This window comes from Levilactobacillus namurensis, from assembly GCF_032197885.1.
Taxonomy (GTDB): Bacteria; Bacillota; Bacilli; order Lactobacillales; family Lactobacillaceae; genus Levilactobacillus; species Levilactobacillus namurensis_A.
In genome coordinates this window covers 978,549-1,439,921 of record NZ_CP134159.1, presented here as the reverse complement: position 1 = coordinate 1,439,921, position 461,373 = coordinate 978,549, and the positions used below count along the sequence as shown (strand labels likewise).

General features: G+C 51.3%; 447 protein-coding genes, 18 tRNA genes, 3 rRNA genes, 1 other RNA gene, 3 pseudogenes, 1 CRISPR repeat array, 2 riboswitches and 4 other annotated features (1 of these 479 cut by a window edge). Of the genes and pseudogenes, 116 read left to right on the top strand and 356 right to left on the bottom strand.

Annotation, left to right across the window (positions count from 1 at the left end; translation table 11 throughout):
• Nucleotides 1-140 precede the first annotated feature (140 nt).
• Complete coding sequence (locus RIN67_RS06920) at nt 141-416, top strand: HU family DNA-binding protein (RefSeq protein WP_011667553.1); 276 nt, start codon at nt 141-143, stop codon at nt 414-416.
• A 112-nt stretch (nt 417-528) separates the two neighbouring features.
• Nucleotides 529-1,788 carry a tetratricopeptide repeat protein gene (locus RIN67_RS06915; RefSeq protein ID WP_264998861.1) on the top strand — a complete coding sequence of 420 codons (1,260 nt, stop codon included), beginning with the start codon at nt 529-531 and terminating at the stop codon, nt 1,786-1,788.
• 122 nt (nt 1,789-1,910) lie between these two features.
• Here the strand turns inward: RIN67_RS06915 and RIN67_RS06910 are convergent, their stop codons facing one another.
• On the bottom strand, nt 1,911-2,804 hold the full coding sequence (locus RIN67_RS06910) for a YitT family protein (RefSeq protein WP_024746264.1): 894 nt from the start codon (nt 2,802-2,804) through the stop codon (nt 1,911-1,913).
• Between the two features lie 238 nt (nt 2,805-3,042).
• Between RIN67_RS06910 and RIN67_RS06905 the strand changes: the two genes are divergently transcribed.
• From RIN67_RS06905 to RIN67_RS06890, 4 genes are read left to right on the top strand one after another with little or no spacing between them, the layout of a single operon-like run.
• A complete protein-coding gene (locus RIN67_RS06905) occupies nt 3,043-4,251 on the top strand; it encodes a CCA tRNA nucleotidyltransferase (RefSeq protein ID WP_264998860.1) in 1,209 nt (402 codons plus the stop codon).
• 17 nt (nt 4,252-4,268) lie between these two features.
• A complete protein-coding gene (locus RIN67_RS06900; protein ID WP_264998859.1) occupies nt 4,269-6,173 on the top strand; it encodes an ABC-F family ATP-binding cassette domain-containing protein in 1,905 nt (634 codons plus the stop codon).
• Between the two features lie 15 nt (nt 6,174-6,188).
• Nucleotides 6,189-7,139: a thymidylate synthase gene (locus tag RIN67_RS06895; RefSeq protein ID WP_024746267.1), complete on the top strand. Its 951-nt coding sequence runs from the start codon at nt 6,189-6,191 to the stop codon at nt 7,137-7,139.
• 13 nt (nt 7,140-7,152) lie between these two features.
• On the top strand, nt 7,153-7,647 hold the full coding sequence (locus RIN67_RS06890; protein WP_264998858.1) for a dihydrofolate reductase: 495 nt from the start codon (nt 7,153-7,155) through the stop codon (nt 7,645-7,647).
• Between the two features lie 91 nt (nt 7,648-7,738).
• Here RIN67_RS06890 and RIN67_RS06885 read toward each other — a convergent pair whose 3' ends face one another.
• Together RIN67_RS06885 and trhA are read right to left on the bottom strand one after the other, a co-directional pair.
• Nucleotides 7,739-8,935, bottom strand: coding sequence for a CynX/NimT family MFS transporter (locus tag RIN67_RS06885; protein ID WP_264998857.1), 1,197 nt, complete (start codon nt 8,933-8,935; stop codon nt 7,739-7,741).
• Nucleotides 8,936-9,079: 144 nt separating this feature from the next.
• A complete protein-coding gene (trhA, locus tag RIN67_RS06880; protein ID WP_264998856.1) occupies nt 9,080-9,721 on the bottom strand; it encodes a PAQR family membrane homeostasis protein TrhA in 642 nt (213 codons plus the stop codon).
• A gap of 143 nt (nt 9,722-9,864) precedes the next feature.
• On the opposite strand from trhA, the gene RIN67_RS06875 reads away from it, so the two are divergent.
• From RIN67_RS06875 to RIN67_RS06860, 4 genes are all read left to right on the top strand, one after another.
• The gene (locus RIN67_RS06875) at nt 9,865-10,716 is read left to right on the top strand and encodes a DegV family protein (protein ID WP_024746271.1); all 852 of its coding nucleotides are present in this window, start codon (nt 9,865-9,867) and stop codon (nt 10,714-10,716) included.
• Nucleotides 10,717-10,785: 69 nt separating this feature from the next.
• Nucleotides 10,786-11,712, top strand: a complete 927-nt coding sequence (locus RIN67_RS06870) for a GDSL-type esterase/lipase family protein (RefSeq protein WP_056943417.1) — start codon at nt 10,786-10,788, stop codon at nt 11,710-11,712.
• Nucleotides 11,713-11,724: 12 nt separating this feature from the next.
• Nucleotides 11,725-12,327, top strand: a complete 603-nt coding sequence (locus tag RIN67_RS06865) for a YpmS family protein (protein WP_264998855.1) — start codon at nt 11,725-11,727, stop codon at nt 12,325-12,327.
• A gap of 11 nt (nt 12,328-12,338) precedes the next feature.
• Nucleotides 12,339-12,560: a YozE family protein gene (locus RIN67_RS06860; protein WP_024746274.1), complete on the top strand. Its 222-nt coding sequence runs from the start codon at nt 12,339-12,341 to the stop codon at nt 12,558-12,560.
• A gap of 204 nt (nt 12,561-12,764) precedes the next feature.
• On the opposite strand, the gene RIN67_RS06855 is transcribed toward RIN67_RS06860, so the two are convergent.
• Both RIN67_RS06855 and RIN67_RS06850 read right to left on the bottom strand, forming a co-directional pair.
• A complete protein-coding gene (locus RIN67_RS06855; protein ID WP_264998929.1) occupies nt 12,765-13,361 on the bottom strand; it encodes an Rgg family transcriptional regulator in 597 nt (198 codons plus the stop codon).
• 6 nt (nt 13,362-13,367) lie between these two features.
• A complete protein-coding gene (locus RIN67_RS06850; RefSeq protein WP_264998854.1) occupies nt 13,368-13,634 on the bottom strand; it encodes a helix-turn-helix domain-containing protein in 267 nt (88 codons plus the stop codon).
• A 359-nt stretch (nt 13,635-13,993) separates the two neighbouring features.
• Here RIN67_RS06850 and RIN67_RS06845 point away from each other — a divergent pair, with 359 nt between their 5' ends.
• From RIN67_RS06845 to RIN67_RS06805, 9 genes are all read left to right on the top strand, one after another.
• Nucleotides 13,994-15,199, top strand: a complete 1,206-nt coding sequence (locus RIN67_RS06845; protein WP_264998853.1) for an MFS transporter — start codon at nt 13,994-13,996, stop codon at nt 15,197-15,199.
• A 227-nt stretch (nt 15,200-15,426) separates the two neighbouring features.
• Nucleotides 15,427-16,302 carry a ribosome biogenesis GTPase YlqF gene (gene ylqF / locus RIN67_RS06840; RefSeq protein ID WP_264998852.1) on the top strand — a complete coding sequence of 292 codons (876 nt, stop codon included), beginning with the start codon at nt 15,427-15,429 and terminating at the stop codon, nt 16,300-16,302.
• Nucleotides 16,283-17,062: a ribonuclease HII gene (locus tag RIN67_RS06835; RefSeq protein WP_264998851.1), complete on the top strand. Its 780-nt coding sequence runs from the start codon at nt 16,283-16,285 to the stop codon at nt 17,060-17,062. The genes ylqF and RIN67_RS06835 overlap by 20 nt, the downstream gene beginning before the upstream one ends.
• A 54-nt stretch (nt 17,063-17,116) precedes the next feature.
• Nucleotides 17,117-18,007 carry a DNA-processing protein DprA gene (gene dprA / locus RIN67_RS06830; RefSeq protein ID WP_264998850.1) on the top strand — a complete coding sequence of 297 codons (891 nt, stop codon included), beginning with the start codon at nt 17,117-17,119 and terminating at the stop codon, nt 18,005-18,007.
• A 133-nt stretch (nt 18,008-18,140) separates the two neighbouring features.
• The gene (gene topA / locus RIN67_RS06825) at nt 18,141-20,252 is read left to right on the top strand and encodes a type I DNA topoisomerase (RefSeq protein ID WP_056943422.1); all 2,112 of its coding nucleotides are present in this window, start codon (nt 18,141-18,143) and stop codon (nt 20,250-20,252) included.
• Between the two features lie 114 nt (nt 20,253-20,366).
• Complete coding sequence (gene xerC / locus RIN67_RS06820; protein ID WP_264998849.1) at nt 20,367-21,299, top strand: tyrosine recombinase XerC; 933 nt, start codon at nt 20,367-20,369, stop codon at nt 21,297-21,299.
• A 16-nt stretch (nt 21,300-21,315) separates the two neighbouring features.
• Nucleotides 21,316-21,858: an HslVU peptidase proteolytic subunit gene (gene hslV, locus RIN67_RS06815; protein ID WP_024746282.1), complete on the top strand. Its 543-nt coding sequence runs from the start codon at nt 21,316-21,318 to the stop codon at nt 21,856-21,858.
• A gap of 21 nt (nt 21,859-21,879) precedes the next feature.
• Nucleotides 21,880-23,292, top strand: coding sequence for an ATP-dependent protease ATPase subunit HslU (hslU, locus tag RIN67_RS06810; protein ID WP_264998848.1), 1,413 nt, complete (start codon nt 21,880-21,882; stop codon nt 23,290-23,292).
• 76 nt (nt 23,293-23,368) lie between these two features.
• Nucleotides 23,369-24,244: an aldose 1-epimerase family protein gene (locus RIN67_RS06805; RefSeq protein ID WP_024746284.1), complete on the top strand. Its 876-nt coding sequence runs from the start codon at nt 23,369-23,371 to the stop codon at nt 24,242-24,244.
• 63 nt (nt 24,245-24,307) lie between these two features.
• On the opposite strand, the gene plsY is transcribed toward RIN67_RS06805, so the two are convergent.
• Complete coding sequence (gene plsY / locus RIN67_RS06800; protein ID WP_056943426.1) at nt 24,308-24,934, bottom strand: glycerol-3-phosphate 1-O-acyltransferase PlsY; 627 nt, start codon at nt 24,932-24,934, stop codon at nt 24,308-24,310.
• A 249-nt stretch (nt 24,935-25,183) separates the two neighbouring features.
• Between plsY and parE the strand changes: the two genes are divergently transcribed.
• The 6 genes from parE to RIN67_RS06770 all read left to right on the top strand — a co-directional run bounded on the left by parE (nt 25,184) and on the right by RIN67_RS06770 (nt 33,183).
• Nucleotides 25,184-27,151, top strand: a complete 1,968-nt coding sequence (gene parE / locus RIN67_RS06795) for a DNA topoisomerase IV subunit B (protein WP_024746286.1) — start codon at nt 25,184-25,186, stop codon at nt 27,149-27,151.
• A gap of 30 nt (nt 27,152-27,181) precedes the next feature.
• Entirely contained in the window at nt 27,182-29,629 is a 2,448-nt protein-coding gene (gene parC, locus RIN67_RS06790; protein ID WP_264998847.1) for a DNA topoisomerase IV subunit A, read from the top strand.
• 148 nt (nt 29,630-29,777) lie between these two features.
• On the top strand, nt 29,778-30,737 hold the full coding sequence (locus RIN67_RS06785) for a LysR family transcriptional regulator (RefSeq protein WP_264998846.1): 960 nt from the start codon (nt 29,778-29,780) through the stop codon (nt 30,735-30,737).
• A 40-nt stretch (nt 30,738-30,777) separates the two neighbouring features.
• A complete protein-coding gene (locus tag RIN67_RS06780; RefSeq protein WP_024746289.1) occupies nt 30,778-31,707 on the top strand; it encodes a manganese-dependent inorganic pyrophosphatase in 930 nt (309 codons plus the stop codon).
• Between the two features lie 121 nt (nt 31,708-31,828).
• Nucleotides 31,829-32,452 carry a uracil-DNA glycosylase gene (locus RIN67_RS06775; protein ID WP_264998845.1) on the top strand — a complete coding sequence of 208 codons (624 nt, stop codon included), beginning with the start codon at nt 31,829-31,831 and terminating at the stop codon, nt 32,450-32,452.
• Between the two features lie 155 nt (nt 32,453-32,607).
• Nucleotides 32,608-33,183: a matrixin family metalloprotease gene (locus tag RIN67_RS06770; protein WP_264998844.1), complete on the top strand. Its 576-nt coding sequence runs from the start codon at nt 32,608-32,610 to the stop codon at nt 33,181-33,183.
• Between the two features lie 73 nt (nt 33,184-33,256).
• Here the strand turns inward: RIN67_RS06770 and RIN67_RS06765 are convergent, their stop codons facing one another.
• From RIN67_RS06765 to RIN67_RS06750, 4 genes are read right to left on the bottom strand one after another with little or no spacing between them, the layout of a single operon-like run.
• Nucleotides 33,257-33,925, bottom strand: coding sequence for a chloramphenicol acetyltransferase (locus RIN67_RS06765; RefSeq protein WP_264998843.1), 669 nt, complete (start codon nt 33,923-33,925; stop codon nt 33,257-33,259).
• A 24-nt stretch (nt 33,926-33,949) separates the two neighbouring features.
• Complete coding sequence (locus RIN67_RS06760) at nt 33,950-34,327, bottom strand: GIY-YIG nuclease family protein (protein ID WP_264998842.1); 378 nt, start codon at nt 34,325-34,327, stop codon at nt 33,950-33,952.
• A 1-nt stretch (nt 34,328) separates the two neighbouring features.
• Nucleotides 34,329-34,580 (bottom strand): DUF2087 domain-containing protein, encoded by a 252-nt coding sequence (locus RIN67_RS06755; RefSeq protein WP_264998841.1) that lies wholly within the window; start codon nt 34,578-34,580, stop codon nt 34,329-34,331.
• 1 nt (nt 34,581) lies between these two features.
• Nucleotides 34,582-35,313 carry a DUF2087 domain-containing protein gene (locus tag RIN67_RS06750; RefSeq protein ID WP_264998840.1) on the bottom strand — a complete coding sequence of 244 codons (732 nt, stop codon included), beginning with the start codon at nt 35,311-35,313 and terminating at the stop codon, nt 34,582-34,584.
• Nucleotides 35,314-35,569: 256 nt separating this feature from the next.
• Here RIN67_RS06750 and msrB point away from each other — a divergent pair, with 256 nt between their 5' ends.
• The 3 genes from msrB (at nt 35,570) to RIN67_RS06735 (ending at nt 36,813) form a co-directional block, all read left to right on the top strand.
• The gene (gene msrB, locus RIN67_RS06745) at nt 35,570-36,022 is read left to right on the top strand and encodes a peptide-methionine (R)-S-oxide reductase MsrB (protein ID WP_024746295.1); all 453 of its coding nucleotides are present in this window, start codon (nt 35,570-35,572) and stop codon (nt 36,020-36,022) included.
• Between the two features lie 14 nt (nt 36,023-36,036).
• Nucleotides 36,037-36,558, top strand: a complete 522-nt coding sequence (gene msrA / locus RIN67_RS06740; RefSeq protein ID WP_024746296.1) for a peptide-methionine (S)-S-oxide reductase MsrA — start codon at nt 36,037-36,039, stop codon at nt 36,556-36,558.
• 99 nt (nt 36,559-36,657) lie between these two features.
• Nucleotides 36,658-36,813: a hypothetical protein gene (locus tag RIN67_RS06735; RefSeq protein ID WP_264998839.1), complete on the top strand. Its 156-nt coding sequence runs from the start codon at nt 36,658-36,660 to the stop codon at nt 36,811-36,813.
• A 74-nt stretch (nt 36,814-36,887) separates the two neighbouring features.
• On the opposite strand, the gene RIN67_RS06730 is transcribed toward RIN67_RS06735, so the two are convergent.
• Nucleotides 36,888-37,778 (bottom strand): CAP domain-containing protein, encoded by an 891-nt coding sequence (locus tag RIN67_RS06730; RefSeq protein ID WP_313825962.1) that lies wholly within the window; start codon nt 37,776-37,778, stop codon nt 36,888-36,890.
• A 1,676-nt stretch (nt 37,779-39,454) separates the two neighbouring features.
• On the opposite strand from RIN67_RS06730, the gene RIN67_RS06725 reads away from it, so the two are divergent.
• From RIN67_RS06725 to xerS, 5 genes are all read left to right on the top strand, one after another.
• Nucleotides 39,455-40,582 carry a helix-turn-helix transcriptional regulator gene (locus RIN67_RS06725; protein ID WP_264998837.1) on the top strand — a complete coding sequence of 376 codons (1,128 nt, stop codon included), beginning with the start codon at nt 39,455-39,457 and terminating at the stop codon, nt 40,580-40,582.
• A complete protein-coding gene (locus tag RIN67_RS06720) occupies nt 40,569-40,793 on the top strand; it encodes a PLDc N-terminal domain-containing protein (protein ID WP_264998836.1) in 225 nt (74 codons plus the stop codon). The genes RIN67_RS06725 and RIN67_RS06720 overlap by 14 nt, the downstream gene beginning before the upstream one ends.
• On the top strand, nt 40,786-41,712 hold the full coding sequence (locus RIN67_RS06715) for an ABC transporter ATP-binding protein (RefSeq protein WP_264998835.1): 927 nt from the start codon (nt 40,786-40,788) through the stop codon (nt 41,710-41,712). The genes RIN67_RS06720 and RIN67_RS06715 overlap by 8 nt, the downstream gene beginning before the upstream one ends.
• Before the next feature lie 196 nt (nt 41,713-41,908).
• Nucleotides 41,909-42,448, top strand: coding sequence for an ABC transporter permease (locus RIN67_RS06710; protein ID WP_313872913.1), 540 nt, complete (start codon nt 41,909-41,911; stop codon nt 42,446-42,448).
• A 301-nt stretch (nt 42,449-42,749) separates the two neighbouring features.
• Nucleotides 42,750-43,814, top strand: coding sequence for a tyrosine recombinase XerS (gene xerS, locus RIN67_RS06705; RefSeq protein WP_264998833.1), 1,065 nt, complete (start codon nt 42,750-42,752; stop codon nt 43,812-43,814).
• Between the two features lie 204 nt (nt 43,815-44,018).
• Here xerS and RIN67_RS06700 read toward each other — a convergent pair whose 3' ends face one another.
• The 9 genes from RIN67_RS06700 to RIN67_RS06660 form a co-directional block, all read right to left on the bottom strand.
• Nucleotides 44,019-44,147, bottom strand: a complete 129-nt coding sequence (locus tag RIN67_RS06700) for a hypothetical protein (protein ID WP_034544788.1) — start codon at nt 44,145-44,147, stop codon at nt 44,019-44,021.
• Between the two features lie 153 nt (nt 44,148-44,300).
• Nucleotides 44,301-46,499, bottom strand: coding sequence for a Tex family protein (locus tag RIN67_RS06695; RefSeq protein ID WP_264998832.1), 2,199 nt, complete (start codon nt 46,497-46,499; stop codon nt 44,301-44,303).
• Between the two features lie 137 nt (nt 46,500-46,636).
• On the bottom strand, nt 46,637-47,488 hold the full coding sequence (locus RIN67_RS06690; protein WP_264998831.1) for an alpha/beta hydrolase: 852 nt from the start codon (nt 47,486-47,488) through the stop codon (nt 46,637-46,639).
• A gap of 230 nt (nt 47,489-47,718) precedes the next feature.
• Complete coding sequence (locus RIN67_RS06685) at nt 47,719-48,546, bottom strand: DUF2399 domain-containing protein (RefSeq protein ID WP_264998830.1); 828 nt, start codon at nt 48,544-48,546, stop codon at nt 47,719-47,721.
• Nucleotides 48,539-51,679: a chromosome partitioning protein ParA gene (locus RIN67_RS06680; RefSeq protein ID WP_264998829.1), complete on the bottom strand. Its 3,141-nt coding sequence runs from the start codon at nt 51,677-51,679 to the stop codon at nt 48,539-48,541. The genes RIN67_RS06685 and RIN67_RS06680 overlap by 8 nt, the downstream gene beginning before the upstream one ends.
• Nucleotides 51,648-52,694 (bottom strand): hypothetical protein, encoded by a 1,047-nt coding sequence (locus RIN67_RS06675; protein ID WP_313825965.1) that lies wholly within the window; start codon nt 52,692-52,694, stop codon nt 51,648-51,650. The genes RIN67_RS06680 and RIN67_RS06675 overlap by 32 nt, the downstream gene beginning before the upstream one ends.
• Nucleotides 52,694-54,199, bottom strand: coding sequence for a hypothetical protein (locus RIN67_RS06670; protein ID WP_264998827.1), 1,506 nt, complete (start codon nt 54,197-54,199; stop codon nt 52,694-52,696). The genes RIN67_RS06675 and RIN67_RS06670 overlap by 1 nt, the downstream gene beginning before the upstream one ends.
• Nucleotides 54,200-54,413: 214 nt before the next feature.
• Nucleotides 54,414-54,875, bottom strand: a complete 462-nt coding sequence (locus tag RIN67_RS06665) for an NUDIX domain-containing protein (RefSeq protein ID WP_264998826.1) — start codon at nt 54,873-54,875, stop codon at nt 54,414-54,416.
• A 95-nt stretch (nt 54,876-54,970) separates the two neighbouring features.
• Nucleotides 54,971-55,699, bottom strand: coding sequence for an SDR family oxidoreductase (locus RIN67_RS06660; RefSeq protein ID WP_264998825.1), 729 nt, complete (start codon nt 55,697-55,699; stop codon nt 54,971-54,973).
• 330 nt (nt 55,700-56,029) lie between these two features.
• Between RIN67_RS06660 and RIN67_RS06655 the strand changes: the two genes are divergently transcribed.
• A complete protein-coding gene (locus tag RIN67_RS06655; RefSeq protein WP_264998824.1) occupies nt 56,030-56,605 on the top strand; it encodes a sugar O-acetyltransferase in 576 nt (191 codons plus the stop codon).
• A complete protein-coding gene (locus RIN67_RS06650) occupies nt 56,605-57,111 on the top strand; it encodes a MerR family transcriptional regulator (RefSeq protein WP_264998823.1) in 507 nt (168 codons plus the stop codon). The genes RIN67_RS06655 and RIN67_RS06650 overlap by 1 nt, the downstream gene beginning before the upstream one ends.
• A gap of 72 nt (nt 57,112-57,183) precedes the next feature.
• Here RIN67_RS06650 and RIN67_RS06645 read toward each other — a convergent pair whose 3' ends face one another.
• Nucleotides 57,184-58,365, bottom strand: coding sequence for a multidrug effflux MFS transporter (locus RIN67_RS06645; protein WP_264998822.1), 1,182 nt, complete (start codon nt 58,363-58,365; stop codon nt 57,184-57,186).
• Between the two features lie 250 nt (nt 58,366-58,615).
• On the opposite strand from RIN67_RS06645, the gene RIN67_RS06640 reads away from it, so the two are divergent.
• Together RIN67_RS06640 and RIN67_RS06635 are read left to right on the top strand one after the other, a co-directional pair.
• A complete protein-coding gene (locus RIN67_RS06640; RefSeq protein ID WP_264998821.1) occupies nt 58,616-59,035 on the top strand; it encodes a cytidine deaminase family protein in 420 nt (139 codons plus the stop codon).
• Nucleotides 59,028-59,501: an HIT family protein gene (locus RIN67_RS06635; RefSeq protein WP_264998820.1), complete on the top strand. Its 474-nt coding sequence runs from the start codon at nt 59,028-59,030 to the stop codon at nt 59,499-59,501. Before RIN67_RS06640 ends, RIN67_RS06635 begins: the two co-directional genes overlap by 8 nt.
• An 87-nt stretch (nt 59,502-59,588) precedes the next feature.
• Here RIN67_RS06635 and RIN67_RS06630 read toward each other — a convergent pair whose 3' ends face one another.
• Nucleotides 59,589-60,065 (bottom strand): zinc-binding dehydrogenase, encoded by a 477-nt coding sequence (locus RIN67_RS06630; protein ID WP_264998819.1) that lies wholly within the window; start codon nt 60,063-60,065, stop codon nt 59,589-59,591.
• 156 nt (nt 60,066-60,221) lie between these two features.
• Here RIN67_RS06630 and RIN67_RS06625 point away from each other — a divergent pair, with 156 nt between their 5' ends.
• From RIN67_RS06625 to RIN67_RS06610, 4 genes are all read left to right on the top strand, one after another.
• A complete protein-coding gene (locus RIN67_RS06625) occupies nt 60,222-60,656 on the top strand; it encodes a LytTR family DNA-binding domain-containing protein (protein WP_264998818.1) in 435 nt (144 codons plus the stop codon).
• The gene (locus RIN67_RS06620) at nt 60,653-61,102 is read left to right on the top strand and encodes a DUF3021 domain-containing protein (RefSeq protein ID WP_264998817.1); all 450 of its coding nucleotides are present in this window, start codon (nt 60,653-60,655) and stop codon (nt 61,100-61,102) included. Before RIN67_RS06625 ends, RIN67_RS06620 begins: the two co-directional genes overlap by 4 nt.
• A gap of 101 nt (nt 61,103-61,203) precedes the next feature.
• The gene (locus RIN67_RS06615) at nt 61,204-62,247 is read left to right on the top strand and encodes an AI-2E family transporter (RefSeq protein ID WP_107740794.1); all 1,044 of its coding nucleotides are present in this window, start codon (nt 61,204-61,206) and stop codon (nt 62,245-62,247) included.
• 223 nt (nt 62,248-62,470) lie between these two features.
• Nucleotides 62,471-62,992: a VanZ family protein gene (locus RIN67_RS06610; protein ID WP_264998816.1), complete on the top strand. Its 522-nt coding sequence runs from the start codon at nt 62,471-62,473 to the stop codon at nt 62,990-62,992.
• A 1,441-nt stretch (nt 62,993-64,433) separates the two neighbouring features.
• Here the strand turns inward: RIN67_RS06610 and ribH are convergent.
• The 9 genes and pseudogenes from ribH to RIN67_RS06565 form a co-directional block, all read right to left on the bottom strand.
• Nucleotides 64,434-64,901: a 6,7-dimethyl-8-ribityllumazine synthase gene (ribH, locus tag RIN67_RS06605; protein ID WP_024746322.1), complete on the bottom strand. Its 468-nt coding sequence runs from the start codon at nt 64,899-64,901 to the stop codon at nt 64,434-64,436.
• Between the two features lie 5 nt (nt 64,902-64,906).
• Nucleotides 64,907-66,115, bottom strand: a complete 1,209-nt coding sequence (ribA, locus tag RIN67_RS06600; protein ID WP_264998815.1) for a GTP cyclohydrolase II — start codon at nt 66,113-66,115, stop codon at nt 64,907-64,909.
• Nucleotides 66,112-66,708, bottom strand: coding sequence for a riboflavin synthase (locus RIN67_RS06595; RefSeq protein ID WP_264998814.1), 597 nt, complete (start codon nt 66,706-66,708; stop codon nt 66,112-66,114). Before RIN67_RS06595 ends, ribA begins: the two co-directional genes overlap by 4 nt.
• Entirely contained in the window at nt 66,689-67,768 is a 1,080-nt protein-coding gene (ribD, locus tag RIN67_RS06590) for a bifunctional diaminohydroxyphosphoribosylaminopyrimidine deaminase/5-amino-6-(5-phosphoribosylamino)uracil reductase RibD (protein WP_264998813.1), read from the bottom strand. The genes RIN67_RS06595 and ribD overlap by 20 nt, the downstream gene beginning before the upstream one ends.
• A gap of 116 nt (nt 67,769-67,884) precedes the next feature.
• Nucleotides 67,885-68,022, bottom strand: a riboswitch (FMN riboswitch).
• A gap of 227 nt (nt 68,023-68,249) precedes the next feature.
• The gene (locus tag RIN67_RS06585) at nt 68,250-68,681 is read right to left on the bottom strand and encodes a GtrA family protein (RefSeq protein WP_264998812.1); all 432 of its coding nucleotides are present in this window, start codon (nt 68,679-68,681) and stop codon (nt 68,250-68,252) included.
• A gap of 435 nt (nt 68,682-69,116) precedes the next feature.
• Nucleotides 69,117-69,983: a DegV family protein gene (locus tag RIN67_RS06580; protein ID WP_024746327.1), complete on the bottom strand. Its 867-nt coding sequence runs from the start codon at nt 69,981-69,983 to the stop codon at nt 69,117-69,119.
• Nucleotides 69,984-70,046: 63 nt separating this feature from the next.
• Nucleotides 70,047-71,286, bottom strand: a pseudogene (locus RIN67_RS06575) (MFS transporter).
• A gap of 10 nt (nt 71,287-71,296) precedes the next feature.
• On the bottom strand, nt 71,297-72,583 hold the full coding sequence (locus RIN67_RS06570; RefSeq protein ID WP_264998928.1) for an alkaline phosphatase family protein: 1,287 nt from the start codon (nt 72,581-72,583) through the stop codon (nt 71,297-71,299).
• Between the two features lie 16 nt (nt 72,584-72,599).
• Nucleotides 72,600-73,034, bottom strand: coding sequence for a MarR family winged helix-turn-helix transcriptional regulator (locus RIN67_RS06565; RefSeq protein ID WP_024746330.1), 435 nt, complete (start codon nt 73,032-73,034; stop codon nt 72,600-72,602).
• Between the two features lie 197 nt (nt 73,035-73,231).
• On the opposite strand from RIN67_RS06565, the gene RIN67_RS06560 reads away from it, so the two are divergent.
• Complete coding sequence (locus tag RIN67_RS06560; protein WP_264998811.1) at nt 73,232-74,947, top strand: NFACT family protein; 1,716 nt, start codon at nt 73,232-73,234, stop codon at nt 74,945-74,947.
• A gap of 100 nt (nt 74,948-75,047) precedes the next feature.
• Here RIN67_RS06560 and RIN67_RS06555 read toward each other — a convergent pair whose 3' ends face one another.
• The 5 genes from RIN67_RS06555 to lspA form a co-directional block, all read right to left on the bottom strand.
• Nucleotides 75,048-77,618, bottom strand: coding sequence for a carbamoyl phosphate synthase preATP-grasp domain-containing protein (locus RIN67_RS06555; protein WP_264998810.1), 2,571 nt, complete (start codon nt 77,616-77,618; stop codon nt 75,048-75,050).
• 3 nt (nt 77,619-77,621) lie between these two features.
• Complete coding sequence (locus RIN67_RS06550; protein ID WP_024746333.1) at nt 77,622-78,695, bottom strand: carbamoyl phosphate synthase small subunit; 1,074 nt, start codon at nt 78,693-78,695, stop codon at nt 77,622-77,624.
• A 33-nt stretch (nt 78,696-78,728) separates the two neighbouring features.
• Complete coding sequence (gene pyrR, locus RIN67_RS06545; protein ID WP_313825969.1) at nt 78,729-79,265, bottom strand: bifunctional pyr operon transcriptional regulator/uracil phosphoribosyltransferase PyrR; 537 nt, start codon at nt 79,263-79,265, stop codon at nt 78,729-78,731.
• A gap of 134 nt (nt 79,266-79,399) precedes the next feature.
• A complete protein-coding gene (locus tag RIN67_RS06540; protein ID WP_264998808.1) occupies nt 79,400-80,323 on the bottom strand; it encodes an RluA family pseudouridine synthase in 924 nt (307 codons plus the stop codon).
• Nucleotides 80,313-80,786 (bottom strand): signal peptidase II, encoded by a 474-nt coding sequence (gene lspA, locus RIN67_RS06535; protein ID WP_107739908.1) that lies wholly within the window; start codon nt 80,784-80,786, stop codon nt 80,313-80,315. Before lspA ends, RIN67_RS06540 begins: the two co-directional genes overlap by 11 nt.
• A gap of 153 nt (nt 80,787-80,939) precedes the next feature.
• Here lspA and RIN67_RS06530 point away from each other — a divergent pair, with 153 nt between their 5' ends.
• Nucleotides 80,940-81,167, top strand: a complete 228-nt coding sequence (locus tag RIN67_RS06530) for a hypothetical protein (RefSeq protein ID WP_264998807.1) — start codon at nt 80,940-80,942, stop codon at nt 81,165-81,167.
• 25 nt (nt 81,168-81,192) lie between these two features.
• Here the strand turns inward: RIN67_RS06530 and RIN67_RS06525 are convergent, their stop codons facing one another.
• Nucleotides 81,193-82,080, bottom strand: a complete 888-nt coding sequence (locus tag RIN67_RS06525) for a LysR family transcriptional regulator (RefSeq protein ID WP_264998806.1) — start codon at nt 82,078-82,080, stop codon at nt 81,193-81,195.
• A gap of 120 nt (nt 82,081-82,200) precedes the next feature.
• On the opposite strand from RIN67_RS06525, the gene RIN67_RS06520 reads away from it, so the two are divergent.
• Nucleotides 82,201-83,292 (top strand): NAD(P)-dependent alcohol dehydrogenase, encoded by a 1,092-nt coding sequence (locus RIN67_RS06520; RefSeq protein WP_264998805.1) that lies wholly within the window; start codon nt 82,201-82,203, stop codon nt 83,290-83,292.
• Between the two features lie 82 nt (nt 83,293-83,374).
• Here the strand turns inward: RIN67_RS06520 and RIN67_RS06515 are convergent, their stop codons facing one another.
• Nucleotides 83,375-85,033 carry a formate--tetrahydrofolate ligase gene (locus RIN67_RS06515; protein WP_313825970.1) on the bottom strand — a complete coding sequence of 553 codons (1,659 nt, stop codon included), beginning with the start codon at nt 85,031-85,033 and terminating at the stop codon, nt 83,375-83,377.
• Nucleotides 85,033-85,452, bottom strand: a complete 420-nt coding sequence (locus RIN67_RS06510; protein ID WP_264998803.1) for an EbsA family protein — start codon at nt 85,450-85,452, stop codon at nt 85,033-85,035. Before RIN67_RS06510 ends, RIN67_RS06515 begins: the two co-directional genes overlap by 1 nt.
• 38 nt (nt 85,453-85,490) lie before the next feature.
• Between RIN67_RS06510 and RIN67_RS06505 the strand changes: the two genes are divergently transcribed.
• Entirely contained in the window at nt 85,491-85,898 is a 408-nt protein-coding gene (locus RIN67_RS06505) for a ribonuclease HI family protein (RefSeq protein ID WP_107739912.1), read from the top strand.
• Here RIN67_RS06505 and RIN67_RS06500 read toward each other — a convergent pair.
• The 3 genes from RIN67_RS06500 to RIN67_RS06490 form a co-directional block, all read right to left on the bottom strand.
• Nucleotides 85,874-86,998: an NAD(P)/FAD-dependent oxidoreductase gene (locus RIN67_RS06500; protein ID WP_264998802.1), complete on the bottom strand. Its 1,125-nt coding sequence runs from the start codon at nt 86,996-86,998 to the stop codon at nt 85,874-85,876. The genes RIN67_RS06505 and RIN67_RS06500 overlap by 25 nt on opposite strands.
• A 144-nt stretch (nt 86,999-87,142) precedes the next feature.
• Nucleotides 87,143-87,745, bottom strand: coding sequence for a nitroreductase family protein (locus RIN67_RS06495; protein ID WP_024746342.1), 603 nt, complete (start codon nt 87,743-87,745; stop codon nt 87,143-87,145).
• Nucleotides 87,746-87,846: 101 nt separating this feature from the next.
• Nucleotides 87,847-88,413, bottom strand: a complete 567-nt coding sequence (locus RIN67_RS06490) for a TetR/AcrR family transcriptional regulator (RefSeq protein WP_264998801.1) — start codon at nt 88,411-88,413, stop codon at nt 87,847-87,849.
• Nucleotides 88,414-88,604: 191 nt separating this feature from the next.
• On the opposite strand from RIN67_RS06490, the gene RIN67_RS06485 reads away from it, so the two are divergent.
• From RIN67_RS06485 to RIN67_RS06480, 3 genes are all read left to right on the top strand, one after another.
• On the top strand, nt 88,605-89,270 hold the full coding sequence (locus RIN67_RS06485) for a CPBP family intramembrane glutamic endopeptidase (protein WP_264998800.1): 666 nt from the start codon (nt 88,605-88,607) through the stop codon (nt 89,268-89,270).
• Nucleotides 89,271-89,835: 565 nt separating this feature from the next.
• Entirely contained in the window at nt 89,836-89,925 is a 90-nt protein-coding gene (locus RIN67_RS13370; RefSeq protein ID WP_313825971.1) for an ATP-binding protein, read from the top strand.
• A gap of 473 nt (nt 89,926-90,398) precedes the next feature.
• Nucleotides 90,399-91,619: an MFS transporter gene (locus RIN67_RS06480; RefSeq protein ID WP_264998799.1), complete on the top strand. Its 1,221-nt coding sequence runs from the start codon at nt 90,399-90,401 to the stop codon at nt 91,617-91,619.
• A 168-nt stretch (nt 91,620-91,787) separates the two neighbouring features.
• Here RIN67_RS06480 and RIN67_RS06475 read toward each other — a convergent pair.
• The 5 genes and pseudogenes from RIN67_RS06475 to RIN67_RS06455 form a co-directional block, all read right to left on the bottom strand.
• Nucleotides 91,788-92,077, bottom strand: a pseudogene (locus tag RIN67_RS06475) (IS30 family transposase); the annotation flags it as partial.
• A 453-nt stretch (nt 92,078-92,530) separates the two neighbouring features.
• Nucleotides 92,531-92,872 (bottom strand): hypothetical protein, encoded by a 342-nt coding sequence (locus tag RIN67_RS06470; RefSeq protein WP_034544796.1) that lies wholly within the window; start codon nt 92,870-92,872, stop codon nt 92,531-92,533.
• A 139-nt stretch (nt 92,873-93,011) separates the two neighbouring features.
• Nucleotides 93,012-93,485 carry an 8-oxo-dGTP diphosphatase gene (locus RIN67_RS06465; RefSeq protein WP_264998798.1) on the bottom strand — a complete coding sequence of 158 codons (474 nt, stop codon included), beginning with the start codon at nt 93,483-93,485 and terminating at the stop codon, nt 93,012-93,014.
• Between the two features lie 112 nt (nt 93,486-93,597).
• Nucleotides 93,598-93,783 (bottom strand): hypothetical protein, encoded by a 186-nt coding sequence (locus RIN67_RS06460; RefSeq protein WP_024746346.1) that lies wholly within the window; start codon nt 93,781-93,783, stop codon nt 93,598-93,600.
• Between the two features lie 125 nt (nt 93,784-93,908).
• On the bottom strand, nt 93,909-95,237 hold the full coding sequence (locus tag RIN67_RS06455; RefSeq protein ID WP_264998797.1) for an ammonium transporter: 1,329 nt from the start codon (nt 95,235-95,237) through the stop codon (nt 93,909-93,911).
• A gap of 312 nt (nt 95,238-95,549) precedes the next feature.
• On the opposite strand from RIN67_RS06455, the gene RIN67_RS06450 reads away from it, so the two are divergent.
• Nucleotides 95,550-96,359, top strand: a complete 810-nt coding sequence (locus RIN67_RS06450; RefSeq protein ID WP_264998796.1) for an alpha/beta fold hydrolase — start codon at nt 95,550-95,552, stop codon at nt 96,357-96,359.
• A gap of 62 nt (nt 96,360-96,421) precedes the next feature.
• On the opposite strand, the gene RIN67_RS06445 is transcribed toward RIN67_RS06450, so the two are convergent.
• The 5 genes from RIN67_RS06445 to RIN67_RS06425 all read right to left on the bottom strand — a co-directional run bounded on the left by RIN67_RS06445 (nt 96,422) and on the right by RIN67_RS06425 (nt 99,533).
• Nucleotides 96,422-96,799 carry an HIT family protein gene (locus RIN67_RS06445; protein WP_264998795.1) on the bottom strand — a complete coding sequence of 126 codons (378 nt, stop codon included), beginning with the start codon at nt 96,797-96,799 and terminating at the stop codon, nt 96,422-96,424.
• Nucleotides 96,792-97,949, bottom strand: coding sequence for a THUMP domain-containing class I SAM-dependent RNA methyltransferase (locus RIN67_RS06440; RefSeq protein WP_264998794.1), 1,158 nt, complete (start codon nt 97,947-97,949; stop codon nt 96,792-96,794). Before RIN67_RS06440 ends, RIN67_RS06445 begins: the two co-directional genes overlap by 8 nt.
• A gap of 212 nt (nt 97,950-98,161) precedes the next feature.
• An RNA gene (gene rnpB / locus RIN67_RS06435) (RNase P RNA component class B) lies at nt 98,162-98,535 on the bottom strand.
• 20 nt (nt 98,536-98,555) lie between these two features.
• Complete coding sequence (gene gpsB, locus RIN67_RS06430; protein WP_024746351.1) at nt 98,556-98,909, bottom strand: cell division regulator GpsB; 354 nt, start codon at nt 98,907-98,909, stop codon at nt 98,556-98,558.
• Nucleotides 98,910-98,963: 54 nt separating this feature from the next.
• The gene (locus RIN67_RS06425) at nt 98,964-99,533 is read right to left on the bottom strand and encodes an SLOG family protein (protein WP_264998793.1); all 570 of its coding nucleotides are present in this window, start codon (nt 99,531-99,533) and stop codon (nt 98,964-98,966) included.
• Between the two features lie 188 nt (nt 99,534-99,721).
• Between RIN67_RS06425 and recU the strand changes: the two genes are divergently transcribed.
• Entirely contained in the window at nt 99,722-100,327 is a 606-nt protein-coding gene (gene recU, locus RIN67_RS06420; RefSeq protein WP_056943801.1) for a Holliday junction resolvase RecU, read from the top strand.
• A 40-nt stretch (nt 100,328-100,367) separates the two neighbouring features.
• A complete protein-coding gene (locus tag RIN67_RS06415) occupies nt 100,368-102,692 on the top strand; it encodes a penicillin-binding protein (protein WP_264998792.1) in 2,325 nt (774 codons plus the stop codon).
• A gap of 388 nt (nt 102,693-103,080) precedes the next feature.
• Here RIN67_RS06415 and RIN67_RS06410 read toward each other — a convergent pair whose 3' ends face one another.
• A complete protein-coding gene (locus tag RIN67_RS06410; protein ID WP_264998791.1) occupies nt 103,081-103,563 on the bottom strand; it encodes a GNAT family N-acetyltransferase in 483 nt (160 codons plus the stop codon).
• Nucleotides 103,564-103,789: 226 nt separating this feature from the next.
• Between RIN67_RS06410 and RIN67_RS06405 the strand changes: the two genes are divergently transcribed.
• Entirely contained in the window at nt 103,790-105,130 is a 1,341-nt protein-coding gene (locus RIN67_RS06405) for an amidohydrolase family protein (RefSeq protein WP_264998790.1), read from the top strand.
• A 96-nt stretch (nt 105,131-105,226) separates the two neighbouring features.
• Here RIN67_RS06405 and nudC read toward each other — a convergent pair whose 3' ends face one another.
• A complete protein-coding gene (nudC, locus tag RIN67_RS06400; RefSeq protein WP_264998789.1) occupies nt 105,227-106,048 on the bottom strand; it encodes an NAD(+) diphosphatase in 822 nt (273 codons plus the stop codon).
• A 335-nt stretch (nt 106,049-106,383) separates the two neighbouring features.
• Here nudC and RIN67_RS06395 point away from each other — a divergent pair, with 335 nt between their 5' ends.
• From RIN67_RS06395 to RIN67_RS06385, 3 genes are read left to right on the top strand one after another with little or no spacing between them, the layout of a single operon-like run.
• The gene (locus RIN67_RS06395; RefSeq protein WP_313872946.1) at nt 106,384-106,866 is read left to right on the top strand and encodes a helix-turn-helix domain-containing protein; all 483 of its coding nucleotides are present in this window, start codon (nt 106,384-106,386) and stop codon (nt 106,864-106,866) included.
• Entirely contained in the window at nt 106,839-107,732 is an 894-nt protein-coding gene (locus RIN67_RS06390; protein ID WP_313872948.1) for an IS3 family transposase, read from the top strand. The genes RIN67_RS06395 and RIN67_RS06390 overlap by 28 nt, the downstream gene beginning before the upstream one ends.
• A gap of 50 nt (nt 107,733-107,782) precedes the next feature.
• Entirely contained in the window at nt 107,783-108,124 is a 342-nt protein-coding gene (locus RIN67_RS06385) for an aggregation-promoting factor C-terminal-like domain-containing protein (RefSeq protein WP_264999060.1), read from the top strand.
• 141 nt (nt 108,125-108,265) lie between these two features.
• On the opposite strand, the gene RIN67_RS06380 is transcribed toward RIN67_RS06385, so the two are convergent.
• Nucleotides 108,266-109,084 carry a Cof-type HAD-IIB family hydrolase gene (locus RIN67_RS06380; RefSeq protein ID WP_264998932.1) on the bottom strand — a complete coding sequence of 273 codons (819 nt, stop codon included), beginning with the start codon at nt 109,082-109,084 and terminating at the stop codon, nt 108,266-108,268.
• A 105-nt stretch (nt 109,085-109,189) separates the two neighbouring features.
• Nucleotides 109,190-110,119, bottom strand: coding sequence for a ribosylpyrimidine nucleosidase (gene rihB / locus RIN67_RS06375; protein WP_313825972.1), 930 nt, complete (start codon nt 110,117-110,119; stop codon nt 109,190-109,192).
• A gap of 104 nt (nt 110,120-110,223) precedes the next feature.
• Here rihB and yeiL point away from each other — a divergent pair, with 104 nt between their 5' ends.
• Entirely contained in the window at nt 110,224-110,901 is a 678-nt protein-coding gene (gene yeiL / locus RIN67_RS06370; RefSeq protein WP_024746361.1) for a transcriptional regulator YeiL, read from the top strand.
• A 50-nt stretch (nt 110,902-110,951) separates the two neighbouring features.
• On the opposite strand, the gene RIN67_RS06365 is transcribed toward yeiL, so the two are convergent.
• The 3 genes from RIN67_RS06365 to RIN67_RS06355 form a co-directional block, all read right to left on the bottom strand.
• The gene (locus tag RIN67_RS06365) at nt 110,952-112,355 is read right to left on the bottom strand and encodes an APC family permease (protein ID WP_313825973.1); all 1,404 of its coding nucleotides are present in this window, start codon (nt 112,353-112,355) and stop codon (nt 110,952-110,954) included.
• A gap of 392 nt (nt 112,356-112,747) precedes the next feature.
• Nucleotides 112,748-114,622 (bottom strand): bifunctional metallophosphatase/5'-nucleotidase, encoded by a 1,875-nt coding sequence (locus RIN67_RS06360; RefSeq protein ID WP_264998935.1) that lies wholly within the window; start codon nt 114,620-114,622, stop codon nt 112,748-112,750.
• 221 nt (nt 114,623-114,843) lie between these two features.
• Nucleotides 114,844-115,692 carry an alpha/beta hydrolase gene (locus tag RIN67_RS06355; RefSeq protein ID WP_264998936.1) on the bottom strand — a complete coding sequence of 283 codons (849 nt, stop codon included), beginning with the start codon at nt 115,690-115,692 and terminating at the stop codon, nt 114,844-114,846.
• Nucleotides 115,693-115,881: 189 nt separating this feature from the next.
• Between RIN67_RS06355 and RIN67_RS06350 the strand changes: the two genes are divergently transcribed.
• Nucleotides 115,882-116,568 carry a YjjG family noncanonical pyrimidine nucleotidase gene (locus tag RIN67_RS06350; RefSeq protein ID WP_264998937.1) on the top strand — a complete coding sequence of 229 codons (687 nt, stop codon included), beginning with the start codon at nt 115,882-115,884 and terminating at the stop codon, nt 116,566-116,568.
• Between the two features lie 66 nt (nt 116,569-116,634).
• On the opposite strand, the gene asnS is transcribed toward RIN67_RS06350, so the two are convergent.
• From asnS to RIN67_RS06320, 6 genes are all read right to left on the bottom strand, one after another.
• Nucleotides 116,635-118,029 carry an asparagine--tRNA ligase gene (asnS, locus tag RIN67_RS06345; RefSeq protein WP_056945030.1) on the bottom strand — a complete coding sequence of 465 codons (1,395 nt, stop codon included), beginning with the start codon at nt 118,027-118,029 and terminating at the stop codon, nt 116,635-116,637.
• A gap of 381 nt (nt 118,030-118,410) precedes the next feature.
• Nucleotides 118,411-120,336, bottom strand: coding sequence for a copper-translocating P-type ATPase (locus tag RIN67_RS06340; RefSeq protein ID WP_264998938.1), 1,926 nt, complete (start codon nt 120,334-120,336; stop codon nt 118,411-118,413).
• Entirely contained in the window at nt 120,333-120,608 is a 276-nt protein-coding gene (locus tag RIN67_RS06335; RefSeq protein WP_264998939.1) for a cupredoxin domain-containing protein, read from the bottom strand. Before RIN67_RS06335 ends, RIN67_RS06340 begins: the two co-directional genes overlap by 4 nt.
• Nucleotides 120,609-120,621: 13 nt before the next feature.
• Nucleotides 120,622-120,993, bottom strand: coding sequence for a cupredoxin domain-containing protein (locus RIN67_RS06330; protein WP_024746367.1), 372 nt, complete (start codon nt 120,991-120,993; stop codon nt 120,622-120,624).
• 210 nt (nt 120,994-121,203) lie between these two features.
• On the bottom strand, nt 121,204-121,611 hold the full coding sequence (locus tag RIN67_RS06325; RefSeq protein WP_107739957.1) for an NUDIX domain-containing protein: 408 nt from the start codon (nt 121,609-121,611) through the stop codon (nt 121,204-121,206).
• A gap of 206 nt (nt 121,612-121,817) precedes the next feature.
• Nucleotides 121,818-122,717, bottom strand: a complete 900-nt coding sequence (locus tag RIN67_RS06320) for an EamA family transporter (protein WP_056945035.1) — start codon at nt 122,715-122,717, stop codon at nt 121,818-121,820.
• Between the two features lie 630 nt (nt 122,718-123,347).
• Between RIN67_RS06320 and RIN67_RS06315 the strand changes: the two genes are divergently transcribed.
• From RIN67_RS06315 to RIN67_RS06305, 3 genes are read left to right on the top strand one after another with little or no spacing between them, the layout of a single operon-like run.
• Entirely contained in the window at nt 123,348-123,908 is a 561-nt protein-coding gene (locus RIN67_RS06315; protein WP_107739959.1) for an ECF-type riboflavin transporter substrate-binding protein, read from the top strand.
• A 3-nt stretch (nt 123,909-123,911) separates the two neighbouring features.
• Nucleotides 123,912-125,618 (top strand): ABC transporter ATP-binding protein, encoded by a 1,707-nt coding sequence (locus RIN67_RS06310; protein ID WP_264998940.1) that lies wholly within the window; start codon nt 123,912-123,914, stop codon nt 125,616-125,618.
• Nucleotides 125,615-126,454, top strand: a complete 840-nt coding sequence (locus RIN67_RS06305) for an energy-coupling factor transporter transmembrane component T family protein (RefSeq protein WP_264998941.1) — start codon at nt 125,615-125,617, stop codon at nt 126,452-126,454. The genes RIN67_RS06310 and RIN67_RS06305 overlap by 4 nt, the downstream gene beginning before the upstream one ends.
• Before the next feature lie 28 nt (nt 126,455-126,482).
• Here RIN67_RS06305 and thiE read toward each other — a convergent pair whose 3' ends face one another.
• Entirely contained in the window at nt 126,483-127,115 is a 633-nt protein-coding gene (thiE, locus tag RIN67_RS06300; RefSeq protein WP_264998942.1) for a thiamine phosphate synthase, read from the bottom strand.
• A 159-nt stretch (nt 127,116-127,274) separates the two neighbouring features.
• A riboswitch (TPP riboswitch) is annotated at nt 127,275-127,365 on the top strand.
• Between the two features lie 108 nt (nt 127,366-127,473).
• Here thiE and thiS point away from each other — a divergent pair.
• The 5 genes from thiS to RIN67_RS06275 are packed head-to-tail and all read left to right on the top strand — an operon-like array spanning nt 127,474 to nt 131,600.
• Nucleotides 127,474-127,674: a sulfur carrier protein ThiS gene (gene thiS, locus RIN67_RS06295; RefSeq protein ID WP_264998943.1), complete on the top strand. Its 201-nt coding sequence runs from the start codon at nt 127,474-127,476 to the stop codon at nt 127,672-127,674.
• Between the two features lie 10 nt (nt 127,675-127,684).
• On the top strand, nt 127,685-128,335 hold the full coding sequence (gene thiF, locus RIN67_RS06290) for a sulfur carrier protein ThiS adenylyltransferase ThiF (RefSeq protein WP_264998944.1): 651 nt from the start codon (nt 127,685-127,687) through the stop codon (nt 128,333-128,335).
• 12 nt (nt 128,336-128,347) lie between these two features.
• A complete protein-coding gene (locus RIN67_RS06285; protein WP_264998945.1) occupies nt 128,348-129,118 on the top strand; it encodes a thiazole synthase in 771 nt (256 codons plus the stop codon).
• Nucleotides 129,115-130,350: a M20 family metallo-hydrolase gene (locus tag RIN67_RS06280; RefSeq protein ID WP_264998946.1), complete on the top strand. Its 1,236-nt coding sequence runs from the start codon at nt 129,115-129,117 to the stop codon at nt 130,348-130,350. Before RIN67_RS06285 ends, RIN67_RS06280 begins: the two co-directional genes overlap by 4 nt.
• Nucleotides 130,347-131,600, top strand: a complete 1,254-nt coding sequence (locus tag RIN67_RS06275) for a dicarboxylate/amino acid:cation symporter (protein WP_264998947.1) — start codon at nt 130,347-130,349, stop codon at nt 131,598-131,600. Before RIN67_RS06280 ends, RIN67_RS06275 begins: the two co-directional genes overlap by 4 nt.
• 408 nt (nt 131,601-132,008) lie before the next feature.
• Here the strand turns inward: RIN67_RS06275 and RIN67_RS06270 are convergent, their stop codons facing one another.
• From RIN67_RS06270 to RIN67_RS06260, 3 genes are all read right to left on the bottom strand, one after another.
• Nucleotides 132,009-134,075, bottom strand: coding sequence for a hypothetical protein (locus RIN67_RS06270; protein WP_264998948.1), 2,067 nt, complete (start codon nt 134,073-134,075; stop codon nt 132,009-132,011).
• Between the two features lie 291 nt (nt 134,076-134,366).
• Nucleotides 134,367-136,349: an elongation factor G gene (locus RIN67_RS06265; RefSeq protein WP_264998949.1), complete on the bottom strand. Its 1,983-nt coding sequence runs from the start codon at nt 136,347-136,349 to the stop codon at nt 134,367-134,369.
• A 167-nt stretch (nt 136,350-136,516) separates the two neighbouring features.
• On the bottom strand, nt 136,517-136,975 hold the full coding sequence (locus RIN67_RS06260) for a nitroreductase family protein (RefSeq protein ID WP_024746380.1): 459 nt from the start codon (nt 136,973-136,975) through the stop codon (nt 136,517-136,519).
• Nucleotides 136,976-137,190: 215 nt separating this feature from the next.
• Between RIN67_RS06260 and RIN67_RS06255 the strand changes: the two genes are divergently transcribed.
• Complete coding sequence (locus tag RIN67_RS06255) at nt 137,191-139,818, top strand: cation-translocating P-type ATPase (RefSeq protein ID WP_264998950.1); 2,628 nt, start codon at nt 137,191-137,193, stop codon at nt 139,816-139,818.
• Nucleotides 139,819-139,945: 127 nt separating this feature from the next.
• A complete protein-coding gene (locus RIN67_RS06250; protein ID WP_107740914.1) occupies nt 139,946-140,182 on the top strand; it encodes a PLD nuclease N-terminal domain-containing protein in 237 nt (78 codons plus the stop codon).
• A gap of 87 nt (nt 140,183-140,269) precedes the next feature.
• Here the strand turns inward: RIN67_RS06250 and RIN67_RS06245 are convergent, their stop codons facing one another.
• Both RIN67_RS06245 and RIN67_RS06240 read right to left on the bottom strand, forming a co-directional pair.
• Nucleotides 140,270-141,625 (bottom strand): threonine/serine exporter family protein, encoded by a 1,356-nt coding sequence (locus RIN67_RS06245; protein WP_056945050.1) that lies wholly within the window; start codon nt 141,623-141,625, stop codon nt 140,270-140,272.
• A 334-nt stretch (nt 141,626-141,959) separates the two neighbouring features.
• Nucleotides 141,960-143,015 carry a zinc-dependent alcohol dehydrogenase family protein gene (locus tag RIN67_RS06240; protein WP_264998951.1) on the bottom strand — a complete coding sequence of 352 codons (1,056 nt, stop codon included), beginning with the start codon at nt 143,013-143,015 and terminating at the stop codon, nt 141,960-141,962.
• 695 nt (nt 143,016-143,710) lie between these two features.
• Between RIN67_RS06240 and RIN67_RS06230 the strand changes: the two genes are divergently transcribed.
• From RIN67_RS06230 to RIN67_RS06225, 3 genes are all read left to right on the top strand, one after another.
• Nucleotides 143,711-144,694, top strand: a complete 984-nt coding sequence (locus tag RIN67_RS06230) for an RNA-guided endonuclease InsQ/TnpB family protein (RefSeq protein WP_264998952.1) — start codon at nt 143,711-143,713, stop codon at nt 144,692-144,694.
• Nucleotides 144,695-144,700: 6 nt separating this feature from the next.
• Nucleotides 144,701-144,889, top strand: coding sequence for a zinc ribbon domain-containing protein (locus tag RIN67_RS13365; protein WP_369075925.1), 189 nt, complete (start codon nt 144,701-144,703; stop codon nt 144,887-144,889).
• Between the two features lie 154 nt (nt 144,890-145,043).
• Nucleotides 145,044-145,760, top strand: coding sequence for a sulfite exporter TauE/SafE family protein (locus RIN67_RS06225; protein WP_264998953.1), 717 nt, complete (start codon nt 145,044-145,046; stop codon nt 145,758-145,760).
• 84 nt (nt 145,761-145,844) lie between these two features.
• On the opposite strand, the gene RIN67_RS06220 is transcribed toward RIN67_RS06225, so the two are convergent.
• The 7 genes and pseudogenes from RIN67_RS06220 to RIN67_RS06190 all read right to left on the bottom strand — a co-directional run bounded on the left by RIN67_RS06220 (nt 145,845) and on the right by RIN67_RS06190 (nt 156,333).
• Nucleotides 145,845-146,426: a uracil-DNA glycosylase family protein gene (locus tag RIN67_RS06220; RefSeq protein ID WP_313826133.1), complete on the bottom strand. Its 582-nt coding sequence runs from the start codon at nt 146,424-146,426 to the stop codon at nt 145,845-145,847.
• A gap of 130 nt (nt 146,427-146,556) precedes the next feature.
• Nucleotides 146,557-147,011: direct repeats of the CRISPR family, unit length 28 nt; unit sequence GAATCACCCCTGCATACGCGGGGAATAC.
• A gap of 193 nt (nt 147,012-147,204) precedes the next feature.
• Nucleotides 147,205-148,977, bottom strand: coding sequence for an ABC transporter ATP-binding protein (locus RIN67_RS06215; protein WP_264998954.1), 1,773 nt, complete (start codon nt 148,975-148,977; stop codon nt 147,205-147,207).
• Nucleotides 148,974-150,695: pseudogene (locus RIN67_RS06210) on the bottom strand (ABC transporter ATP-binding protein). Before RIN67_RS06210 ends, RIN67_RS06215 begins: the two are co-directional and overlap by 4 nt.
• Nucleotides 150,696-150,918: 223 nt before the next feature.
• Nucleotides 150,919-151,659, bottom strand: coding sequence for a DnaD domain-containing protein (locus RIN67_RS06205; RefSeq protein ID WP_264998955.1), 741 nt, complete (start codon nt 151,657-151,659; stop codon nt 150,919-150,921).
• Between the two features lie 75 nt (nt 151,660-151,734).
• Nucleotides 151,735-152,916 carry a pyridoxal phosphate-dependent aminotransferase gene (locus RIN67_RS06200; RefSeq protein ID WP_264998956.1) on the bottom strand — a complete coding sequence of 394 codons (1,182 nt, stop codon included), beginning with the start codon at nt 152,914-152,916 and terminating at the stop codon, nt 151,735-151,737.
• Between the two features lie 22 nt (nt 152,917-152,938).
• A complete protein-coding gene (locus tag RIN67_RS06195) occupies nt 152,939-153,442 on the bottom strand; it encodes a cell wall elongation regulator TseB-like domain-containing protein (protein ID WP_024746391.1) in 504 nt (167 codons plus the stop codon).
• 47 nt (nt 153,443-153,489) lie between these two features.
• Nucleotides 153,490-156,333, bottom strand: a complete 2,844-nt coding sequence (locus RIN67_RS06190) for a helicase C-terminal domain-containing protein (protein WP_264998957.1) — start codon at nt 156,331-156,333, stop codon at nt 153,490-153,492.
• Between the two features lie 234 nt (nt 156,334-156,567).
• Between RIN67_RS06190 and mvk the strand changes: the two genes are divergently transcribed.
• The 4 genes from mvk (at nt 156,568) to fni (ending at nt 160,706) form a co-directional block, all read left to right on the top strand.
• Nucleotides 156,568-157,515 carry a mevalonate kinase gene (mvk, locus tag RIN67_RS06185; protein WP_264998958.1) on the top strand — a complete coding sequence of 316 codons (948 nt, stop codon included), beginning with the start codon at nt 156,568-156,570 and terminating at the stop codon, nt 157,513-157,515.
• Entirely contained in the window at nt 157,512-158,489 is a 978-nt protein-coding gene (mvaD, locus tag RIN67_RS06180) for a diphosphomevalonate decarboxylase (protein ID WP_264998959.1), read from the top strand. Before mvk ends, mvaD begins: the two co-directional genes overlap by 4 nt.
• Nucleotides 158,490-158,562: 73 nt before the next feature.
• The gene (locus RIN67_RS06175) at nt 158,563-159,636 is read left to right on the top strand and encodes a phosphomevalonate kinase (protein WP_264998960.1); all 1,074 of its coding nucleotides are present in this window, start codon (nt 158,563-158,565) and stop codon (nt 159,634-159,636) included.
• A gap of 29 nt (nt 159,637-159,665) precedes the next feature.
• On the top strand, nt 159,666-160,706 hold the full coding sequence (gene fni, locus RIN67_RS06170) for a type 2 isopentenyl-diphosphate Delta-isomerase (RefSeq protein WP_264998961.1): 1,041 nt from the start codon (nt 159,666-159,668) through the stop codon (nt 160,704-160,706).
• Nucleotides 160,707-160,781: 75 nt separating this feature from the next.
• Here fni and RIN67_RS06165 read toward each other — a convergent pair whose 3' ends face one another.
• Entirely contained in the window at nt 160,782-162,158 is a 1,377-nt protein-coding gene (locus tag RIN67_RS06165; RefSeq protein ID WP_264998962.1) for an RsmB/NOP family class I SAM-dependent RNA methyltransferase, read from the bottom strand.
• A gap of 185 nt (nt 162,159-162,343) precedes the next feature.
• Between RIN67_RS06165 and RIN67_RS06160 the strand changes: the two genes are divergently transcribed.
• Nucleotides 162,344-163,156, top strand: coding sequence for a Cof-type HAD-IIB family hydrolase (locus RIN67_RS06160; RefSeq protein ID WP_264998963.1), 813 nt, complete (start codon nt 162,344-162,346; stop codon nt 163,154-163,156).
• A 64-nt stretch (nt 163,157-163,220) separates the two neighbouring features.
• Here the strand turns inward: RIN67_RS06160 and RIN67_RS06155 are convergent, their stop codons facing one another.
• The 5 genes from RIN67_RS06155 to RIN67_RS06135 all read right to left on the bottom strand — a co-directional run bounded on the left by RIN67_RS06155 (nt 163,221) and on the right by RIN67_RS06135 (nt 168,435).
• On the bottom strand, nt 163,221-164,171 hold the full coding sequence (locus RIN67_RS06155) for a zinc-binding dehydrogenase (RefSeq protein ID WP_264998964.1): 951 nt from the start codon (nt 164,169-164,171) through the stop codon (nt 163,221-163,223).
• Between the two features lie 157 nt (nt 164,172-164,328).
• On the bottom strand, nt 164,329-165,372 hold the full coding sequence (locus tag RIN67_RS06150; protein ID WP_264998965.1) for a zinc-binding dehydrogenase: 1,044 nt from the start codon (nt 165,370-165,372) through the stop codon (nt 164,329-164,331).
• A 212-nt stretch (nt 165,373-165,584) separates the two neighbouring features.
• Complete coding sequence (gene glpK / locus RIN67_RS06145; RefSeq protein ID WP_264998966.1) at nt 165,585-167,090, bottom strand: glycerol kinase GlpK; 1,506 nt, start codon at nt 167,088-167,090, stop codon at nt 165,585-165,587.
• A gap of 186 nt (nt 167,091-167,276) precedes the next feature.
• The gene (locus RIN67_RS06140; RefSeq protein WP_024746403.1) at nt 167,277-167,465 is read right to left on the bottom strand and encodes a 2-hydroxymuconate tautomerase; all 189 of its coding nucleotides are present in this window, start codon (nt 167,463-167,465) and stop codon (nt 167,277-167,279) included.
• A 73-nt stretch (nt 167,466-167,538) separates the two neighbouring features.
• Complete coding sequence (locus RIN67_RS06135; RefSeq protein ID WP_390892219.1) at nt 167,539-168,435, bottom strand: YitT family protein; 897 nt, start codon at nt 168,433-168,435, stop codon at nt 167,539-167,541.
• A gap of 270 nt (nt 168,436-168,705) precedes the next feature.
• Here RIN67_RS06135 and RIN67_RS06130 point away from each other — a divergent pair, with 270 nt between their 5' ends.
• Together RIN67_RS06130 and yjeM are read left to right on the top strand one after the other, a co-directional pair.
• Nucleotides 168,706-170,121 carry a C69 family dipeptidase gene (locus RIN67_RS06130; protein WP_264998967.1) on the top strand — a complete coding sequence of 472 codons (1,416 nt, stop codon included), beginning with the start codon at nt 168,706-168,708 and terminating at the stop codon, nt 170,119-170,121.
• Nucleotides 170,122-170,172: 51 nt separating this feature from the next.
• Nucleotides 170,173-171,678, top strand: a complete 1,506-nt coding sequence (gene yjeM / locus RIN67_RS06125; RefSeq protein WP_264998968.1) for a glutamate/gamma-aminobutyrate family transporter YjeM — start codon at nt 170,173-170,175, stop codon at nt 171,676-171,678.
• A 71-nt stretch (nt 171,679-171,749) separates the two neighbouring features.
• Here yjeM and RIN67_RS06120 read toward each other — a convergent pair whose 3' ends face one another.
• From RIN67_RS06120 to RIN67_RS06015, 22 genes are all read right to left on the bottom strand, one after another.
• The gene (locus RIN67_RS06120; protein WP_390894555.1) at nt 171,750-173,714 is read right to left on the bottom strand and encodes a KUP/HAK/KT family potassium transporter; all 1,965 of its coding nucleotides are present in this window, start codon (nt 173,712-173,714) and stop codon (nt 171,750-171,752) included.
• A 178-nt stretch (nt 173,715-173,892) separates the two neighbouring features.
• Entirely contained in the window at nt 173,893-174,717 is an 825-nt protein-coding gene (locus RIN67_RS06115) for an NAD(P)H-dependent oxidoreductase (RefSeq protein WP_264998969.1), read from the bottom strand.
• Nucleotides 174,718-174,750: 33 nt separating this feature from the next.
• Entirely contained in the window at nt 174,751-175,557 is an 807-nt protein-coding gene (locus RIN67_RS06110) for a tyrosine-protein phosphatase (RefSeq protein WP_264998970.1), read from the bottom strand.
• On the bottom strand, nt 175,554-176,627 hold the full coding sequence (locus tag RIN67_RS06105; RefSeq protein ID WP_264998971.1) for an oxidoreductase: 1,074 nt from the start codon (nt 176,625-176,627) through the stop codon (nt 175,554-175,556). Before RIN67_RS06105 ends, RIN67_RS06110 begins: the two co-directional genes overlap by 4 nt.
• 11 nt (nt 176,628-176,638) lie before the next feature.
• Nucleotides 176,639-176,983: a BMC domain-containing protein gene (locus tag RIN67_RS06100; RefSeq protein ID WP_056943676.1), complete on the bottom strand. Its 345-nt coding sequence runs from the start codon at nt 176,981-176,983 to the stop codon at nt 176,639-176,641.
• A gap of 29 nt (nt 176,984-177,012) precedes the next feature.
• Nucleotides 177,013-178,200 carry an acetate/propionate family kinase gene (locus RIN67_RS06095; protein ID WP_264998972.1) on the bottom strand — a complete coding sequence of 396 codons (1,188 nt, stop codon included), beginning with the start codon at nt 178,198-178,200 and terminating at the stop codon, nt 177,013-177,015.
• 32 nt (nt 178,201-178,232) lie between these two features.
• Nucleotides 178,233-179,354, bottom strand: coding sequence for a 1-propanol dehydrogenase PduQ (locus RIN67_RS06090; protein ID WP_264998973.1), 1,122 nt, complete (start codon nt 179,352-179,354; stop codon nt 178,233-178,235).
• 4 nt (nt 179,355-179,358) lie between these two features.
• Complete coding sequence (locus RIN67_RS06085) at nt 179,359-180,786, bottom strand: aldehyde dehydrogenase family protein (RefSeq protein ID WP_264998974.1); 1,428 nt, start codon at nt 180,784-180,786, stop codon at nt 179,359-179,361.
• A gap of 2 nt (nt 180,787-180,788) precedes the next feature.
• Nucleotides 180,789-181,271, bottom strand: coding sequence for a GlcG/HbpS family heme-binding protein (locus RIN67_RS06080; protein ID WP_264998975.1), 483 nt, complete (start codon nt 181,269-181,271; stop codon nt 180,789-180,791).
• Between the two features lie 3 nt (nt 181,272-181,274).
• The gene (locus RIN67_RS06075) at nt 181,275-181,850 is read right to left on the bottom strand and encodes a cob(I)yrinic acid a,c-diamide adenosyltransferase (protein WP_107738914.1); all 576 of its coding nucleotides are present in this window, start codon (nt 181,848-181,850) and stop codon (nt 181,275-181,277) included.
• A 16-nt stretch (nt 181,851-181,866) separates the two neighbouring features.
• Nucleotides 181,867-182,133: a EutN/CcmL family microcompartment protein gene (locus RIN67_RS06070; RefSeq protein WP_275452880.1), complete on the bottom strand. Its 267-nt coding sequence runs from the start codon at nt 182,131-182,133 to the stop codon at nt 181,867-181,869.
• The gene (gene pduM, locus RIN67_RS06065) at nt 182,121-182,633 is read right to left on the bottom strand and encodes a PduM family microcompartment protein (protein WP_264999063.1); all 513 of its coding nucleotides are present in this window, start codon (nt 182,631-182,633) and stop codon (nt 182,121-182,123) included. The genes RIN67_RS06070 and pduM overlap by 13 nt, the downstream gene beginning before the upstream one ends.
• 36 nt (nt 182,634-182,669) lie before the next feature.
• Nucleotides 182,670-183,302: a phosphate propanoyltransferase gene (locus RIN67_RS06060; protein ID WP_056943684.1), complete on the bottom strand. Its 633-nt coding sequence runs from the start codon at nt 183,300-183,302 to the stop codon at nt 182,670-182,672.
• Between the two features lie 31 nt (nt 183,303-183,333).
• Entirely contained in the window at nt 183,334-183,624 is a 291-nt protein-coding gene (locus tag RIN67_RS06055) for a BMC domain-containing protein (RefSeq protein WP_275452881.1), read from the bottom strand.
• Between the two features lie 12 nt (nt 183,625-183,636).
• Nucleotides 183,637-184,197, bottom strand: a complete 561-nt coding sequence (locus RIN67_RS06050) for a BMC domain-containing protein (protein ID WP_264998976.1) — start codon at nt 184,195-184,197, stop codon at nt 183,637-183,639.
• A 14-nt stretch (nt 184,198-184,211) separates the two neighbouring features.
• Nucleotides 184,212-184,565: a glycerol dehydratase reactivase beta/small subunit family protein gene (locus RIN67_RS06045; protein ID WP_264998977.1), complete on the bottom strand. Its 354-nt coding sequence runs from the start codon at nt 184,563-184,565 to the stop codon at nt 184,212-184,214.
• Nucleotides 184,555-186,396 (bottom strand): diol dehydratase reactivase subunit alpha, encoded by a 1,842-nt coding sequence (locus RIN67_RS06040; protein WP_264998978.1) that lies wholly within the window; start codon nt 186,394-186,396, stop codon nt 184,555-184,557. The genes RIN67_RS06045 and RIN67_RS06040 overlap by 11 nt, the downstream gene beginning before the upstream one ends.
• 14 nt (nt 186,397-186,410) lie before the next feature.
• Nucleotides 186,411-186,929 (bottom strand): diol dehydratase small subunit, encoded by a 519-nt coding sequence (locus RIN67_RS06035; RefSeq protein ID WP_264998979.1) that lies wholly within the window; start codon nt 186,927-186,929, stop codon nt 186,411-186,413.
• A gap of 12 nt (nt 186,930-186,941) precedes the next feature.
• Nucleotides 186,942-187,649 (bottom strand): propanediol/glycerol family dehydratase medium subunit, encoded by a 708-nt coding sequence (locus tag RIN67_RS06030; protein ID WP_056943690.1) that lies wholly within the window; start codon nt 187,647-187,649, stop codon nt 186,942-186,944.
• Between the two features lie 20 nt (nt 187,650-187,669).
• Nucleotides 187,670-189,346, bottom strand: a complete 1,677-nt coding sequence (locus RIN67_RS06025; RefSeq protein WP_264998980.1) for a propanediol/glycerol family dehydratase large subunit — start codon at nt 189,344-189,346, stop codon at nt 187,670-187,672.
• Between the two features lie 16 nt (nt 189,347-189,362).
• Nucleotides 189,363-190,181, bottom strand: coding sequence for a propanediol utilization microcompartment protein PduB (pduB, locus tag RIN67_RS06020; RefSeq protein ID WP_264998981.1), 819 nt, complete (start codon nt 190,179-190,181; stop codon nt 189,363-189,365).
• 19 nt (nt 190,182-190,200) lie between these two features.
• Nucleotides 190,201-190,479, bottom strand: a complete 279-nt coding sequence (locus RIN67_RS06015) for a BMC domain-containing protein (protein WP_056943693.1) — start codon at nt 190,477-190,479, stop codon at nt 190,201-190,203.
• Between the two features lie 323 nt (nt 190,480-190,802).
• On the opposite strand from RIN67_RS06015, the gene RIN67_RS06010 reads away from it, so the two are divergent.
• Nucleotides 190,803-191,909 (top strand): helix-turn-helix domain-containing protein, encoded by a 1,107-nt coding sequence (locus RIN67_RS06010; RefSeq protein ID WP_264998982.1) that lies wholly within the window; start codon nt 190,803-190,805, stop codon nt 191,907-191,909.
• Nucleotides 191,910-192,012: 103 nt separating this feature from the next.
• Here RIN67_RS06010 and RIN67_RS06005 read toward each other — a convergent pair whose 3' ends face one another.
• From RIN67_RS06005 to RIN67_RS05975, 7 genes are all read right to left on the bottom strand, one after another.
• The gene (locus tag RIN67_RS06005) at nt 192,013-192,720 is read right to left on the bottom strand and encodes an MIP/aquaporin family protein (RefSeq protein ID WP_056943695.1); all 708 of its coding nucleotides are present in this window, start codon (nt 192,718-192,720) and stop codon (nt 192,013-192,015) included.
• Between the two features lie 236 nt (nt 192,721-192,956).
• Nucleotides 192,957-193,391, bottom strand: coding sequence for a EutP/PduV family microcompartment system protein (locus RIN67_RS06000; protein WP_264998983.1), 435 nt, complete (start codon nt 193,389-193,391; stop codon nt 192,957-192,959).
• Between the two features lie 11 nt (nt 193,392-193,402).
• Nucleotides 193,403-194,107 carry a DUF4430 domain-containing protein gene (locus RIN67_RS05995; RefSeq protein WP_264998984.1) on the bottom strand — a complete coding sequence of 235 codons (705 nt, stop codon included), beginning with the start codon at nt 194,105-194,107 and terminating at the stop codon, nt 193,403-193,405.
• 23 nt (nt 194,108-194,130) lie between these two features.
• Nucleotides 194,131-195,177: a prenyltransferase/squalene oxidase repeat-containing protein gene (locus RIN67_RS05990; RefSeq protein ID WP_107738893.1), complete on the bottom strand. Its 1,047-nt coding sequence runs from the start codon at nt 195,175-195,177 to the stop codon at nt 194,131-194,133.
• A 15-nt stretch (nt 195,178-195,192) separates the two neighbouring features.
• Nucleotides 195,193-195,831 (bottom strand): ECF transporter S component, encoded by a 639-nt coding sequence (locus RIN67_RS05985; protein ID WP_264999064.1) that lies wholly within the window; start codon nt 195,829-195,831, stop codon nt 195,193-195,195.
• Between the two features lie 25 nt (nt 195,832-195,856).
• Complete coding sequence (locus tag RIN67_RS05980; RefSeq protein WP_264998985.1) at nt 195,857-197,545, bottom strand: ABC transporter ATP-binding protein; 1,689 nt, start codon at nt 197,543-197,545, stop codon at nt 195,857-195,859.
• The gene (locus RIN67_RS05975) at nt 197,533-198,429 is read right to left on the bottom strand and encodes an energy-coupling factor transporter transmembrane component T (RefSeq protein WP_264998986.1); all 897 of its coding nucleotides are present in this window, start codon (nt 198,427-198,429) and stop codon (nt 197,533-197,535) included. Before RIN67_RS05975 ends, RIN67_RS05980 begins: the two co-directional genes overlap by 13 nt.
• Before the next feature lie 530 nt (nt 198,430-198,959).
• On the opposite strand from RIN67_RS05975, the gene RIN67_RS05970 reads away from it, so the two are divergent.
• Nucleotides 198,960-199,871 (top strand): L-lactate dehydrogenase, encoded by a 912-nt coding sequence (locus tag RIN67_RS05970; protein WP_107738887.1) that lies wholly within the window; start codon nt 198,960-198,962, stop codon nt 199,869-199,871.
• 56 nt (nt 199,872-199,927) lie between these two features.
• On the opposite strand, the gene rplS is transcribed toward RIN67_RS05970, so the two are convergent.
• The 19 genes from rplS to RIN67_RS05875 form a co-directional block, all read right to left on the bottom strand.
• On the bottom strand, nt 199,928-200,284 hold the full coding sequence (rplS, locus tag RIN67_RS05965) for a 50S ribosomal protein L19 (RefSeq protein WP_264998987.1): 357 nt from the start codon (nt 200,282-200,284) through the stop codon (nt 199,928-199,930).
• 112 nt (nt 200,285-200,396) lie between these two features.
• Nucleotides 200,397-201,170 carry a tRNA (guanosine(37)-N1)-methyltransferase TrmD gene (trmD, locus tag RIN67_RS05960; protein ID WP_264998988.1) on the bottom strand — a complete coding sequence of 258 codons (774 nt, stop codon included), beginning with the start codon at nt 201,168-201,170 and terminating at the stop codon, nt 200,397-200,399.
• Nucleotides 201,170-201,688, bottom strand: a complete 519-nt coding sequence (gene rimM, locus RIN67_RS05955) for a ribosome maturation factor RimM (protein ID WP_264998989.1) — start codon at nt 201,686-201,688, stop codon at nt 201,170-201,172. Before rimM ends, trmD begins: the two co-directional genes overlap by 1 nt.
• Before the next feature lie 125 nt (nt 201,689-201,813).
• Complete coding sequence (locus tag RIN67_RS05950; protein ID WP_264998990.1) at nt 201,814-202,074, bottom strand: KH domain-containing protein; 261 nt, start codon at nt 202,072-202,074, stop codon at nt 201,814-201,816.
• A 9-nt stretch (nt 202,075-202,083) separates the two neighbouring features.
• Nucleotides 202,084-202,359 (bottom strand): 30S ribosomal protein S16, encoded by a 276-nt coding sequence (rpsP, locus tag RIN67_RS05945; RefSeq protein WP_024746444.1) that lies wholly within the window; start codon nt 202,357-202,359, stop codon nt 202,084-202,086.
• Nucleotides 202,360-202,446: 87 nt separating this feature from the next.
• Nucleotides 202,447-202,743 (bottom strand): hypothetical protein, encoded by a 297-nt coding sequence (locus tag RIN67_RS05940; protein WP_264998991.1) that lies wholly within the window; start codon nt 202,741-202,743, stop codon nt 202,447-202,449.
• Between the two features lie 2 nt (nt 202,744-202,745).
• Nucleotides 202,746-204,068, bottom strand: a complete 1,323-nt coding sequence (locus RIN67_RS05935) for a vWA domain-containing protein (RefSeq protein ID WP_264998992.1) — start codon at nt 204,066-204,068, stop codon at nt 202,746-202,748.
• Between the two features lie 4 nt (nt 204,069-204,072).
• On the bottom strand, nt 204,073-205,251 hold the full coding sequence (locus RIN67_RS05930) for an AAA family ATPase (RefSeq protein ID WP_264998993.1): 1,179 nt from the start codon (nt 205,249-205,251) through the stop codon (nt 204,073-204,075).
• Nucleotides 205,252-205,282: 31 nt separating this feature from the next.
• On the bottom strand, nt 205,283-207,931 hold the full coding sequence (locus tag RIN67_RS05925) for a cation-translocating P-type ATPase (protein WP_264998994.1): 2,649 nt from the start codon (nt 207,929-207,931) through the stop codon (nt 205,283-205,285).
• A gap of 231 nt (nt 207,932-208,162) precedes the next feature.
• Nucleotides 208,163-209,611, bottom strand: coding sequence for a signal recognition particle protein (gene ffh, locus RIN67_RS05920; RefSeq protein ID WP_264998995.1), 1,449 nt, complete (start codon nt 209,609-209,611; stop codon nt 208,163-208,165).
• Nucleotides 209,612-209,630: 19 nt separating this feature from the next.
• Complete coding sequence (locus tag RIN67_RS05915; protein ID WP_024746450.1) at nt 209,631-209,972, bottom strand: putative DNA-binding protein; 342 nt, start codon at nt 209,970-209,972, stop codon at nt 209,631-209,633.
• Nucleotides 209,973-210,126: 154 nt separating this feature from the next.
• Nucleotides 210,127-211,617 carry a signal recognition particle-docking protein FtsY gene (ftsY, locus tag RIN67_RS05910; RefSeq protein WP_264998996.1) on the bottom strand — a complete coding sequence of 497 codons (1,491 nt, stop codon included), beginning with the start codon at nt 211,615-211,617 and terminating at the stop codon, nt 210,127-210,129.
• Nucleotides 211,617-215,171, bottom strand: a complete 3,555-nt coding sequence (gene smc / locus RIN67_RS05905; protein WP_264998997.1) for a chromosome segregation protein SMC — start codon at nt 215,169-215,171, stop codon at nt 211,617-211,619. Before smc ends, ftsY begins: the two co-directional genes overlap by 1 nt.
• A gap of 12 nt (nt 215,172-215,183) precedes the next feature.
• Nucleotides 215,184-215,879 carry a ribonuclease III gene (gene rnc / locus RIN67_RS05900; RefSeq protein ID WP_024746453.1) on the bottom strand — a complete coding sequence of 232 codons (696 nt, stop codon included), beginning with the start codon at nt 215,877-215,879 and terminating at the stop codon, nt 215,184-215,186.
• A gap of 74 nt (nt 215,880-215,953) precedes the next feature.
• Entirely contained in the window at nt 215,954-216,202 is a 249-nt protein-coding gene (gene acpP, locus RIN67_RS05895; protein ID WP_024746454.1) for an acyl carrier protein, read from the bottom strand.
• A gap of 78 nt (nt 216,203-216,280) precedes the next feature.
• A complete protein-coding gene (gene plsX, locus RIN67_RS05890; protein ID WP_024746455.1) occupies nt 216,281-217,315 on the bottom strand; it encodes a phosphate acyltransferase PlsX in 1,035 nt (344 codons plus the stop codon).
• An 18-nt stretch (nt 217,316-217,333) separates the two neighbouring features.
• Nucleotides 217,334-219,367, bottom strand: a complete 2,034-nt coding sequence (gene recG, locus RIN67_RS05885; RefSeq protein WP_264998998.1) for an ATP-dependent DNA helicase RecG — start codon at nt 219,365-219,367, stop codon at nt 217,334-217,336.
• Between the two features lie 101 nt (nt 219,368-219,468).
• Entirely contained in the window at nt 219,469-221,163 is a 1,695-nt protein-coding gene (locus tag RIN67_RS05880) for a DAK2 domain-containing protein (RefSeq protein ID WP_264998999.1), read from the bottom strand.
• Between the two features lie 32 nt (nt 221,164-221,195).
• Entirely contained in the window at nt 221,196-221,558 is a 363-nt protein-coding gene (locus tag RIN67_RS05875; protein WP_024746458.1) for an Asp23/Gls24 family envelope stress response protein, read from the bottom strand.
• 233 nt (nt 221,559-221,791) lie between these two features.
• Here RIN67_RS05875 and rpmB point away from each other — a divergent pair, with 233 nt between their 5' ends.
• Nucleotides 221,792-221,977, top strand: coding sequence for a 50S ribosomal protein L28 (rpmB, locus tag RIN67_RS05870; protein ID WP_024746459.1), 186 nt, complete (start codon nt 221,792-221,794; stop codon nt 221,975-221,977).
• A 365-nt stretch (nt 221,978-222,342) separates the two neighbouring features.
• On the opposite strand, the gene RIN67_RS05865 is transcribed toward rpmB, so the two are convergent.
• From RIN67_RS05865 to gmk, 11 genes are all read right to left on the bottom strand, one after another.
• The gene (locus RIN67_RS05865; RefSeq protein ID WP_264999000.1) at nt 222,343-223,020 is read right to left on the bottom strand and encodes a thiamine diphosphokinase; all 678 of its coding nucleotides are present in this window, start codon (nt 223,018-223,020) and stop codon (nt 222,343-222,345) included.
• Entirely contained in the window at nt 223,020-223,673 is a 654-nt protein-coding gene (gene rpe, locus RIN67_RS05860) for a ribulose-phosphate 3-epimerase (protein ID WP_024746461.1), read from the bottom strand. The genes RIN67_RS05865 and rpe overlap by 1 nt, the downstream gene beginning before the upstream one ends.
• A gap of 12 nt (nt 223,674-223,685) precedes the next feature.
• Entirely contained in the window at nt 223,686-224,582 is an 897-nt protein-coding gene (gene rsgA, locus RIN67_RS05855; RefSeq protein WP_264999001.1) for a ribosome small subunit-dependent GTPase A, read from the bottom strand.
• Between the two features lie 85 nt (nt 224,583-224,667).
• A complete protein-coding gene (gene pknB / locus RIN67_RS05850) occupies nt 224,668-226,701 on the bottom strand; it encodes a Stk1 family PASTA domain-containing Ser/Thr kinase (protein WP_264999002.1) in 2,034 nt (677 codons plus the stop codon).
• Nucleotides 226,701-227,447 carry a Stp1/IreP family PP2C-type Ser/Thr phosphatase gene (locus RIN67_RS05845; RefSeq protein WP_264999003.1) on the bottom strand — a complete coding sequence of 249 codons (747 nt, stop codon included), beginning with the start codon at nt 227,445-227,447 and terminating at the stop codon, nt 226,701-226,703. The genes pknB and RIN67_RS05845 overlap by 1 nt, the downstream gene beginning before the upstream one ends.
• Before the next feature lie 10 nt (nt 227,448-227,457).
• Nucleotides 227,458-228,801 (bottom strand): 16S rRNA (cytosine(967)-C(5))-methyltransferase RsmB, encoded by a 1,344-nt coding sequence (gene rsmB / locus RIN67_RS05840; protein ID WP_264999004.1) that lies wholly within the window; start codon nt 228,799-228,801, stop codon nt 227,458-227,460.
• On the bottom strand, nt 228,801-229,745 hold the full coding sequence (gene fmt, locus RIN67_RS05835) for a methionyl-tRNA formyltransferase (protein ID WP_264999005.1): 945 nt from the start codon (nt 229,743-229,745) through the stop codon (nt 228,801-228,803). The genes rsmB and fmt overlap by 1 nt, the downstream gene beginning before the upstream one ends.
• Before the next feature lie 29 nt (nt 229,746-229,774).
• Nucleotides 229,775-232,180, bottom strand: a complete 2,406-nt coding sequence (priA, locus tag RIN67_RS05830) for a primosomal protein N' (protein WP_264999006.1) — start codon at nt 232,178-232,180, stop codon at nt 229,775-229,777.
• Nucleotides 232,181-232,190: 10 nt separating this feature from the next.
• Nucleotides 232,191-233,399, bottom strand: a complete 1,209-nt coding sequence (gene coaBC / locus RIN67_RS05825) for a bifunctional phosphopantothenoylcysteine decarboxylase/phosphopantothenate--cysteine ligase CoaBC (RefSeq protein ID WP_264999007.1) — start codon at nt 233,397-233,399, stop codon at nt 232,191-232,193.
• A 70-nt stretch (nt 233,400-233,469) separates the two neighbouring features.
• Nucleotides 233,470-233,685, bottom strand: a complete 216-nt coding sequence (gene rpoZ, locus RIN67_RS05820) for a DNA-directed RNA polymerase subunit omega (RefSeq protein WP_024746469.1) — start codon at nt 233,683-233,685, stop codon at nt 233,470-233,472.
• Between the two features lie 3 nt (nt 233,686-233,688).
• Nucleotides 233,689-234,303 (bottom strand): guanylate kinase, encoded by a 615-nt coding sequence (gmk, locus tag RIN67_RS05815; protein WP_024746470.1) that lies wholly within the window; start codon nt 234,301-234,303, stop codon nt 233,689-233,691.
• Between the two features lie 212 nt (nt 234,304-234,515).
• Between gmk and RIN67_RS05810 the strand changes: the two genes are divergently transcribed.
• Complete coding sequence (locus RIN67_RS05810) at nt 234,516-234,860, top strand: hypothetical protein (protein ID WP_264999008.1); 345 nt, start codon at nt 234,516-234,518, stop codon at nt 234,858-234,860.
• A 114-nt stretch (nt 234,861-234,974) separates the two neighbouring features.
• Here the strand turns inward: RIN67_RS05810 and RIN67_RS05805 are convergent, their stop codons facing one another.
• The 21 genes from RIN67_RS05805 to miaA form a co-directional block, all read right to left on the bottom strand.
• Complete coding sequence (locus RIN67_RS05805; RefSeq protein WP_264999009.1) at nt 234,975-236,825, bottom strand: MSCRAMM family protein; 1,851 nt, start codon at nt 236,823-236,825, stop codon at nt 234,975-234,977.
• 175 nt (nt 236,826-237,000) lie between these two features.
• Entirely contained in the window at nt 237,001-238,692 is a 1,692-nt protein-coding gene (gene recN, locus RIN67_RS05800) for a DNA repair protein RecN (protein ID WP_264999010.1), read from the bottom strand.
• A gap of 76 nt (nt 238,693-238,768) precedes the next feature.
• Entirely contained in the window at nt 238,769-239,224 is a 456-nt protein-coding gene (locus RIN67_RS05795) for an arginine repressor (protein ID WP_024746474.1), read from the bottom strand.
• A gap of 92 nt (nt 239,225-239,316) precedes the next feature.
• Nucleotides 239,317-240,132 (bottom strand): TlyA family RNA methyltransferase, encoded by an 816-nt coding sequence (locus tag RIN67_RS05790; protein ID WP_264999011.1) that lies wholly within the window; start codon nt 240,130-240,132, stop codon nt 239,317-239,319.
• Nucleotides 240,129-241,040, bottom strand: coding sequence for a polyprenyl synthetase family protein (locus tag RIN67_RS05785; RefSeq protein ID WP_264999012.1), 912 nt, complete (start codon nt 241,038-241,040; stop codon nt 240,129-240,131). Before RIN67_RS05785 ends, RIN67_RS05790 begins: the two co-directional genes overlap by 4 nt.
• Complete coding sequence (locus RIN67_RS05780) at nt 241,030-241,278, bottom strand: exodeoxyribonuclease VII small subunit (RefSeq protein ID WP_264999013.1); 249 nt, start codon at nt 241,276-241,278, stop codon at nt 241,030-241,032. The genes RIN67_RS05785 and RIN67_RS05780 overlap by 11 nt, the downstream gene beginning before the upstream one ends.
• On the bottom strand, nt 241,271-242,623 hold the full coding sequence (gene xseA, locus RIN67_RS05775) for an exodeoxyribonuclease VII large subunit (RefSeq protein WP_264999014.1): 1,353 nt from the start codon (nt 242,621-242,623) through the stop codon (nt 241,271-241,273). The genes RIN67_RS05780 and xseA overlap by 8 nt, the downstream gene beginning before the upstream one ends.
• Nucleotides 242,610-243,476: a bifunctional 5,10-methylenetetrahydrofolate dehydrogenase/5,10-methenyltetrahydrofolate cyclohydrolase gene (locus tag RIN67_RS05770; protein ID WP_264999015.1), complete on the bottom strand. Its 867-nt coding sequence runs from the start codon at nt 243,474-243,476 to the stop codon at nt 242,610-242,612. Before RIN67_RS05770 ends, xseA begins: the two co-directional genes overlap by 14 nt.
• A gap of 197 nt (nt 243,477-243,673) precedes the next feature.
• Nucleotides 243,674-244,108 carry a transcription antitermination factor NusB gene (nusB, locus tag RIN67_RS05765; protein WP_024746480.1) on the bottom strand — a complete coding sequence of 145 codons (435 nt, stop codon included), beginning with the start codon at nt 244,106-244,108 and terminating at the stop codon, nt 243,674-243,676.
• Nucleotides 244,105-244,545, bottom strand: a complete 441-nt coding sequence (locus RIN67_RS05760) for an Asp23/Gls24 family envelope stress response protein (protein WP_024746481.1) — start codon at nt 244,543-244,545, stop codon at nt 244,105-244,107. Before RIN67_RS05760 ends, nusB begins: the two co-directional genes overlap by 4 nt.
• Before the next feature lie 53 nt (nt 244,546-244,598).
• Nucleotides 244,599-245,159, bottom strand: coding sequence for an elongation factor P (gene efp, locus RIN67_RS05755; RefSeq protein WP_264999016.1), 561 nt, complete (start codon nt 245,157-245,159; stop codon nt 244,599-244,601).
• A gap of 74 nt (nt 245,160-245,233) precedes the next feature.
• Nucleotides 245,234-246,301 carry a M24 family metallopeptidase gene (locus tag RIN67_RS05750; protein ID WP_264999017.1) on the bottom strand — a complete coding sequence of 356 codons (1,068 nt, stop codon included), beginning with the start codon at nt 246,299-246,301 and terminating at the stop codon, nt 245,234-245,236.
• 91 nt (nt 246,302-246,392) lie between these two features.
• Nucleotides 246,393-246,686: a 50S ribosomal protein L27 gene (gene rpmA, locus RIN67_RS05745; RefSeq protein ID WP_024746484.1), complete on the bottom strand. Its 294-nt coding sequence runs from the start codon at nt 246,684-246,686 to the stop codon at nt 246,393-246,395.
• A 25-nt stretch (nt 246,687-246,711) separates the two neighbouring features.
• Nucleotides 246,712-247,050, bottom strand: a complete 339-nt coding sequence (locus RIN67_RS05740; RefSeq protein ID WP_264999018.1) for a ribosomal-processing cysteine protease Prp — start codon at nt 247,048-247,050, stop codon at nt 246,712-246,714.
• 21 nt (nt 247,051-247,071) lie between these two features.
• Nucleotides 247,072-247,380, bottom strand: coding sequence for a 50S ribosomal protein L21 (rplU, locus tag RIN67_RS05735; RefSeq protein ID WP_024746486.1), 309 nt, complete (start codon nt 247,378-247,380; stop codon nt 247,072-247,074).
• A gap of 20 nt (nt 247,381-247,400) precedes the next feature.
• Nucleotides 247,401-247,477, bottom strand: a sequence feature (ribosomal protein L21 leader region).
• Nucleotides 247,478-247,657: 180 nt separating this feature from the next.
• Nucleotides 247,658-248,200, bottom strand: coding sequence for a dUTPase (locus RIN67_RS05730; protein WP_264999019.1), 543 nt, complete (start codon nt 248,198-248,200; stop codon nt 247,658-247,660).
• Between the two features lie 12 nt (nt 248,201-248,212).
• Nucleotides 248,213-249,154 (bottom strand): hypothetical protein, encoded by a 942-nt coding sequence (locus RIN67_RS05725; RefSeq protein WP_264999020.1) that lies wholly within the window; start codon nt 249,152-249,154, stop codon nt 248,213-248,215.
• On the bottom strand, nt 249,147-250,031 hold the full coding sequence (locus tag RIN67_RS05720) for a hypothetical protein (protein ID WP_024746489.1): 885 nt from the start codon (nt 250,029-250,031) through the stop codon (nt 249,147-249,149). Before RIN67_RS05720 ends, RIN67_RS05725 begins: the two co-directional genes overlap by 8 nt.
• 363 nt (nt 250,032-250,394) lie before the next feature.
• The gene (gene glnA / locus RIN67_RS05715) at nt 250,395-251,735 is read right to left on the bottom strand and encodes a type I glutamate--ammonia ligase (protein WP_024746490.1); all 1,341 of its coding nucleotides are present in this window, start codon (nt 251,733-251,735) and stop codon (nt 250,395-250,397) included.
• A 55-nt stretch (nt 251,736-251,790) separates the two neighbouring features.
• A complete protein-coding gene (locus tag RIN67_RS05710) occupies nt 251,791-252,177 on the bottom strand; it encodes a MerR family transcriptional regulator (RefSeq protein ID WP_264999021.1) in 387 nt (128 codons plus the stop codon).
• 121 nt (nt 252,178-252,298) lie between these two features.
• Nucleotides 252,299-253,216, bottom strand: coding sequence for a tRNA (adenosine(37)-N6)-dimethylallyltransferase MiaA (gene miaA, locus RIN67_RS05705; RefSeq protein WP_264999022.1), 918 nt, complete (start codon nt 253,214-253,216; stop codon nt 252,299-252,301).
• Nucleotides 253,217-253,359: 143 nt separating this feature from the next.
• Here miaA and RIN67_RS05700 point away from each other — a divergent pair, with 143 nt between their 5' ends.
• Nucleotides 253,360-253,536 carry a DUF3042 family protein gene (locus RIN67_RS05700; protein ID WP_024746493.1) on the top strand — a complete coding sequence of 59 codons (177 nt, stop codon included), beginning with the start codon at nt 253,360-253,362 and terminating at the stop codon, nt 253,534-253,536.
• 45 nt (nt 253,537-253,581) lie between these two features.
• On the opposite strand, the gene RIN67_RS05695 is transcribed toward RIN67_RS05700, so the two are convergent.
• The 7 genes from RIN67_RS05695 to RIN67_RS05665 all read right to left on the bottom strand — a co-directional run bounded on the left by RIN67_RS05695 (nt 253,582) and on the right by RIN67_RS05665 (nt 259,021).
• Nucleotides 253,582-253,995: a rhodanese-like domain-containing protein gene (locus RIN67_RS05695; RefSeq protein WP_264999023.1), complete on the bottom strand. Its 414-nt coding sequence runs from the start codon at nt 253,993-253,995 to the stop codon at nt 253,582-253,584.
• Nucleotides 253,996-254,034: 39 nt separating this feature from the next.
• Nucleotides 254,035-255,006, bottom strand: coding sequence for an ROK family glucokinase (locus RIN67_RS05690; protein WP_024746495.1), 972 nt, complete (start codon nt 255,004-255,006; stop codon nt 254,035-254,037).
• Nucleotides 255,007-255,010: 4 nt separating this feature from the next.
• Complete coding sequence (locus RIN67_RS05685) at nt 255,011-255,241, bottom strand: YqgQ family protein (RefSeq protein WP_264999024.1); 231 nt, start codon at nt 255,239-255,241, stop codon at nt 255,011-255,013.
• Between the two features lie 43 nt (nt 255,242-255,284).
• Nucleotides 255,285-255,893: a rhomboid family intramembrane serine protease gene (locus RIN67_RS05680; RefSeq protein ID WP_396442543.1), complete on the bottom strand. Its 609-nt coding sequence runs from the start codon at nt 255,891-255,893 to the stop codon at nt 255,285-255,287.
• Nucleotides 255,894-255,978: 85 nt separating this feature from the next.
• Nucleotides 255,979-256,530, bottom strand: a complete 552-nt coding sequence (locus RIN67_RS05675; protein ID WP_264999025.1) for a 5-formyltetrahydrofolate cyclo-ligase — start codon at nt 256,528-256,530, stop codon at nt 255,979-255,981.
• Nucleotides 256,531-256,654: 124 nt separating this feature from the next.
• Complete coding sequence (gene rpmG / locus RIN67_RS05670; protein ID WP_081721478.1) at nt 256,655-256,804, bottom strand: 50S ribosomal protein L33; 150 nt, start codon at nt 256,802-256,804, stop codon at nt 256,655-256,657.
• Between the two features lie 126 nt (nt 256,805-256,930).
• Nucleotides 256,931-259,021: a peptidoglycan D,D-transpeptidase FtsI family protein gene (locus tag RIN67_RS05665; protein ID WP_264999065.1), complete on the bottom strand. Its 2,091-nt coding sequence runs from the start codon at nt 259,019-259,021 to the stop codon at nt 256,931-256,933.
• Between the two features lie 189 nt (nt 259,022-259,210).
• Between RIN67_RS05665 and RIN67_RS05660 the strand changes: the two genes are divergently transcribed.
• A complete protein-coding gene (locus tag RIN67_RS05660; protein ID WP_264999026.1) occupies nt 259,211-261,877 on the top strand; it encodes a YfhO family protein in 2,667 nt (888 codons plus the stop codon).
• A gap of 227 nt (nt 261,878-262,104) precedes the next feature.
• Here RIN67_RS05660 and RIN67_RS05655 read toward each other — a convergent pair whose 3' ends face one another.
• The 9 genes from RIN67_RS05655 to RIN67_RS05615 form a co-directional block, all read right to left on the bottom strand.
• Nucleotides 262,105-262,407: a HesB/YadR/YfhF family protein gene (locus RIN67_RS05655; protein ID WP_264999027.1), complete on the bottom strand. Its 303-nt coding sequence runs from the start codon at nt 262,405-262,407 to the stop codon at nt 262,105-262,107.
• 180 nt (nt 262,408-262,587) lie between these two features.
• A complete protein-coding gene (greA, locus tag RIN67_RS05650) occupies nt 262,588-263,061 on the bottom strand; it encodes a transcription elongation factor GreA (RefSeq protein ID WP_264999028.1) in 474 nt (157 codons plus the stop codon).
• 96 nt (nt 263,062-263,157) lie between these two features.
• On the bottom strand, nt 263,158-263,829 hold the full coding sequence (gene udk / locus RIN67_RS05645; protein WP_024746503.1) for a uridine kinase: 672 nt from the start codon (nt 263,827-263,829) through the stop codon (nt 263,158-263,160).
• A 16-nt stretch (nt 263,830-263,845) separates the two neighbouring features.
• On the bottom strand, nt 263,846-264,982 hold the full coding sequence (gene mltG / locus RIN67_RS05640; RefSeq protein WP_107739810.1) for an endolytic transglycosylase MltG: 1,137 nt from the start codon (nt 264,980-264,982) through the stop codon (nt 263,846-263,848).
• Nucleotides 264,983-265,130: 148 nt separating this feature from the next.
• On the bottom strand, nt 265,131-267,539 hold the full coding sequence (gene pheT / locus RIN67_RS05635; protein ID WP_264999029.1) for a phenylalanine--tRNA ligase subunit beta: 2,409 nt from the start codon (nt 267,537-267,539) through the stop codon (nt 265,131-265,133).
• A gap of 9 nt (nt 267,540-267,548) precedes the next feature.
• Nucleotides 267,549-268,595 (bottom strand): phenylalanine--tRNA ligase subunit alpha, encoded by a 1,047-nt coding sequence (gene pheS / locus RIN67_RS05630; protein ID WP_264999030.1) that lies wholly within the window; start codon nt 268,593-268,595, stop codon nt 267,549-267,551.
• A gap of 68 nt (nt 268,596-268,663) precedes the next feature.
• Nucleotides 268,664-268,892: a binding site (T-box leader), on the bottom strand.
• Nucleotides 268,893-268,937: 45 nt separating this feature from the next.
• Nucleotides 268,938-269,312 (bottom strand): winged helix-turn-helix transcriptional regulator, encoded by a 375-nt coding sequence (locus RIN67_RS05625; protein ID WP_390894310.1) that lies wholly within the window; start codon nt 269,310-269,312, stop codon nt 268,938-268,940.
• Nucleotides 269,313-269,348: 36 nt separating this feature from the next.
• Entirely contained in the window at nt 269,349-269,846 is a 498-nt protein-coding gene (locus tag RIN67_RS05620; protein ID WP_024746508.1) for an HD domain-containing protein, read from the bottom strand.
• Between the two features lie 180 nt (nt 269,847-270,026).
• The gene (locus tag RIN67_RS05615; protein ID WP_264999031.1) at nt 270,027-270,812 is read right to left on the bottom strand and encodes a TrmH family RNA methyltransferase; all 786 of its coding nucleotides are present in this window, start codon (nt 270,810-270,812) and stop codon (nt 270,027-270,029) included.
• Nucleotides 270,813-270,911: 99 nt separating this feature from the next.
• Here RIN67_RS05615 and RIN67_RS05610 point away from each other — a divergent pair, with 99 nt between their 5' ends.
• Together RIN67_RS05610 and yidC are read left to right on the top strand one after the other, a co-directional pair.
• Nucleotides 270,912-271,181: an acylphosphatase gene (locus RIN67_RS05610; protein ID WP_264999032.1), complete on the top strand. Its 270-nt coding sequence runs from the start codon at nt 270,912-270,914 to the stop codon at nt 271,179-271,181.
• Between the two features lie 105 nt (nt 271,182-271,286).
• On the top strand, nt 271,287-272,198 hold the full coding sequence (yidC, locus tag RIN67_RS05605; protein WP_024746511.1) for a membrane protein insertase YidC: 912 nt from the start codon (nt 271,287-271,289) through the stop codon (nt 272,196-272,198).
• A gap of 83 nt (nt 272,199-272,281) precedes the next feature.
• Here the strand turns inward: yidC and RIN67_RS05600 are convergent, their stop codons facing one another.
• Both RIN67_RS05600 and RIN67_RS05595 read right to left on the bottom strand, forming a co-directional pair.
• A complete protein-coding gene (locus RIN67_RS05600) occupies nt 272,282-273,811 on the bottom strand; it encodes a HAMP domain-containing sensor histidine kinase (RefSeq protein WP_313845026.1) in 1,530 nt (509 codons plus the stop codon).
• A gap of 104 nt (nt 273,812-273,915) precedes the next feature.
• Nucleotides 273,916-274,602 (bottom strand): response regulator transcription factor, encoded by a 687-nt coding sequence (locus tag RIN67_RS05595; protein ID WP_024746513.1) that lies wholly within the window; start codon nt 274,600-274,602, stop codon nt 273,916-273,918.
• A 406-nt stretch (nt 274,603-275,008) separates the two neighbouring features.
• On the opposite strand from RIN67_RS05595, the gene adhP reads away from it, so the two are divergent.
• On the top strand, nt 275,009-276,025 hold the full coding sequence (gene adhP, locus RIN67_RS05590) for an alcohol dehydrogenase AdhP (RefSeq protein ID WP_264999033.1): 1,017 nt from the start codon (nt 275,009-275,011) through the stop codon (nt 276,023-276,025).
• An 83-nt stretch (nt 276,026-276,108) separates the two neighbouring features.
• On the opposite strand, the gene RIN67_RS05585 is transcribed toward adhP, so the two are convergent.
• The 22 genes from RIN67_RS05585 to RIN67_RS05480 all read right to left on the bottom strand — a co-directional run bounded on the left by RIN67_RS05585 (nt 276,109) and on the right by RIN67_RS05480 (nt 296,381).
• Nucleotides 276,109-277,791: an ABC transporter transmembrane domain-containing protein gene (locus RIN67_RS05585; RefSeq protein ID WP_264999034.1), complete on the bottom strand. Its 1,683-nt coding sequence runs from the start codon at nt 277,789-277,791 to the stop codon at nt 276,109-276,111.
• Between the two features lie 140 nt (nt 277,792-277,931).
• Nucleotides 277,932-278,120, bottom strand: coding sequence for a 50S ribosomal protein L32 (gene rpmF, locus RIN67_RS05580; protein ID WP_081721480.1), 189 nt, complete (start codon nt 278,118-278,120; stop codon nt 277,932-277,934).
• Nucleotides 278,121-278,183: 63 nt separating this feature from the next.
• Nucleotides 278,184-278,735 (bottom strand): YceD family protein, encoded by a 552-nt coding sequence (locus RIN67_RS05575; protein WP_107739796.1) that lies wholly within the window; start codon nt 278,733-278,735, stop codon nt 278,184-278,186.
• A gap of 52 nt (nt 278,736-278,787) precedes the next feature.
• On the bottom strand, nt 278,788-279,957 hold the full coding sequence (locus tag RIN67_RS05570; protein ID WP_264999035.1) for a nucleotidyltransferase: 1,170 nt from the start codon (nt 279,955-279,957) through the stop codon (nt 278,788-278,790).
• 2 nt (nt 279,958-279,959) lie between these two features.
• Nucleotides 279,960-280,703 (bottom strand): class I SAM-dependent DNA methyltransferase, encoded by a 744-nt coding sequence (locus RIN67_RS05565; protein ID WP_024746517.1) that lies wholly within the window; start codon nt 280,701-280,703, stop codon nt 279,960-279,962.
• Nucleotides 280,700-281,062, bottom strand: a complete 363-nt coding sequence (gene rsfS / locus RIN67_RS05560) for a ribosome silencing factor (RefSeq protein ID WP_056943752.1) — start codon at nt 281,060-281,062, stop codon at nt 280,700-280,702. The genes RIN67_RS05565 and rsfS overlap by 4 nt, the downstream gene beginning before the upstream one ends.
• A 14-nt stretch (nt 281,063-281,076) precedes the next feature.
• Nucleotides 281,077-281,685: a bis(5'-nucleosyl)-tetraphosphatase (symmetrical) YqeK gene (yqeK, locus tag RIN67_RS05555; RefSeq protein WP_264999068.1), complete on the bottom strand. Its 609-nt coding sequence runs from the start codon at nt 281,683-281,685 to the stop codon at nt 281,077-281,079.
• Nucleotides 281,675-282,262 (bottom strand): nicotinate-nucleotide adenylyltransferase, encoded by a 588-nt coding sequence (locus tag RIN67_RS05550; protein WP_264999069.1) that lies wholly within the window; start codon nt 282,260-282,262, stop codon nt 281,675-281,677. The genes yqeK and RIN67_RS05550 overlap by 11 nt, the downstream gene beginning before the upstream one ends.
• A gap of 60 nt (nt 282,263-282,322) precedes the next feature.
• Nucleotides 282,323-282,646, bottom strand: a complete 324-nt coding sequence (gene yhbY, locus RIN67_RS05545) for a ribosome assembly RNA-binding protein YhbY (RefSeq protein WP_034544877.1) — start codon at nt 282,644-282,646, stop codon at nt 282,323-282,325.
• A gap of 2 nt (nt 282,647-282,648) precedes the next feature.
• Nucleotides 282,649-283,791: a ribosome biogenesis GTPase YqeH gene (yqeH, locus tag RIN67_RS05540; protein ID WP_264999036.1), complete on the bottom strand. Its 1,143-nt coding sequence runs from the start codon at nt 283,789-283,791 to the stop codon at nt 282,649-282,651.
• The gene (locus tag RIN67_RS05535) at nt 283,772-284,314 is read right to left on the bottom strand and encodes a YqeG family HAD IIIA-type phosphatase (protein ID WP_264999037.1); all 543 of its coding nucleotides are present in this window, start codon (nt 284,312-284,314) and stop codon (nt 283,772-283,774) included. Before RIN67_RS05535 ends, yqeH begins: the two co-directional genes overlap by 20 nt.
• 210 nt (nt 284,315-284,524) lie before the next feature.
• The gene (gene rplT / locus RIN67_RS05530; protein ID WP_024746524.1) at nt 284,525-284,884 is read right to left on the bottom strand and encodes a 50S ribosomal protein L20; all 360 of its coding nucleotides are present in this window, start codon (nt 284,882-284,884) and stop codon (nt 284,525-284,527) included.
• Nucleotides 284,885-284,967: 83 nt separating this feature from the next.
• Nucleotides 284,968-285,162 carry a 50S ribosomal protein L35 gene (gene rpmI / locus RIN67_RS05525; RefSeq protein ID WP_024746525.1) on the bottom strand — a complete coding sequence of 65 codons (195 nt, stop codon included), beginning with the start codon at nt 285,160-285,162 and terminating at the stop codon, nt 284,968-284,970.
• Nucleotides 285,163-285,212: 50 nt separating this feature from the next.
• A complete protein-coding gene (infC, locus tag RIN67_RS05520) occupies nt 285,213-285,764 on the bottom strand; it encodes a translation initiation factor IF-3 (RefSeq protein ID WP_081721481.1) in 552 nt (183 codons plus the stop codon).
• A 237-nt stretch (nt 285,765-286,001) separates the two neighbouring features.
• The gene (gene thrS, locus RIN67_RS05515; RefSeq protein WP_024746527.1) at nt 286,002-287,990 is read right to left on the bottom strand and encodes a threonine--tRNA ligase; all 1,989 of its coding nucleotides are present in this window, start codon (nt 287,988-287,990) and stop codon (nt 286,002-286,004) included.
• A 341-nt stretch (nt 287,991-288,331) separates the two neighbouring features.
• The gene (gene dnaI, locus RIN67_RS05510; RefSeq protein ID WP_024746528.1) at nt 288,332-289,258 is read right to left on the bottom strand and encodes a primosomal protein DnaI; all 927 of its coding nucleotides are present in this window, start codon (nt 289,256-289,258) and stop codon (nt 288,332-288,334) included.
• Nucleotides 289,258-290,625, bottom strand: a complete 1,368-nt coding sequence (locus RIN67_RS05505; protein WP_264999038.1) for a replication initiation and membrane attachment family protein — start codon at nt 290,623-290,625, stop codon at nt 289,258-289,260. The genes dnaI and RIN67_RS05505 overlap by 1 nt, the downstream gene beginning before the upstream one ends.
• An 18-nt stretch (nt 290,626-290,643) precedes the next feature.
• On the bottom strand, nt 290,644-291,135 hold the full coding sequence (nrdR, locus tag RIN67_RS05500; RefSeq protein WP_034544880.1) for a transcriptional regulator NrdR: 492 nt from the start codon (nt 291,133-291,135) through the stop codon (nt 290,644-290,646).
• A gap of 11 nt (nt 291,136-291,146) precedes the next feature.
• Entirely contained in the window at nt 291,147-291,767 is a 621-nt protein-coding gene (gene coaE / locus RIN67_RS05495) for a dephospho-CoA kinase (protein ID WP_264999039.1), read from the bottom strand.
• On the bottom strand, nt 291,760-292,620 hold the full coding sequence (gene mutM, locus RIN67_RS05490; RefSeq protein ID WP_264999040.1) for a bifunctional DNA-formamidopyrimidine glycosylase/DNA-(apurinic or apyrimidinic site) lyase: 861 nt from the start codon (nt 292,618-292,620) through the stop codon (nt 291,760-291,762). The genes coaE and mutM overlap by 8 nt, the downstream gene beginning before the upstream one ends.
• A gap of 50 nt (nt 292,621-292,670) precedes the next feature.
• Nucleotides 292,671-295,328: a DNA polymerase I gene (gene polA, locus RIN67_RS05485; protein WP_264999041.1), complete on the bottom strand. Its 2,658-nt coding sequence runs from the start codon at nt 295,326-295,328 to the stop codon at nt 292,671-292,673.
• Between the two features lie 348 nt (nt 295,329-295,676).
• A complete protein-coding gene (locus tag RIN67_RS05480; protein ID WP_024746533.1) occupies nt 295,677-296,381 on the bottom strand; it encodes a Bax inhibitor-1/YccA family protein in 705 nt (234 codons plus the stop codon).
• Nucleotides 296,382-296,738: 357 nt separating this feature from the next.
• Here RIN67_RS05480 and RIN67_RS05475 point away from each other — a divergent pair, with 357 nt between their 5' ends.
• Nucleotides 296,739-297,563 carry a DUF2785 domain-containing protein gene (locus RIN67_RS05475; RefSeq protein WP_264999042.1) on the top strand — a complete coding sequence of 275 codons (825 nt, stop codon included), beginning with the start codon at nt 296,739-296,741 and terminating at the stop codon, nt 297,561-297,563.
• A 49-nt stretch (nt 297,564-297,612) separates the two neighbouring features.
• Here the strand turns inward: RIN67_RS05475 and murC are convergent, their stop codons facing one another.
• The 6 genes from murC to RIN67_RS05445 form a co-directional block, all read right to left on the bottom strand.
• Nucleotides 297,613-298,944, bottom strand: a complete 1,332-nt coding sequence (murC, locus tag RIN67_RS05470; RefSeq protein ID WP_024746535.1) for a UDP-N-acetylmuramate--L-alanine ligase — start codon at nt 298,942-298,944, stop codon at nt 297,613-297,615.
• Nucleotides 298,945-299,084: 140 nt separating this feature from the next.
• Entirely contained in the window at nt 299,085-301,949 is a 2,865-nt protein-coding gene (locus RIN67_RS05465) for a DNA translocase FtsK (protein WP_313825984.1), read from the bottom strand.
• A gap of 206 nt (nt 301,950-302,155) precedes the next feature.
• Nucleotides 302,156-302,797, bottom strand: coding sequence for a YtpR family tRNA-binding protein (gene ytpR / locus RIN67_RS05460; protein WP_024746537.1), 642 nt, complete (start codon nt 302,795-302,797; stop codon nt 302,156-302,158).
• A 22-nt stretch (nt 302,798-302,819) separates the two neighbouring features.
• On the bottom strand, nt 302,820-303,152 hold the full coding sequence (locus tag RIN67_RS05455; protein WP_024746538.1) for a thioredoxin family protein: 333 nt from the start codon (nt 303,150-303,152) through the stop codon (nt 302,820-302,822).
• 224 nt (nt 303,153-303,376) lie between these two features.
• Nucleotides 303,377-304,936, bottom strand: coding sequence for a DUF5776 domain-containing protein (locus tag RIN67_RS05450; RefSeq protein WP_264999044.1), 1,560 nt, complete (start codon nt 304,934-304,936; stop codon nt 303,377-303,379).
• 15 nt (nt 304,937-304,951) lie between these two features.
• Nucleotides 304,952-305,170 (bottom strand): hypothetical protein, encoded by a 219-nt coding sequence (locus tag RIN67_RS05445; protein WP_264999045.1) that lies wholly within the window; start codon nt 305,168-305,170, stop codon nt 304,952-304,954.
• A 377-nt stretch (nt 305,171-305,547) separates the two neighbouring features.
• Here RIN67_RS05445 and RIN67_RS05440 point away from each other — a divergent pair, with 377 nt between their 5' ends.
• A complete protein-coding gene (locus RIN67_RS05440) occupies nt 305,548-305,874 on the top strand; it encodes a PepSY domain-containing protein (protein ID WP_024746540.1) in 327 nt (108 codons plus the stop codon).
• A 175-nt stretch (nt 305,875-306,049) separates the two neighbouring features.
• Here the strand turns inward: RIN67_RS05440 and RIN67_RS05435 are convergent, their stop codons facing one another.
• Nucleotides 306,050-306,553 (bottom strand): universal stress protein, encoded by a 504-nt coding sequence (locus RIN67_RS05435; RefSeq protein ID WP_024746541.1) that lies wholly within the window; start codon nt 306,551-306,553, stop codon nt 306,050-306,052.
• 39 nt (nt 306,554-306,592) lie between these two features.
• Entirely contained in the window at nt 306,593-307,993 is a 1,401-nt protein-coding gene (pepV, locus tag RIN67_RS05430) for a dipeptidase PepV (protein WP_264999047.1), read from the bottom strand.
• Between the two features lie 141 nt (nt 307,994-308,134).
• Here pepV and RIN67_RS05425 point away from each other — a divergent pair, with 141 nt between their 5' ends.
• Entirely contained in the window at nt 308,135-308,962 is an 828-nt protein-coding gene (locus RIN67_RS05425) for an NAD(P)H-hydrate dehydratase (RefSeq protein WP_264999048.1), read from the top strand.
• Nucleotides 308,963-309,027: 65 nt separating this feature from the next.
• Here the strand turns inward: RIN67_RS05425 and RIN67_RS05420 are convergent, their stop codons facing one another.
• Together RIN67_RS05420 and RIN67_RS05415 are read right to left on the bottom strand one after the other, a co-directional pair.
• On the bottom strand, nt 309,028-309,717 hold the full coding sequence (locus RIN67_RS05420; RefSeq protein ID WP_264999049.1) for a pseudouridine synthase domain-containing protein: 690 nt from the start codon (nt 309,715-309,717) through the stop codon (nt 309,028-309,030).
• Between the two features lie 13 nt (nt 309,718-309,730).
• Nucleotides 309,731-311,374: a putative polysaccharide biosynthesis protein gene (locus RIN67_RS05415; RefSeq protein ID WP_264999050.1), complete on the bottom strand. Its 1,644-nt coding sequence runs from the start codon at nt 311,372-311,374 to the stop codon at nt 309,731-309,733.
• A 241-nt stretch (nt 311,375-311,615) separates the two neighbouring features.
• Between RIN67_RS05415 and RIN67_RS05410 the strand changes: the two genes are divergently transcribed.
• Nucleotides 311,616-311,939 (top strand): hypothetical protein, encoded by a 324-nt coding sequence (locus RIN67_RS05410; protein WP_313825986.1) that lies wholly within the window; start codon nt 311,616-311,618, stop codon nt 311,937-311,939.
• Nucleotides 311,940-312,041: 102 nt separating this feature from the next.
• Nucleotides 312,042-312,806: a flavodoxin family protein gene (locus RIN67_RS05405; protein WP_264999052.1), complete on the top strand. Its 765-nt coding sequence runs from the start codon at nt 312,042-312,044 to the stop codon at nt 312,804-312,806.
• A 152-nt stretch (nt 312,807-312,958) separates the two neighbouring features.
• Here the strand turns inward: RIN67_RS05405 and leuS are convergent, their stop codons facing one another.
• Entirely contained in the window at nt 312,959-315,391 is a 2,433-nt protein-coding gene (gene leuS / locus RIN67_RS05400; protein WP_264999053.1) for a leucine--tRNA ligase, read from the bottom strand.
• A 398-nt stretch (nt 315,392-315,789) separates the two neighbouring features.
• Between leuS and RIN67_RS05395 the strand changes: the two genes are divergently transcribed.
• Both RIN67_RS05395 and mnmM read left to right on the top strand, forming a co-directional pair.
• Complete coding sequence (locus RIN67_RS05395; protein ID WP_264999054.1) at nt 315,790-316,428, top strand: phosphatase PAP2 family protein; 639 nt, start codon at nt 315,790-315,792, stop codon at nt 316,426-316,428.
• The gene (gene mnmM / locus RIN67_RS05390) at nt 316,428-316,994 is read left to right on the top strand and encodes a tRNA 5-(aminomethyl)-2-thiouridylate-methyltransferase MnmM (protein WP_264999055.1); all 567 of its coding nucleotides are present in this window, start codon (nt 316,428-316,430) and stop codon (nt 316,992-316,994) included. The genes RIN67_RS05395 and mnmM overlap by 1 nt, the downstream gene beginning before the upstream one ends.
• A gap of 96 nt (nt 316,995-317,090) precedes the next feature.
• Here the strand turns inward: mnmM and RIN67_RS05385 are convergent, their stop codons facing one another.
• Nucleotides 317,091-317,807, bottom strand: a complete 717-nt coding sequence (locus RIN67_RS05385; protein WP_264999056.1) for an SDR family NAD(P)-dependent oxidoreductase — start codon at nt 317,805-317,807, stop codon at nt 317,091-317,093.
• Between the two features lie 152 nt (nt 317,808-317,959).
• Here RIN67_RS05385 and RIN67_RS05380 point away from each other — a divergent pair, with 152 nt between their 5' ends.
• A complete protein-coding gene (locus RIN67_RS05380) occupies nt 317,960-318,205 on the top strand; it encodes a hypothetical protein (protein WP_024746552.1) in 246 nt (81 codons plus the stop codon).
• A gap of 54 nt (nt 318,206-318,259) precedes the next feature.
• Here the strand turns inward: RIN67_RS05380 and RIN67_RS05375 are convergent, their stop codons facing one another.
• The 3 genes from RIN67_RS05375 to RIN67_RS05365 all read right to left on the bottom strand — a co-directional run bounded on the left by RIN67_RS05375 (nt 318,260) and on the right by RIN67_RS05365 (nt 320,396).
• The gene (locus RIN67_RS05375; protein WP_264999057.1) at nt 318,260-319,003 is read right to left on the bottom strand and encodes an adaptor protein MecA; all 744 of its coding nucleotides are present in this window, start codon (nt 319,001-319,003) and stop codon (nt 318,260-318,262) included.
• Between the two features lie 144 nt (nt 319,004-319,147).
• Complete coding sequence (spx, locus tag RIN67_RS05370) at nt 319,148-319,555, bottom strand: transcriptional regulator Spx (protein WP_264999058.1); 408 nt, start codon at nt 319,553-319,555, stop codon at nt 319,148-319,150.
• A gap of 103 nt (nt 319,556-319,658) precedes the next feature.
• Complete coding sequence (locus RIN67_RS05365; RefSeq protein ID WP_264999059.1) at nt 319,659-320,396, bottom strand: MBL fold metallo-hydrolase; 738 nt, start codon at nt 320,394-320,396, stop codon at nt 319,659-319,661.
• A 121-nt stretch (nt 320,397-320,517) separates the two neighbouring features.
• Here RIN67_RS05365 and RIN67_RS05360 point away from each other — a divergent pair, with 121 nt between their 5' ends.
• Both RIN67_RS05360 and RIN67_RS05355 read left to right on the top strand, forming a co-directional pair.
• Complete coding sequence (locus RIN67_RS05360; RefSeq protein WP_056944964.1) at nt 320,518-321,021, top strand: antibiotic biosynthesis monooxygenase; 504 nt, start codon at nt 320,518-320,520, stop codon at nt 321,019-321,021.
• 175 nt (nt 321,022-321,196) lie between these two features.
• On the top strand, nt 321,197-322,327 hold the full coding sequence (locus tag RIN67_RS05355) for a DUF2075 domain-containing protein (RefSeq protein WP_313872945.1): 1,131 nt from the start codon (nt 321,197-321,199) through the stop codon (nt 322,325-322,327).
• 77 nt (nt 322,328-322,404) lie between these two features.
• Here the strand turns inward: RIN67_RS05355 and RIN67_RS05350 are convergent, their stop codons facing one another.
• The 22 genes from RIN67_RS05350 to RIN67_RS05245 all read right to left on the bottom strand — a co-directional run bounded on the left by RIN67_RS05350 (nt 322,405) and on the right by RIN67_RS05245 (nt 329,442).
• Entirely contained in the window at nt 322,405-322,614 is a 210-nt protein-coding gene (locus RIN67_RS05350) for a hypothetical protein (protein ID WP_313872944.1), read from the bottom strand.
• 310 nt (nt 322,615-322,924) lie between these two features.
• Nucleotides 322,925-322,998, bottom strand: a tRNA-Asp gene (locus tag RIN67_RS05345).
• Between the two features lie 5 nt (nt 322,999-323,003).
• Nucleotides 323,004-323,077, bottom strand: a tRNA-Met gene (locus RIN67_RS05340).
• A gap of 28 nt (nt 323,078-323,105) precedes the next feature.
• Nucleotides 323,106-323,178, bottom strand: a tRNA-Glu gene (locus RIN67_RS05335).
• A 27-nt stretch (nt 323,179-323,205) separates the two neighbouring features.
• Nucleotides 323,206-323,293 (bottom strand) — tRNA-Ser (locus tag RIN67_RS05330).
• Nucleotides 323,294-323,298: 5 nt separating this feature from the next.
• Nucleotides 323,299-323,373, bottom strand: a tRNA-Ile gene (locus RIN67_RS05325).
• A 6-nt stretch (nt 323,374-323,379) separates the two neighbouring features.
• Nucleotides 323,380-323,450: transfer RNA gene (locus RIN67_RS05320), tRNA-Gly, on the bottom strand.
• Nucleotides 323,451-323,468: 18 nt separating this feature from the next.
• A tRNA-Phe gene (locus tag RIN67_RS05315) sits at nt 323,469-323,541 on the bottom strand.
• A gap of 5 nt (nt 323,542-323,546) precedes the next feature.
• Nucleotides 323,547-323,620: transfer RNA gene (locus RIN67_RS05310), tRNA-Asp, on the bottom strand.
• A gap of 4 nt (nt 323,621-323,624) precedes the next feature.
• Nucleotides 323,625-323,698, bottom strand: a tRNA-Met gene (locus tag RIN67_RS05305).
• 10 nt (nt 323,699-323,708) lie between these two features.
• Nucleotides 323,709-323,798: transfer RNA gene (locus RIN67_RS05300), tRNA-Ser, on the bottom strand.
• Between the two features lie 36 nt (nt 323,799-323,834).
• Nucleotides 323,835-323,908: transfer RNA gene (locus RIN67_RS05295), tRNA-Ile, on the bottom strand.
• 15 nt (nt 323,909-323,923) lie between these two features.
• Nucleotides 323,924-323,997 (bottom strand) — tRNA-Met (locus RIN67_RS05290).
• Nucleotides 323,998-324,025: 28 nt separating this feature from the next.
• Nucleotides 324,026-324,099: transfer RNA gene (locus tag RIN67_RS05285), tRNA-Pro, on the bottom strand.
• Between the two features lie 6 nt (nt 324,100-324,105).
• Nucleotides 324,106-324,179, bottom strand: a tRNA-Arg gene (locus RIN67_RS05280).
• A gap of 33 nt (nt 324,180-324,212) precedes the next feature.
• A tRNA-Gly gene (locus RIN67_RS05275) sits at nt 324,213-324,284 on the bottom strand.
• Between the two features lie 6 nt (nt 324,285-324,290).
• A tRNA-Thr gene (locus RIN67_RS05270) sits at nt 324,291-324,363 on the bottom strand.
• A 48-nt stretch (nt 324,364-324,411) separates the two neighbouring features.
• Nucleotides 324,412-324,484, bottom strand: a tRNA-Lys gene (locus RIN67_RS05265).
• A 2-nt stretch (nt 324,485-324,486) separates the two neighbouring features.
• A tRNA-Val gene (locus tag RIN67_RS05260) sits at nt 324,487-324,559 on the bottom strand.
• 6 nt (nt 324,560-324,565) lie between these two features.
• A 5S ribosomal RNA gene (gene rrf / locus RIN67_RS05255) occupies nt 324,566-324,682 on the bottom strand.
• 63 nt (nt 324,683-324,745) lie between these two features.
• Nucleotides 324,746-327,661 (bottom strand): 23S ribosomal RNA (locus RIN67_RS05250).
• Between the two features lie 215 nt (nt 327,662-327,876).
• A 16S ribosomal RNA gene (locus tag RIN67_RS05245) occupies nt 327,877-329,442 on the bottom strand.
• The 16S, 23S and 5S rRNA genes sit together here with 18 tRNA genes alongside, the layout of an rRNA operon.
• Before the next feature lie 684 nt (nt 329,443-330,126).
• On the opposite strand from RIN67_RS05245, the gene RIN67_RS05240 reads away from it, so the two are divergent.
• A complete protein-coding gene (locus RIN67_RS05240) occupies nt 330,127-331,353 on the top strand; it encodes an IS110 family RNA-guided transposase (RefSeq protein ID WP_313872918.1) in 1,227 nt (408 codons plus the stop codon).
• Between the two features lie 210 nt (nt 331,354-331,563).
• Here RIN67_RS05240 and RIN67_RS05235 read toward each other — a convergent pair whose 3' ends face one another.
• A complete protein-coding gene (locus RIN67_RS05235; RefSeq protein ID WP_264999941.1) occupies nt 331,564-331,953 on the bottom strand; it encodes a CvfD/Ygs/GSP13 family RNA-binding post-transcriptional regulator in 390 nt (129 codons plus the stop codon).
• Nucleotides 331,954-331,985: 32 nt separating this feature from the next.
• Complete coding sequence (locus RIN67_RS05230) at nt 331,986-332,573, bottom strand: peptidylprolyl isomerase (protein WP_313872943.1); 588 nt, start codon at nt 332,571-332,573, stop codon at nt 331,986-331,988.
• Nucleotides 332,574-332,698: 125 nt separating this feature from the next.
• On the opposite strand from RIN67_RS05230, the gene RIN67_RS05225 reads away from it, so the two are divergent.
• On the top strand, nt 332,699-333,205 hold the full coding sequence (locus RIN67_RS05225; RefSeq protein ID WP_264999940.1) for a phosphatidylglycerophosphatase A family protein: 507 nt from the start codon (nt 332,699-332,701) through the stop codon (nt 333,203-333,205).
• A gap of 85 nt (nt 333,206-333,290) precedes the next feature.
• On the top strand, nt 333,291-333,974 hold the full coding sequence (locus tag RIN67_RS05220) for a VTT domain-containing protein (RefSeq protein WP_024747018.1): 684 nt from the start codon (nt 333,291-333,293) through the stop codon (nt 333,972-333,974).
• Between the two features lie 52 nt (nt 333,975-334,026).
• On the opposite strand, the gene RIN67_RS05215 is transcribed toward RIN67_RS05220, so the two are convergent.
• The 18 genes from RIN67_RS05215 to RIN67_RS05130 all read right to left on the bottom strand — a co-directional run bounded on the left by RIN67_RS05215 (nt 334,027) and on the right by RIN67_RS05130 (nt 348,365).
• Nucleotides 334,027-334,614: a TIGR01906 family membrane protein gene (locus RIN67_RS05215; protein ID WP_264999939.1), complete on the bottom strand. Its 588-nt coding sequence runs from the start codon at nt 334,612-334,614 to the stop codon at nt 334,027-334,029.
• Between the two features lie 34 nt (nt 334,615-334,648).
• Nucleotides 334,649-335,443, bottom strand: a complete 795-nt coding sequence (locus RIN67_RS05210; protein ID WP_264999938.1) for a TIGR01457 family HAD-type hydrolase — start codon at nt 335,441-335,443, stop codon at nt 334,649-334,651.
• A 12-nt stretch (nt 335,444-335,455) separates the two neighbouring features.
• Complete coding sequence (locus tag RIN67_RS05205) at nt 335,456-336,151, bottom strand: YutD family protein (RefSeq protein WP_264999937.1); 696 nt, start codon at nt 336,149-336,151, stop codon at nt 335,456-335,458.
• Nucleotides 336,132-337,544 carry a bifunctional metallophosphatase/5'-nucleotidase gene (locus tag RIN67_RS05200; RefSeq protein WP_264999936.1) on the bottom strand — a complete coding sequence of 471 codons (1,413 nt, stop codon included), beginning with the start codon at nt 337,542-337,544 and terminating at the stop codon, nt 336,132-336,134. Before RIN67_RS05200 ends, RIN67_RS05205 begins: the two co-directional genes overlap by 20 nt.
• A gap of 58 nt (nt 337,545-337,602) precedes the next feature.
• Complete coding sequence (locus tag RIN67_RS05195; RefSeq protein ID WP_024747013.1) at nt 337,603-338,211, bottom strand: metallophosphoesterase family protein; 609 nt, start codon at nt 338,209-338,211, stop codon at nt 337,603-337,605.
• An 11-nt stretch (nt 338,212-338,222) separates the two neighbouring features.
• Entirely contained in the window at nt 338,223-339,071 is an 849-nt protein-coding gene (locus RIN67_RS05190; RefSeq protein ID WP_264999935.1) for an aldo/keto reductase, read from the bottom strand.
• Between the two features lie 142 nt (nt 339,072-339,213).
• On the bottom strand, nt 339,214-340,656 hold the full coding sequence (locus RIN67_RS05185) for an amino acid permease (RefSeq protein ID WP_264999934.1): 1,443 nt from the start codon (nt 340,654-340,656) through the stop codon (nt 339,214-339,216).
• 212 nt (nt 340,657-340,868) lie between these two features.
• Nucleotides 340,869-342,065 (bottom strand): acetate/propionate family kinase, encoded by a 1,197-nt coding sequence (locus RIN67_RS05180; protein WP_264999933.1) that lies wholly within the window; start codon nt 342,063-342,065, stop codon nt 340,869-340,871.
• Nucleotides 342,066-342,081: 16 nt separating this feature from the next.
• Nucleotides 342,082-343,137, bottom strand: a complete 1,056-nt coding sequence (locus RIN67_RS05175; protein ID WP_313825987.1) for a class I SAM-dependent methyltransferase — start codon at nt 343,135-343,137, stop codon at nt 342,082-342,084.
• Nucleotides 343,138-343,176: 39 nt separating this feature from the next.
• Nucleotides 343,177-343,425: a hypothetical protein gene (locus tag RIN67_RS05170; RefSeq protein ID WP_147000011.1), complete on the bottom strand. Its 249-nt coding sequence runs from the start codon at nt 343,423-343,425 to the stop codon at nt 343,177-343,179.
• Complete coding sequence (locus tag RIN67_RS05165) at nt 343,377-343,817, bottom strand: prepilin-type N-terminal cleavage/methylation domain-containing protein (RefSeq protein ID WP_264999931.1); 441 nt, start codon at nt 343,815-343,817, stop codon at nt 343,377-343,379. Before RIN67_RS05165 ends, RIN67_RS05170 begins: the two co-directional genes overlap by 49 nt.
• The gene (locus RIN67_RS05160) at nt 343,814-344,047 is read right to left on the bottom strand and encodes a hypothetical protein (RefSeq protein WP_264999930.1); all 234 of its coding nucleotides are present in this window, start codon (nt 344,045-344,047) and stop codon (nt 343,814-343,816) included. The genes RIN67_RS05165 and RIN67_RS05160 overlap by 4 nt, the downstream gene beginning before the upstream one ends.
• Complete coding sequence (locus RIN67_RS05155; RefSeq protein ID WP_264999929.1) at nt 344,019-344,444, bottom strand: hypothetical protein; 426 nt, start codon at nt 344,442-344,444, stop codon at nt 344,019-344,021. Before RIN67_RS05155 ends, RIN67_RS05160 begins: the two co-directional genes overlap by 29 nt.
• Before the next feature lie 19 nt (nt 344,445-344,463).
• Nucleotides 344,464-344,766: a prepilin-type N-terminal cleavage/methylation domain-containing protein gene (locus tag RIN67_RS05150; RefSeq protein ID WP_082604921.1), complete on the bottom strand. Its 303-nt coding sequence runs from the start codon at nt 344,764-344,766 to the stop codon at nt 344,464-344,466.
• The gene (locus RIN67_RS05145) at nt 344,763-345,833 is read right to left on the bottom strand and encodes a type II secretion system F family protein (RefSeq protein ID WP_313825988.1); all 1,071 of its coding nucleotides are present in this window, start codon (nt 345,831-345,833) and stop codon (nt 344,763-344,765) included. Before RIN67_RS05145 ends, RIN67_RS05150 begins: the two co-directional genes overlap by 4 nt.
• Entirely contained in the window at nt 345,754-346,731 is a 978-nt protein-coding gene (gene comGA, locus RIN67_RS05140; RefSeq protein ID WP_313825989.1) for a competence type IV pilus ATPase ComGA, read from the bottom strand. The genes RIN67_RS05145 and comGA overlap by 80 nt, the downstream gene beginning before the upstream one ends.
• A gap of 209 nt (nt 346,732-346,940) precedes the next feature.
• Complete coding sequence (locus tag RIN67_RS05135) at nt 346,941-347,336, bottom strand: hypothetical protein (RefSeq protein WP_056945081.1); 396 nt, start codon at nt 347,334-347,336, stop codon at nt 346,941-346,943.
• A 291-nt stretch (nt 347,337-347,627) separates the two neighbouring features.
• A complete protein-coding gene (locus RIN67_RS05130; RefSeq protein ID WP_264999926.1) occupies nt 347,628-348,365 on the bottom strand; it encodes a YebC/PmpR family DNA-binding transcriptional regulator in 738 nt (245 codons plus the stop codon).
• Between the two features lie 273 nt (nt 348,366-348,638).
• On the opposite strand from RIN67_RS05130, the gene RIN67_RS05125 reads away from it, so the two are divergent.
• Nucleotides 348,639-350,111 (top strand): ABC transporter substrate-binding protein/permease, encoded by a 1,473-nt coding sequence (locus tag RIN67_RS05125; protein ID WP_264999925.1) that lies wholly within the window; start codon nt 348,639-348,641, stop codon nt 350,109-350,111.
• Nucleotides 350,104-350,844: an amino acid ABC transporter ATP-binding protein gene (locus RIN67_RS05120; RefSeq protein WP_264999924.1), complete on the top strand. Its 741-nt coding sequence runs from the start codon at nt 350,104-350,106 to the stop codon at nt 350,842-350,844. Before RIN67_RS05125 ends, RIN67_RS05120 begins: the two co-directional genes overlap by 8 nt.
• A gap of 75 nt (nt 350,845-350,919) precedes the next feature.
• Here RIN67_RS05120 and RIN67_RS05115 read toward each other — a convergent pair whose 3' ends face one another.
• Both RIN67_RS05115 and RIN67_RS05110 read right to left on the bottom strand, forming a co-directional pair.
• Nucleotides 350,920-354,855: a leucine-rich repeat protein gene (locus RIN67_RS05115; RefSeq protein ID WP_313825990.1), complete on the bottom strand. Its 3,936-nt coding sequence runs from the start codon at nt 354,853-354,855 to the stop codon at nt 350,920-350,922.
• Nucleotides 354,856-355,186: 331 nt separating this feature from the next.
• Nucleotides 355,187-355,759, bottom strand: a complete 573-nt coding sequence (locus RIN67_RS05110; protein ID WP_264999922.1) for an NADPH-dependent F420 reductase — start codon at nt 355,757-355,759, stop codon at nt 355,187-355,189.
• A gap of 171 nt (nt 355,760-355,930) precedes the next feature.
• On the opposite strand from RIN67_RS05110, the gene RIN67_RS05105 reads away from it, so the two are divergent.
• On the top strand, nt 355,931-356,380 hold the full coding sequence (locus RIN67_RS05105) for an Rrf2 family transcriptional regulator (protein ID WP_264999921.1): 450 nt from the start codon (nt 355,931-355,933) through the stop codon (nt 356,378-356,380).
• Between the two features lie 70 nt (nt 356,381-356,450).
• Here the strand turns inward: RIN67_RS05105 and RIN67_RS05100 are convergent, their stop codons facing one another.
• Nucleotides 356,451-357,278: a hypothetical protein gene (locus RIN67_RS05100; protein ID WP_264999920.1), complete on the bottom strand. Its 828-nt coding sequence runs from the start codon at nt 357,276-357,278 to the stop codon at nt 356,451-356,453.
• A gap of 149 nt (nt 357,279-357,427) precedes the next feature.
• Nucleotides 357,428-358,429, bottom strand: coding sequence for a catabolite control protein A (gene ccpA, locus RIN67_RS05095; RefSeq protein ID WP_024746995.1), 1,002 nt, complete (start codon nt 358,427-358,429; stop codon nt 357,428-357,430).
• 195 nt (nt 358,430-358,624) lie between these two features.
• Between ccpA and RIN67_RS05090 the strand changes: the two genes are divergently transcribed.
• On the top strand, nt 358,625-359,722 hold the full coding sequence (locus tag RIN67_RS05090) for a M24 family metallopeptidase (protein WP_264999919.1): 1,098 nt from the start codon (nt 358,625-358,627) through the stop codon (nt 359,720-359,722).
• Between the two features lie 125 nt (nt 359,723-359,847).
• Here the strand turns inward: RIN67_RS05090 and RIN67_RS05085 are convergent, their stop codons facing one another.
• Together RIN67_RS05085 and RIN67_RS05080 are read right to left on the bottom strand one after the other, a co-directional pair.
• A complete protein-coding gene (locus tag RIN67_RS05085) occupies nt 359,848-360,255 on the bottom strand; it encodes a hypothetical protein (RefSeq protein ID WP_264999918.1) in 408 nt (135 codons plus the stop codon).
• 23 nt (nt 360,256-360,278) lie between these two features.
• Complete coding sequence (locus RIN67_RS05080) at nt 360,279-360,695, bottom strand: DUF948 domain-containing protein (protein WP_024746992.1); 417 nt, start codon at nt 360,693-360,695, stop codon at nt 360,279-360,281.
• A gap of 206 nt (nt 360,696-360,901) precedes the next feature.
• On the opposite strand from RIN67_RS05080, the gene RIN67_RS05075 reads away from it, so the two are divergent.
• Nucleotides 360,902-361,783, top strand: a complete 882-nt coding sequence (locus tag RIN67_RS05075) for a mechanosensitive ion channel family protein (RefSeq protein ID WP_264999917.1) — start codon at nt 360,902-360,904, stop codon at nt 361,781-361,783.
• 48 nt (nt 361,784-361,831) lie between these two features.
• Here RIN67_RS05075 and cbpB read toward each other — a convergent pair whose 3' ends face one another.
• Genes cbpB through murI form a run of 4 tightly spaced genes read right to left on the bottom strand, consistent with a single transcriptional unit; the run spans nt 361,832 to nt 364,309 of the window.
• Nucleotides 361,832-362,317 carry a cyclic-di-AMP-binding protein CbpB gene (cbpB, locus tag RIN67_RS05070; protein WP_264999916.1) on the bottom strand — a complete coding sequence of 162 codons (486 nt, stop codon included), beginning with the start codon at nt 362,315-362,317 and terminating at the stop codon, nt 361,832-361,834.
• 3 nt (nt 362,318-362,320) lie between these two features.
• Nucleotides 362,321-362,857, bottom strand: a complete 537-nt coding sequence (locus tag RIN67_RS05065) for a metallophosphoesterase family protein (RefSeq protein WP_313825992.1) — start codon at nt 362,855-362,857, stop codon at nt 362,321-362,323.
• A gap of 3 nt (nt 362,858-362,860) precedes the next feature.
• Entirely contained in the window at nt 362,861-363,463 is a 603-nt protein-coding gene (locus tag RIN67_RS05060; RefSeq protein ID WP_264999914.1) for an XTP/dITP diphosphatase, read from the bottom strand.
• On the bottom strand, nt 363,464-364,309 hold the full coding sequence (gene murI, locus RIN67_RS05055; RefSeq protein WP_313825993.1) for a glutamate racemase: 846 nt from the start codon (nt 364,307-364,309) through the stop codon (nt 363,464-363,466).
• A gap of 198 nt (nt 364,310-364,507) precedes the next feature.
• Here murI and RIN67_RS05050 point away from each other — a divergent pair, with 198 nt between their 5' ends.
• The gene (locus RIN67_RS05050) at nt 364,508-365,035 is read left to right on the top strand and encodes a YslB family protein (RefSeq protein WP_264999912.1); all 528 of its coding nucleotides are present in this window, start codon (nt 364,508-364,510) and stop codon (nt 365,033-365,035) included.
• Between the two features lie 67 nt (nt 365,036-365,102).
• Here RIN67_RS05050 and trxA read toward each other — a convergent pair whose 3' ends face one another.
• The 39 genes from trxA to ezrA all read right to left on the bottom strand — a co-directional run bounded on the left by trxA (nt 365,103) and on the right by ezrA (nt 410,256).
• The gene (trxA, locus tag RIN67_RS05045; protein WP_024746985.1) at nt 365,103-365,420 is read right to left on the bottom strand and encodes a thioredoxin; all 318 of its coding nucleotides are present in this window, start codon (nt 365,418-365,420) and stop codon (nt 365,103-365,105) included.
• Nucleotides 365,421-365,537: 117 nt separating this feature from the next.
• Nucleotides 365,538-367,901 (bottom strand): endonuclease MutS2, encoded by a 2,364-nt coding sequence (locus RIN67_RS05040; protein ID WP_264999911.1) that lies wholly within the window; start codon nt 367,899-367,901, stop codon nt 365,538-365,540.
• A gap of 21 nt (nt 367,902-367,922) precedes the next feature.
• Nucleotides 367,923-368,453, bottom strand: a complete 531-nt coding sequence (locus RIN67_RS05035; protein WP_024746983.1) for a CvpA family protein — start codon at nt 368,451-368,453, stop codon at nt 367,923-367,925.
• 1 nt (nt 368,454) lies between these two features.
• Nucleotides 368,455-368,763 (bottom strand): cell division protein ZapA, encoded by a 309-nt coding sequence (locus RIN67_RS05030; RefSeq protein ID WP_264999910.1) that lies wholly within the window; start codon nt 368,761-368,763, stop codon nt 368,455-368,457.
• 121 nt (nt 368,764-368,884) lie between these two features.
• On the bottom strand, nt 368,885-369,196 hold the full coding sequence (locus tag RIN67_RS05025) for a DUF1292 domain-containing protein (RefSeq protein ID WP_024746981.1): 312 nt from the start codon (nt 369,194-369,196) through the stop codon (nt 368,885-368,887).
• An 8-nt stretch (nt 369,197-369,204) separates the two neighbouring features.
• Nucleotides 369,205-369,642 (bottom strand): Holliday junction resolvase RuvX, encoded by a 438-nt coding sequence (gene ruvX, locus RIN67_RS05020; protein ID WP_024746980.1) that lies wholly within the window; start codon nt 369,640-369,642, stop codon nt 369,205-369,207.
• Nucleotides 369,639-369,911, bottom strand: a complete 273-nt coding sequence (locus RIN67_RS05015; RefSeq protein WP_024746979.1) for an IreB family regulatory phosphoprotein — start codon at nt 369,909-369,911, stop codon at nt 369,639-369,641. Before RIN67_RS05015 ends, ruvX begins: the two co-directional genes overlap by 4 nt.
• Before the next feature lie 304 nt (nt 369,912-370,215).
• Entirely contained in the window at nt 370,216-372,855 is a 2,640-nt protein-coding gene (gene alaS, locus RIN67_RS05010; protein ID WP_264999908.1) for an alanine--tRNA ligase, read from the bottom strand.
• A gap of 274 nt (nt 372,856-373,129) precedes the next feature.
• Nucleotides 373,130-374,488 (bottom strand): DEAD/DEAH box helicase, encoded by a 1,359-nt coding sequence (locus RIN67_RS05005; protein WP_264999907.1) that lies wholly within the window; start codon nt 374,486-374,488, stop codon nt 373,130-373,132.
• A 1-nt stretch (nt 374,489) separates the two neighbouring features.
• Nucleotides 374,490-375,449 (bottom strand): DHH family phosphoesterase, encoded by a 960-nt coding sequence (locus RIN67_RS05000; RefSeq protein WP_107739331.1) that lies wholly within the window; start codon nt 375,447-375,449, stop codon nt 374,490-374,492.
• 94 nt (nt 375,450-375,543) lie between these two features.
• Nucleotides 375,544-376,653, bottom strand: coding sequence for a DNA polymerase IV (gene dinB / locus RIN67_RS04995; protein WP_264999905.1), 1,110 nt, complete (start codon nt 376,651-376,653; stop codon nt 375,544-375,546).
• Nucleotides 376,654-376,799: 146 nt separating this feature from the next.
• Nucleotides 376,800-377,246 carry a preprotein translocase subunit YajC gene (yajC, locus tag RIN67_RS04990; RefSeq protein ID WP_056943853.1) on the bottom strand — a complete coding sequence of 149 codons (447 nt, stop codon included), beginning with the start codon at nt 377,244-377,246 and terminating at the stop codon, nt 376,800-376,802.
• A 161-nt stretch (nt 377,247-377,407) separates the two neighbouring features.
• On the bottom strand, nt 377,408-378,424 hold the full coding sequence (gene ruvB / locus RIN67_RS04985; RefSeq protein WP_024746973.1) for a Holliday junction branch migration DNA helicase RuvB: 1,017 nt from the start codon (nt 378,422-378,424) through the stop codon (nt 377,408-377,410).
• Between the two features lie 18 nt (nt 378,425-378,442).
• The gene (gene ruvA, locus RIN67_RS04980; RefSeq protein ID WP_264999904.1) at nt 378,443-379,045 is read right to left on the bottom strand and encodes a Holliday junction branch migration protein RuvA; all 603 of its coding nucleotides are present in this window, start codon (nt 379,043-379,045) and stop codon (nt 378,443-378,445) included.
• A gap of 76 nt (nt 379,046-379,121) precedes the next feature.
• Entirely contained in the window at nt 379,122-381,128 is a 2,007-nt protein-coding gene (gene mutL, locus RIN67_RS04975; protein WP_264999903.1) for a DNA mismatch repair endonuclease MutL, read from the bottom strand.
• 29 nt (nt 381,129-381,157) lie between these two features.
• Nucleotides 381,158-383,839: a DNA mismatch repair protein MutS gene (mutS, locus tag RIN67_RS04970; protein ID WP_264999902.1), complete on the bottom strand. Its 2,682-nt coding sequence runs from the start codon at nt 383,837-383,839 to the stop codon at nt 381,158-381,160.
• Nucleotides 383,840-383,874: 35 nt separating this feature from the next.
• Entirely contained in the window at nt 383,875-384,672 is a 798-nt protein-coding gene (locus tag RIN67_RS04965; protein ID WP_264999901.1) for a TIGR00282 family metallophosphoesterase, read from the bottom strand.
• A 127-nt stretch (nt 384,673-384,799) separates the two neighbouring features.
• Nucleotides 384,800-386,359 (bottom strand): ribonuclease Y, encoded by a 1,560-nt coding sequence (gene rny / locus RIN67_RS04960; RefSeq protein WP_107739297.1) that lies wholly within the window; start codon nt 386,357-386,359, stop codon nt 384,800-384,802.
• 195 nt (nt 386,360-386,554) lie between these two features.
• The gene (recA, locus tag RIN67_RS04955) at nt 386,555-387,727 is read right to left on the bottom strand and encodes a recombinase RecA (protein WP_264999900.1); all 1,173 of its coding nucleotides are present in this window, start codon (nt 387,725-387,727) and stop codon (nt 386,555-386,557) included.
• 89 nt (nt 387,728-387,816) lie between these two features.
• Complete coding sequence (locus RIN67_RS04950; protein WP_264999899.1) at nt 387,817-389,070, bottom strand: competence/damage-inducible protein A; 1,254 nt, start codon at nt 389,068-389,070, stop codon at nt 387,817-387,819.
• Between the two features lie 177 nt (nt 389,071-389,247).
• On the bottom strand, nt 389,248-389,835 hold the full coding sequence (gene pgsA, locus RIN67_RS04945; RefSeq protein WP_056943862.1) for a CDP-diacylglycerol--glycerol-3-phosphate 3-phosphatidyltransferase: 588 nt from the start codon (nt 389,833-389,835) through the stop codon (nt 389,248-389,250).
• Between the two features lie 80 nt (nt 389,836-389,915).
• Nucleotides 389,916-390,860 (bottom strand): helix-turn-helix domain-containing protein, encoded by a 945-nt coding sequence (locus RIN67_RS04940; RefSeq protein WP_264999898.1) that lies wholly within the window; start codon nt 390,858-390,860, stop codon nt 389,916-389,918.
• A gap of 91 nt (nt 390,861-390,951) precedes the next feature.
• On the bottom strand, nt 390,952-392,256 hold the full coding sequence (yfmH, locus tag RIN67_RS04935; RefSeq protein ID WP_463669890.1) for an EF-P 5-aminopentanol modification-associated protein YfmH: 1,305 nt from the start codon (nt 392,254-392,256) through the stop codon (nt 390,952-390,954).
• On the bottom strand, nt 392,249-392,542 hold the full coding sequence (locus RIN67_RS04930; RefSeq protein WP_264999896.1) for a hypothetical protein: 294 nt from the start codon (nt 392,540-392,542) through the stop codon (nt 392,249-392,251). Before RIN67_RS04930 ends, yfmH begins: the two co-directional genes overlap by 8 nt.
• A gap of 60 nt (nt 392,543-392,602) precedes the next feature.
• Nucleotides 392,603-393,529 carry an EF-P 5-aminopentanol modification-associated protein YfmF gene (gene yfmF, locus RIN67_RS04925; protein ID WP_264999895.1) on the bottom strand — a complete coding sequence of 309 codons (927 nt, stop codon included), beginning with the start codon at nt 393,527-393,529 and terminating at the stop codon, nt 392,603-392,605.
• Between the two features lie 320 nt (nt 393,530-393,849).
• The gene (locus tag RIN67_RS04920; RefSeq protein WP_264999942.1) at nt 393,850-394,707 is read right to left on the bottom strand and encodes an amino acid ABC transporter substrate-binding protein; all 858 of its coding nucleotides are present in this window, start codon (nt 394,705-394,707) and stop codon (nt 393,850-393,852) included.
• A 20-nt stretch (nt 394,708-394,727) separates the two neighbouring features.
• On the bottom strand, nt 394,728-395,366 hold the full coding sequence (locus RIN67_RS04915; protein WP_264999894.1) for an amino acid ABC transporter ATP-binding protein: 639 nt from the start codon (nt 395,364-395,366) through the stop codon (nt 394,728-394,730).
• A gap of 19 nt (nt 395,367-395,385) precedes the next feature.
• Nucleotides 395,386-396,027: an amino acid ABC transporter permease gene (locus RIN67_RS04910; protein ID WP_024746959.1), complete on the bottom strand. Its 642-nt coding sequence runs from the start codon at nt 396,025-396,027 to the stop codon at nt 395,386-395,388.
• A gap of 208 nt (nt 396,028-396,235) precedes the next feature.
• Nucleotides 396,236-396,462, bottom strand: a binding site (T-box leader).
• Nucleotides 396,463-396,513: 51 nt separating this feature from the next.
• Nucleotides 396,514-397,320, bottom strand: coding sequence for a septum site-determining protein MinD (gene minD, locus RIN67_RS04905; protein WP_024746958.1), 807 nt, complete (start codon nt 397,318-397,320; stop codon nt 396,514-396,516).
• Nucleotides 397,321-397,322: 2 nt separating this feature from the next.
• Nucleotides 397,323-397,994: a septum site-determining protein MinC gene (locus tag RIN67_RS04900; RefSeq protein WP_024746957.1), complete on the bottom strand. Its 672-nt coding sequence runs from the start codon at nt 397,992-397,994 to the stop codon at nt 397,323-397,325.
• A gap of 18 nt (nt 397,995-398,012) precedes the next feature.
• Complete coding sequence (gene mreD, locus RIN67_RS04895; protein ID WP_264999184.1) at nt 398,013-398,534, bottom strand: rod shape-determining protein MreD; 522 nt, start codon at nt 398,532-398,534, stop codon at nt 398,013-398,015.
• 12 nt (nt 398,535-398,546) lie between these two features.
• Nucleotides 398,547-399,398 carry a rod shape-determining protein MreC gene (gene mreC / locus RIN67_RS04890; protein ID WP_264999183.1) on the bottom strand — a complete coding sequence of 284 codons (852 nt, stop codon included), beginning with the start codon at nt 399,396-399,398 and terminating at the stop codon, nt 398,547-398,549.
• A gap of 81 nt (nt 399,399-399,479) precedes the next feature.
• Nucleotides 399,480-400,484, bottom strand: coding sequence for a rod shape-determining protein (locus RIN67_RS04885; protein WP_107739313.1), 1,005 nt, complete (start codon nt 400,482-400,484; stop codon nt 399,480-399,482).
• A gap of 234 nt (nt 400,485-400,718) precedes the next feature.
• Nucleotides 400,719-402,044 (bottom strand): bifunctional folylpolyglutamate synthase/dihydrofolate synthase, encoded by a 1,326-nt coding sequence (locus RIN67_RS04880; protein WP_313825995.1) that lies wholly within the window; start codon nt 402,042-402,044, stop codon nt 400,719-400,721.
• A 183-nt stretch (nt 402,045-402,227) separates the two neighbouring features.
• Nucleotides 402,228-404,894 (bottom strand): valine--tRNA ligase, encoded by a 2,667-nt coding sequence (locus RIN67_RS04875; RefSeq protein ID WP_264999181.1) that lies wholly within the window; start codon nt 404,892-404,894, stop codon nt 402,228-402,230.
• Nucleotides 404,895-404,962: 68 nt separating this feature from the next.
• Nucleotides 404,963-405,173, bottom strand: a binding site (T-box leader).
• 24 nt (nt 405,174-405,197) lie between these two features.
• A complete protein-coding gene (locus tag RIN67_RS04870; protein WP_264999180.1) occupies nt 405,198-405,707 on the bottom strand; it encodes a thiol peroxidase in 510 nt (169 codons plus the stop codon).
• A 257-nt stretch (nt 405,708-405,964) separates the two neighbouring features.
• Entirely contained in the window at nt 405,965-407,182 is a 1,218-nt protein-coding gene (thiI, locus tag RIN67_RS04865; protein ID WP_264999179.1) for a tRNA uracil 4-sulfurtransferase ThiI, read from the bottom strand.
• 20 nt (nt 407,183-407,202) lie between these two features.
• Nucleotides 407,203-408,348, bottom strand: coding sequence for a cysteine desulfurase family protein (locus RIN67_RS04860; RefSeq protein ID WP_024746949.1), 1,146 nt, complete (start codon nt 408,346-408,348; stop codon nt 407,203-407,205).
• Between the two features lie 159 nt (nt 408,349-408,507).
• A complete protein-coding gene (gene ezrA / locus RIN67_RS04855; RefSeq protein WP_264999178.1) occupies nt 408,508-410,256 on the bottom strand; it encodes a septation ring formation regulator EzrA in 1,749 nt (582 codons plus the stop codon).
• Between the two features lie 182 nt (nt 410,257-410,438).
• Here ezrA and RIN67_RS04850 point away from each other — a divergent pair, with 182 nt between their 5' ends.
• Nucleotides 410,439-410,906, top strand: a complete 468-nt coding sequence (locus tag RIN67_RS04850) for a GAF domain-containing protein (protein WP_024746947.1) — start codon at nt 410,439-410,441, stop codon at nt 410,904-410,906.
• Between the two features lie 197 nt (nt 410,907-411,103).
• Nucleotides 411,104-411,709, top strand: a complete 606-nt coding sequence (gene rpsD, locus RIN67_RS04845; RefSeq protein WP_264999177.1) for a 30S ribosomal protein S4 — start codon at nt 411,104-411,106, stop codon at nt 411,707-411,709.
• Nucleotides 411,710-411,770: 61 nt separating this feature from the next.
• Here rpsD and RIN67_RS04840 read toward each other — a convergent pair whose 3' ends face one another.
• Entirely contained in the window at nt 411,771-412,367 is a 597-nt protein-coding gene (locus RIN67_RS04840) for a DUF1054 family protein (RefSeq protein ID WP_313826136.1), read from the bottom strand.
• 83 nt (nt 412,368-412,450) lie between these two features.
• On the opposite strand from RIN67_RS04840, the gene RIN67_RS04835 reads away from it, so the two are divergent.
• The 4 genes from RIN67_RS04835 (at nt 412,451) to RIN67_RS04820 (ending at nt 415,748) form a co-directional block, all read left to right on the top strand.
• Complete coding sequence (locus RIN67_RS04835) at nt 412,451-412,912, top strand: YueI family protein (protein WP_264999176.1); 462 nt, start codon at nt 412,451-412,453, stop codon at nt 412,910-412,912.
• Between the two features lie 21 nt (nt 412,913-412,933).
• Nucleotides 412,934-414,217: a replication-associated recombination protein A gene (locus RIN67_RS04830; protein ID WP_276820676.1), complete on the top strand. Its 1,284-nt coding sequence runs from the start codon at nt 412,934-412,936 to the stop codon at nt 414,215-414,217.
• 666 nt (nt 414,218-414,883) lie between these two features.
• Nucleotides 414,884-415,171, top strand: a complete 288-nt coding sequence (locus RIN67_RS04825) for a hypothetical protein (protein WP_264999174.1) — start codon at nt 414,884-414,886, stop codon at nt 415,169-415,171.
• 97 nt (nt 415,172-415,268) lie between these two features.
• The gene (locus RIN67_RS04820; RefSeq protein WP_024746940.1) at nt 415,269-415,748 is read left to right on the top strand and encodes a universal stress protein; all 480 of its coding nucleotides are present in this window, start codon (nt 415,269-415,271) and stop codon (nt 415,746-415,748) included.
• Between the two features lie 115 nt (nt 415,749-415,863).
• Here RIN67_RS04820 and RIN67_RS04815 read toward each other — a convergent pair whose 3' ends face one another.
• From RIN67_RS04815 to RIN67_RS04690, 26 genes are all read right to left on the bottom strand, one after another.
• Entirely contained in the window at nt 415,864-416,715 is an 852-nt protein-coding gene (locus RIN67_RS04815) for a helix-turn-helix domain-containing protein (protein WP_264999173.1), read from the bottom strand.
• Nucleotides 416,716-417,044: 329 nt separating this feature from the next.
• On the bottom strand, nt 417,045-418,421 hold the full coding sequence (locus RIN67_RS04810) for a glycerophosphodiester phosphodiesterase (protein WP_264999172.1): 1,377 nt from the start codon (nt 418,419-418,421) through the stop codon (nt 417,045-417,047).
• A 279-nt stretch (nt 418,422-418,700) separates the two neighbouring features.
• Nucleotides 418,701-419,843 (bottom strand): D-alanine--D-alanine ligase family protein, encoded by a 1,143-nt coding sequence (locus RIN67_RS04805; RefSeq protein ID WP_107738506.1) that lies wholly within the window; start codon nt 419,841-419,843, stop codon nt 418,701-418,703.
• Between the two features lie 73 nt (nt 419,844-419,916).
• Nucleotides 419,917-420,891 (bottom strand): DUF2785 domain-containing protein, encoded by a 975-nt coding sequence (locus RIN67_RS04800; RefSeq protein ID WP_264999171.1) that lies wholly within the window; start codon nt 420,889-420,891, stop codon nt 419,917-419,919.
• A gap of 30 nt (nt 420,892-420,921) precedes the next feature.
• Entirely contained in the window at nt 420,922-421,776 is an 855-nt protein-coding gene (locus RIN67_RS04795) for an SPFH domain-containing protein (protein ID WP_056943882.1), read from the bottom strand.
• 106 nt (nt 421,777-421,882) lie between these two features.
• Nucleotides 421,883-422,185 carry a glycine cleavage system H family protein gene (locus RIN67_RS04790; protein WP_024746934.1) on the bottom strand — a complete coding sequence of 101 codons (303 nt, stop codon included), beginning with the start codon at nt 422,183-422,185 and terminating at the stop codon, nt 421,883-421,885.
• Between the two features lie 16 nt (nt 422,186-422,201).
• On the bottom strand, nt 422,202-423,407 hold the full coding sequence (locus tag RIN67_RS04785) for an FtsW/RodA/SpoVE family cell cycle protein (RefSeq protein ID WP_264999170.1): 1,206 nt from the start codon (nt 423,405-423,407) through the stop codon (nt 422,202-422,204).
• A gap of 129 nt (nt 423,408-423,536) precedes the next feature.
• Nucleotides 423,537-423,761, bottom strand: a complete 225-nt coding sequence (locus RIN67_RS04780; RefSeq protein ID WP_024746932.1) for a DUF2969 domain-containing protein — start codon at nt 423,759-423,761, stop codon at nt 423,537-423,539.
• Nucleotides 423,762-423,773: 12 nt separating this feature from the next.
• Nucleotides 423,774-424,055 carry a membrane protein insertion efficiency factor YidD gene (gene yidD / locus RIN67_RS04775; protein WP_390892243.1) on the bottom strand — a complete coding sequence of 94 codons (282 nt, stop codon included), beginning with the start codon at nt 424,053-424,055 and terminating at the stop codon, nt 423,774-423,776.
• A 36-nt stretch (nt 424,056-424,091) separates the two neighbouring features.
• A complete protein-coding gene (gene mreB, locus RIN67_RS04770) occupies nt 424,092-425,096 on the bottom strand; it encodes a rod shape-determining protein (RefSeq protein WP_024746930.1) in 1,005 nt (334 codons plus the stop codon).
• 129 nt (nt 425,097-425,225) lie between these two features.
• The gene (murA, locus tag RIN67_RS04765) at nt 425,226-426,539 is read right to left on the bottom strand and encodes a UDP-N-acetylglucosamine 1-carboxyvinyltransferase (protein ID WP_264999169.1); all 1,314 of its coding nucleotides are present in this window, start codon (nt 426,537-426,539) and stop codon (nt 425,226-425,228) included.
• Between the two features lie 28 nt (nt 426,540-426,567).
• Complete coding sequence (locus tag RIN67_RS04760) at nt 426,568-426,798, bottom strand: DUF1146 family protein (RefSeq protein ID WP_024746928.1); 231 nt, start codon at nt 426,796-426,798, stop codon at nt 426,568-426,570.
• Nucleotides 426,799-427,008: 210 nt separating this feature from the next.
• On the bottom strand, nt 427,009-427,428 hold the full coding sequence (locus tag RIN67_RS04755) for a F0F1 ATP synthase subunit epsilon (protein ID WP_264999168.1): 420 nt from the start codon (nt 427,426-427,428) through the stop codon (nt 427,009-427,011).
• A 13-nt stretch (nt 427,429-427,441) separates the two neighbouring features.
• On the bottom strand, nt 427,442-428,857 hold the full coding sequence (gene atpD / locus RIN67_RS04750) for a F0F1 ATP synthase subunit beta (protein ID WP_024746926.1): 1,416 nt from the start codon (nt 428,855-428,857) through the stop codon (nt 427,442-427,444).
• A 22-nt stretch (nt 428,858-428,879) separates the two neighbouring features.
• The gene (locus RIN67_RS04745) at nt 428,880-429,779 is read right to left on the bottom strand and encodes a F0F1 ATP synthase subunit gamma (RefSeq protein WP_024746925.1); all 900 of its coding nucleotides are present in this window, start codon (nt 429,777-429,779) and stop codon (nt 428,880-428,882) included.
• A 30-nt stretch (nt 429,780-429,809) separates the two neighbouring features.
• A complete protein-coding gene (atpA, locus tag RIN67_RS04740) occupies nt 429,810-431,351 on the bottom strand; it encodes a F0F1 ATP synthase subunit alpha (protein ID WP_024746924.1) in 1,542 nt (513 codons plus the stop codon).
• Nucleotides 431,352-431,381: 30 nt separating this feature from the next.
• Nucleotides 431,382-431,924, bottom strand: a complete 543-nt coding sequence (gene atpH / locus RIN67_RS04735; RefSeq protein WP_024746923.1) for an ATP synthase F1 subunit delta — start codon at nt 431,922-431,924, stop codon at nt 431,382-431,384.
• A complete protein-coding gene (atpF, locus tag RIN67_RS04730; RefSeq protein WP_024746922.1) occupies nt 431,914-432,429 on the bottom strand; it encodes a F0F1 ATP synthase subunit B in 516 nt (171 codons plus the stop codon). Before atpF ends, atpH begins: the two co-directional genes overlap by 11 nt.
• 46 nt (nt 432,430-432,475) lie before the next feature.
• A complete protein-coding gene (atpE, locus tag RIN67_RS04725) occupies nt 432,476-432,688 on the bottom strand; it encodes a F0F1 ATP synthase subunit C (protein ID WP_024746921.1) in 213 nt (70 codons plus the stop codon).
• A 35-nt stretch (nt 432,689-432,723) separates the two neighbouring features.
• On the bottom strand, nt 432,724-433,440 hold the full coding sequence (atpB, locus tag RIN67_RS04720) for a F0F1 ATP synthase subunit A (protein ID WP_264999165.1): 717 nt from the start codon (nt 433,438-433,440) through the stop codon (nt 432,724-432,726).
• A gap of 350 nt (nt 433,441-433,790) precedes the next feature.
• Entirely contained in the window at nt 433,791-434,420 is a 630-nt protein-coding gene (upp, locus tag RIN67_RS04715) for a uracil phosphoribosyltransferase (RefSeq protein ID WP_024746919.1), read from the bottom strand.
• A gap of 93 nt (nt 434,421-434,513) precedes the next feature.
• On the bottom strand, nt 434,514-435,755 hold the full coding sequence (glyA, locus tag RIN67_RS04710) for a serine hydroxymethyltransferase (RefSeq protein WP_264999164.1): 1,242 nt from the start codon (nt 435,753-435,755) through the stop codon (nt 434,514-434,516).
• Nucleotides 435,756-435,843: 88 nt separating this feature from the next.
• Nucleotides 435,844-436,860: an L-threonylcarbamoyladenylate synthase gene (locus RIN67_RS04705; RefSeq protein ID WP_264999163.1), complete on the bottom strand. Its 1,017-nt coding sequence runs from the start codon at nt 436,858-436,860 to the stop codon at nt 435,844-435,846.
• Between the two features lie 20 nt (nt 436,861-436,880).
• Nucleotides 436,881-437,729, bottom strand: coding sequence for a peptide chain release factor N(5)-glutamine methyltransferase (gene prmC / locus RIN67_RS04700; RefSeq protein WP_264999162.1), 849 nt, complete (start codon nt 437,727-437,729; stop codon nt 436,881-436,883).
• On the bottom strand, nt 437,722-438,807 hold the full coding sequence (gene prfA / locus RIN67_RS04695) for a peptide chain release factor 1 (RefSeq protein ID WP_024746915.1): 1,086 nt from the start codon (nt 438,805-438,807) through the stop codon (nt 437,722-437,724). Before prfA ends, prmC begins: the two co-directional genes overlap by 8 nt.
• 21 nt (nt 438,808-438,828) lie before the next feature.
• Entirely contained in the window at nt 438,829-439,413 is a 585-nt protein-coding gene (locus RIN67_RS04690) for a thymidine kinase (protein WP_024746914.1), read from the bottom strand.
• Nucleotides 439,414-439,600: 187 nt separating this feature from the next.
• Here RIN67_RS04690 and RIN67_RS04685 point away from each other — a divergent pair, with 187 nt between their 5' ends.
• Nucleotides 439,601-440,950: a Mur ligase family protein gene (locus RIN67_RS04685; RefSeq protein WP_024746913.1), complete on the top strand. Its 1,350-nt coding sequence runs from the start codon at nt 439,601-439,603 to the stop codon at nt 440,948-440,950.
• Complete coding sequence (locus RIN67_RS04680; RefSeq protein WP_264999161.1) at nt 440,947-441,651, top strand: type 1 glutamine amidotransferase; 705 nt, start codon at nt 440,947-440,949, stop codon at nt 441,649-441,651. Before RIN67_RS04685 ends, RIN67_RS04680 begins: the two co-directional genes overlap by 4 nt.
• Nucleotides 441,652-441,714: 63 nt before the next feature.
• On the opposite strand, the gene arsC is transcribed toward RIN67_RS04680, so the two are convergent.
• The 4 genes from arsC to RIN67_RS04660 all read right to left on the bottom strand — a co-directional run bounded on the left by arsC (nt 441,715) and on the right by RIN67_RS04660 (nt 446,882).
• Complete coding sequence (gene arsC, locus RIN67_RS04675) at nt 441,715-442,131, bottom strand: arsenate reductase (thioredoxin) (protein WP_264999160.1); 417 nt, start codon at nt 442,129-442,131, stop codon at nt 441,715-441,717.
• 24 nt (nt 442,132-442,155) lie between these two features.
• Nucleotides 442,156-443,175, bottom strand: coding sequence for a serine hydrolase domain-containing protein (locus tag RIN67_RS04670; RefSeq protein WP_313825999.1), 1,020 nt, complete (start codon nt 443,173-443,175; stop codon nt 442,156-442,158).
• A 142-nt stretch (nt 443,176-443,317) separates the two neighbouring features.
• Entirely contained in the window at nt 443,318-445,156 is a 1,839-nt protein-coding gene (locus RIN67_RS04665) for an ABC transporter ATP-binding protein (protein ID WP_264999158.1), read from the bottom strand.
• Nucleotides 445,149-446,882: an ABC transporter ATP-binding protein gene (locus RIN67_RS04660; RefSeq protein ID WP_264999157.1), complete on the bottom strand. Its 1,734-nt coding sequence runs from the start codon at nt 446,880-446,882 to the stop codon at nt 445,149-445,151. Before RIN67_RS04660 ends, RIN67_RS04665 begins: the two co-directional genes overlap by 8 nt.
• 165 nt (nt 446,883-447,047) lie before the next feature.
• Here RIN67_RS04660 and RIN67_RS04655 point away from each other — a divergent pair, with 165 nt between their 5' ends.
• Nucleotides 447,048-447,377 carry a hypothetical protein gene (locus tag RIN67_RS04655; RefSeq protein ID WP_056943894.1) on the top strand — a complete coding sequence of 110 codons (330 nt, stop codon included), beginning with the start codon at nt 447,048-447,050 and terminating at the stop codon, nt 447,375-447,377.
• Nucleotides 447,378-447,452: 75 nt separating this feature from the next.
• Here RIN67_RS04655 and RIN67_RS04650 read toward each other — a convergent pair whose 3' ends face one another.
• From RIN67_RS04650 to RIN67_RS04640, 3 genes are read right to left on the bottom strand one after another with little or no spacing between them, the layout of a single operon-like run.
• On the bottom strand, nt 447,453-447,659 hold the full coding sequence (locus RIN67_RS04650) for a hypothetical protein (protein ID WP_264999156.1): 207 nt from the start codon (nt 447,657-447,659) through the stop codon (nt 447,453-447,455).
• A gap of 42 nt (nt 447,660-447,701) precedes the next feature.
• A complete protein-coding gene (locus tag RIN67_RS04645; protein ID WP_264999155.1) occupies nt 447,702-448,028 on the bottom strand; it encodes a GGDEF domain-containing protein in 327 nt (108 codons plus the stop codon).
• Nucleotides 448,029-448,039: 11 nt separating this feature from the next.
• Nucleotides 448,040-448,822 (bottom strand): hypothetical protein, encoded by a 783-nt coding sequence (locus tag RIN67_RS04640; RefSeq protein ID WP_264999154.1) that lies wholly within the window; start codon nt 448,820-448,822, stop codon nt 448,040-448,042.
• Nucleotides 448,823-449,100: 278 nt separating this feature from the next.
• Here RIN67_RS04640 and RIN67_RS04635 point away from each other — a divergent pair, with 278 nt between their 5' ends.
• Nucleotides 449,101-449,772 carry an EAL domain-containing protein gene (locus tag RIN67_RS04635; protein ID WP_264999153.1) on the top strand — a complete coding sequence of 224 codons (672 nt, stop codon included), beginning with the start codon at nt 449,101-449,103 and terminating at the stop codon, nt 449,770-449,772.
• A 45-nt stretch (nt 449,773-449,817) separates the two neighbouring features.
• On the opposite strand, the gene RIN67_RS04630 is transcribed toward RIN67_RS04635, so the two are convergent.
• From RIN67_RS04630 to RIN67_RS04610, 5 genes are all read right to left on the bottom strand, one after another.
• Nucleotides 449,818-450,771, bottom strand: a complete 954-nt coding sequence (locus RIN67_RS04630; protein ID WP_264999152.1) for an LCP family protein — start codon at nt 450,769-450,771, stop codon at nt 449,818-449,820.
• A 217-nt stretch (nt 450,772-450,988) separates the two neighbouring features.
• Nucleotides 450,989-452,011 (bottom strand): lipoate--protein ligase, encoded by a 1,023-nt coding sequence (locus tag RIN67_RS04625; RefSeq protein WP_264999151.1) that lies wholly within the window; start codon nt 452,009-452,011, stop codon nt 450,989-450,991.
• 51 nt (nt 452,012-452,062) lie between these two features.
• Complete coding sequence (locus RIN67_RS04620) at nt 452,063-453,478, bottom strand: APC family permease (protein ID WP_264999150.1); 1,416 nt, start codon at nt 453,476-453,478, stop codon at nt 452,063-452,065.
• Nucleotides 453,479-453,622: 144 nt separating this feature from the next.
• Complete coding sequence (locus RIN67_RS04615; RefSeq protein WP_264999149.1) at nt 453,623-454,285, bottom strand: potassium channel family protein; 663 nt, start codon at nt 454,283-454,285, stop codon at nt 453,623-453,625.
• A gap of 12 nt (nt 454,286-454,297) precedes the next feature.
• Nucleotides 454,298-455,656, bottom strand: coding sequence for a TrkH family potassium uptake protein (locus RIN67_RS04610; protein WP_107738464.1), 1,359 nt, complete (start codon nt 455,654-455,656; stop codon nt 454,298-454,300).
• 184 nt (nt 455,657-455,840) lie between these two features.
• Between RIN67_RS04610 and RIN67_RS04605 the strand changes: the two genes are divergently transcribed.
• Nucleotides 455,841-456,614: an SDR family NAD(P)-dependent oxidoreductase gene (locus RIN67_RS04605; protein ID WP_264999148.1), complete on the top strand. Its 774-nt coding sequence runs from the start codon at nt 455,841-455,843 to the stop codon at nt 456,612-456,614.
• Between the two features lie 64 nt (nt 456,615-456,678).
• On the opposite strand, the gene RIN67_RS04600 is transcribed toward RIN67_RS04605, so the two are convergent.
• The 7 genes from RIN67_RS04600 to RIN67_RS04570 form a co-directional block, all read right to left on the bottom strand.
• On the bottom strand, nt 456,679-457,590 hold the full coding sequence (locus tag RIN67_RS04600) for an aldo/keto reductase (RefSeq protein WP_264999187.1): 912 nt from the start codon (nt 457,588-457,590) through the stop codon (nt 456,679-456,681).
• Between the two features lie 160 nt (nt 457,591-457,750).
• Nucleotides 457,751-458,143 (bottom strand): 30S ribosomal protein S9, encoded by a 393-nt coding sequence (rpsI, locus tag RIN67_RS04595; RefSeq protein ID WP_024746897.1) that lies wholly within the window; start codon nt 458,141-458,143, stop codon nt 457,751-457,753.
• Nucleotides 458,144-458,156: 13 nt separating this feature from the next.
• Nucleotides 458,157-458,600, bottom strand: a complete 444-nt coding sequence (gene rplM / locus RIN67_RS04590; RefSeq protein WP_024746896.1) for a 50S ribosomal protein L13 — start codon at nt 458,598-458,600, stop codon at nt 458,157-458,159.
• A gap of 148 nt (nt 458,601-458,748) precedes the next feature.
• Nucleotides 458,749-459,546 carry a tRNA pseudouridine(38-40) synthase TruA gene (truA, locus tag RIN67_RS04585; RefSeq protein ID WP_264999147.1) on the bottom strand — a complete coding sequence of 266 codons (798 nt, stop codon included), beginning with the start codon at nt 459,544-459,546 and terminating at the stop codon, nt 458,749-458,751.
• A gap of 13 nt (nt 459,547-459,559) precedes the next feature.
• Nucleotides 459,560-460,360, bottom strand: a complete 801-nt coding sequence (locus RIN67_RS04580; protein WP_264999146.1) for an energy-coupling factor transporter transmembrane component T family protein — start codon at nt 460,358-460,360, stop codon at nt 459,560-459,562.
• Nucleotides 460,353-461,228, bottom strand: a complete 876-nt coding sequence (locus RIN67_RS04575) for an energy-coupling factor ABC transporter ATP-binding protein (protein ID WP_264999145.1) — start codon at nt 461,226-461,228, stop codon at nt 460,353-460,355. Before RIN67_RS04575 ends, RIN67_RS04580 begins: the two co-directional genes overlap by 8 nt.
• Nucleotides 461,174-461,373, bottom strand: partial view of an energy-coupling factor ABC transporter ATP-binding protein gene (locus RIN67_RS04570; protein WP_264999144.1) — the end only. It continues 670 nt past the right edge of the window; only the last 200 of its 870 coding nucleotides appear in the window; its start codon lies beyond the right edge, outside the window — the gene reads right to left on this strand; the stop codon is at nt 461,174-461,176. The genes RIN67_RS04575 and RIN67_RS04570 overlap by 55 nt, the downstream gene beginning before the upstream one ends.

Below are 461,373 nucleotides of genomic sequence, written 5' to 3'. Positions count from 1 at the left end.
TTGTCATATAAGGCTTCCTGTGCTATCTTTGATAAAGAAATGATGCGGTTTCGCCGCAGTTGTTTCATCATTTTTGGACCACTCAAAAATGATCACTAGATGGTCATCATCTAATCTTCTGTTCAGGAGGTGAATTCAAAATGGCAAACAAAGCACAATTGGTTAGCGATGTTGCAACTGCAACTGGCTTAACTAAAAAGGACGCAACGGCTGCAGTTGATGCAGTCTTCGATTCTGTCCAAGCAACGTTGGCTAAAGGCGAAAAGGTTCAATTGATCGGCTTTGGTAACTTTGAAGTTCGTGAACGCGCAGCTCGTAAGGGCCGTAACCCACAAACTGGACAAGAAATCCAAATTCCTGCAAGCAAAGTACCTGCATTTAAGCCAGGTAAAGCCTTAAAGGATGCTGTTAAATAATTGATCACAACTATTTAATAGGTAAAGGGCCAGGACGGTTGTCACCGGACTGGTTTTTTATTACCTTAAAATCTATCTGAATGGTTAATGAACTTAGGAGGCGGGTTAGTCAATGAGTTACGCACAAACGGCATTAGATCAGCTGGAGAAGGGCCAATTAGCGGACTTCAAGAAACAGTACGCGTTGGCTTTACGGCACGACGATGACGATACGCTCTTCAGCTTGGCGGAAGAGCTGTATTCGTTGGGGTTCTTGAATCAGTCCCGACGAATCTATGAGAAGTTGTTGGCGAAGTATCCGGAAGAAGATGAGCTGCGGACGAACCTAGCCGACATTGCCATCGATGAAGACAAGGACGACCAGGCCTTAGACTACCTGAACCAGGTCAAGCTGGATTCGCCCGCTTACGTCGAAGCCTTGATGGTCGCGGCGGACCTCTACCAGACCCAGGAATTGTTCGAAGTGAGCGAGCAGAAACTGTTAACGGCCAAAAAGGTGGCACCGGATGAACCGGTGATCACGTTTGCGTTAGCGGAACTGTATTTCACGATGCGGGAATTCCGAAAGGCAATCCCGCTGTATTTAGACCTAATTACGGCTGGGACTACGGAGCTGTCCAAGGTCAACTTGGTAGAACGGCTAGGGGTGGCTTACGCCAACGCTGGGCGCTTTGAGCAGGCCATCGGTTACTTGAAGCAGATCCATTCCGGGGACATGACCCCAGACGTTAAATTCGAAACGGCCTTCACCTACCTGCAACTAAAGGACCGGCCGGCCGCCATTCGGTTGTTTAACGAGCTGAAGGATACCGATGCTCACTACACGTCCCTCTACCCGTATCTAGGGCAGGCACTGGAACAGGAGAACCGGCTAGCGGAGGCTCTAACGGCGTTACAGGAAGGCTTGGGTGTTGATCAGTATAACGAGAAGCTGTGGCTGCAAGCGGCCCACGTGGCCACTCGATTAGACGATGAGGCGTTAACCGAGAAGTACCTGAAGAAGGGGCACGACCTTGACCACGATGATCTAAGTGCGGTCATCCAGTTGAGTAACCTCTACGTGAAGCAGGAACGGTGGGACGAGAATACGGCCTTAGTCGTCCCGTACCTGCAAGAGGACAATACGGATCCCCAGCTTTACTGGAATCTCGCGGTGACGGCGGAACATCAGGAAGACTTCGCCAAGGCGCGCCAATATTACGACGCAGCGGCGCCATACTTCATGGATCAGGCTGACTTCTTGAAGCCCGCTATCTACTTCTACCGAGAAGAGGGCGCTCAAAAGCAAGTGGTCGACCTGTTAAAGGCTTACTTGAAGGTGGTTCCCGATGACCAAGAAATGGCGTTGATGCTGGATAGCTATCAGGATTAAGGTTAAAATGCGGCCCAATGCGGGTCGTTTTTTTAGGTTTGGAACATAGAAAAATTACTTTAACTTATAAATAATCTAAAAAAAGCAGCCGCAAAACCCGCGGCTGCCAGTCACTAGCAAATTCAACGGTGAATAAACCGTCGTAAGCCCCGTTGCGGAATCTCGAAGGAGAAGCCTTCACCCGCGGCTTCGGTCACGCTAATCACGGAAACGAACGCGTGGGGGTCGTGCCGATTAATGATTTGACGAACTTGGTGCAGTTCGTGAGGGGAAACCACCACGTAAATCATCTTCCGGGGGTGGTGCGAGTAGCCACCTTCGCCAGAAATCAAGCTGACGCCCCGCTCCAATTGGTCCATGATGTCGTTGGTAATGGCTTGATACTGATTCGACACGATAATTAGACCTCTAGCGGCGTAAGCCCCAGCCTGCATAAAGTTAACGATTCGGGCAAAGATGTAAGAATAGATCAAGGTATAAGCCATATGGCGAACGTCGATGTAGACCAGTGAAATCAATAGAATCACGACGTCCAACCAGAGTAGCGTTTGCCCCATGGGGACGCCCCGGAACCGTTCCATGATCCGGGCGACGATATCCGTTCCCCCGGTGGTGCCGCCGTAGCGGTACAACAAACCTGAGCCACTGCCCCCAGTTACCCCGGCTGCCAGAGAAGCGAGCAAGAGGTCACCATGTAGGTCGATTTGAATGGGCACCCGTTGCCAGATCCATAAGAACAGGGACAGCATGATGGTCCCGTAAATCGTATAAATCAAAGATTGCTTGCCTAAGTAGCGCCAACCAATCAGTAATAGTGGGGCGTTGATCAGGATCGTACTGAGGGCGGGGTCAATGTGAAATAGGGCCCGAAAGATCAAAGTAATCCCGGAAATGCCGCCATCTGCCAGGTGATTAGCGATGTTAAAGACCACCAAACTAAACGCCATGGTGGCGCAACCGATGCCAATCATGATGAAGTCGATGAGTTTTACAGATTCATCTTGTACTGGACTCATGCCATCTCCTCCTATTTGAATGAGATTGTTGATGGGCACAACCATTAAAGCAGTCAGACCGGTCAACCAAAAAATAAAGAATCCCGAAATACATTCCATTCTCATCATAGCATAACTTGAGGGGTTGCAGGAGCCTTAGTCGCGGGGAAACTGGCGCTTTAAATTCAATTCTACCGGTGAATCTGGTAAACTGGACAAGGAATGTTTTTAAAAGTTTGGGTAGAAGGGAACGAAGATTTTGAAGCTAGAACATTTACCACAAGAGTTTGAATTGGCGCGACCGGTCCTGCAGACCATCGAACGGGCCGGTTACGAGGCCTATTTCGTCGGTGGTAGTGTGCGGGACACCATCTTGGGTAAACCCATCCATGATGTCGATATCGCAACTAGCGCCTATCCGGACGAAATCAAGCACCTGTTTAAGCGAACGGTTGATACCGGAATCGAGCACGGCACCGTGATGATTTTAGACCACGGGACCGGTTATGAGACTACGACCTTTCGCTCTGAATCCACCTATACCGACTTTCGGCGGCCGGATCAGGTCACCTTTGTACGCTCGTTGGCGGAAGACCTTAAGCGCCGTGACTTTACCATCAACGCCTTAGCAATGCGGGAGAATGGGGAGGTCATTGACCTCTTTAACGGTCTGCAAGACTTACAACAACGGCAGATTCGTGCCGTGGGAGATCCCCAGGAGCGGTTCCACGAGGATGCGTTGCGGATGATGCGGGCGGTGCGGTTCGCCAGTCAATTAGACTTTACCATTGTGCCGGAAACGGAAGCCGCGATTACGGCGCACGCGGAACTCTTGACTAAGATCGCAGTGGAACGGACCCAAGTCGAGCTCTTAAAGCTCTTAGAGGGGGCCACGCCGCAACGGGGGTTAAAGCCGTTCATGGCGACGAACCTTTGGCGGTACTGCCCTGAGTTTGCGGACCAGGAGCCTGCCTTGACCCGGTTAACGACGTCGTTGACCCAGGGAGTCGCTGACGAGACCACGGCTTGGACCCTTTTGGCCTGTGCGTTTGGGCTGGTCCCAGCGGCGATTGGCCCGTTCCTCAAGCAATGGAAGACCTCTAACCAGACGATTGCCGCGGTTCAGACAGCTACGGCGGCGGCTAACGCACTCCAAGCCGGTGAGCTTTCGGCTTGGCAATTGTATCAGTGTGGTTCGGAGCTCCTGCCCGTCGCCAATGCCGTGGCGGTGATTCTGGGTGCGCCTGACCGGCGAACGGACCTGCTGGCTGCTTGGCAAGCGTTGCCCTTAAAGACCAAGAAACAATTGGCCGCGACGGGACGGGACCTCATGCAGGCCGGAATTCAACCCGGTCCCCAGTTGGGCGATCTGCTAAAACAACTAGAATATCAGGTCGTGACGGGGCAACTGCCGAATGACCAAGCGGCGCTGACGCAGCACGCCTTAGATTTAGCGAATTTGAAATAAGAGAGTGACTGAAGACTATGCAAACATTACGTGCGGAACATTTACACCGAACTTACGGAGAGAAGACCCTCTTCGAAGACTTAAACTTTATCATTAATGAGCGCGACCGTATCGGGTTGATCGGCGTGAACGGGAGTGGTAAGACGTCCTTGTTGAATACCTTAGCGGGGATCAGCAATGAGCAGACGGGGACGTTGACGACGCCTAAGGATTATACGATCGGTTACCTGACCCAAAAGCCAGCGTTAGACGAGAACTTAACGGTTATGGACGCCATTTTCTCCGGCGACCAGTCCGTCTTCGTCACGATTCGGCGCTACGAAGCGGCGTTGACGGCATACGGACAACATCCTGAAGATCCTAAGGCCGAGAAGCGGTATTTAGACGCCGAGACGCAGATGAACGAAGAGGACGCGTGGACCGCTGAAAGCGACGTAAAGACAATCCTGACGCAACTGAAGATCACCGACTTGGCGCAACCGATTAAAACGTTGTCCGGGGGCCAGGCTAAGCGGGTCGGCTTGGCACAAGTCTTGATCCAGTCGCCCGACCTGTTGCTCCTCGATGAACCGACCAACCACCTGGACTTTGACTCAATCGCGTGGCTCCAGCAGTATCTGGCGGCCTATAAGGGCGCTTTATTGGTCGTAACGCATGACCGGTACTTCTTGGACCAAGTGGCCAACCAGATCTGGGAACTGGATTTCGGAAAGTTGTACCAGTATCCGGGGAACTACCAAGCCTACGTCCAAGAAAAGGCCGAACGTGTCGACCAAGAGGCTGAGGCGGACAAGAAGTCCCAACGTCTCTATCAACAGGAATTAGCTTGGATGAAGGCCGGTGCTAAGGCTCGGTCGACCAAGCAGAATGCGCGGATCAACCGGTTCCACGAACTGGCGGATAAGCAGGGAACGCGGCAGGTTCAAAAAAACGTCTCGATCTCACTGGGCCAACAACGCCTAGGCAAGAAGGTCATTGAGCTAAAGGACGCTAACCTACAGCTAGGTGACCACCTGATTCTAAAAGACTTCAGCGACCTGATTCAGGGGGGCGAACGCATCGGAATCAGTGGCGAGAACGGGGCGGGGAAATCCAGCCTGCTCAACGTGATTGCGGGGAAGCTGCCCCTCGACTCCGGCATTATCGATGTGGGTGAAACCGTGAAAATGGCGTATTACACCCAACAGCTTGAACCGATTCCGGATGACAAACGGATGATCAACTACCTCTCTGAGGTCGGCCAAAACGTGACCGATAAACAGGGGAATTCCGTAAGTGTGACCGAATTATTGGAACAGTTCTTGTTCCCCCGGTTCATGCACGGCACGTTGATTCGGAAGCTGTCCGGGGGTGAGAAACGCCGGTTGTACCTACTGAAGCTGTTGATGGAACAGCCGAACGTTTTGTTGCTGGATGAACCCACCAACGATTTGGATATTGCCACGTTAACGGTGCTAGAAGACTACATTGCGCAGTTTGCCGGGACCGTGATCACGGTTTCCCATGACCGGTACTTCCTGGATAAAGTGGCGGATCGGCTGCTGATCTTTGACGGTGACGGCCAGATCGAACGGTATTCCGGCCAGTTCAGTGACTATCTGGCTAGTCTGCACCCTGCCAATAAGAAGACCAAGAGTTCTAAGCCTAAGGCGGCTAGTACGCCGGATTCAACGGCAGAGACGACGGACAAGCCCAAGAAGAAGGTCAAGCTGACCTACGCTGAGCAAAAAGAGTGGGAAGGCATCGAAGGTGAAATTGACCAGCTAGAGTCCCAGAAGGCTGACGTCCAAGCGGCCATGAACGCCAACGGGGATAATTACGATAAATTAGCTGATTTACAGGCCCAACTGGACGACTTGGATCAACAGTTAGATACCAAGGTCGCGCGGTGGGAATATCTCAGCGAATATGCGGAAGACTAGGAGGTCATAGAAGTCATGTTGGAAGATGCTTACTTGAATTTAGCCCGAACCGTGTTAACGGAGGGTCACGCCAAGACGGACCGGACGGGAACGGGAACCATCAGCCTGTTTGGGTATCAGATGCGTTTTAACCTACAAGAGGGGTTTCCGTTATTGACCACCAAGAAGGTTCCCTTTGGTCTGATCAAGTCCGAGTTACTCTGGTTCCTACGAGGCGATACCAATATTCGCTTCCTGTTGCAACACCATAATCACATCTGGGATGAATGGGCCTTCCAGCGGTACGTGGAGAGTCCAGACTACCATGGCCCGGATATGCATGATTTTGGGCGGCGGTCACTGGTGGACGCCGACTTTAACCAGCAATACCAGGCTGAAAAGAAGGCCTTCTGCGACCGTATCGTCAACGATGAAGCCTTTGCGAAGGTGTATGGTGACCTAGGCTTGGTCTACGGCAGTCAGTGGCGGGCTTGGCAGGGCCACAACGGGGAAACCATTGACCAAATTGCGAACGTGATTCAGACCCTCCGGACGCACCCAGATTCTCGACGAATGATCGTTTCTGCGTGGAATCCGGCCGATGTCCCGTCTATGGCTTTGCCCCCCTGCCACACGCTGTTCCAATTCTACGTCAACGACGGTAAATTGAGCTGTCAGCTGTATCAACGCAGTGCCGACATCTTCCTGGGGGTCCCCTTTAACATCGCCAGCTACGCGCTTCTAACGTCGCTCATCGCGAAGGAAGTGGGCCTGGAGGTCGGCGACTTCGTGCACACGCTGGGGGATGCGCACATCTATCGCAACCACATTACCCAGATTAAGACCCAGTTGGCTCGGACGCCAAAGGCTGCGCCGCAGTTGTGGTTGAATCCGGAGAAGTCGAGTATCTTCGACTACGGGATGAAGGACATTAAAGTAACCGGCTACGATCCGGCACCGGCGATCAAAGCACCGGTAGCCGTTTAGGAGGGGACGTCAGATGTTAATCTACCTTTGGGCGGAGAGCCACGGCGGCGTGATTGGGTACCAGGGGCAATTGCCTTGGCACCTACCCGCGGATATGCACTTCTTTAAAACCACGACGACCGGCCACACGATCATTGCGGGTGCCCGGACGTTTGCTTCATTTGGACGGCCGTTACCGCACCGTAAGAATATCGTAGTCAGTCACCGTCCGGCGGCTGACTTTCCAGCAGACGTCACGGTCTTGGACTCACTAGCGGCTGTTCGGACTTATGCCCGGGCTCATGAGGCGGAACAGCTCTTCGTAGTAGGGGGCGCGCAATTGTTCGCGGGGCTCTTACCCGACGTTGATCAACTCTACCGGACCACGATTCAGGCGGACTTCCCGGGGGACACCTGGATGCCCGCAATCGATTATTCGCAGTTTACCCGGATTGGGCACCAGGTCGGTCAAACGGATGAGCGCAATCCCTATCCGTTTGAGTTCGAACAGTTTCAACGTAAGAACTAACGGTGACACCCCAAAATTTAACTAAAACACGATAAATAAGACGAGAGGCTAGCAACTAGTCCCTCGTCTTATTTGATTTATCTTAATTGAATTAGTGATGGTCGTAGATGGTGTGGTGGCGCCAAATTACGAAGCCGATAGCCGTCATCAGGGCGCTTAATGCGGCCGTTAGTCCCGCGACCAGGGACCAGCCTAAGGCGTTACCGACCCAGCCTAGCATGACGGGACCCACGGCGGCGACTAGGTAGCCGGCCGATTGCGCCATCCCCGATAACGCAGCCGTTTCATCCCCATTGGTGGTCTTTTGGGTAAAGAAGACCACGGACAGGTTAAAGGCCGCACCGGCAGCCAGACCAATCAAGACGTTTAGGAAAATCGCAACGCCTAAGGAAAGGTGGGGAATCAAGAAACCAGCGACGCCACCAACTAAGCCGATTCCGGTGACGCCTAACATGGCAGCTACCCCGGAAGGCTTCGAAGACGTCATCGGCACGATGTAGGCCATGGGGAGGTTACTGAGCTGCATGACGGTGACCAGCGTCCCAGCCGTGACGGCCGAGAAGCCTTGGTGCATGAAAATCTCGGGTAGCCAGGTGATCAAGACGTAAAAGACCAGCGACTGAACCCCGAAGTAGCCGGTGACGACCCACGCTAAAGGCGTCCGCCAGACACTGGGATGCGCTGTTGCTTTATGGGTAGCCGTGGTGGCTGTGGTCGGTGATGCGGGCCGGTTAAAACGCAGGTTCGGGAGCCAGACCACCAAGTTGACCAGGGCAATCAATGAGAGGACGGCCATGGCTAGGGTCAACGACCACCGGGCGGCTAGCAACCCGGATACCCCGGTCCCCAAGGCCCCCACTAACAGCATGGACAGGGTGTATTGCGTGGTAGTCCGGTCCATGGTGGTACTAAAGTCGTCCTTGATAATGGCGGGAATTAAGACGTTACCGCCCGCGACGCCCACGCCTAACAGGGAAGTTCCCACGAAGAGCCAGGCCACCGTGGGGATCAGCCGTAAGAAACTGCCTAGCCCGATTAGAATCAGAGATCCGTAAATCACCAATTCTGTACCGAAGCGTTGCCCCCAACGGGCTAGTAAGGGGGAAGCAATGGCAAAGGCCAGTAAGGGAATGGTGGTCAACAGGCCGGCTAAGGAACTGGGAAGGCCTAATTCGTGTTGCAGACTGGGAAGGAGACCAGGCATCATGGTGATGGGGAGCCGCAGATTGGCCGCCACGAGAATCATCCCGAGGACCAGGTAGCGACTGTGAGCTTTAGGGGTGGACAACGAACGTCACTTCTTTCTGGAGTAGGCCCCGCGCGGACTAGAGTCGTGGTGGCGGGGCTGGTTTAATTAAGGAAACTATCGAATCGCGGCGCTACCCGTGAAAAAGGCTTCCGTCAGCGGTCCTGACGAAAGCCCCGATCACGGTTAAGCGTAGAATAAAATTGAAAAGTACATCAGGCCGGTCCCCAGCATCACGAAGAGGTGCCAGATCACGTGGCCAAAGGGAACGCCTTTAAAGCTGTACAGGACGGCGCCCACGGTAAAGGCGACACCGCCTGCGAACAGTAGACTAAAACCAACGGGTCCTAAGCCAGTGTATAGGGGCTTAATCCCCAGCAGACACATCCAGCCCATGACCACGTAAATGACCGTTGAGAGTATCTGATGCTGTCCTAGCCAGATGGCTTTATAGATAATCCCCAGAATGGCCATGGCCCAGATGACACCGAACATGGTCCACCCCAGGGCACCGCCAATGACCAGTAACGTGTAGGGGGTGTAGGTCCCGGCAATCAATAGGTAGATGGCACAGTGGTCAAAGATTTGAAAAACGTGGCTGGCACGGGTGAAGACCAGGCTATGGAACAGCGTCGAGGCCAGATAGAACAACACCATGATGGCCCCATAGATGGCAAACGTGGTGATGCGAATAGCACCGCCTTTAGCGTGGGCTTGGAGCAGTAGAATCACCAAACCAGCGATGCTGAGCCCCGCACCAATGCCGTGCGTCACGGCGTTTAAGACCTCATTAACAATTTGATATGTCCGACTACGGGTAGGTTCCAAGAAAGTCGACCTCCTTATTTTCTAACGGGTTTTGTATGGGTTCAGCTGAAAATTCCAACTAATTCTGCTATACTATTACCGTATGTTTCATTACGCATATTGTAGCATAAACCAAATTTCTAGTCAGAAAGAGTGGGATCCCCATGGCTAACATCAAAATCGTCACGGATTCGTCTGCCGGGTTAACCGACCAACAGATTCAAGAGAATCACATCACCATCGTTCCGTTGACGGTCATGATTGACGACACCATCTACGTGGAACGTGAATCAATCACCAACAAAGAATTTATTGATAAAATGAAAACGTCTAAAACGTTACCTAAGACTAGCCAGCCACCGTTGGGGTCTTTCGTGGAGACTTTTGACAAATTAGGTGAGGACGGCAGTAGTGTTATCTGCTTCACCATGTTGGAGGCTATCAGTGGGACCATTCACGCGGCTGAACAAGCGGCTAATCTCTCAAAGACTGACGTTACGGTCGTCGATAGCCAATTTACCGATCAGGCGTTGGCCTTCCAAGTGATCGAAGCCGCCCAGTTGGCCGCTCAAGGTGCCGATAAGGCTGCCATTTTGGAACGGGCCGCTAAAGTTCGGGATAACACCCACCTATTCATGGGCATCGTGACGTTGGAAAACATCCTCAAGGGGGGCCGGTTAGGTCGGGCCGCTGGGATGTTGACCTCATTGTTGAACATTAAGATCGTGTTGCAGGTTACCGGGGGTCAGTTGAAGGTCCGGGCCAAGGGTCGGGGAATGAAGACCATCGACCGGTACTTCGACAAGGTCTACGAGCAGATCAAGCAGACGCCGAATATCAAGGCGATTGGGATTTCGCACGTAGAGGCCTTTGACAGCATCGACAAGATACAGGCGCACTTGAAAGAACTCTTACCGGGGATGCCGGTATTGGTGCGTGAAACGGTGCCCATCATTGCGACCCACGGTGGACCAGGCGCTTTTGCGTTAATGTACTACACGGATCCAACCAAATAATTAAATGACGATGAATCACGGAAAAAGGGGTGGCGACGTCACCGCTTTTTCTGTATAGGGAGGAAGATTATGAAAAAAATGAAAAACCTCTCGAAGGTCCTGGGGATCGCCCTATTGATTGTCGTGGTGGCTTTAGCTTTCCTGACGTACTGGCATCCCGGCGCGCGAACCTTGAAGACGGATAAGGTTCCTCAAAATGACCGCCGACAAACGGTACGGTTGGTGGCCTTGGGGGATTCGTTGACGCAGGGAGTGGGTGACCAAACCAAGACCGGGGGGTACACCAGTCGGATTCAGAAGATGGTGCACCAAAAGGATAAGGTCAAGGTCATCATGCACAACTATGGTCGCGCGGGTGACCGGAGTGACCAGATCGAAAAGCGACTAGTGGACAGTCCTAAGATGCAACAACAGGTCAAACAAGCGCAGGTCATTACGTTGACCGTGGGCGGCAATGACCTCCTCCAGACGTTGACGAAAAATGTCATGATCAATCAGCAGTCCAAGCTGGATCGGCAATTAGACCAAGCCGAAGACACGTACCGGGGAAAATTGGAGAGCCTGTTGAATACAGTTCGCAAGTATAATGGGCACGCATCGATTTTTATCTACAGTATCTACAATCCCATTTACGTGTACTTTGCGAACGTGACTCAGATCACCAACGCCGTAACGGATTGGAATAAGGTCACGACCAAGGCGACCCGTAGGTACCAGAACCTGTACTACGTTGATATTGACCGGCCCTTATCAGTCGGCCAATACCGCTCAATCAGTCAACAGGCTAAGCTTAAGCGGGCCGCTCAAGAAAGTAATTCGGGAGAACTGTCCGTCGAGACGTTCCAAAAGCAGATTTTGGCCAGTGACGTTAACGACGAGCTGAACGATTACTTATCACCAGCCGATCACTTCCACCCGAATGCGAAAGGGTACCGGTTAATGACCCAGAAGTTGTATACTCAAATGCAAGCACATCAACAATGGTTAAAGAAATAGGGGGGAATGCAGATGCAACGACACGGAACACAATCCACCCCGCGTAACGGGTGGAAACTGGGCTTTCTGACGTTACTGGCCGTCATCGTGGTTGGCTTTTTGGTTACCATCTTTCTGGCCATGCGACCCGTTAAGGTGGCCGCAACGGCACAACCAGCTACGACGGCAACCACTAAGATCAACGTGACGTTGAATAAGCAACAAGTTAATGCTCTGGCTGATTACTACGTCAATAAATCGTTGACTAATCAGTCCATGAAGTACCGTTTTCAGGTCGCCGACCACGCCATGTTGACCGGCTCAACGCAGGTGTTAGGGGCGCACGTGAACTTCTCGTTAATGTTTCAGCCAACGGTTCTACCGTCAGGGGATGTGAAGCTAACGGCCCAGAAGCTGTCCATCGGTGCTTTACCGGTACCGGTCAGCTTCGTCATGAACTACATCGCGAAGAACTATCCGCTACCTAAGTGGGTGGCCGTGGATAGCGGGAAGCACACGGTTACCCTGCACTTGACGGCTATCGGTAACGGGAAGAAGTTATCGTACGCGGCGAAGACGATTGACTTATCCGGTAAGGGCAAGTTTGTCTTCCAAGCGCGGATTCCACAGAATTAAGGAGTTTTGACATGATTAAAACATTTTACACATTTCTCATGACCCAACGGAATCCGGAGAGTTATGATCCGGTCGCCGAGTTTGCCAACAATGCGTTTTATGACAGTTCGTTTCCCAAGCAAGAAACGGATTTCGAGCGTCTCTCGAAGTATCTGGAAGAAAATGCCAGTTACCTGCCCTCAATGACCATCTTTGACGACGCTTGGCGGCTCTACCAAGACTTCTTGGCATAAGCGATTGACATAAACGACTTTTAGAAAACTAAGCACCGGGTTGAAGCTAGAGCTAATCTAGCTTCTTTTTTTTAGAAAATGGGGGGACTAGACTTATTGAATCAGATTACTATTCATCCCCTAGGACTAAATCAGTCTTCCAGTTTTAAAGGGAATGGGTATTGGGGGGTGATTTCCAGGGAGACTATGGTCCCCCAAAGGGTGTTACTTCGTTGTTTTACGCCAGTCTTGTAAGTATTTATTTAACTCATTTGACCAATTTACCGCTTTGAGCGAATAACAGGCAGCAATAATGGCTTCTGGGCTAGAAGGGACCGATGATTGGGAACGTTGCTTCTCGGCAATTAATGCTGCTAAAAAGATAATTTTAATCTTTGATTGTGTAATTTTCTCAAAGTCTAAGTTACCTTCGTTTTGAGCAAGCAGCTTCTTTGCGAATTCCAACTCATGATTTTCTATTAGCAATTCAATCGCGTTACTAAGTATAGAGGACAATAAGTCAGAATACCCAGGTAACTGGAGATAGTACTTGGAGCGGTCAATGGCTATTTGTGTAAGTGCCATTAAGGACGCGTGATCAAATATAAACATGGCATTGTTAAACAGTCTGAGTTCATAAACACCCCACGAATCGATAGATAACAGATACTTTACAAGCAATTTAGTATCCTTCTGAGGAAGACGCTTCCCTTGGATTTTTCTCATCAGGCATAGAGCCAGTGTCATATTGTAAAAATGTGACGATTTTTCTGGGCTATTTTCAGGGGTGAGGACTTTTTCGCCTTCGTATAATCTTTGTATGCCATATCAGTTTTCATCGATAACAAAATTATTTAATTTTTCTAAGAACTCTTCTTGTGAATTTTGTGAGTAGTTGTTTTGAAGATATTTGAACTCGTCATAGGAGACGTGTAAACCGTTGAGCAGTGCTTCAAACTTGTTCAGGCCAATATTAGATTCGTTTCTTTCGACCTTTGAAATAAAGGTTGCTGACACACCATTGATTGCCAAATCCTTTAGCTTTAGGCCCTTGCTTTTACGTATTTGTCGTAGTGTTTCACCAATCGTTTTCATAAAAATCCCCCCAATTGTCCTATATGGCATTATTTTAAGTCATTCGTTTTCAATTTGTTACTATACGGGTAGGCAAAGGAAGTTGATCATATGATGACGATGGCCATTAGCCATTTTGCCGCCAGCTTAGGGAAGCGTGAAAATTTTGGCTCAGTTATAAATGCTTTGTGAATAATTGCCTGAAGCCAATGCACTATTTCTTAAATGGCCCTATGACTTTAACGACCATCTTGGTAAATGGTTCGATAATCTAGATGTGCTAATGGAGCTTAAATCAACTGCCGACAACCGTAAACAGGTGCTGGTGAGTAGTGCTTTCCTAATTGTGGCGCTGTTTATGTTTGGAAGAAGTGAGCCTTGTGAGTAATAAAAATATCATTCTTTTTAGCCAGTTTATTAATGAATTTGGTAGTGGCTTTTCACGTATTGCGTTAATTATTCTGGTAACAGATTGGTTCCATAATCCAATATACGTTGGAATTTTAACATTTGGGGTCTTCGTGCCTGAGATTTTGTTAGCAGCACCTGTTGGCTATTTTGTAGATAAAAAGTCGCATTTAAAAAGATTACTGGTGCAAAGTAGTCTAGCTTCTGCAATCTCGGTAATTGCTATTTTCCTTTGTGTCTATTTCAAAGTAAAAAGTTTTGCTCTTTTAGTGATAGGTGCGATTATTTACGATATTTTTTCAGGGTTCTTCGATCCAATAATCGTAAAGTTGACGGTCCGGCTGTTTGAAAAGGGCGATTACAATAAAATCAACGCTGCGATAAGTACGGCGCGAACTAGCGCTGGCTTGTTTTCGGGAGTCTTAGTAACGGTTTTTACCGGCTTCGTGCCAATTAAATATTTATTCTTATTCGACTTTCTTTCCTATGTCGTTATTAGTTTAGTTTTGTTAGGATTGAACGAACATCGTGAGGTCAATCACCCCCTAAACGACAGTGCTGGAGAAGAATACAAAAGCAATATTTGGAATAGTTTCGGCTTTGTTAAGCAATTGCTTCATGATTTTCCGCCATTGGTGCCGGTACTGGTTACAGCACTTCTTTTTAATATTCTACTAGCACCTAATAGTGTTTATTTTGCTCAAATATCGGGTGAAGTTTTTCGAAACGTGAAGTTAATCGGCGTCATGGATTCGTTTTTCTCAATGGGTTTTCTGATTGGCTCGATTATTTATCGGCTTACATCTGAGCGGGTAAACATTCATACCTTTCTACAAATAGCAATTGTACAAGTGCCGATTTCATTTCTGTTGTTTGGAGAGTCTCAAAACATTGTGATCACGCTTCTAGGATTATTGCTTTTGGGAGCGGCTTTGCCATTCTTTAACATTTCATCTAAAACAGTCTTGCAACGAGTAATTCCTGAATCCAGATTGGCAACCGTCTCTAATAGCTACTTTTCCCTGATTAATTTAACACAGCCAATTGGTTTGCTGGGAATTCCAATTCTACTTAACCTTTCTGGCATTAGGAGGTTTAGTCTGATTGCTGGTATTGCTTACCTAGGTGTGACTCTGATGATTCTGGCAACGGGTAAGATTTCTACGGCCCTAGATTAAGGTTTCGTAATTAGGAACGCACTTTTAGGTTGCGAAGGGGGACTACCGCAAACGGAACAGAAAATGATAGAATGGGAGTACTAATGCCATGCGGTGCTGGTGAATCTATAAGGCGGTAAGTCTTACAGCTGCCGTTTGGTAACCGTCTACACCCAATATAGCCCAAATTTCCTCTGAAACCGGCCCACTGGGCGACTAAACTTAACGATCATAAAGGAGTACAACTTATGAGTACCATTCAATGGTTTCCCGGCCATATGGCCAAAGCAATTCGCCAGATGGAAGAAAACGTTCACCTGGTCGACATTGTGTTTGAACTTGTCGACGCCCGCATCCCCGCAGCTTCTCGTAATCCAGAAGTCAGTCGGATCAGTCGGGACAAGCCGCATTTAATTATTTTAACCAAAAAGGACTTAGCCGATCCCCAGCAGACTGCGGCGTGGTTAAACGCCTATCGCGCGCAGAACATCCCGGCGATTGCCATCGATTCGCGGGCGAACGTCACACCTAAGCAGATTACCAACTTAGCGTTGAAAATCTTGGGTGACAAGCTTGCGGCTGAAAAGGCGAAGGGCCTGAAGGAACGGCCAGTCCGGGCCATGACGGTCGGGGTCCCTAACGTGGGGAAGTCGACGTTATTGAACCACTTAGTCCAGCGACGGGCGGCCCAGGTCGGGAATACCCCGGGGGTCACTAAGGGGCAACAGTGGCTGCGTTCTAGTAAGCACCTGGAATTGCTAGACACGCCCGGAATCCTCTGGCCTAAGTTTAAGGATCAAGAGACCGCCCAGAAATTAGCCTTGACGGGCGCAATTAAGGAAAAGCTGTACGCCAAAGACGACGTGGCCTTGTTTGCGTTACACTTCTTCCGGCAATACCACTTACCCGAGTTGGAACAGCGGTACCGGTTAACGGCCGCCGACCGGGAACTCAGTGACGTGGATCTCCTCTTGAAGATTACGGCTAATCTGGGGATGCGTGACGATTACGAGCGGGCGAGTGAACGAATCATCCTGGACGCACGCCGGCAGAAATTAGGGGGCTTCACCCTCGATCGGGCACCGCAGAAAGAAGCGACGGACCATGACCCAGAAAAGGCCTAGTCTTGCACAATTAAAAAGCGAATTGGCTACGGTGGCTAACTTGGACGACCCGTTAGTCCAGACGTTAGCCACCGACCCGCGAAAAGGCGCCCAACAACTCTACCAACAGGTTCAGCGCCGGTTGGCAAAGCAAGCCGCAGCGGAGGCCGCTTTCCAGGAGCGGCTCCATTACGAGCGACCGTTCTGGGCCCGTGGACAGCGGGTCGCCGGTATCGATGAAGTGGGCCGTGGACCGCTGGCCGGTCCCGTGGTGACTTGTGCGGTGATCCTCCCACCGGATTTTGACGTTCCCTTGGTGAACGACTCTAAGCAATTAACGGCTAAGGAACGGGAACGGCTATATCCCATTATCTTGGATCGCGCGGAGGCGGTCAGCATCGGTGCTGCGAGTCCTCAGCTGATCGATCAGCTCAATATTTACCAAGCGACCCGGGTGGCGATGCAACGGGCGGTGCTGGGATTGGGCGTTGCTCCCCAGGAGTTGATTGTGGATGCCATGCAGATTCCGGTTGATCTGCCGCAGATCCGGTTGATCAAGGGGGATGCCAAGAGCGCCAGTGTCGCAGCCGCTAGTATCGTCGCGAAGGTCTTTCGGGACCATCTGATGGCCAGCTATGATCGGCTGTATCCCGGGTACGGTTTTGCGCAAAACGCGGGGTACGGAACGGCTGAACACTTGGCCGGATTAGCGGAACGAGGAATCACTCCGATTCATCGTAAGAGTTTCGCACCGGTAAAAAAGGTCATGCAAATCGAATAAAAATGAGATGAATCACGGAAGTAACCCTAAAGACCCCTTTAGGAGGTGGTGCGAATGCACCTGACTTGCCGTGATTTTTTGATTCGCCTGGTTCTGACTCCCGGGGTGAGTCGTAAGGTGGCCCTTATCTGTTGGCGTTGGATGCAAGACCACCAGGTAACTCGCCTGACGGATCCCGGACTGGCGGACTTGCTGGCACACGGGGATTTGACCGCCCGCCAGCGACAAGCCATTCAATTAGGACTCTTCAGCGACCAGGTGACGCAGCAGTTCGCCTTAAATACCAGTCGTAGTCAGTGCTTGACGCTGGCCGATGCCGCTTATCCCGTGGCCCTGCGAGAAATTTATGAGCCTCCAGTCGTGTTGTTTTGCCTGGGGAATCTGGCCCACTTATCCGCGCCGCAGTTAGGTGTCGTGGGGACCCGGCATCCGTCCGCCTATGCCTTTCGGGCGATGCAGGCGGTCTTGCCGGCCGTGGTTCAGTGTGGCGTGACCATCGTTTCCGGCATGGCTCAGGGGGTGGACACCCTGGCCCATCAGGTAGCATTGGCCCATCACGGGACCACTATTGCGGTGGTCGGAACTGGGTTAGGGCGGTGTTACCCGGCAGCTAATCGGCCGTTAATGGCGCAGTTGATCCGTCAACAGCTGGTGGTTTCGGAGTACCCGTGGGCGGCGGGACCGGCGAAGTTTCACTTCGTAGAACGGAATCGTGTGATTTCTGGGTTGTCCCAAAGTTTGTTGGTGGTCGAGGCGGCCCGGCGTTCCGGGTCGTTGATCACGGCTAACTTTGCCTTGCAAGAAAACCGCAACGTCCTTGCGATACCGGGCGCCATCGACGTTCCGAACTCGGTGGGAACCAACGAATTAATCTTGGCTGGCGCGAAACCAATCCTGAATTCCGAACATATAATAGAAGAACTTTTAGTTGACAAGCGCCCTTGACTTGAAATATTATGAGTTGGATTATAGTGAAGCGTTACGCGAACTAATAATTCGCCGATAGAATAAGTTTGTGATTGGCACTAAGCCCGGTTTATCGGGCTTAGGAGCTGACCATTTGAGGGAGTAATGCGCATTGCCAACCAAGGCGACAACTAAAACCACCCCGCGTAAGCGGAAAAAAACACAAAAAAAGTTGGTCATCGTGGAATCACCCGCGAAAGCCAAGACGATTGAAAAGTATCTCGGACGGACCTACAAGGTCGTTCCTAGTCTCGGACACGTTCGGGACTTGCCGAAGAGTTCGATGGGAATTGATTTTGAACACAACTATGATCCCCATTACATCTCGATTCGGGGAAAGGGTGACGTCATCAAGGGGCTCCGGTCCGAAGCCAAGAAGGCTAAGGCCGTTTATCTGGCATCTGACCCTGACCGGGAAGGTGAGTCCATTGCGTGGCATCTAGCCCACCTCTTGAACCTGGATGTGACCGACAAGAACCGGGTCACGTTCAACGAAATCACCAAGGATGCGGTCAAGGAAGCCTTCAAGACGCCTCGGACCATCGATATGGACCTGGTCAACGCCCAACAAGCACGGCGAATCCTGGACCGGTTAGTGGGGTATTCGATCTCGCCCTTGCTGTGGAAGAAAGTTAAGAAGGGACTTAGTGCCGGTCGGGTACAGTCCATCGCCTTAGCTTTGATCATTCAGCGGGAAAATGAGATCAAGGCCTTTCAACCGGAAGAGTATTGGACCATCGATGGCGACTTCAAGAAGGGCCGTTCCCAGTTTGCGGCCAGTTTCTATGGCCTAAACGGGAAAAAGAAGGGGCTCAAGGATAACGCCGCGGTCCAAGCAATCCTGCAACAGGTTGATAAGAACGCGCCGTTTGCGATTACCAACGTGGTACGTAAAGAACGTAAGCGCTCACCCCAACCACCGTTTACGACCAGTTCCATGCAACAGGACGCGAACCGGAAGTTGAACTTCCGGACGCGGAAGACCATGATGGCTGCTCAACAGCTGTATGAAGGGATCAACTTAGGAAAGGAAGGGACCCAGGGGCTGATTACCTATATGCGGACCGACTCGACGCGAATCTCGAGTTTGGCTAAGCATGAAGCCTCGACCTTCCTGCACGAAAAGTACGGTGCTGAGTATGCAGCGACGAAACCCATCAAGGGAAAGTTGCCAGAAGGGGCGCAAGACGCCCACGAAGCCATCCGGCCAACGTCCGTCTTCCGGACACCGGCGAGTCTCAAGGAACGGTTGAACAAGGACCAGTTCCGGTTGTACCAGCTGATCTGGAACCGGTTCGTTGCCAGCCAGATGACCAACGCCATTATGGACACCATGGCGGTTACGATCGAACAAAACGGTGTCACGTTCCGGGCGAACGGTTCGAAGATGAAGTTCGACGGGTTCTTGAAGATCTACAAGGACGGTAAGGAAAAGGATAACCTGTTACCAGACTTGGAGATCGGGGATGCGGTCAACCTGGCCAAGACAGACCCGGCTCAACACTTCACGCAGCCGCCAGCACGGTATTCTGAAGCCAACTTGATCAAGGCCTTGGAAGAAAACGGTGTGGGCCGGCCATCGACCTACGCCCCAACGCTGGATACGATTCAGCGGCGGTATTACGTGAAGCTTGTCGGTCGGCGCTTCGAGCCCACTGAGTTGGGTGAAATCGTCGATAAGATCATCAAGGACTACTTCCCAGACATCGTGAACGTTGGCTTTACGGCTGACCTGGAAGATGAGTTGGACGGGATCGAAGCCGGCAAGCAGGACTGGGTCAAGGTCGTCGACGACTTCTATAAGCCGTTCAGTACGGAAGTGGCTCACGCCGAAGACGCCATCGAAAAGATTCAAATTCGTGACGAACCGGCTGGGTTTGACTGTGACATCTGTGGCGCCCCCATGGTCATCAAGATGGGCCGTTACGGAAAGTTCTACGCCTGCTCACGGTTCCCAGATTGCCGGAATACGAAGCCAATCGTTAAGGAAATCGGGGTAGTTTGTCCCGTCTGTCATCAAGGACAAGTCATCGAACGTAAATCCAAGAAGAACCGGATCTTTTACGGTTGTTCACGGTACCCAGATTGTGACTTCGTCTCCTGGGACAAACCAGTTGGTCGGGATTGCCCTAAGGACGGGCACTACCTGGTTCAAAAGAAGATTCGTGGGGGCAGCCAGATCGTATGTCCTAACGGAGATTACGAAGAAGCACCTCAAAAGTAAGCTAAAAAGACGGGAGCCCACGGCTCGCGTCTTTTTGGTCCTTACGTTTGATGAGTTAGTTGAGTTTTTAGAAATCGTTTGCTAGCATTACAGATGTGCAGGGAGGGATGTTAAATGGCGGATAAGGCCGTTGCAGAATTTATGACGTACCTGCGTGGTGAACGACAGTACTCGGCGGAGACGGTGAAGGCCTACCGCGAAGACCTGAGTGAGTTTTCTCAGTTCTTAGCGGAGAACGGCGGGACCAAGCCCTGGGACCAAGTCGATCATTTGGACGTGGAGGTCTACTTGAGTCATCTGTACGACCACCACTACGCACGGACCAGCATTGCGCGTAAGCTGTCAACGATGCGGTCGTTCTACCACTTCTTAATGAGTAACCAGTGGGCCCAAGACGACCCGTTCGCTTACGTTCAATTGAAGAAGCACCAGGACCACTTACCGCGATTCTTTTACGAGCGAGAGATGACTGCGCTGTTTACCGCGGCGGCTGCTAACTCGGATAAGACGTTAGCCACCCGTGATTCGGCGTTGCTAGAAGTCTTGTACGGGACCGGGATGCGGGTCAGTGAATGCGTGAACCTGACGTTAGGGGCCATCGACTTTGAGAACCGGTTGATGCTGATTACTGGAAAAGGCAACAAGCAGCGGTATGTGCCCTTTGGCCATTACGCGGCGGACGCCTTACAGCAGTACTTTACCGTGGCTCGGACGCCACTGATGACGGCCCATGATCAACACCACGAGTTCGTGTTCGTGAACTACCGCGGACAGCAGCTGACCACGGCCGGCGTCACGTATCTGTTGAACCAGATCATCAAGCGCAGTAGCTTGACCACCGACATTCATCCCCACATGCTGCGGCACACGTTTGCCACGCACCTCCTGAACCGCGGGGCTGATCTCCGGTCTGTTCAGGAATTGCTAGGTCACAGTAGCCTGTCAACGACTCAAATCTATACCCATGTGACCCGGGAACATCTCCAGCGCGACTATCGCCAGTTCTTCCCGCGGGCCACGGAAAAGTCAACTCAGAAACCATCTTGAAAAGGAGTATCCGGTTATGCCAGTAAAATTTGAAGCAACGACCATCTGTGCTGTGCGTCATAACGGCCATAATGCTATGGCGGGTGACGGACAAGTGACGATGGGGGAAAAGGTCATCATGAAGGGGACCGCCCACAAGATTCGCCGGATCTATAACGATAAAGTCGTGGTCGGCTTTGCCGGTAGCGTGGCGGATGCCTTTAACCTCGAAGAGAAGTTTGAAGCGCAACTCAACGAATACAGTGGTAACCTCCAACGTGCGGCGGTCGAATTAGCCAAGCAATGGCGTTCGGACCAAGCTCTACAGAAGTTGGAAGCCCTGTTGATCGTGATGGATAAGGACGAGATGTTACTGGTCTCCGGGTCCGGTGAAGTCATCGCACCCGACGACGATATCCTGGCTATTGGGTCCGGGGGCAACTTTGCCTTAGCGGCCGCCACGGCCTTACACCACCACGCGCCTGACATGACGGCCAAGGAAATTGCCGAAAGTGCCATTCACATTGCGGGTGGGATCGATATCTTCACCAACGAAAATGTTATTTCCGAAGAACTCTAACTCGAATGGAGGAATTTAGTCGTGGATGCGATTAATAAGACACCAAAAGAGATCGTAAATCTCTTAAATCAATACGTCATTGGTCAGGACGATGCCAAGAAGGCCATTGCGATTGCCTTGCGCAACCGGTACCGGCGGATGCAACTCGATGCAAGCATGCAAGAAGAAATTTCGCCCAAGAACATGCTAATGATTGGACCGACCGGGGTCGGGAAAACCGAAATTGCTCGGCGGTTGGCGAAAATTGTACATGCTCCATTTACAAAGGTCGAAGCCAGCAAGTTCACCGAAGTTGGGTACGTTGGTCGGGACGTTGAATCCATGGTCCGTGACCTGGTCGAAGTGGCCGTGACGATGGAAAAGAAGGACCAATTCAAGAACGTCCGTAACGATGCTGCACAGGCGGCGAACAAGCGGTTAGTTAAGCTGCTCGCGCCGGCTAAGAAGAAAAATGACACGAGCAACAACGACTTTTCGAACATGATGAAGATGTTCTCCCAGATGCAAAGCGGTCAGACGCCAACAGCACCAGACCAACAAGAAGAAGTCACCGACGAGATTCGTAACGAACGGTTGTCGCTGACCGAACAATTGAATAAGGGGCTGCTGGAAAACCACAAGGTCGAAATCGAAATGGACGACCCGCAACAGGCCAACGCGACGGATAATAACATGTTGGGTCAGATGGGCATCGATCTCAACGATACTCTAGGGTCCATCATGCCCAAGAAGCGCATCAAGCGGACGGTGACGGTCGCCGAAGCCCGGGAGATCCTGATCGCCGAAGAGTCTGAGAAGTTGGTCAACAATGCCGACATCAACCACGACGCCATTCAGCGAGCCGAAAACACCGGGATCATCTTCTTGGATGAAATCGATAAGATTGCGAAGGGTAGTAGTCAAAACAGCGGGGATGTTTCCCGTGAAGGGGTGCAACGCGACATCCTGCCAATCGTCGAAGGCACTCAGGTGAAGACTAAGTACGGCACCATCGATACCGACCACATCCTGTTCATTGCGGCCGGGGCGTTTGCGGAGTCCAAGCCTAGTGACCTGATTGCGGAACTGCAGGGCCGCTTCCCGATTCGGGTTGAATTGAACGACCTGAGCAAGGAAGACTTCGTGCGGATCTTAACGGAGCCCAATAACGCACTGATCAAGCAATACATTGCGCTGATTGGGACCGACAATATCAAGGTGACCTTCACCATGGAGGCCATTCAACGGATCGCTGAGTTAGCCTTTGAACTGAACCATGAGAACCAAAATATTGGGGCTCGGCGCCTACAGACGGTCTTAGAAAAACTCTTGGAGGACTTATTGTACGAAGGGCCTGACATGGGTGGCGGCGACGTGACCATCACGGAAAGCTACGTCAACGATAAAATCGGGGATATTGTTCAAAACAAGGACCTTTCCCGGTACATTCTTTAACAGGTTATGGAGCGCGTGGGGGAGCCTACGCGCTTTTACATAAGGATTCACATGAGTTGAGTATGGGAGGTACGCGATGTTCACTTTAAAGAATCAGTATTTAACGGTAAAAATCAATCCATTGGGTGCGGAGTTAACTAGTGTCACGGACAATGACAGTCACCTGGAGTACATGTGGCAGGCTGATAAGGCGTTTTGGGGGCGGCATGCACCGTTCCTGTTCCCCATTGTGGGGCGGCTACAGGACAACCAGTACCAGGTCGACGGCCAGACGTATCAGATGACCCAGCACGGGTTTGCCCGGGACCGGACGTTTACGGTCGTGGATCAAAGCGCCACGGCGCTGACTTTACAGCTACAAGCGGATGCGCAGAGTCGCGAAAAGTACCCCTTTGCGTTTAAGTTAACGGTGCACTACACCTTGGTGGATCACGGGTTACAGGTCGCCGCAACGATCCAAAACCAAGGAACGCAGACCATGCCCTGGTCGTTTGGGGCCCATCCCGGCTTCAACTTACCACTGGGCCAGGCAGCAGCCGACTTTACGGATTACCAAGTAACCGTTGCGCCGAAGCAAGTCTATCAGCGGGTCCCCTTAGTCGGACCATACAGCGACACGCAACACGCGGTACCGTTGGATCTCACGCAGCCATTGGCGTTGAAGCACGCGCTATTCGACCATGACGCCCAGATCTTGACGCTCAATAACCGCGAGACAACGGTCATGCTGAGCACGCCTAAGGACGACCACGGGGTAGCATTGACGGTCGCCGCGCCGTACTTAGGAATCTGGTCACCTTACCCTAAGCAAGCGCCGTTCGTCTGCTTAGAACCTTGGTGGGGTCTGGCCGATGATGTGCAGGCCACCGGTGATCTCCGCACCAAGGTTGCGATTCACCAGTTAGCACCCGGCGCGGATGTCCAGGTCGGCTACCAGATTACCTACTTTTAACGAAAAAAGACCACACCGTCGTGATGCACAACGGTGTGGTCTTTCCTCTGTGTGAGACTCAAGTTACTTACTGGTTCGGTGTCGCCGGTAACCGCGGCCAAACGGGACTAAGGACTCGGTCCCTTGACGGATCCGCGTGATGTTCGTCCGGTGGCGGTAGAAGACAAAGATCGTTAAGACAACGGCGATGCCGGTCAAGTATGGATCCCGGAAGAATAGCGAGATCACCGTGACCAGGCTGAAGGCGACCATGCTAGCCAGACTGACCATACTGGTCCAGTAGATCAGGCTGACCCACAGGCCGGCAGCAATCACGAACATGATGGGGTTGTAAGCCAGCAGCATCCCCGCCGACGTGGCGACGGCCTTGCCCCCCTTAAAGTGGTCGAAGACGGAGACCGTGTGACCAAGAATGGCAAAGAGGCCGAACAACAAGGGCGTCGCGGTTCCCAGCCCCGTGGTCACGTGAAACCAGGTGGGCAGTAACGTAGCGACCGTTCCCTTAGCGATGTCGAGGACCATAACGGTGGTCCCGGCGTAGGGGCCGAGGACCCGGTAAGTATTCGTGGTCCCGATGTTGCCGGAACCGGCTTGGCGAATATCGGTCTTAAAGAAGAATTTGCCAATCCAGACGCCGTTGGGAATGGCGCCTAAAAGATAGGCTAGGATAAGTAAGCCGACTAATTTCAAAACACATTCCTCCGCTCTTGGTGGTGACGGCTAAAAACCGTCAAATAAGCTGCTCTATATTTTAGCATGTTTTCTGATGAACGCCAATTATCTGGGGGAACTGGTCATTTTTTAGTTCCCTGTGGTATGATTATGAAGTTATGAAGACCTCTAGCACGCCTTTTCGTCGCTTCTATTGAACATATGTTCGTATTGGCGTAAACTAGAAGTTATTCACAGATAGGATTAAACAGTAAAGGAGATTTACGCATGGCGAAAGCAAAACCAAAGTATGACGACTCCTCCATTCAGGTATTGCAGGGGTTGGAAGCTGTTCGTAAACGTCCGGGGATGTATATCGGATCGACCGACAGCCGGGGCTTACATCATTTGGTCTACGAAATCGTCGATAACGCGGTCGACGAAGCCCTAGCCGGATATGGGAAAGAAATCAACGTGACGATTCATCCGGATAATAGTATTACCGTGGTCGACCACGGACGGGGAATGCCCGTGGGGATGCATGCTTCGGGGATTCCCACGCCCGAAGTCATCTTAACGGTCCTCCATGCCGGTGGGAAGTTCGGCCAAGGCGGTTATAAGACCTCCGGTGGGTTACACGGGGTCGGTGCGTCCGTCGTGAACGCGTTATCCAGTGCGCTGACGGTGACAATCGTACGGGACGGTGTGCGCTACCAGGAAAAGTTCCGTGATGGTGGAAAGCCACAGGGCACCCTTAAGAAGTTAGGGAATACCCGAGCCCATAACGGGACCACGATAACGTTTAAACCAGATAGTCAGATTTTCACGACCACGGTCTACAACTTTGGGACCTTAGCGGAGCGCTTACGAGAATCCGCTTTTCTCCTGAAGGGCGTAAAGATCACGTTAACGGACGAACGTCAAGGTCAAGAACGCGAAGAAGTCTACCATTACGAGGAAGGCATCAAGGAGTTCGTCAGTTATCTGAACGAAGACAAGGACACGCTGGGGGACATTCTGTACTTCGACGGCAAAAAGTCGGGAATCGAAGTGGAAGTTGCCGCTCAGTATAACGATGGCTATACTGAAAACCTGCTATCCTTTGTCAACAATGTGCGGACTAAGGACGGCGGGACCCACGAAGCGGGGATGCGCAGTGGTTGGACCAAGGCGTTCAACGAATACGGACGAAAAGTCGGCTTATTGAAGGACCGCGATAAAAACATCGAAGGGTCGGATATCCGTGAAGGCCTTTCTGCGGTGATCTCACTGCGGGTTCCCGAAAACCTGTTGCAGTTCGAAGGTCAAACCAAGGAAAAGTTGGGCACGCCGGAAGCCCGGACCATCGTTGACCAGATTGTTGCGGAACAACTGACTTACTTCTTAATGGAAAACGGGGATTTCGGGAAGATGCTGATCCACAAGGCGACCCAGGCGCGTCAGGCGCGGGAAGCTGCGCGGAAGGCCCGAGACGAGACCCGAAACGGCAAGAAACACAAGCGTCACGAACGTCTCTTGTCGGGTAAGCTTACCCCTGCCCAATCCAAAAATTCAGCTAAGAACGAGTTGTTCTTAGTCGAAGGGGATTCCGCCGGTGGGTCAGCTAAGCAGGGCCGGAATCGGAAGTTCCAAGCCATCCTACCATTACGGGGAAAGGTCTTGAACACCGAGAAGGCCAAGCTACCGGACATTATGAAGAACGAAGAAATTAGTACCATGATCTACACCATTGGTGCGGGCGTGGGCGCTGACTTTGATATTGATTCCGCCAACTACGACAAGATCATTATCATGACCGATGCCGATGACGATGGTGCGCATATCCAGATCCTCTTGTTGACGTTCTTCTACAAGTACATGCGACCAATGATCGATGCTGGTCGGGTCTACATTGCGTTGCCGCCTCTGTATCGAATCAAGACCAACGGAAAGCAGGCTAAGATCGAATATGCTTGGACCAACGATGAATTGGTCGATAAGACCAAGGCGTTAGGCAACCGAAACTACAGCCTGCAACGGTTCAAGGGGTTAGGTGAAATGGATGCGGAACAGCTCTGGGACACCACCATGGATCCGGACAAACGGACGTTGATTCGGGTACAGATCGATGATGCGGCTTTGGCGGAACGCCGGGTGACCACCCTGATGGGCGATAAAGTTGAACCACGCCGTAAGTGGATCGAACAAAACGTCCAGTTTACGCTGGAAGACGAAGACCAAGACTTTTTGACCGGGGAAACCCCGGGAAAGAAATAACCCGACCGTGGTGAAAGGAGTTAAACATTCGTGAGTGAAGGACAAAAAATTCAAGAACTAACCTTGGAAGAGGTCATGGGTGACCGGTTCGGCCGGTATTCCAAATCCATCATTCAAGAACGGGCCCTGCCAGATATTCGCGACGGCTTAAAGCCCGTACAACGTCGTATTTTATTTGCGATGAACAAGGATGGTAACACCTACGATAAAGGCTTTCGTAAATCGGCGAAGTCCGTCGGTAACGTGATGGGGAACTTTCACCCCCATGGGGATAGCTCCATCTACGAAGCCCTGACCCGGATGAGCCAGGACTGGAAGGTCCGCGAACCGTTAGTCGAAATGCACGGGAACAACGGCTCAATGGACGGCGATCCCGCCGCAGCGATGCGGTACACCGAGGCCCGCCTTAGTAAGCTGGCCGGTGAAATGCTCGCCGACATCGATAAGGACACGGTCGATATGGTCCTCAACTTCGACGATACCGAGTATGAACCTACCGTCTTACCGGCCCGGTTCCCTAACCTGTTAGTTAACGGTGCCACCGGGATTTCAGCCGGGTACGCGACGGAAATTCCGCCGCACAACTTAGGTGAGACCATTGACGCCGCCGTCTACCTGCTCAGCCACCCTAAGGCCACGCTTGAGGACCTGATGGGCTTTGTGCAGGGACCGGATTTCCCAACTGGCGGGATTATTCAAGGAAAAGACGGCATCGTTAAGGCCTATGAGACCGGACGAGGACGCATCGTGGTACGGTCCAAGACCGCGATTGAGAAGCTTCGGGGGAATAAGAGCCAGATTACCGTGACGGAGATTCCCTACGAAGTCAATAAGGCCCAGTTGGTTAAAAAGATCGACGAGATTCGGCTGGGCAAAAAGGTCGAAGGGTTAGCAGAAATTCGGGATGAGACTGACCGTGACGGGCTCCGGATCGCGATTGAGTTGAAGCGTGACGCTGACGCACAGGGAATCTTGAACTATTTGTTCAAAAATACCGAATTACAGGTCACCTACAATTTCAACATGGTGGCCATCAACCATCAACGACCAGAACACGTGGGCTTGAAGGCGATTCTCTCCGCCTACCTCGAACACCGGCGAAGCGTCATCACGCGTCGGACCCAGTACGACTTACAGAAGGCCTTAGACCGGCAACACATCGTCATGGGACTGATCAAGGCGTTGTCGATTCTGGACCAAGTTATCAAGACGATTCGGGCCAGCAAGAACCGGCAGGATGCCCGCAATAACCTGGTACAAGCCTACGACTTTTCCCAGAAGCAAGCGGACGCCATTGTGGCGTTGCAGCTTTACCGGTTGACCAACACCGACGTGACGCAGCTACAAGCGGAAGCCGATAAGTTGGCGGCGGCCATTGAAGAGGACCATAAGATCTTAGCAGAACCTAAGGAATTAAACGCGGTCATGCGTAAGGAACTCAAGGCCATGGCGAAGGCTTACCGTAATCCACGGCGGACCGTAATTGAAGACCAGATTGAGGACTTGAAGATCAAGACGGAGGTCACGGTACCCGATGAAGACGTGGTCGTGATGGTCAGTCATGACGGTTACCTGAAGCGTTCCGGAATTCGGTCCTACACGGCTTCTGATCCAGCCGATAACGGGTTGAAGAATGAAGACTACCCGATTTTTATGGAAAAGCTTAGCACGTTGGACCACCTGATGATGTTCACCAGTAAGGGGAACCTGATCTACCGTCCCGTTCACGAGATTACGGATGTGAAGTGGAAGGAAACGGGGGAACATATCTCCCAGACCATTGGGTTGGCTAGTGACGAAGAAATCGTGGCCACCTTTGCCTTTAAGTCCCTAAGGGAACCAGGGCACTTCTTAATCGCAACCAGCGATGGGTACATCAAGCAGACGGCCTTTGCTGATTTGACGCCGGGACGGACCTATAAGCGCCGGGCGGCCATGTATGAAAAACTGAAGACGCCGGAAGCCCGCGTTGTAGCGGTGAAGTATCTTAAGGAACCCGCTGATCAGGGAATCCTCTTGGTGTCCAGGGATGGTTACGCGCTGCGGTATGCCGTCGATGAGGTCTCCGTCAACGGAGCTCGGACGACGGGTTCCCGTTCAATGAACCTCCATGACGATGATGTCGTGGTGAACTTAGCACTGGTCACGGATCACGATACGATCGCTTTAGTGACGCAACGGGGAGCCTTCAAGCGTTTAGCGATGAAGGAACTGCCAGTCACCAGCCGCGCACGCCGTGGGGTGATGGTCCTTCGTGAACTCAAACGTGAGCCGCACCGAATCGTGGACTTTTTGACGATTCCAGCGGGGAATCCGGCGCTAGAAGTCATTACGGACCGAATGCGAACGCACGACATCCTACCAGCAGAGCATCCCCTGAGTGGCCGGTACTCCAACGGGTCCTTCGTGGTGGATACCGATAGCGAGGGGACGCCGGTGCAACTCCGACTCAAGCCAACCGAGCTGGTTTTGAGTTAGGTGGCGTTACTTTTTATTAATGATTTTATAAGCAGAATTAATTGCGCTTTCAGGCTAAACAGCTTATTATATAGAGTAATGGTAACCATTAGGTCAATGCACGAACTAAGCAGAGTTTAGCGACCGTTGATCATAAGGAGCAAACGCAATGAAGACGAAACAAGAAAGCATCTTTTCTTCAAAGACGCTAACGTACTTTTTACAGTTGGCTGAAACCATGAACTATACGCAAGCTGCGCAGATCCTAGGCATTACGCAACCCGCCTTAACGCAACAGATCAAAAAGCTGGAGCGGACGGTGGGTGCCCCGTTGTTCTATTCGGTGGGTAAGAAATTACGCCTTTCCGATGCGGGGTACACCATGCTGGATGCAACGCATAAGATTTATGCGATTCTCAACCAAGCCACGGATGAGATTCAACAGGCCACCAGTGCGACCCAGGGGGAAATTAATATTGGTTTATTGGCCTCCATTGAGGATGCCGTCTTCGAGGATTTTGCCATTCTGTCCTACCAGAACAATCCTGATATTAAGATCTCCTTCCACATGTTGACCCGGAAAGAAATCTGGGAGCAGTTGGAGAATAACCGAATCGATCTGGCGATTATGTATTTGCCAGATGATTCGATCAAGAACTGGAAACCGTATGAATCCAAGAAGATCATTTCGGATGACCTGTTGTTCATTCACCATGATCCCCAATTAGCTAAGAAGCGCCGCATCAAGTTCAAAGACACAACGGCGGATCCTTGGGCCCTTTATCCGGATGGCTATTACTTGAATCAGGCATTACACGAAGCTTATAAGAATCAGCTCGCCGATTTCCCTAAAGGGGTCGCTAACTTTACCACGCCGACGCAACTGTTGCACTTCTCGATGCAGACGCAGGTCTCAACGGCGTTGCCGAACTCGTATATGGTGGGTCAAGACGACTTGCCGAATACCTGGACGGCGCACTTCAATCCCAACATTCGGTGTGATTTAGCCTTTGTCTTCCGCAAGGGTAAGGCCGAAATTCCGCGGATTAGCCATTTCTTGGCGCAGTTCGACCGGTACTTGCATACCGATGACTACATTTCGCGGCTTAGACAATTGCGTAACAAGTAACCTCAAATCTTAAATTATTTGTTAAAGGAGTTTTTTACCTATGAGTAAAGTATTGATCTTCGGACACCAAAATCCGGACACGGATGCCATCGTTGCCGCTAAGGCGTTTGCCTACTACCAAAGCAAGAAGGGCTTGGACGTTGAAGCCGTTGCTTTGGGTGAACCCAATATGGAAACCAACTACGTGTTAAACCACTTTGACGAACCCGCACCACGGGTCATCAAGACGGCGGCTAACGAAACGGACCATGTCATGTTAGTGGACCACAACGAAGCACAACAAAGTGTTCCTGACCGGGATCAGGTCACGGTAGATGCCGTGGTCGACCACCACAAGATCGGTAACTTCGAAACGGCAGCGCCCCTGTACTACCGGGCAGAACCCGTGGGCTGCTGCAGCACGATTTTGACGGAAATGTTCAATGAAGAAAAGATTGAAATTCCAGCAAAATTGGCGGGCTTGATGTTATCCGCGATTATCTCCGACACGTTACTCTTACAATCCCCAACGACGACCGACATCGACCGTGAAGCCGTTCGTGAATTGGCCGAAATTGCCGACATCGATGTTCAAAGCTACGGTGTTGAGATGTTAAAGGCGGGAACGAACCTGTCTGCTAAGAGCGACAAAGAATTAATCGACGGCGATGCGAAGTCCTTCGACATGAGCGGCAAGAGCGTTCGGATCGGCCAAATCAACACGGTTGACTTGAGTGAAGTCATCGACCGTCAAGCTGGTTTGGAAAAGGCCATGCAAGATGAAAACGCCGCTGAAGGTTACGACCTGTTCATCACGTTAGCCACGAATGTGTTGACTAGCGATTCCGAATTGATCGTTGCCGGCAGTAACCTCGACGTGGTTGAAAAGGCCTTTAACGTGACCTTAGACCACAACCGGGCTAGCCTGCCAGGCGTGGTTTCACGGAAGAAGCAAGTCGTGCCACCATTGACCGATGCTTTTGAAGCTTAATTTAAACGATTAGTTAAACCCCTAAGGGATCCCAATCATCACGTTGGGGTCCCTTTTGCGGTATCGTGGGGATGCTCCCCGCGTGCTAGCCCGTTTCGCGATTAGAAAGGAAGATGAACCTATGGCAACGTTATTGACGGCTGACCAGCTTAAGTGTGGTCGTGACTTACCGTTACAGTTCGGTCAACTAGAGGGATTTGTCCCCGGAGAAGGCGCCCCTGATCCCATTTTTGTGGTGGTCTCGGAAGCCCCCGGTAAAGTGGAGGCCCGCGTTGGCCATCCCTTTCAAGGCCCAGCTGGGACGACTCTCGACCAGTGGTTTGCCCAGCTAGGCGTGACCCGGGATCAGTTGTACCTAACGGGGGCCGTGCGGTCACGTCCGTATACGGTGGGGCCCACTGGATTGAAACGGGACCGCAAGCCCACTCAGGCAGAAGTGATTGCAAGTGCGCCACTGTTGGACGCGGAACTTCAGTTACTCGCGGGACACTTGCTGGTGCCTTTAGGCAACACGGGACTTCAACGGTTGCTCGGCAGTGCTGCCAAGATTGGGACCGTTCACGGGCAACTCTTAGAGCAGCCAATTCGGTACTGGGATGCCGACTCGGCTCGGTTTAAGCTGACCGCCACCACTTATCCTATTTTTCCGTTATTTCATCCCTCGTATGCGCGACGGTTCAAAAAAGTTCGACCAATGGTGGCGGCAGACTTAGACACGTTAAAGGCTTACCTCATGGCACACTGAGCATGCCAGTGATGCTGCCTGTTTAGATGCGTGTTCGCCAAGGTGCGATTAAAGGGGTTAACTGAGAGCTTTTTAGTTTCCCTAGCGGCGGGTCTGGCTATAATGGAAGTGATGGTAGTTGAAGAACAACTCTCCCCATAAGAGGGGGAGTTTCCATGCGTAAAGGAGTATGGGTCAAGGATCTGGTCATCGTTGTGACCACCTTAGGGATCTTTCTCAGTCAAGTCGTGACGGGAACGGCTGCGGCTGCGTCAATGACCCCGTTTGGTCAAGAACGGTTCGCGCACGCACATGCGACGTACGTGATTACCACGAAGTCAGCTTATTACCGGGGGGTCTGGCAGTCTGCGATTAAGGCTTGGAATGCGACCGGTGTGTTTAAGTTCGAAAAGAGTCATTCCCGGAACGCTCAAATCGAGTTGGACACGAACCGCGGGCAACGTGCTGCGGCGATGGGAGACGATGTTGGCCTCACGGATTACTGGGCGCGTCACTATGACATGGTGGCGGTCCTGTGTGCGCTGAACCCACGCTTAATGCATGAGTTTCAGTACAGTCGAGCGGATAAGATCCACGTGGCGGAGCACGAGTTGGGCCATGCCATGGGGCTGGATCATAATCCGTCTCGGCGGAGTGTGATGTACTATGAAAACCGGTCGGAAGGCATTCAAAAGGTAGATGTTGAAGGGGTCTACGAACGCTATTTGACTCCCGCTGGCGAAGCCAGTTAGATTGAATTTTGTTACATCAAAAAGGGATGTGTTCTCTGAATTGGAGAACACACCCCTTTTAGGTTGGTCAGGGTTAAGCACTAAGCAATTGGTCGGGGTGGTTAAAGGCGGCTTGCAGGTCATGAAACAACGTACTCACGTGGTAGCCATCCGCAACGGCATGGTGGATGGTCACCGACAAGGGAAGTTGGCACCGTCCCTGGTCGTCAAACGCAAATTGGCCGGCCTGAAAGATGGGGAAAAAGGTCTTCAGCGGCGTAAATGGCAAGGGGGTGTAATTCGTGAAGTGCAACCAAGGCAGACTACCGATTGGATACAAGTTGGTGGCCAGTGGTGGCTTAGGCATGGGACCTGGCACTTGACCATAGTTGGCTAAGTCAGCCAGATAGCGGTGATAAAAGGTGTCAAAATTGTCATCATAGGCCGTCCAAAGGTTGGCCATGGTATGATCAGCGTGAATAATCGTGTAAGAAGGATGGATGACGTCAAAGGTGACGAGTTGGTCATCCACCCGACCAATGCGCATTTCGGGATGCTGGGTTAAGGTTCGGCTAACCAGGTACAGGTAGATGGCGTTGAACTTGCGATGGTGAGTTTTAGCCCAAGCTCGAGTGGCGGTGACATCGAGGTTAGCCGTCAATGAAAATCCCGTAGGCGCCATCTGAGTAAAATAGTAAAAATAATCACGGCGTTCCCAGTTTGATTGGTCAATCGGCGTAAAGTGGGTGTTTAAAGTTGACATGGTAGGCTCCTTAGATAATAAAGATTAATGGGCGTCGTAGGTCCAACGTAAGGGTCGGTGGTTGTAGCCGCGTTCATCAAATGGCATGAGCTTTCTCAGCCATTTATCCTGCAACGTCTTCAGGGTTTGACGCATGTTGACCACGTCAGCGGCATCAGCCCGCCAAAGAACGGTATAGGCAAAGGCGTCAGGGCCGTCACGTAACCAGTCGATTTGTAATGGTGTGCCGTGGTAGAAGTTTTGGTTTAAATTCAGTTGGTAGTACCCCCAACGGTTATGGAGGTTGGCGACGGATTCGATAAAAATTTTGTGGTTCAGTGTGTTTTCAATCTGAATCACACCGTAATACGTGGGGGCAAATTTGTAATCGGCCCGTAGTTTTCGTTTTTGTTGGTCATTCATGTTAAGCATTCCTTTCGGTGGCGACTCGCCAATAGGCGGTACCATCTGGTGTGCGGTCGAGATAATGCCAATCGATTAATGAGCGGCGTAGGAGGGCGTAATCGGCATAGATGGGTTCTAAGTAGGCATTGATCTCGGCTTCCGTTAATCGGTGATCAGTGGGGATGGTTGTGACGATTTGTTCGAGAACCCGTTGTAGCCGTTTTTGCTTTCGGGGTAACCGGTCGAGGTGTAACGGGGCGTTTTGAGTCATATTATGAGTCCTTTCTGGGAGCAGCGGTTCGCCAGTAGGCGGTGCCGTCCGGTGTTCGTTGTAAGAAGTGGTATTCGATCAAGAAGCGCCGCACCATGGTGTAGTCTGGATAGATGGGCCGAAGGTAGGCGTTGATCTGGGGTTCGGTAAACTGTTGCTGGTCAGGAATCTCGGCAATAATGCGGGTTAAGACCACGATGACGGCCTTTTGCTTCTTAGGCCACCGAATGAGCCGGGGTGGTTCCTGAGTGAAATCGAAGTAATGCTGGAGAGTCTGGGCGGCCTCGTCTTCGGTGATTAACCAACGGTCATCGGGCTCTTGGGGATGTTGCGGAACGTCTAGGAGGCGTTCGTGTGGATCCTCTTGAGCGAAGGCGGCTTGGTAGCTGGCTAGGTAAAGTTTAGCCTGCTTAGCTTTTTCCCGAAACGTGAATTTCTGATGGCGAATCGTGGCGGCCGTCACCCCAGTCTGGGCGGCTAGGTCCTTGTCCTTGATCCCGGTCGCGAAGGCCGTAAGTAAGGCCTGTTGCTTGGTTGTCAGTGTGTTATACCGACTATCCAGGTGAACTAAGGCGTGGAGGTTACCACCATGGGCAGTCTGAAGATGGTGGGCAATTGTCATAGCCGGCGTGTCTAGGGGAAACTGTGCGTCACAGTAGTTGCAGACTAAGGCATTTGCCGTTTGATGCCAGCCCTGTGTTAAATCGGTAAGTGTTAATGTCGTGAGATCCATTAGACGAAACCTCCTAGGTTCGTGATTAGCCCCTATCTTAGACTTGTTGACGATAACTGTCAACAAAATGTTGATAGATTTAGTAAACACTTTTGTGGAACCGACTAGCGGCCGGTAAAAGCAAGCCAGTCAATTGGCTCGCCAGAAAAGTCGTCTTTTAGGAGCCAACTGCTTGCTATCCACGAGATTTTCGTTAGAATAATAGTTGAAACAAAATAATTGTGCACAACTGATTACGGTGTAAGGAGGAGTTTGAATGAAGTCTGAAGAAGCAAGAACCGACTTAAAGCAACGTTTGTCTGCGGAAGCCTATGCGGTGACCCAAAAGGCGGCTACTGAACCGGCCTTTACCGGGAAGTATGATCAGTTTTTTGAACCTGGGATCTACGTTGATGTGGTCAGTGGTAAACCGCTGTTCAGTTCAACGGATAAGTACGATTCCGGCTGTGGTTGGCCCGCTTTTTCCAAGCCGATTGACCCGGCGAGTGTCGTTGAACACACGGACCATTCGTTTGGTATGATTCGGCAAGAGGTCATCAGCAAGGATGCTCATTCCCATCTAGGACACGTCTTTAATGACGGCCCAGCCGACCGGGGCGGGGTACGGTACTGCATCAACTCGGCAGCTCTGACGTTTATTCCCGCAAGTGACTTAGCGGCTAAGGGCTACGGTGAATTCGCACAGTTATTTTCAACCCAAAACAAGTAAAGGAGACGGTCGGATTGGCAAAGACAGAAACGGCAATTTTTGCTGGGGGATGCTTCTGGTGCATGGTGAAGCCCTTTGATACGCAACCAGGGATTCAGTCGGTAGTTTCCGGATACACGGGAGGTCATACGGTCAATCCCACCTACGCTGAAGTAGCGTCCCACACCACGGGGCATACGGAAGCGGTCAAGATTACCTTTGACCCCAGCATCATCACTTACGACCAACTCGTTAGCATTTACTGGCGCCAGACGGACCCGACCGATGCCAGTGGTCAATTCCAGGACCGAGGCGACAGTTACCGGCCCGTTATCTACGTAAACGGTCCGGAACAACGGCGGATTGCGACGGCCTCTAAGGAAAAACTAGCGGCTAGTGGCCAGTTTGATGCGCCTATCGTGACCCAGATTGAGGATGCGCAACCTTTCTATCCTGCAGAAGAGGAACACCAGGACTTCTACCGGCGTAATCCTTTCCGTTACCAGATTGAAGAGATGGGCGGGCGCGAGGCCTTCATTCAGGAACACTGGCAATAAATCGGTTATGTATTCGCTAGTGGCGCAATTTATGGTGGGGTGATTGGCGAAGGTGTGCTAAAATTTGATTAGCAAAGCTAACCGAGTGGAGGAATCAATTTGAGCAGATTAGTGTTCGAAAGCGTCAACGTTAACGCCCAGACCAAGCGACAGGAGAAACAAGTTAAAGCGGGTAAGCAGGCGGGCAAGGCCCAAAAACAAGCCCTGATCGATGCGTATCTGAAGCGAAAGAAACAGACCAAGAACTCAAATTAAGCGCCTAAAAGGCGGACAACTCAGCTGGTTTACCAGTCGGGTTGTCCGCCTTTTAGGTCTATTTAGGGAGCGGGCTAATTGCTTCCCATGTCGATGGCCCCATAAACGTATTCAGAGCTAGGCTTTTGCGTGGCACCAATCCCAATTGTGGTGTTCGCGGCATCCAGTAAGATGTCCCGGTGGCCCCAGTTGGAATCCGCATCGTTGTAGATGTATTCATGGATATCCCGTTTGGCCACGGAAGCGCTGGGGTTGGCATCGGCATCATCCATGTAGTCCATGGAGATACATTCACCCCGTAAGCCAGCAACCCCAGCTGCGGTAAAGAGATCATCCGCGATAAAGTCGCTTTGGTCATCGCCGTGAGCGAAGTTAGTCAGTAATTGGGTTGAACGGTGCTGGGCAATGGTATCATAGGCCGCTGATTCAGTCACAGCCGGGATGTTTCGCTTGGCCCGCTCGTTATTCAGGGCCTGTAAGAAGGCGGAACGGTAAGCCGCGGTACTGAGAACGGGCGTTGCGGGTTCGCTGGATTTAGGCGTGCTATTCCCAGCCTTGCGGGTCTTGGTTACCTTGGTTGACCGCTTTTTGGTGGTGGCTTTCCGTTTTAGCTGATGAACGTAGCCTGACCAGACGTAGCCTTTAACCTTGCCGTTAGTGGAACGGATGTAGTTATAGCGGGCATGCTTTCCATTGGCTTTTTTTACGGCGTATTGTTTACCCGTTATGTAGGTTAACTTGCGGTACTTAGCCTTGGCGAGGTTGGCTTTTTTCTTAGTTAAGCGGATTGAGGTGTAGAGCGTACCTTTTTTGACTTTGACTTTGGTCTTAGGACGCCAAGTCCAGGCGGAATAAACGGTTGCGGCGTGGGTGTGGCGCTTGGCCTGCGCGGTGGTCGTGACGCCTAGGAGACTGACGCACAGGACCAAGGCGGCTAACCAGTAACTAAAGCGATGATTAAACATAGATATAGGACTTCCTTATGTAGAATATAGAGAATGTGATTAATTAGATTAACCATTTCTAAAAATAATTATAGTGGACTAGTCGGTGACTGTCAGTGACCGAAAGCTGGAAACTGTGTGATTTGTGGAAAAAGTGCTAAGTGCGTCTGGGAAGCAGCAAATTCATGGATCAAGTCATCATCAAGTGAGTAGCCATAAATCCAGTTCGAGCTGTAGGTCAGATTGACCACGGGACTGGCAAAAGTGTAAATGGATTGTCGAGGATTTAGGCATGTGCGATTGCTGATGACTAAGCGGCAAAAAAGTTAGAGAAAATCTGAATTGCAAGCCGAGTGTGGTTAATCAATCGATAGCGGCAAGTTAACCAAAAAGTATTTTGGAGAAAAACGCGAAACAATTTTGTCGTTGCAATGACGACGGATAAGCCGTGGTTAAAGTGGCAATAGTGAAAATTGAAGAAATATGGAGATTGGATGTAGCCAAAACCCGAGTCTTTACATTCAAAGTCCACTTTCGATAATATATATTATGTAAAGTAGAGAATTAAAATAGTATTCGACTAGTTTTGGGGCTAACCCCTCTTTGCCGAAACGGCATAATTTTTTGGATGACCGTAAGCCATCGGGATCTATGGTAGCGAGCAATCTTAAATTTAGCGTTTCGATGTAGCTGATGATTACCAGTGATTCCTGTGTGGTGAATTTGACTTCAACTTTTTTAAGAGCTCACCGACTCGGCTTCAATGTACTTAAAACGCGGTTAACTGGTGACCAGTAGTTACAGAATAAGCGCGTCGCTAAACGCATTTAAACGGATAACTCCCCATCAAACAACTGAACGTGTCGTTAGGATTGACGTTCAATTTGGGGCAATTTATAGTAACTGGCACAAGTACCCAATTGGTTGGTCGATACTTATTTTTGAAGACTCGTCTTTGGGAATCATGTACGTACGACCTGATAACGATTAGTTGTGATGGTTGCGGATGAGTTGCTTAGTGATCAAGCGCTGATAACTGCTACGACGTGGTCATGGCTATTCGATTTAAGCTCGAAAGCCGTGTTAAAACTGGCTTGCTACGGCTTGTTCTGCATTAAAATAGCCTGGATTCGGGGCTGGATAAACGCTCGAAACCGTATTATTCCGGCGATTTCGAGCGTTTATCCATGACGATTACTTGCTGGGCGGTAATTAAATCGGCGTAAATTTGGATTGTATTTAGGGCGTTGGGCTGCTGACTCAAAAAAATAATGATGCCGGGTTCTCTTGGATTTTGGATAGAAGTTCTCTTTAAGACTACTTTCATTAAAATGTGGATTTTAAAGATACTTCTATATTGAAAAATAAATGCGATACGGACTGGCTTAATGTTACCAACAATCCAGTTTACGTCAGTACCGTTCCTCTGGTAGTCCAGCCCTTATCAACCAGAATTTACACATCTCCCTGGCCTCTGTATGAATTTAGGGATTGCGATAGGCTCTCTGACCTTTTTGAGAATCATCTAAGCATGCTGACCTTATTGACCTAAACGTCTCTCCTACCCCCAGGTTTTATTGATAGATTTAGAAAAGTATCGTGTTAGTTGATTTATACGGTGGTTTGTTGACAACCACTCCATATACTTTTCCCTAGACTCCCCTATAATTAGTGATAAGAAAGGAGTTGGTATGATCATGGAGGTCAACATTGGACCAGTCTTGATTAACCAGCGTAAGCAGCATCACATTACGCAGCAACAATTAGCTGACTTTGTTGGGGTCTCGAAAGCCGCAGTCTCTAAATGGGAAACCGGTCAAAGCTATCCCGACATTACGCTTCTCCCCAGTTTAGCAGCGTATTTCAATCTGCAGATTGATGATTTACTAGACTATGAACCACAACTCTCCACTTCAGAGATTCAAAACATCTACAATACCTTGAAAAAGTCGTTTACCACAGAATCTGGCGAGGAAGTTTTGACGAAACTACGTAGCCTGATTCGACGGTACTACGCCTGCTATCCCTTTATTCAACAAATGGGGTTATTGATTCTTAATCATTTTACATCCCTACCGGGTAAGGATGCGGCAGATAAGCAAGCACGCTACGTTGCGGAGGCTCGTCAGCTTTTTATTCACGTCCGTGAAAATACGGATGATACCACCCTGAAACTTAATGCGCGTAACTTAGAAGCTTACACCCTCATTTTATTACACAAGCCCCAAGAGGTTTTAACTTTACTGGGAACGGCAACCCCTACGTACCTTCCCGCAGAGAATTTGATTGCAACGGCGTATCAGATGCAGCATGATACCGAGAAAGCTCAGGCGGTCTACCAAAGTGCCATGTATCAGCACGCTAGCGTGGGAATGAATTACTTTACGAATTACTTGACATTGTTGACCGCAGATTCGGCTAAGTTTACTGAGACGTACCGTCGGGGACAAGCCTATGCGGAGGTCTTTAAAATGGCCACGCTGAATCCCTTGGTTTACCTGAACTTTCTGCTGGCAACCATTATGGGATTAGCCCAACAGCAGCAGACCACCATGCTTTTTCGGGTACTGACGCACTACGTTAACGTCTTAAGCCGCACAGAGTTTCCACCAATCTTGCATGGGGATGCGTACTTCGACCAGATTGATGATTGGCTGGACAACCTCGATAGTGGGCACCAGACGCCGCGGAATGCTACGATGGTGCAACAGCAATTAGTTGACATTATTCAGCAGGATCCCACTCTAGCAGCTTACCGGAATGACGAGCGTTGGCTCCCTTTAGCCCGAAAATTAAAGGAGGTAGGTCAACATGGACCTCAATGAAACACAATTCTTAATCGATTATTGGCCAACCTTACTACCCGTCGCCATCTTGGAATTAGGCTTGATGTTTGCCGCGTTAAAGCATATCTTTCAACACGCACGGTACCGCTTCGGTAATCGCGTGATGTGGGTGGTTATTGTGGTTGTCTTCCAGATTATTGGTCCCGTTACTTACTTTACCTGGGGGAAAGGAACTACGAGCGATGAGTGATAGTGATCTCTTAACGCTGCACCATCTTCAAAAACGTTACGGCTCGCGAACCGTATTGCAAGATTTAAACTTTAAGATTCCACGTGGTTCAATCTTTGGGTTGGTGGGCGCTAACGGTGCTGGTAAGACGACCACCATGCGGCTGATTCTAGGACTGGAGAAGGCCGATGCTGGGACTATCTTGATTAATGGTGAAAAGGTCCACTACGGTCAAACCAAAACGAACCGAATGACCGGGTATTTACCGGACGTCCCTGCCTTTTACGACTATATGACCTCACGAGAATATTTACGCCTATGTGCCGACCTGACACACGTCACTAATGCCACGGTCAAGATAGAGAACACGTTAGCCCTAGTTGGTTTAGAAGAGGTGCATCACAGAATCCATGGCTTTTCTCGGGGGATGCGGCAACGTTTGGGGATTGCCCAAGCGTTGCTTAACGATCCCGAACTTTTAATCTGCGATGAGCCAACTAGTGCGTTAGATCCGGCTGGACGAGCGGCATTTTTAAACCTCCTTTATTCGCTGAAGGGCCGAGTGACCGTGCTCTTTTCAACTCACATTCTTAGTGACGTTGAACGTATTAGTGATTATGTCGGAATCTTACACCATGGGCGTCTGGCTGCTTGCGATACCCCAGCCCATTTACACGCAACGTACGGCCGACATCAAATGGCGTTAACGTTTGCGACTGTAGCGGAAACCCGCCGGTGTGCCACGCACTTCCAGGCGCCATGGCACGATTGTACGGTCACCATAACGTATCAGGGAAGTTATGTTGCTGAGGCTCACCAGGTTTTTCAAGACTTACTGGCAGTAAAATTGATGCCGGTAAGTCTGCGGCGGGTTGACCCGACGCTCGACCAAATCTTTATGGAGGTGACGCAAAATGAGACCCCTATCCGTGTTCTTTAAGAAAGAACTCTTGGAGACCTGGCGGACCCGGCGATTTGGGATCTTGACCGTAGTGTTTCTCCTATTTGCGTTAATGAGTCCGCTAGCTGCCAAGCTAACTCCTGATCTTTTACGATTAAGCCTAGGAACGGCCGTTAAGCTACCGCCCCCAACGTCGGTTGATTCTTGGACCCAATTTTATAAGAATATTTCTCAAATGGGCATCTATATCATCGCAATTTTGTTTGGGGGAACCGTGAGCCGTGAACTCGCCGGCAAAACCTTAGTAAACCTGGTGACTAAAGGGCTTCCCCGGTGGGCAGTCATTATCGCCAAGTATTTGTGCTTACTCAGTCAGTGGCTAGTCGTTATGGCTGGCGCATTCTTTACCACCTGGGGATACACGACCTTTTACTTTTCCAATCGTCAAAGTCCCCATCCAGTTGCGGCCTGCTTACCGTTATTAGTCTTTGGGGCCTTCTTTTTAGCAGTTGTCCTGTTCGGTTCTACTTGGGGACGCCACACCTATGAGGGATTGCTATTTACTTGCCTAGTGATGGCAATCTTATTCCTGGTGAAGCTTTTAAAACGAGCCCATAACTTTAACCCTGTCTCCTTAATTGGTGATAATGTCGCCATTCTTCAGGGGAATTTGTCTCTAACAAAGCTGTTTCCTGCTATGGGCGTAGCGCTAGGCCTGACCTTAATTTTAATCGTCAGTAGCGTGGTCTTGTTGAATAAGAAAGCTTTAGTCTAGCCTCATTGGCTAACAAAAAATGCCCGCCATTCCTACGAATGGGCGAGCGTTTTTAAAATCTAAGAAACTCCGGCTTGCTAATCAATTTCTCTGAATCAGGTTATTAGCATCTCTTAAACTCTAATGAATGACTATACAGGGATGGTTGGCAAAAGTCAACCCCTTTTATGATGTTTATTGGTAATTTTTCTAGTTAACGATAGTCGCTATCTTTTGCAGGACACAGCTAAGCGATTGCATCATCAGACATTATTCGGTATGATAGAGAGTAATCAGAACATATGTTTGGAGGCCTGCATCGATGGAGAAGCAACACTATTTAAAGCTCATTGACGAGGAACTCGCCAGTGCCCCCTGGTTCGTTCAGGAATATTACCAGGCCAAGGCGACGATCCCCCTATCCCCCGCTACGCTGTATCAATATCTGACGGAGTTTCGCCGCTTCTTTAACTGGCTGATTAGCGAAGGTATCGCATCCGTTAGTCGACCGGCCGATATTCCGCTAGAGCTATTGGCCCATTTAAAGAAAGAAACGGTCGAGTTATACAAATCGGCGCTGTTAAACCAGACTAAGCTAACCGGTGCGCCCGGTAGTCGGTCCCACCCGACCATTAACCGCTCGTTAAACGCCCTCTCGTCGCTTTTTAAGTACCTCACTGAGGATACGGAAGACGAGCACGGCGAAGCCTACTTTGACCGTAACGTGATGCACAAGATTGCACTGGTTCGCACCAATGAGACCTACGCGACCCGAGCAGCCAACCTAAAGACTAAGTTGATGCTGGGAAATACGGATCACGACTACTTAGACTTCATTGACCACAAATACGAGAAACGGCTGACACCCGCCCAACGGCGCTACTTTAAGCGTGATAAGCTCCGGGACCTGGCCATCAACGCCCTATTACTGGGAAGCGGTCTACGGGTCTCTGAAGCGGCGAATGCCGACCTTCGCCACCTAAACCTAAAAACGCAGACGATTGGGGTCGTTCGAAAAGGTGGCCAACGCGATACAGTGCCCATCGCACCTTGGACCATCCCCTATATCCAAGCGTACGTCACGCAGCGCCAAGCGCTCTACCACGCCGCCAAGGATGACCGGGCCCTCTTCTTAACCATTTACCGGGGACAAGCCTCACGCATGCAGGCGAACACCATGGAAAAAATGGTTGCCAAATACTCAGCGGCATTCAAGGTACGAATCACCCCGCATAAGTTACGGCATACGTTAGCGTCTAAGCTGTACCTAGCGACGAAAAACGAGCAGTTGGTAGCCACCCAGTTAGGACAAAACTCAACCACCGCCACGGGGCTATACACGCACATGATTGACGAAGAACAGCGTAACGGGTTGAAGAAACTTTGATGTGAATCGTCACTTATAGTGCCCAAGCGTCTAAGCGAATTTAAAAATCGTAAAGTAAAGGCATCTTAAAATTTCAAGCATGATCAAAAATCGCTCGCTTCTCTTCACAGAGAACCGGGCGATTTTTAGTGACGAATTATTGAATTGGCGACCCCTTTTTTCGAGTAGCCCGGGGTCCCCCGTCTGATCAGGGCTTAGGACGGCTTACTTATTGAAGATTTTTGGTCCCTTGCGCATGTTCTTACGATCGTTTTTTGCAACGGTCTTTTGCTGGTTGTGGCCGTTTTGTTTCTTCTTTTCGATGAGGGCCATCATTTTTTCCTTTTGAGTCATGTAATTGTCACCGCCTTATGGAGTTATCGAGAGTGATTCTGTAAACATCAATCGAAGACGCTAAATTTACAGGGTGCTTCCCATCATAACAGATTAAAGAATCCTTGCAATGGGAAGTCCTGGTAACCGGTGACGATGATCAGCCACGCCTGCCTAGTCCTGCTGCGCTTGGCGCATGGTCAGCTGGATTCGTTGACGCTGTTCATCCACGCTAAGGACCCAAACAGTTACGATGTCCCCAATGGTCACCACGGTGCTGGGGTCACTCACAAAGTGATCGGCCAGTTGTGAGATGTGCACCAAACCATCCTGTTTAACCCCAATATCCACGAACGCCCCGAAGTCGACCACGTTCCGAACGGTTCCCTGGAGTTCCATCCCCGGTTTCAGGTCGGCCATCGTCAAGACGTCTTGGCGCAACAGCGGTGCCGGCATACTATCCCGCAGATCCCGTCCTGGCTTACTCAGGCCGTCCAAAATATCTGCGAGGGTCGCCTCACCGATACCCAAGCGTTGGGCCCACTGTTGCCGGTTCAACTGCTGTAAGTAGTGGCGCAAGGTCGGCGTCCCAATATCAGCGGGAGTCGCTTGTAGGTCCGCTAACAGGCGTTGGGTGACGGGGTAGCTTTCCGGATGGATGTCCGTATTGTCTAGGGGATTGCGTCCCGTTAAGATCCGAAGGAAGCCAACTGCTTGTTGGTAGGCCTTGGGACCCAAGCGTGGGACGGCTTTGAGTGCTTGACGGTCCGCAAAAGCGCCGTTTTGGTTACGGTACGTCACGATGTTTTTCGCAGTGGTCGCAGTCAGTCCTGAGATGTGGGTGAGCAACTCGGGACTGGCCGTGTTGACGTTGACCCTGACTTGGTTGACCGCCGTTTCGACGACGCGGTCCAATTGGGCGTCGAGGGCCTTTTCGGGAACGTCGTGTTGGTATTGGCCGACGCCGATGGCTTTCGGGTCGACTTTGATCAATTCCGCCAGCGGGTCCTGCAGGCGCCGCCCAATACTAACCGCTGACCGTTCTTCCACGTGGAGGTTCGCAAATTCTGCCCGCGCGTTCTCACTTGCGGAATAAACGGAAGCCCCCGCTTCGTTAACAATGACGTAGTAGACGGGGTGATTCAGCGTCTTTAGAATTTCACTGACGAATTCTTCAGATTCACGGCTAGCGGTCCCGTTACCGATCGCAATCATTTGGACGTGGTAGTCTTCTAGGAGCTGTTTGAAGGCGGGACCGGCCGCGGCGCGTTGCTTTTGACTAGCCGGCTTATGGGGATAGATGACCTGCTTGGCTAAAAACCGGCCGTTGGCATCCATAATGGCTAATTTGCACCCCGTTCGGTAAGCGGGATCGAATCCCATGACGACTTTACCCTTTAGTGGGGCCTGCATTAAGAGGTGGTAGAGGTTGTTCCCAAAGACTTGAATGGCGTGGTCGTCGGCCTGTTCGGAAAGTTGCCGGCGTAGTTCCCGTTCGATGGCGGGACCCAAGAAGCGTTTGTAAGCGTCGGCGAATGCAGCGGTGATTTTCGCCACGGCGGGTCCTTGGTGCTGACCGACTAACCGAAAATGACCGTACTGCAAGATGGATGTAGGATCAACGGCGATGCCGACCGATAAGACCTTTTCGCGTTCGCCCCGGTTCATAGCCAGAATTCGGTATGGTGGCACCTGTTTGAGGGCTTGCTTGAAGTCGTAATACGTGGCATAGACCTGTTGCTCGTCAGCCGTCTGGGCGCCACGTTTGCGTTTGCTGGTCAACTCACCATGTTGCCGGGTGTAGTGCCGGATCCATTCCCGAAAGGCCACCTGTTCACTGAACGTTTCGGCTAAAATCTCGTGGACCCCATCCCAAACGGCAGTCAGGTCGGGTAATCCCTTGTCTGGCGCGATGAACGTCGTGGCTTTGGTGTCTAGTCCACTAGCCGGGTACGTTAACAGCCACTTAGCCAGTGGCGTCAGTCCCGCTTCCCGGGCAATGGTTGCCTTAGTCCGTCGTTTTTGCTTATACGGCAGATAAAGGTCTTCGACTTGTTGTAAGGTCGTCACTTGGGTGAGCCGTTGCTTGAGCTGGGCCGTTAACTTCCCCTGCTCTTGAATCAACTTTAAGACGTCTTGGCGCCGTTGATTGAGCTTCATCAAGCGCTGGGCCTCATCTTCGATGTCGCGAATGGCCACTTCGTCCAAGGTTCCGGTCCGTTCTTTTCGGTAACGCGCGATAAACGGAACCGTGTTGCCCTCATCGAGTAGCGTCAAAACGGCTTGAATCTGTTGGACCCGGTATTGACCGAGTTGTTGGTGAACTGGCCCGGCCAAATTGACCAGGCGATTTTCTGCTTGTGTGGTTGCCATACAGTCCTCCATGGTTGAAATGTTGGTTAATTCTTGTGGTGATACGACATCTAAAAGTATACCATGATGTTTTAGGTTAGGGCGTCTAGCTGGCTGGATACGACCGTTAATCGCAACATCCCCCTTGGCTTTGACGTTTAACGGTCCCAGAGAAATTGAATCAACAGGCGATCGACCTGCGCGTTATCGTGGAGCTTGCTATGTTGGGCCTTGGCGCCCACGATTCGGTGCTCTTGGTAGGTCGCCGCACGCTGCTTAACCAGGTACTTAAGCGACTGAGACGAGGCGTTGCTGACGCGTCCATCAGAATGGGTGCCATTATTTAAATCCCCGAAGATGTTGAGTACTTGAACCTGCCGCGGGAATCGTTGGCGAAGTGCCAGCAATTGTTGATAGTTATGGTCCATTTTGTTGGGTTTCCCCGTCGCCGATAACGTCATCCGGTTAGGTTCGTCGTTGACCCCCAGAATGCCGTTGAAGTGGCCGGCAATGTCGATCTCTTTTTGGAGTTGGGGTAAATGCCGATTTTGACCGTTCGCCAGTAGGTAGTAGACGATGGCCATGTTCCCCATCGAATGGCCGACGACGTTAAATTTCGTCACGTGGTAGGACTTCTGCAGGCCAGTAATCACGTGTTTGGCCCAGGTAGCATCCTGGGGGTAATCGCTGTTGCGGTTGTCCGTGAATTGAACGGCGACCAGGGGATGATGATCTCCCGGCTTAAACTGGCCGCGCCAAGTGACGTGGCCGTCTTTGGCTACGGTAGCCCGCAGAACGGTACGGGTTACTCCGGCCGACTTAGCAGCGTTGATCATATGCATTTCGGCATTGGCACTGCTACCGTACCCGTGAAAGAAAAGTGTGGGAACGTAGCTGGCGCCATAGCTCTGGTGGACATCTTTGGCCGGTTGAGTGCTAGCCCGGCTACACCCACTTAATATCAATAGTCCCATGATGAGACTGAACCAAATCCCCTTTTTAAATCGCATGTTATCTCCCCTTAAACAGTATCTGATTTTGGCCTATTTGCGATGAGCTTTTCTTCCATGATAACTCATTACTAGTTTTTCCAGGTCATCGCGGTTTGACCAAGTTCGGCGTAGCGGGGATGCTCAGTTTACAATAAACCAGGGCAGTCTCGCGACCTAATCGATTGGGAGAACAAGTAATCGGATTCTCTAAAAGTAGCGTCCCTCAATTTAAATGAGGAACGCTACTTTTAGGACTCAAGTTTAGGTGCGTGTTGGGCCAACCAAGCAGGAATCAAGTCTTCGTAAGCGGCTATCAACTGTTCTTGTTCCACGAACTTACCGAGCGTGTGAATGGAAGTCAGGGCTTCCTGTAGGAGCGGCGTTTGGACAGTCTGCTGCTTAGTTCGCTTGGTATCCGGCTTGCCATATTGAACCAGCCATGCGAAGACCCGTTGCGGCAGTTGTAACGCGAAGAGTTCGTCAGCCGGGACTTGGGGGATGAGCCGTTGGACCCGCTCCGCAATTTGAATTCCGGGACTATCTAGGTCGCCCAGATACGTCACAGCCACCCCGCGATGAACTAACCGCTGTAATAAGCGGTTGGCGGTACTGTTAAAGTCATTACCGGCTTGGTCGATTAGTGGCCAGTTCGGATGCCGGTGATGGAGCCACGCAAAGACCCCATTATTTTCGATCATAACCGCGCAATTGGTCATTAAAGGGAAATCGGCCATGGCCGAGACCTGCCAGGGGTTAAGTGTTAGTGGTTGTGGGAGATCCGTCTGGAAGAGATTAACACAAACAAATGAGTTCCCCACAAGTTGTGCGCTAAGTTCGTGAACCGGATGCTCGGCTAAACAGTTGGCCAGCGCCCACTGGTAGTAGTGATAAATGGGCGGATTCTCGTGTGCATCGCTGAGAGTGTGCGCTGTAAAGCCAGCATTGACGGCTTGTTGCCCACGCGGCGGTAACAAGTGGTCCGCCGCGATTTGAGCAAACAACGGTGCTAACCGATTGGCATCCAGCGGGGCTGGGCGGTGTGTGGCGTGCTGGTAGGCCGCTAGAAAGTCAGTCATGGGTTCTCGCCTGCCAAACTAAGGCCGGGCGAACGATGTTTTTATGGAAGCGCCCGTCTTCTTGCGTAGTCGGTGCAATGACGTCATACGCGATGTTCTCAACGCCGTCGGCTAAAACCTTATTCTGGGCGCCACTAGGCATGGTCGCGATAAAGTTGAAGCCAAAGTGGTCGATGGTCTGCGCAAACGATTTAGCTGTTTCGGGATCCAATTTGTCCGCAAATTCGTCAAACATGACCAGGTGCGGCACGTCGGCTTGGCGAGACCGTTGCAGGATCATCTTGGGAACCAGTAGCAATGGCAACACCATCGCCTGAGCTTTTTCCGCCCCGAATCCGCCAGATTGAACGAACTTATCGTCGACTTCTTCGAATGCATCCACGGGACTCTGACGACGATGAATCCAAATCTTGAACTCGGACCACTGCCGAATATCCAGCAACTGGTAAGCTTCATCCATGAACTGGTCATCATCATTCGCAATCGCCACGTCACTGGCTAGCTTGGTCAACCGCTTTTCGACTTCTGCGGTCAGTGCTGGCCGTTCCGTCAGGTGGGCATCGCAAGCTTCATCAATGACGGCTTGGTCCACGTTGACGGGGGCTAACGAAATCTTGAGCCGAATTTCTTGGTCGCCACGAACGCCCCGCGCCAAGATGTCGTTATAACCATCGATAAGGCGATATTGATCCGCAATCTGGTGAATGGCCGCCCCCAAGTAAGCGCGTTGGGCCACGTCATTACCGGAGACCGTTTGGGCTAAGGCATTGGCGACAGCTTGTTCGTCAGTTGCTAGGAACTCTTGAGCCTGGTTAAGGTCGAACGCGACCACCCGGAACCCTAAGTTTCCCCGTTCCACGGCATGTTGTTGCCGCATGGCGCTGGCAATAGCATCGTGGCCCCGTTCTTCAAATAGACTGTCGAGGGCATAGCGGTCCACCCCGTTCTCGTCGTTGCGATGAATCAAATGACCAATTTGATTGGTCAAATCACTATAGCTATGACTGCGCACCTCACTCCCATGACTCTTGACAAAGGCTAAGGCGGCTGTGAGGTCGGCCAGTGGTTCGGCGTCTGACGCGTAAGGTCTTAAATCGGCTAGACCGGCCTGACCATTCGCGGTTAACTGATCCAAGGCTTGTGTATGGGTCGTTAACTGTTGGTGATTGGTCGTGAGGTTGGCTTGATAAGTCGCCAGTTGCTGGCTTAAGTGTTGTTCTTCTGCCCGATACTTCTGGAAGGTTGCCCGGGCGGTGGCCAACTTTTGATCAATTTGGGGATCTAAAACTAATTCAGTCAATTGCTGTTGAAGGTGTTGCAGGTCGGCTTGAACCGTTGCCATGACGAAATCACGGAAATCGGTGGCTAAGGTCGATTTGGTTTGGTGAACCTGATCAGTCGCGTTCTTTAGATGAATCGCTAGGGCTTCTAGTTGGCGGTGGCACGTTGCCAACTGGTCTAAGCAATCGGCCAGGGCATGCGAATTCGCCCGTAACGCGTCGATTAGGTGAATATCCGCCAGATAAGCTTTTAAGTCCGGATGGTCCCGCAATAAGGCGACTCGTTGCCGTTCTAACTCATCGAAGCGGGCATTCATCTTCGCCGCCCCGGCTGCGTGGACCTCCCGGTTGTCCGCGTGGAGGCCTTCGCGGAAGCGACTCACCAGGGGACCCTGAGCCCGGTGATCGATTCGCTGATCAAGACTCGTTTGCATGTCCCCCACGATTTGAACGTCTTCGCTAAGGTGTTGCTGATTTTCCTGGATGTCTTGGTACTGTGTTACAAGCCGTGCCACATCCCGGAGGTAATGTTTGAGGTCTTGGCTTAGTTGCTGGTCATCCGTCGCCGTCATGACATCTAATAGTGTTGGCATCCCCGCCGTTTTGGCGGCTAATTTAGCGCGTAAAGGCTCTAGTTGGGTCTGCCTAATCGTGGCTTGCTGTTGCGTCAACGTCGCCTGCTGGTCCTTGAACGTCTGGAGGGACGCCTGCTGTTGGGCCAATCGGTCCGTTAGTCGGCGATAGTGCTGCAACCGTTCCGTAAGCAGGTTGAACTCATTTTGCAGGCTTTTCCGCCGTGCCTTGAGATCATCTTGAACGGCCTTAGCCTGAACGTAGTGGCTAACGTCGGCATCTGCTTGTGCCATTAAGGGCTCGAGGTGGTGCAACTGTTGTTGGGCAGCTTGCAACTGTCGTTGAATCTCTTCGCGCTGTTGCTTAAGGTGGGTCAATTGCGTAACGGCCTGGCTGTATGGTTTTAAGATGATTTCCTGAAACCGATTCAGATTTCGCCAGAAAATTTGGGCTTTTAAGCGTTTTAACCGGTCTTGTCCCCGGACGATCCGTTCGTGCAACGCATTGGTTTGGTTGAGTTGGCGTTGGGTCGCGGCGACGTTCTCAATCACGTGCCGGTCAATCCCCTCCTGGGCGTTCTTTAGCGCCGCCTGGATGGGCGTAAAGCGGGCGTTACCGGCAGTCAAGATGGGGGAAGCTAATAACCGATAAGCCGTTGCTAACTGATTCAGACTCTCCAGGCGGGTGAACCCATAAACGTGTTCCGCGGCATAGCTACGGTACCCCTCGACCTGCGTGAAGACGTGTAGTTGGTCGCCCCAGGCAGCGTTGGCCGCGATGAAGGCATCTTTTTCCAGGCTGTTGCCTTGCTCATCCGTGGTGTTTAAAGTCATGGGCGTTTGGAGATCGGGGTTAATGGCGATAAACCACCAAGTCGGTTTGCGGTGTTCCCCCACTGCCCGGTGAGCCCCCAATCCCATGATGACTTGACGCGTTGCGGATTGGAGGACCATATAGGTATAACCAGTACGTACCAGCATCGCGCTTGGGCCCCACCCCAGTAACATGCTATCGAAGTTCCGCGACTCCCGGGAGCTATTGCGGGCACTTCCCGTTTTGTCGAGACGGTCCGTCCCCTTTGCCGGATTGAACGAAGGTGTGGCGATGGAACCATCCACTAGCATAGGAAAGAAGCAGTTGGCTAAGGTGGTCTTCCCGGCGGCATTTTCCCCCACCAGAGTTAAATTTCCTTTAGCTGAAGCCTCCAGATCCAAGTGTAAATATTTATTGAAATTACGTAGGTGAAAACTAACGGGTCTTAGGGTCGTTGACTGAGTCATATTCAGTTTCCTCCTCTGATTGGGTTTTAGCCATGAAGCGGGTCGCTAAGGGCGTCGGGGTCACAAAGTCGGATTGAATCGTGACGAGTCCTAAGTCGGTCAGGGCTTGTTTGACCAGGGTTAAGTTAATGGGATAGTTGGGGAGCAGAACCGCCGCGACTTGTTTGATCTTCTGATTCAATTTCTCCAAGGGAATGCCAACGCCAATCTGACGGGCCAATGCGATGGCCACGACGGTTGGTTTAGCCCGACTAGGCGTACGTGTGTGGTCCAAAAGTAAGGCGTAGTCATCCCCAATTTCTAAATCAAACCGGTCCAGCTCGGCCCACTGCTGGGCGATTGCTTGGCGGTTGTCTTGGAGCACTTGCCATAATTGGGGAGATGTGGTGGCACGGTTCAGCGAGCGCTTGATCAGCAGGGCGCGATTCAGTCGTTGGATAGCGCTCAGCGGCGGCATGGCCTGCTTTTGCCTAAAATGCGTGACCACCGTCTGGGCGAAGCGATTGATCTCGGGGTCGATGTCCCAGTACTCGGTGATTTCTTGGTCTTGATCGACGGGAGTATATTCGGGTACGTCGGGGATGAATAATTTAAACCGATCGACAAACAGAGCCGTGATGAGCCGGTGAATTTCACGTTCGTCGAGCGTAGTCACCTCACTATGCACCTGGCGGACGACGGTCTGGGTCAACACGGCGCGGTCCGCCCGGTTTCCCTGTAATTCGGGGATGTTGATCACCGCTTTTAGCGTGGCTAGTAAGACATGGACCGTTTCGGCATCTTCCTTTAGTGGTCCCAGTAACCAGACCAGATTTTCTTGATAATTTTCCGGAATCGTTCCTACCAAATTTTTCAGGTAACCGTTGATTCGTTGTTGCGTCACCGTTCGTTTTAGGGCCATGACGGCCTCCACCGTGGCTTGTGGGGTTCTTGGCGTCAGGGTACTGGTGAAGACTCCGCGGTCAATTAGTTGATTGATGACGAAGCGTTCGCTCGCGTGTAATTTTGTCACCATTACGCTTCCTCCTGACTTTGGAAAGTGACCTGAAAACCACTGGGGAGTTGGACACTGAACCGTTCATCGGCACAATGTAACCAGATCGGACCGGTCTTCGGCAATGCCGTTACGGCCTCAACGGGGCGGCCAAACGGCGCGAAACTCTGATAATGGTCGTATCCGGTGGCACTATACAGCCGCGCAATCTCATCGCGGGCCACCCGGGTGGTTAGTTCAAGGTCGTGGTCGACCGTTCCGTGCAAGGCGTCGTGCATGACCAGGTGCTGGAATTCTAAGAGTCCTGCCTGACGTCGCTCATCCGGGTGGTCATCTTCCGCTACGAGCGGGTTATCTGCTGCAGTAGCGACCGATCGTTGGTGCGTACTCGCCAGGTACTTGACTGGCCCCATGGTGGTCGCGTTCAAAAGATCGCTGGGATCCGATACCAGCCGGTCTTGCGCCAGATGGTGTGGAATCGGACGGGGCAACGTCAGCGTCTGGTAATGTGCCAACAGGTCGTCTAGTTGGGCGGTCAGTTGCTGAATATCCACGGTTTGGCTCTGAATATGGTCGTATTCTCGGCCAAGCAATTGAATGGCGGCTAAAATGGTCTCTAGGACCATGTAGATTGAATCATAACTGCTATCAATTGCGCTGGCCGTCGGTTCAAAGCTGGCTGATAGCGTCTGTAAGTGGGCCTGAACGTACGCCCGGTCTTGTTGGAACTGGACGGTCAAAGCCGCTTGATCGTCGATGGCCCGTTCCACTTCCAGACTATCGCGCCCCTGCCGGCTGCGAGCAACCTGTTCAAAAAAGGTCGTTGAATTCGCTAGTTCTTGGACTAACGGCCCTTGATCCGTCAGTCGTTGAAAAGCGGGAATCGCTTTGGTCTTTAACATCTGCTGTAGCTGATCAGCGGCCCCACTCCCGTGATTGAAGGCTAGGTCGTTGGCTAACTCGTCTAGGTCTTGGTCGAGCTTATGCATCCCCTTCATCACATCACTATAGGCCGTTAGCATGTTATTGAAGTCGTTATACAGTTGGGTATCAGTGCTATCTAAATCTGGGCGTCCCAATTTTTGGACCAAGGTACAGTATTCATCGATGCGGGCGATGTTAGCCGTCACCGTGCTTTCAGCATCCAGTACCTTGGGCATTAAGGTCAAATATTCAATGCCACTCGGTGTGATTCGGTAAACGGGCGCCTGCTGTAGGTGGAACGCCCCACTTTGCATCCGCATCCGTATCTTACGCGGTGAGACTTCGATGAGGTGGGCCGAATCACTTAAAACGGCTAAGACGTTCTTGAGAATCACGTCGGATATGGGACTCTCGTTGGTCGCAGTATCCAGATAATTCGTATTGTATTGCTGACTAAGGTAGTTGAAGGTGGGCGTTGCGCCGGTGTTCCCATGATCGCCGTATAAAATTTTAAGAACATTCCACCCAGCTAAGGGGTGATCACGACTACGGCCGAGGTTCATTGCCATCAGCAATTGGGTTAGCTTAGTATTGGAGTTCATCGTCTGTGACCTTTCTTGGATTAGAATACATCTAGTATATTTTATAATGACGGCAGCTTCTAGGTTAGTTCCGTAAAAACTGCCTCTTTTTGCCAGAACGGCCTAAAATTCTAGAAAAAAATGGCAAAAACGAACCAGTCCCCGGTAAAGTGTGTTTCAAGCCTTTACTGGGGACTGGTTCGTTTAAAGAGGTCGTGGTAAGTTTCTAATTTAGTTAATGGACATCCCCTACTAGCTGATGATTGCGTGTTAGGCGGCGCAGAATTTCTTGCGTAATGGGCGTCATTTGTGCGGGTAACGCGGTGAGGTCAAAGAAGCGACTCGTACGGGTCTCGTTACTGCCACCCGGAGTCCCCGTCGCCTGCAAGCGATAAACAGCCGTTGACGAGTCGATTTGGTCGCCGTTCGGGTATTGGTACTGGCATCCCGGTCCGCTCACAATCGTTAACAGTTCTGGTCGTTGACCAATCAGTCCCGTTTCCTCATGGAGTTCGCGTATCGCGGTGGTTTCCAATGATTCATTGAGTTCCTTAGACCCTGCCGGTAGTCCCCAGAGGTGGTTGTCACGCCGGTCGACCAGGAGCAATTGATTTTGCCGTAAGACCACCGCAGCGGCCCCAATGACCACCAGCGGTTGCGACCCCACCGTCTTTCGTAAGTTTGTGACGTATCCCATAAGCTCACCTTCCTTATACGCCTCAGTATAACAGAGATGGTAACCCGTGTTAGGCCCGAAGGTAACCCGTGCTCAAGCGCTTCCCGCATCGCGAGTTAATAAGGAACGTTATTAGAAGCTAACCGGAGTTCCACAATGCGAGAGTGTTTGGGTTGTTCACAGACGCTGACCAGGGCCGCCCCCACGTCTTCAGGAGTTAAGAACCCCGATTGGGCAACTTCGGCGGACGTCCGACCATGGCCCACCTCGAATTCAGTTGCGCCGGCATGGGGGCAGAAGACACAGGTTCGAATCCCCTGCGGCAGGAGTTCGTGGTCTAGCGCTTGGCCCAACCCACGTAAGGCAAACTTGCTGCAGGTGTACGCCGCTTCTTCAGCGTGGCCCTTGATCCCCGTGACCGAGGACACCAGAATCAGTTGCCCCGAATGTTGCTTGATCATCTGGGGTACCGCAAACTTAGTAAAGGCAAAGGCACTTCGGACGTTGGTATCCATAACCAGGTCAAAATCCGTCATGGGCGTATCCACGAGTTTTTGGACCCGTCCGATTCCCGCATTGTTGACTAAAATATCTAAACGACCAAATTGTTCTAAAGTAAAGGCGACGGCCCCCTGCGCCGTCGCGGTCTTACGGGCATCCCCCACATAGTAGGCCGCTGAAGTCCCTAGCTTTTGACATTCGGCGACGAGTTGCTGAAGCCGGGCTTCCCGCCGGGCGGTCACCACGATGCGATATCCGGCTTGGGCCATCGCAAGCGCCGTTCCCCAGCCAAAGCCAGAACTAGCTCCCGTAATCAAAGCAACTTTCGAATCTTGATGAGTCATTAGCATTCACTCCTTTCTTCAAACGTACAACTTGAACATTGGTTTAAGTCAACCATCAATTTGAGACTTGACTTAAACCTATGTTCAAGTCCTAAAATAGACTTGTGTTCAACGAAAGGTATTTAGCGGTGACTAAAACTTGACTAAGTACTGAAACTTCCGTGGGATTCGGCGCGGTTGCCAGTACGGGAAGTAGACGTTTGCTTAGTGGTCAGAACACGAGAGGTTGAGCAACTCGCTCGCTATGGACAGCCCAATCCCTTAGCTATGGGACAATTTTCTGCGGTCGAGTTAAAGCTAACGTAAAGTCAAAGAAAGGACCTAAACAATATGACAACAGAACTCGAGAAACTAGACCGGGGCGAATGGTATCATTTTCTTGACGCCGGTGTGGCGAAACGTAAGGCGCGTGCAGCCCAACTTTGCCAAGAATTTAATGCGATTCCAGCAACGGAGCCCGCACGTCAGACGGCCAAAATTAAGGAAATCCTGGGGTCAACTGGGCAAAACGTATCGGTCCAAGCGACCTTCAATTGCGATAATGGTCGCAACATCCACGTTGGGGAAAATTTCCTTAGTAATTACAACCTGACCATTCTCGATATTGCGCCAGTGCGAATTGGGCGCAACGTGATGATTGGTCCTAACGTAGATATCTATACGGTCAACCACGCGCTCAGCGTTGCTGGTCGGCGCCAGAATCTGGCCCAAGGCCACCCGGTCACCATTGGCAATGACGTGTGGATCGGCGGTAAAGTCACGATCAATCCTGGAGTGACCATCGGCAATAACGTGGTGGTGGCCTCGGGAGCCGTTGTGACTAAGGACATCCCCGATAACGTTTTAGTTGGGGGCGTGCCCGCAAGAATCATTCGGCCCCTTAGTCCTGATCAGGAGGAAGCCTAATGTATAGTATCGGAGACGTTGCCAAGATGATGAACATTAGTACTTCAGCACTACGGTTCTACGATCGCCAGGGCCTACTCCCCTTTGTCGAACGGAACCAGGCAGGCCGACGAACCTTTAAGCCCAACGACTTAAACTTTATTGAGGTCATTGATTGTCTGAAGAAAAGCGGGGTTCCGGTTAAAAACATTGCCAGTTTCATCCAGCTTTGTATGGCGGGTGACGGCACGCTAAAGGAACGTTACGACTACCTCGACCACCAGGAGGCCGTGCTGACGGATAAGATTCAAGCCATGCAGGCGCAGCTTGATTTTCTACGGTACAAAAAGTGGTACTACAAGACGGCCGTGGAGGCGGGCACCGAAGCGGTTCACTTTCTGCCACAGACTCATGCGGTCGACCCTGAGACCAAGGCGCAATACCAACGAGCCCGTCAGAATGCTACGGATCTGCACCAACTGATCGATTTACCGGACCAGTCTACCTCCCAAAATCAGCCGGACTAGACCCATTACAAGTTAAGCGCACATCAAAGAGGACCCCTCTCAATCACGAGCGGGGTCCCCATTGAGTTTAAGTTACTGACGAGTTCGCCGATACAGTCCCAGATAGGCGCTGGTCATGACCAACGTGACTCCTAAGATATAGATGGGGAGCGTGGTGATCTGGCCGTTGTGCAACCAGCTCATCAAGTAGGTCAACGCACTGATAGCTAAATAGTAGGCCAGACTAAACCAACCGCTGGCGCTGCCCATGACCGATTCATACCCAATCAAGGCCCGGTTTAAGGCCGTGGGTAACGTGACGTTTAGTCCCAGGAAGACCAAGAAGATGCAGCTCAGCATTCCGGGTACCAGGGCGAAATGGGCCGTGGCTACCAACCCTAGTGACGCGAGGCAACTAACCCCTAACCCGCCCAGTGCGATTTGCATGGACGACCAATACGTCACCAACCGATTAACCAAGATGGCCCCCAGCAGACTAGCCGCAGCCAGTAATAGGCCTAAGCGACCATAGGCTAACGCGGAGAAGCCGAAATGGCTTTCGAAGATGAACGGGGCTTCCGCGTAGTAACTAAATAGAATGCCGTTGATGCCACTGATCAATAAGCCGTAGACCCATACAGTGGAATCGGTCCCCAGTCGCTTGAGGACCTGGGCCTGTTGACGCCACGAGGCAACCTGGACCGTTGTGGGACGCGTTTCCGGTAACCGGGCTCCCGCATAAAGGAGGCAGGCTATCGCCAAGATAACCAGTACGGAAAAGACGTGGTGGTACCCGAAATGGGTCTGGACCGCCCCACCAATCAGTGGCCCTAGTGCGGGTGAGAGTGCCATAGCGGCGCTAACGTTAGCAAAGACTTTCGCGCCGGTTATGCCGGTAAAACTTTCGCGCATGATGGTCTGGGTGACCACGGAGCCAGCGCTCGCCCCGAAGGCTTGAATCAACCGGCACCCCAGAAGCCACGAGAAGTTAGGACTGATTAGGAGGCCTAAGTTGCCAATCAAGTAAATGCTGAGTCCCCCCAGCATGGCGGGGCGGCGCCCTTGACTGTCGGCGAATTGTCCCCAGCAAAGCACGCCCAGCGCGAACGCCACAAAGTAGACGCTTAAGGTTAGCTGACTACGCCCCGCACTAACGCGTAGTGCGTGACTGAGGGCGGGCAAGATGGGGGTAAAAATGGATTCACTGATTTGGGGAAACCCAACCAGGGTGATGAGTAAGCCTAAGGATGGCCGTTGTTTTTGGACGTTTTTCATGTGTCATTCTCCTGTAAGTTTAAGAATTTAGGGAAAAACGTCCGGGCCCCTCTACGGCTACGCACACAAGAATTTGATCGTATGCCATGTGCCGTCACCTCGTTTCTGATAGCGTCATGTTACGGGAAAAGTAGTCAGTTGTCAAAACCATTTCCAAATGGTAGGTAAAACGGGACTTGTGGGGGCTGCTTGATTAGCGTAAAATGAGAAAATAATTAAAAAATATTAATCAAACGAGGAGCTTGCACTTATGGATATCTGGGAACAACTCTATACGGCGGCCCAACCACTCTATCACCCGGAAGAAGTCAACGACTTTCTTTACGCGCATCACGTGGTCTGTGCTTTGCATAGTAAGTCCGGCAAAATCTTTACGGGATTTTGCATTGAGGGCCTCTGTGGCACCATGAACCTGTGTGCCGAACGGGTTGCGCTATTAAACATGTACACGACTAGTGGTGAAACTGAGGTTCAGCGCATCATCGCCTTTCGCGACGCCGCCCCCAGCGGATTGAACGGGATGCCGTGCGGTGTTTGCCGGGAAACCCTCATGGAATTTTCTGACAAAAACGCGCAAACGGAAATCATGGTCGACTACGCACAACGCCAGACCGTGACCTTAGGCAAAATCTTCCCTAATTGGTGGGGGAGCGTGAAGACGGATGCCTAAGGAAAGGGCCACCCCATTTTGGCAAACTCACCGGATTGAAAGCGCCCTAGCCGGAACGAACCCGATGGTGCTGACTGCGTTACCAGGCGGCTTTGTCGCCCTGGGGGATGTGCAATTCTTACCGGGATACTGTGTCCTGTTACCCAAACGGCAAGTCGGCTCTTTAAATGAACTGTCATGGTCTGAACGCGCCGACTTTTTAACCAGCATGGCTTACGTTGGGGATGCCCTGTTGGCAGTCTGTCATCCCCAACGAATTAATTATGATATTTTAGGCAACACGGATGAGTTTTTACATGCGCACATTTTCCCTAGGTACGCTTGGGAACCACCTGAACGACGAAAAATGCCCGTTTGGCAGTATCCCGCAGAAAATTGGCATGATCCCGAAACGGCTTACCAACCAGCAAAACATGCCGCTTTACGCCAACAGCTTAAATGCTATCTAGACCAACATTTAGCCTAAAAGTATTCACGGATAAACCTAATCCCCTAAGATTGGATAGCCAGTCTTAGGGGATTATTGTTTAAGTTTAGTTTTTTACTGTTCGAATTAGTCATTGACGTCAATGACGACCTTAACCGCTTCTTTATCGGTATTCGCTCTTTCAAAGGCGGCTTGTGTCTGTTCCAACGGGTAGTGAGCCGAAACAATTTCCGGAAAGTGATTATCGAGATTCGTAATATTGTGAATAGCTTCCTTGATGTCCGCGGCGGTATAGATAGCGGAGCCCAGAAAACTAAGTTCATTCATGGCTAGGAATTGCGGTTTATAGGTCACCGGGGTTGCCCCTAAAGCCACAACGACAAATTTAGCGCCAAACTTACCCCAGTTGATGAAGTCGGTCATATACTCGGGGAGCCCTACACAATCAATATAGGCATCGGCCCCAACGCGGTCATCGTCCATCAGGCCGTGACCGGTTCCAAAGAGCCTAATCAAAGCCGTATGTAGGTCCTCGGATTGCACATTAATCACTTGGGCGCCTAACTGCTTAGCGAAAGATAGGCGTTGCTGGTCGATATCCACCACTGCTACATCCGATTTGATTTTAGTGATTATTCTGGCCCATTCATCGTCTAACTTGAGCCACTCAACGTTCAAAAAGGACCATTAGACGCCTACTGAGCGTTTCTGTTCAAGGGACGTGGTACTATTTCTAATGCGGAGGGAGGTTGTCGGCTAATGAAAATTAATTTTCACATTGATCCGAAGCTAAAAGCTGAACATGCCGACTTTTGGTTACGAGAACTGACCGATCACTTAGCGACTATCATCACGCAATTGAATCAGAAAAATGAAGTCCTATGGTGCTATCAAGATAACGAAATTAGGCCGGTCGCTTACGCCGATATCGTTGTCTTGCAAGCGGTTGGTAACCGGATTCAGGTCGATACAACGGACAAAACTTACGCTTACCATGCCCGGCTGGCCCACGTTATCGATCAATTGCCGGCCGAGTTCATTGAAGCTTCGCGGGGAACGGTGATCAATTACCAAAAGATTGATCACTTGGAGTTGTTAGGTAACGGGAAAATCGACGTCCTCATGATCAATCAACAACGGGTTCAGATGTCTCGGCGAAAAATCAAAAACTTAAAGGAGAAATTAGGCATATGAAAAAGGTCTTAAAAAATGCTGTTCAGGGGATGGCGTTGGGCGTCGTCTTGGGCCTGGTGATTTCCCTGATGTTTAATTATGTGTATGGGACCGCTCAGTACTACCCGTCATCGCCGCAATTCATGGCACACTTCACCCATCCTTTAAATGCGGTCCTTGTCTCTCTAATCTTATGGGCCACTATTGGGGTGGTGTTTAGCCTAGGGGCGCTTATTTTTAAAATCAAGAACTGGTCGCTTCTCAAATGTACCATCGTTAATTTTTGGATCTACTATCTAGGATTTACGCCGTTAGCCATGTTGGCGGGTTGGGTTCCAATGACCCTCAAGTCTCTCAGCACGTTCACCATCACGTTTCTACTCATCTACTTGCTCATGTGGTTGATAAACGTTGTGAGAGACCGTCACCAGATTGCTAAGATTAATGAGCGCATCAAACGGGGATAATTCGCATCTAAGGACCGTTAAGCCAAGCCTGATTGAGACTTAATTTACAACGTTGCCTCCCTAGCGTAGACTAATGTCATAACCTTTTAAGGAGGCGTTTCATGTTCACAAGTGTTAAACGGCTTTGGCAAAATCCATTGACAGCTTACTACTTAGCTTTGGTACTGTTGATTTTGATTGCCTGGTTCGCCCGGGGCTTTCTTTCCCTGGCCCTGTTCACCATCATCTTTATCTACTTAGGCAACGCTGCCATTATGGGAATCGAACGCCATACGCCCTTGCATCACTGGCTGATTACGATTCTGGTGTACTTATTGTTCTTAGGAATTCTAGTGGCGGCTTTCGCCCAGATTATCCCGCCGCTGGTCAGCGAGGCGTCGAATCTGCCCCGCGCGCTAGACCAACTGATTCAAACCTATCCACAACTAGAAAGTTCGGCTAAGAAGTTGATGGAAGACTTATCGCAAAACGCTTCCGTCATCAGCAATGGGAAAAACCTCCTCACGTCGGGAATCGGGAAATTGTCCCGCTTTAGTTCCGGCGTAGAGACCATCGTGTTGGCCTTCTTCTTTAGCTTCATCTTTAACTTGACCAAGGCGCAGTTACAACGGTTCGTCCATGCGTTTACCCAGAGTCGTTTTGCGCGACTCTTCGTACCTATGGGGAACCTCATCGCTAGTTTCGTTCAGATTTTCGGCACCGTTATCGAGACCCAATTGATCATTTGCACGATCAACACCGCTTTAATGGTTCTGGGACTCTGGATCCTGCATATGCCGAGCCTACTCATCTTAGGGATCATGGTCTTCTTCTTAGGACTGATTCCGGTGGCCGGGGTATTGATTTCCCTGATTCCCCTATCGATCATCGCCTTTATGACGGGTGGCCTCTGGCGGCTCCTGGCGGTCCTGGTGCTGGTGGCCTTGATTCACATGTTCGAATCCTACTTCCTGCATCCCCGGTTAATGGCCAACGCCACCAACCTGCCCATCTTTGTCACCTTCATCACGTTGATTGTCAGTGAACAGATTTTTGGGGCTTGGGGCTTGATCGTCGGCGTGCCGTTAGTCGCCTTCTTCCTGCAAGTCTTTGACGTAAACCTAAAAACGGGACATCCCCGTGTCACGCAGCCTAACGGTCATTAAGAAAAAGCAGCTCCCCAATCCAGTTGAGATTGAGGAGCTGCTTTTGACTATGCAAATGGCTTCAGTCGATGAAATGTGACCAGAGTATGAGGATACCCTTATGATTTTCCTAAGGCCCCGAAGAAAACATTAAGCTCCGCGGATAATCCCCCATTAGTCCCGATTTCGCGGTAAGCTAGCACCAAGTTACCCGCTGAACCAAAATAATGATGGAGGTGGTTGAATGCGTTGGGAACCCTTAGTACTGATTGCATTGACGGCGAGTTTAGTTGGACTCATGATATTGTTAACAATGACCAACCGGCGACATCGTTGGATAGCCCTCGGGACTTTGGCCTATCTGACCGGACTTGGGGCCATCGTCTTCACCCCACTGTCCTTCTCCGGCACCGCCGTTTACGTGATGCCCGCCGGTATCGGGCGAGTGAATTTGACGCAACTCGATGTCTGGAACCTCGGCTTTTTTGAAAATATTTTGATGACCCTACCGTTGGGCTTTCTGTTTAAACGCTTCTGGCCTTCCCTGTCACTTTGGGGCGTTGGCTTCCTGGGACTGAGTGCTGGGAGTTTTATTGAAATCGCGCAGTACATCTTGTCCCACCACTGGCTGATCAACCGGAGCAGTGATCTCAACGACGTCCTGGCCAACGCGTTGGGCGTTCTGATGGGCGGCTTAGTGGCCTTGGCCCTACAGCACTTACAAACAACGCACCAGCAGAAACTAACTCGCGTTTCCATGAGTTAACCCTGGCTGAACACTCACGACTGATGACCGGCAGTTGTGGGTGTTTTTTCTACGGATTTACCTTTCGACATATCGAGTCAACTATTCTATGTTCTTATAATTCTCAATCGGTTATTAGGCGTGAATTTAGGAAATTTATTGCTGCCTCAAAATCTGTGGCTTAGTAACAAACAGTAAATCGCCCCATCGACTTGTCAAAATTATTAGAAGGGGAATCTTATTTACGGTTGTCATTAACAACTACTGTTACCATTTTGAACCATAATTTGTCTTACACACACTCCCACGAAGTGCCGCAAACTAACAATTCGAGGCACTTTTTTACAAAGAATTCATTAAAGCCTGTTATTGACCAGACCTTAATGAATCTAAAACACTACTTCTTTATAAAGGATCTAATAATTAGCCACACTACTAAACCTATCAGAATCAAGAAAGCTAAAATTAAACACCAAAAGATGGTGTCACTAAAAAACATACTTAACGTAAAAATTTTAAGTCATCCTTTCACCATTGACTATTATGGTTGGTGTATGAACGATATCCTGAATAATTACCGGTTGGGCTGCTGTAATTGAATTTGATGAATTTAAGCCGGTACTCGACAATTCAGAATCAATGTCTTTACTAATAGCTGGATTCGAAATCGTATTATGACTATCTTGTGGCGTCTCCGCAGCACTCGCACCCACTGGTAACGCAAATACAGATGCCGCTAAGATTAAAACTCTTCTTCAAACTTTTCACAATACTTACCCCCAAAGCATTTAACGTCCTCTTAAAAACGTCTCGAGTATAGGCTTTTAAAGGAACACATGATGTCTTAAACCGCGGTTTTACATATTTTAGTTCTTTATACTTGCCAAGAATTGATGATATGTTTATAGCCTTATTCATGACATTTAAAAATCTATGCCAACTAGTCAGCGAGGAATCTGCTGATTCATCATGTGCATTTAACATTTTCTTAGCCAAACGCAACATCGAGCTCTTTTTACTGACACTAGTCTAACCAACTGCTGAATCATCCGGTTATGGACTTCGTTGGTCCCACGCTCACTAGACGTGTAAGGATGCGCAAAATAAGTCAGTTCATTAAATCCTAGTGCACCTAGAGAGATGGTCAATTCTTTGACGACGACTAAATTTGTTGCCACCGCAACGTTAGCTTTATTCTTACTGACCTCGATTCCGATAATTGTTCGCATCATCAGATACCTATCTTTCCGAAGTCTTCACGTCAGCTTTAGTCATCTCGTTTTCAAAACGCGATTTCAAGAGACCCAATACTTTGATCAATTGACTAAAACCAGCGAAGCGGCCATTTTAGTGTACGGTCTCACGGCCCCCCCCCACGACTGGTCCTCACTACCACTATAAAGTAATAGAGGCATAGGAGCACCCCGTTGGGTAACTTCTATGCCTCTAAGTTTAGTGTTTTTTACTTGGAAGTCGCCAACTGGTCTTGGACGTCTAGCATGGTCAACACACCAGCCGCACAGTCGCGGCCCTTGTTGCCGACCTTGCCGCCAGCACGATCTAAGGCTTGGTAAAGGTCATCGGTGGTCAAGACCCCGAACATCACGGGGACCGGACCATTTAGGGACACTTCGGCTAACCCGTGAGCCGTTTCGGCACAGACATAGTCGTAATGGCTGGTCGCACCGCGAATGACCGCGCCTAAGGCGATGATGCCGTCGACCTGGTGCTGGTCGGCCATGAGCTTGGCCGTCCGGGCAAGCTCGAAGGCACCGGGGACACTGACTACGAGTTGCCTGTCCCGGGAGATACCCGCCTGTTCTAAGGCCTCTTGTGCGCCTGCCAGAAGACGGTCGGTCACGACCTGGTTGAATTGGGCGACTACGATACCGATTCGACGGGTTTTAAGGGATGTGTTTGTTTGCGTCATTTGAATTAAACCTCCTTGAGTTGGTGATGGAACTTTGCTTTTTTAGTGGCTAAATACTGGCGATTTTCCGGTAAAGGTTGCGTTTCGAGGGGAACGCGCTGGAGCACGTCCAGTCCCAAATTGGTTAGTTGGTCGACTTTGTCCGGGTTGTTGGTCAATAACCGGACCTGCGTGATGTGCTTTAGGTGCAGGATTGCCGCAACCAGGCCATAGTGGCGCTCATCGGGCTGAAAGCCTAATTCTTGATTGGCTTCGACGGTGTCTAAGCCGTTTTCTTGAAGGTGGTAGGCCTTGAGCTTGTTGATCAGGCCGATTCCCCGCCCCTCTTGGCGCAGGTAGAGTACGGCGCCAGAACCATTTTGCTGGATCCGGTCCATGGCCATGTTGAGCTGTTCGCCACAGTCGCATCGCTTGGAACCGAAGACGTCACCGGTCAAGCACTCCGAGTGGACCCGTAACAGGAGTGGTTGGTCGGGCGTGATGGGCCCCTTGGACAACAGGAGTGCTGGTTGGGCCCCGTCATGCGTGGTAAAGGCCTCTAACTGGAAATCACCGTGTTGCGTAGGCAGTGCTACGGCGGGGATTGGCGTGACCACGTCAATGGCGTGCCGGTACCGGTAATCCCGAATCTGTTGAATCGAGATCAAGGGAAGCTGCATCCCCTCAGCCAAGGCCTTCAGCTGGGGCCGCCGCGCCATCTTTCCGGATTTTTGAAGGACCTCGCAGATGTAGGCTACGGGTTGCGCGCCCGCCAAGCGTGCGAGATCAACGGCCGCTTCCGTGTGGCCGCCCCGTGCGAGAACGCCGTGTTCCTGGGCAATCAGGGGAAAGACGTGGCCGGGGTGGTAAAAGGCCGCCGGCTGAGATTGAGGATCCGCCAATTGCTGGAGGGTATCCGCACGGTCAAAGACGGAGATTCCCGTACTGGTCGTGGTGGCATCCGCGCTCACGGTAAAGGCCGTGCCGAACGCGTCGGTCCCGTGGGCGACCATGGGGTGTAACCCCAGCCGAGTGGCCACGGCAGGTGCCATGGGCGCACATAAGAGTCCCCGCGCATGGGTGACCATGGTATTGACGGTCTCGGGGGTCGCGAACTCGGCGAGGCCGACTAAATCCCCTTCGGCTTCGCGGTCTTCATCGTCCATGACCACGACTAATCCGCCAGCTTTAAGCTGCTTCAGCGCCGTTTCGATGGGTGTATCTAGATTTTTCATGATTTTGCCTCCCGTTGATGCAATAAATATTTAGTTAAAACATCGGTTTCTAAGTTCACGTTGTCACCCGGTTGACGCCGTCCCAGGCTGGTCTCGTGGAGGGTCTGGGGAATTAGACTGACACTGAACTGGGTTGGAGAGACCGTCACCAGGGTCAGACTGACGCCATCAAGTGTGACGGACCCCTTCTCCGCTAATTCGGCGTAGTAGGCCGTTGGGTACTCGAAGGTGAGAATCTCGGCGTTGGTGTCTGGTGTCCGGTCGACCAGTTGGGCAACCGTATCGACGTGGCCTAAGACCAGGTGACCGCCTAACCGATCCCCGACGCGCAATGCCGGTTCTAAGTTGACTGCATCACCGATGGCTTGGTCGCCCAGCGTCGTTCGGTGATAGGTTTCGGGCATGACATCTACCGTGAAGTCTTGGTCGGTCATGGCAATAATGGTCAGGCAGACACCGTTAATGGCGAGGCTATCGCCAATCTGGCTGTGCCAACGGTGCGCTAGCGGGGTATGGATGGTCAGTCGTTGCTGGGTAGCGGTGCGAACGCTTTGAGCAATGGTTCCCTGTCCCTTAATGATTCCGGTAAACATAATCTGCAGACCTCCTATACGTGAGCTTAATATCCGGCTGTAAAGCTTGGGTTTGGACCAATCCCCAGGACCGTTGAACGGTTCCGGGAACGCCTTGGGCGACGGGTAAGCCGGTACCGCCTAAAGTCAAAGGCGCTAGGTACGTAATCAGCTGATCCACGGCGCCAGAAGCCAACCAAGTGGCTTGGACCTGGCTGCCTCCCTCAATCAATAAGGATTGGATGCCCTGCGTGCTCAACCAGTCTAAGATCTGTTGCGGCGTCCACTCCGGTTGGACCACGACGTGAACGAAATCTGGCCATTGCCGCTGACTGGGCTGGCGAACCAGGAGGTATACCGGCGTTGGCGTCTGTAAGATGGCCGCTGTCTCCGCCAGTTGGTCGGCGTCTTGCATCAGGACGATCCGCCAAGGTGCAAAATCTACTGGTTGCGTGCGCACCGTTAGCTGGGGATCATCCTGTTGAACGGTATGCTCGCCAATTAGAATCGCCTGTTGTGTGGCGCGCAGAGCCTGGCTATCGTGGTAGGCGGCTTGGCTGGTTAGGTGTGTTCGTTGGGAACCGGCAGCGTTTAATTTGCCGTCAATGCTCATCGCGTACTTGACCGTGACGAACGGCCGGTGATGCTGGTAAAAGAAGTTGTACGCCCTATTCAGTGCACTGGTGGTCCCCAGAACGGTGACTTGGACGCCCGCAGCCTTGAGTTTAGCGACACCACGGCCGGCGACTAACGGATTAGGGTCCAGTTGGCCGATGACTACGCGCTGAATTCCCACCTGAATCAAGCGATCCGCGCACGGCGGGGTCTTACCATAGTGGCTGCAGGGTTCTAACGTGACATAGATGGTGGCGCCTCGGGCCTGGTCAAGGTCGGCCAGGTGATTCAAAGCGTCAATTTCCGCATGGGGTTCTCCAAAACGGTGATGGTACCCCCGTGCTAAGACTTGATGGTGCTTGACAATGACGGCGCCGACGACCGGGTTCGTCCAGGTATGTCCCTGACCTAACCGGGCTTGGTCGGCTGCCATGGCTAAATAAACTGAATCGTTGATCAAACTCACCCCACAAAAAAAGCCCCGCAAAATGATTTGCGGGGCAAAAATTTGAAAGCTAAATAAGATCCCATCGAGTGAGTGGTCGCCAAAAAAGCCGCCACTAACGGTGTGAAATAAACCAGTTGTTTCTTCTCCCATCCAGACTATACTGTCGGTCCCAGACTCTCACTGGGTCCACCGCGTGAAGCGGGTCACGGACTTCAACGGTCATTGCCGTTGTCACCGTCGGTCGGGAATTGCACCCTGCCCCGAAGAAATCTATTCAGTTAACAGGTTTTACCCTACAACATCTTTTAACATCTTGCAAGTCATTCTGGGAAGTCGGCCCCTTGATCTAGCGGATAATCAGTTGCCGGGATGCCCCGGCCAGCAGGGTTCGGCACGCTTCTAAAAAAATTGCGAATTAGACCATAATCGAACCGACGACGGTTGAAAAAATGCTCATCAAAAATGGCGTCTTCCTAGGAAGACGCCACTTTGATGAGCATTAATCCTTAACCATGGCCTTCGCCTTACGGAAGACGAACCATTTGCTTAAGAAGTAGTTGGCAACGACCACCACGACTTGGTCGACCAACTTGGTCAACATGGCGTTTTGCTGAAGCAAAGAGATTCCGATCCACATGATGCCGGCGTCAATCACCAACGTGGCTGCCCGGGCGCCAAAGAACTTAACGGTTTCCTGTTCTAAGGCCCGAAACGTTGTAAAGTGGGAATGGAAGACCCACACCCGGTTAGTCAAATAAGCAAAGAGCACCGATAGGAACCAGGCCATGGCGTTCCCCACCTGGTAATTCCAGTGCCATAAATCGTTGGTGATGAAGAAGACCACCATGTTAACCAGGGTCGTCATCCCCCCGAAAAACAGATAAGCAATGACGTCTTTATAGTGATCAAAAAGTTTTATGAGTCGTTTCATTACGTGTGTATCCCCCTGAGTTAAAAATCCCGACCTCTAATCGTCCTTATTAGCAGTTATAGCGAACCCCGGACTAAAAGACAAGTTTGATTCCCCGTTGTTGAAAAAAATGAAAGTGGGTAGGTTTACTGGTCGGCAGAACCGAATCATTGGGTCAATCAGTCGGTCCCCCACGTATCCCTGTTGTCCAGGACACGACCGCGTACTCAATTATACGCCTGAAGACTGGGGACCAAAAGTTAAGAATTGGTCATGAAAGACGGTCGCCAGTAAGCAAAAGACGATTGTCGCTTGAACAGTGATTTCACTTAAGTTCCGGTCGAGCCACTGCCTGGACGGGGTTTCAAGCTAGCGAAAAAAGCCGATGTACTGGAAATTTCCGGTACGTCGACTAATTGAATAATTTTCATAAGATAATGGCATTGATCACCGGAACTAAGCACGTTCGTAGTCCTTCAACCAGGCTAGCGCTAATGCTTTTTCCCCTAGGTGAGCCCCAATAACGGGACCAAAGTAGGACCGTTCAATCGGCAGGTCAGGATACTGCGCGGAAATTTTATCTGCCCAGTTCTGCCCCCCCTCGGGGTCGTTGGCATCGATCACTAAGGCCCGCAGCGGATAATCGACCTTGGCCTGGGCTTCCACAAAGAGCTGTTCCACTCGGGCTAAGGCCTTCTTGCGTGACCGGACTTTCTCAAAGGCCACGATTTCGTGGGTGTCATCATCAAACGTTAACAGCGGTTTGATTCGCAGAACACTGCCAATGAAGGCCGAAGCGTTGGATAAGCGTCCCCCGCGAACCAGGTTTTGGAGGTCGTCCACCACGAAGTATTCACCGATCGTGGACCGTAAGTCGTCCAGACGCGCAATGATCTCTTCGGGGGTCGCCCCCTTGTCCGCCATCCGCGAAGCTTCAATGGCCAGATACCCCATTAGCTTGACCGTAATCTGAGAGTCATACGGGATGACCCGGATATTTTCAATCGTGGGTGCGATGTTTTTAAGTTGATTGACAAACCCCGAGATAGTGCTGGCAAGGTGGATACTGATAACCGTATCGTAACCTTCGTCGGCCAATTGGTTGTAGAGATTGATCATCTCACCCAATGGCGGTTGCGATGTACTTGGAAAAGACTTGGAGTTACGCAACCAATCGTAGAATTCACCCGTGGAGATATCAACGCCTTCGTCATAAGAGCGCCCATCGATGATCACTGGAATGGGCACGACATGGATATGATACCGCTCGACCTCTTCTGCGGACAAATAGCTGGTACTATCGGTGACCACAGCAATCTTCATGTTCTTACACCTACTTCTTTCATTCATTGTAACAACCAGAATACCATAAAAACCTAGAAACCACTAGGATTTGTCTGTGGCATCGTGCGGAAGCGTCCCAAAAATAACTAACCCGAGAATAAAGAGAATGGACAAGGAAGCTGCCCCAATTCGGGATTGTCCCGTGATTTGGGTAACCACCCCAACCAGGATGGGACCCAGCACGACCGAAAATTTACCCAGGATATTGTAGAATCCAAAGAATTCACTGGAACGTTCCTTTGGGACGATTCGACCGAAGTAGGATCGCGAAAGGGCCTGAATACCACCCTGACTGGTTCCGACCAATACGGCCAACAGCCAAAAGTCCGCGGCAGTGTGGAGGCGTAACGCATCCAAGCAGATCAAGAGGTAGACCACGATGGCCACTAAAATCCCCGTACGCGTACTGGTTTTCGCGGCTAACCACCCGTAAAACAGTGAGCACGGAAAGGCCACCAGTTGAACCACCAGAAGCACCATGATTAGGGTCGTGCTGGTAATCCCGATATCGAGGCCAATCGACGTCGCCATGGTGAAGATGGTGTCGACCCCGTCGATGTAACAGAAGTAGGCGATCAAAAACCAGGCTAAGTACTTGTGTTGCCGTAAATGGCGAATCGTTTGCCAGACGCGAGACCAGCTTTGCCGCAACGGCCGGGTCGTGGTGGTCAGCGCGTGGCGTTGCCGAACGTTACGGACTAACGGGATGAAGAAGATGACCCACCAGATGGCTGCCAGGGCAAAGCCCCACCGGGCCACAGCGAGACTGGACAGATGACCAAAGCCGTGGGTGAATTCGAGGACCATGAACAGGATAAACGCAATGACCCCGCCCAGGTAACCGAACCCGTACTGGAGATTTTATCCATTTGGTTGTCGGCACTCACGTCGGTCAAGAAACTATCGTAGAAGAGGTTCCCACCGGAATAGCCTAAAACGGATAGCACGTAGATCACTAGTAGCCAGCGCCATTGCGTGGTAGGCAACACCGCTAAGCCTAACGTCATCAACATCCCCAGCGTGGTGAAGCCCACTAAGAGGCGTTTCTTGAACCCTTGGTAATCTGCCAGTGCCCCCAGAAACGGCGCCAGTAAGGCGACCAGTAACGTCCCGATACTGTTGGCATAGCCCAAAAGGCCGTGGCGTTGGCGGCGGTGACCCCGTTGGCTTGCGCGATGGTTTTAAAGTAAATGGGTAATACCGCCGTAGTGACGATAATGCCGTAGCCGGAGTTCGCCCAGTCATAGAAGACCCAACTCCACTGTTCTTTGTTTAACTTCATGTGCACACTCCTAATCCTTAAAGGCATCCGTTAACGCGTGCCCTGGTAAGGGTTCAGGGAAATGAACACCTAACAAGTGTGCAAACGTTGGCGCTTCATCGACCAATTCAGCGGTGTCAATGACGTGTCCCGACTTAATGGCTGGTCCCGCAAGTACCAAGGTAGTGAAGTAATCCGGCTTATCGGGATCATACCCGTGAACGCCATGGTACCGGTCTGGTTGCCCCAGGGTCTCAGGGTCGACGGCTTCCACGACGGCTGGCCGGTGGGTCTCATCCGTAAAGTAATACCCCGCTTGGGCTTCGACCAGCCACTGGCACTGCGGGTCGGCGCCCCGACTAGCTGCCGCGTCACCGGAAATGACCCGTTCGACCCCTTCGGTCTGTTCCAGCAGGGTCTTAAGCGCCTGGTTGTCCGCAAAGTTGCGCGTGTAGACGTAGGTACACCCGTCACAGGTCTTGGCCCAGACGTGCCAGTCGTTCTTCACCGTACCCTCTTTCGTGGCGGTTAACCATCCCCGTTGGGCGAAGGCTTGGTTCAGGTGAATCATGTGGTCCACGTTGATCTGGTAGTGGTCGCCCAGGATCGCAAAGTTGGTCTCCGCAAAGGTCCCCGCTTCGATCGTGGCGTCGATCAATTGGCCCACCCGTTTGTCCAAGCGGCGTAAGGCGGCCATGGCTTGCGGTGACCGTACACCGTACCGGTGACGCATACTGTCCATGTCGACCAGGTGGATAAGGGTTAACTGCGGTTTCTTATGGGTAATCGTGTCGACCGCACACGCTGTGATGAAGTCGTCTAATTCCGGTTGTTGAATCCCACGGCGAAGGTGGCCATACTTCTGATTCATGCGTAACAGAAATGCCGGACTGCTAGCCTTAAGGGATACCAGAACCTGGTTCGTCCAGATGCGGTTCGGAAAAATCTCGGCTAGATTGTACGTAATCTTGCTTCCTGCCGTGACGGGCCATAGAAAGGCAGCAGTTTTTTGATGATGCTGCCGAACTAAGTCGTACAGCGTTGGGACTTTAACATCGCGCTGGTACCAATACCAATCAGGAGACTGGCGTTGGGGTTGGCGCTTGGTGTTGTTCACGATTCCGTGTTCTCGCGGATACTGCCCCGTGATAATGGTGGTATGGGAGGGATAAGTTAGTGTGGGATAGATGCCCCGCACCCGCTTGACCCGGGTTCCGGTGGCCAGCAGTCGGCGTAAATTCGGCAAATCGTCCAGGTGTTCATCGAGGTCTCGACTCCCTAGAGCGTCTAGCGAGATAACAATTAAACGTGATTGAATGGTGAGTCACTCCTTACTAAGAATGTTCTGAAAAGGTGCGTTGACGATCCATGCTTTTAGCGAGTCGGTTCAACAGAATCTGTAAAAGATTGCGTTCATCGTCTGACCAATGTTCAAAAATCTGATCGGCTAAGTCTTCGAAATCGCGATTCATCGCCGAAGCGGTGACGGCCCCCTGATCCGTCACGGTATAAATCAACTGCCGTTTATCCCGACCAACGGCCTTTTTGCTAATCAGTTCCTTGGTCACCAATCCTTTTAGTTGCCGACTTAAAGTAGAGGTGTCCAGCCGAGTTGCTTCGGCGAGACTCTCTTGGGTGTTGGCACCCCCACCAATATGGTCCAACAGTTGCCATTCGGCGACCGTCAAATGGTGGGCTTTGGTCAGCCGGCGTAAGAGGGTCTGTTCGGCCTTAGTGACCGTCATTAACGCTGCTAAACTTGATTTCAACGGGCCTCACTCCTTTAGTTGCATTATACAACGACATGCTTGCTGGTCACAAGCGTGAATTGCGAGATTCGCTCGCAAGTTGCAGTTGCCTAAGTCGTGAGGAAACTTCTTTGCACATCCCCGGGGCAATCGTTATAATTTAAATTGTGTTGTCTTTTTTTAACGAAGATAAATTTTAAATTGAAAGGTGTGATTCCATGTCCTTTGACGGTTCTTTCACCCATGCAATGGTCCACGAGCTTAGTCAAACGGTGGCAACGGGCCGAGTCAGCAAGATCAATCAGCCCTACGCCAACGAAATCGTTCTGACGATTCGGGCCAACGGGCATAACTACCCCGTTCTGTTATCTGCGAACCCAACCTATGCGCGAATTCAAATTACGACCATTCCGTACGTTAATCCGCCGGTACCCACGAACTTTACGATGATTCTACGGAAGTACCTGCAGGGGGCCATCCTGAAGGACGTGACCCAGGCGGCCAATGACCGGGTGGTCCACCTCCATTTCACCTCCCGTAACGAACTGGGAGACCAGCAAGAACTCCACCTGATTATTGAGATCATGGCGCGGCACAGTAACGTCATCTTAGTGGATCAAGGTAGTGGCAAGATTCTCGACGCCATTAAACACGTGGGGTCTGACCAGAACCGCTACCGCCTCCTCTTACCAGGGGCGTTGTACATCACCCCGCCGAAGCAAGATCTGGATAACCCCTTTGCGGGTCCGCGTCCCGACCTGGCGGAAACGGTTCGGGACTACCCTAACCGCGACGTCTTGGCCACGACGTTGCAACATCAGTATCAAGGATTGGGTAAAGATACGGCGGCAGCCCTCGCTACGGCCCTGCATGAGCCGGGCGACGTTGCGGCTCACTTCACGGCCTTCTTCGCCAAGTTCGACACGCCGCAACCCACTTTAGCTATCTCGGCGAAGGGCAAGACCAGCTTTACCGCCTTCCCTTACCCCACGGATGGGCAGAATCAGTCCGCGACCACCCTCAGTAGCCTCTTGGACACGTACTATCAGGATAAAGCTGAACGTGACCGGGTCCAACAGCAGGGAAGCGTCTTGATTCGGGTCGTCCGTAACGAGCTGAAGAAGAATCGCAACAAGTACAAGAAGCTGCAACGGACCATGGCGGAGACGGAAAATGCGGACGAGTACCGGATTAAGGGAGAAGTTCTGACCACGTACCTCTACCAGGTCAAACGAGGCGAAACGTCCGTGAGCCTGCCGAACTTCTACGACAACGAGAAACCTTTAAAGATTGCGTTGTCCAACCAGCTGTCCCCTAACCAAAACGCCCAGAAGTACTTCAAACGGTACCAAAAGGCGAAGAACGCGGTAGTTTACGTGACGGAACAACTGGCCCAGACCAAGGCGAACATTGACTACTTCGAAAACATTATGGCCCAAATCGAGCTGGCTGCCCCTAAGGACCTCATCGACATTAAGTTGGAGCTGAAGCAAGGCGGCTACCTGCGCGACCATGACCATATGAAGAAGGCCAAGAAACAGCGAAAACAGAAGATTAGTCAACCAGACCGCTTTACCGCTAGCGACGGGACTAAGATTTCCGTGGGGAAGAATAACCTGCAGAACGATAAGCTCACGTTGCACACGGCCAAGCGGACGGACATCTGGTTGCACGTTAAAGACATGCCGGGGTCGCACGTGATTATTCACGCCGCGGATCCTAGCGAAGACACGATTTTAGAGGCGGCGAACCTAGCAGCCTACTTCTCCAAGGCACGGGATTCAAGTACAGTACCGGTCGACTATGTGCCCGTTAAACGGATTCACAAACCCAATGGCGCTAAGCCAGGATTTGTCATCTTTACGGGGCAAAAGACCGTTTTCGTCACGCCGGAAGCTAAAATTGTTGATCAATTAGCGGCAAACAACCCTTAATTGGTAGATACAGGTTTGAAAAGGACACCATCAGGAAGACTGATGGTGTCCTTTTTGGTCAGCACAACTAATTTAAAAGTTTCGAAGTTGCGCATGGGTGCTAAATCGTACGGTTAATAATTTGATCTAACTCTTCTGTATCGCTCAAATTACTTAAGGTCAACGCTTCACTGGACCCAAACGCAATCGTTGCCCCCACTTCTTGATTGGTCGACCCCGGCCGATTCAAAACGTGTAGTTGGCGGAACGGGAAGGCCGCGTTCATCAGAGCGACCCGCGTGCTGTTAATGTCGACCGTAATCTTAGCCAACTCGGCCGCATCCAGTGTTTGGATGTGCTGCCGGGTCAACATGCGGACCCAGTTGATCCCCGTGACCTTGCTCAAGAAGGCCATTTCGGTCAACCGGGTTGGGCGGACCCCCACGACTTCCAGCTGCTTGGTATCCCCCTTCGGCGCGAAGAGGACTTGGACCATCCCCGTTAACTGCCGTTCGCTAACGGCTTGCTTGGCCTGCTCGACCAGATTGTTACGCTTGGCCTTAGGTAGTTCGGCGGGCATCCGGAAAGCCGTGACTTGGGAGAGCGACTTGTTCATCCCAGGTGCCAGCATATCCATGACCCCGACAGCCACTTTTTGCTGCTGATGTACGAACAGGCTCACGCCAATCGTGGCCATCTTGGGCGCCGGCTCCCCCGTTTCTTGATCCGGTGGTAAGACGTGCAAGTTCAAGTCGAGTTTCTTCAGCTCCCGCGTCAGGTAATGCCGGTTCCCCGGTACGATCACGATATCGGGATGCTCGACCTGAATCACGTTGAGGACGTCCCCCAATTGGATGGGATCCACGTATTGCTTGTCCGAGAATTCCGGAGCGATGCCGATAGCGTTAGGGTTAGTATTCATCAGAATCGTATGGTACCCCGCCCGTTTGAGTTGTTTGAGCATTTCCGTGGTAAAGTACTCAGCCGCGGAATTCGGGCCCAACTGATTGCCGCCCCGTCCAAGGACTAAGGCAGTTCGGTCCCCTAACGCGCGACTCTCGTTTTCGTACTCAAACGTACTGTAGTAGCCACTAAGCGCTTCCGGAAACTCGCCGGCGGTGGGCTCGATCATCTTATAAGTTGGTTGGATGTGGGCTTCTGCCGACAATTGACGAATCGTCGCAGTGTCGGTATCCCAGATACGGGCAATCATCCCGTCCCCAAAGCCGTAGTACCGGGCCCGTTGAAGGACTTCTACATCACGGGGATGTTCTTGAATCTGCCGTTCAATGGTCAAGAGGTGTTGCAACTTAACGAAGTAAAAGGCATCGATCTTGGTCAATTCACTCAGTTCGTCTGGCGAGTACCCCCGCCGTAAGGCTTCGATCAACACCAAGATGCGGTTAGCCAGAGGATGAATCAGCTGACTGATCAGTTCCCCGTCGGTCAGATTGCTGACGGAGGGCAGGACGTCCCGGGGTGAAAATTGTGAACTCCGGACGGACTTCAACATGGCCTCTTCGACGGAGCGACCGATACCAATCGTCGACCCCACGGCTTTCATGGCCGTATCCAGGTGCTGGTCAGCGTCGGGCACTTCCTGAAACGGCCACAGAGGAATGCGGACCGTCACGTGGTCGCTAGTCGGTTCCATCACGGCCGTCTGCTTGGTAAATTGGCTGGGGAGCTTCACGTCGACTAGTCGTTGCCCCAACATTAAGGCGCCGGTCACGAGTGACACGGGGTAGCCCACGGTCCGAGCGGCCAGGGAAACGCCTCGCGTAAAGTACGGCGCGAGTTTGGTCACATAGAAGTGTTGGTTAGCGGGGTTCAACGCAAAACTGACGTGTAAAACGCCAATGATGCCAAACTCCGTCGCGATTCTAAACGTGGCGTCGCGTAGGTCCTGATACTCCCGGTCCGTGAGGGTCTGTGGTGGCGTGACCACGATGGAATCCCCGGAGTGGATCCCAATGGGGTCGACGTTCTCCAGACCACTGATCAGAAGCTCGGTGTCGGCGGCGTCCCGAATCGCCACCATCTCGACTTCCTTGTACCCCACGACACTTCGTTCCAGGGTGCATTGGTCAAAGCGGGATTGCTGGAACCCCTGGTTAAGCGCCGTCAGCATGTCGTCGACGTTTTCGCAGATTGTCCGGTTGGTATCTACCCGGGGGGCCACGGGCTTAACGATCAACGGGAACCCGATATTTTCGACTAACCCCAGCGCTTCGTCCGTGGTCTGGACGACCTGGGCTTCGATCACGGGTTCGTGGATTTCCTTGAGTGTCGCGTTGAGGTCCGCCGGATTATTGATCTGGCGTAACGTTGACGTTGGCATGCCTAATAGGGTCACCCCGTAGCGCCCTAGATCGCCGTTTTCGAGGAGCTCTTGGGCAATTCGAATCCCCTGTAAGCCCCCTAACGTCGCAATCAAGGCGTCGGGATGATCCTTTTCTAAAATGTGCCGCACGTTAGGCGTCGTGACGGCTTGAATATACATATTAGTGGGTTGAATCTCTTCTAGGGCGACCGAAAACGGGTTGTTGTCGATGACCAGCGTTCGGACGCCGTGCTTCTTAAATTGGGTCAAAACCTGAACAGTGGCGCTGTCCAACTCGGTCTCGTGACCGATCTCAGTGGGCCCGCTGCCGATGATTAAGACCTTCTGTAAATTAGTCAAGCTCTGCAAGTCTTATCCCTCCCGTGACGTCATCGCTTCCATGAATTCATCGAATAGGTCCCGGCTTTCGTGGGGGCCCGGTGCGCCGTCCGCAAAGAATTGGACCGAAAAGGCGGGGAAATCCCGGTGCCGCAGCCCTTGTACGGTCCCGTTGATCAGATCGACGTAGGTCGTGATCAACCGGTCCCGGTCAATGGACTTCGCCACGACCGCATACCCCTGGCCCTGAGTCGCGTACAGAATATCGTTGGTAATGATTCGACGAATGGGATGACCGCTACCGTGATATTCAACGGGCAACGGCGTTAGTTTTGCGCCGTTGGCCAGTGCAAAGAGTTCGTGGCCCAGGCCAATCGCAAAGAGCGGAATCTCCGCTTGTACTTCGCGAATCATGTCCAGGACCCCCGTCCCTAAGTCTAATGGCGACCCGGGTCCCGTGGAGAGTAAGACGCCATCCGGGTCCAGGTTCAAGACGTCTTGGGCACTCGCCGTCCAGGGTAACACGGTGACGTTGCAGCGGCGTTCAGAAAGTTGCCGCAAGATGCCGTGCTTCAAGCCAAAGTCAATGACCACCACGTTCTTCCCCGTATCCGGGTTGGGATACGGCTTGGGGGTGGCGACCTGGTCCACCTGACGATTCGTTAACACGGTCGCGTTCAATTGGTCGAACGCGTGCGCGTCCGCGACATCGACGATACTGCCCTTCATGGGCCCCGCAGTTCGGAGTTTGCGAATCAAGTGACGGGTATCGATTCCACTGATTCCGGGAATGTTGTGTTGACGCAAGAATTCATCTAGGGATAGCTTAGATAACCGGTTCGTCGAGATGTTCGTGAGGTCCCGGACCACCATTCCCTTAGCAGTCGGGAGAATCGATTCGTAACTATCGTGGTTGATGCCCACGTTGCCAATGGCCGGTTGGGCAAAAATAATAATCTGGTTATGATAGATTTGGTCGGTAATCGTTTCTTGATAGCCGAGTAAGTTTAAATTAAATATGACTTCACCGCTCGTGGTTGCGCCGGCCCCAAATCCTTCACCAGCGTACGCAGAGCCGTCTTCTAGAATCAAATAACGTTTTGCCATGCAAAATCGGCCCCTTTATCAGTTCGCAGTGTTTTAGGCTTTGATAATCTCAACGGCGTCACGGTCATCGATTTCCGTCACGGAAACCTTGATACGCTCACGTTGGGAACTGGGGATGTTTTTCCCGACAAAGTCCGCACGAATCGGTAATTCCCGATGGCCGCGGTCCACTAACACAGCCAGGTTGATGCTCTTGGGCCGTCCCAGAGCCATGATGGCACTCATGGCGGCCCGAATCGTCCGGCCCGTGTACAGCACGTCATCGACCAGAATCACCTTTTTTTGTTCCACGCTAAAATCGATGTCCGCGGCTGAAACCTTCGGATCATCATTTTCAGAATCGTGGTCGATATCGTCACGGAACTGGGTCACGTCCAGCGCGCCAACGGGAACGGTGACGTTTTCTAGTTGCTGCAAGCGACTCGCGATGCGCTGAGCCAAGTAGACGCCCCGGGTTTTGATTCCTAGGATGACCAAATCGTCGACCCCTTTATTACGTTCAATGATTTCGTATGTAATTCGGGTCAGTGCCCGTTGCATCGCCATTGCGTCGACAACTACCTTTGGCATGTTCATTTCCTCCTCGAAGTTTATATCAGCTGGGGTTAGTCAAAACGGGCAGATTTCTTCGGCAACATGGTGAAGAAACCCGCCCGCCTGATTACTGGCAAACCCGTTTAATGATTACGTTTAGCATAAAAAAACTAAATTGCTTTGTCAACCGGCAACCCCGCTTGTTTCCGCAGTTTCTCGATCGTCGCTGCGAAGATGGGCGGCACCGGCGCCGTAAAGACCAGTTCTTTCCCCGTGGTGGGTTGCTTAAAGCCCAATTCACGTGCGTGTAGGAACTGGCCGGCGCCCTTAAGCGTCTTTTTGGGCCCATACAGCGGATCGCCCGCCACGGGATGACCAATGTAGGCCAGGTGCACCCGAATCTGGTGCGTCCGGCCGGTCTCTAACCGACAAGCAATCAAGGTATAGTCGCCGTACCGTTCCAGGACCCGAAAGTGTGTCACAGCGGGACGACCATCGGCGACGACCGCCTGCTTCTTACGGTCCTTAGGTGACCGGCCCAGGGGTGCCCGGACGATACCTTGATCTTCCTTGAAGTTTCCGTGAACGATGGCCACGTATTCGCGGAGATTGGTCTTGGCTTGTAACTGCGCAGACAGGCTTTGGTGGGCGTGGTCGTTCTTGGCGACCATCAGTAGGCCCGACGTATCCTTGTCGATCCGGTGGACGATGCCCGGCCGGAACTTACCGTTGATCGTTGAGAGCGGACTGTGGTACAGCAGCGCGTTGACCAGCGTATGGTTGGGGTGTCCCGGTGCGGGATGGACCACCATGCCTTGAGGCTTATTGACCACTATCACGTCATTATCCTCATAGACGATGTCTAAGGGGATGTTTTCTGGAGTTAGATCTAACGGTTCGGGGTCTGGTAAGGCGATGTGCACCGTAGCCCCTAATTTGGCGATATCCTTGGGCTTAACAACGTTGCCGTCCACCGTGATGTTCCCCGCTTCGATCCCCGCTTTGGCCTGCGAGCGCGAAATGGTGGGTTCCATGACCGCGACCAGTTTATCGAGGCGTAATTTTTGATCGACCGTAAATTCCTTAATTTCCATGGTGTGCCTCCCGTTGATCAGCTAGAAAGACGCCGATCATGATTAAAATGACGCCGACCGTCAAGCAGCTATCCGCAAAGTTGAAGATGGGAAAGTTGATAAAGTCTAATTGGAACATATCCACGACGTATCCCTGGAAGGCCCGGTCGATAAAGTTTCCGATCGTCCCGCCCATCATCAACGCCAGTCCTAATTCTTCGACCCAGTGTTCGCGTTGGTTCCGGTAGCGCCAGAAGAAGACCCCCATCACCACTAAGGCGACTAGGGCGATTACGGTAAAGAGCCACATCTGCCCCTGGAGAATGCTCCAGGCGGCCCCATCGTTTTGCAGGTGGGTCAACGAGAAGACCCCGTTGATGACGGGATGCTGCCCCCCTAGTGCGATATTGGCCACGACGGCGTGCTTGATCCATTGGTCGAGTAGCACCAGAATGATGATGAGAATTGAATCTGCAATCAGCATTGTATTTAAAAACACCTTTCCTATAAAGTTCACTTGGAGAAAAGTATACCAGAAAACCCGCGCTGACGGTTAATTGCTGACGGATTTTACGCAAAACGCCCCTAGATAGGACATGCTATAATGAAACCAGTCTTGACTCAGGAGGGAAAAAGGATGGCAGCAGAAAATTCCGCAGAAACCCAGATTAAAATCTACAGTGACGCCGCTGGTGAGACCCACGTCGACTCGAACATGGCGGCCGGGCAAACCCCTAGTGCGATGATTTTGGCCGCCCTAGGCCTGATGGAACACCAAGAAGGCCACGCGCTGACCAAGGACGATTTTGTGTCGATTTGCGAGACCCTATGGGATTATCACCATGCCGTTAAGAAGGATCACTAAAGAAGTACCGGTTAGGAGGAGGCTCCTAGCTGGTACTTTTTAATTGGCAACCTAATTGATGGACCACCGGGTTCTGACAATCACGGCGATAAATTAGCACAAAGGTTGCGGATAACTGGGGTGTGTTCAGCGGTATGTACTGAATTGCATCATGTGGATTGCTGATTTGATCAAGTAATCGTTCTGGATAAAAGGAGAGTGCCTTGCCTAGGCTAACTAGGAGTTGCATGTGTTCATAGGAAGTAACGCGATGCATATTAATAACGCTAGCCAATTGTCCAAGTTGGACCTTAAAGATATTTTGAAGGTATTCAGACTCTTCAACGCTATAGTAAATCACAGGGAGTTGACGAAGTGTGGTCGTGAGGTGGTGTGTCTGGTCCAGATATTGATATTGGGGATTCGCACCAATAACTAAAGGACTTTCTAAAATGGGAAGACTGACAAGGTTGTTTTGGTCAATTTGCGAACTGTCCTGATTTTGAAGGATGAGGGCACAGTCCAGACGTCCCAATAAAACATCGGAGATAAGATGTTCACTCCCCTTTTCCTCAATGATGGTATTGACCGTTGGCGGAAGGCTTAACAAAGCTGAGCGCAACAACGCCCCATCAAATGGAGAGAAGTATCCAACTGAAATGTGTTGTTGTTTTGGTGCAAACTGTTTTGTTTCGTAGTTGGCCAGTTGCATCGTGTTCAGAATCTCCATAGCTCGTGCTAAGAAGTGATGTCCCGCAGTAGTCAGGATAATCTTATTTTTTTCGCGGTTAAAGAGTTTGGTCCCTAATTCATCCTCTAGGTTAGAGATGCGTTTGGAGACCGCCCGTTGCGACATGAATTGCTGATCAGCAGCCTGTTGGAAGCTACCTAATTGTGCAGAAGCAATAAAGAGCTGCAGTTGTTTTTCTTCCATAATTGAGCCTCCCATAGACGAACTTTTAGTTCGGGTCACACCTTATTTTAGCAGAATACAGCTGAAAAGGTTCCTGATATACTGTTTGTGAAGTAAAAAGCAAGCAGGAGGAACTTAATTATGAAAATTAAAGCCGCTTACGCTGATGGTACTGCTCCCGAATTAACCATTACAGAAGCCACCCTAGCAGAACCCCAAGCTAACGAAGTCTTAATTAAATTAGTGGCGACGGGAATCTGTCACACTGACACGGCTGGACGCGACGGTCAAACCACCCCGCTACCAGCTGTTCTAGGACATGAGGGTGCGGGAATCGTGGAGAAAGTTGGACAAAGCGTTACAACCGTTCGCCCGGGAGACCATGTCGTCTTGTCATTCTCCTATTGTGGACACTGTGCAAACTGTCTTGCTGGTCACCCAGGCATGTGTCTGCATTTCAATGAACTTAACTTCGGTGGGAAAAACTACGATGGTAGTCACCGCCTGCACTTAGCAGATGGACGTCCCCTATCGACCTTCTTTGGACAGTCCTCATTCGCAACATACGCCGTCGCTGACGAACACAGTGTGGTCAAAGTGACGGATGACGTTGACTTACGACTATTGGGGCCGTTAGGTTGTGGTATTCAGACTGGTGCTGGAACCGTCCTAAACTACCTAAATCCTCGAGCGGACGACACCATTATCGTCTTTGGAACTGGCGCTGTCGGATTATCAGCAATGATGGCGGCAAAGCTTGCGGGAATGTCCCACATTATTGCAGTCGATATTTTTGATAACCGGTTAGCGTTGGCTCAGGAGTTGGGGGCTACCGAAGCCGTCAATAGTCGTACTGAGGATCTTGCTACGGCATTGAAAGCTATTCTCCCCCAAGGTGCTGACTACACAATCGATACCACCGGTGTTCCAACCGTGGTCAAAGAGGCCGTTCACGCTTTACGGCCAGGTGGTGAGTGCGTAGCCTTGGGCATGGGTGGTGAGGTCACGTTTAACCTCATGGATGATCTGTTAGCCGAGGCCAAAAAGATTTCTGGTCTAGTTGAAGGTGACGCGATTCCCCAAATCTTTATCCCACAATTGATTACTTACTACCAACAAGGACGGTTCCCGTTTGATAAATTGATCAAATTCTTTGACTTCGACCATATCAACGATGGGTTTGTAGCATCTAAGAATGGCTCAGTTTTAAAGCCAGTCGTAACCTTTGATTAAAACTTTTGGATAAAATAAGAAGCCGTTAACGAGACTCTGTCGTTAACGGCTTCTTGTTTTGTCTCAATTCGCGGTTATCAACTTAGAACAAGCCGGTAATCGTTCCATCGGCGGCGATGTCCATATCCAAAGCAGAGGGATGCTTAGGTAACCCCGGCATGGTCAAGACGTTACCCGTCAAGGCCACCACGAAGCCAGCGCCTAACCGTGGTGAGAACTCCCGGACGTGGATCGTAAAGTCTTTAGGGGCCCCCAGCTGCTTAGCGTCGTCGGTCAGTGAATATTGCGTCTTCGCCATGCAGACCGGTAATGTATCCCAGCCGCGTTCGTGGAATTTCTTCAGCTGACGTTGGGCTTTTCCGGATAATTCAACCTTAGCGCCCCCGTAAATCTTCTGCGTAATCGCCGTCATCTGAGTCATCAGGTCGGAGCCAGCGGGAACCAATGGCTTGAAGGTGCTGGGCTGGTTAGCCGCGGTGACGACTTGGCGAGCCAGTTCTTCGGCCCCGGCGCCCCCGTCGGCCCATTCGGTCGTGGTGGCGACTGCAACGCCTAAGTCCTGCACGATTTTCGTCAGCAAGGCCACTTCGGCGTCGGTATCACTGGTGAACCGGTTGATGGCCACCACGGCGGGGATGCCGTATTGCTGCATACTGTGAATGTGGCGAATCAGGTTAGCGCTCCCCTTTTGGAGTGCCGTTAAGTTTTCGGTCTCCAAGTCGGCCCGCTTAACGCCGCCGTTGTACTTCAACGCCCGGACCGTGGCCACGATGACCACCGCGTCCGGTGCCTGACCCACGGCAGGCACGTTGATGTCCATGAATTTCTCGCCCCCTAGGTCGGCTCCGAAGCCGGCTTCGGTGACCGCGTAGTCGCCCAACTGCAAAGCGGTTTGGGTCGCTAACACGGAGTTACAGCCATGAGCGATGTTGGCAAACGGTCCCCCGTGAATGATCGCGGGATTGTGCTCTAATGTTTGAACTAGGTTCGGTTTGATGGCGTCCTTTAACAGTAACGTGATGGCCCCGACGACTTTTAGATCACCGACCGTTACGGGTTCCTTATCGGTGTTATAGCCAATCAGGATGCGGTTGACCCGCCGTTTGAGGTCGGTTAAGTTTTCGCTCAAGCAAAGGACCGCCATCAGTTCGCTCGCTACGGTGATATCGAAACCATCCTGGCGTGGTACACCAGAAGTCCGACCACCCAAGCCAATCACCGTTTGACGTAAGGCCCGGTCGTTGATATCTAAGACCCGCTTCCAAACGATTTGCCGGGGGTCTAAGTGCAGTGCGTTCCCCTGTTGGATGTGGTTATCGATCAAGGCCGCAAGCGTGTCGTGCGCTTCGGTCAACGCGTGCATGTCCCCAGTGAAGTGCAGGTTAATGTCTTCCATCGGAACGACTTGCGCGTGACCGCCACCAGTCGCGCCGCCCTTTAAACCCATGACGGGGCCTAGTGAGGGTTCCCGCAGCGCCAAGACGGTCTTATGACCCAGTCGGTTCAGGCCATCCCCCAGGCCAATCAGGACCGTTGATTTTCCCTCACCCGCGGGAGTAGGATTGATCGACGTGACCAGGATTAGCTTCCCGGCTTGATGCGTTCCCTTGAGTGGCAGGGTAATTTTTGCCTTGGTGTGGCCGTACGGCTCGATCTGGTCGGGGGTTAACCCCACCTTCCCCGCAATCGTTTCGATGGGTTCTAACGGTGTCGCTTGTGAAATCTCAATATCGGTACTCATTAATGGTTCTCCCCCTTGGTGTCAGTGGTGCTAATGGCTTCGGTAATCAGACTGGCCAACTCGATGGCCGAGTTTTTAGGTAACAGGAATTGATAGATGCGGCCCTGAGCAACGATTCCTAACCGGTAACGGGATAGGGAAACGTGGCTGATCTGGTGAAGTGGAATCACCAGGTTGCGGTGATTCAGGACGGTGCTGACCGTCAAGACTTGGTTCGCCATGTTGATGTTGCGGAAGTGAATCTCGAGCCAGCATAGAAAGGCAAAGGCAATGAAGAAGCTGAGGGTGATCCAGTTGAAGTGGGTCACTTCCAGCCAGAAGATGGCGCCCATGAACAAGAACATGAACGTCCAACTCCAGTTGATCATGCTGCTAACGGGATTGGGTTGGTACAAAAAGCGACGTTCCTGGGTTATCATTATCGTAAACACCTCGTTAAAAATTGGAGTGATTTCTAGTGTATTCATTATATACGGATGCAGCGACCCAACCCCAGACGGGGCTTAGCGCCGGTGGCATCCTAATCGTGCATGATCATCAGCAGACCCAACAAAAAGTGGCGTTGGCCGCCACTGATAATCATACCGCTGAGTTTGAAGTGGCGACCCTCGCCTTTCAACGGCTACGCACCCATTTGGGGGACGCGGCCGCAACGGCCAGCGTGCTCTTTCACACGGACAGTCAAATCGTCAGCCAGAGTCTTGCCAAACGGTATGCCAAGCATTATCAAGTTGAACTCGATCGGTTATTGGCGGCCCAAGCCTCCTTTCAATTGGTCTTAACGGAATGGGTCCCGGAAAAGCAGAATCAAGGGGCCCATACCTTAGCAAATCAAGCCCTTCATGCGAGAGAAGGGGTTAAGTAAGTGGTTAATGGTTTTTCGTATTCGCTCCAGTCCGGTGTTCCACCATACAAAGCAGATCCGGCTAGTAAGCGACCAATCTGTGGCCCGGTGGTCAGCCCCGAAGAGCCTAATCCCGAAGCAACTAAGAAGCGCTCGTGGTCGGGAATCGGGCCAAAGAACGGCGCAAAGTCATCGGTGTAAGCCCGGGTCCCTACCCGCACAGTCGTAATATCGGCAGCGGTCACGTTCGCGACCAGCCGTTGGGCACTCGCCAGGAGGTCTTCCGTGACGTCCGTATCGGGCGTTAAATCAAAGCCCTTATCATCTTCATGCGTAGCCCCCACGATCAGATGGCCGTGGCCAAATGGAATAAAGTCGCGTTCACCTTCCGGCATGACGACCGGCATGTTTTCTTGTAACGGGTAGTCTTTAACCGCCAGTTCAATCAGCTGGCCCTTTTGTGGCCGAACCCGGGCAGTAACGCCTAAGGTGGCCAGCAGGTCTTTGGTCCAGGCACCGACGGCTACGATCACTCGGTCGAACTGCCGGGCGCCTAGTGAGGAGACGACCCGTTCGTCGGGCGTCAGCGTTACGGCTTCGTGCCGAACGGTGAGGTTTTGCTCACTGGCTCGGGTTAACAGTGCGTTGACCAACGCAGCCCCGTCGACCCGGGCGCCACCGCTTAGGAAGACACCGGGTTGTGGTGCGGTTAAGAGTGGCACCCGTTGTTGGACCTCTTGCGCCGATAACGTCGTGATCCGCCCCATCCCTGCGGCGGTTGCTTGGCGTTTAACGGCTAAGTCAGCTAAGGCCTCAAGGTCGGTTGGGACTTCACGTGTGACGATGGTCCCCGTCTGCTGATACACGTCGGTGCCTAAGTGGGCATCGTGGATCAACTGGGGATACAAATCTGCGCCATCTTTCGCCAGTCGATACCACTGCTGGTTACGCCGTTTGGATAGCCACGGGGAAATAATGCCCGCTGCGGCCTTCGAGGCTTGTCCCGTACCAGAATCGAACAACGTCACTTGGACGTTGGGATGACCGGGTAACGTGCTGAGATAATAAGCTGCGGTGGCGCCCACGATACCGCCACCGATAATTGCAATTCGTTTTTCCATGAGATGCTGACCCCCTAAGTTATCAGGTGCATGCTTCGCTTTCATTCTAGCATATCTTCTGGTCCCAGACTTAGTATTTAAGACGCAAATAGCCCCCGACACCGTGGATTCACGGGCGTCGGGGGCTATTTCTTAAGTTAAGCTTTATTTGAAGACTAAGAACCGGTCGTCGTCAGCCATGAAGTCCTTGTCGCCGGCTGGGGATTCGATGGACCCGAAGTCCATTTCAGCCCGGAGCTTCCAACTTGCTGGCAAGTTGAAAGCCTCGCGAACTTGGTCGTCGATCAGTGGGTTGTAGTGTTGGAGGTTAGCGCCAATCTCGTTTTCAGCTAAGGCCGTCCAAACCGCAAATTGGGCGTTCCCTTGCGCTTGTTCGGACCAGTCTTGGAAGTTGTCCGCGTAAAGTGGGAAGTTGTCTTCAAATTCCTTGACCGTCTTGGATTCCGTGAAGAATAGCACGGTTCCGAAGGCAGACTTGAAGGCGTTGATCTTAGCGGTCGTCTTGGCGAAGGCAGCTTCGTCAGGAACTTCTTGCTTCAACCGGTTGATCACGATGTCCCAGAGCTTTTCGTGGGAGTCGCCGAACAAGATCACGGCACGCGTGGTCTGGTTATTAAATGGCGTTGGGGCCTGCTTGATGGCGTCTTCAATCAAGTCGATCAGTTCAGCTTGAGTTGCCGTGACGTTCCGGCCTAATGCGTAAATACTGCGACGTTGTTTCATTAAATCGATTAATTGGGTTTTCATAGATGATTTACCTCACTTGTAAAGTTTGTCTGGCTAAGTTGCGACTGATTAACACTGAGTCTTAGTTTATCACTTACTTTTAGAAAGTAAAGCGATTTTCATTAAAAATTGTCGGCGGTTTCGCTCGAATCAGATGCCTTTAATGTAGGAATCGCGACTAATTTTTTTAAAGCGTTAACCGTCCAATCAACGGTCAGCGGTTGCTGAGGTTGTACTAAGACGCCTAACAAGAAGGTCCACACGGCGGCAACGGCTTGGGGAGATACACCGGTCAGGTGATGCTGAGTGGCGTATAGTGCCAGCACCGTCTGTAGGCTCTGGGGAACCGGCCATGGTGCCGTCAGGCCAAATGCAATGGCTTGGGGATGAGCCTTCGCGTAAGTCAGTAAATTGGTGACGAAACGCGTAAGCATGGTCTGGGCATCGGGCGATGTTAAGATTCCCTGAGCTAACTGATCCGTAACGTCGGCTAGGATATCTTGATGCAGTTGTGTGAGCAGCGCGGCCTTGTCCGGATAGTGCCGGTAGATGGCGGCGGGCGTCACGTCCAAGAACTTTGCTAATTGGCGTAAGGAAAGCTGTGCTACCCCCTGATTTTCGAGGACTTCCCGGCCATGCTGCCGGATGGCGGCGGCTAAATTTTTACGGTGATAGGGCTGACGACGCATCGCTAATGCCTCCTTGAAAATACGTTGTTTAAAGCTATTTCAGCCTTCATGTTACCACCGTATACATCGAATGTAAACAATGATAACATAGTGCTTAAATTAAACGACTTTACGCTTTTTTTACACGCCACGCCAGTTCTTAGGCTTACAATGGAATTAAGCTTAAAATAACTGAGAAAAGAGTATGATTCATGGCAAATACACTTTCAAAACGTCGATTATTTATCCAGGTCATCATCTTTTGGGTGATCTGGTTAGGGGTTCAATCGCTGATCAACGTCCCAATTGAACACCACTTAACGGGCTGGCCCCAAGAAATCGTTCTTGATGGCATCAAGTTGTTCGTTTGGTGCGGGTGTGCTTGGTGGTTGATTCGCCAAGCCGGCCCCCAATCCCTAGCAGTCGATCCGCAAAAACAATGGCATCCTAACTGGTCCTTTACGGCGGGTTACGTCATTTGGGCGGTTATGGTGGTTTACCTACTGGCCCAATTCTGGCTAGTCCACCACGGGCTTCGCGTCGCCCACACCTTTTTGCCGGAATACTGGGGACGGTACTTCCTGGTCGTCGGGATTACAGAAGAGATGATGTTTCGCGGCTATGTCTTTAACGCCCTACTGAAACACTTCTCGTTTGCGTGGGCGAATGCTTTACAAGCCATTGCTTTTGCGGCGATGCACATTCCCCGTTACCTGACGACGGTTCCCCCGATGAGTCCTTTGACTTGGATCAGCAATCTGGTTTCTGTGGCCATCTTGGGCGCCATCTTCGGCTGGTTGTACGCCAAGAGCCGTTCCCTATGGCCGGGCATCACCGTGCACATGACCTGGGATATTCTTGTGACCCTCTTTGCGTAGTGGTTTAATCGCAAAAGAGGCTAAGTGTGAGCTGGTCCCTGTCAAGTTGACGTATGAAATAAGATAATTTTGTGTTTCGCTAAACGGCCTTACCCCAGTATTTTGCTGGGGTAAGGCCGTTTCTTGCTGATGAATGGATGAATATCGCCAATCTGATTAAAAGCTCGTTGGAATACTTGAACCTCAGATTCCGCAGTTTCCGTGGGCGTACAATCGTACTTTGTTCTCTCCGTAAACCCCATAGCTCAGTTCGGTCGAATCTGATAACCAGGCTTGGTTTGTTGCTTTAACCGTGAAATCTTGGTTTAAGATGTTGTCTTGAATGTATTGTTCGTTTTCCCTGAATCGGTGATGCCTTTTGATCTTTGATTGGCACCGGATCTCTAACCTGGGCATAATCCGTTTAACTCGTTTGAGCGTTGTCTTGAAGGATATCTCGGTATCCATGTTCAGGTTAGATAGAATTTTAGTCGGGTCAATGGTTCGATTATGTTGATCGAACCATTAGGTAATTCGCTTATATGTCTGCCGACTCCCCTTCTCCATTCAAACAGTAGCTTAGTAATTGCCCCATGCCTTCCTTGACTGCTTAGTTCACCATGTGCATGTCGTCAAGATCACCGGAAAATCTTATCGATTAAAAGGCGTTAATTAACCGCCCAAAACTTACATTTTTAAACCGCCCTTGACACTTTACCAAAAAACTGAATCATTCCAGAATATAAATAGGATTTTTCGTAATCGTCGCCAACTGCATTATTCGACCTTCACTAGTATCACATTAGCACTGACGAAAAGAGATAGAAAATTAAACATAGGAACTGACTGGACAGATAGAGAATAAACCAGGGAACCTTAAGTACGTAGAGTTCAAGTGAGGTACGTCACGATTGTGACAGCTCGTAAATTCTTCTTTTAGCTACTTTACTTGTATTCCAATCGAATAAGGACTAGATTCACATCAACAAGGTATTGGAACAGAAATTGCTGGGGTGATGGGTGCTAACGAGGCATTGAAAACTGCTTTGAAAAAAGGAAAATTAGTTAGAGGCTATTTAATGTGCTGTTTAAATTTCCAGAATGATTATTATAGAATATCTAGTCCAACAAATCTGAGGTGCCCCACCTGTGGAAAGAAAACCAAGACTTAAAAATAATATACAGTTTGCTGCATTATTTTCTTCAGGAATTGATTCATTTGGGACTGGTTCATTCGTTAGTATATCAACAATCTTTTTCTCTACGTATAATCAAGTATCTCCAGGCACTATTGGATTAGGGCTTACCCTATCCGCAATAACTGGAATGATGGCATCAATACCAATAGGATATTTAGCAGATAAATATGGGCGACTTAAACTATTTTCAATTTCTTATTTTCTAAGAGCGATTGGTGCCCTATGCTGGCTACTTATCAAGGGGAACCTTCAATTCTTAATCTATATGTCTTTGTTTGGAATCATAGATAGATCCGCTGCATCTTTAACTAGAAGCCTAATAATTGCTCCTTTATCCAAAAAGGATGCCACTGGTTTAATGGGAAAAATGATGTTGCCGGGAAACATGGGTTATGGACTAGGATCTGGATTTAGTTTTATATTACTGGCTCTACACTTGGGGCTAGTTCCCACGGTGGTTGCCAACTCATTGTCTTTTTTACTAGTGATTTTTTTATACAGAGTGGCATTGAAAGATGTGACTATAGCATCTCGTAAATCTTTGAAAAAGACACTATCGATAAAGATGATAAAATCTGCGTTATCAAATCGATTCAGAAGATTGCTTATTATTGAAAATTTTTTATTTTCTTTTCACAGGACTTTATTAAGTGTATATATTCCATTGATAGTTGTCATGAACTTTAAACGTTACAGTTGGTTGTCACCGTTGGCCTTTATTTTAAATACAATAGTTATTTCCTTATTTCAAGGAAGAGTAAACACTTGGGCCACGGAAAATAGAAGATACGATAAATTGTGGATTATATCTGGGATAATAATATCTGTCTCGTTCTTTATTACAACAATAACAACCGTTACGCGATTTGAAGCGTTCATTTTAATAGCCTTATTAATGTTAATAGTGAGTCAGATTTTGGCCGAGTTATTTAGTAGCGCTGCATTAGCAATGTACATGGTCATCTATAGTCGTTCCGAATCCTTAACGACTGATTTGAGTGCCATCAATCTAGGCGGGCAAATGCAAAACATTCTTGGACCAACCATGTTTGGTCGTGCAGCAGTGTCCTCCAATGGTCTCATATCCTTTTTCATGTTCATTTTAACAGCGGGTGTATCAATCCATGCCTATACGTACCGAGGATTAAAACAAAAAGGAAAGAAAAAATGAAACTTGATGATGATGACAAGGCGTGGGATGAATACTACAAAAAAGAGTGAAATGACAAAAGACACCCTTGCCTATAGAAAAAATTATAGAAGAGGCTGTTCCTAAACAAAACGTGGGATTTTATGTGGGTCTTGGTACCGGTAGAAATGTTTTCCCTCTGACGAATTGTCAAACTAAGCGCAACACTTTATCAAATAAAATTCCTCAGGGGTCTGGTAGTTAAGAATCTTTTTAGGTCGGTGATTGAGTTCCCACTGACAGTGGCTTATATCCAATAAAGTTCGTGGATTAAGACTTTGACCCTTAGGAAAATATTCTCGAATTAAGCCGTTGATGTTTTCGTTGGTCCCACGTTGTTCTGGTGAGTATGGGTCCGGCCAATAAATCGTGACGCCTAGCTGTTCACGGACCGTTTCTAGTTGTAAGAATTCGGTTCCGTGGTCTGGTGTAAGCGGTAGAAAAGATGTTTGTTACATCAATGGAGTAACAAACACGTTGTACAATTTAATTAGCGCTTGTTTGAATCGGACTTATTCTTTGCTTTGAGCTACCAGGGCAATATGTTCTTGATCCGTTACCCTCTATCCCAAGAGTCTCAAATCTTTTGATTTTCATAACTGACATAAAGAATTTAGAAAAATTAGGGTTCGAGGTTGTTCAAGGAGGCGTCCGTATCTATCTTGTAAATTTCAATTTGAATAACCTTCCTAAGCTCGGTGCCAATATGGGAGACGTCGGCATACAGATGATTCCGAGCCTATCGATACCCCAGAACAAAGCTACTCTTACACGATTACTAAAGTAAAATCAGTTTTCTCACATATATCAAAAGGGTGGGTCAGCGAGAATTCGAAAATTCTCACTGACCCACCCTTTTTGTAGAGACTTAAGCCTCTTTTTATCGTTGGATCTTAAGCAACTCGCCGACGTAAGAAGCCTAACAAGACGCTTAAAAAGGCAAACGGTAAGGCAAAACTAAAGAGAGCCGGAACAAATTCTGCCGCGACGGTCAGAACCATAATCAGGTCAACCGCCATAACGACTAAACTAATACCGAGTAAGACGCGCCACCAACCACGACTAACGTGAGGTTGGTACGTGAAGCCATAAACTAAAAGTGCTAAAGCAGTGGTCAACAACAATGCATGTTCCATAACTGGCATCGTTAACCCCAGAGCCAGCAATGCCGCGACACCACTAATGCCCATAAAGAAGTAACCGTACCAGCGTTGGGTTTGGACCGTTGATTTCACGATTATCACTCCTTAGATCTCTCTCCCTTACGTTTAGTTTACGCCAATTTGTAACCGCTTTCAATAATAAAGTAGGCTTAATCCTGCTGGGTAGCCGGATTAAACACACCGTTATCCGCGGTGAACAGCGACTGACGCATTACTGCTGATCATGACCGGTGTCTACTTTCAGAGGCCCATCCCAGACCGGACTGACCACGGCCGTAGCTTCGCCGTCAAAGACTTTCAGCAAGGTGAACAGACTCTCGGCACTATTCGCAATCGTTAACGCTGAACAATCCAGCCAATAAACGCGCCCCTCGTTACTGTCACGGGGAGTCCCGTCAAAGTCCGCACTGCGGTAGAGCAACCCCAACTTTCGGCGATTGCTATCGGGATCGAACCATTCACAGGTACCGCAGAACTGCGCAGTGTGAACCATAATCCCCGTTTCTTCACGGACCTCTCGAATCGCAGCCGTTAAGCTACTTTCACCAACTTTAACGTGTCCTCCCGGAAAACTGTGACCGGCCTTCCAGGGGACGTTGCGTTTATCTTCGACCAAGACCTGGTGTGTGGTCGGCTCTTCGATGAGCATCATGGTCACTAATTCAATGGGTTGTGGGGCGTGCATAGCGGTTCCTCCTTACGATTGATTAGATGTTAAGGTTTATTGTACCGCACCTAGTAACCAGTGAACACAAAAAGACGGCTCACTGGCCGCCTTTAGTCTGCCCAACGCTGCTCTAAGCGTTAGTTTGGTGTTGTTTATTTTTCGTTATCATCGCTTCAACGCCATAGCAGGCGATCCCCAGTAAGGCAAACGCTGCTGGAAAGCCGATGGCCCATAAGAGGGACTTCATCAGAACTAAGCTCAGCAGGCAGACCGCCAAAACGACAAGTATGATTAACGTTAACCCATCTTTTGTCATTATTATTCCCCCAGAATTTCAAATTAAAATCATGTGGCCCCTACCACGTTTTATAGGATAGCAAGGATTCACGGTCAACGCAAACCCATGAGAGAATCTTAAGCAAATCGACTAACTTTTCGGGTCTAGACCGAATGAGTTGACGAGTGATGCTGTAAGTGCTGGAGTTGGCCTTTGAACTCGTTAGCATAGCGTTCTTGGTCGGCCGTGTAGGTGCTCAGCCGTTCACTGAGTTCAATCGTGTAGTCGGCCCGTTCGCCATGTTCGCCCTGATCCAGTCCCAGCCTTTCCTCGGTCGCATTGACCCGCATTGGCATCACGAGTCGTAAGAGATAGATCAGCAGGCACCCCATGGCCGCAACGAAAATGATGGTGAATGCCGTGGCCAGTAACTGGATACCCAGTAAGTGGAACCCGCCACCGTAGGCCAACCCGTTGGTGGTTACCGCCGAGTTCACGCTCTTAGTCGCAAAGACACCGGTAAGGATACTGCCGACGATCCCGCTGACCCCATGACACCCGAAGGCATCTAGGGCATCATCGACGCCTAACTTCGGCTTCAAAACGTTGACGAAGTAAAAGCTGGTGATAGCAGCAAGGCCACCAATTGCGATGGACCCTAACAGGGTGACGTAACCGGCCGCTGGCGTGATACCCACCAACCCACAAAGGGTCCCGGTGCAGACGCCGACTAGGGTTGGTTTGCCCGTGGTCCAGATATCGAGTCCCATCCAGACCACCATCGCAGTCCCCGTTGCGATGGTACTGGTCAATGCCGCCTGAACGGCAACGCTGTTAACGGCTAGCGCGCTTCCCGCGTTAAATCCGTACCAGCCAATCCACAGAATAGCGGTTCCTAGCAGGACCCAAGGCAGGTTATAGTGATGCTGGCTATCGATTTTTAACCGCCGGCCCAGCCAGACTGATAGAACCAGCGCCGTTACCCCCGCGTTGATGTGCACGACCGTTCCGCCGGCGAAGTCTAGGACCCCCAGTTTAGCTAGCCAACCAGTGGGACTCCAGACCAAGTGGACCATCGGATAATAGATCAGAATGGACCACGCCGCCAGAAACGCCAGTAAGAACTTGAAGCGAATCCGACCGACGATGGCCCCCACAAACAGGGCTGGTGTGATAATCGCAAACATCATTTGAAATAACGAGTAGACCCCTACCGGAATCTTAGTGGGTGTCAGACTGGCTAGGTTAATCCCGGCCATAAAGACGTGCTTGAGATTTCCCACAACACCCAAGATGTCGCCAGAAAAGGCCATCGTGTAGCCTAGACTAATCCATAAGAGGATGGCGACTCCCGTCATGATAAAGACCGACAACATCGTATTGACCACGTTTTTAGCCGTGACCAGACCACCGTAGAAGAATGCCAATCCCGGTGTCATAAAGAGCACCAAAATACTGGCAATGAGTACAAACGCCGTATTTGCTAAATTCATGCAACCGCCCTCTCCGCTCTTTTATGTTAGAAATCCTAACATAGTTTAGCAATCGAAGTTAACTTGGCGGCCTCTCAGACGTTGCTTACGCTAATAACCGAACTAAATCCCGGACCACATCCATCCAGCAGAAATTAAAACAGCCACTCCTGGTTAAAGGGAGTGGCCAATGTCTTCTGGACAAGACTTATCATAGCAAGTCCCTGCACTAACGGCAATCCAAAACCAAAAGTTGGGCGTCCTCCATTCGTAAACTGACTCACGTTGCGGAAACGTGTAAAATGGGAAGGACACTAGGAGGGAGATTCAAAGATGTTAAAGACCTATCACCGCGCTGGGTTACGCCTCACTTACCACGAGTTCGGGACGGGGGACCCCATCGTGCTCTTACACGGTTTTCCCGAAGATGGCCAAAGCTGGCGCGCCGTAAGTCAGCGGTTAGTGGCGGCGGGGTACCGAACCATTATTCCAGAAATGCGTGGCTACACCCCACAGGCTAGTCCCGTAGCGCGCACCGCCTACCGGACCGATCATCTGGCCGCTGATATCATTGGCTTGTTAGATACGTTACAGCTCCAACGTGTCCACCTGGTCGGCCACGACTGGGGCGGACAACTGGCCTGGAAGATTGCTCAATGGTGTCCGCAACGCATTAAGCAGCTGACCGTCGTTGCCACCCCGCACCCTAAGGCGATGTTGTGGGCTTACCGGCACAGCACCCAACTTTTCCGTAGTGCCTACGTGGGCCTTTTTCAAGTCCCCCAGCTACCAGAGCGCGTGGTGGCGCAGTACCTGCGACGACTCTTGCGGCGCTCGGGGCTAAACGCTACCGAAGCCAGCCGACTCAGCCAAAAGTTTCAGCGGCCAGCCAAGTTAACGGGGCCGCTAAACTGGTACCGCGCGTTATTTTTACGAGATCAGCCCGCGACGCCGGACGACCAGATTCACGTCCCCACGGTTTTCGTTTGGGGGCAACACGACGCTTTTCTGGGCGCAGCCGCGGCTGAGAAGACGGCAGACTTCATCGCGGCACCCTACCATTTCATGGTGGTCAACGGCGGGCATTGGCTCCCCGAGGAACGGCCGGAATTAGTCGTTCACGCCATCCTAATGCGTCATTAAACCAAATCCTCCTCATCAGCTTCAACACGAAGTCGATGAGGAGGATTTTAGTGAACTTAAACTTAACGATGCCGCCGCACCGCTGCTGGAATCATCTTGCGGATACCGCCCCGCGGATCCTTAACGTCTCCGGGGTACCGCGGAATCAAATGAACGTGGGCGTGCATGACGGTCTGACCCGCTGCCGCTCCGGTATTAACACCAATGTTATACCCAGCCGGATGGTAAGTCCGGTCTAAGTAGGCCTTGGCCTGATCTAACAAGTCATTCATGGCCGCCAGGGTGTCGCTTGGAATCTCAAAAAAGGTAGCATAGTGTTGCTTGGAGACGATTAATAGGTGCCCCCGTCGCACCGGGTGCAGATCCCAGAACGCTTTGGCCAAGTCGTTTTCCATGATAAGGTCGTCTTTTTGGCAAAAGACGCAATCTGACTTAATCACGTTGACTCGCCGCCTTGGTACGGGGCCGCCGTTGTGCCCAGAACTGGAAGTAGTCTGTCCGCAATGCCCCGTTATAGAGTTTCCGCTTCTTAGTGGATTTTTGGCCGTAGAAGTGTTCGAATTCAAGGTCAGCCGTTAAGATGTACTTCGACCAATCCGTGAGGGGCTTGAAGACCTGTCCCATCTGTCGGTAGAGTTCGCGTACCCCGGCTTGGTCACTTAACCGTTCTCCGTAAGGCGGGTTCGCAACGATGACACCGTGATGCAATTCCGTGGTGAAGTCCTGAACCGCCAATTGCTTGAACGTGATATCCTGTGAAAGTCCCGCCTCCTCGGCGTTTCGCTTGGCAATGGCAATCATGTGGCCATCAATGTCGCTACCGAAGATTTGGAGGGGCGTGTCATAATCCGCCTGGGCATCAGCTTCCGCACGCACCTGCCGACTGAGTTCGTTAGGGATCCAGTCCCAAGTCTCACAAAGGAAGTCGCGGTTATAACCGGGAGCCAAGTTGCGTCCAATCATGGCAGCTTCAATCGGAATCGTACCAGATCCGCAGACTGGGTCAACGAACGGCATATCGGTGTGCCAGCTGGTCAGTGCAATCAGGGCCGCAGCCATGTTTTCCTTGATAGGCGCGCCCCCCTTACCGACCCGGTAGCCCCGTTTGAAGAGACTAGGGCCCGTCGTGTCTAAGGTTAAAAGAACGTGGTTTTTATTAATGATGACTTCCAACGGGTACGTGGCCCCGGTTTCGGGTAACCGCGTCCGTCGGTGATAGATGGCCGCCAGCTTAGTCGCGACCGCTTTTTTAACGATTGCTTGTGCGTCGGGAACACTATGCAACTGGGACTTTTGTGAGCGCCCTTCAACGGGAAAGGCTGCGTCCATGGGAAGAAATTGATCCCATGCGACCGCCTGAGTTGCGTTAAATAGCTCATCGAAGGTCCGGGCGTCAAATTCGGCCACGATAATGCGAATACGATCAGCCGTCCGTAACCAGAGGTTGGTCTTCAAGATGTCTTCAATGGTGCCGTCAAAGCGGATACGACCATTTTCGACTTGGGTCTGGTAGCCCATCTCGCGAAGTTCGCGCCCCGCTAAGGCCTCGACCCCGGCGGCAGTTGCTGCGTATAAATGAAATTTTTCCATGTTGTCCTCCTGTTGATTTAGTTCAGAAATTCTCGATACATGCCTGACTAGTTATCGCATAGTCATTCACGAAGCCATAACTTTGGGCTATTTCGAGGAGCACTATCTGTAGTCTATCATAACATCTGCTAACGGCGAAAAGGTTAAAAGCCGTGTTTTAGTGCATAAAAAAAGTGAGAGCCGAAGCCCTCACCACCTGACTAAGTGCAGATCCCTGTAAGCCATGTTTTGTACCACAACATCATTCAGGCAACCATGTTGTGGCGGTAATCATCTATCTCAGACATCTCTGTCTGCCCCACGCGTCGTTCAATTCCATACGTGAAGCTCCCCTACCAAAGTTTGGGTTTCCCGCTCGAGGGGTTTACCGCGTTCCACCGATTAGGTTTCCCTAACCGTATCGTCACTGTGGCACTTTCAGGAGTACTCGGACATAGCCGAAGCCTTAGCCGTTTTCCTCCGCCGTAACGTGCAAGCACGCCCGCCGGCTTATTTTTTCACCGACCACGAACACTACAGGCATCGCAGCCTGTGCGAGAATGGACTTTCCTCAGCCGACATAAGCCGACCGCAATTACCCAGGATCTACACCGTCAAAATATAATTTTACAAACGATGTGACTCGTTTGGATCATTATCTAGTTGTGAACCGAAAACGTGCCGTTCCAAGTTGGAGAGCCGCTTCAAAATGTCCATATTGGTGACATTTGAAGATGCCGGATTGGCTGCTGCGGCTTGCGGTTGACTCCCGCCGACTTGAACCTGCTTGGTCAACTCATCGACTTTTGCCAATAACCGTTCGTTTTCGTCTTGAAGCCGTTGATTCTCTTTAACAAAAGTGTCGTAATCCTTGATAACGTTGTCTAAGAAGCTGTCAACGTCGTCTGGATCGTAACCCCGCATCTTTTGGCGGAATTGCTTTTGTAAAATCTCCTTAGGAGTAAAATTAACGTTTTCCATTGATCTCTACACCTCGTTGTCTTATCGAACCGGCAATTAATATAATACCAGTTTTTAATCAAATTGGGAACTATTTTTCAAATTTTCTTGATATTCGTTGGCGCTCTCTTGTAACCAATCCATGTCAATCAATGTAAGGGGGTACGAGTGGCGCTCCTGAAACCGGTCAATGGCTTGATAATCATACTTAGGCTTGCCCGGTACTTCTAAATCATAAACCAAGACGGCTTCGTCCGTGTGGCTTAACATAAATTCTTGATAGTTTCTTAATTGTTGGGGCCCGTGATAGGGTTGTGCACTAACCGACTGATGAAAATCAACCCGACTGGCAATTTGCAAATACTTGGCCTGATTGGTTTCGTTCCAATTATGACCGAAATCCGCAAAAGGCGTCATCATGGCCACATTAAGTTCAGGATAATCCGCTTTAAGGGACAGCCCTACTTCGGCTGCCCATTGCTCAACCCCTAGTTGACCACCGGTGATTAACCAGTCCGTGCCGTTTTCAATTTTATCGATCAGTAGCTTTTTCAGTGTCTCCTTGATCACGAGTAACTTGGGATCTTGATCACCAAAGACGCCTAGTTCGTAACTACGGTACCCCGTAAGCCATAACCGACTCACCACATCACCCTCCTCTAATGTAGAAACACTACCTTTAGTGTAGCGAAAAAGAAGCGACCGGGCAATCGATACGCCAACTTTTTTATTCGTTGAGCGCGTATCGATTGGGTTTAGGAGTTTTTATTTTGGGGTGACCTTGGTATAATGATTTTAACTGGGCCGACCAGCCTGAAGGAGTGTGAGGCACCATGACCATCCGGTATCCCAATGGGCATGCCTACCGAGCGCCTGCGACCAAGCAACACCCCCACTTCTCGAGCACCTATACTAACTACGGTAAACGGGGAATGTCCTTGGAAGAGGCACTCAATGAAAGTAATGTATACTACGAAACTCAGGGTCTCGCGGTCGTTCATAAGAAACCTACCCCGATTAAGATCGTTAAAGTCGATTATCCTAAGCGTAGCGCCGCAGTGATTAAGGAGGCTTACTTCAGTACGGCGTCTACGACCGACTATAATGGCGTCTATCGGGGACATTATCTTGATTTTGATGCGAAGGAAACGCGCAATAAAACGTCGTTCCCCTTGAAGAACTTCCATCAACATCAGATCGACCACTTACGGGCCTGTACCGCTCAGGGTGGTATTTGTTTTGCCATCATTAAATTTGTTGCTCACGACGAGATTTATCTCTACCCCGCCGCCGAGTTGTTCACCTTTTGGGACGCACAAGTGTCCGGTGGTCGGAAGTCGATTCCTTATCAAGAAATCGTTGACCACGGGTACCTGTTGCCCCCGCAAATTCAGCCGCTAGTTCCTTATCTAACGGCCGTGGATCAGCTACTAGCCTAATCATTGAGCTGATCACGTTTAAATTGCAAAGGAGATTACCATGTCTAGTAACAATAACACGCGGGAAACCCGCATGAGTCGCAATGCCGACCGTTCAACGGGTCCCCAAAGACCGCACAATGGCTGGCGAACCTTTCGTCGAATCCTCTACGTCATCGTTGCGGTGATCGTACTGGGAATCTTGGCCGGTGCGGGGCTGTTCTTCTACTATGCCCAAAGCGCTCCTAAGATTAGCCAGAGTGCCCTTTCAAGTGATGCTTCGACTCGGGTCTACGATGCTAACGGCAAAGTCATTTCTCGACTAGGAGCCCAAAACCGGACTTACGTCAAATCCGATCAAATCCCAGTCTTGCTCAAAAAGGCTGTGGTCTCGACCGAAGATCGCCGGTTCTATAAGAATAGTGGAATCGATCCGGTGCGGATCGTTGGAGCCGCCTTTGCCAACATCAGTGGTTCTTCACTGGGTATGCAAGGTGGGAGTACGCTGACGCAGCAGTTGGTCAAGTTGTCGGTCTTCTCGACGGCGGCCTCTGACCGGACCTTGAAGCGTAAGGCGCAAGAAGCCTGGTTGGCCTTGAAGGTTGATCACAACTATTCCAAGGACCAGATCCTAGAATATTACATCAACAAGGTCTACATGGGGAACGGGGTTTACGGTATGCAAACGGCCGCCCAATACTACTATGGAAAGAAGTTAAGCCAGTTAAACCTGGCGCAACTGGCCCAGTTAGCTGGGATGCCCCAATCCCCAAGCAATTACGATCCGATCCACTATCCACAATACGCTAAGCAACGGCGGGACCTGGTCTTACAAGCCATGGCCAAAAACGACGTGATTACGTCCGCACAAGCTCAAGAAGCTGAGGCGACCAGCGTTTCGACCGGTTTGGTCAAGAATCACGCCGCCACAACGAACGTGAACGCGAAGACCACTAAAGTCGTAGATGCTTATTTGAAACAGGTCTACCAGGAATTGCGATCTAAGGGATATAACACGACCCGCGGTGGGTTAAAGGTCTACACCAACTTAGATATGGGTGCCCAAAGAAAGTTGTACGATATTGTGAACACCAATAACTACATTGCTTTCCCGTCCAACAAGTTCCAAGTCGGGTCAACCATTGTTAACCCCAACAACGGGAAAGTGGTCGCGATGATTGGTGGTCGGAAGACGGGTAAGGTGACCTTCGGATTGAACCGGGCCGTTCAGACGGATCGGTCTAGCGCATCGACGGCTAAACCCTTGATGGATTACGGCCCAGCTATCCAATACCTCAACTACCCCACTTACGAACCCGTAAAGGATACAGCCTTTACTTACCCTGGTACAGATAAGAGCCTATACGACTGGGATAAGAAGTATCAAGGGACCATCACCATGCGGAAGGCCCTTTATGAATCACGGAACATCCCAGCGGTACGGACTTTACAAAACGTAGGAATCAGTAAGGCGACAACCTTCCTAAAGGGCTTGGGTATGACGTTTGATAAGAAGCTGACCCTGCAAAATGGGATTGGGTTATACATCTCCTCCGAACAAGAGGCCGCTGCATATGGGGCCTTTGCCAACGGCGGAACCTACTACAAGCCTTACCTGGTATCCAAGGTCGTCACTCAGGACGGAAAAGCCCATAACTACGCATCGACTGGGAAACGGGCCATGTCGACAGCAACGGCGTTCATGCTGACGGATATGATGAAGGACGTTATGACGGAATCAAGTGGTTCTGGACGTTCGGCTGCGATTTCTGGGTTGTACCAAGCTGGAAAGACCGGGACGGACTCCTACCCTGACGACTACGTGAACAAGGTTCCGGATGGCGCTACCATGGATTCCTGGTTTACGGGGTACACCAAGAACTATTCCGTTTCCGTTTGGACCGGGTACGATAAACAATTTGAAACGGGCCACTACGTCAGTGAGACCCAAACGACCATTGCACAAGAGATCTATAAGTACGAAATGAGCTACTTGGCCTCTAAGAGTACCAATTCCGACTGGACAGTCCCTAGTGACGTCACCGAGACCCGGCAAAACGGGAAGACGGAATACTACGTCACGGGTCATCCCGGAACGGTTACCGATGGGACTACGACCAGTCAGTACAGCTCAACCAATACCACGAGCTCTTCTGCCTATAGTAGTAACGGTCAAGTCACAACCAATAGCAGTTCCCGGAACAACACGTCAACTACGGAGAATAGCACATCGAAAGAATCTTCGAGCACAGAACAGAAGCCAGCCGGCGGTGATGGTAATGATGACTCATCCGCTACCAGCACGACGGAGGCTTCCTCATCCGCGGCTAGTTCCACTACAGACAGCGATAATAATCATACTGTTTCCAACGATACTGACAGTTAAAGCTTAATCTTAAAAAGATGCCCAACTCGGGAAACCGACGATGGGCATCTTTTTTGCGTGCTCCGGTGGCCCCTGACCCCGGGATAGACCTGCTAGTGACTGGTTGGATGTGAGGCCAGTTTAGGTTTGGGTAATGGTAGTGGGAGTTGTTTTGTGTATTTTAAGTTAAAGTAATTTTTATGCGTTTACTTTCTACCGACCGTTACTCTCACCAATTCATCTTATCCTCGCCCCTTGGTGCCAAAGCCTTAACTAGGTGGTCAGTCTAGCTGATGGTCATGACATCCCCTTTATCATGTCTCCAGCTGTCTTCTCACATCGGTCATCTCCCAATCCACTGCGCCAAAAAAGGCAGTTGAACCCGTTCCGTTCAACCACCCTCACACTTCTAGATTAAAGTCTTTTGATAAAACTGATCCATGGCGGTATGCACCGCCGTCTTCAGGGGACCCGGTAACCGTGTAAATCCTAATTTCTGGTAGACGTGAACCGCGGCAGCCAACCGATGGTGCGTTTCCAGGTAAAGTGTGCGATAACCGGCCTGCCGTGCAAACGTCTCGATCCGCGCAATGAGTTGGTAACTGAGGCCGTGCCCCTGAGCGTCACTGCGCAGGTAAAGCTTCTGTAACTCAGCAATTCGTTGTGGCGCATCGTACGCGGCACAACCGGCACCACCGACCACTTCCCCTTGCGCATTCACCACCACCCAATATTTTCGGTCTGAAGCGGCAGCGTAATAGTCGCTCAAGCGATCAAGATTTTCATCAAAATACGCGGCTCCCGGAATCGCTAAATCCGCCGCTCGCAAGTCATCTTGTAAAATTTTCTTGATGGCGGCGTTATCCGTCGCCTGAATCTCTCTAATCTGCATCTTACGACCCCCGTCCTTTTGCTCAATCAGCGTACCACAACTATTCGTGAACGCCTACTGGTTACATCGTTGACATCCCCCACAACACGCAATTTCTATAGTAATTCTTCTTCAAAAGTGCACGTTAAATCGTTTTAACTCGGTTCTTCCTCAGAGCCCGTTTACAGGCTTTAGGGAACATGCTAGGTTAAGCCTAAACAATTTTTCTGAAAGGTGGTCCCAGTCCATGTCTGCCGAACTGGTTATCCAAGGTTCCCTATTTACCCCCGTCTCGCCCACCGAATTCACATTTCTTCGCCAAGCCTTAGTCTGTGTTGACGCGACGGGAACGATTGCCCGTATCGTTCGGGCAACGGACACCGATTATTCGGACGTTCAACAGACTGCTCAACGCTTAGATCACCTCTGGCAATTGCCCCATAATCAGTACATTCTCCCCGGCTTTATTGACCTCCACGTCCACGCGCCTCAGTGGCCCCAAGCCGGATTAGCACTGGATCGACCACTAGACCAGTGGCTCAACACCTATACGTTCCCCTTAGAAGCCAAGTTTGCGGACACTGCCTACGCGACTAAAGTCTACCACCACCTGGTTCATGAACTGCTCCGTAACGGCACCACAACCGCCATGTACTTCGGTACCCTCCATCCCGACGCCAACTTAGCCCTGGCTCGCCAATGTGCGCAACAGGGACAACGGGGCTTCATTGGCCAGTTAGCGATGGACAATCCTGACCAAACCCCCGCCACTTACCGCCAAGCCTCCTCCCAAGAAGCCCTCCAAACCACGGAGCGCTTCATCGCCCAGCTACAGCGTCTGGCTAAAACCACTGGCGCCGCATTAACGCCCGTCATCACGCCCCGGTTTGTCCCCAGTTGTACGGCTGAAACTTTACGTGGATTAGGGGCCTTAGCCCACCGTGATGACCTCCCCATTCAATCGCACTGCAGTGAAAGTAACTGGGAAGAACAGTATGCCGAATCAACCTATCATCAACGCGATGCGGCCGTTTTTGACCGGTTTCAACTCCTAACGTCACGTTCTGTGATGGCTCACGGTACTCAGCTAAATGCCGACGACTTGGCCCTTTTCGCCGACCGACAAACGACTGTGGCCCATTGCCCCATCTCAAACTGCTACTTCGGCAACGCCGTATTCCCCGTCCAACAAGCCCTCCACCACCAGGTCAACGTGGGCTTAGGTAGTGATTTGTCCGGTGGCTTCACCCCCAGTCTCTACCGTAACCTGCAGCAAGCCGTGATGTCTTCGCAACAGTTACAAGATGGCGTTGACGCCCAAGTAGCACCAGCACAGCGGGGACGGGGAACGGGCCGTATCTCCGCGACCACGGCTTTCTACCTGGCTACTAAGGGCGGGGCTAAGGGACTAAACCTCCAGACCGGACAACTACGCGCCGGATTCGCTGCCGACCTGCAGATTGTCACGGATCGCTTGGGAACTCTAATGCCCAACGACGCCCACAGTGTCTTCGAACGCCTGATGTACCAGACCACCCCCGCTGAAATTTCCGCTGTATTCGTTCGGGGCCGCCAAGTCATCGGTTAGTCACCGTACTGCCCTCCCGAGCTTTTACGCACTCACGTTTAAACGGCCACCTCTCCATACCCGGAAAGGTGGCCGTTTACTTAAATTCACGCACGCTTAAACTCGGTGGTTGCGGAACGCCTCAATCATCGACCACGTGAGGCTCGACGTACTATCATCGTGGGGAATCTTCTCCCGGGAAAACCACTTGGCCTGCGACAACTCGTCTTTTTCCAAGTGGATCGGTAAATCTTGGTCCAGCTCCGCGAAGTAGCCGACCAATAGCGACCCCGAAAACGCCCAGGGCTGACTACCAAAGTACCGCAAATGATGTACGGTCAGACCCACTTCTTCTTGGACTTCACGCCGAACCGTATCTTCCAACGTCTCCCCAATCTCTGCATAGCCTGAAATCAAGGCATACTTCTGGTAACCTCGTAAGAACTTGGTCATCAGGATACGGTCACCCTGCGTCACGCCTACAATGATGGCCGGGGCGATGGTTGGGAACACGATTCGGTGGCAATTCGGACATCGTAAGGCCCGTTCCTGCTTATCCGCGACCATCCCGTGACCGCAATGGCCACAGAACCGGTTAGTCGCGTACCATTCCCCCAACTGAGCCGCGGTCGCTGCGCCAAACCCCAGCCACTGGGGAACCAGATGCTCCAAGCGTTTAACCGGTGTAAAGCTGTACCCCACCGGTAGCGTCGCCGGCGCCGTCAACAGGTAAAAGGCCGTCTGATCGATGGTCAGCAGGTACGTGTAGGCCGCTAGGGGAAACTCCCAGTCCGCCTCAATCTTCTGATAGGTCGGCAACTGACCTGAACAGGTCACGACCTGATGGCTCCGGTACAGTACGACAACGTCATCTTGGGTTGGCTGACGGCGTCGTGAATAGTGATTATCCAAAAATTTGGGTTGAATATCTTGAAACACTGATGCCCATCTCCTTTAAGATCAGGTCCTTAACCCCGACTCATCATTTAGCCAATTAAGGACATTTGTCTAAAACTATTGTTCGTTTTTTCGGGATTTTCTTGAATTTATCCCCCGTTTAGCCTAATTTTACGGTTTGTGACAGCTATTTAATCCCCTAGTAATTGGTTAGTAATCTCTTTGTCATACTCATCTAGTATGCTACTCACTGATGATAAACCAAAGGGAGTTATTTAAAAAGATGTCAAAACTTAAACTAAAAATTGCTGCGGCGTTACTGCTGTTTAAAGTGAACCCCCTGAGTTGGAGTAAATCCAAACTCAGGGGGTTTTACTATGTTCTCAGCAAAAATAAAGCAACAAGTATTAAGCGAGTATCTTCAGGGAACTTCGTCCCGATTACTCATGAGAAAGTATGGTATTAAAGGTAGTGCGACTATCCATCAATGGCTCACTCACTTTAAACTTTTTGGAATTCAAGGATTGGAGAACCATTCAAGGAAGACATTTTACGACTATTCCTTTAAAATCAAGGTTATCAAGTGGCGACAAGAACATCGTGCCTCATATCCAGTAACCGCAGCTCATTTCAAATTAAAACATCCGGTAATGATTTGGGATTGGGAACGAAAGCTGATTGAGGGACGTCTTAAGCCATTCAAAGGACGGTCTTTAAAAATGACAGATAAAGCTAAGCAATCTAAAACCTTGAAGCAACTTCAGGAAGAAAATGAACTCCTGCGGATACGGGTAGCCTACTTGGAAAAACTCGAAGCCTTGGCACAGAAAAAATCTCAAGCCAAGAGAAAGCCCAGCTAATTACTGAGCTAAGGCGCAAATTCAATGTTAAATTAGTTGCGGTTTTGAAGGCAGTAAGAATGTCGAGTAGCAGTTATCATGATGCTCGTCATCGGAAATATCAAACGAACTCATCAACGTTAGTTGATGAGATTAGAAGTATTCGTTTAAATAATCCAGACTATGGATATCGAACAGTCACTCTGGCTCTTAAAAATAAAGGAATCCAGGCAAATCATAAAGCCGTACTTCGTATCATGCGTGAAAATAACCTACTATGTCAGGCGTTTAATCGGCGCACCAAGAAATACAATTCTTATAAAGGAACCGTTGGTAAAATTGCCCATAATCGTTTACAACGTCGTTTCAAGACGGATCGACCATTTCAAAAGGTCGTTACCGATGTGACTGAGGTTCGTTGGGGTGAGCAAACTATCAACGAACGTGCGTACTTTACGGCTTATATTGACCTCTACAACGGAGAAATTATTGAATGGGCCATTGATCGTAAACCGACGGTCGACTTCGTAACATGCCCACTTAAGCGACTACTAGCAAAACGGCCAGATTTACCATATCGAATGACAATTCACTCAGACCAAGGCTTTCAATATCAAAACTTTCGATACGTGAACATTCTTCAACAAGCCCATGTTTTCCAAAGCATGAGCCGTAAGGCCACATGCCTAGATAACGCAGTAGCAGAAAGTATTTTTCACATTCTTAAAGTTGGCACGGTTCATAATCACCAATATAGGAGTTACAAAGAGCTAGAATCCGGCATTACTAACTACGTTGACTATTACAATCATCGTCGGATAAAAGCAAAACTGGCTGGTATGTCCCCGGTAAAATACCGGGAACATACCAGCCAGTTAGTGGCGTAGAAATTCACTCCAACTTATGGGGTTCACTTCAGTTTGGCTTTTCATTCGGAATGGTCACCGATGTAGCGACCAGCGTAATGCCTCAAGTCGAAACCACGGCGCAAGCGTCGAGTAAAGTATCCGCGCGTCAGAAAAAACAAATCGCTAAAATCAATGCTTCATTATCTAAGAAACAAAAGGCCGCTAAAAAGTGGATTGCCTATCGTGAATCTCGTTACAGCTACACGGCATCCAACGGTTCCTGTTACGGCCGTTACCAACTTTTAAAGGCCTACCTGCACGGGAACTATTCCCCCGTTAACCAAGAAAAGATGGCCAACAAGTACGTTGCTGGTCGGTACGGTTCCTGGACCAAGGCTAAGAAGTTCTGGCAGAGCCACCACTGGTACTAATGCTTAATTCAAATCATTTTCCCGCCGTTCTCCTAGAGAACGGTATTTTTTTGTCGTAATTTCGATGACCATTGATATTCGGTAAACTCATCCTCACCATGAACTAAAAAAAGGTTCCCCAGTGATGGGAAACCTTTCCAACTAATCGCTTAACACCAGTTGCTCAATTGCGTCTGCCACACCACGTTCATAGTCGTGCGGCGTCACCAACTTGGCCACCCGTTGAACTTCTGGGATCCCGTTGGCTACAGAAACGGGCATCCCCACCTTGGTCAACATCCCCAGGTCATTGGCATTGTCCCCGATGGCGATGATCTCCGCAGCGGTCACCCCTAATTTACGTCCTAACGCTAAGATGGCGTTACCCTTATCGACCCCCGCATGATTCACTTCCATGTAGATGCCCGACGAATAAGTGCAGTTGACCTGGGTAAACGCCTGGGTCACGGCTTGGTAGACTGCCTGCCGGACTTTCAAATCAGGGTTCATGCAGATGACCTTCATAATCTGCTGATCCTTGAACTGCGTGAAGTCACCAACCATTTCGGTGAACTGCACACCGCGAGTCGCCAAGTAAGCTTGGTCATCCGTTCTCAAACGATCAATATAGAGGTGATTTAACGTATAAACGTGAATATCGACGTCGAACTGGCGCATGATGGCGAAGACCTGCGCTGCCTCATCATACGGCATCGCGTTGCTCACCACGACTTGGTTCCCCTGGTTCTCGACCACCACGCCACCGTTATAGGACACCACGTATTGATTAGGTTGCTGATACAAGTGCAATTGCTTTAAAAGGTCCTGCACACTGAGAAAGCTCCGCCCCGTGTTAGGAACGAACTTGACCCCACGCTGGGTTGCCCGCTTAATCGCCTCAACGTTAGCCGGTGAAATACTCCCGTCCTGTCGTAAAAGCGTTTCGTCTAAGTCGCTGGTGATGATTTTATACACCGTCATCCGTCCCTTCTCATCTGAATAGTTCCACTATACCATAGCTCGCTGGTTCAGGTGAACTGGTCTATGCCAAAAATGGTCAGGGAAAAGATTCCCTGACCATTTTACTCAATACTTTCGTAGACAGAATTCAACTAAATCCCAAAACCGATTCGTATCAATGGAAATACCAACATTTGCATTCGGCTGATGTTCCAGCACATGATGTTCATCACACACCGTTCGTCCATACGATGGCCCTCGATTAATATCAACTGTAACGTACATGGGCTCAACTTGAAACATTTTTGGATTAATAAGGTAACCAATCGTAGTTGCATCATGCACCGGACCAGCCTTTAAGCCAAAGGCCTCAAACTGAGTTTTTAACGTAAAACTCATCAAATCACTGAATAGGGTTCCTGCAGCGTTCCCGACAGCAGCCATCCGTTTAATAATGTCTGCTGTACAGATTGTTTGATTCGTTAAATCGAGTCCCATCATGGTTATTGGGGCACCCGAGTTAAAAACATCATACGCCGCTTCAGGATCAGCAAAGATATTAAATTCTGCAGACGGGGTAAAGTTTCCCGTACCATAAGCACCACCCATCAACACAATTTCTTTAACTTTAGGAATAATGCGGGGTTCTAATCGCATCGCTACAGCAATATTCGTTAACGGCCCTGTAGGCACTAATGTAATGTCACCATCACTTGCCATTAAAGTCTCAATAATAAACTGAACTGCATTTTTGGACTCCACCTGTCGCTGCAACGGACCAAAAGTTGGACCGTCTAACCCCGTCTCACCATGAACGTTTCCAGCTACCACCTGTTGTCGAACCAATGGCTGAGGCATTCCTGCATAAAATTTAGTTGAAATCCCCAGTAACTGTGCAACATTCAACCCATTACGAACTGTTTTTTCTAACGTCTGATTTCCCGCCACAATCGTCACACCTAATAGCTCAATTGCTGGATGAGCCGCCGCCATCAATAAAGCAATCGCATCATCATGTCCAGGATCACAGTCTAAAATAATCTTTCGTGGTGTCATCTGCCTAACCTCCTATAAAATTCATAACTAACTTTAACAACACCTATTATATGAAACCGTTTGCTATACTAAGTATGAGATTTCTCACCTAGGAGGCTAAAACGATGCGCCAATTAAAAAACACCACATTAATTCAACAACTAGCAACCACTAGCCAATTCAATCATCAATTCTCCTCGAATCTAACGCCTAAAGCGGACCTAGTCTTGATTTCTGCAGGGGACCAAGTCGTGACACAAGGCAAAACAGCCGATACTTTATGGTACTTAGCCCAAGGGCGTACTAAACTAACAACCACCCTAGCCAATGGCAAAACTGCGCTAATTGATTTCTTTACAACACCTTGCTTCATTGGCGAAATGGAATTTATTGATCATCAACCTACCTACACCTTTACAGTCACTGCTCTGAGCGACTGCTGGTGCTTTCGATTACCTGTGGTGCCCTATCGCCAAAGACTCCTTCAAGACTCGCACTTTCTCCAACAACTTTGCCAATACTTTGTCCATAAAAATTATCGAAATATCCAAACAGCTACCCGCAATCAAAGCTTTCCTCTAGTTCAACGACTAGCGGCTTTTATCTTGTTGACAGCGCATAATGACCAATATACCGAAAAAAACACCCAGGTGGCTGAATACCTAGGCGTTTCTTATCGGCATTTACTCTATGTTTTTTCTCAGTTAGTTAAGGCCGGCAGCTTGACTCGAACGCATCCTGGATACCACATCATTAATCGCCAATACCTTCGATCTCTTGCTTACGATGTCCAACATTCCTAAAAAAGCGTCAGCGTCACCGAAATTTTCGGTAACACTGACGCTTAACACAATTAAGCACTCTGTTGCAGCTTGGAGTGTTTCAAGCCATAAACAAAATAAATCACGAGACCTAACAGCAACCACAGCCCCACTGAGACCTTCGTGATGTTCGGCAACATCACAATAAAGTATAGACTGGAGAGACCAGCCAAAATAGGCAAGAAGGGATACCACGGCATTTTAAAGCCCTTATTCGGCAAATCATGCCGTCGCCGTAACGGAATAACGCCAAAGGAAATAAAGGCAAAGGCCAGTAAAGTTCCGGCGTTGATCAGGGAAGCCAACTGGGTCAAGGGGACCAATCCCGCAAAGAAGGCTTGCACAATGGTCGCAACGATGATGGCGTTTAACGGAACCACATGCTTATAATTGATTTTCCCCATCTTAGCGGGTAACAATCCATCTCGCCCTAAAGCGTAAACCAAGCGTGATCCCCCGAAGAACATGGTAATCATAGCCGTAAAAATCCCAATCAAAGCCCCGATAGTGATCAGCTTATTCCAGGTGTTCAAGTGAATCAGCTGTAGCGCGTAAGCCGCGGGATCGTCCACGTTCAATTGCTTATAGTTAACGATTCCGGTCAAAACAAACGAGAACGCGACGTACAGGATCACCGAAACCAAGACCGTGCCCAAAATTCCCCGAACCACGTTTTTTTCGGGCTCGATGGTTTCTGCGGAATTGGCTGCGAGGGCATCAAACCCAATAAAGGCAAAGAATACGGTCGCCGCAGCGGTCGAAATGCCCCCTAAACCAAACGGTGTGGTCCGGAACTGCTTAGGGTAAAACGGCACGTAGTTTTCGGTCTTAATATAAAACGCCCCAACCACAATAAATAAAATAATAATGGCTACTTTCACCACGACCGCGAAGTTCTCGACCTTCTTCGACAAATTCGCCCCTTGCGCGATAATCAACGCAATGACTAACACAATTAACGTAGCGGACAGGTTGATTACCCCGCCCTCCATGGGCCCCGCTTGCAGGGCCTTGGGGAGGTTAATCCCCATGGCTGCCAGGATGTTGTTATTAAAGTACGCCGCAAATCCGGTTGCTTCCGCCGAAACCGCTAGGAAGTACTCGAGAATCAAGGCCCAGCCCAGAATCCAGCCTACCACTTCACCGTAGATGACCGACCCAAATGAATAGGCCGACCCCGCTACCGGCATCGCTGATGAGAACTCCGCGTAGGCCATACCCACGATTCCAGACACCAAGGCCGCTAACAGAAACGCGATGGCCACCGCGGGACCCGCGTGCAACGCAGCTTCATGTCCGGGCAGGATGAAAATCCCGGTCCCGATGACCGCACCGATTCCTAACGCCACCAAATCCCGGGCCCGTAAGGTTTTGGTTAACCGTGAATCAGCTTTTAAATAGGTGCTAACTGACTCCTTTTTAAAGATATCTTTCATACTTGGCCTCCCGATTTGCAAAATTTCAATGTCCAATTTTCTAACCTTAATCTAATTTAATTGTAATTTCAAGGGGTAATCTAAATTTTTACGTTCAACGTCGTCCCGTTCTAGTAAAACGTAAACCGTTTTATGTAAAAATGAGAATTTATCACGTATTCGTTCAATTTCCAATACGTCGTATCAACTGTCAGTCTAGGCTAAGCCGCTGCCGATGCTTCGTCTATGATATTTAAAAATGGTGTCGCTGGATTTCCCCAGCAACACCAAATCAGCTTGCTTTAGAATCTAATCGTCCACATAACTAATCGGACACCTCCAGACGCATCGCTTTACGAATACGCCACCCAACGAATTCACAAAAAATGCCGGACCTAGGCCCGGCATTTTGCTTAAGCTGCTGGTTGCGCATTAGGCAACGTCGTCCCCAGCACCGCAGCATCTGCTTTCACAAATACTTTGCGGTTAGCTTGAGGGGCAACGATTGGCTTACCCGCCGCCTGCATATCCTTCACGTATTGCACAAACACTTCAGTATCAGAAGCCAGAGACCCTACAATCTTGGTCCCTTGGAAGGTAAAGCTCTTGTTCCCGTGTAAGAAGTCGTTAATCACTACCCGGTAGGTAGCTTGTGGATCTAACGGCTGTCCATCGGCTTTGGTCACTTGTACAACTTGTTTAGTCTTTCCTTGAGCTGCGAACGTGTAACGTAACCCCGCGACTTGTAATTCCTTAAAGCCCCCACTGTATTGGTTATTTAAGGCTTTAATCACTTGCGCTCCCGTCATTTCAACGACTTGCAAGACGTTCCCGAATGGTTGTACGGCCTGAGCCGCACCCCAAGTGATGGCCTGGTTAGCGTCGACATTTAAACTAGACCGGACCCCACCGGAGTTGGTCATCGCAAAGTCTGCCTTAAGCCCGTTCTTCTGGGCTTCGAATAACTGACCATCCACCACTAATTCGCCCACGGGGGATTCACCGTTCGCCGTTGAAGCTTGCTTAATAGCTTCTGCGGAAGCTGCCTTACCAATCACGGCATTGATCTTACCGGCAACCCGCCGATTGGCATCTTTAATAATCCGAGCAACCCGCCGGTTACTCTTGGTCTTAGGGTCAGCTTTAGCCGACAATACCGGGTAAACGTGAGTCTCTAGTGCACTAAACTTACCCGTCTTAGGATTAATGTAGCCCTGAGTGTCATCAAACGCCCGGGCACTGGATAAGGCCTGAACAACGTGGGTCTTGCCCACTAAAGCATTCCCATACATGTGTGTATGGGCCCCGACAAACAGGCCAACATTGTTGTGGGGGTCAAGTTTATTCACGCGTTGTAGAATATCAACACCATTCCCCCAAGCACTAGTCTTGTTGTTCTGGACACCCCGGTGTGCTAAGACCACTACCGCCTTAACACCCTTCGCGTTCAAGATTCGATCATACTTGGCAATCGTCTTGGCTTCGTCCAAGACTTTGTAGTCCTTGTAATTCCGTTCATAGGTCAACGTTGGTAATTCCGTGGTTTCGATACCGATGAAGCCGACCTTTGCGCTACGTCCGTGGGCGCGCACCGTCCGAATCGTGTACGGCCGGTATCCGTAAGGTTGCTTCCCATTATCCTTGCGAACCACGTTAGCCACGACCTCTTGCATCTTAGAAGCTAGGTGGGGGTACCGTTGAATCAACTTGTCTGCGTCCTTGCCCGGACGGCCACCCGTCAGAATCCGGTTGAATTCGGGTAAGCCTTGGTCAAATTCGTGGTTACCCAACGTTCCGATCTGAAACTTCATGGCCCGTAAAGCATGCATGGTAGGCTCGTGTGCTAACAAAGTGGAATTGGCAGGCGAAGCCCCCACCATGTCTCCGGCTTGCACGCGGAACGTGTTCCGGGACAAGTGAACGTGGCGAAATTGCCGCTGAGCCTGGTCGAGATAGGCTGCCAAGCGACTAACATTTCCCGTATTCTCGTAAACCTTTCCCCCGATGTAGGCCTTACCGGAAGTATCCAGGCCCCCGTGTAGGTCGTTGATCCCTAAAAATTGAACCGGAATATCATGCCGGTGATGCCGATCCCGGTGCTGAAAATTAGGTTCACTCAACACAGAGCTGTACTGGTCCTCTGGTTGTTGGTGGGTGACCCGAACCACGTCGGCTGGTCGGTCACTAGCCTGCGCTAGGGTGGTTAAATTCCCCGTGCCGCTGACCACCATCATTGGGACTAATAAACTCAGTAATGCTTTATGCAATCCATGTGGTGTTGCACTCATAAATATCCTCCTCAGGAATCTTTATTTAATTGGTACTCGCTTAGCTTACCAGGTTCAAAATTCGCTGGCAACGCTTTACTGACTGCAATGATCACCTGTCGAGCATATGGTCGTGCTGATTAATTTTCTTATTATTTTCGATTAAATATTCAATAAAGCATCATAATTATTCATTAAGCCGATTAAAAAGCCTTCCAACCGTAAATGGTTAGAAGACTGCTTTACTTATCCCAAAGAAACTTGATCATGGTCCGGTCGACTTGGGCGTTGTGGTGTAGCCGACTATGTTGGGCCCCCGCGCCTTTAAACTGCCGCTCACGATAACTTTTAGCCCGTTTTGCCAGCAAGTAACGTAAGGATTTAGACGAATTATTGGTGACCCGTCCATCAGAATCCGTCCCATTACCCAAGTCACCGTAAATGTTCAAAACCGCCGTTTGTTTCTTCGGATACCGTTGTCGCAGCTTTAACAACCGCCGATAGGCTGAATCCATGGGCGTTGGCCGGCCCGCCGCCGTCAATTGAATCCGGTGAGGCCAGTCCCCCTCATTCAGGACCCCATCGTAATGACCACCCAAGGACACAAATTTAGCCAGCTTAGGTAGCCGTCGGTTGGTCGAGTTAGCTAATAAGTAGTACGCAATCGCCAAATTCCCCGTCGAATGACCCACCATATTCATCTGCTTAAAGTGATAGGTGGCTTGTAACTTTCGTACCACGTTGCGGACCCAACGGCCATTGGTCACGTAATTCGTATTCCGCGTGTTCAAAAAATTAACTTCAACGATTGGCGTTCGTGAAGTGGATTTAAACTTCCCGACTAAGGTCACCCGACCACTCGCCGCAACGTCCGCGCGAATGACCGACTTAGTCACACCAGCCTTCTTCGCCGCGCCAACCATATGCCGCTCCGAATGGTAGCTACTGGGTGCCCCGTGAAAGTAAAGGGTTGGGGTCATTGGCGTGGTCGAAGCAGCGTGCACCAACTGCTGGGGACCCATTAGCCCCAGCAAACTCCCCATTAGCAGGAGAATCCCCCCGACACAATACCGTTTAATTTTGATTTGCATCTGTTCCATTAGCCTCCAAAAAACTTAAGAAATTCAACAGTTGGAAAGTCGACTATTCAACTATCGTTCCTAGTGTAACAAGTTTTCCCCCGGTATTAAATAGTTGATATTCATTTTTTTGTCTCCCGGTCAGGTTCCATCTGTGCTAAAGTTAGACCTAACTAAACTTTTTCAGGAGCTGACTGTACCATGGATTTTCCAATTCTACTCTTCGACTTAGACCAGACCCTTTTCGACACCGACACGAACGCCCAAAACGCCCTACGCAAATTAGCGTTACCCTTTGATTTTGCTTTCAATGATCAACAGGTGGCTTACTGGCATCGCCTGCAGCAGATCATGTGGGCCGACTTCGAACAACAAAAGTTAACCCGCGAAACGCTCATCAATACCCGGTTCGAACGGTACTTTGCCCACTACGGCATCACGGTTGATGGTCCCACCTACGAACGGGCCTTTCAACAGCACTTTTTCGCTGAACACGCACTAATGCCCCACGCCCAGGATATTTTAGCCCGCTTAAAGGCCGCTCATTATCAACTGGCCGTAATCTCTAACGGAACCCGAGCCAAGCAAGACCGCCAATTGGCGGATTCCCATCTGGATCAATACTTCGATCAGGTCTTCTTGTCGGAAGACTTGCACGCCAGCAAGCCCGACCGCCAATTCTTTACCCAAGTCCAAGCGGGGTGGCCCCAGGCGGCAACCACCGATTATCTCGTTATCGGTGATTCCCTATCCGCCGACATCCAAGGCGCCAATAACGCCCAATTAGCAAGTGTTTGGTACAATCCACACCAGCTTCCCAACACCTCTCACGCAACCCCCACTTATCAAATCACGACGCTCCCAGAGCTCATCGATCTCCTCAAGTAACCCAGTTCATTTACGTCAGCAAAAAAAATTTCCTGGAATAATCTTCCAGGAAATTTTTCGTTTACCTTAAAATTCAGCGTTACCCGGCGTCCGAGGGTAAGGGATCACGTCACGGATGTTTTCCATCCCCGTGACGTACATGACTAGTCGTTCAAACCCAATCCCAAACCCAGAGTGCTTGGTTTCTCCGTACTTCCGGAGATCTTCGTACCAAGCGTACTCTTCGGCTGGCATGTGGTTGTCCTTAATCTTCTGGTCCAAGACAGCCAACCGTTCTTCACGTTGACTCCCTCCGACTAATTCTCCGATTTCTGGAACCAACAGGTCAACGGCCGCCACCGTCTTCCCATCGTCGTTAGCCCGCATGTAGAAGGCCTTGATTTCCTTCGGGTAGTCCGTTAAGAAGACCGGCTTGTTATAGATGTGTTCACACAAGTACCGTTCGTGCTCGGCTTCCAGATCCAGGCCCCAGTATACGGGAACGTCGAAGTCGACGTCCGCATTTTCCAGTTCCTTGATGGCTTCCGTGTAGGTCAACCGCGCAAATTTTTCGTCGCGGGTCTTCTCTAAGCGTGCGATCAACTGGTCATCCACGTTATCGTTCAAGAAGGCTAATTCATCTTGGGCATGGTCCAGAACATACCCCACCACGGCCTTGATCAGCGCCTCAATCGTCACGATATCGTCGTCCAGATCCTCAAACGCCATTTCTGGTTCAATCATCCAGAACTCAGAAGCGTGGCGTTGGGTATGTGAGTTCTCTGCCCGGAACGTTGGGCCAAACGTGTAGACCTTCCGTAGTGCCAGCGCAAAGGCTTCCGCTTCCAACTGACCACTAACCGTCAAGTTAGTCTCTTTGCGGAAGAAGTCCTTGGAGTTATCGACCTTACCTTCATCCGTCAACGGCAAGTTGTTCATATCCAACGTGGTCGCCCGGAACATCTGGCCGGCCCCTTCCGCATCGCTTCCGGTAATGATCGGCGTGTTCAGGTAGTTAAAGCCGTGTTCTTGCAAGTATTGGTGCACCGCAAAGGCCGCCAATGACCGAATCCGGAAGACCGCGTAGAACGTGTTGGTCCGGGGCCGCAAGTGGGCAATGGTCCGCAGATACTCGTAAGTGTGGGCCTTCTTTTGCAGCGGATAATCGCTATCAGAAGCCCCCTCTAACGTAATCGTTGCCGCATGAATTTCTAACGGCTGCTTAGCATCCGGCGTGTAGGCGACCGTTCCCGTCACCGCAATGGTCGAACTGATGGGGAACTTCGCAACGTCCGCGTAATTCTCGACGTCGTTAGCCTTCATCACGATCTGCGCGTTCTTAATCGTCGAGCCGTCGTTTAATTCAATGAACCCAATCTTCTTGGAGCTCCGAATCGTCCGCACCCACCCGTGCAATGTAATCTGATCATCTTCGGCAAAATGTTGATCACCGAATAAATCTTTCACTAAAACTTCTGTCATGTGTTCAATCTCCCTTCGCTATTACCAGGTTAAAGACCATAAAAAAAGACCCTTCATCCCCAAAGTCGGGACGAAAGATCTTTCCGCGGTACCACCCAATTTGTTTGTTGCCAAACCGTCTTATGCGTACAACTATACGCTCCGAACGATAACGTGTCGGCCACGGCGCATCCTACTTCAAACAGTTCAGATGGCAACAGAAAAGGTGTTTTTTCGTTTGGGGGCTGGTCACTAAGCTTCCACCATCCTTAGTTCGCTAACACCAGACCACCCAACGTACTCGTCTTTTTCTATGGTTTTTAACATTGATTTAGATAAGCACAGGTTACCACAGTTCATCGTTGGTCGCAAGCCCCCATGAGCTTACCGATCTCGGACGAACTAGGCCACGCTCACGTGACTTTGAATCTTGGCCCGGTTCAACAAGACGGAACTCGTGACCACTGATAATGAACTGAAGGCCATCGCTAGCCCCGCGAGTTCAGGGCTTAACGTTACCCCTAAGGTGAAGAAGACGCCGGCCGCTACCGGAATCCCCAAGACGTTATAGATGAACGCCCAGAAGAGGTTCAACTTAATCCGGTTAAACGTCTTGCGGCTTAGTGCCAGGGCCCGGTCAACGTCGCGTAAGTCGTTCTTGACTAAAACGATTCCTCCGGCGTCAATGGCGATGTCCGTTCCCGAACCCATCGCAATCCCAACGTCTGCCGTGGTCAAAGCCGGTGCATCGTTAATCCCATCCCCGACAAAGGCGACTTTGCCGTCCGCTTGCAAGGCGGCGACATGGTCGGCCTTATCACTGGGTAAGACGTCCGCAATCACCTGATCGATCCCGACATCTTGCGCAACAGCTTCCGCAACCCGTTGGTTATCTCCAGTTAGCATCACGGTCTTCAAGCCCCGGGCTTTTAATGCCGCAATGGCTTCACGAGAAGTAGGCTTAGGGGCGTCTTGAATGGCGATCAAGCCGATGACTTGGTCAGCCACCCCAACATAAACCACCGTCTTAGCTTCACGTTGCAATTGGGCAGCTTGTTGGGCCAGTGTCGGCGTTACTTCAGCTTGACTGGCTAACTTATGATTCCCCACGAACGCCAGCTGATGGTTCACCGTTGCGGTCACCCCCTGGCCCTCAACGGCCTGGAATTGAGCAACAGTCTGGGGAGTCACCTGATCCGTCTGCGCTTGGTCTAAAATAGCTGACGCTAATGGATGCTCCGAACCACTTTCCAAGCTAGCCGCCACCTGCAAGACCCGGTTGCGGTCGCCAATGATGTCCGTCACTTGTGGTTGACCCACCGTGATTGTCCCCGTCTTGTCGAAGACTACGGTCCGGACATCGTTAACGGCTTCTAAGACTTCACCGTTTTTGATCAAGATGCCCATCTTGGCCCCCCGACCAGTACCGACCATCAAGGCCGTGGGAGTAGCTAAGCCTAACGCACAAGGGCAGGCAATGACGACCACCGCTACCGCGAAGACTAACGCGTTGGCGACCGGGGCTCCTAAGAAGACGTACCACACTAAGAAGGTCAAAATGGACAGGCTTAGGACCACCGGCACGAAGATATCGGAAACTTTATCCGTTAACTTCTGGATCGGCGCATGACTGTTCTGGGCTTTTTTGACCAACTCCACAATCTGAGCCAGCATGGTGTCGTCTCCCACCTTATTGGCCCGGAAAAGAAAGGTTCCGTTGCTGTTCATCGTCGACCCGATGACGGCATCATCGACGTGCTTAGTCACTGGCATACTTTCTCCCGTGACCATCGACTCATCAACCGTTGACGTCCCTTCCAGAATCACGCCATCTACCGGAATCTTTTGGCCGGGCTTAACGCGCACCGTATCTCCGGCAACCACTTCAGCCAGTGGAACCCGGACAAAGTGCCCGTCCCGTAAGACCTCGGCCTCTTTGGCCTGCAAGTCGACCAATTTTTCGACCGCGTTGGACGCATTATTACGCATGCGTTCTTCGAACACCTGGCCCAACAGGACGAAAGTCGTGACAAACGCCGCACTTTCAAAGAAGACGGGTTGGGCAGTCAGCATGGCGTAGATACTGTAGACGTAGGCCGTCAACGTCCCAATGGCGACCAGCGTATCCATATTGGCATGGTGCTTTTTAAACGACGCCCAAGCACTCTGCCAAAACGGCCGAGCGGCAACTAACATGATAATCGTCGTAAGTACCAATTGGGTCCAGGCGCCCCCCGGAATCATCCGACCAAAGGGCATCAGAATCATTCCCACGAGCATGGGTAAGGATAACACTAACGAGATCCAGAAACGCTTGTTAATACTCATTGATCAATCACCACGCTTCCAGAGAACATGTCCATCCCGCAACTAAACGTAAACGTTCCCGCTTGATCCGTGGGAATCTTGACCGTTTTCACAGTATCCAACGGCAAGTCGGTCTCAAAGCCCAATTCAGATGAGTGCACCACATCCAGACACCCTTGAGCACTGGTTCGCGTGAAGCTCAGTGTTGCGGGGACTCCCTGTTGAAAATGAACCGTTTGGGGTTGGTAGCCCCCGGCGACCGTGACGGCCTTGTTTTGTGCTGTATTCGTCATGTTAACGTCCTCCTTATTTGATCACTAAACTACCGTGGAACATATCCATGCCACATGCCCATTCGTATTGTCCAGCATGGCTGGTATCGATCTGAATGGTCTGCGGTTGATCCTTGGGTAACTCTTGGTTGATCCCGAAGTCACTGAAAACGACCCGGTCCAAACAACTCGACGCATCCTTCCGGGTAAAGGTCAAGGTCGCTGGCACGCCTTGCTTCAAAACGATTTTCTCCGGAGAATAGCCCCCGTTGACTTCAACGTCCACGGACTGGCCCGCTTGCGTCGCAACCGCCGTCTCCGTCGCCACGGCATGCTTGCCGAAGAACCACCAAAAGATAAAACCAATAATGGCTAACCCCACAATTAACACACTAATTTTAAGCATTCTGCCTACCTCCAATATTTAATCATGACTGTTTCGATTGTTTACATCTGTAAACCTCAGTACGTAGCATACCGCCATCGTTTACATTTGTCAACACAAAAGCTATCGTTACTCTTGAATCGGGCAGACTAAAAAGGCGTTAAGGGCCACCCGTCAAGAGCCAAGGCTCTTCACGACGCCACTTAACGCCTTCGTTTCATCTAAGTTCTTCTAGGCTTCGCGTTCCACCACTAACCGGGCAACGTCGGCTAAGTAGGGTAACTTGGCCGGCACGTCTCGCCGGGGCACCCACTGGGGCTGATACCGGTTGGTCGCCGTACTGCGGGCCAGCTCGACACTGTGCACCGAAAGTTCAGGGGTCACCTGCTCGTCAGCCACGAAGTAGGTCTCCGGTTGCCCCAAACGCACCACGCGAGTCAGGAGCTCTAACTGGTCAGCTTGAACTTGAAAGAGGAGCTCTTCATCGAGTTCGCGTTGAACCGTCTTGGCCGGTGTTTCTCCCGCCAAGATGCCCCCACCGGGGACCGTCCAATAATGCCGACGGTCTTTGAAACGTTCAACCAACAAAATCGTATCAGTCTGACAATCATGGACAAAGCAACGGGCACAAGAACGCATCGGAACTTCACTCCTTTTTAGGGTACGGTCATCGTTGCGTTAATTGTACCCCTAAACCTTAACTTCGTCCCTAGCAACGCTCACGCTTTCCGATTAGACGCACGAATGCCTTCTGGTTGACAACGATTACCAACTAAAAAGGCCTCATCCCAGCTAGGACAAGGTCGCAATGGTAACCCTAAAATTAACCGCTATCTTCTAGCCCGTTAGCTGCGCGGGTGCACCTGCTGCCGGTGCCACATCCCCCAAACGTTGGGCAGGACCACCGCCGCAATAATAATGAAGACGCCTAGGATCTGCTGGCCACTGACGGTTTCTCCCAACAGGATAAACGCCACCACGATCGACGACGGTAACTCCAGCGACGAGAGAATGGGGCCGATACCAAGGTCTAGCTGGGGCATGAACAGAGAATAGGCGACCAACGGAAAGACCATCGAGAACAGCGCAATCAAGACGCCCCACTTAATCGTGGGTAATGTGACCGGCGTCGTCGCAATCTGCGGGATCCAGACAATCGAGATTAAGATGAACGCCCCTAAACACAGCAGCCAGGTCTTGGTCATGGGGTCCAGGTTGTTCCCCAGTAACGCCGTAAACTGCATGGTGCAGGCATAACCACACGCGGCCAAAAAGGCGTAAAACAGGCCCAATGGGGACAGCGCCTGGGTAATGGGAAACAGTCCCGCCGCCAAGACGGTCCCAATCAGGACCAGCACGATACTCAAGACCTGTAACCGTGACGGCCAGCGCCGCTGAATCACGGCCCCTAACAGAACCGACAGCCAGACTGCCTGCATCAACATAACCGCCGCTGCCGCCACCGGAATCAGCTTGAGGGCTTGAATATAGAAGGTATTGGTAAACCCTGACCCGGTCCCAGCCGCAATCACTAACCCAATCTGCTTCCAATTCGTATGCTGGTACCGTAACCAGTTTCGCCGAACGACGTGCACGATTCCTAGGATCACGACCGCACTCAAAAACGACCAAAATAGGAGTGGTCCGTTCACCACCCCTTCCCGGCGAGCAATCTTAAATAGGGACGCCGGAACCCCAAAACTAATGGCTCCTAAAGCCACAAACACTGGTGCAATTTTCTTCAAAAAACTCATCCTTTATGTATCAATTAACTATACCCCTTTATCATACACGGCCATCGGTCAATCGCCAAGCCCCGCTGGACGTTCATCCCCTAGCTCAACGACGCAATTTACAGTTACACGACTCGGCTTAAAATGATAAATTGATGAGAAAATGATTCATTTCCCTTGGAATTTCTCCGATAATCATCCCCTATACGTAATCTAAATCCGAACATTCTTAGGTTTGGCTCCCCAATAAAATAACTTTTATACGTTTTTTAAATGTAACCGACTTCATTTCTGATTCCTGCTTGTACCCCTTAGTCATTTAGCGTATGCTATAGGAAGTTAAATTCAGATGAGAAAAGCTGCGACAAGATGAGTATCCGGTGTTCGTCACCCCTAGAGAGTCGCGTCGGCTGAAAAGCGACGGTGATGCCCGGTGAAGATGGTCTTGAAGAAGCTACTCGGGTAAATTCGTGAGCCCGGGTCGGAGCGATTCGTTACGATCAGGATAAGTCCCGTTCGCGGGAAAATCAGGGTGGTACCACGCAAACGCGTCCTTGAAAGTCAATGACTTTCGGGCGCGTTTTTCGTTGCCCCATTCTCATCTGAACCCACTTAAAACCCATCTAAGGAGTGTGTCGTCTTATGCCCAATAAGCAATCTAACTCAATTCGAACCGTGGTCGCCACGGGAATCGGTGCTGCCATTATTTTTGTCTTAATGAAATTCGTTGCCATTCCAACAGGAATCCCTAACACCCAGTTTAACGTAGCCATTGGATTTGCTGCGTTATTAGGCGCCATCTTCGGTCCGGTCGCAGCGGGACTCGCCGTCTTTATCGGGCACGCCCTCAACGACTTTATCACTTACGGCTCCCCTTGGTGGACTTGGATCATCGTCGACGGCCTAGTGGGCGTTGCCTTCGGTCTGACCAAGAACCGGCTCAAAATCGCTGACGGTGCGTTGAAGAAGGCCAAGCTGGTCTGGTTCAACATCTACCAAATCATCGTCAACTTCATCGCCTGGGTCCTCTTAGCCCCTACCGGTGACATTATCATCTACCACGAACCAGCCAGCAAGGTCTACCTCCAAGGCATCACGACTTGGATCATCGACTCTATCTCCGTTGCCATCATTGGAACGTTACTGCTGGTTCTCTACGCTCGGACCCGGACGCAACGTGGCAGCTTAAAGAAGGAAAAATAAGTTATGACTGCACCCATTATTAGTTTTCGTGACTTTTCATTTCAGTACAATAGCCAAACGGAACCCACCCTGCGCCACATTAATCTTGATATTTACCCAGGTGAAAAGGTCCTGATTGCGGGGCCCTCCGGTTCGGGGAAGTCGACACTGGGACGGTGTTTAAACGGATTGATTCCACAGTCGTATCCGGGGACGATTTCCGGTCATGCCACCGTTGCGGGTCAAGACATCCAGCAAAGCTCGATTTTTGACCTCTCGCTCAACGTGGGGACCGTCTTGCAAGATCCCGACAGTCAATTCGTAGGGCTCTCCGTGGTCGAAGATATGGCCTTCTCACTAGAAAACGACCAACAGGCCCAACCCGCGATGCGTCAGGCGACCCATCAATGGGCACAAACGTTGGACCTCCAAGACCTCCTGACCCACCATCCCCAAGAACTCTCAGGTGGTCAGAAGCAACGGGTCGCCATGGCGGGCGTGTTAATCGACAACAGTAAGATTCTCCTGTTCGATGAACCCCTCGCCAGCCTGGATCCCGCTTCCGGCAAAGCCTCGATGGCGTTAATCGACCGGTTGGCGCGGACCCAGGACCTGACGGTGGTGATTATCGAGCACCGCATCGAGGACGTCTTACAGCAGCCCATTGACCGGTTGATCGTCATGCAGGACGGACAAATTGTGGCCAACGACCGCCCCGAAACTATCCTCCGCGACTCCCTAATGGCTCAACAAGGGCTACGGGAGCCGCTCTACTTGTCAGCACTAAAGTTAGCCGGCATCTCCCTAGCAGACTGCCAACACCTAGATGACTTGGCCCAACTTAACGCACCGCATCTCACGACCACCCTGCAACACTGGACGGCCGGCGTCACCCTCAAGGCACCCGTCGTCCACACCCAACCACTCCTGACCATCGACCGTTTGACCTTCGGTTACGCGCCGGACCAGCCGATCTTTAAGGACCTATCCACGACGATCCACCGGGGCGACATGATTAGTCTGGTCGGTCAAAACGGGGTCGGTAAATCCACGCTCAGCAACCTCATCACCGGCTTCTTAACACCGCAATCCGGCCACCTGACCTTCGATGGCCAGTCCCTGGACCCTTGTTCGGTCAAGGAGCGGGCCGACCATATTGGTTACATCCTCCAAGATCCCAATCAGATGTTGTCCAAGACCTTGATTTACGATGAAGTCGCAACCGGTCTGGTCCTCCGCGGATTAGACGCCCAAACGATTGAGCAACGGGTGCTGGCGACGTTAAAGATTTGCGGTCTCTACGAATTTCGGCATTGGCCCGTTTCGGCATTGAGCTTTGGCCAAAAGAAGCGGGTCACCATCGCCGCAATCTTGGTACTCCAACCCGCAATGCTGATTCTGGACGAGCCCACGGCCGGACAAGACCTACAACACTACACCGACATGATGCAGTTCTTAGCGCAACTCAACCGCGAACAGGGCATCACCATTGTCCTCATCACCCACGACATGCACCTAATGCTGGAGTACACCGACCGCACCATCGTTCTAGGTCGCGGAGGGATTCTTATGGACGCCGCGCCTGCTGACGTGTTAACGAATCAAGCCATCATCGACCAGGCTTCACTGGCGAAGACCAGCCTTTACACGTTAGCGGAGCAACACCACCTGAACCCTACTGAATTTGTCGCCAAATTTGTTCAAGCAGAACGGGAGGCCCGCCAACAATGACTCACCAACTCTTAATTGGGTACGCCGACCGACAGACCTTCTTAAACCGACTTAGTGGCAGCACCAAGTTACTCTGCTTTGTCGGCCTATCGATTATCGGCATGACGACCTACGATACCCGCTACCTCTTAGGCATCATGGTCCTTTCCTTAATTCTCTTTCACTTCGCTAAAATCAAATTCCATGAGATTTCGTTCGTCCTAAGCGTCATCCTAGGGTTCTCCGTCTTAAATCTCCTGATGGTTTACGTCTTTGCTCCCCATTATGGCGTCAGCATCTACGGAACGGAACACCTTTTATTGGGGCACCACGCCGCTTATTTCAACCTCACCACTGAACAACTCTTCTACGAGTTCAACTTACTCCTGAAGTACACCTTCATGGTTCCCCTAGCACTGATTTTTCTGATGACCACCAACCCTAGTGAATTCGCCGCAAGCCTCAACCGCATCGGTGTCTCTTACCGGATCAGTTACTCGGTGGCCATTGCCCTGCGCTACATCCCCGATGTTCAAAGTGACTACCGGACCATTAGCTTGGCTCAGCAAGCCCGGGGCTTTGAGATCTCCAAGAAAGCCAGTCTGATGACCCGGGCTCGCGGTGGGGTCCAGATTCTACTCCCCCTGATCTTCTCGAGCCTTGATCGAATCGAGACCATCAGCCAAGCCATGGAGCTTCGCCGTTTCGGCAAGGGAAAACACCGTACTTGGTATATGGCCCAACGTTTCCAACGCAACGACTACCTAGCACTGCTGATTGTCGGCGCCCTGATTATCCTGGGCATCGTCCTCTTTAAAGTTAACGGTGGTCGTTTCTGGAACCCATTTCACGCTTAACCTTCAAGTCCTGACTTGTCGCGCTGATTCAGCGCACGACGGTCAGGACTTTTTGGCGTAACGCTTGGGCCGCCAAGTCGGGATGGGGGGCTTTCATAATCGCCGACACCACGGCCACCCCCGCCACCTTGGCTGGCTGAACCGCCGTCACGTTGGTCGAATTTAAGCCCCCAATGGCGTAGACCGGAATAGGGACTGCTGCCTGGATCGCCGCTAACGTCGCCACACTGGTATGCACCGTCTTCACGTGGGTCGTCGTGGGAAAGATGGCCCCCACCCCCAGGTAGTCCGCGCCCGCGCGCACTGCTAGTTGGGCTTGACGGACCGTCTTAGTCGTCGCCCCAATAATCTTGCGCGGTCCCAGCAAACGGCGCGCAACGTCGACGGGGATGTCCTGCTGGCCCAGGTGCACACCAGCTGCGTTCACTGCCAGCGCAATGTCTAAGCGGTCGTCAATGATCAAGGGAAGCTCATACTGGTCCGTGATGGCCTTGACCTGTTGCGCTAGTTGGAAATAGTGCCGACTATCCAGCGATTTTTCTCGTAGTTGCACCAGGTCTACGCCCCCCTGACAAGCCAGTTCTAATCGGCACAAAAAGGCCTCTTCCTCGATTCCCAAGCGGTCAGTTACTAAGTACAACGGTCGTTTTCCTACACGCATTTTGGTTGTCCTCCCATGATGTTTCAAATGGTAAATCATTTACGCCTCAGTGTAGCGAATTCATCCAACTTTGTACAGCTTTATGTTTAGACTTGACATTCATTTTCAGGTTGCGTATAACTAACGTAACGAGTTTTCAAAACTCGTTTTCATTCAGCAACCGTTCGTCTGGGGTGCCACTCGGCTGAGATTAAACCCATCGAACCTGATGTAGTTAGAACTACCGAAGGAAGCGCGACTTGCCAATGTGACTCAGGAACCACTGGGTCTTCCGTTTACGGGATTTTTCCCGTCATGACGGTCCTTTTGTGCGCAATTCCCCTTTCTTCACGACGTTCGCAGAAAGGGGAATTTTTTTATGCTTACGATTAACGGAGAACCAGCCGCTGCGGCAACTGGCACTACCATTTTGGCGTTACTTACTGCGCGCCACACACCCATTGAACACCTCGTCGTCGAGGTCAACGGCCAGATCATCCACCACACTGAATTTGCGACCACCACCCTTCAAACCGACGACCAAGTTGAAATCATCACATTCGTCGGCGGCGGCCGTTAGGAGGATGCTCATGCACACACCACCCATCATTCAAGGTCAAGCGCCCGACCAAGTCTATACCCAAATGAAAGCCCGTAACGTCACCGCGTCCACTGCCAAGCTTTCGGCGGCCCACGTCGCCATCGCGGGAGCGGGCGGACTAGGATCCAACATTGCCATCGCCTTAGCCCGCATTGGCGTCGGTACCCTGACCTTAGTTGACTTCGACGTAATCGAACTTAGCAATCTCAACCGCCAGCAATACAAGCTTAGTCAGGTCGGCATGCCTAAGGTCACCGCCCTCAAGCAGAACTTACAGGAATTCAATCCCTTTATCACCATCCACGCCTATCAGGAAAAGCTCACGCCTGCGACCATTTCCAAATACTTATCCTCGGCAGACATCATCTGTGAAGCCTTTGACGCCCCCCAGGAGAAAGCCATGCTCTTAGAAACGGTCGGCACGCAATTTCCCGCTAAGCCCCTGGTCATGGCGACTGGCATGGCGGGAATCCACAGTGCCAACACCATTACGACCAAGCAATTACGTCCCAATCTCTACGTCGCCGGCGATGGCACGTCCATGGGCGCTGAAGGCCTCATGGCCCCACGCGTGATGATTGCCGCGGGCCACGAAGCCAACATGATTACTCGTTTGATTTTAGGTAAAACAACCATTTAGGAGGAATATCACATGACAGCATCTGATCCTTTAACCATTGGTGGCCACACCTTTACGTCTCGTTTCATCCTGGGTTCTGGTAAGTATTCTTACGACTTGATCGATTCAGCCATCCACCACGCCCAAGCCCAGATCATCACCATGGCATTACGCCGTACCACGCAGGCGGCCGATAACATCCTGGCCTACATCCCCAAGGACATCACGATTCTCCCCAACACCTCGGGATGTACCACGGCCGAAGAAGCCATTCGCACAGCCCACATTGCCCGGGAACTCAGCGGCAGTGACTTCATCAAGCTAGAAGTCGTTCCGGATAAGCAATACTTAATGCCCGACAACTACGAAACGTTGAAAGCAACGGAGGTACTCGCCAACGAAGGCTTCATCGTGATGCCCTACGTTTTACCTGACCTGGTCGTTGCCCGCCAGTTGGTGAATGCCGGGGCCGCTACCGTGATGCCCTTAGCCGCCCCCATCGGCACGAACCAAGGGTTGACCACGAAATCTTTGATTCAGATCCTAATCAACGAACTCTCGGTCCCGGTCATCATTGACGCCGGTATCGGTCGCCCCAGCGAAGCCGCCGAAGCCATGGAGATGGGCGCTGCCGCTATCATGGCCAACACTTCTATGGCCACCGCAGCCAATATTCCCCTCATGGCCGCAGCCTTTCGCCTAGGAGTTCAAGCCGGCCGGCAAGCCTTTCTAGCGGGTCCGGGACGCGTCTTTACGAAAGGTGCCGTGGCCTCTTCACCGTTGACGGGCGTGAGTCACGCATGATTCCTTTAACCACTCCCGGCCTGACGCTAGCCGCTCAACTAGCCACCATTAATCGCCTCTGTCCAACGGATCCTGCCCAAAACCGACTAGTCTACACCCCCACCTGGACGGCCGCTCAAGCCCAACTCATCACCTGGGGACTAGCGGCCGGACTCCAGGCTACCGTGGACGATTTTGGCACCGTTTATCTCGACTTGCCGGGTCAAGACGACCAGACTATCGCGACGGGCTCCCACATGGACACCGTGGTCAACGGAGGACGCTACGATGGCTTATATGGCATCATCGCCGGCTTTCAAGCCATCACCACCCTTCACCGCCAACTGGGACGACCGCAACACACCCTTCGCCTGATTGCCTTCAGCGAAGAAGAAGGGAGCCGCTTCCCCCTGACTTTTACCGGATCGAAGCACTACGCCCGGCAGACCGTTGAGACTCGCATGGTTGACGCCGATGGAACCTCCTTTGAAGAAGCCCGCCAACTTGCCGTGGCGCCGCTTCAGGACCATCCCGGCGTTCATTCCGGCTTACCGGCCTTACCCGCAAGCTTCACGGAACTGCATATCGAACAAGGCCCCCGGCTAACGCAAACCCACCAACAAGTTGGCATCGTTACCGGATTGGTCGGGCAACGGCGCTTCACCCTAACGCTCAAAGGGCGTGCCAATCACGCGGGGACCACGCCCATGGCTGACCGTCACGATGCCCTTCAAGCCGCCGTCACGCTCATTACCCGCTTGCGGCACCACGCTCAAGCCCTAGATGACGCTCTAACCTTCACCGTGGGGCGCTTCGAGGTGGTCCCCAATTCGGCCAACGTCATCCCCGGGCTGGTTCGCTTTACGGTCGATTGTCGGCACCCTAGCGACCTAGTCCTCACGGAATTTGAACGTCAACTCCACCAGGCCGCCCACGCCCTGATGGCCCCGCAACTCACCATAACGATCCAACGGTGGGTCCACGATCTCCCAGTCTGCTTTGACCAGCGTCTCACCACCCAAAATCAGCGTTTAGCGGCCCAGCTCAACTTGCGAACTCGGCGGCTGACTTCGGGAGCGGGACACGACAGTGGCATCATGAGTTCCGTCGTCCCCACGGCGATGCTGTTCGTCCCTAGTGTGGCCGGAATCAGTCACGCGCCCGCCGAACTCACAGCGCCCACGGACCTAGCCCATGGCGTGGCCCTACTGACGGCAAGTTTACGGGTTCAAGCCTACGGAGGTCTCGCATGAAGCTTACACTGACTACTCAGATTATGCTGGGTATGGTTGGGGGCATCCTCTTAGGGATTCTCTTCGGCCCGGCGGTGGGCGGACTCAAGCTCCTAGGCGATATCTTCTTACGCCTGATTCAGATGACGGTCGTGCTCCTGATTTTCGGGGCCGTCATCGAGGCCTTAGGCAATCTCCCCGCCAACGCCCTGGGTCGCCTGGGCCTCAAGACGGCCCTGTGGTTCTTAGGCACGACTATCGTTGCGGCCGCAATTGGACTTCTGATGGGTCTGTGGCTCAAGCCCGGAGCGGGCCTCCACCTCACGCCCAACACGCCCAACACCGTTAAGGCGCCCGCTAAGTTAGGGGAAACCGTGTTAGGTTTCTTTCCCCAAAACATCTTCGCGTCCCTCAGCCAGGGAAACGTGATTCAGGTCATCATCTTTGCCATTTTATTCGGCATCGTCTTGAACCAGGCCAACCGCCATCACCAATTCGAAGCAGTCCTCAGCCTGGTCAAGCAGGTCAACCAGCTCGCCGTTCGCCTGGTCCTATTAGTCATGCACCTAGCTCCCATCGGTATTGGGGCCCTAATGATCGGGGTGACCGTCGACACGGGGCTCAAGGCCTTGATTCCCTTGCTCAAGTTTTTGGCCATTTACGGTCTGAGTACCGGTATTTTCTTGGCAATACTGTTGCTAGTGATCAGTTGGTACGCTAAGGTTCCCCTGAAGGGTCTCGTGAACGGTTTTACCCGAATCGCCTTAGTCGCCTTTACCACGACCTCATCCGCCGTGAGCCTCCCCATTGAGATGGCGGATGCCCACGACCGCCTAGGGGTTAGCCAGCGCATCACCCAACTGGTCTTACCCCTGGGAATGGCCCTCAACAGTAACGGCCTGGCCATGTACCTGGCTCTGGTCTGTACCCTAGTCACCCAACTCTATCAGCTCCAAATCTCGTTTGCCGGAATGGTTCAGATTGTAAGCCTGTCCGTGTTAGCGTGTTTGGGAACGGTGGTCGTTCCCGGCGGCGGCTTAGTCGCCTTGGCCATCATCATCCCCACACTGGGACTCCCCACGGAAAGTATCGCCTTACTGGCCGGCATTGATTGGTTCTCCGGAATGTTTCGCACGGTAGCTAACGTGGTGGGCGATACCACCACGGCCATTGCCATCGCCAGCGATGAACATGAACTGGACCGCCAAGCCTACACCCATTCGACCCTGAGCTCCCACTTTCTAAGACGTTCCGGGACCAAAGGTGACTAGCCACGGTATGACCAGCCTGGACGCTTCAATGTCGTCATCATATATTTACTTGGCTTCCATCTCGGCTACAAACAAGTGATGGTCTGCTTCATGCAAGCCATCACTGCGACCTTATCCTGGTTGGGATGAGGTCCTTTTTAGTCGATAATTGTCGTCAACCATATCATTAGATGCTGCGGCCCTTAGCATCATATTTCGTTATGGCTACACAACGGTAAGCCGTGATGACGGCCAGGTAAAGGGGATGACCATCACCACGGTTGAGACTAAGGTCAATCCTCAGCTCACCTATGCCACGCCATTCAAAAACATTGATTTAACAACATTCTTATTAACAAGACGTAGAAAAAGGCCCTGTAAAACTGTCTGAGTTTTACAGAGCCAATCTGAATCTGTTTTCCGTTCAGCTTAAATCGCCCACCACAGCAGCGCCAGAAAGACGCCCATAAACAGCGTGATTGCCAGGCCGCCGGTTAGTGCGTGAGGGCCGTGGACGTTGATCACGTAGAGTTGCGGATACTGGGCCGGGGTGGCTAGGACCGCTCCCGTGTGCTGATTGTACTGGGCCCGTCCCACCGCATACTTGACGGTCGTCTTCCCCGTATTCACCAGACGGACCGTCACAGCCTTCGCCGTCGTCCGGGGATAGACCAGCGGCTGGGCCATGGCCTTCGTGGGCGTGGTACGCCAGGTCTTTAGTTGCCGACCGTTAGCTTGAACCTGCACCCGCAACTGGCCACGCGGATACCGCGGTTGCACGTTAGGTAAGCGTTGTTCTTGGTTAAGATTTATCGGCTGAATCTGCAGCTGTAAGGCGTTGCTGGCCCCAGTGACGGGAACGGTCCAACTCAGGGACGCTTTAGGGGCCAGTCTGGCAACGGGCAAGGTGAAATAGTCCCCGTTTCCTTGCCGGCCCACGGTATCCGATCGAATCACCGTATCTTCACTGGTCTGTCCTAGGCTCAGGGCACACAAGGCCACAACTCCTACCGCAATCCAGCGGCCCAGCCGAACCTGGGCGTGGGAGAATTGCCAAGTCGGCGCCAGACACCCGCCCAGCGTTCCCAGCAACATCATGACCGGTAAAAGGGGGACGGCGTAACGGGGCTCCACCTCCCAGAACACCACGTGAAAGACCGTCAGTCCTAAGAGCATAATCGTCAAGAAACTCACCGCTACGGTTACGGGGCGTTGGAGCAACACCCAAATCGTCTGAAAGATCAACATGAGAAATAGTAACTGTGTGATGATGACCAGCCAGAATTGAATCTCCCGTTGATGATTCTGGTACCAGTAAGGAGCCCGAATCCACTGCGTAGTGAGCTTAAAACTGTCAAAATCCCCCGTGGCCCAGAAGACCCGGAACTTCTTCATCAGGTGCACCGCTAACCCCAGGGCACCAAGTTTTCGAATGCGCTGTTCAATCATCCCAGTCGCTTGCGCCTGCTTCGCTGCCGCCGTAGGTGCTTGGTCGACCAGCAAATAATCTGCTTGCTTATACTGACCCTCACTACTGGTATTGAGGCTCATCGCAATCCAGCTGGTCACGGGAAGCGCCACGTTGGGGTCCTTCTGGTACCCCTGTTGCCGGCCCCAGGCGGACATGCCCCCCAGGACCAGGCCTAGTAAGACTAGTGCACTGACGATCCACCCCAGGACTTTCTTCCCTGATAACTGCCGTTGCCACCAAAGCAAGAGGACCAGACACCCCGTGGCCAGCCACAAGACGATCATGTTGCTCTTTAAGGCGACGCCACCACTGACCAAGAGTAACGTGCCCCAGCAGATTCCCCAATGCCGCCATCCCCGGTAAGTCAATGACCAAGTCACTAACGCCAGCGTATCAAGTACCAGCGGCATGACCAATGCATCCGTATAAGCGACTAAACTAAACGCATAGACGGGGACACTTAACAGCCACAACAAGGTCAACCAGACCGCACCGGGACGCCAATGCTGCCACCGTTTGAGCAAAAACAAGCCCGCTAATAGCCCCGTATCGACCCAGGCAAACCGCAAGAGGTTCAAGATCAGCCAGGGGGTACGCGTTAACGGCAATAGCCCCTTTAAAAGCGCTGCTTCCAATAACGTAACATTCACGTTGTTGGGATAGACCAAAAAGTAATGGTTCCACGTCAGGTCGCCGTGCGCCAACCGAATTGCTTGGTTGCGAACAAAGTAACTGTCAGCCCGTCCCACATCCATGAAGCTCAACGCGACCACGATCTGAACGACCACCACCAAAATACCTAAACCAATCAAGACTCGCCGGTAAGTGGTGGCCGACCACGTGGTGATCCACCACCGCAACCGATTCAAAATGACGACGCTTCCCGCCGCTAACCCCACCAGAACTAAGGGCTGTGGCCAATCCGAATCCCCCAAAAATGCCACGGGTTCCAAAATTGCAAAGACGGCGACCACCATCAATAAGATGGCCATGAGCCAATTTAACCTGGTTAAAAATTTTCTCATTCTGCTCCCCATCCCCTATGTCGACCCTCATCGCTTAACGGCTCCTCACGCGTTATCCCTCACGTTAGAAGCAACCGTTGACGGGTCACACCATGTTCACAATCCCCATCTTCACGAAAATCCCGGCAAAAGACAAGGAACCCGTGTTGCTTGGTGATGCCAACTACTTAATCACCATCAAAATTAAAAGTGCGTTTCCAGTCCCACTTGGCCAGCGAGGCTTGAAACGCACTTAACTTTTATTTGACTGGTAACTCATCAGAATTCAGGTCTAATCGTTTAAAGTTGGCCCTAATTAGCCGCCTCAGCTGTCAATCGGGCCAAATCTGCGGCCGAATAAGCATAGGGAACGTGTGCCATGGTCGGCACCTGATTCCACGCGACCGGATAGCCAGCGCCATGGGCACAGAAGACCGAGTCCGGTGTATTGGCCAGATCCGCCGTCGGCTGGTACGCCGTAGCGGCCACAATCGCGGCTTGGTCATGACAAGGTCGGTAACCATCGACCAGACACTCCAGCTGTCCTTGGCCGTGCGTATAGGCGTTTACCTCCTGGGAGTACGCCTGCATCTCGGCCACGGGAGCTACCCCGGTCAAAACCGTGGTGCCCGTAGCGGTCTCCACCGGCGTCTCGAAGGTCCCGTGCATTCGCTGAATATCGGTCATGGCACGGCCGACCTGTGCTTGTCCGACTTCTAATCGGAACCGGTACCAGGGTTCTAGCAGTTGCAGGCCTTGGGTATCCCGCAACATCATCAGTCCCTGACGGACGGCCCGCCAAGTGGCTTCCCGAAAATCACCGCCGACTGAATGGACGATACTGCCCCGACCGGTGACTAGCGTGATGTGGACGTCCGTTAACGGAGCGCCTACCAAGACGCCTAGGTGTTCCTTGGCCTTCAGGCTGGTCAGCACCTGGTGTTGCCAATTCTTGACCAACACCTCTAAGCTACAGTCGGCGTCAATCGTTAGTCCGCTTCCCCGGGGGGCCGGACGCATCAGGAGGTGGACCTCCGCGTAATGCCGCAGGGGTTCGAAGTGTCCGACCCCTTCCACAGCCCGGGTCAGCGTCTCCTGGTAGAGGATTCCACCCGCATCGAACTTCACGTCCAACTGGAACCGATCATGTAAGAGCTGCTGTAAAATTTCTAGTTGGACCGTCCCCATCAGTTGAACCCGAATCTCTTGTAACTGTTCCGACCAGGTCACATGGAGTTGGGGATCTTCATCTTCCAGCTCCTGCAACACCGCTAAACAATGGTGAATGTCCTGGCCTTGTGGATCGACTGCATAAGTCAGTACGGGGCGCATCTCTGGTCGACTGCCGTCTACCTGGTTCCCCAATCCTTGACCCGGGTAGGTCCCGGTCAAGCCGGTCAACGCCGCAATCTCACCGGCGTGTGCGACGGGTAACGTCGTATACTTGGTGCCGTTATAGGCCCGCAACTGGTTGACTTTCTGCTGGTCAACTAAAACATCTTTGGGCCGTAACTGTCCCCCAGTCAGCCGAACCCAGGTCAGTCGCTCCCCCTTTTCATCATGGGTGATCTTAAAGACCTTAGCGCCAAACTCGGCTTGGGCCTGCTGCGGTTGGCTCCAGTAAGCCATCCCCGCCAACAATTCGGTCACTCCCTGGAGCTTTAAGGCCGAACCGAAGTAACACGGGAAGACCTGCCGTTGCCGAATTAACTCCCGAACCGTTGATGCTTCCAGGGTTCCCGTCTCTAAGAACCTGTTCAAAACCGTCTCATCTTGCATCGCAATGTCTTCTTGTAGCGCTTCCGGTAACGTCTGCGAATCCCCGACTGGAAACGGCAAACATCCCGGCGCCAACTTAGCCTGTAAGTCTGCTAGAAGGGCCGCCTGGTCCGTTCCAGGCGCGTCCATCTTATTCACAAAAATAAAGGTTGGAACCTGATAATGGGTCAATAACCGCCACAGCGTCCGCGTGTAACCTTGGACACCGTCAGTCGCCGAGACCACCAGAATGGCATAATCGAGGACGCTTAAAACCTGCTCGGTCTGGGTCGCGAAGTCGACGTGTCCCGGCGTATCCAGGACCGTCAGCTCTAAGTCCTTGGTCTTGAGTACGGCTTGATGGGAAAAAATCGTGATTCCCCGCTTCTTCTCCAACGCATCGGAATCCAAGAAGGCGTCCCCATTATCCACGCGGCCTAACCGCCGTACGGCCCCCGTTTGATAGAGTAAGGCCTCAGATAGCGTGGTCTTACCGGCATCGACGTGCGCCACGATGCCCGTTACAATCTGTTTCATTGAATTGCCTCCTTCACACCGTTTGCCAATGTCTCTCACGGCGCCGTTTAACGCTCACGCTTTCTATTTTAAAGAAAACCGGCGCTACACGCAAACCGATTAGCGGCACACCGTAAAAATGCGGGGGCAACGTGCTGCGTCACCCCCGCAAAATCTAATGATTTCGGTCACTTCACCAGATTGGTTGCAATCCGGTTAGCCGGAATCGACCGTGGCCTAAAGGTCTCACTGGTTTGACCCATGGTCATCACGAAAGCCGGATGAAACCCTGCTGGTAACCGATCCCGCGGCACGGACCGTAAGCTGGCCATGTTGAAGTTAGCCCCCACGCCTTGCGCCTCGGCCGCCAGTTCTAAGTTCTGTGCAATGGCGCCCGTCGAGACATACTCCATGGGACCAGATTCCCGCACCGAAATCACAATAACGGTTGGTGCCTCGTAGATGCCATGCATTTTAGCTAAAATCGCGGGATCTTGAATGACCGTCAACCGGTAGTTATCATATTCACCCAAGCCCACCGGAGCCGCACTACCAGCCTGCAAAATCTTTTGCAACTGCTGATCCGTGACCTGTCCCGTATAGTGTCGAATCGCCTTTCGGGCTTGCAGCATTTTCAACGTTTCCATGCTGAATCACCACCTTTATCTTTACCTCCATCATACACGCCATTTCTAAGAAAGGGGATTTATTTGACCATTTAGGCTATTCAAGAGTCATCCCCTGAATTCTCTTAGAATCTTCACAATTCCCTCAAAATCTATACAAAACTTTTCGTAATAATAAGATTATAGTAAGTTTACAGTATGCCTTATTCAGGATATAACATATAGGAGGACCACGCATGACTAGAAAAGAGATGACGCACTTAACCCTCACTCCCCCGAACGGTCTAAGCACAGACCAAGCTCAAAACCGCCTCAACCAAACGGGACCGAACCAGTTGGCTGCGGCCAAGAAACCCGCCCTATGGCGTCAGGTAGCCCGGCACCTCAACGACGTTTCCTCACTAGTATTACTCTTCGCCGTCGCCCTGGCAAGCTACATGGCCTTAACCCTCAACGGCGGATGGACCAAGCCCATCGTAATTGGCGCCATCCTGGTCATCAACGTTCTCATCGGCCTCTACCAGGAAGCTTCCGCGGAGAAGGCCCTGGCCGCTCTCCAGTCGCTAAGCCTGCCGACCACGACGGTGCGCCGGGACAACGTCGCACAAACCCTGGCCGCAGTCAACGTGGTCCCGGGCGACCTCATTTTATTAAAAGCCGGTGACCAGGTTCCCGCCGACGGAATCGTTCTCGAAAGCACGAACCTCACCGTCGACGAAGCCATCTTAACGGGAGAAAGCGTCCCCGTCAGCAAGCACCACGTTCAAACGCTGACGGCCGTCGCACCCGAACAAGAGGTCTTTTCGGGAACTGCCGTCACGGCCGGAACGGCCATCGTCCAGGTCGTAACCACCGGAATGGCGACCGAATTAGGCCAAATCGCGGGCCTGTTGAACCAGACTAAGAAGCGCGCAACGCCCCTTCAAGGCCGCTTGAACCGCCTATCTGGATGGCTAACCAGCTTCGCTATCCTAGGGGGAATCGCCATTTTTGCCCTCAGCGTCTGGATGCAAAATCAGGGGTTGGCTGACAGCCTGATGATCGGAATCTCGTTAGCGGTCGCTGCCGTGCCAGAAACCCTGCCAATCATCGTGACCATCAGCCTGGCCCACGGGGTCAAACGCATGGCGAACCGTAACGCCATCATGCGCCGGGTCAACGCGGTCGAAACCATCGGTGGTGTCGACGTGATTGCGTCCGATAAAACGGGGACGTTAACGCAAAACAAGATGACCATTACCCGTTACTGGACACCAAACAGTCCCCAAAGTCAGGCGGCCGATCACCTGACTCAAGCCGGTGAAGACCTGATGCGTTACCTGGGATTGGCCACGAACGCCGAGATCCAACAAGTCGCCGGACAAGAAGAAACCCACGGTGACCCCACGGAACTGGCCATCGTTCGCTGGTTAGCCCAGCACGGACAGAGCCGCCAACAGTTCGAGACCGCCGCTCCCCGCCTCGCTGAGGACCCCTTCGACTCCACTAAGAAAACCATGGCGACGATTCACCGTCTGGCAGATGACCAGCAACTGATTATCGTCAAAGGGGCCTTCGATCGACTCCCTATTCGTTGGACGCCCACGACCTGCCAAGCCGCACAACAAGTCCACGACGAGTTCGGCCAACAAGCCTTACGGGTCCTATCCGTCGGCTACCGGGTGGTTCCCGCCACTGTCGACCTTAGTGACCCTAACTGGGAGGACTTGACGCAAGACCTTACCTTCGCGGGATTGGTAGGAATCATTGACCCGCCACGGCCAGAGGTCATTCCCGCCATTCGAGAAGCCAAGCAAGCGGGCATCAAGCCCGTGATGATTACGGGCGATCACATGGTGACAGCCGCCGCAATCGCCCAAGAGATCGGAATTCTAACTCCCGGGCAACGGGTCCTCTCGGGTGATGACTTACGGCAAATGACGGACGCTGAACTGACACAGCAGATTCAAGACATCGCCGTCTACGCGCGCGTATCTCCCGCAGATAAGATTCGTATCGTTCAGGCCTGGCAAGCAACTGGTAAGACCGTCGCCATGACGGGGGACGGGGTCAACGACGCCCCCGCGCTAAAGGCGGCCGACGTGGGAATCGCCATGGGCATTACGGGGACGGAAGTCTCTAAGGGTGCCGCCGACATGATCTTAACGGACGATAATTTTGCGACCATCATGGCAGCGGTCCGCGAAGGTCGGACCGTCTACCAAAACATCTTAAAGGCAGTTGAATTCCTGGTCGGCGTAAACTTCGCCCAGATCTTCCTAATGGTCGGCGCCGTCGTGATGGGTTGGGGTGCCCCGCTCTTAGCAGAACAGTTACTGCTGATCAACGTCTTAGCCGACGGGATTCCGGGCTTTTACATCAGTCGGGAACCCGGCGAACGGACTGCCATGGAACAACCCCCGGTTGCCAATAGCGAAAGCTTACTGGCCCGTGGACTAGGTGGCCGTTTAGCACTACGAGCAGCGACGTTTACGGTCTTATCGTTAGGTATCTACGCCATCGGCCGCTTCGGCCTCACGAATAATCAGGCAACTATGGGGATGACCATGCTCTTCTTGGTCCTCGCGATTGGCTCCATGATCGACATCTACGCCATCAAGGATCGGCAACCCCTGACGATGGCCAGTCTAAAGCGCAACCCGGTCTTAAACGGGGCGATGCTGATTGCCATTGCGGTCGTCCTATTAGTAGCGACGGTTCCAGCGACCCAACATCTCTTTGGCCTCATCACACTGCCCATCGAGGCGTGGCTCATGGTCCTACCCGCTATGTTTATCCCAACGTTGGTCTTAGAACTGGCCAAACGCTGGACCCGCCGGCAAGCACCTGCGCGCAACCTCTCGCTCGATGAAGACCCTTCCTAAGAAAAGCTACCAAGTAGCCCCACGACCGGACCAACCAGTCGTGGGGCTACTTTAATCGCTAATGATGTTAGCGCTATCAGTTAGACCCGTGTATACTGAGATTAAGCCATCTAAGGAGGTCTTCTCGATGTTTAAAACTGGGTGTCATCCGCAAAAACAATCCCTTTCGCCCCGCGCGCGGCAACGCTTACTGCCATTTGTAGCCTTTGAATTGACCGCAACGACGGTGGTCTTAGCCGATCTCATCAAGGCAGACAGCGTGCGGCACGGGAACAAGCTGCTCTGGGGACTTTTAGCTTTCGTTCAACCGATTGGCCCTTGGCTTTACTTTGCCTTCGGCCAGACCCGCTCACCTCGCCGCTGAGCTGTGCCTAATCGCTTCAACTCAAAACGCCTCGGCCCCCCTCAAAGGAGAAACCGAGACGTTTTTACTTACGGTTAATTGTTGATTCTAATCAAAGTGCCGCCATTCCTTATCCAGCAGCGCCCGCGCCACAAACAGACCCACGGGTAAGAACATGATGATCAAGACGGCTTTGGTCAGCCACAAAGACCCGACCCCAATCTGGTTGCTCCCAATGTTGTAGATGGCCCGGTAAATATACAACCCCGGTACCATGATCACAATGGCCGGTACGGTCAGCGTAATTCGCGGATAACCGTTATACCGGTTGACCAACGAGGCAATCAGCCCCGCCGTGAGAGCTCCAAAGAAGGCCGCCGCGGCTGGTGGCATGGTGGTCAGTTGGACCAACTCTAGGCGCAACGTGTTCGCTACGGCACCGATACATCCGGCCGTGATGGCCATCTTTTGGGAGCTGTTGAACATCATGGAGAAACCGTAGACCCCACAAAAGCTGGCGGGTAACCGTAGCAGCAACAGTGCCAATGGCGATAGGCCTAAAGGCAAAAAGTCCGCCGGCCGAAAGTTAAACCCACTGGCGACCAGCCACCCCACCAACGTCGCCACCGTGGTGATCATGATGGCATAGGACAGGCGCTCTAGTCCCGACCGCATATCTTGTTTAGAAATATCCAGCATACTGGTGATGAAGGGGAAACCCGGAATCACGAACAACATGGCCCCAATGTATCCGGCCTCGTGTTGCACGGAGACACCAAAGGACGCCTCCAGTACCCGAAAGCTCAGCATATACATCATCCCAGCGACCGCAACGCTGATTGCCGTACTGGCAATCGTGGTCGTCGCGTGCTTGCCCATTAACGCACGGACATAATTTCCTAAGCCCGCGCCAATGAACGTACAGAGCATCTCGGGAAGCCCACCACCTAACAAAAAAATAAAGCCGGTACAGGCTAAGGCTGCGGCGAACCCCAAGGCTGCGGGCGCATATTGCTTGGGCCGGGTTTGAATCTTATCGATCATGGTGTGAATCTCCGGCACCGTTAAAAACGAAAAGTCGTTTTGAAAGTTCTTGACCAGTTCTTCTAAAATATTCAGCTTATCCGTGTTGACCCCCGTACTGGGGAGGGACAGCACCTGAGTGTAGCTCTGCTCATCGTTGAAACACGTATACGATAACGAGATCAACCCAATATCGGCGGAACAGGTCAGATTGAGACTGCGGGCCACCCGGTCCATGGCGTCCCGTACCCGCCAAGCTCCGGTACCACACGATAACATGGTAATCCCGATACGACCAACCAAAGAAGCCCGCTCTTGAAGACTGGCTTCTCTGGCGGGGACGTCATCGTCCTTGACCATGTTCTTCCAAGGAATCGCCATGTGATGACGCTGTGAAAGATGAAACTCCCGCGGGGTATTTGATTGACTATTTTTATCCATTCTCTTCTCCCTATGCCACACTAAAATCTATTTTTACCAATACTTATCTATTATAGAGACAGTTAGGGGGACTCTTCAACCGCTAATTGCGATTATTTTTAGGGGCCGTTTCGACTGGAAGCCCTAGCATATTTGGTGCACCCGCTTTCACCTTCCCTAAACACCACGTCTGACATTCAAAGCGCGCAAACCACGAAAGCCAGCTTTTATGTTCCCTCAAATGGCCTTGAAATCATCACCGCCAATGACTGGTCCAACCTAAAACGTTCCTAATCACTAGCGGCGCTAGCTATCAGGAACGTTTTAGGTGACCACTCGTCTTCTCAATTACCCGTTAATCCTGGCCAATCTTCAGAACACAGGCGCCTTCGATATCGCCGCGCTTCACAAACCGCAGGGCTTCGTCGGCCTTGGTAAAGGCGTACGGTGTCGTCGCCGGGTGAAGCGCCAACCGATCAGCTAAGGTCAAAAACGTTTCGCCGTCCTTACGGGTATTACTCTCCACACTGGTCAGTGTCTTTTCGTGGAAGAGGTGCTGCTGATAATTTAAACTGGGCACATCACTCAAGTGGATTCCCGCCAGGGCCAGAGTGCCCCCCTTAGCCAGGTTTGCGAGGGCGTTGGGAACCATGGCCCCCGCCGGTGCAAACATAATCGCGGCGTCCAACTTAACCGGTGCCACATCGTAAGCACCATTGGCAGAAGTTGCGCCTAGCTTTAACGCGAAGGCTTGGGCGTCCTGACCACGGGTAAAGACGTGGACTTCAATCCCCTGGTCAAGGGCAATCTGAGCCGTAATGTGGGCCGAACCACCAAAGCCATAAAGCCCTAACCGACCGCCCGCAGGTACGTTAGCGCGTTCAAACGCGCGGTAACCGATAATCCCCGCGCACAGTAATGGCGCAGCGGTGACCGAGTCGAATCGCTCCGGCACCTGATAGGCGAACCCCTCGGGCACCGTAACGTACTCAGCATAACCGCCGTCATGGTCCCAACCCGTGTACTGAGATTGCGGACAGAGATTCTCCCGCCCAGAACGGCAGAAACGACAGACGCCGCAGGTCCACCGTAACCAGGGAATTCCGATGCGGGTGCCCAGGGAAAAACGCCGCGTCTCCGGACCGTTGGCCACGACTTCCCCGATGATCTCGTGTCCCGGCGTCACGTGTGCGTGATGAACGGGTAAATCGCCTTCGGTAACGTGCAGATCCGTATGGCACACCCCACAAGTTAGGACCCGAACTAAGGTCTCGCCCCGTCCTGGCTGGGGAACCGGCTTGGTAACTAACGCTAACGGTGCTCGATCCCCATCCACGGGGCCGGGAGTCGTGACCTGCCAAGCGCGCATGGTCGTTGGCAGATGATCCAAACTTTCAGCTTGTTTTGGCATTGTACATTCCTTCTCAATTTAATATTGTTGGATTCCCCTTTATTGTAATCGTCCGCCGGTGTTTTGGACACTCAACCGTTTGCTACTCAGCCACGAAGTCAGTGCGTCCTCCCCTAGAAGTTAGCGTATAATGGGGATTATTGGGTTCGACCGGACCTCAAAAATTTCGATACGCACCGAACACCATCAACGATTCTAAAAAAGGAGGAATAAATGATTAATAAAAAACTATAAATCCTTATAAATACATCTAAAATGTTGTAATGCTATTGAGGTGATCAAATGAAACCTGGAAAGATGGCAAAACACTTTTACCACAACCACTTTACGGAATTGGGATAAATCAGGAAAACTTCCAGCTAAACGAACATGATCAAATCAACGATATCACACTGAACATAACTATCTGAAAGCTAGCAACGCAAAGCCACAAGATAGTGGAATACGTTTTTGATGACGTTATGGATAACTAAATCAACACAATTTATATTGCTTATCCAGACTGATTTATCAGAATTGACTTTGCGCGGTCTAAATCGTTGTGTGAGAAGTTTGGAATAGCGATAATGGTTGTGAACAATGAACATTATCACCTGAGGCAGAAGTTGTTCAAGATTTAATCTCAATTATTCATGTGTTTTCCCGTTGCGTTTATGGGCTAAGAAAACACAAGAAAAAAGTGGGAAGTGATGCAGATGTTAAACACCTATAAGGTCGAAATTAAACCAACTAATTATCTAATTTGGTTACTTAATCGACATATTGGGGGTAGCCGTTGGGCGTACAATTTATTTTTAGAGATGAACCAGCGACGGTATGAAGATGGTTATCACTATATGAATGCTTATGAATTTAGTAGATGGTTTAATCATGATTACTTGCAGGCCAACCCGGAAGACGATTGGATTAAGGAACTTTATGCTAAGTCCGTCAAACAAGCTTTTATTGATGCCGATATGGCGATGAAGCGCTTCTTCAAGCACTTGAGTCAGTACCCCCACTTTCGTTCTTGGAAACGGGGGCAGGGCGCCTACTATTTTGTGAAGAATGGTAAGCAGCAAATCATTCAAGCTGAACGTCATCGAATTAAGTTGCCTAAACTGGGATGGGTGCGCCTAAAAGAATACGGGTACCTGCCGGCCAACGTGCAACACTTTGTGATTAAACAAGGCCGTATCAAGTGCCATGCCGGTCGCTATTATCTAACTTGCGTGGTCGAACAAGCGGAGCTAGTCCAACCAAATTTGACCGGCGCTAGGATTGGAATTGATTTAGGCATCAAAGACTTTGCCATTTTGAGTAATGGTTTGGTCTATCGGAATCAGAACAAGAGTAGCCGAATAAAGCGACTACGCCGCCAACTTCGACGGTTACAAAGAAAATATTCACGACAGTATCTTGCATTCAAAGTCAGAAAACAGAAAGAAGGAAAATCTGCTACTGATTTGAACCTAGCCAAAACTAGACGGCGAATGCAACGGCTGTATCAACGGTTACAAAACATGCAAAAAGACTATCAGAACAAGATCATTTCCGCTGTAGTGATAACCAAACCGCAGTGGGTGGCCTTAGAAGACCTGAATGTTAAAGGCATGTTGAAAAATCGACACTTGGCTAAAGCCATTAGTTATCAAGGATTTTATAACTTTAGAATCAAGCTCATCGCTAAGTGTCAATAACTAGGAATTCCGGTCCATCTAACCAACCGCTTTGAACCAACTTCCAAGATCTGTCATCATTGTGGCGCCAAGAAGGTTGATTTAAAGCTTTGTGACCGGATTTATCGCTGTGTGGTTTGTGGCCATGTTGCTGACCGAGATATGAATGCCGCCCTAAACATTAGGGATACTGAGAATTTTGAGTTAGCCTACTAAACACAGACCTCAAAATATGTACCGATGGCTAGTCGGGAATTAACGCTTGTGGACTATCATATCAACTGTAGTAGCGAGATTTTGGCGAGGCAGGATAGGAAGAAGCAAGAAAAATCTATAACTTTTTACAAGTTATCAGTAGCAGGACTTACTTGTGACTTGGTTACTTATCGTGTTACCAGCACTCCTCGCGGGATTGGTCCAGGGGCTAACCGGCTTCGGCGCCGTCATCATCATGATGATCTTCTTTCCCCTAATTCTGCCCATTGCCCAGGCCGCCGGAATTGGTGGCTTGATTATGTTTACCAGCGTACTGGGCTTGACCATTCAATACCGACACCATGTTCACCTCAAACAACTGATTCTTCCATTCATCATTTACGCTAGTGTTGCGACCTGGTCGGTTCACTTAGGGCACGTGCTGGATACCCACCTGCTGCGAATGCTACTGGGCGGTCTCCTGGTCGCGTTAAGCCTGTACTTCATGTTCGCCAAGTCAGCCGGTAACCGTCGCTACCCCTGGTACGTCGCCATCGGCTTCATGGTGATCTCTGGATTCTTCAACGGGCTCTTCGGGATTGGTGGCCCGCTAATGGCGCTATACTTTCTGTCGCTATCGCACTCGATGCCCGAATACATCGGGAACATTCAGGGGTTCTTCTTGATTGACACCTTCTACATCACCACCATTCGGGTGACCAATGGCATCCTAGGTGTTCAGGATATCCCCTACATTCTGGTGGGCATGGTGGCTGCCAGCATTGGCACCATCATTGCGTCACACCTGTTGACTCGAATCAACCCCGACCGGTTGAAACAATGGATCTACCGGTTCATTGGGCTCAGCGGGCTCTACTATCTCTTTTTCTAAGCCCATTTCAATGGCCTCCTCGTGAGGCCATTTTTTGTGCCAAAAAAGGACCAATTCGCAGATGAATTGGCCCCTTTAACTGGTTTAAGATAACGCAAGCTGTACCCGCTTTTGCAACTCGGGAACCACGTCCGTCTGAAACCACGGATTCTTCTTTTGCCAGCCATAGTTTAGTGGCGATGGGTGCACCAAGGGAAAGTAGTCCGGCATGTAATCAGGATAGTGCCGAACGGTCTCCGTTAAGGTCTTATACCGCTTTTTACCCAAGTAGGCTTTAATCGCATATTGACCCACCAACAGGGTCAACTGGACCTGGGGCATCATAGCCAGCAACGGTTCATGCCACTTTTCAGCGAACCCCTTCCGCGGGGGCAAGTCCCCGCTTTTGCCTTTGCCCGGATAATAAAAGTCCAGGGGCATTACCGCAATCCGGTCACTCTGGTAGAACTGGTCGCGTGTCACGCCCATCCAGTCCCGTAACCGGTCTCCGCTCGCGTCATTGAAGTAAGTCTTGGTCTGCTGAGCAATTCGTCCCGGTGCCTGACTAATGACCAAAATCGTGGCACTCGGTAACACATGAAATAACGGGTCCCACCCCTGTTCGGTGTACACCGCGTTCTCCGGATCATTCCGAATCGCAGTTTTGATGTCCTCAACGGTTGTGATAGACAGTCCCTCCTTGGTTTGTATTATGGCTATTGTACTGCATTTGTTTGTGGTGAATCAATTTTGATGAGTTTACCTCCACACATGTGGGGAATACAGCATGCCAAATTGAAACGTCAAAATAGTGCAAGAATCACCCCTGCATACACGGGGAATACAGTCGTTGATTACCTACAAAAAAACGTGGCTCGGAATCACCCTTGCATACGCAGGGAATACTGAAGACGGCAATATCTCTTTGGTATCAAGAGGGAATCACCCCTGCATACGCGGGGAATACTTGTACGGCAGTCCCGCGTCAACCATCACGTCAGAATCACCCCTGCATACGCGGGGAATACTCAAGTTTATCTATGGTGACGACGAACAATCCAGAATCACCCCTGCATACGCGGGGAATACTCTTCCCAGACCCGGTCCCGTTTAAGCAGTGAGGAATCACCCCTGCATACGCGGGGAATACCTAAGGGGCTACTGGTAGACCTTAGCCGTGATAGAATCACCCCTGCATACGCGGGGAATACATTCTTTTCAAAGTTAGTCCCTCCCCGTGTGAAGAATCACCCCTGCATACGCGGGGAATACACTAAACAAATCCTACCACATCAACGTTTTAAAAAACACAAAAGTCATTTTTTTATCACTTCCATCCCAATCGATGACCACGCAAAATTCAGTTCATAGTACTCAGACTATCATTCAAGGCTCAAACTAGCTAACAACCACAAAAGCGCACCTGCCCAACCTCCGGCAAATGCGCTTCCTCACTATAATAATCCTATTCAAATACCATCTGATTCCGGTACAACTCCGCGTAGAAGCCGTTCTCCTGTAACAACGCCGCATGGCTACCCTGCTCGATAATTCGACCATCGCGCAGAACCACGATTTTGTCCGCATTCAGGATGGTCTTCAACCGGTGCGCAATCACGAAACTCGTCCGGCCCTGGATCACATTATCCATCGCCGCCTGAATCCGTGCTTCGGTCACCGTGTCCACGTTAGAGGTGGCTTCATCTAAAATCAGTAATCGCGGATTCGTCAGAATCGTTCTGGCAATCGACATCAACTGCTTCTGTCCCGCCGAGAAGATACTCTGTTCATCGGAGACCTGCGTGTCATATCCGTCCGGTAAGCTCTCGATGAAGTCGTGAATGTTTGCCTGCTTAGCCGCATCAATCACCCGGTCCATCCCCGCATCCGGTTCACCATAACGGATATTATCCGCAATCGTTCCCGTAAAGAGTTGCGGTTCCTGCAGAACGATTCCTACGTGCGACCGTAACGACTGCAGGTCGAACTGGCGAATGTCCGTGCCGTCCACGGTAATCGCCCCGGTATCCACATCGTAGAACCGGTTCATCAAATTCATCACCGTAGTCTTACCCGACCCCGTTGGCCCAACCAAGGCGACCATTTCGCCTCGGTGGACATTAATCGTGATACCGTGCAAGATTTCCTTGCCCGGTAGGTAACTGAAATGCACATCGTCAATTTTCAGCCCCCGTTGAATATCCGGCATGTTTTGACCCTGCGCACGATTGACCTCATCATCTTGGCGCCGGACCTCATCGACCCGCCGTGCCCCGGTGATTGCCAGTTGAATCATGCTATACAGGCTGGTTAACGACATGATGGGTTGGTAATACTGTTGCGCATAGTTCACGAAGACCACTACCAACGCCAAAGCCGCTCCCGTCGACAGACTGCCGTTCAGGGCGAACCACGACCCAAAGAAGATGACGATTGCCGTATTTAGCAACGACATCCCCTGCATCAAGGGGTTCAAAATCCCGGACCAGATCTGTCCGGTCAAAGCGGATTGCCGAACCTTGGCATTGTACCCGCTAAAGCCCTCCAGCGAATCGGCTTGCAGGCCATTGGTGATCAGGACTTTCTGCCCCGTGATCTGTTCGTTGATGTACCCGTTGAGCTTCCCAATATCATCCTGTTGGCGGTTAACGGCCACGCCCGCCTTGCGCATGACCACTGCGGCCACGATCAAAGCCAGCGGCGTCGAGGCCATGGTGACCCAAGCCATCGTCGCACTCTGGTTGAACATCACGATCAAGAGCCCGACAAATTGGGCGATTGCCAGTAGAATTTCTAGCAAGGCCTGATTCATCGCGTTAAAGATGTTATCCAGATCAGACGTGAACCGGGCTAAGATGTCGCCATCCCGGTGGGTATCGAAGTATTGAACCTTCATCCGTTGGAGCTTCCGGAACAGGCCGACCCGCATGGTTCCCGTCGAAAAAGCCGTGACTCTAGCCAAGATGAGACTGGCCACAAAGATCGTACTGGCATCCCCCAAGTAAAGGAGAATATAGATAATCAGCGTATGGTTAAACGGCGCCAGGGACCCCTGACCACCGTGGGTTACTTGACCCAAGTAAGTCGTCAACTGTTCGACCGCGCGTCCCAAGTAGGTCGGGGCGACCACGATACACCAAGTGGAAAAGGCAATCAACACGATACTGACTAAAAAGCCACGCCAATACCGCTTTAAGTAATGCCAATAATACTTACCGGCAATCTTTAAATCACTCATGACAGCCCCTCCTCTCGTGCCTTTTGCGTTTGATAAATGGCCTGGTAAATGGCGTTCGTCTTCAACAGGGCTTGGTGCGTCCCAATCCCTGAGACCTGACCATCCTCCAAGACCAGAATCTGGTCCGCATTAATGATCGATGAAATCTTTTCAGCAATCACGACCGTCGTAGTGGTCTTTAAATCTCGGTTCAAGGCTTCTTGAACTAACTTTTCCGACCGGGCATCCAACGCCGAGGTCGCGTCATCGAGAATCAAGATTTTAGGGTTGGCGATCACGCCCCGGGTAATTGCCAGCCGTTGCTGCTGACCCCCAGAGAAGTTCTGTGACCGCTCCTCCACTGGCGCGTCGTACGTCTGCGGTAGGCGCTCGATGAATTCCGAGGCCTGGGCAATGTTAGCCGCCCACTGCATATGCGACGTCTGCGCATCCGGCTGGACCTGCCGTAAATTGCCGGCAATGGTTCCTGAGAATAAGGTCGAGCGCTGTAGGACATACGCGACCGTTGCGCGCAATGCCTTTTCTGGCAATTGCCGAACGTCGACGCCACCCACCTTGACGACCCCGCTGTCGGGATCATACAACCGTGCAATCAGCTGAGCTAACGTGGTCTTACCCGAACCCGTAGCCCCCACGATTCCCAGCATGGTACCTGCCTTTAAGGTGAAACTGACGTCCTTTAACGTCGGTTGGTCATCGCCGGGGTAGGTGAAGGTCACGTGTTCGAACTGGACATCCCCCGCGACCGGATGAGCATCTCCCGCGACGTAGGTCATGCTAGGCGCCGTTTCCAAGACCTCACCGATTCAGCCTAACGAGATAAAGGCCCGTGACGCGAAGGTCATCAGAAAGCCCCCATTGATCACGGCGAATAAGATTTGCATCAGATACGAGATAAAACTAGTAATCGCTGCTAGGTACGTGGGGTGGGTCGTAATGTTTTGTCCCACGATATAGACGGCCGTTCCCACCGCTAAGTTCGCCGTCAGGAAGAAGGCTGGCATCAAAATGGCAAACCAGTACCCAATCTTAGCTGTAACGTTGGTCAGCTCATCCGAAGCCTGAGAGAACTTGTGAATCTCATTGGTTTCCTGAACGAAGGACTTGACCACCCGAATGCCCATCAAGTTCTCTCGTGCCACTGTATTGACATTTTCAATATCCTGTTGGGTCTGCGCAAAATACTTGGTCATCCGCTGGACCGCTAAACCGGCGACCAAGACAATCACAAGCATCATCAAGAGGATGACCCACCATTGTTGGGGCATGGTCACTAGCGCGAGAATCAAGGCACCCATAAACAGCAGCGGGATCCGCGTGATTTGTTGGAAGCCCGCCATAACGATTTGCTGGACTTGGTTAATATCGTTGGTCATCCGCACAACTAGGTTTGAAGCGGAAAACTTTTCAACGTCGGCGTACGCTAACGATTGCACGTGAGCGTACAAGTCCGCCCGTAAATCCGTAGCCACCCCTAAGGCGACCCGGGCAGAGTAGATGGTGTTGACCACCCCACCGATGATTCCCAAGACGGCTAGCCCCAGTAGGAACAAGCCCTGTTGGAACACCGTCTGTTGATCATTCTTGATGATGGCCTCCATCACGGTCTGTAGCAACCGCGGCTGCCACAGGGTCGCAAAGACCAAGACGATCACCGATAGCATGGCCCACCAAACGTCACGCCGATACCGGTGAAAATAAGGCATTAAAACCTTCATGTACACTCCTCCTTAAATCAGGTTAGCTGTGATTTCCAGCTCCCCGCTGGGGACACCGTAAATCACTCTTTTATCAGATTATACACGAAACCCCGCACTTTTATAGCCTAAATGTTTTCTTAACGCAATTTGTTCTGCCAGTAATTGACGCCGGTTGCCATAAAAAATTTAATCATGACCTAAATAGCACGCCCAGGGCCTGCGCCCTCAGCGTGCTTAATCGTCAATCCGTTAATTTAATGATAGGTAACTTAGGCGTTGGCCGGTCCGTCGTCCGCCCCGTTGCTGGTGGCGTGGTACGCTCACTTTGCTGGGCCTTGGCCTGTTGCACCTGCGCCGCCGTGGTCAGGTGCTTCTTATGCCAATTCAGGAGGATGCGGTCCAGATACTTCAAATTATAGACTTGATTCAACACCGACTCCTTCAGGGCCAGTTGAATCAGCTCCGGCTGATAGTGATCCTGTTCCAGCCAATCATTGATGGTCTCCATCTCGATGGGCGATAAAGGGCGCCCGAATTCCTGTTCAATGTGGTTAAACACGGCGGCCCGGGCCGCCTTAGCTTCCGTCACGGCAGTTGATTTCGCCGTAGTCGTCCCCGTTGCCGTCTCGGTCGCCACCGTATCAGCTTCATGAACGGGTAGCTGGCTCAGCTTCTCCGCTAGCAATCGAAAGTCATACGTGTCTTGCTTCTGCCCCTGCCCGTTCGTAACCGTCGTGATGGTCATGAGCTTCTGGGTGATCAACTCGTGTAAGACCTGGTAGACCCGCTGGACGGTCCAGCCCAGCCGACTTGCAACCTGATCAGCATCCGGCCACTGCACCCCCCGGTCCATTTCCCGGCGTAACTGCAGGTACACCAATAACTGATCGGTGGTCATCCCCACCTCACGAAAATGGTCCAACAGATAATTGGCCACACTGGTCTGACCATCCTGTAGGTACCGTTGCGTAAACGCGTCCATCTTTCAACCTCCTTCAACAAAACAACGGCCGCGCAGAAATTTCTGGCCCGACCGTTGTTCGGTAATCATGTCATCTTAAGCTTGCATAAACTTCTTTAGCCGGTCCAGCGCCGTCAATAACGTCGCCTTATCCGTCGCATAACTGATGCGTAAGTGTCCCGGCAAGCCAAACGCCTCCCCAGCAACGACCGCCACGTGCGCCTCTTCTAAGATTCGGTTCACCAATTGGTCCGTGGTCGTACACTGCTTCAACGCCATGGCTTCCTGCACATCCGGGAACAGGTAGAACGCACCAGCCGGCTTCCCTGGTAACCGAAAGCCCGGCAACGCCGCGAGTAGCGGATAAATGGCATCTAACCGTTCCTTAAAGCTCGCTTTCATTAAGGCCACGGGATTTTGACTCCCCGTCAGCGCCGACAACGCGGCGACCTGACTGACCGCCGCAGGGTTCCCCGTCATATGTGATAAGGCCTGGGTCAAGCTGGTCATAATGGGTTGTGGCCCCACGGCATAGCCAATCCGCCACCCCGTCATGGCATAGGTCTTAGAGACCCCGTTGACCACAATCGTATGGTCCACGATGGCCCCTCCCAACGTCAACATTGATGGAATTGGCGTCGGTTGGTCGTAGACCAATTCCCCATAAATCTCATCGGCGATGATCCACAGGTCGTGTTGAACGGCCCACTCGCCGAGCGCTTGTAATTCTGCCGGCGTGTAGACCACCCCGCTGGGATTCTGCGGGGAATTCAACACTACAGCCACCGTCCGGGGCGTGACCGCCGCGGCTAACTGTTCCGGCGTGACCTTCAAGGTTGCTGTCGGGGCAACCTCCACGGGGTGGCCCCCCGCGAGCTTGACCTGTTCCGCGTAACTGACCCAGTAAGGCGCTGGCAGTAGGACCTCATCTCCCGGATTCACAAGAACCTGGAATAACGCATATAGCGCTAACTTAGCCCCCGTCGTGACCACGACTTGATCAGCCGTGACCTGAACGTTTTGCGTTTGGGCTAACCGGTCAGCCACAGCCTGCCGCAACGGCAAGATGCCCGCGGTAGCCGTGTAGCCATCGACTTGGTTGGCTTCAATTGCCCGAATGGCATCCGCCTTAATCGGCGCCGGCGTTGGAAAATCCGGCTGGCCTAACCCTAGATTAATCACGTCCACGCCGCTGGCCTGAAGATCCCGCGCGCGTTGAGAGACCTGTAACGTTGCTGAGGGCCGCACTGCTTGGGCCCGCTGAGACAATTGTCGCATAACGCAACCTCCTCGAAGCAAATTAGATATTCGCGATCTGTTGCAAGACTTTTCCGTTGCTGTACTGGAACGTCAGGTAACAGAGCTTCCCATTTCGACTCAAATAACTCACTTGCCAAGCCGGCTTCCCGTTAAAGATACTCAAAGCCGCTGACAAAACCTTCTTAGGGTTCCGTTGCCAGACCCGTTGAAGTACCGCATTACGTGAAAGTCCGGCGCTTTGTTTCAACACGGTCACGTTCTTCCCCGTCTTGGGAATCACGGCGTAAACGTTTTGCTTAGCCTTATTCTGTCCCGCGACCGTGTAGTACGTGGTATCCAGGTTGGTCCAATAGAAGTCGGTGGTCTTGGTCAACTTCCCCGACTTCTTCGCGATGCGTTCCGCTCGCGTCTGCGCTTGATTGAACGGACGCGTTGCCCGCTGAATCACGTAACCCCCACTTAACAGCAACACTAACACCACTACTAAGACCGTTAGGAGTCCCCAATGCCGTGGCCGGCGTCGTCGTTGGTACTGTTGTCTCATCACTTGTCATCGTACTCCCTTATTCAGATTCAATTAGATTCATTATATCAAATTTCCGGGGTCGTCTCTGAATCTGGAGTCGGCTTTTCAAAAAACTTAACTAGCCCCTGAGTCAACATCCCCACGTCGCCAACTGTCCGGGGCATCTCCTTCGGTAGGGCCCGTAAAATACTCTGGCCATACTGTCGCTCCACTAAGCGCTGGTCCAAGATCACCACCGCACCATGGTCCCGCGGCGTCCGAATCAACCGTCCAACACCTTGTCGCAGCTTCAAAGTCGCGGCTGGCAACGCGGCGTTATAAAACGGGTTCTTCCCCTGGGCTTCTAGGCGCGCATAGTTGGCCTTGATGAAGACGCGGTCCGGCGAGTCAAAGGGCAACCGGGTCACAATCAGCAGTTCCAACTGCTCTTCTGGTAGATCAATGCCCTCCCAGAAGCTCGCCGCTCCTAAGAGCACGGAATCGCTCCCCGTTGAGAAACGCTTGGCGATTCGTTCCCGACTACCACTGATGCCTTGTGCGAGAATCTCTCGCTGGGCAAATTCTGGTTGTTGAGTCAACTGTTCGTAGACCCGTTCGATGACGTTCAAGGAGTTGAACAAGACTAGGGTCTGCTTATGCACGGCCCCGGCCAACTGCGTGATGGCACTTACCAAGTAAGTGACGTAGTCGTCCGGCGCCACCCGCGTCAGATTTGGCCCTGAATCAGCCACCAACAAGTGTGATTGGTGGGCGTAATCGAAGCTACTCCGCATCCGGTGCGTGGCAGTGGTCTGACGGTCTAAATCAAACTGATCTAAAACATATTGCGACCGCCCCGAAGAAAAGAGGGTCGCCCCCGTCAGGAGTACCGGTTGAAAGGCATCATAGATGCGCGATTGTAAGAATCCCTGCGTAGCTAATAACCCACTGGCCAATTGGAGACTACTGCGGTCGCCCACGTGATTGATGGTGACCCAGAATAGCTCACTGGTCGTATCGGGCGTTGCCTGGTCGAAGATGCCTAACAACCGCTGTAACAGGTCGTCAATCACGTGCAGCCGGGTGTCCAACCGCTCGAACAGGTACCGTTGGGAAGCAACGAACCGTTCGTGCTCCTGATCGAAGCGCTCCCGAATCGTTCCGAGTTGCACCAAGAGGGCCAAGTCACCATCCCGTAACTGCTTCAACGTGGGAGCTAGGTCTTGCGTCGCGTCAAATAAGGCTCGAGCGGGAACCAACTCTTCAATCGGTGCATTCTGGGTATTCCCCCGCTTAGCCGCCAAGAACTTCAAGAAGAGGTGGTTGACTACCGTGGTCAGGGCCTGCTCCAGGTCCTGGCTAGTGGTCAACAAGCGCTGAATCGTCTGAGTCGTGGCCTGATCCTGGGCGAACAACGCCAAGAGGTTCGGGCCAATCTCCCGACTGATATCCCGCTGCACATGGTGTAACTCATTCATGATTTGGGCAAACTTCACCTGAGTCCGACGCTGGCGCAAGGTACTCTCTGAAAGGTGTTGCGCTTCGTCGATCACTAGGTAAGGTCGGTCCAGTTGCTCGCCCAACTCATGCGCGTGTTCACTAAGGTAGGCGTGGTTGACGATCACGAACTGGGCCTGCTTCAACGCCGAATCCCGCCGCCGAATGAAGTCATCTTGATAGAAGGGATTGTCCGGTTGAACGGCCCCCTCATGGACGATTTCCTGGAAATACGGTGCCCGGTACGTTGCCAAATGCAATTCATCGAGATCCCCGGTAGTGGTCATGGTCAACCAGACCAATAACCGTAACTTTAAGAGCTGGGTCTGCTTGGAGGTCTCATCTAAGGCCAACGTGGTGGCAAACCGTTGCAGGTCCAAGTAGTGGCGGCTCCCCTTGACCAACACGGCGTTGACCGGAAACGGAACGATCTGCTTCAATAATGGAATCGTTTGTTCCATTAATTGTTCTTGCAATAACGTCGTGGCCGTACTAATGACGACCGCCCGCCCGGTTTGGCCCAAAAAGGCCATGGGGAAGGTGTACCCCAAACTCTTCCCGATACCAGTGGGGGCTTCGACCACCATCTGCTTGACGGGGTGCTGATCAGCAGCCGCGTAGTTATTATAGATGTAATTCATCATTTTAGCCTGTTCCGCCCGCCATTCAAGGTTGGCGGGCATCAGCTTTTGTTTTTGTTTCTTAGTCTTGGGATACTGAATCGGCGCGGTCAACGGCGTCGGCTCAACCTCCGGCACTTTCCGCAACGCCAACCCGTTCTTCAGGTATAAGAAGTCAGGCAGCTTACGGGGCTGTTGCACGTTGAGATCTCGTGCGACCGTAAAAAGCCGGGCCGTTTCGCGCGGCAGATCCGTCTGTAGATCAATCATCTGCTGTAACGTGACTAACGGTAAGGCCCGCAACCGCCGAAACAAGAAGATAAAAAGTTCAGCCGTGGCACTCGCATCGCTATCCGCTGAATGGGGATTATCGTGTTCAATGTTGAAATACCCGCTCAGGTCCCGTAACCGAAAGCTGGGCGCCGTTGGCAATAAAATCTGGCTTAAAGAAACCGTGTCCAAGGCTTCAATCTCCAGCTCTGGGTAGCCCACCCGAGCCAGCTCAGCGTTCACGAAGGGGAAATCGAAGTTAACGTTATGGGCCACGAAGACCGTATTGGTCAACAGGCTATACAGGGTCCCCGCCACATCATCGAATAAGGGGGCGTGTCGAACCCGGGCGTTGCTAATGCCCGTCAACCGCGAAATGGCCGCTGGAATCTCACGTAGCGGATTCACATCGGTCTCAAAATGATTAATAATTTTATTATGCTGGACGAAAACGCATCCGATCTGAATAATGCGGTCGCCATCTTGCACACTGGTACCGGTGGTTTCGATGTCGACCACCGCGTAGACCGTGTCTTGATCCATGTCTGCTCACCAATTTCTGCACAAATGCGATTATAACTGGCACTATGATACACCACTTAAGCCGCCAACGCTACGCTTCACCCCGCAATGGCTAGATATCTTCGGTAAAAGGGTATAGAAAGGGTTAATTTTTTACGCTTCCGGGGATTTTAGCTGGCAAAACTAGCGCAATAAGGGTGAGTAGAGTATGATATTTGAGTAGAATAAATCGAAATAGAAAGTGAGCGAGCGCAATTGAAGAAGTCGGTCATTGGGAAAAGCAATGCCAAAATCATTCTGTTGGGTGACCACAGTGTTGTCTATGGTCAACCCGCCATTGCCCTCCCCCTCCCTTCCGTAACCACGACCGTTCAGATGACGGCCACCACGGCGGGACAGACGATTGCCAGTCGATACTTCGACGGTCCCATCGCCCAATTAAATCACCACCTTGCCGGGGTCGTGGCGTTAATCACGACCCTTTTAGAACGGTTTGACGGAACCCAGACCCCCTTTCACATGACCATCACCAGTGATCTGCCAGCTGAACGGGGAATGGGGTCTTCCGCAGCCGTCGACGTGGCCATCACCCGGGCCATGTATCAATTCTTCGACCGGCCCCTATCCCGGAGCACTCTCTTGGATACCGTGGCCATCGGCGAGAAGATCACCCACGGAAACCCTAGCGGCATCGACGCCGCCACCTCTAGTTCCGCGGTGCCCGTCTGGTTGATTCCTCACCAAACGCTACAACAGTTATCCTTCCATCTAAACGGCGTCTTGGTCATCGCCGATAGCGGCGTAAAGGGTCAGACCGGGCAAGCGGTGGCTTCCGTTGCCCGGCGTAAGACCACGTTCCCGCAAGTGACCAACCAACAGATCAACACGCTCGGACAACTCAGTTATACCGCCCGGGAGTGCCTGGCGGATAATCAGATCACCCGCCTAGGGGAAGCCCTCAATACTGCCCAAGAACAGTTAAGCGGCTTAGGGGTCAGCTCTCCTGAACTGGACCACCTGATCACAGTTGCCCGGGAAGCCGGGGCCTTAGGCGCGAAGCTTACGGGCGGTGGCATGGGCGGCTGCATGATTGCGTTGTGTGCCGACCAAGCCAGCGCGAAACGGGTCAAGCACGCGTTGCTCACCCACGGGGCAACTGCAACCTGGACAGAAGTCTTTCAAGACGAGGAGGAACCCGCATGACGGCAGCAGTAACGGCTCGGGCCCACACCAACATCGCGTTAGTCAAATACTGGGGAAAGGCCGATACTGACCTGATCATTCCCCAAACCGATAGTTTATCGTTAACGCTGGACCAGTTTTATACGGATACGCAAGCTCAATTCGACGCCGCCTTAGACCATGACGTGGTTGTGGTCAACGGCCAGGTCTTAACCGACCAAGCTAGTCGCAAGGTCCGCCACGTCCTCGACATCGTGCGGGACCTTGCGGGGACTACGACTTACGCCACCGTAACCTCCACGAACCACGTTCCCATGGCCGCGGGCTTGGCCTCCTCGGCTTCCGCCTTTGCGGCGCTAGCGGGGGCTGCCAGTCGGGCTGCGGGCTTACGGCTCACACCACGCGACCTATCCCGGTTAGCCCGGCGCGGTTCGGGGTCGGCAACGCGTTCGGTCTACGGGGGCTTCGTCGAATGGCATGCCGGCCATGATGACGCCTCCTCTTACGCCAAACCGTTAATGGAAGACGTCGACTGGCCCATCGCCGTGGTGGCGCTAGTGCTCGACCCGCATCAAAAGAAGGTCAGCTCCCGTCAAGGCATGCAAGCCAGCGTCACAACGTCACCATATTACCCGACTTGGCGTGAAGTGGTTCAACAGGACTTAACGGCGATTCGCCCGGCTATTCTGGCCCACGATTTCCCAACCACGGGCGAGATTCTCGAAACCAACGCCATGCGGATGCACGCGCTCACTTTGAGTGCCAATCCCCCGTTCAGTTACTTCAACGGCGACAGCCTAGCTGCTATGCAAACTGTCCGGGAACTGCGCGATGCGGGGCACGCCTGTTACTACACCCTAGATGCGGGGCCCAACGTCAAGATTTTTTGTGAAACGGACGAGCTTCCCGCCATTACGCAACGACTGTCTGACCAATTCGGGACCGACCGCGTCTTAGTCGCCCATCCCGGACCGGGCATTCAGTGGCTGGATTAAACGAAACGAACGAATATAAAACACTCTACATTTATGCTAAAGCGACCACGTGTCGCAGAAGGGACCTGATTCTTTGATTTCCGCTCAAGCACCCGGAAAATTATACATTGCTGGGGAGTATGCCGTGGTCGAACCCGGCTACCCAGCAATCATTGTCGCACTTAACCAGTTTGTAACCGTGACAATCGAGGAAAGTCACGATTATGGGCGTATTGCGTCCAAACAGTACCAAGAAAATTCCCTCTACTGGGAACGTCAAGGAACCGAACTGGTTTTCGATAACCGGGACAATCCCTTCCACTACATTCTGTCGGCAATTCGCCTCACAGAACAGTACGCCCAGGCCCTGGGTAAGCCCTTAGGCATCTATCACCTCAACGTCAACAGTGATTTAGACAGTGCCGATGGCAAGAAGTACGGCCTGGGCTCTTCAGCCGCCGTCACCGTGGCGACCGTTAAGGCCCTGTGCCAGTTCTACGATATTCACCTCAGCCAAGACCAACTCTTTAAGTTGGCTGCCATCGCGCACCTGGATGTTCAGGGCAACGGGTCTTTGGGGGACATTGCCGCATCCGTCTACGGCGGTTGGATTGCTTATCGGGCTTTCGACCGGGACTGGTTGGCCTCCGCTCGCCGTGAACTCACGCTCATCGACCTGCTTAACACCGACTGGCCGGGACTTGAGATTGAACTGTTGACACCGCCCGCTCCGTTGCGTCTTCTGATTGGCTGGACCGGTTCACCGGCCTCGACCTCTCATCTAGTCGACCGCATTGCCCTATTCAAAGCGACCCGTCGTAAGAGCTACCACCAATTCTTAGACGAAAGTCGCGATTGCCTGCACCGCATGATCCAGGCGTTCCATAATGGAGATCTGGCAGCCATCCAACGCGAGATTACGTTTAACCGGCAATTACTGAACCAGCTGGCCCATTCCAGTCATGTGACCATTGAGACCAAGCTCTTGAAGACCATGTGTGACACGGCTGTGACCTTAGGCGGCGCTGCTAAATCTTCCGGTGCCGGGGGCGGTGACTGCGGGATTGTAATCATCGATGCCGCTAAGGACCTCGCTAAGCTCCTACACGACTGGGAACAACGCGGGATCGAACCCCTGAAGTTAAACGTGCACCACGTTACCGAATAACCTACCCAGATTGAAGGAGATGGTCCGTCATGGCCTTATCACGTCACGCGCATCGTAAGGACGAGCACTTATCGCTCGCTGAAAAATTCTATACCGCTCATGCGACCAGCCAATTCGACCAGCTACGGTTCATTCACCAAAGTCTGCCCGAAATGGCGGTCGCCGATGTTCGTTTAGCGACCCACTTAGGCCCGCTAACGTTACCCTCGCCCTTAATGATCGAAGCCATGACCGGCGGGAGTCCCCGGACGGGTAAGGTCAACGCAGCCCTAGGACGGATCGCCGCCCAAACGGGCATGGCGGTGGCTAGCGGCTCTCAGAGTATCGCCCTAAAGGATGCGCAAGCGATTCCCACCTTCACGGTACTGCGGGAAAACAATCCCGACGGTATCGTCTTCGCCAACATCGGTGCGGGGCACACCGCCCAAGACGCCCAGCACGTGGTCCAGATGTTGGCCGCCAACGCCTTGGAAGTCCACGTTAACGTCGCGCAAGAACTGGTCATGCCCGAAGGCGACCGCGACTTTCACTGGTTAGACGCTATTGGCGAGACTGTCGCCCTCTTAGACGTACCCGTCATCGTCAAGGAAGTGGGCTTTGGAATGGCACGTGAAACGCTCCACCAGTTGGCAAACGTTGGCGTGCACTACGTTGACTTGGGGGGCCGTGGTGGCACGAACTTCATCGACATCGAAAACTTCCGCCGACCGGAAAAGGAACTCAGCTACCTCAATGGTTGGGGGCAATCTACCGTGGAATCCTTACTGGAAGCCCGGGCAGTTCCCCAACTCCAGACAATCGCTACCGGCGGCGTACGCCACCCGTTAGACGTGATTAAGGCATTGGCCTTAGGCGCCAACGTGGTGGGCACCGCCGGTCAGGTCCTCCACAGCCTACTGAAGACCGACGAAGCCACCACGACTCACCGGTTACAGGCCTGGCAGACGGAATTGCGAACCATCATGACTCTCTTGGGCGCGCCAGACTTGGCCACCCTACGGCAACGACCGCTCCTGTATTCGCCAGAACTCCTGGCCTACGCGCAACAGCGTCAGTTACCCTTAACTTAAATTTTAAAAAAGTGTGTTGCCCAAAACGCGGCCAAGAGCCGTTTCAGGGCAACACACTTTTTACTTGTCTCTAGATTAGATCAAATCTTCCGGATAGACCGTAAACCGCAACCCCTTAGGGAAGAAGTTCTTGACGGTCTGTCCCACGACCTTACCGAAGCCGACGGGCTGCTGCTGACACGTTAGGAGGTACCACCCCTTTGCCGGAGCGGTCGCTAACGCAATGGTGTCCCCGTGAACCCACTTTTGCCACTGATCCAAATCGATGGCTAGCGTGTGGTTCACCCGCTGTGGCTCACTCGCTAAGGCCAACGCATAGGCGGGTTCAAACCGGTTCTTCTTAAACGTCCCCAGATGTAATCCCGGACGGAAGACGTGTGCCCGTTTCAATGCCGGTAAGTCTTGTGGGACCGCGAATAATTGGTCCTTCACGGTCACTAACTCACCTGCGGGCAACGCTTCCGTTCCCAAGACTTGTTGGGCAAAGTCTTGCCAAAGTTGCCGCTGGTCGCGACTCAGGGCCGTTCCCAGCTGGGCTTGCCCTCGCGGACGGAGCGGTTCCGCAGCGGACGTTCGTTCCAACTTGGCCACAAAATGACCTTCCCCCTGAAGTAAGTGGGGGAACAACCGCGCCGCTTTTTTCAACTCCGGATTTCCATCGGCCCACTCTGGCCGGGCATCAACAACGCCACCCGACTTCTCAACGGGAACCAAGTGGAACTCGGGGAAGGTCTTCAAGACCCACGCCATCATCTGTTCGTCTTCTTCCGGCGCAAAAGTACAAGTCGAGTAGATCAATTGTCCGCCGGGCTTGACCATCTTAACGGCCTCCGTTAAAATCTCACGTTGCCGCGTCGCACAGTCTTCGACGTACGCTAGCGACCAGTAATCCATGGCCGCTGGATCTTTTCGGAACATGCCTTCCCCCGAACACGGGGCATCGACTAACACCTTGTCAAAGTAGTCCGGAAAAACGGGACTGAACGTATCCGGCGAATCGTTTAAGATGACAGCGTTAGCGACCCCAAACCGTTCAACGTTCTCGGCTAGGACCCGGACCCGCTTGCGGTTGATTTCGTTGGTGACCAACAAGCCCGTCCCCTGAAGGTAACTGGCTAAGTGGGTGGTCTTCCCACCGGGAGCCGCACACAGGTCTAAGACCCGTTCGCCCTTAGCCGGGGCTGCCGTCGCGCCAACGAACATCGCACTGGGTTCTTGGCTATAGACCGCACCGCTTTGGTGGGCCAAGCTTCGTCCCTTCACTGCCCCATAATACCCCCACTGAGCATATGGAACCGGCTTGGCTGTCGTCAAGTTTGCGGGCACTTTTCGTTCTGGATTGACGCGATAACCGGCCGTATTCACCGTCGACGTCAAGCTCGCCAAGAACGCCGGAGCTTCATCGCCCAGTAACCGCTGGTACTTCGTCACAAAGTCATCAGGTAAGTTCACCGTTATTCCTCCATCTTGTCTATTACAACTAGTTGTTTGTATCGTACATATAACTGATTTTACCCAGTTTATCGGTTTTCATTATACCCGTTTCCCGTACTAAGTACTAGGGAGAAATCCTCGCTTTCATTTTCATTTTGTGGTAAATTGGGAGGACTTAGTTATTTACATGTGAGGTGTTCTTAATGGAACGAAAACTAATTGCCATTGATTTAGACGGAACGACTTTGAACAACGCTTCTGAAATCAGTCCCAAAACCCAAGCGGTCTTAACCGCAGCACGCCAGGCGGGACACCTGGTTAGTATCGTTACGGGACGGCCTAACCGGCTATCCACCGGAATTTATGATCAACTCCACCTAGACGGCCCCATGATCAACTTCAACGGGAGTCTAGGACACATCCCCAACCACCACTGGTCAGGCGAATATCAATACACTTTCGACCGGGAAGTGGCTTTCGATCTGATGGCCCACCGGCAGGAGCTGGGAATCAACATGATGGCCGCAGAAGGAAAGAATCTCTTCCTCGCCCTAAAGGAACGGCCCGTTGCCCTGGACTTCTTCCCGTCCGTTCTTCAAGCCAATCAGATCTTAAACCAGAAGAGTCTGGCCCAGGACCCGACCAGTTTAACAATCGCTGTCGACCACAGTCACGAAGAACACCTGCTGAGCTACCTACGGCATAACTTCGGTGACGTGATTGACGCTGCACCTTGGGGTGGTCCCCATTCCGTGGTTGAGCTCGGGGCCAAAGGCGTTCAAAAGGCCACCGGAGTCGAGGTTCTAGCCGATCATTACCAGGTCAAACGCCAAAACATCATTGCCTTTGGTGACGAACACAACGATTCTGCCATGCTTGATTACGCTGGCTGGGGCGTTGCGATGCAAAATGCGACGCCCGCCATTAAGGGAATCGCCAACGACGTGACGCCGTTAGACAACCAACACGACGGCTTAGCCAACTACCTGCAAGACTACCTAGAATTAGCCGAATAAACACAAAGAGCCTAACGCGCTCCCTCACGAGGGACCTGCGTTAGACTCTTTTTCTTACATCCTATTAATCTCGAGACGCAATCAACCGTCCTACAACCTCACCTTTTTCTAGAGAAACTAAGCCCTCTGGAATCTTATCGAAGGTGGTCGTTGGGAGGTCCGGGTGCATCTTCCCCGTCTGGAAGTACTTGTAGACGTTGGCAATGTCTTCCGGCGTTCCTCCAGAATTACCGACTAACGTCACGTTACGCGTAATCAGGTTCCCCGTGTCAATCGTACTGTGGAGGATGCCCATCCCGACAACCACCACGGTACCGCCGGCCTTAACCGCCTTCGCTGCTTCATTGGTCGTGGTGTCAAAGCCGGCAAAGTCAATAATCAAGTCAATGTCTTGGTCCTTAAGGTCTGCGATGTCCGCATAAGCGGCCTCAACCCCAATCTTTTCGGCCCATTGCCGCGCGGACGCTTTGGTATCCACCGCGTAGACCTTGCACCCGGCAATCACGGCCATGTTAACCGCAAACTCGCCTAAGCCACCGATGCCAATGATGCCGACCTTCATGCCAGGTTTAGCCTGCCCCGTCACGAATAAGGGGTGGTAAGAAGACATCCCCGCATCGGTCGCGGAAGCCCCCTGAACGTAACTGACGCCATCTGGCAAGGGCATTAATTGATTGGCTGGTACTGCGGCCATATCGGAATAGCCACCGTCACGCATACAGCCAATCGTCTGGCCGGTCTCCGGGTTCTGCGGTGAGACCCCGACCCGATCGCCAATCTGGTAATCCTTGACGTTGGCTCCGACCTTAATGATCTGACCAGCACATTCGTGACCTAAAATCACTGGTGCTTTGATCAGCGGTAACCAGTTCGGGTCATGTAAAATCCCCACGTCCGTGTGGCACAGCCCCGCGGCCTTCACCGCGATCACCACTTCATCGTCTGCTGGTTCTGGGTCCGGTTGTTCCACCAATTTCAACGGAACGTTGGTATCCGTAAATCGCCATCCACGCATCAAATCACTCCTTAATCTATGTAATCGGTTACATGTACATGTTTAAGTATATCACACCTGCAATCTTTTGTAGGACTATGGATTGGGATAAACTGCAAAAAAGTCCTTTAGGATTTCCCCGCCAGGGCATTTCCTAAAGGACTTTCATGAACTTTGCTTAATCACTGACCACAACAAAGGACTTGATGGCCTTGCGATCAACCATGGCCTGATAGGCAGCATCGATCTGATCCAACGGGAAGGTCTGCGTAAAGACTTTCCCCGGATTGATCTGACCATCCAAGACGGCCTTTAACAGGCACTGCTTGTCGTAGGTCGTCACGGAAGCTGGGCCCCCTGCCAGAATCGTATTGCGGTAGAACGGTGCCGTCACGTCCATCTTGGTCGTGTGCGGTAAGCCAACCCGACCAACCACGGCACCTGGACGACCAACCTGCATCGCGGTCTCCGTTGAAAGTTCCGTCCCGACACATTCCAAGACGGCATCCGCACCGGCACCGTTGGTCAGAGTCATAATCTGCTTGACCGCGTCATCACCCCGGTCAGCCACATTGTCGGTCGCCCCGAACTCTTGGGCCAAGGCTTGCCGGTCGGCATGGCGACTAGTGGAGATAATGCGCTTGGCGCCCAGCATCTTGGCGGCAATGATGGCACATAAGCCCACGGCACCGTCCCCCAAGACCACGACCGTATCACCAGCATGGACGTTAGCGACCCGGGCAGCATGGTACCCCGTAGCCATGACATCCGCTAAGGTTAGCAACGACTTCAACATGCCATCGCTATAGTCGCTAGGCTGGCCGGGAATCTTGACCAACGCCCACTGGCCGTGTTGGAAACGAATGTATTCGGCTTGGTCGCCATCGCTAAAGTTATCCGTATGCGACTGACAAACGCCATCGAAACCAGCCAGGCACGCGGCACAGTGCCCGCAACCGTGGGTAAACGGCGCAATCACAAAATCACCGGGTTTGACCGTAGTAATGGTCTCGCCAACGGTCTCAACGATTCCAATGGCCTCGTGACCGGAGTTTTCCGAATTTGCGGCCTTATCATCCAGGCCCCGGTAAGCCCATAGGTCGGATCCACAAACACACGCCCGGACGACTTTGATAATCACATCATCCGGCTGTTGAATCGTGGGTTTCTCAATATCTTGAACATCCATCTGTCCTGCTTTAGCAAATACAGCTGCTTTCATAAAATATTGTCCTCCTTCTAATTAACTATCTAAATTATAGCGGTCGCCACCCCAAAAAGGAAATCTAAACTACGGCAAAAAGAGTGGGCTAAGAGACGGTTAGCCAGGGAGTATTAACGTCGTAAGCGGAGCTGACTGCCTTTGGTCGGCCCGGTTCAGCACCGTATCAAAAAAGCCTGGGCGTTTGGTCCCAGGCTCTGCAAATCACTAGTTTAATCAACTTGATGGAAGGCTTGCGTGGCCGTGATTGCCGCTTGCCATCCCGCGTAGCACCGGTCCCGGCGCTTCTCCGCCATCTGCGGCGTAAACTCATCCCGCAGTTTGTGCATCTTGCGGATGCTGTCCAAGTCCGGCCAGAAGCCCACTGCCAGGCCTGCCAGGTAAGCCGCGCCCAACGCCGTGGTTTCATTGATGGCCGCCCGTTTGATCGGCGTATTCAGAATATCCGCCTGGAACTGCATCAAGAAGTCGTTGTTGGCCGCCCCACCGTCAACACTAAGCGATTGAATCGGCAGGCTAGTCTCCTTGGTCATGGTGTCCACCACATCTCGTGTCTGGTACGCAATCGCTTCGACCGTGGCCCGTACGAATTGTTCCCGTGTCGTGCCTCGGGTCAGCCCGAAGACGGCCCCCCGGGTCTCTTGATTCCAGTACGGCGCTCCCAGCCCCGTAAAGGCCGGCACGACGTAGACGCCACCCGTGGTTTCCGCATCCACGGCCATCTTCTCGGATTCGCTGGCATGTTCAAAGAACCGCATCCCGTCACGCAGCCATTGCACCGCAGAACCCGCCACGAAGATCGACCCTTCTAGCGCGTAGTTGATCTCACCATTCAGACCGTAAGCAATCGTGGTCAACAATCCGTTATTCGATAACGTCGGCTGATTCCCCGTGTTCATCATGATGAACGCCCCGGTCCCGTAGGTGTTTTTAACCATCCCACGATCAAAGGCCGTTTGACCGAAAAGTGCCGCCTGCTGGTCCCCGGCAATTCCGGAAATGGGCACCTGGACCCCGGAGAACGTGTACCCCGCCGTGTAGCCATAGATTTCAGATGAAGAGCGGACCTCGGGGAGCATCACGGACGGGATCCCCAACCAATCGAGGATTTCTTCGTCCCAGTCCAACGTCTGAATGTTGAACAGCATGGTCCGGCTGGCATTGGTGTAGTCGGTCGCATGGACCCGGCCCCCCGTTAGCTTCCAGAGAATCCAGGTATCGATCGTTCCAAAGAGAAGCTCGCCCCGTTCAGCCCGCTCCCGGGCGCCCCCAACGTGATCTAAAATCCACTTGATCTTAGTCGCGGAGAAGTAGGAGTCAATAACCAACCCCGTCTTCCGGTGAATGGCTTCCGTGCGACCATCCGCCTTGAGCTGGTCAGCGATGGCGCTGGTCTGCTTCGATTGCCAAACAATGGCGTGGTAGATGGGTTCTCCCGTCCGCTTATCCCACACGATCGTGGTTTCCCGTTGATTGGTGATACCGATTCCCCGTACCTTGTAGGGTTGAATCTCGGAGTCGATTAAAGCGTCTGAAATCACGGATTGCACCGCATTCCAAATTTCGTTTGCATCATGTTCGACCCAGCCGGGTTGAGGAAAGTATTGGTGAAATTCCCGTTGCGCTTGTCCCGCGATTTGACCGTGGCGATCAAATAAGATTGCCCGGGTACTGGTCGTCCCTTCGTCAATTGCCATCATGTATTGTTGATCATCCATCATCAGAATCTCCATTCGTTACGTTCATTAACACCGGCGAATCGTCGTCGGGGTTTCACAATTGTCTCTAGTATACCGAAAAGTCCCCGTAACGCCAATATCAAGTGTCAATAAAACCGCTACCAAGTTGATTATATCAGCGTTGGTGGCGGTTCATAATTTTTTCTTCAGTTTTTCAGTGGCGACTTACTTTTCGTCGCTCTTCAAAACACCAGCGACACCGTAACGGTTGGGTTGCATCTCCCGTAAGATGACGTGCACGTGTTCCGCTGGCGCCCCCGTGTTCTTGGTAACCGCAGTCGTAACGTCTTCGACTAAGGCCTTTAATTGAGCTTGTGAGCGACCTGCAATTAAATCAATGTTGACAATTGGCATTTATCTCGTTCCCTTCCATGTAAAGTAGCTTCTATTATACCGATAAGCCGTCTTAAGAGCAATCATTCCCCCACTATTGTTGAGGCCGCTCGGTCTGGCGAATCTTTAACTGTTCCGTCTCGTTGTAGAAGTTCCCTTCGATATCGATCGTGTTCACCAGGTTGACGAAGGCGTGGGGATCCGTTTCCTTCACGGCATGCTCGAGTGCATATAACTCGTACCGTGAGATGACCACCATCAGGACGGCGCTATCTTGCCGGCGATAAGCCCCCACCGCGGGCATAATCGTGATGCCCCGAATCAACGTTGAACTGAGTGCTTCGATCACCGCATCCTGCTGTTGGGTGACGATAAACGCCGTCAATTTTTGGTGGCGCGTGTGAATACTATCGACGACCCGGGACATCGCGTAGATGGAAATAATCGTGTACAGGGCACTTTCCCAACCAAATAGGCCCCCCGCAATCAGGACGATTCCCAGGTTGATCATCAGCATTAGCGTCCCAATCGTTCGCCCCGTGGTCTTCTCGAGAACCACGGCAACGATATCCATCCCCCCAGTCGAGAAGCCGTACTTTAAGGGATACGCGACACCGATCCCCGTCAAGATACCACCAAACAGGGCGGCTAATAGGGTATTGTGTGCCACGAATTCGACCGGAATCACGATGGTCAGAATTGAGGTGAAAATCGCCACTAAGATTGAGTAGAACGTAAAGCCCCGGCCCACCTTGAACCAACCTAATAGACCAATCGGCACGTTGAATAACAGGATAAACCACCCCGTATTAACGTGTAAGCCGACCATCTGTAATAACATCGCTAAAATCTGCGAGATTCCGTTAATCCCCGCACTAAAGATCTTACCAGGAATCAAAAACTCGTTTAGGGCAATGGCGCTGATGACAGCGGACCCTATCAGCACTAAAATCTGCCGACCCATCTGGTCTTTTTCTAATGCCATTCTCATATTCCACCCTTCTCAAAAACAGTATTTGTCATTATTTAACCACATCCCCCGAGCGCTGACTAGCACGAAACACCGCTTTTTAAGGGGAACGCCGGATATTTTCTCATTTTTAGTGGTATACATGTAACCGCTATACTTTGCATAAATAATATTTTAGATGAGAATTATAAATTTCTTGATTAGAACTCCCGCGATTTCCGTTGGGTTCTTGGGAAAGATGGTAAAATAATAATGTGTAATTTTATACAAAAAAATGAAAGGAGCCTTCTCATGAATTACTCTGCTTGTACCAGTATCCTCATTGGCGCTAAAGCCAGTATCGACGGATCCGTCATGATTGGACGTAACGAAGACGCCAAGGCCGCTTGGCCGAAGCACTTCGTGGTGCACGCTGCCAAAACGGCAACCACCCCGCAAAGTTACGTCAGTCCCGATAACGGGTTCACCATGCCCCTGCCTTTAACGGCTGCGAAGTACACGGCAACGCCGGAATGGACCACGAAGTACGGGCTATTCGAAGAAGCCGGGATCAATGAATACGGTGTCGCGATGAGCGCCACTGAAAGCACCTACTCTAACAAACGGGTCTTAGGGGCCGATCCTTTGGTCAAAGACGGGATTGGCGAGGAAGCCATGGTGACCGTGGTTCTCCCCTACATCCACACTGCCAGAGAAGGGGTCCAACGACTAGGAAAGATCGTTGAAGTCTACGGGACGTCTGAGTCTAACGGTATCCTGTTTGCGGACCAGCACGAAGCCTGGTACCTGGAAACGGGTGCCGGACACTACTGGGTCGCCCAACGGATCCCCGACAACGCTTATGCCGTGGTCGCAAACCAGATGGCGATTCAAACCATCGATTTCAACGACCCCGCGAACTTCTTGTTCGCCCCTAACCTGAAGGCCTTCGTTACGGATAACCACTTGAATCCCCACACCGACCGCTTTAGCTGGCGCGACATTTTTGGGACTCAGGACCAATCCGACCTGTACTATAACACCCCCCGGGTCTGGTACGGTCAACGTTGTTTCACGCCCCACGTCACCGCACAACCGCAATCATTCGATCTTCCCTTTATTCAATACGCGGACCGGCAATTGGACGTTAACGACGCACAGGACTACCTCAGCAGTCACTACCAAGGAACCCCCTATGATCCCGTCGGCGATGGTCCGCTTGCCGATAAGAAACGTTTCCGACCAGTCAGTCTGGCTAAGACACAAGAATCACACGTGATACAACTCCGTTCCGACCGCGACCCCGCCGTATCGGGGATTCTCTGGTTAGCCATGGGGGTTGCCGCGCAAAGTGTCTATGTGCCGTTTTACGCCGGTATCACCAGCACGCCCGAAGCCTACCATCAGGGCGCGGCCACCTATGACCGAGACTCCGCTTACTGGACGTATAAGCTGGTCAGTGTCTTGACCGACGCCCACTACCACGAAGCTTGGCCCATCACCAGCGACGTGCGCGACCAGTTGCGGGTGGACCTCGCACACCTGGTTCGGGAGACCGACCGGTTTGCGCAAACGCTATCCGGAACGGAACTAAACGATTACGTCACTAAGCGTTCCAATCAAGCCGCGGCCTTAGGGCTTCGACAGTACCAAGAACTCGCGGCGAAGTTGATCACCCAAGCCACTGACTTAGGGCCCCTCAACTACCACCAAGACCTTAATCTATAACAACGGTCTGGACTAGCTTACTAGCCCATCACCAAATGGGAGATATTTATCATGGAAAAACAGAAAAAGATTAAACTCGCCAATTTAATCTTAATGATTTTCACCGCCATCTACGGTTTCGCCAACACAACGGTGGCTTTCGATCAAATGGGCTACGCCAGTATTATCTGGTACGTCCTTGCAGCGTTGCTCTTCTTCTTACCTAGTGCCTTAATGATGGCCGAATACGGCTCCGCCTTTAAGGAAGCTAAAGGAGGAATCTACTCCTGGTTAGCGGGGTCCATCGGTGAGAAGTGGGCCTTTATCGGGACCTTCATCTGGTTATCCTCCTGGATCATCTGGATGCTTTCCACGGCCAGCAAGGTCTGGATTCCCCTCTCCACACTGATCTCAGGGAGCGATAAGACCCAGACCTGGTCCCTGTTCGGCCTGACCTCAACTCAGACCATCGGACTTTTAGGGATTCTGTGGATTATCGTGGTCACCTTCTTCGCTAGTCGTGGGGTCAGCTCCATTGCCAAAATCTCCTCGATTGGGGGGATGTTCGTGATGTTCCTGACGGCCATCTTCTTCATTGCCAGCATCGTGATCCTGGTCGCAAATAAGGGTGTCTTAGCAGAACCCATTCACGGGGCCCACAGCTTCGTTGCTTCACCAAATCCATCCTTCTCGTCGCCAATGGCCCTGATTTCCTTCGTCACGTATGCGGTCTTCGCCTACGCCGGAATGGAATCCATGGGGGGCATCACGGATAGCATGGACCGTCCGGAAAAGACCTTCCCTAAGGGACTGATCATTTCCACGATTGCCATTACCATCATGTACTCCGTCTCCATCTTCCTGTGGGGGGTCAGCACCAACTGGACCCAAATCTTAGGTAAGAGTGAAGTCAACCTGGGGAATATCACCTACGTCTTAATGAACAACTTAGGACTGGTCTTAGGGCATTCTCTGGGCGTTTCAGCTGGAACGGCCGTGGGCTTAGGTCATCTATTCGCCCGATTAACGGGGTTGAGTATGTTTATGGCTTACATGGGGTCCTTCTTCGTTCTGATCTACTCACCGTTGAAGTCCTTCATCTTAGGGTCCAACCCCAACCTGTGGCCTAAGAAGATGACTAAGCTGAACAAAGTCGGGATGCCGGCCTATGCGATGTGGATTCAAGCCGCTATCGTGGCCGTCTTCATCTTCTTAGTTGCCTTCGGGGGCTCAGCCGCCAACGAGTTCTACCTGATTCTGACCGACATGGGGAACGTCTCCACGTCCTTCCCTTACCTCTTCTTGATTGGGGCCTTCCCATTCTTCAAGAAGCGTACTGATCTGGAACGGCCTTTCGAAATCTTTACCAGCAAAGGTTGGACCAACACCATCACCACGATTGTCATGATTATCCTAGTGGGTGGGATTGGCTTCACCTGCTTACAACCAATTCTGGAACAAGATTACATGACCGCCTTCTGGACGATCATCGGACCAATCTTCTTCGGTGCCGTTGCGTGGATCTTCTACCGTAACGCGCAGAAGCGCGACCAAGTCACGTCAACTGACGAAGACTAAGTTCATAACAGAACAGATTCGCCCCAAAAGGGGGACGCACCGTTACTGGTGGGTCCCCCTTTTGCGTCCATCTAATGGGTTACTTTTTTCTGTTTTAAACTGTAATCGGGTTGTTGCCCAATAAATAACGGAACCTTTTCCTCAATCACGTCACTGAATTCCAGGCCGTACCACCGTGCAGAAGATAACGTGATCTTCTGCAGAAGCAACCGCCCACCGATCAACAAGTGGTCCAACCAAGACAGGTCGTGCGCACTTAGGTCCTGGAACTGTTGATTCAAAATGATGAACTTGAAGTTGCCAACGCGGCGGTGCGGCACACTGGAATAGTGTGGCGTTTGCGGATCAATCAAGTGATCGTTTAGGAGCTCGTTTACGATTTGGCGCAAGTAGACGTTCAACCGCTGAGGCTTCTTGAATCCTAAGTAGAGCTGAACGTCCACCACGTTACGCGTTCCCAGCATGTTGACCGTGTAGTAACAATCGTCCGGATTGTCCGTTTCGTTGACCGTGATAAACCAGTAGACCCGCGCGCGCTTAGGCTGCTGATCTAAGATGGAGTAAATGACCGCACGTTTAATCGCTAAGTTAGAGCGGACCCGGTTAATATAAACCAGGTTGGTCGCAAACGATGGGACCTCCGCGTCGTGACTCAGTTTCTGTAGTTGCGGGATAAACGCCGATAACGGCACGTACTCCGTCTGTTGAAGGTTGGCGTCTCGACGCCGGTTTCCCTCGTACCAAAAGACCATAACGACTAAAATCACGAGGGTCAAGAACAGAGTCACGTAGCCACCGTGCCAGAATTTCACCAGACTGGCCAACAGAAACAGACTCTCCAACGTCCCAAATCCGACCAGAAAGAACCGAGCACCCCACGGATGCTGAGGGCGCAAAAAGGCGTGCAGTAAGAGGGTCGTCATCAACATGGTCAATGTAATCGCTAAGCCATAGGCGGCTTCCATGTGCGCCGACGTCTGAAAATACCAGACAATGCTCAACGTAATGCCGCACAGTAGCCAGTTAACCGTGGCGATATACAGTTGACTAATCTCATTTCCCGGAAACTTAATCCGTAGCTTCGGCAGGAGCTTGAGTCCAATGGCTTCGTGCACCAGGGTATAGGATCCGGTAATCAGCGCCTGTGAGGCAATAATAGCAGCTAACGTCGCTAAGATGATCGCCAAGACTAACAGATGACTGGGCACCATACTATAGAACGGGTTCAAGTGATGCAGCTGGACTGTGGTCAATGTGGGATGCCGTAGTAGCCAGGCCCCCTGGCCCAGATAACTGAGCATTAGCATCGTATATACGAAGGGCCACGTCGCGTAAATGTTACGACGACCGACCTGCCCCATATCAGAATACAAGGCCTCGGCACCGGTGGTCGCTAAGAAGATGCTTCCCAAGATAAAGAGACCTTGCCGGTTAGCTGGACTAATCAAAAACTGCAAGGCATATACGGGCGAGAGGGCCCGCAAGATACCGGGAGCCGCTAATAAATTGTAGCCACCAACGCCCCCAATAAAGCTGAACCATACCAGCATAATGGGGCCAAACGAGCGACCAATCCGTGCGGTTCCAAACCGTTGGATCATAAACAAGCCCAGTAAAATTCCCGTTACAATACCTAAGACGACACCTTGGTTCTCACCAATGCTTAAAAAGCCTAGATTCTGCCCTTTGAGTCCTTCAATGGCAGACGTTACAGTTACCGCCGGCGTCAGTGTCCCATCCGCTAACAAAGCGGCACCACCCACTAGCGCGGGACCAATCAACCAAGCCGCTTGTTCACGTACCAACGCGTATAAGGCAAAAATACCACCCTCATTACGGTTATCTGCGTGCATCGCCAAGATCACGTATTTAATGGTTGTAATCAACATCAATGTCCAAAAGATTAGCGAAATACTACCCAACAGGGCACTGGAACTCGTTCCAGTGGGTTGCCGGCTCTGCCCCAGAATCGCATTCATTACGTACAAGGGCGATGTTCCAATATCACCATAAACGATGCCTAAGGTAATCAGCATCCCCGTCCCTGAAAGGGCCTGCGTCGTCAACTTCAATCTCCTCACCCTCTTCGTCGCCTATCATAAGTCACGAAAAGGTTTAGACCTACCGGATAATGTGGGTTCGGCTAGTGACTGAACGAAAAACGTGGCGCTGGCCAACTTGCCATCGTCACGTTAGAGTGCATATAACTAACATTTAATCATTCTGCGCTAGTAACCGCTGAGCTGCAACGTGGTGGTCAAAGAACCACCGAGCGTATGCACATTCTGGAACGATAGCCCAGCTAAACAACTGCGCAATGACCAATAATCTGACCATTGCCTGGGCCGCAATTCCTTGACCACGACTCACCTCAGGAATCAAGATTCTTTTAATCGTCAATAGGTCACCCTCAATTGTCAGATCAGCAGTTCCGACCTCTTTTTCCCCTCGAACCAACGTCAATTGTTGGTCAGTAAGATGAAAGTTTAACGGGTGTTGGACCCCCAAGGCCGTCGCTAAATGCGTCACTGACAGTTCAAGTAAACTCAAAGTTTCTTGATCAGCTCGCAACAGCCCTGACGGGGCCAGCAGATTGGGAAGATCCCCAAAATAAAGTTCACTGGGCTGAATCACCCGAAGGCCTATCGTTAACGCTACCTGCTTGACAGATGCGCTCGCACTAATACCACCCATTGTCCCCGTCGAAACACTAGCAATAATGGCCGGCTTTCCCAACCATAGATTCCCTTGTTTCGTCGCCGAAGCAATGTCCAAAGCGTTCTTGAGGCAGCCGGGCATTTCATGATTGATTTCGGGGGTAACCAAACAAAAGCCATCTAAGCCAGCGATTTGAGTCAAAAAATCTCCGCACGCTCGTTGTGCCTGGTCATTTAAGTGATCAGAATAAAGGGGCAGGTCATCGATTGAAACCCATACTGGTAATAATTCGCTGGGCAACAAACTTCCGAGATTTCTTGCTAATTGTCGCGCTAACGATTTCTGCCGTAAGCTACCCGCAATCAAACCAATTTTTTTCATCGTTAACACCTCCTTTTCACGTGCGAATCCCCGTCAGTCGCATCTTCGCGTCAGATATAATTGACGGAGAATTTGTTGCCGTTGCGGGGTCATTCCAAGGACCCCCTGCAAATACGCTTGCATCCCGCCGTACTGATAATCTACAAGCATCAGGGCCTGTTGCAGGTAATCTACGTTCACGGAGGCAAGATCCCGAATCGATTGTTGAAAGGCTATTGTTCGGTATCGATTTTTCGCATCCTCTACCCGTGCCTCAATGTGTTGTGTCGAGGCTGGATTCGTTAAGAGATAATCGGCAAGAATTTGCTTGCGGGGCACTCCCAAGGCACTGAGAATAAATACGGCTCCAATTCCCGTCCGATCCTTTCCTGCGGAGCAGTGAAAAATCGTTGCTATATTCTTCGGCGTTGTCAGTAGTGTCTCAAACAACTGGCGATAAGCACGTTGTGCGCCTGGGTTAATAATTAACCGACGATAAACGTACAGCATACGCCGGTATCCCCCATTTGGATTCATCGAAAATTCACGGTGCGTCTGTGCGGCGGCTGTCGAACTTTCCGTCTCATCATTGTCAAAAACCGGAATAACATGCATCGTAACCCCGGGTTGCGGCATATCTGGGAACTGACGCCTCTCAGCCCTAGAACGTAAATCGATAATCTGTCCCACGCCGTACGCCTGAAGGTCTCGCCAATCATTGGCCGTCAAATCACTTAAATGGGCGGTTCGTAAGAGTCGGTGCCACGCAACCGTTGCACCATTCACCGTGGAATAACCACCTAACTCACGAAAATTAAACCCTCCCGTGATAGTCAATACGCGTGCCGGTTTAATGGTCATCTTACGACGCCTCCCTTACGTAATAGCTGCCGGACGTAGGTAGGACTGATACCTAGGTCTTCTGCTGAAATCATCGATTGCGTCTGCTCAATATCGCAACGTCGGTCTTTCGGCCAATCTGGATTAAAGATCATCGGTTTACCCAAAGCTACCCACTGACTCTCTTCTGCCAGTGTTAGTAAATCACGTTGATTTCGAATTCCACCCGCAACCATTAAGGGTAACGTCTTAAGCTGGTCGTGGAAAATCTGAATCACCGGTGCAACAGTATATCCCGTCACGGCCGGTTGGTGGTATTGATGCAATGACAGGCTTAAGTAGTCAATCTGCAAAGCTTCTAGCAAGTGCGCTAAGACCAAGGTATCAATGAGCCGAAGTCCACCTGGCTGGCGCTCTTCAGGGGACAGCCGATAACCAACTGCAAAGGGACGCTGTGCAGTATGTGCGGCCACCTGTTGCACACGCTGTACAATTTGAATTGGAACCCGAACCCGGTTGGCCAGTGAACCACCAAATTCATCTTGGCGGTGATTCGTATAGGGGGACATAAATTGCTGGAGCAAAAACCGGTTGGCACCTTGAAGCTCAACGCCGTCAAAGCCCGCTTGAATCGCCCGCTCCGTTGCACGACCAAAATCACTGATAACTTGTTGAATCTCAAAGCGATTCATTGCCACAGACGTTGCCGTGGGACTCGGCCCCATCGCCGTCCAATATCGATAATCCACATATGCTCGTTGACCCGCATGGGAAAGTTGCAGAATTGCGCGGGCCCCCTGCTGATGAATCCGTTGCGCCAACTGATGTAAGCCCGCAACGGTGTCATCAGTCGCCACGCTAATCGATCCACTTGCCGTACTGGCACACACATTTACGTAGGCAGACCCCACAATATCCAGACCAACCGTCTGACTATGTCGTTGATGAAACCAGAGGTCATTACGACTAACGGTCCCATCAAACAACGATAACTGCAAATCTAACGGTGCTAGAACGAAAGCGTTCCGGACCTGAAGTCCGCAACGCATCGTTTGTTGCTTATCAAACTTAAACTGACTTGTATTAACCATCGCTGAACACCTCAAGTACGCGTAATCGTTGGAATATCAAAGTCTAGAAGGTCATGAAGCGTTTCAATTACTTGATGTAACGCCGAATCAACCTCTGAAACTTCACCAACAATCACCACGGAGCCACTGAACCGATCAATAAAGCCTAGCGAAACGTTGCTAGCCTTAGTCGCAACGTCCCCAGCAATAATCGACGCCTCAGCTGGTGTAATTGTGAGGATCCCCAACGCATTTTTCGGTGATTGTATCCCAAGTTTATCATAGATATCCTGAGTGGGATTAGCGACGATGTGGGCCAAGGTAACCTGCTTGCCCGGAACATATTCTTGAATCGTCCGATCAATATTTCTGGTCATCTTTGCCGCCTCCTTCTCCTAACAACACGTTATTTGATGCCTAAAACTTGCTTGATGTCCCGTGCAATAATAGCTTCCTCATCGGTCGGAATCACCGCCACTTTAACCCGACTATTCGGCGCATCAATTCGCAACGCGTTAGCTCGATTCTTCTCATCGTCCAATTTAACACCCAGGAACGCTAATTGTGCACAGACCGCTTGCCGAATCATGGCGGAATGTTCCCCGACGCCAGCCGTGAAGACTAGCATATCTAGTCCGTTCAGGTCAGTTGTGTAGGCGCCAATGTACTGTTGAATCTGATGAACATAAACGTCCAAAGCTAACTGAGCGCGTTGATTACCCGCTTTAGCAGCCTGATTCAAGTCACGTACATCATTCGATAATCCTGACAGGCCGAGTAAGCCCGAATCTTGGTTAAGCATTTTACGCACGTCTTCGGAAGACATGTGGAAGCGTTCCTCGATAAAGGGAATAATCTCTGGATCGATATCACCCGAACGGGTCCCCATCAAGAGCCCTGCCAGAGGTGTAAATCCCATGGAAGAATTCACGGATTTTCCATCGAGGGCGGCACACAGGCTCGCACCATTCCCCAGATGACACGTAATCATCCGACGCGTCTGTTGAGCCCCGAATAGTTCCCGGGCCTTCAAGACAATGTATTCATGCGACGGGCCATGAAACCCATAGCGCCGAATATCGTAATCTTTAAAGTAATTGTACGGTAGACCATACATGTAAGCCTTGGGAGGAATCGTGTAATGAAAAGACGTGTCAAAGGTGGCGACCTCCGCTGCCTCTGGTAAAATTTTCTCAAATGCCTCGATTCCAGCAAGATTCACAGGATTATGGAGAGGCGATAATACAGAGAGTTCCTTGATCTTAGCCTTCACTGCAGCATCAACCTTAACCGGATGCGTGTAGAAACGCCCACCATGTGAGATTCGATGACCCACCGCTATGATTTCTGATTTGTGTTCAATCACATGACTGGTCAAAAGACCATTCACCACGGTTTGAATCGCGGCAAGGTGGTCGTCCATCTTCTCCGCTTGAATAGTTTTTTGTCCGTGAATCTCAAATGTAAACGTACTATTCCGTTGGCCAATACGATCAACGTGACCACTGGCCAAAACCGTTTGTTCCGATAATTCATAAAGCTTGAATTTCAGGGATGAACTACCTGAATTAATGGCTAAAATCTTCTGTGACATAATGTGATTCCCTCTTTGTATAACGTCATCCGTTATTTAATAATTTGGTGATAAACTGCCGCTAAATCTTCGTCACTTGGAACTACTGGATTTCCTGGGAAAGTTGCGTCTAACTTAGCATTAGCCACAATCGTATCCGTTGCGGCTAACGCGTCCTTAGCATCAATACCAAAGCTCTGTAAGGTGGCTGGACAATCCATCTGACGCATCATCAATCGAATTTGATTAATCAACCGCCGAATAGCAACCCGGTCCGCCATACCTTGCGGAGCTAAACCAGCCTTCTTCGCCGCAATCGCATACTTGTGCATCGCTACTTCGTCGTGTTCCGCATTGTAGCTGACTACATAAGGCAACAACATTGCGTTAGCCAAGCCATGAGGTACGTGGAAGTTGGCCCCTAGTTGATGGGCTAGCGCGTGGCAGAACCCTAAACCAGCATTATTGAATGCAATACCGGCACCACAGGAAGCTTCATGCACGACCTTACGGGCAACGGTGTCGTCCCCATGTTTGTAGCAGGTGACCAAATGATGGGTTATCACGTCCACGCCCTTTTCAGCCAAGGCATCCGTCAGGGTATTAGCTCCCTTAGCAACTAACGATTCTAAGGAATGGGTCAAGACGTCCAACCCAGAGTATGCTGTGACACTCTTGGGTGCCGTCATGACCAGTTGTGGATCCAATAACGCGATATCTGGCGTCAAATAGTCCTCCATGATGGGGAACTTTCGCTGGTTCTCGGTATCGGAAATTACACTGGTATTCGTGACTTCGGAACCAGTTCCACTGGTCGTTGGAATGGCAATAAAGCAATCCAGACAAGTGTTCGTAATCTTTTCACCAAAGAAGCGAATGGCTTTCCCGGTATCAATGGCGGAACCGCCTCCAATGCCTAACATGACGTTGGGTTTAAGGGTTGTGAACTGTTCAACCCCCTTCATGATGTTTTTCAACGGTGGATCAGGCTTCACGTCAGAAAAAATTTCAATCTGATTACTACTATCGAGTTCACCACAAATCGTTTTCAGTGTCGGCGTATTTGGTAAGAAGGCGTCGCAAACCATCAAGATAGTCTTACCGTGTAAGTCCTGTAGCCGGTCTAAACTATCTGTTCCCGAATAAATTTTGGTTGGAATTTGAATTTCTTCCATGGCTTTACGCCTCCCAAGTCCGCAATGAAAAGCCTTCTGGTGAATTCAACCGGCGACGACGCGTATAGGTTTTCGCCGTTGCGGTCCCCTCACCAGTTGGCGTAGCAATCGTCAGAGCTGAGGCCCCAGCATGGGCACCGGCTGCACCGACACCCGTTCCAGTATAGGTTGGACCGTTGACCACGAAAATCGACGTGTTCATCCGGTGCGCTGCCTTATTGATGTGAGGCAAGTTTTCGGAATGAATCGAAGCCGTATGATGCAAACCTTGCTCAACTTCAACCGCGGTAGCTAAGACGTGGTCAAAGTCAGGGCAGCTGACAACTGGTAAAATTGGCATCAACATTTCGGTCGTGACAAGGCGGTGATCCTTTTCGGTTTCCATAATAATCAGTTTTGGATTACCCGTATAATGAATTCCTGCTTGATCCAAAATGTAGGTGGCAGCTTTCCCAACAAACTTCCGGTCAGGGGCTCCCTTAGGCCCGATGGTCATGTCCGCCAACTTGTTGACGTCGTTCATGTTAGTAACTAGGAAGGCACCCTCTTCTTGCATCTTCGTAATCAAATCATCCTTAACACTGGCTTCCACGATAACTTCCTTTTCTGCGGTACACAGAATATTGTTATCAAAAGCAGCAGAATCAACGATGTTGTGCGCAGCCTTCGCAATGTTCGCCGTTGCATCAACCATGGCAGGTGGGTTACCAGCACCGGCACCAACCGCCTTCTTACCACTGATTAGGGCTTGGTGAACCACGGAAGGCCCCCCCGTGATAGAGAGCATTGCAATGTCGGGATGCTTCATCATGGCCTGAACGGATTCAATGGAAGGTTCTTCAATTGACACCACCAGGTTATGTAATCCTGTAGCTTTAGCAACCAATTCGTTTAACTTTTCAATTGTCCAACGTGTGATGTCCTTGGCACCTGGATGGGCACCAAAGTAAACCGTATTTCCACCGGCTAACATCATGATAGCGTTGGCAATCACAGTTTCGGAAGGATTAGTGCTAGGACCGACCGCTCCAATGACACCAAATGGTGCATATTCGTACATGACCAAGCCACCATCGCCAGTTTCGGCTTCTGGTTGTAAAATTTCAGGACCTGGTGTGTTATACAGGGCGTTGTGGAGCTTAGCAACCTTAGCTTCGACAGTTCCCATGCCGGTTTCCTTGTAGATACGTTCTGCCATACTTTGGATGTAAGGCCGGAAACCCTCACGAATAGCATCTAGAACCTTGTTCCGCATGGAAATTGGTTGATCAACATAATCTTCTTGCGCTATTTTCGCCGCAGCAATCGCTTCGTCAACCGTCTTAAAGATTCCGTTATGCCCATTGCCAGCAGCCGGGCCATTGCTGGTCCCAGACTGGTGGAGCTCTTCATTTAAAATTCGTCTGATTTGTGCCTCAATATTTTCTGCCATGCCTACTTACTCTCCTTCATAAAGGAAGCTACCGCTGCTTCACAGATTGATTGATCCTCTTCAATTAAGCCACCACTGACACCAATCGCGCCAATTGGTGTCCCGTCCAGGACCAATGGAATACCGCCAGGGAAAGAAACTAATTTACCGTCCAGCATGGTTTCCATCTGATAAAGAGGGGCACCAGGTTGGATATCTTTGCTGATGTCCTTCGTTGGTTCTTTCATCGCGATGGCGGACCAAGCCTTTTTAGGAGCCAGCGTTGAACTGACCAGGTTGGCGTTCGGCATGTGATAGAACATCTGAACGTTAGTGGCCTGATCCATCAAGCAGATGGATACCCCAACTTTCAGTTCATCGGCGCGTGCTACAGCTGCGTCAATTACCTTTTCCATTTTATGACGATCAAATAAGTTGTTCATCGTTTCTCCTCCTTGTTTAGCAATCACGTCACGAATAATTTGAGTTAACTGTTCTTCATCCATTATTTATCGCCCCACTGCTTGTGCATACCGTTTCAGCACTTCATTTGTCACTTGTTGGACATACGCCTCATGGTCTTCGGAACGGGCCATGATGTACATAAAGTCAGACAACCGATTGATATATCGTTCCAGAACTGGTCGAACGTCCGTATCTGTACTGAAGCGTACAAATTGACGTTCTGCTCGTCGACACACCGTTCGGCAAATATGGAGTTGGGCCCCCGCCAGGCTTGCACCCGGGAGGATAAAGCTTGTGACCTTGGGCAATTCTGTCGTATAGTGATCGATAATTTGTTCAAGCTCATGAACGTCATCATCCGAAATTGTCCGGCTATTTTCCAAAAATTTTTGAGTGTTCTGTGTGGCGATTTCGCCTTGTAAAAAGAACATCTTATATTCGACACGCTGTAAGATGGCCTTATTCTTTGGATTGACACACAATTTGTCTGCGAGACTGATATTTGCATTCAATTCATCGAAGGTTCCGTAAGTTTCAACCCGCAAGGAATCTTTTTTTACCCGTTGCCCGTCATACAAACTAGTCGTGCCTTTGTCGCCACCCTTAGTATAAATTGGCATTTAAATTCACTTACCTTTACTTATCGAAGCGGTCAATAATTCCCACAATGGCGCAATCATTGACGTCCCGTAACCCGTCATCCAGCTGACTGGCACGCCGGGCACCGGCACCGCGAACTAATAGAACATATTCACCAACACCAGCCCCAACTGAATCAGCAGCCACTTCTTGGTGCCGGACCGACTGACCATCAGAGTTAACTGGCTGCACGATCATTAGTTTCCGTCCAACCAACGACGGATCCTTCTGCGTGGAAACCACGCTCCCTACTACTTTTGCCATATACAATCTTCATCAGTCCTTGTTTGTAGTTTCATGTCTTTAGCAGCCAGTAAATCAGTTGCTTCAGCCGTCAGGTGCTGGTCTCTGGTTACAACCACCAAGGATTTGTCCGGCATGGCTGCCAGATCCTGACGCGTCACGACCCGGTGGGCCAACGCCTGCACTAGCTGATGACGATTGGTAATGAAGAGAATTGGCCAGTCTAACAACATCTTGCGTGGAATAAAGTGAACCGCAAGTTCATTCAAACTAAGTTGAAAAGTGACTTGGTAATCGATTCCTTGCAAAATCCAAGCAACCCAAGCATTGTCCGTGTCTAACCGGTAGAGTGCCGTCAAAAGTTCAATCGAAACATTGGTAATTACAACGGTCGCGTAATCTAAAAAGATCTGGGTATCAGGAACCGACACGGTTGCTTGATAGGTACAGTCATATTGTTGATGTTGCCGTTTGGCTAACTGGGCCATCACCTTTTCAACTAAAGAATCCAAGTTAATCACCAACTTCAATTAGAATTCAAACGACTGGTCATCCCTCTAGTGTTGAGGCTTGATCAAATGTCCCACCGTGTTACGACCAACATTGGCTGCGTTGGCTTCATCCGTATCAATGTGCATTTCTAAGATAAAGTCTTCGCGGGGCCGGCAGATAACATCATTGTAGATAGTCTTTCGATTTTCGGAATCAATCTCGACCGAAACAGTATCTCCTAGCTTGACGCCGAAACGTTTGGCATCGTCATTGCTCATGTGAATGTGCCGCTTGGCAATGATGACCCCTTGAACCGTAACCTCTCCATCCGGCGTAACCAACTTAACACTGGGCGCACCATCTAAATGACCAGACAACCGAATGGGAGCGTCAACGCCGATTTGAATGGCTTCAGAGCGAGCAATTTCGACTTGAGAATGCTTCCGGCAAGGGCCTAGAATCCGGACATGTTCAATCCGCCCGTTAGGTCCCACGATGTCGGCAACCTGCTTGGAAGCAAATTCTTTAGGCTGCTTAAGAGGCTTAAAAATTTCCATTTCTTGGTGTGGAAACAGAATGTGATAATCTTCTTCCGTCAAGTGAATATGGTGGTTAGACACCCCAATTGGAATCCGATTGGGATCCATTTCTTCTTGAATAATGCGATGAATTAAATCGCGTAATTGTGTTTCATCCATAGTGAATTCCACCTCTACTTAGTGCTGATATTTACTTAACTGAGTTACTAGATTTAGGCAAGATATTTTCAACTTCAGCATGTGGGCGAGGGATAACATATGAACTCATCACTTCACCAATGTTCTCAGCAGCAGCGACTCCAGCATCTACGGCAGCCTTAACGGCACCAACATCACCACGAACCATAACTGTGACTAGGCCGCTTCCAATTTTTTCTTGGCCCATCATTTCAACATTGGCTGCTTTGACCATTGCATCAGCGGCCTCGATCGAAGCAACTAATCCTTTGGTTTCAATCATTCCTAAAGCGTTATTCATAATAATTTCCTCCTATTATTTGTGGTCTTTGCTAAACAGTTCTCGATAATGGAGACACTTTTTGCGAGGTTCGCCAAGTTTTCGCGAACACTTAGGATCGCCACACAAGTTACACGTGGCTTTCTTTGTAGTTTCCGTGACGTCTTCCACCGGTTGTACCTTGACAGGCACACCATTTGTCGGTGCGGTTCCCGATGTTTCCGGTTGGATCACTTCAACCTGGGGTACTTTACCAACCGAGTGTTCCGAAGTCTTAGTTGGTGTTGGCGTCTGGGGATCAGGATCCGGTCTGGGCCCCGGGGTGGTAAATAGGCCCCCTTGACTTAACCCATCGATTCCTGGCGCCGGATTTGCTAAGACAGTTGATCCGACGTAAGCATCACCCACCGTCTGCTTACCGATTTCGATGGCGACAGACACGGCAGCCACATCACCTTTGATGACAACCATGATCCAGCCACCACCTTTGGTGTTATCCAGTGCCGATAACTCAACTTCTGCAGTCTTTAACATCTTGTCAGCAACCACAATTGCGTTGGTCAACCCCGAAACTTCAATATAACCAATTGTTTGCATCGTTTTTTCACCGCCTAATCCTTCAACTTCTTAAAGGGCACACCTTTGACTAATCGAGCAGCATTCGCTCCCAGTGCCCGAAACTGCGCGGTATCCGTCCGAGAGACACTAAATAGTGGCTGATCACTGGGCAAGTTCTTGTAGTGAACGATAATCTGTTGGTCATCGAATCCGATTCCCACAGAAAGTCGGGAAGCTAGGGCTGCCTGATAGGCTCGTTCGACCGCCGTTGGTACGCTAATTTGCGCCATATTAACCGGAATCTCTTCTTCCTCAATTCCGTCTAGTAGCGCTTTCAAATCAGTGGGAACGGTCGTATCGGAGGTCACCGCAATCAAGATTGCTGGTCGGTCCGTGTCAACTGACATGAGCGTCCCTTCTTTCCTGGGCATACGAGAGAATTAACCCCGTTGCCACGGCGTTTCGTGGTCCTTCAATCGAACGAATATTTCCACGACCCGCCACTAAATTGTAGTGGGACAGTTCATCAGTAACTAATTGCGGGATTTCAAAGTCCAAAGCAGACCCTCCTACAATAACCACAAATGGAATGTCACGGATGTTGCCAGTCGGACTCACATGTTTTAAGGCCCGCTGAGCGTTCTCAACGAAGACTCGCTTCTTCGCCGTCTGCCGAATCGTCTTGACCTTTTCAATGTTCAAGTCACCTGGCAATGGCACGTAACCATCAGGTTTTATGACCACAGTCCGGGCAAAGATGTCAGATGGTAACGGCTTATCAAAGAACTGGACAGTACCATCTTCATGACGAATTTGGAAAAGGTTTTCGACCCGAGCTAACGGATACTTTTTGATATCCTCAGCTAGATAAATATCATCTAACCCCAATTCGGAATTAATAATCATGGTGACCATGTCACCGGCACCGGCTAAATGAATCGCCACGATTTGATTTTCCTTGTTAATAATCGAGGCATCCGTTGATCCAGCTCCTAAGTCCAAAATTGCAATCGGCTTGGTGGTTCCCGGTGTCGTCAAGGCCCCGAGAATAGCAGCTTCAGCTTCAGCTCCCCCAATCTCGACCGGAATATGCATATCGTCTTGAATCAGGTTGGCAATCACCTGCATCTGTAGGTGATCAGACTTGACCATCGCAGCAATACCGACAGCCTCCTCAGTTGAAAATTCACCGGCCAGACCACCTTGAACCTTCACGGGCACTGACGTATTGACCGCCAGTAAATCTTGAATCGCAATATCTTTGTTTTGCTTAGCCGTCAAATCCGCCATCGTCTGCCGTACTTTTTCCAGCATGCCGCCAACATTGGTCCCCGACTCACCTGTGATGTCCTGAATCCGATCAAACTCATTGATTTTCTTCATAATCGCTTCGGCGCCGGCGGCAACATTAACGGAATCTGAATCACGAATGCCTTCGATTTTGATTGAACCGGCCGGAATGACCCGTGCTTTCACATCCCCTTCTGGTGTCTTAATGACCACCGCTGAACGGTTACCAATCAAGGCCCGGGAAACCGGGACAATATTTTTGGTTTCATCAGAAGTGAGACCAAAAAGCGTAGCGATGCCATACGGGTTAGAAAGCTGAGAAATCACTTTCCCTTTATCCGCCACCTCGACTGCTGCCAGCATTCCAACGGGAACTTTGTCGATTTGGGAAACCTCGTCCACAATAGGAATTCTGCTTTCTAGTCGATTATCAATCAGGACCCCATCATCATTTTGGAGAATCGCAGCGGTAATCTGAAAGCCAGCCTTGGTGTATACGTTGATCAATTTCGCGGCATCCTCAAAATCGATAGTCTTCGGAATCAAAACAATGTACTTCCGTGACTTGTCGGTCTGTTTGAGGAGCTGTAGGAGTTCAACAGTATATCCAGAACCGATTCCTAAACCACCCGGCGTGTTCGGATTATGGCCAATCATCGTGGATTCCGTGATGACGGTTTCCGTAATGGTCTCCATCGCCACATCCCCAATAACTGGCGTTGCCTCGTTAATTCGAATCAAATCAATGTCATTTAGCTCAAGATGGGTCGTATCTAACACTTGTCTGAGTGACTTTTTGATTCCAATCAGGTTCTGTTTCGTTCCCTTAATCCCTGTGGTCGCGGAGATTCCAGAACCGATAAATTGGACTTCACCGTTCTCGGAAACGTCAGCTAGCGCCACTTCTGTTGATGAGTTACCAATGTCAACCCCAATCACTTTTGCCATACGAAGACTCCTAACTAGTTGTCACCCTTGAGTTTCTTACGAGATTCATAGTAGTCAGCGGCTTCTGCAAACCATCCGGCGTTCACTGGAGCATTATACTTGTCTTTTAGTTCACTAGAGATCGCCAACAACTCGGCCTTTGTGGACCGGTATGGTCGCAAGGCATTGTACATTTCCAATAACCGTGCATCCGGAATAGATGTTAATTCAGCGGCCCGTTTGAAGTTCCGTTGAATGGCATCCCGCCCCGCATCGCTAGCCACTTCACCTTGTAACCGCAAAGTATCAGGCGTGATTCGGAGATCGTTAGACTTGATGTTGTTGTTAATAACGTTGTCCAACGTAATGTCCTTTAAGGCTTTACCAGATGGTGAACGGACCAATTCCGGGTGCTTGCTGTATAACGGGTAATCGTTACGCTTCAATTCCTTTTCGTTAGTTGTCGTCGTGGATTGGGAAGCGGTCGTGCTGGCACTCCCGTTGTCGCCAATCTGTTGAACGATTTTCGCAACTAAGTCGTCAATTTCACTCATGACCAATTCCTCCTAGTTAAAGTTAACTTCGATTTCTTCAGCCGGCTTACCGACAACCACTTGCTTAGTTTCCTTGATGTGCATTAGGGCTGACAGTGCTTGGTACTGTACCCGAGCCATTTGATCGTTAACCGTTGGCACTGGACTCGGGGACATTCCCTTCGCATACTGTGCAGCATTCTTCCCAATTGCCCGGTAAGTATCGCCGTCTAAAACAGGTGCTTGCGGGAACAATTCCAAGTTTGACAGTGGTTCTTGATCCTTCTGATGAATGATTGTTGTCCCTTTAGACTGGATAGCAATGGCAATGCCTGAGCCAGAAAGGTGATCACCTTCTGAACCACAGAAAGAAACATCTGATGTCCGATATACCTTGATGACACGGGCTTTCAAACCTTCTTCCTCGATACCGGCAATGACCTGACGTAGGATTTCTTTATGGCTAATCCCCGTCAAGTTATGGTCTAGTACTTCAGCAAAGGCAGGTGCCACAGCGATGACAACTTCATCGCGGGAATAGCCTTGCTTAGCAACGCCAACGTGCTTAAACCAATCGACAGGCCGTTCTGCTTCCGCCCCTGGCTTCGTTTCGTGTGGTACTTCGGCAGTTGCTGTCGCGGTGCTTTCGCTAAACGAAATTGGCTTATCGACCTGCTGAGTTTCAGCAATCACGTCGCGAATGATATTACGTAATAAATCTTCATTGATTTCTTGAGCCACAATGTTAACCCCCTTACGGACTAAAGTTGCATGTGCTGTGGATCGATGGCAAACGGAATGTTCTTAATCCGTTCCCATTCATCGGTATCTTCTTCCAACCGGTAACCTGTACCAGGACCTCGGTAGTCATTGGCATCGTTAACAGCGGAAATGACGTTCCAATTCTCATCAAAGATGGCAGACGTCTGTAAGAAATCCCCACAAACTTTTTGCTTTTGTAGGTCTAAGACGGCTTGGGCAACGTCCTTAAATCCGTGGTTGTAAAGGGCCTTGACCACATCAACGGCGGTGATTCCACGATCCATCAAATCTTGGGCAGCTTTCATGTCTTCAACCATGTTTCGGTCAGGCATGTCTTTCGACGTATTTGCGTAGGTCGCTGCTTCAACTTCCTCGTCGGTGATTTTGGGCAGACCCAGGTCTTCAAAGACAGCTTGTAATGCCTTGGCAGCCTTGTTTCGACCCTTAATAATGGCATCTTCAGTCACAGGATGAATCCCACCGTTAATAGCTAAGTCCCGTTCCATGACATAGTAATCATCGTAGTCCAAGCCATCCGTGTTCGACCCAGCAAACGTGTTGTCGTAATTTGGCGTGGAAGAGTAACCGGAAGAAATATAATCGGTTCCAGCAATGAATTGACCTAAGAGCCGTTCCGTCCGACGCATATCAGAGTGTGAGAAGGCTTGGTCATTGGCGGAAGCACATTCAAGGTCAAGCATCATGCACAAGAGATTTTCGCCCAAGACGGAACGAATCCCACCTGGGACGGATCCAGGAATTCCGATACAACTAACACCACCATTTTGTAAACCTTGAACCCCGGATGCCTTGGTAATGAAGATACAACGTGATTCCAAGTACAGCATGGACTTTCCTTCGGTGTAGCCCATCATGACTTCAGAACCGGAGCCAGAGGTGAACCGCATCTTCAACCCACGAGAAGCATAGCAAGATGCTAAAAATCCTTTAGACCAAGGCGTGTCATCACCATCGGTAAAGACCTTGTCAGTTCCGTAAACGGAAATGGTTTCGGCGTAACCGGTGAAGCCTCGCATCCCTAAGTTCAATTCAGCAGCTTCTTCAACGGAACATTGACTGATGACCCCAGGACGGCCAGTTTGAGCTCCAACCAACAGTGAGATGGCGTTCAATGGTGCGTACCGGGCAACGGCTGTTGTCGTTTCCTGTTCTGGGAATCCCCGTAATGCGGCATCGGCCGCATCAGCTGCGATTTGAACTGGATTATCCCGAATGTTCGTCACGTGACATTGCGTCGCTGGTGTCCGCCGTGGTCGCATTTTTTGGGTAGCCATAATCATTTCTGCGAAGTTCAACTTACTGATAACTTCTTCGGCCTTCGCTGGTGTCATCGCGGTCGTCAGGGCAATAATGTCGTCCCGACCAACGTTCGGATCACATAGCATATTGGCAATCTTAGTGGAATCCATCGCCATGACCTTTTCGGCATTTTCTAATTTGATCCCGTACTTGGCAATATACAGATCAATCAAATCAAAATCCTTGGCAGGCTTTTGATCCATTTCAGTAACCTTGCCATTCTCAATCTTGATACTTGGCTTAGGGTCATTAGGCCCCATCATGGCAACGAAACCTTCTTCAGGCCATTCTTTGACAAATCCATCTAAATGAATGGGACGTTTTTCAAGTGCTTCAAAGCGTTTTTGACGTTTCAATTAAAGTTCCTCCTCTCTAGCGAATGTAAGACGGAAAATCAGCAACTGGCTTTTCGCCTAACTGCGCTAGTAGCTTCAGCCCAACTTCACGACCAGCAATCACAGCTTGCCGCACCGCACCAGAATCTCCACTAATATGAACCGTACCTTCGTTAGAAAAACTCGTACCATGACTCGGCGAAGCAAACGATAAGACATCGACTCCTGCTGTCTTGATTGCGGTATCGGCCATAACAACCCCGATTCCTGATGGAGCTCCACAAATCAAGCCATAAGCTTTCCCTTCAGGAGCCCCAAATGCCATATGTACAGCACCGGCTGCACGTGCAGTAAATTGAAGTTCCAAGTGTCCCGCAGCAGCATTATAAACATCACCAAAGGTTCGGCTTAAATTGTCCAATGCCACTTGAATGGCAGAACGGACATCAGAGGGATCATACCCTCCAATGAGAATTAGAACACCGTGTCCTGCGCCTCCCTTCGTATCACGGGGCCATTCCACATCAATAACTTCAGTGTTAGTAGCCTTAACAGCTTCATCCATCGCCATAATCTGTGGACCGGCTCCCGTTCGGGAACTTAATACCCCAATAACTGTGAATTTCTTGGAGACATGCAGATGATCCAATAAGATTGCATCCACACTGGGAATACACATTCCAATTGTGTCACCAGTCTGACTAGCTCCCACGAATTCAGGAACTACGCTGGTTGAGTTTAAGAAATTATCCATCATTATTCCTCCCGATGATTGAGAAGATGACGCCGGAAGCGTCATCCCCTGTTGCAGAAGTTCAGTTAAAACCCGATTCATTAACTGTTGTTGCACCATCATCTAGACACCCAAATAACCGTTACTTCTTTTGGGGCAAGATTTTTTCAACATCGGTATGTGGACGTGGGATGACGTAATTCGATAAAACTTCGCCAATATTTTCAGCAGCGGCAACCCCTGCATCTACAGCCGCTTTAACGGCACCAACATCTCCACGAACCATGGTCGTTACTAAGCCATGACCAATTTTTTCTTGACCAATCAGATCAACGTTAGCAGCTTTTACCATTGAATCAGCTGCTTCAATGGCAGGGACGAGACCCTTCGTTTCAATTAAACCGAGTGCTTCTTGTTCCATGACAATACCTCCAGTTATTACCAAGCAATTTAGTTAACTAATCAACAAGCCTAGCTCACTAAATTGCATGGCGGTTTTTGAAAACGTCTTCATTGTATAAAAGCCGGCTATCACTATTTTTAACAATAACCAGATATCTCTGACAATAATTTGTGGTTAGTTATGAGATAGTACTTAAAGTGCGAATATGTACAAGTCGTGCGAAAAAATGCGCTTGATTTCATATTATTATTTAGTTAAACTGTTTCTGTGATAGCGTTTTATTTGCTACGGGGACAATATATTCATCAATAGATTAATTGCTTAGTAGGAGGAAAAATATAATGCTCACTTATTCACCAAAACAAGAAGATTACCGATCCTTAGCCCATTCTTTGGCAACTTTTACCAGCCTGACCCAAATCAAAACGATGTTTTTTGGGTTTGGCGGTATCTTACTCGCTGATGATTTTGTTTACCTCAATACTGAGGCAATTGAGAGTACACTGGTCGATGAAACCTTTGAAAATTATGCCGTCTTCCCCGTTAGTCTCAATCAGCAACTCTGGGGCGCAGTTCTTTGCGAAACAACTGATGTTTCAAAGAAACGACTCTTCTTGTCACAAAGCTACTTGCAAAATATTATGAATGAAATTATCGACACCCCAACTTTAGGAACCGTCAAAGTCTGGGAACCCCTAACTTCCGATCAGGTTAGTCAGATCAACTACCTTCATGACTTCTTTGGTAACCATCAAACCGCCACGATGCCCACCAAGTCCTCTCAGCCAACTCGTGCTATGAAACTCGACCAGTTAGATGATCGGGATGCTGCTAGCCGTAGCATCACTCTAGCCGTTGACTACATTCACCAAAATATTCAACAGTCTCTATCCCTAAACGAAGTGGCTCAAAAAGCATTTTTATCCCCCTCTTACCTAAGTCGCCTTTTTAAAAAGTATCTGCACGTTAACTTTGTAGAATACGTTAACAACCAAAAGGTCGCTCTGGCTCAAGAAAAGTTGGCCCTGTCAACCGATACAATCCAGCAGATTTCTAATCAAATTGGATTCTCTCAAACCAGTTACTTTACAAAGATCTTTAAGCGTAAGACTGGCTTAACCCCTTCAGAATTTCGTCAACGAAATCATACGATTCAAAAAATTTATACCATTCCTAGGAAACTAGACTGGGAAAATAGTGAAAGTGTCTATGACGTCTCCAAGGATTTCTTCAAGTCCAATCACATCAAATACCTTGCAGATTCAACTGACGGAACGACCTACGTCAACCGGATTGGTGACCTAGGAGACACTGACGGCAATCGTGGATGGGTTTACACAGTAGATGGCCAGCAGCCTTTGCAATCCGCTGATGAAACGCCTGCCAACGATAAGTCAGTGATCCAATGGGTCTATACGGATTATTCCCAGGATTCTCAAAATAAATAGCACTAAAAAGATAAGCCAATGGTTGGAAAATTCCGACCATTGGCTTATCTTTTATAATCAATATGTAGACTATATCCCCCATACGTCTACTAATATCGCATTATTACTTCAACAGGACCTGCAGTCCAGCCGCAAGAACGCCCCCGACAATTGGTCCACACATTGGCACCCAGGCGTATTCCCAATGCGTCTTACCCCGGTTAGGTACCGGCAAAACCGAATAAGCTAATCGTGGACCCCAATCACGTGCCGGATTCAACGCAAATCCAGTTGTCGTTCCTAGTGCCATCCCCACAACCGTGATCAAAGTTCCCACGATAAATGGCTTTAAGCCTTGCGTAAAATCTCCTAAGTTCAATAGGATGAAAACAAACGCCCACGTTGCAATTAATTCAGACATAAAGTTTAAAAACGGGCTATAAATTGCAGGTCGAGTAGCAAAAATTCCCACTTGGTTTCCCTCCGACTCACTCTTGCTGGCTTTAAAGTGGGGATAAAAATGAATAATAACAATTGCAGCACCTACAAAAGCACCTAAGAACTGTCCTAATAGATACGGAATCACTTCGCTCCATGGGAAAAACCCAAAAGCAGCAAATCCAATCGTTACAGCTGGATTTAGATGACCATCTGAGCCTAATGCGCCCCCGACATAAACACCCATTGTCACCGCCAATCCCCAAGCTACGGATATGTACGTCCAGTTCGAACCCTGACCATATGTCTTTTTCAAATTAACACTGGCGCAGGTTCCGGCACCTAAAACGATTAAAATTAACGTTCCAAAAAACTCACCAATAAAACCATCCATTGTAAAACACCTGCCTTATCGTTTTATTTATTCAACAGCCTCGATTTTTAGTGTAGCATAGGGATCTATGCCGTTTTTATCTTAAATTAGCCTGACTGAAACAAGTATTTGCTAATTTAAAGGAAAATAGCAGGATAATGTAAGCGCTTTTATATTATTTTGCTTCATCTTTAAAAACCTTAAAAGGGCATCCTCAACGCACATGATACACGTCTGAGACACCCTTAATTAACCGATTATTTCTCTTCTAAATAAGCTTGGAATTCATCCAACTGTAAATCCTTCAAAGCAGATACCTCAAAGATTCGTTGAGCTCCTGCTTCCCTAAGCTGTTTTTCTGCCCACTTTAATTGATCTAGCGTCGTCGCCAAATCAATTTTAGTAACCACCCCTACTACCGGGCGACCAAACATCGTGCTAAAAGCTTCTGGAAAAATTAGACGCTGATCCGTAACACTCTGCAATAGTACCACAACATCCGCATCCATCGCTGTGGTTGCAATATTAGTATACATCCGGCGATGTTCAATAAATTCCCCTGGTGTATCAATAATATTCTTGAAAAACTCTACCGATTGGGTTTTATTATAGTGAATCGTAAGACGATTTAGTCGCTGCAATAACGTTGTCTTACCACAACCAATAGTGCCAACAAACATTGCCCGTTTCATCTTACCACCCCTTAATAACCCTTAGTCGTAAAGTACCAATGTACACGATCATGATTTGAGACAGGCTCCTTGTTGGCCCCTTTATCAATAAACTTACCATTGACTTTAAATTTCCAACCACTACCGACTTTAACTTCATTTTCCGCCAAACCATTAATACTACTTACATAAACAGCAACCCCATTTTGATAGTTGATCTTTAATTTTGAGGCTTGAAGAACAGAAAATGCCGTCGAATGCCGATTAATTTTAACCGTTCCATCAAAAAAAGTTTTCTTATAACCACTAACAGTGAGGTGCACCGTTTCAGACGCATGCTGACTAGACGTAGTAGTTTTGGTGGTTTGCTTGGTCGTTGCTTGTGATGCTGCCTTAGCTTGAGGACTAGATGATGCCGAAGAAGCTTGTTTTTTGGTCGGAACTACGGTTTGCGCCTTACTCTGCCTAGTCAACTGCTTTCCGTTTCTTTCACGAGTCGTTTTATGTCTTGACGACTGCTTCGTTACCTGCTTAACGGAATGGTGCGCTTGTGATGTAACCGATGAACTCGTCGATTGGTTTGCAGAATAGTGATCATTCCGCGATATAGACGACGAACTAACTGTTTGTTCAGCCACCGGCTGATTAGCACTCGCGTAATGCTGAATGACAAATGCCGTACCCATCGTCAAAAGAGTAACAGCGATTGCAATGATAATCCCCGCCTGCTTCTTCATGCTTTAACCTCCGTAAGATGTCATTATTTAAATTGATAGACAAACTTATTCGTATACTTCCCGTTATGGTAAGCGGCCGTTGCTACACTAACTTGTCCATAAGCCAAAGTCATACTATAAGCACCTTTAATGGTGCCGGCATGCTGAACATACCCTAACATGTTACGTAATGGCGTGGCCTTTTGAGCAGACTTAATCGCTTTCTGGTTAATCAACTTAGCAGTTGCTTTATTGGTTGACAAAGCAATGATTGCTTCTGCCGTTGAGTTGGCATTTGGGTTCTCCTTACCATTGTAGGTATAACCAAACGCCCCACTCTTATAAATATTCTTTTTTAAATAGTTACGGCCTTGCTTGGCTGCTTTAGTCACTACTCCGTTATGGCTCTTCCCCATGCCTAAGGCCGTGACTGCCATGGCCGTTGTATCACTATCAACACTGGCAACCGTATTATTATAAGCCCAACCATGATTCGATTGTTGATTCTTCGCAATGCGCTTACTGAGTGATGTTTTGGAGAAAGCAGCTTTACTTGGCTTCTTAAACGTCTTATTAGAGGAAACTGCAATTAAAGTTTGACTCTGAACGTTAACCGTCTGTTTCGTCATCGACTTCTTATACAACGTATTAACCAGATTCAAAGATTTCTTAGCACCAGCGGGCTTATACTTAGTTGGATTAACACCAATCGCTTGTAATCCAATAATCGCAGTTGCTAAAGTGGCAGGATCACTTTTCTTAGAGATTACCAGATTCTTTTTAACTAACTTCTTTTGACTCTTAGTAAACTTATATCCTTGCTTTTTCAGACCCAGTAGAAAATCTGAGTACCCCGAAGCCGCACCAGTCGTAGGATACGCCGCCTTACTAAACATCTTTCCCTTAGACGTTAACCCATCTTTATTTTGCTTTAACATCTTTTTAGCGTATGTATAAGCTTTTTTTTGCTTACTAGTCTGATAACTCTTAGAAGCACTCTTTACACCGGCTGCATCCGCCACCGGTACTAAGGCCCCTAAAGCTAAAATCGTCGTCATTGAAGCCACCATTACTTTTTTCGTACTAAACATTAACAATCACCCTTTTTATAAAATTTTGTACTTTAAAATCAAACGATCCATCAGTCGATGCCAAGGCCGATACAACACTAAAATACTAATCGCATTCGTTGCTGCATGCAGTGCATCAAACGGAAAACTAGATGCAAAGGATAAGAAGAAACTAGCGGGACGTAACGGATGAACGTACGCTAAGGCGTACCACAAATCCAATATCCAGCCGAACCATAATCCCCACAACGCACCCCAAATAACCATCCACCATAGTTGGTCTTTAAGTATGCTCTTCCGAAATAATCCCGTTAGTAATCCCATCACACCCCAAGCCAACATTTGCCAGGGAGTCCAAGGACCTTGACCTAAAAATAGATTAGAAACTAACGCCATCGTCGACCCAGAAACGAAGCCCAGTTCAGGCCCTAAGCTTACCGAGCTGACCAGTACTACAAAACTTGTTAGCTGAACATTGGGAATCGCTGCTAACGGGACCCTTCCCAGAACACCTAATGCAACAATCACAGCTAGGAACACTAATAACCGTGTCCCCATTTGCTGATGTTCAAACCGCCAATAGGCCGGTAAAATACTGCAAGCTAGACATCCAAAACTAAACCATACATAGTGTTTTCCTTTAAATAACAACATTAACCCCAATAAGACCGCCATACCAACTAGGGCAATAATTAAGGGGCTAAGCCAGCCGATTCTGCGCGTCGTCACTTTGTTCACCTCCTTTCACCGTCGTAAGTTTCGTCACATCATCGGCAAATAAGGCTGTCGGCACCTGATTTGCCAGTAATCGATTAATCGCCGTTGTGAATATAAAGTTTTGAGTAAAAAATTTACGGCTAGTTACTGGTGGATTAACTTGTCCGTTAAACATGAAAGTACATTGCTTTGCATATCGCGCACAAAAATTCATATCATGACTAGCCATCACAATGGTCGTCCCCTGAGCGTGTACACGTTTCAAAATAGTACCCAATTTCCCCTTAGTCGTTGGATCAAGTCCCTTAGTGGGCTCATCCAATAACAAGACTTTAGGTTGCGTCACCAAACAAATTCCGAGTCCCAAGAGCTGCTGTTGACCACCGCTAAGATCAAAAACATTATGATTGGCCACATCAGTCAACTGCAATTCGGTCATAAGTGTTACTATCTGTTGCGTCGTGAATGGCTCATCTGCTAAACGATTCTGATCTTCCAATTCTTCACGAACAGTTTTTCCGCTAAATTGTTCAAGCGGATTCTGAGAAAGATACGCAATTTTTTGTAAGCGAAGTTGATTGGATAACTTCCAAACAACTTGATTTTTCAACCGAACTTTACCGTGTTGCGGCTTTAGTAGGCCGGCCAGTACCGACAGGAGCGTTGATTTACCTGAACCATTTTTTCCAATAATAGCCAACCAATCTCCTTGAGATAATTCCAGATTTAGATGCCGTAACACCACATGTCCGTTAAAGTCTAATGTGATATTTTTGGCCGTCAATAAGCGTATCCCTTGAGATACTAACTGCGGTTTCAAATTCCGCTTCAATCTGAACTTTTCACCACCAGCTACCAATAAGTGACGCCCCGCTGGAATAGAGAGCGGTAAAGTTGCGACAGGTATCCTATGTTGTAAAAAAAAGTGTGGAATAGGCGGCACAAACTCAGATAGCTCTGGCATTTTTGCCATTTTACGTAGACCCTCGGACACGCTCCCATCACAAAGGAGTTTGCCTGCTTGCAAGACAACTAATCGGTTAGCCAGCCCTAATACCCGACTCAACCGGTGTTCGGTTAAAACAATGGTCGTTCCTAATTCATCATGTACTTGACGCAACACGTTTAAAAAGTTCTGAGCAGTAGTCGGATCCAACTGGGCTGTCGGTTCATCTAAAAGAATGATCTCCGGCTTAAGCGCCAAGACCGATGCAAGATTTACCAGTTGAACTTGTCCACCCGATAACGTCTTGATTGATCGTGTCAGGAACTTATCAAGTCCCAAAAAATTAGCCAATTCAGCAATCCGACTATTAATAACATCACTAGAGTAGCCTAAGTTTTCCAGTGGAAAAGCCAATTCTTCAATAACGGTTGCCATAATGGGCTGCGTCTGTGGATTCTGAGCTACAAACCCAATTTCTTGTGCGCTGCTCGTTTGCTTTATGTCCGCAATCGCTTGTCCCTTATATAGAACCTCTCCCTTTTTTTGCCCTGCCGGTAATAGCTCTTGCTTTAGTTGTTTTAACAAAGTCGTCTTTCCGCTTCCAGTAGTTCCCGCTAAAACTAAAAAGTCCCCTTTTTGAATCGAAAACTGAATATCTTCTAGCGCTAGTGTCTTGGTACCCGGATAGCTAAAGGTTAACTTATTTATTCGTATTAGTTGGCCCACAATCGGTATCCTCCTTCCCCAATAAGTGGTAATCCAATAAAAATAATTAATAATCCGACTAGTGACCAATCATGTACGTGTTGCCACTGCACCATAACCACGTCACTCGTCCACCCCCATCCCTGTAACCGTGCTAGGAGCAATAAACCAAACAATCCCGTTGCCACGCCTAAAAAGATGCCATCCGCTATTTGGAAGCAAAAGCGCTGATACTGACTCCGCTTCCGGGCACCAAAACCACGAGCCTCCATTAGCACTGCCGTCCCCATTGAATCAGAAACGCCATCGATCAAAACAATTCGCAACAGTTGTCCGGTACTTTTAAGTCGTTGACCAAAGCTCCCTTCACTAATTATGATGTTACGATTTTTCTGTAGCATTACTAACCGCTCCATCTTCTGAACAAATAAATCCACTAACCGTAAGGAAATGGTCAATAACATTGCCAATCGTGGCACTACTGGAAACAATATGTAACTTATCTTGGGAATCGTCATGACACCGTTGAACCAAACAAACGCAATAATCATAGCTCCTAACGATAAAGCCATGGTTAACCCATAGATAACGCCCGATTCAGTCAAATTAAATTCCCAATTCATAAAGTGCCACTGCCAGATCAACCGCCTACCTGTCTGATTCAAGACAAGATTGAACGCGAAGATAATCCCCATAAAACTCAAACTACTAACCAGTAGTCGACGAACCTTTTGAGAGTCAAAATAGCAGCTACAAACACCAATAAGTGAAATAAGTATCCCTATTACTAGGATTAGATGATTAAACAGTAATAGTAGCGTAAATAATTCAATAAAGTAGCCCATCACCGTTAGCGGATGTAACTGACTTATAAAACTCAATTCGTTCACAACACCCGCTTGCATAAGCATGTGACCTCCTAATTTTTTTGTAATCGGTTTCTTACAAGCTTTATCCTACCATGGCCAAATTAACCACACAGCCAATATTTTGACAAATTTAGCGCTTTTTTATACCAGCGTTATCTCTATTTTGACATTGTGTTTCAAAATAGTCCTATTTTGACAAAAAACAAATAAGTACCTAAACCCGCTTGATGCTCCTAATTGTGTAAAATATCACTTTTGCATAAACCGTTAACTACAACTGTATAATTGCACGAATCACTATATACAGTTGTCTTTTTTTGATTAATCACACTATCTAGTGGTTCCCACTCAGAAAAGTATACTCGTCTCTGCACTTAAATTCAGGAAAATACTCACTTTTCTTGACCCCACATTTAAGAAAAAGACGTCTTGACAACTTTTTCCCATTTAACTATAAATTTGCTTTCGCAAAGTTCGATACCTCTCCCCCTCGAACCCGCCCAAAATCAAGCGTATAATGAAAGTGGTTTCATGTATAAAAATTTTGTTTATGAGGAGTGGCTTCAATGACTAGAAAAATTGGCATCATTGGCATGGGCAACGTCGGAGCAGCTTGCGCGCATTACATTGTCGCAGGAGGCTTCGTTGATGAACTGGTGCTCATCGACCAGAACCTCAAGAAAGTCCAAGCTGACGCCCTGGACTTCGAAGACGCCATGGCGAACCTGCCTTACCACACCAACATCTACGTCAACGATTATCACCAATTAGACGACGCGGACGTCGTGATTTCTTCCGTGGGGCATATCAAACTCCTAGGGGGCGATCATCCCAACCGCTTTGCCGAACTCAAGCCCACCGGTGACGACGTCAAAGCCGTCGCTAACGAGCTCAAACAAACCAAGTTCAACGGGACCTTAGTCGTCATCAGCAATCCCAATGACGTCATGACCTCCCTCTATCAAGAACTCACCGGACTTCCTAAGGAACGGGTCATCGGGACCGGGACCCTCTTGGACGGCGCTCGGATGAAACGCGCCGTCGGTAAGGCCTTCCACGTCGATCCCCGCTCCGTTGAAGGCTACAACTTGGGTGAACACGGAAACTCCCAATTCACAGCCTGGTCCACCGTCAAAGTTCTGGATCAACCCGTCGCGGACCTAGCTGCCAAACAAGGCTTGGACCTCGACCAGATCAACGAAGACGTCCGGATGGGTGGCTTCACCGTCTTTAACGGCAAGGGCTACACCAACTACGGGGTTTCAACCGCTGCCGTTCGCTTAGCGATGGCCGTCATCAACGACGCCCACGAGGAACTTCCCATCTCCAACTACCGCGCTGAGTATGGTACTTACCTCTCCTACCCAGCCATTATCGGTCGCCAAGGGGTTGAACAACAGATCACTTTGGACCTACCACAAGACGAACTCGACAAGCTGCAGGCTTCCGCCGATTACATCAAGAAGAACCTTAACTAAAAATTGGACACAAAAAAACACCGACCACAAGGGTTGGTGTTTTTTTGTGTTGTTGATTAGCCGCGGCGACGTTCTGGAATCCGCGCAGCCTTACCGTTAAGGTCACGTAAGTAGTAAAGCTTGTTACGACGAACCTTACCTTGACGAACAACATCAATCTTAGCAACACGTGGTGAGTGTAATGGGAAGATCCGTTCCACACCGATCCCGTTACTGATCTTACGAACAGTGTAGGTCGCTTGGACACCGGCACCCTTACACTTGATAACGACACCTTCGAACAATTGGATCCGTTCGCGGGTACCTTCAACGATCCGGGCGTGAACCCGAACAGTATCCCCAGCACGGAAGTCTGGTAAGTCATCACGTAATTGAGCTTGGTTAATCTTAGCAATTAATTGGTTTTGGCGCATAATTTATTCTTTCCTTTCGCCAACATTCATTCTCAGTTTCGACAGCGGAATGTTGTTTATGTGGCTAAACAGCCAAAAATAAGTGTAGCATATCTGCTAACCCCTGTAAAGGTTATTTTCTTGACTCCTGCTTTTGTCGTTCCTCTTCTTCAATCCGTACATCCGCGAGCAACCGCTTCTGTAACGGCGTCAACTGCTGGTGGTCAATCAGATCCGGTCGGCGCAAGTAAGTCCGTCGAAGAGACTCCTTGAGCCGCCATTCGTCGATTTTCTGATGGTTTCCACTAATCAAGACATCGGGCACCGGCATCCCCCGGAAATCTGCTGGCCGCGTGTATTGCGGGTACTCCAGCAGCCCCGTTGAGAAGGAGTCTCCCGGCGCCGACTCCGCGTTGCCTAAGACCCCGGGCAACAACCGCACAGTGGCATCGATCATGACCATCGTCGGCAATTCGCCGCCGGTCAACACGAAGTCCCCTAAAGAGACCTCATCCGTCACCAGCTGGCGAATTCGTTCATCATAGCCCTCATAATGGCCGCACAGGAACGTCAGGTGGTCTTCGTGGGCAAACGTCTCCGCAACGTGCTGGTCAAAGGTCACACCCGCTGGGTCGGTCAGAATCACCCGGCCCTTAGGAAGGCCTTCAGCAGCCGCCTGCGCTTGTGTCGCCGCTAACGCATCAAAGATGGGCTGAGGCTGTAACAACATCCCCGCGCCCCCGCCAAAGGGGTAATCGTCCACGTTACCGTGCTTGTTCGTCGAATAATCCCGGAAGTTAGTCACGGGCATCGTCAAATGGCCATTCTCAATGGCCTTACCCACGATTGAATCGTGCATGGGACCACTAAACATGTCGGGAAATAAACTTAAGACGTCAATTCGCATTAGTCTAGCCCCTCCATTAATTCTACGGTCACTTGGTGCTGGTCCAAGTCGACCCGTTTAATCACCTGGTCGATTTTGGGCAATAGCAGGTCGGACTGCCCCGGTCGCGCCACGACCCACACGTCGTTGGCCCCTGGTGACAAGATTTCTTTAATGGTTCCTAACGGTTCCCCATCTTCCGTCACCACGGATAAGCCCACGATTTGGTGGTAGTAGTATTCCCCTGGCTTTAGGTCATCCGCCTGTAATTGATCATCATCAATCTTCAAGACCGCCGTCTTCAATCCCTCAACGTCGTTAATGGATGGGCGTCCCGCAAAACTGAGTAGATAAAAGTTCTTATGTTGCCGCACCGTCTTAACGGTCAGTTGAATGGGCGTTGGCTGATTCGGCATAAAGGCAAACAGAGTCGCGCCCACCGCAAACCGGCTCTGGGGGAAATCAGTCGTGGCCACGACCCGGACTTCCCCTTTAATGCCGTGCGTGTTTACCAGAGTTCCTACAGTATAGTACGCCATTAATCCTTCTCCTATCTTGGTGAGCCGCTTTACGGATGCCGCACTGTGACCGGCTGTAAAGCGGTAGTTTTAGCTTCGTTGTCTTTAAAAATATGCTACAAAAAACTCGAGGAAACGTCGCCGCCTCACTCGAGTGTCTTTGCTGGTTGGTCATCAATGATGAGCCGAACCCGTTTATTGCCCTGCACGCGCACGCTATAGACGATTGTCCGGATAGCCTGTGCCACACGGCCTTGCTTACCAATCACCCGACCAACGTCGTCCGGATGAACAGCTAACCGATACTCGTAGAACCGGTCGGTCTCTGTCATAGAAACAGCTAACGCGTCCGGATGATCTACCAGTGGGCTTACAATTGCAAGAATTAATGCCTTAAAATCGGTCATGGCTAATCACTACTTTTTAGTGTACTTAGCTTCGTGGTATTGCTTCATGATCCCGGCGTTCGAAAGCAAGTTCTTAACCGTATCTGAAGGTTGAGCACCATTGTTCAACCAGTTCATGATCGATTCTTCGTTCAACTTAACTTGAGCTGGGTTCGTAACTGGGTTATAAGTCCCAACGTTTTCGATAAAACGGCCATCACGAGGGCTCCGAGAATCGGCAACCACGATCCGGTAGAATGGGCGCTTCTTAGAACCCATCCGCTTCAGACGAATCTTTACTGACATGTAGACACCTCCTGTATTTCTTTCAACGTGTAATAATATACCAGTTTCTGGATATGATGTAAAGAGTTTTTTCTTTACACCTTTAAATTATTCAAACGGGCGGCGCAACCAGCTGATCACGTTCGGTGTCAGGTAGGTCTGATGCTGGCTGATCCAAGTCTGAACCGCCCCATAATCCGTGAAATCCAAGACCACTGGACTCACCCCACTGGCTTGCAGGTCCCGCACAAAGCGAAGATCCGCGATGCTGATGGGCGCCTGATACAGTGGGTTCGCCGTTGTCCGGCCACCCCAATCATCGGCCAAAATGGCCTGCGCATTGAGGTAAGCCGGCTGCTGTAAGATCAAGGCCCGTAATTCCGCGGCCGTTAACATCTGCGTCATCGTTATCCCTCCCGTTGGGCTTGCCATTCTGGATTATCCGCTAAGCTAATCACCACGCCCGGTGCTGGTTGTACCGACAACTGTGTCGCCGGGCTGGTCAGTAACCAGACCAGATTGCCTGATTGGGCCCCCGTTACATGGTCTTCGCCATAGCCATCGGTCAGGATAATCGTCAATTGTCCCGCTTGACGCGTCAGGCGCGGTAAGGCATCGAACACCGCTTGGAAGCGGGTCCCCCCGCCGCCAACGCGTTGTACGTCATGGACCCGGCCCGTAAACTGGTACCGCTCGGTTAGGTGGACCTGCGTATCGAACGGATAGACCGTGATTGACGCCGGATATAGGGCCAAGAGCCCCGCTAACTGTCCCAATAAGTCGCCAATCTCCTGGTTGCCCATCGATCCCGACTCATCCACGAAGACCCGAATCTCCTGCCAAGTCTGCACAACTTGACCGGGTAAGTCCATCCGATAAGGTTGTCGCCGATTGAACCGCCCATAAGCGGGCTGACGTCCAGCTGGGACCTGTCCCAGATAGCGCTGCAGTAATGCCCGCCAGTTTAACGGTCGTTGAGCCGGCACAACAGCTAAGGCCGCCCGAATGGCACCAGGTAACGTTCCGCGTTGCTTCGCCGATAATTCTGCAGCGGTAGTGGCAAATAACTGCTGGCGCCATTGCTGACGCTCTAAGGCCGAGTCAGCCGGCGCCTCAGTCCAGGTCTGGTGATCATCCCACGCAGTCGCTGCGTCCACGGGACGGCCAGCTGTAGCGTCGTTCGGTCCCCGTTGCGGTAAGTCGTGGCCCGGTTGAGTTCGTCGTTGCCAGCGCTGTAAGACCTGCCAATACGCGTTAGAATCCTGACGGCGTGCGACCGGTCGTCCCACCAACGCCTGCAATCGGCGACTAGTAATCGCCTGCGCCGGTAAATCCGTTAAATAGTCGTTGACCGCCGCATCCGTTGCCCAGCGAACCAACGCCGCCTGATGGGGCGACTTCAAGGCCGCTGCGTACCGTTCCGGATGCTGCCACAAGAGATGAAGCACCGTGTGCCGCAACATGGCTAACCATTGTGGCCCCGTCCAATTAGCCTTAGCCAACCGTCCAGGATCGACCACAAGTTGCCACTCGTGGGCTGCCGCCCGCAGTGCCAGCACGGCGGACCCCGAACGAAGCTTAAGGGTCAGTTGGCTGAGCACCCGGCCATAAAAGGGGTCCGTCCGTAACAGATACATCACGGCATCGCGATACACTTGCTGGGTTGCCCTAAATTGCGTCTGAGCAGGCAGATCAGCTAGGCGTTGTAAGCTTGCTGTCAAACTGCGCATCCCACTACACCTCGATCTGACTGCCCCGCTGACCAATCGTTGTCAGTTCCGCATATAACTTAGCGACTGCCGGAACGGTTGCCGTCTGGGCTTGTAACTCTTCCAATAAATTCGGTGCCTGCGCAACCGCCCGAGCGATTGCAAACTGACCATCCGGTGGGCAGGCCCGTAACAGTTCATCAAAGCGTTGAGCCCACCGCCCAGTGGTCAGTGGCCAGTCCCGCTGAGAACCCACCGCCTGGGCCAGCAAGCGCTGTTGTTGAGCTAGCGTGAGCTGAGTGAACCGGGTCACCGCATCGGGAGCCGTATACGCTTCAGCGACCGTCAACGTTGCTCGGTGTTCGAGGACGTACCCTGAAAATGCTGAACCAACAGCATCCCCCAGGTTCCCACGGATCAGCTCCTGCACCAGAGCCGCTTGTCCCAACAAGTCACGGTGGTCTAACTCCCGTAACAGACCAGAGACCCGCGTCCACGCCCGGGGCGTTGGTCGCAGGTCATCGTCTGGTGTTGCCTGGGTCACCGTTCCGGTCAGTTCTGCCGGGTGATCGGTGAGATAAGTGGTTACTAAGGGACTGACCCGGGGCACACCGGCCACCTGAGTCGTCGCCCAAGTTAACCAAGTCGTGGAGTCCGCCTGAAGTACTAACCGGGTGGTACGGTCCACGATTGCCGCATCCCCAGGGGTCACCCCGTAATGGCTAGCCGCAAAGCCTGCCATGGTTGCATCGGGGTTCTCCGCTAAGATCAGATGAACTTGCTGAGGAAGTTGCAACCCGTTGATCTGGCGTTGCAAGACCAGGTTCATCAGTTCACTTTGAACGGCTTGGGTTCCCCGGTTGAACTCGTCTAAGAACCAGATGATCTCCTGATCTGGGTGTGCTTCCGCTTGCCGAATCAGGGCGACCAAGGTATGCGAATAGCCAAACTGAACGTCGGCTAACCGACCAAAATGTTTCGTCTGGACGAATGAATCGCTGGTCAACGGGGGAACTGGGATCACCAGATCACCTTTTTCAACCAAACTAACCACCGTCGTAAACAACTTGGCGCCTCGTTTTTGGGCCAGTTCCGCCACTAAGGCGGACTTCCCGATACCCGCCTCACCCACGATTGTGGGGACGCTATCGGTTGCCAAAACCACCTCAATCGCCTGTAAACATTCCGAATAAGTGAGTGCCACGGCTTAGTTCCTCCTTTTAAAGCGTTTAGGCTTATTTTACCACGCGCCGTTGGAAGAACTTCACGATTTCTACAATGACCACCATCAAGATACCTGCCAGAACGACCACTGCCCACTGGTACAGGTCCAAGTGCGTGACGTGGAACATCCCGTTTAAGCCCGGAATCAAAATCGTCATGGCGAGTAACCCAAAGGCAATCGCAATCGCCCAGTTAAAGAAGGTGTTTCGCCAGAGACCCACTTTGAAGATGGATCCGTGAATCGATTTCGAGTTAAAAGCATGGAACAGTTGGATCAGACCCAACGTGGCAAAGGCCATGGTCAACGCATCGGCATGCGCCAAATCAGACGCCGCGTGCACCGGATACGTGATGGCAAACCAGTAAACACCTAGAGTCAAGGCCCCTTCCAGGAACCCTTGATACAAGATACCGTTTAGGACCCCACCAGAGAAGAAGTTCGACCGCCGACCACGTGGCGGCCGGTTCATCAGGTTTCGTTCCAGTGGTTCGATGCCCAGTGCAATGGCCGGTAACGTATCCGTCACCAGGTTGATCCAGAGGATGTGGACGGGTGCCAGAATCTGCCACCCTAACATGGTCATCATGAAGAGGGTCAAGACTTCCCCTAAGTTAGCGGAAAGTAAGTATTGGATGGCCTTTTGAATGTTGGCGAACACCTTTCGGCCCTCTTCAACCGCCACCACGATCGTCGCAAAGTTATCGTCGGCCAGCACCATGTCACTGGCGCCCTTGGCCACTTCCGTTCCCGTAATCCCCATGCCAATTCCGATATCCGCGGCCTTTAACGCGGGCGCGTCGTTCACGCCATCCCCCGTCATCGCGACCACCTTACCACGCTTCTGCCAAGCGTTCACGATGCGGACCTTATGCTCCGGTGCTACCCGCGCGTAGACGGCATAATCACCGACCCGCTTTTGGAACGTCGCATCGTCCATCGCGTCAAGTTCGGCCCCGGTCAAGACGGCCTGGGTCTCTCCGGACTGGATGATACCTAACCGCGCCGCAATCGCGGCCGCCGTATCCCGGTGGTCACCGGTAATCATCACGGGTCGAATCCCCGCTGCCTGGGCTTCTGCGACGGCTTGGGCCACTTCGGGACGCTCAGGGTCGATCATCCCAACCAATCCCGCAAACACCAACTCTTGTTCCGTATTCTCAGTGGTCAACTTGGTTGGGAGTTGGTCAACGATTCGGTACGCAAAGCCTAAGACCCGAATCGCTTGGGTCGCCAACTCATGGTTGACCGCTAAGACGTCTTGCCGTTGGGCCGCTGTAAACGCACTCACAGTCCCGTCTAAGTCCACTTGGGTCACCCGCTTCAGTAATTCATCTGGGGCCCCCTTAACGGCCACAAGGAAGCGACCATCGTCCAACGGGTGGGCCGTCGTCATCAACTTCCGTTCTGAATCAAACGGAATCTCAGCGACCCGCGGTAGGTCTTTCAGCGTCTGATCGACTGGAAACTCGCGGTCCAGCTGGTATTGAACCAACGCCGTTTCAGTCGGGTCACCTGCCAAGCCGTCCGCCATCTGCTGGGTATCGTTGCTGAGAATCATGACCCGAGCCAGCGGATTATCTGCCGTCACGGGTTGGTCGGCGGCTTCCATCAAGTGCCCGTTTTGGTAGACCTTTTCCACCGTCATCTTGTTTTGCGTCAACGTTCCCGTCTTATCGGAAGCAATAATGTCCGTGCTCCCCAACGTTTCTACGGCCGGCAGTTTCCGTACTAACGCGTGGCGTTTAGCCATTCGCTGGGTCCCTAACGCCAAGGTGATGGTCACAATGGCCGGTAACCCTTCTGGGATCGCCGCAACGGCTAACGAAATCGCCGTTAACAGCATGTCGATCACGTTCTCCGTTCCCCGCCAGAGTCCTAAACCAAAGACCACGGCCGCGATGATCAAAATGAGAACCGTTAACGCTTTTCCTAATTGCATCAAGTTGAGCTGGAGTGGCGTTGTCGTCTCATCCGCTGCTTCCAGCATCCCCGCGATTCGGCCTACTTCCGTCTGCATCCCGGTCGCAATCACGACTCCGGTCGCCCGGCCATAGGTCACGTTACTGTTCATAAACGCCAGGTTCGTCCGGTCACCCAACCCTAAGTTGTCTTGCGTCAACGTCGCACTGATCTTCTCCACCGGAACCGATTCCCCGGTCAACGCTGATTCTTCGACCTTAAGTCCCGCAACGTCTACTAACCGCAGATCAGCTGGGACCACGTCACCGGCCTCCAGTAAGACCACATCCCCAACCACTAATTCATCACTCTTGACCGTCAGAACTTCTCCGTTCCGGCGAATCGTCGCGTTGGGGGCCGACATCTCCTTTAACGCGTTAATGGCTTCTTCAGCCTTCGCTTCCTGGAACACTCCGAACACGGCATTGAGAATCACCACTAACAGAATGATCACGGCATCGACCATTTCTCCGGTCAACCCGGCAATTAATGCGGCGACCAGTAAGACAATGATCATTAAGTCCTTGAACTGACCTAAAAAGCGCTGGATGAGCGTAGTTTTCTTTTGCTGATTCAACGCATTTTTACCGTTTTGGGCCAGTCGTTGGGCCGCCACATCAGGGGATAGTCCCTGTTCCGTGGTGGCCAGCGTTTGATAAATCTGGGTAATGGGTTGCTGATACAGCGGTGTTTTCGTCATATTTCTTCCTCCTGCATGACTGTGCCGTACCGCGGGCCCCATTTTCTTTTGGTAAAAGAAAATGAGACCTACGCGCGTACACATACTTGTGAACACACATAAGTCTCACCATTTAAGGTAATCCCGGAACGTCTTCTTGCTGACGAGATTATCACAGATTTTATTCTGCCAGTTACTCCCTTATGATTGTAAGGTGAGTATACCGAAATTTTTGTGAAATGTCTATGAAAATTACTTCTTCCGGCGTTTGCCCTTCAACCGTTTGCGCTTTTTCTTCTTCATTTGACGCGACATCCGGTTCAAGGCCATCTTTTGCATCCGGCCGGACAAACCGCCGCCCATACCGGCTTGGCCCATCATCTGTTCCATGCCGGACATGTTGCCCTTGGACATCTGGTTCATCATTTTCTTCATCTGGTTGAACTGCTTGATCATCCGGTTAACTTCGTGAATCGGCCGCCCAGAACCGGCCGCAATTCGCCGGCGCCGCGAGGGATTCAAGAGGTCGGGATTGGTCCGTTCAGCGGGCGTCATTGAATAGACTACCGCCTTTAAGTGTCCCATATCCTTCGGGTCGACCTGAACATTCTTCATCGCCGGATTGTTCGCCATCCCCGGGATCATCTTCATCAAGTCTTCCATCGGCCCCATCTTCTGAATCTGATCGATTTGGTCAATGAAATCGTTGAAGTCAAAGGAATTTTTCTGAATCTTTTCAGTCAATTCTTGGGCTTGCTTGGCGTCGTATTCCTTCTGGGTCTTTTCGATCAGGGACAGCATGTCCCCCATTCCCAAGATCCGTGACGCCATCCGGTCGGGGTGGAAGACGTCTAATTGCGTCATCTTTTCCCCTTGCCCAATGAACTTGATTGGCTTGCCGGTCACGGCCCGAATCGACAGCGCCGCCCCACCACGGGTATCCCCGTCTAACTTGGTCAAGACGACCCCGGTCACGTCCAGCTTGTCGTTGAACCCTTCGGCTGTGGCCACGGCGTTTTGCCCGGTCATGGCATCCACCGTCAGTAAGATTTCATTCGGGTGGGCTAAGGCCTTAATATTGGCCAACTCATCCATCAGCTGTTCATCAATCTGCAACCGTCCGGCGGTATCGATGATCACGTAGTCGTTATGGTTGGCTTCGGCTTGAGCCAACCCCTGGCGTACGATTTCCACGGGGTCGACATCCGTACCTAATTGGAAGACGGGGACGTCGATTCCCGCAGCCACCTGGACCAATTGATCAATCGCGGCTGGTCGGTAAACGTCGGCCGCAATCATTAACGGCCGTGCCTTTTCCTCGTTCTTCAACCGTAAAGCCAGTTTTCCGGCCGTGGTGGTCTTCCCGGCCCCTTGCAGCCCGACCATCATGATGATTGTCGGAATCTTCGGTGCTTTATTCAGGGGAACCGCTTCGTCCCCCATGGTCTTGGTCAACTCTTCGTCAACAATCTTGACGATTTGTTGCGCCGGGTTCAAGCCCTCAAGGACGTCGGCGCCCATCGCCCGTTCACAAACTTGCTTCACAAAGTCCTTTACGACCGTAAAGTTAACGTCGGCTTCCAACAGGGCGAGCCGAATTTCGCGCATGGTCTCCCGCAGGTCGCTTTCAGAAACCTTTCCTTTTCCCCGCAACTTCCGCATTGCATTCTGTAGTCGTTCGGTCAATCCTTCAAACGCCATTAAACTTGCCACCTAACTTTCATTGTTCTTCTAAGTTCTCTAAGCCTGCGACCAGTCGGTTCAACTCTGCGTCATGGGGATAATGTGCCTTGACGTAAGATTGAATCTCATCGGCCTGATCGTTTCTGGCTGTAAATTCTTGATAAAGATGTAACTTGGCCTCGTAGGCCTCCAGAATCTTTTCGGTCCGCCGCAGATTATCGTAGACGGCCTGGCGGCTCACGTTAAATTCCTCAGCGATTTCTCCCAAGGAATAGTCATCGCCATAGTACAACTGCATATAGTTGTTTTGTTTGGTCGTCAATAACGGCTGGTAGAACGCAAAGAGGGAATTAATCCGATAATTCTTTTCCAGTTCCATAATTACGCCCTCCTCAAAGTGTCACACTCTATTAGAGTACCGATTTTTCGCGCGCTCGTCAATTTTTTTCACGCTGACTGGCCTGGTTCTTAAAAAACGGGTATGACCGTTAACCGCCATACCCGTTAAAAATTTATTCTAAAGCATTACGTGCCTACTTCTGGCCTAAAGCCGCCGGGTCAATCAAGCCCTTGAACAAGCCGTAGACAAATTCACTTGGATTGAACGGTCGTAAATCGTTGATCTGTTCACCAAGCCCGATGAACTTAACGGGAACGTGTAGCTCGTTGCGAATCGCCAACACGATCCCCCCGCGGGCCGTTCCGTCCAACTTAGTCAAAACGATTCCCGTGACATCCGTTGATTCCTTAAACAGCTTAGCTTGGGTCAACGCATTTTGTCCCGTAGTCGCATCCAGAACCAGTAGAACTTCATGGGGCGCCGTCGGGATTTCCCGAGTGATGATCCGCTTCATCTTCGACAGCTCATTCATCAAGTTGACCTTATTCTGCAACCGACCGGCCGTATCTACGAATAAAATATCATAGTTTTCGGCCTTGGCCTTCTTGACCGCATCGAAGACCACCGCTGCCGGATCAGATTGTGGCTTACCCTTTACGATATCGACCTGGCTGCGCTTAGCCCACACATCCAGTTGTTCGGTAGCCCCGGCCCGGAACGTATCGGCCGCCGCCAGTAGGACCTTCTTCCCATCCTGGTGGTACTGGTGAGCCATCTTCCCAATGGTCGTGGTCTTCCCGACACCGTTGACCCCGACGAACAGGATCACGGTCGGTCCGTCCGACGCAACGTTCAGCGCGGTACTTTCTTCCTTTTCTCCGGCCTGGTCATAAATTTCGACCATTTTTTCAACAATGACGTTTTGGACATCCTGGGACCGCTTAGCGTTCTGTAGCTTTACTTCATCCCGCAGTTCGTCACTCAGCTTAACCGCCATGTCAAAACCCACGTCGGCGCCAATCAGCGTTTCTTCGAGGTCGTCGAAGAAGCCTTCATCGACGTGCCGGAAGTTCGCCAGCAAGGCGTTCAGGCGTTCCCCGAACGTGTGGCGGGTCTTCTCCAGACCCTTCCCGTAAAGTTGTTCATCACTGGCTTCACTAGTCGGTTCAGCGGAGGTGACGGGCGTGTCTTCAGAGTCTTCAGCAGCCGCCACGACTTCCGGCGTCGTCGAGGCCTCAGTCGCCACCGCTTCCCGCGGGGCGTCACTGCCACTAGTTTCCGTTGTGTCTTCGGTGTCACTTAGCGATTGGGCAGGCCCCACTTCCGAGGTCGCAGAAGGCGTCGTCTCACTGGTCAACGTGACGGTACTCGTGGCCTCCTCGGCCGCAGACGTCTCATCCGTGACGCTGGTCGCTAAAATCGTCTGACTTTCAGCTGGTGCAGCGCTAGTCGGTGCGGCGACGCCTGAGTCCGTCGTCAGTGCCTGGGGCGCTTCCACAGCAGACTCCTGTCCTCCCTGACTGGCGGACACTGATGACGCAAGCTTGGCGCTAACACTAGCGGACACACTGCTGTCGCTGATGCTAGTGTCTGTGGTACTCAGTGATTGTTCGGTGACTGACGCCTCGCTAGTCGGTGTTGCCGACTTCTTCGCTCGGCGACGAAAGATATCAAATAATCCCATTATGCTGGCTTCCCTTCCGAAGTGGTCTGTTGGTCAAGATCCACGGTGACCATCTTGGACACCCCGGATTCTTGCATCGTCACCCCGTATAATACATCGGCTTGCACCATGGTTTCCTTACGGTGCGTAATGACGATAAATTGCGTTTGATCTTGGAATTGGTGCATATAGCGGGCAAACCGGGTCACGTTCGCCGGGTCGAGCGCCGCTTCCACCTCATCTAAGATACAGAATGGTACTGGTTGAACTTGAAGAATGGCAAAGAGTAACGTAATGGCGGTCAAAGCCCGCTCGCCCCCCGACAACAAGCCCATGTTCTGGAACTTCTTGCCCGGTGGCTGTGCCATGATGTCAATCCCCGTGGTCAATAAGTCATGAGGATCCGTTAAGACCAGCTGGGCCTTACCCCCACCAAACATCTGCTGGAAGGTCTCACTGAACTTCGTCGCAATTTGGGTAAACGTCTTCTGGAAGCGAGTCTTGACCTGGCCATCCAGTTCCGCCATGGTCGTGGTGAGCTGTTCCTTAGCCGTTAACAGATCATCTCGCTGTTGCGTCAGGAACGTATAACGGTCGTGGACGGTCTGGTACTCCTCGATGGCATTCAGGTTGACCGGTCCGATCTCATCCAACCCACGCTTCAACAGCTTTAACTGAACCGCTAATTCATCCGCTGGTAAGTCGCTAACATCTGCTTCCGCCGCCGCAAGGCTCATCTGATACTTCTCCGATAGCTGATTCTGTTGCTGATCAATCAAGGAAGACAGTTGCGTCTGCTTGACCTGGGCTTCTTGCAGATCATCGTTTGCGACCTGCAAGAGCCCCGTGGTTCGGTCATTATCCGCTGTGGCTTGGGTCGCTTGATCGTTCACCGTCGTCAGCTGGTCGCTGATGGTCTGGAGGCGTTGTTCAACGTCCTTTCGCTGCGTCTGTGCCTGCTCTAGTCGTTGCTGAGCCGCCTCCGGTGTTAAGGACTTAGCGGCGACCATGTCCCGTTGTTGCGCCTGGACCTGGACCAACTCGCGCTGGGTCGCCTGCTGAGTTGTTTGGCGATCTTTTTGATTTTGTTCCTGTTGCTGTAACCGCTCTTGAGCACCCGCTAACCAGGTCTGCTTAGAGGTCAAAGCCTCGCGCTGACTAGACTGCTGAGTCGTGACCATCTTAATCTTAGCCTGAAGTTTCTGCTGTTGCACTTCTTGCTCAGCAATCCGCGCCTGCCCTTGCTTGATTTGGGTTTCCAGCGTGGACGCTTGCGTGGCCTGATCCGCATCCGTGGTCTGTTGAATCTCCACCTGCGCCGCCCGTAACTGGCGGTCCGCTTGCTTTGCGGCCGTTTCCGCCGCTGCCAACGCTTCATTGAGCTGGCGGCAACGTGGTTGAACATCGTTGATGGTGGCCTGTAAGTCCTGTTGCTGAGTCTCACTGGTCTGCATGGCCGCTTGGGCCGCTTGAACCTTTTGTTCCTGATCCTGCAACTGGGTCTGCATGGTGGTTAACGACGCTTCCAACTTCTGGAGTTCTTGCCGCTGGTGTAAGACACTCGTGCGATTACTCCGGTTCTGACCACCAGTAATCGCACCACTGGCGCTGACCACATCACCAGCTAGGCTGACCACCCGATAACGGTGATGGACCCGCTGGCTAATGGCGACCGCCGCATCCAGATCTTGCGCCAGTAGCGTTGTCCCCAGTAGGTGCGTTAAGATGCCCTGCGCCCGCTGGTCAATCGTGACTACGGCACTCCCGACGCCCAAGAAACCCGGGACATTGGCGAGTTGGGCCAAGGTCGTCTGATCCACTTGGCGTCCCCGGACCGTGGTCAGGGGCAGAAAAGTCGCCCGACCAGCCCGTTGTTCACGCAAGTAAGCCACCGCCGCTTTAGCCGCAGCTTCATCCGTGACGACCACGTGTTGCAGCTGACCGCCCAAGGCATACTCAATGGCGGTGGTAAATTGCGTCGGCACCTTCAATAATTCTGACACCGCCCCAATCAGACCGGTTAACCGGTCCCGTTGCCGGAGAATTGCCCGGACACCTTGATAGAAGCCCCCGTATTCTGCGGCAGACGCTTGTAGGTTAGCGGCCCTGGTCTTGGCTTGCTGGTACACGCCCAACGCCGATTGCCACTGCCGTTGGGACTGCCGATACGTGGCCTGGTGCTGTTGAAACTCTCCGGCTACCGCATCATAGGCTTGCTCGGCCTGGGTCAACTGCTCTTGGACTGCCGTGGCTTGGTGCGCCAGATCCGTGGCTTTCGCCTTCGCCGTTGCCGCAGCCGTCTTCAATTCCTGCAACTGTCCCGTCAACCGCTGACTACGCTTCTGTTGGCGGTCCTGATCCTGTTGTAAGTACTGCCGTTGGTTCCGCCAATTAGCGACTTGTTGCTTCTGGTCAAAGTAATCGGCCCGCAACGTTTCCAACTGATCACGCAATTCCGCGACCCGCTTATCAGCGGTCTCCTGCCGCAACTCCTTGATCTCTCGCCGACACGTTGCAATCTGCTGCCGTAGTTCCTTGAGCGATTGCTCGCCCGCAGTCAGCTGATCAGCTAAATGCTGTTGGCGCTGTTGCAACGCCGTCAGCTGGGCCGCTAAGCGTTGCCGCTGGTCCTCGGCGTGCCGCCGTTGTTCTGCCGACAGGTTGACCTGTCCCTGACACTGTTCGACCCGCTGCGTCGCGGCAACCAACTGATTTTGCAACGTATCTTTCTGAGCTAACAAGTCCGTCTGCTGCTCACTGAGCTGCTGGACCACGCGTTGCTGGTCCTTTTGGGCTGCTTGATAGTGGGCAACTTGGGCCTGCTTACGAACCACCTGCGCATCCACCGTTTTCTTTTGTTTCAGTTCGGTGTGTAACTGTCGCACTAACTGGGTGCGGTCCAAAACGGCAAACTTCTTTTGCTGGTCAAGGTAGTCCTGGGCCAGACTACGTTGCCGTTCGAGTGGTTCTAAGCGGCCTTCCAGTTCGGCGATGATATCCTCGACCCGGTGCAGGTCGCCCATGGTTCCGTCCAACTCGTGCTGAGCCGTTTCCTTGTGCTTACGGTACTTATACACCCCTGCGACTTCTTCAATAATGGTCCGCCGGTCTTCCGGCTTACTATTGAAGATGGCTTCGACTCGTCCTTGAGAAATGATGGAAAACGAATCTTGCCCCATCCCCGAATCCATTAAAAGTTCGGTGATGTCTTTAAGCCGACAATTCTGTCCGTTCAACAGGTACTCACTTTCCCCAGACCGGTAAAGCACCCGGCTAATCGTGAGTTCGGTATAAGCACTCTTCAAGTAATGGTCACTGTTATCCAGGGTAATGGCCACCGCCGCGCGGTTCAAGGCATGTCGGTCGGTCGAGCCGCCGAAGATCACGTCGGGCATCTTACTCCCCCGTAAACTCTTAGCGGACTGCTCCCCTAATACCCAACGAACAGCTTCCGCAATATTGCTCTTCCCGCTTCCATTGGGACCGACGATGCCGGTCATCCCCGGCAAAAAGTCAATTCGGGTCTTGTCCGCAAAGGACTTGAACCCGCTAATCTCTAATGTCTTTAACCGCATCGTTAGTCATCCTTACTCTGCTTTCAAATTTTCTAGTGCGTGGCGTGCGGCGTTCTGCTCCGCATGCTTCTTGGAGTGACCAGTTCCCTCGCCTAATAACTGATCATTGACGTATACGGCCACCTTGAAGGCCAGGTCGTTATCCGGCCCCTGCTCATCCTCTAATCGGTAGTCGATGGCTACGGCGCCGTTCTGTTGGACCAACTCCTGTAGCTCCGTCTTGTGGTCAAAGAACTCGTCGAACCGGCCTTCATCCAACTTAGGGAAGACCACCTGCGTGACGAACTTCACCACGGCATCCAGTCCCTGGTCCAGGTACAATGCCCCGATGAAGGATTCGAAGATGTCACATAACAGCGAGTCACGTTGCCGTGCTTGCGCCTTTTCCTCACCCTTACCCAGTCGAATATACTGGTCAAAGTGACACTCACGCGCAAAACTAGCAAAGCTGTTCTCATTGACCATGGCCGCCCGTAACCGGGTCAACCGGCCTTGGGGCATCTGGGGATAACGCCGATAGATGTAGTTCGAGACCACCAACTGCATCACCGCATCCCCCAAGAATTCGATACGTTCGTAGAATTTCAGTCCCTGGTTCGGGTGCTCATTCACATACGAAGCCTGCGTAAAGGCTTCATCTAGCAGGGATTGGTCCTTGATATGGATATCAAACCGTTCGGCTAATTCTTGATTCAATCCAACAATCACGTGCGATTCCTCATTTCCTTATTAAGATTGAAAAAGCCCGGGACGAAAGGTTGCGGCCCGGACTCGCTCAGTAACTATTTTTGTTCTTGATGGGCGACGATGTAGTCAACCACTTCACCAATGGTATTTAATTTCTCGGCATCTTCGTCAGAAATCTCGGCGTTAAACGTATCCTCTAATTCCAAAACGAATTCCACAAAATCAATTGAATCGGCATCTAAATCTTGCTTAAAGTTTAATTGCTCATTGATCTGATCGCGGTCAACTTCGAAACGGTCCGCAATAATATCGGCAATTTTAGTAAAAATTTCTGATCTCGTCATTTGCTATCCCTCGCTCACAGTATTCAAGTAGTAGTTTAGCCGTTTTCCAAAGGCTTGTCTAGCAGATTCTTTAGGGGGCTACTTCAAGGTTTCCTTTAAAGCCGCCATTTGTTCAGCGTGGTCCGTAAAGTAATTAATCATCTGCCGGGAACTGTCCGTGGCCAGTAATTCATGGATCTGTCCCATGGTATTCTTGACCGTCTCCGCCTTCGTCGAGCCATGCGTCTTGACCACGGGGGCCTTCAAGCCCAACAGCACGGCACCACCGTATTGGGAGTAGTCCATGGCGTCGCGGACCCGGTGAAAGACTGGCCGCAACATGCTGGCCCCCAGCTTTCCTCCTAAGCCGCCACTCATAATCTCACCCTTGATCAGCTTCAACATCGAAAGGGCGGTACCTTCGATGGCCTTGAGCGTCGCATTACCCGTGAAACCGTCCGTTACCACCACGTCCGCCGCACCGTTCAAGAGTTCTCGGGACTCAACGTTCCCCACAAAATGAATATCGTCCATGCCCGCTAAGGTGTCATGAATCGCCCGGTGGGCCTTATCGCCCTTATCCGCTTCGGTCCCGTTATTCAAGAGCCCAATCCGGGGATGCGCCACGTGCATGACCGACTGCGCATAGTACTGGCCCATGATGGCGTACTGGACCACGTTGAAGGGCTTCGTATCGGCATTCGCGCCGACATCCAACATCACGAAGCTGGATTGGTCCGGCTTCCGTAAAACGGGGAGGGTCGTGGTCAATCCTGGACGGTCAATTCCCTTGATCCGTCCCACGATCAACAACCCGGCCGTTAAGACCGCACCCGTATTCCCCGCTGAGAAGAAGGCATCGGCTTCGCCTTCCTTAACCGCCGTAGCGGCTAACACGATACTCGAGTGCTTCTTGCGCCGAACCGCTCGAACCGGCTCATCCCCCATAGCAATGACCTCTTCGGCCGGCTTTAGCGTGATACGCGTGGTATCTTGTAGCAGGGGTTGGACCTTATCGGCCTGTCCGTATAACAGGAACTCTAAGTCCGGGTAAGCATCCCGGGCGAGTTCGACACCCTTTACGATTTCGTCGGGGGCGTAGTCGCCACCCATTGCATCTACGGCAATCTTCATTTTTGCAATCTCCTTTATTCAATCCATCGTCGTGGTCTGGTGCGCCGTGGTGGTCAGGTAGGCCGCCACGGGTAAGTTAGCATCTTGGTTCGCCCAATCGTCCTGGTCAACCACGGACTTGGCGGCCTGTTGCGCGACACTCAAAATATTGAGGTCAGCCACCGGATTCCCCACCTTAAACTCGGGGACCCCCGACTGCTTGCGTCCTAAAACATCCCCGGGCCCGCGCAGTTCCAGGTCCTTTTGGGACAGTACGAACCCGTCCGTGGTACTGGTCATCGTGGTCATCCGCTCAATCGCGAGCTGGTTCTTAGGATCCGCAATCAGGATACAGGTCGACGCTTTCTTCCCCCGACCGACGCGGCCCCGCAACTGGTGGAGCTGAGCCAAGCCGAAGTGGTCGGCATCGTAAATCATCATCAACGTCGCATTCGGGACGTCGACTCCGACTTCGATCACCGTGGTCGCGACCAGCACCTGAAATTCGTTGGCTTTAAAGGCGTCCATGATGGCGTTTTTCTCGTCATTCTTCATGCGGCCGTGCAGGAGCCCTACCCGGTACTGCGGTTCGAATTGGGCCTGAAACCGTTGATAGATGGCCTCCGCATTCTTCATGTCGACAGCCTCGGATTCTTCAATCAGGGGCGTGACCACGTAAGCCTGCGACCCTACCGCGAGTTCGGCTTTGACCTCACGCAACATACTTGCTTCTTGATTACTGCGAATCCAGACCGTCCGAATCGGCTGACGTCCTGCGGGCAATTCATTGATTACGGAAACGTCCATCTCCCCGTAAGCGGTAATCGCTAGGGTCCGGGGAATCGGGGTCGCCGTCATCGCTAAGATATCGGGCTGAGCGCCCTTTTGTCGTAAGGCCTGTCGTTGATTGACCCCAAAACGGTGTTGCTCGTCAATCACCGCTAAGCCTAAGTGGTGGTAGTGGACCTCGGGTTGGATCAAGGCGTGCGTGCCCACCACCAGGTTCACCTCTCCGTTCGCAATCTGGGGCAACAAGACTTTCCGTGCTGCCGGCTTGGTTGCCCCCGTCAGTAGCGCAACGTTCACGGGAAAGTCCGCAAATAATTTAGCAAGATTATTGGCGTGTTGCTCGGCCAGAATTTCGGTCGGCGCCATTAAGACGGCCTGGGTCCCGGCGGTAATAGCCGCGTACATCCCGATGGCCGCGACCACCGTCTTCCCACTCCCCACGTCACCTTGAAGGAGCCGGTTCATGTGAAGCGGTCGCTTCAAATCATAGCAGATCTCGTTGACCACTTTCTTCTGCGCCGCCGTTAACTCATAGGGCAGACCCGCAATGAATCGTTTCAGCTCTGCCAGATCATAAGGGAGCGCTTGGCCCCGCAACGTATGGTCCTGCCGCTTCACAATCTGCAAGCGCAACTCAAATAAGAAAAATTCTTCGAACTTAGCCGTCCGCCGCGCAGCTTGGGCAGCGGTGGCATCAGCCGGAAAGTGCATGTCGTGAATCATCTGCTTCCGGTGCAACAACCGGTATTGCGCGCGAATCGCTTCTGGAATCAAGTCAACGATGACCGGCGCATAGGCCTCGTAAGCCTGCGTCACCAACTTCTTGATGGTGGCCTGTCGAATCTCCTTATTGGCCGGATAGATGGACCCCATCGCGCCGTTCGCACTAGTCAGCAGCTTCATTCCCGCCATACTTTGGCGTTTCGCATCGAACCGCCCATACACCACTAACGACTTCCCCGCTTCGATCTGATCCCGCAGCCAGGGCTGGTTAAAGAACGTCACCGGAATGATCGTGTGGTCATCCAACAACAGCCGGAAGTTCAACCGGTTCTTCTTACGGCCGAACCGGGTCAACACAGGCTCAGCCGCCACGGTCCCCTTGAGGGTCACCTTGGCCTGATCCGTGAGTTCTGCTGGATCCTTGGCCTGCAGGTCCTCATAACGGAACGGAAAATAGGTCAACAGGTCATTGATGTTCTCAATCGCCAGATCTTTTAGGGCCTGGACCCGCTTAGGACCCACGCCACTTAAACTTCCTACTGAATCACTTAAACTTGCCATCCGGGGGTCCTCCTCTCAGTCTTCCGTTCACGCAACGTTCAAAATCGTCTTAGATGTGAAAAAAGATTGGACGGCTGTCCAATCTTTTCGGGCCTGTTTCGTTATTCCACCGAAATCAAGAATGGATAAACCGGTTGATCTCCTTCGTGAACTTCTGTTTCCAGGTCATCATCTAAATCTGAAACCCGTTGTTGTAAATCAGCGGCAACCTCAGCGGTAGTATCTGCACCATAGATGATGGTGACAATCTCACTATCATCATCTAACATCGCCTTGACCATGTCAACGGCCGTGGTCAACAGATCGGCATCCGTCACCTTAATGGTGCCGTCGACGATGCCCATATAGTTGCCCTCTTTAATCTCAAAGCCATCTAGTTGGGTGTCGCGAATCGCGTGGGTCACCTGACCACTCTTGACCGTGGTCAAATTATCTTCCATCGAAGCCTGGTTATCTTCCAGACTAGCATCCGGACTGTACCCCAGCATCGCCGTCATCCCTTGCGAAACCGTCTTGGCGTGAACGATGACCGTTGGAATATCAGCAACTTGTGCGGCTTGCTCAGCGGCTAAGAAAATGTTCTTGTTGTTCGGCAACACGATCGCTCGCTTAGCCTTAGACGCGTGAATGGCATCCACGATGTCTTGCGTACTTGGATTCATGGTTTGCCCACCATTGACCACATGCGTCACACCCAAGCTCTTAAAGAGTGTCGCTAAGCCGTCTCCGGCAGCAATGGCAATAATCGCCGTCTCCGGTGCTTTCTCCGCTTCAGGAGCCGCCGGAGTGGCCTCTGGTGCCTTCTCTTCGTCGTGTTCCATAATGGTCTCTTGTTGCATCCGCATGTTATCGACCTTGACCTTCGCCAGGTCACCGAATTCTTGACCCCAAGCAATGACTTTGCCAGGGTGTTCCGTATGCACGTGGACCTTAACGATTTCGTCATCGTTCACGACCAGTAAGGAATCCCCTAACTTAGCTAGGTAATCATAGAACGTATCGTAATCAAACTTATGGTCGACCTGCTTTCCGCGACCAATCCGGGCCATGATTTCCGTACAGTAGCCATACTTGATACTGTTCGGGTCTAGCTTGCCCTGCACACTTTGATGGTGCGTCGCATCGATCATTTCGTCCATCTCGGCATCATCGGGTTGGTAGTCCGCCGTTTCGGAGACCCGACCATTCAGTGAATCGTCAAAGGCCTCTAACACAAACGTGAGCCCTTGACCACCGGAGTCGACGACCCCGACTTGTTTCAGGACTGGCAAGAGATCTGGCGTGGTGGCCAAAGCCGCCTTGGCAGCTTGATAGACGGCATCCATCACGGCCAAGACGTCATCAGAATCCTTGGCAACGTTCAAGCCCGCCTGGGCGCCTTCCCGAACCACCGTCAAAATGGTTCCTTCGGTCGGCTTCATCACGGCTTTGTAGGCCGTTTCCGCCCCCGCAGCAAATCCGTCGGCTAGGTCTTGCGCCGTTAGTGTTTGCTTGTCAGCCAGTTTCTTCGAAAAGCCCCGGAAAATCTGAGACAAGATGACCCCAGAGTTTCCCCGAGCACCCATCAACAAGCCCTTGGCCAAAGCAACCGCCAAAGCGCCCACGGCCGTGGTATCGGCATCGCGTTCATATTTGGCCCCACTTTGTAGCGACAGGCTCATATTGGTTCCCGTATCACCATCAGGCACTGGGAACACGTTTAATGAATTAATAAAATCAGCATTTTGGTTTAGTTTTTGCGAGGCGGCCTGAACCATCTTACCAAACTCAAGATTAGTAATTTCTGTTACTTTCAACTAAGTATCCTCCTTGATTTTAGCACGTCTGGCTAGTCAGCCAACACCCGCACCCCTTGAACGATTACGTTAACTGAATTAGCAGTTACCCCTAACATCGTTTCAAGGTTGTACTTCACTTTGGATTGAACGTTACGGGAGACTTCCGAAATCTTAGTTCCGTAGCTGACAATCACGTACACGTCAATTGCGACACCGTTGTCTTCTTGGCGAACCACAACGCCCCGCGCGTAATTCTCTCGTCGCAGGATATCGTTCACGTTATCCCGCAGCTGATTCTTACTTGCCATGCCCACGACACCATAATTATCAGTCGCGGCACCCCCAACTACGGTCGCAATTACTTCATTGGTAATATCAATTGTTCCGTACTGAGTCTTAATCTTTACGGCCATGGAAATAGCCTCCTTGTCAAAGAATAGAATCTTAACAGAAATTAATCTTACCACAACCTGCTAAAAAATAGAAATAGGAACACTGAAAAGCGGGCAGTAGCAGTAATTGACTGTCAAGTAAATTTCCTTGAAAGAAAATATTGCGTTCCCTCAAAGAGTATGGTAAATTAGTCAGGTGAGTAAAAAGCACTGCTTTTTAAAAAGTAATAAATCCACAAAGGAGGGTTTACGCCATGGCAAAGGATTTTCTTAACGGCAAGCGGACGCGCTTCGGTAACAAGCGTTCCCACGCCCTGAACTCAACTCGTCGTGCTTGGAAGCCGAACTTGCAAAAGGTTCGCATCTTAGTGGACGGTAAGCCAAAGAAGGTTTGGGTTTCTGCTCGGACCTTGAAATCAGGTAAGGTAACTCGGGTTTAGGTTAAACTAAAACCGACTTATAAGATTAAAGACGTTATTCAGATGGTGATCTGAATGACGTCTTTTTTTGATTCCGGCCCCGTTTCTCCATCTAAAATCAGTTTCAAAAAAATCCGATCAGACATCCCCGTCTGACCGGACTTTTTTCTTAACGATAACAATACGGTGCTGAAACGTGCGACCAAAGACAGGCTGTGGCATCATCCGCCTTACCGGTTGCCATCATAGCAGTAATTGGTTTAGTCCAACAATCTCTACACGATTTTCAGCGCCAAATATGCCACGATAATTCAAAAAGGCTCTGTAAAACCGTTTGGGTTTTACAGAGCCAATTTTAGTGTGTTTTAAGTGTCGCTTGAACGCTCCTATTCGTGGCGCGCTTCGTAGGTGTCACAACTCTGAATCACACACAGTAATCCCGTGTCGAACTGAAAGGTTCCCGTTTCTCCAATAAACTCGTTACTGGCGAAGGAAATCGGGTACGGAATCGGTTCGTCGTGGAGCGGATACTTCTCGTCAAATAAGCTCAAGTGATCGATCGGCGTTAACGGAATGAACGCCAGATACTTCTTATCAGCTTCCTTTTGGAGCCGGTAATGGCCCGGTAAATAGAAAGTGATCGTATTTTGCCGATCAATCAACCGAATCTGGTTCGCATACTTTTTATACTGCGGCTCTAAGACCAAAAACAGGTTGGCCATGAAGTGGTCTAAACGCCCACCAGTGGCCCCGTAAATGTCGACGCGATCCGCATGGTAGTCCCGAAAGGCCACCATGACCGCCATCTGCGTATCCGTAAAATCCTTTTCGGGTTGCGCTTGTCGGATATCCTTAACGTTCCGCCGAACTAATTGTAACTCCGGTTCCTGTAAAGAATCGAAGTCCCCAATGGCCGCTACCGGCTGAATATTCAATCCAATCAACCGCAACGTTCCCCGGTCGACCCCAATCCAGGGGCCCGTAATCGCTTGGTCGGTCAACGTTTGCGGCCAATTGGCCTTAGGCCCGCCGACCAAGAGATTGAACGTTCCGCCCTGAGGCATTATTTAGTGGCGTCCTTTAAGGCGTTGATCCGGGCAACGGGATCATCCGCATTGAAGACGTAGGAACCGGCAACGGCAACCGTAGCTCCAGCGTTCGCACACTCAACTACCGTCTTATCATTGACCCCACCATCGACTTCGATGTCGAAGTTGTAGCCCTTTTCCTTCTTAATCGCATCCAGTTGTGCGATCTTTTGAACCGTACTCTGCAGGAACTTTTGGCCCCCGAAGCCCGGGTTGACCGTCATGACCAAGACTTGACCCACCATGTCTAAGACGGGTTCAATCTGACTAACCGGCGTCCCAGGGTTGATGACAACTTCTGGCGTCACACCAGCGTTTTGAATCATCTGTAAGGCGCGGTGAATGTGTGGCGTGGCTTCCACGTGGACCCCGATGATGTCGGCCCCTGCCTTAGCAAAGTCATCCACGTAGCGTTCTGGGTTTTGGACCATCATGTGGACGTCTAAGACCATCTTGGTGATGGGCCGAATTGCCTTAACCCAGCCGGGACCATAAGACAAGGCTGGGACGAATTGGCCATCCATGATGTCAATATGCAGAACTTCCGCACCCCCACGGTCGACCTTTTCGATATCTGGTTGGAGGTTCACGTAATCTGCGCTTAAAATTGATGGTGCTACTTTAATCATAACTTCTCTTCCTCATTTCTTTTTGTGATAAACAGGTTTTTGGTTCTGTAACAACGTGAGTAATTGCAAGTAGTTGTCGTACCGGCTCTGCAACAGGTCTCCCGCGGCTAGTGCGGCCTTGACCGCACAACCCGGTTCGTTAACGTGCACGCATCCCCGAAAACGACAATCCGGCGCTAACCGGCGAAACTCAGGAAAATACTGTCCCAGCTCGCGGTAATCAATCGTCAGCGTATCGTACGACGAGAATCCCGGTGTATCGGCCACTAACCCACCAGCAACTGGCATCAAGCTAACTTTCCGGGTCGTGTGCCGTCCCCGATTTAGGGCCGTTGAGATCTCGCCCGTCGCTAACGTCAGCTCCGGCGCGATATGGTTCAACAGCGTCGACTTGCCCGCACCGGTCTGACCCATAATGACCGTTTCTTGGTCCGCCAACAACTCGCGTAGCTGATCCAAGCCGGTCGACGCAAAGGGTTCGCGGGTCAGACACACGGCATACCCTAGCCGCCGATACGCCGCCGCCAAGTCTTCAAACTCCTGATACCGTTGGTCGTCAATCAGGTCCGTCTTGGTGAAGTAAATCACCGGTTGAATCCGACTGACTTCTAAGGCAATCAATTGCCGATCCAACAAGTTCGTCGAAAAGTCCGGCGCCTTGACCGCCGTCACCACAACGCCTTGGTCAATATTGGCCACGGGTGGTCGCGTTAACGAATTGTCCCGCGGCAGGATCTCTAAAATATACCCTTCCTTAGGAGACGAGCTTTCAAAGCGTACGCGATCGCCCACTAAGGGTGTCACCCGCTTCTTGCGAAAGTTTCCCCGGGCCCGGGTTCGATACATCTCGCCATCACTAAACACGTCATAGAACCCGCTTAGCGATTGACGAATCTGTCCCTCTGCCATGAAGCACCTCCTCTTTGTCGTGATGCAAAAAAGCTCAGTTCCCTTTTATTATAAAAGAACTGAGCTTCAAATGCAGGCTTTTTCCTTAATTTTTCGTCACGTGACTATCTTCGCCGATGACTTCACCGTTGCGCACGATCTTGTAAGCCCCGGACTTCCCGTGAGCGACCGTGAACGGCAACGAAACCGTCGTGTCATTGGTAATGGTCATCTGTTTGTAAACCGAACTCAACTGATGATCTTGATCCCGCAGGTAGATTTGAACCAGGTTCTCACTTGCTGCCGAACTGCTGCTGTCGTCGTCTTCCGTGTCGCTTTCGCTGGTGGCACTGCTGTCAAACGGAATCTTGACCTTGACGCTGAACTGGTCCGTCTCCGAACTATCACTTTCCGGCCCCCGCGACATGGTCAGCGTGATCTCGTCGCCTTCTTGGACCACGGCACCTTCACCTGGCGACTGGCGCATGACTTTTCCCTTCGCCACGTCGCTAGAATAGGCATACGTAAACGCAAGATTTAAGTTATGGCTCGCCGCATAGTCCTGCGCCTGGCTCTTGGTCTTATCCGTGAGATCACTCAGCGTCACCGTCTGGGTTCCGGTCGAGACCGTCAACGTGATCGTCGTGTCCTTGGGAATCACCTTGTGGCCCGCCGAAACACTTTGCTGGATAATCCGGCCCGCCGGCACACTGGTCGAATGGACCGACTCCCGGTGAACCGTAAAGCCCAGCGCCTCAAGCTTCGCCGCAACGCTGCTATACGAATCCCCCTGGTAGTCACCTAACCGGTAGCGCTTAGGCCCCGTACTAATCCACAGGTCGATGACGGAATTGCGTTGCAACTCCGTCCCCGACCTAGGTTCCGTCCGCACGACCCGGTGCCGTTTGACCTTGGAACTGGCCGTCTTATGGATCTCACCGACCTTCAGGTGGGTAGCCACCAGCGTTGACTGGGCCTTGGCTTGTCGCTGACCTACCACATTGGGAACGTTGGTCATTCGGGGTTGAAAGAGCGCGACCCCTAAGCCGGCCCCAATCAGTAACATCAGAATGATCAATCCCATCAGCATAAACTTGCGCCGACGGGGGTGCCGTTGCTTGTAAGACAGTCGGGCCTTGGGCGCCGCTTCTTCAGGCGACTGCTCACTCGCCTTAGTCGTTGTAGCCGGCTTCGACGTTGCCTGGGCGTGCGCGGTCGTGTCCGCTAACGCCGATAATTGGCCCAGCGAACTCAGAGGCAAGACCTTGGTCTCACCGTCATCGTCCGCTTCCGGTGTGAACCGCTCCTCACCGGCCCGCTTAGGAGACAATGACGTCCGCAGATCCGCGGCCATATCGGCCACACTCGCATACCGGTTCTGCGGCCGCTTCGCCGTGGCCTTGAAGACCACGTTCTCTAGGGCTTGAGGAATCCGCGGATCCGTGTCCCGCACCGCAGGAACGTCCGATTGAAAATGCTTCAACGCAATGGAGACCGCCGTTTCCCCTTCAAAGGGAACGGTCCCCGTCAACATCTCGTACAGGATAATCCCCAGTGAATAGATATCGGACTGCTTGGTTGCCATGCCACCACGGGCCTGTTCTGGGGACAGGTAGTGGACCGACCCTAGGACCGTATTGGTCTGCGTCAGACTGTGTTCGGACAGGGTCACGGCAATCCCGAAGTCCGTGATCTTCGCCACCCGGTTCTGATCGATCAAGATATTCTGGGGTTTCAGATCCCGGTGAATAATATTGTGCTCGTGGGCTAGGCGGACCGCACTGAGAATCTGTTCCATGATCTGAATGACTTCCCGGTAAGGTATCGGAAAATGTGCTTTGATGTAGGCCTTTAGGTCGGTTCCCTTCACGTACTCCATCACCAGGTACTGCATCCCATTTTCTTCGCCAACGTCGTAGACCTGAACAATATTATCGTGTACTAGCTCGGTTGCGGCTAGAGCCTCGCGTTGAAACCGCCGCATGGTGTTCGGGTCATCCCGCAAGTCTAACCGCAACAACTTGACGGAAACGTCCCGGTCTAAGATCAGGTCGTGGGCCAAATAAACGTTGGCCATGCCCCCTTCACCTAACGCGCGAATGATGCGGTAACGTCCGCTTAACGTGTATCCCGCTCGCATCAGCTCGCCACCTTCCGCCCGCCATTGGCGATGATCAACACACTAATGTTGTCGAGACCCCCCGCCGCGTTCGCCAGTTCAATCAACTGGTCACACTTGGCTTCTAGCGGCTGGGTGCTCTCTAAGACCGTGGCAATCTGCTGGTCATCGACCATGTTGGTCAGGCCATCCGTGCACAATAACAGCTGATCATTTAGGACCAACGGGTAGGTGTTCAAATCAAAGTTGGCATCGTTAGAAATCCCTAGCGACCGAATGATCACGTTCTTTTGGGGATGGTGTCGCGCCGCCTGTCGGCTGATCTCGCCACGCTTCACCAGTTCGTTGACCAGTGAATGGTCCTCCGTCAGTTGCCGGAGTTGACCATCGCGTAAGAGGTAAGCCCGGGAATCCCCGATACTGGCAATGACGACCTCGTCTGTAAAGTAGACAGCCGCCACCAGGGTCGTTCCCATGCCATTCAGGTCCGCAAATTGGTTAGACTTCTCGATAATCGAATGGTTCTCCATGGTAATCTGTTGGCTCAACCATTGGCTCGCTGCAGCGGTCGTGGTCCACGCCGTCAATTCGAAGTCGTGTCCCAGATGGGAGACCGCCATGGCACTCGCCACGTCGCCGCCCTGATGACCCCCAATGCCGTCAGCGACCAACGCCAGGTGTTGCCCGGCCTGATTCGTGAAGACATCGACGTAGTCTTGATTGTCAGCCCGCTGCTTGCCAATTGCCGTTCGAAAGGCAACTTCCATTGCCGCTCACCTACGCTTTCCGCCGTAAGGCACTCACGAAGAAACCGTCAGTGTCGAAATCATCGGGATAGATGGACAACGTTGCCGTTTCCCGGTCGCCCTTGACGTTGCGCGTCGTGGTCACCCGAACGGCTTCAAAGTCGGGATGATCCGCTAAGAATTGACGAACCACCGCGTCATTTTCCGTTTCCAGAATCGTACAAGTACTGTAGACCATCAATCCCTGTGGCTTCAGCTTACGACTCACGGCATCTAAGATGGCCAGCTGAATCTTCTGGAGATGTTGGCTATCTTCGGGGGTCTTATCGTACCGAATCTCGGGTTTCCGCCGAACTAAACCAATCCCGGAACAAGGTGCGTCCACCAGAATTTTATCAAACGTCTGGTCAGCAAACTCATCATCGACCTTCCGAGCATCCAAAGCCATGGCGTTGACCCGGTCAGCGACCTGCAACCGTGCGGCGTTCTGGGCAATCAGCTTGACTTTCTTGGCATGCAAATCCAAGGCCGTGACCTGACCACCCGCAGCCGGGTCTAGTGCGGCTGCAATCTGCGTGGTCTTCCCCCCAGGAGCAGCACAGGCATCTAAGACCTGATCTCCAGGTTGAACCCGTAAGGCTTCTACGGGTAACATGGCACTTTCGTCTTGAATCGTCAGTTGCCCGTTCTCGAATAATTCGCTATGGTTAGCGGGTTGGCCGTCAACTCGTAGCCCATCACCCGAAACGGTACTGACGTCCACCTGGTATCCCACTGCCTCTAAAGCCTGGATAGCTTGATCCGCAGTCGTGACGGCCGTGTTGACCCGGACCGACTGGGTAGCCGGTTGGTTGATGGTCTGCAAGATGCTTTCGGTCTTAGCTTCCCCTAACTGGGCTTGTAAGGCTTTAACTAGCCAGACAGGCATCGAATAGGTCACACTGAGGCGCTGCGTTGGATCACTAATCTGGGCAACATCCGGAACGCCTTGTCGGTCGACGGCGTGTAAGACCCCGGTTACGAACCGGCGAATCCCCTCGTGGCCCCGTTCCTTGGCCAGTTGAATGGCCTCATCGAAGATGGCCCAATTCGGGATCCGGTCTAAGTACAGCATCTGATATAAGGCCACTAACAATGTCATCTTGACCCATGGTTGCAACTTTTGGTTGGGTTTCACAAAACTATCGAGATAGTACTCTAACGTCAGCTGGTGTTGAATGGTCCCGTAGACCAAGTTGGTCAACAACCGCCGGTCCGCGTCGTTTAACGTACTGCGGTCAATCATCTTATCCAATTGCAAGTTCGAGTAGGCACCGCCCGCAACCCGGGTCAGTGCATCCACGGCCATCGACCGTGCTGTTTGATTTTCGCTCATTATTCAGCCACCTGTTCACCCACTTGTAGGGCATCCGTTGATCCGTTCAGAAAGTCCGTGATACTTAGCTTAGGCTTACCGGCCGGTTGTAACTCATCAATCCGCAGAACACCATGTTCTCCGGTCGCAATTGCCAAGTGATGCTTGTCGCGGCTGACCAGTTCTCCGGGCTGTAAGTCCGTGGTCTGGTCCAGTACCGTGACCTGCCATAACTTGGTCCGTACCCCGTTCAGATAGATATGCGCTGTTGGGAACGGCCGTAACGCCCGAACCTTGCAGTCAATCATGTGAGCACTCATGGTCAGATCAATCCGTTCTTCATCGGACTTGATGGTCGGTGCGAACGTGACCCGCTGCTCATCTTGCTTAACGGGGGTAATCTCACCCGCCAGTAACTTGGGTAAGGTGTCCAGTAAAAGGTCCCGTCCCAACAGACTGAGCTTATCGAACATACTGCCGACATCGTCTTGGTCGGTGATTGGAATGGCGCGTTGGGCTAGAACATCCCCCGCATCCATCTTTTTCTCCATGAACATGATGGACACCCCGGTCTCTCGATCACCATTCATAATGGCGTAGTGGACGGGGGCGCCACCCCGGTACTTCGGTAACAGAGACGCGTGCACGTTTACCGCCGCGACCTTGGCCGCCTTCAAGAGCTTAGTCGGTAGGAATTGGCCAAACGCCGCCGTGACGATCAAGTCCGGTGCTAACGCGATAGCCCGGGCCATCTCAGGGCTCCCCCCGATTTTCTCCGGTTGGAGGACTTCGATATTGTTGGCGACCGCCACTTGCTTAACCGGTGATGCCGTTAAAACGTGCTTACGACCGACCCGCCGATCGGGTTGCGTAACAACTGCCAGAACCTGGTAGTCGTGGTCGATCAAACTTTGTAAGATAGGCGCGGAAAATTCCGGCGTACCCATAAAAATCACTGAGGTCATTGTTGCACCATACTTTCTTTAGTTAGAGTCTACATAAAATTCATCGGTTCGGGATCAATGGTAATCGTCAATCCCCGTTGGGCTTTTTGCGCCCCCTGCCGAATCTGTTCCAAGACCGCTTTTAACCGCGGCTCGTGCTTATACTTAATCACAACTTGATAATAATACTTCCGTTTGACCCGCGCAATCGCCTTGGGCGTCGGTCCTAAAATAATCGCCTGGTCACTGAGGCCTTGTCGCAACACATCCACGATCTGATACATGGCTTTCGCCGCGACGGGTTCCTCTTCATGACTAGCCGTCACTTGCACCGCATAATAGTACGGTGGGTAATTCCCCTGATGGCGCATATGCATCTCCGTGACGAAAAAGCGCTCGTAGTCTTGGCTTTGGGCCAACTGAATCGCGTAATGCTCTGGATTGAAGGTCTGAATAAACACCTCGCCCGGCTTTTCCGCACGGCCGGCCCGACCGCTGACCTGCGTCAGGAGCTGAAAAGTCCGCTCACTAGCTCGAAAATCCGGTAACCCCAGTGCCGTATCAGCATTCAAAACGCCCACTAAGGTCACGTTCGGGAAGTCCAAGCCCTTCGCAATCATCTGGGTCCCCAACAGAATGTCCGCCTGATGCTGTCCGAACTGCTTCAAGAGGCGTTCGTGGGCGCCCTTTCGCCGAGTCGAATCGACGTCCATCCGTAAGATTCGAGCAGTCGGTAACTTGGCCTGCAGGGCCTTTTCAACCTTCTGCGTCCCGGTTCCATAATACCGAATCTTGCGACTCTGGCAGTTGGGACAGATTCGGGGGATGGGTTCTTCGTGACCACAATAATGGCACTTCATGCTGTGGGTGTCCATGTGGAGCGTGAGTGAAATATCACAGTTGGGACACTTCAACACGAACCCGCAGTCCCGACACATCATAAACGACGAATATCCCCGCCGGTTCAGCATCAACACAACTTGTTCTTGGCAATCAAGACGGGTCTGGATGGCTTCTAAGAGTTCCGGTGAGAAGTCACCGTCCCCATTTTCCTTTAAAGCCTCCCGCATATCCACGATATGGACCGTGGGGAGCGGGTGGTCGTTGACTCGGTGTGCAAGGACCAAGCGGGTATACAACCCCTTCGCCGCGCGCGCCCGGGTCTCCAAGGACGGTGTGGCGCTCCCCAGCACCACCGGCGCTTGGTGGAACTTTCCGCGCCAGATGGCCACGTCACGGGCGTGGTACCGGGGATTTTCATCTTGTTTATAACTGGTTTCGTGTTCCTCATCCATGATAATGATGCCGATATCGTGCAGGGGGGCAAATACGGCTGAACGCGCCCCTACAACGACCGTTGCCTCTCCCCGGTCGATACGACGCCACTCATCGTACTGTTCGCCCTTCGACAGGCCACTGTGCAGCACCGCAACTTGATGACCGAACCGGGACTTGACCCGGTTGGTCATCTGCGGCGTCAGGGCAATCTCGGGGACCAGCATTAACGCGGTGCGACCCAAGGCTAAGGCCTTGGCGATACTTTGCAGGTAGACCTCCGTCTTCCCACTTCCCGTGACCCCTTCAACCAAGAAGGTCTGCTGCCGATGTTCGACCATGGCCGCGTCGATCGCATCGACTGCGGTCTGCTGTTCGGCATTCAGCGTCAAGGGACGGGTCGGGGGAACGGGCTGTTGAAACGGATCTCGGTAAACTTCAAGGGCCTGCTTGGTTGCCCACCCCTTGTTCACCGCCGTCCGGACAACTTCCGCGCTAACGCCGGCATCATGACCCACTTTTGCCTGAGCAACGGGCGTGGTCCCCATCGTCTGCAGATACGCCAGTAACTGGGCCTGCTTGGGAGCGCGCTTGGCTACTGCCGCTTGAATCTCTTGCAACTTCGCCGCTGGCAACGCCGGTAGAATGGCTGGGGTGGTCTTAACGGTGGCCTTATCCTGGACATCGTAAGTCACCGTCACCTTACCCGCCCGCCGTAGTTTCAACAGCCCAGCTAGCGTCTCGTCGGGCAACTTGCTGACATCGAAAGCCCGCGCTGAGCCATCTGGAAAGTATTGTGCGCGTTCAGCCGCTGAGATCTTATCGGTCGGCTGAACGAACCGTTCCACGGACGCCTTCAACAGATTAGGCAGCATGGTTTGGATGCACGTGATCCGAAACGCATAGGTCGTGGTCGCCAGCCAATCTGCGAGCTGCCAAAGTTCGGCGTTCAAAACGGGGGCCAAATCCAAAACGGCCGCAATGGGTTTCAATTGCCCGTCGTACTGGCTCTGATCACTGATCCCCACGACGAATCCGGAAACGACCCGGTGGCCGAACGGGACCGTGACCCGCATCCCCGGTTCTACTTGATCCTGAAACTGTTCCGGAATCGCGTAAGAGTACGGTTCATTTGTTTGCATGGTTGGTACATCAACTAAGACCTGCGCGATTTGGGCCATCCCGTTCACCTCATTTCTTTGCGAACAACTTTGCGACCTGTTCAATCAGCCGTTCACCGATCACCCGTTTGGGCGCGACCGGCGTTTGCTGACTAGTCCCATCAGCGAAGAGAAAGGTCACCTGATTATTGTCTCCGTTAAAGCCGATATCCGCTCGTGAGACATCGTTAGCAGCCAGCATATCTAAATGCTTGTGGCGTAACTTCTGCCGCCCATTTTTAAGCAATTCCTGGGTCTCAGCGGCAAAGCCCACCACGACCTGGCCCGCCTGCTTCATCGGCGCGACCGTTTTCAAAATGTCCGGTGTCTTTTTCAAGGTCAGCGTTAATTCATCATTATCCGCCGTCTTCTTAATCTTTTGCGTCGCGGCAGTCAATGGTTGGAAATCCGCAACGGCCGCGGCCATGATCAACGCATCGGCCTGCGGGAACCGTGACGTTACGGCGTCTGCTAACTCCTGGGTACTCTCGATAGGTACCACGGTCACGCCACGGGGAACGGTCAGGGCGGTTGGCGCCGTGATCAACGTCACGGTCGCTCCAGCCCGTTGCGCCGCCGCTGCGACTGCATATCCCATCTTGCCAGAAGAATCGTTAGTCAGGAACCGGACCGGATCTAACCGTTCTCGAGTTCCCCCCGCCGTCACTAGGATCCGTTTGCCCGTTAAATCAACGGTGGGTGCCGTGAGTTGCTCCAACTGGGCCACAATCTCGGCCGGCTCTAAGAAGCGGCCTTGACCCTGATACCCTTCGGCTAACGCACCCGTGGCCGGTGTCAGAACCGTGACGCCGTCATCGATTAACCGTTGCCGGTTACGTTGTGTCGCGGCCGCCAGCCACATGTGGCTGTTCATCGCCGGTACCACGACTTTGGGTGCCGCCGTTGCCAACCAGGTGGCACTCGCCACATCATCGGCTAACCCGTTAGCGAATTGTGCCATTAAATTAGCGGACGCTGGCGCCGCTAAGACCAATTCGGTCCAATCGGCCAACTCGATGTGGTCGATCTGCCCATCGGCTTGCCACCACCCCTGGTCCGTCAAGACGGGATGCTTGGTCAGAGTCGCGAACGTTTCCGCCGTAATGAAGCGACTCGCCGCCGCCGTTAAGACGACCCGTACCTGGGCACCTGCCCGTTGTAGGGCGCGCGCTAAGGTGGCGGCTTTGTAACTCGCCACGCTGCCACTGACCGTTAACGTCACATGTTTATCCTGAAGCATTGCAAACCTCCTCTTCTGACTAAAAAGGCCAGATTACCTACTGGCAACCTGGTCTATCCTAGCACCCAACTTAGGCGTTTAAATCTTTTTCGTCTGGATCAATCATCAAAGCCCCGGCCGCAATTTCTTCTAAGGCCCGGCCGATGGTCTTCGGCGACTTGTACTCCGTTAACAGTGGCTTAGCACCTGCGTCCAATTCATGGGCCCGCTTGCTAGCCAACATAATCAATGAATACCGTGAATCCACTTGCGCTAATAAATCATCAACTGAAGGATATAATAGCATTGTTTATTCGTCTCCAATCATCTGTTCGTAATCCGGCATGACCCGGGTCACCCGTAACCGTTCACTGCGAATGATCATCTGAATCCGTTCGACCGCGTTGCTGACTTCGTCGTTCACCACGGCGTAATCGTAGTTGCGCATCATCCGAATCTCACCCACAGCCTTTTTAATCCGCTTATTGATCACATCCATGGCATCGGTGCCCCGACCAATTAAGCGGTGCTTTAATTCCATTAAATCAGGGGGCGTCAGGAAAACGAAGACGGCATCGGGACAATTGGCCCGAACTTGCATCGCACCATTGACTTCGATTTCCAAGAAGACGTCTTTCCCTTGATCAAGGGTCTCATTAACATATTTTAACGGGGTACCATAGTAGTTGTCAACATACTTGGCGTACTCTAGCATCTCGCCGTTCCGAATGTTTTCTTCAAATTCTTCTTTAGAGACAAAGTAGTAATCGACCCCGTTCACTTCACCCTTGCGAGGTTTACGAGTTGTCATCGAAATTGAGTAAGAGAAGTCCGTATTGCCCGTTTCAAAAAGTGCCTTCCGTACCGTTCCCTTACCGACTCCCGAAGGACCCGAGAGCACAATGAGCATTCCACGTTTCGCCATTGTCTAAAAATCCCTTCACTAATTAAATTCTGGCCGGTTCACCTTACCCGGCAATTCTACAATTCTATAGGTTACTATATTACCACTCTTTACCACTCGATGGCAGGATTCCCGGTCGAAAACTGAGAAAAAACTTCCGTTCAGAAAAAGCTTGCAATCTTGAACGTGTGTTCGTATAATAAAAATACAAACAAATGTTCGAGGTGATCAGCATGCAAAACTCAACTGCCCGGCGATTCGCCAATTTATCCAATCAAGTCGCCACCATCTATCAAGAATTCTTCGGTGAACTCCCCTTGATCGATGGTCAAGTGGTCTATCCCCAAATGCCTGAATTTCAACTAACTTATTTTCTTGACCAGGCTGTGGCCCGCCATTACCGGGTTCAACTTCAATTCAAAGCTGCCCCGAACGTTGCCCCAATGACCGTCAGTGGCTTCCTGCAAACGGATGCTGCTCACTGCTCAGCACATGATTCTACGGTCTACGTCCCTAACAACCATCGTCACCCCGACGAGGCTCCGTTCGGTGCAACGCGTCCACCTTCATTAATTTAAGTCATCATGACACCAATCCGCCCTAATCAATTGACGCAAGCCAAATTGGTTAGGGCGGATTTTTTAACATCTTATCAGCAAGAATGTTATGAACTCAATCTTTTTAATGCCTGTTTAGGAACGGTTCCGACGCCATTGTAGATAGCCGAGGGTGCCACCTAGGAGAAGAAGGCCTAGGAATAACCCTGCTACCGCTTTTTGTTCATTCGTCTGCGGTAACTGACTAATAAAGCCGGCTTTCTTTTGGTGATGTCCCGGCGTCACAGTTGCCACAATTTCAGCGGAGGTTCCATGGGTCCGTTCACGAGCTGTTTTGGGCGTAGAGGACGTTGGCGTGTCTTGTCCTGTTCCGACCACCGTTACACTTTCGGATCCCGATGGCCGTCCCAAACTGGTCTTTTCGTGATTGGACGATGTCGTCCCTGAACGACTACCCGAATCGTCACTTGAGCTAAGTGTTACTGAGCTATCAGAGACGTTCCCCGTTGATGACGATGTCTCAGAACCCCCACTTGGTCGTGATGACGTTGAAGGACTTGAACTCCCACTTGGTACCAAGGATGTCGAATCACTAGAACTTGCACTTGGTACCGAAGATGTCAAAGTACTTGAGCTTGCATTTGGTACCGAGGATGTCGAATCACTAGAGCCTGCACTTGGTACCGAGGATGTCGAGACGCTCGAACGAGACTCACTAGCGTCATATTGCGATACCGATACCACTTGGCCTGAATCGCTAGGCGAAATGCTAAAGGGTACGCTATCCGAGTTCGTCAGATAGCAATCAGGGGCTACCCGCTCACTGAAGTAATACTTTCCGGTTCTTAGCCCTTTTAACGAAAAGGTTCCATCTGCGTCCGTCTTCCGGTCTAACATATAAGTCCCATCCGCACGATACAGACCATAAACCGCATTAGCTAGCGCCAGCTTATTCCCCAACGATAGCTTTAAGAAAGAGACGCTTCCTTGATAGGTGTCACCGCCAACATTGCCTTGCATCCCCCAAGTTGCCATTCCAGAAACATGTGAGGGCGTTAAGTCCGCAAAATTGTCGGTCTTTAGATAAGCATCGTTGTAGTACTCGCCATAGTCGGTACTAGCATACGGCTTTAGTCCGGCCTTAAAGGTAAAGCCGATAGGAGAATGGACGTTGGAAAACTTGAACGTAATCTGCGTTCCATCTGCGTTACTTTCGACCGTATAAACCGCATCTTTACAATAATCATTCAACACAACAGAACCGGGAATGTAGGTCTGATAAGGTCCCAGCTCATCAGTAACGGTCGTATCACCAAAATCTTGACCTTGTCCGTTAAACACAATGTTCCAAACCAGTGATGTTACCACTGGGGCCCCATCTTCTGAGTTTTTATCCCCTGGCCAGCCAACTTTATTGAACACATACGAACCAGAGCCGTCATCGCTAGAATGACTACCCGTTCCACCGCCAGTATCGGATCCGCCACTGGGCGTGCCCGTAGTCTCCGAATGACTTCCCGTCGAAGAACCTTTCCCGACCACCCAAAAACTGATGGTACCGCTTCTGTCGATATCCGTTCCTTGTAATTTATCGTTAAAAGTAATGATCCCAGTCCGTGAATTTGCCGAAAATGTCAAATGACCAGCAATTTCCTTTGACCCTGAAAGGACAATATCCGTATCCATTTGCTGGTCAAAAGCAAGAACTGCGCTGGGCAACGTAATTGTGGCCCAGTCACCAGCCGTGATTGGAACGCCATCATTAACCTTCCAAGAGTAGACGACCTTGTATTTTTGGCCTTCCTCTAAAACACTATCGTTCGCAACGACTAAATTATCCGATCGCGTAATCTTAGGTGAACCTGCATCCAACCCACTGGTTTCCCCCGATAAGTCTGACGCACGTGCGGATATACTACCGCTAAATGCTCCGACAATCAGAACTAGAAAACCGATTAAAAACCAAATAATCCTTCTTTTCCCCATACTTCAACCTTCTTTACCGTACTAACCCTTCACTATTTATTGTATCGCGATTAGGCTTAATATTACATGCCAAATATTTTTTAACGGCTTTTTATTTTATCCACACCATTAATTTCACGAGTTAGAAACACGAAAACCCTCTAAGTCGTCGTTAGAGGGTTCGTTAAGGTCTAAGTTATTTTTGTTTTGCTTGGGCTGCCAGTGTCAATAATTCCTGGGCGTGTTCCATTGCCAGCTTAGTGACTTGGGTCCCCGCCGACATCCGGGCCAATTCACCGACCCGCTTGTCTTCGCTGAGGCGGGTCAGCTTGGTTTCCGTCCGGTCGCCCACGATTTGTTTCGCAATAAAGAAGTGATGGTCCGCCATAGCCGCCACCTGAGGAAGATGGGTGATACATAGGACTTGCGAGTCGCGCGCGATCCCACTGATTTTTTCAGCAATGGCTTGGGCAACGCGCCCGCTGACCCCCGTATCCACTTCGTCAAAGATAATGGACGTGATCCCCTGCGACTCGGAAAAAATCGTCTTTAGCGCCAACATGATTCGGGACAGTTCTCCCCCAGACGCTACCTTGGCTAAGGGTAACATGGCCTCACCCGGATTCGTCCGCAGATAGAATTCCACATGGTCTAGCCCGGTACTCAATAGCCCCTGGGCACGATCAAACCGTACCTCAAAGACCGTTTTATCCATATACAAATCAGCCAGCTCATGATGAATCGCCGTTTCCAGCTTTCGCGCTGCCGTTTGTCGCGCCTGGCTCAACTGCTCCCCTAACTGCCGTAGCTGTGACGCCTGGGTTGCCACCTTCGCTTCTAGGTCGTCAGCCGTCTCGTCGGTCGCTTCCATGTGCTTGAGCTCCGCCGCAATCTTGTCGTAGTACTTCAACACCTGTTCTTCCGAATCACCGTATTTGTACTTCAACTGATTAATGACTTCTAATCGCCGTTCAATCTGGTCCAGGCGCCCTTCGTCCCACTCCAACATATCTAGCTGTGAAGAAACATCCCCCACCGCATCGGTCAAAGCATAATACGCCGTTTCCAAGCCACTGGCAATCTGCTTGAACGCTGGGTCAAAATCCGCAATGGCCTGCATGGCCTGTAGGGCGTCACTCAGTTGGTCGTTGACGCCGGGAACCGTATCTTCCCCGGTCAAAATAACCTGTGCCTTTTGCAAGGCATCGTTGATTTTTTGAAAGTTATCCAACCGGTCCCGTTCGGCAACCAATTGTGCCTCTTCGCCCGGTTCTAACTGGGCCGCTTCAATCTCATTGACTTGAAACCGCAACATATCTAAGTGTTGGGCCCATTCTTTTTCGTTAGCCCGTCGACTCTCCAGGGTCGACTTCAACTTAGTATAAGCTTGATAGGTCGTGGTGTACTGTCGCTCCAGCGGCACCACCGCTTTACCGGCAAATTCATCCAGCATCCCCAAATGCTTATCCGGCTGCATCAATTCCTGATGCTCATTTTGGCCGTGAATGTCCACCGCCGTCTCGCCGATTCGCTTTAAGGTACTGGTGTTGACCAACATCCCATTGACCCGGCAAATGTTGCGCCCGTTAGCATGAATCTCCCGTTGCAAGATGACACTGCCGTCGTCATGATCGATGCCCAGATCATCCAAGACCCGGTAAGTCACGCCGTCTGCCGGGAAAACGAAGCTTCCCTGAATCACGGCTTTGGGGGTTCCCGTCCGGACGAAGCTCGCCGACCCCCGGCCACCCGCTAAGAGTCCGACCGCGTCAATGATAATCGATTTCCCAGCACCGGTTTCCCCGGTAAGGACCGTCATGCCGTTTTGAAACGTGACGTCTAGTTGGTCGATGATCGCAAAATTTTTAATAGACAGCTCCTGTAACACGTTGTAGCCTCCTAAAAATAACGACCACCGGTTACGTCGTCAGCATGGGGCTGGTCAGCAAACCGTGGTCGTTTTATCAATCCGCAAGCATGCGGTCGATCGTCTTTTCTAATTGTAAGGCACCCTGGTGGGAAACACAAACCGTGAGGATCTTGCTATCATCCCCCACCACGCCGAAAACAAAGTCGTAACGCATCTGTTCTAGCAGTGAAGCAATCACTGGACCATTACCTGGCAACACCTTTAAGTAGCCAAATTGATCTTGTACGGCAAAGGAGACGTAGGCATCTCGCAGGGTCCGTTGTAACTTCTTTTGCGTATCAATCTTCTTTTGCACCGGTAAGCTGTACCGGTACCCACCAGACTCGGCTGGCAATTTGACAAGTTGCATTTCCTTAATATCCCGTGAAATCGTCGCCTGAGTGACGTGAATGCCATCCGCCGCTAAGAGGTCAACAAAATCCTCCTGGCGTTCAATTTCACGGGTGGTCAATAACCGTTTCAGCAATTGCTGACGTTCCTGCTTTTTCATTCCTAGCCCCCCTCATGTGGTAAAAATGCATAAATCTATCATATACCAGAGCTTAGGAATTGGAAAGGAAATTCTAATAATCTTCTCATAATCTATTGTTTTAGGCTGTTATAAGCCGCTTGTAAGGTCTGATCGACCGAAACCGTATGCGCGCAAACTGCATGTTTATCAACTGACTGCAAGTGCACCAGAAATTCGATATTACCTTCACCACCCTTAATGGGTGAAAAGTCGAGTCCTAGGACCGTGTACCCCGTTGCCACTGCAAAATCCAGAATTCCCTGCACGACGGCTCGGTGAACGGCGGGATCCCGCACGATTCCGTGGGCCCCGACCTCTTCTCGTTCCGCCTCGAACTGGGGCTTAATCAGCGCCACGACCTCCCCATGTTCCGGCAAAATGGCCTTCAGCGGCGGTAGAATCAAGCGAAGCGAGATAAAGGAAACATCGATGGAGGCGAAGACGGGTTGCCCTTCCGTAAAGTCAGATAACTTACTGTAACGAAAGTTCGTATGCTCCATCACGACGACCCGCGGGTCCTGGCGCAGCTTCCAGACCAACTGGTTGCTGCCCACATCCAACGCATAACTGAGCTTAGCGCCGTTCTGTAGCATCACGTCCGTAAACCCACCGGTCGACGAGCCAATGTCCAACACGATCTTATCGGTCAACTCAATCTGAAAGACGTCCAATGCCTTGGCTAACTTGAACCCACCCCGGGACACATAGGGCAATGGATGGCCCTTACGGTGCAGTTCCGTATCGATAGGGACTAATTCACCAGGCTTATCGAGCCGTTCTTCATTAGTTCCTAGAATCTCACCAGCCATCACGGCTCGCTTGGCTTCATCCAACGACGTGTACAGCCCTTGCTCGACTAAAAGCGCTGCGACATGCTGTTTTTTCATGATTTCGTCACCCGTTTCGTATCGAAGTAACTAAAGAACGCCGCTAACAACCGCGTGTCTTGCGTCGTGACCTTGGCTAACGCTGCTTGGCCCGCCGCAATCGTATCGATCAACGCCTGATTGGCCCCAGCTAAGCCTAATTTACCTGGATAAGTATTCTTGGCTTCACCAGCATCCTTATGCGTCGCCTTACCCAACTCTTCGGGCGTCGCCACGACGTCCAAAATATCATCATAGATTTGGTAAGCCAACCCAAACGCGTCAGCAAAATCTAAGTACGGCGTCCAGTCCTTTCCCGGCAGGCGGCCGAGGATCAACCCGGCCTGAACCGCGTAGTGCAGCAGGGCCCCCGTCTTCTCCCGGTGTAACGTCCGCAAATCTCCCATCGGCAGGTCCACGTGCTCAAACTGAATATCGCGTGCCTGACCAGCTACCATTCCGCCGGGACCCGCCGCGCGCGCCAACGCCTGAACCAGCGCCGCTTGTGTCTCTCCCGGTAAGTTCGTAGCTGTCAACCACTGGAAGGCCAGTGTGAGCAAGCCATCGCCCGCTAGTGTGGCCATACCCGCACCGAACTTCACATGATTGGTCGGCTCTCCTCGCCGCAAGGGATCATTATCCATAGCTGGGAGGTCGTCATGAATCAAAGAATAGGTATGCAACAACTCTAGCGCCATAATCGGTCGCCAATCGCGTTGCTCTTCATACACGCCACCCACCGTAGTGAGCGTGGCCATGGTCAACAGGGGCCGTAGCCGCTTGCCCCCCGCTAGGAGCGAGTACGTCATCGCATCCATCAGCCGCTCCTCGGTGGTGTCAACGCCCACGGCTGCCCGAAGTGGGGCGTTCAACCGCGGAACCCACTTGGCTTCAAAAGCCGCTAACTGTTCACGCGCGCTATTGGGCATCGTTAGCCCCCCCTTGCGACGTCTCAAACGGCGTCTCTTGATCATCGTCCGTCATCATGGTCGTCAAGGTCTTCTCGGCATTCTGCAAAGTATTCTGGAGGTCCTTACTCAGGGCAACACCCTTTTGGAACTGATCTAACGCCTGTTCCAAAGGAATGTCCCCCTTTTCCAGTTGGGCCACGATGGTTTCTAAGGTACTTAAGTTCTCTTCAAAGGTTGGTTTTTGTGTTTCACTCATGTTGATCCTCCGTTGCTGGTGTGATTTTCGTAATCGTTGCTTCAGCCGTTCCGTCACTCAGATGAATCGTAGCGGTCGTGGGTTTCAACTCCTGCGTACGCCGCACGATATGGTCGTCCTGCGTCACATAACTATAGCCCCGGCCCATGATTTTCAGCGGACTGAGGTAATCCAAGCCACTGGCCAGTTGGGCCACATGTTCCTCCTGCTGGGTCAAGTACCGCCGCATCTCCGTCTTTAATCGGGCCTGCGTCTGCTCGACCTGCTGCTGAGCCTGATGAACCCGCGTTGCCGGTGACTGGCCGATCAACCGTTGCTGATCCAGTTGGACCCGTTGTTGCCAGCCCTGAAGTTGCGTCTGCATTTGTTGTCTGAGTCCCTGCTGTGCGCGGTCCAACCGTTGTACGTAGGTCTCATATAACCGCTGTGGTTGCTGGAACACGTACGCTCCTAATGACCGGTTCAAGCGTTCCTGCTGGAACTTAATGCGGTTCGCCATGGCGTTAAACAAACGTGTCCGTTGCTGCTGTAATTTCACCAGCTCGTCACTCAACACCGGCACCGCCAACTCAGCGGCCGCAGTCGGCGTTGCGGCCCGTACATCGGCGACTAAGTCCGCAATCGTGGTATCTGTTTCGTGCCCCACCGAAGAAATCACCGGTAAGTGACTAGCCGCAATCGCTCGGGCAACCACTTCTTCGTTAAACGGCCAGAGATCTTCAATCGAGCCACCCCCCCGACCAATGATCAGGGTGTCAAAGCTACCGTTCGCGTTCGCCCGCTGAATCTGACGAACAATATCCGCCGCAGCAGCATCCCCCTGAACTACCGCCGGGTAAAGCACAATCTGGGCAATGGGGTACCGCCGACGGGTCGTGGTAATAATATCCCGAATGACCGCTCCACTGGGACTCGTCACGACCGCAATCCGCTTAGGAAATCGTGGTAGCGGCCGTTTAGCCGCCGTGAACAGCCCCTCTTGGGCTAGCTTACGCTTCAGCTGTTCATAAGCCTGATACAAGGCCCCAACGCCGTCTGGCTCCATCCGTTCAACATAGACCTGATAACTGCCACTGGGTTCATACAGGGAGATTCGTCCCGTCACCAAGACCTTCATCCCCGTTTCGGGAACAAACTTAAGCTTCTCAAAGGCCGAACGAAACATAATGGCATTGATCTTAGCGTGGTCATCCTTAAGACTAAAGTACTGGTGGGCGTGTGGACGCAGACGGAAGTTCGAAATTTCTCCCGTCAGGTACACTTTCCCCAAGTAAGGGTCAACGTCAAATTTTCGTTTAATATACTGGGTCAGCGCCGTGACCGTTAAGTAATCATTCGTTGCCAAGCTCGTCACTCCACTCACATAAATCAACAGTCTGCCGCATCAACGTCGCAATGGTCATTGGTCCCACGCCGCCAGGCACCGGACTAATGGCTTGGACCTTATCAAAGACCGCGTCAAAGTCAACATCTCCCGTTAACTTACCGTCAGCGTCCCGGTCCATCCCGACATCGATCACAATCGCTCCCGGCTTCACATCCGCTTCCTTAATCAGGTGCGTCACACCCGTTGCAACCACCAAAACATCGGCAGTCGTGGTCAGCGCCCGTAGATTAGAGCCGTACTTATGGGTAATCGTCACGCTCATATCGGCATTCAGTAACATCGCCGCCATGGGCCGTCCCACGATATTGCTCCGGCCGACCACCACAGCGTGCTTACCGCGCAATGGGGTCTGTAAGCTCTCTAACATGGTCATAATGCCGCGGGGCGTGCAGGATACCGGATAGTGTCCTGGCAAATTCTTGAATAAGCGGCCCACGTTTACGGGGTGGAAACCATCGACATCCTTACTAGGCTCGATTGCATTGATGACGGCTGCCTCATCTAATCCGTTCGGTAGTGGTGACTGGACCAAAATCCCATGAATCGTGGGGTCCGCGTTGTATGCCCGCACCACTGCGAGTAGGTCTGCCTGACTAATGGTCGCTGGCAATTGGCGGACAATCGAGTTGATGCCCAATTGACCGGCCTTCCGGTGCTTGCTCCGCACGTACAGTTCACTGGCGGGGTCCGTCCCCACGATAATCACCGCGAGTCCCGGGACCTTTCCCTGAGCCGCTAAGGCCGCAACCCGTGTCTTCGTTTGGGCGTTTAACGCCTTAGCCAATTGTTTGCCGTCAATGATGGTCGTCATATCATGAATCCCCCCGTTAAAAAAGTTATACCTCGATTTTAGCATATTTACCGGACCAACGGGGCACCCAGCACCGACAAAAACGGCAATCACCCCTGCAATTAAATCCGTGATATACCAATGGATTATCGGCATTCCAGGACCCAAAAAACACCCACTCCAGTTAAGAAGTGGGTGTCGGTCAAACGAATGGTCAATTAGGCTTGCGTATCTGCCGCATCGTCACCGTCTAACGTATGGGCCAAGACCCCGTTAATGAACCGCCGTGACCGGTCGTCGCTGAAGTTCTTGGCTAATTCCAAGGCTTCATTAACGGCCACCCGGTTAGGAACATCTGGGACGTGGTCAATTTCAAAAAAGGCAACGCGCATAATGATTAAGTCGGTCTTTGCGATTCGTTGCAACTGCCAACCAGCACTCAGATATTTCGCAATCTGAGCATCCAGTTCACTTTGGTGGGCCAAGACGCCCGTGACCAGCGTGGTCAGGTACTCGGGTACCGGAACGATCTGGTCAGGGTCATCGGTCAACACGCGTTGGTACAACGCCTCTTGATCGGCATCAGCGTTAGCGTTAAGGGCGAACAGCATTTGGAATGCTCGCTCCCGAATTTGATGTCGTGTAAGTGTCACGATTGTTCACTGTCTCCTTCATCTGGCTGGTTGAACAGGTTATCTGGATCTACCTGCTGCGCCGTCTTTTCGGGAATGACGCCTTCCACGTGAACGTTGACTTCACGTAAGTCAAGGTCGGTCATGAACAACAATTGTTGCTTCACGCTGTCTTGAATGGCCAAAGCAACCTTAGGAACCGCAACGCCGTAGTTCAGGTACACGTATACGTCAACGGCGAGTTCGTCACCGTCGAACGTCAGCTTAACGCCCTTACCGTGTTCCTTACGACCGAAGAGTTCGTTCACGCTGTTGGCCAAAGAACCACGCATCCGTGCAACACCATCGGTTTGGCTAGCCGCAATGCCCACGATAATCTCGAGGACTTGTGGTGCCACCTCAATCTTCCCCAGTGCGGGTTCCTTTGATTCTAAAATAATGTTTGTATCTTCTGCCATTCGTAGACCCTCCCTTACGAGTTGAACTTCAGGTAATGTCTGGATTCAGCGACCTAAGCTCGTGAAATGTACGTCGAATCTTGGGTGTTGATGGACAGCTTGTCACCTTCGTTAACGAAGAATGGCACTTGAACAACCAAGCCGGTCGTCATCGTTGCTGGCTTAGACCCACCAGAAGCGGTGTTCCCCTTGATACTTGGTTCCGTTGAAGCGACTTCCAGAACAACCGTGTTCGGAACTTCAATCCCTAAGACTTCAGCATTGTATTGGATCAAATCAACGTTCATGTTTTCTTGCAAGAACGGTAATTGGTCCTTAATTGCGGAATCTGGAACTGAGATTTGTTCGTAGTTATCCGTATCCATGAAGACCCGGCTATCGCCGTCTTCGTACAGGTATTGCATCGAACGCGTTTGAATATCCGCTTGTTCCATCTTAGCGCCGGCACGGAAAGTCTTTTCTTGAACGGCACCCGTCCGTAAGTTCTTCAGCTTCGTCCGTACGAACGCGCCACCCTTACCTGGTTTAACGTGTTGGAACTCTAAGATCCGCCAGATTGCGTGGTCCACTTCAATGGTTAAACCGTTTTTAAAATTAGCAGTAGAAATTGCCATAATGTCAGCCTCCTAAAAGATGTCTTCTTTATAATATCAATTCTACCCCCTAAAAAGCAAGACAAGGGGTGAGCTTACAAGATAATTAAATTTCGGGGAACCGTGGTCAAGACCGTGTGCCCCGTGGCGGTCACTTGCAAATCGTCTTCAATCCGAATGCCGCCGCGTCCTGGGAAGTAGACGCCGGGCTCGACCGTGATGACTTGGTCAGCTTCCAAACGATCCGGCCAGCCACGACCAATGTTCGGCCCTTCATGAATGTCCAACCCAATTCCGTGACCGGTCCCGTGGATAAACGCATCCCCGTAACCTTCAGCCGTGAGGTAATCGCGGCCCAACTGGTCAAGTTCCCCACCAGTCACGCCGGGCCGCACAGCCGCCATGATTTTGGCTTGGGCCGTCTGCACAGCAGTATATGCCCGCTTAAAAGCGTCACCGGGATCCCCCAAGGCAACGGTCCGGGTCAGATCCGACGTATAGCCGTCAACGTAGAATCCACAATCAATGGTCACCAACTCGTGTAAGGCCAAAGGCTTATCGCTCGCCTGACCATGCGGCCAAGCCGAACGAACCCCGCTGGCCACGATGGTTGGGAAACTCACACCAGTTGCGCCGTGGTCTTGCATCCACCGGGTCAACCACAAGGCTGCTGCCCGTTCCGTCATCCCAGGTTTTAAGACCGCGAATAAGGCTTCGACCCCTTGGCTAGTCAGGGCTGTCGCCCGCTGGATAGCCGCCAGTTCATCGGCATCCTTGACCTGGCGCAAGTCATCCACGACGTTAGCTAACGGCACGGGATCGGCCGTTAAATGCTCGTCTAGCCAAGTAAACGTCCGTAAGGGTAGCGTGTCTTCCAAACCCAGAACCGTCGCGCCGTCCGCGGTCAGGATATCGTTGACCGCTTGCAAATAGTTTCGCGTAATCACCCGTTCAATCGTCGGAATCGTCCGTTTCAGCTCCGTCTCGTAACGCGCATCCGTAATAAAGACTAACCGTTTTTGCGTCACTAACACGTAGCCGTCACCCGGCTCAACGCTGGTTCCCGTTAGATAACGTTGATTACTGGGTGCCTGAATCAAGAAACTATCAATGCTCAACGGTGCAAACTGCGCCCGTAACCGGGCCACTCGATCTGTGGTCATCAACATCCCTCCCAGATAATGAAAGCAAAGAAGAGCTCAAAGCGAATTGGTCTCGCCTCAAGCTCTTCAGTCGTACGAGGAAAACCTCGTGTTATTTAGCTACTTCTTCGGCAACTGGGTAAACGGATACTTGACGCTTGTCGCGACCAAGTCGTTCGAATTTAACCACACCTGCAACCTTAGCGAATAAGGTGTCATCGCCACCACGACCTACGTTCAGGCCAGGGTAGATGTGCGTCCCACGTTGACGGTAAAGGATAGAACCACCCGTAACCGTCGAACCATCAGCAGCCTTCGTCCCAAGACGACGACCAGCAGAGTCTCGACCGTTAGCAGTGGACCCACCACCTTTATGGTGAGAGAAGAATTGTAAGTTCATGTTCATCAGCATATGTTTCACCCCCGTGAATTTAATCGGTGACTTCATCATAAGTGACGAAGTCGGCATAATTCGTTGCGACATCCCGTAACCCATCCGCGAAACTCTGGAGGATTGCTTGTCCCTTTAATTCGGTCGTTGCTTCCAGCTTTGGTGGTAGGTGAACTTCCAGAAAGCCCCCTGCCTGATCACGATTCTCAACGTCGATTGGAATCTCAGCGACTCGTTGTAGGCCGTTGACCGTCGTAATCGCAAGCACCGAAACCGCAGCGCAAACAATGTCTTGGCCATATTCGCCGGAATCGGCATGACCAGTGATTCGAAATGAATTGATTCGGTCGGATCCATAATGGACCGTTGCTTGAATCATCCGGGTTCGCTCCTTTAATCTTTACGCGTTGATAGCGTCAATGACAACCTTGGTGTATGGTTGACGGTGACCCTTCTTCGTGTGTTGGCCCTTCTTTGGCTTGTACTTGTAGGTCACAACCTTCTTTTCCAGACCGTTCTTTTCAACAGTCCCGGTAACAGTTGCGCCATCTACAGTTGGCGTACCAATCTTTGGCGTATCGCCGCCTACAAAGACAACTTGGTCAAAAGTGACCTTAGCGCCGGCCTCAACGTTTAACTTTTCGACGTAAACAGCTTGGCCTGCTTCGACCTTGTACTGCTTACCACCAGTTACGATAATTGCGTACATCTATGTGCACCTCCTTATAATCTAAGACTTAGACTCGCCGAAAACAAGTGACCGAATACGGTACTTAAAAGCTTGTCCCGAGCGGTTGCAGCTGTGGAAGTCCACAAATACAACATGAAAATTGTACCGGAAGCCGCCCCTTCTGTCAAGAAGTTTTGGTTGACAACCGTTAATTTTTTCTTAAAGCCCTGGTACTGGTGCGTCTAGGCGCAATCTTCCAAGGTCACCAACGACGGGACCATTTTTTCAAACGGTCCCGTCGTTTAAATCACGCATCTTAGTAATCGTTGGCCTGCCGGTCTAAGTTGACCTGGCGCTTAGCCTCGTAAGCCGCTTGAATCTGGTCTTGACTGAAGCCAAAGTCAACCATTCCCCATTTCAAGAACAGACGCCACGCGTGTCGAAAATCATCCTGCCGATGCGCAAAATGGCTGTTAAACAACATGCGTTTCAGAATTAAGTATTGCTGATCCGGATTCTTCGCCGGGCGGCTCTGCGCCAGTGCCGTTAGGTCCTCTTCCGTCAACATGATCAGGTGCGTCCAGGTCTTCTTGGCCGCAACCAATAGGAAAAAGTCCAGGGCGTCCGTGTACTCCGTCAGCAAGGTCTGCTGGGGCGTCTCACCAGCATCGGCCTTCCCACGGTGGGTCTTCCAAACTTTGAACCACTCCGACGTGTTGGCAACTTCCGCCAACTCGACATCCAAAGCAACGTAGGCGTTCTCAATCTGATGTGGCCGCGTCATTTCGATGTCCCGTTCCGTCGTAATCTGTTCATCCAAAGCAATGGATTGCTGCACTAATTTTGCAAGTTCTAACACGGCAAGTCCTCCCTAACTGAAGATCAGCGGATCGGAGACAATCTCCAAGTCCGTTAAGTTCTCTAAGTACCAGTCCCGAATGAACGGGTAGTTCAACAACACGTCGAACCAAGAGGTCTTCTGGTCGTCATCGTGAACCGTCAAGACCCATTCAGGCTGTCCCTCTAACTGATTGTTAAAGATGTCCACCACAACACCTTTATCCAAGGCGATTCGGGCACCATTACCGTTGACGCCGTTCGTCAACATGTAGTCGTTCTTGGCAGCCGCCACGAACAGTCGGTCCACCACACCAGCCGGCAAGTCGGCTGAGTGTACCGGATAATTCTCCGAGTTGGCCGCGTCCAAGATGTTAAAGTCCACGGAGTACCCGTAGTCTTCCTTCAGGTAACGGGCAAAATCAATCAGAATCTGAACGGAGGTCTTGACCGTCTCGACTGGCACCGTTTCGTGGAGGTCGATGATGAACAATTGCGTTAACGCATGGCTATTGAAGCGGAACATCTTCCGGTCCAGATTCAGGTAGAACAGGGATTGCCCCGTCGCCCGTTCCCGGTAAAAGACGCCACCATTTTCGGACGTCTCCACCCGGAAGTTGAACGTTCCCCGATCACCTAAAGGCGTCAATTGTTGAATCAATTCCTCATGTTGGTCGCGGGACTGAACCATGACCTGATTTCCCTGATCATGCAACTCCAGCATCCGGGACATAAACAGCAGGTAGTAGTCCGCATTGCTGTATTGGTGGGGGAACGTGACAAAATCAGAATCCAACTTAAAGTCTGCAAGCTCGGTCGCCGCAGCCACCAACTCGTCCGGGTTCGTGGTCTTGATCAACTGGTCCATCAGCTTCGTGAACGTAATCCCAGTTTCCAACCCCGCCTTAATGGCCGCGTTGTAGTTCAACAACCGGCCGCTGGTCGTTAACGTAGACGGATCGTTTTCGTTAATCATCGACGTTCACCCCACCTTCACTAGAACTCTTGCCCACTAGGCTGTTCAAGTAGTCCGCGTATAAGCTCTGATTACGTGCCTGGAAGTGTTCAAAGTCATCAAAAGCCTCACGAATACTCTGCTTTTCGTAATTAAGAATCGTATCTTCCTTAGACAGGACCAAGATTTGGTCGTCATTCGCCTTGATGGTCTTATGAGCGTTCAACGCCTGTTCGTCCTCATCTGCCAACTTGGTCAGTTGGTCGATGATTCCCTGACGTTCATCCTTGATCTTACCGGACTCCCAAGGCATCCCACTCTTTTGACTGTTTTCCTTAAGTTGTTCCCGCAACTTGGTCTTTTCGTTATCCCGAACTGGTTGCGCGTCCATCAACTTCTGGAGTTTTTCGCTTTCACTTGAAATCGCCTCAATCTTTGCGGTATTTAACCGTTGATGTTGCGCTTCAAGTTCAAACGACCGCCGCAGTTTATCGAACTCCGTCTGGTCGAAGTTGAATTGAACGTTGACCACGTCCAGTTCACCAAATAACCGACGATCCCACCAATTTCCAAAGTAAATATGGAATCTCCCGGTCGTATATTCCTCGTAGTAGAAGAACGGGTAAATATGTCCCAGATAATCAATCAACCGGTCACTTAAGTAGTGACTGATTTGGGGATGAATATTATCGACCAGTTCTTCCAAATGGTTAACAGACCGCTTGGCCCGCGTTTGTTTAATTTCTTGATAGTACCGTGCTCGGTCCAGTAATTCATAAACTTGACGGTCATCGCCGCGCTGAACCGCCGCCTGTAATGTGCTCAAGTAATCGAGTTTTGTGGCAATTGCCTGGGTTAAGACGTTGGCAGCACTTGTTTGCTGTTCTTGATTTTCCATGAATTATCCCTCATTCTCATGTTCTTAGGCACTGCCGTGAACATTGGTTATACGTTTATGTTACCAACAAAATACAGGAGAATAAAGCCGTTTCAGCGATTTTTAGTGGAAAACAAAAAAATTTTTATAATCAATGTTCTAACTAACGGGTGAACCTTAATTAAACCTTGTCGGGTTCCCCGTCCCCAGATACCTAGGCCCTTCTCAGTGCTTACTTGCCAAGGCGGGCTCTGGCTCCTATTATACGAAAACTTGGGGCCAACACCGTCTCAAACGCCCAATGAATTTTACATCAACCCCATTAGGCGCCAAAAAGGCCCGAGACAGTGTCTCCGACCTTCCTAGTCATGTTTAAATTTAAAATTAGTAAAGTTCCAAGTACTGGTCCCGTTCCCATTGTGACACTTGGGTCCGGTAAGAATTGTATTCTAAGTTCTTGGCTTCAATAAAGCTCTGGTACAAGTGACTGCCCATGGCGTTACGCATCACATCATCAGCTGCCAAGTCCTTTAAGGCGTTGTGCAACGTATCTGGCAAGTTGGTAATGTGGTTTTCCTGCCGTTCTTCCGCGTCCATCCGGTAGATGTTCCGGTCAACGGCTTCACGTGGTGCCAACTGGTTCCGCAAACCATCCAGCCCGGCTTCCAAGACGGCCGCGATGGCCAAGTATGGGTTGGCCGCTGGATCAACACTCCGGAGTTCCAACCGCGTCGATAAGCCACGGGAACTTGGGACCCGAATCAATGGCGACCGGTTAGACCCGGACCAAGCTACATAGACGGGGGCTTCATACCCTGGCACTAACCGCTTGTAACTGTTGACGATTGGGTTGCAGATCGCCGTAAAGCTCCGGGCGTGCTTCAAGAGCCCGCCTAAGAAGTGGTAAGCGTCTTCGGAAAGTTCCATCTCGCCCTTAGGGTCGTAGAAGGCGTTTCCTTTATCGTGGAACAGCGACATGTTCAAGTGCATCCCGGAACCGTTGATTCCCGCTAATGGCTTCGGCATGAAGGTAGCGTACAAGCCGTACTTCCGAGCCACCGTCTTGACCACCAACTTGAACGTTTGGATGTTGTCCGCCGCCGTTAAGGCATCCGCATACTTGAAGTCAATTTCGTGTTGTCCTGGTGCCACTTCATGGTGCGCCGCTTCAACGTCAAAGCCCATTTCTTCCAGCGTCAAGACAATTTCACGTCGGCAATTCTCACCCAAGTCCATTGGGGCCATGTCGAAGTAACTCCCCTTATCGTTCAGTTCCGTCGTTGGCTTGCCATTTTCATCCATCTTGAAGAGGAAGAACTCTGGTTCCGGACCGATGTTAAAGTCCGTAAAGCCTGCTTTACGCATATCTGACAGAACGCGAATCAAGTTGTTCCGCGGATCGCCCTCAAACGGCTTACCATCTGGCGTATAAACCTCACAAATCACCCGCGCAATCTTCCCCCGTTCCGTACTCCATGGGAAGATCATCCAGGTTGACAGATCCGGATACAGGTACATATCACTTTCCTCGATCCGAACAAAGCCGTCGATGGATGACCCATCAAACATCAGCTTGTTATCCAGTAACTTGCCTAGTTGGCTAATGGGGACTTCAACGTTTTTAATCGTGCCAAATAAATCGGTGAACATCAACCGCAGGAACTTAACGTTTTCGTCCTTTGCCATCTGACGGATGTCATCCTTGGTATATGCAGGTTTTGCCATTCTAATCGCTCCTATCAAATTCTTAGTCACTCATCATCTGTACCCATCATCTATGTTACAGCGGTCGGTGAGAATCGACGCCATCCTGGGGATGACCCAATCCCCCCTGACGAATCAGCTCGTCTTGGAGAATCTGGCGGACGTCCGCATCCATTAAAGGACGGTCTTGCTTGGCCTTCCGTGCCGCCTCCCGTGCCGCTTGTTGTTCATAGATGGCCTTGATGCCAGCCACGTTCACACCATCATCGAGGTAATCCTTGATCTCCAGTAACCGGTCAATGTCGTTGAGCGAATACATCCGCCGGTTGCCGTCATTCCGTTGTGGTAAGACCAACCCCTGCGATTCATAGTATCGAATCTGCCGGGCCGTTAGACTCGTTAACTTCATGACGGTACCGATCGGTAAGACGGCCAACGACCGCCGCAATTCTTTTCCTTTCAACCTACCGGCCCCCTTCAACTATACCGATATCATACCACGTCTCAGAAACAGGTCAAGAAATGATGTCACGTTTTATAACATTCGAAGGTAAAACGTCCCAATCTTTAGTTAATCGTAAGAACTAATGTCGGAGCCATGCAGCGACCTGAGTATCAATCTGGGCCTGCTGTTCCGGGTGCTGGACGAGATCATACCAAGTGGCCTTAGTCTGGTTCCGAAACCAGGTCAATTGCCGTTTAGCATAATGCCGTGAGTCCTGTTTAACGGTCTCAATTGCACTAGACCATTGTTCCGGATGATCCAGCACCGGCAACAATTCTCGGTAGCCAATTCCCGTAGCGGCTGGTAATTGCGTCCCACCTTGTTGGGCCAGCCACTTGACCTCATCCCACAATCCCTGTTGGACCATCTGATCGACCCGCTGGTTAATCCGCCGATATAACAGTGCCCGCTCCGTGTTTAAGGCCAAGTAGCATTCATCATATTGAGGACCAGCGTTGTCTTGTTGAGAAAACCGTTGTCCCGTCACCTGGATTACTTCTAAGGCCCGAACCGTTCGGCGGACATTGGTCTGGGGAATCTTAGCCGCCGCGACCGGGTCCTGCCGGTTCAACTGCTCCCATAAGGCTTGGGCGCCTTGTTCTTGCGCAATAGCCCGTAGACGTTCCCGAACGGCCGTATCCCCTGGCGCATCCGCCCCCAACGCCAAACCATCGAATAGGGCCTGAAGATAAAAACCAGTCCCCCCCGCAATAATCGGGAGGTGTCCTCGTTGCCGAATCGCTGGGATCAACTTCTGGGCTGCCGCGACAAATTGGGCGACCGTAAACTGCTGTGTCACGTCGCAAATATCAATCAGATGATGCGGGGCCTGGGCTTGTTCTGCCGCTGTGGCCTTCGCCGTCCCGATGTCTAAGCGTCGGTAAACCTGCATGGAATCCCCGGAAATGATCTCCCCATGAAATTTTCGCGCCAGCTGAATGGCTAACGCCGTTTTACCGACCGCGGTCGGGCCTACAATTGCCAATACTTTCTCCATCTTTCGGACCCCTTCTGAATTAAGTTATCCTTAGCGTACCATACTCTTCTGACCAACCAAAAGGTAAATCACTAGCTATTTGCCGAATAAACTTGCATAATGGAAGCGGATAAATGAATTTCCAGCGAAAGGGGCCATTTACGATGAAGCATTTCACAAAAGGATTCTTATTCGGTGTCGTCGCCACTGCCAGCGCGGTCGCTGGTGCCGTCTTCTCCTTCAAGAAAAAGGTCGTTCAACCCATTGAAGAACAGGAAGAACGCTTCGAGGAAAACCGCAAACGGGCAAACCGGAAGAGCCATTCGGCACACCACGTTTAACCAAATCAAAAAACTGTCATTACCGACCGGGTAATGACAGTTTTTTTAATATTTCGTCTTTTTTGTTTTTCCTTGCCAACGGGCATAACCAGACTTCAAGATAAAGATCTGGTCATAGTCTTCTTTCGCCAGCAGCAATGCTGCTCGGGTACTCAAAGCCTTTCCCTGATCGTACAAGTAGACCGGCAGATCGGAGCGTAACTCAGTGTGGTAAGCCTTAAACGTTGAATAAGGGATGTTCCGGGCGCCTAAAATGTGCCCCGCATCAAAATCCTTCTTCTCCCGCAAATCCACGACCTGAGCCTTCCGGATACCTGCCTGAAACGCCTGTTCATCGAGTAGTGTGGAAACCTGGTTGCGCCGGATGACCGTAATCAGCTGCCAACCGCCCCATACGACTAAGAGGAGGATCAAAATGATCCAAGAAACAGCTAATCCGGAAATTGCACCAATTACCAAAACAAAATCGTCCTTCCTGATGGCTTACGCCAATATTAATTAATTAGTTTTTTGGAACCGCAAAGCTAACGATGCAGCCCCGATAACGCCTGCGTCATTCCCTAATTGGGCTAACCGCAACTTGGTTGAGTCCCGAACAGCTGGGAAGGCATTTTCTTGGAAGTACCGCGTCGTTGGTTGTAACAACGTGTTCCCGGCGTTGGAGACCCCACCACCAATGATGATGTTGGCGGGATTCAAGATGTTGGCCACGTTGGCTAAAGCCAACCCCAAGTAAAAGGTCACTCGGTCGACCACTTGGTTCGCTAAGATGTCGCCGTTATCTGCCAGATAGAAGATCATCTTGGAGGTTACATTCTCTTGATTGTCTTCCATTTCTTTCAACCGAGAAGTGCCCAAGAAGTCTTTAGCCATATCAGCGGCCACGTGCACGACCCCCGTCGCAGAAGCATATTGCTCGAGGCAACCGCGCTTACCACAATTACACAGGTAACCGTTCGGTTGAACCGTTACGTGCCCCAGCTCACCGGCACCACCGTTGACACCGTGCAGGAGCCGACCACCAGCGATGACCCCACCGCCGACACCGGTTCCGAGCGTTACAAAGACCACGTCTTCATCCTTTTCACCGGCGCCTTTCCAGTACTCACCTAGTGAAGCCACGTTGGCGTCGTTGTCCAACACAAACGGGAGCCCCAAGGCTTCTTGAATCTGATCCCGAACTTGTTGCCGTTGCTTCCAGCCCAAGTTAACGGCAAAGAGAACGATTCCATTTTCAATGTCGATGGGACCAGGAACACCCATTCCAATTCCCAAGAAGTCAGCCTTGCTGAATTCAGAACTGGTAATGTGTGCACTGACTGATTTAATGATATTCGGAACAATGTGCTTACCATCATCACTTGTATCCGTCGGAATACTCCACTTCGTCAGGATCTCCCCGTCAACCGAAATAAACGCCATTTTTGTGGTCGTCCCACCTAAATCAATTCCGATTAAATTACGTGCCATAACTCTAAATCCCTCCAATGGATTGGTGTTGATCTCTTGCCCGCTGTTCCTCAAGACGGTGTTCATGTGTGAGAACCACTTTTGCTTGGACAAAGGTTGCCTCATCAACCACCTTTGCTTGCCGCAGGTGATTGAGCTCCAATGCCATCACTTCAATGTCCCACATACGCTTGCCGACGTATACATAAATACCGAATTTTTTAAGTAGCTGCTGAACATCATATAACGTTTTCATTGTGCCACAACCTCCATCAAATTGCACGAGACATTTTACTTGACTATTGCGCCATTCCGTGAAGATACAACCAGACCAATCCACCAATTAATACGATTGAAGCGATAACCCGCTTAATTACGCTAACTCGACCAATTCTTGGGACGCCCACTAAGTAGGCCACGAAAAAGCCAGCAAACAATCCGCCAATGTGGCCAGCTAAATCAATTCCCGGTGTAAAGACATCGAAAGCTAAATTCATCACCACAAAGGCCAAAAAGGTCCGTGCTAGTGACCGAATCACCGGATTCTGCCAGAAGGACTCGCCCAACATCATAAAGGCCCCAAAGAGGCCAAAGATTGCCGTACTAGCCCCGGCCGATAGACTATCGGAAAAACAGAAGCTCGCCACGTTCCCCCCGATACCGGATACCAAAAAGATAGCTAGGTACCGACCATGACCGAATGCTGCTTCCAACTGCATCCCCACAAAGTACAACGTAATCATGTTCATCAAAATGTGCGTGAAGCCAATATGAAGGAAAATCGGCGTGACTAAGCGCCACCACTGTCCCTGCTGAATCAACGGATTCAGCTTAGCCCCAAACTCAATTAAAACGCTCCCGTTCGTGCTGCCACCAGCTAGGGTCATCGCTAAGAAAACGATCACCATTAAGCCAATCAACCCCACCGTCACATAGGGCGTCTGATCTAACCGTCGCAAGCGATATCGCAAGTGGTTCACCCAAAAGTCCCCTTTATTTTTCTCCATGTGCCGTTAAGACGGCATCCAACAAAACGTCAAAATCTTCTACCGGCCAGCTAGGCTGTTCAGCTTGTTGTGCCGGTAATGCCAAGGCCACCTTAAAGCCTTGGGTCCACGGTAAATAACGGTCATAATAGCCACCGCCAAATCCTAATCGCTCGCCACCGGTCGCGAACTTTAGACCGGGGACCACAATTAAGTCAAAGGCCGCCGGCTCAATAATCCGTCCGTCCTGAGGCTCTGTCAAGCCAAATTTAGTGGTTATTAGCGTCGTCTGGTCCGTCAGCTCACGAAACGCCATCTGACGCTTAGGTAGCGTCTGTGGGACGGCCACGGTCTTGCCCGCCGCTCGAGCGGCCGCGATAATGGGCTGCGTCGCCAGTTCCAAGGAACTGCTTAGCGTCGTTGCAATGGTTCGAGCAGCCTGCCACTGCGGCAAAGCCTGTAGTGCATGATAAAGTTGCTGACTAGCTGCTTGTTTCTGATCCGCCGGCATACTGGCCAACGCCTGAATCGTTTGTTGTCGTAGTGTCGCTTTGTCCATGACCACTGGACCTCCTTGAGACCTATTTTATAATAGTGCTTGCCATTTCAAAAATAATTTGCCAGCATGACGCGCTGGACTGTCTGAAACCACAAAAAAAGGTGCGGGCTTTCGCCCGTACCCTTTACTTAGTTTCACGATGCAACGTTACTTTCCGTTCGCGCGGGCAGTATTTCTTGAATTCAACCCGGTCCGGGTTATTACGCCGGTTCTTGCTGGATAAGTAATTGCGTTCGTGGCATTCCGTACATTCCAAAGTGATGTGGACACGCATGTGGGTAACCTCCCAACTTGTTCAGAATTACAGGCTAGAGCCTTAACTCGTAATATATTACCATTAATCGGCAACATTTACCAGTCTTATTCCAAATATGTTAAGGAAAAATACTTTACAGGTCTTTTATCCCGCCGTATTTTGTGCGGCACCAGACTTAGTCGCCTTGGTCGGATTATCCAACGTAGAGGTCGACTGAACCGTCTTCCAGTAAGCTGCATAGATCTGCTTAGCTAACTTCATGTTATTATCTTCATCACTGGTACTCAAGTTCGGCATAGCCAAGGCGACAACGACTTGCGGATCATTGGATGGCGCGTAAGACGCCAGACTCAGCGTAACCGTTGAATGACCCTTATAGAAGGTTTCGGCCGTCCCCGTCTTTGCCGAGATTCCTGGTGAGATTGAGGCCAGTTCCGCCCCAGTCTTGTAAGTGTTGGTCCCATGAACCACGTCATAGAGACCTTCCTTGACCAGCTTTTTCTCGGCTTCCGTCATATCAATGGTGTTCAGAATCTTCGGCGTTACGGTCGATTTGACCGTTCCTAGCTTCCCACTAGACGTGGTCCCGCGAATCGCTTGAACCACGTGTGGCGCGATTCGTGTTCCTCCGTTAGCCACCGTTGACATATACTGGGCCACCTGCATGGTGGTGTACGCATCGTAGTTCCCAAAGGACAAGTCCAAAGCACTCCCAATATCAGTCTTCGTACTGCTCCCTTGCAACCCGCTACTTTCACCAGGCAGATCGATTCCCGTCTTAACCCCTAACCCAAATTGGTTAAAGTAGCCCCGTTCAATGCTGAAGGCGTCGGTACTCATGTTCAGTGCCCCACCCGGTACATAGTTGAACTTAGCTTCCTTCATGGCCAATTGCATCATATAGGAGTTAGAGGACACTTCCAAGGCCGTGGACGCGTTGACGGCGATGTTCGCATTTCCACTGTGGTTGAACCAAGACGACTTCTTGACCCCACCAGTGTTGATCACCTTATCCGTTAAGGTGTTATTCTCCGGCGTAATGACTTTGTCCATCAACGCCCCCGAGACCATGGCGCCCTTCACAACGGACCCCATCACGATATCACTGTTGATGGTCCCTAGAGCATTGTCGGTCATCTTACCCGTCGAAGGATTACGGTCAACCCCGGCGATCCCAATGATTCCCCCAGTGTTGGGGTTCATCACGACAGCGTAGGTCCCCGTTGAATAGCCACCGGCGCCGGATTCAGCCGAACGAACCAACTTCTGTAGCTTAGTCTGGAAAGTCGAATTGATGGTCAACTGAAGGTTGTCCCCTTTTTGACCGCCATACTTTTCAACTTCCTTGGTAATCTTGTTGTTCCCAGCGACTTCCACTTGCTTCTGTGCTTTGGTCCCACGCAAGACAGACTCGTACTCTTGTTCCAAGTATGATTGACCCACACTATCGTTTCGGGAGTAACCTTGCGCCAGTAATTCGTTGATCTGGTCACTAGGTAACCCGGTCTTTTCCGACGAGACCGTCCCAATGATCGACTTAATCGATTCACCGTTCGGGTAGCTCCGGGACCAACTGGTGCTGACCTTGATTCCCGGCATTTCAGAGAGGTGTTCACCAATCTCAGCGATTTCCGTACTCGACACGTCCGAATCCTTGATGTACGTGGTCGACAAGGCATATGCCCCGCTCATCTTGGCAAAAATTTCAGCCGCGTTCTTCTGCGTCGCGGTCAACTTAAAGTCATCGTCATTTTCCAAATACGTCATGGCTTTGTTATAACGTTCCGTTTCAGAATATTGACTGATCTTCGGAATCTGCTTTTCCACCGCTGCTAGCCGCTTGGTATCGGCCAAGTAGTAGTCAATCGATTGACGCGGGGTCAACGTATCCGTTGGCACCGTCAAATACTTACCTAACTTATTGGCGATACTGTACATGTCCGTCGACAGAACGTTCACGCCCTTGGTATAGGCAATCGCTTGGTGCGCTCGGTTCCCCACCAGAACCTTCCCGTTGGAATCATAGATCATCCCCCGTTGAACATTGGTCGTTTCAATGGTGGTATCGGTCTGGTTCACCTGGGCCTTGAATTGCGCACCGTACATTACTTGCAAGTAAGCCAATTGTCCAATCAGCGCTGCAAATAACAGGGCAACAATAATGAAAAGAAAGTTTAACCGAAACGGGATCGACGATTTTTGAGGACCGCTCGATCGCGAATTTCGGTTACTCATACGATTATAAAAATTCTTCACAACAGCTCTGCTCCTTACTGTACTGCTACTATTTTACCAAACTTCGCCTCACTCCACTATCCCGCTATCGAAATTTAATGATTCTATGCTATTCTAGGTAGTTGAAAGCAAAAAGTACAGGTTCCCCAAGAACCTTTTATAATTTCTAAAGATTGAGGTGGCTTTCTTTTGCAAGCAAAGCAACGGCGTAAAACGCTGACGCAACGTCAATGGACGCTTCTCGGGGCATTCCTGACGCCTTTAATAATCATGACGGCGTATTTTGCCTACCGTCACATGGCTCCCTTCGGTACCAGTAGTTTACTGACCGTCGATTTAGGTCAGCAGTATATCGACTTTTTCGCCTACCTACGGCGCACAATTCTGCACGACCCCAGTGCCATCTTCTATTCCTTCAGTAACGGTCTAGGAGGCGAGATGGTCGGTAACTGGGCTTACTACCTCCTTAGTCCGCTGAATTGGTTGCTCTTCTTCTTTCCTGGAACGTCACTTTCCAGCGGTATTTTTCTGCTGACCGTTTTAAAATACGGCTTTGCGGGATTAAGCTTTGCCTGGCTTCTTCTGAAGCTCACCCCACAACGTGGTTTCGTGGCCATCACCTTATCGACAGCCTACGCCATGATGGGGTGGACCATCGCCAACCAGCTAAATATCATGTGGCTAGACGCGCTGTTCTTCTTACCGCTGATTTTCTACGGTCTCTACCGCCTAGTCGTGACCAACCACTGGCGCGCCTACTTAATCTGGCTGACACTGATGCTAATCGTCAATTACTACATGGCTTACATGATTTGCCTATTCATGATTTTAGCGTTCATTTGGATTGCCGTAACGCACTTTGCCTCCTGGCGAACGTTGGCCTTACAAGCTGGCCGTTTCGCCCTAGGCTCGTTGACTAGCGGGCTATTGGCCGCAGTGGTCCTACTCCCAACCTGGTGGTCCTTGACCCAGAGTAAGGCCCAATACACGGTGACGTCGTTCAAGTGGAAGTTTGAATTCTTCCCACCCAAGATGCTGGCCAAGTTCTTCATGGGCACGTTTAACTTCGACCAGATGCCGAGTGGAACGGCCAACCTCTTTGTCGGGGCAATCGCCGTTTTAGGAGCACTCTTTTTCTTGGTGGATCGTCGGCAAACCCTACGTAGTCGCCTCACCGCCGGAATCATCACGCTCTTTCTGGCAGCGTCATTGTGTGTACAACCCCTGGACCTGCTCTGGCACGCGGGCCAATTTCCCGTCTGGTACCCTTACCGGTTCTCCTTTATTGTCGGGTTCTGGCTGATCTGGTTAGCCGCCCAAACCTTGACGGCTGATTTTCAACCCGGTCCGATTGCGATTGCTCTGGTCACGGTGGTCGTTGCCGGCGGTTGCTTCTACGTGGGGGAAAACCTCAAGAAGTTTTCCTTCCTCCACAGTAACGCCTTCTGGTTAGGCGCACTCTTCGTGGTCTTAGCCTTACTGATCTACGCATTGCCGATTCGTAAACACTGGCTCTATCCCCTGATGTTATTCGTGGTCGGAGTCACTGAAGTCACCGCCAACGCCTTCTTATCCCTGAACAATATCAGCTACGTTTCCCAATCGGAGTATGCCAACTACACCAACGAATTGCAACGCTTGGTAGATAAGACCCAAGCCCACGATCAAGGCTTCTACCGGATGGGAAAGACCTTCCTGCGCACCAAAGGGGACGCCTTCCAGACCGGCTTTAACGGCGGCTCCGTCTTCTCTTCGGCACTGCCCAAAGCCACACCAACATTCATGGGACACATTGGGAGTCCTGATGGTGACGGGTTCGTGGAATACAGTAACGGAACCTTAGTCACGGACTCCTTGCTGAACATGAAGTACTACTTCCAACAAAAGCAATTATCGGGGGCGTTGGCTGGGTCCAACATGCTTCCCGCCAGTACCAATAAGGCCGACTTAGCGTCCTACCGTCCGGTTCGTCAGGACCACTGGGCAACGACTTACCAGAATCCTTACGCGTTACCGATTGGCTACGCGGCCAGTGATCAGATTCTAACGCTAAAGAACGGCACCGCCGACCCAGCACAATACCAAGCCAATTGGGTCGCGGCCCTGACTGGTAATGCTCAGGATAAACACCTGTATCAAGTGGAAAACTTCAACCAGGTCACGTTCCAAAACATCAACCAGCAGACTAAAATCACCGGCGCCATTCTGCAAAAGAAGAACCTGGTGAAGCCGGCCAGCATCACGTTGACCATCAAGCCTGCCACTAACGATGCTTACTACCTGACCTTCGGTTCAACGGTCAATCCCGACAATGCCACCTTCATTCTAAATGGTCAGCCACTAAATCAATACAAGACTTACCGCAATACTATTCTGGTAAGTGTCGCCGATCACGCGAAGGGCAAGACCCTCAAGTTGACCATTCAACTCAAGAAGAGCTCATTATGGCTCGAGAACTTCACACTTTACCGGCTGCAGACGGCACAATTCAAGCAAGCGACCACGCAGCTGCAGCAGCACCCTTGGCAACTGACTCAGCATAGTCAGCGGTCCTTTGACGGTACTGTGACCGCCACCACGGCTCACCAAGTGCTCAACACGTCGATTCCGTACGCTGCCGGGTGGCATGCCACGGTTAACGGTCACTCCGCTAAGGTTTACAAGACCTTAGGCATGTTCAACGCCGTCAAGTTACGCAAAGGGACCAACCATGTCAAGCTCAGTTATTGGCCGCCAATGCTGAACCTGGGGCTCTTGATCAGCACACTGACCTTGTTAGTGGTCAGCGTGGTCTGGTGGGGACAACATCGCCGTCACCGGCCACGTCCCGCTAACGACCATCACCGGCGCCGCTAATCTACCAGATCTAAGAAGGGGCCCTCCAGCCAACGCTGGGGGGCCCCTTTTCGACGTCTCATCAATAGCAATCTGATGAATTCAACATTTTATGAGGAAAAGTTTGGGGCATAGGAGCTCCCCCCATTGGGTAACTGCTATGCCTCTAAGCTTGGTATTTTTAACTGTGATGAAATACGTTTGAACGTTGCCGTGAAAACGGGTCTCACAAGTACTCTGATGCTGGTCTATAATTCGCCATTCTCGGTATAAACATAGGTTGGGCCATCGGTCTTAGGGTCGTATTCAATGGTCAAGTCGTACCCGACAAAGAACCATTCGTCCCCTTCCGTGATGTAGTAGGTGACGTCATCCTTGGTCATGGTCACAACCGGATCGCGTGGATGGTCGTCTGGCGTCATCCCCAATGAAAAGCCTTGGTGAACTGGCGTCTTCCCGTAAACTTTACCGAAGAAGCGGATCCCACGACCCGTCATCCCCATATCCTCGCGGAACCACTGACTTGCTCTATCCGTTACCGTAATTTTCATTTTACCAGAACTCCTCTTAACCAGACTATGAATCCGTTTTCAACTACCTTTATAACATGAACGCCCCGTTAATGGCAAGTAGAATCCCTAATTATATTGTTCACAATTAGATTGGGGGCCCACGCTACTAAAAAACCGGACCACCACTTAGTCGTCCGGTTAAATGATATTCTATTGACTTTAGTCGACTGCCAAAACCTTGACCGTCACATCGCCACCTGGCGTAGGGAACGTCACGTTCTCGCCGACCCGGTGTCCTAACAGCCCCTTAGCAATTGGGGAATCGTTAGAGATCTTTCCCGCCATCGGATCCGCTTCAGCCGCACCGACGATGGTGTATTCTTCGGGATCATCATCGCCTTCTTGGAAAGTGACCTTCTTCCCAACACTGATTTCGTCCTTATCGGTTCCCTCGTTATCAATGATCTGCGCGTATTGAATCATCCGTTCAACCGTGCTGATCCGGGTTTCCAACATACTTTGTTCGTCCTTAGCTGATTCGTATTCAGAATTTTCTGAAAGGTCACCGTAAGACCGCGCAATCTTGATGCGTTCAATTACCTTAGGCCGTTGAACCGTCTTCAAGTCTTCCAGTTCAGCCTGAAGCTTTTCCTTACCTTCTTCAGTCATTGGATACATTTTATCTTCTGCCACAATGGCCACCCCTTTTTCTCTATTATTTTTACTGAGTCGATACTCTCACGCCCCGTCCATAATACGGACTAGGCCGATACAGCTAACCCCATCATCTTAAATGGTCGTGTCGGGATTGTCAAAAACTTCTTTATTCCCATGCGCTTCTAAGATGGCCCGAATCTTCGTGACCAATAAGTCGATGGCCACTTGGTTCTCACCACCTTCTGGTACGATTATGTCGGCATAGCGCTTCGTTGGTTCCACAAATTGATGGTACATCGGCTTCACCGTCTTCAGGTACTGGCTGATGACGGATTCCAAAGAACGGTCCCGTTCATTCATATCCCGTTGAATCCGGCGGATAATCCGAATATCGTCATCCGTATCAACGAAGACCTTAATATCCATTAAGTCCCGTAACCGTTCATCATCCAGAATCAAAATTCCTTCCAAAATAATCACGTCGCGTGGTTCCTGGTGGATGGTCTCATCGCTTCGCGTAAACAAGTTGTAGTCATAGACCGGCTTTTCAATGGGTTCGTAGCGTAAAAGTTGCTTTAACTGATCAACCAGCAGATCCGTGTCAAACGTCAAAGGATGGTCGTAATTGACCGCTTTCCGTTGTTCCATGGTCATTTCTGCTTGATCCTTATAGTAGGAGTCCTGTTGTAAGATCATAATGGAATGACCCACTAATTGATTAAAAATCGCCCGACTAACGGTCGTCTTCCCACTTCCGGAACCCCCGGTAACTCCAATGATGATTGGTCGTTTCTTATCTGCCAACTTTTGTCGCCATCCTTTATTTATTGTCGCTAGCCAGTGAACTGGTCAACGCTTGGTGCTGATCATAGGTCTTTGAGAAGTAAACTTTGCCGGTCTTGGTGTTCGCAATAAAGTAATAGTAGTCCTTATTCCGCGCACTCGGGTGCAGCACCGCCTTGATCGACGAGACACTCGGACTATCGAACGGTCCGGGACCGAAACCGGTATGAACGTAAAGGTTATATGGTGATTTTACCTTGAGGTCCTTATAAGTCAATGACTTTTTAGTGGTCTTCAACGCATACTGAACCGCAATATCCGATTGTAAGGCCATGTTCGCATCAATTCGGTTCAAAAAGACCCCGGCAATCTTGTCCCGGTCTTTCTGTGTGACCCCTTCGCGTTCAACCAGGGAAGCTAACGTCAACGTCTCTTGAACCGTTAACTTCTGCTTCTTGATGGTCCGGTAATGACTCTGTAGGTTCTGGTCCATCTTGGCCACCATCTCGGTAATCAACTGCTTCAAGGTCATCTTTTTCCCTGCCTGATACGTGGCTGGAGCCAAGTAGCCCTCTAAGCGATACCGAACATTCTTAGCCTGCTTCGCCGAACTTAACAAACGAGGATACTTCGCCGCTAATTGGTTGAAGAAGCTTGGACTCTTCATCAAGCTCAGGAATTCTTTTTTGGTAAAGTCCGTTTGAATCGGGATCTCCGCGGCTAATTGATCAACCGTTTCGCCTTCTCGAACCAGCACCTTACCAGCCGTACTCTGGATAGGTTCTGCCGAACCACCCATTTGCAGTCGCTTGGCGATCGTGTTCAGGGTCATCGATGGCTTCAACTGATAGTAGCCCGCCCGAAAGTTCGTGAACTTATGGGACTTTACATAGTAGTTAAAGACCATCCCACTCTTGACCACTTTTTTATCCTGCAGAATCTGCCCGATTTTATTTGACGTCGCGCCCATCGGCACGTTCACCTGAACCACATTATCGTTACTGGCATCCAGTGGCTTCAGCGCCGACTGAAAGTAATGATACCCAATAATGCCGATTGCTACCGCCAGGATGACCAATAAGCTGGCCACCCCAATCATGATTCGCCGTCCGAAAGAGGTTCGCTTGGGCCCTCGAACCTGTCGTGACGGCGTGGGATCTGTGCCATTATCCAACTTGTTTCCTCCGTTCTATGCCATAATCCCCTATATTATACAGAACTTCAGGGGCTACGAAAACCAGCAAGTACCACTTTGATAAAAATGTAATGTTTACCTTCAACAAAAAGCGCGAACGACTTGGTCGTCCACGCTCCGTACTTGTCTAGCGAATCTCTGCTCCCAGTTCATCTTCCAAGCGCTTCGTAACCTTCGCAAAGGCCTGGTTAACGGCATCATCCACTAAAGTGGCGTGCTTGTCTTGGTAGGTCAGCGTGTAAGCCAAGGACTTCTTGCCCTTAGGCACCTTAACCCCAGCATAAACGTCAAACAGTTTGACGGACTGCAAGTAAGCGCCGCCCCGCTTCTCAATCAAGTTGACGATTTGTTCGTTGGTCACCTCATCGTCTACCAGCATGGCAATATCACGCGTAATCGCAGGGTACCGCGAAATCACGTCGTATTGGTCCTCCTGCTTAGGCATCTCAATAATCGCTTGCAGGTTCAATTCAAAGACGTAGGTCGTCCCGATCTTGAACTGCTTAGCAATCGTGGGGTGAATCTCACCCAAGTACCCAATGCGGTGTCCGTGAACCAAGATATCCGCGGTCCGTCCAGGGTGCATCTCTGGCATCTCCTGGTTCGGAACATACGTGACCTCGCCATTGACCGCCATATCTTGCAGGTAAGCTGCCACGATTCCCTTGACTTGATAGAAATCAACCGCTTGGGCAGGTTGGTTCCAAGCCTGCGGCATCAACGTCCCCGTAATGGCACCAGCAATGTGTTCTTCTTCGCTTGGCCGGTCAGTGCCGTCCTCGCGATAGAAGACCCGTCCTTGTTCGTACAACGCAACATCCTTGACCTTCCGGGCAGCGTTGTAGGCCAGATCGTCCAACAAGCCCGTAATCAGGTTCATCCGCAAGACCGCGTGATCCACGCTCATTGGCCAAGATAATTTAGTTGGAGCACTCGCGCGCATCATAAACATCTTAGCTTTGTCTTCCGTAGTCAACGCGTACGAGATGGCTTGGTTCAAGCCCAAGGCCTCTAAGGAGTGCCGGGTCGCCCGCATCAACCGCTGAGCTGGCGTCAAGCGTCCCTGCGTCATCCGTCCCGTCGGCAAGGTCACTGGAATGTTGTCGTAACCGTAGATTCGCGCAATTTCTTCCAGCAGGTCGGCCGGAATATGAATATCGTTGCGCCGAATTGGCACCGTGACGGTCATTTGATCCCCGTCAACAGCCACCGTAAAGCCTAATGATTCCAGAATATGCGTGACCTGTGCCTGCTTGAGGTCCGTCCCCAAGATGGCATTCACATGCGTCAGCGTCAGTGGAATCACTGCTGGGTCCGGTTGTTGGTTACTGCCCACGGCCGTCCCCGTTTGAACCGTCCCACTCGCTAATTCGTCCATCAGCTGAGCGGCAGCGTCTAAGGCATCTTGCACACCCGCCTGGTTGATGCCGCGTTCAAACCGCTGTGACGCGTCTGTGTGTAAGTGGTGCCGTTGCGCTGCCTTACGGATGTGGTCGTGTTCGAAGACCGCCGCTTCAATGGCCACCGTGTGCGTCTGGTCAGTGATGGCGGTCGACAGACCACCCATCACGCCAGCTAACGCAATGGGCGCTTGACCATCAGCAATCACGATGTCCTTAGGATCTAAATCGTGATCATTTTCGTCTAAGGTCGTCAACTGTTCCCCAGCATTGGCTGTCCGAACATAGACGTCCTGTCCCGCAAACTTACCGTAGTCAAAGGCGTGTAGGGGTTGACCATACTTCAACATGATGTAGTTTGTCACATCGACCACGTTATTGATTGGCCGAATACCCGCGTTCCATAACCGAATCTGCAACCACATCGGGCTAGGGGCGATCTTCAGATCACAGACTAACCGCATCCGGTATTGAGGCGCTAACGCCGCATCCACGTGTAAGGTCAGTTGGTCAGCAATGGCCTCACCAGCCTCCTTAACGGCTGGTTGGTCCAGCTTTACGGGTTGATCATAAATTGCGGCTAAGTCGCGTAACGTCCCGTTCAAGCTCAACATGTCTCCCCGGTTAGGCGTCACATCCAAGTCGATCAGACTGTCGTCCATCCCTAAGAGTCCGAAAACGGGTTCGCCTGGTTGTGCATCGGCTGGTAACACATAGATACCATCAGCGTACTCCTTAGGCACAACATCCTCACTGAATCCAATTTCTTGTAAGGAGCAGATCATGCCATCGGATTCCACGCCCCGCATCTTGGAGCGCTTGATCTTCACGTTGTTGGCAATCCGTGACCCCGGTAACGCAACGATCACGTTCTGACCTGCTGCGATGTTGGGAGCCCCACACACGATTTGTGAAGGTTGGTCATCCCCTACATCGACTTCACAGATGTGGAGATGGTCAGAATCTGGGTGGGCAACCAGTGAGTTCACGTGCCCTACCACGATCTTCTTTAACCCGTCGGCGGGCCGAACCACACTGTCCACTTCAACCGACGTCCGTTCGATTTTTTCCGCCAAATCCGTTGCGGAAACATCTAAATCCAAGTATTCTTTAATCCAATTGTAAGAAATATTCATCGTTGGCGGCTATCCTTTCTTGGTAAATTGCGTCAGGAAACGAACATCATTCAAGTAGAAGTTCCGAATATCGTCGACGCCGTACTTCAGCATGGCAAACCGGTCGGGACCAACCCCGAACGCGAATCCGCCGTAAACGTCGGGATTCACGCCCGCCATCTTCAAGACGTTCGGGTGGACCATGCCGGCACCTAACACTTCGATCCAGCCCGTGTTCTTGCAGACCTTGCAGCCCTTACCACCACAGTTGAAACAAGTAATATCCGCTTCAACTGATGGTTCCGTAAACGGGAAGTAACTTGGCCGTAACCGAACATCGAACTTATCTCCGAACAACTCATGCGCTAAGACCTGTAACGTCCCCTTGAGGTCCGCCATGGTCACGTGCTTGTCGATCACTAACCCTTCCACTTGGTGGAACTGGTGGGAGTGCGTTGGGTCGTCGGTGTCGCGCCGATAAACCACACCAGGGGAGATCATCTTCAATGGGCCCTGACTAAAGTCGTGCTTCTCCAGCGTCCGGGCTTGCATCGGTGACGTCTGCGTCCGCATCAAGATTTCCTTTGTAATGTAGAACGTATCTTGCATATCCCGAGCGGGGTGGTTCTTAGGCAAGTTCATCATTTCGAAGTTGTACTTATCTTCTTCGACTTCTGGCCCACTTAAGACTTGGTACCCCATCCCTAAGAAGAGGTCTTCGATCTGGTCGATAATCTGTTGGATCACATGGGGTTCACCCTTAGCGACCGGCGTCCCTGGTAAGGTCACATCAATGGTTTCCTTAGCCAAGCGTGCGTTTAAAACAGCTGCTTCCAGGTCTTCGCGGCGTTTAGCCAACGCAGCGGTCAGGTTGTCCCGCACTTCGTTCGCAAACGCACCAACCTTAGGCCGTTCTTCGGCTTCGAGATCCCGCATCCCCCGTAAAACTTCGGTAATGGGACCCTTCTTACCCAACAGGTTGACCCGAATCTGGTTGACATCCTTCAAGTCTTGGGACTTTTGGATTTCGGCTAACCCTTTTTGTTGTAGTTCCGTTAATCGCTCTTTTAACGACATCCGTGTTTTCCTCCATTTCTACTCAACCACCTGGTGATGCCCACAAAAAAAGCTCCGTTCCTCTTAAAAAGAGGGACGAAGCTTCGCGGTACCACCCTGATTCAGGGCACTAGTCATCCTAATGCCCCACACTCAGTCGTGATAACGGTCACTCACCGGAGCACCATTCATCGTTTCCGAATCCCGGTGTCAACTCAAGAAGTGAATTCACCCGAATGAATTTGAAGCAGGGTTTCAGTCATGCCCCGCTCTTCCTGCCAAATTCTCCTGGCTACTAATTTCTATCATCGTCTTTAACTAAATCACTCTTATCAGCCTACCGAACTTTCCGGTAGCTGTCAACTACTTCTCAGCAGCTTCGACCGGACAAGACCACTTGTCAGACCACGCATGAATCGCGGTCATCACGTTGCGGAATTCCCGACCTTTAGTGGTCAGATCATACTCGATCAACGCCTTGTCAGGATACGTCCGGCGTACGATCACGCCGTTTTGTTCCAGTTCCTTCAAGCGTTCGACCAGTACCCGATCACTGCACCGGGAGACCTTGTGGGCCAAGTCCCGGAACCGTTGCGGACCATCTTCTAGCAGAACATCAATAATCAAGCCGTTCCACTTCTTACCTAAAAAGGTAAACGTCTGTTCCAAACGAGGACAGAGCGTAAAATCAGTTTCTGCTGATTTTGATGTTTCCTCTTTCGTAGGCATCATTTGCATATCGTTTACCTCCCTTCAACACGTACCTAACCCACTTTAAGCGTTAGGCGTTAACTTATCAAGTAACAGTTGCATATGCTTACGGGCTGGGCCCGTGAACTCGTGGACGGCTTCGTAGTCATCAACTAGCGAAACAATCATACTTTCGCGATACCGCGGCATCGCTAACGTGGCGCCCCACATATGCTTCAAAATAATATCCTTTTCCATTGGCGTCAAATCCGTCAACTTTTCGGCGTTCCGTAAAGCGACCCGCGGATGGATAAACGCGTGCGACCCTAAATCGAACTTGGTCGTCCGCCAGTCATAATAAAACAAATCATGAAGCAACCCACCCCGCGCGGTGGCCCGTGCATTTAAATGCAACTTCTTTGCAATCAAGTAACTGTTATACGAAACCGAGATGGAATGATCCAGTCGATTAGAGTGATGATGCTGGGTGTAATTCGCCAGACGTTGTACCGGCTCTTGCGCCAACAAATCAGAAACGATCGCAAGGTATTCGGGATCATCACGCCAAGATAATTTGGTCATAGAATGCTTCCTTTTCAATTAGAATTATGCTGTGATACTACCAATAGTTACCCTGTATTTTACTTACTTTTCCTCAAAATGCAATCATTATGGCCGATTTGACCGTAAATTAGTACTTTTTTAACGAAAACTGCTTGACGATCACCGTTCCTTTGCCAACTCGGCTCTCGGTCACTGGCCTCAGCCAAACAAACGAAACATCACAATTCCCGCCGCTACCGCCACGTTTAGCGACTCAGCCCGGCCCTTGATGGGAATGTACAGGTTCCGCGTCGTGAGTTGTTGCAGATCGGGAGCCATTCCATTCCCTTCGTTCCCCATGACAATGGCGCCCGTCGTGACCGGGTCAACGTTCCGGTAATCTTGCGCCTGCGGGTCCAGGTTGGTCCCATAGACCGGTAAATGCCGCGCCGTGAAGGCCTGAATCCACTGGTGCAGATCCGCTTCCACCACTTCAACGTGAAATTGGCTTCCCTGCATCGCCCGTAGGACTTTGGGCAGGTACAGACTCGCACTCCCTAGTCCCAAGACCACGCCCCGTAAGCCAGCAGCGTCGGCCGTCCGGACCATGGTCCCAATGTTCCCGGGATCTTGCACCTGGTCTAAGAACAGCCAGCCTCCTTCAACCGTCTGAGGATCTAAGACGTCCTTAGCCGGTAGCGGGACCGTCGCAAAAATTCCCTGTGGCGTGTTGGCATCCCCAATCGTCTTCGCGATACTCTCGGTCAATTCAAAGCGATCGACGTCGGTCGGCAACTCAGCCGCATGAGCCGTTAACTGTTCCGCCGTTCCCATGATGGCCCGTAGCGACTGGTGCGCCAAGATGGCCTCGTGGACCAGATGCCATCCTTCCAATAGGTAGGTTTGCGTTGCTTGACGTCCTTTTTTGGTAGTCAGCGCCCGCCACTGCTTAACCCGTTTATTTTGACTCGATGTGATTTTTTCTTGCAAGAGTAACGCTCCCATTCACTGGTTTTATTCTTAATTTTACCATATATTCGTGTCCGCCGGGAATTCATGCGGTATCATATCATAGAGAGCTACCTTAAAAGGAGGGAGATTACCTTGTTAACTCGTCGCTTTCTGGCAAGCGGTCGCGTTCAGGGCGTCGGCTTTCGCTGGGCCACCGTCCAGTTAGCCCGCGACCTACACCTGACGGGGACCGTGCAAAACTTAGAGACCGGCCAAGTTGCCATCGTGGCCAGCGGTTCAGCTGAGGTTCTGGACTTGTTCGCTCACCGACTCTACCACGTCAACGCTTGGGCTCAGGTCACAGACTTGGTTCAGACTGAACTTCCGGCCCAACACTTTGCCGACTTTCAAATAATCATTTGAAAAAGCCACCTAAATCAAGTAAGATATTGAATGTTCACGGCGATTTCGCCGCATGGGAACGGCAACGTTTCTATTGTTAAATTTATAAAGGGGTTTCTGAAATCAATGAAATTTTCCAAGAGATTTTCGGCCACTGCCGCCCTCGCGAGCTTAGCCTTACTGCTGAGCGGGTGTGTGCAGACCAAGAACGGGAAACCGTATGGCTTCGTCTATGATTACCTCGCCGTTCCCGGACAACACGTCATGGATTGGTTAGCCAACATCTTCGGGAACAGCTACGGCTGGGCCATCATCATCTTAACGGTGATCGTCCGGATGGTCCTGCTTCCCGTCATGGTCAAGCAGATGCGGGGGGCCACGGTCCAACAAGAAAAGATGTCCATGGTTCGGCCTCAAATGCAGGAGATTCAAAAACGGCAAAAGGCTGCGAAGACTAAGGAAGAGCAAGCCGCTATCAGTCAAGAAATGATGGCCCTCTACCGGAACAACGGGATCAGCATGACCGGGGGGATCGGGTGTTTACCATTATTGATTCAAATGCCGATCTTTGCCGCGTTATACGCCGCTATCCGGTACTCACCTGAGCTTTCCAAAGCCGTCTTCATGAACATCCCCTTAGGGAAAGCCAGTTGGCTGCTAGCCCTGCTCTCCTTCCTGTCCTACTTACTCCAGGGGTACTTATCCATGCTGGGGATGCCGGAAGATCAGAAGAAGCAGATGCGCTACACCATGCTGATGAGCCCCGTTATGATTCTCTTCTTCACGATGAGTTCACCTGCCGGACTTGGCCTGTACTTCTTCGTGGGTGGGTTGTTCGCCTGCTTGCAAACGTTGATCATCAACTTCTACCGGCCTCGAATTCGGCGGCAGATCAAAGAAGAAATGGAAAAAATGCCTAAACCTGCACCGGTTGCACCCGTCAAACCCGTTGCACCTAAACAGGTCAAAGCTCAACAAAAACAGATTCACCATAACAACCGCAACCGGAATGCCGGCAAGCAACAACACCGGCGGTAATCACTAGAGTCATCTAAAAGGCGCTCACCAATCAACTTGGTGAGCGCCTTTTATTCGGGCCTAATGCATCATAGACCTGTGTTTTAATGGTCGTCCGGTGTCTCCGACTTAGTGGCCGGATCCTCGCCGGAGTCGTCCTCCAAGAGCTGAGACTTCAGCAAGCCAGGAATGTCCGTATTTGCTGCTTGGGCCTGCTGCTTCTTTTTGATCAAGCGGTCTGCCGCTTCCTTAGACAGAATCGGCAACGAGATTCGAAAGACGGACCCGTGGCCGACGGCACTCTCAATGGTAATGGAACCGTGATATCCCTCAATCAACCGTTTGGCAATTGCGAGACCCAGTCCATTCCCCCCTTTAGTCCGCGAACGCGCCTTATCGACCCGATAGAACCGGTTAAAGACCCGGTCACGATTGGCCTGCGAGATGCCTTCCCCGAAGTCCTGGACCGCAATCTCCACGTTCCGTGAATCTTGCTCGTAGGTCAGGTGGACCTCCTTACGCGTGGTCGAGTACTTCACGGCGTTATCTAGCAGGATAATCAAGATCTGCTCCAGGTGGTTCCGGTAGATCTGGGCTTGAATCGACTGATGAACGTCGTCGTCCAGAATAAAGACGTAGTCGGGATGAATCATCTTGAAGTTGTCGTAGACCTGCGTGACCACTTCACTCACATCGGTCACGTCATTGGTAAACGTCACTTCAATCTGCTCCGCCCGTTGTAGGTCCAACATCTCTTGGACCAAGCTCTTCATTCGCTTGGTCTCTTGTAAGGAAGCCTTAATGGACTCATCAAGGACCTCGGGATCATCCTTCCCCCACCGGTCCAGCATCTCCATGTGGCCCTGAATAATGGCCACCGGCGTTCGCAACTCGTGAGAAACATCTTCCACGAACTGCTGCTGTTGGTCGATGTACCGTTGGGTGGTATCAATCATATCGTTCAGCAGTGCCGTCAAATCACCCAGTTCATCGTTACGCTTAGACACCGGCACCCGTTCATCCGTTTGGGGATCATCCCGCACGGCGTGAATCGTATCCCGAATGGCATCCATGGGCCGTAGTAAGAACGACGCCAAGATGTAGCTGAGAATTGCTGCCGCCAATGCGGCCATCAAGCCCAAAACAATGACGACCTGCAGTAGCCGCGTTTGGGTTTCGTGATAATCCTGGAGGTTATCGTCGACCTGCACGTACCCAATAATCTGGTCGTTTTGTTTCGAGCGAATCGGCGTCCGACCAATCAGCCCGGACCCCTGCTTGGTCTGCTGGGTCCGAATCTGTTGCTTATTCACCGGCTTAAACGTCGCGACGTTCGCACCCCGACTAGTGAAGAGCAAGGCTCCGGCCGGGTCATACACCGCCACGGTCTGGCTATCCCGCGCTAAGCTGGTCACGATAGCACTATTGTACGGCGTGGTCTTCTTTCCCAGAATCGCCGCTACTCGGGGGCGCAATAGGTTATCGACCGTTTGGCCCGTCAGTTCTTGTTTCTGAGTGTTCAGCTTTTCCACCACAACATTCATGGTATCACCGACATGGGTCCGCTCCTGCTGGAGTAGGACTGTCATGAAACTGTTAAAAATCAGAAGCGCAATCACGGTAAAAATGACCAAGACTGCGCCAGCTGTTGATAAAGCCCACTTCCACTTTAACGAAAAGCGAAACGACTTTTTCTTAGCCTCAGCGGGTTCTTCCGCGAGACTAGACTCGGGAGTTCTCACGACCGCATCACGTACCCCGTGCCACGAACGGTCTGAATGTAGCTCTTCTGACCAGGCACATCAATTTTGTTCCGTAAGTACCGGACGTACACATCGACCACGTTGGTCTCAACTTCGGATTCGTATCCCCAGACCTTGGTCAGTAACACGTCTCTGGCCAGGACCACGTTCACGTTCTCCATCAATGCCAAGAGCAGTTCGTACTCCCGCTTGGTGAGGTTGATGACCTCATCACCGCGCCGAACGATTCGGTTTTCCTTCTCGATCGTCAGATCTTTGAACTTCACCGTCGTTTGCTTGGTGTTCTTCTGTTCACCTTCCAAATGAATCCGGCGTAACAGGGCCCGTACCCGGGCTAGCAGTTCTTCAATGGCAAACGGCTTAACAATGTAATCGTCGGCACCATGGTCTAACCCGGAGACCCGGTCGATCACCGAGTCACGGGCCGTCATCATAATGATCGGCGTACTCTTCACTTCCCGCACACGCCGGGCGACTTCGATCCCGTTCAACTCAGGCAACATCAAATCCAGTAAAATCACATCGAAGTCCTGTGATAACGCGGCATCAAGCCCCGTTCGACCATTAAACTGAACGTTCGTTTCGTATCCTTCGTGCTTCAATTCCAATTCAACAAAGCGCGCCAGGTTTTTTTCGTCTTCAATAATTAAAATTCGACTCATTACTCTTTAACTCCTCTAGGGCGATTTAGCTGTGCTCAGCATACACCAGTCGTGGTGTTTCAAGAGCAACCGTGGTTCATTCCAATATTTAATTTTATCATATTTACTCCCAATTGTGCGCCTTTTCCCTTCGCCGCAACAGGGATTAATTGGCAGAACCATAAAAAGTGCGTCAAGGCCTGTAAACAACCGGTTGCATTCTTTCGGCTTGTGCTTAATGAAAAATTAATTCGTGGTTACTTTCACATTAGAAAGGTAGTTGAATAACCATTCTAAAGCCATATTGTCCCCAATCAGTTTCGACAAAAAATTTTAAAATTTTATTTTTGTGTATGATTTCACTTGCACTTGTGAATTTTTTAAGTATACTAAGCGGTGTAGATAAAAAAGAAAAGGGGTTCTTTTCATGAAAGCTGCTGTTATTCGCGATTCTGTAGATGGTTATGTTGATATCAAGGACGTTACGCTCCGTCCCATCACTCACGGTGAAGCCTTAGTTAAGATGGAATATTGTGGCCTGTGCCACACCGACTTACACGTCGCTGCCGGTGACTTTGGTAAGCAACCAGGTCGGATCATTGGCCATGAAGGTGTCGGTAGAGTGATTCAAGTTGCCGACAATGTTAAAAACTTAAAGATTGGTGACCGGGTCTCCATTGCTTGGTTCTACAAGGGCTGTGGCCACTGTGAATATTGCTTGACCGGTCGGGAAACCCTTTGCCGGAATGTTCTGAACTCCGGGTTCACCGTCGATGGTGCCATGGCTGAAGAATGTATCGTGGATGCCAACTACGCCGTTAAGGTCCCTGAAGGTTTGGACCCTGTCGAAGCCACTTCCTTAACTTGTGCTGGTGTGACGATGTACAAGGCTTTGAAGGTCGGCGAGACCAAGCCTGGTCAATGGGTCGAAGTTGTCGGTGCTGGTGGTTTAGGTAACTTGGCCATCCAATACGCCCACAACGTCTTCGGGGCACACGTTGTTGCCGTTGATGGGAACCCAGACAAGCTGGAAGCTGCTAAGGAAAACGGTGCGGAAGTGCTGATCAACCGGCACGACGGTGACGTTGCTGAACAGATTCAAAAGAAGGTCGGCGGGGTCAACACCGCCCAAGTAACCGCCGTTAACGCGGACGCCTTCACGCAATCCGTTAACGCCCTGCGTCCTGATGGGAAGCTAGTTGCCGTGGCCTTACCACAAGGTGACATGAAGCTGAACATCGCCAAGACGGTTCTGGACGGGATCTCCGTTCGTGGTTCCTTAGTTGGGACCCGTCAAGACTTAGCCGAAACCTTCCAATTCGGTGCTGAAGGTAAGGTTCACCCAATCGTTAAGACCCGTCGTCTGGACGAAGTTAACGATATCATTGACGAAATGAAGAACAACCAAATCGTTGGTCGGATGGTCGTCGACTTTACCAAGTAACCTTAAACGATAACGTACTAAACGGCAGTGGCCGTCCCCTTCAGGACGTCACTGCCGTTTTTATGCGTTCTAGTCCGAAACCTTTAGGCTTCCGTTAATTTAAGCCGCGTTAACCAGCGCTGTACGGCAACCGTCTCCTGCGTTCCTTGGGCCACGATTCGGCCCGCGTCAACCACGATGATCTGATCAGCCGCCGCAAACAGGGTTGCATCATATTGATGGGTCACCAGCGCCCAACCCGTAGGCCAGCGCGTCGTGAAGACTTGAACCAAGTCGTGGGCCGTCTTAGGGTCCAACCCCGTCAAGGGTTCATCTAAAAACGAGAAATCCTTATTCTGGAGCCACAGACGCGCCACGGCCAGCCGATGCCGCTCACCACCCGATAACCGGGTGCCCTGCCGACTAATGGCCTGCTGGACCCCTTCAGGCGTTGCCCAGCGAGTGAGTCCCACTAACCGTAAGGCCGCTTGAAGTCGTTGCTCAGCTACCTCCTGGTACAGGCTCAAGTTGTTCGCAATTGTGTCATCGAAGAGCGCGACCTCTTGCGTCAAGAGTCCTAAGCGTTGGGCCACGGCCGTTGCTGAATACTCTTCCAGATTGTGCTGATTAAGCTGAATGGTCCCCGCTAGCGACAGTCCCGGAGAAAGCGGTAGGTTCAATAACGTTGACTTACCGCTCCCGCTCTTACCAACGATGACGTAATGCCGTTGGGCCTGCAACGTTAGACTGACATCCTGTAAAATCGGCACGTCCTTCGAAGGATAGCTCACCTGATTGAAAGTTATCTGGGTAAGCGGTGATAGCTGTCGTTGGGACGCGTTTGACGGGGCCACTGCCAAACGCGCTTCAAGTTCACGTGCCGCTGTACGGCCACCCACCAGATCCCCTAACAATCCGGAAGCCGACTGAATGGGCTCCGAGATAAAAATCATCAATTGGGAGAAGGCTACCAACTGCCCCAACGTGATCGTCTGCCGCATCACAAAGTAAATTCCGCCGACCCAGGTCCCTAAGTACAACACGTTATCCAAGAGCTGGCTGACCCCACTAACGGCCTTGCGTGTCCGCTGGTCTTGATTCTGAACACGCCACAAGCGTTGACTTTGATGCGCGAATAGCCGTTGCAGTTGTCGTTGGACATTAAAAATTTGAATTGTACGTAACCCCTGCGTCGCATCCTGTAGCCGTTGCGTCACCGCTTGATTTTGTTGGAGTACGGCTTGCTTATTCCGTTGCAAGCGACGCCGTTGAAGAAACGGCACCCCCAATCCCGGCAAGCATAACGCTAGGATCAGCAAGCTCAGCCAGGGCTGAATCATCACCGACATACCCACGGCAATTAAGAATTGCCATAACGCCCGGTACACGTTGACACTCCCCTGCAGGTACTCCTGCCGAATGATGGGTAACGTGGTCGTAAAGTCATTATAGTAGGTCGTCGTTAGAGCTTGGGTATCCCGGCCAACGCCGGTCGGTCGGCGAAACAGTGCCTCTAACAAATCTTGGCGAAGACCAGCCATCATACGATTCAGCGTCGTTTGCGTCAGATACTGACAGCCGAAAAACATCCCCGCATCCACTAAAATATAGCTGCCCACAATGGCCACCAATCCGCCATAGGATACTGAACTGCGCCCCGTCGCTGCGTCCGTCATCAACTGTAACAACGCGGCAACCGCAATTTCAATCGCACTAGCAATCGGTATCAGGAGCAGTAGCCAGCCTACCGACTGCCGAGCATAGTGCCAATAGCGTCGAACCTGCACATTTCCCACCTCCATGATTAATAAATGATAATCATTTTATAATCATATTTTAATCTATCGTTCACCAGCACACAAGTGAAATTAGGGCACAAAAAAACTCCCAGAAGCCGCGGACTTCATAGGAGTTTTTTCATTTAGGTTTAGTTGTTTGCAGTTGCTTTTGCAACGACCTGACGGCCATCGTAGAAGCCACAGCTAGGGCAAACCATGTGTGACTTACGCAGTTCACCACAGTTTGGGCATGGCGTCAAACCAGGGACATTCAACTTAATGTGACCCCGACGCATGCGCTTTTTCGTCTTAGACGTTTTCCGTGCTGGTACAGCCAAAGAAAACACCTCCTTTAATTAAAATTATCCACTAGTGAAAAAATTTTAAGGCTCACAAAGTGACTACTTATCATCCTGATCAGGGAAGAAGTCCTTTAACTTTGCAAGACGTGGATCAACTGATTGATTTTCTGCCTCGACTTTATCTAAGTCGGCCTCACTCACAACCTGCCAATCTTGCCCTTCCGGCATTGCGGCACCTTGTTGTTCGGCATCAGACAGAATGTGCATCGGAATCTGCAAGATGATGTTGTCCCCAACGGCTTTATCAAAATCAATCAAGTCGTCTGGAACCACCATCACAACGTCGGCCTTCTCAAACCGTTGCGTTGCCGCAGCATCCGAAACGTAGTACTCCGTCATCCTAAAATCGACGGGTAAATCCACCGGCGTCAAAGACCGACTTGACGGAACCGTCAAATCCGCTTTGACCCGGGCATCCACCGCAACGTCACCGTTCACGACGGAAACCATCCCTTGAACCTTAACGGGACTGAGATCTAAGACCTCTTCCCCATACCGCTCCATCAGATCCGCCTTCAAATCCAGCGTCTCCTCAAACTGTAAGGGGTCATTCCGGTGGTTCTTGCGTAACTCGGTCAACGACCATTTCATCGTTATTCCTCCAATGCAACGTGATAAATTATACCTGTCAAGCGAAATGATGTCAAGGTAATTTCCTTGATAGTCTTTGAGAATCGGGAAACATCACGGGAATGCGGCCATCGTCCTGGGCAACGCCAGTCACCAGAGACCGTACCAGGCCCGCCCGGTTGTCCAAAGCTCCCAGCTTCTGCTGCCACTCCCGGTCCGCTCGGCTGACCAATGGCAAGGCCACGTGTTTCTTGATCTGGTGCAGATACTGGCGTCCCACCGCATTATACCCTAAAACGCGAAGGTACTGGGGACCGGCCAACATTTCCGTAGGCTTGGTCTGCAAGAGCACCGATGTGGCCTGCCGTTGTAGCCGCGTATAGGTGTACCGCTTGGTCTTGACCGCGTGCATAAACGCCGCAAAACTCGTCGCGGGTAGCGCCGCCTTCTTCAGGCGGTACTCTACACCCTCACGCATCTGGTACAGGGCTCCCAGGTCCGTTACGGCACTACTGATCAACTGGTACCGTAATAGGGGCCAGAAGTCCTCCCAACTGGTCAACCGGATCGTCTGCAACGTGGTCAGCGTGGTATCGGGCACCACAGACCGAACGGCGTCCCAGTCACCGGCTAGCGCTGCCGTCCGAATCGCCGTGGCACTCGCAAAGCGCGCCTGGTCGGCGATCTGCTGGTCGTTATGCTGACTTCCCCGCCGCGGTAGTGGCACTAAGCGGAGCGGACTACCGGCTTGACGGTTCGCCAAGGCATAGAAGAAGCCCAGAATATCGTTAGCCGCATTCAACGTAATCCCCGTCTGATCCCGGAGATACCCCTGAAACAGGGTCGCGTAGGTCTGGTCGAACCGTTTAAACGTTGCCGGATTCGTGGGCAGATGGGCCATCAATTGCCCATAGTCTAAATCCGGATGCTCCGTCCCAAACGCTAACCACTGACACCCTAGTGCCGCTAATACCTGAACACCCCCCGCAGCAAATAAATGCGCGGGTTGAACGGCACTGGTCGTGGGTAATTCAACCACTAGATCGACACCGCCCGCTAGCGCCGCTTGGGCTCGCTGCCACTTGTCCATCAAGGCCGGCTCTCCACGCTGGACCCAGTTACCACTCATCGCCACCACGATGAGATCTGCATCCGTTTGCGTGCGTACCTGGCTCAATTGATACGCGTGCCCATTATGAAAAGGATTATACTCGGCAATGATGCCTGCCGCCCGTAACGTCATGGTTAAGCCTCCCGTGTGGCCTCAAAGAACCACCGCGTGGTCTGATCATCAATGTCCCGTTCACCAAAATCAGCACTCACCCGCTTTAAGGTCAGTCCAGCTTGTTGGAGCGCCTGCTGATAAGCAGCCAACGCGTAAGTCCGTTCGTGGTGTAATTCCGTGACTTTGTGATAGGCATCGTCGGCGACATCGTGAATAAAGAACGTTAAGTCGTGCTCAACGGCGTGTTCTTCATCTTCGATCCCGTAACTGGTCCAGAGAAAGGCCCGGTCATCATCAACGTAATTATACATATACCCTGGATAGACATCGTCCGTCTGGTGAGGCGTGATGACGTCGAACAGGAACTTTCCGCCGATTGCCAAATGATCATGAACCTGCGTAAAGGCCTGCGTGACCGTCGCGATATCTGGTAAATAGCAGAACGAATCAGCAAAACAAGTCACCGTTTGATACGTGTCGATCTCGCTGAGGTCGACCATGTTCCCCGCCATCAACGGAAAGGTCACCTGGGCCTCCTCCGCGTGTTTTTCTGCCAAAGCCAGCATCTCTTCCGACAAATCTAAGCCACTCACGTCATACCCCCGCTGGGCGAGTTGAACGCCTAGCCGACCGCTCCCACAGGCCAAATCCAACAAGGGCCCTTCCGTAGGTGCAACACGTGAAGCGACAAAATCCAGCCATTGCTGGTACATGGCTGGATCAAACAACTCGTCGTATAACTGGGCGAAGGATTGATAAATCATGCTTCTGCTTCGACCCATTGGCTCAGGTCAACGGTTGGCGCGTCGGACCAGAGCTTTTCCAGATTGTAGTGGGACCGTTGTTCCTTCTGGAAGACGTGAACCACGACGTCACCTAGGTCGATTAAGATCCAGTTGGCGCCATCCTTACCTTCCACATCGCGAATCGTCACGTCGTTTTCGGCCATCTTATCAATGATTTCGTCAGCAATCGCCTTAACTTGCCGGCTAGAATTAGCTTCCATGATCAGGAAGTAGTCCGCCATCAAGCTGATTTTCTGCATATCTAATGCGGTGATGCCCTCTGCCCGCTTGCTTTCAGCGGCCTTAACTGCAATTTCTAATAATGTTTTGCTTTCCAAATGATGTGCTCCTCTCAAATCGTCGGGTAACGCCGAATCCAGGCGTTATAAGTTTCAATAGACTTAGGGTAAACGGGTTGGTTCTTCGCCACTAAGTACGCCAACGTGTGCTGTGCTTGATAGGCTACTCCGCGACCTAAGTCTTGTGCCGTGAGTTCCCGGGCCCGATCAACCCCGGGAAAGTCGTGGGCTGGTTCAATGAAGTCCGCCATATACACAATCTGTTCCAACTTCGTCATGTAAACCGCGCCGGTGGTATGGTGCCGGACCGCATTTAAGATGTCCTCATCCATAATACCCAGCTCGCGCTTAACGAACTCAGCACCTACGACGCCGTGCCAGATGGCATTGCCGTAGGTGAGTAACGCGGGATCCATGGCATAATCGTGAATGGCCTGGATAAAGTCTTCATCCGGTCGCTGCTTCGCGTAATCATGGGTCAACCCCGCAATACTGGCTTTCTCCAAATCAACCTGGTTCGCTCGGGCTAACTGAATGGCAGTCTGTTCCACGCGTAATACGTGTTGAAACCGTTTGGGCTTCAGCTGCTTTTCAATCTTAACCAGCAACTCCTCCCGGGTCCCCGGAAAGAGGTGTTCCGTATACGTCATCTCAGCCACGATATAACAAATGCTCCTTTATATAGAGATCCACCAAGGTCGGAACCAGATAACGCACCGACTGGCCCCGCCGAACCTGTTCCCGAACCATCGTCGAACTAATGCCAATCTGCGGCATGTCGACCCAGAGAACGGGATACGGCGACTCGTGAGTGTACCCCTGACGGCAGACGCCCACAAATTGAACTAACTTCACTAAATCATTAATCCGGTACCACTTCGGCAGGTAGGCGACCATGTCGCCGCCAATAATGAAATAATACTGATTTTCTGGATGTTGCTGGGTGAGCTGGCGCATCGTCTCATAACTATAGCTCCGGCCCCCCCGCTCAACTTCGGTTAGTTCTAACGAAAATCGCGGATTATCCGCAATCGCTGCCTTGACCATGGCCACCCGGTCCTTTGCCGGAATCGTAATCTTTCGATCAACGTGGGGCGGCTCCGCATCCGGCATGAACAAGACTTGATCTAAGCCCAACTGGGTCGCAACCTGATCCGCAATCACTAAGTGTCCTAAGTGCGGCGGATTAAAAGTTCCGCCAAGAATGCCGATTCGACGCTTCTTGGCCGTAGCCGCCATCTCCGTAGCGACTTTCGTACTCGTTCGTTCTAAGATCTTTACCACGACCGCTTAGCCCCCTTACATGTCTTCAACCACCGTTGAATAGCGTTGATTATCCGTATCCGTTGCCGGCCGGTACAGCACCAGTACCCGACCAATCGTTTGAACGACTTGAATGTCCGTATGGCCTTCGATGAAGTCCTTGGTCTCCGCGACCGTAGCTTCAGCACTTTGCTGCAGATTAATCTTAATCAGTTCCCGCTTCTCCAGGGCTCCCGTCAGCTGGTCTAACCACGTCTGGGTCAGCCCATTTTTTCCGACAGAAAAGATGGGCCGCAGGTTGTGGGCTTGTGCCCGTAAATAGCGTTTTTGTTTGCCTCGTAACAAATTTATTTCCTCCATTATTATATCATTGCGCGTCGTAACAAGACGCCAACACCCTCGGGTGCCCAGCCAGTCACATTGACACCTGCTGGTACCGTGATCCACCCTAAGCCTTCAAAGACTAAGTCACTCTTAGCCGTGGTCTTAAAGGTGTGGGCCACTAAGGCTGGAAAATCGGCAGCGTTTTCCGGTTGCGGTGGTGTCAGAAGTTGCCCTAACTGCCGTTGCCGACAATCATCGGCGTTCGCCAGCTTGGTCCGATGAATGTATAGGTTGTTCTCAAAATAAGCCGTGAACCCTGACTTAGGCCCCTTATCATAATCAAAACGGGCCACGCCACCTAAGAATAACGTCTGTTGGTCATTCAACTGATAGACCTTCGGCTTAATCGGTTTCTGTGGTGTCACGATTTTGAGGTCCTTCCCCGTTAAGAAATGGGCCATCTGTGCGTTTTGAATAATCCCCGGCGTGTCAACTAGGACGTGGTCGTCATCTAGTGGCAACTCAATCTTATCCAAAGTTGTTCCCGGGAACCGCGATGTGGTGATCAGGTCACGGACTCCAGTATTCTGCCGGATAATTTGATTAATTAACGTTGACTTGCCGACGTTGGTCACACCGACCACGTAAACGTCGCGGTTTCCCCGGTATTTGTCGATCTTGGCGAGGAGACTATCGACCGACTGGTTGGTCTTAGCACTCAATAACGTCACGTCGATTGGCCGCAAGCCCGCTTCATTCGCCCGTTGCCGCAACCAGTCTTGCAACTTGCTGCGCTTCAACGAACTTGGCAAGAGGTCTTCTTTATTCCCGACCAGCAGAACGGGGTTATCCCCGACAAACCGGTGCAGGCCTGGAATCACACTACCGTTAAAGTCAAAGATGTCGACAACATACACGATCAGGGCATTTGCGTCTTGAATCTGCGTCAACAGGTTTAAGAAATCGTCATCGGTCAACCCGACTGGCGTAATTTCATTGTAGTTCCGTAACCGGAAGCACCGTTGGCAATAGACTTCGTTGGTTTCAATGCCCTTATCCAAGGCGGACTGAGGCGTATACCCCGGTGCCGTCTTATCCGTTGTTTGAATCATTGCACCACACCCAATGCAACGTAACGGTTCCCCGTCCACTAAGACGGGGTCAATGTGTTTTTCGTTCATTTAAATCCTCCTGCCAAGTTAACTCTGGATAGACGCGGCGTAACCGCCACATCACAATTTTTTCTAGGAAACGGTTGCCCTTGGTGACCCAGGCGTCCGATTGAATCAACGGCTTGACTAGCACACTACGAATGCCGCTATTATGGGCCGCCCAAACGTCTGTCAATAACTGATCACCGACCATCACCACTTCATCGCGGCGGAGGTGCCAACGGGTCAAGGCCCGCTTGAGCCCCCACGACAACGGCTTCAGTGCGCGGTGAATATACGGTAACTTAAACGGGGCAACGGCCCGGTCCACCCGCTGGCGACTGTTGTTGGAAACCACGATCACCCGAATCCCGGCTAATTCTAATAAATTGAGCCAGTGACGTAATTCCGGCGTTCCATCCGGATTGTTCCAAGCAATCAAGGTATTGTCCAAATCGGTCAAGACTGCTCGAATCCCTTGCGCCTTCAAATCGGCGGGGGTCAAATCATATATGTTCGTAACCATCCACGTGGGTTTAAATCCAGCAACCATGCGGGTGACTCCTCCCTTCGTGCCAATGCCATACTGGCATATCTAGCACTTCATTATACGCAATATCTGGTTATTTTACCACCCATGGTGTTCACGAACCGCACCGCCGCCACCTAAGACCCATGGGCCATCTTAGCGACTGTTCTTGGCGACCCGCAAAAATAAAAAAGACCCCGCTGAAAGTCAGCGAAGTCTTTTCATCGACTGAAATTAAGCAGCCAATGCTTGCTTAGCTTGGTCAGCTAAAGCAGTGAAGGCAGCTGCATCGTTCACAGCTAAGTCGGCTAACATCTTCCGGTTAACATCAATGTTGGCTAACTTCAAACCGTGCATCAACTTGCTGTAGCTCAGACCGTTCATCCGGGCTGCGGCGTTGATCCGGGCAATCCAAAGCTTACGGAAGTTACGCTTCGTAGCTTTACGGTCACGGAAGGAGTATTGGTAACCCTTCCGAACTTGGTCCTTAGCAACCTTGAATAAACGGTGCTTGGAGCCCCGGTAACCCTTAGCTAACTTTAAAACTTTCTTACGACGTGCGCGTGTAACATTACCGCCTTTAACTCGTGGCATAATCTTTTCCTCCTAAATCAATTCAAACATTATGGGGACGATTCATCGTCCACCCGAAATTTTAACGACCGAATACCCGAGAATTACTTTTGTAATAAGCTCCGGTAAGTCTTGATAGTCGTTTGATCCATCATCCGGGTCCCACGAAGGTTCCGGCGTTGCTTCTTGGTCTTACCGTGGAAACGGTGAGACGTGTAAGCATTAGCACTCTTGATACCGCCCTTAGCAGTTACTTTGAAACGCTTGGCTGCAGCGCGGTTAGTCTTCATCTTTGGCATAGTACGAAAAATCCTCCTTAAGTTCGTAGCCGAAGCTACACAATCAACTCTTACTTTTTCTCAATGGGTGAGAGCATCAAAAACATGCTCCGACCATCCATCTTTGGCCGTTGTTCAACCGTTGCCACGTCAGAAGTTTCTTCTGCCATGCGATTGAGTACTTCGCGACCAATGTCTTTATGGGTAATGGCCCGACCCTTGAACCGGATTGAGACCCGAACCTTTTCACCCTTAGTCAAGAACTTCTTAGCGTTCTTCAACTTAAAGTTAAAGTCGTTGGTATCAATGGTAGGACTCAGACGCACTTCCTTAACACTGACCACTTTTTGCTTTTTCCGAGCTTCGCGTTGCTTCTTCTGCAACTCGAACCGGTACTTCCCGTAATCCATGATCCGGGCTACGGGTGGCTTAGCTTTCGGTGCAACCAAAACTAAATCGAGGTTGGCGTCTTCAGCGATCTGTAATGCATCGCGCTTGGACTTGATTCCTAATTGGTCACCGTTATCGGCAATCAACCGAACTTCGCGTGCGCGAATCCCCTCGTTGACAATCGTGTCGTTTGCTATGGTAATCCACCTCCAAAATAATCTTGAGAACCACATGAGACAAAAAATGCGGGAACCTTTGATGAAAATCAAACGGCTCCCGCAAGAAATTCCATTCTAAAGAACGGAACTAACGTGCATATCCAGCCCAGCAACTTAGTCACAAGGCGAGAAGCGGTAGCCTCTGCTTAATTTCTCAACTTAACCATCATATCAGGACCAGTTGCGGATGTCAACTGCTTTTCCCAAAACAATGGCTAATCGTCAACCTAGCTTCATCCACCGACCGGTGAACTAGTCTTGGTCTAACTTCTTTTCAACTTGGCTTTCTTCACCCGTGCTGTCTCCATCACGACTGTAGGATGCAATGTCGTCCAGAATTTCCTTCATGAAGTCGGCACTGCTCATGGATTGCGCATCGTCTTCCCCGTACTTCCGTACAGATACACTGCCGTTAGCCATTTCTTGTTCCCCAACCACTAACGTGTATGGAATCTTGTGCGTTTGGGCATCCCGAATCAGGTAACCCATCTTTTCGCCCCGCTTGTCGACGTTGACCCGAATGTTCGCAGCCTTCATCTCAGCAGCTAGCTTATCCGCGTAAGCACCATGCTTTTCTTCGGAAACAGGGATAATCGTGACTTGCTTAGGTGCCAACCAGGTTGGGAAGGCGCCCTTGTAGATTTCAGTCAGGTAAGCCGTGAACCGTTCCATCGTGGAAACCAAACCACGGTGAATCATCACTGGACGGTGTTCTTCACCATCAGCACCGATGTAGTGCAGGTCGAACCGTTCTGGCAACATGAAGTCTAATTGAATCGTGGATAACGTTTCTTCGTTCCCCAGAGCCGTCTTAGTCTGGACGTCCAGCTTAGGACCGTAGAAGGCCGCTTCCCCTTCAGCCTCAACGTAGTCAAGACCTAAGTCGTCCATGGCACCCTTCAACATGGTTTGTGCCTTGTTCCACATCTCGTCATCGGCGAAGTACTTTTCAGTGTTCTTAGGATCCCGGTAGCTTAACCGGAACGTGTAATCGTTGATATCGAAGTCAGCGTAAACCTGAACCATCAACTTCAAGATGCGCTTGAATTCGTCTTGAATCTGGTCTGGCGCCACGAACGTGTGCCCATCGTTCAAGGTCATTTCACGAACCCGTTGCAGACCACTCAGGGCACCTGACTTTTCGTAACGGTGCATCATCCCTAATTCGGCAATCCGCAATGGCAGTTCCCGGTAAGAACGGATGTGGTGGTTGTAAATCTGAATGTGGCTTGGGCAGTTCATTGGCCGTAATTCCAATTGTTCGCCATCACCCATGTCCATTGGTGGGAACATGTCTTCCCGGTAGTGGGCCCAGTGACCAGATTGCTTGTATAAGTCCAGGTTAGCCAGAACTGGCGTGTAAACGTGTTGGTAACCGTTGGCCACTTCCTTGTCGATGATGTAACGTTCAATCGTCCGCCGAATCGTGGCACCATTTGGCATCCAGTAAGGTAAGCCGGCTCCCACCTTCGGGTCAACGAAAAACAGGTCCAGTTGATTCCCGATAACTCGGTGATCCCGCTCGCGGGCTTCTTGCCGCCGTGCTAAGTCAGCCTTTAAATCAGCTTCCTTGTAGAAGGCCGTCCCGTAGATCCGTTGCAGCATTGGGTTCGAAGACTTGCCTTGCCAGTAGGCACCGGCAACTGACAGGAACTTGAACTGCTTAACGTCCTTGGTGTTCGCCAATTGGGCGCCATCACTTAAGACTTGGTAGTCTCCAATCTGTAAGAAAGGCACTTGGTCGCCGTCAATGGCGTTGATCAGAGCCGTACTGAACTGATCATCCTTGACCGTTGCCAAAGCATCAGCCTTGCTCAAAGCGACCCGCTTGATGTCCAAGTGGTCCTTGACCAACTTGTCCACGATGACTGCTAAGGCATCCAACTCGTCAACGCTGACTTGTTGGTCATCCTTATCCGTATCGACGTAAAAGCCGTCATCGTCAGCGCTAACTTCACCCAAGCGAATAGCTGGGAATTCCTTCTTCAAGGCAATCCGCAGCAAAGCCGCCGTGGTGTTCCGCAGAACTGCTAAGCCGTCTGCATCACTCTTCGTCACGATTTCGATGTCACCGTCACCCTTCAGTGGGGTCAGGTAATCAACCAGTTCACCGTTGTACTTTGCCGCAACGGCTTTCTTGGCTAAGCTAATGGAAATGGATTCGGCGACGTCAGCTGGCGTCGTCCCTTCAGCAAAGGATTGAACCTTGCCGTCAGGGAACTTAATTGAAATTTCTGCCATGGTATGATCTCCCTTGTGTGTTTTGAGCAGTCAACGCAAAAAGTCCCCAGCATCCATTAAGGACACTGGGGACGTCTAATTAACGTGGTTCCACCCGATATTCTTCACGAGACTACGCCCGTGAACTCTAATCGTCGATAACGGAACGAACCGGCCAGAAATTTTCCTTCTGACAGCTGCGAAAGCGGTAATGCATTGGGCCGACTAAGGAAACTTCCAATCTAGGTTTCCTCTTCCTGGAGACGAACCACAATGCATCGTATCTCTCGTCTTAGCTTTTAATTGGCTTCAAGGACTATTAAACACTCGCAGCCAAAAGTTGTCAAGCGGTAACCTCAAATTTATTGCGGCCGGCGGTTGACCCCTACCATGGTGATCTCCCGTGATAAAAACCGAATCCGTTGCATTAACCGTTGCGCTTTAAGAGGTTCGTCATCCCCGCGCGATGAGATCCGCAGGTGTTCGTTCTCCAACTGAGCCATCGAGAAATTCGAACTAAAGAACGTCGGTAACTCTTCTTGCATCCGGTACTCCAAAATAACGCCTAAGATATCATCCCGGACCCACGCTGACATGGCATCCGCGCCAATGTCATCGATCATTAATACCGGGGCGCGCTTCAACGCGTCCAACTTATCCCCAACGCCGTTCTGGGCAATCGCGTTCTTCATCTCCACCGCAAAACTCGGAAAGTGAACTAACGTGCTGGAGAAGCCATCGTTGGCCAGCTGATTGGCAATCGCCGCTAAGAGGTAGGTCTTGCCCACTCCAAAACTACCGGCCAAGTATAGGGCCTGGTGACGCCGATGAGGACTCGCCTCGTAGGTCTCGATGAAGTCATAAGCGGCCATCAGGGCCTCCATCCGCTCTTCATCGTGGTCAAAGTTATCGAGCTGTGCGTTCCGAATATCCTTAGGCATCGCTATCGACCGGACTCGTTGCCGCAACTGCTGCTGGGCCTGCTTTTCTTGGGTGGCCTTAGTCGGAACATAGGCCACATCGATCAGGTGATTCGAGACAATCAATTGCGGTTCATACCCCGCCGCAAACGTTTCGCCACCTTGTGCCACCTTGGCCCGTTCGCTCACGAATTCATAGAGTTTAGCTGCCGAGCGGTCCAAAACGTCTTCCGCCAACTCCGCCTTATGGTCGTGATAAAACTGCTGGACCGTCTGGTCGGCATAGACCTTGGCCATTAGCTGGCGGTAATTTGCATTCAGGTGTCGCTGGCTCATCAGCTGTTGCATGGCTTTACTGACATCTTCCATCAGGAATCCTCCTTCCCAGAACGCCGTTGCTTAAATCGGGCAATTCGGGCGTTAAGTTTTTGTTTTTGTTGATCCGATAACTGCGGTTGCTTAGCCGCCTTAGTGGCCGCGGGCGCCTTAGCCCATTCCGGTAACGTCTCCTTGACCGTCGTGGCGTTCCGACGAGAGCCCGTTGCCCGTGAGCGCGGCTGCTTAGCTGCCTGCTGTCGCTCCCGAATCTTCACGACCGCCTGTTGAGGGGTCGCGACCTTCGATTGACTCCAATCATTGGCAATCGTATCCAGCAACGCCTTATTCAGGGTCGGGCGTTCCTCGTCCACCAAGACGTGGTACACCATCATGTTCAGAACGCCTTGGGAAAAGAGTTGCCGGCCCACTAGGTCACGAATGATACGTTGTTCTCCCGAGGTCACAAAGCCCCCCGTTTGCTGCTTAATGGCTTCCAGAAAGTTTGCCGGAGTCATCTGACTGGCCATCTGAAGCACCGTCTGCTCGGCCGTCGACTTAACTGCAGCCGGGGTCGGTGTCGGGGAGGCCGGCGATTGAACCGGTTGGCCCGGATGTTGCTGTTCGAAGTGGCGGGCAACTACCCGCTTAAAGCGTTCCGGGTCAAACGCGTTCGTGGCCAGGTCAGTGGCCTCGCCAATGTAACGGGCCATGGTTGGCTCGTCTAACCCATAAGTCACATGTTCAGTAACCAGTAATTCCCGGTAGGGTTGCAAGGCCTGGGCATCCACGTAAGACCGTTTTAAGATTTCACCCAGCAAGTGAAAATCAAAGTCCGTTGCTGGCGAATCCACAGCCGGTTCAGCCGGCTTAGCCGTTATCTGGTGTCGCCCGGCCGTCACGGCAGCGGGCAACTGACTGAGCTCGTGGCCATCCACGTGAAAGACTTCCAAAAAATTCTTAGTAATGTCCTGTTCATCGGCAGCGGGCGTCACAACTGTCGCCGTGGCCAACAAGGTCTGATAGCTCTCCTCACCGAGCACCCCCAGTAATTGAACGCTTAAGAGATCATCGTTAAAGAAGCGCGCAGGCGTTAACGGGGCGCGTAACGTGTAGCAAAAGGTGGTCAAATCGTTAGCCGTCTTCACCGTCGTTGTCAGTAACCCTGTGGCTTCCAAGCGCAACCGTGCGGCGTACAAGTGCTCTAGATCAATGCCTAATCCGGCTAACAACCGGCCGTGCCGGTGCAATTGTTCGCGTTCCGGTAGCCAAAAGAGGCTGCTGTATAACGCAGCAGCCACTGGACCAATAATGGGTTGATAGAGTTGCGTCAAGGTCTGCCAACTCTGATCCGTCACGCGATCAGCCAGTCGAACCACGAACCCTGTTCGGGGGGTCAATTGATGCCAAGAATCCTCCATCCGTTATCTCGCCTCACTTTAGTCCTTTTTCGGCTTGGATTTACCCTGTTTCAGCTTATCCTTATCCAAGATATCCTTCAGTTCGTTGAAGAAAACCCCCGTATCCTTAAACTGCCGGTAAACACTCGCAAACCGAATATAGGCAATTTCGTCAACGTCGACCAACCGGTTCATGACGTATTCCCCAATGACCTGGCTGGAAATTTCATTGACGCCTAACGCCCGAATCTTATTTTCAACCTCATCAACAATTTGGGTCATGGCGTCCATACCCACCGGACGTTTTTCGGCCGAGCGAATAATTCCCCGTAAAATCTTTTCTCGATTGAACTCTTCCCGAGTCCCGTTCTTCTTAATCACCAGGAGCGGTGTGACTTCCACGCGCTCAAACGTCGTGAACCGAAAGCCGCAGCTCTCGCACTCCCGACGGCGGCGAATCACGCGACCATCGTCAGTCGGACGACTGTCGACGACTCGTGACCCGTTATGATGACAGTGCGGACACTGCATAGTTGGTCACCTCATTTTACCTGATTCGTTTTTCCAAATTTATTCATGTCAAGCCATTTTACCACTTGTTGGCGTGTTTGGGTAATGTCCCCGTCGTTATCAATGACCACGTCCGCAGCCGCAATCTTTTGAGCCAAGGGCCACTGACGGTCAATTCTGGCTTGGGCATCCGCTGCGGTATACCCGTTGCGAGCCATTAACCGTTGCTTCTGGTGCGGGGCACTGGTGGCCACCACCATCACATGATCGACCAGCTTTTGCAGATAGCCCACCTCAAACAGCGTAGGCGCATCCACCATCACTACCGGCACTTTTCGCGCGCGGTAAGCCGCCAGTTGCCGGCGAATCTCATCCCGAATCAACGGGGTGGTAATGGCATTGAGTCGTTGTAATTGGGACGAATCATGAAAGACCAACTGGCCCAGCTTAGCCCGGTTCAACGTCCCGTCGGCCTGCAAGTAATCGGGCCCAAACGCAGCGCTGATTTGCTGTAATCCCGGGGTGCCCAGCGCAACGACTTGACGGGCAATCGTATCCGCATCAATGACCGGAATCTCTGCCTGCTTTAACCAGGCGCTCACCGTAGACTTCCCCGTCGCAATGCCACCCGTGAGTCCCCAGACTTCAGTCATCGGTCAAGACCCCCTGGGCATCGGGTGGCAACGGTTGACAATGGGGACAGAAATGGGTTCCCCGCTGAGCAACCTTGATCTTCACGATTTCGGTTCCGCACCGCTCACAAGGCTCACCCTCGTGGCCGTAAACGTGCAGGTCATTTTGGAAATGCCCCGCATCCCCAAAAGCCGTCGAGAACGAATGGACCGTGGTGCCGTGGCCCGCAATCGCCCTTTGAATCTCGTCAATGATTGCTTGCCGTAACGTCACCAACTGGTCCTTGGTTAACGTGTCCACTGGCGTCAATGGGTTGATTTTTGACAACCACAGCACTTCGTCAGCATAGATATTCCCCAACCCAGCGATTCGGGATTGATCCAGTAAGAAGGGCTTGATAATCTTATGCGACTTTCCAAAAATTTGCTGCATGTAAGCCAGCGTCAGGGTCGCTTCGGTCGGTTCAGGCCCCATCTTTCCCAGTGACGGTAAGGCTTCCGCTTCGGTCCCCGTCGGAACCAGCCGCATCCGGCCAAACTTCCGGGTATCCGTGTAGCGGAGTTCACGGTTATCGGTCAGGTGAAAAATCACGTGCGTGTGCTTCGTGACCGGACTGCCCTCGGGCTGAACGTCATACTTTCCTTCCATCCGCAGATGGGACACCATCGTCAGCTGACCACTGAACCGGAAGAGTAAATACTTTCCCCGGCGATCGATCTTTTCAATTTTGCGACCGATCAATTCGGCCGTAAACACTTCGGCATCCGGCGTCACCATCTTAGGGTAAAGGACCTCCACGTGATCAATCGTGGCGCCCCCCACTAACTGGGTCAGGCCCCGCCGAACCGTTTCAACTTCTGGTAATTCTGGCATCTTATCGCCCTTTCTCTGACTAGCTTAACCGCTTCTTACCCGTTATCTGGCTACTTCAAATCGTACCAGGTCGGACCCGCATGACTTTCAACCTTCAACGGAATCTCTAGCTTCACTGCCGAATCCATGATCTTCGGCACTAACTTAGCCAGCGTTGGAATCTCTTCGGCCGGCGCCTCAAAGATCAACTCATCGTGAACCTGTAACAACATGGTGGCTTGCATCCCCTGCAAGGCTTTCTCCATGTGAATCATCGCAATCTTAATAATATCAGCTGCACTACCTTGAATAGGTGTATTCATCGCCGTCCGTTCCGCAAAGGAGCGTTGGTTAAAGTTCCGCGAGTTAATGTCTGGCAGATAACGCCGCCGGTGGGCAATCGTCTCGACATACCCCTGATCATGGGCGACCTGCACCATGTGTTCCGTGTAGGCTTTAACACCCGGGTACTCTTCGAAGTAGGTCTCGATAAATTGCTTAGCCTGCTTCCGGGAAATCCCAATGTTTTGGGACAGACCGAAGTCACTAATGCCGTAGACGATGCCGAAATTGACCGCCTTGGCTTGACGCCGAATATTCGGCGTCACTTCTTGGTCCGGCCCCAGCTTAAAGATTCGCCGGGCCGTTGCCGCGTGAATGTCTTCACCCTCCCGGAACGCTTCTTGCATGTTCGCATCGTGACTCATGTGAGCCAAGACTCGCAGTTCAATCTGCGAATAGTCTGAAGAGAAGATCTGCCAGCCCGGATGGCGTGGAACAAAGGCCTTCCGAATTGCTTTCCCCTCTTCCGTCCGCACAGGAATGTTTTGCAAGTTCGGGTCGACCGACGAGAGCCGTCCCGTCTGCGTTAACGTCTGCAAGTACCGCGTGTGAACCTTGTGGTCAGTGGGATTGATCACTTTTAGAAGTCCCTCGACATAGGTCGATTGAATCTTCGCAATCTTTCGGTACTTCAGAATGTTCTCAGCGATGGGTGCGTCCGCGGCCAGTTTTTCTAGGACGCCTACCGCCGTTGAATACCCCGTCTTGGTCTTCTTCAACACGGGCAGGTGCATCTTTTCGAATAGGATGTGGCCCAGTTGCTTAGGCGAACCAATGTTGAACTCTTCACCCGCTTCTTGGTAAATCGTTTGCTCAATCTCGGCTAGCTGTTCGCTAAATTTACTGCCCATTGCCCGTAACTCGTCGGCATCGACCGTGATGCCTTCGATTTCCATCCGTGCTAAGACGAAGGCCATGGGGCGTTCAATCTGACGATACAGCTCCGCCTGGTCATTTTCTTCTAGATCTTTAAACAAGGTCTGTTTCAACCGGGCAATCGCTTGTGCCTTTCGGGCTAAATGTTTGAAGAACACCGTATCATCCGTCGGAATAGCACGCTTAGCTCCCCGACCATACACGTCTTCATCCGTCTCTACCTGGTCATACCCGTGTTCTGCGGCAACCCGTCCCAAGTCATTGCTATTGTCGTAAGTGTTCAGCAGGTACGAGCAGAGTAATAGGTCACCATCCACACCGGCCAGCGTGATGCCTAACCGGTTCAACCCGACATAGGTCCGTTTGGCATCAAAGACCTTTTTGGCAACCTGTGCATTCTCCAACAGCTGCTTAAGGGGCGCCATCTGTAACAACGAAACGTCTCGACTGACCCACCAGTGGTCATCGTGACCGATAACAAAGCCCGCAAACTTGGCCAGATGATAATTGTCCCCATCCATTTCTAGGTAGAAGGCACACTCATCCGTCACCTGGACATCCGCCAGGTTATCGGCTGTTAAGACCGTATACGCAATGGCTTTCAAACCAGGGGTCGCAGAAGGCGTCACGCCATCCACCGACATCCCCTGTAAGAACTTACGAAAGCCCATCTGTTGGTAAAACGCGATCAAGGCATCTCGATCAGGCCCCGCATAGGTTAGGTCCCCTAAGATCAGATCGACCGGTGCGTCTCGATTAATCGTGGCCAGTTTTTTCGACAAGAAGGCTTGGTCCTTATCGGCCACCAGATGTTCCTTAAGTTTCTTCGCCGTAATCTCATCAATGTGGTCATAGACGCCCTCAACGCTACCGTATTGGTCGATGAGGTCAACCGCACGCTTAGGGCCAACCCCTGTAACCCCCGGGTAATTATCTGAATTATCGCCTTGAAGGCCCTTGATATCAATAATCTGTTCCGGGGTCACGCCCATCTTTTCTTTCACGTAAGCGGGCGTGTACCGTTCTATTTCGCTGACCCCTTTTTTAGAGATGGCCACGGTGGTATGGTCGTTGGCCAACTGGGTCAGATCCCGATCTCCCGTTACGATGGTGATCGTGAAACCAGCCGCCTCCGCGCGCTTAGCCGTCGTCCCAATAATGTCGTCAGCTTCATAGTTCGGCAGTTCGTAGGTCTTGATTCCCCGAGCCTCTAATAATTTCTTCAGGTATGGGAACTGTTCAGACAGCTCCGGTGCGGTCTTCGCACGGCCCCCCTTATAATCGTCATACATTTTGGTCCGAAACGTGACCTTACCGGCATCAAAGGCCACTAACGCATGTGTCGGTTGAACCTTATCCAGCATGGTCTCTAACATCGTGTTGAAGCCATAAATGGCGTTCGTGTGTAACCCATCCCCATTGGTAAACCGACCTAATGAGGTGTACAGGGCAAAAAAGGCTTTAAACGCAACACTGTTGCCATCGATCAATAACAATCGTTTCTCCGCCATAGTGGGCTCCTTCCACGCGACAGCTCTTCTGTCGCGTTCGTCTATTCTGGGTCTATTTTACCAAAAAACGCGTCAAATCCGAAACAAAACCTAGGGAAAGCCCCAGTGAATGGGGCAAAAATCAGTAAGCTGGGAGAAATTAGCGTCGGTTCCGGTAGTCTGCTTGCTTTTGAGTCATTGTGCCAAGTCAATCCTCGGCTCACGAAGCACTAATGCTGCCCAAATTCAGCCTGACTGCCGTTGACCTGCTCATCTCCAGACAAGCGCCAGTCACTGGAAGATTGGGTTTCCGCCATCGCAAAAAAAGTCCCGGCCTCAGCCGGGACTTCCCTAAGTCATTTTTCAAGATTAATCGCGACTGCCGCCACCAAAAATCCCGATAATTTGTAAGAGTTGTAAGAACAAGTTCACGAAGTCTAAGTACAGTTGTAACGCCCCCGTAACGGCCAAACCAGTTACGGAAACTTGATCCCCATACTGCAAGTACAACTTCTGCATCTTTTGCGTATCCCAAGCCGTCAAAACGGAGAAGATAATCACCGCAATGAACGAGAAAATTAACGAAATCATTGGGCTCCGCAAGAAGAGGTTGATCACCATGGCGACAATCAATCCGATCAATGCCGCAGTGGCCTGAGTCCCAATCCGTGACAGATCTCGCTTAGTGGTTAAGCCAATCACGGACATGGTCAAGAAGACGGCCGCACTCGAGACAAAGGCTTGTGCCATCGCGGCTCCCGTGTAGACAAAGGCATAACTGGAAATAACAGCTCCAGTAATCACGGCGTACACCATCAGGCCTCCGAAAGCGACCGTGGGCCGTTTCATCGATTGGGCACTAATCACGAATGGTAAGATGAACCAGACGATCAGACCGACCAACATCCCACCACCACGCATCATACTTGCTGAACCATTGGTAACCATCAGATAAGCGGTCAACGCAGAGACTAACACCGCTAACCCCATCCAACCAAACATCTTGGTCAGAAAACGATTCAGGCCAACTTGGGTATTAATCGTCTCGCGGGGCTGTTGTTCATAATTGTTCATTTAAACGCTCCTTTTTCAAATCAATTCCCGACTTAGCTATCACAACAAAGTGTAGCTACTTTTTTGGTTTCTGGGATATAGTTTAGCAAATTCGTCGCTAAAGGGCCAATAATCTGTCTAATAATTCCCCAATATCCACCGTTAAATCACGATACCCCCTTATTACGGCACTTTTTTAGTCACGCCCAGCAAGTCATATGCTAAGATTGGTGCAACGTTGGAGGCCGCCTCCGCCCAAACCACGTCCCCAAATCCGTAGGTTTGCCGGAACCTAAACACGGGTTCGCGTATTTAGCGACTACCAAAAGTAACCTCATCTGCAAATCGATTTTAAATAAATTCTAAGGAGATGTGACCATGGCACCCCAGTTTTTAACCCTGCAACAGGCCCTGACTCACCCCGACCAAGCCCTCACACCAGCTCAATTAACCCTGATGTTGGCCAACATTGGTGCCCTTGATCCGACGGTCCGTGACCAGACGATTTACAGTCTCTTTGCCCAGCAATTCGAGCATCAGACGCTTTCACTTGATCAGAAAAATCGGATTGCCCAACACTTGATTCAAAATCACGATCTCTTTGCATCCATTGACGGCCCCCAAAGTCCCCTAGTTTTTCTGCGAACCTTCACTGCACTATTAACCGCGTTAGTCCTAAGCGATGACGCCCAGACCCATTGGGTGACTCCCAAGTTGCGCGACCATTTTTTCAACGATGCGCTGACTTATTTGCCCCGTGAAACCGACCAACGTGGCTGGACAGTAAACGGTTGGGCTGACGGGGTCTCCCATGGTGCTGACCTATTGGGGACTGCCTGGGCTCACCCGGCGTTCCCACCCGACGCCGTCCCGACCGCTCTACATGCCTTGACGACGGTCCTGTTGCGCCAAACTCAGGTCTTTCAATTTGACGAAGAACCCCGCTTGGCCATGACCCTTGTGATGGCGTCTCAGGCCCACCATTTAACGACCGACCAGTTAAAGAATTGGCTAGCAACGACTGACCAACAGCTCTGGCACGGCTTTGATTTTGACGACTTAAGCAGTGTCGCCCGCCTACACAACTGGTTAAGCGTGCTTCACCACCTTATGTTTCTGATTCCCGCTAATACGGCCATTCAAGCTCAAATTACAACACTCAGTCGCCATTACTACCAGGTTAATGGTTACTTGCCTCGCTAAAAAATGGCTGTCATTCCCTAATCGGAGTGACAGCCATTTAATTCAATGTTTAGTTATTCTTTAAGGACAAGTGACTCAGTAAATCTTCGTAGGCCCGTTCATACTTCTGAACGTCACCGGCACCCATGAAGACCACAACGGCATCGTGGTAGTCCAGTAACGGTGACATGTTGTCGACCGTCAGGATTTCGCCACCCTTACTGATCTTCGCAGCTAAGTCCTTACTGGAGACCGCACCTTGCGTCTCCCGGGCAGAACTGAAGATGTTGGTCAGGTAGACTTTATCCGCCAAGTTGAGACTCTTGGCAAAGTCGTCCATCAGCGCAATCGTCCGGCTAAAGGTATGGGGCTGGAAGACCGCAATGATCTCCTTGTCTGGATACTTTTGCCGAGCGGCGTCCAACGTCGCCTTGATTTCGGATGGATGGTGTGCGTAGTCATCAATGATCGTCATATCGGCGACTTTACGCTCCGTAAACCGGCGCTTGACCCCTTTGAAGTCAGCCAATTCACGCTTAATTTCGTCCATATTGACCTTTTCAAAGTAAGCCACCGCAATGACGGCCAGGCTGTTCAGAACGTTGTGTTCCCCAAACAGGTGGATCTCAAAATTGCCCAGGCACTTGCCATCATGGTAAACGTCAAAGTTCGAGCCCGTAGTCGACCGCTTGATATTCTTAGCTTGGAAGTCATCCCGGTCATTGGTCCCGTAGTAGTAGACGGGCACATCCGTTTTCAACTTCCGCAACTCAGGGTCATCCCCCCAAGCAAAGATGCCCTTCTTAACCTGGTTAGCCCAGGTCTCAAAGGCGCTGTATACATCATCGATTCCCGTGTAATAGTCCGGGTGGTCGAAGTCGATGTTGGTCATGATGGCATAGTCAGGGCTAGTTGCCAAGAAGTGGCGCCGGTATTCATCCGCCTCGTACACGAAGAACCGAGCATTAGGCGTCCCCTTACCAGTCCCATCACCAATTAAGTAGGAAGTTGGCGCCACGCCACTCAAGACGTGCGATAACAGGCCCGTCGTACTGGTCTTTCCGTGAGCGCCGGCGACCCCAATACTGGTGTAACCTTCAATCAGGTGGCCCAAGAATTCATGGTAACGGTAAACGGGCAGTCCCATCTCCCGCGCCTTTTTGATTTCAGGATGGTCATCGGTAAACGAATTCCCGGCAATCACCGTTAACCCCTGGTGAATATTGGCTTCGTCAAAGGGCATGACCTTAATATCGGCCTTTTCCAATCCCCGTTGGGTAAACGTATACTGCGTGATATCTGAGCCCTGAACTTGAAAACCCTTATCATGTAAAATCAAGGCGAGGGCACTCATCCCTGATCCTTTAATTCCGACAAAATGGTACACCGTTGCGTTATCCATTAAATGATCCTCTTTTCTACTCAACTCAGTCCGATTTTAGTAATTCCCAAGACCCGTTTGAGCTGCTCTATTACCAGTTTAGCATATCCCCCACCCCCATAAAAGAACCGGGGGCTTAATCCAAGTGAGACCTATTCATTTTATGATGAATAGGGTGCATCCTGGTCATGGGGTTCCGGTAGATCCTTGCCCAAGTCATCAGGCGTTAGGTAGACCTCCCGGGGTTTGGACCCGTGCTGTGGGGAGACATAGTTGTGCTGCTCCAGGTCGTCAATCAGATTGGCAGCCCGGTTATACCCGATGGAGAAGACCCGTTGCAGTTTCGAAGTCGAAACCGTTTTCTCCTGTGCAATGTATTCTAACACTTTAGGCAGGAGTTCGTCCTGGTTCTCCGCATCGGTTTCTTGCTTCAACAAACCATTTGGTTCAAACGCATACTGAGGCTTCCCCTGTGTCCGCACGAAGTCCGTGACCCGGTCCACTTCGGCTTCCACAAAGGCGCCTTGTAACCGCATCGGTTGACTCGCACCATTCCCCAGGTAGAGCATATCACCACGTCCCAGCAGGCTTTCGGCACCCGTAGTATCCAGAATCGTTCGTGAATCGATCTGACTCGAAACCATAAACGCGATTCGGGTAGGAATGTTGTTCTTGATGGTCCCGGTCACGATGTCCACACTTGGCCGTTGGGTTGCGACCAACAGGTGAATGCCGGCCGCCCGGGCTTTCTGCGTGATGCGGACAATGTAGTCCTGAACTTCACTCGCCGCCATCATCATCAGGTCGGCTAATTCGTCGATAATGATCACGATGTACGGCATCTTCAGGCCCGGTTCATCGTTGGCATCCGCACGATCGTTAAACTGCTCGATGTTCCGCACACCGGCCGCAGCCAGCTTTTCGTACCGTTGATCCATTTCCGTGACGACCCACTTCAGCGCTGCCGCGGCGGCCTTAGGATCGGAAATGACTGGGGCCAACAAGTGAGGCAACCCATCGTATGGCGCCATTTCAACGGCTTTAGGATCAATCAGCAGTAGCTTGACCTGTTGCGGATTGGCCTTATACAGAATCGACAGCAACAGGGAATTGATGAAGACACTCTTCCCGGATCCCGTCGCACCGGCAATCAACCCGTGGGGCATCTTCCGTAAGTCAGTAACTTGCGGTTGACCAAAGAGATCGACCCCTAAAGCAACCGTCAGGGGAGATTCACTGTGCTGGAATGCCGGTGAATTCAAGATTTCTGATAACATGACTGGCCGTGACTTCTTGTTCGGAATTTCAATCCCGACCGTAGTCTTCCCTGGAATCGGGGCTTCAATTCGGATGTCTTTAGCGGCCAATGCCAGCTTCAAATCATCGTTTAAGTTGGTAATCTTGCTGACTTTGACCCCTAAGGCTAACTTGACTTGGAACTGCGTGACAGTCGGCCCAATCGTCCAGTCTGTAACGTGCGCATCCACGTGAAAGGCACTCAGGGTGGCATCTAAGACCGTCGCTTGATGCTCGATCCACTCATCCATGGCTTGCTCATCCGGAACCACTGGTTTGGGTAAGAGCCCAATGTCTGGGAAGTGATAGCCCCGGGCCGTCAGGTCAGCCGGCGTCGGCGCTGGTGTCGCTGCAGAATGGGGACCACCCGCAAATAAGGCTAAGTCGCGTTGGTCGTTGCCCTCTTCTTGCATAATATCTCCCAAGGAGTGGCCCAACCCCCGAGTTGGTTTCGCCTTAGGTTTGGTGTCAACCGGCGTCTGGCGGGTCTGATGAGACTCATTCGATGTCGTGGCTGGTTCAGTCGGTGTCGCTTGATCACCCTCAGCAGTCTCAGTCGGCTGCTGGTCTGTCGTCGCTGACGTTTCAGCTTGTACATCCGCCGATTGCGGGTCTGCTTGAGGAGCGGCCATTGCCTGAGTGGTTGGCTCTGTCGAATGCTCAGGCTCTTCAGCACGTGCTAATAATCGCTGAACATCTTGGTCTGCCTGATCAGTCGGTTCGCCATCCGGGGTAACGGAGTCCCCTCCCCTATTCTCTTGTGGTACCGTCCCAACCGGGAGATAATCCATCGTTGACGGTGTAACCGGCCGGGAAGTTAAGTTCGAATCCGGCGTTGAAGCCACTGCTTCCGGCTCAGCTTCCAATTTAGCTGTCGGTTCATCTACCGGTGAATCGGCTACTTTCTCAGACAACTGTTCCACCGGAACTTCTGGATAGAAAATCTCCGTGGGCTTGGGTTCGACTAACGTTGTCTGTGCTTCCGGGTCTTCCCCGGCCGGCTCGTGCGGTGCTTCAGTCGGCGTGGTTACCGTAGGCTCTGGAGATGTGGGTTCAGAATCAGTGGCCGCTGGCTCGGGGTCAGCGGGTAAGGCTACCCCCGCGGGCGCTTCGGGATTCGTGGTGACTGATGAGACCGTTTCCTGTTCATCTACGACGGTCATCGGTGCCTCAGCATCATCTTGGGGATCCGAACTGGCCCGATCCGCTGGTGTGGATGCTGTAACGGGCGCCGGTTCATCGACGGCCGGCACCGGTGTGGGATCATCCGAGGCCGTGACCGACCCCTGATGAGTCGTTTCACTAGTCGGCGTCGATGTTGCCTGTGTCGTGACAGTTTCGTCACTAGCCGTCTGGTCTTCATCCGACGTAACCACACTAGGTGTCGCTAGTCGCAAGAAACTATCATCCGTTTTCTTTAATTGTGCGATTAAGCGTTGATAATACTGTTGTTGACTGTTACTCTCCCGGTGAGTCCAGTGGAGCTGCTTGGGCACCTCTGTCACCTGAAAAGGTCGGTAATTAGGTTTTTCTGCCGACGGCGTTGCCTCGGCAGTGTCGGGATGCGGTGTCGTGGCTGGCTTCTGTGTCGTCCGTTCTCCACGGGCATTGCACCGCTGGCGTTCTTTAACTTGTGATTCAGCCCGCTCAGTAATCGGGGCTTCTCGTTTAACTGGTGTCGGCTTTACCGGAAACTTACGGTAAAACGCAGGCCCATCATAGTGCTCCATGTTGCTTCCTCCTTGACGGAAAATCTTCCATCGTTTTTTGATTTAAAAGAGGAGCAGTCGTGATCGTCAACGACGATGTGACGCATTCCCTGGTTTTATCGGCAAACAAAGTTGCTAATCCTACTTATTGTACACAAAAAAGCGGGTCGCCGACAAGGGCTGACCCGCTTTCCTACCTAATTCTTAGACTGTTTTTTAAGTTCGCGTTATTCGGCCGCAAAAATCGTTTGTCCGCGGTCAAAATCAAAGGCATCCCCGACTTGATAATCATCAGGCAGAATCAGTGCCCCAGGCCGTTGCGGTGCATTAGCCAGCCCTAGTTCGCGACCAGAACAGATCATCCCATTGCTAGGGACGCCCCGTAACTCGCCCGGCCAGATGATGACACCGTTGGGCATCATTGCCCCGACTTCCGCCACCACGACCTTAATGTCCGCTTGCATGTTAGGTGAACCACTCACGATTTGCAACGTGTGCCCGTCTTCCACTTCGGTTTCCGTGACCAATAAGTGGTCTGAATCCGGATGAGGCGTTGCCGTTTTGACGTACCCAACGACGAACCGAGAAGCCTTTTCAGCCTCTAACTCGCCAGCAAACCCCGCATCCTCTAACTTTTGGTTCAACGCCGCGACGTCTTCAGCGGACAAGAAGACTTGCCCTTGTCCCGTTAAATTCGGCAAAATCTGAGAAACGTCGAAGAAATTGTACCCGAGACTCTTTTCGGTCTCTGGATCATAAATCCGAGCAACGCCCTCACGAACCGTGTGGGCCTGTTGTGGCGTGTCTTGCGCAATGACAACAATCAATGTATCCCCTAACTCCTGGGGATTATAACTAGCAATCAACATGTCGGAATCCTTTCAAACTATTTTAGTCGGCAGGTGTTGATAACGAATTGATAAAGGTCTCAACTTCTGCCTTGGTCTTGCGATCCTTGTTCACTAAGCGGCCGATTTCTTGACCATCAGCGTAGGCGATAAAGCTAGGAATCCCAAAGACATTGAGATCTGCAGCCAAATCGATATTCTCATCCCGATCAACCGCAATAAACTTAAAGTCGGGGTATTCCGCTTCAATGGCAGGCATCGCAGGCTTGATAAATGCGCAATCTGGGCACCAGGTCGCCGAGAAGAACAGCATGGTTTTGCCACTCTTCACCACGTCTTTTAAGTCAGCGGATGACATCTTAGGTAATTGTTCCATTAGTAAACGCTCCTTTATTTAAGTCTAAATTTACAACACCGCATAATTATAGCATTTTTAGGCTGGTTGTCGAACTTTAAGCTCTTACTTTTTCAAAGTAAAATCCACTTTGCGGAACTTTCTGGATTCAATCACCGCCAATTCCCCGCCCGGCTAGCCTTCTCGTCACCAAAAAGAAAACACCGATTAAGCTGCCTAGCGCAACTTTTATCGGTGTCAATTCCTTATTTGATGACCTTAACCTGAGTCCGGTTAGCGGTGATGTACCCGCCATCCACGTGATAACGTAAGACGTCCTTGCGACTAAAGTCACGACTGACCGCGTAATCCCATCCGCGAACGGCTAGTTTCTGGCCCTTCCGGTAGTGGTGGTTGATTCGTTTAAGATTGACCGTGGTGTAACGATTTATGGCTTTCTTGGTCTGTACGCGTTTAACCATCGTTTGTTGCCCGCTGATGACTAACTTCTTGTTTGCTGTGACATACTGGCCGTTCGTCAGTTGCATCCGCGTCGTCAAATGATGCCGTACAAGCTTCTTGACCTTCAGAACTTGACCTTGGCGGTAATGCTTAGTCCGCTTGGTCAGGTCCTTGTTTTGGTAGGCGTTGACCCCTGCTGGATTAATCACCGTCAAAGTCTTTTGCTTGGTTTGGTAATAAACGGGCGCGGTATAGGTCGCGTTAGCGGTGATGTACCCTTTCTTCCCGTACGTCGTGCTTTGGTGGTTCACGTCTTTGACGCGGTAACGTAGCGCCCCCGTCTTAGAAGTGGCGTAATCCGTGACCACAAACATTGGCCGGTTGATTCGCGACTGTTTAGCGTACCATTGCCGCCGCGTCTTCGTAGAGAAGTTGCGACTGCTGTACAGCCCAATCTTCTTCGTCGCGTACACAGCCGTCCCCTTCTTAGCCGGCGTTACCGCCGCCCCAGCTTCCCCAGCTGTGACCTCATCATCTTGATTGGGCGTGGTGACCTCTGGTTGTTCGGGAAGAATTGGCGTTACCGGTGTGGTTGGGAGCGTAGGCTTCTCCGGTGTCACTGGTTTATCCGGATCAGGATCCGGCGTTGGTTCTGGATCTGGTGTCACTGGTTTAGCCGGTTCAATGGGATTGGTCGGCGTCGTCGCCGTTTCCCCATCATCAAAAGCGAAGGCAACTGGCATCATGATCACCAGATTCAACGTCTTCAGTCCCGTCTTCGGATCCGTCGAAACCAACCAATCCGCTGGCGATTCTAACAGTTCTCGCGTGCTCTGCTCGCTTCCTTGCGCGTCCACCTTCGTCAGGTCCAAGTCCCGGTTGGTCAGGCCATACTGTGTCGCTACTTGGTTAGTCCCGTCTTGCGACGTCGAGTACATCAGCGTGTTAAAGGTCTTGTCATCAGTCAAAGCCGTTTCATAAGCCTTAGGCATCCACTCGCCACCTTCACGCTCTCCAGCCGCATCAATGTAAGCCTTGATTTGCGGGTAATCGGCCACATAGTCCGCTCGGGTATAACGACCCTCGAGGTATAATTGTGTGCTTTTAATGGTCCAAGCGACAAACCCTGCCGCTTGTGCCATTTGGTCGACCGTTGTCGCGATATCCATGTCGGATTCGCCATTAATAGCTGCCGTAAATTCAGCAACCGTTTCTCCCTTTTTTAGCGTCAAATCTCCCATTAACGGGTTAAACGCATTACGAATAACCTCTTTGGACATGCCGCTAGGATACGTAAGACCGTCCATGTACGCATCGTCTGCTAATTGTTCTTTGGTCAGTGTTTCAGGTAAGCCCGCCACCATGGGGTTCAGTGCCGTTCACCACTGCCCCTTAGACCAAGCGTAACTTAAAGGCAGCGTAACCTCACCAATATCGTAAGTTGTGGTATCTTCTGCCGTCGTCTTTTGTTTTTTAGTTACCGTTGTGGGTGTCGTTTCTGCTTGCGCGATTACTGGGGATAGAGCCCCCGAAGACCCGACTGCCATGGTTAAGACTGCCGTTGCAATTAGTAATTTTTTAAGTTGTTTGGTTGCCATTTTATGAGTCACCACCGTATTTAATGTTAGCGCTTTATCATCCGATAAAAGCAGTATATCATGAACTTTATCCATTTCATAGTTTTAATCTGAACATCGTTAAACATTCACTATCTTTGTTGATTATCCCATCATTCAAAGCCTTTAGTCTTGGCGACTTTCAACGTCTTTGAGGATAAATAAGTTCCAGAACAAACTAACTTTTTCAGAACAGATAGCACTTAAGTCGATTCGGTCTGGCCCATGAAACCTCGTAGCTCAGAATTTTAAAGCAAATTCTGGCACATTACGGGCAGTTCTGCCCAAAAGTTGCTATACTTAAGGTGGATGTGGTGGTAACATTGCCCAATATAACAATTGTTTAAGGAGGCGGTCTGATGGCTGCTAGAAATGGACAACTCTATCAATTAAGTCTTACCGGTGTTCTCGGGGGGATTATGGGCATCTTCATCACCCAATTATTCAAGGGTGCGGCACATTTAGATCCCGATACGATTCTAGACCGGGTCAAGCGCCAGTTCCGCCAAGAGTCCCCCATTGAGGGGGCTTGGATCGAGCATCAAACGGTCCCTTACCAAAAGTTCGCGGTCAAGACCCGGGTCTACTACGGGGGAATTAACCGTTACGAAGACGATCAGTTGGTTCAATACCAATTTATCGCCGATGCTAAGACGGGCAGTGTACTGGACATCCACCGTCTCTAATCATTTCGACATAAATAAGGCCCAGGGAGAGTAATCCCTGAGTCTTTTTCTAAGTCCAGGATAAAATTCCCGGACCTCTAACTAGACGATTCTAAAACGTGGGACCAAAGGCAGTTAAGCGAAGCTAGCTACCTTTGGTCCCACTCTTCTAATCTTAGAATTTTTCTGTTTTCAGTTACTGGATAACGGATGACCGCAACTTCTTGGTGTGATTCTTCAAGTCCGTCCGTACTAGCAGTACATCACAGACTGCGTTGCTGATCACGTAACCCGCTGTAGAACCCAGTACCATTCGTTCGACCACGTTAGCTCCCGTTGCACCTAACATCACCAGGTCCGCTCCAAATTCTTGCGGTAGGGTCCTCGCCAGGTCCGTCTTCGCGTTACCATAATAAACCGATGTCACGACCTGTTCGACCCCAGCATCTTGGGCCTGTTGCCGGTAACGCTGAACCAAGTCCTCAAACCGTTGCCGCGATTCATCCATGATCTTTTGATCAACGTATCCAAACCCGACTTCATTACTTCCCAGTCCAACGTACTGTCCCCCGCGCAAGACCGTCACAATGATAAGTTCAGCCTGATTTCGCTGAGCCACCGCAATGGCCTTTTCAATCGCCCGCTTGGCTTGGCGCGAGCCGTCCACTCCGACTAAAATGTGTTGATATTGTTGGGTCATCGTCATCAATCTCTTTCCATTTAGATTTTGACTTATCGCCTACTTGGTCAGCTCGTAGATGGCTTGACCATAGATGGCCATCGCCTTCAGCAAGTCGGCTTCCGGTTGAAACTCGTCGGCCTTATGCATGGTATCTTGGGTACCAGGGAAGAGTGCCCCAAAGGCAACGCCCCGCTTCATCAGCCGACCGTAAGTCCCGCCACCAACGACTTCTGGTTGGGCCGTGGTATCGCCGGTCTGTTGCCGATAAACGTCCATTAATGTCGCCACGATTGGGTCACTCGGATCTACGTAATGGGGCACCATTTCTCGACCCTGTTCAACGGTTACGTCCATGGTTGCCGTGGCCTGCTTCAAGCCGGCCAGGATGGTCGCAGCACCTGTGCCCGTGGGGTAACGGAAGTTCGTGTTGATGAGGCCCGCTTCACCCGCCTTAAACGTCATGATACCAACGTTCATGGTCAGGTCACCCATGACCTTATCCGTGTATGCTAACCCTAATTTATGTGCTCGAGAATCGTCATGCAATTGATCTGCCAGCAGATTCAAGAAGTGGTGCGCATCACCACCGAACGCATAAGGCGCCAAGAACGTGGCCAGATAAGTTCCGGCGTTGATACCGTTCTTCGGTTCCATTCCATGAGCGGCCTTCCCTACCACGTGTAGGTGCAGGCGTTGGCCATCAACCGTTACCTCACCCGTAACGGGAGCTTGCGCCAAAAAGGCATCGAAGTCCGCGGCTAACTTAGCGGCATCCGGAACCGTCACATCGGCTTCAGCATCGCGGGGAACCATGTTCATTCGTAACCCTGAATCAAATTCATCTAGCTTATAATCCCCATCGTTACGTCCCTTAAAGTGCGTCTCGAACGTTACGTTGCCTTTTTCCCCGTTAATTAACGGAAATTCGGCATCCGGAGAGAAGCCTAAAGTGGGCGCCGGTTCCAGATCCAAGTAATGGTTCATCCCCGTCCAGTCACTCTCTTCATCCGTTCCGATAATGAACCGCACCTTCATCTTGGGAACGATTCCTTGATCCTTTAACATCCGCAATCCGTAGTAGGCTGCTAAAGCGGGGCCTTTATCATCGGAAGTCCCCCGACCGTACAGGTTGCCATCCTTAGCCGTCAACGTGAATGGATCCGTCTGCCAGCCCTTGCCAGCCGGCATAACGTCCGCGTGCCCCAAAATGGCTAGGGTTTCATCGCCGGACCCGTATTCCACGTACCCCGCCAGATTATCCAGATTCTTAACGGTGAAACCATCGCGTTTGGCGATGGCCAAGAACGCCGCTAAGGCTTTGGCTGGTCCTGGTCCCAGTGGAAAGTCCGCCGTTGCCTGTGAATCATCCCGTGAGCTATCGATGCTCACCAGTGTTTTTAGATCCGCCACGTAGTCGTCGCGGTATTGTTGTGCCAGTTTTTGCCAATCAAGTACCATAATTGCCCCTCCTTGAATGTTGTGTGGTCCCATGATCACCACGTTTAACCCTAATTCTAGCATACCGGCCAACCGTTTTCATCTGCCAGCTCCGGGCATGCTATACTGGGGATACAGAGATCAATTTTAGGAGGGGTTTTTATGGAAACACTCACAGCCGCCATCCTACCGCAAACGATTCGTCAACGGCCAGCTAACAGTCACAAAGGGACGTATGGTCGCGTGACCCTAGTCGGTGGTAACCGTAACTTTGGCGGAGCCATTCTAATGGCCAGCGCTGCGGCCGTTTATGCCGGCGCCGGGTTGGTCACCACCATCACCGATGCCAGTAACCAAAGCAGCCTGCACGCCCGACTTCCAGAAGCCATGTTTGCCGATATGCGTCAAACCACTCAACTGACTGACTTGGTTGCCGGCGCCGACGTGGTGGTCATCGGTCCCGGATTAGGCACCGATGACGCCGCGTTAGCGACGCTACAACAAGTCTTCCAGACAGTCACGGCGCAACAGACCTTGGTCATCGATGGGTCCGCCATTACATTGGTCGCCCAACATCACCTGGCCCTACCAGCCGTTCCCCTGGTCTTGACACCTCACCAGATGGAATGGCAACGCTTAAGCGGCATCGCCATTGCTGATCAGACCCCCGAGCGTAACCGGGAAGCCGCCAATCAACTTAACGCGACTGTCGTGGTCAAGTCACATCGCACCCAAATTTATACGCCAACTGGTAGCTTTCAAAATCCCTTGGGCACTCCCGCCCAAGCGACCGGAGGGATGGGTGACACACTAGCGGGCATGGTCGGTGGCTTCCTTGCCCAATTCGCCAATCACCAAGACGCCGTTTTGGCGGCCGTCTACACTCATAGTGCCATTGCTGAAGCGTTGGCCGCGAGCCAGTATGTGGTGTTGCCCCACCAGATTATTGACGCATTGCCCCAGTACATGCACGACCATCAAGCACACTAACTGAACAAAACCTGTTTACTGTAAAAGGGCCCGGAAGTGACTTCCGGGCCCTTTAGTCTAATTTTTTAAAGTACCGTATCGCCTGTGGGAACCATGACGGCATCAATCTCGGGTTCAAATAGTCCCCGATACGTGCCCGTAGATAGGTCCACCGGTAACTGTAAGGGCCCGATGGCCGTCCGCACCACGGCACCGCTCACGTGCGCTAAGCCCAACAACGCTGTCGTGGCGACCGCCACCTGGTGGGTCTGAACCGTGACGACCTGATAACGCTGTAAGTCGTGCGTTACCAGTTGTGCTTGCTGACAAGCTGCCAGCGTCTTCAGATCCGTGTCTTGTAGCGCCGTCCCGGTAACCCGCACCTCTAACGCACTCGGCCAGTGAGCAGCCTGAACGTCTGCCAAAAAGTGGGCATCGTCACTTAGGAGGACCAAACCAGCGACCTCCTTGGGTAGGTCCGCCAAGACCTGTAAGGACCGCTCCTGGTCTAACACGTTCAAAAGACTGCCGACACTATGGGCCACCGTAGCCCGCAGGTCGTTAACGACCCCTACCGGTTTATTCAGCATCAAATATTGCGGCTGTCGACCCGTGACGGCTAACCCGTCTACGGCGACCTCATCATCCGCCGTCACACTCTGGCGTCCACTATCAGCGACCGTTTCGTTGACCGTCACTCGTCCCTGCCGCAATAACCGAAAGATCTGTCGGGGCGTTCCCTGATGGTGTGTTGTTAAATAGTGTTCCAAATTCACGCAAGTCCGCCTCCTAACGAATATGCAAACGTCGTCGTAAACCGGCCATCCGTGGTCCCATGATGGTGTCGGCCAGCCGACTGTGCAACATGGTGTAGACGTAGAAGCCGCCACCTAAGACCGCAGCTACAGCCGTGATCACGAAGCTGGTCATTCGGCCATCCCCTAACAGGGCTGCACCACCCCAGACCACCAACCGGGCAATCACGAAGGTCACAATAGCGGACAATAGGATGCCGTTACTCTGCTTCGCAATCGTCACGTAATAGATGCCGAATTGAACGTTGAGCGAATGGATAATCAGGTAACAAGTCACTAAGAACCCGACCCCCGTCGCCATGAGCGGTCCAAACGCACCAAAGACGTACACTAACGGCCACTGCACCACGAACTTAACGACCGTCCCAACTAAGAAGTACTTCACGGCCCGCCGGTTCTGCGAAATTCCCTGCATCAGTGCTGAGACAACCGTATAGAGCCCTAAGATAATCGACAGGTAGGATGAAAATGCCAGAATCGACGCGCCTAGTGCTTCTTGGGCGTGCCCGTAGAAAACGATGTTCAAAGGCCGCGCTACGGCCGACATCCCCAATGCACTGGGAATCATCACAAATTCAAACATCAAAAAGGCATTGGTCAACTGACCGGATATTTCTCGCTTGTTGCCCCAAGTGTAGGCTTCCGACAACAGGGGCACCACCGTAATCGCCAGTGCTGAGGCCAACGAAATCGTAATCATAATAATCTTATTGGCGTTAACCCCGAATAACGCGAATAAATCATTCAGGTACGTATCGGAATAATTACCCGCTAAGTGCATGATTGGGGCAAAGGTGTATTGGTCGATCAGTTGGAAGATGGTAATACCGGCCCCCAAAACAATAAAGGGAACGGCCTGTGCCACAATTTCTCGGTATAGTTGGTTAGCGGGTACGACCAAGGCGTTGTTACTATGACGAACCAGCGCCTGAAAGTGGCCCCGACGTCGCCAGTAGTAGACGCCGAGAATCAAGAGCCCACATAGCGCACCGACCGCCGCCGCTAAGGTCGACTGAGCAACCGCCGTCACCCAATCCCCCTTGAGGACCTTCATGATCAGAAACGCCGTGATCAACATGTACGCGACCCGGGCTAGCTGTTCCACAAATTGAGAAATTGCGGACGGCGCCATCTGCTGAAAGCCTTGGAAGTATCCCCGGGTGAGACTCATTGTGGGAATAATCAAAATGGCCCAGGCTAACGAATGCAGTACCGGAATCAGATTGTCATCTCCTCCGGTAAACAAACCAGCGCCGAAGTACATTAGCGCCGCAATGGCGACCCCAGTACCTACCGCAATCACCAGCCCCCGTTGATATAAACGTACACTAATGCCGTATTCGTTCAAAGCATTATAATGGGCCACCTGCTTGGCAATTGCCGAAGGGACCCCCGCAATCGCCGCAATGAGAAAGAAGCTGTAGATGTTGTAGCCCTTCCCATACAGCGCATTCCCCTGTAAGAAGAAGGAACCGAACCAGATACTCCAGGGGATAATGTAGACGGCGCCTAAGATTCGCGAGAAGATACTTCCCGCCGTCATCCAGGCTGACCCAGCTACCATTTGTTCCTGAGCGTTCACGGATTGGCTTTCCGTTTGATCAGATCTTGCCGACATTTGACACCCTACTTTCGCTTGGTAAATTCAACGCGCTCATGCACCCTATTAAAAAGAATGCTAATCAAACCAATATTATACCATAGCCCTTTGCGCACAAGTGACCAGTTTCGGTTAAGATTTACTAATCCACCGTCAAAAGTCCGGCTTCAATGGCCTCCCACTTACCGAATTCGCTTAACAGTGGTATTCTAGAGGTAGTTTAAAGTAACTTGGTGACTGTATTAAGGAGGCAGACCAGATGGCACAAAGTGCAACTGGAACTACTGCTGCTCCGCAGATGCAAATGTCCCCGGAGCGTGCACACGAAGTAGTTCTTATGACGCAACAGATTCGCCGGAACTTCCCAGAGATTTCCGACGTGCCTGATGACCAGTTGTTGTATACAACATGGCGGAGTTTTAAGCGTATCAATCAGACTAGTGACAGCGATTATCACACCATGGCAAAAGTCTTTTTCCGGGAATTCGATCGGCACCTCTTGAACTATCAATTCTCTAAGGCGGGTGAAGAAGTTGCGGTGCGGCGCCGTTTCTTCGCCATCTTAACTGATCTATTCCAATAAAATGTCGTGAGTCCCATACCCCTATGCGGTTGTGGGACTTTCGTTTATCCTCAGGGTTGCGCTATACTAATGACGTGGATCAAGGAAATGGGGGGTTAGTTAATGCGCTACTTAGCAATTTTAGGGAGTCACGAACGGAAAGGCATCACTGCTGGGTATCTAACAGCCGTCCTTCAGGCACTGCCGGAAGAGGCTACCGTGGAAACCGTGTTCTTACGCGACTACGACATCTATCCAGACACTAAGGAGCAATCTTGTCCGGCATTGGACGAACTGGAGGCCAAGATGGCGGCCAGTGATTTCTGGATCCTGTGTGCCCCGACCTATTGGGGCGGACTCTCTGGGGTGATGAAACAGTTCTTCGACTGCATGCGATTCCGGTTAGTTCGGATGAATTCTGTAGGCGACACCCTACCCGGTAAGTATCAGAACAAGCATTATCTTAGTATGACGACCTGCTTCATTAGTTCAACTGACAACTTCTTTACAGGTATCACGGATCAGACCTTCGTCACGTTCGACCGGGTCATGACCGGCGCCGGGTTGATTAAAGTCGGTGAGTTTGTCGGTACCGGGACCTGGGGCACCCAAGCCCCGCGACCCGAAAAGTTGCGAGAATGTACCCGGTGGGGGCATAAAATCGCCGACCGGCCACGAAAGGATGATAACACTTTGAAACGCTACATATTACTCTTCATCATGATTGCGGCCATGGCACTAGTAACCATGGGGCTTCAAGCTTGGTGGCTGGGTGTCTTTGCACCGGGTAAGTTCTGGATCACCTACCTTAGCTTCGTTGTGATTTTCTACGTCCTGCTGGCAGCGCTCCTGCACTTCTTTACGTTCGTTCGGCATCGCCGCCGTTAACTGCTTACCCTTTAATTGTAAAGAGTCCTAATGGTCAAGGTATCTGAACACGTCTGGCTGGGTCAGCAACTTTATCAACTCGGCTGGATGAGTCCACTTAAAAAGACGATTCAACGGCTTTTGCACGTTGAATCGTCTTTTTTTAAACCATTTTAGTTGGCCACAATGTTGACTAGTTTTCCTGGAACAACAATCACTTTACGAATCGTCTTGCCATCGGTGTGCGCCTTGACGGTTTCGTCCGCCAACGCAACCTTTTCAATGGCGTCTTTATCAGCATCCTTGGCCACCTTCAAGTGTGCCCGGACCTTACCATTGACTTGAACGACCATTTCGATAACGTCTTCCACTAACTGCTTCGGATCATAAGTTGGCCACTTAGCGTAAGCAATCGTTTCCTCATGCCCCATCAAGGACCAGAGTTCTTCCGCGATGTGCGGCGCGATTGGTGACAACATCTTGACGAAGCCTTCCATGTAAATCAACGGTAGGCTGTCCGCCTTGTATGCGTCATTGACGAAGACCATCAATTGCGAGATAGCGACGTTAAAGCGCATGTTCTCGATGTCATCCGTGACCGTCTTGACCGTCTGGTTGTAACTCTTGTCCAGCGTTCCGTCGTTGATCATCGTGACCCGGTCGCGCAGGTGGTTGTTATCATCGATCAATAACCGCCAAACCCGATCTAACCAACGCCGAGAGCCATTGATGCCTTCCGTGCTCCATGGCTTGGAAGCTTCCAGTGGTCCCATGAACATTTCGTACAACCGCAGCGTATCGGCCCCTTGCTTCTCGACGATTTCATCAGGGTTGATAACGTTCCCCTTAGACTTAGACATCTTTTCGTGGTTGGTTCCTAAGATCATCCCTTGGTTGACTAACTTCTGGAATGGTTCCTTAGTCGGCACAACCCCTAAGTCGTACAGGAACTTATGCCAGAACCGTGCATACAGCAAGTGCAGTACCGCGTGTTCCGCTCCACCGATGTACAGATCAACAGGCATCCAGTACTTCAGCTTCTCTGGATCCGCAATCATCTTATCGTTGTGCGGATCGACGTACCGCAAGAAGTACCAAGAACTCCCTGCCCATTGTGGCATGGTGTTGGTTTCCCGCTTACCTTTACGGCCATTCTTATCGACCACGTTGACCCAGTCGTCCAAGTTTGCCAATGGGCTTTCACCCGTTCCAGACGGCTCAAGTTGCTTAGCCGCTGGTAACCGTAATGGCAACTCGTCTTCGGGAACCAGCGTCGTCTCGCCGTCTTCCCAGTGGATAACGGGAATCGGTTCACCCCAGTAGCGTTGCCGTGAGAAGATCCAATCCCGTAACCGGAAGTTGACTTGCTTGTGGCCTGCGTTGTGGTCTTCCAACCAATTGATGGCCGCCTTCATGGCGTCGGCCTTGTTCATGCCATCCATGAAGTCGGAGTTCACATGCTGACCATCGCCCGTGTAAGCGGCATCTTGGACGTCCACGTCACCGTCTTCTGGTGCAATGACTTGGATAATTGGTAACTCAAACTTCTGGGCAAAATCGTGGTCCCGGTCATCGTGTGCCGGCACCGCCATAATGGCCCCCGTCCCATAAGAAGCCAGGACATAGTCACCGATCCAGATAGGTAACTTCTTCCCCGACATAGGGTTAATCCCGTAAGCACCGGTGAAGACCCCTGACTTATCCTTGTTCAGGTCAGTCCGTTCCAGATCCGACTTATGTTCAATCGATTCCTTGTAGGCCTTAACGGCAGCCGCTTGGTCCGGCGTCGTAATCTTATCGACTAACGGATGTTCCGGTGCTAAGACCATGTAGGTCGCGCCGAATAACGTATCTGGTCGCGTCGAGTAGACTTCGATTTTCTGGTCCGCTTGCCCAGCGACTGGGAAGAAGATGCTGGCCCCTTCTGACCGGCCAATCCAGTTCCGTTGTTGTTCCTTGATGCTTTCTGGCCAATCCAAATCGTCCAGATCATCGATCAAGCGGTCCGCATAGGCCGTGATCTTCAGGACCCATTGGCGCATTGGAACCCGGTAGACGGGGTAACCGCCCCGTTCCGTCTTCCCATCGACCACTTCTTCGTTGGCCACAACGACCCCACCCATAAAGTCGGGCGCCCAGTTGACCATGATCTTATCTTCGTAAGCCAAGCCCTTCTTGTAGAGCTGTTCAAAGATCCATTGCGTCCATTTGTAGTACGATTCGTCCGTGGTGTTGATCTCACGGCTCCAGTCATAGGAGAAGCCTAACGACCGAATCTGACGCTTAAAGTTTTTAATGTTATGGGCTGTGAAGTCCTTAGGGTTGTGCCCCGTCTTCAGAGCATATTGTTCAGCCGGTAAGCCAAAGGCATCCCACCCCATGGGGTGTAAGACGTTGAATCCTCGCATCCGCTTGTACCGTGCCATGATATCCGTTGCCGTATAGCCTTCTGGATGGCCGACGTGTAAGCCTTGGCCAGAGGGGTAAGGGAACATGTCTAAGACATAGTACTTGGGCTTAGACGTGCTATCAGATGCTTCAAAAGTCTTATTGACCCGCCAGTAATGTTGCCACTTGCGTTCAATTATTTCATGTTTGTATGCCATGAATTTTCTTCCCTTCTGATAATGAAAACGTTGAGTTGAAAAAAGCCCCCAGAAAGTCGCCAAATGACGACGTTCTGTAGGGCGTTTGAGCGCGGTACCACCTACGTTTTCCCAATGTCTGGGACTCAGTGGCGGATAACGGCGCCAGACGCCCACCTTGCGGCAGAGAACACTCAGAGACAAGTTCGATTCAGTGGTCACGGATTCTCAGCCCCATCCGCTCTCTGACGGCCACATCCCATCTACTACTTCTCGTCAACGTTTTAGATAATTGGTGATTGTCCTCATCTTAGCAAACCCCCTTTAGAAAAGCAAGACACCCGGCGGATATCTCCCCTAAAATTACGAATTCGGTGTGCTATACTTGAGCTACTAATTTGTTTTGAGGAGTACACTATATGCCACGACTATCACGTTGGCGCTGGGGCCTGACTTGGGCTGCTGGCTGCCTCTTTTTGATTGACCTGTTCGGGGTCGTCTTCCACCAAGTCTGGGTCGCCCAACTCGACCAAGCCCTAATTCACCTGATTCGCCAACCGCTAAGCCACCCCTTGACGCAAGCCGTCATTGCCGTCACCACGGCGGGAAACCCCAAGCCCGTCACCTGGGTCACCATCATTCTGGTGGTTGCCTTGGTGATTGCGCGCCGATACCGTGCCAGTTTCTTCCTGCTGGTCAACGTTTTAGGCTGGGCCGGATTAGGGAACTTCATCCTAAAGAATCTGGTGCAGCGCCCGCGGCCCACCGTCAACCGACTGGTCGCGGCTAGTTCCTTTAGCTTTCCCAGCGGCCATTCCATCACCGTCATGCTCCTGTGGGGCACGGTCATCGTGCTGGCCGGGCGCTACTTACGCCAGTCTCCCGGTATTCGGTACTTAATCACCGGATTGGCCAGCCTATGGATCCTAGCCGTTGGCATCTCCCGAGTCTACGTCGGTGTCCATTACCCAACGGATGTCTTGGCCGGCTGGTTACTGGGATTCTTTCTACTAACCGTGACCCAATGGTTCTTGACCCGACATGGAGATGATTTCTAATGAATTTACCAAACGCTTTAACCTATAGTCATACCCTTTTAGAAGCTTGCGTCTACCCAGGAGCCACGGTGGTTGACGCCACTGTAGGTAACGGACACGACACGCTATTTCTCGCTCAGTTGGTGGGCCCCACCGGCCACGTCATCGGCTTTGACGTTCAAGCTGTCGCCTTAGCGCACACCCAAACACAATTGACCCTCACCGGCCAACAGTCCCGGGTCAGCTTACACCACGTCGGTCACGAACACGTTGCTGACTATTTAGCACCGGACCAAACCGTGGCCGCCGCAATCTTCAACCTGGGCTACCTTCCTGGGAGTGATAAGACCAAAATCACCCACGCCCCCACCACGCTCACCGCGGTCAAGGCCTTACTTCCGCACCTACCGCGTGGCGGGCGGGTCATCCTGGTCGTCTACGCCGGTCATCCCGGTGGCGCTACGGAAGCACAAGCCGTCCACCAATTCTGTGCGGCCCTTCCCCAAAAGACCTACCAAGTCTTACAGTATGGGTTCATCAATCAGGTGCACACGCCACCCTACCTATTGGCCATTGAACGACGTTAATTGCACTCGGCATCCCCTGTTGCGGGATGCCGTTTTGCGTTCAAAAAGACTGAGCCGTCGTGAGCGTCTCAGTCTTTTTAACCACTAGGTCTAAAGTTATTGTGCGGTGTACCCGCCGTCAGCGTTGATCACTGCACCCGTCACAATCGACGCATCATCGCTGGCTAAGAAGGCAATCACGTTCGCAATTTCAGATGGCTCGGCTAACCGGCCCACGGGCATCTTGGCGACCATGCTATCCGTGACGTCACTCGGCAGTGTCTGAAGTAGCGGCGTGTTCACGTAGCCCGGCGCCACGGCGTTGAAGCGGATCCCCTGTGGTGCGTAAGTCACGGCTTGTGACCGGGTAAAGTTCGCCACCCCGGCTTTGGCAGCCGAATAAGCCTGCGAGTTGGCCGCTCCCACGACGCCTAAAATGGAGCTCATGTTGATGACGCTGCCACTCCGTTGCTTAACCATCTGTTGGACCACGTACTTATCGGTCAAGACAACTCCGGTCAAATCAACATCGATGACCCGTTGCCAATTGGCCACGTCTAAGTCGGCGACTCCCGCTTTATGCTCGGTGATCCCCGCATTAGCCACCAAAATATCAATCTGATGATACTGGCGCACCACGGTTTCCACCAAGTTCTGCAATGAGCGTTGGTCAGTAACGTCTGTCTTCACAAACTTGATTCGAGAATCCTCCGGGGCCTCGAGATCCGCCGAAACGGCAATGGCTCCATCTTTAACCAATCGTTGACAAGTTGCCAGGCCGATTCCAGAAGATCCACCCGTCACAATGGCGACTTTTCCCGTTAACTCTGACATCTAACCACTCCTTTTAGGTTTAATTATACGACCCACTAGCAAATTATGTAACCGCTTTCTAAAAAGAACAACCATCACTACAACGTTCCCCGGGAATACCCGCTAAGGAAATTCTATGCTACACTAAGTTTAATCTTTAGGAGGTTGATTTTATGTCCCATCAAGAAAATGCCAAGTTCATTCAAGCCGCCCTACAGGCTGGCATCGCCCAAACGGAAAAGGAGCAACAGGCCGCGATGTCCACTAGCATCAACGGGTTGATTAAAGCCGGGTTCACCAAGGAACAAGTGCTGGCCATCGCTCAATTTCAATCTGCTGGTATGCAATACAATCAAGCGCTGATTGGCCATTTAAGCGTCGCTCTGCTGGACCATTTAAGTGAATCGTCGGCTAAATAAAAAGACTAGGTGTTCACTTTTTCAGCGAACATCTAGTCTTTTTTAAAATTTAAACTATTTAGCGTCTAAAAAGTAGTACCGTGTCAACTCCAGTGCCGAGTGCTCCATGACTAACTTGCCATGCTCTGCCAGGACATCTGGGGCCACCTTAGACCGGTCAGCGTACTCATAAGCCACTGACATATCGTCCTTGATGGCTTCTCGTGAAGTTTCATTTGTAAAGAAAATCAATTCTAAGTAGTAATCGCCGTTGTACTGATAGAGGTTCGAGGCCGCACTATCTAAGTGCAGGACCCGGGCCAGACTAATCATGTCCTCGAAGGCGTGTAACCGCACAACTTGGGAGACAGTCGGTTGACCATCATCATTCAGATAATCCGCAACGTCGTTACTCTCGCTCGCCGCATTCCGCCGACTCGCTTCCGCCATCGCAGAAAAGACGTTCTTCCGACGACCATCTTTACCGAGTAAGTGTTCTTTAATCTGATCCGACACTTGATCGGGGTGATCGGCGTCTACGCTGGTATCAGCCTGTTCATCGTCAACTGGCGCGTCGGGATCGACGTTCTTGCTGATAAACAGTTCCAGACCATTACGATTTGGTAAGACTTGAAACGTCACCGCATCGTTGTCTTGGAATTGATGATCAACGTCGACTTCCTCTAAGATACTATAGAAGAAACTTTCGATTTGCTTGTGGTTACCCAGCAAATCCAACACAGTGATTCCACGTTCACTGAGGTCGTCATTACCAATAACCACCCGAATCGTATTCTCATTGATTCGTTCCATTTCCATGAATAACACCCCTTTCTCGTGGGTTGGGTATTGTCCTTGTTACTCATTCTAACCGTTTTTGTGGGCTTGTAAAGCAATGCTCACAAAAAACTGGACTGCAAGTAGTATTTTCCCACAAATCCAGTTAGATGCAACTAATTCATCTTATTTTTGTCCATTCGCTAAACGTTGGGCAGTCTGTAAGGCTTGAATTCGGACCGAACGCGGTAAGAAACGCCGAATTTCTTCTTCGTTAAAGCCCACCTGTAACCGGCGGTCATCCATGACGATGGGCCGCCGTAAGATTCCCGGGTGTCGGCGAATCAGGTCAAACAAGTCACCTAAGGGTAACTCCTCCAGCTGAGTGCCTAATTGTTGGTAGGCCTGGGACCGCTTCGAGATGATCTCTTCCGTGCCTTCCTCAGTCAACCGCAGGATGGCCTTAATATCCGCTGCTTTGAGGGGGGTCACAAAAATATTCTGTTCTCGATATGCGATTCCATGGTCCTCTAACCAAAGGCGAGCCTTCCGGCAGGACGAGCAACTAGGCGTCGTAAACAGTGTCACAGTCATTTGTAAATCCTCCCTTATATAACTTATATTTAATAGATACCATTATATCATGTTTAAGTTAAAAGGGAAGCCTTTATTAGAAATTATTTGATACCCATGACCGTTAAATACGATAAGTAGTCCCTGCATGGACAACGTTAACGGGTACTTTCCCGGCAGCGGTTTGCGCTTCCGCGGCCAATTGTGATAATTGTCCCGTTTGTGGTAAATGCGTTAAAAGTAACCGCCCAACCTGCGCATCTTGGGCCAGTTGTCCTGCTTGAGTGGATGTCAAATGCCAGGCCGTTCCCTGATGATCCGCGTAGAAGTTAGTATCCGCCAGCAAAACATCCGCGTGTTGCGCCCAAGTACTGAGCTCGGGAAAGGCGGCTGTATCCGCCGTAAAGGCTAACCGGCGTCCCGTAGTCGTCTCCGTGATGATGGGCGCATACGCCGGAACCGGATGATGAGTCGGCCCAAACGTGATGGTCAGTGGGCCCAACGTCAACGCTTGATCAGGTTGGTAAGCGTGCCCTTCCGTTGCATGGGGCCAAGTCAATCCTGCGAAGGCCTGAGCATCCTCTTGATGACCATAAATAGGCAAGACCGGTTCTTTTTTGGTCCCTGGAGCCAACTGCCAAAGATACTGCAGAACGCCCACATCAGCAGTATGGTCGTGATGATAGTGGGTCAGTAAGACCGCATCCAGCTGTAAGGGGTCAAGATAACGCTGTAACGCCGTCAATGCGCCACTCCCGCAATCCAATAACAAGTGGTAGTCCCCACTAGTCACCAAGTAGCTACTGGTTCCCACCCCATTATACGGATAGCCGCCGTAGCATCCTAAAACTGTTAATTCCATCAGATCACCCTTTCATGAATCTTTTCTCTCTAGTTTAGCGCGTCTATTCGGAGGTGTAAACGTTTCAGGTTTCCCCAAAAAACGGGGTATAATGAAGGTGTTAACAAGGAGGGATTCCGCTATGTTAAGAAATCTAGCATTCACATTCGGTAGTCGCGATGTTCTCAAGCAGTTCATTGCCGAGCACCCCGACCGCAAGTTAATCTTACTCGCTAGTTCGACTGGTGATAATCAAGGGCTCCAGTTGATTGATGCTTCGGACCAACCCAGTCTATTTTCCGCTGGACTAGACTATCAGGTACGGTTACACCAAGGAACCACTGACTGGAAGGGATTTTACAGCTTCAGCTACTTCAAGTTCGACCCGCACACCGCCGAGGCTTTCGAAGCCAAGACGACCCGGTTAGCCAGCAACCTGTTGCCCCACGGAATGAAGGCTTTGTACGTCATGACCAAGCAACATGACAGCGGCAGTTACAGTCTTCTGACTATCTGGGAAGACAGTCAAGCTTACTCGCTCTGGCGCAACTCTCCGGAGTTTACACCACTCAACATCTACGCGACTAGTGCGAATCACTACCACACCGCAAGCTATCATCGCATTGCCCTAACCAAGACCAAGTAAGTGTTAACCCCTTTGCACTAAGGGGTTTTTCTTTTGCACACGATTCGCGGTACAATGGCGGTATGACTTTTGACAGAAAGGTGGCATCAGGGTTATTCAACCATCAAACGCAGCAATTAATAAAATCTCTCCTGAATTACCATTAACGCCCGACCAGGAGCACTTGGTCCAACACATGTATCACTTCATAACTTCTCACATAAACGGACAACATCCTGCAATCTTTAGCTTGTACGGCGATGCCGGAACCGGTAAAAGCGTGGTCTTAGCCCACCTCTTCAACCGGGTTCAGAGTGCTAACCGGACCCAACCCACTTCGCCGCTTGCCGGCACCACCAATTACTTTCTGGTTAACCATCCTGAAATTCTTAAAGTTTACCGCGCCATTGCGGGCCAGCAACCCCACCTCTACAAGAAGGACTTTCAACGTCCTACAACCCTGATCAACCAGATTGCTCAGGGCAAGACTTCCGCCGATGTCCTGATTATCGACGAAGCACACCTGTTGCTTTCTCAAGCTGATCACTATAATAACTTTTACGGTGACAACCAACTCGCTTCTTTAATGCAAACGGCTAAAGTCATCGTGGTCGTCTTTGACGAAACTCAAGTTCTACGGATGAAGAGTTTTTGGACCGAGCAGCGGCTTGAACACCTCGTGGCGCCATACCCCCACGAACGTTACCGTCTCACACACCAATTCCGGATGCACGCCAGTGATGCCCTAGTCCGGTGGATCAACGCCTTCACGCACCACGATTTACGTCCGGTACCTTCCTCTGGCGGTCCCCAATATGACTTACGGATCTTTGCGGATGCCGAGGAAATGCGTCAAGCCATTGTACAGCGTAATCAGGAAACGGGGCTGGCACGAATCGTTTCCACCTCGGGTTACCCTTCAACGCTCGATGGTGGGAAACACTACATTCAAGAGGGACGGTTTCGCCTCCCCTGGGATCAATACAACTATACGCAAACCCCTTGGGCGGAACTTCCCCAAACCATAAACGAAGTTGGCTCCATCTACACTTGCCAAGGATTTGACCTCAATTACGTCGGGGTGATCTTAGGCCCCCCAGTTACACTAGCCGCAAATGGTCAACTGACCATTGACCTGGCTAAGTACACTGACGTTGAGACCTTCAAACGCCGGTCTGATTTAACGGACCCCCACCAATTGCAGCTGATCAAGGAACAACTGGTGCTCAATTCCATCAACGTCTTAATGAAACGCGGCGTGCATGGCTTGTACCTATATGCTCACGATCCTCAGTTACGGGAATTTCTGTTGAACCATCAATGCTAAAAAAGCGACCACTCAGATAATCGACGAGTGGTCGCTTTAGTATCTACTTTTCTCTTAACCGGCCTTCATGGGGTTACTCACCCCACAAATTCCCCATATCCAGCTGCCCCCGGTGTCGTTGATAAACCGTAACTTGCTCTCATCGATGCGCATTTCGGAACAAATAAATAGACCTCCCGATCAAGCAAAACCGCCATAAGTTGCCAATTCTTAGGGTTCATGCCACGGCGTCGAAGCCGCTCAGTTGTCCATTGTACAATTTCCTGATTGCTAAGTTCCTTAGTCATTGTCTCAACTCCTTAAAGTTTTGACCATCTAACTAGTCGCCTGTAACCAAAATTACACCAACAAACCACTGAAAACTTCCACGACCCGTTAGATAATGCCATTGCGCCATTAGTGTACCATCATTTTAATTAATAGTCATGATTAATGACACATCGCCACTCACCTTAGGGGGCAAGGGGGTCAACCATACTAAGTTCTCAAGATTTTCGCCGCTAGAGTTCCAGGCTCCCCCTTACACCCTTGATTCAGCGCCTAAAAAGGATTTTGACGTACCAAAAAAGGCCTTCCCCACAGGAAGACCTTACCGGACGGTCTGTACGAGACTCGAACTCGTGATCTCCTCCGTGACAGGGAGGCGTCCTAACCAACTGGACCAACAGACCATTGATTGCGGGAGCTGGATTTGAACCAACGACCTTCGGGTTATGAGCCCGACGAGCTACCAGACTGCTCCATCCCGCGATAATAGTAATAAAATTAAATGGTACAATGACCCGTACGGGATTCGAACCCATGTTACCGCCGTGAAAGGGCGGTGTCTTAAACCACTTGACCAACGGGTCATATCAAAATGTGATATGGTGTTACAACGGAGAAGGAGAGATTCGAACTCTCGCGCCGCTTCCGCGACCTATACCCTTAGCAGGGGCACCTCTTCAGCCACTTGAGTACTTCTCCAAAGATGGGCCTAAATGGACTCGAACCATCGACCTCACGCTTATCAGGCGTGCGCTCTAAACCAGCTGAGCTATAGGCCCATGCAAAGCGGGTGACGAGAATCGAACTCGCGACAACAGCTTGGAAGGCTGTGGTTTTACCACTAAACTACACCCGCATTGTATGAGTAAAGCAATGGCGCGGGACGGAATCGAACCGCCGACACATGGAGCTTCAATCCATTGCTCTACCGACTGAGCTACCGAGCCATAAACGGTCTGTACGAGACTCGAACTCGTGATCTCCTCCGTGACAGGGAGGCGTCCTAACCAACTGGACCAACAGACCATGATTGCGGGAGCTGGATTTGAACCAACGACCTTCGGGTTATGAGCCCGACGAGCTACCAGACTGCTCCATCCCGCGATGATGGAAAAGGAGGATGAGAGATTCGAACTCTCGCGTGGTTTTACCCACCTGACGGTTTTCAAGACCGTTCCCTTCAGCCAGACTTGGGTAATCCTCCATAATACATAACACTAGACACCAACGTCCAAATAAATGGACCTTGTAGGACTCGAACCTACGACCGGACGGTTATGAGCCGTCTGCTCTAACCAACTGAGCTAAAGGTCCAGTTCAAGTCTTAAATCGCGGCAGGGGGGATCGAACCCTCGACCTCTCGGGTATGAACCGAACGCTCTAGCCAGCTGAGCTACACCGCGAAGTGTTAAATAAAATATTTTTATTTAATCGGGAAGACAGGATTCGAACCTGCGACCCCCTGGTCCCAAACCAGGTGCTCTACCAAGCTGAGCTACTTCCCGTTTAAATGCACCCAGTAGGAGTCGAACCTACAACCTTCTGATTCGTAGTCAGACACTCTATCCAGTTGCGCTATGGGTGCAAAATGTATATAACCTAATACCTCTCGGTATTAAGCGGAAGACGGGATTCGAACCCGCGACCCCCACCATGGCAAGGTGATGTTCTACCACTGAACTACTTCCGCATATGATGCCGACTAGAAGATTCGAACTTCCGACCCCCTGTTTACAAGACAGGTGCTCTACCAACTGAGCTAAGTCGGCATAGCCAGTATCGCTCAAATATCTAATTGTCATTCACCTCTCGGTGAATGAGCCCTGACAGGCTCGAACTGTCGACCCTCTGATTAAAAGTCAGATGCTCTACCAACTGAGCTAAGGGCTCAATGGAGGATACAGGGCTCGAACCTGTGACCCTCTGCTTGTAAGGCAGACGCTCTCCCAACTGAGCTAATCCTCCATATACGCGTGGCAACGTCCTATCCTCGCAGGGGGCGATCCCCCAACTACTTTTGGCGTGCTGAAGCTTAACTTCTGTGTTCGGCATGGGAACAGGTGTATCCTTCAGGCTATCGCCACCACACTATTGAGAGCTTGTTCTCTCAAAACTAGCTACTACCAATTATCTTCTTGAGAACACCATTACTTGGTTAAGTCCTCGACCGATTAGTACTGGTCCGCTCCACACCTCACGGTGCTGCTACTTCCAGCCTATCTACCTGATCATCTCTCAGGGGTCTTACTTCCATATAGGAATGGGAAATCTCATCTCGAGGCGAGTTTCACACTTAGATGCTTTCAGCGTTTATCTCATCCATACATAGCTACCCAGCGATGCGCCTGGCGGCACAACTGGTACACCAGCGGTATGTCCATCCCGGTCCTCTCGTACTAAGGACAGCTCCTCTCAAATTTCCTACGCCCGCGACGGATAGGGACCGAACTGTCTCACGACGTTCTGAACCCAGCTCGCGTACCGCTTTAATGGGCGAACAGCCCAACCCTTGGGACCGACTACAGCCCCAGGATGCGATGAGCCGACATCGAGGTGCCAAACCTCCCCGTCGATGTGGACTCTTGGGGGAGATAAGCCTGTTATCCCCAGGGTAGCTTTTATCCGTTGAGCGATGGCCCTTCCATACGGTACCACCGGATCACTAAGCCCGACTTTCGTCCCTGCTCGACCTGTCTGTCTCGCAGTCAAGCTCTCTTCTGCCTTTACACTCGACGAATGATTTCCAACCATTCTGAGAGAACCTTTGGGCGCCTCCGTTACTTTTTAGGAGGCGACCGCCCCAGTCAAACTGCCCACCTGACACTGTCTCCCACCACGATAAGTGGTGCGGGTTAGAGTGTTCACACAGCGAGGGTCGTATCCCACCAGCGCCTCCATCGAAACTAGCGTTCCGATATCTACGGCTCCGACCTATCCTGTACAAGCTGTGTCAACACCCAATATCAAGCTACAGTAAAGCTCCATGGGGTCTTTCCGTCCTGTCGCGGGTAACCTGCATCTTCACAGGTACTATAATTTCACCGAGTCTCTTGTTGAGACAGTGCCCAAATCGTTACGCCTTTCGTGCGGGTCGGAACTTACCCGACAAGGAATTTCGCTACCTTAGGACCGTTATAGTTACGGCCGCCGTTTACTGGGGCTTCATTTCTGGGCTTCGCCGAAGCTAACTCATCCACTTAACCTTCCAGCACCGGGCAGGCGTCAGCCCCTATACGTCATCTTACGATTTTGCAGAAACCTGTGTTTTTGATAAACAGTCGCCTGGGCCTTTTCACTGCGGCTACACTTGCGTGTAGCACCCCTTCTCCCGAAGTTACGGGGTCATTTTGCCGAGTTCCTTAACAAGAGTTCACTCGCTCACCTTAGGATACTCTCCTCGACTACCTGTGTCGGTTTGCGGTACGGGTAATTAATGTCTAACTAGAAGCTTTTCTCGGCAGTGTGACGTGGAGCACTTCCCTACTAAAATTCGATCCCCGTCACGCCTTGTCCTTAGTGATAAGCATTTGACTCATCACCAGACTTGACGCTTGGACGCACATTTCCAATCGTGCGCATGCTTTAGCCTCCTGCGTCCCTCCATCGTTCAAACAACATTAACTAGTACAGGAATATCAACCTGTTATCCATCGCCTACGCCTCTCGGCCTCGGCTTAGGTCCCGACTAACCCTGGGAGGACGAGCCTTCCCCAGGAAACCTTAGTCATTCGGTGGATCAGATTCTCACTGATCTTTCGCTACTCATACCGGCATTCTCACTTCTAAGCGCTCCACTAGTCCTTGCGGTCTAACTTCGTCGCCCTTAGAACGCTCTCCTATCACGCAACATAGTTGCGTCCACAATTTCGGTAATGTGCTTAGCCCCGGTATATTTTCGGCGCAGAGTCACTCGGCTAGTGAGCTATTACGCACTCTTTAAATGGTGGCTGCTTCTGAGCCAACATCCTAGCTGTCTATGCAATTCCACATCCTTTTCCACTTAGCACATATTTAGGGACCTTAATTGGTGGTCTGGGCTGTTCCCCTTTCGACGGTGGATCTTATCACTCATCGTCTGACTCCCGGATATAAATCTGTGGCATTCGGAGTTTATCTGAATTCAGTAACCCATGACGGGCCCCTAGTCCAAACAGTGGCTCTACCTCCACGATTCTTGACTCCGAGGCTAACCCTAAAGCTATTTCGGAGAGAACCAGCTATCTCCAAGTTCGTTTGGAATTTCACCGCTATCCACACCTCATCCCAGCATTTTTCAACATACACGGGTTCGGCCCTCCAGTGCGTTTTACCGCACCTTCAGCCTGGACATGGATAGGTCACCTGGTTTCGGGTCTACGTCAATTTACTGAAACGCCCGTTTCAGACTCGCTTTCGCTGCGGCTCCGGTCTTTACACCTTAACCTTGCAAATTAACGTAACTCGCCGGTTCATTCTACAAAAGGCACGCTATCACCCATTAACGGGCTCTAACTAATTGTAGGCACATGGTTTCAGGAACTATTTCACTCCCCTTCCGGGGTGCTTTTCACCTTTCCCTCACGGTACTGGTTCACTATCGGTCACTAGGGAGTATTTAGCCTTGGGAGATGGTCCTCCCGGATTCCGACCAGGTTTCACGTGTCTGGCCGTACTCAGGATCCTGAACTGAGGGTCAACGATTTCATCTACGGGGGTATCACCCTCTCTGCCGTGCCTTCCCAGACACTTCGATTATCATTGACTTTGGTAACTCAAATGTTCAGTCCTACAACCCCAATGTGCAAGCACATTGGTTTGGGCTGTTCCCCGTTCGCTCGCCGCTACTTAGGGAATCGAATTTTCTTTCTCTTCCTGTGGGTACTTAGATGTTTCAGTTCCCCACGTCTGCCACAACTTGAGTATGTATTCGTCAAGTTGTAATCATCGGTAAAGATGATTGGGTTTCCCCATTCGGAAATCTCCGGATCAAAACTTACGTACAGCTCCCCGAAGCATATCGGTGTTAGTCCCGTCCTTCATCGGCTCCTAGTACCAAGGCATTCACCATGCGCCCTTCATAACTTAACCTATTTATCACGACGTGATAAACGATTAATCGAGTATTAGCGATTTAAACTAATTAAAAAACTCAAAATAAACGCGGTGTTCTCGGTTTAATTATCTTAATAATTAAAGGAAAATAATTGATAGTATCTAGTTTTCAAAGAACAAGTTTGAGGGTAGACCCCTCAAAACTGACCATTGTTTCAACAAAGTATGTGTAGCCTCCGTATATTCCTTAGAAAGGAGGTGATCCAGCCGCAGGTTCTCCTACGGCTACCTTGTTACGACTTCACCCTAATCATCTGTCCCACCTTAGACGGCTGGCTCCAAAAGGTTACCTCACCGGCTTTGGGTGTTACAAACTCTCATGGTGTGACGGGCGGTGTGTACAAGGCCCGGGAACGTATTCACCGCGGCATGCTGATCCGCGATTACTAGCGATTCCAACTTCATGTAGGCGAGTTGCAGCCTGCGATCCGAACTGAGAACGGCTTTAAGAGATTAGCTTAGCCTCGCGACTTTGCGACTCGTTGTACCGTCCATTGTAGCACGTGTGTAGCCCAGGTCATAAGGGGCATGATGATTTGACGTCATCCCCACCTTCCTCCGGTTTGTCACCGGCAGTCTCACCAGAGTGCCCAACTGAATGCTGGCAACTGATAATAAGGGTTGCGCTCGTTGCGGGACTTAACCCAACATCTCACGACACGAGCTGACGACAACCATGCACCACCTGTCATTCTGTCCCCGAAGGGAACGTCTTATCTCTAAGATTGGCAGAAGATGTCAAGACCTGGTAAGGTTCTTCGCGTAGCTTCGAATTAAACCACATGCTCCACCGCTTGTGCGGGCCCCCGTCAATTCCTTTGAGTTTCAACCTTGCGGTCGTACTCCCCAGGCGGAGTGCTTAATGCGTTAGCTGCGGCACTGAAGGGCGGAAACCCTCCAACACCTAGCACTCATCGTTTACGGCATGGACTACCAGGGTATCTAATCCTGTTCGCTACCCATGCTTTCGAGCCTCAGCGTCAGTTGCAGACTAGACAGCCGCCTTCGCCACTGGTGTTCTTCCATATATCTACGCATTCCACCGCTACACATGGAGTTCCACTGTCCTCTTCTGCACTCAAGTTCCCCAGTTTCCGATGCACTTCTTCGGTTAAGCCGAAGGCTTTCACATCAGACTTAAGAAACCGCCTGCGCTCGCTTTACGCCCAATAAATCCGGACAACGCTTGCCACCTACGTATTACCGCGGCTGCTGGCACGTAGTTAGCCGTGGCTTTCTGGTTGAATACCGTCACGATGTCAACAGTTACTCTGACACCCGTTCTTCTTCAACAACAGAGCTTTACGAGCCGAAACCCTTCTTCACTCACGCGGCATTGCTCCATCAGACTTGCGTCCATTGTGGAAGATTCCCTACTGCTGCCTCCCGTAGGAGTCTAGGCCGTGTCTCAGTCCCAATGTGGCCGATTACCCTCTCAGGTCGGCTACGCATCATTGCCTTGGTGAGCCGTTACCCCACCAACAAGCTAATGCGCCGCGGAACCATCCAGAAGTGATAGCCGAAGCCACCTTTCAAACAAAAACCATGCGGTTTTTGTTGTTATACGGTATTAGCACCTGTTTCCAAGTGTTATCCCCTGCTTCTGGGCAGGTTTTCCACGTGTTACTCACCAGTTCGCCACTCGTTCCAATGTTGAAATCAGTGCAAGCACGTCAATCAACGGGAACTCGTTCGACTTGCATGTATTAGGCATGCCGTCAGCGTTCGTCCTGAGCCAGGATCAAACTCTCATCTTAAAGATGATAAGCTCGAATAGCTCATCGATTGTTGTTACATTTTCAAAGCGAATTGACTTCGCAAATATTGCTTTGGGTTTGAATCTAAAATTCAAACCACCCTACACATATTTGGTTTGTCGAAACAATGTTCAGTTTTCAAAGGTCTACCAAGTTATCAGAAGCAATTGCTCCGTGACAACTTTTAAAGTATATCATGTCGGTTAAAACCTGTCAACAACTTTTTAAATTTAATTTTGAATGTTTATTCAAAATTTCGTTTATTAAGTTTCTTATCAAGGTCGCCCTGACAACATAAACCATTGTATCAGTTGACGTTTACAGCGTCAAGCACAAATTTCGAATTTGTATGAACATTCAGAAACTTGTTATTTATGCAATTGGCTGTCCTTGCGACAACAGATAATATCATATCAATCATTGCTAATTCGGTCAAGCGTTTTTTCAATAAAAAAATACTAAGCTTAGAGGCATAGAAGTTACCCGACGGGGTGCTCCTATGCCTCTATTACTTTATAGTGGTAGTGAAGACAGGCCGTGGGCGCTTTGGGTCCTTGAGACCGTAATAAAAAATGGCCGCTTCACTGGTTTTAGTCAATTTGATCAAAGTATTTGGGCTCTCGAAGCCGTGTTTTGAAAACGAGATTACTAAAACTGACGTGAAGACTTCAGAAAGACAGGTATATGATTATGCGAACAATTATTGGAATCGATGTCAGTAAAAACAAAGCTAACGTTGCGGTGGCGACGGATTTAATCGTCGCCAAAGAACTGACCGTCCCTCTAGATGCACTGGGATTTAATGAACTGAAACACGTCGTGCTTCAGTTCGGCGGAAAAGCGGAAATCGTCTTTGAAGCGACTGGTGTTTACTCCCGGCGCTTAGAGTATTTCCTTCAACAAGAAAATTTGAATTACCATATTTTAAATCCCCTGGCGGCTAAGAATCGCATCGCCACTGGTACGCGAATGAGAAAAAACGATCAACGTGATGCGCGCCGATTGGCGATTACCGAGTTTACCGAACAGTTAGAGCCCTATCTTCTAGCTTACAAACAGGATCCCATCTATCGTGAATTAACGGATATGAACCGTTATTACGACCAACTCAATGAGGATAAGAAACGGGCCCGCAATCGAGCTCATCGTGTCTTACAGCTTGTATTTGCGTCATTTGGGGCCTCCAAGGGTGGCTTTAACTTCGATACAAAGCTGGCTTGGAAGATCCTAACACTCTTCCCGCATGCACAAATCGTTCGTGAAATTGGCGACCTTAACGCGTTAGAAGCACGAATATCAGCAGCACATTTCAAAGGGATGAACGCTAGGCGTATTCACGATGCCGCACGAAAGTTATGGAAACTGGCCGCTCAGAATGGTGACGCCGTACCCGTTACTTCGGATAACACGCGGCAAATGAAAGCTTTGGCGGAACAAGTTCTCACCCTAGAAGCAGCGCAGGACCAGCAGGTCGTGCGCATGATGGCCTTAGGTAAATCCTTGTCAGAGTTTACGCTTCTTCAAACAATCCCTGGTATTGGTGGCAGTACCGCCATTCGGCTAATTAGTGAATTAGGTGATATCCGACGGTTCAATACCCGTCAGCAATTGAACAGCTATGTTGGCCTGGACACAACGGAAGTTGACTCCGGTGACCATCAATCCGCTCGCCATATCACCAAACACGGTAATCCCCATGCACGCCGAATCTTGTATTGGACGGTCGTTCTTATGCTTAATCCTAAGATGGGCGACAATCATATTCGCGATGCATACGAAAAAAGACGAGAAGCTTCTTCTTCAAAGAAGAAACTCATCGTCCGTCAAATGGATCGTCTTATTAAAACAATCCTATACCTGATAAAAACGAATCAACCTTACTCCTATGAGCTGAGCCCTCAATCGAAGTAACATTCATTATAGTTTATAATACCAGCCTTGAAAAAAATTTGATACCTCCAAGGCTTATTTAGCTGGCTATAAATCACTAAAATAATAGCAATAGGGCCTAGGCTCCGGAACGAAGAACATCGTTCCGGAACCTAGACCCTAAATTTCTCATCATAAAACATTGATTTAACAACATCTTTATTGACAAAACGTAGAAAAAAGCAGACATCCTTAATTCGATGTCTGCTGATCATCTAACCGTTGCTGTGCTTCAGCCTTCCATCCCTCTAACCGATCCGCAATAGGCTTAAACCCAATGCTTACATGATGGTTGGTCCAGTAGTGGCGGTGCCGATGCTCATCCACCGGCGTCTCTAAATCTAACCGCTCCAAACACCGGAGTGATAAGCTGATCTTCCCCGTAAACTCATCAATGTCTAAAATGACCACGTTAACTTCCTGGTTAACCTTTAAGTAATCATGGATGTCCTTAACATAACCACAGTGACATTCCGAGATATGGATGAGTCCCTGACGATGGCCACCTAAGCTTACAAAGGCTCCATAGGGCTGAATCCCCGTAATTCGTCCGGAAACCCGTTGGCCAATTCTAAAAGCCATTTCGTTTCCTCCTTATATAGGCGACTATCAGGTTATTCCGTGACCGTCACCTTATCCATCGTTACCGGCGTGGTTGGCTGGTCGCTTGCATCCCGATCAACTTTAGCAATCGCATCTACAACGTCCATGCCCTTAATAACTTGGCCAAAGACCGTGTGCCGAAAATCTAACCACGGCGTCCCACCATTCTGGTAGGCCTTCACGATTTCTTCCGGGAAGCCCGCATCCTTCATTTGGTTCTGCATCTGCTCAGTCATATTTGTGTCCTGTACAATAAAGAACTGGCTCCCATTCGTATTAGGACCCGCATTGGCCATGGATAGCGCACCTCTTAAGTTATATAACTCTGGTGAGAACTCATCCTCGAATGGATGGCCCCAGATACTTTCACCACCCATACCGGTCCCGGTTGGATCACCACCCTGAATCATAAAGTTAGGAATGACCCGGTGGAACGTTAAGCCATCATAGTAGCCGGCCTTTGCATGCGTTACAAAGTTTTCAACCGTCTTTGGGGCTTGTTCCGGAAACAGTTGCAGTTGAATGGAACCCATTGACGTTTCAAGCGTCACTTGGGGGCCCTTGGCGTTTGCTAAATCAATTTGTGGAAACTTTGTCATAATTATCCTCCATATCCTTGTCAAAAACATCTGTATCCATTATCACCGCCAACCGCCAAAAAAGCAACCGAACACTTCAGTGCTATACTAGAGACATTGTTCCAAAACCGTTAGGAGGAATTTCAATGTCTCAAGCTAGTGCCCACCTTAAAGCGCGAACGATTGCCCTACTCTCAGAACGTGGGGTCTCCATCGAAGCCATCGCCAACCTGGTCATGTTCCTACAAAAAGACTATCTTGCCGACCTCACTCTGGCCCAAGCACGCGCAAGTGTCTTGACTGTCCTGCAAAAGCGTGAAGTGCAAAACGCCATTTTGACCGGTATCCAACTCGACTTAGCCGCAGAACACCACACGTTACTAGAACCCCTACAGACCATTGTCGAAGAAGACGAAGGACTGTACGGCCTAGATGAGACCATGGCGTTGTCCATCGTCAACCTCTACGGCTCCATCGGCTTTACCAACTACGGCTACATTGACCGCCTGAAACCGGGAATTCTTAAGCTCCTGAATGCCCACCAACCCGGAAGCATCCATACATTTCTGGATGACCTCGTTGGCGCCGTGGCCGCAGCCGCCGCTGCTCGCTTAGCTCACGACGCACCCCAGTCCGACTCAGAATGTTCATAAATTTCCTTAAGTTTGGCCATACCAGCTGACGTTTGGGTCAAAAGTCATTACAATGTAGGCAATACAAATTACTAAGGAGACTGTAATGGGCTATTTAATCGATTTTGTTTTACACATTGACGATCACCTGGTTAACATCGTCAATACCTTTGGCGGCTCAACCTACCTCATTCTTTTTGCCATTATCTTCATTGAGACCGGCGCCGTGATTCTCCCGTTTTTGCCCGGAGATTCCCTACTGTTCGCCGCAGCAGCCTTAGCTGCCAATCCAGCCTATGGCTTAAATATCTGGCTATTCATCGCCCTCTTCTTACTGGCGGCGATTGGCGGTGATTCCCTAAACTTCTACTTAGGACACCGGGTAGGCGCTGCCCTTTCAAATCACTCTTGGTTTGGACGTCTCATCAATAAGGACAAGCTTGCCCAGTCGGAACGTTTCTTTAAAAAGCACGGTCCCCTCGCCATCTTCCTAGGCCGGTTCATGCCGATCATTCGGACCTTCGTTCCCTTCACGGCTGCCGGCTCCCAGTTCCCGTATCACCGTTTTCTAAAATACAACGTCAGTGCGGCCATCACTTGGATCATCATCTGTTGCGGGGGCGGTTACTTCTTCGGTAACATCCCCTTCGTTAAAGAACACTTCTCCGCTGTCGTTTTGGGAATTATCGTGATTTCCCTGATTCCTGCACTAGTTGGCTGGCTCAAGGGCCGCCACAGTACACCACAAGCGCCTAAAGCGCACTCGCAAAACGTTCCCGAAGATAACTAATCGTTCACCAACTCAAAAAGTCTGTCATCCCCCAGAGATGACAGACTTTTTTTCATGCACGTTGAATTGCTCGGCGGGCCCACCAGTAAAGCCCCGCTAGTCCTGCCTCAAAGAGGACAAAGGCTAAGACGAAGCAATGCAAGAAGAAGGTATCTGGTAGGGCCGTAATCACCGGATCTAACCGGGGATCGAACAACCAGTCATTGTTCCGGAACAGTAGTTGGTGAAACGCAATAAAGAACCCGTTGAAGTTGACCGCCATACAGCCCGCTAAAACCAGCGGAATTACCGCAACGACCTGCGTCAATCGCAGCAATCGCCACTGTTCAGCGCGACTACGTAGCTGCCGAAGGTACCAGACGGCTGGGCCCAGGCTTACTAATAGAACGCCATGGTTGACCAGAAACAGCCGCTTAACATCCTCAAAGTGAACCATCCCCGTAAACGAAGTCGGAAAATCCGTCATTTGCAGATTCGTGACCCATGGCAACTCCAAATAGGCCAACAGTTGCCCGTAATTATGCATTAACCGTGCCGGTGACAAGTCCACCGTCTGCGAAATATGCAGCCACTGGATGTCTAGTCGGTACAGCCAGACGGCGTTGATGGTCAGGGTAATGCTTAAGCTAAGTAAAGCCAACAGCAATGCACCACTGCCTAGCCACCGTCCCCACCTAGGCACGGGGCCCCCGGGTAAGGTCCCAGTCATCTAGTGAGGCAACCGTATAAGTCGGCTGAATCGCCTGTTGGGCCACTTGTTCTGGCGTTGAAACCCCCGTATACACTAATAACGTATCCGTGCCAGCATGAATTCCTGCCAGAATATCAGTCTGGTAATTATCACCGACCATGAGGGCTTGTTCCGCCGAGACACCCAGCTGGGCCAACGAGTTACGTAGAATAATCGGCTCCGGTTTCCCCACAAAGATGGGATCCGTCTGGGTCGCATAGCGCACCAGGTCCACCAAAGCGCCCGCGCCTGGCATGAGGCCCCGTGCCTTGGGAATATTCGAATCAGAATTGGTCCCGATAAACGTCGAGCCGCGCTTGATCGCTAAGATAGCCTTGGCAAACTTCTCGTAAGTGACATCGCTATCCAAACCAACGACCACATATTGCGGCCGTTCCTCATCTACCGTGAAGCCTTTTGCGGCTAGCGCTTGGCGTAACCCAATCTCACCGACGACGTACACCGTCCGTTCACCCGTCTCACCAGCTAAGCCATCTAAATAATCGGCCGTTGCCAATCCTGCCGTGTAGACGTTATCCACCGTCACATGAATATCATGGTTATCCGCCAGATTACGAACCACATCGACCGGTAGCTTAGTCGTATTATTCGTCACGAACTTAAAGGGAATCCGTGCAGCCTGTAACCGTTCGACGAACCGTTTAGCCGCAGGATAGCGTTGCGTCCCCGCGTAGACGGTCCCGTCCAAATCGATCATGTATGCCTGATAGTCTTTCACGCGTTGTCCCTCCTAATCTTCCTTCTTCTTTCGAATGGTAAAGTGTCGCCGTCCCTGGCCACCAGAAGCCACCGCGACAGTCTTCGTCTTCTTAGTCGGGGCTGGGGTTGTTGGGCGTTGGCCCTCCGTGAACGGATGATTACTATTGCGGTGCCGCGAATGACGGGAACGCCGTCGATGGCCGTTACCTGAATGACCGTCCTTGGTAGAACCAGCCGCAGCCCCCTTGGTTGCGTTAGCCGTCGTCTGATTCCCTTTGCGCGCCGCCTTATTCTCACCATTACCATTATGGTTATTATTGCGCCGGCGCGACCGATTCCGGCGCGGCTTTTGAATGGGTTTTGCATCCAGATTGTGCAAAATAAAGTAGGCACACCCAAAATTACACGATTCATAAAGGTAATCTTGAACCGCATCAATCTGATTTTGCTTTGCCCCCGCACGGTCTTCCGCATAGAAGCCCTTTAACCGCAGCTGTTCGAAGCCCCAATCGCCAACTAAATAGTCATATTTACTTAAAATCGTGCTGTAGCGCTGAGCAAATTCCTCAAGGTTGAATCCATCGTGCTCATTCGCCACGATTTCATAACCGTGCCCGTTGATCTGTAGGTGGGTCTCGTCGACCCGAACCACTTCCGCACTAGGCTCGCGCTTTTCCCGTTGCTCAGCAACTAAGGCCTCTAAATCTTTACGATCCACTGATTTCATCCTTTCTAGACCCGGTTACCGGATAGTGCTTGCTCAGATATTGGGCGAAGACCTCCCGCAACAAGTCGTGATATAAAATTTCATTGTGTCCCGCAATCGTGATCGTTGGAAAGAACGGAATAAACCGGTAATGATCCACAACAGCGAGCTGATACGTCTTTAACGGTGACACGGGCTCTCCCCGCCAAGTCACCGCATGGGTCTGCGCATTGTACCCGATTCCGAGGTAGTTCAATTCACCAAACACCTTACCGCGAAAGCCCATGCCCCGTTGCGGAAAATGCCGGAGAAATAACCGGGCCATCTCGAATTCCTGAACCAACCGCCATAGGTTGTACCCATCTAACGTTACCCGCATCACGTGCATACTGTGGGGGAGCAAGTCATGCAACTCTCGCTGGGTCACCAAGCCCTGAGGAAGGTCCGTCAAGAACAGACCGGCATTCAACACAGCTGCCTGGGTCCCCGCATACTCCGCAATGGCGTGCAAGCCTTCGCGGACCAGTTGCGGATGTCCCGTCCAATCAGTCTCAAGTGCCGTGGGCATCTCCGCCACCTGCTGTTCGGCCAACAAGGACTGTCCCAAGTCGCTCAACCCAGTCACTTCATCCGCGTCTCCCGCCTCAACGGGCAGGTCGGCCGTAGCCACCACACTAGCCGTAGCCGTAGTGATCCGGTGGTGCACATCTAAGTCCAACTCAATCTTACCCACGTACTGCCCGTACTTTCCGGCAGCCGCCAGTAAGCTGTGCTGATCCCGTTCCCCGTGAGGGAGTAGATGGTGCGTATGGCTCCCAATGATCACGTCAACCTGTGGGAAACGTTTGGCCAACTGCCGGTCGACCGTTATCCCTAGATGGGACAACAAGACACAGACATCCGCCTGGTCCCGATAGGTCTTTAACAAGTGGTCCAAAGCCTGACTTGCCGCAATCGGCCACCACCCCGCCAGTGGGTACGTCAGTTGATAAGGAGCCGTCAAGCCCAACACCAAGATACGCGTCCCAGCCGGGGTGGTCCAAAATTGATGGTCGACCGCCCAAGTTGGCGTCTGGCGCGTGTCTAAGGTCTTCAAGTTTCCTAAGACTACGGGAAAGTTCGCGTGGTCATACAAATGATCTAACTGGGGCCGCATAAAGCCTAAGCCCTCATTATTTCCAATCGTCACGGCATCGTAACCCACCTGATTCATTAGCTGGACGTTTTTCTGCCCCGCTGTGGCTTCGGAAACGGGATGCACCCGGTCGACATGATCGCCCAAATCAACGGTGTATACGCTGGACCCCGCCGCTTCAGCTGACGCCCGGGTAGTTGCCAAATAGCGCCGAATCCGCGGCCAATTCTCAAAATGTGAATGCAAATCATTGGTGTGTAAAATGGTCACTCGTTCCATGCGACGCCCCCTCATCATACTGAATTTAATCCTACGGCATCCCCTGAATTCGGTCAAGCTATTGTTTAGCCTTGAACTCAGCGGCCTTGCCCGTCACCATTTGTTCAATCTCAGCCGTAGAAAACGGCGTACCAAACGGGAGTGGCGCATCTAAGTACCGTTGTTCCGGCGTGTCCACCCCAACATTGATATTCTCCTTGACCGGCACCGCATAATGGTGGATATGTCCGTGCAGATTAATGATCTGCTTGACGATTCCCAACATCATCGGGTAATGGGTCAGATAGTACTGGCGGTGATCATACTTAATCAGCACCCCCACGTCATGAAAAGCGTACTTCGGCCGACCGTGGTCAATCGGATTATTCGCGGCTAAGTACTTAAATAACGCGCGACTATCATGATTGCCCTTGATAAGTTCTAAATGGCCGTTAAGCTGAGAAAGTACCTCACCCACCGCCTGATTCGACTGACTCGCCGGGTGCGTAAAGTACAGCGCGATATCGCCTAAGTGGTAGACCGTATCAGTCGGGGCGACCCGTGCATTCCAGTGGTCAATAATCGTCTGATTCATGACCTCGACGGACGGAAAGGGCCGCGGAGCAAATTCGTTGTTCCCCAAAAGGTCTTTATGAAAAAAATGTGTATCTGACGTAAAATATTGCATCCTGTAGCCTCCTAAATGACGTCCAACGGTTCCTTATGCGTTGGCTGCGGGAATTGTTCATCCAACGCCGCTAACTCTTCCGGACGTAGCTCCAGGGACAAAGCGGCTAAATTCTGCCGCATATGGGCCACCGAACTGGTCTGGGGAATCGCTAAAACTTGCGGGTTCCGAATGACCCACGCTAAAAGTAACTGATAGACGCTCACCTGATGGCGTTGAGCCAGCTTCTGCACCACCGGGTTCGTCGTGAGGTGTTGCCCCCAAGAATCCCCTTGAGCCACCGGGGAATACGCAATTAGTGGGACCTGATGTTCCCGTTGCCAGGGAAGCACGGCATAGTCGATTCCCCGGCTCCCCAGATGGTACAAGTCCTCATTGGCCTGAACGTGGGGGCCACCTGGCAGCTGCCAGAGTTCTTCCAAATCATCACGATCAAAGTTAGACACGCCCCACGCCTTGATTTTCCCGGTACTCTGCAGGCGTTCTAATTCCGCCACCGTTTCCGCTAGGGGAACGGTTCCCCGCCAATGGTACAGATAGAGGTCTAAGTAGTCCGTTCCCAAGCGTTGTAGACTGGCTTCCAAACTCGCAGCCATTCGCTCGCGCGAGGCATTTTCCGGGAGGACCTTAGAAATCAAAAAGAGTTGTTGCCGGTCCAACGGCTGAATCGCCGCCCCCACCAATCGCTCCGAGCGACCAGAGCCGTACATCTCGGCAGTATCGATAACCCGCGCGCCAGCTTGAACGCCAGCCCGAATCGCCGCGATCTCTTGATCCCGTAATTCTGGACGGTCACCCATATGCCAAGTTCCAATACCGATTGCTGGAACCGTCTGCCCAGCTAGTGATAACGTCTTCATGTTATGATCCCTCCATTTTACTCGTTACATTTATCGTAGCACTTTCCCCCGCTTCTCGCCGGATACATGCCGGAAAAGTCACCACGTCAAAACGTGGGTCCCCGGGCAATTTCTGTCCAGTGACCCACGTCTTTTAGCGATTTTAATGTGTTGAATCATCAGACTCTACGTCTGTGTGCGTCTGTGACGACACGTGCTCGGCAACCACGGCACTGGTCTTCTCACGGTCCCGTAGTCGTTTACCTAACCACAACGCCGTTAACCATACCGCAGACCCAATCAATGCAATCAGCGTATCCGTCCGGAACAAGAGGACGATGGCGACTCCCGCCAAGAAGACCAAGACCAAATAGTCCGTGAAGGGGAACCATGGCATCGCAAAGCCGTGTCCCGGTTGCTTGGTGGCCTGTAAATGCTTCCGGTACTTCAGGTGAGCCACCACGATTGCCCCCCAAATGAACAGGAAGCAGGTCGTCGCAACGCTGGCAACAAAGGCAAAAACGTGTCCCGGAATCAACAGGTTCAAGAAGACCGAAACGGCAATGATAACCGTAGAGAACCGCAATGCGTGTACAGGCACCTGAGCCTTAGACAGGGTACCCATCCGCTTGGCAAACCGGCCCTTCCCCTGATACGTCAGAGAAAAGAGCATCCGCCCCGTTGTGAATAACGAACTGTTGCAGGCCGAAGCCGCTGCCGTTAACACCACGAAGTTAATGATTGAAGCCGCCGCTTGAACCCCGGCATTCTTGAAGACCTGAACAAACGGACTGCTGGTCGGCGAAATCGATTGCCATGGGTAGATGCACATCAAGGCCAATAGTGAACCCAAGTAGAAGAGAATAATCCGCATAGGAATTTCGTTGACGGCCTTAGGAATGACTTTCTTAGGATCCGCCGTTTCGGAAGCTGTCATCCCTACCATTTCAATACCAACAAAGCTAAAGAGCACCATCTGGAAGGATAAGAAGAATCCTTTCCAGCCGTTGGCAAAGAAGCCGCCTTGGGACAAGTTGCTGACACTGGCGTGACCAACCGGCGTTGGAAACTGCACGCTGACCATATAAATCCCAGCGAGGATTAACGCCACAATGGCGACAATCTTGATGATGGCAAACCAAAATTCCGTTTCCCCAAACGCACTAACGGTCACAGAATTCAAGAGTAGCAGGATTCCCAGAAGTACCAAGCCGGTAACCCATTGGGGCAGCTGTGGGAACCAATACTGCATGTACTGCCCAGCCGCCGTAATCTCGGCCATCGCAATCGTGATCCAACAGACCCAATACGTCCATCCAGCCACAAAGCTCATATTCGACCCCAGGTAGCGCTGAATAAAATCAATGTACGAATGCACGTTTAAGTCTGAAAGCAGGAGTTCCCCCAACGCCCGCATCAGTAAGAAACACATAATTCCCGTAATTAAGTAAGCGAGTAGAATCGATGACCCAGCTAAGTGGATTCCTTGACCAGATCCTAAGAATAGCCCGGTTCCAATCGTGCCCCCCAACGCAATCAACTGAACGTGACGGCTTTTGAGTTCACGAGAAAAGTTTTGGTTTGAAGTTGATTGAGTGTTTTTCATTTTACTTCCCCCTTGTTGAAATATATTATACACGCTCAAGGGCACAATACCAGAGACGACGCTGGTTAGTTCAGTAGCTTTAGCGGAACTGAATCCCCGCCATCATCGCTTTTGGTTCACCTTATATTTACTTACATGAATTTTATTCATCTTAATGTGAATTAAAGGCCCCCACCAGTCAGTGCCCGGTGGAGGCCTTCATTTAAGCAATCTTAAGCTTGCTTACGTAACCGTTCGATATCCCGAACAATCATTAATTCTTCGTTAGTTGGGATCAACAGGGTCTTAATCTTCGAACCTGCCTTACTCAAGTCCCGTTCAACACCCCGGATGTTGTTCTTTTCAGGATCAACCCCGATGCCAAAGTAGCCTAACTTGTCCGCAACTTCTTGACGAATCATGATATCGTTCTCACCAACACCGGCCGTGTAAACAATGGCGTCTGCACCACCTAATTCAGCCAGGTAGGCACCAACGTACCGTACGATCCGGCTGATGAACATGTCCCGCGCCAACTTGGCCCGGTGGTTCTTATCCTGAACCTTTTCCAGGTCCCGCATATCAGCAGACACTCCAGAAACACCCAGAAGACCGGACTTCTTGTTCAAGATGTTGATCATGTCACTTGGCTTTTCAATGTTTAACTTTTCCATCAAGTAAGCCACTAATGACGCATCAATATCCCCAGAACGGGTCGCCATTTCGATCCCGGCCAGTGGCGTAAAGCCCATGGACGTATCGAAGGACTTACCGTTCTTGATGGCCGTAATGGAGCCCCCAGCACCCAGGTGCATGGTGATCAACTTCAAGTCTTCCAACGGCTTGCCTAACATGGCAGCGGCCCGGCTAGCCACGTAACGGTGACTGGTTCCGTGTGCCCCGTACTTCCGGGCACCGAACTTTTGGTAGTACTCGTAAGGAATCCCGTACATGTAGTTAACTTCTGGCATGGACTGGTGGAAGGACGTATCGAAGACGGCCACACTCAAAACGTTTGGCAAAATCTTCTTGAACGCCCGGATGCCCATCGCAGCGGCTGGGTTATGCAGTGGCGCGTATTCCGCTAAGTCTTCAATCTTCTTCAAGACATCGTCATCAATAATGGCAGAGTCCTTGAACTCTTCACCACCGGCAACGACCCGGTGACCCACACCCGTGATTTCGTCAAAGTTCGTAATGATCTTCAATTCCGTCAATTGGTCTAACATCAATTGAATGGCTTCTTTATGGTCATTCACATCTTGACGCGTTTCATACTTTTGGCCGTCACCATATTTAACTTCAACTAAGGAGTTCCCTAACCCGATCCGGTCAATGGCCCCTTCAGCGATAACGGACTCTTCTGGCATTTGGAACAGTTTGAACTTCAACGTCGAACTACCGGCGTTAATTGCAATAGATTTTCCCATGTGGTCTTTTCTCCTTTTACGCGTGATCGGTCAGTAAGTTCTGTTCTTCCCACTGGACGATTTCTGCGATAAACTTTTGAAACGCTGATTGATCTTTAAATGATGGAAATTCACCCAGCATGACTTGTTCGACCTGCTGTGCTCCCGCCCCTGGTTTCTGAAGAATCAGGATGGCTTTCTGAGCATTCGCATTGGCAAACAATTCACGCGGGAGGTTCAACAACCCTTGTAGGTAAGCGTTCGTTGGCAACCATTTCAAGAGTCCCTTGGCCTCCGCAGTCTGGAACAACTGCGACGGAACCAAGAAGACCCCGATACCACCTGGTGTTAGTTGCCGTACGGCCTGCTCCAACAAGAGATGGTGGACGAACGAATGGCCCTCAGCTGCATGGGTCTGATACGTCGCGGCGTTGGCGTCAACGGGGTAATACCCAATTGGCAAGTCCGCCACAATCAAGTCACTGGCCGGAACCAATAAAGGCTCCAGAGCATCCTGATGGACGTATTCGATTGGTAACCGCTGCAGATTGCTAGACAGCTGGGCAATCGATAACATGGTGTCATCGTTATCGACCCCATACGCCTCAATCTTACCAGCAACAACCGCCTTCAACTGGGAAACCACTGCCGTCAGCAAGTTCCCCGTCCCAACCGTTAGGTCCAACAGCGTCAGATGCTGTTTCTTGTGTTCCAACCGGGTCACCAGATACCCCATAATATACGCAATCGTATCAGGGGTTAATTGATGATTGGCTTGAATCTCGTCGACTCGGATTGCCTTCAACATGACCAGTTGAATTGCTCGTCGAACCGTCTCAGCATCATAACTCTGCCAAGGCGCTTGCTGATAAAGCGCCGTTAATGTGGTAACCGTTGCCTGATTAGGACGCCCATCTTCAACCTGAACCTCACCGTTAAGCAAATTATCGCCCGTCTCGATAAAGGCATCTAGATAAGATGTACTAAGCGCTTTCTGTAAAGTCGTTGTGGACTGATCCAGAACTTTAAAGAGCGCTTCTGTCTGTTCTTGTGACAGGACGCTTCGCCTCCTTGTGAAAATTCCATAACACAATGTATCCGTTGTCTATATTACCGATTTTTTAAGCACTATTCAAGCATGTTTGTGAACGTCCCGGCTGGTCACGGTCGGAGTCTCCCTTAGTCGTTGCGCTAACTCTTCGCGATAATGCCGCGTTTCTCGCCGATAGACGCGAATCAATCGCTCCGTTGTCTGGTGCCGGGCACTTTGTCCCATCAACATTAAACTCATGATGACCGTCATCATGGCCAAAAAGGCGAGCGCCCAAACGGTCACAAATCCCCGCTTGGTGCCCGCAAGTCCAGCAGTGCGGTTTGCCATTTAGCTCGTCTCCCCCGTTTCACTCGTAAAATCACCGTTCCCGTAGTCGCTACGGGCTGCCATTCCAACGCTGTTACGTCGGTTAGAATCGGTAAGTGCCCGCGACCCAGCTGATCGCTAATTCCTAGGATTCCCCGCTCATTTACCGTTAACCAAACGACTTTTTCTGCGTCAAAGTGATCCTTTAATAAGATCCCCTGTTCCTTTAGCCCCACGTATTCGTAGCGTCCTGGTCGCTCTAACGCCTGAATCATAACGTAGGGGGCCGTTGAATCCACCCCCGACGGCCGGCTTAAGTACCGCCCCCAGCCCGTCGTCAAGCCCAAGAGTAGCGCGACAACTCCCAGACTAAGAAGTGCTTCGACTAACGTAAACCCCTGGCGCTGATTCATGGTGCCTGCACAACCTGAAGCAGAGCCTGGTCCCGCGCCTGCCGGACCACCTGCAGTCGCTGGTCATCCCGGGCGGCCCAGTGTCGCGTCATGACCACGGTTTGTTGCGTCATCGCCAAGGTTCCCGCCACCAAGCTCAACGCCAACAGGGTATCCGGCAATAACCAACCCTGACGATCAGCGCTCCCCCAGGACCCGCACCTACGGCGTCGTCGTTTCCGTAACTTCAAATACTCGTCCCCCTAACTGAATCGCTTGATGCCACCAACGTTGGGTTTCTCGGCTCCGCCAGATCACCGTTCGCGCACGGACATAGCCGGAGGGGTAAAAGAGAAAGCAATCTCCCTGCCCCGCTTCCAGTTGCAAACTCCCCGGCAGTGGTAAGCGCTGAATGAGCCGTTCGTTCGGCGGATAGGTCCACAACTGGAGCTGTCGTTGGTCACTGACCACCTTAATCTGCACCTGACGACGCTTACGCATCGCCGTCTGTCGACTGCTCTGCCAGAAGCGCTGGAACGCCGGCCAAAAGGCCCGTTCGGCGTAAACCGCCTGCGTCGCCCGGGCTGGACGGGCAAGCAGTGTCAGCATCCCCGCGACAATCATCAGAACCAAGATCATCTCATACATCGTGAACCCCGACCGACGCCTAACCACCCGTCACCTCATTTCCCGTGATCTTCAAGTGTTCCTGTTGGGCCTGGGCCACCTGTTGGCGGGTCAAATATCCCGTTTTTAACAGCTGATCATAGGTAATCGTCTCGCTCGTCGGATGATCATCCAAGTAGGCCGTCACCTGCCCTTGGACCACCGTCTGCATCGCCCGCTGATGGATGCCCTGTGCCCGGTGCCGCTGCCCGTTCAAGTTGGGTAGAATAATCAAAATCAGCAATGAAATAATAAACAAAACAATCGTCATCTCAACTAGCGTAAATCCTCGACGTTCTTTCACGGATAGACCTCCTGTAAATTATGGTAGAGCGGCAACAATAGCGTTAGGTAAGCCGTGACCACCAGCCCCGCCACAACCGTCAGCAAAATCGGCTGAACCCAGGCCAAGGCCCGTTCTGTCAAACGGACTAGTTCACGGTACTGTAGCTGGCTATAAGCCGTCAATTCTCGCGCTAGCACGCTCGTAGAACTCCCCTTTTCAAGAAACATTCCTAATTGGGGTGGCAAATAGCGCTGGGCCTTAAGCCAATCCACCGGTCCTTGACCTTGATTTAGCCGTTGTGCCAACTGATCGGCCATCTGATGAAGCAATGCTTGTGGCGGGAGGTCTTGCAGCACACGTAACATCTGCTGGACGCTCAAGCCCCCCTGGACCAAGCGGCTAAGCGTCTCCGTCAAATAATAGCCATAGTAGGCCCGCACCAGTGTCCCCACTACCGGCCAACGGACTAAGAAGGTCACCCGCTGAATTGCCGTCGCGCGCCGCCAACCGGTCCACCCCAACCATGCGACCACCAAGCTTCCCAACAGGCCTAAGAGGCCCAATCCGCGTAATGACCAAGTCACACGGTCTGGGAGTTGCGGGGCCAAACTGGTCTGTAATTGGGGCAAGACTCCCCACTGCAGGGTCCCGAAGAGTAGCCCCATTCCCACCAGCAAGCCAACTGGATAAGCCAAAAGCTGCCGTAATTGCCGCCGTTGCGTGGCCAACAATCGCAAGACAGTCGCCGCGTGCTGTAACGCCGGACGTAACGCCCCATGGGTCGCCGTTAGATCTAATTGAAGCCACACATGGGCCACTAGATAAGGCTCCAAACAGGTCACTAACGATTGTCCTGCCGCCAACCTCGTTGCAATTTGCGCTAAGCTAGGCGCCATTTGTGGCTGTGTAGCTTGTAAAAATCCCACCGCCTGTTTTAATGAAAATCCACTGGCCAGCTGATCAGCCAGTAGCTGACAAATCCGGGCTTGTTGCGTTAAAGACCAGTTACCCGTTGGCGTAGCGTTGCGCCGTAACCGCCGTAACCGCCGTAATGGTCCGCGTTGTAACCGCGCTTTCCAAGGCATCGTGCCATCCTTTCTGCATCCCTGTCGATGCTTGCCAGAGGTCATCCGCCGCGGCCACGTCAAATAAGACAGCGGGACCCTGAGCGACACGGGGAATCAATCGTTGATAACAGGCTAGCGTCAAAGTCTGACGTAACTGCTGACGGTCAACCCCTAATTCTAGGAGTCGCGTGACCGTCCCCCCTGCCGAACGTGCGTGGACCGTACTTAGGACTAGGTGCCCGCTTAGTGCCGCCCGGACCGCAGCCTGGGCTGTTTCGGTGTCACGAATCTCGCCGATGATAAAAACGTCGGGGCGGTGCCGTAACCCCAACTTAAGCAACTCTACGTAATCCATCCCCGCCGTGGGATTCACCTGGAGTTGTAGAAACTGTGGCTCCTTAATCTCGACCGGATCTTCAATGGTCAACACCACGGCTGTAGTGGCCATCTGCTGGGCTAGAGTGTACATTGTCGTGGTCTTTCCCGACCCCGTCGGTCCCGCGAACAGGCACAGGCCTCGCTGGGTCGCCAGGGCCTGTAGTCTAAGGACCTGTTCTGGAACCAGATACGCCATTGCCAAGTGCTGATAGGGATAAATCACCCGGATGACCAACGACTCCCGACCGGCATAATCCCCGACTGTTGAGAACCGTAAATCAACCGGTGGCGTGGTCTGTTGCCAAGTTAACGCCCCGGATTGCGGTCGTCGCCGTTCACTGACCGCCATATCCGCATGAAACTTGAAGTAAGTCAGCAATTGATTCCCCGTCGCCAGCGGTACCGTCCGCCACCTGCGCAATCCCTTGGCCGTTCGTAGCCGGATGATCATCGCCTGTCCAGCCGGTATCAGGTAAACATCGCTTGCCCGTTGCGTCACCGCCGCCGTTAATAACTCCGTGACCAATGCTTGCAGCATGGTTCGTTCCCCCTTTTAGTCGCTTACGCGTGAATTCCGGAAACGGCCTGGTTTTTTTCGAAAAACCTTGCAAAATATCCGACAAGACGACAAAACGACCGTCCTTCACCTGATAGTTACCAGGTAAAAGGCGGTCGCCTTAAATTTACACTATCACCATAACGGCATGTGTGCCAAAAGTCAGTCCAGTCCCCACGTCACCAGATCACTTAATCATAAAACCGTGTCACGTCACTGTAGTAGGCCGTCACGATACTTCGCCGGGTCTCCGACAAAACTAACCGCAAAAGCGCCTTAATGGGGCGTCCGTTCAATTCCGCAGAAAAAACGTGGGTGCCTTGCAAGATATAGCGGACATCCGTATAAGTATCATGGGGCGTCTTGGTTACCCCAATAATGTTGTACTGACTATCATTGAGGATGCGACTTAGCTCATCGCTATCAATCGTCCGGTGTTCCGTTGCAAGCTGCTTCTTGAGGTAGTCGGTAAACACCAGGTCTTCACCGCACAACCGGATGACGTGCGCGATAGTCGCCAGCTGGTCAGCAATGGGCATTCGGTTATAGTAAATTCGTTGCGCTTGATCTTTATGTGCTGAATTCATCACAAAATCGTCCCTTGTGTTAACGACTCTATCAATCAGTTAGTCGTTAAACCTAAATAGTAGATTATTAGTATAGCAGATTAATGGTTTCCACTAAACTCATAGTGAACCATTTTCGTTTTTTACGCAAGTGCTGACGCTCTTAAATTCCGATACCATCGATGACCACCCTAGCAAATTACGCTGTAAAGGACCCCTTGCCACCGGAATCAGCAACTAAAAATCCCCTACGTCAACGGTTACCCGTTAATGTAGGGGATTTTAAAACAACGACTACTCAATCAACTTCGTTTATTCAACGCCTTCTGGTAAGACGGCCGCTTCGTAAACGTCAGAAACGTCATCGTTGGCGTTTAATTCATCAATTAAGCCTTGGTATTGGCTGACCTTATCTTCGGGAACTTCCGTCGTAGTTTGTGGGAACATCCGCACTTCAGCCGTATCGAGCTTGTAGCCCTTGGCTTGTAATGCGTCCCGGACAGCAGTTTCTGAAGAAGGATCCGTCCAAATCGTAAATTCGTCATCGGTCGTATCCATGTCATCAGCGCCGGCATCAAGTGCATCCATCAACATCGTGTCTTCATCCGTGTCCAGGTCATCGCGTAAAATCACGATGTACCCTTTACGATCGAACATGTAGGAAACGGAACCGTTTGCGCCAAGAGAACCGCCGTGGTGCGTAAAGGCGGAACGAATAGCGGCAGCCGTCCGGTTCTTATTATCCGTCAAGGCAGCAACCATGATGGCAGTCCCAGCTGGGCCGTAACCTTCATAGGTAATTTCTTCGAACTTGGCACCGCCAACACCGGAAGCCTTGTCAAGCGCCCGCTTGATGTTTTCCTTAGGCATGTTAGCAGCCCGGGCCTTATCCATTTCCAAACGAAGTTGAGGGTTACCGTCGGGATCAACACCACCTGCTTTTGCAGCTTGGTACAAATCACGTGAGATCTTTTGGAAAATTTTTCCACGTTTTGCATCCTGGGCATTTTTCCGACCCTGGATGTTATGCCATTTAGAATGTCCTGACATCGTAACTCCTCTTTTCTAAGTTTTTATATATCCATATAAAACAGACATTGTTAAGTTTAGCACCGGCCTTGTTTTTTTTCAATCATATCTTATCAGGCGTTTCTGAATCCGCTTCCAATGAATATTCACTGGCAAAATCCTGTATAAAAGGCATTTTATGGCCAAAAAATGGATATTTTATGTATAAAACGTATTTTTTCCAATTAGTTATTGCATAAATACGCATTGATGGCTATACTAAGTACCATCATTTCAAAACAAGGAGCCCGTGCCATGAAGAAAAAAGTCATTATTTTCATTACCCTGATTCTCGCCATTACCTTAGGATGGGCTACCCGCCCAACTACGGCCCACGCCGCCGATGATTCTCTGGTCCGCGTCCAAAAGAAAGGGACGCTGGTCATGGGGACCTCGCCCGACTATCCCCCCTACGAATTCCAAGCCACAGTTCATGGCAAGAGCAAAATCGTTGGGATGGACGTTGCCGTTGGTGAAAAAATCGCCAAGGGCCTAGGCGTTAAGCTTAAAGTCAAATCCATGTCCTTCGATTCACTATTGGTCGCCTTACAAACCGGTAAGGTCGACATGGTCATCTCGGGGATGAACCCCACACCTGCTCGGAAAAAGAACGTGGATTTTACCCATCTTTACTACCAAGGTGGGTACAGTATCGTGGTTAACAAGAGCGAAAAAGGACTCTACCGCGACAAAGATTCCTTCAAAGGCAAGACCATTGGTGCCCAAACTGGGTCAACCATGTACAACGAATCCAAGAAACAAACCACTGATACTAAGGTCAAAGGAATGACCTCCGTTTCCGACCTGATTTTAGCCCTCCAGAGTCACAAGATTGCTGGGGTCGCCATGGAAAAGCCTTCTGCTCAGGCCTACGTTGCCAACAACAAGCAATTGGCCATGATTCCTAGTCACTTCGACTTAAGTGCTTCCGATACCAGCGCCGCCGTCGCCTTCAAGAAGGGGTCGACCGCTTTGGTGGCTGCCGCCAACAAATCCGTCGATCAGATCCACAAGCAGGACCTGGTCAACAAAGACTACTTACCAGCTGCTGGGAAATACTTAAAGACCAACACTGTGAACACCAGCATGTGGCACTATTGGAAAGCCTTCTTAACGGGGATTGAATACACACTGATCATCACTGTCTGCTCCGTCTTCTTCGGATTCATCCTGGGTGTGATTCTCTCTCTTGCACGGATGCTTCACGGTGGCGTCGTCCAAACGTTGATTCGTTGGTTAGCAACGGCCTACGTCGAATTCATTCGGGGAACGCCAATGATGGTCCAAGTCATGTTCGTCTACTTCGGGTTAGGTCTCATCGTGAACCTCCCCGCCCTGACGTCCGGGATCATCGCTATTTCCTTAAACTCTGGGGCTTACGTAGCTGAATACATCCGGGGCGGTATCAATTCCGTGGATGATGGTCAAACCGAAGCCGCTCGAAGCCTAGGGATGACCAGTGGGGCTACCATGCGCTTCGTTATTTTGCCTCAAGCCCTTAAGAACATCTGGCCGTCACTGGGGAACGAATTTATTACTTTGATCAAAGACAGTTCTATCGTCTCCATCATCGGGGTATCCGAACTTATCTTCCAAAGCAACATCGTCCGGTCAGATACCTACCGTGGCGTTGCCCCCATCGCGGTCATCATGGTGCTATACTTTATCATGACGTTTACCGCCTCACGGATCTTGAACCACTTCGAAAGGAGCATGCAACATGACTAAACCAGTAATTGAGGTTCAAAACCTCGCGAAAGATTTCGGTAAAAACAGTGTCTTAAAAGACATTACGGAACAGGTCGACACCGGCCAAGTAATCGTGGTCATCGGCCCCTCCGGAAGTGGGAAGAGTACCTTTCTCCGGTGCTTGAACCTGCTAGAAACGCCCACCAGCGGCCACGTAGCCTTCAACGGTGAAGACCTCACCACTTTGGATACTAAGCGGGTCAACGCCCTACGGGAACAAATGGGCATGGTCTTCCAAGGCTTCAACCTCTTCCCTAACATGAGTGTCCTCGAAAACATCAAGTTAGCACCAATGAAAGTAAAGGGCATCAGCGACGCCGAAGCAACTAAGCAGGCGCACGAATTGCTCCAACAGGTTAACCTTGACGATCACGCAGACGCCTTTCCTGCCAGTCTATCCGGTGGACAAGCCCAACGGGTCGCCATCGCCCGAGCACTGGCGATGAACCCTAAGGTGATGCTCTTCGACGAACCAACCTCCGCGCTAGACCCCGAAATGGTCGGCGAAGTCTTAGGTGTCATGCAACAACTGGCTAACCAAGGGATGACCATGGTGGTGGTCACCCACGAAATGGGCTTCGCGAAGTCCGTGGCCGACCGTATCTGGTTCATGGCTGACGGCTATATTCAAGAAAACAGCACGCCCGCCGAGTTCTTCGCGCATCCCCAAACGGATCGGGCCAAGGACTTCCTCTCAAAGATTCTGATGTAAGACCGTCAAAAAGGCGCTCAGCGCTGGGATACTCTCCCAGTTCTGAGCGCCTTTTGTTGTCCTATTAAGGTCTAGTTAATCTTGGTGCCGCCGTACCCGGCGATGCCCAGCTAACCCTAAGCTCCCTAACAGGAGCCCCAGCACCGCTGCCCAACCGGTCTTCTGCTCACCAGTTTGGGGTAACGTGGTGGCTTGGTGCGCTGGCGTGGCTGCCTGCGTGGCTGTCGATTTAGTCTGAGTCATCGACCGTTGCGTCGACGTCGTTTGATTGGCCAACGTAGTCACCTTAGCGGGCTGAGCGCCCTGTTGTGGTTGCTGATTTACCGTAGCCTGACTTCCAGTAGTCGGAGCCGTTGGCTTAACACCAGGCCGTCCCGACTGCTCGCCATCAGGTGTATCGGTAGCCCCGTTACCGGGACCCGCCACACTGGTATCCCCATTACCACCATCAATTGGCTGATCAGGATCAACGACGTTACCACCATCACCAGGGACTTCAGGATCTGGTGTTTCAGAGTTACCACCATCGCCGGGGTTACCTGGCTCAGGTTCTTCAGGGTTACCGCCGTCGCCTGGGTTGCCTGGATCGGGTTCCTCAGGGTTACCGCCATCACCAGGGTTACCCGGGTCGGGTTCCTCAGGATTGCCGCCGTCGCCAGGATTACCCGGGTCAGGTTCTTCAGGATTGCCGCCATCACCAGGGTTACCTGGGTCGGGTTCCTCAGGATTGCCGCCGTCGCCTGGGTTACCCGGGTCGGGTTCTTCAGGCGTCTCTCCGCCCGTAGATGCCGCTAATACATGCAACCAGACCTTGATCTGTTGATCCCCTACGCTTAGGGTGACGGCATAGTCACCAGCCGTCGCCAAGTCCGCTTGCGTCAAGTCCACCGTAATCGGGGTCAGTGCTGCCCCGGTCTTATCAGTAGCCGTCGCTTGAAAGTCCTCGGCTGTCGGCGTTGCATCCCCCACGTGCATGGTGTAGTCCTGCCCAGTCAGGGGCGTCGTTAAGTTCGCCAAAACATGCAAGTTCACCACTAATTTCTGCCCATCCGCCGTACTCAGCTCGACCTGATAGGTCTGTGGCGTCGTTAAATCAACATGCGCCAAATCCACCATCACGTCCGTAGGTTGGCCTTCCGCATCCGTCGCAGTGGCACCAAAGTCAGCGCTGGTTGGGGTCGGGTCGCCCACGTACATGGTGTAATCCTGCCCGGTCAACGTCTGTTGGTTGGGCCGAATCGTCAGGGTGCCATCCGTGACCAGTACCCGATAATTGGTGTTCTGCCCCAAGTCGACCGTCAAACGATAAGTTCCGGGCGTCTCACCCGGTTCCCGAACGACCGTATAATTAAGTGCCACACCATCGGCCGGCATCCCGGTAACGGTCGTTTCAAAGGTCGGATCGTCCTGACCTGCTATCTTATCAGCCGAGTTCACGGTCAACTGGACCGTCGCCGGCGTCACCGCAAATGTGGCTGCACTAGGGTCAAATTGCCAATCGTACATATCTGCTTGTTGCAGGGCATTGAGATGGGCAATCCCTGCCGCCGACAACGTGACTGTCACGGGTGAATCTCCCACGTTAGTCACGGTTGGGGCATTCAAATCTCCCGCCTGCAGTTGATACCGGCTGCCATCTGGAAGGTCAACGTAGTATTGCGTGGCGTCAGGCGTCCAAGCCGTCCCATTATAAACGACCTGCTGATTGCCTTCCAACGTTAAGGTGGCCAACCGCTTCAGTACCGTGACCGTAGCGGTTTCGACTTCGGAACCATACCGGTACGTAACCGTATACTTTCCGGCTTTACTGGTATCCACGTTCGACTCAACGGTCAACTTGTCTAACGGAATCGAAGTACCACTATCCGTTTCAGCGCTCACGAAGTTATCCGCTGGTGTCCAGGGCGTTCCCACGAAGATTGTTGAATCAGCTACCTTAATGTTTGGGTCATCCAAAACGACCGTATAGTGCCCCTGATATACCGCCACGCCATTGACCGGTAACGTCCAATCAAAATTAAATCGCTTGGTTCCTTCCGTGACTACAAAGCCACCGTTCACCAGACTCACGGTTCCCGTCTCACTAGAGAGATTGGTAATCACCAGATTCTGCTCCGTTTGGTCGCCCATATTCACGGTAAAGAGATCGTTTAAGTGAATCCCGTTAGAATCCGTAAAATGCGTCACGGTCTGTTCATCCGCTAGCATGGTGGTCACGCTTGGACTAGTCAACTGCGTAATTCGATTATAGGAAAGCGCGTCCTGTCCTAGTACCGTTTCATCCCCCAAAATCGTTGCAGCGGTCAACTCGTTTCCAAAGAAGGCCCGGTCCCCCACCGTCTGTACCGACTTCGGAATCGTCAACGTCTGGTTCAAATGGTTGTAACTAAAGGCACTTTCGCCAATCGTGAGTAAGCCCTCATTTAACGTCAAATCGGTTAATTGGCTCCCCGCAAAGGCAAAGTCACCAATCGTCGTCACCGATGTCGGTAACGTCAAGGCCTGATGAAGGCCCGTATATTCAAAGGCACCCGTTCCAATGCTCTTCAACTGAGTCGCCCGGGTAAAGTCGGCCGTGGTAAGTTGATCATCGTAGGTGAACGCTTGGTCGCCAATGCTGGTCAGGCCAGCACCAAACGTTACCTGCGTTAAACCGGTATCCGATAAGAAGGCATTCTTCCCAATCGTCGTCACCGAATCCGGGAAGACCACTTCTGCCAAGGCACCGTCATAGATAAAGGCGCCCTCCCCAATACTGAGCAGTTGGCTATTCGGTGCAAACGTCAGGCTCGCTAACCCATGATTGGCCGCAAAAGCGTTCACCCCGATTGTTTGGATGTTAGCCGGGATAACCACGCTAGTCAGTTGGTCGTTTTCAAAGACGTGGTCCCCGATACTGGTCAATTGCGTGGCGTGGCTAAGGTCGACGCTCTGCAAGCCCCCACTAGAAAAGGCCGCACTGCCCAGGGACGTCAACTGCGCCGGCAAGGTCACACTGATCAATGGCACGTAAGTAAAAGCTTCTTGACCAATCGTGGTGACACTGTCCGGTAAGGTCAGTGTCGTGAGCTTGGTGGATACGAATGCTTGGTACCCAATCTTCTGTAACGTCGTCGCCGCTGAGAAGTCAACAGCTTCTAGGCTATCCAGATAAGCAAACGCCGAATCTTCAATGGTCGTGAGGCCCTGATTAAAGGTCACGCTAGTCAGCCCATTGACCAGATTCGTGCTTTGAGCAAAGGCCGCCCGGCCAATCGTCGTCACTTGATAAGTCTTCCCATTGACCGTATAAGTTGGTGGAATCGAAATGGCACCGCTTAAATTTTTAGTAGCGCCCGTGATCGTTGCCGTTCCCGTCGCATCATCGACTTGCCAGTTAAACCAACTACTATCACTATACGCTGCTGACGCCGGTGCCGCCGCCTTTTTGGCGTTAGCTTTCACCGGAGACGTTGAATTCGAATTTTCCGGTGCAGGCGCCGCATTCTGGGCCACCGCATCGGCGTCTTCTACGGTATCCGTATCCGCTTCTGGTGTGGTCGTCGGGGTTTCATCCCCCTGGTCCTGCGCAGTTTTCTGGGATGCCGTGCCTTTCGACTCGGAGTCGGTCGTGGCATCCGCTGGCGTGGTTGCGGTGTTTGAATCTTCCGGTTCAGAATTGCTCGTGGCACCCGTTGGCGTCGTTACGGTGTTCGAATCTTCCGTCGTTGAGGACGCTGACGATTGATCACGCGTCGAATCATCCTGCGATGTGGTCGTATCCTGAGTGGTTGCATCCGCCGTCTGCTTCGTGGTATCCGCAGACGATGCATCGTCCGAATGACTCGTCAAAGTCGCCGTGGAAGTTGCCGTGGTTGTGGCTTGTCCAACCTGCGACGTCGACTCATCCGCCGCCGACTTCGTATCCGCGTTCGCCGTGATACCCGAGCTCACGCTTAATGTCGCCAAAGTCATGGCTGCGACCAGCCAATAACGCGTTTCTGGTTTTCGAAATGTGTGTGTGCTGTACATGTTGTCATCCCCCTCGAAAAATCCCCCTCGAGATTCTTCAATGTCTCAATAATTTCTTATGCTCTTATCATATCCAATAATTCAATTAATGCAACTAATAAATGCAAGTGTATACATGTTATTGCTAAAAATCGCGTGCTGGTTGGGTTTCTAACCACACTAATTCCGTTTATAGTTTAAAAGGTTGCTATTGTTAGGACACGTTAAACCAGGACTTTTCAGTGTCAACTTTAATCTACCAATCGACTAAAAAAGGCTTCCAAACGACCGCAGTCATTTGAAAACCCGTTTTAAATCAAGCTATTTTCTATCCAGTATCAGAACAAACCGGCTACTTGAGAACCGCAAAGCCCCCGGTCCAGCCAATCTGTTCTTGAGCCGCTAAGGTCATCTGTAAGAACCCGAAGCTTTCTAATTCCCGCGCCCGCTTCAATTTGCCGGCATCCACAAAAGCAACGCCGCTATCCGTTAAAGCTTCCTGTAATTGGGCCTTGGCGTCCGCAGAATCCGAAGCAGCCATGACCGTCGTCTGTTGGCCCGCTACCTGGCGACTCTTTAGTGTGGCCGCAAAGGTGGTATTGAAGGCCTTGACGACGTGAGACTCCGGCAGTAATTTCGCAATCTGCGCGGCAGCCGAGCTATCTGCCGGTACCACTAGCTCATCCCAAGTATCAAAGTTTAACGGATTGGTAATATCAATGACCGTCTTCCCCGCAAACTTCGCTTGATTGGTCTTCGCAATCGCCAACGCTGCCGAGTAAGGCACTGCTAAGACAATCAGCTCGACTAAGTTCTCCACCGGATCGCTTTGGTCAATAAAGGTTACCTGATTGCCGCCTTGTTGGAAAACGTCCCCAATTGCTTGTCCCATGTTTCCTTTACCAAAAATCGTCACTGCTGTCATGATGCAGACCTCCCTATATTTTTGTATGTTTTTTAAGTACAGTTTTAGAATACCGTTTTAAAATCCGCTTGTCAATTTAAGTGCTTAAAAACATTTCCATAGGCTGATAGCTGACGAACGATAAAAACTGTTATAGAATAGAATACAATTAAAGTGAAAGGATGTGTTACCATGGCCAATACTCAGTTCAGCGACACCATCCACGTTTTGACCTACATCGCCTATTTTCAAGGACAAAAAATGACCAGCCCAGAAATCGCCAGTAGTCTCGAAACCTCCCCTAGTCTGATTCGTAAGATCATGGCGACTCTCAAAAAAAACAACTTACTCGCGCCCACTCACGGACCGACCCAGCTAGCACTTGCCCGTGACCCCGCCGATATTACATTGCAGGACATCTACCACACCCTCCCCGGAACACCGCTCTTGCTAAACGTCGACCAACACACTTCGCAAAAGTGTCCAGTTGGGGTGGCAATGCCCCAGACGTTAGATCACTATTACCGTGAGATTCAAGCCGCTGCTGAAGCGCAGATGGCCAAAATCACGTTGCGCGACATCCTAAACGACGTTAACCTTTATCAGGCCACCACAAAGCGTCCCCCTCTAAAACCAATCTAGTCTAAAAAACAGGCTTCCCAACGCAGCACACTGGGAAACCTGTTTTGTTTAAATCGTATTCAATTAGCCCTTACGAGCGCCGAAAGGTCCGGTGTCCCAATAATACCAGGAATCCTAAAACCACCTCAGCGGCTCCCGCAAAAAGAATCACGCCTAGGCCACTCTGCGCCACCGCAGTGCAAAGACTCGCGACAGGCCCCGAAAATGCCGCCGTCACCATAGGAAGCCCCACGAACCAGCCCAGACCACTCAAGACCATGGTCAAGCCGCCCCCAAGCGCTAGTCCCGGGCCCAGACTGGCTAAGAAATGGTGGACCCCCGCCGCGTAAATGACGGTCACGATACTCAACAGCACCACGGCAATCATGACCAGCCAATTCAGCCGCATCGCCCACTGAATTCGGGTCGCCGCCGTCTGCATCGCAGAAGTGGTAAACGCTTGGGTCGCCAGTTTCTGGACCCGTTGCGTTAGCTTTCGCGTCAACGTTGTACTAGCGGTAACGCCCACACTACTGGCTTGGCTCTGAATCGCATTCGCTAACGCCGTATCATCGACGGTCGTCGTTGACTGACCGTACAACTGGGCAATTCCTTGAGCCAGATACGGCTGAATCAACGTGGCGGACACGGGATCCCCGCTAATTCCTAGATCCGTCAAGCCGTTATTCACACGATTCATGACCTTCTCACCCGTACTAGACCGGGACACCACTCCCGCCGTATAAGAAGCATTAAAGACGGTCAGCTTAAGTCCCACTGTTAACGTGAGTAAAGCAATCAGTAGTGCGACCCACCGCGCTAAGGCAGGCCGGCGGCGATAAGGCTGTGACGCTTGTGGCTGAGGCGTTGGCGCTTCTCGCGTTGAATGATAACGTTCCATTCGACTATTGGCACTCACCAAAAGCCACCTCCATCCCTACTTTAAGTTTCTACCATTGTAGCACACACGTTCCCCGAAAAGATTAAGGCGCGCTTAAATTCAGCAAAAAAGCCGAGACAATCGTCTCGGCTTTCAGGCGTCTTCCAATTTTCATGAAATTGAAAAGACTACTTAGTTGAGCTCCGTTTCATCAACCCGTAAGGCAGAATGACGGTATTTTCATCAACCGCTTCATTATTCATTAATTTAGTCAGTAGCCGCATCGCCACGGCACCAATATCATACAACGGCTGGGTGATGGAACTCATCTTAGGCCGAACTAATTCCGTTAACTTAGTGTCGTTACTGGTAATCACTTCAAATTCACCAGGAACGTCCACGTTAGCGTCCGTCAAGCCGTTCATCACCCCAGCGGCCAACTCATCATCACCCACGAAGGCCGCCGTCGCACCGGCAGCCATTAAGGCTGGTTCTAAGGCTTGGCCGGCCTTATAAGTGTAATCCGTCTCAAAGATCAGCTTATCATCATAGGATAAGCCCGCATCCTTCAAGGCCTTCTTGTAACCCTTTAACCGGTAATCGTGGTTAATGGCTTCATCCATCGGTCCCGAAACAAAGGCGATCTTTTGATTTCCGTGATCGATCAAGTTCTTAACAGCTTCCGCAACCGCAGCAACATAATCGATGTTGACGCTAGGCTGAGACTTTTCGGCATCCACGGAACCCGCCAAAACGATTGGCGCCTTTGAGCGCTTGAATTCGTCACGTAATTCTGGCGTCACTTGGTTCCCCATGAAAATGATGCCATCGACTTGCTTAGCCATCAAGGTGTTCAAGACCTGGACTTCTTTTCCTCCGTTCTCATCGGAGTTCGTCAAGATGATGTTGTACTTGTACATCATGGCAATATCATCAATCCCCCGTGCCAACGAAGCGAAGTATTCGTTGGTGACGTCGGGAATAATAACCCCCACCGTCGTGGTCTTCTTGCTAGCCAAGCCCCGTGCAACGGCATTTGGCCGGTAGTCTAAGCGGTCAATGACCTCAAGTACCTTCTTACGCGTTGCTGGCTTAACGTTAGGATTCCCGTTAACCACCCGTGAAACGGTAGCCATTGAGACCGCCGCTTCGCGCGCCACATCGTAAATTGTTACTGTTTGTTTTTCCATTTGCGATAGCCCTTTCTTCAGTGATTTAAGTTGTTTTCATTCGTTTTCATGCGACCTGAACTAGTATACAGAACCTGTGTTTCATGCGCAAGTGTGAAAGCGCTTTCACATCAAAGAATACCCTATTTCCAAGGATTTTTCAAGCCTTGAGTCCGACTATGCTATAATATGTCTATCATTTGAAGGGGTGATTTTATGTCAAAACTCGAACAGATTCAACAATGGACGGCGGAACACCACGCAGATCTCACCTATCTGAGCAACCCTAAAACCATTCAATACCTGACTGGCTTTGGAAGCGACCCGATTGAACGGGTGCTCGCGTTGGTCATCTTTCCCGACCAAGATCCATTTATCTTCGCACCAGCCTTAGAAGTGGAAGTCATCAAGTCCACCGGTTGGCAATTCCCGGTCATTGGGTACCTGGACCACGAAGACCCTTGGGCCATGATTGGCGACCAGGTCAAGCAACGTCACGTGAACCCCGGCCGCATCGCTTTGGAAAAGGGGCAGTTACCCGTTGCCCGGATGGAAGCCCTCGCGGCCCAGTTCACCAATCCCCAATTCGACCTCGACATCACCAGTTTTATTGACCACATGCGGCTCATCAAAACTCCCGCTGAAATCAAAAAATTGGAAATTGCTGGGAAATGGGACGACTTTGCGTTTGAACACGGTTTTGCTGCCGTAAAGGCGGGCAAGACGGAGCAATCCGCCGTTGCCGAGTTACAGTACGCGCTGATGCAAGAAGGCATTATGGAAATGTCTTTTGGAAGCTTAGTTCAAGCCGGGGCCCACGCCGCTGAACCTCACGGCGCGACTAACGATACCAAGTTCGCTAACAACGAACTGGTGCTGTTCGACCTAGGAACGGTCTACGACGGCTACATCAGTGATGCGTCCCGGACGGTGGCTCTAGGAACCCCTACGGCTAAAGAAAAGGAAATCTACGCCGTCTGTCTAGAAGCCCAATTGACCGCTCAAGCAGCGGTTAAGCCCGGTATGACTGCCGCTGAATTGGACAAAATTGCCCGGGACATCATTACCAAGGCCGGTTACGGCGAATACTTCATTCACCGTCTGGGTCACGGTATGGGGATGAGCGATCATGAATTCCCATCCATCATGGCCGGGAACGACTTGGTCTTGGAGCCAGGCATGTGCTTCTCCATTGAACCAGGAATCTACATCCCCGGTGTCGCTGGCGTACGGATTGAAGACTGCGTCCACGTCACGGAGGACGGTTCTTTGCCATTCACGCACACATCTAAAGAATTAACCTACGTCGGCTAACTACCCACGTCAACGTAAAAGGACTTGAGACCGCGGTCTCAAGTCCTTTTTGAATGGCTACCGAATCAAAAAACGTCTCGCAGAAGATGCTACTTCTGCGAGACGCGCTACCAACACTGGTCTAGTTATTCAGCTTGGTCCGTCGTCGACGTGGTTGAATCAGTTGAGTCAGTTAAATCGGCTTGATTGGTATCGTCATCATCCGCTGAGGCATGCTGTTCAACAGTCTTATGGAGCTCAGCCACATCGTCACTGCTCAAGACGATATCATCATCCGGCGCATCATCGGTGACCGGCTCATCAGTTGAGACGTCATCCGTCTTCGCTGCCTGACGGTCGTTTAAGCCTTCTTTAAAGTCATCTAAGGCGTCAGCGGCGTAAAAGGCATAATCCACTGCCCGGTCCTTTAAGGCGTTGCCCTTATCCCGAACAGTGTCCTTCAAGGCTTCCCGTTGTTCCAAATCTAAAGCGTGGTACGCCGCAAACGCTGCGCCACCTAATACTAAACCTGCTAATAATTTGTGTTTTGCCATGATGCTGACTTCCCTTCTATGACTTAATCTTGTGTGTTCTGTTTCCGACTATGGTTGCGATAAAGGTCGAACGCGGTCTTCCCGACCCGTGCGGCCAACGAAGTCTTCGCCGTTTGCTTTGCCGTATCACTCACGCGATCAGTTAACTTACGGGTCGCTGAATTCAGATCGGAGACACTTTCACCCAAGTCCGCCGCTGCCTGAAAGACTGGGTCAATCGTAGCGACCTTCTGGTTAACGTCTTCGAGCAATTCATTGGCGTTCGCCATGATGTTCTCCGCCTGATGACTAATGGTATCCACATCATTCGTCATCGTCTTCATTGAGCGATTCAACTCACCCAACGTTTTATTCAACTTCATTAAGAACATGCCAATGAAGAGCACTAAAATCAGCACAGCAATTGCTGCAATGAGGCCCGCTACTTGTCCACCGGTCATGACAACCCCTCCTTGTATTCGGTTACTTACCACTAGAATAGCATTCTCACCGGTCCCGCGCAATTAAAACCCCGCCCGTCCCAAGATTTTCCCGGTAGCGGTGGGCGCCGTCCTTAAAATCTGCTAAACTAGGAGAAGTTCTGCGAATTTAACGCTATTGATTGCGCTAATCTTCAGTTTATTTTACTTCAAAGGAGGCTCGTCTCTTGACGCCGCAACTATTAGTCACCACGACGGCCACAACGTCCAAGTGGTTTCAAAACTATGTCCGTTCTTTTAACTGGGAATCCTTTTTCCACCTGATCACGACCCGCTTTTTGAACTTGATTGCCCTAACGGTGTTGTTCTTCTTGATCAACCTGATCGGAAAAGCCATTCTCAGTCGTAGCTTTAAACGCTACCTCGCGAAGCGCGATCAGACCAGTAATCGGCTGCAGACCATCAGCATGCTGACCCTGAACCTCTTCCACTACACGGTCCTGTTCTTCTGGATCTACGCGTTGCTGTCAACGCTGGGCGTTCCGGTAGGCACGTTAGTCGCTGGGGCCGGAATCTTCAGTCTGGCACTAGGACTCGGGGCCCAAGGCTTTGTGAGTGACTTGGTCACCGGAATCTCCATCCTCATCGAACAACAATTCGACGTCGGTGATGCCGTGAAGATCGGTACGATTGAGGGGACCGTCACCGCTTTAGGCTTACGGACCACCCAAGTCACTAGCGTTGACGGGACCGTCAACTACATTCCCAATCGCAATATCACCATCATCGCGAACCGTTCGCGTAATAATATGCGGGCCTTAGTCAACATTCCGATTGCCGCAACCACTCCCGTCGAACGGCTAACGCCCATTATCGAGAAAGTCAACGCGCAACTCGTTCCCCAACATCCCCACATCATCGACGAGCCCCTACTCACCGGGGTCGTGACGCTACCTTCCGGGGAGTTGGTCTACCAGGTGGTTCTGCTCACAAAAAACGGTGCGCAGTTCAACCTCCAAGCAACGTTTCTGACGGCTTACCTACGGGCGATTCGACAGGCGGGGATCACTCTCCCCACCCACACCGTAACCACGTCATCGAACGCCTAAATCCAAAGAACCTTCCCTGGACAACATAGTCTTTGGGAAGGTTCTTTATTAGTTCGCCGGCGTATCGATCATCTTGGGGGTAACCGTGTATTGGCGATTTAAATTATGTGCTAAGTAATTTACGCGCTTAAGAATCTCGCGACGCGTAATAATTCCCTGGAAAATCATCTGGTCATCCACCAGCGGCAAAAAGGGTTCGTCCACTAAAAGATTCAAAATCTTCTCTAACTTCGTGGGATCATCCACCCAATGGGTCACCGGCCGCATCACATCACTCACCAGGACTTGATTCAGATTCTCCACAGCGGCTCCTGGAACCCGTAACAGATTGTCGGTCACATCGGATAACGCTAAGAGGCCTTGGAGGTGGTCATCTGGAGCGAGGACCGGAATTCGCGTGTACCCAACCTTTGAGAGCACCATTAACGCGTGCTCCAGCGTATTGGTCGCCGTCACGTTGGCCACGACCTCCGCGGGGATTACATAGCTCTTAGGGTCTTGGCGGAGAAGCTGCTCGACCGCAGCATCAATCATCGACTACTCATCCTTTCTGGGGCGCTCAAACGTAAATTGCAAGCGGGTCACGGGACGGCAATCTCGGGTGTAATACTGCACGTGCCAAGCTTCCGGTGTCACCGTCACCAGCGCACAAGTCCCGCCCAACGACCGAAATTCGCCTCTAGGCTGACTAATACTCCCCGGATTCAAAAACAGCCGGCCATCCAATTCTTCCACCGCCAATTCATGGGTGTGCCCAAAGAAAACGGCTTGGGCCTGTACCGCCTCAGCGTGTAGCTTAAGCTTCGTCAGGTCCCAATGAATCGCATCTCGGTGCCCATGGGTCAATAAGACCCGGCACCCATTGACCGTTGGCGTCTGCACCAGCGGAAAAGTTTCATCAATATCCATATTTCCGCGGACCGCGTAGGTCTGTGGTTTTTGGAACCACGCATCCTGCAACTTCATTTCCGAATCGCCGCAATGGAACGTCACATCCGGCCGTAACCGTTTCGTCAGTTCCGGTAAAATATCCGCATCGCCATGATTATCGCTCACAATCAACCAACGTGCCATGTGTTATGCCTCCCACCATTCGTCAAACTCTGCTAACATCGCTGCGGTCGCCCGGGCGCGGTGACTGATCTGGTTCTTCCGCGCTAATGGCATCTCCGCAAAGGTCTGTCCCTCGGCTGGAACGTAGAATAAAGGATCGTAACCGAAACCGTCTGTCCCCCGTTCCGCCGTCAGAATTTCACCTTTGATCTCACCGGTCGTGACTAATTCGTGACCGTTCGGTTTGACCAGCACCAGCGACGTATGGAAGCTCGCAGTCCGCTTAGGAGCGGGAACCCCCTGTAATTTCTTAAGCAGCTTCGCCTTATTCTTGGCATCATCGTGATCACCCGCATACCGTGCGGAGTAGATACCCGGCTCACCATTTAAGGCATCGACCATCAAACCCGAGTCGTCCGCCAAGACGGGTAACCGCGTCGCCTGGACAACCGTTGTCGCCTTCAGTTTGGCATTTTCAGTGAATGTCTGCCCGGTTTCTTGAATGGCCGGTAACGCGGTAAAGTCCGCCAAGGTCTTGACCGTTAAGCCCTTAGGCTCAAAAATGGCGCGGAATTCACGGGCCTTCCCGGCGTTCGTCGTGGCAATTACAATCGTTTCATCTTTCATTTAATCGACCTCCGTTATTTGCGGTGCCAGCTTTTCCAGCGTAGCGACCGCCACTGTCTGGGCATGGACGGGTGCCTGGACCAACCACTGATTCGCTAAGAAATCGAAGTGATTCACTGCCGCCGTGGTGTAATACTGACCAGCCGGATGTACCCGTCCGCGATCATTAGCCAATCCCTTATCCGCCAACAGGGTGGCCACCCGCTGGGCCGTAGCCGTCCCCGGATCAACCAAGGTGACTTGCGGCCCCATCACGGACTGAATCAACGGCCGTAAAAGCGGAAAATGGGTGCAGCCCAGAATCAGGGTGTCCAGGTTCTGCGCCACTAAGGGCGCCAATTTCTGGGCCACCACTTGTTGCGCGTGCGCTGAGGTCAGGTCATTGGCTTCGACCAGCGTTACGAATTCCGGACAGGCTAAGCTGATCACCGTGTTTTGAGAATCTTGCGCCACAATTTCTTGGTGGTACTGGTCGCTTTTGACCGTCCCTGCCGTAGCGATGACGCCAATTCGGTGATTTCGGGTCGTTCGAACAGCCGCTTGCGCTCCCGGGGCAATGACCCCCACGATGGGAATGCCGACCTCCGCTTGCAACGGCTTCAATGCCGCCGCAGTGGCTGTGTTACAAGCAATGACCATCAATTTAATTTGGGCCTGTTGCTCAAGAAAAGCTTCAATTTGGCGGGTGAACTGCAAAACTTCCGCCGCCGACCGGGGACCATAGGGCAACCGACCTTGGTCCCCTAAATAAATTGTTTCCTCGGTTGGCAACAACCGCTGAATTTCCTTGAGAACCGTTAAACCGCCAACCCCTGAATCCATTAACCCAATTGGATGATTTTTCATGAGGCTACGCTCCTTCGTTTTTTGCTTGAATCTATATTATCACCCATTTATGAACCGGTTTCAAGTTTACGGGTTCACCACCCGCAATTCCCCCTAAGAATCTGTTAAATTCATGACGAGCGCCGTGTAACGCCCTTTATGGGTTATAATAATACTGAGGTAACAACCGATTGAAATCTATTAAAGGAGCTTACTATCGTGAAGAACTTATACCAAACCGTCATGAGCGACGCGGCGGGCGCGCCCTACTTGCCACAACTACTATTTCGAGACGCCCTCTTACCTGAATTACTCGGAGACGACAAGGGGGCCATTGGGTATTGGGCAGGTAAATCCCTAGCGCGTAAGTTTCCCTTAGCCAATCCCAAAGACGCCGCCACGTTCTTCCGTCAAGCTGGCTTCGGCACCTTGGCGTTGATCAAACAAAGTGGCCAGATGACCCGGTGGCAACTTAGCGGGGAACCCGTCGCACTGCGTAAACAACTGACCACCACCCCTGACTTTACGTTAGAGGCTGGCTTCTTAGCTGAAATGATGGCCCAACAACTCGGAATTGCAACGGAAGCCGAACTAGTCGATAGTCCCCGCAAGTTACGGAACCAAGCCGTCACTTTCGACGTCTACACGGATCCAGACGACGTGATTCCCGATTACGACGCTCCAACACCGTTGACCATTCTCGGGGAACCAGACGCACCGGATTCTGACCCAGACGCAACTGAATAATCACTTCTCCATCAGACCATAAAAGGGTTCAGGACGCATCCGTCCTGAACCCTTTTATTATCGACCCTTACGCTTCCACGTATTGGTCCAAAATCTTCTTTAATTGGTCCTTAGAGTGGTACCCCACGATGGAGTCGACCACTTCGCCATCCTTCTTAACCAGGAGCGTTGGAATACTCATGATACCGAAGTTCTGTGGCGTGTTCGGGTTGGCATCGACGTCCATCTTGTTGAACGTCACCTGATCACCCATTTCTTCAGACAGTTGTTCAACAACTGGTGATTGCATCCGGCAAGGACCACACCAAGTTGCCCAAAAGTCAGTTAAGGTCACACCCGTAGCTGTGTCCTGTTCGAATGTCTTATCAGTGGTTTCCGTAACCATTTTGCTGCCTCCCTTTCAAATTCCCAAGTTAACTTCATGAGACAAAATTCCGTTCACCAATTAGTCTACCAGACTGCGCTGAAAAAACAACTAGATTGCTCACAATTGAGTTGTCACTTACTTGAAGCGTACAATCGTTGACCCGTCACCACCCGCATTGGCTGGTGAGAAGCCAAAGCTCTTAATGCGCTTGTTGCCTTTCAGATAATTCGTGACACCCTGGCGTAACGCACCAGTCCCTTTTCCGTGAATAATCGTGACGGACGGGTAGCCGGCTAACAACGCCGAATCAATGTAGCGGTCCACTTCGGCCATGGCTTCTTCGTAACGGTGGCCTCGGAGATCCAGAGTGGGTGACATCCCGCTTGACCCCGTACGCTGAACCGTTGCCTTAGGCTGCTTGCGGGACTTGGCCGGGTCGGCCCCCTTTTCAAGGTCACTGGTCGCAATCTTCATCTTCAAGATGCCCAGTTGAACCTCCCAATGGTCATCGTCCAACTGTTGCATCAAGACACCCTGTTGCCCGTAAGACTTGACCAAGACGTTATCACCTTTCTTAAAGGCGTGCTTGGCCTTTTCCCGTCGCAGAACCCGGTTTTTCTTCAACCCAGTGTCCTGTTGTAAGGCGTTCAAGGCTCCTTGGGCAGCAATTAATTCGTCTTCCTTGACCACACTCTGACCAGCTGCTAACTGTTTCTTGCGAATATCCGCAATAATCTGGTTAGCCCGTTTACGTGACTCATCCACTAAACGATTGGCCTCACGCTTAGCATCCAGCATCAATTGGTCTTTCTGATGCTGATACTGGTCAAAGCGTTTTTGTAAGTCTTGGTGGAGTTCCGTCGCTTCTTGGAGTTGCGTCTGCAAGCTATCTGCATCCGCATCCGCCCGACGCTTCTGTTCCGTCAGGTCCGCAATCATGGCGTTTAAATCTTGGCTATCCTGGTCCGTTAAGCTCCGGGCCGCCGCAACTACTTGTTCCGGCATCCCCAGCCGCGCCGCAATGTCAAAGGCGTTACTACGTCCAGGAATCCCGATCAGTAACCGGTACGTTGGCTGCAACGTCTGGACGTCAAACTCCATACTAGCATTAATGGTTTCCGGCCGATTGTACCCGTACGCTTTTAGCTCTGGGTAGTGGGTCGAAACCATCACGTAACTACCGAGGGTTCCCAGGTCATCTAAGATGGCAATCGCTAACGCGGCCCCTTCTTGTGGATCCGTTCCGGCTCCTAGTTCATCAATGACCACTAGACTATGTTCATCGGCGTGGGCCAGGATGCTAACGATGTTCTCCATATGACCGGAGAACGTACTCAAGCTCTGCTCAATGGATTGTTCATCCCCAATATCCGCGAAGATGTCGTCAAAGACACCAATCGTACTGTGCTCATTAGCGGGAATAAACAAGCCGGATTGTCCCATCAATTGTAGAAGCGCCAAAGTCTTTAACGTGATGGTCTTCCCACCCGTGTTCGGCCCCGTGACCACGATGGTCTTGTAGTCTTGCCCCATCGTGATATCGTTGGCGACCACCTTTTTAGGGTCGATCAATGGATGGCGAGCCTGCCGCAAGTTAATCTGGTCATCCGCTGATAGCTGCGGCTCCGTGGCCTTCATCTGGTGGGCGTACTTCGCCTTAGCATTCACAAAGTCTAGGTGACCCAAGATCTGTGCGTTTCGCAAGATCTCATGTTGGTATGGATCCAGTAGCGCCGTTAACTCCGCTAAGATGCGTTGTTCTTCGTGACGTTCCGCCATTTGATTCTGCCGCAACTGGTTATTTAACCCCACCACTGCCTGCGGTTCGATAAACAGCGTCTGACCACTGGCACTTTGGTCATGGACGATACCGCCAAAGTGCTGCTTATACTCCGAGCGCACCGGTAAAACGTACCGGTCGTCCCGAATCGTCACGATCGTCTCACTAAGGTACTTGGCATCCTTGCCCCGTGTGTACTGATCCATGGTCTGCCGAATAGCGGCCGCCGTTTGCGTAATGTGTTGGCGAATCTGCCGCAACTCTGGCGACGCGTCATCGGTCAGGTGCCCATCGCCCTCCAGCGAGGTCCGCAGCCGCCGCGTGACGTCCGGAATCGTGACCAGCTCATGCACTTCATCATTAAGCTGGCGTAACGTGACTTCTTTATCCGCAAGTTGATCGAAGAAGCGAACCACGGAACTAGTGGTCCAGAGAACCCGGCTGATCTGGGCCAACTCCAAACCGTTCAGGACCGCCTCCAGCGCCAACCGTTTCAGGTGCGGGCGAATATCATCTAGTTTAGGTAACGGGATGCCGCTTTCTAGTCGGTAGATGTCAGCCCCATCTTGGGTCTCATCTAACCACCGTTGTAGGCGCTCACGGTCCGCCGTGGGGTGCAGCTTAGCCAGTTCATGCTGACCCGCTGCAGAGACTAGATAACCGCGAATAGCCTGCTTGATGCGGTCATATTCCATAATATTAAGCGTTTTTTGATTCATTTTGACTCCTCTCTCGCATCCTTAATGCTCAACCAGCCACCAGTGGAGGACCCGCTTAGACAACAGCGGCGTCTGTTTCACAATCCACTGCGCCACGGGAGACGCTTGGTAACTGTGCTGAAAGCTGGTACTGGGTAACAAGATCAATAAATTTAAAATTAGAAAAATTAAGACGTACCGAATGGCCAAATTAATAAAGCCACCCGCTAAGGAATTTACCTGGTGAATGACTGGTAACCAAGTCACTCGGTTCAATCCATAGGCTAACCGACGAATCACAAAATAGCCCACGGTCAGAATTGCTGAGAACGCGAGCCCGTTCAAAAAGAAACTGCTGCTCTGACTCACGGCTACGGGACTGACGGTCGCGTTGAGGGGAAGACTCCCCACAAACTGCCCCAGTCCACTGGCTAACGGCCGAGCGCCGACTCGGGCCACCAACCACACCACTAGGTACCCTAACGACAACAGGACTTGTAGGACCAGTCCTCGCCGATATCCCCGGTGAAATCCTAACCAGAGGACCAGGAGAATGCCCAAGCTAAGAACCACCCTAATCCCCCGTTTCCGAGTTAGCTGAATCCGTGGCGGAAGGCGTGGCCGGCTCATCAGTCGAATCCGTCGAAGTCGCCCGTGCGTCTAGCTGTGCTTGTAACTTCAGTTGATCCGAAATCGCGTTGAACGCCATTAAAACCGCGGCGTCCTCTTTCGTCACACTAGCTGGTAACTGATTCTTTAATTGATCATACTGTTCATTTAACACCTGGGTGACCGCCCGCATGTGGGCGTCCGTTGCCTTACCCACAATTGTGTACGTCTTCCCCGCAATTTTTGCTTTAAACCGGTGTGTTTGTTCTGCCATTTGGTTATTCCTCCTGTTTTCCACAACGTCTTATTTTACCATTAATCCGCCATCAGCAGTAGCCAGCCGACCGAACCTGACGGCAAACAAAAAGGGCGGAAATCCGCCCCTTTGGTGTCACTTACTTTTGCTTGCCCGCGTTCGGATCAACCGTTCCGTCTGATAAGAACGTGTTCAAAACAGATTCGATCATGTCCCATTCTTCATCGGACTCGATTAATTGTAAATCGCCCCCGGATGGGTTAGCTGGATCATCATCGGCTGGTAAAGCATAAGCTTGGATGTCAACTTCTTCATCATCACGCTTACCAGAAGGGTAAATCAAAATGTAGGACTTACCAAAATCGTCGGATTCAAACGTAAATAACACATCGTATAATTCTTCGTTACCATTTTCGTCTACTAACGTAATTTGTTCTTGGTCTTCGTTCATGGGAAACCTCACTTTTCTCGGGTTAACTTACCGTGCCGATCTAAATAGTTCTGCAGGATTAACCCAGCTGCTAATTTATCAATGACCCGCTTGCGTTTCCGCCGTGACGTGTCAGCTTGTTCCACTAACATACGCTCCGCCTCAACCGTTGTCAACCGTTCATCTTCAAAGTCCACAGGTAAATGGAAGCGATCCGTCAACATTTGGCCGTAGCGCTGAGAAGCTGCGACCCGCGGGCCCAACGTATTGTTCATGTTCTTGGGGAGACCGACCACAAACCCGCCGACCTCATGCTCAGTGACTAATTCAGCCACCCGGTCTAACCCAAATACTTCTGCGTCTTCATCAATGGGGATAATCTCTACCCCCTGAGCCGTCCAACCTAGGGCATCGCTGATGGCGACCCCAACGGTCCGTGAGCCAACGTCTAATCCCATTAACTTCATGAAGGTTTCACCGGTCCATTCTGATTCAGATAGAAACGTACGAGTTCTTCAATGATCTCGTCACGCTCGTGCTTGCGAATTAAATTCCGCGCATCATTGATTCGCGGGATGTACGCAGGATCGCCTGATAGTAGGTACCCGACAATCTGATTAATTGGGTTATATCCCTTTTCTTCTAGTGCCTGATAGACCGTCACCAGCGTATCGTGCACGTCCTTTGGTTGGTTGGCACCAAAGTCAAAATACATCGTTTTGTCTAATGAACTCACTATATAACACCCCCGCACTTCCTCACTTAGTGTCAATTTTACTCGATTGACTAGCAAACTACAACGACCGACCCCCGATGTAATGTTTTCGTAATACAACAACTTGCCATCGCCCAATACTCAGCATCGGTCTTGAAATACCGTTTAATTTCCCCAGTTCTATGATACCACCTGACCGGTTGATTCGAGACGATAACGCTGGGGAAAATGGCCAGGATACTCCCACAACAAGCAAAAGAACCTGAGACCATCTTCGTCCCAGGTTCTTCAGTTCTTGACAACTTGTGTTGGACCCTTGCGGTCACTAAGCTTGGGTCGTCAACCAATCCGCTGCGGCGGCCATGGCATCCGGCAACCCTGCTGGGTTCTTCCCCCCGGCCTGAGCCAGGTTTGGCCGACCGCCACCACCACCGTTGATCTTCGGTGCAATGGCTTTGATCAAGTCGCCCGCCTTGACCTGCTTTTGCTTATCGGCACTGACGGCTACCAGCAAGTTTGCCTTGCCGTTGACTTCTGCTCCCAAGACCAAGACGTCAGATAAGGCCTTTTCACGCCAAGTATCGGCTAAAGCCCGCAGTTGGTCCATCTTCGAAACCTGGACGGTCCCGCTGATCAAACGATACTGACCCGCTTGGACGACCTTTTCGAAGACCGCACCAGCTTGTTCGCCGGCCAACTTGCCTTCCAACGTGGCTTGCTTTTGTTGCAATTCCTTAACTTGGGCTTGTAAGGCTTGGACCTTACCCGCCACGTCACTGAGTTGCGTGACCTTCAAGTCGTTTGCGACTGACCGCAAGACGTTGTCGTGGTCGTTCAAGTACTTGTAAGCGGCGCCGGAGGTCACGGCTTCAATCCGCCGGACACCCGCACCGACCCCGGATTCCGAGGTAATCTTGAACAACCCGATTTCGTTGGTGTTCTTAACGTGGTTCCCACCACAGAACTCGGTTACGAAATCACCGGCGCTCACGACCCGGACAGTCTTCCCGTACTTCTCGCTGAACAGGGCAATCGCACCCATCTTCTTGGCACTCTCGATATCGGTAACCACCGTCGTGACCGGAAGCTCCGCGAAGATCTGCTGGTTCACGATGGCCTCAGCCTTAGCTAAGTCCGCAGGGTCAACTTGACCGAAGTGGGTGAAGTCAAACCGCAAGTAGTCCCCTTCAACCAAGGAACCAGCTTGCTGGGTGTGTTCCCCGAAGACGTTCCGCAAGGCCTTATCCAGCAAGTGGGTCGCCGTATGGTTCTTTTCCACCTTGCTGTGGAAGACTTGGTCAACCTTCAGGGCATACTTGGTGCCCTTCTTCAAAGGTGCCACCACGTCTAAGGTGTGCAGGTTCTGTCCGTTAGGGGCGTGTTGAACGTCCGTAACGTGGGCGACTACGTGGCCGTCTAGGTCGTAGATGTCCCCTTTATCGGCCACTTGACCACCCATTTCAGCGTAGAATGGCGTGGTATCAAACATCGCCTCGGCCGTCCCGCTAACGGCTTCATCCGCCAACTGATCATCAACGACCAGTTCCGTCAACGTACTTTGGGTCTCTAATTGGGTATAGCCGACATACTCGCTTGGCGTCTTCACGTTGATCAACAAGTCGTGTTGTAAGCCCATGGCCTTTTGCTTGCCTCGAGCATTCCGGGCACGGTCCTTTTGCTTTTGCATCTCAGCCTTGAACCCAGCTTGGTCGACAGAGATGCCCTGGTCGATCGCATATTCCTGCGTTAATTCAACCGGAAACCCATAGGTATCGTAAAGCTTGAAGGCGTCCGCCCCAGCAATCTCTTGGCCCCCGTTTTGCTTCAGGTCCGCAATCAGGCCGTTCAACAGGTCCAACCCACCATTCAAAGTCTCACCGAACCGGTCTTCTTCTGACCGAACGACCTTGGCAATGTAGTCCTTTTGTTGTAAGACTTCTGGGTAATAGGACTGCATGATTTCGCCTACGATTGGGACTAATTGGTCCAAGAAGGCGCCCTGAATCCCTAACTTCTGGCCGTTAACAACGGCCCGCCGGATCAACCGCCGGATAACGTAGCCTCGGCCTTCGTTGCCAGGCAAAGCACCGTCGCCAATGGCAAAGGTAATGGCCCGCGCGTGGTCCGCAATCACCTTAAAGGAGATGTCGTCCTCCGCATCGGCGCCGTACTTCTTCCCCGCGCTGAGCGCTTCCGTCTTGTGAATAATCGGCAAGAAGAGGTCGGTCTCGAAGTTCGTCTTGGCGTTCTGGAAGATCGAAACGACCCGTTCTAAGCCCATCCCCGTATCAATGTTCTTCCGGGGAAGTGGCTTGTAGCTGCCGTCAGGTTCATGGTTAAATTGTGAGAACACAATGTTCCAAACCTCCAGGTACCGTTCATTCTCACCACCCGGGTAGTTCTCGGGATCATCTTCTGCGAGGTTGTTGAAGCTTTCTCCCCGGTCGTAGAAGATTTCGGAATCGGGACCCGAAGGCCCTTCACCAATGTCCCAGAAGTTATCCTCGACGGGAATAATGTGATCTGGGGCCACACCGGCCTTTTCCCAGAATTCCTGGGCATCGGTATCCTTAGGGTAGACCGTCATGTACAACTTGTCCGGATCCCAACCGAACCAGTCTGGGGACGTTAGGAGTTCCCACGCCCAAGTAATGGCTTCTTTCTTAAAGTAATCCCCCACTGAGAAGTTCCCCAGCATTTCAAACAGCGTATGGTGCCGCGCCGTCCGACCAACGTTTTCAATATCGTTGGTCCGGATACTCTTCTGGGAACTGGTCAACCGTGGGTTCTCCGGAACGACTTGCCCACTAAAGTACTTCTTCATGGTCGCAACCCCAGAGTTGATCCACAGTAACGATGGATCATCCTTAGGGACTAGTGACGCACTTGGTTCGATGGTGTGCCCTTTGCTCTTAAAAAAGTCGAGGTACATCTGTCGAATCTGACTACTGCTTAGCTCTTTCATCTCTTAAAACCTCCAAAAAAAGATAAAAAACACCGTTGCCCGTAAAGACGCCGAAACGCGGTACCACTTTACTTGCAACGATGTTTGATCGTTAACCTCTTGAACTCATAACGCCGAGTCGCGATAAATCGAGGGAGCGCCAACTAGCGGCCGAATCGTTTTTCACAGCACCCAAAACGTTTCTGAAAATCGGCGGTTAGCGGCATATCCTCTGTTGATATTTAATTGTCCACTTGAAATTATAGGTGGCCCCAGAATGCTTGTCAATCATTGTTTATTGGTAACGGTCCGAATTACGCTTCCGCCGTTTCCGTTCGGCACGAGCCGCGGCTCGCTGCTCGATTCGCCGTTCTTGGTCCTTCTTCGCGTGAATGGCCTGCTTGATCTGGTGCTTGTACCCTGGCTTAATCTTCTTTTTCTTCTTTTTGACCATCCCAATCAACGTGGGATCCAAGTGTTGCGTGGACTTCCGTCGCTTGGTCCGGCGGTTCCGGTCGTAAGAATCAACGATCTCACCATCGCGAATTCGCTTAGGTTGGAAGTGGATACCCAAGGCTTCAATCTCGGAGACCAACTTTTCTTCTCCGGGCGAGTACAGCGTGATGGCCGTCCCCGGCATCCCCTGACGTCCCGTCCGGCCAACCCGGTGAATAAAGAACTCTAGGTCTTCCGGAATATCATCGTTGATGACGTGGGAAACGCCTTCGATATCAATTCCTCGCGCCGCCAAGTCCGTTGCCACGACGTATTGGAACTGCAAGTTCTTCACTTCACGCATGACCCGCTTCCGCTCCCGCGGCTTGATGCCCCCATGAATCATGGCGACCTTTAACCCTTGGGATTGCAGGTAATGGTGCAATTCTTCGACTCGCGTCTTGGTGTTCGCGAAGATCAAGACCAGGTAGGGTTCCCCCATCGTGATCAGTTGGTAGATCAGCCGGTTACGGTCCTGACCCTTGGTTGAAATCAACCAATTATCGATGGTATCACTGATAATCGCTGATGCGGGAATCTCTTCGATCACGGGATGGTTCAGGTATTTGCGCAAGAACGGGTTCAGCTTTTGTGGAATCGTTGCGGAAAAGACCATCATTTGTAGGTGCTGCGGCATCCGACTAGCAATCTTGTCAATCTGGTCCAAGAACCCTAGATCCAGCGTCATATCGGCTTCATCCACCACGAATTGTCGCGTGGTGTGCACGTTCAATGCGTCCGATTGAATCAAGTCCATGACCCGACCAGGCGTCCCAATCACCAATTGGGGCTGGTTATGGGCCAGCTTGGTGATTTGCCGTTTCTTATCCGTTCCCCCGACATAGTTCCCAATACGAATCTCAAAGGGTGCTTCCGCGGCCAGTTGTTCCGCTGCCGAATGGATCTGATAGGCCAACTCCCGGCTAGGCGTGGTGATTACCGCCTGGACTTGGTCATCACTGGTCAGTTGGTTAAAGATGGGTAAGAGGAACGTGTGCGTCTTACCGCTCCCCGTCTGGGACTGACCCACCACGTCTTTGCCAGAAGCAATGATGGGGATCAGCTTTTCTTGGACGGCCGTAGGGTGTTGAAACCCAATCTTATCCAAGGCCTTCATCAGGTAGTCTTGGAGGTGAAACTGTGTAAAATCTGCGGTCATTCTATTCTCCTTTATCTTGTGCAACCAAGGCGTCTAATTCCTGAACGACTTGGTCAATCTCTGCTTGGTCGTGTGCGGTCGCACCGCTGGCCAACGCATGCCCGCCACCGCCGTGCGCCTTAGCCAAACCGTTAATGGACGGTCCCTTGGAGCGTAGGCGAATCCGGTACGTGTGGTCCTTAGCTTCAACGAAGAAGGCCCAGGCCTTGACCGTGGTGATCTTCCCCGGCAAAGGCACGACCGCCGATGTCGAATCGGTCTCCCCTAACTCAAAGGGTTCCAGATCAGCATCACTCAACTTCAAGTAGGCTGCTCCACTAGGCAGAATCGTTAGGTGCTGGTAGACGTACGCGGACAACCGGGCCATGGCAGGTGAAATCTCGTCTTCGGCCTGATTGACATCGCTGGCTGAAAACCCAGTGGTCATCAACTTACCGGCCACTTCTAAGGTGTGCGCCGAGGTAGCTGGGTACATAAAGCGACCCGTATCGCCCACGATGCCGGCATAGAATAACCGCGCAGCCTCGACCGGTAACGTTAATTCATCAGCGTTGGCCGCATAAAAGTCATATAGCAGTTCTGACGTGCTAGAGGCCTGGTCACGGACCCACTGCAGGTCCCCAAAGGCATCGTCGTTGGGGTGGTGGTCGATCTTAACCACGGCCTTCCCCGTTTGCCACCGGTCATCGTCCACCCGAGGTTGGTTGGCCGTGTCGACCACGATGACTAAGGCTTCACGGTAATCCGCGTCGGTCACGTCCGTGTCGGCTTGCCCCAGCCAATCAAAACCCGGGTAATGTTTACCCACGGCCTTGACCGTCTTGTCGGGAAAACTAGCCCGTAAGATGGTCCGTAGTCCCAACTGCGCCCCAATACAATCTGGGTCTGGATGCTGGTGTCGGTGAATAATAATTGTTTGATAGTGTTTGATTTGTTCTAAAATGGCAGCTTCAATCGCCATGTTCTTCACCCATTTTCTTTCCGATTTAGTGGCGAACTCCGCCACAATACTGCGTTTCAGTATACAAGTTTTAGCGGGTAATTTCAAAAGAAACTCACTGATCACCCCAAAGTGGCAGGCTGACGTTCTCGAACGTCTGTGACGCCAGCCCCGTGATCGTGATGCCCAGTAAACGAATCTGTTCGTCCGGTGTCGCCACGCTCTGGTAAAGTTCCCAGGCCAACTCATAATAGGTCGTGGCATCGTTCGCGATAAAGTCGTCTCGCGTTATTCGCTTGGTCACCGTGGTAAAGTCACTGGTTCGTAGCTTCAAGACCAGGGTCTTCCCGTGGCGCTGTTTCCGTGCGACCGCTTGGGCTACCCGTTCGGCCAGAAACGTTAACTGGTTTTCTACTTCCCCCGCCGTGGTTAGTGGCGGCCCGTACGTACGCTCCTTGCCAATTGACTTGCGCTCCCGCAGGTAGGCGACCGGCCGCTCATCAATTCCCCGTACCCGTTGGTAGAGCACGTAGCCAAACTTCCCAAAGTCATGGATCAACGCCAGTTGGCTGCGCTGATACAGGTCGGCGCCCGTTTGGATGCCTAAATCATACATCTTGGGCACCGTCTTCTTCCCTACTCCCCGGAACCGTTTGATCGGTAACGCCATCAGAAAGTCATGGGCATCTTCCGGCAAGATCACGCTGACCCCCACCGGCTTACGGTAATCTGAAGCCTCTTTGGCCAAAAATTTGTTGTACGAAATGCCCGTGGAACAGGTCAGGTGCGTTTGGTCGTAAATCTCCGCTTGAATCTCGTGAGCGACCTGGACGGCTGAGCGGAGATGGTGCTTATTTTCGGTCACATCCAGGTAGGCCTCATCGAAGGCCACGGGTTCGATTTTGTCCGTATATTCGTGAAAGATCCGGTGAATCTGTGCGGAGACCTCGCGGTAAAGGGGAAAATTGGGCGTCTGAAAGATGGCTTCCGGACACAACTTTAGGGCTTCATTGGCGCTCATGGCCGAATGGATGCCGTGTCGGCGCGCGGCGTAATCAGCCGTTGCTACCACCCCACGTCCCCCCGTTTTGCGGGGATCCTTGGCAATCACTAAGGGGTGGTGCTTGAACTGCGGATGGTCCCGCTCCTCAATGGACGCATAAAAGGCATCCATGTCCACGTGAATAATCTTACGCTGGGTATACTTCGCTTCCGGTTGCGGCACTCCGCCCCACTCCTTTCCCGTCATGTCTGCTCTCAACGATGATTCCAAGGTCTTCCCTGTAAATTAACCTTATTATATTCGAACGAACGTTCCCTCGCAATCTTTCCCAACAAAAAAACGACCCCCACGGAGTCGTTTTTATCGGCTTATTTCGTCGTATCGTCAGCGGCAGAGTCGTCAGCTGGCTTAGCGGCATCATCAGTTGCTGACGTTTCAGCAGCACTGGTGTCTTCCTGAGCATCCTTGTCAGCTGCGTCATCAGCCTTATCAGCGGCTGGTGTCGTGACAGCTTGGGGTGCTTGAGCCGTTACCTGGGCAATGGCCCGTAAATCAAAGACCAAGTAGATCCCGTCGCAGTCCAACGTGACCGTCTTGTCAGCGTCGTTGATTTCATCAATGACCCCGTGCAGACGACCAATCGTAATGACGTGGTCTCCCTTACTTAACTTACTCATCATGTCACGGTGTTGCTTTTGTTGCTTTTGTTGTGGCCGTAACATCAAGAAGTACATCAACGCCAAGAAGACCACTAAAATGATCAACGTGGAGTATGAGCCGCCAGCACCGGCAGCGATTGCAAGATTTCCTAACACTATTCGTTCACTCCTTCGTGTCCTATCTAATGGACAACTTTACCAGAATCCGGGGAATCCGTCCAATTATTTCTGGAAATTCTAGGGATGTTCGGCATTATCTCTGCGAAAACACCGCACGCCTCCCCAACATCAGGGACGGCCACTGCGCCAGTCGTCCCTTAATTCTGCTGCGGATAAGGCCGACCCAGATGTTCGTACCCAGCGGGCGTCACGACACGCCCCTGCGCGGTTCGCTTCAAGAAGCCCCGCTGAAGTAAGTACGGTTCATACATGGCGGCGACCGTTTCGGTCTCTTCACCGATATTCGCCGCCAACGTATTCAGGCCAACCGGACCCCCGTTGTAATAATCGATCATGGTGGTCAACAACTTGATATCAATAGGATCTAGTCCCGCCGAATCAACCCGCAAGAGGGTCAGGGCGTGGTCCACAATCACGGGATCAATGGTGTCATGATCCGGCGACACTTCCGCAAAATCCCGAATCCGCTTCAGCAACCGGTTCGCAATCCGGGGTGTCCCGCGTGACCGCAACGCGATCGCCTTGGCACCTTCCGGGGCAATCGGCGTCTGGAAGATCTCCGCCGAGCGAACCACGATGTCTTCTAAATCGTCGGCATCATAGTAGGCCATGTGCTCAACGATTCCGAAGCGGTCCCGTAACGGCGCTGATAACAGTCCAGCACGGGTGGTCGCACCAATCAGGGTAAACGGCGGTAACGGAAAGTGCACCGGATGAGCGGTCGGGCCCTGCCCCACCACAATGTCGATATAGAAGTCCTCCATCGCGGAGTACAGCATTTCCTCAACCACTTTAGGCAGCCGGTGAATTTCATCAATAAATAAGATATCGCCGGGCTGCAATTCATTTAACAGTGCAACCAGATCTCCCGGCTTCTCGATCGCGGGACCACTGGTGGTTCGAATCTGAACCCCCATCTCGTTAGCAATTACCAAGGCCAACGTGGTCTTCCCAAGACCTGGTGGCCCGTACAACAGCACGTGGTCTAAGGATTCCTCCCGTTGTTTCGCGGCTTGAATATAAACCCGCAACTCGTGTTTAATGGGCGCCTGGCCAATGTACTGGGCCAGCGTTTGGGGCCGTAATGATTTTTCAACGGAATCTTCACGATCATCGGCCGGTTCTGGTGACACAAGACGGTCGTCATCTGCCATGGGCGACCCCTCCCTTCTTTATTTGGTTAAGAGCCGTAAGCCCTCACTCAAGTAATCGTTCGTACTCTGACCCGCAAATTGACGCAATTGCGGGGTAATCTTCTTGATGGCCGCTTCCCGGTACCCCAAAGCCGCTAACGCCGCTAAGCAATCATCCAATTGCGGATTGCCTTCGCCGGTTGCCACGGCTTCCGGTTCAAAGAGCTGCGAACTCGTAGCCGGCGCGAGGTCATCGAGCTTACCCTGTAAGTCCAAGACCAACTGTCCAGCCGTCTTCTTCCCCACACCAGGGAACTTAGTCAAGAAGCTCACGTCATTGGTTTTAATGGCCATCATTAGGCCATCGTGATCTGGATTCGCCAGAATCGCCAAGGCACTCTTCGGCCCGATACCACTGACGTTGATCAGCTTTAAGAATAACTGTTTTTCAGCAAAATCCGCAAACCCATATAGAGTCTGCGCCGTGTCACTAACGGCCTGATAGACATAAATCGTCACCGTCTGATCTTCCGTGTAACGGTACGGGTTCGCCGTGTTGACCAAGTACCCGACCCCGTTCACGTCCACGACGATGTGGTCCGGCGTTACCGCCGCAACGATCCCTCGTAGGTATTCATACATGGGTTGTAAGCTCCTTTAAAAAAACATATGTTTGCCTTTAAATTGTACCATACTCGCCCGCCAAAGAGTATCCCCATCAGGCTTCCCAGTCATCCCCACTCTGGTGCGGATCCTGGATACGCTTGAATAACCGTTCCAAATCTTGATCCGTAAAGTGGACCAAAACGGGGCGGCCGTGCGGACAATTGAACGGGTTCTCCGCCGTTGCCAGCTTAGCGAGCAAGGCTTGTGCTTGTTGATCATCCAGATGATGATTGGCCTTGATAGCCCGTTTACAGCTCATCATAATCGCCGTTTTCTCCCGAAAAGCGGCAACGGATAGCTTACCGTCCTTCAAGACCCAATCGATCATTTCTTTAATCGTCGCCGTCTCCTGCCCCGCTTTGAACCAGGTCGGGTGCTCATGCACGATTAGACTGTTCGGGCCAAACGACTCTAGGTGGACCCCGACGCTCGCCAAAGTCTCCAGGTGGTCATTTAACGCCAAAATATCGGTGGTTGGGTAGTCCAGAACAATCGGCACCAACAGCTTCTGCTCATCGTCACTAACTTGCCCAATGGCCTGTCGATAATACTCGTAGTTGACCCGTTCTTGGGCGGCGTGTTGGTCGACCAGGTACAGCCCATCATCGGCTTCAGCTAACAGATAGGTCCCATGAACCTGGCCTAAATACCGTAACTGTGGGAACCGCGGCTGCTCCGGGGCGGGTGACGCCGCCAGCGAGGAATCCGGTACCGGTTGTGCGGCCGGTCGGCCTAAGGGCGCCGCCGGGGTCTCCGTCTGATACTTCTGATCAAACGCCTGAACAGCAGGTAACTGGAGGTCTGATTCAGCTTGAATCATCACCGGTTCCACCGGACTGGCTGTCGGCGCCGTCAGCGGTGCCGGTCCCGCATGATCGGTCGCATCGGCTGACGGTCGCTCCGGGGTCGCCGGTATCGCTTCAGCGGTGGTGTCAGCCGTGGTCGCCGACGTCGTTTCCTGGGCACTGGGCAACGGATACTTCTGGGATGCCTGGTTCAAGGCCATGGTCAGCTGATCGCTAGCGGGCTGGTTCTGCCGCTTACGGGGCAGCTCACTGAAAACGTCCGGAATCAAGTTCTCTTGTGACAGACGTTGGTAGACCGTGGTCTCGATCAACTTGGTCAATTCCGGTTCCTGGCTAATCCGAACCTCTTGCTTGGTCGGATGGACGTTCACGTCGACCAGTAAGGGGTCCATGGTGATGGCTAAAACGGCAATCGGATAACGCCCCACCATCAATTTAGACCCATACCCGGCAATCAAGGCCTTACTGAGATGAAAGTTATGAATGTACCGACCATTCAGGAGCAATGAGATGTACTGACGACTTGCACGCGTCAATTCTGGTAAGCTGACGTACCCGGTCACTTTGAAGTCGGGATTCTCACCGTTAATGGCCACCATCTTCCGCGCACTCTGGACCCCATAGATCCCCGCAATCACCTGTTGCAGGTCTCCCCGGCCACTGGTCCGGGTCAGTTCGCGACCATTATGCACCAGCGAGAACGCAATCTGCGGATAGCTCAAAGCAATTCGGTTCACGATATCCGTGATCTTCGCCAGCTCCGTCGTGGGGGACTTCAGGTACTTTAAGCGTGCCGGGACGTTACCGAACAGGTCTGTCACGGTAATCTCCGTTCCCTTGCGCGCCGCGGCCGGTGCGTGTTCCACAATCTGACCGCCGACGTTGTGGATCAGGGTGCCGACGCCGCCCGTCGAGGTGGTCAGCGTCACATCCGCCACCGACGCAATACTGGGAAGGGCCTCGCCCCGAAACCCCAGCGACTTCACTTTAAAGAGGTCCCGACGGTCCGTGATCTTACTGGTGGCGTGCCGTTTGAAAGCCATCTCGGTATCCTCATCAGCAATCCCGTCACCGTCGTCTACCACCGTGATCCGTTTCAAGCCAGACTCCTCAACGACAATATCAATCTGGGTACTGTGAGCGTCAATGGCGTTTTCCACTAGTTCTTTCACGACCGAAGCTGGTCGTTCGACCACCTCTCCCGCCGCGATCTGGTCCGCTAAGACCGATGCGAGTTCATGTATTTTCGCCATCGCTGCTCATCCTTTCCGTGTACAATCAATTACTTATTTAGCTTCTGTTGCCACTGATAAACTTGATTCATGATGGCCATTGGCGTCATTCCCATCAGGTTTAAATCCTTTAATTGCGTCAGCACCTTGGCCTGAACGGGATTCAACTCCGGTTCATCCGTGAAGAGCGACAGCTGTTGATCCGTATCAGCCACCGGTTGCGCCTCACTCACGGGCGTCGCTGGCTGAGCCGATGTCGCGGGGGGCGTCGGTTCTGGCGTTGTGGCAGTCGGTGTCGGTGTTGCGGGTTTAGTCTGACTTTCAGTTTCCTTAGCAACGGTCGGCGCATCCGCCGCCTGTTGTTCCAGTTGCTGCAAGATAACGTCCGCCCGTTGCAGTAAGGAATCCGGCATCCCCGCCAACTTCGCGACATGGATCCCGTAAGACTTATCAGCCGGTCCTGGTTGAACTTGGTGCAAGAAGACCAAGTCTCCATCCTGCTCGACCGCCCCGACATGGACGTTCTTCAACTGGGGTAACACGTCGTCTAACGCCGTTAACTCATGGTAGTGGGTCGAAAACAGGGTCTTGGCGTGGACCTTATTGTGAACGTATTCCACGATGGCTTGGGCCAACGCCATCCCGTCGTAGGTGGCCGTTCCCCGTCCAATCTCATCGAATAGGATCAAACTGTTGGCCGTGGCCTGACTAAGTGCCCGGTTGGCCTCCTGCATTTCGACCATGAAGGTACTCTGCCCGGAAATCAGATCATCCGCCGCCCCGATACGGGTAAAAATCTGGTCAAAAATCGGCATCTGCGCGGATTCGGCGGGCACAAAGCACCCCATCTGCGCAATAATGACCGTCAACGCCAACTGCCGCATGTAGGTACTCTTCCCGGACATGTTCGGTCCGGTAATCAGAAGAATGTTGGTCTGGTCGTCCATCAAGACGTCGTTCGGAACGTAAGATTGCCGTCCCAGGACCTTTTCAACCACGGGGTGCCGTCCCTGCTTGATTGCCAACTGGTGGCCCTGTGTAAAGGTTGGCTTAACGAAATGGTAGTCTTCGCTGACCACCGCGAAGCTCTGGAGAACGTCCAGGCTGGCAATGGCCGCCGCCAACTTCTGTAATCGCGTAATGGCCTTCTTGACCTGCTCCCGTAGATCCACGAAAAGCTGGTATTCCAATGCCGTCGATTTTTCCTCCGCTTCCAGAATCAGACGTTCCTTTTCTTTCAGCTCCGGCGTTGAGAACCGTTCCGCGTTAGCTAAAGTCTGCTTGCGCTGATACCGGTCAGCTGGTAGCTTGTCCAAGTTGACCTTGGTGACTTCGATGTAGTACCCAAAGACGTGGTTATAGCCGATTTTTAGGTTGTTAATGCCCGTGACGGCGCGTTCGTGCGCTTCCAGTTCGGCCAGCCATTGCTTGCCATTACGCATCGCATCCCGATAGCTGTCCAGTTGGTCGTTATAGCCGTCGCGAATCACGCCCCCATCCGTGACCGATAAAGGTGGTTCCGGCACGATGGCGTCTTGAATCGCCGTTGCGACGTCTTCGACGGGATCTAGTTGGTCCAGCATCGGATCAAAAACGGCTTCATCCAGTTCGCTGAGGGTGTGTTTGATTTGGGGAACCTGTTCCAACGACGTCTGCAGTTGAATCAGGTCCCGACCGTTGACGCTGCCGAAGGCGACCCGACCGGCCAGCCGTTCCAAGTCATAGACTTTGACCAGTTCGGCTTGTAAACTATTCCGTTCAAAATAATGGTCGAGGAGCGCCCCAACTTTGGCCTGACGGTCCTCAATCATGGCTTGATCGATCAAGGGCCGGTCTAGCCACTGCTTCAACAGCCGGCCACCCATGGCCGTCTTGGTTTCATCAAGTAGCCATAGGAGGGTCCCCGACTTCTTCTTGGTCCGCAGGTTCTGCGTCAACTCAAGGTTTGCTTGTGATGAATGATCAAATTTAAGGAAAGCGGTTGGCCGATACGCCACCGCCCGCTGAAGATGTGCCAAACTTCGCTTCTGCGTGACCGTCACGTAGGTGACCAACATCCCCACCGTCTGAATCATCCGTTCATCCGTCAGGTCCTGTTGCACGTAACTTAATTCGGAGCTGGGTTCAATCTCCGGCTGCCGCGAAACCAGCAATCCTAGCTTCTTGAACCGCTCCGTCAGAGACGCTGGGATACTTTCGTTAACCACGACTTCCTTGGTCTGAAGACTCATCAACTCGTTCATGACCGTGGTGAGGTTATCGATTGCAGCCACCTTCAACTCACCCGTTGAAAGGTCCGTATAGGCTAGACCATAGTGGTCTGCCGTGGGCATGGTTAAGGCGGTCAAATAGTTGTTTCGTTTGGCGCCCGCTGCCCCCGTATCCGTTTGGGTCCCCGGCGTGACCAGTTGAATCACTTCCCGTTTGACCATGCCCTTGGCCAACTTAGGGTCCTCCATCTGTTCACAGATGGCCACTTTATACCCTTGGTCCACCAGAATATCAATATAATTCTGGACGGCCTTGTGGGGCACCCCACACATGGGGATGGGGTTCTTCGCACTGTGACTCCGCGTAGTCAACGTGAGTTCCAATAACTGTGACCCTTTCACGGCGTCGTCATTAAACATTTCATAAAAATCCCCCAGGCGATAGAACAAAAACGCATCCGGGTATTGATCCTTAATCTTTTGGTACTGTTCCATCATGGGTGTCAATTTTGTCTTGGTCATGAAGCGTGAGTCATCCTTCCGTTAAAAACACTTGGTTAACTTTGATAGGGGTGTTGGGGACTGATCAGAATCGGTCGAATCGCCCGCGCGTGCCCCGTCTGATCGTTCAGGTCAATGACGCAACCAGATAACAGGCCCGGTCCTTGCGTCTGAACCGTATACCGTGCGGGGCGCTGATTCTCAAAGCGCGTGATAACGCTATCCGCCTGCATCCCTAAGATGCTGTCTGCCGGTCCCGTCATACCCACTTCCGTTAAAAAGGCCGTCTGGTGGTCGAGTACCTGGGCGTCACTGGTCTGCACGTGCGTGTGGGTCCCCACAACGGCCGAGACATCCCCCGTGAAACGCATCGCAAAAGCCCGCTTCTCACTGGTTACCTCACCATGGAAATCTACGAACACGAACGGTGTATCGAGCTCCGGCACCAGGTCGGCCATCGTGGCAAAGGGATCATCGACCAATTGGTTCATAAAGACCCGGCCCTGAATATTCACGACCGCCAGCATCTGCTGATTGACTTTGACCTTAGTCCAACCTTGTCCCGGCGTCTTTCCTGGGAAATTCACGGGCCGGACCAGGCGCTTAGCGTCATCGATGAACTCGAATAATTCGGCGTTATCCCAGGTATGGTTCCCCATGGTCACCACGTCGGCCCCGTCTTTTAGAAGTTGCTTATAAATTTTATAGCTAATGCCGCGACCCACCGGCGTTGAATTTTCACCATTCACAATCGTGACTTGGGGTTTTAAGTCCCGCTTCAACTGAGGAAGGTACTCGTGAATCATCGCCATCCCCATATCACCAACTACGTCGCCAACAAAAAGAATCCGCATCGTTATGCCCCTATCTTGGCGCGCCCCTTACTTTCAGACGACACCCTTATAAATACTACTTATTTTACCATGATTGTTCCGGCAGTGACGTAAAAAAGCTAGGACCCTAAGGCCTAGCTTCTCTGACTTATTTCGCATATTCAACTGACCGAACTTCCCGAATAACTGAAACCTTGACGTGTCCTGGATAATCCAGATCACCTTCAATTTGTTTCTTGATGTCGCGGGCCAAGACCACGGCATCCGTATCGGAAATTTTCTCGGGCCGCACGATGACTCGAACTTCACGTCCCGCCTGAATGGCAAAGCTGTGATCCACACCATCAAAACTATTGGCAATGGTTTCCAGCTTATCTAAGCGGTGAATGTAGCTTTCTAAGGAGTCTGAACGTGCGCCTGGCCGAGTCGCCGAAATCGTATCAGCTGTCCCGACCAGTTCCGCAATCACAGATTGCGGCGCCGTTTGATCCGCTTGCGCAGCGATGGCGTTCACTACCGTGGAACTTTCCCGGTATTTCTTTGCCAGTTCTGTTCCTAAGGTAATGTACGAACTATCATCTTCATGCTCTGCAGCGCGGCCAATATCATGTAATAATCCTGCACGTTTTGCTAACGTAACATCCTCACCGAGTTCCGCTGCTAAGACCCCAGTGATCTTCGCAACTTCAATTGAATGGGCCAAAGCGTTTTGCCCATGAGAAATCCGGAAATTCAACCGCCCGACCAGCTTAATCAGCTCGGGGTGCATGGAATGAATTCCCAAATCAAAGGTCGCCTGCTCGCCCAGTTCCCGAACATGCTCGCCGAGTTCCTTCTTCGCTTTAGCCACCATTTCTTCAATCCGCGCGGGATGAATCCGCCCGTCTTGAATCAGTTTTTCAAGCGCAATCTTGGCAACCTCGCGCCGTAAGGGGTCGAAGCCGCTTAAGACGACTGCTTCCGGCGTATCATCGATAATCAAATCGATACCGGTCAGCGTTTCTAAGGTCCGAATATTACGACCTTCACGGCCAATAATACGCCCTTTCATGTCATCGTTCGGTAACGTCACGACCGTGATGGTGGTCTCCGTGACCATATCCGCGGCACTCCGTTGAATTGCCGAAACGATGAGATCCTTGGCGCGTTCTTGAGCCGTCTTCCGCGCAGTCTCTTCGCTTTCTCGAATCATTTTAGCACGTTCACCCGCTAAGGCCTGCTTCGCCTCAGATAAAATCAGGTCGCGTGCATCATCCTGGGATAGCGCCGCAACGGATTCCACCGTTGCTTGCCGCTTTTCAATCAGTGAGTCTGCTTGCTGTTGCTTCTTGGTTAAGTTCTGCTCTTCAGCGCTCAGCTTTTTGTCCCGTCGGTTCAACGAATTTTCCCGCTTCTCTAAGGAACTGTCCTTACGATCCAGCGTCTCTTCCCGTTGAATTAACCGGTCTTCTTGCTTCTGAACTTCAGCTCGCCGTTGCTTGAGCTCTTGTTCAACTTCTGCACGATACTTATGACTGTCTTCCTTCGCACTCAACAGTGCTTCTTTAGTCGACGTCTCCGCTTGCTTGCGCGCTTCCGCCAGCACACCCTTGGCCGTGTACTTAGCAGCATCTAACTTGCGTTCATGGACGGACTTCCGAAAATAATAACCACCCACGACACCAACAACGATAGCGATGATTGCGAGGATTATAATTGGAACACTCATGATTCCACCTCCGCATCATCAAAAATGACTAATTTGTAATCAGACTTTTCAAGATGTTTGTATGATAACTGACACAAATTCAATTTTAATAGTTGCCACAAAGACTGTCAACTAAACTCATCAGAAACTATCGCTAAGTTCGCTGGATGGTCAAAAGAAAACACGACGTGGCTTTCACCACATCGTGTCCTTAAATTACTTATGAGTTTTAGGTTGAATCACCTTGGCCCCCGGGGTTGTATCCTTAGGGGTATCGGTAGTCAACGACGTTTGCTTAACCGTTGCCTTGTCCGCAGACTTGGCTGTCGAATCCGCCTGGTCCGTCTTCTTATCCGTTGTCTTCGCGTCCTTGTCCTTAGCCGTCGTGGTCTCATCTTCATCCGCAACACCATAAGCTACCCGCACACGGCGGTTAACTTCTGCCATCATATCCGGATGATCGGCCAAGTACTGCTTAGCGTTCTCACGCCCTTGGCCAATACGATCTTCACCGTAAGAGTACCAAGACCCGCTCTTATCCACGATGTCTTTTTCGACCGCCATATCCAGCAGTTCACCGGTCTGGGAAATCCCGTGACCATACATGATGTCCACTTCAGCCTTCTTAAATGGCGGCGCAACCTTGTTCTTGACCACTTTGATACGCGTCCGGTTCCCGATAACATCGGTCCCGTTTTTGATCTGTTCAGCCCGCCGAACTTCCAAACGAATCGTCGAGTAGAACTTCAGGGCACGACCACCAGGGGTCACTTCAGGGTTCCCGAACATCACACCCACTTTTTCACGAATTTGATTAATGAATAGGGCAATCGTCTTGGTCTTGTTAATGGTTCCTGAAAGTTTCCGCAACGCTTGCGACATGAGTCGGGCTTGCAACCCCACGTGGGCATCGCCCATCTCACCCTCGATTTCGGCACGGGGAACCAAAGCCGCAACGGAGTCAACCACGACGATATCCACCGCACCAGAGGAAACCAAAGCGTCCGCAATCTGCAGCCCCTGTTCCCCGGTATCTGGTTGCGATAACAGTAAGTTATCGATATCGACCCCTAAGGCCGTTGCGTACGCCGGATCCAACGCGTTTTCGGCATCAATGTACGCTGCCGTACCACCGCGCTTTTGTACTTCCGCTACCGCGTGTAACGCAACCGTGGTTTTCCCTGAAGATTCAGGACCATAAATTTCAACGATACGACCACGGGGATAACCACCCACACCCAAGGCGACATCTAACGCCAGGGAGCCAGATGGAACTGTCAGGATCTGCGTCTTGGTGTCATCACCCATCCGCATAATCGACCCCTTACCGAAGTCCTTTTCAATCTTTTTCAGCGCTTTGTCCAGCGCCGCTTGTCGTTCGTCAGCCATCCAAATCCTCCTTTAGTTGCTCTCATTTCCAAGTAACACTATACCGATTTAGCGAACAAAATGCAAGCGAAAATAGAACAATAGTTCCCCTATTTTTCAGAAGCCTGCATGGTCTGCCGGACCCAATCCAGGCCACTCATGACGGCCCGCATCCGAACGTCTGCTCGGTTCCCCGTCAGATGGACCAACTTCGCCTGTGGCGCTCGTCCCCGTTGGGCCAAGCCCAGCCAAACGGTTCCCGCTGGCTGTCCTTCTAGGCTATCCGGACCCGCAACCCCCGTAAAGCTGACCGCTAGATCCGTATCTAAGATCTGTCGCGAGCGTTCCGCCATCGCCTTAGCCGTGGCCTCGCTGACGACCCCATCGTGGTCAATGGTGGCCTGCGGGACCCCTAACAGGTCGTGCTTCGCACGGTTGGCGTAAGTCACAAAGCCCCCCGGAAAGACCGCTGAGACCCCCGGAACGGCTCCCAAGGTGCTTTGAAATTCACCGGCAGTTAGACTCTCCGCTCCCGTAATGGTTAGGTGCCGCTCGATAAGTTGTTGAACCACCACGTTGGCCAGGCTATTTTCATCGCCATAGCCATACAGGTAGGTTCCCACCCGCCGTTTGATCTCCGCAATCATGGTCGTTAATAACTGTTCTGCCGACCCTTGCTGGGTGGTCTTAGCTGTCAGCCGCAACGTCACTTCGTAGCGCTTAGCGTAGGGGGCAATCGTCGGGTTCGTCTGCTGGTCGATCAGGTCCGCTAACTTCGTCACAAGTTGACTCTCGCCGATTCCGTAAAAGCGTAAGACCCGGGAGGTCAGATACTCTTGCCGCTGATACGTCTCCCGAATCAGAGGCAACGCCTGGTGGACCATCATTGGCCGCATCTCACTCGGCGGTCCAGGTAATAGGATCACGTCAGCGCCGTCTGGTGCCTGGTAGAAGGCCCCCACGGCCATTCCCGTCTCATTCTTCAGGGGATGGCTCCCCGCGAGGTATAACGCCTGCAAACGGTTATTAGGCGTCATCTCCCGGCCAGTCGTTGCAAAGAAATCGTGAATCTTAGCCATCGCCGAATCATCCTGCACCAATTTGACCCCCAACAACTGGGCAACGGTCTGCTTGGTCAAATCATCCTTAGTGGGGCCCAGACCGCCACTGATCACGACTAAATCGCTCCGCGAACGGGCTTGCGTCACCAGTGCGGTTAACCGATCTGCGTTATCGCCAACCAGCGAATGATAATAGACCTCAATACCAGCACTCGCGAGTTCCTGCGCAATAAACGCAGAATTCGTATCCGCGACCTGTCCCAATAGAATTTCCGTTCCCACTGCAATAATTTCTGCTTGCACGCCATGTCCTCCTAGCTGGCCACACTTGATAACTCCGATAACGGGTGGCCTTTTTTCGATTACGGGTTTCTTTTTGCTCATTCATCGTCCGGACTGACGCAGCCATTGACTGGTCATCACGGACAAAACCTGCTGATCAAAGTATAACACCCCCGTTGACCAACGGGGGTGTTTAACCTATTCAGCCGAAGACTCGGCGAAGACTTGTCGGTTCTGCACGAAGTAATCGATTCCCGAGTAAATCGTGAAGAATAAGCAAATGTAGAAGAAAATCAGAGCCATTGGCACGTGAATCGTCCCAAAGCCAACGTTGTTCAACAAGAGGAGAATGATGCCGACCATTTGCGTCGTGGTCTTAATCTTGCCTGGCCAAGCCGCAGCTAAGACCCGACCACCGGTTTCAACGACGATCAACCGTAATCCCGTTACGGCCAATTCCCGGCAGACAATGATGGCCACACCCCATGCCGGAACTGCGCCCATGGCGACCAGAATGATGAACGCCGTCATGACGATCATTTTGTCGGCCAAGGGGTCCGCAAACTTACCAAAGTTCGTGACCAAGTGCTGGCGCCGCGCAATCTGACCATCTAGGAAATCCGTAATTGAGGCCACCGCAAAGATCAAGGCCCCCCAAATTTGGGTGACTGGAATATCGGTACCTAACCAAGTCACCGTTCCCCAATCAAGGGGCAACACTAACACCAAGATGAAAATTGGAATCAAAATGATTCGCATGATCGTCAACCGATTCGGGACGTTCACAACTAACTCCTCCTTTTAAAAAGCCAATTTCTCACTAAAAAGCGGCCCGGTCGTCAATGACCGACCCGCTGACAGGTTGTTTATTTAAATTCCAACGTGACCCGTTGAACTTGCGATGAGGTCGTGGTACTTGAACTCGTCGAAGTCGTGGTGGTCGTGGTACTGCTACTGCTGCTGGACGCATTACTAGTTGCCGTGGCCGAATTGAAGTTAAACTTCTGACCATCGACCTTCACCGTGGTCACAGGGGCGTTCCCAAAGTTGAAGGTCACACTGGTGGTGCCGCTAGGGAGCGTCAGCGCGTGGGTCGTCGACGACGTTAACGTACCTTGCCAAGTCGTGGAGCCGCCAACGGAGACGGACATCCAGCTGTTCCCAGTTGCGGACAGGCTAATCTTCGGCTTGCTAGATGCGTTAGTCATCTGCCAAGTTGACCCGGAAGTCGTCGCGCTCAATCGCTTGAATGTCCCCTTCTTGGTTGCTTTCTTCCTAGAAGAAGACTTCTTTGCCGCCGAACTGCTGCTGGAACTGCTAGAACTACTGCTCGAGCTTCCCGAAACACTCACGGAGCTGCTGTCAACGTTCTGTTGCACCGTTGAGTGACCACTCCGCGCAGCAGCAATCCAGATCCCCACTAAGACGGCCAAAACCACGACCACGATCCCGGTTAACGGAATCAACCGCCGTAACCGGAGGGACCGGTCATCCACCTTACGTTGTTGGGAACGGGTCTCTGGATTGTTCTCGTTGACCTTATCAACATACTCTTGTGTCTGCGTACTGGGTAACGCACTGTCAAATTGCTTTAACAGTTCGCCCCCATCCAAATCAACCATATCCGCGTATTGCTTGATGAATGCCCGGACATAGAAATCCCCAGGTAACTCATCAAATTGCTGGTCTTCAATCGCAATCAGATAACGCTTTTGGATTTTAGTGGCTTGTTGCAAGTCATCCAGGGTAAAGCCCTTGGCAATCCGCGCATCCTTTAACGTCTTTCCCAGCGTAATCTTGTTCTCACTCATTTTTTAAACTCTCCACCTATTTAAGTTTTCTCTACTGAAGTATAGCATAGGCACCGCCCCATTTTCAGCCACCAGCTCCATAAATCAGGATTTAACCGTTTCTTAACTCTTCCGGCAAAATCGTTGCGACCGTTTGAACGCTGTGATCAAAGAATGCACGGGCCACGGGCAGCAGGTCACTAAATTGCATCTGCTCCAATACGGTTAGTTCGTCGAACAACATGGTCTCGCCAAAGAGCGGCCCCGAGTATTGATTGGCAATCGCTTCTGGCGAGTTAATGGCACCAATCAACCGGCCAATGGCCTCACGCTTGACCAGATCAAACTGTGGTTCCGCCGCTTGAACCTGCGCGGGTGCATCGGCTAAAATCGCCTTTAATTCACTCACAAAGGCTTCCGGATGGTCAGTGTCTCCTGCAAGTTGCCCGAAGTGCGCGCCCCGTTGAATCTGGAAATCATACCCAAAACTGTCGTCGATCACGTTAGCGTCGTAAAGTCGCAAATAATGGTCGCTGGTATCACTAAATAGCAGGTCAAAGATCAACGAGACGGCCACGCTATACGTCAAAGCTGCCGTTCCCGTCGGTGCCGGATCATAACCACGAATCCCAAGGTTGACCTTAGGCCGAGTTACGGCTAAGTGCCGCGTGGTTTGCGCAATCACTTCCGTTGGCGCCGCCTGAGGGCTTGCGATTCGCTGAATCGGCGTCACTGGTGCGAAGGTTTTCTTGGCCTGGTTCGCCGTGATCCACGCCAACGTTTCATCGGGTTCTAACTGGCCCGTAATCACCAGACTCATATTGCTAGGATGATAAAAGGTCTGGTAGGCTGCGTACAAGTCATCCGCCGTAATCTGATCGATTGACGCCACCGTTCCCGCAATGTCAATATGCAACGGCTCCTTAGGATAGAGGTTGCCAATCATCCCAAAGTACCCTTGCCATCCCGGGTCGTCATCGTACATTTGAATTTCCTGCCCAATAATCCCCTTTTCTTTGTTCACCGTAGCCGGTGTGAAATAGGGATCCTGTACAAAGTCTAACAAGATATCGAGGTTTTCATGCAGGTGACTGGTCGTCGCAAACAGGTAACTAGTCTGCGTAAAGCTGGTAAACGCGTTGGCACTTGCCCCAAATTTTCCGAACAGGTCAAACGCGTCGTGGTCTTTCTTTTCAAATAGCTTATGCTCGAGAAAATGGGCGATTCCGTCCGGATACCGGACAGCCGTTTCTTGTCCACGAGGCACGAATTCATTATCCATCGAGCCGTAGTTCGTGGTCATAATGGCAAACGTCTTATGGAAACCCGCTTTGGGAACCAACACCACCTTGAGCCCGTTGGCCAAAGTCGTCCGGTAAACGGCTTCACCTAATTGTTCATAATTTTGCTTAGTCAGCATCCGCAACACCTCCGTGTAAGCAATACGTCGCTTGCAGGTGAACTCGCTGCGCGACCCGTTGAACATCCGCCACCGAGACCGCTGCCAAGGCCGTCTGCCATTGAGCCACCGATAGGCCCGCATGTGTTAATTGGGCACTCAGCCGCTCATTCAACAGCCGCTGGGGGCTGTCTAGCGCGGACAACCGTGCGTTCAGCAGGCTTGCCTTTACCTCGGCTAAGAGTTGTGCTTCAAGCTGTCCCGCCTGTAACGCGGCCAATTGTTCTTGGACGATGGCCTCCACCCGTTGCTGGTTTTGCGCTTGAATCCCCGTCTGGACACTTAGCGTCCCCGCGAAAGGATTTTAACTGCTGCTAGCGTAGTAGGCTAAGCTCGCCTTCTCACGAACGTTGGTAAACAACAGAGACAGGGGTGTTCCCCCGAAGACTGCGTTAAAGACCACCGCTGCCATGAAGTCGGAATCATCCCGATAGATGGGCAGACTGTAGCCTAAATTCAGCTTGGCTTGCACGACCGGCGCCAAATCGTCCCCCACCTGAACCTGGGACTTAGGCGTCCACCGGTAATACGGGGACTGGTCAGCCACCGTCCGTGGCGTCAGTGGCCACTGAGTTAACGCCGCTTGTACGCGTTCTGCCGTCACGTCACCAATCACTGCCACGTGAACGGCATCATGGGCCAACATCTCGTGGTACGTTCCCAACACGTCCGTGGCCGTCAACGCCCCTAACGTGGTTACATCCCCCAACGCACTCATTGCTTGCGTGGGTTGACCCGCGAAGAGCAACTCCTGTAACCGACGATTGGCCAAATACTGTTTATCATCGTCTAATGACTTAATCGCTGTCAATAAATTTTGCCGTTGCTGCGTAAACGTTGTGGGGTCGAAATTCCCCTGTGGCAATAAGGGGGCAAACAAGACCGACCGCAATAACGCCATTCCCCGCTCAAAAAGCGGCTGGTCGTCTTGATAGACCGTCAGGTACTGCTCATCCACTACCGAACACGTTAACCGCAGAATGTGTTGGGTCCCCACCTTCAACACCGTAATCCCAAAGCTTGCCCCGTACATCAACGAAAGCTGACGTGCCAGCGCCGTCTGGGTCGGATAGTCTGCCGTACTGGTCTCTAAGACCTGAGCCAACAAGGCGCGGGCGGTAATCGCCGTTGCTTTCAGCGGCGTGACAAAGTCCACCTTGATGCCGATGGTCTTGAATTGCTTCGAAGGTAACAAGTCTAACGTTACCCCGTCTTTTATCTGTAAATGCACGCGTGGGCCCTCCTTAACAAATCACTAACGGTGTTTAATGATAAGGGAAATAACGCTTAAATACAAGCCGACCTCCCCCAAATTTACCAGATATGACACCGGTTTTACCCACTATTTTCCCCTCTGAATCCCAATTATCCGGCGCAAATCAAAGAGAGTGGGACAAAAGGCGGTTAGCCAGTGAGCATTAACGGCGTAAGCGGAGCTGGCTGCCTTTGGTCGCACGTTTCAGTACCGTAGCGTTACCATCGAGAACAGAAAAGCCTGGGCATTTTGTCCCAGGCTCTTGAAGTCTCAGCTTATTTAACTTTTAGCAATCCCTACTGGGTATTTTGAGTCTTCAATAACGGCGTATCCACGTTTTGACCAAACCATTTCTCATTGATTTTCGCCAACGTCCCGTTAGCCGCCAAGCGTTTCAACCCCGCATTGATCTTCTTGCGCATGGTCGTATCACCCTTGCGCATCCCGACCGCAAACTCTTCCTTAGGGAAACTCCCGACCGTAGTCTGGTAAGCACCAGGATTCTTCTGGTGCTTAATGTAGTAGTTCGCGTAAGTACTATCAATCAACAGACCTTGAATCCGGCCAGCGTTCAGGTCAATGAACGCATTCGTGAAGTTATCGTACTGAATCGCGCTGTGATTCTTAATCCGATTCTTCAGTAATTTCGGATAAGCGTCGATATCGTTGAAGCCTGACGACCCACTCTGGGCCCCCAGCACCTTCCCCTGCATCCCCGCAAACGACGTAATGTGATTCTTCTTTAACGTGACTAAGACCTGATCGTTATTGAGGTAGGTGTCCGAAAAGGCCACTTGCTTTTGCCGTTGTGGCGTAATCGAGAACCCATTCCAGATTAAGTCAATGGTTCCGTTGTGCAACTCCGTCACGTTCATACTCCAATCAATACTCTGGAAATCAGCCTTGATGTAGTACAACTTAAAAACCGCGCGGGCGAGGTCGATATCGTACCCCACTAACTTCCCGCTCTTCTGACGAAATCCCATGGGGACAAAGGTGTCATCCAGCCCGATAACCACCCGTTGCCGCTTTTCGATCTTCGGCCAAGTATCCTGGGTGTTCGCCCGTTGGGTCACGTTGGTGCACCCCGCTAAGACACTTCCCAGGCTAATCACCAGTAGACCGGCGACCAGCAACCGTAACAGTCGTTTCATACTCATTCTGGTCCCCCTCTCTAAGCTTGCTTGGGTTCAACCCGTAACATCTGGTCTGCAATGTTTTCCGCAAAGGGGATGTCGTGGGTGACCACGATCTGTGTCATGCCTTCCTGCTTCAGAGAAAGGATGATCTGCTCGACTTCTTTTCGCAAGTCTGGATCCAACGCAGACGTCGGTTCATCGTAGCATAACAGTTTCGGGTGCATAGCTAAGGCGCGCACGATGGCGACCCGTTGTTTTTGCCCCCCGGATAATTCGTACGGGTACAAGTCGGCCTTACCATCCAGGTTCAACCGTTTAAGTAGCTCTTGGGCCTCCTGTTCGGCCGCAGCCGCGGTCTTTTTCAGAACCATGGTCGGGGCCAACGTCACGTTTTGCAAGACCGTCAAATTCGGGAATAACTGAAAGTCCTGGAAGACCACCCCGATCACGGCATCGTTATCCCGGTTGGTCGCCGGGTCAAATACCTGGCCATCTAACCGAAACTGACCGCCATCCACCGGGCTCAAACCACTGATACACCGTAGCAGCGTGGTCTTCCCAGCACCAGAAGGGCCCACAATAGTCAGAATCTGACCATCTTGCACGGTGAGATTCACCTTATCTAAAATGACTTTACCGTCAAACTTCTTGGTAATTCCTTTAAGTTCTAACATTCAGACGACCTCCTTTAGCTTACCGCCAGTAACTGTAGTGTTTTTCCAACCGTCGCAGGACCAGGGTGCAGACCGCCGTGAGTAACAGGTAGATCACGCCGACTAAGGCCAACGGTAACAGCGTCACATCACGCGCCATGGCGACGTTCCCTGCACGTAACAGGTCGCCTAACCCGATGACGTAGACTAAGGACGAATCCTTAACTAAGTTGATGACTTCATTCCCAATGGACGGGAGAACGATCTTCACCACTTGGGGAATCACGATGCGCCGCAACGTCTGCCAATTCGTCAACCGGAGAACCCGGGCACTTTCATATTGTCCCTCCGGAATGGCTTGCAGGCCCCCCCGGAAGATTTCGGCGAAGTACGCCGTGTAGTTCAAGATAAACGCGAAGAGTGCCGCGTCATACCGTTGAAAGACGATGCCGATGATGGGTAACCCGTAAAAGACAAAAATTAATTGCAGTAACAGGGGGGTTCCCCGCATCAGTAAGACGTACACGTTAATCACCCAAGTTAAGGGCTTGAACTTGGTCAGCATCCCCAAGCCCACCAAGATACCTAAGGGGATGGAAATAATCACCGTCCAGAAGAATATCGAAAGCGTCATTCCCGTCCCAGAAATCAACGACGGTAAAATTTCACTAATATAAGTCATCATCACTTGTTTCCTCCTTTATCCACGTTAACCAGTACCTGCCAGTAGGTCGGCGCTGAACCTAAAAAACGCCCCCTTGGCTTAAAAGCCAAGAGGACGTTTCACCGCGGTGCCACCTCAATTCTCGATCGACTCACATCGACCGACTCGTGGAGTTACCTGCACCGGTCCCCCGAAATAAAAAACGTCCTCTTAGACCTAACTGGCCTAAGAGGACGATCACATCGTGGTTCCACCCCTGTTCGCCGATCCATTACTGAACCGACCTCAGTGAGTTGCAAGCAACTCCAGCTGTAACGGGCTTTCCCGAGCCATCCTACTAAGATTCAGACAACCACTCACAGATGTGTTTCGGAACAACAAGGTCACCCGCTTCCATCGGCCGGGCTTTCTGGAGACGCTTGTGAGTCCTACTCTTCTGTTCAACGTTTTAAATTCATTGACAATATACTACGATGTTTTTCCTGGTTCGTCAAGCGTTAATTTTTAACCGCGATGGAACCAGTTGCTGACCCGATGCCAGAAGCCCGGTTCCGGTTGGTCTTCTAGCTTCATCAACGGCACCGTCTCCCCTTCAAGACGCCGGGCCACGTTCCGGTAGCCTTGCGCGGCCGGATTATCCGTATCCAAGACCACGGGTTCCCCTTGATTAGACGTGGTGATGACCGCATCATCATCAAAGATGATGCCCAAGAGTTCGATGCCCAGATGGTGCGTGATTTCATCAATGTCCATCATCGAGCCATCCTGCATCATATTGCGTCGAATCCGGTTAATCAATAACCGTGGGGCTTCGGTCAATGGGTGTTGTTCCAACAGACCGACGACCCGGTCAGCGTCCCGGACCGCAGAAATCTCTGGTGTCGTGACCACAATGGCCGCGTCCGCACCAGCGACCGCGTTCATGAACCCTTGCTCGATACCGGCAGGACAATCAATCAAGACATAATCGTACTCTGGTTTTAGTTCGTCTACGATTTCCTTGACCTGCTCTGGCTGCAACGCCGTCTTATCCGTATTTTGTGCGGCCGGTAACAGGTATAGCTTATCATCAAAGCGCTTATCCTTCACCAGGGCTTGCGGTAACTTCGCCCGACCCGTCGCTACGTCCACGATATCGTAAATGATTCGGTTATCGAGGCCTAAGACCACGTCTAGATTCCGCAACCCAATATCAAGGTCCATCAGGCAGACCCGCTTGCCCATTAAGGCAAGCGCCGTCCCGATATTCGCACTAGTCGTGGTCTTACCAACGCCCCCCTTACCAGAGGTAATGACAATTGCTTTTCCCATTTCTAAATTCCTCCGATCTGGTTATACAGCTTGGGATTAATCTTTTTTAGTTTATCCAAGTGACCATAGCTCAACACGTGAAGGTCATTCACGTAGGCAATGGTCTGGGGTGAAGGTTGTAACTCATCAGGTTCAATAATATCAAATTGTTCGGCAATTCGAATTTGTTGAGCAGATTCTAAATTTCCCATGACCAATTTTGACTCGTCGTCGGGATACCCCGCCTGCAAGATACCGCTAACGTTACCCATGGAAAAAATATTTCCGGTCGTACAGAGTTTGCCCCCTTCGTGGATGGTGCCTAAAAACAGGACATCCCCCTGCATAGAGACCTCTTGGCCGTTACGAATCACTTTACTAAGCAAATGAACGTTTTCCCGTTCCCGCAACTCTTCTGCGTCCGCAATCGTAATGACGTTGGCGGCAATCTTATGGATTTCAAACCGGGGATAGTTCCCCACCATTTGTTCAATTTGCTGTTTCTCTTCCGCAGTCAGGATTCGATCTTCCGTTAACACGTCCAGTGATACCTTGCTGGTTTCTTGGGCCTGCGGATCAACCTTGAGATTTTCGAGTAAAGTCTTTAAGTCGACTAGGATCTGGTCCAGACTTGCAGATTGCTTGAGGACTAAATCATAGCCGTTTTGCGTTCCACGTAATACGGCAGCTTGCATAGCGTTCTTTCCCTCCACCTAGTTTAACCAATTATACACCCATCGAATGGGAAAATATAAAATCACAAACAACGCAAGATTCAAGGCCAATGTGGGCCCCAGCGTCGTGACTAGAAAGGTGCTCCCTGCCATATTGGTCAAATGAACCATGCGGCTAGCCAAGTACCCTAAGGCCTCAACCAACGTGATATCAATAAAGTAAATCAACAGTCCGCTCAAAAAGTTCGGACTGATGTACCGCGTTAACACCCGGGTCAAGTACACCACTAACGGAAAGATGAAGACGTAGACCCCGAAGATGCCGGTATAGTACAAATCGAAAACGGCCCCTATAACAGCAGCCCACCGTGCCAACGGCATGTCAATCCGGTCTTCAAACAAAATGGCACAAATTAGCCACAGAACCACCAGATGACTGACCATGACCGCCGAGTAACGAAAGAGGTGCGTACTAAAGACCTGACTGATTGACCCGTCTAAAAACAGAAACAGAAAGAGGCCAATCGGAAAGCCAAATCGTAACTTTGATAGTCGATACACGCCGCGTCCCCCCTACTGTTTGGTAACGGCAACCGTCACAATGTTCAGGCTGCTTAAGTCGGTTGCCGGCGTAATGTACAGCTTAGTCGACAGTCCGTAATCGTCACCCGTCGACTTCGCGACTTGGCCGACGTATAAGCCCTTAGGCGTTACGCCACCCAAACCGCTGGTGACGACCTTGTCGCCCTTGCTGATCTTAGCCTTAGTCGTCAGGTTGTTCATGGTGATTTCGCCGCTGTTCGCATTGAACCCGCTCAAGACACCGTTGACCGTCTTACCAGACTTGGTGTTAATCTGAACGGCGAACCGGTTCGCTGAGTCGTTATTATCCGTAATCAGCTCGACCTTCGAGTTCGTCTTGTTGACTTCCGCAATCCGCCCCACTAATCCAGAGCCAGACATGACGGGCATGTTCTTGACCACGCCCGCGGAAGAGCCTTTGTTGATGACGACTTGGTTTTGCCAGGATGAAGGCGTCCGGGTAATGACCGCCGCCGTAATGGCGGTGTAGTCCGTTAACGAGGCGTTTAACCCAATCTGCTTCTTCAGCTGTTTATTTTCCTTAGCCAGCGTTTGGTCCCGAACCTTCGTCTGGGCCAATTCACCGACCTGTTTCTTTAACTGCTGGTTTTCTTGGTACGTATTTAAGAGTTCTGAAAGCGAACTGACGGACCCGCTCAGCCCATTGGCTGGTAAAGCCACCACCCGGTCGGCTAACCCGACAATATCGTTACCGAATTGTTGAATCAATGGCGGCGTCGAACGCTTATTCCGAATGGCTACGGACAACGTCATCAAAGCAAAGCTAACAATCAAGCAGACGATGATGATGACCAGTCGCCGATTGAAAGAAAATTTCTGCATGTTTGACCTCCATCTGGTTCGATCCACTGAGGATCCGACCTTAAACAATAAAGAAGCGGGAAGCTGCCTTCCCGCTAGTCCCTATTTCTTCTTCATGACATCGATACTCTTTAAGGATTCTCCAGTACCTGCAGCCACACAATCCAATGGGTCGTTCGCAATGGAAACCGGAACTTTGGTTGCATCAGCAATCACTTCAGATAAGTTTTTCAATAATGCGCCACCACCGGTCAAGACGATTCCGTGATCAATCACATCGGCAGCGATTTCAGGCGACGTCTCTTCCAAGGTTTCTTTGATTGCCGTGATCACGGCTTGAACGGGTTCTTGAATGGCCTTCGCCACGTCAACGGCGGAGACTTCAACGGCCTTAGGTAAACCCGTAACCAGATCCCGGCCACGAATCGTGGCTCCCTCAATCTTCTCAGCATCCTTGACGGAAGCCGAACCAATGTCCATCTTCAGCTTTTCAGCCGTGCGTTCCCCAATCAACAGGTTGAAGTTAGAGCGAACGTAAGTTGAGATAGCATCGTCTAACTTATCCCCAGCAATCCGAATGGACCGACTGGAAACGATCCCACCTAAGGAAATCGTGGCCACATCGGTGGTTCCACCACCCATGTCGACAACCATGCTCCCGGTTGGGTCCATGACGGGGAGACCAGCACCAATCGCTGCGGCAAATGGTTCTTCGATCACGTAAGCATCGCGTGCGCCTGCAACCCGGGTGGCATCGATGACCGCCCGCTTTTCAACTTCCGTGACGCCGCTAGGTACGCAGACCATTACATAAGGTTTACCGCCTGAACGTCCAACCGTCTTCTCGATGAAGTACTTCATCATGGCAACTGTCGTGTCGTAGTCAGCGATGACCCCGTCTTTCATTGGGCGAATCGCCACAATACTAGCCGGCGTCCGTCCAATCATTGCGCGTGCGTCTTCACCAACGGACACAATTTCCCCAGACTTTGTGTTCTTGGCGACAACGGAAGGTTCGCGTAGAACGATTCCCTTACCGTCAACGTAGACAATCGTATTGGCGGTACCCAAATCGATTCCAATATTTTTCGTTCCTAATCCGAACACTGTGTTTCATCCCTTCATTGTCAACAAAATATTAATGGATTTTTGTCTTATTCATTGATAGACGTATTATAACATACCTATCTACGTGAAAACACGTCGTCAACGTTAAGAATACCGAACTTTTAAGCAGAAAGAAATACCTAAAGATGATTTTAATTAGATTTTAAGGGTTCCCCACCTTTTCCCGGTCACGGGACCGTCGTTCATCAATTGCTAATCCCCGCTTCCGCTTGATTAGGCCGGATTATCCGGATCCTTAAAGTAGTGCCGAACCTCCGAGATAAAGTACAACGATCCCGTCAACAGTAATAGGTCCTCGGCCGACATCCTGCCTAACGCTTCCCGTAAGGCAGTCGGCCAGTCTGCGGCCATGGTCACCCGGTCATGGGCGGTCACCGCTTCTTCCAATTCAACGGGGGTTGCCGCCGCCCGTTTACCTGGTCCGCTGAACTGGGTCACGATTAAGTGAACGTTCGGAACGGTCAACAACGTCCGAACCATCTGGGTGTACTGCTTATCTGCGAGAACTGCTAACACGATATAGACCTCGTTAGTCGCGAAGTGGCGGCGCAACAGCGCGACCATTTCGACCATAGCGGGTTCGTTATGGGCCCCGTCAATGGCAATCAACGGCTGGTCGTTCAACCGTTCAAAGCGCCCCGGCCAAGCCGTGTGGGCCAAGCCCTGACGAACCGTCGCCGGCGTTACGGCTCCGTGTCGGAGCTGCTGGTAGGTAATAAACGCCGTCAGCGCCGTCGCGGCATTATCTATCTGGTACGGTCCCAAAAGATCAATTTGTAAATGTTGCCAGTGCCACGCCGCATACCGGTAAGCAAACCGCTCCCCCCAAGCCTCATGCGGTTGGTTGGTCACCGTATAATCACGTCCCAGCGCAACGACTTGGGTCTGTTGGCGCTCAGCCGTTTGATCCATCACAGCCAAGGCATCTGCGGATAAGCGACCACAGACTACCGGAACATTCGGCTTGATGATTCCCGCCTTTTGCGCTGCAATTTTAGGGATGGTATCCCCCAAAATCTTCATGTGATCCATCCCAATCGTGGTAATCACGGAAACTAACGGCGTGATAATATTGGTCGAATCGTACAAACCGCCTAGCCCCACTTCGACCACCACGGTGTCGACCGGATGACTGGCAAAGTAGCAAAACATCAGGGCCGTATCAATTTCAAACTCGGTAGGGCCCTTTTCAGCTAACTCCTGGTCCAGCTGCGCCACCATGGGTTCAACCCGCTGCACCAACGCGACCAATTCGTCATCCGAAATCGGTTCCCCATCGCGACTAATTCGTTCGTTGAAGCGCGTAATAAACGGCGAGGTGAACGTCCCGACCGTTTGGCCATCGGCCATCAATAGATCCCGTAAGAACGCCACCGTTGACCCTTTACCGTTGGTTCCCGCAACGTGGATCATCTGAAGTTGTTCTTGAGGATTCCCCAGCAACGCCATAAAATGCCGCATCCGTTCCAGGGTCGGCGCCTTCTTGAACCGGTCCCGACCATGAATAAAGTTTAAAGCTTCTTGATAAGTTCTAACCACTATTTTGGCCTCCTACCATCCCGCTAATCGTCTCGATTAACTAATTTGCCGTTAAAACGGTCTACCAGGTACCGTTTAAGACCCGTTTCAACCGTAAAATCCTTATCCAGTTTAGCAGATTTCAGCACGACAAAAAAGCCAAGCCACCGGGAATCGGCGAGCTTGGCTTCATTTTAACTTAGCTTAAAGTTGGGCTTGAATTTCAGCTAAACGGTCCTTGGTTGCGGCTAACTTCTTTTGGTTATCCACTTGCTTTTCCCGTTCAGCATTAACCACGTCTTCTGGGGCGTTGGCAACGAAACGGTCGTTGCTCAACTTCTTAGTCGCGCGTTCAACTTCACTCGTGAACTTCGCCACTTCTTTCTCCAGACGGGCCGCTTCTTCCTTCAAGTCGACTAACTCGGCCAACGGCACGGAGATTTCAGCAGACGTAATCACCGCCGTCATTGCCAGCTTCGGCGCTACTAAGTCGGCACCAATCTCCAAGTTCTTAGGGTGAACGAACCGGTCAATGTAGTCCCGGTTGTTGTCAAAGACGGCTTGGAGCTTGGCATCACTAGTCTTGATCTGTAAGTCAATTGGCGTAGACATCGGCGCGTTGGCTTCCGCCCGGATGTTCCGTACCGCCTTGATCAGGTCGATCAGACTGGTCATGTCATTTTCAGCCGTGGCATTGTCGAATTCTGGATGGTCAACTGGGTACGCCGCCGTAACCAGGGATTGTCCCTTATGTGGCATTGCTTGCCAAATGGCTTCCGTGACGAACGGCATGATTGGTTGTAAGAGGCGTAACGTCTGATCCAGAACGTAGGCCAAGAGGTCTTGCTTAACGGCCTTCGCCGCAGCGTCATCCCCGGTCAGCACACTCTTACTCATTTCGATATACCAATCGCAGAAGTCGTTCCAGATGAAGTTGTACAGAGCCCGTCCCGCTTCACCGAAGTCGAACTTATCAAACATCTCCGTCACGTGCTTGACCGTGGTATTCAACCGGCTCAAGATCCACCGATCCGTTAAGTCCCATTGGTCTTCGGCAGGAACCTCTGGCTTCGTGTCGTCACCCAAGTTCATGATTACGAACCGGCTGGCGTTCCAGATCTTGTTAATGAAGTTCCACGCAGCATCCATCTTCTTGTAACTGAACCGCACGTCTTGGCCGGCCGTCGAACCCGTGGACAGGAACCAGCGTAAGGCGTCGGCCCCGTACTTGTTGATCACGTCCATTGGGTCGATTCCGTTCCCTAAGGACTTGCTCATCTTACGGCCTTCCTCGTCACGAATCAAGCCGTGTAATAGGACGTGTTTGAACGGCCGCTTACCCGTAAATTCAAGACTTTGGAAGATCATCCGGGAAACCCAGAAGAAGATGATATCATACCCCGTTACCAGAGTGTTGGTTGGGAAGTACCGCTGGTAGTCGGCACTGTCTTCATTGGGCCAACCCATTGTGGAGAATGGCCATAACCCACTGGAGAACCAGGTGTCCAGTACGTCGGGATCTTGTTCCCAGTTTTCCGGATCCTTAGGTGCCGTTTCACCTACGTAGATTTCACCAGTCTTTTTATGGTACCAGGCTGGAATCCGGTGGCCCCACCAGAGTTGCCGGGAGATGACCCAGTCATGGGCATTTTCCATCCACTGCATGAAGGTGTGCTCGAAGCGCTTCGGTACAAAGTCCACTGCATCGTCACTCTTCTGGTTCGCCATGGCTTCCTCAGCCAATGGCTTCATCTTGACAAACCACTGAGTCGACAGCCGGGCTTCAACTTGAACCCCCGTCCGTTCGGAGTGACCTACGGCGTGCACGATGGGGTCAACCTTCAGTAATAAGCCTTGTTGATCCAGGTCCGCAACCATGGCCTTACGAGCTTCAAACCGGTCCATTCCTTCGTACTTGCCAGCCTTAGCGTTCATCGTCGCGTCTTCGTTCATGGTATTGATGCGTTCCAAGTTATGCCGGTTCCCGACCAAAAAGTCGTTCGGGTCATGGGCCGGGGTAATCTTTACCATCCCCGTTCCGAAGTCCGGATCAACGTATTGGTCCGCGATAATCGGAATCTCACGGTTCGCTAACGGCAAGACCACTTTAGTGCCCACTAACGCCTTGTACCGGTCATCATTAGGGTTGACCGCTACGGCAGTGTCCCCCATCATGGTTTCCGGCCGCGTCGTCGCAATCTCAATGTAGTGCTTACCGTTAAAGGTCTGATCTTTATCCACGAATGGGTACTTGACGTGGTAGAAGGCCCCTTTATCATCCTTGTGGATCACTTCGATATCAGATAAGGCCGTCCGGGCTTGTGGATCCCAGTTGATGATGTACTCACCACGGTAGATCAAGCCCTTCTTGTAGAGCGCCACAAAGACCTTCTTGACCGCATCCGAGAGGCCCTTGTCCAGAGTGAACCGTTCCCGGGAGTAGTCTAACGAGAGGCCTAACTTGGCCCATTGCTTGTGAATCGTGTCCGCGTACTCGTCCTTCCAGTCCCAGACCTGCTTGATGAAGGCTTCCCGTCCTAAATCGTACCGGGAGATGCCTTGTTCACGCAGCTTGGCTTCCACCTTAGCCTGGGTGGCGATGCCGGCGTGGTCCATCCCTGGTAACCACAACGTATCGTATCCCTGCATCCGCTTCTGCCGGATCAGCATGTCTTGCAACGTGGTGTCCCAAGCATGACCTAAATGCAGTTTCCCAGTAACGTTTGGCGGTGGTAAAACAATTGAATAAGGCTTAGCTTCTGGATCACCACTTGGTTTGAAAACATCTTCGTCTAACCAAGTCTGGTACCGTCCCGCTTCAACGGCGGTCGGATCATACTTGGTCGGCATGTCAATTTGCTTATCTGCCATATCTCTCAATCCCTTTCTTCAAAAACGACGCCGGTCACAATGGCACGAAAAAAAGACCCCGTCCTAAACATTAGGACGAAGTCTCTTCGCGGTACCACCTAAATTGGGCGTTAATGCCCCACTTATCTTCGTTGTTAACGGAGTGTGCTCCGGTGTTAGCCTACTGACTTCAGCTAACCAGCTCACAAGCTACGTTCACTAGCACGTCCCGACCGTCTCCCAGCAACACGGCTCTCTATTGCGGTTCCCACTAGCTACTCTCTTGCTCACAGCTATTTAACTTGTAGTGTAACGAATTTTTAGTTAGTCGTCAACACGTGGCACCAACTTTTCTAAGGCCGCCAACGCTGCCAGATAATCTGGCTCATCCGACTGTTCAACGACGACTTGACGGTAAACAATCTTCCCCGTATCATCGATGATCCAGATAGACCGGGCCAAGTTGCCGAGGTTCGGTACGTATAGACCCGTCTCGTAACCAAACGACAACTCTTCGTCAGACAGGAGATCGACGTTGTTGACCCCTTCAGCGGCACACCAGCCCGTCTGTTCGGCAACGGAGTTATTCGACACCGTGTAGAATTTAGCGGCTGGATAATAGTCCGCCTGTTGGGTGAACTTTCGCGTCTGTAACGTGCAAACCGGGGTATTTAAGTCGGGAACAACACTGATCAGGGCGACTTGGCCAATCAGATCAGCCGTCTTCACCTTTTCATTCTGTTGATCAAAAAGTTTGAACTTGGGTAACCGATCGCCCACTGCGGGTAATTCCCCCGCCAGAGACATTTTTTTACCGAGTCTCGTGACTTCCACACAGATCACTCCTTAAAGATTGTTTAACCAGATCACACTGGTTATTAGATTAATTATGACGCAGGCACCCCCGAAAAAACAAGTAATTTGAAGGGAATTTTTAGAAAAAACAATGCGGTGCATCAGTGCCCCAGTGTAAGGGCCACCAGTCAGTTCTGGACCCGCTGCCGTAACATCATAACTACAAAACGACCGCCTTGTGCCTGATAAGATTCAGGCCCAAAGCAGTCGTTGGCTAGTTTAACATATCGTGCGGGTTAAAGCAGTTCCGCAAAGACATCTTCATTTTGATTCAGGTAATTATCACCGGGCCGAATCTCCGTGATGGTGATTCCGTCGAGCGCTTCCTTCATCAACCCTTCAACGTCAATGAACTTTTCGTACTTTCGCGACTTTTCCAAGTCGGGCTTGGTCTTCGGTGCCGGTGGCGTGAAGATCGTGCAGCAATCTTCATATGGCAGAATCGACAAGTCATAGGTATCGATGTCCTCCGCCACTTTGATGATTTCCGTCTTATCCATCGACAACAACGGCCGCAGAATCGGCATGGACGTCACATCATTGATGGCCGCCATACTTTCCAACGTCTGTGAAGCCACTTGACCCAGGGATTCTCCGTTGAAGACCCCCTTGGCGTGCCGCATCTCGGCCACCGCTACGGTCAACCGGAGCATCATCCGCCGTTGAATCGTCATCAAGTACCCTTCCGGAACCTTTTCCTTAATGGTCTCTTGAATCTTGGTGAACGGCACTTGGATGAACTGAATGCTTCCCGAGTACTTCGCTAACTTGGCCGTCAGTTCCTTGGCCTTAGCCAACGCTTGTTCTGAGGTGTATGGCGGACTAAAGAAGTGCACCATATCCAGCTTGACGCCCCGCCGCATCCCGTAGTAGGACGCAACCGGGGAGTCAATCCCACCAGAGAGCATCATCACGGCCTTACCACCAGTTCCGACGGGCAAACCGCCAGCACCTTGGATGGTCTGACCAGAGACAAAGACCCCGTTCAAGCGGATCTCAACCCGTAACTCCAAGTCGGGATGCTTCATCTTAACTTGAATGCCGGGTACCTCGTGAAGTACCACGCCACCCAAAATATCATTCAGTTGGTAGGTATCGTATTCAAAGTTCTTATCTTGCCGCCGAACGTTGATCTTAAAAGTCATCCCTGGTTGGTAGGCCTCTTTAGCCATCGCCAAGACCGTTGCCTTGATGGCATCCAGATCCTTTTCCGTCTTAACCGATGGCGAGAAGCTTTCGATTCCGAAAACGCCCTTCAATCGGTCCATCACGGCCGTAGAATCCGCCCCGTTCAGGGTAACGTGTAACCGGTCGTGCTGGGCATGTACTTCTAAGCCCTCAAATTGGCTCAACGCGTTTTTAACGTTGTGTCCTAATTGCCGGATGAAGTCTTTCTTGTTCTTCCCCTTCGTCGACAATTCGCCGTAGCGGACCATAATTTCGCTATATTCCATTGCGCGACCCCTTTCGTGATTTAGCGTAACTTCGCAAATTGTTGGTAAAGTACGTCAAAGACGCGGTTAAACTCTTCGGCTTCAGCCATGGTGTTGTGTTCATCCAGTGAGATCCGGACGGCACTCGTCGCCACGTCTGGGTTGATCTGCATGGCCTGCAGCGTACTTGATTCTACGTGTTTCTTCGAGGAGCACGCACTGGTCGTCGAGATATAGATCTGGTGTTCTTCGAACGCGTGCACGATAGTCTCTCCCCGAACCCCCTCAATCGCAAAGCACAGAATGTGGGGCGCGAAAACGGGCAAATCTTTGGAAAAGACCGTCACGTGATCGAAGGTCTCGATGTGGTGCAAGATGGCTAGCCGAATGGCCCGTTGCTGGGCAACCTTAGCGGGTTCATCCGCCAAGAGAAGCCGTAACGCCTTGGCCATGGCCGCGATGGCTGGTAAGTTTTCGGTCCCCGAACGTAAATTCCGTTCCTGACCGCCACCCGCCATAAGCGGCGCAATCTTTCGACCCTGCCGCTTATACATGAAGCCGATGCCCCGTGGTGCGTGGAACTTATGGCCAGAGAAGGTCACAAAGTCGACCCGATCATTAAAAATCAGGTCGTGCAGGCCCTTACCAATTCCCTGGACAGCATCAATGTGCCAATGAATCTTAGGGAAGTCCCGCAGCACGTCCGCAATCTCAGCTAACGGCTGGACGGCCCCGATTTCATTGTTGACGGCCATAGTCGACACCAGAATCGTGTCCGGCCGAATAGCGGCCCGCAAATCATCGGCCGACACCCGCCCATTTTCATCGACGGGGAGGTAGGTCACGTCGTACCCCAGTTGTTTCAACTGCTCCATCGAGTTATGCACGGCTGGATGTTCCACGGCCGTGGTAATCAGATGTTTACCAAACTCCCGTTTCGCCATCGCCGTGCCCTTAATGGCCCAGTTGTCGCCTTCGGTCCCGCCACTGGTGAACAGGATCTCGCTCAACTTCACGCCGACTAAGTCCGCAATCTGTTGTCGCGATTGTTCTAGGAGGTTGAAGGCCTGTTCCCCAAAGTTATGCAGACTAGACGGGTTGCCCCAGTAGTTCGCACTGACCTTAGCGTAGGTATCGACAGCTTCCGGTGCGGCTTTCGTTGTCGCACTATTATCAAAATAAATCATGCTGAACCCTCTTATCTCTTTTCTATTGGTTCGACTCCGATAGAAATTCTCACCTATTATAAACACAATCCGCCAATCTCACAAGTCCAAGACCCGACTCACGGATTAAAAAATCGGTCTGACTACCCGCTAGGCGTCTTCAGACCGACCGTTCAATCCTTATTTTTTCTTAGTGGTCTCCGCCGCATCCCGTTCTGCTGGTTTCTGCCGTCCCTTACGTTCGTAATAGGCATCTTCTAACCGCTTATAGGAACCTGGTTCAACCTTATCCAAGACCGTAGCAATAGTTTCTAAGGCCTGGCTGTACTCGTGTTGCTTTTCAAATAGTTCAGCGGCTTGCTGACTCGCCGCCGCAACGTCCTCATGACTGGTCTGGTAACGGTTAGCGTATTGAATCAACTGTTCCGCTAACTCGGCACTGTCCATCAAGTCATTGGTCTTCTCTTCCAACGTGTCTAAGTCCGTTTGGATGATCAAGAGCTGCTTAGTGATCCGCTCCATGTCGATCTGAGGCTGATCCATATCGGTGGCCAACTGTTCGACCTCATCCCGGACCACGAAGAAGTAATCCAGGTAACTCTGGGGAACCCCCGGTAAGTTCAAGTTTTCAATCTGACGCCGTAAACTATGTAGTTTGAAATCAAATTGACGGAGCGTTTCCCGTGCCTGCCGTTCTTCGTCGGCTAGCCCCGCAACGCTCTTCAAGATCTGCGCCTGCTGTTCCTCAATCTGGTGCAGGTCCTTTTGTTGCTGCTCTTGGTGTCCCAAAACGACCGAATAGGTGGCCGATTTCCCGGTCAGATCCTGTACATCCCGTTGGTAGACGCCATCGATGTTCCGTAACTGCTCATTGAGTTCCCGAGCCGTTTCCAACTCTTGGTGGTCCAAGGTGTAATTTTGACTCAAGCGGTCAAGTTCGTTGAGCAACGTGTGGTTTTGATTTTGCGCGTGCGCAATAAACTTAGCCACCCCATCCAGGTTCTTTTCAACGGGACCCTTCGCATCGATTTCCTTTTGCATGACCGCATAAAGCGCATCGATGCGCGTTGCAATCCGCTCGTTGATAATCTTGGCATCATCCGGACGCAAAGCCGCCAGGGTCGCCACGTTATCCTTCACCTGGTCCGTAACCTCTTGGATGCTACCGGGGATATCGTGGTCACTAAATTGAAAATCTTGGGCTTTTAATTGTTGATAACCGGACTGGAGTTCCTTTAGCTGATCGGGATAGATTGCCGTCAAGTCCTTGTATAGGGGTGGAATGGCCGTCAGTAAATTCTCCAACGCACTGGTATCTTCCTTTAACTGGCTCAAAACATCACTGGCCCGTTCATGGTCCCCTTCTTGGGTCAATTGGGTGAAGGTGTCAAAGTTGTCCTCAAGGTGACTCAGTTGCTCTTCTAGACCGTCAATGCTGGGGCCAAAAGCAAAGTTTTTAGCCAGTAACGTTTTGCGCAACTCTTGATACTTTTGTTCGAGGTCGTGCACAGCCTGCCGGTGCTGTTTATCAATTTCCTGGAGCTCCGCTAACTTGGACTGGACCGTTTGCACTAATTCATCAGTCTGGTCAACCAGCAGGGCCGCCTTCGCCAGATCTTGACGTAGTTGTAACAGGTTCATCCCCCGGGATGCCTTTTGCAACTCAGTCAGCTGATCATCGATTCGGGGCAGCCGATGCTTCGTGATCTCGTCATAGTCGCTCTGCAACGCCTCAAACTGTTCGAGGGACTGTCCCGTCAGACTTAACTGACCCACTAGGTGCAACTCGTCAGCTAGTGGAATCTTCAATAAAGAAGCCTTCTTTTCCGCCAACGTTGCGACCTGGCGCCGAATTCGTTGCTGATAAGCGAGAATGCCGATATAGACAACAATCGCAATTATGACGATTCCAATTAGCACAACTAACATGATTGACCCCATCCTTCATCCACATTTCAACGTTTAACGAGTTGCAAAACAACTCGGTTCATTTTACAATTTAATCTAATTTCGATTATAGCATAAGTCCCGCATACGCTTCACTAGGTTTCGTGATTCCGTTTGCATTTTCATAAAACCGACGGGCACCCATTTTTAAGGAGGTCACTGATATGACTGCTTCAATTAATCCATTAATTTCCGAACAACTAGACGCACTGCTTCACGGCGAGACTAACCTGGTTGCCAACATGGCCAACGCCTCAGCACTGCTTAAGCAAACGATTGAGGACATTAACTGGGCGGGCTTCTACCTTTATCAACCGGCCACCGATGATCTAATCTTAGGCCCCTTCCAAGGTAACGTAGCCTGCATGCACATCGAAAACAACCGCGGGGTTTGTGGGACCGCACTGGCAACGCAACAAGTTCAACGGGTCGCCGACGTTCATCAATTCGCTGGGCATATCGCCTGCGATTCCGCTAGCAACGCCGAAATCGTGATTCCACTAACAACTCAGCAAGGCAAACTCGGGGTGTTAGACATCGACTCCCCATCGACCGACCGCTTTTCGGCTGAAGATCAGGCTGTACTCGAAGAGTTTGCCCGGGTTTTCATCGCCCATGTTGACAAAGCCTAGGTCTTCCGGTTATACTAGTCGTCGTGTAAAATAATGCAGCAATGGGCGGTAAGCTCGTCAACAGATCATTGCGTTTTACAGCTCAAGGAGTAACCTGCGGCTGCAAGGGTGAAACTTGCAAAATGACCTGCACGAATACTAAACCCATAAATAGCCTTATTTTACTCCAAATAATATTTATTGGAGGATTTCAATTTATGTCACGTTATACTGGCCCAAGTTGGCGGATTTCACGTCGTTTAGGGGTTTCCCTTTCCGGCACTGGTAAAGAATTAGCACGTCGTCCTTACGCTCCTGGTGACCACGGTCAAGGCCGTCGTCAAAAGCTTTCTGAATACGGGACGCAATTACGCGAAAAGCAAAAGCTGCGGTTCACTTACGGCTTAACTGAACGTCAATTCTACAACCTGTTCAAGCGCGCAGGTAAGATCAAGGAAGGTACCCACGGGACCAACTTCATGATCTTGCTCGAACGTCGGTTGGACAACGTGGTTTACCGTTTAGGTTTGGCAACGACTCGTCGTCAAGCTCGTCAATTGGTTAACCATGGTCACATCACTGTTGATGGCAAGCGTGTGGACATTCCTTCATACGAAGTCGAAGTTGGCCAAATTGTCAGCGTTCGCGAAAAGTCCAAGGACTTAGCCGTTATCAAGGGTGCCGTTGAAGCCGTTGTGGGTCGTCCACAATACGTTGACTTCGACGCCGACAAGCTGGAAGGTTCTTTGACCCGTTTACCACAACGTGAAGAACTCGATGCTGAACTCGACGATTCCTTAATCGTTGAATACTACAACCGTTAAGATCAAATTCTTAATTCGTTGTTCAAAAAACCTTGCCGTTTGGGCAAGGTTTTTTGCTGTCCTAAATTAATTTTTGGTACAGCGGCAGTAGCGCCGCCACGGTCTGCTGAATCGTGGTTCGTTGCTGATCCGGCGTGGCTTCAAAGAAGGTCGCCCCCCGTAAAAAGGTCCGCCCCACTAGCCACTCGGCGTGTCGTTGCGTGGCTTGAACTGCCATCAAATCCCGATAAGTTGCGGCGGTCAACGGCCGTTCCGCCAACTTATCCGTATGATCGTCGGCACATTTAAACGTTGCCGGTAACGCCAATACCTGCGCTGCCGGTAGCTGCTCTAAATGGTCCCGTCGATCAGTAGCCTCTTCCAAGACATCCAACCAGATATACAGACGGTCCTCCCAAAGACCAATCTCTAGGTGTGGTAACCGTTTGTACCCCCGTTTTGACGTACTAAATGCCACCCAGCTATCCGGCGGCGGATTCTTGGTTCGGCGCCGATGCTGGGCTACGTGGGCGTATAACGGAACCGGAAACGTCGCCAAAGTGGCCTGCAAATCGACAACGGTTTGCTCAAACTTAGGGTCTAGTTGCTGCCGAATCTTGCCCAACCGCCCCGGCAAAGTTGGGTCCGCAAAAATCTCAAAATCTCGATCTTGATAGATGACTTCACCCCCCTACCGTCTTTCCAACGGCATCGTTGATTCCATGGTATACTAATGCCAATACGTTGGAAAGAGGGATTTACATGACTGACAAGAGTCCAATGGAAGAACATTTGCAATCGGCGATGTACGGGACCCCCAAAATCAATCCCGACGAACAGCGCCACTACTTAGGGACCTTTCGTGAGCGGGTCTCCTTGACCATGACCATCGCCGAGGTTCGCGACCGTAACAACCTAGAGGCTTTCATCACCGAGATCACGGCCCATCCCGATTACCAGGTCATCTTGAACGGTCACATCGACCAAGCCGACCTGGGGCCGTACATGAAGGTCGCCAGTCAAAATAACGTTCAATTCAGCATTAAACAAGACACGATCTACGGAATCAGTAATAGCGACATTGGGTTGGTCGTCTGCACCAATGCGACGGCCATCAACGTGGCACCCGTCGCCCTGCGTCAGAAATATCCGACCGAGACGCCTTCTCCAACAACCACCCCCAAGAAAAAGGGGCTCCTGGACCGTCTCTTTCACGATAACTAAGTTTTTGAAAGGAGTTTTACTTTGGCACAACCCTTAGCCTACCGCATGCGTCCTCAACGACTAGAGGACGTTGTTGGGCAACAAGACTTGGTGGGCCCCGGCAAGATCATCCGCCGTATGGTCGCCGCCAAGCTCCTATCATCCATGATTCTCTACGGACCACCGGGCACCGGCAAGACCAGCATTGCTAGCGCGATTGCCGGCTCCACCAAGTACGCTTTTCGCAAACTCAACGCGGCCACCGATTCTAAAAAGGACCTCCAAGTGGTCGCCGAAGAAGCGAAAATGAGCGGGACGGTGATCCTGCTCCTAGACGAAATCCACCGGCTGGACAAAACCAAGCAAGATTTTCTACTGCCGCACTTGGAAAGTGGCCGCATTGTGTTGATTGGGGCAACCACCGAAAATCCCTACCTCAACATCAACCCGGCCATCCGTAGTCGAACCCAGATTTTCGAAGTGCATCCCCTGACCCACGACGACATCGTGACCGCCCTGCAACGGGCCATTGCTGACCCCGACCGTGGCCTAGGTCAGCTGAACCTCACCGTTGACCCGGAGGCCCTGGCGTTCATGGCCGACGCCACTAACGGCGACCTACGAAGTGCCTTGAACGGACTAGAACTCGCAGCCCAATCCACCCCACCTACAGCCGGCACCGATCAGATTCAGGTCACGTTGCAGGTCGCCGAGGAATGCTTTCAACGAAAGGCGTTGATGGGGGATAAGGATGGTGACGCCCACTACGACGTGATTTCCGCCTTTCAAAAGTCAATCCGTGGGAGTGACACCGATGCGGCCCTTCACTACATGGCCCAATTGATTGCGGCGGGCGACTTGCCATCCATCTGCCGGCGCCTCATGGTCATCGCCTACGAAGACGTTGGCATGGCGAATTTGCCGGCAGCCGCCCGCACTGTCGCCGCCGTTCAAGCGGCTCAACAGCTGGGGCTTCCCGAGGGCCGCATCCCCCTAGCAGACGCCGTTATCGAACTCTGTCTGTCGCCCAAGTCGAATTCCGGTATCGCCGCCATTGATGCCGCCCTTAGTGACGTTACCAGTGGTCATAGTGGCATCGTCCCGGACCACCTCAAGGACGCCCACTACGCGGGAGCTAAAAAGCTTGGCCACGGAACCACCTATAAGTTCCCCCATGATTTTCCTAACGACTGGGTCGCCCAGCAGTACCTGCCGGACACCTTGCGACACGCGCAATATTACCAACCGAAGCAAAACGGAAAGTTTGAACAGCGGTTTGCTGAGCAGTACCAACGATTACGTCAAGCCAACTATCACGATAATTGATATTTAAATATTTATATGCTAGACTACAGTTGTTCTAAGGTGTACGCGTTGTCTCACTACAAGTTGCCGATCAAGTAATTTTGAAACGGGATTGCTCAACGTTAAGGAAGATGGCAGGCCTTTTCATTTGGAAGTCAGACGCCTTAACCGGCTTTCCCCCCTGCATTGTCATCGCGGGTCAACATGACTAGACAATTAACGGCACCACTTAGATCTTCTAAAGCCACGTGCTTTAAGGGCCATTCCTCTGAAGGGCCCTTTTCTTTTGGAAGTGGCCAAAGGCGGTTAGTCAGGCAACGCTTGTTGGGCCCCGAATCCATCGTATGCATCACCATACACTTAATGTTGCAAATGGTTGACGGCGTTCATACAAACGACCACCGTGACCCTATCCTGTCTAAGATGAATTTTTTAACTAATCATAATCGTCACTAATATGATTGGGAACCGTCCTAATGGCAAATCATGTTCCGCTATGGTTACGCGACTGTAAGCCGTGAGGACGGCCAGACAAGGTGGATGACCATCACAAAGGTTGGGTTTTACAGAACTAATCTCAGGATATTTCTTTTGGCCATACTTAGCGTGCTCAGACCTCACGTTTGACTTAGAACCCGAAAAACCGCATACTTAAGCGTCACTATCTTTAAGGAGGAACTCAGACCCATGGTTATCACCATTCTTATGATTCTTTACACCCTACTCTCATTCGGCATCGGGTGGTACTTCTATAGTCACCGCCACCGACCATTCTTAGTTTTTCATCCGGAAAACACCCCCGCCCTCAGCCACGTTCTTAGCAGCGGCGGAATCGTGCTCATGGTGATTGGCCTCATTTCAGCCGTCGCGACCATCCTAAACAACACCATCTTCATTTCCATCATTTTACTGGTTGGCGTCATCGCCATTATCAGTATCCAGTTAATCCTAGTGCATTGGTTCCCTAAGGGGTAACCGGTTCCAAATTTTCACCTAATTTCTGCCATTTTACTTTTTATTTCAGCGTAAATAACGTATCATGAAAGTATCAAGTAATGAGAGGTGAATAATTATGTTACAACAATACAAGCACATTTTAGTTCCCGTTGACGGTTCCTACGAAGCTGAGTTAGCCTTCAAGAAAGCCGTAGCGGTCGCTAAACGTAACGATGCTGATTTACATCTCGTTCACGTTGTCGATACCCGCGCTTTTCAGAACATCTCGAGCTTCGACACCAGTATGGTGGAACAAGTGACCGAGACGGCTAAGAAGACCCTCGATAAGTACGTTGCCGATGCCAAGGCCGATGGCTTAGATAAGATCGATTACGCCATCGAATACGGAGCACCTAAGACCATCATCGCTCGGGACGTCCCACGGGATAACGATACCGACTTGATCATGATTGGAGCTACCGGGTTGAACGCGGTTGAACGGCTCTTAATCGGATCCGTGACCGAATACGTCACTCGGACGGCTGTTTGCGACGTGATCGTGGTACGGACTGACCTACAAAACAAGCCCGCTAAGGCGACCCGTCCTGAAAATTAACCAGCTATTATTCCATTAAGCCACACTGCTTCGGCGGTGTGGCTTTTTTTGACGCCACTAAAATAAGCCGCTGACCCCGTAACGGATCAACGACTCCTTAAAAAACTGTCTCAATTTATTCAACTAAGGCCTGTTTATGGGCCAAACGCTGTTGTAACGCCACATTGTGGGTCACCAGCGCCAAGGTTTTAGCAATCGTAAAGTTCCGTCTAGCCGCCGGCGTTGCCAACAAGGCCGTCTCCGCCTCACCCTTTAATTCATACAAAACATCAATCAGGTACAGGGAGGCCTGTTGCTTGACCATCCGAAGTGCCGCCTCGGCGTTCTCATTGACCAATTGCGGTTGTTCCAGCTTTAAGTAGAGTTGCGCAATCTGGTAACGGGCCCAAATCAATCGACAAAATTCTTCCTTTTCATGCCACTCATAGTTCTCGAGGTAAGTCATCGCTTCCCGCAAATAATAATGAGCCTTCTCGTATTCGTTCCGGTCCAAGTAGGCCGCCGCCATCCCCACGTTCCCGACGATGGCGTAGAGGTCCCAGGGCATCCGGTAAGAACGGTGTAATAATAAGTTAAAGTGAAAAATAGCTTCTCCCGTACGATGATGGGCCCGCAATTCTACAAATCCCCGGTAATAATGGTAGCGTTCCCGGTCAAAGGCGTTTTGAACACTGCTCATATCCAGTTGGTCAATCAAATGACTGGCGTGGTCGTAGTCATCGGCGCGGACGGCTAAGGAGATTCGGTCAAATTGTTCATCCAGACTACTCCCCACCCCCGCTAAAATATCATCCAATGACACGTTCAACCGCCGACAGATCTGGAGAATGATTTTAATACTAGGCACCTTGTTTCGCTTCTCCATCAAACTAACCGTCGCTTGCGTACAAATCCCACTGGCCAACTCCTGCTGCGACAAATTTTTCTGCTTACGATATTGCTTTACCTTATCCCCTAATAAGCGCATCTAATTTCTCCCTTGTCGATAAGCCTCTGCTTTTCTATCACTCATTGATAAAATCCGAACGATTGAGAACCAGGCTGGCGATTGGTGACCACCCATCATCCCCCTTTTTCTCGAATAGCTCTCCCCAAGCTGGTTCGTTATTTTATCTTTAAATATAATAATAAGTGATTTAACGGGAAACACAAGTAATAAACTGCTAGATTAGGGAACTCTAATCTGTCTATACCATTTTTTCATTGAGCTGTTAGTAAAGTCACCGTTACGAAACTATTTTTACATAACCTTTACAATTGTTCGTCCTTAACCCATTTAGCTACTTATCCACTAAGCTATATGTAACTGAGGGTAAAGTTCCACAAGATCGCCCAATAGGCCTGTTGGGGCCGCTGCCGCACAACCCTGCGTAATTCAGCCAACTCATTCGTAATCTGACCATCCGCTCCCAACGCCCACAGACTGGTCATGGCAACCGGATGGTCCGGCGTCCATAGATAAGCCGTCGCGTGCTGCTGGTGGGCCGCCAAAATGAACTGATCACTCACCGATAATCGTTGAAACGAGTAGAAATCCGCGGGAACGGAGCGCGGATCGACCCAGTTGAAGGGCGTAATGTACCCCGTCCGCAACTGCGGGCACCGCTGACGCAAAGTTGCAACCACCCGATAGTCCAACGAGTGTACTGCTGAACCATCGCGGTGTAGGCGCTTCCCGTACTGGCGGGCAAACCGCACTGCCATCCCCGGTGAATCCTGCGGCGTGGTCTTCAGTTCCACTAATAGCGGCTGGTGGAGGTCCTCCGCCACCTTCAAGTACCGTTGCCAACTGACCAGTCGGCCCGTCTGACCGTGTTCATGGAGGCGTAAGCCCACTAAGGCGCGCAACGGCCGCTGGGCCGGCCGGACGTCCCGTCCAGCCAGCGCTTGTAACGATTCGTCATGCAGCACCACCCACTGATGGTCCTGGGTCTCATGCAGATCCATTTCCACGTATCGTGGGTGTTCGGCATGTACAGCCCGTAACGCCCCTAGCGTGTTCTGTACCCCACGATGATGATCGACGCCCCGGTGACTGATCAGGGTCGTGGTTCCCAACCGCGGGCTGGCTAAAGTCTGCGTCACGACGGCACCGCTAACGACCAGCCAGACCAGCCAAAAGCCTAACGTCCACCGGTAATGGTGGCCATCCCCTTTAGCCGGTGCGGCTAACTGCGGCTGACCCACCCAACTCCAAGCTAGGGTAGTGCTGCCCAAAAGACTGGCGACGGTGAAACCCAGCAAAATGAGCAATAAGGAGCCAGCCGTCACCCAACGAATCGTTAACAACGTTGCCCGCTGGTCCAGCCAATAATTGGCCCAGACGATACCCCCGCTCATCAAGAGCCACACTACTAACAGGCCGACCTGAACACCCACGGCAGCTAACATTTGTAAGGGCGTCCCCCGTCGATTGCGGGGCGTTATCCGTAAGTGCCGCGGTCCCCAGAGCAGTCCCCACCCTAAGATGCCCAGATAAACCAACGCCATGACCACCAGAAACGGTCGCCGGTTCAACGTGACCCAGTTCACCACTTGGGCGTCCATGGGTAACCGGACCCAAAAACGGCTACTTAGTCCCCAGAGTCCCCACGGCAACGCTAGAATGCCACCACCAACGATCAGCCCCGTCCAAGCCATCCAGTGTCGACTAGGCCGCCACGCAATGCTCAACTCCGGACACCAGGCTTGTAGAAGACACCACCACTGCCGACCAGCCCAGATTAGCGTGAATAGGCTTAAAACGACTGTGAGGGGCTGCCATCCTGGAAAACGGCCCAACCACCGTAAACTACCTAACGTGCCCACAAGAAGTAGCCAGCCTCCTAAAACACGAGGGGTTCGCCACCCCCAGAGCCACGCGCGTTTCAATTCTGTGAATCCCATCCTCATTCGCTACTCGCCTCCATGAAAAAAGCCGCTGGGAAAATCCCACCGGCTTTCGTTGATCACTTACTTTTGCTTGGGTTGATAAGTTGAAGCAGCGGAATTATCACTCAACGGAATGAAGTCATAAGCTAATTGATCCTGCCGGTTAAATTCGGCAATCGCCAAGTCGATCAACCGGTCAATCAGGTCCGCATAACTGATACCTGAGGCTTCCCATAGTTGTGGGTACAGACTAATGTTAGTAAAGCCTGGCAAGGTGTTCACCTCACCCACGTATGGCACGCCGTCCTTAGAAACTAAGTAATCGATTCGCGCCATCCCCGTTAAGCCTAACGCGGCATAGGTCTTGAGTCCCATGTCCGTGATCTCTTGCGTGAGCTGGTCATCCAACTTGACGGGCACCTCGAACGTCACCCCGCTGGCGTCAACGAACTTATTGTTATAGTCGTAGAAGACGTCCTGCTTAGGAACCCGAATCGCTCCCAGCTTGGAAGCTTGGGGCTGTTCGTTCCCCAGGATGGAAATTTCCACTTCTTCTGGGCCGGCAATCGTTTCTTCAACCAAGACCTTGTAGTCGTACCGGAAGGCATCCGCCATGCCATCGATGTACTCCTGTTGGTTGGTCGCCATATGAATCCCAATGGAGGAACCTTGGTTAGCTGGCTTAATGAAGACGTCCGTCCCCAGCTTAGCTTGGACCGTGGCGTAATCGTAGTGGTCCCGGTTAGCCGGCGTCACCACCACGTACTTGGTGTTCCGGATACCGTTCGCCGTCAAGACCTGCTTTGTCCGATCCTTATCGAAGGCCGTCGCTGATGCCAAGACGCCACTCCCCACATAAGGCTTTTTCAATAAGCGGAAAAGCCCCTGGATCGTACCGTCTTCACCCAAATTACCGTGAATAATCGGGAAGAAAACATCAATATCCTTCGCTTGGGATAGGTTCCAAATGGGTGCCAATGGATTAGAAGCATCTACCTTCGCTTGTTCCTCTGCCGCTACCGTCCCCTCATCTTCACCATTGAAGACTCGGCGGGAAGCCGCGTCACTTAATACGAACCCCTCGCGGGTCAATAGGAACAGACTCACATCGTAATGGGTCTTATCCATCGCATCGTAAATGTTGTGTGCGGAACGCTTAGAAACATCGTGTTCCGAGGAATTGCCACCGAATAGTAAACCTACGTGTAACTTATTTTTTTCCATGATGTCACTCATCCTATCGTATAGTTTTCGGTTAGCCTTCAGTATACCATTTCTGATAAAATCTGCCTACAAACTACGCCAAAAAATCAATGGCTGCGGATAAATACGTTCGAATCTGGGGAGCTAAGTCCCGGTGGAGCTGCAGGGCGTCCAGTAAACGCTGCCGATTATAGTAGCGGTTCCAACCCGCCGCCGTTTCTGTCGACCGCCGCTGTAAAGCAACCTGTCGCCGCCACTGCTTCAAGGCCGCCACACACGCGTCCGTGTACAGTGGATGCCGGTTAGTCAATGACACGAGATAATTGCTCATCCGGGTGGTCTCCCCATAAATCAACGGTGTCGCTAACCGTTTAAAGCGTTCAATAAACGTCGTCATCAAGAAGAGCTTATCAGCCCGCGGAATCACCGTATTATCGTTCAAAGCCGTCACTAAAGCCGTCACCGACGTGAAAGCGTGGGCCCATCCCTGACCGTTGATGAACCCGCGCGTATCGGTCTCCAAACACAGGTACGTCGCAATCTGAATCACCACCCGATCATAATCGATCTGGAATAGTTGGGGATGGCCCTGACCGTAGTGCAGCACCGTGGCTAAAAAGGACGTGGTCGTTGACCGACCAAAAACGGCTTGGTTAGCGGGTTCTAAGATGTGCGCAAATAGCCGGTGATCGGCTAATAGCTGCTCAGTCAACCACTGGAGTTGCTCCGAGGTAAACGTATCGGCTTCCAGCGCATCATACAGCGTAAAATGAACGCCCGTATAGCGGACCCGCGGGTCGACCGAGCGCAGATGGTCCAACAGCTGGCTTAGTTCCGCCAGTGAGACCGTTGCCGGTTGGTCAGCCGCTAACCGTTGATGAATCTGGTCTAAGAGCTCCTCAATACCATCTTGATCATCCGGAAAGTCAATGGCGGTACGGCGGTGTCGCTGTAGACCATCCATCAGTTGCCCCAGGCGATCCCCCAACGATTGGTAGACCTCCCCGTGACGCAGCTGATCATTGAGCGCCCGTAAATTTGCTTGTAACGTCCTTATCTGTTCGTCCATCAAAATCCTCCAGACCAAACCTCGTGATCTTTAATCGTCAACTTTTCCCGTATTGATTACGGGTTGGGAACCCCGTTCATTAATGATTGAGACCATCATGTTATTAATCAATTGCAATTTCTGATTATCGGTGAGTTCCAAATTGGTCTCCGCCGATAACCGGCTAATGGCACCTTCAGTAATCGAGACGGCCCCTTCCACGATGATTTTACGGGCCGACAGGATTGCTTGTGACTGCTGACGCTGCAACATTGCCGAGGCAATTTCAGTCGCATAAGCCAAGTGCGTCAGCCGGGTCTCGACCACTTCGACTCCCGCGACATCCAACCGCTCCTGGAGTTCTTCCGTTAAATGATTGGACACTTCCGTGGGGTTGCTCCGCAGCGTCAACGCTTGGTGGTCACCAAAATTATCGTAAGCGTATTCGGATGCGACGTGCCGAATGGCCGATTCGCTTTGAATCTCTACGAACTGTTCATAGTCTTCGACGGCGAACAGGGCCTTACTGGTATCCACCACCTTGAAGACGATCACGGCGGCGATTTCTACCGGATTTCCTTGTAAGTCGTTGACCTTTAAGATGGCACTGTTAAAGTTACGAACCCGCAGCGAAACCGTCGCCTTATTGGTCAGCGGAATCGTCAAGTACAGGCCAGCTTCTCGAATCGTTCCGACGTAACGTCCAAAGAACGTTAAGACCTTCGATTGATTGGGCCCAACGATGGTCAAGCTGCTGGCACCCAATAATCCCACGATAATTAAGAGGGTTCCTAAAATCGCCATGCCCATTCCTTGGAATACCAGTAAGCCACCCCCCGCTAGTAGCACCAGAACTAGCAATAAGCCTAGGTACCCGTTAATGTGAAACACGTTTTTTTCCGTCATATCGCCCACTCCATTTCTATCACGATACCTCTATTATACCCGACAACCCCTGAAACCACTAAAAAACCGGCTAATCTCCGTAGAGAATAACCGGTTTTTCAATGACTTAGTCTTCTTGAACGTCAACAAACCAAGCAGCGTCAGTGTCACTGCCGTTTAACGCGTCAAAGCTATCAGCCAAGGCTGGGTTAACAGCCGTTACTTTACCCGTAACAGGACTTGGAATATCAGAGACCGCCTTGTCGGCTTCCACGCTCAAAAGGTTCTCGCCCTTCTTCACTTGGTCCCCAACGGCTGGCAACTTAGCGAACTTAACCGTTCCTAATTCGTCTTGGCCCTCGGTGGTCAACCCAATCCGCGTACCATCGTTTGTAGCCTTCGTCCAGAAATACTTAACCATTTCACTCATGATTTCATAATCTCCTTTATTTGAATGACTCGTTACGACTAAACATGTAACTCTTATAATGATACCGCATTGACATGATTAGTCCAATCCCAATCAGATTTCCAATCAGGGCCGACCCCCCTTGACTCACGAAGGGCAACGGAATCCCCGTCAGTGGTAAAAGTCCGATACTCATCCCAATGTTTTCAAAAACGTGGAAGAGAATCATCATAATGACCCCGGTTGAAATGTACGCGTAGAAGACGTTCTTGGTATCGAACGTGACCCGAATCATTTGGTAAATCAATAAGAAGTAAAGGAAAATCAGTACACAGCCACCAATGAAGCCAAAGTTCTCCCCAATGACCGAGAAAATCATATCGGATTCACGTACCGGTACGTAGACGTGAGAAACGTTAAAGCCCGTTCCGAAGATGCCACCGGAACCGACGGCTTTCATACTCTGCCAGAGTTGATACCCCTGGTTGGACGTATCAGCGGACGGATGGAGCCACGTGTCGACCCGGGCGAATTGGTAGGCCTGAAAACCGACTTTTTCCAAAATCTTTCGGCCCATGGTCGTCGTCACCAGGGCGAGTACCCCACTACCGCCGACACCTAAGGCAATCATCGCTGGTGCCAAAATCTTCCAAGTAATCCCCGAAACTAAGATGACGCCCCCCGCAATCGCGAAGAACACCAACATGGTCCCAAAGTCGTTTTGCATCTTCAAAGCGACCGCGACCGGTAACGTCCACAAAATGATCTTCCCGATCAACCGGAAATCCGAGTTGACCGTGTGAAACGGAAAATTATTATTATGATCCGCCACAACTCGCGCCAGCATCAGGATAAACGCCGGCTTCATAACTTCGGAGGGTTGGAAGGTCAACGGTCCAATCGCAAACCAACTCTTGGCCCCCGTACTGGCATAGTAGGCCTTGCTATAGAAGACCCAGACCGAGAACAGGAGAAACAGCCCAATCCCGTAGAGCAACGGGGCCACCTTCCACAGCTGTTCCGAGTCAAATTGCATAATGATCACAATCGCAATCGTCCCAATGATGTACCATACCAGTTGGGAAACCACGGCGGATGTAATACTCGTTGCACTAGAATCATGCGTCGCCGCAACGTAGATCGACGCGAGGCCAATCAAGGCCAACATTAAGACACAGAAGATGATTCCCCAGTCAATTCGCGAGTCGGTCTCATCTGGTTGTCTGGTCACATTCTTTGCCACAATCGCTTGCTCCTTAATCCTAAAAATTGTTTAGCTGAGTCGGTAAACTCTACCGAGTACTCAATAGGTCTATTATAAAGGCCGAAGGGAACAGGTCTGTTCCGCTCCGGCCAATTTTACCAAAAATTATTAACCCTGGTGCAGATGGTAATCCCGCAACAGTAATTCGACGCCTTCGTCAATGGTCTTGACGCGGTAGACATCCCCGTCCGTCAATTGGGCTTCAAACCGATCTTCTACTGGCTTGACCGTTCCAATCGTGTCATCCCCGATTTTAAGAGCAGACACCGTGGTGCCGTCAGATTGTTTTTGTTCGTCCACCGTCACTTGGACAGATTTTTCTCGTTTACTCATGCCAACGCTCCTTCATTTAGTTGTGGATTGCTTGTCATCCAGTTGCATTGCTTGTCGATAGGCCTTTTCAGCCACCACGTTGCGCCGCAAGGTGAAGTGATCCGGAACGGGATCGACCCCACCGTGAACAAAGGGGTGGCACCGTAAAATACGCGCTAACCCCATCAGGCCACCTTTTAAGGCCCCATGCTTCGCCAGTGCCTGCAACATATACGTTGAACAGGTCGGATAATAGCGACAGGTCGGCGGAAAGAGCGGTGAGATCCACCGCTGATATCCCCGGACCAGCATCATTAAGAATCGCCGCACACGGTCACCCCCTTAGTTCACCTAGTTGTTTTGCTTAGCGACTTTCGTGTTCATGTGTTCCAGCAAGACGCCGGCTCCCTTAGCCACGTTGTCCAAAGGATCCTCGGAAATGATGACGGGAACCGTCAACCGTTCGGAGAAGAGCTTATCGATACCATCTAACAACGCCCCACCACCGGTCAACATGATTCCCCGGTCGATAATGTCCGCTGCCAATTCCGGTGGCGTGGTCTCCAAGACCGCCATGGCCGCTGAAACGATCTGCTCCACGGAATCATGGATGGCTTCTTCAACTTCCGCCGCCGTAATGGTCTCTTCCGTCGGCATCCCCGAAACGGAATCCCGGCCCCGAACAGCCATGGTCTTCTTCTCGTTATCGGGTTCTGGATAGGCCGTTCCGATCTTAATCTTAATGGTTTCGGCCGTCCGTTCCCCCACGATAAGATTGTGCTTGTGTTTGAGGTAGTTGACGATTTCACTGTTCATCCGGTCACCGGCCACGCGAATGGACTGGCTCGCAACAATGTCACCCAAGGACAGGATGGCAATGTCACTGGTTCCCCCACCCATGTCGATCACCATGTTACCACTAGGCTTGAAGATGTCCATCCCCGCACCCAAGGCCGCAACTTTAGGTTCTTCTTCCAGATAAACCTTCGCTCCACCGGACTTTTCGGCCGCTTGAATAATGGCCTTCCGTTCGATTTCCGTAATATTCGTTGGCGCACAAATCATGATGTTTGGCTTGGATAAGAAGCCCTTCACACTTAATTTGTTGATAAAGTAGGAGAGCATGGCTTCGGTAATATCAAAGTCGGAAATAACGCCGTCCTTAAGGGGCCGAATCGCGCGAATGTTGCCGGGAGTCCGACCAACCATCCGGTATGCTTCGGAACCCACCGCTAACACTTTATCGGTCTTCGTATCAATCGCAACCACTGATGGTTCGTTCAATACGATACCCTTACCGACTACGTAAATTAAAACATTCGCAGTCCCCAAATCAATCCCAATGTCTTTCGCCATACTTTTGAATCCTCCTGATTTTAGATGCCAATTTTCAACGTTTCATTATACCACAATCCGCATAAACTCTAAATGGTTTGCTAGACCAAATAAAAAGGTGGCGTGATGCCACCCCTTTAGGTTTCAACGTTAGACTTCGTTATCGACCCGGGCATTCTTCAACACCACGGCGTCATTATCCGGAACCGAGATTCGCTTGATCTCTGCCCCTAGTGCTGCGAGTTTCTTATGGAAGTCGTAGTACCCTCGGTCTAAGTACTTTAAATTGGTTACTTGCGTATAGCCGTCTGCGACCAGCCCAGCCAAAACTAGCGCCGCGGCAGCCCGTAGATCCGTTGCTGCAACCTCGGCTCCGTTAAAGTCGGTTGGCCCGTGCATAACCACCGTCTGGCCATTGATCTGGAACTGGGCATTCATCCGCCGCAATTCTTCCAAATGCATGAACCGGTTCTCAAAGACGGTCTCGGTCATGGTGCTGGTCCCCTTAGCAGCCAGCTGTAAAATCGTCATCTGCGGCTGCATATCCGTAGGGAAACCGGGATACGGTAAAGTTTTAACGTCCGTTGGGGCGAGTTCATCTGGTCCGATAACCCGGACTCCCGCTGGCTCGTCCATGACCTGTGCGCCCATTTCTTGTAATTTGGAAATCAAAGGCTTGTTATGTTCAACAATTCCATCCTTGATCAACACGTTTCCACGAGTCAACGCAGCAGCCACCATGAAGGTCCCCGCCTCGATGCGGTCCTGAACCACACTGTGGTCCGTTCCGTGCATCGCAGCGACCCCATCGATACGCAACGTTTCCGTCCCCGCACCGCGAACATGCGCGCCCATCTTATTCAAGACGTTAGCCAAATCCACGATTTCCGGTTCCCGGGCGACATTATCGATCACCGTGGTCCCCTGCGCCAGGCAGGCCGCCATCATGATGTTCTGGGTCGCCCCAACACTAGGAAAGTCCAAGTAGATGTGCGCACCAGTCAGGTGGTCGGCAAACGCTTCAACGAACCCATCGTGTTGTTCGATTCGCGCACCCAAGGCTTCTAAGCCCTTCAGATGGAGGTCGATTGGTCGCGTTCCGATGGCACAACCCCCTGGTAAAGCGACCCGAGCATGCCCTAATCGCGCCAGTAAGGGACCCATCACCACGATCGATGCACGCATCTTCGACACGTATTCAAACGGTGCCTCACTCGAAAGCTGCTTGGTCGCATCAATCGTAATCGCACGATTGGCCTCATCAAAGTCAACCCGCAGGTTCAAGAACCGCAGGACTTTGTTCATTGTATAAACGTCAGATAGAACCGGAACATTTGTTAAATGCGTGATCCCTTCATTCGCCAGAATTGATGCCGCTAAGATTGGTAAAACGGCATTCTTGGCGCCTTCGATTTGGACCTCACCCGTTAAACGGTTCCCACCATGAACAACGATTTTTTCCATGGGATACCTCCAAAAATATTTTATACGTCTACCGTACCAGGTAGCCTAGATTACGAACATTGTTAATGAAGTCCAAAAAGAATGAGCTGCAACCAAAGCCAATTGCGACCGCTAACATGACGATCAGCACGCGTGACTGCCGCGGATAAAAGGTCATCAATCGCTCAATATGCAGGGCTGAAATGGCCCAAAAAGCTAGCGCAATAAAGAACAAATGACTAATAATCGTTAAAATTCCTTGCATCCCGATGAGTTTCATCGACTCCATCCCTTCTGAACATTCTCATTAACTATAGCATATTTCTTAGGGCTTGTCCCCGTGATTCCCGTAAAATCGGCCGTTGTAATATTACATTTACTAATGAATCCCGAACTCGTTAAGGACCTCCTTATCCAAGGATAAAAAAATAGCAACCCTCAGATGAGAATTGCCATTAAAAATCCATTTATTTAAATGTTAATTTTTTCATTAGTGCTTTGCGACGTTAATCCGGTTAACGGCCCGTCGTAACGCAACTTCAGCCCGTGCTAAGGAGTCTGCATCATGCGCTGCTTGCGCTTGCTTGATGGTCTTCTCAGCCCGTTGACGTGCATTTTCCGCCCGGGCGACATCGATGTCGTCTTGACGTTCCGCACTGTCAGCAACAATGGTGGCCGTATTGTTCGAGAATTCAAGGAAGCCACCGTTAACGGCAACCTTGTCTTCCGTGTCATCATGCTTGATCCGGGCCTCGTCAACTTCCAAAGAAGTAATGACCGGAACGTGATTTGGCATGATCCCGAGTTGTCCTAATTTCGTGGTGACCACTAAAAAGGTACTCTCGTGTTCATACACGCGACCATCGGGAGTGACGATACTAACGGATAATACTGATGAATTATCAGCCAATTAGAATCCCTCCCTAGTCGTTGGCAACTGCTTCGTTCATTTCCTTGGCCTTAGCGACCGCGTCTTCGATACTCCCACAGTTCCGGAAAGCGTCTTCTGGTAAGTCATCGTACTTCCCAGCTAAGATGTCCTTGAAACTCCGGATCGTATCATCCAACTTAACGTACTTCCCATCCATACCAGTGAATTGAGAAGCAACGGAGAATGGTTGTGACAAGAAGAATTGGATCCGCCGCGCACGGTTAACGATCGTTTGTTCTTCTTCAGACAATTCATCCATCCCTAAGATGGAAATGATATCTTGCAATTCATGGTACCGTTGCAAAACGTGTTGGACTTGCGTCGCAACGTCGTAGTGTTCTTGACCCACGATTTCTGGGGCCAAGGCCGTTGACGTTGAAGCCAATGGGTCCACGGCTGGATAAATCCCTTGTTGCGTCAAAGAACGTTCCAAGTTAGTCGTGGCATCCAAGTGGGCGAAAGTCGTCGCTGGCGCCGGGTCGGTGTAGTCATCGGCTGGCACATAAACGGCTTGAATCGAAGTGATTGAGCCCTTCTTGGTTGACGTAATCCGTTCTTGCAATTGCCCCATTTCAGTGGCCAACGTTGGTTGGTAACCAACGGCTGAAGGAATCCGCCCCAGTAAGGCAGAAACTTCAGAACCGGCTTGCGTGAACCGGAAGATGTTGTCGATAAACAACAGCACATCTTGGCCCTTAACATCCCGGAAGTATTCCGCGATAGTCAACCCGGTCAAGGCAACCCGCATCCGGGCACCAGGAGGTTCGTTCATTTGTCCGTAAACCATGGCGGTTTGCTTCAAAACACCGGAACCCTTCATTTCCCAGTACATATCATTCCCTTCACGAGTCCGTTCACCAACACCGGTGAAGACGGAAATCCCGTTATGACCCTGGGCAATGTTATGAATTAATTCTTGAATTAAAACGGTCTTACCAACACCGGCACCACCGAACAACCCAATCTTCCCACCACGAACGTAAGGTTCGAGTAAGTCAATGACCTTGATCCCCGTTTCCAGGATTTCAGTCGTAGGGTTTAATTCGTCATACTTTGGTGCGTCACGGTGAATTGGCATCCGCTCAGCATCTGGACCAAATTCGGCGCCGCCGTCAATTGGTTCCCCTAAAACGTTGAACACCCGACCTAAGGTGTCGTCACCAACAGGAACGGAAATTGAAGCTTTCGTGTTTTCAACTTCCATACCCCGGCGAAGACCGTCGGTACCGTCCATGGCAATGGTCCGCATCACACCGTCACCCAATTCCAGGGCAACTTCGGTAACTAAGACACTGCCGTCATCTTTTTTGATGTTTAAGGCGGTGTTAATGTCAGGTAATTCATCATTTAATGGGAATTCAACGTCGACGACTGGTCCGATAACTTGAACAACTTTACCAGTACTCATTATTCGTTAATTCCTCCCGTCATTATTTGTTTAAGGCTTCTTGACCACCGGTAATTTCGGTGATTTCAGTCGTAATCGCGGCTTGACGTGCACGGTTATAGTGCAGTTGCAACGTTGCGATCAAATCATCGGCATTATCAGTAGCGGACTGCATCGCGTTGGTGCTAGATGCATGTTCAGAAGTCTTAGCGTCCAGAATCGCGCCATATACCAAGCTTTCCGCGTACTGTGGTAGCACGACCTGCAGCACTTCTGCTTCAGAAGGCTCCGTGTCATACTCCGCCGTTAACGGCTTAGTTGGCGTATCGTTGGCTGCGTCAGTGGTCAGGGTTTCCTTATCCACTGGTAGCATCTTTTCAGCCCGGAACCGGGATGAAATCCGGTTAACAAAGTGGTTGTAGCAAACAAAGAGTTCATCGAACACTTGGTTATCGAACATCGTGGTAACCGTCTTGACGATTTCCCGAACTTCATTGAATTCAGGAACGTCGCTAACGCCACGGTATTCGTAAGCCACATTGACTCCCCGGTGCTTATAGAAATCTGCACCCGTCCCACCAACGGCTAACACCATGTAGTCGTCGGGATTCGGCGTCCGCTTGTCGATAAACCGGTTAGCATCGCGGAGGACACTACTATTGTAGCTTCCCACCATGCCCCGGTCAGAGGTAATCACCAAGTAGGCAGTTTTCTTAACTGGACGATCTGACTGCAGGTTGCTTGAGGAATTATCCAACAGATGAGACTGCGAAAGGTGCATCACGACTGCCTTTACCTTTGACACGTAGTCTTGGTAGCCGGTCGCGTGTTTCTGAATCTTGTTTAACTTCGCCGTCGAAACCATATGCATGGCCGCCGTAATTTGGCGGGTAGCCTTGGTCGAGTTAATCCGACGTTGAACGTCATGAATCGATTCAGCCATTGTTCCTCACCATCCTTCCTTCAAGCAATCTTAGTTTTCTGAGTCGTTGGCTGCAGCTTCAGCGTGCTTGGACGGTTGGAAAGTCTGGTCGAATTCCTTGATTGCGTCTTCCAGGGCGTTACCTTCTGGTAAGTTCCCCGTCTTCGTAATGGAATCCTCGAGATCCTTGTGCGAACTGTCCATAAAGTCAAACAACTCATTTTGATAGCGTAAAACATCTTCAACTTCGAGCTTGTCGAGGTGACCATGCGTTAACGCAAACAAAATCACAACTTCCTTAGCAACGGGAACGGATTCGTGTAAGCCTTGCTTCAAGACTTCCACCGTCCGGGCCCCACGTGCTAACTTAGCTTGGGTCGCTGCATCCAAATCAGAACCGAATTGCGCAAAGGATTCCAGTTCCTTGTAGGAGGACAAGTCCAACCGCAAAGTCCCGGCAACCTTCTTCATGGCCTTGATTTGGGCATCCCCACCAACCCGGGAAACAGACGTCCCGGCATCCATGGCTGGCCGAACCCCTGAATAGAACGAATCACTGTTCAGGAAGATTTGACCATCGGTAATGGAAATTACGTTGGTTGGAATGTAGGCAGACACGTCACCGGCCTTGGTTTCAATCACTGGTAACGCGGTCATGGACCCACCGCCGAGATCATCATTCAACTTCGCTGCCCGTTCCAATAAACGAGAGTGGGTGTAGAAGATATCCCCAGGGTAGGCTTCACGACCTGGTGGCCGCCGTAAAATCAAAGAAAGTTCACGATAAGCATCGGCTTGCTTGGTTAAATCATCGTAGACGATCAACACGTGCTTGCCGTTGAACATGAATTCCTCACCCATTGCGGCACCGGCGTAAGGCGCGATGTACAGCAATGGTGCTGGTTCAGATGGGCCGGCGGAAACCACGATCGTGTAATCCATGGCGCCAAACTGTTGCAGCGTATTAACTTGGGACCGAACCGTTGATTCCTTTTGACCAATGGCCACGTAGATACAAATCATGTTTTGATCTTTTTGGTTAATGATCGTATCAATCGCAATGGAACTCTTACCGGTCTTCCGGTCACCAATGATTAATTCACGTTGACCACGTCCAATTGGAACCAAAGCATCGATGGCCTTAATCCCGGTTTGCAGAGGTTCGCTAACCCCTTGCCGGTCCATAACACCTGGTGCCTTATGTTCAATTGGTCGTGTCTTATCAGTCTTAATGTCCCCCTTGCCATCAATTGGTTGACCTAATGGGTTTACGACCCGGCCAATTAATTGATCTCCAACGGGAACTTCCATGATTCGACCAGTCCGCTTAACGGTGTCGCCTTCAGTGATTCCAGTGTAATCACCTAAAATAACGATACCTACGTCACTGGCTTCAAGGTTTTGGACCAAGCCATAAACCCCGTTATCAAATAAAAGCAGCTCACCTTGCAAGGCATTGTCCAGGCCGTGGGCCCGAGCAATCCCGTCACCAACGTAAGTTACCGTACCAGTTTCTTCAACTGAGAGTTCATCTTTATAGTTTTCTAATTGTTGTTTAATTAGAGTACTGATTTCCTCAGCTTTAATGCTCATGAAAGTTTCACCTCTTTACCTACAGATTTTTTATGACAACAGTTGACGCCGCAACTTGTTGATTTTCGTCTTAAGACTCCCATCAAGGATCATCCCGGCAGATTGAACCACAACACCGCCAATGATCGTTGGGTCGACCTGACTGTCTAAAATAACTTTCTGAGCGCCAACCCGTTGCGCATAGGCCGCCGCAATCTTATCCTTCTGCTCAGCAGAAAGTTCAATTGCCGTCGTGACTTGCGCATAAACGGTATGATGCAAATCATCATACAAGCGCTGGAATTGGTCCAGAATGGCAACCATCGCATCCATCCGTCCATAGTCATACACCATGTGAATGAGGTTTTGAACGTAAGGCGAAGCTGATTCAGCCAATTGACTCACCAGTTTCTCGCGATCAGCAGCTTGTAGACTAGCGTCTGAGAGTACAGTACCCAATTGTGGGTTGTCCTGGAAGACACGTCGAAGCTCTTGAAGTTCAGGATAAACTGACTCCAATTGGTCTTTTTCGGACAACAATTCAAACAATGCGCGTGCGTAGCGTTTCGCTACCGTTGTCCTATTAAGACTCATGTTGCTTCCCCAACCCTTCAATGTAAGAATCAATCAATGCTTTTTGGTCATCAGCGTTTAATTCTCTTTGAATGATCTTGGAAGCAATCTCAATAGATAGGTCCGCAACATCGTCCCGGGCATTGGCCAGCGCGTCTTCACGTTCTTGCGCAATGTCTTTTTGGGCAGTGGCCTTCAACGTTTGCACGTCCGTTTGAGCTTGCGCTACGATTTGATCCCGCTGTTGTTGACCATTGGTCTTGGCAGTTTGCACGATCGTTTGGGCTTCAGCGTGAGAAGCGTTTAAAGCTTCTTGGCGCTTAGCAACCAAGCTAGCGGCATCCGTCCGAGATTTCTCGGCAGAGTCGATATCGTTGGCAATCTTGTCTGACCGGTCTTGCATCATCTTAGTGACAGGCTTCCAAGCAAAAATCTTGATCAACCACATCAACAGTAAGAAGCAGACGATGTAGAACAACGAGTCACCGAAGTACAGCGTTTGACCAGCTACTAAATGTGAGAGCATCTATTGACACCTCCTTTTACTGTCAAATAATTGAGAAATAAGTGAATTACTTGTTCATAACCATCAAGGCCACAACGAAGGCGATGATAGGCATGGCTTCAACTAACCCAACACCGATGAACATGTTCGTCCGTAATTGACCTGACAGTTCAGGTTGACGAGACATCCCTTCAAGCATTTTAGAAATAACGATACCATCACCGACACCACCACCGATAGCGGCTCCGGCCATAGCAATACCAGCTGCAATTGCTCCCATAATGTGTGTTTCCTCCTTAAATTTTGAAAATGATTCTATTCCTCGACTTCAATCTTTTGAGAAATATAAACTGACGACAACGTGACGAAGACGAAAGCTTGGATGGCCCCCAAGAATGCAGAGAACCCTTGCCAAACCATTTCAATTGGAACAGCGACAATCATCGTCGCGATGCCATGAGACGTTGCTAACCCCCAAATGAGTTTTAACAACATTTCACCTGAGAAGATCACCCCGAAGATACGAAGACCCAATGTCAGGAAATTCGTGAACTCTTCGAAGATGCTAATTGGTAACCAGAAGACGAACGGCTTAAGGTAGTTAGCAAAATGCTTCTTATACCCTAGCCGCTGTACTCCTGCAAATTGCGCTAGCATCAAAGTCATCAGTGAGAACGTCAAGGTCACGATTGGATCTGACGTAGGACTGCGGACAATGGTAGCGCCATGGAACGTTAATTGAAGGAACAACCCCAATTGGTTGGACAAGAACAGGAAGAGGAATAACGTAAACCCGTACAGCCCAAAGCTGCTAACTTGGTTAGCTGGGATCGACCCTTTCAAAATTCCATTGGTAAACTCAATCAGCCATTCCAGAAAGTTTTGCCCCTTGGTAGGCTTCAAAGCCAGATGCCGCGATGTAAAGAACACCACAGTAAACACCAATAGGAAAACCACTAATCCGGACACGACATTTGCAGTACTAAATGTCAATCCCAGAAATTGGAAGGTTGAAACTGGACCATCATTCACCGAATATCACCTCTTTTCAACACTATATGGACGTAACTGCTAAGAGACAAAAACTGGCTTAACCAGCTTGCCATCCGAGAAATTACGGAATAGTGAACGAAGCGAGCGCTCCATTCAAATACACTGGAAATCATACCACCAATTCACATAAAAAACAAAACAATTTTCCCGAAAATTCCGGGTATTTACTAAGTCAGCTTCCTGGCTAGCTTTACCGTACTACGGGCAACGAAACCGTTTTCGTTCGCTATTTGCGTGCGCAATCAGCCCATTAGTTGACCAGTCAAACAATTGGGTTTCAAATGATAACGAAAGAAGAGACCCGACCAAAGTCGGATCTCCTTTAACGTTTACTTCGTCCCAAATAACCGGTCACCGGCATCGCCTAGACCAGGTACAATGTAGCCATCTTCGTTCAGGTGGTCATCTAAGGCCGCCGTGTAGATGTCAATATCCGGGTGCTTTTCTTGTAAGGCTTTGACCCCTTCTGGTGCTGAAACCAAGCACACGAACTTAATGTTCGTCGCGCCCCGCTTCTTCAGAGCATCAATGGCCATGATGGCAGAACCACCAGTTGCCAGCATCGGATCAACCACGAAAACTTGGCGTTGATTAATATCCGATGGTAATTTTACAAAATATTCATGAGGCTGCAACGTCTTCTCATCCCGGTACATCCCGATGTGTCCGACCTTGGCAGCTGGAATCAGCTCCAAAATACCATCGACCATGCCAATACCGGCACGGAGAATGGGCACAATGGCTACTTTCTTACCAGCGAGTTCCTTAGCAGTCATCTTGGAAACCGGCGTCTCAATTTCCTTGTCCTGTAGCGGCATATCGCGAGAGACTTCGTAGGCCATTAAAGTTGAGATCTCATTAACGACCTCCCGAAAACTGCGGGTCCCACAGTTTTTGTTACGAATAATCGTCAGCTTGTGTTGAATCAACGGGTGGTCGAGTACTTGAAACTTCCCCATGAATAAACGCTCCTTTATTATTTCTTACAATTGTACCATTATCTGAGCCAGGATAGTGGTCTTTTTAGCCATGAAATCGTTTTTATCCTAATTTTATTGCAGGGCTGTTAGCGGGTGCGCCTGCGTTAACGCATGAACGCGCGCCCGAACGTCATTTAAGACGGCGTCATCGGTTGGATTCAGCACTGTCTTAACAATCAGCTCGGCAACTTCACGGGACTCTGCGGCGTTAAAGCCACGCGTCGTAATCGCCGGAGTTCCCAAGCGAATACCGGACGTCTTGAATGGACTTAACGTCTCGTTAGGAATCGATTCCTTATTGGTCGTAATCATCACGCTATCCAACAAGTCTTGGGCTTGCTTGCCGTTCAGCGTGGTCTGTGACAGGTCCAACGTCATCAAATGGTTATCCGTCCCGCCGGAAACCACCCGGACCTTCGGCGCTTCCTTGAAGGCCGCTGCCATGGCGTGAGCGTTGTCAATGATCTGCTGGCCATAGGTCTTAAAATCTGGTTGTAGATCTTCGAAGAACGCCGCAGCCTTCCCGGCAATCACGTGTTCCAAAGGTCCTCCCTGCGTCCCCGGGAAGACCGCTGAATTAAGCCGCTTAGCATACTTTTCCTGGGAAAGGATCAAGCCGCCCCGTGGTCCCCGTAACGTCTTATGGGTCGTGGTCGTGACGACGTCCGCAATCCCCACGGGACTCGGATGCAAGCCTACCGCAACTAACCCCGCAATGTGAGCCATGTCGACCATTAAGTAGGCCCCCACTTCATCGGCGATTCGACGGAAAGCTTGCCAATCGATGATCCGCGAATAAGCCGAAGCGCCCGCCACAATCAATTGCGGCTTCACGTCTAATGCTTGTTGCCGAATGGCCTCGTAATCCAGGCGTTCCGTCTGCGGGTCCAGCCCGTAACTAAACGTGCGGTAGAGCTTCCCGGAGAAGTTGACCTTAGCCCCATGCGTCAGGTGACCCCCGGAATCTAAGCCCATTCCTAGAATCGTGTCGCCCGGCTTAAGAAAGGCCGCATAAACCGCCTGATTAGCCTGCGACCCAGAATGCGGCTGAACGTTAGCATATTCCGCACCAAAGAGTTGCTTGGCCCGATCGATGGCTAGTTGCTCGACCACATCAATGTATTGGGTTCCCCCGTAGTAGCGCTTGCCAGGATACCCTTCAGCGTACTTATTGGTCAGTACCGACCCTTGGGCGGCCCGAACAGCGGCACTCACAATGTTTTCAGAAGCAATTAATTCAATCGTGTCTTCTTGGCGTTGTTCTTCGTGATGAATCGCGTCCCACAATGCTGGATCTTTTTCTTGATAATTCAAAAGCGGTCCCTCCTAAGCTTGAGCGTATTGCTGGTTATATTTTACCAAACTTTTCGCTCAAGCGGGGAACCGCTTGCTGAAATCCTATTTATTTTGAAAAATGCATCTGACCGGCAGATTTGTTCAACCGATTCATATAAGCTGCCCCTAATCCCACTGGTGGGAAGCCCTGCGTCAAGATGTTCTTAACTGGGGATTCTAAGTCAAAGTGGCGTAGGCCATCAAAGAGTAAATGACTAGCACTCGCAATGTCAGTTCCCAACGAAAAGACTTCCGTATTTGCAGGTAACGTCTGGTCAGCTAGAACGGAATCCACGGCCATCACTCCTACTGGTGTGGTCTGTTGAGCCGCCCACTGTAGAGCAGCCGGCCAATCTGCCACCTGGTCCACGATGTAGACCTGGGCATCCGGAGCGTAGTGCTTGTACTTCATTCCAGGCGCCTTAGGAACTTCAGTTGCCCCCACCTTGTGATGGTTCGACCGAACCGTCCCAATGACGGCCGCCAACTGTTCTTCCGTGACCGCCCCTGGACGCAGAATCGTGGGCACGTCTGCGGTCAAGTCTAAGATTGTCGACTCCACTCCCACGGCCGCTGGACCGTCATCGACGATCCCGGCAATCTTACCGTTCAAATCGTGGTAGACGTGCTGAGCTAGGGTCGGACTAGGTTTCCCCGACGTATTTGCCGAAGGCCCCACGATAGGAACCCCGGCAGCTTGAATCAGGTTCAACGTGGTCTTATTTTTAGGATTACGAAAAGCCGCCGTCCGCAGTCCGCCCGTCACTGCCTTAGAGAGGGCACCCGGCTGTAGGTTTAAGATCAACGTCAAAGAGCCTGGCCAAAAGGCTTGCATCAGCTTTTGAGCCGTAGCGGAAAGCGGTTGGGCGTATTCCTCGACCATGGCTTGTCCGGTAACCGTCACGATTAAGGGGTTGTCACTAGGACGCCCCTTGGCCGCATAGACCTTTTTGACTGCCGTTTCGTTCGTCGCATCAGCACCTAATCCGTACACGGTCTCAGTGGGAAAAGCCACTAATTGACCGGCCTTCAATAAGGCTGCCGCTGCCTCAACTTGATTTGGTTGAAAAATTTGAGTTTCCATACCTGTACTCTCTTCCTCTTTTAATCTGTTAAGTTTACCCGAACCATCCGGTCATGGCCGCTCATATCCTGCCTAATCGTCACGGTTGCCTCCGGCAGAGCCTGCTGAAACAAAGCCTGAACGGCCGGCCCCTGCCGATAACCAATCTCGGCAAAGAAGGCCCCCTTAGGCGCTAAGAAATTCGTGAGCACCGCCGCAAACCGATGATAAAAAGCTAAGCCGTGGTCCGCCGCATACAATGCTTGCTCGGGTTCGTAACGTCGAACAGAATCGTCCATCACGGCTAATTCTTTCCGGTCGATGTAGGGAGGATTCGACACAATGGCGTCAAACCGTTGTCCCTGTACTGGGGCTAGTAGGTCCCCACTAGTAAACCGCACCTTAGATGCTAGCCGCTGGGCGTTAGCTTGTGCCACTTGCAACGCAGCCGTTGAGATATCGGTCGCCGTCACTTGCCACTGCGGTCGTTCGGCCTGCAAGGTCACGGCAATGGCCCCACTCCCTGTCCCCACGTCAATCACGCGGGCCTTAGGCGTTGGCACACTGGCCAGCACCCACTCAACGAGCTCTTCCGTCTCTTCTCTAGGAATCAACGTTGCTGGGGTCACCTGAAAGTCCCGGCCATAAAACGGCGCGTGACCCAGGACATACTGGGCTGGTTCACCACGCCCCACCCGGAGAATCTGTTGCTGATACGTCTGCCATTCATCACTGGGGACCTGGTCAAGGTAATGCTGCACCAATTGGGTGAACGTCCACTGATGGCCCTCCAATAGGAGAAACTGGGCCGCACTAGAATCCTGATGATCACGGGTCAACCGCTGTTCAGCTTCCCGCAACGCCTGAAAATACGTGATTGGGTTAGCCATTATTCTTGAGGTCTTCAAGTTTGGCCGCTTGATCGGAAAGAATCAAGGCATCGATGATGTCGTCTAATTCTCCGTTCATGATCCGGTCTAACTTATTCAACGTCAGGCCGATACGGTGGTCGGTCACCCGGTTTTGCGGATAGTTATAGGTTCGGATTCGTTCTGAACGGTCCCCCGTCCCAATCGCCGACTTCCGTTCAGCGTTATAGGCACTTTCTTCTTGTTGCTTGTAGTAGTCGTAGACCCGGGCCCGCAGAATCTGCATGGCCTTCGCCCGGTTTTGCTGTTGTGACCGTTCGTCTTGCATGGCCACCACGATGCCCGTTGGCAAGTGGGTCATCCGAACGGCAGACGACGTCTTGTTGATGTGTTGACCACCGGCACCAGAGGAACGGTAAACGTCAGTCCGAATATCCTTAGGATCGATATCGATATCGACGTCTTGTTCTTCTGGCATCACACCGACCGTTGCCGTACTGGTGTGTACCCGGCCCGCAGATTCCGTTACCGGTACCCGTTGGACACGGTGCGCACCGTTTTCGTACTTGAGCTTGGAATAAACCTTATCGCCAGAAATCATCATGACGATTTCCTTGAACCCACCAACTTCCGTGGCGTTCTCATCGATGATTTCCGTCTTCCATCCCTGCCGTTCCGCGTACTTAGAGTACATGCTGAACAGGTCGGCAGCGAACAAGCTGGCTTCATCCCCACCAGCGGCCCCGTGGATTTCCATGATAATGTTCTTATCATCGTTGGGGTCCTTAGGCAACAAGAGAATCTTGATGTCTTCTTCCAACTTCGCCTTTTGATCGTTGAGATCCTTAAGCTCGTCTTTGACCATCGATTCCATATCATCATCCAGCTTTTCCCGGAGCAGTTCGTCGTCATCCTTGATCTGCTTGGTGACATCCTGGTACTGGTGATACTTTTCGACCGTTTCCCGCAATTCCCCTTCTTCTTTAGACAGGGCCATGAACTTCTGGGTGTCCGCGATAACTTCCGGATCACTGATCAATTCATTGAGTTCGTCGTAGCGGTCAGCGACGGCTTGGAGCTTATCAAACATTTCATCCATTCTTGTGTTAACCTCGATTTCTTATTTGCCGATTTGATCCAACGGCGGATTAAAGTAGTGACGCCGACAGACGGGGTAGTAAGCTTCGTTCCCCCCGATTTGAACTTGTTCCCCTTCATAGACGGGGTGATTATCATGAAAACGTAAATTCATGATGGCCTTCTTGGTACAGAACCAACAGATAGTCTTCATCTCTTCGATCTTGTCCGCATATAATAGAAGATATTTGGAGCCTTCGAAGAGTTCGTTCCGAAAATCATTCTTGAGGCCAAACGTCATGACCGGAATCTTTAGGTCATCCACGATTTTCGCCAACTGAAGAACGTGCGCCTTAGTCAGAAATTGGGCTTCGTCGATCAGCACGCAGTTGGCGTTAGGGTCGAGGCGCTTCACTTCTTCGTACACGTTAGTGGTCTTAAAGATTGCGTGAGCGGCCCGCTTGAGACCGATGCGACTAGTGATATACCCCACCTCGTCTCGCGTATCCAGGCCACTGGTCATGATGATGACCCGCTTGTCCTGTTCCTCATAGTTATGCGCGACTTTGAGAATTTCAATCGTCTTCCCACTGTTCATTGCGCCGTACCGAAAAAAGAGCTGCGCCACGTTTCTCCCACCTTTTTGACAGTTTTCAATCTATTATAGCCGATTCTCATAAAAAATTCGACCGGCCATTTGGATTCTTTCCTTGCTTTTTCGCAAAGTTCAAGGCTTTCACTCCCCGATTCCGCTAAAAAATGCTAAAATTAAGCCTTGAATATGAACCTAGTTTTATTAAGGAGCGAAATCATCCATGTCATTGAGAAGCGGCGTTGCCACCTTTGCGGGGAGATCATCTTACTGGTTTCTCCACACGTTTCTACACGGTGGAAGTTCTCTACCAGGTAAAATTACGCTCAAGTTAGATCCGCAGATTCTGCGGTCTCTGGGCGCCAAATACGACGTAATCGTCATCACGGGCACCAACGGTAAAACGTTGACGACCGCACTAACGGTTTCCGTCCTCCACGAAAAGTACCCCTCCATTCTCACCAATCCCACGGGGTCGAACATGGAACAAGGAATTGTCACGACCTTCTTGAATGCCAAACGGCCGAAGACTGGTCGGCCCCTAGCAGTGCTGGAGGTGGACGAAGCCAACGTGATCAAGGTCACGACCTATATCCAGCCTAAAGCGTTCGTGTTCACCAATATTTTCCGGGACCAAATGGACCGGTACGGTGAAATCTACACTACTTACCAAAAAATCTTAGATGGCGTTGCCCTGGCTCCTAAAGCCACCATCATCGCCAACGGGGACTCTCCCATCTTCAATTCGAAACAACTGCCGAACCCCATTCAATACTACGGATTCGACGACCAGCCTGACCAGGACTTCAAGGCCAAGCCGAACACCGATGGGGTCCTGTGCCCCAACTGTCAACACATTCTCCACTACCATTCCTTAACCTACAGTAACCAAGGTAAGTACTTCTGCCCCAACTGTGGGTTCGAACGGCCTGAGTTGACCTATCGTCTAACCAAGTTGGGGGAACAGACCCCGACATCGTCACAGTTCGACGTGGACGGCCATCCCTTCACGATTCACGTGGGTGGGACCTATAACATCTACAACGCCTTAGCGGCTTACGCTGTGGGCCGTTTTCTGGACGTCACCCCTGACCAGATTGCACACGCCTTTACGGCAAATGAGCGGGTCTTTGGACGCCAAGAAGTCATCGACGTCGATGGCAAGCAGGTCACCATCATCTTGGTCAAGAACCCCGTTGGGCTGGACCAAGTGCTCCACATGATCAGTACGGACCAGCACCCCTTCTCCTTCGTCGGTCTCCTCAACGCGAACTACGCGGACGGAATCGATACCAGTTGGATCTGGGACGGTGACTTCGAACAGCTGGCCGGACTGAATATTCCAACCTTCATTACCGGGGGCGAACGGTACAAGGATATCACGTTCCGGCTCAAGGTTGCCGGTGTGCCTGACGATAAGCACATCGTCGAACCGGACCTGGAAAAGGTCGTCGAACGCATCAAAACGGTCCCGACCCAGCGCGTTTACGTCCTGGCAACCTACACGGCCATGTTACAAATGCGTAAAATTTTAGCCAGCAAAGGCTACATTAAGGAGGGACTCGGCGTATGACTTACGATTTAAACGTCGCCCACCTGTACGGCGACCTGATGAACACTTACGGTGATGTCGGCAACATCTTAGCGTTGAACTACTACGCCAAACAAATGGACGTTAAGTTACACGTTAAGATCGTCAGCCTAGAAGAAGACTTCCACGCTGCCGATTACGATCTGGCTTTCTTCGGTGGGGGCCAAGATTTTGAGCAGACCATTGTGGCTAAGGATATTCAGACCAAAAAGGCCGAACTGACCAAGTTCATTGAATCCGACGGCCCACTACTGGCGATCTGTGGTGGCTACCAACTGCTTGGTCACTATTACATCGGCGCGGATGGCGAAAAGCTTCCCGGAATCGGGGCCCTCGACCATTACACCCTGAAGCAGGATAACCACCGGTTTATTGGTAATATCGTGATTAAGAATGCCGAAACGGGTGAGACCTACCACGGCTTTGAGAACCACCAGGGACGAACCTTCATCGGCCAAGGTGAACGTCCACTAGGAAACGTGATTTCTGGTAAAGGGAATAATGGCGAAGACGGGACTGAAGGCGCCATTTACAAGAACGTCTACTGTTCCTACTTCCACGGCCCAATCCTGACCCGGAACGGGGACATCGCTAAGCACCTCTTGGTTGCGGCGCTCAAACGCAAGTTCCCGAACCAGGACTTCAGTCAACAAGAAGCCCTCCCCATCCCAGCAACTTTCTAAGACACCACCAAAAAAGGCGTGAGACTAGCTCTCACGCCTTTTTTGCGTCTTTTCGTCATATTTTCAATCTGCTAACTGTCGCGCTAAGGCGACCACCCGTTGCCGAATCTCATCCCGAACGGCCCGAAAGACCGCCAGTTGCTGTTCCGGCGTTCCCGTTGCTTGCGCCGGGTCGGGTAAGGGCCAATGCTCGCGGGTGACCGTGGCCGGCGTGACCGGACAATGGTCACGCGCATCCCCGCATAGCGTCACAATCATGGTTGCTTGGGCCAACGCGGACGAATCCAGACGCGTTGATTGTTGGGCCGAGATATCCACGCCCACTTCCTGCATCACGCTAATGGCCCGGGGGTTCACCCCCTGCGCTTCCAGTCCCGCGCTGGCGACCTGCCAGGTAGCGGGGAGCAATTGTCGAGCAAACCCTTCTGCCATTTGACTACGACACGAATTGCCGGTACAAAGAAAGTAAATCTTAGCCATCCTGATTCCTCCACAAAGTTTTGGTTAAACACCGGCCTTTTCGGCCAAGTAAGTCCCAATCACGGCGTTACGCTGATCCAAGTAAGGCAAGTTAGGTGCTTGCGGGTGCACCCGGTTGGTCAAGAAGACCATGGCCTGTTGCTGCTGCGGATCGATCACCAGGTAGGTCCCCGTGAAGCCCGAGTGCCACAAGACCCGATGAGGGGTAGGCCACTGCGTTGCCGTTAGGGCCCAGCCCAACGACCGACCAGCGTGGCCATCCGGCGTCCAATCCCCCACTAACCGGTGAATCCAGTCAGGCGGCAAGACCGCCGCAGCCTGTTCGGGATGAAGCATCGCCTGACAGAAGCGGACCAGGTCGTCGACGGTGCTGAAGAGCCCCGCCGAACCACACCGCCGTTGGAGTACGTACCCTTTCGGATCATGGACGGTCCCCCGAATCACCCCCCGCTCAGGTGTCACCGCTGTAGGAACGCATTGCATGGCGTTCATCGGGGTGAACGTACTATGGATCATCCCCAACGGGACCAAAACGCGCCGTTTGATCGCCAGTTGAACGGGCTCGCCCAATAGCGCCTCGATCAACCACCCCATCAGGATATAGTTGACATCCGCATACACCATCTTCCGGTTGAACGTGGGTCCCACGTGCAGCGTATAGAGCGCCTTGGTCAGCTCCGCAGCGTTCAACTGGTTGCGATGCGGGATGTACCCCACGATTCCCGACGTGTGGGTCAGTAAATGCCGAACCGTGACCCGGTCGTCCGTCCAGTCCGGTAGCCACCGTGTGATGGGGGCGTCCAACGTTAATCGCCCCTCTGCCAAGAGTTGCAGCGTGACGGTCAACGTGCCCACGACCTTGGTCAGTGATGCCAAATCATAAGTCATCCCCGGAGTTAACGTCTCCGGTTGCGGGACCACGGCCGCCAGTCCCAGGGCGCCCGTTTCCACCTGATTGCCATCAATCAGGGCATAGCTGACCCCGGGGACCACGTGTTCATCCACCAACCGCTGTAAAGCCGCCTTGGTCGCCTGATATGCCATCTAATCTCCTCGCTTTCTTCTGCCTTTTATTTAACCGCATTCCCGGTCGAAAGGCAATTCTCAAGCCAAAATGATGCTAAATAAAAAAGACGTGCAGCGCAACGCCACACGTCCCAGGATGATCAGGGCATCCCGACTTGAATTAAGCGAGATTATTTCCCGCAAACTGACTGTTATACAGATCCGCGTAGAAACCGTTAGCCGCCAACAAGCTCTGATGGTTCCCCGTTTCGACAATTTGACCATGGTTCATGACCACGATGTTTTCCGCATTTTGAATCGTCGACAACCGGTGGGCCACCACGAAGCTGGTCCGCCCGGAAAGTAACCGGGTCATGGCCTGTTGAATCAGCATTTCCGTCCGCGTATCCACGGAACTCGTGGCCTCATCCAGGATTAATACGTCCGGATCAGCCACAAAGGCGCGGGCAATCGTCAACAGCTGCCGTTGTCCTTGAGAAATGTTCGTGGCCGCTTCGTTTAAGATCGTGTCGTACCCTTGGGGTAACTGCCGAATAAAGGTATCGGCATGGGCTGCCTTCGCCGCTGCGTACACGTCATCCGCCGTCGCATCCTCGCGACCATACTTGATGTTATCGAAGATGGTCCCGGTGAAGAGCCAGGTATCCTGCAAAACCATGGCAAAGTGCTTGCGCAGATCCGTACGGGAGACCGCGTGGGTGTCTTGCCCGCGATACTTGATCTGACCACTGTCCACGTCGTAGAACCGTTCCAGCAGGTTAATGATCGTGGTCTTACCGGCCCCCGTGGGTCCCACGATGGCCACCATCGCGCCCGGCTTGACCTTCAGATTAAAGTCCTCAATCAGCGGCTTTTCCGGCACATACTGGAAGTTTACGTGATCGAATTCAATCACCTGATCCGTCGTCGTTTGAGCCGGTAACTCAGCCGTCGCGGTATTCGGCATATCGTCTTCATCCAGAACCGCAAAGACCCGTTCAGCAGACGCAATCGTGGCCTGAATCGTGTTGGTCAAGTTCGCCATCTGCGTAATCGGCTGTGAGAATTGGTTGGTGTATTGCAAGAAGGCTTGCACGTTCCCCAACGTCACTTGGCCGTTGGCAACCTGAATGCCCCCGATAACGGCGACAGCCAGGTAATCCAAGTTCTTAACGAAGTTCATCAACGGAAAGATCAGACTGGAGACGAACTGGGCCTTCCAAGCTGACTTGTAGTACTTTTGATTATGCTCTTCGAACTGTTCTTGGGCGTTGCCTTCTTGGTTAAAGGTCTTGATCACGGTATGCCCCGCGTAAGTCTCTTCAACCGTGTTGTTCAACAACCCAAGATTCTTTTGTTGACTCGCGAAGAACTTCTGCGACCGTGGTGCCACGATCATGACCACCAGTAGACTCAGCGGTACCGAGATCAACGCCACCAGGGTCAACCAGCCACTAATGGTCAGCATCATGTACAAGACCCCAAAGAAGGTCAGAACACTGGTCACCATTTGTGACAGCGTCTGTTGCAACGTGCCCCCAATGTTATCCATATCGTTGGCCATCCGGGACATCAAGTCCCCGTTACTATGCGTATCATAGTAGTTGATTGGCAGATGTTGCATCTTGTCTTTCAGGTCACGCCGCAATTGGTAGACCACCTTTTGGGCAATCCAGTTCATGATGACTTGCTGGATAATCCCAAACAGCGCGGAACCCACGTACAAAATTGCGACAATGACCAAAATGTGGCCAATCTTGCCAAAGTTAACGGGTAGACTGGTTAGGCCGATACCGGCCTTGAGTTCAGCCGTCCCCTTCATGACCCCTTTAAAGAGTTCCGTGGTGGCTTCCCCTAAAATTTTAGGCGTCCGAATTTGTAAAATAACCGAAGCTGCGGCAAAGATCAACACCACTAAAATACCCAACAGCCAAGGCTTCATGTAGCGAAAGAGGCGTCCCGTGGTCTTCCAAAAACTCTGGGGGCGTTGAATCGTCGCTGAACCGCGTCCATTACGCATCGACAGCATCTCCCTTCCGCAGTTGTGATTCTAGAATTTCTTGATAAGTCTTATTATGAGCTTTTAATTCCTCATGGGTACCTTGGCCCACAATCTTTCCACCATCAATAACCAAGATGAGGTCCGCATCCGCAACGGTCGAGACCCGTTGTGCAACGATGACCGTCACCCCAGCCTGTACCTGGGCATCTTGCCGTAACTGTTGCCGTAGCAACGCATCGGTCTTGAAGTCCAGCGCGGAGAAGGAATCGTCAAAGACGTAGACACTGGCCCGTTTCAGAATCGTCCGCGCAATGACCAACCGCTGGCGCTGACCACCGGAGAAGTTATCCCCGTTTTGTTCAACCACCGCGTCCAGTCCGCCGGCTTCTTTCGTGAAGTCAGCCGCTTGAGCCACCGTTAACGCGTGCCAGATCTGGTCATCCGTCGCGTCCGCCATCCCATAGACCATGTTGCTCCGAATCGTTCCGGAGAAGAGGACGGCCTTTTGCTGGGTGATGGAGATTGCCTGGTGTAAGGCCTGCTGACTAACAGCCGTCAAGCCCACCCCGTTCAGGCGAATTTGCCCGCTCTCGGGGTCAAATAACCGCGGAATCAGGTTGACCAGCGTTGATTTACCAGACCCCGTTCCACCAATAATGGCAACGGTCTGGCCGGCTTGGGCCGAGAAGTTCACGTCACTTAACGCCAGCTTCTCAGCGCCCGTATACCGAAAGTCGACATGGTCAAACGCCAGACTCGCTTTCTGACTGGGTAAGTCCACGGGTTGGTCCGCGTCGTTGATCTTCGACTTCAGGTCCATGACTTCGTTGATCCGCGCCGCTGAAGCTTGCGCCCGGGGCACAAAGACGAAGACCATGGAAACCATCATAAAGCTAATCAGGATCTGCATCGCGTAAGTCATAAACGCAACCAAGTTCCCCACTTCCATCGCCTGGTGGGCAATCAATTGGCCCCCATACCAGACAATGCCGATGTTGGTCCCGCTAATAATCAACGTAATCACGGGGAACATCAACGAGACGATCATGAAGACTTTAATCCCGGTCTTGGTGTAGTCTTGGTTGGCACCTTCAAACCGATCCTGTTCGAACTGGTCTTGATTGAACGCCCGAATGACCCGGACCCCCGTCAAGCCTTCACGGAAGATCAGGTTGATCCGGTCAATTTTCTTTTGCAGACTCTTGAACAGAGGAACCGCAAAGTACATGATTCCTCCAGTAAAGAGTGCCAGTACGGGAAGCGCCACTAAAAAGACCAGCGTTAACCGCGGACTCTTCAGGTAAGCTAAGACCCCCGCGCCAATCAGCATGATTGGCGCCATCAGCATCATCCGTAACATCTGTACCATGACGTTTTGAATCTGCACTACGTCGTTCGTGGTCCGCGTAATCAGGGAAGCGTTCCCCACGGTCTCAAACTCTTCTGTGGACGCAAACGTCACTTTTTTAAAAATTCCCGACCGAATCCGTTGCCCCATTTTCTGGGACTGGGTGGCGGCGAAATACACATTACCGGCCGCCCCGAGGACGCCGATAAAACTCAGGAGTAACATCTGACCACCAACCCGCCAGATGTAGCCAATGTCGTTATTGGCAATCCCTTTGTCGATGATATTCGAGGTCAACGTGGGCAACGAGAGGTCACACGCTACTTGAACGATCATAAAGCCCACTGCTAGGGCCACTGCCCACCAATCAAGGTGTTTTCGGGCAAGTCGCATCATTTGATTTTGGCCTTCTTTCTATCATTTACGCTATAAAAATTTGCAAAAAGCATATGCAAAAATTATACTCGGATAACCTTCATTTGCAATTATCATCCCGCGAACAAAACTGGTAATCCAATGAAAATTTGTTACAATATAACCACCGAAGGGAGTAAGCAAATCGTGGCGAGCAATTCAGATTCCATCTACAACGTTTTGACCTATATTCACCGGCATCCTCAACAGGTTGCTTTCATTCAACAACGTAACAGTAACGTGGTTACCGTAGGCGTGCCTGACGACGTTCCCGTCGCCAACGTTGACCTCTACTTTCCGGATGGTCATCTAGTTGTCAACCGGATGAGTGAGGACTTTCTCGCCATGCACGGCGACCTACTCAACGATTTCTTTATCCGCACACACGGTTCGAAGACCGCTTACCGAAACGTCTGGATCACCACGGGCCACGTGGTCGATCAACGAGCTTATCTGGTCGAACTTTCATTCGAATAAGCACAGACTTAAAGAGGAGGCTAGGACACTGACGGTCCTGACCCCCTCTTTTTGTTCGTCTAAAATTGGAACCACTCACCGACTAACTAAGGTTTTAGCCGCCCAGACACCGGCGACCACGAGTACCAGTAGTAAGAAGACCTTAAAGAGAGCCGCAAATGCTAGTAAAACCACGCCCCCAACAATCACGGTCCCCACTAGTCCTAACAGCCAGCCAGCTAAGCCAAAAACTAGCCGTAAAACGAAAAACAGTAACACTAAGCATAACAGGCCTAAAATCACACAGAAGCCTCCTCATCTTAATCGTCTACTCATACACGGCGCTTAATCGACCGTAATCTGCATCCGCCCGTTTTTCTTCGAGTGATACAGGTTAGCATCGACTCGCTTGTAGAAGTCTAACGGGTTACGGTCCTTCACCGCTAGTGAAGAAACACCGATGGACAAGGTGACGTGAATCACACTTTCATTGTACTTAACGGATAATTGGGCCACCGCGTTGAAGACATCTTGCGCGACCGCTTGTGCTTGTTCGACCTTATAATCGGGTAAGATCACGTTAAACTCTTCGCCCCCGGTCCGGTAAAGCGTCAGTGTTTCGCCGTCCTTTTTTAAGACGTTGCTGACTGTGCTCGCAATTCCCTTTAACACTTCATCTCCAGCTAAATGCCCGTAGGTATCATTAATATGCTTAAAATGGTATCGAACATAATCATCGCTAAATCCCGGTGATGGGCAACACTGTGCTGGAATTGGTACCCAATCTCGCGGTCGTATGCCGCATAATTCTTGACGCGTGTCAGCGCATCCCAGTTTGCCGCTTGGAACAGCCGGTCTTTGATTCGCCGGTCTTTATTTTGTAGCTTAAAGTACCCGTACATCAATCCCGCTAAGATCATGTAGTTGATGAGTTCCTCAACGTAGGTCCGCCACGAAAGTGAGAACCGAAACTTAACAAAGAGCCACAGTGCCATGGCAAAAATCAACGTCGTCACAAGATACCGCAGTAAGGGATGCGGCCACATCCGGACGCTCTGCGCATAGGCCACCACGTAAAAGGCCCCGAAGATGAAAGTGTACACCCACGACAGTGGCTCTTGAATGTTGCCGTTGATCAGCATGAACACCACCGCCGCAACGACAATCATCCAGTAAGGAATTCGTATCTGGAGGAAATACGCAACGAATAGAAGAATCAGTAATTGGAAACTGGTGAACGTCCACGACAGGTGACTGTCCCGGACCAACATTTGCAACGCTAAGACCGACACAGATGCGCACAGCGCCCCCACCCAGATCTGGACGTGATTCAGATTGACAGGTTTATTTAAAGATTCTGCTTTTGCAGTCACCCAATTAAAGATTGACCAGTATAGGGTAATGACCCCTAACACAAAGAAAATACTCGTCACAAACGGGGGAACTAGCCACATGGACCAGGTCATTGATATCAGGCTCCTCATTAATTAAAGTTCAATCGATTAGTCGCATCGTTAATAAACCGATTCGCTATTTTAGCGGTTAATAAGATTAACATCTACCACTACTATAAAACATTTTTCGTCTTAAAACCATAAAATATACATTATCTAAGCTAGTTATTCAGACTTATCTGGGAACGTTCCCATAAAAATCGCTATTTTTAGGCCCGTGGGGCTACTCAGCTTCCGGAAAATACAGTATCATAAAGACACTGACTCAAGTTAAGGAGGTAGAATTGGTCATGTACCGCTATTTTTTGCAACCCCAATTGGACGCGTCTAATAACTCGTTGATTGGTTACGAACTCTTGATCCGCCAACAAGTTGCCGGTAAATGGGTTCTCCCCCACGATTTTGCGTCCATCCCCATTGACGTCCAAGCTGATTTAATTCGCCGGACCGCTCAGAAAATTATTTTGAAGGTTGGATCGGTCTCTTTCAACACCAACCAGAGCCAATTCATCGACCCCACCATCGCACAAGCCATTCTATCCGCTCAGAAACAGATTTACCCAATGAACCTTGTCTTGGAAGTCACCGAAGAAGTGACCGACCAACATGTAACGAACCAACAAATTATCAAGCAGGTTCACTACTTTGACGAACATGGTATCCAACTCAGCCTAGATGATATCGGCACGGGGATTAATACCTACGACCACATCAAACCGATTCTTCCCTACGCGAGCGAAATCAAATTCGCCATGCAGAACTTTCGCCAGGAGGGGCGGGCCGCTGAGATTCCTGATGCCCTTGCCTTTTGGAAACGAGTTGCTGACCAGCACCGCTTACGGCTAATCCTGGAAGGGGTCGAAAATCAAACCGAACACGACATGGCCAACGACTTAGGTATCGACTACCGCCAAGGCTGGTTCTACGGCAAGCCCCACTTACTCAAACTCGATGGTGATTAAAAATGAGCACCCCAAAAACGGGATGCTCATTTAGTTTGCCATAATTTAGTAGCCACCGCCACCGCTATTCTCACCATTCTGTGCAGTCGTGGTACCGGTTGCTTGACCCGTTGAATTCTGACCAGTGGTCAACGCAATCTGGCCGGTCGTGGCATGCTCCAGCCCTAGTCCCGTCCGGATGAAGTTCGTGACCCGTTGGAGTTCCTTTTGACTCGCCACTTCCATACTTTGTGCATTCAGCATCTCACTGGTCCCTTGTAAATGGGTACTCTTAATATGGTGCGTCGCACTCCGGTAGCTACGAACCAACGCGGTCAGGTCGTTGAAGGTCAAGTCGGTCTGGGTCTGCTTACTCAGGGAATTAATAAAGTCCTGGTTTAACAACGTCGAAACCGAATTGCTTTGATTCAGCAACGCCATAATGACCTTCCGTTGTCGCGTCTGGCGTCCGTAATCGCCCTTAGGGTCATCATCCCGCATCCGCGCGTAAGCTAGGGCCTTCTTCCCGTTCATGTGGGTGGTGACGCCTTTTTTAAACGTGAAGCCGCCGTAACTAAAACTGAGGGACGGCTTCAGGGTCACCCCACCCACCTCATCGATGATTTTTTCCATTCCCCCCATGTTAATGATGGCGTAGAAATCAATGGGGACGTTCAACATTTTTTGAACAGTAGTAATAGCCGTTTTGGACTTCCCATACGCATAGGCTGCGTTGATTTTCGCGGGCGAAAGGTTCTCATACCCGGGGATGTTGACGGCCGTGTCCCGCGGGATACTGGTAATCGTCGTCTTATTGGTCGTTGGATTAATGGTCACTACCATCATACTATCCGTACGTCCCTGGAACGTTCGACCCAGAGCTCCGGTATCCGTCCCCATCAATAGGATCGAAATCGGTTTTTTTTGCGCGAGTTGCTTGTTCACGTTCCGTAATTTCGTCACACCCGAAGCCTTATAGGATTGCTTAACGGAGTTCTGGAGACTCTGATAGCGATGCATCCCGTAAGCTGCCCCACCGATGATTAACGCGAGTAGGAGAAACAGAAGGGTATTACGAACTGGGTGTCGCCGTCTGATTTGTCGTCGTTACATTGCTTAGTTAGCCATCCTTTCGCCCGCATGGTTACAATGATGCGGGATTTACTGATTTCCCCATTATAGGAAGTGCATCTTAAAGATTTCTAAGCCCCCCAGAATCTTTACCAAAACCCAAGAATTAAGCGTCTTGCGGCTGTTCCGCCAATAATTGTACCAATGCCGCTGCCGGAATCTTACCGAAGTAACTCGCGACATCCAGCTGCGCAAAGACTGCTTGAATCGCTGCGGGTGTGTACGCAATCCCCTGCAACCGGTCAGTCACCTCCGTGATGGGCCGCTGACCGAAGAAGTCCCCGTGAATCTGAATCGCCGCGATATGTCCTTGGACCACGTTCAGGTCGAATTCGACGGTTCCGGCCGCAAAATGCTTCCGGCGCGTTACCGCATAGTCTGGATCACTTCCGTAGATCCAGTCCCAATTGTTAAAGTACTGGTCGACCAGCTGCTGAATGCCTTGCCGGTCCGTCGCGGTCAATTGGTAACGCCGCGCCGCCGCTAAGTCCGTGACCCCCAAGATTTCCTTAGCCAGGGTATCCCGAAACGCTTCAATCGTCAGGTGTTGGTACTTAGGCTCAAAGTACGGGCGCAAGTTCGTCACCCGACTCTTGACCGACTTAATGCCTTTAGTGGCCAATTTATCTGCCGGCACATTTAAGGCGTTGGCAATCTGGGTCTGATCGACATCATACATCAAGGTCCCGTGGGAGAACATGCGTCCTTGTTCCACGTGCATCGCATTACCGGAGAACTTCTGACCATCAATCGTCAAGTCGTTCCGACCGGTCATTGCTGCACCAGTGGCCCCCATTTGATGGAGGGCCTTAATCACCGGATCCGTGAACCGCTTGAAGTTCCCCACAGCATCCCCGTCGTCTCGGGTAATGAAGCTAAAGCTGACATTCCCCAAGTCGTCGTAGACCGCACCGCCGCCAGACGTCCGCCGGGTCAAGATAATCTGGTGATCCCGAACGTACTGTTGGTTGATTTCTGCTAAAACGTTCTGATATCGACCCACAATGATACACGGGGAATTAATATAGAAATACAAAATAGGTTCCGTCAAATCGGCATGTTCCATGAGGTAGGTCTCCACGGCCAAGTTGCGGCGAATATCTGTACTGTCACTGGTTAAATAACGCATCTCGTCACTCCCTAAGATAGTCTTGGGTCTATCTTACCACTGATGTAAGCGTTATCGGTTGACCAATTCTGACCGCACCCGACTGTGACGGTAGCCGTAACCGCCATAAACCAACAGGCCAATGACCACCCAGATTCCGAAGGCCTCCCAGGTGAACCGTTGGAGCTGGCTCATCAGATACAGGCAGGCCAAAAACGAAATAATGGGCAACCAGGGGTAGCCGGGAACCTTAAAGGCCGTATCGAGGTTCTTGAACCGTGCGTCGCGCCGTAAGAAGACGATTCCTAACGAGACCATAGCAAACGCCGACAGGGTCCCGATATTCACGAGCTCCGCAATCTTATCAATGGGGATCACGGCCGCAAAGACGCTCGCAATCCCCCCAAAGATCCAAGTATTAGCCACGGGAACCTGGGTCTTAGTGTTCAAGCGCATCAGTGGCCGTGGTAACAGGCCATCCCGACTAATCGCGAAGAGCAACCGGGTTCCCCCGTAGGACATCACAATTAGGACCGTCGTCATCCCCACAATAGCTCCAAAGGAGACCACGCCCGCTGCCCAATCCTGATGAATCAGGTTGAGTGCTAAGGCTACCGGATCGGCAACGTTCAACCGACTATAAGGGACCACGCCAACCAGGACTGCGGCTAGCCCAATGTAAAGAACGGCCGCCACAAGTAAGGACGCAATGATGCCAATCGGCATGTTGCGCTTAGGATTCTTGACTTCCTCGCTGGCCGTCGAAACGGCATCGAACCCAATATACGCGTAAAAGGCTACCGCAGCCCCTTTAAAGACGCCATTGACCCCAAATGGTAATAGGGGGTGGTAGTTCGCTGGCCGGACGTAGAAAATCGCGATACCAATAAATAGAAGAATCACCAGGATCTTAACCACTACCATGACGTTATTGACCTTAGCCGACTCCCGGATTCCCTGCGAGAGCAAGCCTGCCACAATCAGCGTAATGCCTAACGCGATGATGTCGACGCCCCCTCCTCGAACGCCCGCCGTGCCGGCCGCTGCCCGCCAAAAAGACGGCAGGGTCACGCCGAAACCGCGTAAGAGGTTCTGAAAGTACGACGACCAACTCACCGCGACCGACGAGACCGCGAATAAATATTCCGAAATCAACGCCCATCCCAGTAACCAGGCGGCAAACTCACCGAAGACGGCGTACACGTAAGTATAAGCACTCCCGGCCAACGGAATGGTCGAGGAAAACTCTGAGTAACATAGTGCCGCCAACGCGCAGACCACGACCGCAATCATGAAGGAAAACATGACGCCGGGTCCCGCATACTTAGCCGCAATCAGTCCCGGGGTGATAAAGATACCTGACCCCACAATGGCGCCGATTCCCATGGTCGTCAGGCTAAACGCCGTCAGGGTCTTGGCCAACCCCGTCTTCCGATAAAGGTCCGTTTGAACGGGTTTCTTCACAAACAGGTGCCACGATTGGTGCATCTTGGTCCCTCCTTTCTAAAAAACTAAAATGAGAATAAGATTAGATTGATTAACACATTTTAATTTTATTCAGCCCACTTGTCAATGGATGGTCCCTAAAAAAAGCGATGACCGGTCGATTCCAGTCATCGCTTCAAGCTTGCTTTACTTTTTCAAGGCCTCATCCAACGCTTCCACGCTCTTGACCGGTCCCACCACCGTTAACACATCGTGCAACCGAACGACCGCCGTGGGCTGCGGTGAGATATCGACGTCGTTGCCCCGCTGAATGGCAATCACGTTCAAGTCAAACCGCTGCCGTAAGTTGAGCTTCACGAGATCCTGATCGACAAACGTCGGATCCGTAATCACCACTTCGGCTAAGGTGTAATCTTCACTTAGGTCAATGAAGTTCAAGATATGGTTCGATAACAGCTTTCGGGCAATGCCGTGACCCATGTCCCGTTCTGGGAAGACCACTTGGTCCGCACCGCCCCGCTTTAAGACCCGACCGTGGTCACTGGTTTCGGCCTTCGCAATCACCTTTTTAGCCCCCTGCTCTTTCGCTAACAGGGTGGTCAAAATACTGGCTTCCATGTTATTGCCAATCCCCACAATCACGTAATCGAAGGTATCGATATTCAGTCGCCGCAAGACCTCTTCATCCCGCGTATCCGCAATCAACGTCTGCGTGGCCACGTCCATCAGTTCGTTGACCCGGTCTTCACGACAATCCACCGCTAAAACATCTTGTTGCATGTTCGCTAACGTCCGGACTACGGCTTCACCGAAACGTCCGAGTCCCAAAACTGCAAAGTTCTTTTTCATAAGAAGTTCTCCCTAACCAATCAAAATATTTTCTTCCGGATACCGGAGTCGGCTGACCCGCGTTTGCCGTTTCGATAAGGCGTATAAGGACGTAAAGATGCCAACCCGGCCGACGAACATCAAAATCATGATAATCACTTTACCAATCACCGTCAGATGCGGGGTCAGGCCCAGGCTTAACCCCACCGTCCCGAAGGCAGACAGCACCTCAAAGACAATGTACTCTAGGCCATAACCCTGTGGGATCTTTTCCGTCTGCGTCAAGACCAGGGTCGCTAGCGTAATCACAATGCTGGCCAAGAAAACCAACAAGAGCGCCCGGCTAATATTGGCCTGACTGAACCGCCGCTTACTGAACTCAACGTCCTCACGTCCGCGTAACTGCGCAATACTCTGGAGCATCAAGACCCCAAAGGTGGTGGTCTTGATCCCCCCGGCCGTGGATCCCGGAGTCCCCCCGACAAACATCAGGATCATAATCAAGAAGACACTTCCGGAGTGGAGTGAATCCGTTGGTAACGTAATGATTCCTGCCGTCCGGGGCGTCACACTCAAGAACAGGGTGTTCACGGTACGGTTAACCCACGACATCTTCCCCGCTAGGCTAGAAAGGTTGCCTTCCGTGACCAGCAAAATGACGAAGCCTAACACGAATAACGTGCCCGTGGTGGTCAAGGTCAGCTTAGAGTTCAAACTTAACCGTTTACGTTCATGGTAGAGCAGTAAATCGCGCCAGACCAAGAAGCCTAAGCCCCCACCTACAATTAGGATGATCGTTACAATCAAGACATACGAATCATTTTGGAAGGCCATCAGGCTGTTGCCAAACACGTCAAAGCCCGCGTTACAAAACGACATTACGGAATGGTAGACCGATACGTAAAGGCCCCGTTTCCAGCCGAACCGGGGAACAAAGTCCCAAGCCAATAAAAAGACCCCGCCAATCTGAAAAAAGGCGGATAACCCAATCACGTACTTCATCACACTTTTAGTATCGCTAAGGTTTTCCAGGTTCAGGGATTCTTTGACCAATAATTGCGTGGATAGTCCCATATTGCGGTGGCGCCGAATAATGTTAAAGAGTAGCACCGCAAAGGTCATGTACCCCAACGCCCCAATTTCAGCCATCCCCAAGATCACCAACTGGCCAAAGATCGACCAATGGGCCGCAGTGTTCACCACGGTTAACCCCGTGATACAGGTCGCCGAAGCAGCCGTGAACACAACGTCGATAAAGGCCGTTCCTTGCTGATGAACCGTCGCAATTGGCAGACTCAGAAGAATAGTCCCCAGAATAATCAGTAAAATGAATCCAAAGACCATTTTCTTCGATAGTGTATTAAAAAAGTTCAATTTTACCAGTTTTTTCATATGTGCCTGCCTTATATCTTTAAATATCTCTCACTAGCTTAAGCCTTATTCCCGGGATAACGCAAGCGATTCTTGTCAATTTATCCCCCTAACGCTGGCCCCTAAATATTGGCCGTTGACAGGGCGCCTTCCACCAGCCTATATTAACGCCAGAGGCTTTTAATCTTTCAAAGGGGTGACGCAAATGTCTACGTTTAATCGTCAAAGTTTTGATTTAACCGGTAAAGTGGCGCTAATTACTGGTGGGGCTAGTGGTTTAGGCCAAAACTACGCCATAGCCCTATCGCTATACGGGGCTGATATCTTCGTGGTCAGTCGGCAACAGACCGGCTGGGAGACCACCCGGCAAAAAGTTGAAGCCAACGGCCACCAAATTGCTTTTCTGCAGCAAGACATCACGGAAGAAGGGTGTGCCCCCCAGATCATCCAACAGGTGATCGACCGTTTCGGCCATCTGGATATCCTGGTCAACAACGCGGGGATGCAACGCCGTGATGACGTCTTGGCCTTTAAGGACGCCGATTGGCAAAGAGTCATCGATGTCAACCTCAACGCGCTCTACTACCTGTCACACGCTGCCGCCCAAGTGATGGTCCCACAAGATCACGGTAAAATCATCAACATTGGGTCCATGCAGTCTTACCGGGCGGGAAAGTACATCTTTCCTTACACCGCCAGTAAACACGCCGTTTTAGGCCTCACTAAAGCCTACGCTGACGCACTGGCGCCCTACCACATCCAGGTCAACGGCCTCGCACCCGGCTACATTAAGACGGACATGACCGTTGCACTCCAGCAGGACCCAGTTCGGGGGCCCGAAATCAAAGCGCACATCCCTTCCGGTGACTGGGGTGTCCCGGACGAACTCATGGGACCCATGGTCTTTCTAGCCAGTGCCGCTTCCGATTATGTCACGGGGGTCATGTTACCCGTAGACGGCGGGTATCTCCTACGGTAAAAATCTGGCCCAACAGAAAGTGGCCTAAGACATTCGCCTTAGGCCACTTTTGGTACGCTAATGGTTACTTCTGATACTTGGCCGTATCATCCCAAGATGAGACAAAATCCTTCATCGCTTTAGGATCCGTCGGGTTATGCCAAGCAAAATCATCATACCACAAGCCCCGCTTCTCCTGGTCGAGTGCTTGAATGGCCGCCACGTCATGCTCACTCAACGTAAAGTCGTCAATCTGGCTGTTTTCCAAGATGCGCCCGGAATGAACGGACTTAGGAATCGTCACAATATTTTCTTGATCATCCCACCGTAAGATAATCTGCGCGGGCGTCTTATGGTACTTGTGCGCCAATTCTTGAATCACGGGTTGATTCAACGATGCCCCGCCGCCTAGTGGGGACCAGGCTTCCAACTGAATCCCGGTGAGCCGCATCAACTGGCGTAGCCCACGTTCTTGATTAAGCGGATTAAATTCCATCTGGTTAATCACTGGCGTCACCGCTGTCTTATCTAACAAGTTCGTTAGACGTTCTTGGTCGAAGTTAGAAACTCCAATCGCGCGCACCTGGCCGTTACGGTAAAGTTCCTCTAAGGCGCGCCAAGTGTCGATATACTTCCCATCGACTGGCCAGTGAATCAAATAGAGATCGACGTAATGGAGCTGTAACTGCTTCAAGGTCTGATCAAAAGCCCGTAGCGTGCTGTCATACCCTTGGTCGCCGTTATACACCTTGGTGGTCACAAAGAGATCTTTTCGGTTCAAGCCCGTGGCTAACAGACCATTGCGAATCCCAGCACCTACACCGGCTTCGTTACCATACTGTTTAGCGGTGTCGATCAACCGGTAGCCCTGTTGAATGGCTGCACTCACCGCCTGGTCAGTCGCCGTATTAGACGCCTTCCAGGAGCCTAAGCCTAACCGTGGAATCGTGACACCGTTATTCAAGGTGATACGTTGATTTAAAATAGATTCTGGCATCATTAAAAAATCCTCCCCTTCTCTAATACCATCCCCAGTCTAATGCCGGTTGACGACCGAACGCAATTGGCACGCTTGGGAAGGCGCTTTGCTAAACAAACCAAAAAAGGCGCCCACATCGCTGTGAGTGCCTTTTGGTTGCACCAAGGTAATCCTGAGATTAACGCTTGGAGAATTGTGAAGCTTTCCGGGCCTTCTTGAGACCTGGCTTCTTCCGTTCTTTCATTCGAGCGTCACGGGTCAACAGACCTGCACGCTTCAATGGGCCACGGAAGTCTGGGTCAACTTCGAGCAAAGCCCGTGCGATTCCATGACGGGTAGCTCCAGCTTGGCCAGAGAAACCGCCACCACGTACAGTAACTAAAGCATCGTAGTTACCAAGCGTTTCCGTAACGTTGAAGGGTTGTAAAATCACTTCACGGATACTTGCAAATGGAATGTAATCTTCGATTGCCTTGTTGTTCATGACAATCTTACCTGAACCGGGTACTAAACGTACACGGGCAGAAGAGTTTTTACGACGGCCAGTGCCGCGATATTGAACTTGTGCCAATTGGGTTTCCTCCTTAAATTAGGTTCGTGATGTCTAAGACTTCTGGCTTTTGTGCTTCATGCTTGTGGTCTTCACCAGCATAAACGTGAAGCTTCAAGGCCATTTGGTGACCTAATGAGTTCTTCGGAAGCATGCCTTGGACAGAAGTTTCGATTAACTTTTCAGGGTTTTCATCCCGGAAGTTACCAGCGGTCCGTGACTTCAAACCACCAGCGAAGTGAGTATGGTGGTAGTAAATCTTGTCCGTGGTCTTACGGCCAGTCAAAGCAATCTTGCTGGCGTTGATAACGATAACGTTATCACCAGTGTCCACGTTAGGGGTGAACGTTGGCTTGTTCTTACCACGTAAGATAGAAGCGACGACGGAAGCAAGCCGACCTAAACTAACGTCAGTTGCGTCGACGATGTACCATTTGCGGTCAACGTCGTTTGGTTTTGCCATATAAGTTGTACGCACGTTAAATTCCTCCATAAATCTGTGTTTGTCTGACACCAAGTAAACTTTCCGGGGCTTATCGTGGGGCAAACAATACCAATGACCATAATACAAAGAAAACCGGCTAAAGTCAATGGCTGATTACCCTGGCACTGAAAATTTCAGGACTTTATCGTTGATGGGGTGGCAATTTAGTTGGATGCTGTGGATCTTCACCCTGGTAATAGACGTGCTTAAGGTAAAGTCCCGCTGCTGGGGCGGTTCGCCGCGCCTGCTTACGGTCCTTGACCTGATAGAGCCGTAACACGTCATGCACTGGTCGGGTCCCCGATCCAATCTCCACTAAGACCCCCACCATGATTCGAATCTGGTTATACATAAAGCCGTTACCGTAGAACTCAAAGACCAGTTCGTTGTTGGTCTGATCCACCCGACAGGTGGCTTCATAGATGGTTCGGACAAACGTCCGTGTCTGCGCACCCGAGGCAACAAAACTGGTGTAGTCATGTTCCCCTACCAGGTCCGCTAACGCCAGCCGAATCTTCTCTAAGTCCACGGGAAATTTCCAGTGACCGGTGTAGTTCCGCTTAAAGGGGTTGCGGAACTCGCCTAGATCCATGCGGTACAGATAGCGTTTACCCGAGACGTCATACCGGGCGTGAAAGGTCTCTGGCACCAGCTCCACCTTAGTGATCTCCATATCTAATGGCAACATACTGTTGAGTCCCTTATGCATATTTGCCGCTGGAATCACAAACGGTAGATCGAAATGCACGACCTGCGCTAAGGCGTGAACACCCGCATCCGTTCTTCCCGAGCCATAGACGACAATCGCGGGATCGGGATGCTTGGCCATTTTGTTCACGATTTGGGTCAAGACGCCCTCCACGGTCCGTTTATTGGGTTGCCGTTGAAACCCGGCAAAAGCCGTTCCATCATACATCAAAGTTACTTTATAGCGTTGCATAGTTTATCCTCTCTTACCAACGACGACTAATCAGGATGAGGATCAACCCCACCCCAAAAATAATCCAAGTTACCGTATCCCGCCGTTGCCAAGTTAAGATACGGTACTGACTGCGGTGCTCACTGTCTTGATAGCCCCGGGCTTCCATCGCGGTTGACAGGTCCTCTGCGCGGTTAAAGGCACTCATGAACAACGGAACCATCAATGGAATCAGAGATTTGGCCTGCTTGACCAAGCCCCCTTCGCCAAAATCGACCCCACGGGCCCGCTGCGCGTTCATGATCTTCTGCGCTTCATCCATCAACGTAGGCACGAACCGTAGCGCGATTGAAAGCATCATGGCAAGGGTATCTACGGGAACGTGTAACCACCGCAAAGGACGCATTAATGACGCTAACCCGGTAGCAATGTCCAGCGGTTGGGTGGACAGGGTCAACAGCGTCGACATCATAATGATTAACAGGAATCGAATAAAAATAAACCCGGCATTGATCAATCCCGACTGGGTGATATTAATAAACGCCCAATGCCAGTAGACTTGTCCGCCTACGGGACTAAATAAAATCTGCAATAACACCGTAAAAATAATCAACCAAATCAGGGGCCGGATTCCCCGCATTAAAAATCCCAACTTAATCTTCGAGGCTGCGATGGCCCCCAACGTTAAGATAATCAAGATGAGGTAGCTTACCCAGCTATTCGCTAAAAAGACCAAAATAATATAACAAAAACTAAGAAGTAGTTTATTCCGGGGATCTAGCCGATGCACCACCGAATTTAAGGGCAGATACCGGCCAAAGATAAACTTAGACATGGGTGCCACCTCCCTGCGGCCACTGCTGGGCGATAGCATCGGCTAAAGCCGCCGCGCTTAGCGGGAGACCCGCTGGCCATTGAACGCCCCGCTGCGCCAATTTTTGGGCGAATCTGGCCGCTCGCGGGACATCCAGCTGGTGAGCTCGTAGCCACGCAGGGTCTTGAAAGATTTCCTGCGGTGTTCCCGTCTTGATCAGTCGTCCGCCTTGCATCACCGCGACCTGCTCAGCGTAAGCCACCACATCTTCCATTTGATGGGTCACTAAGACGATGGTTAATCCCTGTTCTCGGTGTAATCGGTCAAAGAGGGCCATCATTTCTTGGCGCCCCTGCGGATCTAACCCCGCAGTAGGTTCGTCCAGCACTAAGATTTGGGGGTGCATGGCCAAAACACCGGCAATTGCGACCCGGCGCATCTGGCCCCCTGAGAGGTCAAACGGTGAGCGTTGGGCATAGCTAGCATCCAACCCCACTAGGTCCAACATGGTGGTGGCTAATTGATTTGCCTGGTCAACGCTGGCCCCAAAATTATGGGGACCGAAAGCAATGTCTTTTTGAATCGTCTCTTCGAACAGCTGACTCTCGGGGAATTGAAAGACCATGCCCACGTGTTGCCGCAAGGGCTTTAAAGCAGCGTTAGTCGTCTGCGGCGTAATCGTAAACTGGTCGATTTGAATCTCACCGGCCGTGGGTTTGAGCAGGGCGTTCAGCTGTTGAATCAGCGTTGATTTTCCACTCCCCGTATGGCCAATGATTGCCAGGTAGCCGTGATCCGGCACCGTCAAGGAAATATCCGTTAAAGCCGGCGTTGCTAAGGGCGTACCTGCTTGGTAGGTGTAGTCGACGTGTTTAAAAGCGATTGACATAGCCACGCCTCCATTTCTTCTGTGGTTTGAAAGTCTTGCGGTGCGGCGATTCCCCGGGCACGTAACTCAGCGGCTAACTTCACCGTGAAGGGAACGTCCAATCCCGTCTGAACCAGTGCCGTTCCCCGGGCAAAAATTGTTGCGG

Excerpts from the sequence above, each read along its gene's own strand:
- RIN67_RS06920 (WP_011667553.1), top strand. The coding sequence starts at position 141 with ATGGCAAACAAAGCACAATTGGTTAGCGATGTTGCAACTGCAACTGGC.
- RIN67_RS06915 (WP_264998861.1), top strand. The coding sequence starts at position 529 with ATGAGTTACGCACAAACGGCATTAGATCAGCTGGAGAAGGGCCAATTA.
- RIN67_RS06910 (WP_024746264.1), bottom strand. The coding sequence starts at position 2,804 with ATGAGTCCAGTACAAGATGAATCTGTAAAACTCATCGACTTCATCATG.
- RIN67_RS06900 (WP_264998859.1), top strand. The coding sequence starts at position 4,269 with ATGCAAACATTACGTGCGGAACATTTACACCGAACTTACGGAGAGAAG.
- RIN67_RS06895 (WP_024746267.1), top strand. The coding sequence starts at position 6,189 with ATGTTGGAAGATGCTTACTTGAATTTAGCCCGAACCGTGTTAACGGAG.
- RIN67_RS06890 (WP_264998858.1), top strand. The coding sequence starts at position 7,153 with ATGTTAATCTACCTTTGGGCGGAGAGCCACGGCGGCGTGATTGGGTAC.
- RIN67_RS06875 (WP_024746271.1), top strand. The coding sequence starts at position 9,865 with ATGGCTAACATCAAAATCGTCACGGATTCGTCTGCCGGGTTAACCGAC.
- RIN67_RS06870 (WP_056943417.1), top strand. The coding sequence starts at position 10,786 with ATGAAAAAAATGAAAAACCTCTCGAAGGTCCTGGGGATCGCCCTATTG.
- RIN67_RS06865 (WP_264998855.1), top strand. The coding sequence starts at position 11,725 with ATGCAACGACACGGAACACAATCCACCCCGCGTAACGGGTGGAAACTG.
- RIN67_RS06860 (WP_024746274.1), top strand. The coding sequence starts at position 12,339 with ATGATTAAAACATTTTACACATTTCTCATGACCCAACGGAATCCGGAG.
- RIN67_RS06850 (WP_264998854.1), bottom strand. The coding sequence starts at position 13,634 with ATGAAAACGATTGGTGAAACACTACGACAAATACGTAAAAGCAAGGGC.
- ylqF (WP_264998852.1), top strand. The coding sequence starts at position 15,427 with ATGAGTACCATTCAATGGTTTCCCGGCCATATGGCCAAAGCAATTCGC.
- RIN67_RS06835 (WP_264998851.1), top strand. The coding sequence starts at position 16,283 with ATGACCCAGAAAAGGCCTAGTCTTGCACAATTAAAAAGCGAATTGGCT.
- dprA (WP_264998850.1), top strand. The coding sequence starts at position 17,117 with ATGCACCTGACTTGCCGTGATTTTTTGATTCGCCTGGTTCTGACTCCC.
- xerC (WP_264998849.1), top strand. The coding sequence starts at position 20,367 with ATGGCGGATAAGGCCGTTGCAGAATTTATGACGTACCTGCGTGGTGAA.
- hslV (WP_024746282.1), top strand. The coding sequence starts at position 21,316 with ATGCCAGTAAAATTTGAAGCAACGACCATCTGTGCTGTGCGTCATAAC.
- RIN67_RS06805 (WP_024746284.1), top strand. The coding sequence starts at position 23,369 with ATGTTCACTTTAAAGAATCAGTATTTAACGGTAAAAATCAATCCATTG.
- parE (WP_024746286.1), top strand. The coding sequence starts at position 25,184 with ATGGCGAAAGCAAAACCAAAGTATGACGACTCCTCCATTCAGGTATTG.
- RIN67_RS06785 (WP_264998846.1), top strand. The coding sequence starts at position 29,778 with ATGAAGACGAAACAAGAAAGCATCTTTTCTTCAAAGACGCTAACGTAC.
- RIN67_RS06780 (WP_024746289.1), top strand. The coding sequence starts at position 30,778 with ATGAGTAAAGTATTGATCTTCGGACACCAAAATCCGGACACGGATGCC.
- RIN67_RS06775 (WP_264998845.1), top strand. The coding sequence starts at position 31,829 with ATGGCAACGTTATTGACGGCTGACCAGCTTAAGTGTGGTCGTGACTTA.
- RIN67_RS06770 (WP_264998844.1), top strand. The coding sequence starts at position 32,608 with ATGCGTAAAGGAGTATGGGTCAAGGATCTGGTCATCGTTGTGACCACC.
- RIN67_RS06765 (WP_264998843.1), bottom strand. The coding sequence starts at position 33,925 with ATGTCAACTTTAAACACCCACTTTACGCCGATTGACCAATCAAACTGG.
- RIN67_RS06760 (WP_264998842.1), bottom strand. The coding sequence starts at position 34,327 with ATGAATGACCAACAAAAACGAAAACTACGGGCCGATTACAAATTTGCC.
- RIN67_RS06755 (WP_264998841.1), bottom strand. The coding sequence starts at position 34,580 with ATGACTCAAAACGCCCCGTTACACCTCGACCGGTTACCCCGAAAGCAA.
- RIN67_RS06750 (WP_264998840.1), bottom strand. The coding sequence starts at position 35,313 with ATGGATCTCACGACATTAACACTTACCGATTTAACACAGGGCTGGCAT.
- msrB (WP_024746295.1), top strand. The coding sequence starts at position 35,570 with ATGAAGTCTGAAGAAGCAAGAACCGACTTAAAGCAACGTTTGTCTGCG.
- RIN67_RS06730 (WP_313825962.1), bottom strand. The coding sequence starts at position 37,778 with ATGTTTAATCATCGCTTTAGTTACTGGTTAGCCGCCTTGGTCCTGTGC.
- RIN67_RS06725 (WP_264998837.1), top strand. The coding sequence starts at position 39,455 with ATGGAGGTCAACATTGGACCAGTCTTGATTAACCAGCGTAAGCAGCAT.
- RIN67_RS06720 (WP_264998836.1), top strand. The coding sequence starts at position 40,569 with ATGGACCTCAATGAAACACAATTCTTAATCGATTATTGGCCAACCTTA.
- RIN67_RS06715 (WP_264998835.1), top strand. The coding sequence starts at position 40,786 with ATGAGTGATAGTGATCTCTTAACGCTGCACCATCTTCAAAAACGTTAC.
- RIN67_RS06710 (WP_313872913.1), top strand. The coding sequence starts at position 41,909 with ATGGGCATCTATATCATCGCAATTTTGTTTGGGGGAACCGTGAGCCGT.
- xerS (WP_264998833.1), top strand. The coding sequence starts at position 42,750 with ATGGAGAAGCAACACTATTTAAAGCTCATTGACGAGGAACTCGCCAGT.
- RIN67_RS06700 (WP_034544788.1), bottom strand. The coding sequence starts at position 44,147 with ATGACTCAAAAGGAAAAAATGATGGCCCTCATCGAAAAGAAGAAACAA.
- RIN67_RS06695 (WP_264998832.1), bottom strand. The coding sequence starts at position 46,499 with ATGGCAACCACACAAGCAGAAAATCGCCTGGTCAATTTGGCCGGGCCA.
- RIN67_RS06690 (WP_264998831.1), bottom strand. The coding sequence starts at position 47,488 with ATGCGATTTAAAAAGGGGATTTGGTTCAGTCTCATCATGGGACTATTG.
- RIN67_RS06685 (WP_264998830.1), bottom strand. The coding sequence starts at position 48,546 with ATGACTGACTTTCTAGCGGCCTACCAGCACGCCACACACCGCCCAGCC.
- RIN67_RS06680 (WP_264998829.1), bottom strand. The coding sequence starts at position 51,679 with ATGACTCAGTCAACGACCCTAAGACCCGTTAGTTTTCACCTACGTAAT.
- RIN67_RS06675 (WP_313825965.1), bottom strand. The coding sequence starts at position 52,694 with ATGGTGACAAAATTACACGCGAGCGAACGCTTCGTCATCAATCAACTA.
- RIN67_RS06670 (WP_264998827.1), bottom strand. The coding sequence starts at position 54,199 with ATGAACTCCAATACTAAGCTAACCCAATTGCTGATGGCAATGAACCTC.
- RIN67_RS06665 (WP_264998826.1), bottom strand. The coding sequence starts at position 54,875 with ATGGGATACGTCACAAACTTACGAAAGACGGTGGGGTCGCAACCGCTG.
- RIN67_RS06660 (WP_264998825.1), bottom strand. The coding sequence starts at position 55,699 with ATGACTCATCAAGATTCGAAAGTTGCTTTGATTACGGGAGCTAGTTCT.
- RIN67_RS06655 (WP_264998824.1), top strand. The coding sequence starts at position 56,030 with ATGACAACAGAACTCGAGAAACTAGACCGGGGCGAATGGTATCATTTT.
- RIN67_RS06650 (WP_264998823.1), top strand. The coding sequence starts at position 56,605 with ATGTATAGTATCGGAGACGTTGCCAAGATGATGAACATTAGTACTTCA.
- RIN67_RS06645 (WP_264998822.1), bottom strand. The coding sequence starts at position 58,365 with ATGAAAAACGTCCAAAAACAACGGCCATCCTTAGGCTTACTCATCACC.
- RIN67_RS06640 (WP_264998821.1), top strand. The coding sequence starts at position 58,616 with ATGGATATCTGGGAACAACTCTATACGGCGGCCCAACCACTCTATCAC.
- RIN67_RS06635 (WP_264998820.1), top strand. The coding sequence starts at position 59,028 with ATGCCTAAGGAAAGGGCCACCCCATTTTGGCAAACTCACCGGATTGAA.
- RIN67_RS06625 (WP_264998818.1), top strand. The coding sequence starts at position 60,222 with ATGAAAATTAATTTTCACATTGATCCGAAGCTAAAAGCTGAACATGCC.
- RIN67_RS06620 (WP_264998817.1), top strand. The coding sequence starts at position 60,653 with ATGAAAAAGGTCTTAAAAAATGCTGTTCAGGGGATGGCGTTGGGCGTC.
- RIN67_RS06615 (WP_107740794.1), top strand. The coding sequence starts at position 61,204 with ATGTTCACAAGTGTTAAACGGCTTTGGCAAAATCCATTGACAGCTTAC.
- RIN67_RS06610 (WP_264998816.1), top strand. The coding sequence starts at position 62,471 with ATGCGTTGGGAACCCTTAGTACTGATTGCATTGACGGCGAGTTTAGTT.
- ribH (WP_024746322.1), bottom strand. The coding sequence starts at position 64,901 with ATGACGCAAACAAACACATCCCTTAAAACCCGTCGAATCGGTATCGTA.
- ribA (WP_264998815.1), bottom strand. The coding sequence starts at position 66,115 with ATGAAAAATCTAGATACACCCATCGAAACGGCGCTGAAGCAGCTTAAA.
- RIN67_RS06595 (WP_264998814.1), bottom strand. The coding sequence starts at position 66,708 with ATGTTTACCGGAATCATTAAGGGACAGGGAACCATTGCTCAAAGCGTT.
- RIN67_RS06585 (WP_264998812.1), bottom strand. The coding sequence starts at position 68,681 with ATGAAACGACTCATAAAACTTTTTGATCACTATAAAGACGTCATTGCT.
- RIN67_RS06580 (WP_024746327.1), bottom strand. The coding sequence starts at position 69,983 with ATGAAGATTGCTGTGGTCACCGATAGTACCAGCTATTTGTCCGCAGAA.
- RIN67_RS06560 (WP_264998811.1), top strand. The coding sequence starts at position 73,232 with ATGTCCTTTGACGGTTCTTTCACCCATGCAATGGTCCACGAGCTTAGT.
- RIN67_RS06550 (WP_024746333.1), bottom strand. The coding sequence starts at position 78,695 with ATGGCAAAACGTTATTTGATTCTAGAAGACGGCTCTGCGTACGCTGGT.
- pyrR (WP_313825969.1), bottom strand. The coding sequence starts at position 79,265 with ATGCCAAAGGTAGTTGTCGACGCAATGGCGATGCAACGGGCACTGACC.
- RIN67_RS06540 (WP_264998808.1), bottom strand. The coding sequence starts at position 80,323 with ATGGAAATTAAGGAATTTACGGTCGATCAAAAATTACGCCTCGATAAA.
- lspA (WP_107739908.1), bottom strand. The coding sequence starts at position 80,786 with ATGCTGATTGCAGATTCAATTCTCATCATCATTCTGGTGCTACTCGAC.
- RIN67_RS06530 (WP_264998807.1), top strand. The coding sequence starts at position 80,940 with ATGGCAGCAGAAAATTCCGCAGAAACCCAGATTAAAATCTACAGTGAC.
- RIN67_RS06525 (WP_264998806.1), bottom strand. The coding sequence starts at position 82,080 with ATGGAAGAAAAACAACTGCAGCTCTTTATTGCTTCTGCACAATTAGGT.
- RIN67_RS06520 (WP_264998805.1), top strand. The coding sequence starts at position 82,201 with ATGAAAATTAAAGCCGCTTACGCTGATGGTACTGCTCCCGAATTAACC.
- RIN67_RS06515 (WP_313825970.1), bottom strand. The coding sequence starts at position 85,033 with ATGAGTACCGATATTGAGATTTCACAAGCGACACCGTTAGAACCCATC.
- RIN67_RS06510 (WP_264998803.1), bottom strand. The coding sequence starts at position 85,452 with ATGATAACCCAGGAACGTCGCTTTTTGTACCAACCCAATCCCGTTAGC.
- RIN67_RS06500 (WP_264998802.1), bottom strand. The coding sequence starts at position 86,998 with ATGGAAAAACGAATTGCAATTATCGGTGGCGGTATCGTGGGCGCCACC.
- RIN67_RS06495 (WP_024746342.1), bottom strand. The coding sequence starts at position 87,745 with ATGAAAACCCAATTAATCGATTTAATGAAACAACGTCGCAGTATTTAC.
- RIN67_RS06490 (WP_264998801.1), bottom strand. The coding sequence starts at position 88,413 with ATGCGTCGTCAGCCCTATCACCGTAAAAATTTAGCCGCCGCCATCCGG.
- RIN67_RS06485 (WP_264998800.1), top strand. The coding sequence starts at position 88,605 with ATGGCAAATACACTTTCAAAACGTCGATTATTTATCCAGGTCATCATC.
- RIN67_RS06465 (WP_264998798.1), bottom strand. The coding sequence starts at position 93,485 with ATGCACGCCCCACAACCCATTGAATTAGTGACCATGATGCTCATCGAA.
- RIN67_RS06460 (WP_024746346.1), bottom strand. The coding sequence starts at position 93,783 with ATGACAAAAGATGGGTTAACGTTAATCATACTTGTCGTTTTGGCGGTC.
- RIN67_RS06455 (WP_264998797.1), bottom strand. The coding sequence starts at position 95,237 with ATGAATTTAGCAAATACGGCGTTTGTACTCATTGCCAGTATTTTGGTG.
- RIN67_RS06450 (WP_264998796.1), top strand. The coding sequence starts at position 95,550 with ATGTTAAAGACCTATCACCGCGCTGGGTTACGCCTCACTTACCACGAG.
- RIN67_RS06440 (WP_264998794.1), bottom strand. The coding sequence starts at position 97,949 with ATGGAAAAATTTCATTTATACGCAGCAACTGCCGCCGGGGTCGAGGCC.
- gpsB (WP_024746351.1), bottom strand. The coding sequence starts at position 98,909 with ATGGAAAACGTTAATTTTACTCCTAAGGAGATTTTACAAAAGCAATTC.
- recU (WP_056943801.1), top strand. The coding sequence starts at position 99,722 with ATGACCATCCGGTATCCCAATGGGCATGCCTACCGAGCGCCTGCGACC.
- RIN67_RS06415 (WP_264998792.1), top strand. The coding sequence starts at position 100,368 with ATGTCTAGTAACAATAACACGCGGGAAACCCGCATGAGTCGCAATGCC.
- RIN67_RS06410 (WP_264998791.1), bottom strand. The coding sequence starts at position 103,563 with ATGCAGATTAGAGAGATTCAGGCGACGGATAACGCCGCCATCAAGAAA.
- RIN67_RS06405 (WP_264998790.1), top strand. The coding sequence starts at position 103,790 with ATGTCTGCCGAACTGGTTATCCAAGGTTCCCTATTTACCCCCGTCTCG.
- RIN67_RS06395 (WP_313872946.1), top strand. The coding sequence starts at position 106,384 with ATGTTCTCAGCAAAAATAAAGCAACAAGTATTAAGCGAGTATCTTCAG.
- RIN67_RS06385 (WP_264999060.1), top strand. The coding sequence starts at position 107,783 with ATGGTCACCGATGTAGCGACCAGCGTAATGCCTCAAGTCGAAACCACG.
- RIN67_RS06380 (WP_264998932.1), bottom strand. The coding sequence starts at position 109,084 with ATGACGGTGTATAAAATCATCACCAGCGACTTAGACGAAACGCTTTTA.
- rihB (WP_313825972.1), bottom strand. The coding sequence starts at position 110,119 with ATGACACCACGAAAGATTATTTTAGACTGTGATCCTGGACATGATGAT.
- yeiL (WP_024746361.1), top strand. The coding sequence starts at position 110,224 with ATGCGCCAATTAAAAAACACCACATTAATTCAACAACTAGCAACCACT.
- RIN67_RS06365 (WP_313825973.1), bottom strand. The coding sequence starts at position 112,355 with ATGAAAGATATCTTTAAAAAGGAGTCAGTTAGCACCTATTTAAAAGCT.
- RIN67_RS06360 (WP_264998935.1), bottom strand. The coding sequence starts at position 114,622 with ATGAGTGCAACACCACATGGATTGCATAAAGCATTACTGAGTTTATTA.
- RIN67_RS06355 (WP_264998936.1), bottom strand. The coding sequence starts at position 115,692 with ATGCAAATCAAAATTAAACGGTATTGTGTCGGGGGGATTCTCCTGCTA.
- RIN67_RS06350 (WP_264998937.1), top strand. The coding sequence starts at position 115,882 with ATGGATTTTCCAATTCTACTCTTCGACTTAGACCAGACCCTTTTCGAC.
- asnS (WP_056945030.1), bottom strand. The coding sequence starts at position 118,029 with ATGACAGAAGTTTTAGTGAAAGATTTATTCGGTGATCAACATTTTGCC.
- RIN67_RS06340 (WP_264998938.1), bottom strand. The coding sequence starts at position 120,336 with ATGAGTATTAACAAGCGTTTCTGGATCTCGTTAGTGTTATCCTTACCC.
- RIN67_RS06335 (WP_264998939.1), bottom strand. The coding sequence starts at position 120,608 with ATGACGAATACAGCACAAAACAAGGCCGTCACGGTCGCCGGGGGCTAC.
- RIN67_RS06330 (WP_024746367.1), bottom strand. The coding sequence starts at position 120,993 with ATGCTTAAAATTAGTGTGTTAATTGTGGGGTTAGCCATTATTGGTTTT.
- RIN67_RS06325 (WP_107739957.1), bottom strand. The coding sequence starts at position 121,611 with ATGCGTTCTTGTGCCCGTTGCTTTGTCCATGATTGTCAGACTGATACG.
- RIN67_RS06315 (WP_107739959.1), top strand. The coding sequence starts at position 123,348 with ATGCCCAATAAGCAATCTAACTCAATTCGAACCGTGGTCGCCACGGGA.
- RIN67_RS06310 (WP_264998940.1), top strand. The coding sequence starts at position 123,912 with ATGACTGCACCCATTATTAGTTTTCGTGACTTTTCATTTCAGTACAAT.
- RIN67_RS06305 (WP_264998941.1), top strand. The coding sequence starts at position 125,615 with ATGACTCACCAACTCTTAATTGGGTACGCCGACCGACAGACCTTCTTA.
- thiE (WP_264998942.1), bottom strand. The coding sequence starts at position 127,115 with ATGCGTGTAGGAAAACGACCGTTGTACTTAGTAACTGACCGCTTGGGA.
- thiS (WP_264998943.1), top strand. The coding sequence starts at position 127,474 with ATGCTTACGATTAACGGAGAACCAGCCGCTGCGGCAACTGGCACTACC.
- thiF (WP_264998944.1), top strand. The coding sequence starts at position 127,685 with ATGCACACACCACCCATCATTCAAGGTCAAGCGCCCGACCAAGTCTAT.
- RIN67_RS06285 (WP_264998945.1), top strand. The coding sequence starts at position 128,348 with ATGACAGCATCTGATCCTTTAACCATTGGTGGCCACACCTTTACGTCT.
- RIN67_RS06280 (WP_264998946.1), top strand. The coding sequence starts at position 129,115 with ATGATTCCTTTAACCACTCCCGGCCTGACGCTAGCCGCTCAACTAGCC.
- RIN67_RS06275 (WP_264998947.1), top strand. The coding sequence starts at position 130,347 with ATGAAGCTTACACTGACTACTCAGATTATGCTGGGTATGGTTGGGGGC.
- RIN67_RS06270 (WP_264998948.1), bottom strand. The coding sequence starts at position 134,075 with ATGAGAAAATTTTTAACCAGGTTAAATTGGCTCATGGCCATCTTATTG.
- RIN67_RS06265 (WP_264998949.1), bottom strand. The coding sequence starts at position 136,349 with ATGAAACAGATTGTAACGGGCATCGTGGCGCACGTCGATGCCGGTAAG.
- RIN67_RS06260 (WP_024746380.1), bottom strand. The coding sequence starts at position 136,975 with ATGGAAACGTTGAAAATGCTGCAAGCCCGAAAGGCGATTCGACACTAT.
- RIN67_RS06255 (WP_264998950.1), top strand. The coding sequence starts at position 137,191 with ATGACTAGAAAAGAGATGACGCACTTAACCCTCACTCCCCCGAACGGT.
- RIN67_RS06250 (WP_107740914.1), top strand. The coding sequence starts at position 139,946 with ATGTTTAAAACTGGGTGTCATCCGCAAAAACAATCCCTTTCGCCCCGC.
- RIN67_RS06245 (WP_056945050.1), bottom strand. The coding sequence starts at position 141,625 with ATGGATAAAAATAGTCAATCAAATACCCCGCGGGAGTTTCATCTTTCA.
- RIN67_RS06240 (WP_264998951.1), bottom strand. The coding sequence starts at position 143,015 with ATGCCAAAACAAGCTGAAAGTTTGGATCATCTGCCAACGACCATGCGC.
- RIN67_RS06230 (WP_264998952.1), top strand. The coding sequence starts at position 143,711 with ATGTTAAACACCTATAAGGTCGAAATTAAACCAACTAATTATCTAATT.
- RIN67_RS06215 (WP_264998954.1), bottom strand. The coding sequence starts at position 148,977 with ATGAGTGATTTAAAGATTGCCGGTAAGTATTATTGGCATTACTTAAAG.
- RIN67_RS06205 (WP_264998955.1), bottom strand. The coding sequence starts at position 151,659 with ATGGACGCGTTTACGCAACGGTACCTACAGGATGGTCAGACCAGTGTG.
- RIN67_RS06200 (WP_264998956.1), bottom strand. The coding sequence starts at position 152,916 with ATGCGACAATTGTCTCAGCGGGCCCAAGCAGTGCGGCCCTCAGCAACG.
- RIN67_RS06195 (WP_024746391.1), bottom strand. The coding sequence starts at position 153,442 with ATGAGACAACAGTACCAACGACGACGCCGGCCACGGCATTGGGGACTC.
- RIN67_RS06190 (WP_264998957.1), bottom strand. The coding sequence starts at position 156,333 with ATGGATCAAGACACGGTCTACGCGGTGGTCGACATCGAAACCACCGGT.
- mvaD (WP_264998959.1), top strand. The coding sequence starts at position 157,512 with ATGACGGCAGCAGTAACGGCTCGGGCCCACACCAACATCGCGTTAGTC.
- fni (WP_264998961.1), top strand. The coding sequence starts at position 159,666 with ATGGCCTTATCACGTCACGCGCATCGTAAGGACGAGCACTTATCGCTC.
- RIN67_RS06160 (WP_264998963.1), top strand. The coding sequence starts at position 162,344 with ATGGAACGAAAACTAATTGCCATTGATTTAGACGGAACGACTTTGAAC.
- RIN67_RS06155 (WP_264998964.1), bottom strand. The coding sequence starts at position 164,171 with ATGCGTGGATGGCGATTTACGGATACCAACGTTCCGTTGAAATTGGTG.
- RIN67_RS06150 (WP_264998965.1), bottom strand. The coding sequence starts at position 165,372 with ATGAAAGCAGCTGTATTTGCTAAAGCAGGACAGATGGATGTTCAAGAT.
- glpK (WP_264998966.1), bottom strand. The coding sequence starts at position 167,090 with ATGGATGATCAACAATACATGATGGCAATTGACGAAGGGACGACCAGT.
- RIN67_RS06140 (WP_024746403.1), bottom strand. The coding sequence starts at position 167,465 with ATGCCAATTGTCAACATTGATTTAATTGCAGGTCGCTCACAAGCTCAA.
- RIN67_RS06135 (WP_390892219.1), bottom strand. The coding sequence starts at position 168,435 with ATGAGAATGGCATTAGAAAAAGACCAGATGGGTCGGCAGATTTTAGTG.
- RIN67_RS06130 (WP_264998967.1), top strand. The coding sequence starts at position 168,706 with ATGAATTACTCTGCTTGTACCAGTATCCTCATTGGCGCTAAAGCCAGT.
- yjeM (WP_264998968.1), top strand. The coding sequence starts at position 170,173 with ATGGAAAAACAGAAAAAGATTAAACTCGCCAATTTAATCTTAATGATT.
- RIN67_RS06120 (WP_390894555.1), bottom strand. The coding sequence starts at position 173,714 with ATGCTGATTACCTTAGGCATCGTTTATGGTGATATTGGAACATCGCCC.
- RIN67_RS06115 (WP_264998969.1), bottom strand. The coding sequence starts at position 174,717 with ATGAAAAAAATTGGTTTGATTGCGGGTAGCTTACGGCAGAAATCGTTA.
- RIN67_RS06110 (WP_264998970.1), bottom strand. The coding sequence starts at position 175,557 with ATGACCATTAAACCGGCACGCGTATTGACTATCACGGGAGGGTTTAAT.
- RIN67_RS06105 (WP_264998971.1), bottom strand. The coding sequence starts at position 176,627 with ATGGTTAATACAAGTCAGTTTAAGTTTGATAAGCAACAAACGATGCGT.
- RIN67_RS06100 (WP_056943676.1), bottom strand. The coding sequence starts at position 176,983 with ATGACCAGAAATATTGATCGGACGATTCAAGAATATGTTCCGGGCAAG.
- RIN67_RS06095 (WP_264998972.1), bottom strand. The coding sequence starts at position 178,200 with ATGTCACAGAAGATTTTAGCCATTAATTCAGGTAGTTCATCCCTGAAA.
- RIN67_RS06090 (WP_264998973.1), bottom strand. The coding sequence starts at position 179,354 with ATGGAAGAAATTCAAATTCCAACCAAAATTTATTCGGGAACAGATAGT.
- RIN67_RS06085 (WP_264998974.1), bottom strand. The coding sequence starts at position 180,786 with ATGGCAGAAAATATTGAGGCACAAATCAGACGAATTTTAAATGAAGAG.
- RIN67_RS06080 (WP_264998975.1), bottom strand. The coding sequence starts at position 181,271 with ATGGATGAAGAACAGTTAACTCAAATTATTCGTGACGTGATTGCTAAA.
- RIN67_RS06075 (WP_107738914.1), bottom strand. The coding sequence starts at position 181,850 with ATGCCAATTTATACTAAGGGTGGCGACAAAGGCACGACTAGTTTGTAT.
- RIN67_RS06070 (WP_275452880.1), bottom strand. The coding sequence starts at position 182,133 with ATGGCAAAAGTAGTAGGGAGCGTGGTTTCCACGCAGAAGGATCCGTCG.
- RIN67_RS06060 (WP_056943684.1), bottom strand. The coding sequence starts at position 183,302 with ATGGATGAAACACAATTACGCGATTTAATTCATCGCATTATTCAAGAA.
- RIN67_RS06050 (WP_264998976.1), bottom strand. The coding sequence starts at position 184,197 with ATGCAAACAATTGGTTATATTGAAGTTTCGGGGTTGACCAACGCAATT.
- RIN67_RS06045 (WP_264998977.1), bottom strand. The coding sequence starts at position 184,565 with ATGTCAGTTGACACGGACCGACCAGCAATCTTGATTGCGGTGACCTCC.
- RIN67_RS06040 (WP_264998978.1), bottom strand. The coding sequence starts at position 186,396 with ATGGCAAAAGTGATTGGGGTTGACATTGGTAACTCATCAACAGAAGTG.
- RIN67_RS06035 (WP_264998979.1), bottom strand. The coding sequence starts at position 186,929 with ATGAGTGAAATTGACGACTTAGTTGCGAAAATCGTTCAACAGATTGGC.
- pduB (WP_264998981.1), bottom strand. The coding sequence starts at position 190,181 with ATGATGGTGCAACAACAGTTAATGAATCGGGTTTTAACTGAACTTCTG.
- RIN67_RS06015 (WP_056943693.1), bottom strand. The coding sequence starts at position 190,479 with ATGGAACAAGAAGCACTCGGTTTAATTGAAACGAAGGGTCTCGTCCCT.
- RIN67_RS06010 (WP_264998982.1), top strand. The coding sequence starts at position 190,803 with ATGCTCACTTATTCACCAAAACAAGAAGATTACCGATCCTTAGCCCAT.
- RIN67_RS06005 (WP_056943695.1), bottom strand. The coding sequence starts at position 192,720 with ATGGATGGTTTTATTGGTGAGTTTTTTGGAACGTTAATTTTAATCGTT.
- RIN67_RS06000 (WP_264998983.1), bottom strand. The coding sequence starts at position 193,391 with ATGAAACGGGCAATGTTTGTTGGCACTATTGGTTGTGGTAAGACAACG.
- RIN67_RS05995 (WP_264998984.1), bottom strand. The coding sequence starts at position 194,107 with ATGAAGAAGCAGGCGGGGATTATCATTGCAATCGCTGTTACTCTTTTG.
- RIN67_RS05990 (WP_107738893.1), bottom strand. The coding sequence starts at position 195,177 with ATGTTTAGTACGAAAAAAGTAATGGTGGCTTCAATGACGACGATTTTA.
- RIN67_RS05985 (WP_264999064.1), bottom strand. The coding sequence starts at position 195,831 with ATGGCGGTCTTATTGGGGTTAATGTTGTTATTTAAAGGAAAACACTAT.
- RIN67_RS05975 (WP_264998986.1), bottom strand. The coding sequence starts at position 198,429 with ATGCAAGCGGGTGTTGTGAACGAATTGAGTTTTATAAGTCAGTTACAT.
- RIN67_RS05970 (WP_107738887.1), top strand. The coding sequence starts at position 198,960 with ATGACTAGAAAAATTGGCATCATTGGCATGGGCAACGTCGGAGCAGCT.
- rplS (WP_264998987.1), bottom strand. The coding sequence starts at position 200,284 with ATGCGCCAAAACCAATTAATTGCTAAGATTAACCAAGCTCAATTACGT.
- trmD (WP_264998988.1), bottom strand. The coding sequence starts at position 201,170 with ATGCGAATTGACGTCTTAAGTTTATTTCCCGACATGTTTAGTGGTCCC.
- rimM (WP_264998989.1), bottom strand. The coding sequence starts at position 201,688 with ATGGCGTACTATACTGTAGGAACTCTGGTAAACACGCACGGCATTAAA.
- RIN67_RS05950 (WP_264998990.1), bottom strand. The coding sequence starts at position 202,074 with ATGACCGATTTTAAGGCATTAATTCTTGCAATTGTAAGCCCACTGGTA.
- rpsP (WP_024746444.1), bottom strand. The coding sequence starts at position 202,359 with ATGTCAGTAAAGATTCGTCTGAAGCGGATGGGTTCTAAGAAGCGCCCA.
- RIN67_RS05940 (WP_264998991.1), bottom strand. The coding sequence starts at position 202,743 with ATGACGCAGATGTTAACGGCCGCGGAATTACGGGCCTTGATCTTACAG.
- RIN67_RS05935 (WP_264998992.1), bottom strand. The coding sequence starts at position 204,068 with ATGCGCAGTTTGACAGCAAGCTTACAACGCCTAGCTGATCTGCCTGCT.
- RIN67_RS05925 (WP_264998994.1), bottom strand. The coding sequence starts at position 207,931 with ATGACGAAAACACCGCTGTATCAGCAACCCATTACCCAGATTTATCAA.
- ffh (WP_264998995.1), bottom strand. The coding sequence starts at position 209,611 with ATGGCGTTTGAAGGATTGACCGAACGACTACAGAATGCAATGCGGAAG.
- RIN67_RS05915 (WP_024746450.1), bottom strand. The coding sequence starts at position 209,972 with ATGGAACTGGAAAAGAATTATCGGATTAATTCCCTCTTTGCGTTCTAC.
- ftsY (WP_264998996.1), bottom strand. The coding sequence starts at position 211,617 with ATGGGATTATTTGATATCTTTCGTCGCCGAGCGAAGAAGTCGGCAACA.
- smc (WP_264998997.1), bottom strand. The coding sequence starts at position 215,171 with ATGCGGTTAAAGACATTAGAGATTAGCGGGTTCAAGTCCTTTGCGGAC.
- acpP (WP_024746454.1), bottom strand. The coding sequence starts at position 216,202 with ATGACGAGATCAGAAATTTTTACTAAAATTGCCGATATTATTGCGGAC.
- plsX (WP_024746455.1), bottom strand. The coding sequence starts at position 217,315 with ATGAAGATTGCCGTAGATGCAATGGGTGGCGACTACGCCCCCGACGAA.
- recG (WP_264998998.1), bottom strand. The coding sequence starts at position 219,367 with ATGGCAAGTTTAAGTGATTCAGTAGGAAGTTTAAGTGGCGTGGGTCCT.
- RIN67_RS05875 (WP_024746458.1), bottom strand. The coding sequence starts at position 221,558 with ATGGCCGTAAAGATTAAGACTCAGTACGGAACAATTGATATTACCAAT.
- rpmB (WP_024746459.1), top strand. The coding sequence starts at position 221,792 with ATGGCAAAGGATTTTCTTAACGGCAAGCGGACGCGCTTCGGTAACAAG.
- RIN67_RS05865 (WP_264999000.1), bottom strand. The coding sequence starts at position 223,020 with ATGCCTCAGGGCGGAACGTTCAATCTCTTGGTCGGCGGGCCTAAGGCC.
- rpe (WP_024746461.1), bottom strand. The coding sequence starts at position 223,673 with ATGATTAAAGTAGCACCATCAATTTTAAGCGCAGATTACGTGAACCTC.
- rsgA (WP_264999001.1), bottom strand. The coding sequence starts at position 224,582 with ATGGCAGAGGGACAGATTCGTCAATCGCTAAGCGGGTTCTATGACGTG.
- pknB (WP_264999002.1), bottom strand. The coding sequence starts at position 226,701 with ATGCGAGCGGGATACACGTTAAGCGGACGTTACCGCATCATTCGCGCG.
- RIN67_RS05845 (WP_264999003.1), bottom strand. The coding sequence starts at position 227,447 with ATGGAAGTTGCCTTTCGAACGGCAATTGGCAAGCAGCGGGCTGACAAT.
- rsmB (WP_264999004.1), bottom strand. The coding sequence starts at position 228,801 with ATGAGCGAAAATCAAACAGCACGGTCGATGGCCGTGGATGCACTGACC.
- fmt (WP_264999005.1), bottom strand. The coding sequence starts at position 229,745 with ATGACCTCAGTGATTTTTATGGGTACGCCGGAATTTTCCGCGCCTATC.
- priA (WP_264999006.1), bottom strand. The coding sequence starts at position 232,180 with ATGGCCCAAATCGCGCAGGTCTTAGTTGATGTACCAACCATGCAAACA.
- coaBC (WP_264999007.1), bottom strand. The coding sequence starts at position 233,399 with ATGCTTCAGGATAAACATGTGACGTTAACGGTCAGTGGCAGCGTGGCG.
- rpoZ (WP_024746469.1), bottom strand. The coding sequence starts at position 233,685 with ATGCTATTATATCCTTCAGTTGATGATTTATTAGCGCAAGTGGATTCA.
- gmk (WP_024746470.1), bottom strand. The coding sequence starts at position 234,303 with ATGGCGAAACGTGGAATGCTCATTGTGCTCTCGGGTCCTTCGGGAGTC.
- RIN67_RS05810 (WP_264999008.1), top strand. The coding sequence starts at position 234,516 with ATGCAAAACTCAACTGCCCGGCGATTCGCCAATTTATCCAATCAAGTC.
- RIN67_RS05805 (WP_264999009.1), bottom strand. The coding sequence starts at position 236,825 with ATGGGGAAAAGAAGGATTATTTGGTTTTTAATCGGTTTTCTAGTTCTG.
- RIN67_RS05795 (WP_024746474.1), bottom strand. The coding sequence starts at position 239,224 with ATGAAAAAGCAGGAACGTCAGCAATTGCTGAAACGGTTATTGACCACC.
- RIN67_RS05790 (WP_264999011.1), bottom strand. The coding sequence starts at position 240,132 with ATGAAAAAACAGCATGTCGCAGCGCTTTTAGTCGAGCAAGGGCTGTAC.
- RIN67_RS05785 (WP_264999012.1), bottom strand. The coding sequence starts at position 241,040 with ATGCCCAATAGCGCGCGTGAACAGTTAGCGGCTTTTGAAGCCAAGTGG.
- RIN67_RS05780 (WP_264999013.1), bottom strand. The coding sequence starts at position 241,278 with ATGAGTGAAACACAAAAACCAACCTTTGAAGAGAACTTAAGTACCTTA.
- RIN67_RS05770 (WP_264999015.1), bottom strand. The coding sequence starts at position 243,476 with ATGACGACCATCATTGACGGCAAACAATTGGCTAAGGCGTTAAACGCC.
- RIN67_RS05760 (WP_024746481.1), bottom strand. The coding sequence starts at position 244,545 with ATGGCAGAAGATACAAACATTATTTTAGAATCAAAGGAACCCGCACTG.
- efp (WP_264999016.1), bottom strand. The coding sequence starts at position 245,159 with ATGGCAATTTCTACTGCTAATTTTAAAAACGGTTTAACCATTGAAGTG.
- RIN67_RS05750 (WP_264999017.1), bottom strand. The coding sequence starts at position 246,301 with ATGACCACAGATCGAGTGGCCCGGTTACGGGCGCAGTTTGCACCGTTG.
- rpmA (WP_024746484.1), bottom strand. The coding sequence starts at position 246,686 with ATGAACATGAACTTACAATTCTTCTCTCACCATAAAGGTGGTGGGTCC.
- RIN67_RS05740 (WP_264999018.1), bottom strand. The coding sequence starts at position 247,050 with ATGATTCAAGCAACGGTCCATTATGGATCCGACCGAATCAATTCATTT.
- rplU (WP_024746486.1), bottom strand. The coding sequence starts at position 247,380 with ATGTACGCAATTATCGTAACTGGTGGTAAGCAGTACAAGGTCGAAGCA.
- RIN67_RS05725 (WP_264999020.1), bottom strand. The coding sequence starts at position 249,154 with ATGATTAACGAAAACGATCCGTCTACGTTAACGACCAGCGGCCGGTTG.
- RIN67_RS05720 (WP_024746489.1), bottom strand. The coding sequence starts at position 250,031 with ATGGAAAATCAAGAACAGCAAACAAGTGCTGCCAACGTCTTAACCCAG.
- glnA (WP_024746490.1), bottom strand. The coding sequence starts at position 251,735 with ATGGCAAAACCTGCATATACCAAGGATGACATCCGTCAGATGGCAAAG.
- miaA (WP_264999022.1), bottom strand. The coding sequence starts at position 253,216 with ATGGAGAAAGTATTGGCAATTGTAGGCCCGACCGCGGTCGGTAAAACG.
- RIN67_RS05700 (WP_024746493.1), top strand. The coding sequence starts at position 253,360 with ATGAAGCATTTCACAAAAGGATTCTTATTCGGTGTCGTCGCCACTGCC.
- RIN67_RS05690 (WP_024746495.1), bottom strand. The coding sequence starts at position 255,006 with ATGGCACGTAATTTAATCGGAATTGATTTAGGTGGGACGACCACAAAA.
- RIN67_RS05685 (WP_264999024.1), bottom strand. The coding sequence starts at position 255,241 with ATGAAAACGTTATATGATGTTCAGCAGCTACTTAAAAAATTCGGTATT.
- RIN67_RS05680 (WP_396442543.1), bottom strand. The coding sequence starts at position 255,893 with ATGGTGATCGTTTTCTTAGCGATGACCCTAGCTGGTGGCAGCACGAAC.
- RIN67_RS05675 (WP_264999025.1), bottom strand. The coding sequence starts at position 256,530 with ATGGACAAAGCGACACTACGACAACAAACGATTCAGGCGTTGGCCAGT.
- rpmG (WP_081721478.1), bottom strand. The coding sequence starts at position 256,804 with ATGCGTGTCCACATCACTTTGGAATGTACGGAATGCCACGAACGCAAT.
- RIN67_RS05665 (WP_264999065.1), bottom strand. The coding sequence starts at position 259,021 with ATGAGTAACCGAAATTCGCGATCGAGCGGTCCTCAAAAATCGTCGATC.
- RIN67_RS05655 (WP_264999027.1), bottom strand. The coding sequence starts at position 262,407 with ATGAAAATTACGGTAACGGATAGAGCAAGTCAGTGGTTCCGCGAGGAT.
- pheT (WP_264999029.1), bottom strand. The coding sequence starts at position 267,539 with ATGAATATTTCTTACAATTGGATTAAAGAATACTTGGATTTAGATGTT.
- pheS (WP_264999030.1), bottom strand. The coding sequence starts at position 268,595 with ATGTCGTTAAAAGAGCGATTAACGGAACTACAACAAAAAGGGTTAGCC.
- RIN67_RS05625 (WP_390894310.1), bottom strand. The coding sequence starts at position 269,312 with ATGCAAATGATGCCTACGAAAGAGGAAACATCAAAATCAGCAGAAACT.
- RIN67_RS05620 (WP_024746508.1), bottom strand. The coding sequence starts at position 269,846 with ATGACCAAATTATCTTGGCGTGATGATCCCGAATACCTTGCGATCGTT.
- RIN67_RS05615 (WP_264999031.1), bottom strand. The coding sequence starts at position 270,812 with ATGGGAGCGTTACTCTTGCAAGAAAAAATCACATCGAGTCAAAATAAA.
- yidC (WP_024746511.1), top strand. The coding sequence starts at position 271,287 with ATGAAATTTTCCAAGAGATTTTCGGCCACTGCCGCCCTCGCGAGCTTA.
- RIN67_RS05595 (WP_024746513.1), bottom strand. The coding sequence starts at position 274,602 with ATGAGTCGAATTTTAATTATTGAAGACGAAAAAAACCTGGCGCGCTTT.
- adhP (WP_264999033.1), top strand. The coding sequence starts at position 275,009 with ATGAAAGCTGCTGTTATTCGCGATTCTGTAGATGGTTATGTTGATATC.
- RIN67_RS05575 (WP_107739796.1), bottom strand. The coding sequence starts at position 278,735 with ATGAAATGGTCGTTGACCGAGTTACGCAAGAACCACCGGAATGACCCC.
- RIN67_RS05570 (WP_264999035.1), bottom strand. The coding sequence starts at position 279,957 with ATGACGTTACGGGCGGCAGGCATCATTGCCGAGTATAATCCTTTTCAT.
- RIN67_RS05565 (WP_024746517.1), bottom strand. The coding sequence starts at position 280,703 with ATGATTTATCAATCCTTCGCCCAGTTATACGACGAGTTGTTTGATCCA.
- RIN67_RS05550 (WP_264999069.1), bottom strand. The coding sequence starts at position 282,262 with ATGGCGGCTACGGCCAAGAAGCGTCGAATCGGCATTCTTGGCGGAACT.
- yhbY (WP_034544877.1), bottom strand. The coding sequence starts at position 282,646 with ATGGAGGAAATAAATTTGTTACGAGGCAAACAAAAACGCTATTTACGG.
- yqeH (WP_264999036.1), bottom strand. The coding sequence starts at position 283,791 with ATGAACGAAAAACACATTGACCCCGTCTTAGTGGACGGGGAACCGTTA.
- RIN67_RS05535 (WP_264999037.1), bottom strand. The coding sequence starts at position 284,314 with ATGGTTGCTGGATTTAAACCCACGTGGATGGTTACGAACATATATGAT.
- rplT (WP_024746524.1), bottom strand. The coding sequence starts at position 284,884 with ATGCCACGAGTTAAAGGCGGTAATGTTACACGCGCACGTCGTAAGAAA.
- rpmI (WP_024746525.1), bottom strand. The coding sequence starts at position 285,162 with ATGCCAAAGATGAAGACTAACCGCGCTGCAGCCAAGCGTTTCAAAGTA.
- infC (WP_081721481.1), bottom strand. The coding sequence starts at position 285,764 with ATGTGGTTCTCAAGATTATTTTGGAGGTGGATTACCATAGCAAACGAC.
- thrS (WP_024746527.1), bottom strand. The coding sequence starts at position 287,990 with ATGGCAGAAATTTCAATTAAGTTCCCTGACGGCAAGGTTCAATCCTTT.
- dnaI (WP_024746528.1), bottom strand. The coding sequence starts at position 289,258 with ATGGAAGATGTCAGTAAAGCCATGCAACAGCTGATGAGCCAGCGACAC.
- RIN67_RS05505 (WP_264999038.1), bottom strand. The coding sequence starts at position 290,625 with ATGGAGGATTCTTGGCATCAATTGACCCCCCGAACAGGGTTCGTGGTT.
- nrdR (WP_034544880.1), bottom strand. The coding sequence starts at position 291,135 with ATGCAGTGTCCGCACTGTCATCATAACGGGTCACGAGTCGTCGACAGT.
- coaE (WP_264999039.1), bottom strand. The coding sequence starts at position 291,767 with ATGACTGAAGTCTGGGGACTCACGGGTGGCATTGCGACGGGGAAGTCT.
- mutM (WP_264999040.1), bottom strand. The coding sequence starts at position 292,620 with ATGCCAGAATTACCAGAAGTTGAAACGGTTCGGCGGGGCCTGACCCAG.
- polA (WP_264999041.1), bottom strand. The coding sequence starts at position 295,328 with ATGGCGGAGAAACGATTGTTATTGATCGATGGCAACAGTGTTGCGTTT.
- RIN67_RS05480 (WP_024746533.1), bottom strand. The coding sequence starts at position 296,381 with ATGAACAATTATGAACAACAGCCCCGCGAGACGATTAATACCCAAGTT.
- RIN67_RS05475 (WP_264999042.1), top strand. The coding sequence starts at position 296,739 with ATGGCACCCCAGTTTTTAACCCTGCAACAGGCCCTGACTCACCCCGAC.
- murC (WP_024746535.1), bottom strand. The coding sequence starts at position 298,944 with ATGGATAACGCAACGGTGTACCATTTTGTCGGAATTAAAGGATCAGGG.
- RIN67_RS05465 (WP_313825984.1), bottom strand. The coding sequence starts at position 301,949 with ATGGAGCACTATGATGGGCCTGCGTTTTACCGTAAGTTTCCGGTAAAG.
- ytpR (WP_024746537.1), bottom strand. The coding sequence starts at position 302,797 with ATGTTGATTGCTAGTTATAATCCCCAGGAGTTAGGGGATACATTGATT.
- RIN67_RS05455 (WP_024746538.1), bottom strand. The coding sequence starts at position 303,152 with ATGGAACAATTACCTAAGATGTCATCCGCTGACTTAAAAGACGTGGTG.
- RIN67_RS05450 (WP_264999044.1), bottom strand. The coding sequence starts at position 304,936 with ATGGTGGCGGGCTTACCTGAAACACTGACCAAAGAACAATTAGCAGAC.
- RIN67_RS05445 (WP_264999045.1), bottom strand. The coding sequence starts at position 305,170 with ATGGCAACCAAACAACTTAAAAAATTACTAATTGCAACGGCAGTCTTA.
- RIN67_RS05440 (WP_024746540.1), top strand. The coding sequence starts at position 305,548 with ATGGCTGCTAGAAATGGACAACTCTATCAATTAAGTCTTACCGGTGTT.
- RIN67_RS05435 (WP_024746541.1), bottom strand. The coding sequence starts at position 306,553 with ATGACCCAACAATATCAACACATTTTAGTCGGAGTGGACGGCTCGCGC.
- pepV (WP_264999047.1), bottom strand. The coding sequence starts at position 307,993 with ATGGTACTTGATTGGCAAAAACTGGCACAACAATACCGCGACGACTAC.
- RIN67_RS05425 (WP_264999048.1), top strand. The coding sequence starts at position 308,135 with ATGGAAACACTCACAGCCGCCATCCTACCGCAAACGATTCGTCAACGG.
- RIN67_RS05415 (WP_264999050.1), bottom strand. The coding sequence starts at position 311,374 with ATGTCGGCAAGATCTGATCAAACGGAAAGCCAATCCGTGAACGCTCAG.
- RIN67_RS05410 (WP_313825986.1), top strand. The coding sequence starts at position 311,616 with ATGGCACAAAGTGCAACTGGAACTACTGCTGCTCCGCAGATGCAAATG.
- RIN67_RS05405 (WP_264999052.1), top strand. The coding sequence starts at position 312,042 with ATGCGCTACTTAGCAATTTTAGGGAGTCACGAACGGAAAGGCATCACT.
- leuS (WP_264999053.1), bottom strand. The coding sequence starts at position 315,391 with ATGGCATACAAACATGAAATAATTGAACGCAAGTGGCAACATTACTGG.
- RIN67_RS05395 (WP_264999054.1), top strand. The coding sequence starts at position 315,790 with ATGCCACGACTATCACGTTGGCGCTGGGGCCTGACTTGGGCTGCTGGC.
- mnmM (WP_264999055.1), top strand. The coding sequence starts at position 316,428 with ATGAATTTACCAAACGCTTTAACCTATAGTCATACCCTTTTAGAAGCT.
- RIN67_RS05385 (WP_264999056.1), bottom strand. The coding sequence starts at position 317,807 with ATGTCAGAGTTAACGGGAAAAGTCGCCATTGTGACGGGTGGATCTTCT.
- RIN67_RS05380 (WP_024746552.1), top strand. The coding sequence starts at position 317,960 with ATGTCCCATCAAGAAAATGCCAAGTTCATTCAAGCCGCCCTACAGGCT.
- RIN67_RS05375 (WP_264999057.1), bottom strand. The coding sequence starts at position 319,003 with ATGGAAATGGAACGAATCAATGAGAATACGATTCGGGTGGTTATTGGT.
- spx (WP_264999058.1), bottom strand. The coding sequence starts at position 319,555 with ATGACTGTGACACTGTTTACGACGCCTAGTTGCTCGTCCTGCCGGAAG.
- RIN67_RS05365 (WP_264999059.1), bottom strand. The coding sequence starts at position 320,396 with ATGGAATTAACAGTTTTAGGATGCTACGGCGGCTATCCGTATAATGGG.
- RIN67_RS05360 (WP_056944964.1), top strand. The coding sequence starts at position 320,518 with ATGTTAAGAAATCTAGCATTCACATTCGGTAGTCGCGATGTTCTCAAG.
- RIN67_RS05355 (WP_313872945.1), top strand. The coding sequence starts at position 321,197 with ATGTATCACTTCATAACTTCTCACATAAACGGACAACATCCTGCAATC.
- RIN67_RS05350 (WP_313872944.1), bottom strand. The coding sequence starts at position 322,614 with ATGACTAAGGAACTTAGCAATCAGGAAATTGTACAATGGACAACTGAG.
- RIN67_RS05240 (WP_313872918.1), top strand. The coding sequence starts at position 330,127 with ATGATTATGCGAACAATTATTGGAATCGATGTCAGTAAAAACAAAGCT.
- RIN67_RS05235 (WP_264999941.1), bottom strand. The coding sequence starts at position 331,953 with ATGGCTTTTAGAATTGGCCAACGGGTTTCCGGACGAATTACGGGGATT.
- RIN67_RS05230 (WP_313872943.1), bottom strand. The coding sequence starts at position 332,573 with ATGACAAAGTTTCCACAAATTGATTTAGCAAACGCCAAGGGCCCCCAA.
- RIN67_RS05225 (WP_264999940.1), top strand. The coding sequence starts at position 332,699 with ATGTCTCAAGCTAGTGCCCACCTTAAAGCGCGAACGATTGCCCTACTC.
- RIN67_RS05220 (WP_024747018.1), top strand. The coding sequence starts at position 333,291 with ATGGGCTATTTAATCGATTTTGTTTTACACATTGACGATCACCTGGTT.
- RIN67_RS05205 (WP_264999937.1), bottom strand. The coding sequence starts at position 336,151 with ATGAAATCAGTGGATCGTAAAGATTTAGAGGCCTTAGTTGCTGAGCAA.
- RIN67_RS05200 (WP_264999936.1), bottom strand. The coding sequence starts at position 337,544 with ATGGAACGAGTGACCATTTTACACACCAATGATTTGCATTCACATTTT.
- RIN67_RS05195 (WP_024747013.1), bottom strand. The coding sequence starts at position 338,211 with ATGCAATATTTTACGTCAGATACACATTTTTTTCATAAAGACCTTTTG.
- RIN67_RS05190 (WP_264999935.1), bottom strand. The coding sequence starts at position 339,071 with ATGAAGACGTTATCACTAGCTGGGCAGACGGTTCCAGCAATCGGTATT.
- RIN67_RS05185 (WP_264999934.1), bottom strand. The coding sequence starts at position 340,656 with ATGAAAAACACTCAATCAACTTCAAACCAAAACTTTTCTCGTGAACTC.
- RIN67_RS05180 (WP_264999933.1), bottom strand. The coding sequence starts at position 342,065 with ATGGGAAAATCTATTGCAATTAACGCCGGTAGTTCGACGTTGAAGTTC.
- RIN67_RS05170 (WP_147000011.1), bottom strand. The coding sequence starts at position 343,425 with ATGGCAAACCGCACTGCTGGACTTGCGGGCACCAAGCGGGGATTTGTG.
- RIN67_RS05165 (WP_264999931.1), bottom strand. The coding sequence starts at position 343,817 with ATGAATCAGCGCCAGGGGTTTACGTTAGTCGAAGCACTTCTTAGTCTG.
- RIN67_RS05155 (WP_264999929.1), bottom strand. The coding sequence starts at position 344,444 with ATGTATGAGATGATCTTGGTTCTGATGATTGTCGCGGGGATGCTGACA.
- RIN67_RS05145 (WP_313825988.1), bottom strand. The coding sequence starts at position 345,833 with ATGCCTTGGAAAGCGCGGTTACAACGCGGACCATTACGGCGGTTACGG.
- comGA (WP_313825989.1), bottom strand. The coding sequence starts at position 346,731 with ATGCTGCAAGCATTGGTCACGGAGTTATTAACGGCGGCGGTGACGCAA.
- RIN67_RS05135 (WP_056945081.1), bottom strand. The coding sequence starts at position 347,336 with ATGAATTCAGCACATAAAGATCAAGCGCAACGAATTTACTATAACCGA.
- RIN67_RS05130 (WP_264999926.1), bottom strand. The coding sequence starts at position 348,365 with ATGTCAGGACATTCTAAATGGCATAACATCCAGGGTCGGAAAAATGCC.
- RIN67_RS05125 (WP_264999925.1), top strand. The coding sequence starts at position 348,639 with ATGAAGAAAAAAGTCATTATTTTCATTACCCTGATTCTCGCCATTACC.
- RIN67_RS05120 (WP_264999924.1), top strand. The coding sequence starts at position 350,104 with ATGACTAAACCAGTAATTGAGGTTCAAAACCTCGCGAAAGATTTCGGT.
- RIN67_RS05115 (WP_313825990.1), bottom strand. The coding sequence starts at position 354,855 with ATGTACAGCACACACACATTTCGAAAACCAGAAACGCGTTATTGGCTG.
- RIN67_RS05110 (WP_264999922.1), bottom strand. The coding sequence starts at position 355,759 with ATGACAGCAGTGACGATTTTTGGTAAAGGAAACATGGGACAAGCAATT.
- RIN67_RS05105 (WP_264999921.1), top strand. The coding sequence starts at position 355,931 with ATGGCCAATACTCAGTTCAGCGACACCATCCACGTTTTGACCTACATC.
- ccpA (WP_024746995.1), bottom strand. The coding sequence starts at position 358,429 with ATGGAAAAACAAACAGTAACAATTTACGATGTGGCGCGCGAAGCGGCG.
- RIN67_RS05090 (WP_264999919.1), top strand. The coding sequence starts at position 358,625 with ATGTCAAAACTCGAACAGATTCAACAATGGACGGCGGAACACCACGCA.
- RIN67_RS05085 (WP_264999918.1), bottom strand. The coding sequence starts at position 360,255 with ATGGCAAAACACAAATTATTAGCAGGTTTAGTATTAGGTGGCGCAGCG.
- RIN67_RS05080 (WP_024746992.1), bottom strand. The coding sequence starts at position 360,695 with ATGACCGGTGGACAAGTAGCGGGCCTCATTGCAGCAATTGCTGTGCTG.
- cbpB (WP_264999916.1), bottom strand. The coding sequence starts at position 362,317 with ATGATTGATGCTGCGGTCGAGCAGCTTCTCCGCCAAGACCCTAAGAGC.
- RIN67_RS05065 (WP_313825992.1), bottom strand. The coding sequence starts at position 362,857 with ATGGCACGTTGGTTGATTGTGAGCGATAATCATGGCGATGCGGATATT.
- RIN67_RS05060 (WP_264999914.1), bottom strand. The coding sequence starts at position 363,463 with ATGAAAGATGAAACGATTGTAATTGCCACGACGAACGCCGGGAAGGCC.
- murI (WP_313825993.1), bottom strand. The coding sequence starts at position 364,309 with ATGAAAAATCATCCAATTGGGTTAATGGATTCAGGGGTTGGCGGTTTA.
- trxA (WP_024746985.1), bottom strand. The coding sequence starts at position 365,420 with ATGGTTACGGAAACCACTGATAAGACATTCGAACAGGACACAGCTACG.
- RIN67_RS05040 (WP_264999911.1), bottom strand. The coding sequence starts at position 367,901 with ATGAATCAAAAAACGCTTAATATTATGGAATATGACCGCATCAAGCAG.
- RIN67_RS05030 (WP_264999910.1), bottom strand. The coding sequence starts at position 368,763 with ATGGCAGAACAAACACACCGGTTTAAAGCAAAAATTGCGGGGAAGACG.
- RIN67_RS05025 (WP_024746981.1), bottom strand. The coding sequence starts at position 369,196 with ATGAACGAAGACCAAGAACAAATTACGTTAGTAGACGAAAATGGTAAC.
- ruvX (WP_024746980.1), bottom strand. The coding sequence starts at position 369,642 with ATGAAGTTAATGGGATTAGACGTTGGCTCACGGACCGTTGGGGTCGCC.
- alaS (WP_264999908.1), bottom strand. The coding sequence starts at position 372,855 with ATGAAAGAGCTAAGCAGTAGTCAGATTCGACAGATGTACCTCGACTTT.
- RIN67_RS05005 (WP_264999907.1), bottom strand. The coding sequence starts at position 374,488 with ATGACCGCAGATTTTACACAGTTTCACCTCCAAGACTACCTGATGAAG.
- RIN67_RS05000 (WP_107739331.1), bottom strand. The coding sequence starts at position 375,449 with ATGGCGATTGAAGCTGCCATTTTAGAACAAATCAAACACTATCAAACA.
- ruvB (WP_024746973.1), bottom strand. The coding sequence starts at position 378,424 with ATGGCAGATGACGACCGTCTTGTGTCACCAGAACCGGCCGATGATCGT.
- ruvA (WP_264999904.1), bottom strand. The coding sequence starts at position 379,045 with ATGTATGAATACCTACGAGGGATCGTTGCGGCGGTAACGCCGGACCAC.
- mutL (WP_264999903.1), bottom strand. The coding sequence starts at position 381,128 with ATGGCGAAAATACATGAACTCGCATCGGTCTTAGCGGACCAGATCGCG.
- mutS (WP_264999902.1), bottom strand. The coding sequence starts at position 383,839 with ATGACCAAGACAAAATTGACACCCATGATGGAACAGTACCAAAAGATT.
- RIN67_RS04965 (WP_264999901.1), bottom strand. The coding sequence starts at position 384,672 with ATGCGGATTCTTTTTGTTGGCGACGTAGTTGGTGATATGGGGATGGCG.
- rny (WP_107739297.1), bottom strand. The coding sequence starts at position 386,359 with ATGAGTGTTCCAATTATAATCCTCGCAATCATCGCTATCGTTGTTGGT.
- recA (WP_264999900.1), bottom strand. The coding sequence starts at position 387,727 with ATGGCTGACGAACGACAAGCGGCGCTGGACAAAGCGCTGAAAAAGATT.
- RIN67_RS04940 (WP_264999898.1), bottom strand. The coding sequence starts at position 390,860 with ATGAGTGAGAACAAGATTACGCTGGGAAAGACGTTAAAGGATGCGCGG.
- RIN67_RS04920 (WP_264999942.1), bottom strand. The coding sequence starts at position 394,707 with ATGAAACGACTGTTACGGTTGCTGGTCGCCGGTCTACTGGTGATTAGC.
- RIN67_RS04915 (WP_264999894.1), bottom strand. The coding sequence starts at position 395,366 with ATGTTAGAACTTAAAGGAATTACCAAGAAGTTTGACGGTAAAGTCATT.
- RIN67_RS04910 (WP_024746959.1), bottom strand. The coding sequence starts at position 396,027 with ATGACTTATATTAGTGAAATTTTACCGTCGTTGATTTCTGGGACGGGA.
- minD (WP_024746958.1), bottom strand. The coding sequence starts at position 397,320 with ATGGGAAAAGCAATTGTCATTACCTCTGGTAAGGGGGGCGTTGGTAAG.
- RIN67_RS04900 (WP_024746957.1), bottom strand. The coding sequence starts at position 397,994 with ATGCAAGCTGCCGTATTACGTGGAACGCAAAACGGCTATGATTTAGTC.
- mreC (WP_264999183.1), bottom strand. The coding sequence starts at position 399,398 with ATGCAGAAATTTTCTTTCAATCGGCGACTGGTCATCATCATCGTCTGC.
- RIN67_RS04875 (WP_264999181.1), bottom strand. The coding sequence starts at position 404,894 with ATGGCAGATAAGCAAATTGACATGCCGACCAAGTATGATCCGACCGCC.
- thiI (WP_264999179.1), bottom strand. The coding sequence starts at position 407,182 with ATGGAATATAGCGAAATTATGGTCCGCTACGGCGAATTGTCGACGAAG.
- RIN67_RS04860 (WP_024746949.1), bottom strand. The coding sequence starts at position 408,348 with ATGATTTATTTTGATAATAGTGCGACAACGAAAGCCGCACCGGAAGCT.
- ezrA (WP_264999178.1), bottom strand. The coding sequence starts at position 410,256 with ATGTTAGTTGTGCTAATTGGAATCGTCATAATTGCGATTGTTGTCTAT.
- RIN67_RS04850 (WP_024746947.1), top strand. The coding sequence starts at position 410,439 with ATGACTGCTTCAATTAATCCATTAATTTCCGAACAACTAGACGCACTG.
- rpsD (WP_264999177.1), top strand. The coding sequence starts at position 411,104 with ATGTCACGTTATACTGGCCCAAGTTGGCGGATTTCACGTCGTTTAGGG.
- RIN67_RS04835 (WP_264999176.1), top strand. The coding sequence starts at position 412,451 with ATGACTGACAAGAGTCCAATGGAAGAACATTTGCAATCGGCGATGTAC.
- RIN67_RS04825 (WP_264999174.1), top strand. The coding sequence starts at position 414,884 with ATGGTTATCACCATTCTTATGATTCTTTACACCCTACTCTCATTCGGC.
- RIN67_RS04820 (WP_024746940.1), top strand. The coding sequence starts at position 415,269 with ATGTTACAACAATACAAGCACATTTTAGTTCCCGTTGACGGTTCCTAC.
- RIN67_RS04815 (WP_264999173.1), bottom strand. The coding sequence starts at position 416,715 with ATGCGCTTATTAGGGGATAAGGTAAAGCAATATCGTAAGCAGAAAAAT.
- RIN67_RS04805 (WP_107738506.1), bottom strand. The coding sequence starts at position 419,843 with ATGGAAAAAAATAAGTTACACGTAGGTTTACTATTCGGTGGCAATTCC.
- RIN67_RS04800 (WP_264999171.1), bottom strand. The coding sequence starts at position 420,891 with ATGGACGAACAGATAAGGACGTTACAAGCAAATTTACGGGCGCTCAAT.
- RIN67_RS04795 (WP_056943882.1), bottom strand. The coding sequence starts at position 421,776 with ATGACGGAAAAAAACGTGTTTCACATTAACGGGTACCTAGGCTTATTG.
- RIN67_RS04790 (WP_024746934.1), bottom strand. The coding sequence starts at position 422,185 with ATGAGTGAAATGGTTAAGTATTTCTGGACGAAGGCTACAAACGATGGT.
- RIN67_RS04780 (WP_024746932.1), bottom strand. The coding sequence starts at position 423,761 with ATGAGTAAACGAGAAAAATCTGTCCAAGTGACGGTGGACGAACAAAAA.
- yidD (WP_390892243.1), bottom strand. The coding sequence starts at position 424,055 with ATGATGCTGGTCCGGGGATATCAGCGGTGGATCTCACCGCTCTTTCCG.
- mreB (WP_024746930.1), bottom strand. The coding sequence starts at position 425,096 with ATGGCGAAAGACATTGGGATTGATTTGGGGACTGCGAATGTTTTAATT.
- murA (WP_264999169.1), bottom strand. The coding sequence starts at position 426,539 with ATGGAAAAAATCGTTGTTCATGGTGGGAACCGTTTAACGGGTGAGGTC.
- RIN67_RS04760 (WP_024746928.1), bottom strand. The coding sequence starts at position 426,798 with ATGAAACTCATCGGGATGCAAGGAATTTTAACGATTATTAGTCATTTG.
- atpD (WP_024746926.1), bottom strand. The coding sequence starts at position 428,857 with ATGAGTACTGGTAAAGTTGTTCAAGTTATCGGACCAGTCGTCGACGTT.
- RIN67_RS04745 (WP_024746925.1), bottom strand. The coding sequence starts at position 429,779 with ATGGCTGAATCGATTCATGACGTTCAACGTCGGATTAACTCGACCAAG.
- atpA (WP_024746924.1), bottom strand. The coding sequence starts at position 431,351 with ATGAGCATTAAAGCTGAGGAAATCAGTACTCTAATTAAACAACAATTA.
- atpH (WP_024746923.1), bottom strand. The coding sequence starts at position 431,924 with ATGAGTCTTAATAGGACAACGGTAGCGAAACGCTACGCACGCGCATTG.
- atpF (WP_024746922.1), bottom strand. The coding sequence starts at position 432,429 with ATGCTCTCACATTTAGTAGCTGGTCAAACGCTGTACTTCGGTGACTCG.
- atpE (WP_024746921.1), bottom strand. The coding sequence starts at position 432,688 with ATGGGAGCAATTGCAGCTGGTATTGCTATGGCCGGAGCCGCTATCGGT.
- upp (WP_024746919.1), bottom strand. The coding sequence starts at position 434,420 with ATGGGGAAGTTTCAAGTACTCGACCACCCGTTGATTCAACACAAGCTG.
- RIN67_RS04705 (WP_264999163.1), bottom strand. The coding sequence starts at position 436,860 with ATGGAAACTCAAATTTTTCAACCAAATCAAGTTGAGGCAGCGGCAGCC.
- prmC (WP_264999162.1), bottom strand. The coding sequence starts at position 437,729 with ATGGCTAACCCAATCACGTATTTTCAGGCGTTGCGGGAAGCTGAACAG.
- prfA (WP_024746915.1), bottom strand. The coding sequence starts at position 438,807 with ATGGATGAAATGTTTGATAAGCTCCAAGCCGTCGCTGACCGCTACGAC.
- RIN67_RS04685 (WP_024746913.1), top strand. The coding sequence starts at position 439,601 with ATGTCATTGAGAAGCGGCGTTGCCACCTTTGCGGGGAGATCATCTTAC.
- RIN67_RS04680 (WP_264999161.1), top strand. The coding sequence starts at position 440,947 with ATGACTTACGATTTAAACGTCGCCCACCTGTACGGCGACCTGATGAAC.
- arsC (WP_264999160.1), bottom strand. The coding sequence starts at position 442,131 with ATGGCTAAGATTTACTTTCTTTGTACCGGCAATTCGTGTCGTAGTCAA.
- RIN67_RS04670 (WP_313825999.1), bottom strand. The coding sequence starts at position 443,175 with ATGGCATATCAGGCGACCAAGGCGGCTTTACAGCGGTTGGTGGATGAA.
- RIN67_RS04665 (WP_264999158.1), bottom strand. The coding sequence starts at position 445,156 with ATGCGTAATGGACGCGGTTCAGCGACGATTCAACGCCCCCAGAGTTTT.
- RIN67_RS04660 (WP_264999157.1), bottom strand. The coding sequence starts at position 446,882 with ATGATGCGACTTGCCCGAAAACACCTTGATTGGTGGGCAGTGGCCCTA.
- RIN67_RS04640 (WP_264999154.1), bottom strand. The coding sequence starts at position 448,822 with ATGACCTGGTCCATGTGGCTAGTTCCCCCGTTTGTGACGAGTATTTTC.
- RIN67_RS04635 (WP_264999153.1), top strand. The coding sequence starts at position 449,101 with ATGTACCGCTATTTTTTGCAACCCCAATTGGACGCGTCTAATAACTCG.
- RIN67_RS04630 (WP_264999152.1), bottom strand. The coding sequence starts at position 450,771 with ATGCATCGCTATCAGAGTCTCCAGAACTCCGTTAAGCAATCCTATAAG.
- RIN67_RS04625 (WP_264999151.1), bottom strand. The coding sequence starts at position 452,011 with ATGCGTTATTTAACCAGTGACAGTACAGATATTCGCCGCAACTTGGCC.
- RIN67_RS04620 (WP_264999150.1), bottom strand. The coding sequence starts at position 453,478 with ATGCACCAATCGTGGCACCTGTTTGTGAAGAAACCCGTTCAAACGGAC.
- RIN67_RS04615 (WP_264999149.1), bottom strand. The coding sequence starts at position 454,285 with ATGAAAAAGAACTTTGCAGTTTTGGGACTCGGACGTTTCGGTGAAGCC.
- RIN67_RS04610 (WP_107738464.1), bottom strand. The coding sequence starts at position 455,656 with ATGAAAAAACTGGTAAAATTGAACTTTTTTAATACACTATCGAAGAAA.
- RIN67_RS04605 (WP_264999148.1), top strand. The coding sequence starts at position 455,841 with ATGTCTACGTTTAATCGTCAAAGTTTTGATTTAACCGGTAAAGTGGCG.
- RIN67_RS04600 (WP_264999187.1), bottom strand. The coding sequence starts at position 457,590 with ATGCCAGAATCTATTTTAAATCAACGTATCACCTTGAATAACGGTGTC.
- truA (WP_264999147.1), bottom strand. The coding sequence starts at position 459,546 with ATGCAACGCTATAAAGTAACTTTGATGTATGATGGAACGGCTTTTGCC.
- RIN67_RS04580 (WP_264999146.1), bottom strand. The coding sequence starts at position 460,360 with ATGTCTAAGTTTATCTTTGGCCGGTATCTGCCCTTAAATTCGGTGGTG.
- RIN67_RS04575 (WP_264999145.1), bottom strand. The coding sequence starts at position 461,228 with ATGTCAATCGCTTTTAAACACGTCGACTACACCTACCAAGCAGGTACG.